This is a genomic window from Vibrio sp. 2096 (assembly GCF_033339595.1).
GTDB lineage: Bacteria > Pseudomonadota > Gammaproteobacteria > Enterobacterales > Vibrionaceae > Vibrio > Vibrio alginolyticus.
This window is the reverse complement of sequence record NZ_JAWOUX010000002.1, coordinates 1-461,373: the sequence shown is the minus strand read 5'-3', so window position 1 is coordinate 461,373 and position 461,373 is coordinate 1. Positions and strand designations below refer to the sequence as shown.

General features: G+C 44.4%; 416 protein-coding genes, 4 tRNA genes, 1 other RNA gene, 1 pseudogene, 2 riboswitches and 1 other annotated feature (1 of these 425 only partly in view). Of the genes and pseudogenes, 181 read left to right on the top strand and 241 right to left on the bottom strand.

All coding sequences use genetic code 11. The annotated features are described in order from the left end of the window. The 14 genes from R7Q41_RS05425 to R7Q41_RS05360 form a co-directional block, all read left to right on the top strand. A protein-coding gene (locus R7Q41_RS05425; RefSeq protein WP_318144402.1) for a glutamine synthetase family protein crosses the window boundary here: on the top strand, window positions 1-1,152 show its 3' portion. It extends 192 nt beyond the left edge of the window; the window shows 1,152 of its 1,344 coding nt (coding positions 193-1,344); the start codon falls outside the window, past its left edge; its stop codon occupies window positions 1,150-1,152. Between the two features lie 18 nt (window positions 1,153-1,170). Then, on the top strand, window positions 1,171-2,646 hold the full coding sequence (locus R7Q41_RS05420) for a Na+/H+ antiporter NhaC family protein (RefSeq protein WP_005377816.1): 1,476 nt from the start codon (window positions 1,171-1,173) through the stop codon (window positions 2,644-2,646). A gap of 249 nt (window positions 2,647-2,895) precedes the next feature. Further along, window positions 2,896-3,579, top strand: coding sequence for a DUF4336 domain-containing protein (locus R7Q41_RS05415; RefSeq protein ID WP_065274432.1), 684 nt, complete (start codon window positions 2,896-2,898; stop codon window positions 3,577-3,579). Window positions 3,580-3,997: 418 nt separating this feature from the next. After that, a complete protein-coding gene (locus tag R7Q41_RS05410) occupies window positions 3,998-4,465 on the top strand; it encodes an Sbal_3080 family lipoprotein (protein WP_005385757.1) in 468 nt (155 codons plus the stop codon). Window positions 4,466-4,529: 64 nt separating this feature from the next. Then, window positions 4,530-4,862, top strand: a complete 333-nt coding sequence (locus R7Q41_RS05405; RefSeq protein WP_005377819.1) for a YnfA family protein — start codon at window positions 4,530-4,532, stop codon at window positions 4,860-4,862. 141 nt (window positions 4,863-5,003) lie between these two features. Further along, a complete protein-coding gene (locus R7Q41_RS05400; protein ID WP_017633973.1) occupies window positions 5,004-5,408 on the top strand; it encodes a DUF1801 domain-containing protein in 405 nt (134 codons plus the stop codon). Between the two features lie 153 nt (window positions 5,409-5,561). Next, a complete protein-coding gene (locus R7Q41_RS05395) occupies window positions 5,562-5,942 on the top strand; it encodes a hypothetical protein (protein WP_138939935.1) in 381 nt (126 codons plus the stop codon). Window positions 5,943-6,092: 150 nt separating this feature from the next. Next, window positions 6,093-6,593: a GNAT family N-acetyltransferase gene (locus R7Q41_RS05390; RefSeq protein ID WP_017633971.1), complete on the top strand. Its 501-nt coding sequence runs from the start codon at window positions 6,093-6,095 to the stop codon at window positions 6,591-6,593. 98 nt (window positions 6,594-6,691) lie between these two features. After that, window positions 6,692-6,943: a TIGR03643 family protein gene (locus R7Q41_RS05385; protein ID WP_005377824.1), complete on the top strand. Its 252-nt coding sequence runs from the start codon at window positions 6,692-6,694 to the stop codon at window positions 6,941-6,943. Window positions 6,944-7,347: 404 nt separating this feature from the next. Further along, window positions 7,348-7,737 (top strand): lysozyme inhibitor LprI family protein, encoded by a 390-nt coding sequence (locus tag R7Q41_RS05380; protein WP_318108112.1) that lies wholly within the window; start codon window positions 7,348-7,350, stop codon window positions 7,735-7,737. Between the two features lie 163 nt (window positions 7,738-7,900). Continuing rightward, window positions 7,901-8,350, top strand: coding sequence for a nuclear transport factor 2 family protein (locus R7Q41_RS05375; protein WP_005377826.1), 450 nt, complete (start codon window positions 7,901-7,903; stop codon window positions 8,348-8,350). An 899-nt stretch (window positions 8,351-9,249) separates the two neighbouring features. Continuing rightward, complete coding sequence (locus R7Q41_RS05370) at window positions 9,250-9,648, top strand: VOC family protein (RefSeq protein WP_005377827.1); 399 nt, start codon at window positions 9,250-9,252, stop codon at window positions 9,646-9,648. Window positions 9,649-9,813: 165 nt separating this feature from the next. After that, the gene (locus R7Q41_RS05365; protein WP_017820908.1) at window positions 9,814-10,452 is read left to right on the top strand and encodes a DJ-1/PfpI family protein; all 639 of its coding nucleotides are present in this window, start codon (window positions 9,814-9,816) and stop codon (window positions 10,450-10,452) included. A gap of 129 nt (window positions 10,453-10,581) precedes the next feature. Then, the gene (locus R7Q41_RS05360) at window positions 10,582-10,812 is read left to right on the top strand and encodes a hypothetical protein (RefSeq protein WP_017820907.1); all 231 of its coding nucleotides are present in this window, start codon (window positions 10,582-10,584) and stop codon (window positions 10,810-10,812) included. Between the two features lie 258 nt (window positions 10,813-11,070). Here the strand turns inward: R7Q41_RS05360 and R7Q41_RS05355 are convergent. From R7Q41_RS05355 to hppD, 8 genes are all read right to left on the bottom strand, one after another. Continuing rightward, window positions 11,071-11,147 (bottom strand) — tRNA-Val (locus R7Q41_RS05355). Window positions 11,148-11,179: 32 nt separating this feature from the next. After that, window positions 11,180-11,256, bottom strand: a tRNA-Val gene (locus tag R7Q41_RS05350). Between the two features lie 179 nt (window positions 11,257-11,435). Beyond that, window positions 11,436-11,774, bottom strand: coding sequence for a hypothetical protein (locus R7Q41_RS05345; protein ID WP_005377830.1), 339 nt, complete (start codon window positions 11,772-11,774; stop codon window positions 11,436-11,438). 119 nt (window positions 11,775-11,893) lie between these two features. Beyond that, window positions 11,894-12,553 (bottom strand): DUF2726 domain-containing protein, encoded by a 660-nt coding sequence (locus R7Q41_RS05340; protein WP_318144401.1) that lies wholly within the window; start codon window positions 12,551-12,553, stop codon window positions 11,894-11,896. Between the two features lie 195 nt (window positions 12,554-12,748). Further along, a complete protein-coding gene (gene maiA / locus R7Q41_RS05335; RefSeq protein WP_318108023.1) occupies window positions 12,749-13,417 on the bottom strand; it encodes a maleylacetoacetate isomerase in 669 nt (222 codons plus the stop codon). 21 nt (window positions 13,418-13,438) lie between these two features. After that, window positions 13,439-14,476 (bottom strand): fumarylacetoacetate hydrolase family protein, encoded by a 1,038-nt coding sequence (locus R7Q41_RS05330; RefSeq protein ID WP_047100685.1) that lies wholly within the window; start codon window positions 14,474-14,476, stop codon window positions 13,439-13,441. A 9-nt stretch (window positions 14,477-14,485) separates the two neighbouring features. Then, the gene (locus tag R7Q41_RS05325) at window positions 14,486-15,616 is read right to left on the bottom strand and encodes a homogentisate 1,2-dioxygenase (RefSeq protein ID WP_054574088.1); all 1,131 of its coding nucleotides are present in this window, start codon (window positions 15,614-15,616) and stop codon (window positions 14,486-14,488) included. Next, complete coding sequence (gene hppD / locus R7Q41_RS05320; RefSeq protein WP_005377835.1) at window positions 15,609-16,682, bottom strand: 4-hydroxyphenylpyruvate dioxygenase; 1,074 nt, start codon at window positions 16,680-16,682, stop codon at window positions 15,609-15,611. Before hppD ends, R7Q41_RS05325 begins: the two co-directional genes overlap by 8 nt. A gap of 538 nt (window positions 16,683-17,220) precedes the next feature. On the opposite strand from hppD, the gene R7Q41_RS05315 reads away from it, so the two are divergent. The 7 genes from R7Q41_RS05315 (at window position 17,221) to R7Q41_RS05285 (ending at window position 26,002) form a co-directional block, all read left to right on the top strand. Next, window positions 17,221-18,327, top strand: coding sequence for a M20/M25/M40 family metallo-hydrolase (locus tag R7Q41_RS05315; protein WP_248487548.1), 1,107 nt, complete (start codon window positions 17,221-17,223; stop codon window positions 18,325-18,327). Window positions 18,328-18,591: 264 nt separating this feature from the next. Beyond that, window positions 18,592-20,202, top strand: coding sequence for a peptide ABC transporter substrate-binding protein (locus tag R7Q41_RS05310; protein WP_213915741.1), 1,611 nt, complete (start codon window positions 18,592-18,594; stop codon window positions 20,200-20,202). 145 nt (window positions 20,203-20,347) lie between these two features. Then, window positions 20,348-21,268: an oligopeptide ABC transporter permease OppB gene (gene oppB, locus R7Q41_RS05305; RefSeq protein WP_262644977.1), complete on the top strand. Its 921-nt coding sequence runs from the start codon at window positions 20,348-20,350 to the stop codon at window positions 21,266-21,268. 9 nt (window positions 21,269-21,277) lie between these two features. Then, a complete protein-coding gene (locus tag R7Q41_RS05300; protein ID WP_005377839.1) occupies window positions 21,278-22,210 on the top strand; it encodes an ABC transporter permease subunit in 933 nt (310 codons plus the stop codon). Window positions 22,211-22,220: 10 nt separating this feature from the next. Continuing rightward, window positions 22,221-23,204, top strand: a complete 984-nt coding sequence (locus R7Q41_RS05295) for an ABC transporter ATP-binding protein (protein WP_017820901.1) — start codon at window positions 22,221-22,223, stop codon at window positions 23,202-23,204. Between the two features lie 9 nt (window positions 23,205-23,213). After that, complete coding sequence (locus R7Q41_RS05290; RefSeq protein ID WP_017633963.1) at window positions 23,214-24,206, top strand: ABC transporter ATP-binding protein; 993 nt, start codon at window positions 23,214-23,216, stop codon at window positions 24,204-24,206. Next, complete coding sequence (locus R7Q41_RS05285; RefSeq protein WP_017633962.1) at window positions 24,206-26,002, top strand: aminopeptidase P family protein; 1,797 nt, start codon at window positions 24,206-24,208, stop codon at window positions 26,000-26,002. The genes R7Q41_RS05290 and R7Q41_RS05285 overlap by 1 nt, the downstream gene beginning before the upstream one ends. Window positions 26,003-26,162: 160 nt before the next feature. Here R7Q41_RS05285 and R7Q41_RS05280 read toward each other — a convergent pair whose 3' ends face one another. Beyond that, a complete protein-coding gene (locus R7Q41_RS05280) occupies window positions 26,163-28,607 on the bottom strand; it encodes a collagenase (protein ID WP_318144400.1) in 2,445 nt (814 codons plus the stop codon). Between the two features lie 302 nt (window positions 28,608-28,909). On the opposite strand from R7Q41_RS05280, the gene R7Q41_RS05275 reads away from it, so the two are divergent. Continuing rightward, window positions 28,910-29,344: a hypothetical protein gene (locus tag R7Q41_RS05275; RefSeq protein WP_318144399.1), complete on the top strand. Its 435-nt coding sequence runs from the start codon at window positions 28,910-28,912 to the stop codon at window positions 29,342-29,344. Between the two features lie 120 nt (window positions 29,345-29,464). On the opposite strand, the gene R7Q41_RS05270 is transcribed toward R7Q41_RS05275, so the two are convergent. The 7 genes from R7Q41_RS05270 to R7Q41_RS05240 form a co-directional block, all read right to left on the bottom strand. Next, window positions 29,465-30,313 carry an ABC transporter permease gene (locus tag R7Q41_RS05270; protein WP_025766753.1) on the bottom strand — a complete coding sequence of 283 codons (849 nt, stop codon included), beginning with the start codon at window positions 30,311-30,313 and terminating at the stop codon, window positions 29,465-29,467. 2 nt (window positions 30,314-30,315) lie between these two features. Further along, the gene (locus R7Q41_RS05265) at window positions 30,316-31,596 is read right to left on the bottom strand and encodes an ABC transporter permease (protein ID WP_053350407.1); all 1,281 of its coding nucleotides are present in this window, start codon (window positions 31,594-31,596) and stop codon (window positions 30,316-30,318) included. After that, window positions 31,593-32,714, bottom strand: a complete 1,122-nt coding sequence (locus R7Q41_RS05260) for an ABC transporter ATP-binding protein (RefSeq protein WP_005377849.1) — start codon at window positions 32,712-32,714, stop codon at window positions 31,593-31,595. The genes R7Q41_RS05265 and R7Q41_RS05260 overlap by 4 nt, the downstream gene beginning before the upstream one ends. Window positions 32,715-32,787: 73 nt before the next feature. Then, window positions 32,788-33,702 carry a dihydrodipicolinate synthase family protein gene (locus R7Q41_RS05255; RefSeq protein WP_005377851.1) on the bottom strand — a complete coding sequence of 305 codons (915 nt, stop codon included), beginning with the start codon at window positions 33,700-33,702 and terminating at the stop codon, window positions 32,788-32,790. 56 nt (window positions 33,703-33,758) lie between these two features. Further along, the gene (locus R7Q41_RS05250; RefSeq protein ID WP_206949132.1) at window positions 33,759-34,733 is read right to left on the bottom strand and encodes an ornithine cyclodeaminase family protein; all 975 of its coding nucleotides are present in this window, start codon (window positions 34,731-34,733) and stop codon (window positions 33,759-33,761) included. A gap of 87 nt (window positions 34,734-34,820) precedes the next feature. After that, on the bottom strand, window positions 34,821-35,894 hold the full coding sequence (locus R7Q41_RS05245; RefSeq protein WP_017633955.1) for a polyamine ABC transporter substrate-binding protein: 1,074 nt from the start codon (window positions 35,892-35,894) through the stop codon (window positions 34,821-34,823). Window positions 35,895-36,018: 124 nt separating this feature from the next. Next, window positions 36,019-37,275 carry an FAD-dependent oxidoreductase gene (locus R7Q41_RS05240; protein WP_318144398.1) on the bottom strand — a complete coding sequence of 419 codons (1,257 nt, stop codon included), beginning with the start codon at window positions 37,273-37,275 and terminating at the stop codon, window positions 36,019-36,021. A gap of 109 nt (window positions 37,276-37,384) precedes the next feature. On the opposite strand from R7Q41_RS05240, the gene R7Q41_RS05235 reads away from it, so the two are divergent. From R7Q41_RS05235 to R7Q41_RS05210, 6 genes are all read left to right on the top strand, one after another. Further along, window positions 37,385-38,386 (top strand): 4-hydroxyproline epimerase, encoded by a 1,002-nt coding sequence (locus tag R7Q41_RS05235; protein WP_318144397.1) that lies wholly within the window; start codon window positions 37,385-37,387, stop codon window positions 38,384-38,386. 21 nt (window positions 38,387-38,407) lie between these two features. Further along, a complete protein-coding gene (locus tag R7Q41_RS05230; RefSeq protein WP_017820890.1) occupies window positions 38,408-39,940 on the top strand; it encodes an aldehyde dehydrogenase (NADP(+)) in 1,533 nt (510 codons plus the stop codon). A gap of 152 nt (window positions 39,941-40,092) precedes the next feature. After that, window positions 40,093-40,767 (top strand): GntR family transcriptional regulator, encoded by a 675-nt coding sequence (locus R7Q41_RS05225; RefSeq protein ID WP_005377862.1) that lies wholly within the window; start codon window positions 40,093-40,095, stop codon window positions 40,765-40,767. Window positions 40,768-40,797: 30 nt separating this feature from the next. Next, window positions 40,798-41,562, top strand: a complete 765-nt coding sequence (locus tag R7Q41_RS05220; RefSeq protein ID WP_005377865.1) for a hypothetical protein — start codon at window positions 40,798-40,800, stop codon at window positions 41,560-41,562. 365 nt (window positions 41,563-41,927) lie between these two features. Then, the gene (locus R7Q41_RS05215) at window positions 41,928-43,523 is read left to right on the top strand and encodes a S41 family peptidase (protein ID WP_042521927.1); all 1,596 of its coding nucleotides are present in this window, start codon (window positions 41,928-41,930) and stop codon (window positions 43,521-43,523) included. A 70-nt stretch (window positions 43,524-43,593) separates the two neighbouring features. Further along, a complete protein-coding gene (locus tag R7Q41_RS05210; protein ID WP_206225514.1) occupies window positions 43,594-43,914 on the top strand; it encodes a hypothetical protein in 321 nt (106 codons plus the stop codon). A gap of 71 nt (window positions 43,915-43,985) precedes the next feature. Here the strand turns inward: R7Q41_RS05210 and rlmF are convergent, their stop codons facing one another. Beyond that, window positions 43,986-45,113: a 23S rRNA (adenine(1618)-N(6))-methyltransferase RlmF gene (gene rlmF / locus R7Q41_RS05205; RefSeq protein ID WP_206225513.1), complete on the bottom strand. Its 1,128-nt coding sequence runs from the start codon at window positions 45,111-45,113 to the stop codon at window positions 43,986-43,988. After that, entirely contained in the window at window positions 45,100-45,615 is a 516-nt protein-coding gene (locus R7Q41_RS05200; protein ID WP_047100699.1) for a M48 family metallopeptidase, read from the bottom strand. The genes rlmF and R7Q41_RS05200 overlap by 14 nt, the downstream gene beginning before the upstream one ends. 138 nt (window positions 45,616-45,753) lie before the next feature. On the opposite strand from R7Q41_RS05200, the gene R7Q41_RS05195 reads away from it, so the two are divergent. Beyond that, the gene (locus R7Q41_RS05195) at window positions 45,754-45,984 is read left to right on the top strand and encodes a glutaredoxin family protein (RefSeq protein ID WP_005377871.1); all 231 of its coding nucleotides are present in this window, start codon (window positions 45,754-45,756) and stop codon (window positions 45,982-45,984) included. Between the two features lie 27 nt (window positions 45,985-46,011). Here the strand turns inward: R7Q41_RS05195 and R7Q41_RS05190 are convergent, their stop codons facing one another. Further along, window positions 46,012-46,881 carry a LysR family transcriptional regulator gene (locus tag R7Q41_RS05190; protein WP_109168432.1) on the bottom strand — a complete coding sequence of 290 codons (870 nt, stop codon included), beginning with the start codon at window positions 46,879-46,881 and terminating at the stop codon, window positions 46,012-46,014. A gap of 106 nt (window positions 46,882-46,987) precedes the next feature. Here R7Q41_RS05190 and R7Q41_RS05185 point away from each other — a divergent pair, with 106 nt between their 5' ends. From R7Q41_RS05185 to R7Q41_RS05175, 3 genes are all read left to right on the top strand, one after another. Then, window positions 46,988-48,211: an MFS transporter gene (locus tag R7Q41_RS05185; RefSeq protein WP_318108019.1), complete on the top strand. Its 1,224-nt coding sequence runs from the start codon at window positions 46,988-46,990 to the stop codon at window positions 48,209-48,211. An 89-nt stretch (window positions 48,212-48,300) separates the two neighbouring features. Further along, complete coding sequence (locus R7Q41_RS05180; protein WP_318108018.1) at window positions 48,301-48,873, top strand: DUF1415 domain-containing protein; 573 nt, start codon at window positions 48,301-48,303, stop codon at window positions 48,871-48,873. Window positions 48,874-48,982: 109 nt separating this feature from the next. Beyond that, window positions 48,983-49,558 carry a nucleoside triphosphate pyrophosphohydrolase family protein gene (locus tag R7Q41_RS05175; protein ID WP_136976271.1) on the top strand — a complete coding sequence of 192 codons (576 nt, stop codon included), beginning with the start codon at window positions 48,983-48,985 and terminating at the stop codon, window positions 49,556-49,558. Between the two features lie 70 nt (window positions 49,559-49,628). On the opposite strand, the gene btuD is transcribed toward R7Q41_RS05175, so the two are convergent. From btuD to cobT, 8 genes are all read right to left on the bottom strand, one after another. Next, complete coding sequence (gene btuD, locus R7Q41_RS05170; RefSeq protein WP_136976272.1) at window positions 49,629-50,396, bottom strand: vitamin B12 ABC transporter ATP-binding protein BtuD; 768 nt, start codon at window positions 50,394-50,396, stop codon at window positions 49,629-49,631. Next, window positions 50,383-51,378, bottom strand: coding sequence for a vitamin B12 ABC transporter permease BtuC (gene btuC, locus R7Q41_RS05165; RefSeq protein WP_042521936.1), 996 nt, complete (start codon window positions 51,376-51,378; stop codon window positions 50,383-50,385). Before btuC ends, btuD begins: the two co-directional genes overlap by 14 nt. Window positions 51,379-51,460: 82 nt before the next feature. Further along, window positions 51,461-52,489, bottom strand: coding sequence for a succinylglutamate desuccinylase (locus tag R7Q41_RS05160; protein WP_005377878.1), 1,029 nt, complete (start codon window positions 52,487-52,489; stop codon window positions 51,461-51,463). Window positions 52,490-52,763: 274 nt separating this feature from the next. Continuing rightward, window positions 52,764-54,560: a M3 family oligoendopeptidase gene (locus R7Q41_RS05155; protein ID WP_318108016.1), complete on the bottom strand. Its 1,797-nt coding sequence runs from the start codon at window positions 54,558-54,560 to the stop codon at window positions 52,764-52,766. A gap of 128 nt (window positions 54,561-54,688) precedes the next feature. Further along, window positions 54,689-55,303, bottom strand: coding sequence for an alpha-ribazole phosphatase (gene cobC / locus R7Q41_RS05150; protein ID WP_318108014.1), 615 nt, complete (start codon window positions 55,301-55,303; stop codon window positions 54,689-54,691). 11 nt (window positions 55,304-55,314) lie between these two features. Beyond that, on the bottom strand, window positions 55,315-55,848 hold the full coding sequence (cobU, locus tag R7Q41_RS05145) for a bifunctional adenosylcobinamide kinase/adenosylcobinamide-phosphate guanylyltransferase (RefSeq protein ID WP_318144396.1): 534 nt from the start codon (window positions 55,846-55,848) through the stop codon (window positions 55,315-55,317). Further along, on the bottom strand, window positions 55,845-56,651 hold the full coding sequence (locus R7Q41_RS05140; RefSeq protein WP_115385892.1) for an adenosylcobinamide-GDP ribazoletransferase: 807 nt from the start codon (window positions 56,649-56,651) through the stop codon (window positions 55,845-55,847). The genes cobU and R7Q41_RS05140 overlap by 4 nt, the downstream gene beginning before the upstream one ends. Next, window positions 56,651-57,694, bottom strand: a complete 1,044-nt coding sequence (gene cobT, locus R7Q41_RS05135) for a nicotinate-nucleotide--dimethylbenzimidazole phosphoribosyltransferase (RefSeq protein ID WP_053306938.1) — start codon at window positions 57,692-57,694, stop codon at window positions 56,651-56,653. The genes R7Q41_RS05140 and cobT overlap by 1 nt, the downstream gene beginning before the upstream one ends. 248 nt (window positions 57,695-57,942) lie before the next feature. Between cobT and R7Q41_RS05130 the strand changes: the two genes are divergently transcribed. The 3 genes from R7Q41_RS05130 (at window position 57,943) to R7Q41_RS05120 (ending at window position 61,422) form a co-directional block, all read left to right on the top strand. After that, entirely contained in the window at window positions 57,943-58,632 is a 690-nt protein-coding gene (locus R7Q41_RS05130) for an NAD(P)H-binding protein (protein ID WP_213969528.1), read from the top strand. A gap of 200 nt (window positions 58,633-58,832) precedes the next feature. Beyond that, window positions 58,833-60,206: an L-cystine transporter gene (locus R7Q41_RS05125; RefSeq protein ID WP_005377885.1), complete on the top strand. Its 1,374-nt coding sequence runs from the start codon at window positions 58,833-58,835 to the stop codon at window positions 60,204-60,206. A gap of 502 nt (window positions 60,207-60,708) precedes the next feature. After that, the gene (locus R7Q41_RS05120; protein WP_025766776.1) at window positions 60,709-61,422 is read left to right on the top strand and encodes a hypothetical protein; all 714 of its coding nucleotides are present in this window, start codon (window positions 60,709-60,711) and stop codon (window positions 61,420-61,422) included. Window positions 61,423-61,447: 25 nt separating this feature from the next. On the opposite strand, the gene R7Q41_RS05115 is transcribed toward R7Q41_RS05120, so the two are convergent. From R7Q41_RS05115 to R7Q41_RS04960, 32 genes are all read right to left on the bottom strand, one after another. After that, entirely contained in the window at window positions 61,448-64,261 is a 2,814-nt protein-coding gene (locus R7Q41_RS05115) for a host specificity factor TipJ family phage tail protein (RefSeq protein ID WP_318144395.1), read from the bottom strand. Next, entirely contained in the window at window positions 64,221-64,646 is a 426-nt protein-coding gene (locus R7Q41_RS05110; protein WP_318144394.1) for a phage tail protein, read from the bottom strand. The genes R7Q41_RS05115 and R7Q41_RS05110 overlap by 41 nt, the downstream gene beginning before the upstream one ends. Further along, window positions 64,646-65,182, bottom strand: coding sequence for a DUF1833 family protein (locus R7Q41_RS05105; RefSeq protein WP_005376972.1), 537 nt, complete (start codon window positions 65,180-65,182; stop codon window positions 64,646-64,648). The genes R7Q41_RS05110 and R7Q41_RS05105 overlap by 1 nt, the downstream gene beginning before the upstream one ends. Beyond that, window positions 65,182-69,297: a hypothetical protein gene (locus R7Q41_RS05100; RefSeq protein ID WP_318144393.1), complete on the bottom strand. Its 4,116-nt coding sequence runs from the start codon at window positions 69,295-69,297 to the stop codon at window positions 65,182-65,184. Before R7Q41_RS05100 ends, R7Q41_RS05105 begins: the two co-directional genes overlap by 1 nt. Continuing rightward, window positions 69,294-69,764, bottom strand: coding sequence for a hypothetical protein (locus R7Q41_RS05095; RefSeq protein WP_318144392.1), 471 nt, complete (start codon window positions 69,762-69,764; stop codon window positions 69,294-69,296). Before R7Q41_RS05095 ends, R7Q41_RS05100 begins: the two co-directional genes overlap by 4 nt. A 6-nt stretch (window positions 69,765-69,770) precedes the next feature. Beyond that, the gene (locus R7Q41_RS05090) at window positions 69,771-72,002 is read right to left on the bottom strand and encodes a hypothetical protein (RefSeq protein WP_318144391.1); all 2,232 of its coding nucleotides are present in this window, start codon (window positions 72,000-72,002) and stop codon (window positions 69,771-69,773) included. Then, window positions 71,983-72,315 (bottom strand): phage tail assembly protein T, encoded by a 333-nt coding sequence (locus tag R7Q41_RS05085; RefSeq protein WP_005376966.1) that lies wholly within the window; start codon window positions 72,313-72,315, stop codon window positions 71,983-71,985. Before R7Q41_RS05085 ends, R7Q41_RS05090 begins: the two co-directional genes overlap by 20 nt. 23 nt (window positions 72,316-72,338) lie before the next feature. Next, window positions 72,339-72,821, bottom strand: coding sequence for a phage minor tail protein G (locus R7Q41_RS05080; RefSeq protein ID WP_193273658.1), 483 nt, complete (start codon window positions 72,819-72,821; stop codon window positions 72,339-72,341). A 2-nt stretch (window positions 72,822-72,823) separates the two neighbouring features. Continuing rightward, the gene (locus tag R7Q41_RS05075) at window positions 72,824-73,318 is read right to left on the bottom strand and encodes a phage tail tube protein (protein ID WP_193273657.1); all 495 of its coding nucleotides are present in this window, start codon (window positions 73,316-73,318) and stop codon (window positions 72,824-72,826) included. 2 nt (window positions 73,319-73,320) lie between these two features. Then, window positions 73,321-73,767 carry a phage tail terminator protein gene (gpU, locus tag R7Q41_RS05070; RefSeq protein WP_318144390.1) on the bottom strand — a complete coding sequence of 149 codons (447 nt, stop codon included), beginning with the start codon at window positions 73,765-73,767 and terminating at the stop codon, window positions 73,321-73,323. Then, on the bottom strand, window positions 73,757-74,389 hold the full coding sequence (locus R7Q41_RS05065; RefSeq protein ID WP_318144389.1) for a phage tail protein: 633 nt from the start codon (window positions 74,387-74,389) through the stop codon (window positions 73,757-73,759). The genes gpU and R7Q41_RS05065 overlap by 11 nt, the downstream gene beginning before the upstream one ends. Further along, entirely contained in the window at window positions 74,386-74,664 is a 279-nt protein-coding gene (locus tag R7Q41_RS05060; protein ID WP_025766788.1) for an ATP-binding sugar transporter from pro-phage family protein, read from the bottom strand. The genes R7Q41_RS05065 and R7Q41_RS05060 overlap by 4 nt, the downstream gene beginning before the upstream one ends. Further along, the gene (locus R7Q41_RS05055; RefSeq protein WP_025632827.1) at window positions 74,657-74,848 is read right to left on the bottom strand and encodes a hypothetical protein; all 192 of its coding nucleotides are present in this window, start codon (window positions 74,846-74,848) and stop codon (window positions 74,657-74,659) included. The genes R7Q41_RS05060 and R7Q41_RS05055 overlap by 8 nt, the downstream gene beginning before the upstream one ends. Window positions 74,849-74,907: 59 nt before the next feature. Further along, the gene (locus tag R7Q41_RS05050; protein ID WP_318144388.1) at window positions 74,908-76,881 is read right to left on the bottom strand and encodes a phage major capsid protein; all 1,974 of its coding nucleotides are present in this window, start codon (window positions 76,879-76,881) and stop codon (window positions 74,908-74,910) included. Then, entirely contained in the window at window positions 76,847-78,406 is a 1,560-nt protein-coding gene (locus R7Q41_RS05045) for a phage portal protein (RefSeq protein WP_318112966.1), read from the bottom strand. Before R7Q41_RS05045 ends, R7Q41_RS05050 begins: the two co-directional genes overlap by 35 nt. After that, window positions 78,406-78,933, bottom strand: a complete 528-nt coding sequence (locus R7Q41_RS05040) for a hypothetical protein (protein ID WP_140350767.1) — start codon at window positions 78,931-78,933, stop codon at window positions 78,406-78,408. Before R7Q41_RS05040 ends, R7Q41_RS05045 begins: the two co-directional genes overlap by 1 nt. After that, complete coding sequence (locus R7Q41_RS05035) at window positions 78,927-81,032, bottom strand: terminase gpA endonuclease subunit (RefSeq protein WP_318144387.1); 2,106 nt, start codon at window positions 81,030-81,032, stop codon at window positions 78,927-78,929. The genes R7Q41_RS05040 and R7Q41_RS05035 overlap by 7 nt, the downstream gene beginning before the upstream one ends. Beyond that, window positions 80,998-81,441 (bottom strand): terminase small subunit, encoded by a 444-nt coding sequence (locus R7Q41_RS05030; RefSeq protein WP_318144386.1) that lies wholly within the window; start codon window positions 81,439-81,441, stop codon window positions 80,998-81,000. Before R7Q41_RS05030 ends, R7Q41_RS05035 begins: the two co-directional genes overlap by 35 nt. 448 nt (window positions 81,442-81,889) lie before the next feature. Beyond that, window positions 81,890-82,846, bottom strand: a complete 957-nt coding sequence (locus tag R7Q41_RS05025) for a tyrosine-type recombinase/integrase (protein ID WP_318144385.1) — start codon at window positions 82,844-82,846, stop codon at window positions 81,890-81,892. 585 nt (window positions 82,847-83,431) lie between these two features. Then, a complete protein-coding gene (locus R7Q41_RS05020; RefSeq protein ID WP_025766795.1) occupies window positions 83,432-83,617 on the bottom strand; it encodes a hypothetical protein in 186 nt (61 codons plus the stop codon). A gap of 41 nt (window positions 83,618-83,658) precedes the next feature. Then, entirely contained in the window at window positions 83,659-84,117 is a 459-nt protein-coding gene (locus R7Q41_RS05015; RefSeq protein ID WP_054729836.1) for a hypothetical protein, read from the bottom strand. Further along, window positions 84,083-84,370, bottom strand: coding sequence for a hypothetical protein (locus R7Q41_RS05010; protein WP_318144384.1), 288 nt, complete (start codon window positions 84,368-84,370; stop codon window positions 84,083-84,085). Before R7Q41_RS05010 ends, R7Q41_RS05015 begins: the two co-directional genes overlap by 35 nt. A 77-nt stretch (window positions 84,371-84,447) precedes the next feature. Next, a complete protein-coding gene (locus tag R7Q41_RS05005) occupies window positions 84,448-84,654 on the bottom strand; it encodes a hypothetical protein (RefSeq protein ID WP_318144383.1) in 207 nt (68 codons plus the stop codon). A gap of 196 nt (window positions 84,655-84,850) precedes the next feature. Continuing rightward, window positions 84,851-86,200, bottom strand: a complete 1,350-nt coding sequence (locus R7Q41_RS05000) for a putative phage abortive infection protein (RefSeq protein WP_308391642.1) — start codon at window positions 86,198-86,200, stop codon at window positions 84,851-84,853. 3 nt (window positions 86,201-86,203) lie between these two features. Then, the gene (locus R7Q41_RS04995) at window positions 86,204-87,526 is read right to left on the bottom strand and encodes a reverse transcriptase domain-containing protein (RefSeq protein ID WP_308391641.1); all 1,323 of its coding nucleotides are present in this window, start codon (window positions 87,524-87,526) and stop codon (window positions 86,204-86,206) included. Continuing rightward, a complete protein-coding gene (locus R7Q41_RS04990; RefSeq protein ID WP_308391640.1) occupies window positions 87,519-88,094 on the bottom strand; it encodes an SLATT domain-containing protein in 576 nt (191 codons plus the stop codon). Before R7Q41_RS04990 ends, R7Q41_RS04995 begins: the two co-directional genes overlap by 8 nt. Window positions 88,095-88,366: 272 nt before the next feature. Further along, window positions 88,367-88,948, bottom strand: coding sequence for a hypothetical protein (locus tag R7Q41_RS04985; protein ID WP_308391639.1), 582 nt, complete (start codon window positions 88,946-88,948; stop codon window positions 88,367-88,369). Next, window positions 88,949-89,680, bottom strand: coding sequence for an ATP-binding protein (locus R7Q41_RS04980; protein ID WP_308391638.1), 732 nt, complete (start codon window positions 89,678-89,680; stop codon window positions 88,949-88,951). It lies immediately after the preceding gene. Next, window positions 89,677-90,462: a hypothetical protein gene (locus R7Q41_RS04975; protein WP_225472808.1), complete on the bottom strand. Its 786-nt coding sequence runs from the start codon at window positions 90,460-90,462 to the stop codon at window positions 89,677-89,679. Before R7Q41_RS04975 ends, R7Q41_RS04980 begins: the two co-directional genes overlap by 4 nt. Then, window positions 90,459-90,590 (bottom strand): hypothetical protein, encoded by a 132-nt coding sequence (locus tag R7Q41_RS04970; RefSeq protein ID WP_255201246.1) that lies wholly within the window; start codon window positions 90,588-90,590, stop codon window positions 90,459-90,461. The genes R7Q41_RS04975 and R7Q41_RS04970 overlap by 4 nt, the downstream gene beginning before the upstream one ends. Window positions 90,591-90,649: 59 nt before the next feature. After that, window positions 90,650-91,198, bottom strand: a complete 549-nt coding sequence (locus R7Q41_RS04965) for a toxin YdaT family protein (protein ID WP_029823470.1) — start codon at window positions 91,196-91,198, stop codon at window positions 90,650-90,652. A gap of 68 nt (window positions 91,199-91,266) precedes the next feature. After that, window positions 91,267-91,461, bottom strand: a complete 195-nt coding sequence (locus R7Q41_RS04960) for a YdaS family helix-turn-helix protein (protein WP_318144382.1) — start codon at window positions 91,459-91,461, stop codon at window positions 91,267-91,269. A 110-nt stretch (window positions 91,462-91,571) separates the two neighbouring features. On the opposite strand from R7Q41_RS04960, the gene R7Q41_RS04955 reads away from it, so the two are divergent. The 6 genes from R7Q41_RS04955 to R7Q41_RS04930 all read left to right on the top strand — a co-directional run bounded on the left by R7Q41_RS04955 (window position 91,572) and on the right by R7Q41_RS04930 (window position 94,070). Beyond that, window positions 91,572-92,273, top strand: a complete 702-nt coding sequence (locus R7Q41_RS04955) for a LexA family protein (RefSeq protein ID WP_029823468.1) — start codon at window positions 91,572-91,574, stop codon at window positions 92,271-92,273. 225 nt (window positions 92,274-92,498) lie between these two features. Continuing rightward, on the top strand, window positions 92,499-92,771 hold the full coding sequence (locus R7Q41_RS04950; protein WP_025766807.1) for a hypothetical protein: 273 nt from the start codon (window positions 92,499-92,501) through the stop codon (window positions 92,769-92,771). A 154-nt stretch (window positions 92,772-92,925) separates the two neighbouring features. Beyond that, window positions 92,926-93,168, top strand: coding sequence for a hypothetical protein (locus R7Q41_RS04945; protein WP_025632642.1), 243 nt, complete (start codon window positions 92,926-92,928; stop codon window positions 93,166-93,168). Next, the gene (locus R7Q41_RS04940) at window positions 93,165-93,566 is read left to right on the top strand and encodes a hypothetical protein (protein ID WP_025632644.1); all 402 of its coding nucleotides are present in this window, start codon (window positions 93,165-93,167) and stop codon (window positions 93,564-93,566) included. The genes R7Q41_RS04945 and R7Q41_RS04940 overlap by 4 nt, the downstream gene beginning before the upstream one ends. After that, complete coding sequence (locus tag R7Q41_RS04935) at window positions 93,541-93,699, top strand: hypothetical protein (RefSeq protein ID WP_020333055.1); 159 nt, start codon at window positions 93,541-93,543, stop codon at window positions 93,697-93,699. The genes R7Q41_RS04940 and R7Q41_RS04935 overlap by 26 nt, the downstream gene beginning before the upstream one ends. 65 nt (window positions 93,700-93,764) lie before the next feature. Then, on the top strand, window positions 93,765-94,070 hold the full coding sequence (locus R7Q41_RS04930) for a helix-turn-helix transcriptional regulator (protein WP_262601712.1): 306 nt from the start codon (window positions 93,765-93,767) through the stop codon (window positions 94,068-94,070). 51 nt (window positions 94,071-94,121) lie between these two features. Here the strand turns inward: R7Q41_RS04930 and R7Q41_RS04925 are convergent, their stop codons facing one another. Together R7Q41_RS04925 and R7Q41_RS04920 are read right to left on the bottom strand one after the other, a co-directional pair. Further along, a complete protein-coding gene (locus tag R7Q41_RS04925) occupies window positions 94,122-95,042 on the bottom strand; it encodes a serine protease (protein WP_318144381.1) in 921 nt (306 codons plus the stop codon). Window positions 95,043-95,101: 59 nt separating this feature from the next. Further along, entirely contained in the window at window positions 95,102-95,344 is a 243-nt protein-coding gene (locus R7Q41_RS04920; RefSeq protein WP_318112977.1) for a hypothetical protein, read from the bottom strand. A gap of 252 nt (window positions 95,345-95,596) precedes the next feature. Between R7Q41_RS04920 and R7Q41_RS04915 the strand changes: the two genes are divergently transcribed. Beyond that, window positions 95,597-96,532 (top strand): hypothetical protein, encoded by a 936-nt coding sequence (locus tag R7Q41_RS04915; RefSeq protein WP_318112978.1) that lies wholly within the window; start codon window positions 95,597-95,599, stop codon window positions 96,530-96,532. Window positions 96,533-96,715: 183 nt separating this feature from the next. Here the strand turns inward: R7Q41_RS04915 and R7Q41_RS04910 are convergent, their stop codons facing one another. The 3 genes from R7Q41_RS04910 to R7Q41_RS04900 all read right to left on the bottom strand — a co-directional run bounded on the left by R7Q41_RS04910 (window position 96,716) and on the right by R7Q41_RS04900 (window position 98,885). Beyond that, window positions 96,716-96,925 carry a hypothetical protein gene (locus R7Q41_RS04910; protein ID WP_334545666.1) on the bottom strand — a complete coding sequence of 70 codons (210 nt, stop codon included), beginning with the start codon at window positions 96,923-96,925 and terminating at the stop codon, window positions 96,716-96,718. Window positions 96,926-96,942: 17 nt separating this feature from the next. After that, entirely contained in the window at window positions 96,943-97,548 is a 606-nt protein-coding gene (locus R7Q41_RS04905) for a hypothetical protein (RefSeq protein WP_318112980.1), read from the bottom strand. A 140-nt stretch (window positions 97,549-97,688) separates the two neighbouring features. Further along, entirely contained in the window at window positions 97,689-98,885 is a 1,197-nt protein-coding gene (locus R7Q41_RS04900) for a site-specific integrase (protein WP_318112981.1), read from the bottom strand. A 180-nt stretch (window positions 98,886-99,065) separates the two neighbouring features. On the opposite strand from R7Q41_RS04900, the gene sbcB reads away from it, so the two are divergent. From sbcB to purT, 5 genes are all read left to right on the top strand, one after another. Then, complete coding sequence (gene sbcB, locus R7Q41_RS04895) at window positions 99,066-100,487, top strand: exodeoxyribonuclease I (protein ID WP_064368108.1); 1,422 nt, start codon at window positions 99,066-99,068, stop codon at window positions 100,485-100,487. Between the two features lie 55 nt (window positions 100,488-100,542). After that, window positions 100,543-100,917, top strand: a complete 375-nt coding sequence (locus R7Q41_RS04890) for a CidA/LrgA family protein (protein ID WP_005377887.1) — start codon at window positions 100,543-100,545, stop codon at window positions 100,915-100,917. Window position 100,918: 1 nt separating this feature from the next. Then, window positions 100,919-101,596 carry an LrgB family protein gene (locus tag R7Q41_RS04885; RefSeq protein WP_005385454.1) on the top strand — a complete coding sequence of 226 codons (678 nt, stop codon included), beginning with the start codon at window positions 100,919-100,921 and terminating at the stop codon, window positions 101,594-101,596. Between the two features lie 430 nt (window positions 101,597-102,026). After that, complete coding sequence (gene cdd, locus R7Q41_RS04880) at window positions 102,027-102,914, top strand: cytidine deaminase (protein WP_206959126.1); 888 nt, start codon at window positions 102,027-102,029, stop codon at window positions 102,912-102,914. A gap of 143 nt (window positions 102,915-103,057) precedes the next feature. Beyond that, window positions 103,058-104,233 (top strand): formate-dependent phosphoribosylglycinamide formyltransferase, encoded by a 1,176-nt coding sequence (gene purT / locus R7Q41_RS04875; RefSeq protein WP_258624891.1) that lies wholly within the window; start codon window positions 103,058-103,060, stop codon window positions 104,231-104,233. Between the two features lie 72 nt (window positions 104,234-104,305). Here purT and R7Q41_RS04870 read toward each other — a convergent pair whose 3' ends face one another. Beyond that, window positions 104,306-104,956 carry a thiopurine S-methyltransferase gene (locus R7Q41_RS04870; RefSeq protein ID WP_154204661.1) on the bottom strand — a complete coding sequence of 217 codons (651 nt, stop codon included), beginning with the start codon at window positions 104,954-104,956 and terminating at the stop codon, window positions 104,306-104,308. Window positions 104,957-105,271: 315 nt separating this feature from the next. Here R7Q41_RS04870 and R7Q41_RS04865 point away from each other — a divergent pair, with 315 nt between their 5' ends. After that, window positions 105,272-106,051: a phosphoribosylglycinamide formyltransferase gene (locus R7Q41_RS04865; protein WP_025766820.1), complete on the top strand. Its 780-nt coding sequence runs from the start codon at window positions 105,272-105,274 to the stop codon at window positions 106,049-106,051. A 121-nt stretch (window positions 106,052-106,172) separates the two neighbouring features. Here R7Q41_RS04865 and ihfA read toward each other — a convergent pair whose 3' ends face one another. Beyond that, window positions 106,173-106,469, bottom strand: a complete 297-nt coding sequence (gene ihfA, locus R7Q41_RS04860) for an integration host factor subunit alpha (protein ID WP_005377899.1) — start codon at window positions 106,467-106,469, stop codon at window positions 106,173-106,175. 534 nt (window positions 106,470-107,003) lie between these two features. On the opposite strand from ihfA, the gene R7Q41_RS04855 reads away from it, so the two are divergent. Beyond that, window positions 107,004-107,885: an AEC family transporter gene (locus R7Q41_RS04855; protein WP_005377901.1), complete on the top strand. Its 882-nt coding sequence runs from the start codon at window positions 107,004-107,006 to the stop codon at window positions 107,883-107,885. A gap of 213 nt (window positions 107,886-108,098) precedes the next feature. On the opposite strand, the gene pheT is transcribed toward R7Q41_RS04855, so the two are convergent. The 6 genes from pheT to R7Q41_RS04825 form a co-directional block, all read right to left on the bottom strand. Continuing rightward, on the bottom strand, window positions 108,099-110,504 hold the full coding sequence (pheT, locus tag R7Q41_RS04850) for a phenylalanine--tRNA ligase subunit beta (protein ID WP_005385469.1): 2,406 nt from the start codon (window positions 110,502-110,504) through the stop codon (window positions 108,099-108,101). Between the two features lie 18 nt (window positions 110,505-110,522). Further along, complete coding sequence (gene pheS, locus R7Q41_RS04845; protein ID WP_065645301.1) at window positions 110,523-111,506, bottom strand: phenylalanine--tRNA ligase subunit alpha; 984 nt, start codon at window positions 111,504-111,506, stop codon at window positions 110,523-110,525. A 190-nt stretch (window positions 111,507-111,696) separates the two neighbouring features. Then, entirely contained in the window at window positions 111,697-112,872 is a 1,176-nt protein-coding gene (locus R7Q41_RS04840; protein ID WP_213889992.1) for a hypothetical protein, read from the bottom strand. A gap of 10 nt (window positions 112,873-112,882) precedes the next feature. Beyond that, complete coding sequence (locus tag R7Q41_RS04835) at window positions 112,883-113,674, bottom strand: outer membrane lipoprotein-sorting protein (RefSeq protein WP_213889993.1); 792 nt, start codon at window positions 113,672-113,674, stop codon at window positions 112,883-112,885. Between the two features lie 18 nt (window positions 113,675-113,692). Continuing rightward, window positions 113,693-116,071 carry an efflux RND transporter permease subunit gene (locus tag R7Q41_RS04830; protein ID WP_318144380.1) on the bottom strand — a complete coding sequence of 793 codons (2,379 nt, stop codon included), beginning with the start codon at window positions 116,069-116,071 and terminating at the stop codon, window positions 113,693-113,695. A 249-nt stretch (window positions 116,072-116,320) separates the two neighbouring features. Further along, window positions 116,321-117,109, bottom strand: a complete 789-nt coding sequence (locus R7Q41_RS04825; RefSeq protein ID WP_213889995.1) for a TetR/AcrR family transcriptional regulator — start codon at window positions 117,107-117,109, stop codon at window positions 116,321-116,323. Between the two features lie 270 nt (window positions 117,110-117,379). Between R7Q41_RS04825 and R7Q41_RS04820 the strand changes: the two genes are divergently transcribed. After that, window positions 117,380-117,565, top strand: a complete 186-nt coding sequence (locus R7Q41_RS04820; protein WP_005377915.1) for a hypothetical protein — start codon at window positions 117,380-117,382, stop codon at window positions 117,563-117,565. Here R7Q41_RS04820 and R7Q41_RS04815 read toward each other — a convergent pair. The 6 genes from R7Q41_RS04815 to thrS form a co-directional block, all read right to left on the bottom strand. Continuing rightward, window positions 117,558-118,367: a helix-turn-helix domain-containing protein gene (locus R7Q41_RS04815; protein WP_005385480.1), complete on the bottom strand. Its 810-nt coding sequence runs from the start codon at window positions 118,365-118,367 to the stop codon at window positions 117,558-117,560. The two genes, R7Q41_RS04820 and R7Q41_RS04815, sit on opposite strands and share 8 nt — an antisense overlap. A 366-nt stretch (window positions 118,368-118,733) precedes the next feature. Beyond that, window positions 118,734-119,051, bottom strand: a complete 318-nt coding sequence (locus R7Q41_RS04810; RefSeq protein WP_130546017.1) for a heavy metal-binding domain-containing protein — start codon at window positions 119,049-119,051, stop codon at window positions 118,734-118,736. A 189-nt stretch (window positions 119,052-119,240) separates the two neighbouring features. After that, a complete protein-coding gene (rplT, locus tag R7Q41_RS04805; RefSeq protein ID WP_004727974.1) occupies window positions 119,241-119,594 on the bottom strand; it encodes a 50S ribosomal protein L20 in 354 nt (117 codons plus the stop codon). Between the two features lie 40 nt (window positions 119,595-119,634). Beyond that, complete coding sequence (rpmI, locus tag R7Q41_RS04800; protein WP_005377932.1) at window positions 119,635-119,829, bottom strand: 50S ribosomal protein L35; 195 nt, start codon at window positions 119,827-119,829, stop codon at window positions 119,635-119,637. Between the two features lie 121 nt (window positions 119,830-119,950). Beyond that, window positions 119,951-120,502 (bottom strand): translation initiation factor IF-3, encoded by a 552-nt coding sequence (gene infC, locus R7Q41_RS04795; protein WP_080276913.1) that lies wholly within the window; start codon window positions 120,500-120,502, stop codon window positions 119,951-119,953. Between the two features lie 3 nt (window positions 120,503-120,505). Then, window positions 120,506-122,434, bottom strand: a complete 1,929-nt coding sequence (thrS, locus tag R7Q41_RS04790) for a threonine--tRNA ligase (protein ID WP_005395892.1) — start codon at window positions 122,432-122,434, stop codon at window positions 120,506-120,508. A gap of 389 nt (window positions 122,435-122,823) precedes the next feature. Between thrS and R7Q41_RS04785 the strand changes: the two genes are divergently transcribed. Next, window positions 122,824-123,801, top strand: coding sequence for a DUF3187 family protein (locus R7Q41_RS04785; RefSeq protein WP_213874418.1), 978 nt, complete (start codon window positions 122,824-122,826; stop codon window positions 123,799-123,801). 6 nt (window positions 123,802-123,807) lie between these two features. Here the strand turns inward: R7Q41_RS04785 and R7Q41_RS04780 are convergent, their stop codons facing one another. Continuing rightward, complete coding sequence (locus tag R7Q41_RS04780; protein ID WP_017821818.1) at window positions 123,808-124,551, bottom strand: sporulation protein; 744 nt, start codon at window positions 124,549-124,551, stop codon at window positions 123,808-123,810. 248 nt (window positions 124,552-124,799) lie between these two features. On the opposite strand from R7Q41_RS04780, the gene hutC reads away from it, so the two are divergent. From hutC to R7Q41_RS04750, 6 genes are all read left to right on the top strand, one after another. Continuing rightward, window positions 124,800-125,507, top strand: coding sequence for a histidine utilization repressor (gene hutC, locus R7Q41_RS04775; RefSeq protein ID WP_005377944.1), 708 nt, complete (start codon window positions 124,800-124,802; stop codon window positions 125,505-125,507). A gap of 129 nt (window positions 125,508-125,636) precedes the next feature. Then, window positions 125,637-126,887, top strand: coding sequence for an imidazolonepropionase (gene hutI, locus R7Q41_RS04770; protein ID WP_176310897.1), 1,251 nt, complete (start codon window positions 125,637-125,639; stop codon window positions 126,885-126,887). A gap of 1 nt (window position 126,888) precedes the next feature. Beyond that, on the top strand, window positions 126,889-127,899 hold the full coding sequence (hutG, locus tag R7Q41_RS04765) for a formimidoylglutamase (RefSeq protein WP_318108000.1): 1,011 nt from the start codon (window positions 126,889-126,891) through the stop codon (window positions 127,897-127,899). Window positions 127,900-127,972: 73 nt separating this feature from the next. Continuing rightward, the gene (gene hutU, locus R7Q41_RS04760; RefSeq protein WP_033905347.1) at window positions 127,973-129,670 is read left to right on the top strand and encodes a urocanate hydratase; all 1,698 of its coding nucleotides are present in this window, start codon (window positions 127,973-127,975) and stop codon (window positions 129,668-129,670) included. Between the two features lie 11 nt (window positions 129,671-129,681). Continuing rightward, the gene (hutH, locus tag R7Q41_RS04755) at window positions 129,682-131,217 is read left to right on the top strand and encodes a histidine ammonia-lyase (protein WP_017634855.1); all 1,536 of its coding nucleotides are present in this window, start codon (window positions 129,682-129,684) and stop codon (window positions 131,215-131,217) included. 335 nt (window positions 131,218-131,552) lie between these two features. Further along, a complete protein-coding gene (locus R7Q41_RS04750; RefSeq protein WP_017821813.1) occupies window positions 131,553-132,278 on the top strand; it encodes a DUF3581 domain-containing protein in 726 nt (241 codons plus the stop codon). Window positions 132,279-132,388: 110 nt separating this feature from the next. Here the strand turns inward: R7Q41_RS04750 and R7Q41_RS04745 are convergent, their stop codons facing one another. Together R7Q41_RS04745 and R7Q41_RS04740 are read right to left on the bottom strand one after the other, a co-directional pair. Further along, complete coding sequence (locus R7Q41_RS04745) at window positions 132,389-132,850, bottom strand: methyltransferase family protein (RefSeq protein ID WP_033905135.1); 462 nt, start codon at window positions 132,848-132,850, stop codon at window positions 132,389-132,391. Between the two features lie 73 nt (window positions 132,851-132,923). Next, window positions 132,924-135,959: an FAD-binding and (Fe-S)-binding domain-containing protein gene (locus R7Q41_RS04740; protein WP_064368092.1), complete on the bottom strand. Its 3,036-nt coding sequence runs from the start codon at window positions 135,957-135,959 to the stop codon at window positions 132,924-132,926. A gap of 260 nt (window positions 135,960-136,219) precedes the next feature. On the opposite strand from R7Q41_RS04740, the gene R7Q41_RS04735 reads away from it, so the two are divergent. From R7Q41_RS04735 to R7Q41_RS04705, 7 genes are all read left to right on the top strand, one after another. Next, entirely contained in the window at window positions 136,220-136,900 is a 681-nt protein-coding gene (locus R7Q41_RS04735; protein WP_005388843.1) for a DUF3334 family protein, read from the top strand. A 208-nt stretch (window positions 136,901-137,108) separates the two neighbouring features. Beyond that, the gene (locus tag R7Q41_RS04730; RefSeq protein WP_005377954.1) at window positions 137,109-137,804 is read left to right on the top strand and encodes a DUF2786 domain-containing protein; all 696 of its coding nucleotides are present in this window, start codon (window positions 137,109-137,111) and stop codon (window positions 137,802-137,804) included. Between the two features lie 217 nt (window positions 137,805-138,021). Next, window positions 138,022-138,681, top strand: a complete 660-nt coding sequence (locus tag R7Q41_RS04725; protein ID WP_318108109.1) for an OmpA family protein — start codon at window positions 138,022-138,024, stop codon at window positions 138,679-138,681. A gap of 76 nt (window positions 138,682-138,757) precedes the next feature. Beyond that, the gene (locus R7Q41_RS04720) at window positions 138,758-139,732 is read left to right on the top strand and encodes a J domain-containing protein (protein WP_318144379.1); all 975 of its coding nucleotides are present in this window, start codon (window positions 138,758-138,760) and stop codon (window positions 139,730-139,732) included. A gap of 177 nt (window positions 139,733-139,909) precedes the next feature. Continuing rightward, on the top strand, window positions 139,910-140,092 hold the full coding sequence (locus R7Q41_RS04715) for a hypothetical protein (protein ID WP_005377960.1): 183 nt from the start codon (window positions 139,910-139,912) through the stop codon (window positions 140,090-140,092). Between the two features lie 412 nt (window positions 140,093-140,504). Then, a complete protein-coding gene (locus R7Q41_RS04710; RefSeq protein ID WP_005377962.1) occupies window positions 140,505-140,897 on the top strand; it encodes a SulA-like leucine-rich domain-containing protein in 393 nt (130 codons plus the stop codon). 203 nt (window positions 140,898-141,100) lie between these two features. Then, a complete protein-coding gene (locus R7Q41_RS04705) occupies window positions 141,101-142,204 on the top strand; it encodes a phosphoribosylaminoimidazolesuccinocarboxamide synthase (RefSeq protein WP_318144378.1) in 1,104 nt (367 codons plus the stop codon). A 78-nt stretch (window positions 142,205-142,282) separates the two neighbouring features. On the opposite strand, the gene R7Q41_RS04700 is transcribed toward R7Q41_RS04705, so the two are convergent. From R7Q41_RS04700 to R7Q41_RS04690, 3 genes are all read right to left on the bottom strand, one after another. Next, window positions 142,283-143,956, bottom strand: coding sequence for an alkaline phosphatase D family protein (locus tag R7Q41_RS04700; protein ID WP_318107997.1), 1,674 nt, complete (start codon window positions 143,954-143,956; stop codon window positions 142,283-142,285). A 329-nt stretch (window positions 143,957-144,285) separates the two neighbouring features. Beyond that, complete coding sequence (locus tag R7Q41_RS04695) at window positions 144,286-144,663, bottom strand: hypothetical protein (RefSeq protein WP_005377965.1); 378 nt, start codon at window positions 144,661-144,663, stop codon at window positions 144,286-144,288. A 288-nt stretch (window positions 144,664-144,951) separates the two neighbouring features. Then, window positions 144,952-147,306, bottom strand: a complete 2,355-nt coding sequence (locus tag R7Q41_RS04690; protein ID WP_318107995.1) for a helicase-related protein — start codon at window positions 147,304-147,306, stop codon at window positions 144,952-144,954. Between the two features lie 213 nt (window positions 147,307-147,519). Here R7Q41_RS04690 and R7Q41_RS04685 point away from each other — a divergent pair, with 213 nt between their 5' ends. From R7Q41_RS04685 to R7Q41_RS04675, 3 genes are all read left to right on the top strand, one after another. After that, entirely contained in the window at window positions 147,520-149,208 is a 1,689-nt protein-coding gene (locus tag R7Q41_RS04685) for an NAD-dependent malic enzyme (protein WP_005377977.1), read from the top strand. Window positions 149,209-149,362: 154 nt separating this feature from the next. Beyond that, window positions 149,363-150,097 carry a vancomycin high temperature exclusion protein gene (locus tag R7Q41_RS04680; protein WP_005388862.1) on the top strand — a complete coding sequence of 245 codons (735 nt, stop codon included), beginning with the start codon at window positions 149,363-149,365 and terminating at the stop codon, window positions 150,095-150,097. A 219-nt stretch (window positions 150,098-150,316) separates the two neighbouring features. Continuing rightward, window positions 150,317-151,687, top strand: coding sequence for a DASS family sodium-coupled anion symporter (locus tag R7Q41_RS04675; protein ID WP_318107993.1), 1,371 nt, complete (start codon window positions 150,317-150,319; stop codon window positions 151,685-151,687). 142 nt (window positions 151,688-151,829) lie between these two features. Here R7Q41_RS04675 and R7Q41_RS04670 read toward each other — a convergent pair. After that, window positions 151,830-153,167, bottom strand: a pseudogene (locus R7Q41_RS04670) (GGDEF domain-containing protein). A gap of 334 nt (window positions 153,168-153,501) precedes the next feature. Here R7Q41_RS04670 and R7Q41_RS04665 point away from each other — a divergent pair. Next, the gene (locus R7Q41_RS04665) at window positions 153,502-154,332 is read left to right on the top strand and encodes a DUF2797 domain-containing protein (protein ID WP_318144377.1); all 831 of its coding nucleotides are present in this window, start codon (window positions 153,502-153,504) and stop codon (window positions 154,330-154,332) included. A 90-nt stretch (window positions 154,333-154,422) separates the two neighbouring features. Here R7Q41_RS04665 and R7Q41_RS04660 read toward each other — a convergent pair whose 3' ends face one another. Together R7Q41_RS04660 and R7Q41_RS04655 are read right to left on the bottom strand one after the other, a co-directional pair. Beyond that, window positions 154,423-155,658 carry a cysteine desulfurase-like protein gene (locus R7Q41_RS04660; RefSeq protein WP_085569570.1) on the bottom strand — a complete coding sequence of 412 codons (1,236 nt, stop codon included), beginning with the start codon at window positions 155,656-155,658 and terminating at the stop codon, window positions 154,423-154,425. Next, window positions 155,642-156,298: a 2OG-Fe dioxygenase family protein gene (locus R7Q41_RS04655; RefSeq protein WP_005377989.1), complete on the bottom strand. Its 657-nt coding sequence runs from the start codon at window positions 156,296-156,298 to the stop codon at window positions 155,642-155,644. Before R7Q41_RS04655 ends, R7Q41_RS04660 begins: the two co-directional genes overlap by 17 nt. A gap of 359 nt (window positions 156,299-156,657) precedes the next feature. Between R7Q41_RS04655 and trxB the strand changes: the two genes are divergently transcribed. The 3 genes from trxB (at window position 156,658) to cydC (ending at window position 161,222) form a co-directional block, all read left to right on the top strand. After that, a complete protein-coding gene (gene trxB / locus R7Q41_RS04650; protein ID WP_213966547.1) occupies window positions 156,658-157,617 on the top strand; it encodes a thioredoxin-disulfide reductase in 960 nt (319 codons plus the stop codon). A 103-nt stretch (window positions 157,618-157,720) separates the two neighbouring features. Then, a complete protein-coding gene (cydD, locus tag R7Q41_RS04645) occupies window positions 157,721-159,508 on the top strand; it encodes a heme ABC transporter permease/ATP-binding protein CydD (protein WP_167415146.1) in 1,788 nt (595 codons plus the stop codon). Further along, the gene (gene cydC / locus R7Q41_RS04640) at window positions 159,501-161,222 is read left to right on the top strand and encodes a heme ABC transporter ATP-binding protein/permease CydC (RefSeq protein ID WP_053303181.1); all 1,722 of its coding nucleotides are present in this window, start codon (window positions 159,501-159,503) and stop codon (window positions 161,220-161,222) included. Before cydD ends, cydC begins: the two co-directional genes overlap by 8 nt. Window positions 161,223-161,319: 97 nt before the next feature. On the opposite strand, the gene R7Q41_RS04635 is transcribed toward cydC, so the two are convergent. The 3 genes from R7Q41_RS04635 to R7Q41_RS04625 form a co-directional block, all read right to left on the bottom strand. Continuing rightward, window positions 161,320-162,651, bottom strand: a complete 1,332-nt coding sequence (locus R7Q41_RS04635; protein WP_182016164.1) for a D-serine ammonia-lyase — start codon at window positions 162,649-162,651, stop codon at window positions 161,320-161,322. A gap of 83 nt (window positions 162,652-162,734) precedes the next feature. Continuing rightward, window positions 162,735-163,829 (bottom strand): 3-phosphoserine/phosphohydroxythreonine transaminase, encoded by a 1,095-nt coding sequence (gene serC / locus R7Q41_RS04630; protein ID WP_064353824.1) that lies wholly within the window; start codon window positions 163,827-163,829, stop codon window positions 162,735-162,737. 137 nt (window positions 163,830-163,966) lie between these two features. Next, window positions 163,967-165,235: a DUF945 family protein gene (locus R7Q41_RS04625; protein WP_158156193.1), complete on the bottom strand. Its 1,269-nt coding sequence runs from the start codon at window positions 165,233-165,235 to the stop codon at window positions 163,967-163,969. 186 nt (window positions 165,236-165,421) lie between these two features. Between R7Q41_RS04625 and R7Q41_RS04620 the strand changes: the two genes are divergently transcribed. The 3 genes from R7Q41_RS04620 to R7Q41_RS04610 all read left to right on the top strand — a co-directional run bounded on the left by R7Q41_RS04620 (window position 165,422) and on the right by R7Q41_RS04610 (window position 168,696). Beyond that, window positions 165,422-167,362 carry an ATP-binding protein gene (locus tag R7Q41_RS04620; RefSeq protein ID WP_318144376.1) on the top strand — a complete coding sequence of 647 codons (1,941 nt, stop codon included), beginning with the start codon at window positions 165,422-165,424 and terminating at the stop codon, window positions 167,360-167,362. Then, complete coding sequence (locus R7Q41_RS04615; RefSeq protein WP_005378005.1) at window positions 167,359-167,856, top strand: response regulator; 498 nt, start codon at window positions 167,359-167,361, stop codon at window positions 167,854-167,856. Before R7Q41_RS04620 ends, R7Q41_RS04615 begins: the two co-directional genes overlap by 4 nt. Window positions 167,857-168,147: 291 nt before the next feature. Then, entirely contained in the window at window positions 168,148-168,696 is a 549-nt protein-coding gene (locus tag R7Q41_RS04610; RefSeq protein ID WP_005378006.1) for a hypothetical protein, read from the top strand. Between the two features lie 193 nt (window positions 168,697-168,889). On the opposite strand, the gene R7Q41_RS04605 is transcribed toward R7Q41_RS04610, so the two are convergent. Further along, complete coding sequence (locus tag R7Q41_RS04605) at window positions 168,890-169,477, bottom strand: TfoX/Sxy family DNA transformation protein (RefSeq protein ID WP_005378007.1); 588 nt, start codon at window positions 169,475-169,477, stop codon at window positions 168,890-168,892. Between the two features lie 369 nt (window positions 169,478-169,846). On the opposite strand from R7Q41_RS04605, the gene R7Q41_RS04600 reads away from it, so the two are divergent. The 5 genes from R7Q41_RS04600 (at window position 169,847) to R7Q41_RS04580 (ending at window position 175,564) form a co-directional block, all read left to right on the top strand. Next, a complete protein-coding gene (locus R7Q41_RS04600) occupies window positions 169,847-170,767 on the top strand; it encodes an HDOD domain-containing protein (RefSeq protein WP_005378009.1) in 921 nt (306 codons plus the stop codon). 146 nt (window positions 170,768-170,913) lie between these two features. Then, window positions 170,914-171,819 carry a lysine exporter LysO family protein gene (locus R7Q41_RS04595; protein ID WP_005378011.1) on the top strand — a complete coding sequence of 302 codons (906 nt, stop codon included), beginning with the start codon at window positions 170,914-170,916 and terminating at the stop codon, window positions 171,817-171,819. A gap of 208 nt (window positions 171,820-172,027) precedes the next feature. Then, on the top strand, window positions 172,028-172,540 hold the full coding sequence (locus R7Q41_RS04590; RefSeq protein ID WP_017634875.1) for a hypothetical protein: 513 nt from the start codon (window positions 172,028-172,030) through the stop codon (window positions 172,538-172,540). A gap of 211 nt (window positions 172,541-172,751) precedes the next feature. Next, window positions 172,752-174,398, top strand: coding sequence for a pyridoxal-dependent aspartate 1-decarboxylase PanP (panP, locus tag R7Q41_RS04585; protein ID WP_005378019.1), 1,647 nt, complete (start codon window positions 172,752-172,754; stop codon window positions 174,396-174,398). A gap of 311 nt (window positions 174,399-174,709) precedes the next feature. Beyond that, on the top strand, window positions 174,710-175,564 hold the full coding sequence (locus R7Q41_RS04580) for a MurR/RpiR family transcriptional regulator (protein ID WP_005378021.1): 855 nt from the start codon (window positions 174,710-174,712) through the stop codon (window positions 175,562-175,564). A 76-nt stretch (window positions 175,565-175,640) separates the two neighbouring features. On the opposite strand, the gene R7Q41_RS04575 is transcribed toward R7Q41_RS04580, so the two are convergent. Beyond that, entirely contained in the window at window positions 175,641-176,885 is a 1,245-nt protein-coding gene (locus tag R7Q41_RS04575; RefSeq protein ID WP_054576427.1) for an iron-containing alcohol dehydrogenase, read from the bottom strand. 377 nt (window positions 176,886-177,262) lie between these two features. On the opposite strand from R7Q41_RS04575, the gene R7Q41_RS04570 reads away from it, so the two are divergent. Then, entirely contained in the window at window positions 177,263-177,529 is a 267-nt protein-coding gene (locus R7Q41_RS04570; RefSeq protein ID WP_005378026.1) for a GrxA family glutaredoxin, read from the top strand. A 175-nt stretch (window positions 177,530-177,704) separates the two neighbouring features. Beyond that, window positions 177,705-179,387, top strand: a complete 1,683-nt coding sequence (locus R7Q41_RS04565; protein ID WP_005378028.1) for an aspartate:alanine antiporter — start codon at window positions 177,705-177,707, stop codon at window positions 179,385-179,387. 78 nt (window positions 179,388-179,465) lie between these two features. Here the strand turns inward: R7Q41_RS04565 and fabV are convergent, their stop codons facing one another. The 8 genes from fabV to R7Q41_RS04525 form a co-directional block, all read right to left on the bottom strand. Next, a complete protein-coding gene (fabV, locus tag R7Q41_RS04560; protein WP_005378029.1) occupies window positions 179,466-180,668 on the bottom strand; it encodes an enoyl-ACP reductase FabV in 1,203 nt (400 codons plus the stop codon). A 174-nt stretch (window positions 180,669-180,842) separates the two neighbouring features. Next, on the bottom strand, window positions 180,843-183,125 hold the full coding sequence (locus tag R7Q41_RS04555; protein WP_065274396.1) for an acyl-CoA dehydrogenase: 2,283 nt from the start codon (window positions 183,123-183,125) through the stop codon (window positions 180,843-180,845). Window positions 183,126-183,196: 71 nt separating this feature from the next. Beyond that, window positions 183,197-183,832 carry a TetR/AcrR family transcriptional regulator gene (locus R7Q41_RS04550; RefSeq protein WP_005378033.1) on the bottom strand — a complete coding sequence of 212 codons (636 nt, stop codon included), beginning with the start codon at window positions 183,830-183,832 and terminating at the stop codon, window positions 183,197-183,199. 717 nt (window positions 183,833-184,549) lie between these two features. Next, the gene (gene nhaA, locus R7Q41_RS04545; protein WP_005378034.1) at window positions 184,550-185,701 is read right to left on the bottom strand and encodes a Na+/H+ antiporter NhaA; all 1,152 of its coding nucleotides are present in this window, start codon (window positions 185,699-185,701) and stop codon (window positions 184,550-184,552) included. 330 nt (window positions 185,702-186,031) lie between these two features. Then, complete coding sequence (locus R7Q41_RS04540; protein WP_042521997.1) at window positions 186,032-187,156, bottom strand: lipocalin-like domain-containing protein; 1,125 nt, start codon at window positions 187,154-187,156, stop codon at window positions 186,032-186,034. Further along, window positions 187,156-189,609 (bottom strand): ABC transporter permease, encoded by a 2,454-nt coding sequence (locus tag R7Q41_RS04535; protein ID WP_005378038.1) that lies wholly within the window; start codon window positions 189,607-189,609, stop codon window positions 187,156-187,158. The genes R7Q41_RS04540 and R7Q41_RS04535 overlap by 1 nt, the downstream gene beginning before the upstream one ends. Further along, window positions 189,590-190,261, bottom strand: coding sequence for an ABC transporter ATP-binding protein (locus R7Q41_RS04530; protein WP_005378040.1), 672 nt, complete (start codon window positions 190,259-190,261; stop codon window positions 189,590-189,592). The genes R7Q41_RS04535 and R7Q41_RS04530 overlap by 20 nt, the downstream gene beginning before the upstream one ends. Window positions 190,262-190,448: 187 nt before the next feature. After that, a complete protein-coding gene (locus R7Q41_RS04525; protein ID WP_318144375.1) occupies window positions 190,449-191,825 on the bottom strand; it encodes an MATE family efflux transporter in 1,377 nt (458 codons plus the stop codon). Between the two features lie 94 nt (window positions 191,826-191,919). On the opposite strand from R7Q41_RS04525, the gene R7Q41_RS04520 reads away from it, so the two are divergent. Further along, window positions 191,920-193,371 (top strand): DUF2867 domain-containing protein, encoded by a 1,452-nt coding sequence (locus R7Q41_RS04520; RefSeq protein ID WP_318144374.1) that lies wholly within the window; start codon window positions 191,920-191,922, stop codon window positions 193,369-193,371. 30 nt (window positions 193,372-193,401) lie between these two features. On the opposite strand, the gene R7Q41_RS04515 is transcribed toward R7Q41_RS04520, so the two are convergent. The 3 genes from R7Q41_RS04515 to rsuA all read right to left on the bottom strand — a co-directional run bounded on the left by R7Q41_RS04515 (window position 193,402) and on the right by rsuA (window position 196,404). Continuing rightward, window positions 193,402-194,064 (bottom strand): DUF2913 family protein, encoded by a 663-nt coding sequence (locus R7Q41_RS04515; RefSeq protein WP_005378053.1) that lies wholly within the window; start codon window positions 194,062-194,064, stop codon window positions 193,402-193,404. After that, window positions 194,064-195,266 carry a Bcr/CflA family multidrug efflux MFS transporter gene (locus tag R7Q41_RS04510; RefSeq protein WP_005378055.1) on the bottom strand — a complete coding sequence of 401 codons (1,203 nt, stop codon included), beginning with the start codon at window positions 195,264-195,266 and terminating at the stop codon, window positions 194,064-194,066. Before R7Q41_RS04510 ends, R7Q41_RS04515 begins: the two co-directional genes overlap by 1 nt. A 436-nt stretch (window positions 195,267-195,702) precedes the next feature. After that, entirely contained in the window at window positions 195,703-196,404 is a 702-nt protein-coding gene (rsuA, locus tag R7Q41_RS04505; RefSeq protein WP_005378059.1) for a 16S rRNA pseudouridine(516) synthase RsuA, read from the bottom strand. A gap of 121 nt (window positions 196,405-196,525) precedes the next feature. Between rsuA and R7Q41_RS04500 the strand changes: the two genes are divergently transcribed. The 5 genes from R7Q41_RS04500 to rplY all read left to right on the top strand — a co-directional run bounded on the left by R7Q41_RS04500 (window position 196,526) and on the right by rplY (window position 201,436). Further along, window positions 196,526-198,277: a DEAD/DEAH box helicase gene (locus tag R7Q41_RS04500; protein WP_064376430.1), complete on the top strand. Its 1,752-nt coding sequence runs from the start codon at window positions 196,526-196,528 to the stop codon at window positions 198,275-198,277. Between the two features lie 155 nt (window positions 198,278-198,432). Then, complete coding sequence (locus tag R7Q41_RS04495) at window positions 198,433-198,798, top strand: PepSY domain-containing protein (RefSeq protein WP_372036143.1); 366 nt, start codon at window positions 198,433-198,435, stop codon at window positions 198,796-198,798. Window positions 198,799-198,874: 76 nt separating this feature from the next. Next, a complete protein-coding gene (locus R7Q41_RS04490) occupies window positions 198,875-199,534 on the top strand; it encodes a response regulator transcription factor (protein WP_005378073.1) in 660 nt (219 codons plus the stop codon). Then, the gene (locus R7Q41_RS04485) at window positions 199,524-200,873 is read left to right on the top strand and encodes an ATP-binding protein (RefSeq protein ID WP_005378071.1); all 1,350 of its coding nucleotides are present in this window, start codon (window positions 199,524-199,526) and stop codon (window positions 200,871-200,873) included. Before R7Q41_RS04490 ends, R7Q41_RS04485 begins: the two co-directional genes overlap by 11 nt. A gap of 284 nt (window positions 200,874-201,157) precedes the next feature. Continuing rightward, complete coding sequence (gene rplY, locus R7Q41_RS04480) at window positions 201,158-201,436, top strand: 50S ribosomal protein L25 (protein WP_005378066.1); 279 nt, start codon at window positions 201,158-201,160, stop codon at window positions 201,434-201,436. A gap of 147 nt (window positions 201,437-201,583) precedes the next feature. On the opposite strand, the gene R7Q41_RS04475 is transcribed toward rplY, so the two are convergent. Then, window positions 201,584-202,099: a GNAT family N-acetyltransferase gene (locus tag R7Q41_RS04475; protein WP_017634886.1), complete on the bottom strand. Its 516-nt coding sequence runs from the start codon at window positions 202,097-202,099 to the stop codon at window positions 201,584-201,586. 751 nt (window positions 202,100-202,850) lie between these two features. Between R7Q41_RS04475 and ushA the strand changes: the two genes are divergently transcribed. Next, window positions 202,851-204,539: a bifunctional UDP-sugar hydrolase/5'-nucleotidase UshA gene (gene ushA / locus R7Q41_RS04470; protein ID WP_104975241.1), complete on the top strand. Its 1,689-nt coding sequence runs from the start codon at window positions 202,851-202,853 to the stop codon at window positions 204,537-204,539. Window positions 204,540-204,954: 415 nt separating this feature from the next. After that, window positions 204,955-205,176, top strand: coding sequence for a hypothetical protein (locus tag R7Q41_RS04465; RefSeq protein WP_005386686.1), 222 nt, complete (start codon window positions 204,955-204,957; stop codon window positions 205,174-205,176). A 129-nt stretch (window positions 205,177-205,305) separates the two neighbouring features. On the opposite strand, the gene R7Q41_RS04460 is transcribed toward R7Q41_RS04465, so the two are convergent. Then, window positions 205,306-205,554, bottom strand: coding sequence for a DUF1289 domain-containing protein (locus R7Q41_RS04460; RefSeq protein ID WP_005378062.1), 249 nt, complete (start codon window positions 205,552-205,554; stop codon window positions 205,306-205,308). 184 nt (window positions 205,555-205,738) lie between these two features. Here R7Q41_RS04460 and R7Q41_RS04455 point away from each other — a divergent pair, with 184 nt between their 5' ends. The 9 genes from R7Q41_RS04455 (at window position 205,739) to R7Q41_RS04415 (ending at window position 216,025) form a co-directional block, all read left to right on the top strand. Beyond that, window positions 205,739-206,185: an META domain-containing protein gene (locus tag R7Q41_RS04455; protein ID WP_065274387.1), complete on the top strand. Its 447-nt coding sequence runs from the start codon at window positions 205,739-205,741 to the stop codon at window positions 206,183-206,185. A 435-nt stretch (window positions 206,186-206,620) separates the two neighbouring features. Next, window positions 206,621-207,781 (top strand): ABC transporter substrate-binding protein, encoded by a 1,161-nt coding sequence (locus R7Q41_RS04450; RefSeq protein ID WP_064353819.1) that lies wholly within the window; start codon window positions 206,621-206,623, stop codon window positions 207,779-207,781. A gap of 9 nt (window positions 207,782-207,790) precedes the next feature. Next, on the top strand, window positions 207,791-209,500 hold the full coding sequence (locus tag R7Q41_RS04445) for a thiamine ABC transporter permease (protein WP_318107984.1): 1,710 nt from the start codon (window positions 207,791-207,793) through the stop codon (window positions 209,498-209,500). Then, on the top strand, window positions 209,466-210,113 hold the full coding sequence (locus R7Q41_RS04440; RefSeq protein WP_065274385.1) for an ATP-binding cassette domain-containing protein: 648 nt from the start codon (window positions 209,466-209,468) through the stop codon (window positions 210,111-210,113). The genes R7Q41_RS04445 and R7Q41_RS04440 overlap by 35 nt, the downstream gene beginning before the upstream one ends. Then, window positions 210,106-210,717: a CDP-alcohol phosphatidyltransferase family protein gene (locus tag R7Q41_RS04435; RefSeq protein WP_042522015.1), complete on the top strand. Its 612-nt coding sequence runs from the start codon at window positions 210,106-210,108 to the stop codon at window positions 210,715-210,717. Before R7Q41_RS04440 ends, R7Q41_RS04435 begins: the two co-directional genes overlap by 8 nt. A 123-nt stretch (window positions 210,718-210,840) precedes the next feature. After that, complete coding sequence (locus tag R7Q41_RS04430; RefSeq protein ID WP_065274384.1) at window positions 210,841-211,320, top strand: glycine zipper 2TM domain-containing protein; 480 nt, start codon at window positions 210,841-210,843, stop codon at window positions 211,318-211,320. Between the two features lie 202 nt (window positions 211,321-211,522). Next, window positions 211,523-213,052 (top strand): nitric oxide reductase transcriptional regulator NorR, encoded by a 1,530-nt coding sequence (gene norR, locus R7Q41_RS04425; protein ID WP_318107982.1) that lies wholly within the window; start codon window positions 211,523-211,525, stop codon window positions 213,050-213,052. A gap of 174 nt (window positions 213,053-213,226) precedes the next feature. After that, window positions 213,227-214,888 (top strand): hydroxylamine reductase, encoded by a 1,662-nt coding sequence (hcp, locus tag R7Q41_RS04420; protein ID WP_170890561.1) that lies wholly within the window; start codon window positions 213,227-213,229, stop codon window positions 214,886-214,888. An 81-nt stretch (window positions 214,889-214,969) separates the two neighbouring features. Continuing rightward, window positions 214,970-216,025, top strand: coding sequence for a hybrid-cluster NAD(P)-dependent oxidoreductase (locus tag R7Q41_RS04415; RefSeq protein ID WP_047100749.1), 1,056 nt, complete (start codon window positions 214,970-214,972; stop codon window positions 216,023-216,025). Window positions 216,026-216,238: 213 nt separating this feature from the next. Here R7Q41_RS04415 and R7Q41_RS04410 read toward each other — a convergent pair whose 3' ends face one another. The 3 genes from R7Q41_RS04410 to R7Q41_RS04400 all read right to left on the bottom strand — a co-directional run bounded on the left by R7Q41_RS04410 (window position 216,239) and on the right by R7Q41_RS04400 (window position 219,357). Then, window positions 216,239-217,180, bottom strand: a complete 942-nt coding sequence (locus tag R7Q41_RS04410) for a class I SAM-dependent methyltransferase (protein ID WP_033905108.1) — start codon at window positions 217,178-217,180, stop codon at window positions 216,239-216,241. A 31-nt stretch (window positions 217,181-217,211) separates the two neighbouring features. After that, window positions 217,212-217,904 (bottom strand): TIGR01621 family pseudouridine synthase, encoded by a 693-nt coding sequence (locus tag R7Q41_RS04405; RefSeq protein ID WP_033905107.1) that lies wholly within the window; start codon window positions 217,902-217,904, stop codon window positions 217,212-217,214. Between the two features lie 82 nt (window positions 217,905-217,986). After that, complete coding sequence (locus R7Q41_RS04400) at window positions 217,987-219,357, bottom strand: sodium-dependent transporter (protein WP_042522154.1); 1,371 nt, start codon at window positions 219,355-219,357, stop codon at window positions 217,987-217,989. Between the two features lie 430 nt (window positions 219,358-219,787). On the opposite strand from R7Q41_RS04400, the gene cls reads away from it, so the two are divergent. From cls to R7Q41_RS04380, 4 genes are all read left to right on the top strand, one after another. Further along, window positions 219,788-221,242, top strand: coding sequence for a cardiolipin synthase (gene cls, locus R7Q41_RS04395; protein ID WP_005378105.1), 1,455 nt, complete (start codon window positions 219,788-219,790; stop codon window positions 221,240-221,242). 211 nt (window positions 221,243-221,453) lie between these two features. Next, window positions 221,454-222,659, top strand: coding sequence for a cystathionine beta-lyase (locus tag R7Q41_RS04390; protein ID WP_017820862.1), 1,206 nt, complete (start codon window positions 221,454-221,456; stop codon window positions 222,657-222,659). A gap of 248 nt (window positions 222,660-222,907) precedes the next feature. Further along, window positions 222,908-223,813, top strand: coding sequence for an esterase/lipase family protein (locus tag R7Q41_RS04385; RefSeq protein WP_017820863.1), 906 nt, complete (start codon window positions 222,908-222,910; stop codon window positions 223,811-223,813). 12 nt (window positions 223,814-223,825) lie between these two features. Then, window positions 223,826-224,686 carry a lipase secretion chaperone gene (locus tag R7Q41_RS04380; RefSeq protein ID WP_222716615.1) on the top strand — a complete coding sequence of 287 codons (861 nt, stop codon included), beginning with the start codon at window positions 223,826-223,828 and terminating at the stop codon, window positions 224,684-224,686. A 24-nt stretch (window positions 224,687-224,710) separates the two neighbouring features. Here the strand turns inward: R7Q41_RS04380 and R7Q41_RS04375 are convergent, their stop codons facing one another. From R7Q41_RS04375 to pspA, 7 genes are all read right to left on the bottom strand, one after another. Beyond that, the gene (locus R7Q41_RS04375; protein WP_005378109.1) at window positions 224,711-225,277 is read right to left on the bottom strand and encodes a DNA-3-methyladenine glycosylase I; all 567 of its coding nucleotides are present in this window, start codon (window positions 225,275-225,277) and stop codon (window positions 224,711-224,713) included. Between the two features lie 72 nt (window positions 225,278-225,349). After that, window positions 225,350-228,460 (bottom strand): efflux RND transporter permease subunit VmeI, encoded by a 3,111-nt coding sequence (gene vmeI / locus R7Q41_RS04370; RefSeq protein ID WP_085569587.1) that lies wholly within the window; start codon window positions 228,458-228,460, stop codon window positions 225,350-225,352. Then, window positions 228,457-229,554 carry an efflux RND transporter periplasmic adaptor subunit gene (locus R7Q41_RS04365; RefSeq protein ID WP_158159619.1) on the bottom strand — a complete coding sequence of 366 codons (1,098 nt, stop codon included), beginning with the start codon at window positions 229,552-229,554 and terminating at the stop codon, window positions 228,457-228,459. Before R7Q41_RS04365 ends, vmeI begins: the two co-directional genes overlap by 4 nt. 1 nt (window position 229,555) lies before the next feature. Further along, the gene (locus tag R7Q41_RS04360; protein ID WP_318144373.1) at window positions 229,556-230,587 is read right to left on the bottom strand and encodes an efflux RND transporter periplasmic adaptor subunit; all 1,032 of its coding nucleotides are present in this window, start codon (window positions 230,585-230,587) and stop codon (window positions 229,556-229,558) included. Between the two features lie 161 nt (window positions 230,588-230,748). Then, window positions 230,749-231,138 carry an envelope stress response membrane protein PspC gene (gene pspC, locus R7Q41_RS04355; protein WP_025766867.1) on the bottom strand — a complete coding sequence of 130 codons (390 nt, stop codon included), beginning with the start codon at window positions 231,136-231,138 and terminating at the stop codon, window positions 230,749-230,751. After that, on the bottom strand, window positions 231,131-231,364 hold the full coding sequence (gene pspB, locus R7Q41_RS04350) for an envelope stress response membrane protein PspB (RefSeq protein WP_005378117.1): 234 nt from the start codon (window positions 231,362-231,364) through the stop codon (window positions 231,131-231,133). Before pspB ends, pspC begins: the two co-directional genes overlap by 8 nt. Window positions 231,365-231,378: 14 nt before the next feature. After that, window positions 231,379-232,050 carry a phage shock protein PspA gene (pspA, locus tag R7Q41_RS04345; protein ID WP_005378119.1) on the bottom strand — a complete coding sequence of 224 codons (672 nt, stop codon included), beginning with the start codon at window positions 232,048-232,050 and terminating at the stop codon, window positions 231,379-231,381. Window positions 232,051-232,282: 232 nt separating this feature from the next. Here pspA and pspF point away from each other — a divergent pair, with 232 nt between their 5' ends. The 6 genes from pspF (at window position 232,283) to R7Q41_RS04315 (ending at window position 238,734) form a co-directional block, all read left to right on the top strand. Beyond that, the gene (pspF, locus tag R7Q41_RS04340; RefSeq protein ID WP_318144372.1) at window positions 232,283-233,290 is read left to right on the top strand and encodes a phage shock protein operon transcriptional activator; all 1,008 of its coding nucleotides are present in this window, start codon (window positions 232,283-232,285) and stop codon (window positions 233,288-233,290) included. Window positions 233,291-233,495: 205 nt separating this feature from the next. Beyond that, window positions 233,496-235,115, top strand: a complete 1,620-nt coding sequence (sapA, locus tag R7Q41_RS04335) for an ABC transporter substrate-binding protein SapA (protein WP_065274377.1) — start codon at window positions 233,496-233,498, stop codon at window positions 235,113-235,115. Beyond that, window positions 235,115-236,077, top strand: a complete 963-nt coding sequence (locus tag R7Q41_RS04330; protein WP_005378122.1) for an ABC transporter permease — start codon at window positions 235,115-235,117, stop codon at window positions 236,075-236,077. Before sapA ends, R7Q41_RS04330 begins: the two co-directional genes overlap by 1 nt. Next, a complete protein-coding gene (locus R7Q41_RS04325; protein ID WP_005378123.1) occupies window positions 236,064-236,951 on the top strand; it encodes an ABC transporter permease subunit in 888 nt (295 codons plus the stop codon). The genes R7Q41_RS04330 and R7Q41_RS04325 overlap by 14 nt, the downstream gene beginning before the upstream one ends. Next, a complete protein-coding gene (locus tag R7Q41_RS04320) occupies window positions 236,951-237,946 on the top strand; it encodes an oligopeptide/dipeptide ABC transporter ATP-binding protein (RefSeq protein WP_005378126.1) in 996 nt (331 codons plus the stop codon). Before R7Q41_RS04325 ends, R7Q41_RS04320 begins: the two co-directional genes overlap by 1 nt. Continuing rightward, window positions 237,943-238,734, top strand: coding sequence for an ATP-binding cassette domain-containing protein (locus tag R7Q41_RS04315; RefSeq protein ID WP_005393308.1), 792 nt, complete (start codon window positions 237,943-237,945; stop codon window positions 238,732-238,734). The genes R7Q41_RS04320 and R7Q41_RS04315 overlap by 4 nt, the downstream gene beginning before the upstream one ends. Before the next feature lie 82 nt (window positions 238,735-238,816). Here the strand turns inward: R7Q41_RS04315 and R7Q41_RS04310 are convergent, their stop codons facing one another. Both R7Q41_RS04310 and R7Q41_RS04305 read right to left on the bottom strand, forming a co-directional pair. Then, window positions 238,817-239,206, bottom strand: coding sequence for a DUF2750 domain-containing protein (locus R7Q41_RS04310; protein ID WP_005378129.1), 390 nt, complete (start codon window positions 239,204-239,206; stop codon window positions 238,817-238,819). Window positions 239,207-239,274: 68 nt separating this feature from the next. Then, complete coding sequence (locus R7Q41_RS04305; protein WP_318107973.1) at window positions 239,275-240,180, bottom strand: manganese-dependent inorganic pyrophosphatase; 906 nt, start codon at window positions 240,178-240,180, stop codon at window positions 239,275-239,277. A 186-nt stretch (window positions 240,181-240,366) separates the two neighbouring features. Here R7Q41_RS04305 and R7Q41_RS04300 point away from each other — a divergent pair, with 186 nt between their 5' ends. Further along, window positions 240,367-241,581 carry a putative manganese transporter gene (locus tag R7Q41_RS04300; RefSeq protein ID WP_062730704.1) on the top strand — a complete coding sequence of 405 codons (1,215 nt, stop codon included), beginning with the start codon at window positions 240,367-240,369 and terminating at the stop codon, window positions 241,579-241,581. Between the two features lie 78 nt (window positions 241,582-241,659). Here R7Q41_RS04300 and R7Q41_RS04295 read toward each other — a convergent pair whose 3' ends face one another. The 4 genes from R7Q41_RS04295 to torE form a co-directional block, all read right to left on the bottom strand. Next, window positions 241,660-243,399, bottom strand: a complete 1,740-nt coding sequence (locus R7Q41_RS04295) for a glycoside hydrolase family 36 protein (protein ID WP_318107972.1) — start codon at window positions 243,397-243,399, stop codon at window positions 241,660-241,662. A gap of 198 nt (window positions 243,400-243,597) precedes the next feature. Beyond that, window positions 243,598-246,060 (bottom strand): trimethylamine-N-oxide reductase TorA, encoded by a 2,463-nt coding sequence (gene torA, locus R7Q41_RS04290; protein ID WP_005378138.1) that lies wholly within the window; start codon window positions 246,058-246,060, stop codon window positions 243,598-243,600. 26 nt (window positions 246,061-246,086) lie between these two features. After that, the gene (gene torC / locus R7Q41_RS04285) at window positions 246,087-247,271 is read right to left on the bottom strand and encodes a pentaheme c-type cytochrome TorC (protein ID WP_005378139.1); all 1,185 of its coding nucleotides are present in this window, start codon (window positions 247,269-247,271) and stop codon (window positions 246,087-246,089) included. A gap of 50 nt (window positions 247,272-247,321) precedes the next feature. After that, on the bottom strand, window positions 247,322-247,501 hold the full coding sequence (gene torE / locus R7Q41_RS04280; protein ID WP_005378141.1) for a trimethylamine N-oxide reductase system protein TorE: 180 nt from the start codon (window positions 247,499-247,501) through the stop codon (window positions 247,322-247,324). A gap of 462 nt (window positions 247,502-247,963) precedes the next feature. On the opposite strand from torE, the gene R7Q41_RS04275 reads away from it, so the two are divergent. Then, window positions 247,964-248,776, top strand: coding sequence for an ABC transporter permease (locus R7Q41_RS04275; RefSeq protein WP_017634681.1), 813 nt, complete (start codon window positions 247,964-247,966; stop codon window positions 248,774-248,776). 354 nt (window positions 248,777-249,130) lie between these two features. Next, window positions 249,131-249,268 (top strand): hypothetical protein, encoded by a 138-nt coding sequence (locus R7Q41_RS04270; protein WP_005378145.1) that lies wholly within the window; start codon window positions 249,131-249,133, stop codon window positions 249,266-249,268. A gap of 85 nt (window positions 249,269-249,353) precedes the next feature. Here the strand turns inward: R7Q41_RS04270 and focA are convergent, their stop codons facing one another. Continuing rightward, window positions 249,354-250,214, bottom strand: a complete 861-nt coding sequence (gene focA, locus R7Q41_RS04265) for a formate transporter FocA (RefSeq protein ID WP_005378146.1) — start codon at window positions 250,212-250,214, stop codon at window positions 249,354-249,356. Between the two features lie 299 nt (window positions 250,215-250,513). On the opposite strand from focA, the gene R7Q41_RS04260 reads away from it, so the two are divergent. Then, the gene (locus R7Q41_RS04260; protein ID WP_005378148.1) at window positions 250,514-250,747 is read left to right on the top strand and encodes a TIGR02647 family protein; all 234 of its coding nucleotides are present in this window, start codon (window positions 250,514-250,516) and stop codon (window positions 250,745-250,747) included. Window positions 250,748-250,790: 43 nt separating this feature from the next. Here R7Q41_RS04260 and R7Q41_RS04255 read toward each other — a convergent pair whose 3' ends face one another. Further along, window positions 250,791-251,237: a PACE efflux transporter gene (locus R7Q41_RS04255; protein ID WP_318107966.1), complete on the bottom strand. Its 447-nt coding sequence runs from the start codon at window positions 251,235-251,237 to the stop codon at window positions 250,791-250,793. Between the two features lie 89 nt (window positions 251,238-251,326). Here R7Q41_RS04255 and R7Q41_RS04250 point away from each other — a divergent pair, with 89 nt between their 5' ends. Genes R7Q41_RS04250 through R7Q41_RS04240 form a run of 3 tightly spaced genes read left to right on the top strand, consistent with a single transcriptional unit; the run spans window position 251,327 to window position 253,686 of the window. After that, window positions 251,327-252,205: a LysR family transcriptional regulator gene (locus R7Q41_RS04250; RefSeq protein WP_025766872.1), complete on the top strand. Its 879-nt coding sequence runs from the start codon at window positions 251,327-251,329 to the stop codon at window positions 252,203-252,205. Between the two features lie 18 nt (window positions 252,206-252,223). Further along, window positions 252,224-253,051: an NAD-dependent epimerase/dehydratase family protein gene (locus R7Q41_RS04245; RefSeq protein ID WP_025766873.1), complete on the top strand. Its 828-nt coding sequence runs from the start codon at window positions 252,224-252,226 to the stop codon at window positions 253,049-253,051. Further along, on the top strand, window positions 253,048-253,686 hold the full coding sequence (locus tag R7Q41_RS04240; protein WP_025766874.1) for a YdcF family protein: 639 nt from the start codon (window positions 253,048-253,050) through the stop codon (window positions 253,684-253,686). The genes R7Q41_RS04245 and R7Q41_RS04240 overlap by 4 nt, the downstream gene beginning before the upstream one ends. A gap of 60 nt (window positions 253,687-253,746) precedes the next feature. On the opposite strand, the gene R7Q41_RS04235 is transcribed toward R7Q41_RS04240, so the two are convergent. Continuing rightward, a complete protein-coding gene (locus R7Q41_RS04235) occupies window positions 253,747-254,325 on the bottom strand; it encodes a thymidine kinase (RefSeq protein ID WP_005378154.1) in 579 nt (192 codons plus the stop codon). A gap of 87 nt (window positions 254,326-254,412) precedes the next feature. After that, window positions 254,413-255,795 (bottom strand): cysteine--tRNA ligase, encoded by a 1,383-nt coding sequence (gene cysS, locus R7Q41_RS04230; protein WP_005378155.1) that lies wholly within the window; start codon window positions 255,793-255,795, stop codon window positions 254,413-254,415. A gap of 202 nt (window positions 255,796-255,997) precedes the next feature. Between cysS and R7Q41_RS04225 the strand changes: the two genes are divergently transcribed. The 4 genes from R7Q41_RS04225 to R7Q41_RS04210 all read left to right on the top strand — a co-directional run bounded on the left by R7Q41_RS04225 (window position 255,998) and on the right by R7Q41_RS04210 (window position 259,199). After that, on the top strand, window positions 255,998-256,492 hold the full coding sequence (locus R7Q41_RS04225) for a peptidylprolyl isomerase (RefSeq protein ID WP_005378156.1): 495 nt from the start codon (window positions 255,998-256,000) through the stop codon (window positions 256,490-256,492). A gap of 60 nt (window positions 256,493-256,552) precedes the next feature. Beyond that, entirely contained in the window at window positions 256,553-257,290 is a 738-nt protein-coding gene (gene lpxH, locus R7Q41_RS04220) for a UDP-2,3-diacylglucosamine diphosphatase (RefSeq protein ID WP_005389817.1), read from the top strand. Window positions 257,291-257,388: 98 nt separating this feature from the next. Next, window positions 257,389-258,603: an EAL and HDOD domain-containing protein gene (locus R7Q41_RS04215; protein ID WP_005378158.1), complete on the top strand. Its 1,215-nt coding sequence runs from the start codon at window positions 257,389-257,391 to the stop codon at window positions 258,601-258,603. Between the two features lie 80 nt (window positions 258,604-258,683). Next, window positions 258,684-259,199: a YchJ family protein gene (locus tag R7Q41_RS04210; RefSeq protein ID WP_318107965.1), complete on the top strand. Its 516-nt coding sequence runs from the start codon at window positions 258,684-258,686 to the stop codon at window positions 259,197-259,199. Window positions 259,200-259,476: 277 nt separating this feature from the next. Here the strand turns inward: R7Q41_RS04210 and hisIE are convergent, their stop codons facing one another. The 9 genes from hisIE to tet(35) form a co-directional block, all read right to left on the bottom strand. Beyond that, a complete protein-coding gene (hisIE, locus tag R7Q41_RS04205; protein WP_005533681.1) occupies window positions 259,477-260,112 on the bottom strand; it encodes a bifunctional phosphoribosyl-AMP cyclohydrolase/phosphoribosyl-ATP diphosphatase HisIE in 636 nt (211 codons plus the stop codon). Continuing rightward, a complete protein-coding gene (gene hisF / locus R7Q41_RS04200) occupies window positions 260,109-260,882 on the bottom strand; it encodes an imidazole glycerol phosphate synthase subunit HisF (RefSeq protein ID WP_318107962.1) in 774 nt (257 codons plus the stop codon). The genes hisIE and hisF overlap by 4 nt, the downstream gene beginning before the upstream one ends. After that, window positions 260,864-261,601: a 1-(5-phosphoribosyl)-5-[(5-phosphoribosylamino)methylideneamino]imidazole-4-carboxamide isomerase gene (gene hisA / locus R7Q41_RS04195; protein ID WP_005390889.1), complete on the bottom strand. Its 738-nt coding sequence runs from the start codon at window positions 261,599-261,601 to the stop codon at window positions 260,864-260,866. The genes hisF and hisA overlap by 19 nt, the downstream gene beginning before the upstream one ends. A 12-nt stretch (window positions 261,602-261,613) precedes the next feature. Further along, on the bottom strand, window positions 261,614-262,228 hold the full coding sequence (gene hisH / locus R7Q41_RS04190) for an imidazole glycerol phosphate synthase subunit HisH (RefSeq protein ID WP_006743042.1): 615 nt from the start codon (window positions 262,226-262,228) through the stop codon (window positions 261,614-261,616). A gap of 26 nt (window positions 262,229-262,254) precedes the next feature. Continuing rightward, window positions 262,255-263,328 carry a bifunctional histidinol-phosphatase/imidazoleglycerol-phosphate dehydratase HisB gene (gene hisB, locus R7Q41_RS04185; protein ID WP_005378173.1) on the bottom strand — a complete coding sequence of 358 codons (1,074 nt, stop codon included), beginning with the start codon at window positions 263,326-263,328 and terminating at the stop codon, window positions 262,255-262,257. A gap of 69 nt (window positions 263,329-263,397) precedes the next feature. Next, entirely contained in the window at window positions 263,398-264,438 is a 1,041-nt protein-coding gene (gene hisC / locus R7Q41_RS04180) for a histidinol-phosphate transaminase (RefSeq protein WP_017634689.1), read from the bottom strand. A 12-nt stretch (window positions 264,439-264,450) separates the two neighbouring features. Beyond that, window positions 264,451-265,749: a histidinol dehydrogenase gene (gene hisD, locus R7Q41_RS04175; RefSeq protein ID WP_025766878.1), complete on the bottom strand. Its 1,299-nt coding sequence runs from the start codon at window positions 265,747-265,749 to the stop codon at window positions 264,451-264,453. 5 nt (window positions 265,750-265,754) lie between these two features. After that, window positions 265,755-266,651: an ATP phosphoribosyltransferase gene (gene hisG / locus R7Q41_RS04170; protein WP_005378180.1), complete on the bottom strand. Its 897-nt coding sequence runs from the start codon at window positions 266,649-266,651 to the stop codon at window positions 265,755-265,757. A 53-nt stretch (window positions 266,652-266,704) separates the two neighbouring features. Then, window positions 266,705-266,842 (bottom strand) — a sequence feature (His leader region). 180 nt (window positions 266,843-267,022) lie between these two features. Continuing rightward, complete coding sequence (tet(35), locus tag R7Q41_RS04165) at window positions 267,023-268,624, bottom strand: tetracycline efflux Na+/H+ antiporter family transporter Tet(35) (protein ID WP_017634691.1); 1,602 nt, start codon at window positions 268,622-268,624, stop codon at window positions 267,023-267,025. A gap of 109 nt (window positions 268,625-268,733) precedes the next feature. Then, a riboswitch (Lysine riboswitch) is annotated at window positions 268,734-268,916 on the bottom strand. A gap of 582 nt (window positions 268,917-269,498) precedes the next feature. Here tet(35) and R7Q41_RS04160 point away from each other — a divergent pair. After that, on the top strand, window positions 269,499-269,906 hold the full coding sequence (locus R7Q41_RS04160; protein WP_005378185.1) for an H-NS family nucleoid-associated regulatory protein: 408 nt from the start codon (window positions 269,499-269,501) through the stop codon (window positions 269,904-269,906). Between the two features lie 127 nt (window positions 269,907-270,033). On the opposite strand, the gene R7Q41_RS04155 is transcribed toward R7Q41_RS04160, so the two are convergent. Further along, the gene (locus tag R7Q41_RS04155) at window positions 270,034-271,338 is read right to left on the bottom strand and encodes an inosine/guanosine kinase (protein WP_025766879.1); all 1,305 of its coding nucleotides are present in this window, start codon (window positions 271,336-271,338) and stop codon (window positions 270,034-270,036) included. Window positions 271,339-271,455: 117 nt separating this feature from the next. Then, window positions 271,456-271,725, bottom strand: a complete 270-nt coding sequence (locus R7Q41_RS04150; protein WP_237305987.1) for a hypothetical protein — start codon at window positions 271,723-271,725, stop codon at window positions 271,456-271,458. 188 nt (window positions 271,726-271,913) lie between these two features. Between R7Q41_RS04150 and mnmA the strand changes: the two genes are divergently transcribed. The 3 genes from mnmA to purB all read left to right on the top strand — a co-directional run bounded on the left by mnmA (window position 271,914) and on the right by purB (window position 275,190). Further along, the gene (gene mnmA / locus R7Q41_RS04145) at window positions 271,914-273,038 is read left to right on the top strand and encodes a tRNA 2-thiouridine(34) synthase MnmA (protein WP_005378192.1); all 1,125 of its coding nucleotides are present in this window, start codon (window positions 271,914-271,916) and stop codon (window positions 273,036-273,038) included. A 10-nt stretch (window positions 273,039-273,048) separates the two neighbouring features. Continuing rightward, window positions 273,049-273,666, top strand: coding sequence for a high frequency lysogenization protein HflD (hflD, locus tag R7Q41_RS04140; RefSeq protein ID WP_005378194.1), 618 nt, complete (start codon window positions 273,049-273,051; stop codon window positions 273,664-273,666). Window positions 273,667-273,819: 153 nt separating this feature from the next. Next, on the top strand, window positions 273,820-275,190 hold the full coding sequence (gene purB / locus R7Q41_RS04135) for an adenylosuccinate lyase (protein ID WP_005378198.1): 1,371 nt from the start codon (window positions 273,820-273,822) through the stop codon (window positions 275,188-275,190). 133 nt (window positions 275,191-275,323) lie between these two features. Here the strand turns inward: purB and R7Q41_RS04130 are convergent, their stop codons facing one another. The 9 genes from R7Q41_RS04130 to htpX all read right to left on the bottom strand — a co-directional run bounded on the left by R7Q41_RS04130 (window position 275,324) and on the right by htpX (window position 282,542). Next, complete coding sequence (locus R7Q41_RS04130) at window positions 275,324-275,857, bottom strand: DUF3833 domain-containing protein (protein ID WP_318107959.1); 534 nt, start codon at window positions 275,855-275,857, stop codon at window positions 275,324-275,326. Continuing rightward, complete coding sequence (locus tag R7Q41_RS04125; RefSeq protein WP_171345317.1) at window positions 275,857-276,450, bottom strand: chalcone isomerase family protein; 594 nt, start codon at window positions 276,448-276,450, stop codon at window positions 275,857-275,859. The genes R7Q41_RS04130 and R7Q41_RS04125 overlap by 1 nt, the downstream gene beginning before the upstream one ends. Further along, the gene (locus R7Q41_RS04120) at window positions 276,410-276,922 is read right to left on the bottom strand and encodes a DUF2878 domain-containing protein (protein WP_171345316.1); all 513 of its coding nucleotides are present in this window, start codon (window positions 276,920-276,922) and stop codon (window positions 276,410-276,412) included. The genes R7Q41_RS04125 and R7Q41_RS04120 overlap by 41 nt, the downstream gene beginning before the upstream one ends. A 6-nt stretch (window positions 276,923-276,928) precedes the next feature. Beyond that, entirely contained in the window at window positions 276,929-278,185 is a 1,257-nt protein-coding gene (locus tag R7Q41_RS04115) for an SAM-dependent methyltransferase (RefSeq protein ID WP_025766883.1), read from the bottom strand. After that, complete coding sequence (locus R7Q41_RS04110) at window positions 278,179-278,997, bottom strand: DUF1365 domain-containing protein (RefSeq protein WP_005378205.1); 819 nt, start codon at window positions 278,995-278,997, stop codon at window positions 278,179-278,181. Before R7Q41_RS04110 ends, R7Q41_RS04115 begins: the two co-directional genes overlap by 7 nt. Before the next feature lies 1 nt (window position 278,998). Beyond that, a complete protein-coding gene (locus R7Q41_RS04105) occupies window positions 278,999-280,309 on the bottom strand; it encodes an NAD(P)/FAD-dependent oxidoreductase (protein WP_318107955.1) in 1,311 nt (436 codons plus the stop codon). 12 nt (window positions 280,310-280,321) lie between these two features. Beyond that, the gene (locus R7Q41_RS04100) at window positions 280,322-281,047 is read right to left on the bottom strand and encodes an SDR family oxidoreductase (RefSeq protein ID WP_186584340.1); all 726 of its coding nucleotides are present in this window, start codon (window positions 281,045-281,047) and stop codon (window positions 280,322-280,324) included. Beyond that, window positions 281,044-281,463 carry a nuclear transport factor 2 family protein gene (locus R7Q41_RS04095; protein WP_005378211.1) on the bottom strand — a complete coding sequence of 140 codons (420 nt, stop codon included), beginning with the start codon at window positions 281,461-281,463 and terminating at the stop codon, window positions 281,044-281,046. Before R7Q41_RS04095 ends, R7Q41_RS04100 begins: the two co-directional genes overlap by 4 nt. 209 nt (window positions 281,464-281,672) lie before the next feature. Beyond that, window positions 281,673-282,542, bottom strand: coding sequence for a protease HtpX (htpX, locus tag R7Q41_RS04090; protein WP_005388085.1), 870 nt, complete (start codon window positions 282,540-282,542; stop codon window positions 281,673-281,675). 509 nt (window positions 282,543-283,051) lie between these two features. Here htpX and R7Q41_RS04085 point away from each other — a divergent pair. Beyond that, on the top strand, window positions 283,052-283,219 hold the full coding sequence (locus R7Q41_RS04085) for a hypothetical protein (protein ID WP_005378215.1): 168 nt from the start codon (window positions 283,052-283,054) through the stop codon (window positions 283,217-283,219). Window positions 283,220-283,301: 82 nt separating this feature from the next. Here R7Q41_RS04085 and bioD read toward each other — a convergent pair whose 3' ends face one another. Genes bioD through bioB form a run of 4 tightly spaced genes read right to left on the bottom strand, consistent with a single transcriptional unit; the run spans window position 283,302 to window position 286,996 of the window. Further along, window positions 283,302-283,988 (bottom strand): dethiobiotin synthase, encoded by a 687-nt coding sequence (gene bioD, locus R7Q41_RS04080; protein ID WP_005388086.1) that lies wholly within the window; start codon window positions 283,986-283,988, stop codon window positions 283,302-283,304. Further along, window positions 283,985-284,806 carry a malonyl-ACP O-methyltransferase BioC gene (gene bioC / locus R7Q41_RS04075; RefSeq protein WP_318144371.1) on the bottom strand — a complete coding sequence of 274 codons (822 nt, stop codon included), beginning with the start codon at window positions 284,804-284,806 and terminating at the stop codon, window positions 283,985-283,987. Before bioC ends, bioD begins: the two co-directional genes overlap by 4 nt. Continuing rightward, window positions 284,806-285,957 (bottom strand): 8-amino-7-oxononanoate synthase, encoded by a 1,152-nt coding sequence (bioF, locus tag R7Q41_RS04070; RefSeq protein WP_262680592.1) that lies wholly within the window; start codon window positions 285,955-285,957, stop codon window positions 284,806-284,808. Before bioF ends, bioC begins: the two co-directional genes overlap by 1 nt. Next, on the bottom strand, window positions 285,944-286,996 hold the full coding sequence (gene bioB, locus R7Q41_RS04065) for a biotin synthase BioB (protein WP_005378222.1): 1,053 nt from the start codon (window positions 286,994-286,996) through the stop codon (window positions 285,944-285,946). The genes bioF and bioB overlap by 14 nt, the downstream gene beginning before the upstream one ends. 130 nt (window positions 286,997-287,126) lie before the next feature. On the opposite strand from bioB, the gene bioA reads away from it, so the two are divergent. Further along, window positions 287,127-288,407, top strand: a complete 1,281-nt coding sequence (gene bioA, locus R7Q41_RS04060) for an adenosylmethionine--8-amino-7-oxononanoate transaminase (protein ID WP_318144370.1) — start codon at window positions 287,127-287,129, stop codon at window positions 288,405-288,407. Window positions 288,408-288,476: 69 nt separating this feature from the next. Here the strand turns inward: bioA and R7Q41_RS04055 are convergent, their stop codons facing one another. From R7Q41_RS04055 to lrp, 8 genes are all read right to left on the bottom strand, one after another. After that, on the bottom strand, window positions 288,477-288,743 hold the full coding sequence (locus R7Q41_RS04055; RefSeq protein ID WP_206969742.1) for a DksA/TraR family C4-type zinc finger protein: 267 nt from the start codon (window positions 288,741-288,743) through the stop codon (window positions 288,477-288,479). 137 nt (window positions 288,744-288,880) lie between these two features. Next, window positions 288,881-289,309, bottom strand: a complete 429-nt coding sequence (locus R7Q41_RS04050) for a hypothetical protein (RefSeq protein WP_054575142.1) — start codon at window positions 289,307-289,309, stop codon at window positions 288,881-288,883. Next, the gene (locus R7Q41_RS04045) at window positions 289,299-290,201 is read right to left on the bottom strand and encodes an N-acetylmuramidase family protein (RefSeq protein WP_318144369.1); all 903 of its coding nucleotides are present in this window, start codon (window positions 290,199-290,201) and stop codon (window positions 289,299-289,301) included. The genes R7Q41_RS04050 and R7Q41_RS04045 overlap by 11 nt, the downstream gene beginning before the upstream one ends. Before the next feature lie 203 nt (window positions 290,202-290,404). Next, entirely contained in the window at window positions 290,405-291,712 is a 1,308-nt protein-coding gene (serS, locus tag R7Q41_RS04040; protein ID WP_005378225.1) for a serine--tRNA ligase, read from the bottom strand. Between the two features lie 91 nt (window positions 291,713-291,803). Then, window positions 291,804-293,159: a replication-associated recombination protein A gene (locus R7Q41_RS04035; RefSeq protein ID WP_242531641.1), complete on the bottom strand. Its 1,356-nt coding sequence runs from the start codon at window positions 293,157-293,159 to the stop codon at window positions 291,804-291,806. Then, entirely contained in the window at window positions 293,160-293,786 is a 627-nt protein-coding gene (lolA, locus tag R7Q41_RS04030; protein WP_005388103.1) for an outer membrane lipoprotein chaperone LolA, read from the bottom strand. Window positions 293,787-293,847: 61 nt separating this feature from the next. Continuing rightward, complete coding sequence (locus R7Q41_RS04025) at window positions 293,848-296,895, bottom strand: DNA translocase FtsK 4TM domain-containing protein (protein ID WP_238765123.1); 3,048 nt, start codon at window positions 296,893-296,895, stop codon at window positions 293,848-293,850. 152 nt (window positions 296,896-297,047) lie between these two features. After that, window positions 297,048-297,542 carry a leucine-responsive transcriptional regulator Lrp gene (gene lrp / locus R7Q41_RS04020; protein WP_005378234.1) on the bottom strand — a complete coding sequence of 165 codons (495 nt, stop codon included), beginning with the start codon at window positions 297,540-297,542 and terminating at the stop codon, window positions 297,048-297,050. A 156-nt stretch (window positions 297,543-297,698) separates the two neighbouring features. Between lrp and ald the strand changes: the two genes are divergently transcribed. Then, window positions 297,699-298,823, top strand: coding sequence for an alanine dehydrogenase (gene ald / locus R7Q41_RS04015; RefSeq protein ID WP_005378241.1), 1,125 nt, complete (start codon window positions 297,699-297,701; stop codon window positions 298,821-298,823). 93 nt (window positions 298,824-298,916) lie between these two features. Here ald and R7Q41_RS04010 read toward each other — a convergent pair whose 3' ends face one another. Together R7Q41_RS04010 and cysB are read right to left on the bottom strand one after the other, a co-directional pair. Then, window positions 298,917-300,113 carry a methyltransferase gene (locus tag R7Q41_RS04010; protein WP_213891606.1) on the bottom strand — a complete coding sequence of 399 codons (1,197 nt, stop codon included), beginning with the start codon at window positions 300,111-300,113 and terminating at the stop codon, window positions 298,917-298,919. A gap of 53 nt (window positions 300,114-300,166) precedes the next feature. After that, window positions 300,167-301,141: an HTH-type transcriptional regulator CysB gene (gene cysB / locus R7Q41_RS04005; protein ID WP_005388967.1), complete on the bottom strand. Its 975-nt coding sequence runs from the start codon at window positions 301,139-301,141 to the stop codon at window positions 300,167-300,169. A 313-nt stretch (window positions 301,142-301,454) separates the two neighbouring features. Here cysB and R7Q41_RS04000 point away from each other — a divergent pair, with 313 nt between their 5' ends. Together R7Q41_RS04000 and miaE are read left to right on the top strand one after the other, a co-directional pair. Continuing rightward, on the top strand, window positions 301,455-302,219 hold the full coding sequence (locus tag R7Q41_RS04000; RefSeq protein ID WP_005378247.1) for a hypothetical protein: 765 nt from the start codon (window positions 301,455-301,457) through the stop codon (window positions 302,217-302,219). Window positions 302,220-302,316: 97 nt separating this feature from the next. Beyond that, window positions 302,317-303,087, top strand: coding sequence for a tRNA isopentenyl-2-thiomethyl-A-37 hydroxylase MiaE (gene miaE / locus R7Q41_RS03995; RefSeq protein WP_047100806.1), 771 nt, complete (start codon window positions 302,317-302,319; stop codon window positions 303,085-303,087). Between the two features lie 125 nt (window positions 303,088-303,212). Here miaE and R7Q41_RS03990 read toward each other — a convergent pair whose 3' ends face one another. After that, window positions 303,213-304,841 (bottom strand): methyl-accepting chemotaxis protein, encoded by a 1,629-nt coding sequence (locus R7Q41_RS03990; protein ID WP_047100808.1) that lies wholly within the window; start codon window positions 304,839-304,841, stop codon window positions 303,213-303,215. A 154-nt stretch (window positions 304,842-304,995) separates the two neighbouring features. Beyond that, window positions 304,996-305,262 (bottom strand): hypothetical protein, encoded by a 267-nt coding sequence (locus R7Q41_RS03985; protein ID WP_025766895.1) that lies wholly within the window; start codon window positions 305,260-305,262, stop codon window positions 304,996-304,998. 291 nt (window positions 305,263-305,553) lie between these two features. Here R7Q41_RS03985 and R7Q41_RS03980 point away from each other — a divergent pair, with 291 nt between their 5' ends. Both R7Q41_RS03980 and R7Q41_RS03975 read left to right on the top strand, forming a co-directional pair. After that, window positions 305,554-306,882 carry a sphingomyelin phosphodiesterase gene (locus R7Q41_RS03980; RefSeq protein ID WP_047100810.1) on the top strand — a complete coding sequence of 443 codons (1,329 nt, stop codon included), beginning with the start codon at window positions 305,554-305,556 and terminating at the stop codon, window positions 306,880-306,882. Beyond that, complete coding sequence (locus tag R7Q41_RS03975; protein ID WP_054575121.1) at window positions 306,879-307,835, top strand: hypothetical protein; 957 nt, start codon at window positions 306,879-306,881, stop codon at window positions 307,833-307,835. Before R7Q41_RS03980 ends, R7Q41_RS03975 begins: the two co-directional genes overlap by 4 nt. Before the next feature lie 84 nt (window positions 307,836-307,919). Here the strand turns inward: R7Q41_RS03975 and trpS are convergent, their stop codons facing one another. Beyond that, window positions 307,920-308,942 (bottom strand): tryptophan--tRNA ligase, encoded by a 1,023-nt coding sequence (trpS, locus tag R7Q41_RS03970; RefSeq protein WP_025766897.1) that lies wholly within the window; start codon window positions 308,940-308,942, stop codon window positions 307,920-307,922. 601 nt (window positions 308,943-309,543) lie between these two features. On the opposite strand from trpS, the gene R7Q41_RS03965 reads away from it, so the two are divergent. Then, complete coding sequence (locus R7Q41_RS03965) at window positions 309,544-310,500, top strand: AEC family transporter (protein WP_025766898.1); 957 nt, start codon at window positions 309,544-309,546, stop codon at window positions 310,498-310,500. Window positions 310,501-310,544: 44 nt separating this feature from the next. On the opposite strand, the gene R7Q41_RS03960 is transcribed toward R7Q41_RS03965, so the two are convergent. From R7Q41_RS03960 to R7Q41_RS03945, 4 genes are all read right to left on the bottom strand, one after another. Continuing rightward, window positions 310,545-311,000, bottom strand: coding sequence for a MarR family winged helix-turn-helix transcriptional regulator (locus R7Q41_RS03960; protein ID WP_017635039.1), 456 nt, complete (start codon window positions 310,998-311,000; stop codon window positions 310,545-310,547). A 187-nt stretch (window positions 311,001-311,187) separates the two neighbouring features. Further along, window positions 311,188-314,349, bottom strand: coding sequence for an efflux RND transporter permease subunit (locus R7Q41_RS03955; protein WP_318144368.1), 3,162 nt, complete (start codon window positions 314,347-314,349; stop codon window positions 311,188-311,190). 2 nt (window positions 314,350-314,351) lie between these two features. Next, on the bottom strand, window positions 314,352-315,491 hold the full coding sequence (locus R7Q41_RS03950; protein WP_017635040.1) for an efflux RND transporter periplasmic adaptor subunit: 1,140 nt from the start codon (window positions 315,489-315,491) through the stop codon (window positions 314,352-314,354). Between the two features lie 465 nt (window positions 315,492-315,956). Further along, a complete protein-coding gene (locus tag R7Q41_RS03945; protein ID WP_005378266.1) occupies window positions 315,957-317,594 on the bottom strand; it encodes a methyl-accepting chemotaxis protein in 1,638 nt (545 codons plus the stop codon). Window positions 317,595-318,368: 774 nt separating this feature from the next. Between R7Q41_RS03945 and R7Q41_RS03940 the strand changes: the two genes are divergently transcribed. Next, complete coding sequence (locus tag R7Q41_RS03940; RefSeq protein WP_017820055.1) at window positions 318,369-319,358, top strand: Solitary outer membrane autotransporter beta-barrel domain; 990 nt, start codon at window positions 318,369-318,371, stop codon at window positions 319,356-319,358. Between the two features lie 5 nt (window positions 319,359-319,363). Here the strand turns inward: R7Q41_RS03940 and R7Q41_RS03935 are convergent, their stop codons facing one another. Beyond that, window positions 319,364-319,612, bottom strand: a complete 249-nt coding sequence (locus R7Q41_RS03935) for a hypothetical protein (protein WP_005378271.1) — start codon at window positions 319,610-319,612, stop codon at window positions 319,364-319,366. A gap of 816 nt (window positions 319,613-320,428) precedes the next feature. Between R7Q41_RS03935 and R7Q41_RS03930 the strand changes: the two genes are divergently transcribed. From R7Q41_RS03930 to R7Q41_RS03920, 3 genes are all read left to right on the top strand, one after another. Further along, a complete protein-coding gene (locus R7Q41_RS03930; protein ID WP_318144367.1) occupies window positions 320,429-321,760 on the top strand; it encodes a cytochrome ubiquinol oxidase subunit I in 1,332 nt (443 codons plus the stop codon). Between the two features lie 2 nt (window positions 321,761-321,762). After that, window positions 321,763-322,755: a cytochrome d ubiquinol oxidase subunit II gene (locus tag R7Q41_RS03925; RefSeq protein WP_017820054.1), complete on the top strand. Its 993-nt coding sequence runs from the start codon at window positions 321,763-321,765 to the stop codon at window positions 322,753-322,755. 349 nt (window positions 322,756-323,104) lie between these two features. Continuing rightward, complete coding sequence (locus R7Q41_RS03920; RefSeq protein ID WP_005378275.1) at window positions 323,105-323,233, top strand: hypothetical protein; 129 nt, start codon at window positions 323,105-323,107, stop codon at window positions 323,231-323,233. Between the two features lie 273 nt (window positions 323,234-323,506). Here the strand turns inward: R7Q41_RS03920 and R7Q41_RS03915 are convergent. The 3 genes from R7Q41_RS03915 to R7Q41_RS03905 form a co-directional block, all read right to left on the bottom strand. Further along, window positions 323,507-323,594 (bottom strand) — tRNA-Ser (locus R7Q41_RS03915). Window positions 323,595-323,738: 144 nt separating this feature from the next. Beyond that, a complete protein-coding gene (locus R7Q41_RS03910; RefSeq protein WP_054575116.1) occupies window positions 323,739-324,188 on the bottom strand; it encodes an L-alanine exporter AlaE in 450 nt (149 codons plus the stop codon). Window positions 324,189-324,690: 502 nt separating this feature from the next. Beyond that, on the bottom strand, window positions 324,691-327,111 hold the full coding sequence (locus R7Q41_RS03905) for an ATP-binding protein (RefSeq protein WP_258479503.1): 2,421 nt from the start codon (window positions 327,109-327,111) through the stop codon (window positions 324,691-324,693). Between the two features lie 51 nt (window positions 327,112-327,162). On the opposite strand from R7Q41_RS03905, the gene R7Q41_RS03900 reads away from it, so the two are divergent. Further along, a complete protein-coding gene (locus tag R7Q41_RS03900) occupies window positions 327,163-327,774 on the top strand; it encodes a YecA family protein (RefSeq protein ID WP_203345782.1) in 612 nt (203 codons plus the stop codon). A 73-nt stretch (window positions 327,775-327,847) separates the two neighbouring features. On the opposite strand, the gene R7Q41_RS03895 is transcribed toward R7Q41_RS03900, so the two are convergent. The 21 genes from R7Q41_RS03895 to aspS form a co-directional block, all read right to left on the bottom strand. Continuing rightward, window positions 327,848-329,014, bottom strand: a complete 1,167-nt coding sequence (locus R7Q41_RS03895) for a glutathionylspermidine synthase family protein (RefSeq protein ID WP_203345781.1) — start codon at window positions 329,012-329,014, stop codon at window positions 327,848-327,850. A gap of 8 nt (window positions 329,015-329,022) precedes the next feature. Next, the gene (locus R7Q41_RS03890; RefSeq protein WP_025766906.1) at window positions 329,023-329,592 is read right to left on the bottom strand and encodes a DUF1190 domain-containing protein; all 570 of its coding nucleotides are present in this window, start codon (window positions 329,590-329,592) and stop codon (window positions 329,023-329,025) included. An 8-nt stretch (window positions 329,593-329,600) separates the two neighbouring features. Further along, complete coding sequence (locus tag R7Q41_RS03885; protein WP_005378281.1) at window positions 329,601-330,017, bottom strand: DUF350 domain-containing protein; 417 nt, start codon at window positions 330,015-330,017, stop codon at window positions 329,601-329,603. After that, a complete protein-coding gene (locus tag R7Q41_RS03880) occupies window positions 330,017-331,060 on the bottom strand; it encodes a potassium channel protein (RefSeq protein WP_158173768.1) in 1,044 nt (347 codons plus the stop codon). Before R7Q41_RS03880 ends, R7Q41_RS03885 begins: the two co-directional genes overlap by 1 nt. 118 nt (window positions 331,061-331,178) lie before the next feature. Beyond that, the gene (gene nadA / locus R7Q41_RS03875; RefSeq protein ID WP_064367997.1) at window positions 331,179-332,240 is read right to left on the bottom strand and encodes a quinolinate synthase NadA; all 1,062 of its coding nucleotides are present in this window, start codon (window positions 332,238-332,240) and stop codon (window positions 331,179-331,181) included. Window positions 332,241-332,487: 247 nt separating this feature from the next. Continuing rightward, the gene (gene ybgF / locus R7Q41_RS03870; RefSeq protein ID WP_005378285.1) at window positions 332,488-333,240 is read right to left on the bottom strand and encodes a tol-pal system protein YbgF; all 753 of its coding nucleotides are present in this window, start codon (window positions 333,238-333,240) and stop codon (window positions 332,488-332,490) included. 15 nt (window positions 333,241-333,255) lie between these two features. Continuing rightward, the gene (gene pal, locus R7Q41_RS03865; protein ID WP_005378293.1) at window positions 333,256-333,780 is read right to left on the bottom strand and encodes a peptidoglycan-associated lipoprotein Pal; all 525 of its coding nucleotides are present in this window, start codon (window positions 333,778-333,780) and stop codon (window positions 333,256-333,258) included. Between the two features lie 30 nt (window positions 333,781-333,810). Then, complete coding sequence (gene tolB / locus R7Q41_RS03860; protein ID WP_005387925.1) at window positions 333,811-335,163, bottom strand: Tol-Pal system beta propeller repeat protein TolB; 1,353 nt, start codon at window positions 335,161-335,163, stop codon at window positions 333,811-333,813. Between the two features lie 12 nt (window positions 335,164-335,175). Then, the gene (tolA, locus tag R7Q41_RS03855) at window positions 335,176-336,243 is read right to left on the bottom strand and encodes a cell envelope integrity protein TolA (RefSeq protein ID WP_017820045.1); all 1,068 of its coding nucleotides are present in this window, start codon (window positions 336,241-336,243) and stop codon (window positions 335,176-335,178) included. Between the two features lie 13 nt (window positions 336,244-336,256). After that, on the bottom strand, window positions 336,257-336,700 hold the full coding sequence (locus tag R7Q41_RS03850; protein WP_005378298.1) for an ExbD/TolR family protein: 444 nt from the start codon (window positions 336,698-336,700) through the stop codon (window positions 336,257-336,259). Window positions 336,701-336,703: 3 nt separating this feature from the next. Further along, the gene (tolQ, locus tag R7Q41_RS03845) at window positions 336,704-337,402 is read right to left on the bottom strand and encodes a protein TolQ (protein ID WP_005378301.1); all 699 of its coding nucleotides are present in this window, start codon (window positions 337,400-337,402) and stop codon (window positions 336,704-336,706) included. After that, window positions 337,392-337,811: a tol-pal system-associated acyl-CoA thioesterase gene (gene ybgC / locus R7Q41_RS03840; protein WP_017820044.1), complete on the bottom strand. Its 420-nt coding sequence runs from the start codon at window positions 337,809-337,811 to the stop codon at window positions 337,392-337,394. The genes tolQ and ybgC overlap by 11 nt, the downstream gene beginning before the upstream one ends. A 172-nt stretch (window positions 337,812-337,983) precedes the next feature. Further along, on the bottom strand, window positions 337,984-338,286 hold the full coding sequence (ybgE, locus tag R7Q41_RS03835; protein WP_033905055.1) for a cyd operon protein YbgE: 303 nt from the start codon (window positions 338,284-338,286) through the stop codon (window positions 337,984-337,986). After that, window positions 338,279-338,386, bottom strand: coding sequence for a cytochrome bd-I oxidase subunit CydX (gene cydX, locus R7Q41_RS03830; RefSeq protein WP_000270284.1), 108 nt, complete (start codon window positions 338,384-338,386; stop codon window positions 338,279-338,281). The genes ybgE and cydX overlap by 8 nt, the downstream gene beginning before the upstream one ends. Before the next feature lie 12 nt (window positions 338,387-338,398). Continuing rightward, window positions 338,399-339,535, bottom strand: coding sequence for a cytochrome d ubiquinol oxidase subunit II (cydB, locus tag R7Q41_RS03825; protein WP_006742909.1), 1,137 nt, complete (start codon window positions 339,533-339,535; stop codon window positions 338,399-338,401). 17 nt (window positions 339,536-339,552) lie between these two features. After that, a complete protein-coding gene (cydA, locus tag R7Q41_RS03820) occupies window positions 339,553-341,139 on the bottom strand; it encodes a cytochrome ubiquinol oxidase subunit I (RefSeq protein WP_005378311.1) in 1,587 nt (528 codons plus the stop codon). 461 nt (window positions 341,140-341,600) lie between these two features. Next, complete coding sequence (gene ruvB, locus R7Q41_RS03815) at window positions 341,601-342,605, bottom strand: Holliday junction branch migration DNA helicase RuvB (protein ID WP_005378312.1); 1,005 nt, start codon at window positions 342,603-342,605, stop codon at window positions 341,601-341,603. A 286-nt stretch (window positions 342,606-342,891) separates the two neighbouring features. After that, window positions 342,892-343,503, bottom strand: a complete 612-nt coding sequence (ruvA, locus tag R7Q41_RS03810) for a Holliday junction branch migration protein RuvA (RefSeq protein WP_017820041.1) — start codon at window positions 343,501-343,503, stop codon at window positions 342,892-342,894. 67 nt (window positions 343,504-343,570) lie between these two features. Beyond that, entirely contained in the window at window positions 343,571-344,092 is a 522-nt protein-coding gene (gene ruvC / locus R7Q41_RS03805) for a crossover junction endodeoxyribonuclease RuvC (RefSeq protein ID WP_005387909.1), read from the bottom strand. A 92-nt stretch (window positions 344,093-344,184) separates the two neighbouring features. Then, window positions 344,185-344,931 carry a YebC/PmpR family DNA-binding transcriptional regulator gene (locus R7Q41_RS03800; protein ID WP_005378402.1) on the bottom strand — a complete coding sequence of 249 codons (747 nt, stop codon included), beginning with the start codon at window positions 344,929-344,931 and terminating at the stop codon, window positions 344,185-344,187. A gap of 142 nt (window positions 344,932-345,073) precedes the next feature. Beyond that, window positions 345,074-346,852, bottom strand: coding sequence for an aspartate--tRNA ligase (gene aspS / locus R7Q41_RS03795; protein WP_005378401.1), 1,779 nt, complete (start codon window positions 346,850-346,852; stop codon window positions 345,074-345,076). Window positions 346,853-347,125: 273 nt separating this feature from the next. Between aspS and R7Q41_RS03790 the strand changes: the two genes are divergently transcribed. The 7 genes from R7Q41_RS03790 to R7Q41_RS03760 all read left to right on the top strand — a co-directional run bounded on the left by R7Q41_RS03790 (window position 347,126) and on the right by R7Q41_RS03760 (window position 353,768). Further along, window positions 347,126-347,992 carry a DUF72 domain-containing protein gene (locus R7Q41_RS03790; RefSeq protein WP_318144366.1) on the top strand — a complete coding sequence of 289 codons (867 nt, stop codon included), beginning with the start codon at window positions 347,126-347,128 and terminating at the stop codon, window positions 347,990-347,992. A gap of 93 nt (window positions 347,993-348,085) precedes the next feature. Continuing rightward, window positions 348,086-348,823, top strand: a complete 738-nt coding sequence (gene cmoA / locus R7Q41_RS03785; RefSeq protein ID WP_017635063.1) for a carboxy-S-adenosyl-L-methionine synthase CmoA — start codon at window positions 348,086-348,088, stop codon at window positions 348,821-348,823. Between the two features lie 81 nt (window positions 348,824-348,904). Next, window positions 348,905-349,876 carry a tRNA 5-methoxyuridine(34)/uridine 5-oxyacetic acid(34) synthase CmoB gene (cmoB, locus tag R7Q41_RS03780; protein ID WP_005387902.1) on the top strand — a complete coding sequence of 324 codons (972 nt, stop codon included), beginning with the start codon at window positions 348,905-348,907 and terminating at the stop codon, window positions 349,874-349,876. A gap of 276 nt (window positions 349,877-350,152) precedes the next feature. Next, window positions 350,153-350,899: an ATP-dependent zinc protease gene (locus R7Q41_RS03775; protein ID WP_158173762.1), complete on the top strand. Its 747-nt coding sequence runs from the start codon at window positions 350,153-350,155 to the stop codon at window positions 350,897-350,899. Window positions 350,900-350,910: 11 nt separating this feature from the next. Continuing rightward, window positions 350,911-352,416: an inactive transglutaminase family protein gene (locus tag R7Q41_RS03770; RefSeq protein WP_005378389.1), complete on the top strand. Its 1,506-nt coding sequence runs from the start codon at window positions 350,911-350,913 to the stop codon at window positions 352,414-352,416. Between the two features lie 3 nt (window positions 352,417-352,419). Next, entirely contained in the window at window positions 352,420-353,388 is a 969-nt protein-coding gene (locus R7Q41_RS03765) for an alpha-L-glutamate ligase-like protein (protein ID WP_005378387.1), read from the top strand. A gap of 227 nt (window positions 353,389-353,615) precedes the next feature. Next, window positions 353,616-353,768, top strand: coding sequence for a hypothetical protein (locus R7Q41_RS03760; RefSeq protein WP_165401733.1), 153 nt, complete (start codon window positions 353,616-353,618; stop codon window positions 353,766-353,768). A gap of 143 nt (window positions 353,769-353,911) precedes the next feature. On the opposite strand, the gene mukB is transcribed toward R7Q41_RS03760, so the two are convergent. From mukB to cmoM, 4 genes are read right to left on the bottom strand one after another with little or no spacing between them, the layout of a single operon-like run. After that, window positions 353,912-358,375, bottom strand: coding sequence for a chromosome partition protein MukB (mukB, locus tag R7Q41_RS03755; RefSeq protein ID WP_318144423.1), 4,464 nt, complete (start codon window positions 358,373-358,375; stop codon window positions 353,912-353,914). A 2-nt stretch (window positions 358,376-358,377) separates the two neighbouring features. Further along, the gene (gene mukE / locus R7Q41_RS03750; protein ID WP_005378379.1) at window positions 358,378-359,103 is read right to left on the bottom strand and encodes a chromosome partition protein MukE; all 726 of its coding nucleotides are present in this window, start codon (window positions 359,101-359,103) and stop codon (window positions 358,378-358,380) included. Beyond that, window positions 359,084-360,421: a chromosome partition protein MukF gene (gene mukF / locus R7Q41_RS03745; protein ID WP_017634722.1), complete on the bottom strand. Its 1,338-nt coding sequence runs from the start codon at window positions 360,419-360,421 to the stop codon at window positions 359,084-359,086. Before mukF ends, mukE begins: the two co-directional genes overlap by 20 nt. 2 nt (window positions 360,422-360,423) lie before the next feature. Beyond that, window positions 360,424-361,215, bottom strand: coding sequence for a tRNA uridine 5-oxyacetic acid(34) methyltransferase CmoM (gene cmoM, locus R7Q41_RS03740; protein ID WP_025998624.1), 792 nt, complete (start codon window positions 361,213-361,215; stop codon window positions 360,424-360,426). Window positions 361,216-361,329: 114 nt separating this feature from the next. Between cmoM and elyC the strand changes: the two genes are divergently transcribed. Further along, window positions 361,330-362,115, top strand: coding sequence for an envelope biogenesis factor ElyC (gene elyC, locus R7Q41_RS03735; RefSeq protein ID WP_005387893.1), 786 nt, complete (start codon window positions 361,330-361,332; stop codon window positions 362,113-362,115). Window positions 362,116-362,186: 71 nt separating this feature from the next. Here the strand turns inward: elyC and torR are convergent, their stop codons facing one another. Beyond that, window positions 362,187-362,897 carry a two-component system response regulator TorR gene (torR, locus tag R7Q41_RS03730; RefSeq protein ID WP_005378370.1) on the bottom strand — a complete coding sequence of 237 codons (711 nt, stop codon included), beginning with the start codon at window positions 362,895-362,897 and terminating at the stop codon, window positions 362,187-362,189. 266 nt (window positions 362,898-363,163) lie between these two features. On the opposite strand from torR, the gene torD reads away from it, so the two are divergent. The 5 genes from torD (at window position 363,164) to R7Q41_RS03705 (ending at window position 367,510) form a co-directional block, all read left to right on the top strand. Continuing rightward, entirely contained in the window at window positions 363,164-363,811 is a 648-nt protein-coding gene (gene torD, locus R7Q41_RS03725; RefSeq protein WP_005378369.1) for a molecular chaperone TorD, read from the top strand. 468 nt (window positions 363,812-364,279) lie between these two features. Continuing rightward, window positions 364,280-365,284, top strand: a complete 1,005-nt coding sequence (gene purR / locus R7Q41_RS03720; protein WP_005378368.1) for an HTH-type transcriptional repressor PurR — start codon at window positions 364,280-364,282, stop codon at window positions 365,282-365,284. Window positions 365,285-365,571: 287 nt separating this feature from the next. After that, window positions 365,572-365,661, top strand: a riboswitch (cyclic di-GMP riboswitch). Between the two features lie 116 nt (window positions 365,662-365,777). Continuing rightward, window positions 365,778-366,368, top strand: coding sequence for a TfoX/Sxy family DNA transformation protein (locus tag R7Q41_RS03715; protein WP_005378367.1), 591 nt, complete (start codon window positions 365,778-365,780; stop codon window positions 366,366-366,368). Between the two features lie 114 nt (window positions 366,369-366,482). Beyond that, on the top strand, window positions 366,483-367,169 hold the full coding sequence (locus tag R7Q41_RS03710) for a TVP38/TMEM64 family protein (RefSeq protein ID WP_005378366.1): 687 nt from the start codon (window positions 366,483-366,485) through the stop codon (window positions 367,167-367,169). 20 nt (window positions 367,170-367,189) lie between these two features. Then, the gene (locus R7Q41_RS03705; protein WP_017820033.1) at window positions 367,190-367,510 is read left to right on the top strand and encodes a DUF2007 domain-containing protein; all 321 of its coding nucleotides are present in this window, start codon (window positions 367,190-367,192) and stop codon (window positions 367,508-367,510) included. Between the two features lie 31 nt (window positions 367,511-367,541). On the opposite strand, the gene R7Q41_RS03700 is transcribed toward R7Q41_RS03705, so the two are convergent. From R7Q41_RS03700 to topA, 4 genes are all read right to left on the bottom strand, one after another. Continuing rightward, window positions 367,542-368,345: an alpha/beta fold hydrolase gene (locus R7Q41_RS03700; protein WP_017820032.1), complete on the bottom strand. Its 804-nt coding sequence runs from the start codon at window positions 368,343-368,345 to the stop codon at window positions 367,542-367,544. 109 nt (window positions 368,346-368,454) lie between these two features. After that, window positions 368,455-369,912, bottom strand: a complete 1,458-nt coding sequence (gene glgA, locus R7Q41_RS03695; RefSeq protein WP_064353745.1) for a glycogen synthase GlgA — start codon at window positions 369,910-369,912, stop codon at window positions 368,455-368,457. Further along, a complete protein-coding gene (glgC, locus tag R7Q41_RS03690) occupies window positions 369,902-371,119 on the bottom strand; it encodes a glucose-1-phosphate adenylyltransferase (RefSeq protein WP_318144365.1) in 1,218 nt (405 codons plus the stop codon). The genes glgA and glgC overlap by 11 nt, the downstream gene beginning before the upstream one ends. 596 nt (window positions 371,120-371,715) lie before the next feature. Continuing rightward, window positions 371,716-374,346, bottom strand: a complete 2,631-nt coding sequence (gene topA / locus R7Q41_RS03685; RefSeq protein WP_005378351.1) for a type I DNA topoisomerase — start codon at window positions 374,344-374,346, stop codon at window positions 371,716-371,718. Window positions 374,347-374,780: 434 nt separating this feature from the next. Between topA and R7Q41_RS03680 the strand changes: the two genes are divergently transcribed. Next, the gene (locus tag R7Q41_RS03680; RefSeq protein ID WP_005387884.1) at window positions 374,781-375,029 is read left to right on the top strand and encodes a YciN family protein; all 249 of its coding nucleotides are present in this window, start codon (window positions 374,781-374,783) and stop codon (window positions 375,027-375,029) included. Window positions 375,030-375,092: 63 nt separating this feature from the next. Here the strand turns inward: R7Q41_RS03680 and aroA are convergent, their stop codons facing one another. Both aroA and R7Q41_RS03670 read right to left on the bottom strand, forming a co-directional pair. After that, window positions 375,093-376,373, bottom strand: a complete 1,281-nt coding sequence (aroA, locus tag R7Q41_RS03675) for a 3-phosphoshikimate 1-carboxyvinyltransferase (RefSeq protein WP_017634728.1) — start codon at window positions 376,371-376,373, stop codon at window positions 375,093-375,095. A gap of 290 nt (window positions 376,374-376,663) precedes the next feature. Further along, window positions 376,664-377,140, bottom strand: coding sequence for a glycine zipper 2TM domain-containing protein (locus R7Q41_RS03670; protein WP_085569613.1), 477 nt, complete (start codon window positions 377,138-377,140; stop codon window positions 376,664-376,666). A gap of 39 nt (window positions 377,141-377,179) precedes the next feature. On the opposite strand from R7Q41_RS03670, the gene aat reads away from it, so the two are divergent. From aat to infA, 3 genes are all read left to right on the top strand, one after another. Continuing rightward, window positions 377,180-377,887 carry a leucyl/phenylalanyl-tRNA--protein transferase gene (aat, locus tag R7Q41_RS03665; RefSeq protein WP_085569614.1) on the top strand — a complete coding sequence of 236 codons (708 nt, stop codon included), beginning with the start codon at window positions 377,180-377,182 and terminating at the stop codon, window positions 377,885-377,887. Then, on the top strand, window positions 377,884-378,585 hold the full coding sequence (locus R7Q41_RS03660; protein WP_318109287.1) for an arginyltransferase: 702 nt from the start codon (window positions 377,884-377,886) through the stop codon (window positions 378,583-378,585). Before aat ends, R7Q41_RS03660 begins: the two co-directional genes overlap by 4 nt. Before the next feature lie 81 nt (window positions 378,586-378,666). Further along, window positions 378,667-378,885: a translation initiation factor IF-1 gene (gene infA / locus R7Q41_RS03655; RefSeq protein ID WP_001040192.1), complete on the top strand. Its 219-nt coding sequence runs from the start codon at window positions 378,667-378,669 to the stop codon at window positions 378,883-378,885. 135 nt (window positions 378,886-379,020) lie between these two features. Here the strand turns inward: infA and clpA are convergent, their stop codons facing one another. Both clpA and clpS read right to left on the bottom strand, forming a co-directional pair. After that, entirely contained in the window at window positions 379,021-381,288 is a 2,268-nt protein-coding gene (clpA, locus tag R7Q41_RS03650; RefSeq protein WP_005387879.1) for an ATP-dependent Clp protease ATP-binding subunit ClpA, read from the bottom strand. A 50-nt stretch (window positions 381,289-381,338) separates the two neighbouring features. Next, the gene (gene clpS / locus R7Q41_RS03645) at window positions 381,339-381,659 is read right to left on the bottom strand and encodes an ATP-dependent Clp protease adapter ClpS (protein ID WP_005378419.1); all 321 of its coding nucleotides are present in this window, start codon (window positions 381,657-381,659) and stop codon (window positions 381,339-381,341) included. A 704-nt stretch (window positions 381,660-382,363) separates the two neighbouring features. Between clpS and cspD the strand changes: the two genes are divergently transcribed. Further along, window positions 382,364-382,582, top strand: coding sequence for a cold shock domain-containing protein CspD (gene cspD, locus R7Q41_RS03640; protein ID WP_005378407.1), 219 nt, complete (start codon window positions 382,364-382,366; stop codon window positions 382,580-382,582). Between the two features lie 183 nt (window positions 382,583-382,765). On the opposite strand, the gene R7Q41_RS03635 is transcribed toward cspD, so the two are convergent. Next, on the bottom strand, window positions 382,766-384,991 hold the full coding sequence (locus R7Q41_RS03635) for an NADP-dependent isocitrate dehydrogenase (protein WP_318109285.1): 2,226 nt from the start codon (window positions 384,989-384,991) through the stop codon (window positions 382,766-382,768). Between the two features lie 311 nt (window positions 384,992-385,302). Between R7Q41_RS03635 and R7Q41_RS03630 the strand changes: the two genes are divergently transcribed. Further along, window positions 385,303-386,004 (top strand): pseudouridine synthase, encoded by a 702-nt coding sequence (locus R7Q41_RS03630; protein WP_017634731.1) that lies wholly within the window; start codon window positions 385,303-385,305, stop codon window positions 386,002-386,004. Window positions 386,005-386,089: 85 nt separating this feature from the next. On the opposite strand, the gene R7Q41_RS03625 is transcribed toward R7Q41_RS03630, so the two are convergent. Both R7Q41_RS03625 and R7Q41_RS03620 read right to left on the bottom strand, forming a co-directional pair. Then, a complete protein-coding gene (locus R7Q41_RS03625; protein ID WP_318109283.1) occupies window positions 386,090-386,767 on the bottom strand; it encodes a DUF2057 family protein in 678 nt (225 codons plus the stop codon). A 76-nt stretch (window positions 386,768-386,843) separates the two neighbouring features. Next, window positions 386,844-387,923 (bottom strand): porin, encoded by a 1,080-nt coding sequence (locus tag R7Q41_RS03620; RefSeq protein ID WP_005378424.1) that lies wholly within the window; start codon window positions 387,921-387,923, stop codon window positions 386,844-386,846. A gap of 514 nt (window positions 387,924-388,437) precedes the next feature. Here R7Q41_RS03620 and dinG point away from each other — a divergent pair. The 5 genes from dinG (at window position 388,438) to xthA (ending at window position 392,919) form a co-directional block, all read left to right on the top strand. Beyond that, window positions 388,438-390,513 carry an ATP-dependent DNA helicase DinG gene (gene dinG / locus R7Q41_RS03615; protein WP_318144364.1) on the top strand — a complete coding sequence of 692 codons (2,076 nt, stop codon included), beginning with the start codon at window positions 388,438-388,440 and terminating at the stop codon, window positions 390,511-390,513. Between the two features lie 14 nt (window positions 390,514-390,527). After that, window positions 390,528-391,313, top strand: a complete 786-nt coding sequence (locus tag R7Q41_RS03610) for a sulfite exporter TauE/SafE family protein (protein ID WP_005387866.1) — start codon at window positions 390,528-390,530, stop codon at window positions 391,311-391,313. Continuing rightward, window positions 391,310-391,855, top strand: a complete 546-nt coding sequence (locus R7Q41_RS03605) for a primosomal replication protein (RefSeq protein WP_033905048.1) — start codon at window positions 391,310-391,312, stop codon at window positions 391,853-391,855. Before R7Q41_RS03610 ends, R7Q41_RS03605 begins: the two co-directional genes overlap by 4 nt. Beyond that, entirely contained in the window at window positions 391,855-392,019 is a 165-nt protein-coding gene (gene rsmS, locus R7Q41_RS03600) for a pleiotropic regulatory protein RsmS (protein ID WP_005378432.1), read from the top strand. Before R7Q41_RS03605 ends, rsmS begins: the two co-directional genes overlap by 1 nt. 93 nt (window positions 392,020-392,112) lie before the next feature. Next, window positions 392,113-392,919, top strand: a complete 807-nt coding sequence (xthA, locus tag R7Q41_RS03595) for an exodeoxyribonuclease III (protein WP_005378433.1) — start codon at window positions 392,113-392,115, stop codon at window positions 392,917-392,919. A gap of 93 nt (window positions 392,920-393,012) precedes the next feature. Here the strand turns inward: xthA and R7Q41_RS03590 are convergent, their stop codons facing one another. The 6 genes from R7Q41_RS03590 to R7Q41_RS03565 form a co-directional block, all read right to left on the bottom strand. Then, on the bottom strand, window positions 393,013-395,736 hold the full coding sequence (locus tag R7Q41_RS03590) for an ImpA family metalloprotease (RefSeq protein ID WP_318144363.1): 2,724 nt from the start codon (window positions 395,734-395,736) through the stop codon (window positions 393,013-393,015). Between the two features lie 154 nt (window positions 395,737-395,890). Then, on the bottom strand, window positions 395,891-396,568 hold the full coding sequence (locus tag R7Q41_RS03585; protein ID WP_053303243.1) for an ABC transporter permease: 678 nt from the start codon (window positions 396,566-396,568) through the stop codon (window positions 395,891-395,893). A gap of 3 nt (window positions 396,569-396,571) precedes the next feature. Then, window positions 396,572-397,312 (bottom strand): ABC transporter permease, encoded by a 741-nt coding sequence (locus R7Q41_RS03580; RefSeq protein ID WP_005378436.1) that lies wholly within the window; start codon window positions 397,310-397,312, stop codon window positions 396,572-396,574. A gap of 81 nt (window positions 397,313-397,393) precedes the next feature. Beyond that, on the bottom strand, window positions 397,394-398,164 hold the full coding sequence (locus R7Q41_RS03575) for an ABC transporter substrate-binding protein (protein ID WP_005378437.1): 771 nt from the start codon (window positions 398,162-398,164) through the stop codon (window positions 397,394-397,396). Between the two features lie 83 nt (window positions 398,165-398,247). Then, entirely contained in the window at window positions 398,248-399,018 is a 771-nt protein-coding gene (locus R7Q41_RS03570; protein ID WP_005378438.1) for an ABC transporter ATP-binding protein, read from the bottom strand. Between the two features lie 264 nt (window positions 399,019-399,282). After that, window positions 399,283-400,758, bottom strand: a complete 1,476-nt coding sequence (locus tag R7Q41_RS03565) for a hypothetical protein (RefSeq protein ID WP_017820023.1) — start codon at window positions 400,756-400,758, stop codon at window positions 399,283-399,285. A 454-nt stretch (window positions 400,759-401,212) separates the two neighbouring features. Between R7Q41_RS03565 and R7Q41_RS03560 the strand changes: the two genes are divergently transcribed. From R7Q41_RS03560 to R7Q41_RS03520, 9 genes are all read left to right on the top strand, one after another. Continuing rightward, entirely contained in the window at window positions 401,213-402,760 is a 1,548-nt protein-coding gene (locus R7Q41_RS03560) for a DUF3360 family protein (RefSeq protein ID WP_005378441.1), read from the top strand. A gap of 303 nt (window positions 402,761-403,063) precedes the next feature. Continuing rightward, entirely contained in the window at window positions 403,064-405,340 is a 2,277-nt protein-coding gene (pflB, locus tag R7Q41_RS03555; RefSeq protein WP_318144362.1) for a formate C-acetyltransferase, read from the top strand. 153 nt (window positions 405,341-405,493) lie between these two features. After that, window positions 405,494-406,471, top strand: coding sequence for a lipid A deacylase LpxR family protein (locus R7Q41_RS03550; RefSeq protein ID WP_053349435.1), 978 nt, complete (start codon window positions 405,494-405,496; stop codon window positions 406,469-406,471). A gap of 211 nt (window positions 406,472-406,682) precedes the next feature. Continuing rightward, window positions 406,683-407,423, top strand: a complete 741-nt coding sequence (gene pflA, locus R7Q41_RS03545) for a pyruvate formate lyase 1-activating protein (RefSeq protein ID WP_005378444.1) — start codon at window positions 406,683-406,685, stop codon at window positions 407,421-407,423. 154 nt (window positions 407,424-407,577) lie between these two features. Further along, complete coding sequence (locus R7Q41_RS03540; protein WP_005378445.1) at window positions 407,578-408,243, top strand: energy-coupling factor ABC transporter permease; 666 nt, start codon at window positions 407,578-407,580, stop codon at window positions 408,241-408,243. Window positions 408,244-408,379: 136 nt separating this feature from the next. Next, entirely contained in the window at window positions 408,380-408,880 is a 501-nt protein-coding gene (locus tag R7Q41_RS03535) for a YfbU family protein (protein WP_005378446.1), read from the top strand. A gap of 493 nt (window positions 408,881-409,373) precedes the next feature. Then, window positions 409,374-411,308 carry a PrkA family serine protein kinase gene (locus tag R7Q41_RS03530; protein WP_005378447.1) on the top strand — a complete coding sequence of 645 codons (1,935 nt, stop codon included), beginning with the start codon at window positions 409,374-409,376 and terminating at the stop codon, window positions 411,306-411,308. Between the two features lie 47 nt (window positions 411,309-411,355). Then, window positions 411,356-412,627, top strand: a complete 1,272-nt coding sequence (locus R7Q41_RS03525; protein ID WP_065274295.1) for a YeaH/YhbH family protein — start codon at window positions 411,356-411,358, stop codon at window positions 412,625-412,627. 11 nt (window positions 412,628-412,638) lie between these two features. Continuing rightward, window positions 412,639-414,198, top strand: a complete 1,560-nt coding sequence (locus tag R7Q41_RS03520; RefSeq protein WP_005378449.1) for a SpoVR family protein — start codon at window positions 412,639-412,641, stop codon at window positions 414,196-414,198. A gap of 79 nt (window positions 414,199-414,277) precedes the next feature. On the opposite strand, the gene kdsB is transcribed toward R7Q41_RS03520, so the two are convergent. The 5 genes from kdsB to R7Q41_RS03495 are packed head-to-tail and all read right to left on the bottom strand — an operon-like array spanning window position 414,278 to window position 420,241. After that, a complete protein-coding gene (gene kdsB, locus R7Q41_RS03515) occupies window positions 414,278-415,033 on the bottom strand; it encodes a 3-deoxy-manno-octulosonate cytidylyltransferase (RefSeq protein ID WP_318144361.1) in 756 nt (251 codons plus the stop codon). Further along, window positions 415,033-415,212 carry a Trm112 family protein gene (locus tag R7Q41_RS03510; protein ID WP_005378451.1) on the bottom strand — a complete coding sequence of 60 codons (180 nt, stop codon included), beginning with the start codon at window positions 415,210-415,212 and terminating at the stop codon, window positions 415,033-415,035. Before R7Q41_RS03510 ends, kdsB begins: the two co-directional genes overlap by 1 nt. Further along, window positions 415,193-416,200, bottom strand: a complete 1,008-nt coding sequence (gene lpxK, locus R7Q41_RS03505) for a tetraacyldisaccharide 4'-kinase (RefSeq protein WP_017634739.1) — start codon at window positions 416,198-416,200, stop codon at window positions 415,193-415,195. Before lpxK ends, R7Q41_RS03510 begins: the two co-directional genes overlap by 20 nt. 5 nt (window positions 416,201-416,205) lie before the next feature. Further along, window positions 416,206-417,954, bottom strand: a complete 1,749-nt coding sequence (gene msbA, locus R7Q41_RS03500; RefSeq protein ID WP_042522131.1) for a lipid A ABC transporter ATP-binding protein/permease MsbA — start codon at window positions 417,952-417,954, stop codon at window positions 416,206-416,208. Between the two features lie 31 nt (window positions 417,955-417,985). Next, window positions 417,986-420,241: a DNA internalization-related competence protein ComEC/Rec2 gene (locus R7Q41_RS03495; protein WP_318144360.1), complete on the bottom strand. Its 2,256-nt coding sequence runs from the start codon at window positions 420,239-420,241 to the stop codon at window positions 417,986-417,988. An 8-nt stretch (window positions 420,242-420,249) separates the two neighbouring features. Here R7Q41_RS03495 and R7Q41_RS03490 point away from each other — a divergent pair, with 8 nt between their 5' ends. Beyond that, a complete protein-coding gene (locus R7Q41_RS03490; protein WP_006742150.1) occupies window positions 420,250-420,759 on the top strand; it encodes a DUF2062 domain-containing protein in 510 nt (169 codons plus the stop codon). A 148-nt stretch (window positions 420,760-420,907) separates the two neighbouring features. Here the strand turns inward: R7Q41_RS03490 and lolE are convergent, their stop codons facing one another. Genes lolE through lolC form a run of 3 tightly spaced genes read right to left on the bottom strand, consistent with a single transcriptional unit; the run spans window position 420,908 to window position 424,063 of the window. Further along, window positions 420,908-422,152 (bottom strand): lipoprotein-releasing ABC transporter permease subunit LolE, encoded by a 1,245-nt coding sequence (gene lolE, locus R7Q41_RS03485; RefSeq protein ID WP_318144359.1) that lies wholly within the window; start codon window positions 422,150-422,152, stop codon window positions 420,908-420,910. 2 nt (window positions 422,153-422,154) lie between these two features. Then, entirely contained in the window at window positions 422,155-422,862 is a 708-nt protein-coding gene (gene lolD, locus R7Q41_RS03480) for a lipoprotein-releasing ABC transporter ATP-binding protein LolD (protein ID WP_005378457.1), read from the bottom strand. Continuing rightward, on the bottom strand, window positions 422,855-424,063 hold the full coding sequence (gene lolC, locus R7Q41_RS03475) for a lipoprotein-releasing ABC transporter permease subunit LolC (protein ID WP_047100867.1): 1,209 nt from the start codon (window positions 424,061-424,063) through the stop codon (window positions 422,855-422,857). Before lolC ends, lolD begins: the two co-directional genes overlap by 8 nt. A 249-nt stretch (window positions 424,064-424,312) precedes the next feature. On the opposite strand from lolC, the gene R7Q41_RS03470 reads away from it, so the two are divergent. From R7Q41_RS03470 to R7Q41_RS03455, 4 genes are all read left to right on the top strand, one after another. Further along, the gene (locus R7Q41_RS03470) at window positions 424,313-424,882 is read left to right on the top strand and encodes a hypothetical protein (RefSeq protein WP_017634743.1); all 570 of its coding nucleotides are present in this window, start codon (window positions 424,313-424,315) and stop codon (window positions 424,880-424,882) included. A gap of 5 nt (window positions 424,883-424,887) precedes the next feature. Beyond that, on the top strand, window positions 424,888-428,349 hold the full coding sequence (mfd, locus tag R7Q41_RS03465; RefSeq protein WP_047100870.1) for a transcription-repair coupling factor: 3,462 nt from the start codon (window positions 424,888-424,890) through the stop codon (window positions 428,347-428,349). A 7-nt stretch (window positions 428,350-428,356) separates the two neighbouring features. Further along, window positions 428,357-429,124: a peptidoglycan binding protein CsiV gene (locus R7Q41_RS03460; protein ID WP_258658694.1), complete on the top strand. Its 768-nt coding sequence runs from the start codon at window positions 428,357-428,359 to the stop codon at window positions 429,122-429,124. Window positions 429,125-429,284: 160 nt separating this feature from the next. Then, window positions 429,285-429,833 (top strand): GNAT family N-acetyltransferase, encoded by a 549-nt coding sequence (locus R7Q41_RS03455; protein ID WP_005387823.1) that lies wholly within the window; start codon window positions 429,285-429,287, stop codon window positions 429,831-429,833. Between the two features lie 76 nt (window positions 429,834-429,909). On the opposite strand, the gene R7Q41_RS03450 is transcribed toward R7Q41_RS03455, so the two are convergent. The 7 genes from R7Q41_RS03450 to hinT all read right to left on the bottom strand — a co-directional run bounded on the left by R7Q41_RS03450 (window position 429,910) and on the right by hinT (window position 436,123). Continuing rightward, complete coding sequence (locus tag R7Q41_RS03450) at window positions 429,910-431,199, bottom strand: NAD(P)/FAD-dependent oxidoreductase (protein ID WP_005378463.1); 1,290 nt, start codon at window positions 431,197-431,199, stop codon at window positions 429,910-429,912. A gap of 533 nt (window positions 431,200-431,732) precedes the next feature. Next, window positions 431,733-432,275 (bottom strand): alpha/beta hydrolase YcfP, encoded by a 543-nt coding sequence (ycfP, locus tag R7Q41_RS03445; protein WP_258658692.1) that lies wholly within the window; start codon window positions 432,273-432,275, stop codon window positions 431,733-431,735. A 75-nt stretch (window positions 432,276-432,350) separates the two neighbouring features. Then, a complete protein-coding gene (gene thiK, locus R7Q41_RS03440) occupies window positions 432,351-433,232 on the bottom strand; it encodes a thiamine kinase (RefSeq protein WP_258658690.1) in 882 nt (293 codons plus the stop codon). 24 nt (window positions 433,233-433,256) lie between these two features. Then, entirely contained in the window at window positions 433,257-433,847 is a 591-nt protein-coding gene (gene lpoB, locus R7Q41_RS03435) for a penicillin-binding protein activator LpoB (protein ID WP_005378467.1), read from the bottom strand. A gap of 66 nt (window positions 433,848-433,913) precedes the next feature. Continuing rightward, window positions 433,914-434,306 carry a YcfL family protein gene (locus tag R7Q41_RS03430; RefSeq protein WP_005378469.1) on the bottom strand — a complete coding sequence of 131 codons (393 nt, stop codon included), beginning with the start codon at window positions 434,304-434,306 and terminating at the stop codon, window positions 433,914-433,916. Then, window positions 434,306-435,703, bottom strand: a complete 1,398-nt coding sequence (locus R7Q41_RS03425; protein WP_318144358.1) for a hypothetical protein — start codon at window positions 435,701-435,703, stop codon at window positions 434,306-434,308. The genes R7Q41_RS03430 and R7Q41_RS03425 overlap by 1 nt, the downstream gene beginning before the upstream one ends. Before the next feature lie 69 nt (window positions 435,704-435,772). Beyond that, window positions 435,773-436,123 (bottom strand): purine nucleoside phosphoramidase, encoded by a 351-nt coding sequence (hinT, locus tag R7Q41_RS03420; protein ID WP_005378473.1) that lies wholly within the window; start codon window positions 436,121-436,123, stop codon window positions 435,773-435,775. Between the two features lie 269 nt (window positions 436,124-436,392). Here hinT and R7Q41_RS03415 point away from each other — a divergent pair, with 269 nt between their 5' ends. Then, window positions 436,393-438,384, top strand: coding sequence for a methyl-accepting chemotaxis protein (locus tag R7Q41_RS03415; RefSeq protein ID WP_171342758.1), 1,992 nt, complete (start codon window positions 436,393-436,395; stop codon window positions 438,382-438,384). A gap of 163 nt (window positions 438,385-438,547) precedes the next feature. Then, complete coding sequence (locus R7Q41_RS03410) at window positions 438,548-439,708, top strand: DUF1887 family protein (RefSeq protein WP_005378476.1); 1,161 nt, start codon at window positions 438,548-438,550, stop codon at window positions 439,706-439,708. A 157-nt stretch (window positions 439,709-439,865) separates the two neighbouring features. Here the strand turns inward: R7Q41_RS03410 and udp are convergent, their stop codons facing one another. The 7 genes from udp to R7Q41_RS03375 form a co-directional block, all read right to left on the bottom strand. Then, the gene (udp, locus tag R7Q41_RS03405; protein WP_005378479.1) at window positions 439,866-440,624 is read right to left on the bottom strand and encodes a uridine phosphorylase; all 759 of its coding nucleotides are present in this window, start codon (window positions 440,622-440,624) and stop codon (window positions 439,866-439,868) included. Window positions 440,625-440,938: 314 nt separating this feature from the next. After that, window positions 440,939-443,245, bottom strand: coding sequence for a zinc/cadmium/mercury/lead-transporting ATPase (locus R7Q41_RS03400; protein ID WP_017634749.1), 2,307 nt, complete (start codon window positions 443,243-443,245; stop codon window positions 440,939-440,941). 172 nt (window positions 443,246-443,417) lie between these two features. Beyond that, the gene (locus R7Q41_RS03395) at window positions 443,418-443,837 is read right to left on the bottom strand and encodes a CBS domain-containing protein (protein WP_005378483.1); all 420 of its coding nucleotides are present in this window, start codon (window positions 443,835-443,837) and stop codon (window positions 443,418-443,420) included. A 247-nt stretch (window positions 443,838-444,084) separates the two neighbouring features. Further along, window positions 444,085-444,819: an RNA methyltransferase gene (locus tag R7Q41_RS03390; RefSeq protein ID WP_064353734.1), complete on the bottom strand. Its 735-nt coding sequence runs from the start codon at window positions 444,817-444,819 to the stop codon at window positions 444,085-444,087. Between the two features lie 212 nt (window positions 444,820-445,031). Beyond that, window positions 445,032-445,128: signal recognition particle sRNA small type (ffs, locus tag R7Q41_RS03385), an RNA gene on the bottom strand. A 137-nt stretch (window positions 445,129-445,265) separates the two neighbouring features. Next, on the bottom strand, window positions 445,266-447,269 hold the full coding sequence (locus R7Q41_RS03380) for a GGDEF domain-containing protein (protein WP_017634751.1): 2,004 nt from the start codon (window positions 447,267-447,269) through the stop codon (window positions 445,266-445,268). Window positions 447,270-447,421: 152 nt separating this feature from the next. Further along, the gene (locus R7Q41_RS03375; protein WP_005389942.1) at window positions 447,422-448,165 is read right to left on the bottom strand and encodes a hypothetical protein; all 744 of its coding nucleotides are present in this window, start codon (window positions 448,163-448,165) and stop codon (window positions 447,422-447,424) included. Between the two features lie 257 nt (window positions 448,166-448,422). Here R7Q41_RS03375 and R7Q41_RS03370 point away from each other — a divergent pair, with 257 nt between their 5' ends. Next, a complete protein-coding gene (locus R7Q41_RS03370; RefSeq protein ID WP_005378570.1) occupies window positions 448,423-448,725 on the top strand; it encodes a DNA base-flipping protein in 303 nt (100 codons plus the stop codon). Window positions 448,726-448,755: 30 nt separating this feature from the next. Here R7Q41_RS03370 and R7Q41_RS03365 read toward each other — a convergent pair whose 3' ends face one another. Next, window positions 448,756-449,190 (bottom strand): YbaY family lipoprotein, encoded by a 435-nt coding sequence (locus tag R7Q41_RS03365; protein ID WP_005378572.1) that lies wholly within the window; start codon window positions 449,188-449,190, stop codon window positions 448,756-448,758. 240 nt (window positions 449,191-449,430) lie between these two features. On the opposite strand from R7Q41_RS03365, the gene tesB reads away from it, so the two are divergent. Further along, window positions 449,431-450,291, top strand: a complete 861-nt coding sequence (gene tesB, locus R7Q41_RS03360) for an acyl-CoA thioesterase II (protein ID WP_005378575.1) — start codon at window positions 449,431-449,433, stop codon at window positions 450,289-450,291. A 68-nt stretch (window positions 450,292-450,359) separates the two neighbouring features. Here tesB and R7Q41_RS03355 read toward each other — a convergent pair whose 3' ends face one another. Together R7Q41_RS03355 and R7Q41_RS03350 are read right to left on the bottom strand one after the other, a co-directional pair. Beyond that, window positions 450,360-453,401: a cadherin repeat domain-containing protein gene (locus R7Q41_RS03355; RefSeq protein WP_318144357.1), complete on the bottom strand. Its 3,042-nt coding sequence runs from the start codon at window positions 453,399-453,401 to the stop codon at window positions 450,360-450,362. A gap of 456 nt (window positions 453,402-453,857) precedes the next feature. After that, window positions 453,858-454,322: an Lrp/AsnC family transcriptional regulator gene (locus R7Q41_RS03350; RefSeq protein WP_025998626.1), complete on the bottom strand. Its 465-nt coding sequence runs from the start codon at window positions 454,320-454,322 to the stop codon at window positions 453,858-453,860. Window positions 454,323-454,462: 140 nt separating this feature from the next. Between R7Q41_RS03350 and R7Q41_RS03345 the strand changes: the two genes are divergently transcribed. Continuing rightward, entirely contained in the window at window positions 454,463-455,557 is a 1,095-nt protein-coding gene (locus R7Q41_RS03345) for a PLP-dependent cysteine synthase family protein (RefSeq protein WP_005389952.1), read from the top strand. A 61-nt stretch (window positions 455,558-455,618) separates the two neighbouring features. Here R7Q41_RS03345 and R7Q41_RS03340 read toward each other — a convergent pair whose 3' ends face one another. Continuing rightward, a complete protein-coding gene (locus tag R7Q41_RS03340; RefSeq protein ID WP_005378586.1) occupies window positions 455,619-455,936 on the bottom strand; it encodes a DUF1244 domain-containing protein in 318 nt (105 codons plus the stop codon). 214 nt (window positions 455,937-456,150) lie between these two features. On the opposite strand from R7Q41_RS03340, the gene R7Q41_RS03335 reads away from it, so the two are divergent. Then, the gene (locus tag R7Q41_RS03335) at window positions 456,151-456,726 is read left to right on the top strand and encodes a porin family protein (RefSeq protein ID WP_085569626.1); all 576 of its coding nucleotides are present in this window, start codon (window positions 456,151-456,153) and stop codon (window positions 456,724-456,726) included. 80 nt (window positions 456,727-456,806) lie between these two features. On the opposite strand, the gene vmeF is transcribed toward R7Q41_RS03335, so the two are convergent. Both vmeF and R7Q41_RS03325 read right to left on the bottom strand, forming a co-directional pair. Continuing rightward, window positions 456,807-459,920: a multidrug efflux RND transporter permease subunit VmeF gene (vmeF, locus tag R7Q41_RS03330; RefSeq protein ID WP_318144356.1), complete on the bottom strand. Its 3,114-nt coding sequence runs from the start codon at window positions 459,918-459,920 to the stop codon at window positions 456,807-456,809. Continuing rightward, complete coding sequence (locus tag R7Q41_RS03325) at window positions 459,920-461,014, bottom strand: efflux RND transporter periplasmic adaptor subunit (RefSeq protein WP_005389959.1); 1,095 nt, start codon at window positions 461,012-461,014, stop codon at window positions 459,920-459,922. The genes vmeF and R7Q41_RS03325 overlap by 1 nt, the downstream gene beginning before the upstream one ends. 292 nt (window positions 461,015-461,306) lie before the next feature. Between R7Q41_RS03325 and R7Q41_RS03320 the strand changes: the two genes are divergently transcribed. Further along, window positions 461,307-461,373: transfer RNA gene (locus R7Q41_RS03320), tRNA-Tyr, on the top strand.

The following is a 461,373-nucleotide window of genomic DNA, read 5'->3' as shown; positions in this document are numbered from 1 at the left end:
GTTGAAACGGCCGGGTTGGGAGAAGATCTCGGAGAGCCAGATAATCTCTGCTATCCAATCAGCGGCACCTTAATGCCGACGGCAAAAGAACAAGTTGGTCAGCTACTGCTTAGTATGATGGATGAAACCGGGCAGCACCCTAACCCACTGTTCATCCGAAACATTCTCGCTTCTATATTGCAAACACTGCATGCTAAAGACCAATATCCTTGTGTCGCGCTCGAGCTGGAGTTCTATTTAATAGACAAAACCCGCGGCGAAAATGGCGAACCATTGACGGCAATTAACCCCACGAAAAAAACTCGAGAAAAAGATACCGAGGTTTACGACCTTGATGGACTAGATGACTACGCTGATTTCTTGGCCGACCTTAATCGAATTGCATTAGAACAAGGTTTAAACACTTCCGGAGCCCTATCTGAATCGGCACCAGGGCAGTTCGAAATCAACTTCAACCATTCTAAAGATGTACTTCGAGCATGTGATGAAATCATCATCGCAAAACGCTTGATTCGCCAAGTCGCTCATCAGCACGGATTTGACGCAACATTTATGGCGAAACCTTTTAGTGAGCAAGCGGGTAATGGCATGCACATTCACCTCAGCTTGGTTGATACAGATGGTAACAACCACTTTAGCCAGCCAGACGGTCAAGCGAGCGCCTTCTTCTATCAAACCATGGCAGCGATGCTGTCACAAACATCCGATTCCATGGCCCTAATCTGTCCTAACGTTAACTCTTACCGTCGCTTTGTTCCTGGCGCTTACGTCCCGACCAAAGCCGATTGGGGAGAAAACCACCGTGGTGTTGCGTTGCGTGTGCCTATCAGCGATAGCAAAAATCGCCGTATAGAGCATCGTATAGCAGGCGCTGACGTTAACCCTTACATTCTCGCTGCAGTAGTACTTTCCGCAGTATTAGCGAGTGAAAGCTACACCAAAGATCAATGTCCACCGACTCTCAGTGATGATGCAATTGAGTTACCTCTGCGTATGTCAGAAGCTCTAGAGCGACTGGAGCACAGTGAGCTGGCTCAATACATCTCAAGAGACTTTATCGATTTGTATCTAGCTTGCAAACAGAGTGAACTCGCAGAATTTGAGCGAGCGATTACTCCATTGGAAATCGACTGGATGTTGCACTCGGCATAAACAAAGGAAATGAACTTTATGACTACGCAGACCAAGGCGCTGGATGCGCCTCTTAAAATCAACTCTCAACACATTATTGTTTCTTTAATCTCGGTTGCGACGTTTGTCTTTTTTACCACAATCGGTTTGAACCATGAGGAAGGCGAAGCCTACGGATGGATGAGTCTTTTACCAACGGCGTTGGTATTGGTCTTTGCGCTGACAACACACCGAACTGTGGAAGCCCTCTTTAGCGGCGCTATTGCCGGTGTTCTTCTGCTTAACCCAACTGAAGCGGTAGAACAGATTGTTGATATTTCCATGAGTGTAATGATGGATGAAACTATTGCTTGGATCATCCTCGTTTGTGGTTTGATGGGCGGCCTAATTGCTATTTTGGAGAAAGGCGGCAGTATCTTGAGCTTCTCCGACATGCTAGTCACGAAAGTAAAAAGCCGTAAGCAATCGATGCTGATGACCTTTGCTTTAGGTATTCTGATCTTTATCGACGATTATTTGAATGCGATTGCAATTTCTTCCTCAATGAAAAAAGTTACGGACGGCTACCAAATCTCGCGTGAAAAACTCTCATATCTTGTGGATTCAACCGCCGCACCTATCTGTATCCTCGTACCAATTTCCACTTGGGCAATTTTCTTCAGTTCTTTGCTAGAAGCAAACGGAGTAGCAGAAGCGGGAGATGGTATCAAAGCATACATTGAAGCTATTCCATACATGGCTTACGGCTGGGTAACGCTGGTGATTGTTTTGCTGGTTGCAATGGAAAAGATCCCAGATCTAGGCGCGATGAAAAAGGCAGAAAAGCGTGCGAAGAATGGTCAAGTTCGTCCAGACGGTGCAACAGATGTCGACTTTGGTCCCGATGTCTCTGCACATACCAACCCAACCATGGGCCTTGTCAACTTCTTGTTACCAATGATCGTACTTGTTGCCGCAAGTTGGTATTTTGGTATCGATCTACTTGCTGGTGTTTTCGTCGCGTTAATCTTTACTATTAGCTTTTACGGCGCACAAAAACTGATCTCGATGAACGACATGTTCGAAGCTGTTTATGATGGCATTAAGGTTATGCTACTGCCGCTTGCGACCGTTATTGGTGGTTTCATGTTGAAATCGGTCAACGACTCATTGGGCGTCACGCAGTATGTCATTGAGACCGTCAGCCCTTACCTGTCAGCGTCTTACTTCCCTGCGATTATCTTTATGATTACGGGCGCGTTGGTATTTGCAACGGCATCGTCTTGGGGAACGTTTGCAGTAGCGATGCCAATTGTTCTACCTTTGGGCGAACAGCTTGGTGTGCCTCTACACTTAACCGTTGCAGCGCTGCTTTCAGCATCAGCGGCAGGGAGCCACTCTTGTTTCTTTAGTGACTCAACCGTGTTATCTGCACAAGGTTCAGGCTGTACAGCAATGCAACACGCAACCACACAGTTTCCTTATGCGTTGATTGGTATTGTTGCAACCGCGATTTTCTTCTTCATCATCGGTTAGCCCCTTTATCTAATTGCAAAGCCCTGCTCAAAAATAGCGGGGTTTTGTTCTATCAAGTCAAATGATCCTCTTAAAACGACTTTACGTCCGTTCAGTATAAAAACACTCAAAGATATACATCTGCACTCAATAATGGTTTGGTAAACCTAATATTTTTGGTTTACGCTTAGCGAAGCGTTTATTGTGCAGCAAGGCAGCTTTTGAGTAACTTAAATGCCGCCTTAATACAGTGTTAACGGTTGGAGAGACATGAAAAAGTTAGCCCAAGAGATATGGATATTTGACGGAGATCCCGTCCAATTCTTAGGACTCCCATACACCACTCGTATGACTATTGTTAGGCTTTCTGATGGTGGCCTTTGGATTCATAGTCCAATTAAGTTATCAAATTCGATTAGAGAGCAAATCAACAATCTAGGCCAAGTGAAATACTTAATCGCTCCTAATCATTTACACCACTTGTTCTTATCTGAATGGGTATTTGCCTATCCTAGCGCAGAAGTTTATGGCACAGATGAAGTCATCAAGAAGTGCCGTGATATACACTTTCACGCTTCACTTAACCAAGGCGGTAATGCTTGGAACTCTGAGGTTGAACAAGAACTATTTTCTGGCTCTCCATTAATGGAAGAGTGTGTGTTTTATCATCGACTTTCAAAGACCTTAATTGTTACTGACCTCGTCGAGAATTTTTCTGGCCAGGACTTTAACTACTGGCAGCGGTTTGTGGCTAAAGGGGCCGGTATTCTTGCTCCGAATGGAAAAATGCCTTTGGATTGGCGCCTAAGTTTTATGTTTAGCAAACAAGAGGCTCGAAAACACTTAAATAAACTGCTGTCTTGGAAACCTAATATATTGGTTATGGCTCACGGTGAAATCGTCCTTGATAATGCAGACAAGTTCTTACAGCGCTCTTTTAAGTGGCTAGTATGAGACAACATTGAAAACTCACACAACAGAATAGACAAGAAGCTATTTTAAAACATTAGGCCCTTTTAGCTTAGTCTTAGGGGGCAATTTACAGAACTACACGTTATGTTTAACGATAAGCTCCCCTGTTCCTCTTAATTGAGCATTATGCAGCAATTTAAAATTCCGTTAGAATTGCACTTCAAAAACTTCAATGCGAAGAATTCTGAACATTGATACGGACATAAGTTCAAGAGTTAACATAACGCTATAGCAATCTCTTACTAATTATTTTGCTTCGAGACATTGGCATACTCCCGAAACAAACCCTTCGACTCTAAAGGTTTTGTTAATAACTGTTGCCATGCTTGTTAGTTATTCTCGTTGAACTCAGTATCTTGAAGTTGTTTGAATATATAAATTTAAAAAAAAGAGACATAAGATGCACAAAAAACTCATCATTCTAAGCTTGCCTATTCTATTAGCTGCATGTGCGGCACCAAAGTATACGGTAGAAACAATCTCGAAAGAAAATCAGAGCAAGGAAATCACCATCGTAAAAGACAACGCCACGCGAGATGTTTTCTTAGATTCGATGCAAGACTGGTGTTTGGATACCGCCCATAAATGCACAGTCGTAAGCGACGGCACGCCTCCTGTTAGCTCTGAGCTAACACTTACTTACGTATCACGCTGGAGCTGGGATTTTAGAACATTTATCGCTGATGCTCAGATCAAAGCCTACAAAAATAACGAAAAAGTAGGACAAGTTGAATTTAAAGCACCAAACAGCGCGAATCCAGATAAATGGGGTAAAGACAACAAACGAATCATTTCGATGATGGATCTGTTATTCGGTAAACAAACCGTGAGTGAGGCTCAATCCAAGATTAAGCTGGGCGAAATGTAATGAGCCGAACAATTGCCCATTTAACAAGCATCATATATTTGTAGAGAAAGATAGGAATGTTTAAGTGACTGAAGTCAAAACCATTGGGCTTTTCTTTATAACCGCCATTGCAGAAATATTAGGCTGCTACTTACCTTATCTCTGGTTAAAGGAAGATAAGTCAGTTTGGCTTTTGGTACCAGCAGCGCTATGCCTTGCTATGTTTGCTTGGCTTCTATCTTTACATCCTACCGCAACTGGCAGAGTTTATGCCGCTTACGGTGGTGTCTATATTTTTGTCGCAATTCTATGGTTGTGGTGTATCGACGGCGTTCGACCAACGCTCTGGGACATAGTGGGGGTTTCTGTCGCTATGCTTGGCATGTCAATCATCATGTTTTCACCCAGAGCATCCTAAACGTAACCGAGGGAAACCCTTACGCTTAGTATTTTGGCTATGTGCTAGATTTATTGATTAATAACATTATGACGTAATTGCTACATAGCCAAAGTACGCTTGGGCTTCACCCCAAAACAGCGCTATTTATAGGAGATACTAATGAACCATGCAGTGAAGGCAAGATTTGATGAGTATCCAAAACATGTGCGTATTCGGATAGAAGAGCTACGAAATATCGTCTTAACTATCGCTTCTGAATTAAAACTGGGGGAAGTTGAAGAATCTCTAAAATGGGGAGAGCCAAGCTACAGTGTGAAAACAGGTAGCCCGGTAAGGATGGATTGGAAACAGAAAACGCCTAGTCGTTATTATCTGTTCTTTAATTGCCAAACTAAGCTCGTCGACACATTCCGCGAACTGTATAGTGACTCACTTGAGTTTCAGGGTAATCGAGCAATAATTCTATCTTTATCAGCACCTTTGCCAGAAGCTTCAATCAAGACCTGTTTAGAATTAGCATTAACCTATCAAAAGCGAAAGAACTTACCTCTTTTAGGTATGTAAGATCGCTTAATAAAACTATTTACGGCCGATTAACCATATTCAACTACTCTACCTTTGTATCCTTTTTAATGCTTCCGCAGTAAAGTTTTAGATTAAGTGGTCACGTTAATAGCGCCGTAACCAAACTAGTAATATCGAAATAAAGAAGAGTTTATGAAATCAAAAATCTTGTTCTTACTTATGCTTGGAGCTCATTTCAATGCTTTTTCAGCGACGAACTATCAAGTCAATGTGGTAGTAACAGAGCCTCAATCAACATTCATTTTTCCGACTTTTGAAATATCCTCTAAAGGAAAAAGCAAAACCAGTTTTGTCGACGGCTGCACGTACTTAGGGACCCTTTCAGAACCGAGCAAAAATAGTATACAGCTTGAAGCTACCATGTCATGCAACCAAGATGGCTCTACGTCAAGGATGGAAATGCCGGTATTTGTGCTCAACTCCGAGGGTCAAAGCGCGAGTTATGATCTTGTAGAAAACGGGATCGTGATGTGGAAATATTCTGTAGAAGTTAAGCCGTCACTTAAAAAGTGATATATCAGAAATACTAAAGTAACAATCAGCACTATTAACCGCCGTTTAAGTGTAATAGGTATATTCTTTACGACTTAATGACGTTACTTGTTGCCGCAAGTCTCCAACTCATGTACAAAGCAGCCCTAATTTTAATAGGAGCTAAGTGGCATGAATTTAATTGTACGTCAGGTAACTTTAGGTGATGCTGAAGGCATTACAAACGTCCTCAATCCCATCATTATTGAAGGTTTATACACTGTATTAGATACGCCTTTCACACCTGAAGAAGAAAAAGAGTTCATTACTCATTTCCCAGAACGGGGCGTGTTTACAGTCGCTTTATCCGAAAATAGCTCACAAGTCATTGGTTTCCAAAATATCGAGCCCTTTGCACAATATACAAAAGCTTTTGACCATGTTGGCATAATTGGTACGTTTGTTAGTGACGGTGCTCGTGGCCAAGGTGTGTCTAAACAGCTTTTCAAATCGACATTCGAAGTAGCCAAACAAAAGGGTTACGAAAAACTATTTGCGTACGTTCGCAGCGATAATGAGCGAGCGTTATCAGCCTATCTCAAACAAGGCTTCGAAATCGTAGGGACCGCGAAGAAGCATGCAAAAGTTCGTGGGAAATACGTAGACGAAGTCCTCATTGAGAAGTTTTTGTAGGTGTTATGTCGCTAAACACTAAGCACGCATATAAGAACATTTGAACCAAGACTCAATTTCCGTCGTAGAAATCTCTTTTCTAAAATAGGTTATTTGAAATGAAACTGACCTCGGAAACTGAGTCAAGAATAATAGAAATGGCATGGGAAGACCGCACCCCATTTGAGGCTATCGAATTTCAATTTGGTTTGAATGAATCCGACGTGATTCAGTTTATGCGTAGCCGGCTCAAATCAAGTAGCTTTAAATTGTGGCGTAAAAGGGTTTCGGGGCGCAATACAAAACACAACAAGCTACGAAACTCAGACATCATTAGAGGTTATTGCCCAACTCAATATAAGCCGCGATAGCGAACTGCACTTGGCATAAATTTTTATTACGAATCGCAACATTTATCGCCCTACCTTTGAACCAACTTCATGATTGGAGGGGAATAGTCACCACTTAATTCAACCTAGGTGTTTCAGGGCGATAATAAATTCAATGGGAGTCATATTAACATCCTCAGACGCCATCAAACTAATGATTCCACAGAAAAGATTGATACAAAACGCCCACTAAGAGTAACTCAGATTAAGGCGTCATTTAACCCGTGTATCAATCTCTTTTACCTTCTATTTAGGCACTAGAATCACTAACCTTCTATTTTATCTTTGAAGGCACAGACAAAAAGCTGCATGATTAAAAAGGAAAAATAGCTGATAACGGTTTAACAAGCACTCGGAGCTTGGAGGCAATTTTGAACAAATTACTTATGATATTTGCGTTGGTTTCTTTACCTTGCTTGGCTTCTGATGATGTTGAAGATCCCTGCAAAGTAAAAGGCGGTGGCGTTATGGCTGGTTATCAGTGTGTAGAAAAGAAGATGGAATCTGCAGATAAAGAGCTTAACGAAAGTTACAAGGAAGCAATCGCTAGAGTAGGTGAGGAAGAAAAAGCACTAAGGGAAACATGGTCTCAGACCGAACTGGTAGAGCCATTTCGAAAGGCCCAAAGAGCTTGGCTAAAATACAGAGACGCCGAATGTGAATTTACGGGCCTGTCTTCCACACCCTCACCCTGGCAAGGTGTCCAGATTGAAGAGTGTAAGTTAAGAATGACGTTAGAACGCGTCGAGTACTTCAATGGAGTATACGTAGGCTAAACGGATTACATCTAACAAAGCACTTCAATAAGATTCGCAACTCTTGGCAATTTCAGTTTAAATGTACTCGGTGTTTAAGATGCAAACGTTCCGGTTGAGTGGTCGCTCCGCTTACTACTTAACCCTGCGTTGTGCGTAAAGCTAATATGGGTGTGAAATAATTATGGAAAAAGACGATTTAGTTGGGCTAGTAGTTAAGTATTTCGAGAAAATAGATGCCGGTGATCCTAGCTATCTGGATCTATTCTCAGAGGATGTTGATTTTTTCTTTCCTAAATTTGGGCAAGCGAAAGGAAAGAGTGCCTTAGTGGAGTTTGGCAATAGGATTGGTAGCTCGTTGATTAGTATCTGGCACGACATAGACGGCTTTCAAATAACGACTGCTGGAAACAAGGTCATTGTTGAAGGACAGGAAGGCGGCGTAATGAGTGATGGTACCTCTTGGCCGGACAACAAAGTTTCCACAGGGCGTTTTTGTAGTGTATTTGAGTTTGAAGGAAAAATGATAAGTCGTATGTTTGTGTACGTAGACCCTGACTTCCCGAGTCGAGATTTTGAGAGAATTTCCGTGCTGTCAGGCGAGAGCAACGTGCGACAAACTGTTCAAGCCTGAATACTACCGCTACCGCATAGCATCTTTGTTATGCGGTAGTATTCGTAGTTAAGGTGTGTTAAGGGCTTTGGCATTGCTTTACTCGCACCTTATCAGTACGTTAGCTATATTCCCTTACTGATAGAAATGCTACTTTCTTCAATCGTCCTGTATTATGATAATGAAAAAGATTGCATTAATTTTAAGATTAAAATGAACCAAAAATTTTTTCTAAAACTACTCCCTGTCCCTTTTCTTCTAACCGCTTGCCAGTCTACGCAAAGCCAGCTACAGCCTATACCTGAAAACGTATTATCAAACCTATCGAGAGGCCATTAACTATTCTTTTTCTACTTGGCTAGTCGATCAGTTCGATATCGATCAGTCTGTAAATGAAGCTCGTGTAGCGTTATCAGAATATCAGTCTCAGAATGATGGTTTAGGAACAACATGTAAGGATTGGCACCTACCCCTAGAATCTGGATTGCGAGAAGTTAACAATCATAAGAATCAAGTGGCGATAGACCAGCAGCGAGCACATGAAATACATAAAGCAAACGCTTCTAAACCTGTAACGTATTCAACACCAGCATCTACTTCGACTAGTAATGTTGTTCACTGTTACAAATTGGAAGACGTTAGCTTGGATAAGAACATTCAAACCTTTAATGGAATGATATGCCCTATAGGCTGGCTTAAATATTATGGCTATTAATGTATTTGATTAATACAGTACTTAAGAATGAACTCTAAGTTTAATTTTTAGTTCAAGATTGGGTTTCTTGTTTACAATGTTATGTTTCCAGTTGGATTACCGTATTCGAATAGATTGACGAAGTTAATCAATATATGTGTATTGATGCTTACTTTTTATCGAGTTATCTTTGTTTGATAGCCATTAAAACGAGTAAGGAAACAAAGTGACTGTGTTAACAAAAGGCATACACCACGTAGGTTTAACCGTATCTAACCTAGAAGCAAGCGCGAAGTTTTTCACTGAACAATTAGGTTGGAGTGAAGTAAAAAGAAATCCAGGCTACCCGGCAATATTTGTGAGTGATGGGCATATCATGCTTACACTATGGGCGGCTAAGGCTGATGCCGCCACTCCATTTGACAGAAAAACGAATATTGGTTTGCATCACTTAGCTTTACTCGTAGAGACTGAGAAGCAACTCTATGAGTTGCGTGATCAATTTATGGCGTCGGGAATCGAAATTGAGTTTGGTCCCGAGCTTGTTAAAACAGGACCCGCAAAACATTTAATGTGTTACGACCCAAGTGGTATTAGGGTTGAGTTTTTCTGGGCGGGCTCATAAAACAAACATAACAAAGTTTTATAATAGGGATTTGGTACACATGGCATTGTTAGTTTGCACCGCCTTTGGTGTTTAAGGTGCTCAGCAGAAGCTTGCGTATTGAATGCCCCTCCCCTCCTACTACACATTTTGCGACTTACGAGTAAGTCCAAAAGGATAAATGTTATGTATAAAATCGGCGTTGTTTTATTTGATGATTTCACGGATGTCGATTTCTTTCTTATGTATGACTTGCTAGGGCGCACAACCGACAGTTGGACAGTAAGTATACTTGGAACTAAATCTGAACATCATTCCCACCTCGGTATGAAAGTTAAAACAGACGGACACCTTTCTGAGGTGACGAATCAAGATGTCGTTCTTATTACAAGCGGCAAACAGGGTATTCCAGCCGCTTTAAAAGATGCTGAATTTATGTCAGCGTTGAATCTTGATCCAAATAGGCAGCTAATAGGTTCGATTTGTGCGGGATCATTCATCCTCCATGAACTCGGTTTACTAAAAGGCAAGCGATTAACAACAAACCCAGATGCAAAGGCTGTTCTACAAAGTATGGGAGGAGATGTTCAGGATCTGCCTCTCGTGATAGACGGTAATGTAGCGACGGCCGGTGGCTGTCTTTCACTGATGTATCTAATTGGTTGGTTAACAGAGCGGCTATTTGACTCAAACAAACGAAAAGCTATACAAAATCAATTGATACCTGCTGGGCAATTAGAGCTGTTTGAAGAACTTATTGCCACAACTATTCAATCAGCAGAGTTAGCAAGCTCGGATAACAAGGCGTTAAATAATCATTCATAACATGTGGTGTTTTACATTACGTTAGTTTTAGTGTTTAGGGTAAGTCACACATCAGTCTTGTGTGATTTACCCTTGAACATAACGCCACTTGGGGAAATTAACTTACAGGGAGTAAATCAATTGGTAAAAATGTACGGTTCTGAAGAGACAAGAGCGTTTTGCTGTAATTGTAAAGAAGTAACGCTACATCGGTACGAAAGCTTCTCTAAAGCGCAGGAAAAGACCGAGAAAAAAGCTAAAGGTTTCTTCTCAGGTCTATTTGCAGCAATAATTAGCTCATTAATGGAAGGCGAAGCGACTGGTGACTACAAATGTACAATATGCGGCACCAATCTTCACACGCCAGATAATTTAGATTAATAGTCAGTGTCTCTAATGCCATGGCTAGTGGCACGCAACATAATTTATAGACGGCTCTAGTGGGTTTGAAGCGTATACACCTTATGCATTGCATTTAGGGTTTTGAGGTTGTGTTGCGGATCAAGTAGTGCGCTTTTATCTCTAACAAGGGGCTAAAGCAGAGCAAAAACAAGGGACAAGAAAAGAAGTAGTTTTACTTGAGTATCAATGAATTACAGACACAAAAAGCCCACCAAAAGGTGGGCTTTTTCTAAAATTTGGTGGGTCCGGGCGAACTCGAATCGCCGACCCCTACCATGTCAAGGTAGTACTCTAACCAACTGAGCTACGGACCCAAATTTTGTGTTCCTAACCATTCAATTCAGAATGGTGCGTCCGAGTGGACTCGAACCACCGACCCCCGCCATGTCAAGGCGATACTCTAACCAGCTGAGCTACGGACGCATTTCTCTGGAACGACGAGGATATTAGCTATAAGCGAACGACGGTGCAAGCACAAATTTACCAACTTTGAACCGTTTGGCGAAAATGTAAACTCAACACGCGTTTTCAGATGATTTTATCGACAAGGACTGAGCCTGCAGGGTTTAAAAGTGTGATCTATATAACTTTTATTATCTCACTTAATTGTCGTAAGGCACTTCACTGAGCATCCAAATCTGTAAGGTTTGCGATACCTTAGGGCAAGTGCCGAACAAAATCTGATATTTAGGTTTAAATGGTTCGCCGATATAGGTTGTACGAATCAACTCTCCTGTTTTGACGTCCACTTGAGTGCTCACCCTGCCTTTGAAGTTTTGAAATATGACAAACTGCTCACTGTGGTAAACCATTTGCTCTCGGTAAAACAAGAAATGATCTTGGGGTGTCTCTGTCAATTCACACTCCAGTGGTTTCAAATTAGGTATCGCACTAACATTAGATGCGATGAACAATGCTGACAAAATCCATCCGTATCGCATATGGCTGCCCTATTCTGCACTCTTTTTCAAAGTATAGGTCTTGCCTTGAGGACAGATACAAAAAAGGCTTTGATCATCTCTAATCAAAGCCCCTTATTTCTGCAGGTTAATTGTCGTGTTTAGTCGTCCGCCTCAAACACAACGTTATAATTTTCGGTGTATGTACAATTCGGCTGACGGCTACAAGTAAAGAAACGTCTCCCTTTGAACTCACCTTGGCTTGCGGTTTTAATGATCATCGGACTGCCGCATTTTTTGCAAAAGCGCACTTCTTTATCGGGCTCAATCAAATCAATGTGTGCCGCAAGCAAACGACGTAATCGCCCAACTTGATAACTGTGCTTTATCGAAGCGCCGATTAAAGGCAGGTTGGCCGTCTTACAAACATGAATCAATAACTTTTGTCTTTCTATCTTACCCTTGTTTAGCTCCTGCCCATTATCCAATTCAACGATAACGCGCGGCTCTAGTGTCCTTGGGTCACAAATAACGTAATCAAAATAGCTTCGAGATATACGATTGTTCGCGACAAAAAACTGCTTCTTATTTTTGATTTCTTTTGGCGTAACCAAACTGGACATGTTTACTTTCGCGAATACTACGGCATGCTCCCCGACCGCCGCTCTTAACGCATTAAAGAACGCACCCTCTTGACCTCTGAGCAGAGGGCCTTTCGAGCGATAAGGATAATCACGCGTGTCATCGTGCTTAATCACGTACTTTTGAATAACAAAGAAGAATAAAACCAGAAGAACAACAATGATAAAAATGTTGGTCATAAATAAAGTGCATCCAAAACAACTCGTTGCTCAAAGCGTAAATGGAAATGTTATGCAGAGCAACAAAACCTCGCAATTTTGAGGCGCCACGACGATAGCGAGAAACAGAAAATTTTGCTCACCAATAAAAACGAGCCAATCACACACTTGGATTGGCTCGTTTAAATTTTGTTAATACATTATGTATGCTAAGAATCAACTATTAGCGTCTGGCTGATTCTCTGGCATCGCATCAATAAAAGCTGGCAGTTGATTGCATGACTGCACAACAGCGTTAATGGTTGGATAAAGAGAGGTATCTACACCAAAGCGTTGTGCGTTATAAAATTGTGGTACCAGACAAATATCGACAATAGATGGCGAGCTTGTCAGGCTAAACTTGCAATCACCATTTAGTTTACGATGCTTCTGAAGTTTCTCTTCTAATGCTGTAAAACCTTTGTGGATCCAGTGATGAATCCAAACGACTTTGCGCTCTGGCTCGCAAGCTAACTCCCCCTCTAAATACTGTAGAACTCTTAAGTTATTCAGGGGATGAATCTCCATTGCAATATCCTGAGCCAAAGCTAGCGCTTGGTATCGAAGCGGCGTTTGCTCGGGGATCACAGTGACATCCGGGTAGTGTTCTTCTAAGTATTGAATGATCGCCAGTGACTGGGTTAACTGAACCTCCCCATCCACCAGCAAAGGAACCAGTTCAGAAGCGTTTAACTCATGGTACTCGTCACTATGTTGTTCGCCACCATTGCGCACCAAGTGTACCGATTTTGAATCATACGATAACTCTTTAAGATTCAAGCAAATACGCACACGATACGCCGCCGATGATCGCCAGTATCCGTATAAAATCATGCTATCGCTCATATCGTCTCCCAACCAGCACTATTAGTGCTTGAGATATTGGCTAACTTGTTGGTCAATCGAACCGAATATGTTGTTGCCATCCGCATCGAACATTTCCAATCTGATTGAATCTCCAAACGACATAAAGTTAGTCGACGGCTTACCATCACGAATGGTTTCAATCATGCGAACTTCCGCGATACATGAATAACCAACACCACCCTCCTCAATCGAAGTGCCATGTTCGGTGCCTTGCTTATTAGATACCGTGCCAGAACCTATAATTGCCCCAGCAGATAGCGGGCGCGTTTTAGTCGCATGAACAATTAAGTCTGCAAAATCAAACGTCATATCGATACCCGCATTTGGGCGACCAAACGGCTTGTGGTTGTAGGTCGAGAGCAATGGTAAATGCACTTTGTTTTCGTACCACGCTTCGCCGAGTTCGTCAGGTGTTACTGCCACAGGAGAAAACGCAGAAGAAGGTTTAGATTGGAAAAAACCAAACCCTTTAGCTAACTCTGCCGGAATTAGGCCACGTAGTGAGACATCATTCACCAGCATGATCAAACGAATCGACTCCTGAGCCTCTGCAACACTCGCGCCCATTGGTACGTCACCAGTTACCACAGCAACTTCACCTTCGAAATCAATACCCCATTCATCACTCGCAAACTCGATGTTGTCACAAGGACCAATAAAGGCATCAGAGCCTCCTTGGTACATCAACGGATCCGTCCAAAAACTCTCTGGCATTTCAGCGCCGCGAGCTTTTCGAACCAACTCAACGTGGTTTACGTAAGCACTGCCATCAGCCCACTGATAAGCGCGAGGAAGCGGCGACTCACAGTAGTGCGCTTCAAACTCTTCATACCCTGCAACCGTGCCATTGTTCAGTGCAACGTATAGCTCTTCAAGTTGTGGTGCTAGCGTATCCCAGTTATCAAGCGCCACCTGCATCGTCGGAGCTAAGTTCATGGGGTGGAAAATTTCTGTCGCAGGTACGCAGCGCGTTAAGTCTTTGCTCACGACCATCAACAAACCGTCACGAGTGCCATTTTTCTTGGTTGCTAATTTCATCCTTGCCTCTTACTTCTCTTGCCAGCTATAGACGTATTCTTTGTTTTCTACTTTTTCCAGCTCATCCGCAAACTGAAGTGCGTGACGCGTATCGATCATGACCGCAACTTCGTCGGTGAAAGTCTTCTTGTGCTCTCGCCCTGCTTTGAATGCTTTCGGGTGAGGGCCATGTGTAAATCCTGCTGGATGGAATGTCACCATACCTGCTTCAATGTTGTCACGGCTGAAGAAATCACCTGCATGGTAGAACAAGACTTCGTCATAATCGTCATTGTTGTGGTAGAACGGTACTTTGAGCGCTCCAGGATCACTTTCAATTGGACGAGGAACGAAGGTACACACCACAAATCCTGCTCCTACAAATGTAGTATGTGCAGAAGGCGGTAAATGGTAACGATGTGACATAAGTGGACGAATATCACGCCAGTTCACTTTTACTACCGCCAAATCACCATGCCAGCCAATCGCATCCAACGGGTTGAATGGGTAAGTGATAACACTGACTTTATCGTGGCGTTTCACCTGAACCTGTGTTTGATTCTCAGAATATTGAGCACGGAACTGATCGTTGATCGACGGCGTTTCTAAAACCGCCGGATCAAACACCGCGTGGTTTCCAACCATGCCTTTTTCGGGCAATGTATAAGCCGCATCGGTGTTTTCAATCATCAGAATGAACATCGGCTCGCTTGGTTCTAAACGCCAGCTCGTTGAGCGCGGGATCATGACATAATCCCCTTCGCTCACTTTCAAATGACCATAATCACAGTAGAGATCTGCCGTACCTTGGTGGATGAATAGCAGTTCGTCGCCATCTGCATTTCTCACCAAGAAGTCCATTTTTTCATCCATACGCCAAACACGAACTTTACAATTCGCGTTGTGTAATAGATGCGGCACTGCCCAAGGGGTAATATGGCTGGCTTTTTCGACTAGATTAAAATCAAACGCTCGTGGACGTAGCTCGCCCTCCCACTCAGACCATCCCGTTGGGGCATGTTGATGATGAAAATGTGTTGCGGGGCCGAAGAAGCCACTTCGACCTGCCTCACGTTCATAAATTGCCTCTTCCGGGAAGTCAGCATGTGCTTGTTTAGAGCACACTCCCTCCCGATGAGGGAATGTGATCCATTTATGCATCGCTCAATACTCCTCGGCGAATTTGGTCTTCTTCTATCGATTCAAACAACGCTTTGAAGTTACCCTCGCCAAAGCCTTCATTGCCTTTACGTTGGATGATTTCGAAGAACACAGGGCCGATAACGGTTTGAGTAAAGATTTGTAGCAAGATGCCATCTTTCGTTGGCGCACCATCAATAAGAATCTGCAAATCACGAAGCTTGCTTACATCTTCACCGTGACCTTCAACACGCTGATCGACTTTCTCGTAATAAGTATCTGGCGTTGGCATAAAGTCCATGCCTCGCTCACGCAAGGTTTTGACCGTTTCGTAGATGTCGTCAGTGGTCAATGCGATGTGTTGAATACCTTCGCCATTGTATTCACGGATAAACTCTTCAATCTGTGATTTATCATCTGACGACTCATTGATAGGAATTCGGATTTTGCCGCAAGGTGCGGTCATCGCACGGCTGACAAGACCAGTCAGCTTACCTTCGATATCGAAATAACGAATTTCGCGGAAGTTACCAATGCGCTCATAGAAACCAGACCAGACATCCATGTTGCCTTGCTTAACGTTGTGCGTTAAGTGGTCGATTTCGTAAAGACCAACATTCGCTTTTGATAAACGCTCATCAGCATCATCATAAAAACGAAAATCGACATCATAAATGCTCTGCTTTCCATAACGATCGACAAAATAAAGCAAGCTTTCACCGATGCCATAAATAGCAGGAATGCTTAGCTCCATCGGCCCAATTTCCGTTTTATATTCTTTACCGCCATTCTCTAACGCATGCGCCAGAGCAACGGTGGCGTCTTTCACACGAAATGCCATGCCACAAACCGACGGACCGTGAACTTTGGCGAATCCCTCAGCTTGGCTATGCGGCTGCGCATTCACAATAAAGCTAATGTCACCTTGTCGATATAACCACGCTTCTTTTGAGCGATGCTTTGCAATCTCCGCAAAACCTAACGATATAAACAGATCTTTAAGCTGTTGAATGCCTTTGTTGTCAGCAGCGGTATATTCAACAAACTCAAATCCGTCTGTTCCTAGTGGGTTATATGCATCAACCATGACTTTCTCCTTGTCTCAGTAGCTTTTGTTTGGACTTATTTTTCTAACTTGGCGCAGGTCTTGAGAAATTGGAATACGTGGGGAGAAATCTTTATCTTGGCGATTTTTACGCATAATTGTAAAATATATGTTACACGCAGAGAGCGCATCGAACCCACTTTCGTAAACATCAAACAAACTGCTTATTTTCAATATATTAGATTGATATTTTCGGCTTTACGCCACCACACAAAATGTAAACAAGTTGTTACTTTGGCATTTTATCTTGGCAACGTAGCTCAAAAAGCAAAAGGGGATGGAAAGTCTATTGCACCCTATCTCTATCCGATTTATTCATTTGATCCTGCAAAACATCAAAAGTAATGTTTCGTGACGCTTCATACAGTTCGAAAGGCTCATCGGTCAGAATCGTGTCATGGATACCCCTTTATTGATTCACCTCAGTTTTATTCAAAAGTAACTGTGCCATAAGTGGTGCTCTGTTCCCTATCGAGCCGAGCCACAAGGCTTCACGCTCGATCAGAAAAAGAGACATCTAATGACACACATCAATCAAGAACGCTTAGTTGAACACTTTTGCCAACTAGTACGTATCGACAGCGAATCAAAAAACGAAAAACAAATTGCAGAAACACTGGCAGAACAGCTAGGCGAGCTAGGCTTTACCGTACGCAAACTTCCAGTACCTGAGCACATTTCTAACGGTTTTAACGTGTACGCCCGTTTAGACGGCAAAAAAGACGGCTCTATTCTAATGAGCTGTCATATGGATACGGTCACTCCAGGTATTGGCATTGAGCCAATCATCGAAGACGGCATTATCCGTTCAAAAGGCAATACGATTCTCGGTGGCGATGATAAATCTGGTATTGCTGCCATCATGGAAGCCGTTCGTTGTATTCAAGCGGAAAACCGTGAGCACAAAACGTTAGAACTTGCTTTCACCGTGTATGAAGAAGGCGGTTTATTCGGTTCACAATACTTCGATATGTCACACGTCACTTCAACGGAAGCAATCGTGTTAGATACGGGTGGCCCTATTGGCACCATTGTGACCGCAGCCCCAGGCCAGCAAAAGATCATGGCAAAAATCAAAGGTCGACCAGCACACGCTGGGCTTGCGCCAGAAGAAGGCATCAGTGCGATCATGGTGGCGGCAGATGCCATCAACCAAATGAAGCTGCTTCGCATCGACGAAGAAACGACAGCCAACATCGGTATGGTTAACGGCGGTCAGGCCACAAACATTGTTATGCCTGAATTAAAAATCGTGGCAGAAGCACGCTCCCTGAATGGCGATAAGCTAGATGCTCAGGTCAATCATATGATCTCAACATTAGAGTCTGTCTGTGAAAAACACGGTGCAGAAGTCGAAATTGAATCTAGCCGAGCCTACGACGCTTTTGTTATTGAAGAAAACCACCCACACGTAAACGCTATAAAAGCAGCGTTTTCAGAGTTGGGAATTGACGCCTTCACAAAAGGCACTGGCGGCGGTAGCGATGCCAACAACTTTAACAAGAAAGGTCTCACAACGGTCAACCTTTCAACTGGCATGGCAAAAGTACACACGACAGAAGAGTTTATCGCGGTAAGTGATATGGTCAAAATCACTGAGTTCGTGAAACATTTCCTAGTCAGTTAACGTCATGCCTTTTGAAGAGCAGACTGACTATCTTCCCCTTCTAGCCGGTGCTTGAAGGGGATTTTAATTTGTATCGAAGCAAAATTACTTCCCGTCATGCCAACTTGATATCAGATCTTCAAAGAAATTCCCCTAGCTCACTTTTTGAGACTAGACAGCTCAACACCTGACACCCTGTTACAGTAATGTTAAAACTCGATTGTGTAGACAATTTATACAATATACATTTTTGACATCTTTCAGGATGAAAAGAGTGAGACAAGGATGAAATTACCTAAGTTGCTTTTATTAGCGTCGATGATGAGTCCAATACTGGCAACATCAAGCTATGCCGCACCGTATCCCGCAGGTGTGACCCTCGATGAGATACAAGAAATTACGCTAAACAATGGAGCTGAAGTTACTTCTATTGACCCAGCCAAGCAAGCCGCAGAGCCCGCTTTTAATCTCGGTCGAGACCTGTTTGAAGGTCTGGTCATTCAAGATAAGCAAGGTAAAACCATTCCTGGTGTTGCTGAGTCTTGGTCAGTCAATGACAACAATACGGTTTATACCTTCCACTTACGTGATGCAAAATGGTCAAATGGCGAAACGGTCACTGCACAAGATTTTGTCTACAGCTGGCAACGCTTACTGAATCCAAGCACTGCTTCACCCTACGCTTGGTTTGCGGCCATTCCAAATATCGAAAACTCGCAAGCGATTATGAAGGGCGACGCCGCACCCGAGTCTTTGGGCGTGAAGGCACTGGATGAAAAAACGTTCCAGGTAACACTAGAAGAGCCTATTCCCTTCTTTACGAAACTATTAAGTCATCCAGTGCTTGCCCCCGTTCATAAAGCGACCATTGAAAAACATGGCAACCGTTGGACCCAGCCAGAACATATAGTTACAAATGGTGCGTTTACTGTCTCTGAATGGAAAGTTAACGAAAAACTGGTGATGGTTAAAAATCCACATTATTGGGACGCAAGCAATGTAGTGCTGGAAAAAGTCACCTGGCTACCAATTGGTGATGCAAACGTAGTGCTAAACCGCTACCTAGCTGGTGAGATAGACCAAGCGGTTTCCATTCCTGCCGCTCAGAAGAAAAAGTTAATTCAACAACGCCCACAAGAAGTGGCAAGCACCAGTGCGTCTCTTGGCTCCACATTCTATTACCTCAACACTCAACAAGGGCCAACAAAAGACGTGCGGGTTCGTAAAGCCCTCTCATATGCCATTGACCGTCAACTGTTAACAAGTGCTATTTTGAGAAACGGTGGGGTTCCAATGTATACCCTTGTGCCACCTCAAACAGATGGTTTTAAATCTCACACTCCTGAGTTCGCAACTTGGAACCGCCATAAACGTATCGAAAAAGCGCAGCAATTACTGTCAGAAGCTGGATACGATAAAAGCAATCCGCTTAAGTTAACGTTTACCGTACCAACTTTCTCGATGGACGTAAAAATGGCAACCACCATGGCAGGCATGTGGAAAAGCCGATTGGGTGCGCAAGTCACGATAAAACAGCTAGAACCGAAAGTGTTCTACGCACTTAAAGAGCCGACCGACATTACTCGCGGCGGCTGGACGGCCGACTACAATGAAGCCTCTACATGGTTGGATATCTTCGTTTCTAGTGGCGAGTACAACGATTCTCGTTATAACAACCCGCAATACGACGAGTTAATGGCTCGCTCAAAGACCATGAGCAACCCATCAGAACTGTATTTACAAGCAGAAAGCATGCTGATTGAAGACATGGCCATTATTCCTATTTATCGTCCGGGTAACGATCAATACCTCATCAAGCCTTATGTGGGCGGCTACGAACTGACAAACCCTGAGTCGTCGTACTACCGCAAGAATGTCTATGTGAAAGCCCACTAAAAGCATGTTTTCGGTCTGAGTCGGCAAGTTCAATGTTTACTTGTCGTTCCTCATATCTCTCGGTGGAGAAGGCAACCTGAGCTCAGGCCATTTTTTTATTCATAACCGTTCGAAGTGATTTCGGACGACCAAAGGATGATGGATCATGATTTGGTACATTGTTAAGCGATTAGCTATCGCTATCCCCACGCTTCTATTCATCGCACTCGTATCATTTTGGCTGATGCACATTGCACCAGGGGGGCCATTTGATATGGAACGGCCTATGCCAGAGGTGGTACGTGCGAATATCGAAGCAAAATTCCATTTGGACCAGCCCTTCCTTACTCAGTTTTGGATTTACATTGGTAATTTCATACAAGGAGATCTAGGTCCGAGCTTCGTTTATCAAGACTTCAGTGTTACACAGCTCGTCGCACAATCATGGCCAGTTTCAGCAGTATTAGGCGTACTCTCCTTTTGTATTTCCGTTCCACTTGGCATGTCGCTTGGCACCATTGCGGCATTGAACCGAAATAGCCGCCTAGATTACGGCCTGATGACACTTTCGATGACTGGAGTTGTAGTTCCGGCTTTCGTGCTTGCTCCAGTTTTAGTCATGATCTTCGCTATTCAGCTCGACTGGTTCCCTGCTGGTGGTTGGGAAGGGGGAAAACTGGCTTTCCTTGTTCTTCCCGTGCTCAGCCTGGCGATTGGCTCCATTGCGAGTATTGCACGCGTCATGCGTGGCGCAATGATTGAAACACTCAACCAACCATACATTCGAACGGCAAAGGCCAAAGGTTTGTCCACAAACTACATTTTATTCCATCACGCTTTGCGACCATCCCTGATTCCCGTCGTTGCGATGCTCGGCCCTGCGTTTGTGTCTGTCGTGACAGGCTCGGTAATTATCGACATTTTCTTTGGTACAGGTGGCATGGGACAACACTTTGTGTCTGGGGCTCTCAACCGCGACTACGGCCTAGTAATGGGCATTACTCTGATTGTCGCTTCACTCACTATCTTCTTTAACTTTGTGGTCGACTTGCTATATACGATTATCGACCCTCGTATACGCGTTTAGGAGTCCGGCATGTTAACGATCAAAAAACTGGATACACAAGCTCTTCAAGATCAAGTCGTCGACAATATTGAAGCCGTCGAAGGTCGCAGTCTTTGGCAGGATGCATGGACTCGATTTCGTAAAAACAGAGCCGCGATGACATCAGTGTATGTTTTGGCGTTCATTACCTTATGCATCACCTTCGGCCCCTCTCTTGCCGCTTTTGGCCATGATGAAATTGACTGGGAAGTGCTCATCGATCCATACGAGCTAGGGAAACCTTCACTGAGCAGTGGCCATTACTTTGGTACCGATGATCTCGGGCAAGATGTCTTCGCTCGCACGATGCAAGGTGGCAGGCTCTCTATTTTGGTAGGTTTTGTTGGCGCCTTAGTCGCCGTTGTTATTGGTACGATTTGGGGAAGTATTTCCGGCTATCTTGGCGGCGTTGTCGATAGCGTAATGATGCGCATTATTGAGGTGCTCGATTCGGTGCCATTTATGTTTATGGTTATCCTGTTTGTTACCCTTTTTGGCAACAACATCTACCTGATTTTTATCGTGATCGGAATGGTATCTTGGCTGGGCATTGCCCGTGTTGTACGTGGTGTCACCTTCGGTCTAAAAAAGCGAGAGTTCATCGAAGCCGCACACTCTATTGGGGTTTCTAAATTGACAATTGTCCGACGCCATGTTCTGCCTAATGTGCTTGGGATCGTGATGGTTTATTCCTCCTTAATGGTACCAGGATTCATTATGTTCGAATCGTTTTTGAGCTTCTTAGGGCTTGGTGTTCAACCACCAGACACGAGCTGGGGAATCCTAATTTCCGAAGGCGCAAAAACGATTGACGTTGCATTGTGGATGCTGCTTTTTCCCTCTCTGTTTTTAGTTGCCACCCTCTTTTGTTTTAACTTCATCGGCGATGGCTTGCGTGATGCTCTTGACCCGAAAGACCGATAAGGACAAACCCATGCTATCTATTGAAAACATGAACGTGCGCTTCGATACGCCAGATGGGCAAGTGCAAGCGGTCAGTAATCTCTCCTACTCGATTAAAGCGGGCGAAACTCTTGGGATTGTTGGGGAATCAGGTTCGGGAAAAAGCCAGTCTGTTTTCGCATTAATGGGGTTAACCGCGGATAACGGCGCCGTGTCTGGAAGCGCAATGTTCCACGGTGATGATTTACTCGCGATGTCTAAAAAGCAGCTCAACCGCATCCGTGCAGAGAAAATCGGAATGATCTTTCAAGATCCGATGACGTCACTCAACCCATTTATGAAAATTGGCAAACAGCTTTGTGAAGTTCTCATGATTCATAAAGGAATGACCCGAAAACAAGCAAAAATTGAATCGATTCACATGTTGGATGCGGTGCGTATTCCCTCTCCCGAAACTAGGATGAATCAATACCCTCACGAATTATCTGGCGGAATGCGTCAGCGAATCATGATAGCGATGGCCTTGTTGTGTAAGCCCGAGTTGTTAATTGCAGACGAACCAACCACCGCGTTAGATGTAACCGTTCAAGCTCAAATTTTGACGCTATTACGAGACTTACAACAAGAGTTCAATACGGCTATTTTACTGATCACTCACGATATGGGCGTCGTCGCCGAGATGTGTGATCGCGTATTGGTCATGTATGGTGGTCAAAAAATGGAGCAATCAGATACCGAGACATTGTTCGCTCAACCTGCGCACCCCTACACTCAAGGCCTGCTAAAGGCGATTCCTTCCATCACTGAAGATATGCCGCGTTTACCAACCATCCCAGGTAACCCACCAAGTGCGTTGATTAACCATCAAGGGTGTCCGTTTAAAGAGCGGTGCGAGCATCGAGAGACGCGTTGCCAATACGAAACCCCACGGTTTTCTCCATTAAACACGAGCCAGTCCATTGCCTGTCACGTTAAAGCACCCAGTGTTATCACTCCCATTCAAATAAAAGCTTAAGGAGGCGTTATGAATAAAAAAGAAGTCCTCATGTCTGCTCGTGATTTAAACGTCCACTTTCCTGTTTCACGTCATCTTATTCCAAGTCGACGTAAAATCGTGAAAGCGGTCAATGGTATCGACTTAGATGTTTACCGAGGTGAGACACTTGGCATTGTGGGGGAATCAGGCTGCGGAAAATCAACACTTGCTCGCGCCTTACTTCGCTTAATTGAACCTACACATGGCGAGTTGACTTGGAAAGGTCAAGACATGCTCGGGTTTAGTAAAAAAGAGCTTTCCTCTCGACGCAGAGAATTTCAGATGGTGTTTCAAGACCCATCCGCTTGTTTGAATCCGAGGTTAACCATCTCAGAATGCATCGCCGAACCACTGCTCACCCACGAGCCAAAGCTTAAACGGGCAGAGGTAGAAAAGCGTGTCATCGCTATGATGGATAAAGTGGGTCTCTTGGCGAGCCAGCGAAACCGCTATCCACATGAATTTTCCGGAGGTCAATGCCAGCGTGTGGGCATTGCCAGAGCATTAATCCTCAATCCAGATTTGGTCGTGTGTGATGAACCCGTTAGTGCACTAGATGTCTCCATACAAGCTCAGGTCATCAATCTTCTAGATGATCTTAAACAAGAAATGGGGTTAACACTGGTGATGATTGCGCATGACTTAAGCGTGGTGCGCCATATCAGCGACCGCGTTATGGTGATGTATCTTGGTAAACCTATGGAAGTAGGACGTTACGATCAAGTATTTGATGATGCTCAACACCCCTACACCAAAGCACTGTTATCTGCTGTCCCGATAGCTAATCCGCAATTAGCACGTGACCGTGAAATACAACTATTGCCCGGCGATCTTCCTTCTCCACTTAACCCACCGAGCGGTTGCGTTTTTCGTACTCGATGCCCAGAAGCAACAGAAGTATGCGGGCAACAGAACCCAATAAAAACAGGCTCGGAGCAGCATCATATCTATTGCTCAAATATGACTTTAGGAACCATTTAATGAACAATACTAACTCAGTAAACCAACGCCTTACGTTATTGCGTGAGGCAATGTCCTTTCACAACGTGTCTGCATATATCGTGACCAACAATGACCCACATAACAGTGAATACTCAGCGGATCATTGGTTAGCGCGAAGCTGGATTTCAGGTTTTACCGGCTCAGCAGGCGATGTCGTCATTACCCAACAAGGTGGTGGCCTGTGGACTGATGGTCGTTACTATATTCAAGCTGAAGAACAGTTACACGGCACAGGACTTGAACTGTTTAAAGCCAAACAACCAGAAACGCCGACAGTTGCCAAATGGCTGGCTACCACGCTACCAGAAAACAGTATTATCGCGGTTGACGGGCGCGCCATCAGTTACGCTTTTTATCAAGGCCTCAAACAAACCTTTGAAGCGAAAAACATTAAGATCATTCTCGACCTGGATTTACTCACACCGATTTGGCTTGAAAGACCACCTCGCCCAAGTGCACCCGTATTCGAGCACCCCACCGCTTTTGCTGGCGTTGACACTGAAAATAAGTTAGCGAGAATCCGTTCTTGGTTAACCGAGAACCAAGTAGATAGCTTATTAGTGTCAACGCTAGATGATGTCATGTGGACAATGAATATTCGAGGTGGTGATACGAATTACTGCCCAGTTTCTGAAGCCTATCTAGTCGTAGAGCAATCACTTGCGACACTGTTTATTGATAAAGCCAAACTGCCTCAAGACGTTGAAAGAGCGCTGACCGATCAGAGTGTACACATTCGCCATTACAACTACGTAAGTCAGTATTTGAATCAGCAATGTGAGGGATTATCGCTCGCTTTTAACCCGACCCACACAGACAGCTTATTGGTGAGTTCGATTGAAGGGAATGTGAATCTAAAGCCAATGGCTTGCCCTGTAACGGCAATGAAGGCCATAAAAAATGCGACCGAGCTAACTAGCCTAGAACAGGCATTAACAGATGATGGTGTGGCAATCGTAAGGTTTATGAACTGGCTCGAAGAGCAAGTTCCAAGCGGACTCGTTACAGAATTGTCTGCTGAGGCACAACTGAATCACTATCGCCGTCAAACCCGACATTATGTGAGTGACAGTTTCCGCACTATCGCAGGCTTCGCAGCTCACGGGGCAAAAATGCATTATGCCGCCGATGAAGAAAGCAATGCGGCAGTCAATGAAAGCAACTTCTTTCTCGTCGATTCTGGTGGCCAATACCTTGGCGGGACAACAGACATCACCCGTACTTTCCACTTCGGGTCACCGACCATTAAGCAGCGCAAAGATTATACCTTGGTGCTCAAAGCGGTCATCCGACTGACTCAGACTCGATTCATGAAAGGCTCTACGGGTGCCAATCTTGATATCATGGCGCGTGGCGTCTTATGGCAACATGGTATTGATTACAAGTGCGGCACTGGACACGGCGTGGGCATTTGCTTGAATGTTCACGAAGGCCCACAAAATTTCTCGCAAAGCCACCACGAGGTTGAACTAAAACCGGGTATGGTCATTACTAATGAGCCAGGCGTTTATCGCGAAGGTGAGTACGGGGTAAGAATAGAGAACATTCTTAAAGTTGTAGAAGTAGAACAAAATGAGTTCGGCACGTTTTACGGTTTTGAGACCATCACTCTTGCTCCAATTGCGACCAACGCCCTTGATTTATCAATGCTAGATCAAGCAGAGCTAGACTGGCTCAATCATTACCATTCACGAGTCTATCAAGCACTTAGCCCTTTTCTTGATACGCAAGATAAAAACTGGCTTCAACGCACAACCCAACTTATTGAGAAATAGGATATCAGCAAGCTTTATAACGTTTTCATTTTCATCTCAAACTCCTTGTTTGCCAGCCTTCGGGCTGGTTTTTTTATAGAGATAACGGCGTGAAAAACAAAAACGCCCCGCAATGTTAGCGAGGCGATCAATTAAATTAAAATGATGCAGTTAAAATGCCCTACTGACGACACTTCTGAGCATCAAAATCAACGACGATGGCGGCATTCTCAAAGTCACCAGAGACTTTAACGTAGCCCCAGTAGTTACTCTGATTTGACAACGTAATACACTCTCCATTACCAATATTATCTGACCACCCGTGAAGATTAGCACCATCCGGCCAACCAGAGTTACTGTATTCAAGCTTTAGGTTGCCCATACCGTTCCCCGTCGTTATCGCCAGATTTGAGCTCTCATTCACCGCTGGCACGCTCAGCCAAATGGTTTGTTGATTTGCCAAGCAAACAGGCTCTCCTGCTGTTAGGCGCCCACCGCTTACTTTACTTTGCACCGCGCAGTCTTGTGGCAATGTGTCATTACCGCCCAACGTTGAGATAACAACACTATGAGTGGCGGTTGCCGTCAAGCCTTCACTGTCTGTCACACTTAGACTGACCGAATACTCCCCTTCACTCCCATATTGGTGCGTCGGCTTGGTTTGTGTACTTGTCGAGCCATCACCGAAGTCCCATAAGACGCTGACGATCTTCCCGTTTGGGTCTGTACTGTTTTCACTGCTAAATGTAATGCTTTCACCGACTTTCCCCTTGTTGTTTGCGGTTATGACTGCATTAGGTGCACCATTTGAGACAAGGGATTGCTGCCACTGCTCAAACTCACTTTGATATAAATTCGCCCATTGGGTGATCGTTGCTTTGTAATTGCTCCAATTCCCTTGGCGTGTTTCCACCAGCATTTGGTTTACGTCATCTTTATGATTTTCAAACATAAAACGTACAGCTAAGTACCCCCAACGATAAATTCGATCGACATCAAACCCATCATAAGTAGTCTCGAAAATCTCACTTAAGGTATATGTCGAGCCGTCTAAAATCGTCTCAAGTGCTGCTTGGTTGTCATTTTCTTGAGCGACATACTCTGCAATGCCTTCACTCCACCACACTATTTTTTCAGTTGGATGACTAAACCCTCCATAGAGATCAAATCGACCATCTAAGTAATGCACGTATTCGTGCTCTAAGTTCCAGACAAAGTGATCCGCGTTCGCATAAGAGGCTTCATAAGCAATAAAGTTGGGAATATTCCCCGGCTGGGAAGGATCGCCTTCCAAGTACATACCGCCATTGTCAGTACTAATATCGAAAATTGGCCCTGCGTACTTACCATAATCGGTGCTTGAATCGAAGATATTGACTTGGAGCTGAGTATTGTGGTCATCTTTTACTGGCTGTTCACCAGTTTCTAATGACTGATGAAAGTAACCCTCTTCGTAACCCATTTTAGAACATGCGGCCGCGTGTTGCTCTTGCGTCATATTCTGGGACAATATTCGAATTGTTGGACTACAAGTATAAGTTTGCGATAGCACTAAGCCTTTTAGCTCAGTTTCGAAATTACAAATTCCGAACTCACTACAATCTGCGTAATATGAGGCAGTGTCCGCCGCCGCAAGCCAAACCGCGTCACCCCGACCATACATTTCATACTGTTCAAAGATTCGACTCAGCTGACTCTTCACAACAGAACTCGCGTTACCCGTATACTTGGTCAAACGCCCGAGCTCTCGCCCCGCATTCGCGGCCATGAACTCATCTTCAGCACCGATTGATGATGCCCTCAGAGCAAAATCGCCTAAAGCTTTGGCAAGGTCCGTTTGGTTGCCAATTATTTGCACAAATTGCTCGTTCCACTGCCCACCAAACAAAATAGTGAAAACACCGTTAACTGCATTGCGCATATACCAGTGCTGGGCGTATTGATCATTCCAACGTGTAAGCCACTGGGTCACTTGCGGTAAGTACGCGTGCTGCAAGCCCGCACTATCCATAGTGATGATGACTTCACTAAGCACTTTGCCGTGACGGTCGCTGTTCTCATAGAAGTTTGCGTTATTAACAAACGCATCCACGGATTCTTTCACCGCTGGGGTAACCCATTCAATAAATGAGATGTTGTCATTGTAAAACTCGGCGTAATAACCCGCGCGCAAGTATAAGAAAAACGTTTCGAGTTCATCGCTCCCGCCACCTGTATACCCCTTCGCCAATGTCGTAGTGCGCTTCGCAATGTTGTACATATGATCGGAGCTAAATACCGACTCCTGAATCCGACTTTCAGCAGAGAATAACTGGTTCACGCACGTCGCGCCCTGACTTAAAATTTCGCTGATCAATTGGTTACTGCTTTCGGTAACCAATGCTTCCAAATCACAAGCAGTGCTCGACTCATCAAGGCTTTCAAGTGACTGTACTCGAGTTGCCTTGGAGGGCTGAATAGGGAGAGTTGCGGTTGGTTGGTATTCAACTCGATTGGATTCAACACCGTGTGTATGAGCCGAATGTGCATGTTGCTCTGTAACTTGAGAAACTGGCTCGCTTAACGCAAATACGCCAGTGCTGGTTAATGTTGTCGCAATCGCGACACTCAAAGTCTTCAGTTCCATCTAATTTCTTCTATATTGAGTTTTCCTTAAATGCATTACGTCTTTTGCATCGCCACTGCCCTTATTACTGCAAGAGCATCTCCATATAATCTACTCGCAAGACAAGATGAAACATTTTGTTAACAACTGAACGTGACGGTGTCAGTTTTTGGTACTCGAGTTGCCGTTGCACGAGCTTGCCAGAAATCGATTTGCTTTAGTAATATTGATCAACTAGTTGTTTATCTTTCCATTCAAATATCTTTTATTGCTCCTCACAAAAGCGATAAAATGGTTTCTTTTCTTTTTGCTAAACAACTCCTATGACCGACGCTGATATTGAGCTACAACATCTTTGGTTAGAAGTCCAAGCCGAACGCTGGCAAAACCTGCCACGCTTTTTATTCAGTTACTACTGCTACAAGCACAACCTTGTCAGTAAAACCAACAAAGTTTGTTGGGAGACGGCACGTGCAAGACTGCCCGCTTCAACATCAATAAAAGAGCGAAAAAAGGCGGTGGTTGAACCGTTAGTCTCTGAGAAAACCGTCGTTGGGTTATTGAAATCCATCAGCAAAGATGGGGAAATGACGTTTAACGTGATGGTAACCACACTTAATGCGTTTTTGCACTATGTTGTGATTAGCAAGGAAGAGAAAGCCCGACTTAAACCAAACATGCCAGCTAGTTGGTATCAGCGATCAAACAAGTCGCCTTTGGCACGTTTCGAGCAGGCTGGCATTAATCTACAGGAGTGACATGTCAGTCATCGCTGATGATAAACACAAAAGACAAGCGCCTACAATGAGGCGCATTTGGTCAAAAATTGAGGAGCACCTAAACAAAAGTGCGTAGCGAGCAACAAAGAAAAAGTTTGGTTATTCTTGAATGCCTCGAATGCGTACATTACGCCTACGTAGAACTTCTAAAGTCACGAGCAAACACACCGACATAAAAATCAGCAACGTAGCGACCGCCAATATAGTCGGACTGATTTGCTCTCGAATTCCTGACCACATCTGCCTAGGAACGGTTTTTTGTTCTGCCCCAGTCAGGAATAACGCCACCACAACCTCGTCGAACGAAGTGCCAAAAGCAAACAAGCCGCCAGAAATCATCCCCGGACGAATCAGAGGAAAGGTAATGTGTCTGAAAGTATAAACAGGGTTTGCTCCTAAGCTAGCCGCCGCTTTTACCAAGCTATGGTCAAAGCCGCTTAACGTCGCAGTAACGGTAATGACGACAAAAGGCGTACCTAACGCAGCGTGTGCCAAAATGACGCCTAAATAAGTTTGTGATAAGCCAAGGCGTGTGTAGAAAAAGTACATCGCAGCAGCAGAGATAATGACTGGTACGATCATGGGCGAGATCAACAGCGCCATAATCGTATTGCGAAAAGGCAAGTTACTACTTGCTAAACCCAACGCCGCCAGAGTTCCCAGCCCTGTTGCAACGAGTGTCGCCATAAAAGCAATGAACGTGCTATTTTTCAGCGCCAACAGCCACTGATCACTAGTAAACATTTCTTGATACCAGCGAGTAGAATACGCTTCCGAATCAAGGTTTAACATCCCCTCGGTAAAAGTAAAGTAAGGCGTTGCATTAAACGATAACGGGATGATGGTCAGAATTGGAGCGATTAAAAAGAACAGCACCAACCCACAAAAAGCTAAGTAACCTGCGTAAGCAACTCGCTCTACTTTTGATGCATAGTTTGGTAATGCCATGGTTATCCTCCTACCTTAAGGTTATTAATACCAACCACACGGTTGAATATATAAAACAGAACCAGTACAACGAACAAAAGCAGTCCACCCAATGCGCCAGCCATCCCCCAGTTCAGTGATGTCTGCATATGATAGGCAATCATATTGGAGATCATCTGTCCGCTTCTTCCACCAACCAAAGCGGGCGTAATGTAGAAGCCAATAGAAAGAATGAAAGTAAGCAAGGCCCCCGCACCTATCCCCGGTAACGTAAGCGGCATATAAACTTTGATGAACGCAATGAAAGGCGTCGCGCCTAGAGAACGAGCGGCACGGAAATAAGTTGGGCTAATTCCTTTCATTACGCTATACAGAGGCAGGATCATAAAAGGCAACAGAATGTGCACCATAGACACCACCGTTCCGAAGGTATTGTGAATCATCTGAATTCGCTCAGAAGTAAAACCCGACCAAATAAGGAGATCATTAATGACCCCTTGGTTTTGCAGCAGAACAATCCAAGACGTGGTTCTGACTAACAATGATGTCCAAAATGGCAGCAGCACAATAATTAAAAGTAAGTTCGCGCGCTTATCAGGTAAATTGGCAAGCAGGTAAGCAACGGGGTACGCCATCACCAAACAAATTAAGGTGATTGAAATAGACATCCAAAAAGTTTTAAAGAAAAGGTCGACGTATATTTGGCGTTTTTCTGGTTGGGGCTCAATGTCTCCAAACTCATTCACTTGCAAGTCTAGCGCTGCAAGATAGTGACTGAATGTTAATGCGCCACTAAGATTCTTAAACGCCGCCCAATATTTAGGATTAGTCCATCGCTTATCCAGCTTAGCCAACTGTGTCACCGAGCTCGGCAGCGACGTCAAACGAGACAACTTTCTGCCGGTTTTCATGAGTAAACTGCGCATACCAGACTCTTCAATATTCATCCGGTTGGCTATTTTCGGCAGCTCTTTGCTTTGATAAAGCGCAAGTACTTCAACAGAGAATGCCTCAATGACTTCTTGATGAGGCTGACCTTGATAATCCCAACTTTCTAAGGCTTGAATAGTTTGTGGTAGTGACAGGGATATTTCTCGGTTATCCACGCTTCGATAAAGCATGTCGAGGATAGGAAAAGCAAACGTAAGCAGAATAAAACACACCAATGGCGTTGTGAGCATAATGGAGCGAAGCTTTTTTCGGCGCTCGGCCTTTTGCAACTGCGCTTTCAAATTGGTTTCTTGCTCATGAACTTGGCGTTCGATTTCCAATACAGAATCTAATGCGGTTAGCTCTCGACTCATGCTGCTACCTCGCTACTTTGAGTTTGTGTCCCATCAAGAGCATGGCAATCGTCACTTTGCCAACCAATACGACAAATTGAGCCAGGCGTTAACTGCAAGTGTTTACGATTATCGTTAGGTACTTTAACGATGAAGTGACCAACGCTCTCTACTTCGACGACCAGACGATAATGATCACCGTGATAAATCAATTCTCGTAGGACGCCCGAGACTTGGTTCTCACAAGACGCTTTCTCTGGTTGAATAACAATCTTTTCTGGTCGAATGGAAAGTGTTGTTCTCTGCCCTTGCTCAGAGACTCTGACAGGTTTCGCAGTAAATAACTCTTTCCCAACGAGCACTTGGCAATACTTTCCGTTCCACTCTTTGACTAAACCTGAGAGTTGGTTGTTTTCTCCGATAAACTGCGCAACAAACGTATTACTCGGAGATTCATAAAGCTCGGTTGGTGTCGCGAGTTGTTGCACTTCGCCGTGATTAAAAACCGCAATACGGTCGGACATAGTGAGAGCTTCGTCTTGATCGTGCGTCACATACAAAATGGTAATGCCAAGCTTTTCATGCAAATGTTTAATTTCCATCTGCATTTGCTCACGCAGCTGCTTATCTAACGCGCCTAGTGGTTCATCCATCAACACGAGTTTAGGCTCAAACACTAATGCTCGCGCTAACGCAACACGCTGTTGTTGACCACCTGATAACTGCTTCGGGTATCGAGTCGCAACATGCTCAAGCTCGACCATTTCTAATACACTCTGAACTTTGCTTTGAATCGTGTCACTGTCGAGTTTTCGCACCTTTAAAGGAAACGCAAGATTCTCAGCAATGGTCATATGTGGAAACAACGCATAGTTTTGAAACACCATACCAATATCGCGCTTGTGCGGCGCGAGATGATTGACAGGAACGCCATCGATATAAATGTCTCCACCGGTCGCAGTTTCAAAGCCTGCTAGCATCATCAAGCAAGTGGTCTTGCCCGATCCTGACGGCCCCAACATAGTAACGAACTCTCCAGGAGTAATATCTAAGTTGAAGTCTTTCACCACCAAATTCGTGCCATCGTAGGTTTTCTTAACGTGTTGAAAGCTGACATAGTCCTTGTTTTCCGTGCTCATGACTTCCCTCTTCTCATTTTTTGAATATTACGAATGAGTAGAGCGTCAGTTAACGCTCTACTAAACAGCACAATTACAGATTGTATTTGGATAGGTCTAAGCGGGTTTCTAACGCATGTTCAACCATTTGAATGACTTGTTGACGCTCTTCACCTTGTAAGAGTTGGCGTGGCGCACGAACTTGTTCAGAGCCACGTCCGCAGACTTGCTCGGCCAATTTTATGCACTGAACCAGCGTAGGAATGGTGTCTAAACGCAGTAGGGGTAAGAACCAACGGTAGATCTCTAACGCTTCAGCATAACGACCTTGGCTTGCCAGTTTATAAATCGCAACGGACTCTTCTGGGAATGCGTTGGTTAAACCAGAAATCCAGCCGGTCGCACCTAGCATCAATGATTCAAGAGCGATGTCATCAACACCACTGAACACGGTAAAGCGGTCATCAAATTTATTGTAAAGCTCGGTGATACGACGAGTATCAGTGGTCGACTCTTTGATAGCTACAATACTTTCAAACTCAGCCAGTTTCGCCATGATATCGAGGTTTACATCGACACCATAAGCAACCGGGTTGTTGTAAATCATGATTGGCATTTCTGGCGTTGCTTCTGCTAGCGTGCGGTAATATTCGAACGTTTCGCTCTCAGACGTGCGGTAAACCATGGCAGGCATCACCATACAACCATCGATACCAATTTTGTACGCATCCTGCATGTAATCAACAGCTGCTGTGGTAATAGACTCTGCTGTACCAGCAATCAAAGGCACACGGCCATTTACGACTTCTTTTGCCGCTTGCAAAACCTGGCGTTTCTCCTCCGGGTACAACGCGCAGTTCTCACCGACAGTACCCAAGCAGATAATGCCATTCACACCATCTTTAATCTGGTTGTCTATAACGGTTTGCGTTGCGTCTAAGTCAATTGACTGATCTTGACGAAATTGCGTACTGACCGCCGGATAAACACCTTTCCAATCAATTTTCATGAACTACTTTCCTTATATGTATATTGTATGCAATTTAAATGAACGAGCGAAAATGCTCAGACATGGCTATCTATGCCATTTTCTAACAACACCGCCTTTACAGCGGCCAAATCAGCCAAAGCACTGCCAACTGATTTGTATAAAGTAATGACCTCATCGTTTTGACGTCCTGAGATTTGTTGGGCGCAAAGCTGCGGTAATTCCCCTTTGATATCGTCTGAAGTGAACACGCCCTCTTGAATTGGAATGAGAAGATCGCCCGCTTCGGCTAATACATTAATACGGCTATCAACATACACCTGTGCTCGTTGCACTGCTTTAGAGTCGCATTCACGCTTGTCCAAATCATGATTACCGACCAAATCAATATGGGTGCCCTGCAGCACGTCTGCGCCATTAAACAAAGGCTCTGCTGATGCGGTAATACAGCTGATGATGTCAACGTGTTTGATAACGTGGTCCACTTTTTCTACGACTGAAACGCGGAACCGACGCTCATCAGGAAGCGACTGATACTCTGAAGATGACACAATGGCATCTACCGTCGCCTCGGCTTTGTCTGAGTTACGCCCCCAAATATAAACCTGCTTAAGTGGGCGAACCGCAGCGTATGCCCACGCAAAATAAGGCGCAAGATTGCCCGTTCCGCAGATCAACAGACGATCAGCATCGGGACGCGCTAAATAGTCCGCTGCCAACGCAGAAGCTGCGGCGGTGCGCCAAAACGTTAAAACTTTACCGTCCACGAGTGCGAGCGGCTCACCATCGTTTCGTCTAAAAACAAGCAGCTTAGATGCAAGCGTATCTTTGCCTTGCTCAGGGTTATGCGGGAAATACGTAAAGGCTTTCACCGCAATCAACTCCTGGTTCCAAGCTGGAAGTAGCGCAAACGCCTCGTATTCTCCCTCTTCTAAGGGCATGACTCGGCGTTGAGGTATTGTTGCTGGCCGCGAGTACATTTCACGCATCGTTTCAATAAGAGACTTCATTGTTAAACATTGCGCGACTTGCTGTGCTTCGATGACTTTCATCATTTCTCCGAAAACATAAATACAGTTGAGGAAAAGTACGGAACCTCGCTTATGGATGAAAACTCGGCCCCATACAAAAATTAATGCCTAGTTAAGCAGCCAGGTATTGAACTCTTCATTGAGTTCATCCGCGTAGTCTGACCACCATTCATCGTTAATCAGGAAGGCGGTTTGGAAGTTTTGAGGTGCGGTAGGAAGGTTCGCTAAAATGTCTGGGTTCACCTCCGCCGAAGACGACTTACGCGTAGGCCCATAGGCAACGTACTTAGCTTGATCAGCTAATGGTTTTGTTCCTGAAGAAAAAGCAATGAAGTCCAATGCAAGCTTTGTGTTCTCACTCCCTTTAGGTATCGCCCATCCATTCATGTAACCCATTTGACGGTCCCATATAATCCGAAATGGTTGACCTTCATCCTTACGGGCATTGTGGATTCGGCCGTTAAACGCCGAGGCGATCACCACTTCTTTGTCTGCAAGCATTTGAGGTGGCTGGGCACCTGTTGTCCACCACAGTACTTCTGATTTGATCGTATCCAACTTAGCAAAAGCACGCTCACGCCCCGCTTCGGTTTCGAGCAGGCTGTAGACCTCTTCTGGCTTTACACCATCAGCCAATAGTGCCCACTCAAGATTGCCCTGAGGTTGTTTTTGCAATGCACGTCGACCTGGAAAAGTTTTTAGGTCAAAAAGATCGGTCAACTTGCTTGGCAAAGCCTTACCTTTAAACGCGTCTTCGTTCACCGCTAATACAGTGGACACAACGATGGTATTGATTGCGCATTCGTGAATCGCACCATCAATAAAATCCTCTTGTGCTGGTGTTCCATCAGCTCCCGGAGGCAAAATACTTGGGCTCACTGGTTCTAATAGCCCTTCTGCACAACCACGAACAATGTCCGGCTTGTCGAGAGAAACCAAATCCCAGCGCACATTGTTCGCTTCCACCTGTGCTTTAATTTCGGCTAATCCGCCGCTGAAATCCTCGGATACGATCTCAACACCTGTTTTTTTAATGAAAGGCTTATGATATGCCTCCACTTGGCTCTTGGTGAATGCACCACCCCAAGATACGACCGTCAATTTGTCTTCAGCATAAGCAGAGGTCCCCAACAGCATTCCTGAGATCAACAGCGCCAATGGTGCTTTGGTCATTCGTGACATGTTTTACTCCTTTTGGTTGTTTTTCTGGAGGCATCCGAGTACGGCTGTTGGATACCAGTTTTTGTTAAAATTAAGTTAACATTAGCATTTAATATATTTTATACAATATTTAATATTAAATTTTTCAGGCAAATCGTTGTAATGAAAAAGGTGAAAGATCAATCGATGTCGGCTTTCCTTCGATAAGCTCTAAAAGGAGATCTGCCGTAATCGCCGCTTGAGTTAATCCAAGGTGTTGGTGGCCAAATGCCAGTAATACATTTCCATCCCAAATGCTATCAATAACCGGTAACGAGTCGACTGTTGAAGGCCGATTACCCATCCACTTTTCTCCTTGCTTGAGTGAATGTAACCCCGATTCAAACATCTCATCACCTAACTGAAAAAGCATTTCTGAACGTTTCATATTGGGTGGTGATTCTACATCGGCATACTCCACAGTGCCTGCCAAGCGTAGCCCACCAGACATCGGAGTCATGATGAATTTTCTATCGGCAGAGCTAATAGGAAATGGCAGTACATCACGCTTGTCATCCACCATTAGGTGATAACCACGCTCGGCTTGAATAGGCACTTTGACTCCGGTTAGTTGCCGTATCAAAGGCTTAGAATGTACACCAGCGGCAACAATGATTCGGTCAAATGAATGTGTTTGAGACTCAACCAGCACATCGCCATTTTTCGCCAACGCAGATACACCTTTTTGTAAAACCTTACCGCCAAGAACTTCAAAAGCTTCACTTAGCTCAGCACAGAGCTGATAAGGGTCTAGCGTATGACCGGTTTCGGGAAAAAAGACTCCGATACGAACCTTATGGCTGAGATCAGGTATTCGCTCTCGAATCGCCTCTTGTGTCCAAACTTGATGCGTCACACCGTTTTTAGCCAGTGAGTTAAGCGTACTTTGATAATTCTGAAACAGTTTCTCGTTTTCAAAAGTGAGCAATGAACCATTCATTTTTATTAGATGCGCTTTTCCGATTGAATCAAGCACGCCACGCCAACTTGCCACTGACCGCTCGTTAAGACTCTTAATCGCGTTTTTTGCCTGCTCCGCGGCTGATGGCTTTGTTTGTAATAGAAAACGAATCATCCACCCGATAGTGCTTGGAATATCTTGCCAACGGATCGAAACCGGACTTTTGGGATCTAGCAGCATTTTAGGTAATTGTGGAAGCAGCGCTGGCGTTGCAAGAGGGAAGATTTGCTCAGTCGCGATATGGCCTGCATTTCCCTTAGAGCATCCATTCCCCACGCCATTGGGATCAAAAATCGTGACTTGATAACCTTGCTGCTGCAACTTCAATCCAATTGATAAGCCGATAATCCCCGCACCTATCACGGCGATCCTTTCCTTTTTGGTTTCATCCTTGACCAACATAAATATGCTCCGAGTCACACTTGAAAACGTAGATTGTATACAATATATTTTACATTACGTTAACATTACCATTGTTTAATTCAACCATTTTTTCAGCAAGGAGCGAAAAATGAGACAAGGAACTTTTTTCTGTATTGATGCCCACACCTGCGGCAACCCAGTTAGGCTGGTCGCAGGCGGTGTGCCTCCACTCGAAGGCAATACCATGAGCGAAAAGCGCCAATACTTTCTTGAGCATTATGATTGGATTCGTCAGGCACTCATGTTTGAGCCTCGCGGACACTCAATGATGTCGGGGTCAGTTGTCTTTCCTCCTTGCAGCGATAACGCAGACGCTTCAATTCTGTTTATTGAAACCAGTGGCTGCTTACCAATGTGTGGCCACGGCACCATTGGAACCGTCACTACCGCTATCGAGAATCGCCTTATCACTCCCAAAAAAGAAGGCCGTTTGATACTTGATGTCCCAGCAGGACAAATCGAAGTGCACTACCAAACAAAAGGTGACAAGGTCACGTCAGTGAGGATATTTAACGTACCAGCTTACCTTGCCCACCAAGACGTAACCGTGGACATAGAGGGCTTAGGTGAGCTCACTGTCGATGTTGCTTATGGCGGAAACTATTACGTAATCGTCGATCCTCAAGAAAACTATGCCGGACTTGAACACTACTCTCCAGATGAAATTTTGATGCTTTCACCAAAAGTTCGCGAAGCGGTATCTCGAGCGGTTGAGTGCGTACATCCAGAAGATCCAACAGTATGCGGTGTTTCTCACGTGCTATGGACCGGAGAGCCCACTCAAGAAAACGCCACCGCTCGAAATGCTGTGTTTTACGGCGACAAAGCGTTGGATCGCTCGCCATGTGGTACGGGTACTAGTGCACGCATGGCGCAATGGCATGCAAGAGGCAAACTCAATCAAGGAGAAGACTTTATTCACGAAAGTATCATCGGCAGCCTATTTCAAGGACGTATAGAAGGCATTACCGAAGTGAATGGCAAAGCCGCTATTTTGCCAAGTATTGAAGGATGGGCACAAGTATACGGTCACAACACAATATGGGTAGACGATGAAGACCCATATGCGTACGGATTTGAAGTGAAGTAATAAGGATAGTAAGGAAGAATGATGAACCCACAAGAACCAACCACTTTTTACGCAGTCAACGCCTTTACTGGTGAGCCTCTACCTATTGCGTTTCCGGTACATGGAGAGCAAGAAGTTAATCAAGCCGCCTCAGCCGCCCAAAACGTTGCGCGTGAGTTTCGCCAACTAAGCAATGCAAAGCGAGCGAGCTTACTTTGCTCTATCGCCTCTGAATTGGAAGTGAAGAGTGAAGAAATCGTTGCTCGTGCTCATTTAGAAACTGCCCTTCCCGAAGCACGTTTAAGCGGTGAAATAGGACGTACAGCGAGCCAATTAAGACTATTTGCCGAGGTTGTGAGCTCGGGTAATCACCATCAAGCAATTTTCGATACGCCAAACCCAGACCGTCAACCACTGCCGAAACCAGATATTCGTCGTCAGCAAATCGCAATTGGCCCTGTCGCCGTGTTTGGTGCGTCTAATTTTCCGCTCGCATTTTCTACGGCAGGTGGTGATACGGCTTCGGCACTGGCAGCTGGCTGTCCTGTGATTGTAAAAGGCCATACCGCCCACCCTGGCACCAGTCAACTTGTTGCAGAGTGTATTGAGGCTGCACTTGAGAAAGAGTGCTTACCGCAAGCCATCTTCACGCTATTGCAAGGCAACAAACGCGCACTTGGCCAAGCACTCGTTACCCATCCAAAAATTAAAGGGGTTGGGTTTACAGGTTCCGTCGGTGGTGGCCGTGCGCTGTTCAATCTAGCTCAGCAAAGACCAGAGCCAATCCCCTTCTATGGTGAACTAGGGGCGATTAATCCAACATTTATTCTCCCTTCAGCCATACGAGCAAACGCCTCATTGGCTGAAGAGTTTGTGGCTTCTATGACTTTGGGCTGTGGACAATTTTGTACAAAACCAGGCGTTGTATTTGTCTTGAATAGCCCAGAAACGCAAGCCTTTATCGAAATCGCTCAAGGGTTAATTCGACAACAATCAACGGCCACTTTGCTAACGCAAGGAATCCGAGAAACGTATGAATCCGAAGTGGATAAGCGAGCTTCCGAAACAGGCATTAACGTAACTCGTTCTGAACAAGCAGAAGTGACCAATGTCGCACCAGCACTGTTCGTGACGGACAGTAAAAACTGGCGTAAAAACCCGCAATGGGAAGAAGAAATATTCGGTCCTCAATCGTTAATCGTAATCTGTGAAGATTTCGATGACATGTTGAAACTGAGTGATTCACTGACTGGCTCGCTCACCGCAACCCTTCACGCTACCGCTGAAGACGAAGAACAAGCCAAGCAACTGCTTCCAAGTTTGGAAGAAATCGCCGGACGCCTTGTATTCAACGGTTGGCCAACTGGCGTCGAGGTTGGTTACGCTATGGTTCATGGTGGACCCTATCCGGCTTCAACCAATTCTGCCTCAACATCTGTCGGGGCAGAGGCTATTCATCGTTGGTTGCGTCCCGTCGCTTATCAAGCTTTACCAGAATCTTTATTGCCGGATTCATTAAAAGCGTCGAACCCACTGGGTATTCAACGCGCCATAGATGGCAGTGTGTCCCAATAAAATCACCAAATGGCTCAAAAAGGCATCAACTGATGCCTTTTATTTCACTCTACTTCTCAAAACCTTCTTTCCTAGTTGGTTTGTGCCAGAAAAACAATAAACTACTAAAGTAAAATGGATTGGATACAATATTAATTTCACGGGAGACTTCAATGTCACAGAAACCTGTTTTTAAAACGCGTACTCAGCTCGTTGAGGAAGCAATTCGAACTCAGATCTTGAAGGGCGAGTTAAAAACTGGTCAACCTTTACGTCAAGATGCGTTAGCAAAAGAGTTTAATGTTAGCCGAATTCCTGTGCGTGAAGCGTTAGTTCAATTGGAAGCACAAGGACTCGTTAGCTTTGAACCTCACAAAGGTGCGACGGTCACTGAGCTATCTCCAGAGAAAATCAATGAGCTATTTGAACTGCGCGCTGTCGTGGAATGCCACATTTTAGAGCGCGCGATTCAAAATATGACAGACGCTGACCTTGAACGCGCGCGCGAAGTTCGCGAACGTTTCGAGTCAGTAGTGAACAGTGGCGACGAAGTAGAAGAATGGAGCAACTACAACTACGAGTTCCACAAAGCCCTATATGCGCCAGCCAACATGCCTGAAACTATGGACGTCATTTACAACCTGAACACAAAGTGTGACCGATACATACGCATGCAGCTATTGTTTACTACAGGCATTAAAAAGGCAGAAGAAGAGCACTTAAGCTTGTTTGAAATGTGCCAAAATCGCGATATCGAAGGCGCCAAGTACCTACTGAAAAAGCACATTCTAGAAGCAGGCACAGCGATTCGAAACCTGCTGCTTGAAAGGCAAAATATCAGCCAGTAAACGGAATAACGAATAAGGTGATATTCAAGGATGAATGTTGGACCAAAGTTTTTACTTGCAGCGCTACGACAAAAGATTAAAGAAGAAGGGCTTTGCTACAATTCCTTGTCAGAGAAAAGTGGCATCCCTTTATCTAGTATTAAACGCCACCTACATAATCCAGCTTTAGGTTTGGATAAAGTACTTATTTATCTGAACTACCTGAATACCGATCTCATCGAACTCGCAACCTTAGCCAACGAGCTTCAGCACCAAAACGAGCAAATGCTAACAGATGAAGAGAGCGCCCTTTTCGTTGAGCATCCTTATTTACTTGATTTTATTTATATGCTGACTTCTCGTGATATTAAACCGCAAGAGATAGCCCAAACTTACGGACTTTCTGATACAAGCTTACGATTCTATTTGCGTATCGCGGAAATTCTAGGATATGTCGAAAACTTCGGAGACGGCTTGTTTTACCGTTCTGGTCGTCGATTTATTATGGAAGAAGGTACGGCATTAGACACCTTATTCAAAGAGCGATTTCAACAAGATTCGCTTTCTCATGATATCAACCCAGGCGTATGTATAGGTCGCATTAGGCTCACCGAAGAGCAGAAAGTGCAAATAGAGGACGAGCTTTGTAATAAATTAGCGAAACTTAACGCAGTTAACACTTCCAACAATGAAGGTGAACTAACAAATATATTAATGCGCTGCACTCCCGGTGCTCAGATATTTTTCGCTGATGATTTACCTAACATTGACGGAAGCTTATTAAAGCACGTCGCTCAACTCACTAAATTAAGTTAAAGCATCAGATAAATAAATCAAACACCCCCGAGATAACATCATATATCCCTACCAAACTATTGATTCAAAGCGTTTCCTGAATCTAATTCTGATTTTTTATTTAGCAAGCGTCGCTTAGTCAACTAAGAACTTGTCTTAATTTCACACTTATTAATTGTCTTGTTAGCTCTTTTGAAATAGACAGAAAACTTAAGTAATGACTAATTTAGCTTAAGTATAAAAGACAACTTTTTTACGTTATTTACCTCACACTATTTAACTATAAATTTGCAGACGAACAAATTAAATTAATACATTCACCTAGCTAATAAAAACAAAAGCAAAACACATAATTATAATTCTATTATTTATAAGGACATAGAAAAGTGAAATTTAAGTATTCTTTAGCAACGGCAGTCACTCTCGCATTATTACAAGGCTGTGGCGGTGGTGGCGGTGATAGCTCATCACCTACTCCGTCCACTAGCAGTGCAAACGGTCCAACGTGGAAAGTTCATGATTTTAGCCAACCGTCGAAAACGTTTATCAACCAATGTGAAACGCCCCGCGTCGGACTGGACCCATATGACAACTATGCCGCCTATCCAGATAAATTGGGCTCTGCATTACACGAAAAACTCTTTTTAAGAGCTTTTACTAACGAAACGTATCTATGGTATGACGAGGTTCCTGATAATAATCCAGCAAACTACAAAACTGTTACTGATTACTTCAATACGCTGGTCACCTCTGCTACTACCGCGACGGGTAAACCAAAAGATCGCTTCCATTTTACCGTCCCTTATGAGGATGATATGAAATCATCGCAATCCGGTTTAGTTGCTGGATTTGGTTTTAACTGGGCATTCCTACGTGGCGTACAACCTCGAGACGTTCGTATTTCCTACACTGAAGAAGCCTCGCCAGCTGATAGAAGCGGCATTGCTCGTGGTGATAAGCTTCTGAAAATCAATAATATTGATGTGGTTAACACCGGTAGTCAGTCCGACATTGATTTTATTAATAAAACGCTCTTTAACCCTGACATCAATCAAGATTACACCTTCACATTTGAGAGTGTTGGCGGTCTAGAGAAAACCGTGACGCTTACCGCCTCTGATGTCATGACCTCTCCAGTTAAAAATGCCAAAGTGATTACACAAAATGGTATGCGGATCGGCTATCTGCAATACAACTCCTTTGAACCAAGCGCTCAAGCCCCGCTTATTGAGGCGTTCAGTACGCTCTCAGCAGAGAATGTTGACGAGATCGTCGTTGATTTACGTTACAACGGCGGTGGCTTAGTCCTTCAGTCCTCGCAAGTAGGCTACATGCTAAGCGGTGCTGGTCAGAACCGAGTCTTCAGTGAGTTGATTCATAATGACAAAGTGATGCGTACCATTAAAGATGGGGATAACATCTATCGCTTTACGAATCTAGCAATAGACTGGGCAGCACAGAAATATTCGGATCAAGTGCTTCCGACACTGAACAAAAAGCGCGTATATGTGCTGACTTCAGGAGGCACGGCTTCCTCAAGTGAACTGCTAATCAACGCTTTGCGCGGCATTGATGTGGAGGTTATCCAAATAGGTTCAACAACCACAGGTAAACCGTACGGGTTCTCACCAGAACAAAACTGCGGCACTATGTACTACACTATTCAGTTCAAGTCGGCGAACGAGAAAAAATTTGGCGACTTCGCTGATGGTTTTATTCCTACTCCAAAGAGCCAAATCAATACCGAGCTAGGCTTAGACAATAGAGTGGAAGGTTGCTGGGTCAATGACGACCTAACAAAACCATTAGGCGATCCATCTGAAGGTATGCTTTCTGCGGCACTAAACTACATGGAAACTGGAACCTGTCCGCCAGTATCCCCTTCAAGTTTCAACGCCATGCCGCGTAACATTTCATCTCCGGAGTTAAGCGATCTTCGCTCTCCGCTACGAACAGAGGCAATTCATGTTGAGATCAACTAACTTTTTACGAATGCTGATTCGGGTTGCGCTTTTCTTAGGCACTTCGATTTCTTTGATAGGATGCCAAGCTATGTCACAAGAACCCGTTGAAGCATTGAGTAAAAAGAACTCTCCGGAAACAGTCATAGAGATTCAAAACGCGATCGCAGAAATCCAAGGGACACCAGCACCTAGAATCGCAAATAACGTATTTGAATCCTCACCGCATTTGTTGATTGAAAAAGGACGAGTAAAAGGGAACAACAATCAACTGTTGGATGGCAGCTATAAGGATCTTCCAGACCAATATACGTTGCAGATAAGAGGTGAAACCTGTGGCTTGTACTATGCCAAAACAGATACTTTTGTCTCTCTCAGTTCACTAGATTGTGAGCCCATCATTAAGTTTTAGATCTCCCAAAATAGAAGCCCGCTGATATCAGCGGGCTTCCTACTTTATTGTTCAGTGTGAAACGGTCAACGTTACTTGAGTTCAATCCATGCTCTGCGCTGTTGCTTATCCATGTATGACCAAGCTACAAAGCGGCTCACTTTCTGCCCTTGACTCATTTCAACCACACGAACGGCTTTCACACCCAATTTTTCAAGCTGCTTACGCATCGGGCGAACGTTGTCTTTTTTGGATATAAGTGTTGTAAACCACAAGACCTGCGCGGCAAAAGCTTGGCTTTCATTCGCCATTTTTCGGATAAACGCCGCTTCTCCGCCTTCACACCACAATTCAGCGTTTTGACCGCCAAAATTCAACGCAGGTTTACTTGTCTTTACTTGTGCGGTTTGAGGTTTTAGCCCTTTCTTGCGCTGGTTTGCTTTTAGATTATCGATTTTACGCCGGCTGCCCATAGCGGCATCTTCCGCCGAACGGTGGAATGGCGGATTACATGTCGTCACATCATAACGATCATTCGGTTGAATGATACCTCGATAAATATTGGCATCATTGTATTGCTGTACCAGTGCAATTTTTCCCGTCAAAACACGATTGTGCTCTACGATCGTTTGAGCCGATTGGATGGATTTTGGATCGACATCGCTGCCCGTATAGTGCCAACCGTATTTTGTTACACCAACAATCGGATAAATACAGTTTGCTCCCACGCCAATGTCCAACGCTTTCACTTTTTGGTGCGCGTACTGACCTTTTACTTCACCATCAAGTAGTTCTGCCACTCGGTGAATGTAATCAGCGCGGCCCGGAATCGGTGGGCAAAGGTAGGTGTCGGGAATGTCCCAGAACTCGATACCATAATACGCAGCAAGCAATGCTTTATTGAGCATTTTAACAGCATTAGGATCAGAGAAGTTTATGGAGTCTTCCCCTTTCGGATTTTTGATAACGAATGGCTTTAACTGTGGTTCACTTTCCACGAGTTTTTTAAAATCGTAACGACCTCGATGAACATTACGCTCATGCAAACCATTCTTCGCTATTTTTATGAACTCGACTTCGCTCTTTCCTGCAGGCTGCGAGGATTTGCGCGCAACTTTGTCTTTAACACGCTTCGGCTTGGCTTTATTCGCGTCTGTATTCTGAGCCGCCTTTGAAGCCTTTGGCTTTGCTTGCTTCGCGTTGTGATTATTGTTCTTCATTCAAATTCGCTTTTAAATCGAGGTAAATCATAAACAAACGAGCATCAAATTCGAGTTGGTGATACTCAGGCTCCATGCAGCAACATAACTGATAGAACGCCTTGTCGTGGTTTTTCTCACGAGTATGTGCCAACTCATGTACCACCAGCATTCTTAATAGTGGCTCGGGCGCATCTTTAAATACATTGGCAATGCGAATCTCGTTTTTCGACTTAAGCTTACCACCATGGTTTCTACTGATTACACTGTGCAAACCAAGCGCATTGTTTACCGCGTGAATTTTCTTATCGTAGACAACTTTACTGATTGGCGCGGCTTTCTTCATGTAGCGATTTTTGATTGCCATGGCGTACTCATAGAGCGCCCTTTCGCTTTTGATTTGGTGCCTATCGGGATAACGCTTTTCGAACCAAGGAACAAACTTGCCACTCGCTATCAATGAGCTCACCTGCTCTACGATGTTTTGTGGGTAGCCTTGAATGTATCGAAGTGACGGATGCATAGAGTTAACGTCTGTTATGACAAAATAAAGGCGCTCAATATACCTGAGATAAAGGACAGTTTCACCTTAGCTTTCGCCTTTCATTTATGGTGAAAGGCCGTTAAACTTCGCCTCCCAATGATAATGGAGAGAAACTCAATGAAACGTGTCGTCCTTTACGTCAAAGACAAATGCCCTCACTGCAAAGATGCTCAACGTTATCTGGATTCGAAAAATATTAACTATCGTTTGTGCAATGCTAAGATGCAACGCGGTCGCAAAGAACTTGATGCGCTTGGTGCTCGTTCAGTGCCAGTTTTAAAAATTGGTGATCGGGTAATGATTGGCTGGAACCCAAAGAACTTCGAGAAGATGTACAAAGGCGACTAGTGCTCGGACGATGAATCTGCGCTGCGTTTAAACGTAGCGCTTGATAAAGTCGATAAACGTTCGATCTGCTATTGATAAATACCCCTGCTTGCGCCAAGCAAGTGCCAGATCCAGCGTAACTGGTGGTTCAAACGGTAAGCCAACAACGCCCGACTCATGTTGAGTCACCAATTCCAGTAACGCGGTAATCGCAAACTCTTGTTTTACAATACTCAAAATCAAAGGCAGTAAGTTGGTCTCGAATGATGACTTCATGGTAAACCCATGCTCCTCACTCACCTGATCCAAAAATTCGCGGTGAAAATAGCCATGCTGAAACATAACCAAATCGTGTTCAAAGAACTCATCAAAAGTAAGAGCGTGTCGCTGGGCTAACTCATGCTCAGGTGAAACAACTGCGACCATTTGGCTAGTAAACAAATGGTCAGTTTCTAGGTCATCAGGCACATTATCACAACTGATCACACCGATATCGAGTTGACCATTAAGCAGCATACGACGAATCGATTGAGTCCCAGCTTCGACCAAGGTCAATTTTAACTCCGGGAACTGGCTTTTAAACGCCATCACAATTCGTGGAAAGAAATAACTGCCCATCATTGATGGCGTCCCGAGCCTTACTTCGCCTTTCGCTAAACCTTTCAACTCATCAATCGCGAGCTGCGCGTCGTGCAACTGTTGAATCACCCGCTTAGCATGTACAAGTAGCGTTTCGCCCTCTTTCGTTAAGCTGATTTTTTTATCATCACGGCGAAATAGGGTAACGCCCAAAGACTGCTCAAACTTTTTGATAGAAATGCTTAATGCGGGCTGGGCAATATGCAGGGCTTTCGCCGCATGGGTAATGTTTCCGTGTTCAGCGACCGCCAGAAAATGTTTAAGTTGTTTCGATTCCATTAGATCAAAAATATATGGTGTCCATATTTTTAATATATTTTTTTAATTTATAACGAACTGATAGATTGATCACAGTCTCTCCATTTGCTCACATTAGGCAGGATTCATGGTCAGTTTTGGCACACCGGAATACAAACGCATTACGCTCTCGCTTGCGCTTGGTTCCTTCTTGGTTTTTTCAAATTTATACCTACTACAGCCAATGCTGCCCACTTTTGCCCAAATTTTCACGATCTCAGAAACGCAAGTTAACTGGCTATTTGCGGCCTCAACACTCGCTCTCTCTTTTAGCCTCGTCCCGATGGCTGTGTTGTCAGAATCAGTGGGACGAAAACCAGTCATGATGGCTGGTCTGTTTTCGATTCCTACCCTTTCCGCTTTGATGCTGTTTGGTGACTCATTTCTGTTTTTGGTGGTATGTCGAGCACTGATCGGTGTCGCGCTCGCAGCTTTTGCTGCGGTCGCCGTGGCTTACATGGCAGAAGAGCTCGACAAGCACGCTTTCTCGATGGCAATTGGAACGTACATTGCGGCTAACTCATTAGGCGGTATTGCAGGGCGTATTAGCGGCGGCTTATTGGCGGACAATTTCAGTGTTGATGTCGCCATTGAGGTTATGATGGTGTTCACTCTTCTTGGTGTCATTGGCGTTCACTATTTATTGCCAACACAGCGCAACTTCACCCCGTCATCAAGCAGCTTGCGCCATCAAAATCGTGCGCTTATTGGTCATTTTAAAAACCAACGCGTGTGGTTCGCGATGCTGATAGGAGGACTCAACTTTGCTTTGTTCGTCAACCTTTACTCCGTAATGGGGTTCCGTCTGGTGAGTGAACCTCACAATGTGCCCGTCGGGTTGGCCTCACTGATCTTTATTTGTTACTTGGGAGGAACTTTCTCCTCTCGTTGCGCAGGCCACTGGAGTAAACGTTATTCCTCAATCCTAGGTATGTTCTTAGGCGCGATAGTAAGCATGACGGGAATGTGGATTGCTGCGGTTGAAAGCCTGACTGCAATGCTAGTTGGGTTGTTGCTGATAAGTTTTGGTGCCTTCTTTACTCATACCCTCGCCTACGGATGGGTCGGTCAGAATGCCACTCGCGCCAAAGCCACCGCAACAGCGCTCTACTTAGTACACTACTACGTAGGCGGTAGCTTGGGAGGATTCTTACTTCTTTATTGTTGGCAGCATGGAGGTTGGTCGAGTGTTCTTATGGGGGGAAGTGCAGTCTACCTAGCGATGTTTGCTGCGATTACGTATTTGAAACACATTGCCGAAAGAAAGCATACTGACCAAACACCTGACGCTGCGAGTTTAAAGAGTAGCTAAGGTACGCTCATTTGCGTAATACCTCTCTGGTTACTTGGATAACCAACTCTGCTATGCTTGGGCTACTTTAATAAAAACCAGAAAGTCGTATGTCAACGCGTTCAACACAAAACACAGATATCGAAGCGATCACTCAACAGGTCGATCAATGGCTCAACGATGTGGTAATCGGACTCAACCTTTGTCCGTTTGCTGCCAAGCCGCAACGTAATAAACAAATCAAAATCTTTGTTAGTGAAGCGACTCAAGAAGAAACGCTTCTTGAAGATATTTTATTGCAACTGATTGAGCTGAGTAACACAGAGCCCGAACAACTTGAGACCACGTTGGTTGTGGCTCCCAACATGCTACAAGATTTCTGGGACTACAATTTTTGTATCGATTGGGTTGAAGGGTTAATTAAGCAGCAGAACTGGGAAGGCATTTTCCAAGTAGCGACTTTCCATCCTGATTACTGTTTTGGCGGCGCTAGGCCTGAAGACGACGAAAACCTGACCAATCGTTCTCCTTACCCGATCTTCCATTTGATTCGCGAAGAGAGTATGGAAAAGGTACTAAAACACTATCCTGATCCTGAATCCATTCCCGATACAAACATCGCTCGTGTTTCCTCCCTTTCAGAGGAAGAACGTAAAAAGCTGTTCCCTTACCTATTTCGTTAAGCACCACCATTCCCAAAGGCAGATTTATCACCAGTTAGATGCAATGCCCTTGGGGTTCAAAGTGCGGTTTGGTATCATTGCCGCTTCAATCGATTCAATGGAAATTAGAATGCAACTGTCAAAGCTAACCCAAGAGATTTTTGATCACTTATACCGTGATATCACCGAGTTCCGTAGTACGTTCGACTTACCAGTCGCAGACGCTGCAAGCCTTGATACGCAAGCAGACACACTACACACCTCTTTGGCGATCGAAGAGCTAACAGAGCTAGCAGAAGCAGATTGTAAAACTGAGCAAGCAGATGCCATCGTAGACAGCGTGTATGTATTAATGGGCCGTCTCGTTCATCTTGGCCACAGCAAAGTAGAAGACAACCCGGCGATCAGCTACTTAATTGATCTTCTATTAAACGTTGCGGTAAACCGTGGTATCGAATTTATTCCTTGCTGGGATGAAGTACATTCAAGCAACATGAGCAAAGTATGCCGTAACGAGCAAGAGTACTCAGAAACAGAAGCATTCTACGCGGAACAAGGCATCAAGTTGATGGCGGTGCAGAAAGGTGAATACATCATCGCGAAATGCGCCGAAGATTTCGTATCGGAAGGTAAAACCATTCGTAAAGGCAAAGTACTCAAATCTGTTTACTACCGCCCTGCAGATCTAAAACCGTTAACTCAATAAGCGTTGAGTTTGGCTATCTCGATTAAAAAAAAACGACCTCAAGTAGGTCGTTTTTTATTGTCCCTAAATATTAATCAAAGATTAAATAAGGTTGCTCATCTACGATGACCTTTTTGACTTGAGTATTGAACACTTCCCCGAGAGCTTCTTCCGTTAGCACAGTATCGGCACTTCCTGATGAGTGCAGCACACCGTTGTCAAGCAGCAATACTTTATCTGCGTGCTTTAATGTGCGATTGAGATCGTGATTAGCAACCAATACTCCAATTCCCTGCGCCGCCATAGCGTTAATCAATTGATAGAGCAGACCCTCTTGCGCAATATCTAACGGTGCTGCTGGCTCATCCAAAATTAAAAACTGCGAAAAAGGATTAATGGTACGCCACACCTGCAAACATACACCTGCTAATCGGACACGCTGCCACTCACCACCGGATAATGTTTGAATACTGCGATGAAGCTTATCTTGCAGTTGTACCAGCTCCACCACCATATTGACGGCATCACGCACTTTGATATCCGCAATCTCAGCACCACTTGGCAGAGATAAAGCGAGATACTGAAACACATCAACATTAAACGCTGGGCGCGATTGCTGACACAAATAACCTCGAACATGAGCTTGCTCTGACAACGGTAAAGTAAGCAAGTTTTTGTTGCCAACGTACACTTCACCACTCATACCCTCTCGGTGACTTAACGTACCAGAAATCGCAGCCAATAAAGTACTCTTACCGGAACCATTAGGCCCAACGACATGTACGATTTCGCCAGCTTTGCACTCAAAAGAAAGAGGCAATAATCGACTACCAACCGACATATGTTTAACGTGCATCATGACTCTTCACCAGCATCCAGATGAAAATAGGTGCGCCAATCGATGTTGTCATGACACCTAAAGGTAACTCTGCGGAGTCCAATAACAGTCTTGCGCCGATGTCAGCAAATACAAGCAACGCAGCACCAGATATTGCAGAAAGTGGCAATAAATAACGGTTTTCCGTACCAAAAGCCAAACGCAACAAGTGCGGCACCACCAAACCAACAAAACTGATGATGCCACCCAAAGCGACTGAACTACCCACCAAAACAGAAATGGCGAGGATCAATTTCCAACGCATTTGATGAACATCGACACCCAATTGGGTCGCATGAATCTCACCCAGCATCAATTTATCAAGCGACTTGCCTTTACAACATAACCAGATAAGCACCGGTAACATCACTAAAGTAACGGTATGTTGATACCAACTTGCACCGCCAATACTGCCCATTAACCAATACATCAGTTGGCGTAAACTGAGATCATCACTAAAGTAAAATGCCCAGGTCACAATCGCGCTCGATAAAATACCCAATGCGACCCCAACCAAAAGCAATCGAGCCGTCGTCAGGTGCATTGCCCTTGCTATCGCCACCAAAACAAACGTGAATACCATCGAGCCTGCAATCGCTGCCAACATAAAAACAATCGGGGTAGGAAGAACAGGTGACGCGAACATGATTAAGACCATTGCTAAGCTTGCGCCACCAGAGATACCAAGCACGCCAGGTTCAGCCAACACGTTCCCAAGCAACACTTGTAACGTCGCGCCAGATACCGCTAACGCAGCACCAATAATTGCCGCAGACACTAACCTCGGTAAACGCAAGTCCACCAATAACTTCTGTTCAAATGCAGATAAGGATTGAAAAGGAGAAAGGAAAATTTCTCCGACCATCAAGTGAATGGCAGAGAGTACAGCGAGCACGATCGACATAACCATCAGGTTACGTTGCCAGCGTCGTTCCTTGTTCAGGATAAGTTGTTGAAAATCCATAGCGGCCGATAAAAACAAACGAGGCTTAACCTTACAGTTAAGCCTCGGTAAATTGCAATTAACTTCTCAAAGCAATGTTGGATTAATCGTAAACCAACTCACCCTCTTCAAAACGGGTTTTCACTTCACAAACCATCAGAGCTGCACGTTGACCTATTGCGACGTGGCGGTTCGGGAAGACAATCGCTTCGTTTTCATTCTTCGCCATTAATGGTTTGTCGCCATCATGACCAAACACTTCGCCGTGAACAAATGAGGTGAAGTTTTCAACATTGTCGTCGAACATAAAGTCAAAGTCTTCGTTCAAACGAACGATTGTGCGACTTACGCGATACTTAATGCATGGTTTTGGTAAGTGTTCTGGCTTCGTTTCCGCAATCAAATTACGTAAAGACAAATCAAACGCGGTCAGTTTATCGAGGTCATTTTCACCGATACGAGCCACACGGCCAAGTTCCATTGTGAGAGCCTGCGCACCAAAATTCTCGGCACTGTACCAGCTAAACGTGCTCGATGGTGAGTTTGACAGGAGCACTGCTTCAATGTGTGCACTGTCCAAGAAATCGATCAATGCTTTGCTGCGCACAGGATGACGAGTCTTAGGACTTACTGCAAACGTATAGTGCTTCGAGCCTCTAATCGCGCAGTGTAAATCAAGGTGCCAGCGTGTTGTCGGGTCGGTATCCTGATAAAAATCTCGAACAAGCAGCTTAAGCGTATCGGCGATAACAAGCTCTTTTGTCTGTTTGTGTTCTTTTTCGTCAAACAAACGGTTGAGGTTTTCTTCAAGGAATCGCGTGTGCGCCAGAGTGGACTCTGGGTGAGCGATAATGAACAGACAACGGGTATCGACCGTCTGGAACCCAGATTCTATGTCTTGAATAATGGAATCCACCAGCTCCATCGGTGCGGTTTCATCTCCGTGAACCCCACAAGAGATGATGATGTTCTTCGTATCCTGAGTATAATTCGCAGGGATTACTTCTAATACACCACGCTGATAGAGTTTAAGTTTTACACCGTTAGAAAGCACCTGCTCCGCTGGTGCAACATCAATATGAACATCTAACGTGTCAGTTAAAAACGATTGGCGAAAGAGAGACTTCGTCATGCGTTACTCCTTAATAGCACGGCGGATATGTTAATAAATTGTACAAAGGATTTTTGTTGCTGCGATCTCACTTATGAGTAGAAATCACTATTTCCCTCGAAAATCCGATGCCTTTTCGCGCCAGGCACTCAAATCAAGCATTGAGGCGTTTAATTTTCAAACAATTACAAAGTGTTAGGGCTGTGAACTTTACCACAGCCCTGATTAAGATCATTATGATTTGATCAAATTTTTGTAGCTATAAAGCAGATTATGCATCAACACTGCGAAAAACTTAGCCGCGCTGTGCGAGCAAACGCTCAAACTCATCGACTTTTTCACGCACTAGCTCAACACTCTGCTGCCAAAACGTTGGCTGGGTTAAATCCATCGACAGGTGCTTTTCGACGACATCTTCCGCCATCATGCAGCCTGTATCGCGCAGCAAATTGATGTAATCGGTGTAAAACGCTTCGCCTTTGTTTTCTCGCTGTGCATAGATACCCTTGCTAAACAAGAAACCAAATAGGTATGGGTAGTTATAAAAGCTCACGCTATCAATAGAAAAGTGCAGCTTGCTTGCCCAGAAGTACGGATCCGGTTCGCTCATTACGTCGCCATACCATTCTTTCCAAGTTTCTGACATCAACTCACAGAATTCATCTGCGGTTAACTCTCCATCCTGGCGGCGTTCATAGAACGATTTTTCAAACTCGTAGCGAACCGGAATGTTGATCATTAAAGCTAGCGCAGATGACAACTCTTCCCACAACATCTCGAGCTTTTCATCAACGCTCTCCGCTTTCGAAATCAAATGATCACGAACGATGTTTTCTGCAAAGATAGAGGCGGTTTCTGCTAACGTCATTGGGTAGTAAGTTTGGCAAAGTGGCAAATCACGAATAACCCAGTTATGGAACGCATGGCCAAGTTCATGTGCCAGAGTCATAAGGTCTGACCGACTGCCACTCCAAGTCATAAACACAAGTGGTGTTCGCGTTGCTGGCAGTTTGGTGCAGTATGCGCCAAGACGCTTGTTAGCATTTGGCGCGGCATCAATCCAACCATTTTGTACCATCAAACGGACAAACTCCGACATCTCAGGGTTTACTGTTTCAAATGCTTCACAAATAACATCAATCGCTTCATCAAAGTCGTAAACCTTCGCTTCACCGCTCAAAGCAGGCATAGCCGCCAGATGATTCCAAGGTTTCATCTCATCCAGACCATGTACTTGCGCCATCAATAAACCCGCTTTCTGACCAATAGCTCGACTGTCTTTGGCTACGGTCATCATCGCATTTAAAGTTTCAGCTTGGATTCGGCTACCATGCAAACTCGGCTCTAGGAAGTGAACTTCACGCTTCGTAGAACGCTTTTTGTTTTCAGTTAAGCGCCATCCTGCTAACGCATTCAAAATCGCAGCGAATGATTCTTGGTGCGTTTGCATTGCATCTTGTACGCCTCGCCACGCGGCTTCTTGACGCTCGAATTCAGAACCATAAAGAATGCTTGCCGCTTGAGAAAACCCAAGCTCTTCACTATTACCATCTGTGTACTCAAGCTTCACTTTCAATGAGCCAGTCAGGTTATCGTATAGGTTACCCCAAGCCGATTTGCCATCCACACTCATCGCAGCCAGTAACTGTTCTTCTGCGTTGCTAAGACGAGTATCCGCCAACTTTCTAGAATTCAAGATAGAAAAAGCTTGCCCACTGATATCAGGATTCTCATGGTCTAACACGCGCAAGATAAACTCTTCGTCGGCATGAGTTAATTTCAAATCAAAGGGACTGAACGCTTGGGAAAGCTCCGAAAAGATGCGGGTCATTTTACCAAGTAACGATTTCGCTTCGGCGTTTGTTGCATCAACAGAAGCATAACAACTCGCAAAATTTGCAACTGTGCCCGCTAAACGACTCGCGGCTTCATTGGTTAAAATCGCATTTTGCATGATCTCTACGTTGCCACAATCTGCTGATTGTTTATTCAAAAGATCAATACATTGTTCCACAAGAGCAATATCGTCTTGAATTCGTGGGTCAGAAAGGTCGTTATAAACGATGGACAAATCCCAACTCGGCGTTGTCATTTCTATATTTCCTTTTTATGTAACTGAGTCAATTTTCGCTTCCTGCACCTAGCAGATGGGCTTCCACTGACATCTTCCGTGACTATGCCCATAAGCAATATCGCTTTAGGCATTTTAATATTTATAAATTAACGAGTTAAAAGAGATACGCCAATCGAACGCACCGAGGCGTAAATTTGCTCATCTATGGTAATTGTTACATGCGTGACAGAAGCGTTTCCTATCGACAACGTCGAATACCACTTTGGGTTACGCCAATCTAACTCCAATACATGAGCAAGAATCATACGAATGACGCCACCATGCGTGACGATAAGTAGATTGTCATTGATATCGTTGATGATTTGAGACCAAACGCGACATATGCGCTCAGAAAATGTGCTTAAGCTCTCAGCATTCGGCAACGTATGTTGTGCTGGCGATTGCCAAAAAGCATCTAGCTTTTTCCACTGCTCAGTGAGCATATCAAAAGGCATACCATCAAAATCACCAAATGCCATCTCTTGTAAAGACTCATCCGTCATTACTGGTAATAATTGCTGTTCAGCAATGATGTTTGCCAGTTCTTGACAACGTGAAAGCGGAGAAGAAATTATTCCACCCACACCTCGTCCACTCTCGGCCCAAGCCCGAGCAATACTCTCTTGATCAGCAGGCGTAACTTTTACATCTGTTTGGCCATGGAGTCCTGGTGGAGCGTCTACTTTTCCATGACGCACAAGATAGATATTGAGTGTTTTCATTTTGTTCCATCCTACTCTTTAAGAACCAACGGCAAACCAGCAGCAACAAAGGTAACGCGATGGCAAACACTGGCTAGTTTTTGATTCATCCGTCCTGCATTATCCACAAAATAACGACTAACTGCCCCCAAAGGTACAATGCCCATTCCAACCTCGTTAGAGACGAATATTAACGTCGCATCTGAGCCACGTACCACCTGTATAAGCTTTTCAATTTCTGCTTCTAGCTTCTCATTGGAACATTCATCACCTAACTCAAATATCCAATTATTGAGCCACAAGGTTAAACAATCGACCAGTACAACATCGGTGTTAGAGAAATTTGTCAGTAACTCAGATAAATGAAGGGGGCATTCATGCTCTTGCCACTCGCCCCCGCGTTGCTTTTGATGATGCGCTATTCGCTCTCGCATTTCTTGGTAAAATGGCAGCGCGGTTGCAACATAGTGTAATGATCGATGAGAAGCGACCGATAATTGCTTAGCTGTTTTTTCTGCCAAATGCGACTTCCCAGAGCGCGCGCCACCGAGTATCAATTGCTTCATGAGGAGTGATACAACCCAATCATAGTGAGATAAATAAGCAGTTCCGACAACTGTTGCGCTGCGCCAAGGCAATCCCCCGTAAAGCCGCCAATTCTCTTGGTTAACCAACGTTTGAACATCAAACGAAATACCACGAGAACAAGCGATATCAAGATCGCATCCGCGAAACCAAGCACAAGCAATGTTACGCCACCAGTAAACAACAAAATGGAGACTTCTAGAGAAGACTGGCGACTTGCTAGCGGTTTACTTTTCGACGTATCACTGTCACTGACATAAGGCATGTCATAAATAAGCGTCGCTGCTAGTGCTCGGCTTGCGGTGTAAGCGACGACAATGACCAACCAAAAGTGCGGCAAGTTAGCCAGTTCACTCCAAAAAACATACTTAGCCAATAACGCCATAATGAGAGTGGCGGCACCATAAGTGCCAATACGACTGTCTTTCATAATAGAGAGGCGTCGCTCTACGGTCATGCCACCGCCAATGCCATCCGCCATATCGGTCAAGCCGTCTTCGTGAAAAGCCCCAGTTAACAATAAGCTAAACACCATCGTTAATACTATGGCAACCGACTCTGGGAAAAAAATTGAGGTGAGCGAGAATACCAAAGCGCAAAGTGCTCCAAGCACGAGACCAACTAACGCAAAGTAACGGCCTGCCTGATTCATGCGTTCTTCACTGTAAGGCAACGCTTGGGGCACGGGTAAGCGGCTAAAAAAACTGGTAGCTAATAGAAATAACTCCCACTGGTATCTTAACGATGACGGCGTGACTTTCTCAGAATTATCAGGGACTGACACTATACTGTAACTCCTGCACTCTCGAAGCTCGCCATTTTGTTGTAAAACTGAGCGGCAGCTTTTAACAAGGGTAAGGCAAGAGCGGCTCCTGTTCCCTCCCCTAGCCGTAAACCAAGGTCGAGCAGAGGTTCTGCTTTAAGATGTTCCAATACAAATTTATGTCCATTTTCTTCAGAGCGATGGGCAAACAACATGTATTCACGCGTTTCTTCATCTAGCAACGTCGCAATATAAGCCGCTACCGATACGATAAACCCATCCACTAAAACTGGAGTTTTAAGCCGCTTGGCTTCTAAAAAAGCGCCCACCATTTGTACGATTTCAAAACCTCCAGCCTGTGCAAGAATCGCTTTAGTATCAAGACCTCGACATCGGTTTACCCCCTGTGCTACCAATTTATATTTGCGGCTCAACTGCTGTTGATTGATTCCAGTGCCAACGCCAACACAATAATCAATATCTAATGAGCTCAGCGCCGATAACAGTGCTGAGGCCGAACTGGTATTACCGATGCCCATCTCACCGAACATCAAGAGGTTTGAACCATGCAAAATGGTTTGCTCAGCAATCTTCGCACCATATTCTAAACCTAGCGCCACTTGTTCTGGGGACATCGCGGATTGTTTAGAAAAATTAGCCGTACCGTTACCCAACCGTTGTTCAACCAAGTTGGGATGGGATTTAAATTCTGGAACAAGCACATCAATAGGAGCCAACATGCCGCAATCTATTACTTTGAGTTGAATGCCATTGATGTCGCAAAAACAGTTGATGGCTGCGCCGCCAGCGAGAAAGTTAGCCACCATTTGCTGAGTGACTTCGCTTGGCGCAATGCTCACACCCTCCTCTGCAACGCCGTGATCTCCAGCAAATACCAGCATGCTTGGTTTGCAGATAGCGATGGAATCAACTGGCTGAGGTTTATTCTGACTTTGAATAAGAGCTAACTGCAGTGCCACCTTTTCCAATAAGCCTAAAGAACCGACGGGTTTGGTTTTGTTATCTATGCGTGCTTGTATCTCCGCAGCAAAAGAGTCATCCATTTTTTACGTTCCTTTGATGTTATCTGGGTGAGAGGTGTTCTGTTGTTCAAGAGGTCTTGTTCAGCGACAGTTTTTGCGCGCCCACTATTGTATACACTTGCATCCAATTGGGGCAGCGCTAATCAAGTTTATCTCAGGATAGTCTGCCGAGTTCGCAGAGCGTCTCACCTTTCTTGCACGAGATTATAAGTAACTCGTTGAAATCCGCTACAATAGCTTAGACTATGTTCCCATATAGGAGAAAAGATATGGATAACAACACCTGCGCAATCATCGCCGGTGCAACTGGCTTAGTAGGCTCAAAAGTCATTGCAAACCTCATAAATCAATCAGGTGTTGGAACATTATATTATCTTTCTCGCCGCCCACTCGATGGCGTCCTAGATGTGGACAACAAGCTTATTCCTCTCATTGATGCAGACCTTTCTATCCACCAATGGGATGAGAACCAACCAACACCAACCATCGGCTTTATCTGTTTAGGCACGACCCTTAAGCAAGCAGGCAGTAAGGATAATTTACGTAGAGTAGATGTTGATCTGGTGTGTAAAGTCGCCCAACAGATGAAAACGATCAGAGTCAAACGCCTTGCGGTTGTTTCTAGCCTTGGTGCAAATAGTAAATCACCATCCCATTACTTAGCCTGTAAAGGACAAATGGAACAAAGAATCGAAGCTATGGGTTTTGAGGAAATCGTGTTTGTTCGCCCAGGCCCGCTTGTTGGTCAACGTCAAAACCCAAGAACGGACGAGAAGTTAGTGCAAACTCTGTTTAAGGTAATTCGCCCACTCATGCTTGGCAAACTGTCCAACTTCTTACCTATTCGAGCGGAAGATGTCGCCAAAGCGATGATTTATCAACTTTTCAGTTATCAAGAAGACTCGGTGGTTTACTTACAAAGGAAAGAAATGCGTGACTTACTGCATCACTACGAATAACCATTTTGTACAATTAACGTGCTAATTCACACTCTCATGCGACTTAGATCTCGTTTTTATATTCATTTTAGATCTAGCTAATACCCGTTTGTCATTTTTAAAGTTATATCACGAGCGTTATCTTACGCTCCATAAATAAATCCGTATAAAACCCCGTATAAAAAACAACCGCCACTTCGGCTGGTTGATAAGGTCAAATTATGAATTTTGCAGTGATAGCCTCTCTAGCCGTCTTTGTTGGCATATTGTTCTTTCTATTTAATCAACAACAAAAGAAACACACTCTTTCACGTCTCGTTTTGATCGGTCTTGTTACCGGTTCTCTTTTTGGTCTTGCTTTGCAACTCATTCACGGTGAAGGCAACAGCGCTATTGCTCAAACACTTGAATGGGTAGGCATTGTAGGCAGTGGCTACGTTGGTCTACTGAAAATGGTCATCATGCCACTAGTATTGGTATCGATGATCTCTGCAGTTGTTAAATTGGAGAAAGGTGGATCATTAGGTAAAATTTCTGGCCTGACCATCTCTGTTCTTCTAGTAACGACTGCAATTGCTGCACTTATCGGTATCTTGGTGACAACGACATTTGGCCTTTCAGCAGAAGGTTTAACTGAAGGCGCGCGTGAAACCGCTCGTATCGCCGTTTTAGAAAGCCGTGCTGGTACAGTAAGTGACCTAACTATTCCTCAAATGCTAGTTAGCTTCATTCCAACCAACCCATTTGCTGATCTAACAGGTGCTCGCTCGACATCAATTATCGCTGTTGTGATTTTCGGCGTGTTAACTGGTATCGCCGCTCGTAAAGTGATGATGGAAAAAGCAGAGTTGGAATCACCTATTCGTACTTTCGTAGAAGCAGCTCAGTCAATCGTTATGCGATTAGTGAAGATGATCATGGCGCTAACGCCATACGGCATCGCAGCACTGATGGCAAAAGTGGTAGCGACATCAAGCGCAGGCGACATCTTAAACCTACTTGGCTTCATTGTGGCGTCTTATGTTGCTATCGCACTGATGTTTGTTGTTCACGGTGTATTAGTCTCTTTTGTCGGCGTTAGCCCTGCGGAATACTTTAAGAAAATCTGGCCTGTACTGACCTTCGCGTTTACATCTCGTAGCTCAGCAGCAACGATCCCACTAAACGTAGAAGCGCAAATCACCAAGCTTAACGTTCCACCAGCGATTGCAAACCTATCAGCATCGTTTGGTGCCACTATCGGCCAAAACGGCTGTGCGGGTATCTATCCTGCAATGCTTGCAGTGATGGTAGCTCCGACAATGGGTATCAACCCTCTGGATCTTCACTTTATCCTGTCATTGATTGCGATTATCACCATCAGCTCATTTGGTATTGCAGGTGTCGGCGGCGGTGCGACGTTTGCAGCCTTGATTGTTCTTCCTGCAATGGGCTTACCTGTGACCATCGCGGCGCTGCTTATCTCTATTGAACCATTGATTGACATGGCACGTACCGCACTAAACGTTTCAGGCTCAATGACTGCGGGTACAATTGCTAGCCGAGTGCTGAAGTCACCAGAAAGTGAAGCAACATTGGAAGAAACACGAGCATAGAACTCAAATTCCTTCCAAAGCGATAAAACATAAAATATCAAGCCGATGGTTCGCCATCGGCTTTTTTCATTTTCACAAATTCAACTTGCATCTTTCGTTGCTAGTCAAGGCGTTGAATGGTCTAATACTGTCATCGGTTTTGTAAACGGTAAGCAGAATGCACCAAGATAATCAGCCCACTTTTTTCTTCTTTGATTATGCTCAGAAAAACATAACCATATAATTAAAAAGAAAATTTAAGAAATAAATTCAAAAACAAGACACAATTAAGACGCAACGTTAAAGGCAAAATTCAAGATATTTTTCCCTGAAAGAAGCAGTTCTAATCACAAAATGCTTTTGCTCTCCTCCCCTTCAACCTTCTTAATATCCACTTAAAACAGTCCACATTCGATAGATTTTTATACGCAATTAGAGTCACAAAATATAGCTCCATATAGTGACAAGATTGATTGAACCTAATAACTTGTAAAATCTGTATAAATCAGGTTGGACTATTAATATGAAACGGCTTTTTGCCCTCACTTTAGCGACCACTGCGTTAGCTGGCTGTACTTCTACGGCAAACTTTACAAAAACGGCTCCATCAAGAATAGAAAGTATAGATTCTCGAAGCTATGAGGTTGGAGTAGAAACAAAAGCATACGTCGGTGAAGAGATTCTTACGCGAAAAGCTTATAAGACATTGGTTGAGCCAAATGCTTACCAAGCTAAGCAAGAATTCGTTCTATCTGGGGGCTTATCAAGTGTAGCAGTTAGGCTTGATGGGAAAAAAGGCGACATCTACGAGATTGTCGGTAGCAATGAAAAAGGAAATGATCTCGTCATGATTCCGGGTAGTCACCTGATGTTTGGGATCGATAATAAAGGACATTGGGACAATACTGTCGTTTCAGGTAGCTATTGGACCTCTCCGGTTGGTAGTGGGTCTCAATATGCAATGGAACCAGCTAACGCGATGTTCGAGAAGCATGATAAACGGACACCATTGGAAGAATATGGTTACGTGAACCATGAGTTGATATTTACAGGCCTCAGCGAAAGCGGAATTAATGTCTTATACCGAGAATATACTTTTAACAACCATGCTAGGTCCGCCTTTACGCAAGAATTGATTTATCCGAAGAGTACAAAAACGATTCGATTCAGAAATTATCAGTTATCAATAGATTCCGTTACGTCAGAGTCTATCGTTTATACAATCACAAATGATTAAAGTAAGCCCCATAATGGGGCTTTAACTAAGCCGCTTTGGGATATCCCTGTTCGTCGGGTTCGTTGTCATCATCCTCATACACACGCACATCATAGTTCACCGCTTTAACGCTGCACTTCTCAGTGCCTTGTGGCGTCACATCATTAATGAGCGCTGGATAACACCACTTATCCGCAGGCCCAAACAGCCACAATGGTGGTTCCATTTCGCCGTCTAGTGAGGGCGTAAAGCCCAAGTTACTGGTGATGATGACTTCGTTAGGATGACTCCCTTTGGTGCAAGCATGCGGCCCTGATGCCCTACCATCGGGTTTTCGGACGGTGATGTGATGCACTCCGCTTTCCCATTCCAGTGGCAAGTCCAGCCATAGGTGCGTCTTGCCGTTCTGAGTGCTAAACCCTTCTAACCTGCCGCTTTGCGCGTAACCTGGCACATCGTCACCCAAAGCAACGTAATCGAGGTAGTTAGAGTTAAAGGCATCCATCTCGGTTTGGAATGAATACTGAAAACGTCGGTAGCGCTTCTTACGTCGCACTCGCATACCAAACTGCCACGCCTTGGTTGGGTCGGTCACACCAAACGCTCTGACTTTCTCAGGCTTGATTCCGAGGTCACCAGGCAGCAAGCACATTATGGTTTCCGGTTTCCATGTAAAAGTGGAGAAGTATTCCACCTCCACACCGTCGGGCTCTTCTTCGCGGATAAAGCTGCCTGAGCGCTCCAAGCCTTTACCGAGCATGTTGTCCGGTTGGTACTGAAAATCAAAAGTGGTTCTTGGCTCATCCCGAACTGGAATGATTTGACCGTATTTGAGCGTTGGCTCGGAATAACCGACGAGCAAGACTTTCTTCAATACCTCGAACAAGGTGCTGCTGTCGGTGAATACTGCGTCGAACGTATCCCCTCTGGCTTTCCAAACCTCATGCAAACGCAGCAACTCATAATGACCGATGTGAACATCACTCAATCCACTATCAAGAATGATGTAGCGGATAGCCGGTGCTATGTCTCGGGTCGGGTAAAGCTCTTGCGTCCAACCTCCTAGCCCATCTGGAATTTGCAGTTTACGGGTTGGCACCACGCCCAGCTTATTCTCCGCGCTACGCGAGAGCGAGTTACTGCCACGGATTTTGAACGCGATGGTGGTGAAGTCGTCATACTTGGTGTTGCTATCAAGTCGCGCTTTCAAGCGGCGGTACTCGATGCGATCCAAATACTTGAGGTCTTTATTGTCGTTGGTGATGCGATACACGCGCACTTCAGGACGAACTTTACGACCTAAGTCTATTTCGACAGTTTCCGCAAGCTGATCGCGAGTGCCGTCTCGGCGCTCGTACTTGACCTGGTTCCACTCGGTTTCTCCCTCTCCGCGCCATTCAATCATGGCCTCGACAGTGAGCGCGTTGGTGTCGCCGTTCTTGTTCACGTATCCAAGGCCGTCAGGGTGTTTGAAGTCGATGTAAATCTTATCGGCCACCTCTGAGGCTGGGCAGGCAAAGTGTGGGCCTGCAGGCTTACCAGGCAGTGCCACTTCGGTTTCAAGCGTCCACCCTTTGTTCTCGCCTTGATGCGTGAAAACATCCCACCACACCTGCGCCTTCGTCCCTTCGGGATACAGCCTATCGACTCGGCCCTTCGGGTTGTTCGCTTCACGGATGATATAGCGGCCATCGTCCGTGCCGTGAAACTTGATGGGATGATGGCGCGTTTCTGACGGTACGGTGTCCACCGTTATCCAGTAGCCCTCACCATTAAGGATTCGCAGCGCATAGAACGTCTCGCCATTGACCTCGAACGTCTGCTTAATGTCCACCATACCCACGGAATATTCCACCACGGGGTCGGCTTCATGTGGGACGTAATAGTTGGTCGGGTATTCAACATAATCACCTTGATTACAATTGTGTAAATCAGGGTCACGCGACCAAAAGTTAAGAATGTCTGCCCCATTTTCGTTTCGCCAGCCACCATCACCACTTGCTTCGGTGATCTCACGAATACCAGGCGAACCGGATATTTTGATGATGTGGCCAGCTTCCCATTCAACAGGCCAGTATTCTGTGGCGAGTCCATCTACATTGCTCACCACACCGAGCGTATCGTCCACCACATTGACTTGGCTCGGAGTGATGGAGTTAATCGGCCCTTCTAGCTCGATCCCTGCCGTGGAAGACGTCGAACCGACCTCGCGTGAGGTGTAAATGTTTTCGTGCGCTGGGTGGCTAGTCACGTCCTCCCCTGGTGCAAACACTTGATAACTGATGTCCCCTGCGTATTTCGACACAGGCGTGTCACTGATGGTGATGTCGTCACCCGTAAGCTCAAACTCGCCATTGCCAATGGCGGTCATCATGAGCAAGTACTCTTCATCTTCTGAGAAATACCAATGCGGCTCACTGATGATGTCAGGGAAGGTTTTGTGGCGTCCAAACAGCTCAGGGATGATCCCCATCAATCGCACTCGGTTGCCTTGTGCGTTGGCTTCATAAATCGGACTGCCTTCTGGCATGGTTTTTTGGAAGTTGTCAGGGATTTGGTTCATGGCGTAGATGGCCGCGCCAGCCGCCACCACCGCGATCACCGCATAAGCGATACTTGCAGGGTCTTTCGGCTCGGCAACCAACTCCACTAAGTCACCGTCTTGCCAAACATAATCAAACCAATCTGAGGAAGTGCGCTGTTTTTTATTCACAAAATAAGAAAACGGCGGCGTTTCTGATACGTAGTAACCTTTGATGTTCGCAGCCATCCAATCATTGAGCGTTTGCCCAGGTTTGATTGGAGTAAACTCGCACTTACTACGATTGAGCTTGTTGGGATAAACAGCTAGTACAGTCATGTTCGATGTAGTACCTCGTAATTAGTGACATACGCTCAAAATCAGACAGGCTACAGAGCCAAGGTCGGCCCATTTTTCGCCCTGTTTGAGCCACTTTCAGCCCGTTTTCATTCACCACGACACCCACGTGCACCAAAGTATCTTCAATCAGGTGGCATGCGATTGCGCCGTCTATCGGGGCGGTTTCAACATACCCACCCACCAATTGGTGATAGGCGTCGGTCATGCCTGCTTTGTCGTCTGGGTCCACGGTCCCAAAACTGTCCAATAGGGGTAAGCCGTGATGATGGTGGCGAACAAAACGAACAAAGCCCCAACAATCCAGACCATGCTCGTCACGACCATGGTCAAGATAAGGCACCGCCATTAACTCATTTAAAGTCATTAGTTCCCCTGGTACTTGAGTCCTTTGGTGATTGTTGGCGTGTAGCGGCGTTTCGGCCATGCTCGGTTCACCAAGTCATGAAACGACGCGACAACGCCAACGGTTTGGATGTTGTCTTTTTCACTGACCGCCGTCAGCGTGAGGGGTGGCTCGGCAGGTGCCGAGACATGGGGATACAAGTAAAAGCGATACGTGATGGTCACTTTGCTGCCATCTTCCATGGCTTTATCAATAAAGCGACGGGCCTCGCCCGTCACGTTATCAATCTGGAATTGCAGGTTCTGTTTCCCTTTGACGCTTTTACCCGGTAATGACACACCGAACGCCGACGCTCGAAAGAAGGTCTCTACCCCTGTTTCTAGCCCAAGATAAATGCCTTCCACACCGTCGACTTCAAGATGATAGAAACCGTCAGCCAGACGAATGACCGATTCCGGCTCGCCTTTCTGATACGCATCTTCATTTTTGATTTCTATGGTGTGGATGGGGATTTTATCAACAGGAGCAGAGGCGTAATAAACCTCTATAGCTTTCATTAAATTACCTTACGTAAATACTCGGTAAACGCTTGACCAAACAACGAATACCCCGTTGCGGAAGGATGGCAATCATCATTAGACCAAGTTTCCGCCGTTTTCTTGACTAGGATTTGGGCACCTGCAGGCGGCACATCCCTGGTAAAAACGACTTTGAATTGGTCATACACCCATGTGTAATTATTCATGGTCAAGTCACTATCAGGGTCACTCCAACCGCGACGTGCGCCACCTATAACATAACAACCGTCAAGATAGCGTTCGATGCCATTTACCACGACTGACCAGCCTCGCATCGTCCAGTAGTTTTTCACCTCTCGACCATCGGAGAAATACAAAGGAAACTCAGATGAGCCATCCCCTGTTTCACCACCATTAGCGGTTATATAAACCTGCTGGTCAGCGGTTGTATTTTCAGACCACTCACGCGTCACCTTGTAGTAGTCAATAAAATCGACCCCAAGGTTTTTAGCCAAGTACTTACCGTAATCGGTATACCCTTCCAAACGACGAGTCCGCATATTCGGAACACCGCACGTACCCAGGCTTAAAAGGGCATTTGGATTTGCATCTCTTAGCATGTTAATGACCGATTCGACATTCGCTCCCCATTGTTTTAATGATCGAACTTGGATTGTTTCAATCTCAGACAATGAGTCCATTTTCCAACCGAAGTCACTCACTCTAAGCTCTGGTCCCCATTCAATGCGACGTGACACCGCATCCCAACTTTTGACCAAACGAACCGCCATCGAACGGTTATCACCTTTCCAGCGACCAAATGTCACAACATCGCCAGGATGAATGTCGCCAATCATCGTGGTGTCATGATTCAAGATTATATGGAACGGCCCAATTTCTTGGTAAGTGATCCGAGAATCAGAAACCAAATAGGTACCATCAGGGTTCTTTTGAATGTCTTGCAGCCAAATCAATGAATCGACGTTAGCAAGCTGTTCCTGCGTCAGAGTTTTATCCATCCAACATAGGTATTCATTCGTCCCCCAGTCATCATTGGTGCATGACTCCATTGATATATGAGTCGGCTTCCATTGACTGACTTTATAGTGACTTTTCAAACTGGCATAAGACGAAATAAAGTTGCTCGCCTTAAAGCCTCCAATACCCGCATTCATGATGTGGTGCATTTTGTTCGTTACAAAATTCAAATAGAGCCGAGAGGATAAAGGATTGCTCACTCGTGGATCTGAGCCAATGATGACCAATTTAACGTTGAGCGTTTGTACCGTTGGGAATTTTGCGCTAACAATTGCGCGATCATCCGTATAACGAAAATCCAGACCTGATGATAGGCTTACTGGATTTGCTGGATCATACGCGACATTTCCATCACCATAGGTTGATTCAATACCGCTGCCTAAGCTCTTGCCAAGATTACCCACGGTCGAGCGCATCGGTTTAATGGTTTCTCCATGATCAAACGTACATTCAATGACCGCGCCTTGGGTTTGATTGGTTTTGAATGTCAACCAATGTGTGACTTCATGCTCATAGCCAGACTCTTTGGTGCGGCGCACAATCATGTATTCCCAACCGTCCGGCCAACTGCCACCATAACCACCGCTGTTAATACCTCCGGTCAACACTTGACCATTGCGCTTAACTTGGTGGTTAAAGGTAAAGGGTACTTCAAGATCCCAAGAGCGCGTCGAGCCATCGGCATTCCACGACTTAGCGACGCCTTCCGAAAAAGGCTCTTCGTTGTAGGTAGAAAAGCGTTCACATAGCTTGTCATTCACCCAAAGCTCAACGATAGCAGCGTGTTCATTCCCTCGCTCTTTACACAAAGCAAGGCTTACTTCATCACCAAAGAGCGTGAATTCAGTAGTACTGTCCTTACCCTCTAAATAGGCGACAGAACCTTTGTATTGCATTGGCTCGGAAAGGCGGACAGCATAACCAAGCTGTTCTCCCAAAATGGTGGTCGAAACATCATTTCGCAGATAGTCTTCAATCGCACCAACATAAGAGCTTTCGCCAACATACCCTGCTCCCCAAGTAATGGAACTCCCCATACATGCCAAACGGATCGCGTTCCTTACTACTAGTGGTTTGGTTTCCACTTCAAGGTTCGGCAGCATATCTGGAATGGCTCGAACCTCAACATAGTCAGGGTTAAGTAGCAATCTAGGATCGTTGGTATTTTCCACCGTGCCATCCAACATGCTGGTCATATCAACCCACAGCTTCCCACTGACTTTACTGCCTACTGGCTTGAGCTCAAACACCGTCTCCCCATTAGCATTTGGCTCACTCACACGCCCAGAAGCAACAATACGGCGCTCATTATTGAAAACATCAATTTTGGTTCCGTAAGAGGTTGAGTTTTTGGTGATAATACCAATCCCATACGTCATGCCTTCTTGGGTTCCTGTTAGATAGAACCCTTTAATATAACTCGACAATAAAGCAGCAGAGGAATCCCAACTTGGATGCTTTGTAGCAGATGTAGCCAACCATTGTGCAACATGGAACTCTTTTTCATGGTCTTTAACTTTTCGCTCCGCCGCTGTTTCACCGACGTTATTGGTGCGTAAATGAATTGGCGCGTCGCTTGGAATGCCATTAATTAAAGTGCCAGTTTGGTTGATAGACGACCAATCAATCAACATACTGATGATCGCGGGACGATCTTTCCAGATGCCTTTAATCGTGACTTCTGTGACACCCGTTTTTTCTGCGACACCACCCCATTTGCCGATGGTTGTTGTCTCATCGGATATCCAAATGCTGTCACCATGCTCTGCTGGCGCTTTAGTGAAAACTTGAACTCTGAGCTTATCGACGGTTAAACCAGGCTCTGCCACATCGATGTTCACCGACAAGATGCTCTTGGCTACTTCCGTATAAGCTGTTTGGTTCAAGTTTGACGTAAACGTATTGACCATTGGAAAGTCATTAGCCAGCCACAGCAAACGGGAAAGCTCGGCAAAGCCTTCGTTAGCAGAGAGATAAAGCCTTGCTTCGTTAGTATTCCATAGAATACTTGGGAGGTTGGTTTCTGCACGAATGGCGTCCGTGTCAACTAACACACGAATAACACCACCAGGACCATGACATTCATACTGATAGTATCGACCGGATAACGAAGGTGAACTCCCTAATGTCGTTTCGTATACCTCATCCAAGTCGTTTTTGATCACCATCCGGTTGCCATACACGTCATCATCGACCGTGAAAATAGACAAGCGGTATCGATGTTTAACGTGCTGAAGTGAGAAAGTGTGACAGATGAAGTGCTTCATCCACTTTCTATCTAGATGCTCTGTTGGTTTATAAATAGAGAGATTTGGTTCCAAACAACCTCGCATCAAATCCAATTTGTGATTGGTACTACGGGTTTCAACACTGTATTGCAACCAAGCATTAGAAAAACCTAAAGCAGCTTCCCCTCCATTCCAAATCAATCCATCCGGTAACTCTCGGTAATCAATCAATACCTCAATGAGTTGGTCATAACTAGTTGACGTATTTAATCGAATCCAAACAGGGCCGCTCTCCCAACCTTGTGGTCGAACTTCCCCTCCGAAGCGATAAATCGTTCCTGACTCATCACGAATGTAGAAACGGTCCTTAAATGCCGCGTCATTACTCGCCATGATCCATAAATAATGCGCTTCGTTCGGATTAACGAGGTTATTAGCTTTAACGTCTTTGATTGCTCTAACAATAGCTTGGCGATTGACATCATACTCGTTGTTTGTTGGACCTAAATCGTGGTACCACATATTAGCTTGGCTATCACGTAAACGGGATACGGTCAGATACAGGTCATAATCAGAACGCTCCCACTCAGTACCATTCCAACCGTAAAGACCGTTATTTTCACCATCTCGCCACACTTCTGCCAGTAATGTGCCTTGTGGGGGTGCGCCTGCCGTAATTAAATCGGCTTTCGTTTGATACGCCAAACGCCCCGTTAATTGAGCGTTAATAGCAGAGAAAGCATCACTGATAGCTTTGGAAATAACAGGTTTAACTTCACCATCAATGATCACCGTTTCGGTGCGACCTCCTTTGAGGATTTTATTAAGTAAATCAATGTTCTTTTTTAATTCAGCGATTAACTGAAAAAAATTATTGCTATCGGTCATTGCTTCCAGCTCTCTGTGTAATAGCGTGCCATATCGGTACCTGATACAAATTCATCCAACGTATGCGGAGTCAGAATTTGGCCAACGGTGATTTCTTCGCTTTGGATTGGGTATTGGCGAATTTCACATTTCACGGTGTAGTAAAACTTGCCACCTTTTTGCTTGGCGTCTTTGAGTGGGTGGTCTTTCATTTTGATTTGCAGGGGAACCACGCCCAGCTCGGTGCGTTGGTTTAAGGTAAACCAACGAATGCCGCCACTGAGTGCATGGTCTACCCAACCAAGAAACGCCGCTGCTTTATCCTTTGGCATCCGAAACACTAAGGTTTGGAATGTCGGCACGATGACATGCCGACGACGGTCCCGAGTACGCCCTGTCGACATTTCCGTGGAAATACGATTGGACATCTGTTCGATTTTGTCGGGAAACTGAGGATGTGGCAGGTAGCTTGGGTACATCATTGTCATGAGTGCTTATACTCCCACTGGCTTGAGGTCAAAGCGCTGCGCGATCCCTTGAGACATTGGTCCGTCAGAATCGAGGTCTTCCAAAAAGACATCGGTGATGTTTTCACCATTGTCACCTTGGCGCTCTCTCACTTTCGCTCCCTCTGGTGCGCCGTAAATGTTCACCACGTTACGACCTCCAACGGCCAACCCTGCCTTGGCTGAATCCAGGCTTAGATCATTCATCGCGAACTTCTGACGCTGCATGGCCATGATGGCGCTATACATTTGGTCGATTCGGTTCGCGGATTCGTTGGTGTAAACGCGCTCACCTGCTTTCAGCGTCCAGTCGGATTCCATTCGGCCACCCAACATCGGCACTTCGGATATCCCGTTGTGCGCCATGTTCGATACTGAATCGACTTTGCTGGCCATGGAAATACCAAAGCCCATAGCCGTGCCTGCCGCTGCCGCAGCAAGACCAGGACCGACATAAGGAATGCCAACTAAAGATTTGTATGCCGCTGACGCTGATTCGTAAGCGTTAAGCATGATTTGGACACGCGCTGCGGTTTTACCAATACGAGCGGCGTTTTTATTTTCACTGCTTTGCAGCTCGGAGATTTGACCGAGGAAGTTGCTCATGCCTCGAACGCGTTCTTGCATCAAGCGCTCTTCACGATACGCCCGTTTTTCAGCTTCGATTTTGGCCTTTTCGGTTTTGGCTTCTTCACTCTTAGCAAAAGACTCGATTGATGCTTCCAAAGCATCATCTTCTAAATCTTTACGCGTCTTTTCTGCATTTAGATAGAACTCTGTCTCACGGTCACGATACTCAGTTTTTAGCGCTTCCAAGGTATCAAATCCACGACGCTTTAACTCTTGCTCGGACACCTGCATTTCTTCGATGTCACGCAAGCGTTGCTCATGCGCTAAGATGAGTTTTTCACGCTCACTCGCGTACTGCATATCAAGCGACGCTAGGCGCGATGCGCCAGAGGCTTGCGCTTTACCAACGCTAGGATCGTCTTTTAAAGTCCGAATGGGCGGTTGTGGCTTGGTGGTGTCATCACCCGTACCATCACGGTTAAAACCAAGCTCTTGGTCTTCATATTGGCGCTGATACTTATCAACGGTATTGATGAGCGCTTCATACTCTGCAGCGAGCTTGGCAACTTTGGACTCTTGAGCGCTAACTCTTTCACTAAAGCGCGAGTTAGCCATACGTGCTTGAACTTCAACATTGCCTTCAGCACTTCTTTCTGTTGCCTGCAAGCCCTCTAAAGCTTTCTGCGCTCTCTCAAGCTCTATCTTGACGGTTCTCGCTTCGTCGCGAGCATCACCAAGTTTCTTCAGTAAGCCATTTTTAGTTTTAGGGCTATCGCTCATGCTGTCGAACAGAGCGCCCCAATAATCAACTGAGACGACGAGCTGATCGGTAAACCAATCTATCTGTTCACTAGCGCCCAATACACCATTAGCAAAAGAACGTTGAAGTTTAAGACCAACATCTGTGAGCTTTTGGTCCATCTCTTTGAATTTCTCAATGTCATATTCCGACATGGAGACGTTCAAGTCGTCGTATTTTTTGGTCAACTCAAAGAGCTTTTGACCTTGATTGTCGAGCAATGGCATCAAGGCCGAAGCATCGTTAGCGATACTCTCCAGATAAAATATCTGGCTTTTCATTGGAACGTTGGCTTGGTCCATCGCCGTTTTGATGGCAATCAACGCATCGGGACCCGACAGCTCTTGCAGCTTCTCAATGGTCAGTCCGACTGTTGGCGCGATGTTCTCCATGAAGTCAGCAAATTCACCACCTTCATTTTCGGTAAAGTCGCCCAGCTTATCGTTCACGTCCTTGAGAATATCAGCCATGTTTTCGCCGCTGATATTGTATTGCTCAGAGGCATACGCCAAGGCTTGTATTTGCTGGACCGATACCTGAGCAACGGTGGCCATCTTTTCGATTTCGCGCGCTTGTTGCGCCTGCTGCGTAATGAGGTAAGCCGTGGCACCTGTGACGGCACCAATGCCTGCCGAGACATAACCTGCAGCATCTAACACGCCGCGACCTGCGTTTTTGGCGCGGTCTGCGGTTTGCTCTAAAGAGCGGCTTAATGATAGGTTTGAGTCGTTCGCCGCTTTGGCTTCTTTGGTGTAGCCGCGCAGCATCTTTTTGGCGTAATCCACATCTTTCTGAAACTTGGCGGTTTCAGTATTGAAGCGGATATTAAAATCAGCTATCTGGGCACTCAAGGCGAACTCCTCCTGCCGACGCGCTCAACGCCATCAGCTCTTCGTCGGTGTATTCTTTGGATTCTTCTTCGGGATGTTCTAGGGTTGGCAGGAAGTCTTGGTAGCTTCTAAGGGCGCTGTCGTCCTTGCAGCCTGCGGCCATGGCCGTGACATTCCAGTTTGAAGAACAGGTCACGGCAAAGCGCAGATTGTCCATCTGGTGCTTAAAGCCGTGTTTTGAAAAGTATTCACGCCACTCCACAACGGCTTCGCCGCTAATGGAAGCCAACAAGGTGCGCCAACAGACTTGCCCGAACTCTCGGGCAAGGTCCATGGCAAACTCAATTTCATCCCGAATTAGACTTTTGGGTCGGTGGGTTCCTGAGTTGTAGTTTCTTCCGTTGTGGTGGTTTCAGTGGTAGTGGTGGAATCCGAGCCATCTGATGGGACCGCTTCTTCTTGCTCAGGCACTGGCAAGCCGGAAAAAGAGGCGATTTCATAGTGAAGCGTTTCAACCTGTTGAGGTGTCATCATCGACATGATCTGCTTATGTCGCTCTTCAATATCGTCCACGCCATCACGGTAGCCATACGCCACCAATCGAGCTTGTACCAGAAAATTGATGCGGAACCATTTTTGAGTGTACTTGTTCAATTCGGCTAGATACTTGTCCTGTTCTACCTCGCTCGCATCAGAACTTGGCTTAAACGGGCGGTCAGGCTCAGGAATATTAGAGCAGAACTCCATGAAGTCTAAACGTTCCAAACCGGATAACTGAGTGATAGTGACACTCAGTTCATCAACGGGAACCGTTTTCGTTTTCAAAAAAACCTGTGTCATGATTATGCTCCAGCATTAGCTTGTTCAGCCAATAGCATTTCAGCTAGTTTAGGCTTGCCAACATTTTTGAACTTGACTGAGCGAGTGATCTTCTCTTTAATCGTCACCGCTTTACCCAATGAGTTGATGTAGCCAGAATACGCATCTACCGTGCCATTCGGGTATTTAGCGCGATACTCGGTCACTAACCCTTTATCTACATCATCAATGAGCTGCTGTTGGCCAGGTTCACCTGGTTTCCAATCTAGTGTTAGGTTGGTTTCACCTGCCGACTTTTGACCCGGTGTGGTTTTTGCCCACTCTGAATCAGGATCGTCTAGGTGGTTATCGTCTTCGTCTTCAACGGTGATTTCGCCTGGTTGAAGCTCTTTAACGCCGCCTAACTTGTCCCATTTGTCGTCATTAAGGTAATCTGCAGGCGTTTGCAGTTCTTGGTTGTCTTTCAATCGCCAGAACGTAGTGCCAGCGCCTTTGATTGCTTGAGTTGGGTCCGACATGATTAAACCTCTTCGGTGTATTCAATAGTAAATGTTAAAACCGAGGAACCCCATGGGGCCCCCTCTTCGCGTACATAAGAAAAACCAGAACGATTACACAGACTGAGCAAACCATTAGCGGTGTAGTGACGGTCAATTACGCCCCGAACTTTCTCACTAAAGGTATCGAGGTCGTCATCCAGTTGATTGGTGGCCAAGTCCATAATCTCTACAGCAAGTATCGAGCTCCATTCCTCTTCATCAAAACCTTGCCCAGTGGATTCACCATCTAGCAAGTAGACCGAAATGGCTGGAACTTCGAGGTATCCTGTCTCACCGTCATCACTGGCTGTAACTGGCTCACCTCGGCCAGAAAAATAAGCAGCGATAAGGGGTTGCCCTTCACTGTCAATGAGTGCTTTTTCCAAGTCAGAAATAACCTGTTTTCGAATTTGTTTGTTAATTTCCACGCCCTACCTCTCTGCGGATTACAAGCCTGATTTGCTGCCCCATGGCATAAGAAAGCTCTTTCGGCATATCTGTCTTCATGAGCTTTTTGCTATTTGTTTCAAAGGCAGTGGTGATTTCGTTTTTGATGGGAATAGCGCACATCTTGATGGGGTAGCGTGCATCACTAGTACGCTGCATGATATGCCACTTTCCATTCTCCAATTTCTGAAGAAAGGCATTGTCAAACTTATGCTTACCCACTTTTATGGACGTAAAGCCGGATACTTCACGCTTGGTATAACGACCATCCCTGCCACGGGTTGCGCTTTGCACCTGGTAGCGCCCTTTTTTGCGGCGGATTTGAGTACGGGCTTCCCCTATGTGAATGGCTGGTATGTCATTGCGCCTGACTCTCACGTAGGCAACAGGCTGCGTTGGAGATGCCTTTTTGGATACTCTGGCATAGCGTCTGATGACTTTTTGCTGAACCTTAACCACCTTAGAGGTTTCTTTCACTGAGTGACTAATAGCCCGACTGGCGATCCGATTAATGGCCATTGAACTGGCACGAGGTACCGCTTTTTCGTCTAAAGCACTGAGGTTCTTTACTGCAGTTGCCAACTGGCGGTCTAGTTCATTCATTTCAGATCAAAACTAATTAAGCCATCATGGTACTCGGGCACATCAGCAACCACATGGCTTCGGCCTTTATAGGTAACTTTGTCACCTTTGCGAACCTTCACACCTGATGAGCCAGAGATAGACAAACGGGTCACATTGGCAGCCATCATCCCAAATTGATCTTGTGATGTATTTGGAACCACTTTTGCAGACTGACCCGCAATGGTGGCTGACTCTCCGAATGCGCTAAATAAAGCAGCATCCATTTCAGCCACAGATTGAGACCAATTACTCATCTTCGTCCTCTTCGACTTCAAGATCGTCTTCTGGTATCCAGACTGCTTTCTTTTGGCCAACCAGAGAACGGGCTTCAGACGGTGTAATGTCGCAGCCTTGCCCCACTTCAAGTGCAGTTTCAGGCTTCAATAATTGACCGCGACAACGAAATGGTTGTGTAACTAAAATTGCTTTGACTGACATTTGTTTCTCCAAATAAAAAGCCACTCGATTGAGTGGCTTAGCTAGTAGTTTTTGGTTGATTAGGCTGCTGGTTTTTTACCTAGGCAGAAAGAAGCAGGATGGCGAACAGTTACATCAGCGTCTTGGAATGCAACAACACGCAAGCGCCCTTTCGCACTATGAGTGTATGGGTCAATAGTCAGGTCTAGGCCTCCCCACAAACCAATCAGCATTTCGGACCAGACGCCAAACCAATAATCACCGTTGTTGATCTGGTTAGAAATGTGCGTGCCGTAGCCGTTTACAGTGTTACCCCCTTCCCAAATAGGTGAGCCGTTGGTATTAGCAAACTTTTGAGTTGTCTTACAGTGACCACGGCCAGTAGCGTTCATCATGTAAAGCATGGAACCAACATCAGCATTGTCAGCCGTTATCTCTGTTTCCATGTTTACAATTTCTTGGAACGTCGGATTAACCGCAGTGAAATCTACACCGTTCACACCCGTGATGTTTGCAAGACCAAGCGGTTGATCACCACCAGTGCCGTACAAGGCAGCTTTATCAATAGTAAGAGCCAGAGCTTTAGCAATATCCGCACGAGCCAACATCTCAACATCTGGTGAAGACTGCATCAGCATCTTACGAGTCATTTCTACTAGCGCAGCACAAGTACGGTTTTGTAGGCCACGCTCACCAAAGGTGATTTCAGATAAGGTTGCATCTACATCTTCACCAAGCCAATAGCCCGTAGCGCCCCCCTCTTGAGTCGGGATAGATAAATCACCGACTAGGCCTGTTAGCGTAGTTGCGTAGTTCATGACTGCTGATTTGTTATAGAGCATATCAATGAAGCTACCCGCCATATGGTCAGTAGCAATCAAGTTGCTACCGGAACCACCAGCACTTACTGGCGCAGCTGCACGAAGAACATCGTTAGGTACAATAATACCTTGTGCTTCACGCTTCATTTTATCGGCTGCGGCTTCAGAGGCTTCAAGCTCAAATGCAGCTGCTCGACGATACTTTTCATTCGTTGGCTGAGACAGGTAACGCAGAACGTTCAGAAATGAATACTGACGAATTTCATTGTCAGACAAGCCAATGTCTGGGCTGTCTGCAACCGTTGGTGTTGCGCTACGTGCTCCCGCTGGTTGACCGCCATTCTCAGACGCTGCATCAAGTAAGGCGCGTTGGTAATCGGCAGCTGTCTTCTTTTTGTCTCGAAGATAAGGGTTAGGATCAACACCACGGCTTCCGTATTGCTCGAACAGGTCTAAAATATCACGCACACGGTTTTGCTCTGCTTCAATACCAGCTTGACGTTCTGTGTTGGACTCCTCAAGAACTTCAATAATCTCAACAATCACATCATTCTCATCAACTTTTGCACGAACTAAGCGGCCACTGGCATCACGCAGGGTTTTAGTCTTCATATTGGATTCACTCCGGTTTTCAATTTCACGTTCATTTTCTGTTGCGCCAGTTGGGATGATGATCCCCATATCACGCAGGTGGTTTTGGTATTTGGTTGTATCTAAGCTGCGCCCAACACCAACGGAAGGGTCAGCGGGAACCGTGACAAAAGACAGCTCGAACGGCTCCCAATCTGTCACACGATAGGTGCGAACATCATCCGTATCACTTTCTAGAACCATCGCATGGACGATGTAACCAATAGAAACGTGCTTACGAATGCCATCTTTAACGTCTTGCCAAATTTCCTCAGCTCTTGGGCTAGTACCGAACCGAACAACCGCTCGGCCCTTATTCTTTTCGATTCGAGCTGATTCAATGACACCAACTAGATCGTCCCAGTCATGATTGACCAAGGCAGAAGCGCCAGCATCAAAACGTGCCATGCGTACTGCACCAGATGAATGGTCGAGGACTTCATAGCCAAACCAACGCTCAACTGGATATTCGCTAGAGAAAGCCAGTTCAACCGTACGGTTTTCTTCATACACTGACTCAACCGTGTAGTTTCGATACACAGGTTGACCTGTGACCTGACGAATCAGATCACTCGTCGTCAGTTTCGTCTTCTTCTTGCTCACTTTGATTTACTCCTGCAGGTTGCCCGTTGGTTTTTATTCCCAAAATCTGGGCTATCATTTCGTCTGGAATCCCTTCCGCTCTCATTGCCTTGATGTCCTCTGCATATCCCTTCCAGACATCTACAGGCTCACGACCAGATTCACGTATTGCTTCACCAGGGGACTTACGACCATTTTCTTGAGCTTCGGTAATGGCTTTCTCTTCTTTAAGAGGGTCAATCCATTCCCAACGGCGAGGTTGCCAATCTGCTTCTAGGAATTTGCCTAAGCGGCTAGCTGGGATAGGATTACCATTTGAGTTAATGACTTTTCCGGCAAGTAATGAATACTGAAGCCAACGTTCATAAACTCGATGGCAAACCGACTCTATGAACCATTCTTGTAACTCTTTCCACCCGTCACGTTCGTCAAGCTTGCCTTGGCGAATTGAACTAAGGTTGACACCTTCTAAGTCATTGGCGTACGTGTTGTAAGCCATACCCTGACCTGTAGCCATTCCTCGCAACATATGCTTTGAGAACGTTGCCGTCTCTGTTGAAGGAAAATCCGGCGAGTAATCAACAGGAGTAAAGCCTGGAGGCAAAGTCACAACCGTATTTGGTTCTAACTCAATCTCTGGCTCTTCAAACTCTTCGGATTCATCCGGTTCATAAACATCAGCGTCTGCTTGAAGTACCAGTGTTTTACTAGCACCCGCTCTGGCGTTTACAACAGAAGCTTCTTCAAACCCAGAAAGGTTACGCATTCGACTTAATGATGTGTGATTCCATGGAATACCACGGAATTGCTCAGGATGCTCTTGGTCATAAACGTGCAGCATGTCTTCAGCAGAAACACGTTCAAACTCTTTACCTCCATGGCGAAATGCTTCAGCCAAAACACCTGCTTTTGTTTCAACTAAGTAAGCAACCAGGCGTCCATAAGGGGTCATTTCGATGCCGTTTCGAATTACGTTTCCGTTTGCTAGTCGGCTTTCGTTGACCTGAATCGGTACTCTTAGAGGGTCTATGAGCTGAATAGCAAATCCCCAGGGACCAGCATGTGGGCCTTCAACGATTCGTATGAACGCTTCACCGCTCCCCACTACCGTATTGAGAATAACGCGCTTGGCTCTGCGCCAATCAAGACGCCCATCAACGGTACAGTTTTCGCGTCGTCCCCACTTTTTAAAAGCTTTCTCAACGGCGGCATTTCCGTTGGTATCCAATGAACCATCAGGTTCTTTGCCCCGAACCTGAAGAACGATACCTTTATGTCCGAGTACATTTTTACGAACTTCTCGGACAAACCCTCGGGCATAGTCATTGTTACTGATCTGTTCGCGTGAGCGAGCGACTAAAACCGCGAGTTTTTGATCAATCACCTTGCCAATGGGCACAGGTGAAGAATCCCAAGTACTATTGTTTCTGTCTGGATCAGCTGCCGAGAATAGGCTTCGAGAAACAGGACTCAATTTGACAAATGGCGTCTTGCGACGTTTCTTTTTGGCCTCTGGCTTAGCGTTGCGATTAAAAGGATTCCACATCAGCGCATCCTCACTTTATGTACTGTCAGAAGGCCTCGGCCAGACTTCTTACGCTTCTCCTGATTCACCCTATTGAGAAATCGCTGCTCTAACTGCAGCAGTTCGCTCAACGGGGTCTTCTCCAGACTACGACCACCAAACGACAGCTTAAGCTGATCAGATGTAGCACGATTGGTTAACGTAGCCTGAATAGCTGCCAATGCTTTCTCTGCTTCGCTGCGAGGGTCATGTACATCCAATGCTGCCAAGTCTGGCAGTACAGTTAATCGGCTGGTAAGAGGCTGATGTACATCGGTGCCATCAGTTACACGCAACACAACGCTGTATTCTTCTGCGGGCCAGTTCGCTGTCTCGGTTGCTGGTACTGAGAATCGGAACGCATCACCCTCCGGTGTGCCGACAATGTCAGCCTTACCGGATGCGGAACGTAGATAGATAGTGGCTACCCAAGAACTAGCGGGGTAATCTGGATAAGAGAGTGTGAAGTTGACCGACAGACCTGAAGTGATCTTTGTCGGTATTACCATGATTTAGCAAAGTTTCCTTTTCGCCGTACTAAGCGGCGCTTGCGTTTTTTCAACTTAACAGGCTTACGCTCTTCTTCGTCTTCCTGCTCTTCTGCCTCATCGGCTACCGATTCAGGTTGAGTTTCTTCCTCATCATCAATCGGTTTTGGTTTCTTTCGGTCAAGTCGTAGCATTCTGGCCACCATATAGTTCATACCTTCACAGTCGAGAAAGTGGTTGTCTTTGCTGACTCGATTCCACTCTCCTTTTTCATCATCAAACTCCTCAGCAACAATCTGCTTACAGTAATCTTCTGAGACATCGGAAGGCAGTAACCAATCACCAACGGTGCCGCGTTTCCAACGGACACGGTTATGTACCCACGCTTTAGCCAAGCTGGCATCAAAGTCCCATCGCTTGTCACCACGCTTTCTAACCTTGCCCTGCTTATCAACTTCAACGCGAGTGACACGAAAAGGTTTGGGGAGCTTCTGCCAACCCATTAACGCTCGTGCACGAGTTTTATGGCGACGAACCCAGGCATAAACCTCATCGGTTCTGTAGCCTGCATCGACACCGCACTGCCTGATTTTTAAGTTTCCCCATTCATGCTCCATCAGGTCATCTAGTTCACTCCATACCTCCGGCTTATCGGTATCCCCCCATAGCTCGCCAAACTCAATCAGGCGTGAGGACATACCATCAACCCAACCGCGTACGATATAAACAAGACGGTTTTTCTGGACATCCACAGTGCAAATTAGTGTGTGTACACCATCAGGAACTTCACCTGATGAGAACGTCGAGCGTAGCTTGTAGACTTCTTCCCATTCAGGAGCATCACCAACAACAGCAAATATTTCTCCAAACCCTGTGTTATAAACAGAGAGTAATTGGTGTGGGTCACCGCTTCTCTGCGCTTGAAGGAGTTTTCTGGCTAGATAGCCATAACTCTTTTTACCGGAGAACGAGCAAAGACCACTCACCCAAATACTGAAGTGGTTGTTGTCTTCCAGTGGATGAAGCATGGAATGAAATGGGACAACGGTTGATTCACCGCCTTGTGTAATTAATACAGAGCTATCGTCGTACTTCTTAGCGTATTGCCCAGGAGCAATAGCAATACCTTGAGCGTTCATTACTTTGCGGTGTTTGTCTTCAATCTGTCCCCCACAATGAGGGCAGACTAAACGGGCTTCACGCGATGCAGCTGCGGGAGAGCTTTCATTCTCTGTGCCTTTGCCTGGCCACCAAAGTAGATCACTTCGTGGTATGAAATACTCACCGCAATCTGGGTCAGGGCATGGGACAGCCCATTCATGTCGAGTTCCTTGTTCCCACTCCAACCAAATCGGGCTCGACACTTTGCCTTTTGGTGCAACTGCCCAATGAGTCATCCCTGTTTCAGGGTGTTCATAGGTACTTGCCTTACCATGCGTTGGCGTACTAGTTAACCCAAGCTTTGAGTCGATATAAGCATCACCACGCGCTTCTGCAATTTCCGCTAATGAGCCCTCACCTGTTGCATTGGTATCAGGACGGTCTAACTCATCAACTAGCGTGATAACCGCAGAATCCGATGCCAATTCAGTTGCCGAACCAGCCCATGCAAAACGCAAAGACACGCCCCCAATACGCTTTTTATGTTTGGGGCTTTTATCATCGTACTTTAACCACAGCGTTGAGCACTCTCGGAACATCTCCATTATTTTGGGCTCAACGACGTTATTAATGTTCGACTCAGTCGGCCCCACATAGATGATCGGTGCAGGTTGGTCATCAAGGCGCCATCCAATCACGTTTTGCATCGTGGCCGACTTTCCCATCTGCGTTCCCATAACAAAGGTGATTTTTGAATAAACAGGGTCGGCAAACGCGACGCAAACAGGAATCATGTATGGCGTTGAAGTCGTATCAAACGGACCAGGTATTGGCGAACCCGGAGGCATAATTCTATTCTCAGTCGCCCACTGCGCAGCATTCCTCAGCGGCTTCGCTCTGATCATCTCTGCTACGTTTTGCAAGATACTCAGCAACGAACGCACTGAGGTGGTCAGCGGTGGCAGTGCGTATACGTCGAGCTTCTCAGTCAATTGTGTTTTTGCATTTGGCGGGTTCATGTTCTGACGCTACCTCTAAAGCTGTTCGAGCCCCTATGCCATCCAGCTCACTACCAAATAAGTTTCCAACCATGTAAAGGAACTGGGCTAACTCTCCCAAATCCATCACTGTTTCTTCGGCCTTTTGAGCTTCAATTTCAGCTTTGCGGCGTTTGGCAGCAGTGAGCAATAAGTCTTCTCCGTCTTTGGTGCCAACTTTTGGGCTACTGTGCTCTTTCTCGTACTGGCCAATTTGCTTTTTTATTTCGCGGTCGATAATCCACTGAATGGCTTTATCTGTTTCAATGATTAGAGGCTTACCTCGTCCACCACCGCCTTGGTGTGGCAAGCCCTCTTTGATTAGGTCGCCCACCCACTTCGGTGAGTAACCCATAATTCGAGCAAATTCATTTCGGTTTACTTCAGCCATAGCGACATTCTTCTAGCGTTACGCGTTATGGTTCACTCCCTTCTCGACCCACCCGATAGAAGGGAGTAAAAACCGGACATTAAAATGAGGCGGAATCGGCGAGTCTCAGCCCCGTGGGTTATTGAACCTCTGGGAAGGACCCGCAATCTTTCGCAGCCCTTGTGGGACAAGGCGTGAGTGGGATTTGACTTGGAATTAATTGAACAGCGTTTTTAAACCTAATTTTTACCGTGATTTTCAACCTCTCAAAAAACGCTGAAATCAGGCGTTTTTGGGGTAAAAACCAGTAAAACTCCCTTCTACTCCTTTCTCGGTTTTTTGGTCATTTAGACGTCTAAACATCCAAATAAACACCTATCACCACAATTAACAGATTTTCTTAAGAGTTAAATCGGTCAGCGATGCTTGAAGCCTTATCGATTCTAAGCTCACACTAGATGATCATGTTTTAGGATCTTCCCGCGATCTTCCCATGGAAAAAAATAAAGCCCTGCAGATCTAACCAATTGTGATAGGTCTGCAATGCCTTGAGTTTTAAGGCTTCTGTCGTCGTGTGTATGTAGGCTTGGTCTAGGTCTGACATCTTGTGATTGAGAATACGTTCACGGACGAACTTATCGACACCAAGGTCAGTCAATCTTGTACCGACTAACTTACGGCAATGGTGACTGGTAAACTCGCCTTCACTCCACTCTGCGTAAGTGGTGTTGGCCGTATCCTTGCAGATAGGCGCATCCCCTTTCGTATTCGGGAATATAAACTTCTGGCCTTCTTTCTGAGTGAGCCGATATTGCTGAAGCAGGTTTCTAATCTGCCAGGTCATCGGTAACATTAAGGCTTCACCGTTCTTGGCATTACAGGCGGGGATTCGCCAGATATTCTCATCCCAATCGATATGGCTCCATCGAGCTAAGCGGGTTTCACGAATACGTGTCCCGTGCGCTAACTGCATCAACACAAACACCTGCTTCTGCACTGAGTGTGTCTTTAACCTATCAAGCAATTGGCTCACATCGTCAGACTGAATTTTCCCCTCATTAGGCGTAATTTTCTTGCTGATGAAGTCCGTAAACACCATCGCAGCCACTGGGTTTGAAGCAATATGCTCTTCTCGATATGCCTGATTAAACGCTGCTTTTAAAATAGCAAAGTAGCCTTTAACCGTTCTAAGTTCATAGCGCTCACGCAGCGGCCAAACCAATAAGTCCTTGATATGGTGCTTACGAATATTAGTAAGAGGCAATTCCCCAAGAGCTGGTAACAAGTGATTAAAGACCACCGATTTAACGGCACTTTTCCTCTCTGAAGAGATATCCTTGTTCGACTCAATATGCTGCACATACCAACGCAAGCAATCACCAAAACAGGTCCAGTCTGTAACCACTTGGTCCGTATCCGTCGCCATCCTAGCAATCTTTTGGGGTAACAACTCAAACAATGCCTTCGCACTTAAACGAGGCCAAAGTCCAAGCCGCTCCCATTTTGGTTTTCCGTGTTTTCCGTTGTTCTTTCGTTTATCAATCAACCACCAAGTAGCACTCTCGCGAGACTTGTGAAAACGAAGCTCTAAAGCATATCTTTCATCCCTAAGCCTCGTGACAGTATCACTTTTCAAATAGCTTTTAATTTTCGTATCAGAGATACGCAACCGTACTGTAGTCATAGAGTTAAACCGCTAAATCTGTCTCTCCAGTGTCACGCCGCTTCTTCGCCTGTGGCTGACGTTTCCAGTAATGAAGGGGAGTTTCGCCCCTCAGCTTGAGCCTTATTGATTTTCTTCGTGCGCTCTCATGTTAAGGATTAAGCAACGGGTCAGGTTACTTCATGGTCATAGCTAACACAGAGAAACAGCGAGGCACCAACGCATGTCCGTGAAGACATTAGGAATAGGGTCACCACCGTAAGCACTGTTACTAAATGGCCGAAGCCTGGCAATGCTCGACGACATTGCAAATCGTTAACGTCTTTGCTCTTGGTGGTGAAAATGGGGTTACTGCTCTTTACCAAGGTGCTTTTTCACAATATCAATCAAGCGATCGTCCGTGTCGGTCTTGGTGTTTTTGGCATGAGCATCAGCAATCGTGATAAGCAGCTCAGTCACCGATTCAGGGCTGAGTAGCTTTGCAGCCCAGTAACCAAGCAAGCTTTTAAAGAAGGTAAACAAGAAAACTTTCATAGTATTAGCTCCAATAAAAAAGCGGCCGTTATAGGCCGCTTCTAATTCAGTATGTCTTTCGGGAATTTATCGATGAAGTCGGAGACCTCTCCTGCTCCTTTATGTGTGTTGTAATACGTCTTCCAATATCGTGCCAAGGCAGGAATGTCACCAGGACTAGGTAAAGACTTAGGAACGCGCAAGTAGTGCACTCGGCACATCGCCACCGCATAAGCTAAGTTCGTGATAAGTTCCTGTGCTGTACCTTCTTTTACGAGCTGGCTTACCTTTTCTTTCAACTCAGCACGATAAGACAAATAGTTTTGCCAAATATCGTCGTGAGTGGCAGGTTCCATCTGAACGATACCCAGAGCCGGACCATTACCAATTTGCTTGAGGTATTTGGCTCTGCTCTCAACAAAGATAGTGCCGACCACCAATTGCTCTGCCGATGCACTATACAAGCCAAGCTGCTTTAAAGTCGGCCTAACGACCAATTCGGTCAGTTGCTTTGCATCCACCTATTTTCTTCCCCTGTTTACGCTTATCGAAATGAACCCAGATATCAAAAATTAGCCTCGCAATTACAACGACAAGACCACCGATAGAAATTAAATTGGCAATGGTGATATCAGGGCTACTGGTAGCCAATTCACTGGATTGTTGGGCCTTAGCCGCCACGGTTTCGCTGAATACGCTGACCCCAGTGCCGCCACAATAAGCGATTAGCCTACCTTTCCATTCATGGAGGTTTTCAAGAAATGTCTTAACCATGTGGAACTCTTAGAAACAAAAAAAGCACCCGAAGGTGCTCTTAAAATTGATAGTTGTTTTTACACGTGCAAAAGTAGCTACTCTCCAGACTGGTTCTTCATCGCTTGCATCAGTTCATCGTGTCTCTGGCGTTCAATAGCTTCTTTTTCACGTTTGCTGATTGACCAAGACAAGAAGATTGACAGTATCAAAGCGATAACGAACCCAGGAGCTCCAAATGAGAATGTACAAATTCCCATGACAACAAGCATAACTATTGCACCAACAATTTTAATAACCGCCATAACTATTCCATATAGATAAAGTAAACACGTTATGAAACCGCATTATTATTACAATCGGCAAATGATGATTGTTGTTTCGTGACATAAAAACAAAAACCCCGCCGAGTTGGCGAGGTTTTGCATGCTGTAAAGAGTGCGCCATTTAGGAGTGAATGTCAACACTCACCCACTATATATTGAAATAATGTCAGGGGACCTAAGGACTCCATAGAGGAGAATCTATTGGTAAATGCTTCTCCATTAGAACATAGTAAACACTCTCAGGCGTACCTAAACCAATAGCTACACATACTTGGTGCTTGTCATTAATCATTGACATTAACCGACTATCTAAGCGTTCAATAGTGTCATTTGAGCCAAAAGCTTCACCCTTATAGCTTTTAAGCACGTTGGACATAGCATTTAGATAAATACTTCTACCGTCATTTAACAACTCTACTTTAGGTTTAAACGTAAGTTCTCCATCAACATTCAAATGTTCAAGGAACGCATACCTATGAATTAAAAGGAAATATTTGTGATAAGCGTGTGTAGGTTCAAAACCAATACATGAGTTCACAGCTAGATAGCCAAGAATATTTTGCGGTAACATAGACCTCACTAGGCTAGCATACCTTTTTTCTTGTTCCAGTGCTGGACAACGCAAATACTCGTTAGAAAAATCTCTTTTGCCATTATCAACGTGGTTAGTAGCAATAAACTTAAGCAATTGATAAAGCATTCGAAAGTACCGACAGAGTTGAACGTTCCTATCTATCTTTGCGGTAACTTGCCTAAAAGACATCTCGAATAGATCCTTGACCTGAATATAAGCATCATCATCCGTACTATCCGTACGATTAACTAACTCACCCAACGCTTTATTATGTTCTGAAAGCAACGCATAAAAACTGGATTCAAATTGCTGTATCTGAGTAGCTAAACGCTGTTCTGTAGCCAAAGTCCTTTGCTCTTCCGCAGCGCTCTTAGCCTCTTTCACTTGTTGGTCTAATGCATTTGCCTGTTTTTCATTCGCTATAGTTGTTTTCGCAAACTCTTTTCGTGTTAACTCCAACTCTTCACGAGTTAAAGATAACTCTTTGAGAGATAATCGATGACTGCGGTTCTGCTGATAAATGGTAAATAGCAGCCCGATAAATGAGAAGAAAGACAAAATTGGAGCAGAAAAGTTGTTAAAAAAAGAGCTTGATTTATCGTACCAGTCAGCCTTTACTTTAACTTCACTAACCACGTTTGGGAGTGGAAACTCGTTTGTATATACCCACCAAAGTAAACTCATAGAAAATATAGCACTGAAGAATAAAACCAAATACGGTAACTTAGGTGATTGACGCTTCCTTAGTGGTTCAGGCTCTACTCCTAACATGGCACATTGCTCATGAAAATAGTCAACTTTATTTTTGAACTGTGCCTCTAGTTCGTTAAAGTCCTTACCAAAATATTTTCTATTTTTTGTTAAACCAATAACCTCTCCTTCGAATTTCCAATCCGAACGCAGAACTACTGTCCCCTCATAAGATTTGTACTTTAAATTTTTATAATTCATAATTTAACTATTATCGCGAATATCTTCTTCAAGGTCTTTAATTAAATGCCTAACTCTTTTAGAAAAAATTGAGTTAACAGTATTATTATCAAGAGCTTTGATTTTTTCTGCATCCATATAATGTGCTAACAGCTCTCTTTTCTGTGAAGTACTGTAACCATCATAGTTGATAATGTACTTGTGGTTTTTTAAGATATCACGTTTGCATTCATAGTATGCTTTAGAAAACTTCTTCGGTTTGATTACATTTTCTAGCTTTGCTTGAGCAAGCATTTTTTTAACTGTTGAATCTAGCTTGTACAGTATTTTTTCATCATCCATTTGAGAGTAATAAAAAATCCAACCTCGTCTCTTACCTTCGTATATACAACCAGTAATCCTGAGGTTTAATTTATATTGTGTAATGTATGATTTTGCTTGCGGTATGTACTTATGAGCATGAATTATTTTGGCTAATGAATGCTCTATTTTCTTTATTGACTCTTTTTTAACCGACAAGGTTCTATTATTAAACCAGTATCCTAAAAAATCGAAAGATTCATGTAGTGCGCCAACTTTTGTTTTTGAACCTAACTCATCATAAGGGTGACAAGTAAGACCAATATCAGCAAAACTTTCTATTATTTCATCTAATAAGGATTTAGCATTCTGGAAAGTACTACCGCAGAATATAAGAACATCGTCTACATATCTACTGTAAGATATATCGTCTCTACTAGAAAACTTATCATCTATAGTTCCAACATAAATTTCCGCTAGTATATTTGATATAGCTAGACCTTGAGGGACGCCCTGCTTTGGGTATAAAGAGCCTGTTGGATTTTTAATTGCTTTTTCTAATAAAAACTTAGCAAATTCTGAGTCTAAGTGCTCTGAAATAACACTTAACAGCTTTTCATGTTGAATACTTGGATAGAACTCTTTGATATCCACTTTGACATAATGACTATATTTATAATTCGCAATGTCATTTTTGACTCTCTCAAGCATCACTTGAGGAATTAGTGTATCTGATCTTTCTGGGAATATTTTCTGTAGATATATATGTAATGCTTTTATGACAATACGGTCTCTAACAGTAGGAATTGATATTACTCGAGGATTTTTCCCCGCACCTTTAGAGATTAACTTTTCTTTATACCTACTAAACTTATATTTACCGCTCTCTACCTTTTTTAATATAAGCTCAATTTCTTTTTCATAGTCATACTTGTCATTAGCAGATGTTCCATCCACTCCAGTTGATGCTGTATAATGGATATAATTCAGATAGATATCAATAAGAGATTCTTTATTAAAGACCTCTTTAAATTTATTATTAGACATAATACATAATAAGCCAAGGTGGTAGTGTATACGCTAGTGTTATAGCCGAAGTTCTAATTACAAGGTAGAGGTATACACTCAACGTATCAAAGAAATCATTTTTCATTGAACAATCTGAAGCTGCATCAAATTGTAAAAAGTATAACAAGTCTAACCGAGTTTGATTTTCTACAGCATTAAGAAGTTCAGAGTACTGCTCTTGTACTTTGATAATATCATCCTTAGTAGCGCAGAAAGCGGACTCAACATAAAGTGAATGTAAAGCTATATAGTTTTTCTTCACATTTTTATAACGTGTTTTAAGCTCTAGCTGGGGCAAGAATAGAGATAGAGAGAATACGGCGCCTGTCGCAATAGTCATGATGACATCTCGATCCTGACCAATAAAGTTAGGCTTTTCGAGGGCATAAATAGAAATAGCAAATGTTAAAAACGAGTACCAAATTAAAATCACATTGGAATGAAACTGGTTAGATAAAAGCCTTTCAGCCGTTCTAATTCGAGTTTTTCGTGTAAACCATATCTGGTTTCTCAAGCTTTTCCGTTGAGATTCTACTAAGTCTTTCACACTCCTCTCCCTCATTAGGTGCTCCCGACGGGTTGAGATAACATTAGATAACATGCCTGCTAACGCAGGTATCTTGGTTTAAACCAAACACGATAAGTGTAGAGATTAGATTTGCCCGCTTAATTTTTTAAGTCGAACCTTGCTTCACATATGAGTGTAAGCAAACTGAGAGATAACTCCCTCAGTCCCGTCAAGAGCTAGGAGATATTAGATCAATCAATAATATAAATCAAATGCATATGCTATTCTCCACACAAGTAAGCGATAACGGTTTAATCCACCCTCTCCTTCTCTATCCTCTCCATTAGCGCCAACATCGCAGCATTGCGCTTAGCAGCTAGCCAATCTGCTAGGCCATCGAGGACGGGATGGTACTGGCGTTTGAATACTGAGAACGTACAAACAAAACTACCAGAACACATTGCGGCGAAGCGGCTTTCTAAGTCCCACGCTACTCGGCCGTCATTGCAATGCATGCACTTTCGGTAGTGGCGGTTTGGGGCTCGGTACTTCCCGCTTCCGCCACAACAAGAACAAATACGGCCTTGCGGTGTGATCGCTTCTTCCACAGCTGCGCGCACAATGGCTGCGAATGCGGCTTCACTCTTTTGACCGCGCCAGTCATCGGTCAGCGTATACAATTCCGCGAGTACCGCCTTTTCCAATGCTCTTCGGGATTGCGCGTTATCCAATAACTCTACAAACAAAACAAGAAAACCGACTGGAGATTCCTTCCAGGTAATCCCCACCATGCCGAGCTGGTCTTCCAAAGAAAATATCCCTTTGCCGCCCTTTTGCTGTTGGTAATTTATGCCTTTTAAATCGAACTTAGCCAATAACGTTTCTGGTCGCATTTATGCTACCTCCTTGCTGTTCCTCACCTGCTTGCGAAAACTCTCCCACGTAAAGCTCACCCACTCACAGCTCTCCAACAAACGCTCCATAACACGAGCGCCAAGAACCTGAGTCAGATCATCAGATTTCAGATTAGTCAGAATGCCGGTTGGCTTCTCGTTGGTGTAGCGTGAGTCGATGATGGTATTAATCATGATCGCCTCGTGGTCATTCATTCGCTGAACCCCAACCTCATCCAACACCAACAAATCGACCTGAGCTAAATACTTCAGAAACTGAGCTTCTGTAACGTTCGATTGTCGGTTGTACTTATCGCGAATTTTCATCATCAACTCAGCGACCGTAATCACCAACACTGTACGATTGCGCGTCATCAACGAGTTCGCCATTGCACAAGCCAAGTGGTTTTTACCCGTTCCTGTCGAGCCAGAAAATACAAAGTTTTTCTCATCACCTTCCAAGAACTCAGAAACCCAACGGCGAGAAACACTAAACGCCTGACGTTGACCTAGGTTCTCCGTCACGTAATTGGCAAATCGACACTTCAAGTGCTTCTTGCCTACTCCACTGCGACCAAGTAAATCCTGAACTTTGCTCTGCTGGTAGTTCTGATACACCGCATGGCTTTGCTTCTCGACTTCCTGCTGAGCAAGTTGAGCCATCTGCTCTGGCGTGTACGGCACAACGTTTTCAGGCATCGCTTGCTGCAGTTTTTGGAAAAAGCTGTTCATTGGTCACCTCCGTTTTGGCGGTCTTTGAACCACTGAGGTGGTCCGTAATCATCAGGGTTGGTTTGGTCTGAAAACTGCTCCACCGGAATTAGCTTCGAGTTTGGCGAGGACGATTTAAGGCTAAACAACCCTTGCCACTCGTTGTCGATGGATTGCTCAATGATTTGGCGCTGCATGCTCACCACGTTCTGGGAGAGCTTGAGCAAGTCGAGCATTTTGGTGCGCTCGCCCCGCTCAGTTTTGAAAGGCTTTTTGATTCGCTTACGGAATGCTAGGTACTCAGCCCAAGCATCGTGATCGAGCATGGCTGGAATTTGTTCCTCAGGAACCAAACTACCCGTGATGGGAGACTTTTTGTTTACTTTTTCTGTAGTAGTCTCTGGTAATCTCTGTGTAGTCTCTGTTTTAGTTTGGCTGATTGGTACAGCACTGCTTGGCGCATTTGTACGTTCTAGTTTGGCGCATTCCGCCAAACCAGTTTGCTCCATTTGTGCAATCAAGTTTGGCTCATTAATGCGGTAGAAAACTCGGCAAGGAACACCTTGCTTTTTCTCTTCCAAAATACCTAACTGACGCAGCTTTTTACGTGCAGTATCAAGCTCTCTTCGAGTCATGCCCGTTTCGTCTTGCCACTCTTCCTGAGTTTTGTAAAACCACCCTGAAGCATTCGTTCTTCGGCTCCAGTAAATGCTCTGGCTAAGCATTAATGCGCCCGTGATACCAATACCCATCTTCACAAACGATCGATGAAAAGCGATGGGTCTATCCAAATACTCAATCACACCGCCGTCCCCGCTTTCATGGATTCAAAGATTTCCATCGCTTTAGTCCGTGATACGACGAAACGACAAACACCGTTATTGGCCACCCATATATAACAGCCGTGATAGTTCTGTAAGCTAAGGCTCATTGCACAAAGTTCTCCTAGTTAGATGCGTGTTATGTGGTGGTCAGCCACTACGCTTTTGATTAGGCAGCTTTCTTCGCCATTAACGATTCAAGGTATTCCAGAAGTGGCGCATGAGATTCTTTAGCTTCTTGAACTTCTCGATACGCATCGCGCAGCTGGTCAATGTTCGCGTTCTCCCCTAAAGAGATCACCGCACGGAATGCTTCAGATGTTTCTTTGTTGTGGTTATGCAAGAGCAAATCTCGGCTTAAGTTTGCATCACTCGCACCAATGCAAGTGACAGAGAACCCAAGCGGGTTAAGAAATTGGTTAAGCATGTCGCTTGCGCGTTTGGCAGGCATCGCCTTAAGCACCGCAGGTAACAAATCCATCATCGTGGCTTTGGCCTCTACGCTGGTGCGCTCGACATAGCGGAAAAAGTTCTGCGCGTTGTTCTTGTCATCCGCACCTGGCACTTTGAGCAGAGCTTTACGCTGAGCATCGACTTCATGTTCAAGATCGAGTTTGTGGTATAAGCTCGCGACACGGTGAGCAATACACTCTTTACTCAGTTCAGTGCGCCAGCTTTCTATCGCGTTACGCATAACGCTTTTAAAACTATTGTTCATGGTTTTTCCTTACTGGTTGTTTGTACAGAATTTCCTAAATCATCTTGCGATGTAAAAGTGCTATAAACTTAAAAATAATCTGGTCTTAAACGGCTCTTGCTCACCTGACCATTAGTTAGTTCATGGATTTCTTTCGCTAGTTTTGCTCCTGCTTTTCGGTAGCCATACAAAACCTGACGCAAGTAGTCTTCATTTGTACCTAGTTGGTTAGCTAGAGTTTCACGTTGATTCGCGTTGAGTTGACGCCAGTAATTTGCGTACATAAAAGTACCTCCCGAGTACATAATACACAATAATTATGAACTCTCAAGGTCATGTACTTATTTCGTACATGTGATAGGTTGTCCAGAAATTGTGGTAATATAGTGACGCTATGAAAACTGCCGAAGAGATCAGAAGAGAAAATGCGCGAGAACTTGCCAGTCAACTGGGAAGCTACGCTGCGTTTGCAGATAAGATAGATCGCTCATCGACACAAGTTAGCCGATTTATGGGAAAAGGCGCGACAACTGAAATTGGTCCGCGAATGGCTCGACACATTGAACAGTGCTTTAATAAGCCTGAGGGCTGGCTAGACGTAGACCATAATCCGAAAAGCGAATCACAATCTCAAAAAGAAGCGACAGAAAACATAGCGAAGCAACTGGGTGATAACTCAGAGTTTATTGACACAAGCAAGTTAAAAGCAGTTCCGATCCTCACTGAAGTACAAGCTGGCGAGTGGGCTCGTATCATTATTGATGCGGATACCGAGTTCGAATGGCAAACAATATCAGTGAATACGTCCGCAGATGCGTTCGCAATGAGGGTTACTGGAAATTCAATGACAAACCCTTATGGATCTCCCAGCATTCCTGATGGTTCCATCGTAATAGTAGAGCCTTGCAATTGTCCCGATAATGGCAAGATAGTCGTTGCAACTTTAAACGATGCGCCGCAAGCCACTATAAAGAAACTTGAAATTGACGGACCTAATAAATTTCTTGTACCTCTAAATCCTAAATACGACCCAATTCCAATCAACGGTAACTGCCGTATCGTTGGATACGTCAAACAAGTAATAATGGATTTATGACAAGCATATAGTCGTCTAAAGAACTTCCCATACAAATAATTCTAATTGAACCGCCTCATAGCAGGCGGTTTTTTTGTACTCAAAAACAAAAATAACTTTACAAGTACATTTTATCCAAATAAAGTAAATGTACTTTCTAAGTACATTTACTTTATTTATGTACTTTAAGTTTACCAGCCGACCTGACCAATCGGTTTCCCGAGAACTTTGTGCAATGAGAGCTTAATGATGAAAACAATGACGTTAGACCAAACCCATCAACTGCTGAACAACCTGCAACTACTCAATGTATGCAGCCATCAGTTTGAAGAAGTGACAGCTGAGCTAAGTAAGGATGATCCGCTCCGTATCGCTGCGACTTCCATCTTTGAAGGAGCCGAAGACTTTAAAGGGCTGGAGATTCACGTAAACGAAGAAGATTTTGAAAAGGCGCAAGAGCTATTCAGCCAGCTGGTTAGCCTGCAAGCCGCAGTAGAAGCGAGAACGCTACCCCACTAGAAAGAGAAAACCCCTATCGGTGACCAAACCAACAGGGGCGTTCTTTGTGCAATGAGACTTACGCCTCGCAATCAGTATATATCCGGCTGACCACCAATATCAAGGATTTAGGCTGATTGCGGGTATTCACCCCACAACCAATAGGACATGTGCAATGAGTATTTTAACTTACCGCAACAGCCAAGAGGCATTTATAGGTAAACACATAACTTCTCTGTTAGAGCAAGACGGCCATGAAGAACTCGACATTAAACGAGCCGTTGAGCGCGGAATCGATCACTATCGTAATACCGCTGGATTTGCCAAAGGTAAAGTGTTCGATGAATGCCTAGCCAGAGCTAAACAGATGCTCTCTCCTAAGAAGCCAAAACGCACTAGAAAAAGCAAAATAAAATGACACCTGAAGAGCGCAAACGTAAACAAAACGCCAAGCGCGCTCAAAAGTATAGAGATAAGCGCAAAGCCAACAATAACCAAGATTTGCGCGTATCTCTGAACCCTCAGGAACAGGCGAAGCTAGAGAAAATCTGTCAGTTCTTCGCCTACCCTGCTGAGCCGTACACCAAGGAAGAAGCGCTTCAGTCACTTATCCATCGTGTTTATAACGAAATTACAGTGATTAAAGCGCAATTGGGGAAATGCACTAAGTGCAGAGAACAGCTGCCCGAAGGGTGCGCAAAGTTAAGCGAAGGCGGTTTATTTAAAGGTGACGCGACTTGCTGGCACACCGCTAATCGAGTTCGTATTTATCAGCCAACGGAGAAATATAATGAAAGCAGACCAAGTGGCAGTTAAGGCCAAGGAAGAATTTGACGACATGGTAGATGAAACCGCGCTGAGTGACTACGCGGTCAACGAAGTCGACCTTGGAGAGATTGAAATCAACGGCAAGAAAATGACTGTCTATTTAGGCATTCGCCAGAACTAAAGCATTAAACCAACACAACCGATTGACCACGGTTTACGATTAACAAGATACAGGAGCTTTGTGCAATGACTTACTCTAACCTGAATACATCACCTATGAGCTTTACCTACTCTGCCCCCGCTTTCATAGTTGAATCTGCGAAAGAAACAGAAAAGCCTGTTTATGACGTAGAGCGTTATCCTGAATCTTCAAACAAGATCATGTGCCATCAAGAGGTGTTAGATTTCTTCAATAAAAAGAGAACCACCATCATCGCCTGGCGCAAGAACCGCAACTTCCCAGAGCCAATTAGCAAATCACCGCTGCGTTGGATTCGCGCAGCGGTAATGGAATGGGTAGAGCATGAAGGTGGTTTTAAGGCTGGGGTTTAGGGGGCATTCAAGCAACACTAATAGACTCGCAGAACTCTCTTAAACGACTTGTTACGAAAGGCGCCCGCAACAATCTTTAAATTTTTTCCCGCTATCGCAAGTACACGGACTATTTCGTGGAACGGATGGTATTTTACCTAGACAGTTTTCAATTACTTTTTCAAAAGCTAGCAGTTCTGACGCGTGAATAACATAACCCAAATTGATCGGTATTTTCCCAATTGAAATTGCCTTAGAGTCCGTCGGCACCTCCACGACGACTACTTCACCAGATGTAGTATGCTGTGGACCACCCCATAATGTACCAAGTAAAGCAACTCTATGACCAGGGACTAACGCACCACTACTATGAACATAACTACCAATGTTAGCTAAGAATACAGGTGACCCTGATGAACCAGGGAAACAAGCTGCATCAATAAGGAACTGTGGCTCTCCATTTAGTGGCAACTTGGGGTGAGTTGCTGTGATTCCACGTCTAATAATTGGCAGATTATGTTTAGCGTCCCAAATACCATTGGGGTAGCCGATCATAACAACCTCTTCCATAGAAGGTAATGAACTCAACAAAGTTTCATCTGCAAGTAATGACTTAGCAAGGGGAACATAGTAGAAGTTTTTTCCATCTTTTTTTGCTTGGTTGAGTATTGGACCAATTGGAATAATAGCCAAATCAATATTCGGGTCTGGATGAGGCCACCAATATTGGGAGCTTTCATCCAATGTAATCAATTCATGACTTCCTAACTTGGGACTTCCATCCTCGTTTTTCAGTGTAAAGTTAAAGCTTCCTTTTCTAGAATCAGAGACAACGTGCTTATTGGTGACTATACAGGGAACGACTTGATTGTCCTTAACATGGAAGTTAAAAATATAGCCACTACCAAAAGAACATTGACCTTTGTCATCCTCACATTGGATACGGACAGTACTATGAATTAATTGCTCAATTGGGTTTATATATTCACTCATTTTTTATCTCTATGACTATAGTTACATTCAACTTTGTAGTTTTTCACTGAGAGGTTATGCTAAAAATCCCCACTTATATTGACCATAGCCATTTTCACAGAACCTTCAGACTTTCCCATTATAAGCGTTGGATTACGGTATGCATCGCGAGTTGGTTCTGCATCAATCACGCTCACGTCTTGTATGTTGAATAACTTGAATATCTCTTGATTTTCAAGAACACCTTCATCTTCTGTAGACAAAATTACCTGTAATTCGGGATCTAATTTAGCCAATATTTCTTGTAGTTCTTTTACTTTCATTGCAACTCCAATATCAATACTTCGAAACAAGTAATGCCTTTTAAAGGGTGAACAACGTAATACCTAAGCCTCTGCAACGACATTAAGCACTCAACTCAACAAAGTAAAAGTACCACACCTAATGGATATTATAAAACAAATTGCTATGTGTGCGGATTGATACAAATCACATCTATTTAGTCTCTAAAACTGCTAAAATATCGCACTTACGTTAACCAAATAAATAGAAAATTTAAGGCGGCTCTATTCATCATGAAAACAAAATTAATTGTGATTGCTTTAACAGCATCTATGACAGGTTGTATGACGACTCAGCAAGCAACCGAATCGACGATGGTACCTACCAAAAGTGTTGACTCACAGCAGGTTAAAAACTGCGTATACGATAGTATGCCCGGATCAGAGTTCTCGTACATAGGTGATCCAAAATACTTTTCTCTTTATTTTGAAGATGATCAAGGGTACTTAGGAAGAAGCAATATTGGTGAAACATTAAAAGGTAAAAAATTTAAGTTTTCCGGGAATCTAAAACCGGGAGCAACAGCAATCAACACTTACCCTAAAGTACTCAACATTCAAGGTAAAGACTATTCCTTTGCTAGTAACGTAGACACTGCAGTAATGTTTGAGGGCTGTAGTACTGCTCTATGGTTTAAAGGTCATGTGAATTACAACGCGTTAATTGAAAAAAGAAGCTTTGAAAAAATTGATAAAACACCCTTTAACGCACAAGACTTAGCATATGCTTACGGTACAAAAAATGTAAAAGAAGCAAGCTACGAACCTATCATCACCACAGACGAATTTGATGATTCATCTACAATAAAAACCGAATATCAAGATAGAATGCTTTTACGAACTTGGTCCAATAGCACTCTTACGAAGAAACCTAAAAGCTTTCAAGTTTATGCTGACCTATTATTCTTGCATAATTGGGGACACATCCGAACTGCCCGTACAAAAGACGGAAAAGTGCATGAGTTAACTAAAATCGATACTGATGTCGATTGCAGTGGTAGTTTTGGTTGTTCATTAACTGAAACTGTTGGAGTTACATTACCAATATCTATGCTACAAAAAAATCCAAATGGTTTTCAGATAAAGTTCTATGGCACTCGAGAACAAGTTATCTCTGTGAGTGGCTATCACGTTAAAACACTTCTCGAAGGGATAAAAAAAATACAGTAACTCTTTACTTTTCACTCTGAGCAGGCTTGCGTTAAGTCTGCTCAGAATAGTTCAAATAGTTCGAGAAAATAACGGCTCAATTAGTCTACATCGCTGTTTTAGAAATTTAAGGCGATAGAATAAACACCTATGAGCAGCCATGTAATAATGCTAAACCGAAACCGCTTTTTCATATTCCAACTCTTATTGTGCCAGCACAAACAACGCTTCCGCGAACTTTTCGTTCGCTTCTTTTTGATCTGATAGCCAGTCATGCTTGTTGTAAATCGCTATTACACCGACCAGCTCATGCCCAAGCATTTTTTCGGTAACGTGCGGCATGGTACTTAATTCTGAACAAGTGGTAGAAATACTGCGTCTAAAGTCGTGGGTTCGCCAGTGAGGTAAGTTCAGGTTATCACGTAACCTTCTTATGTAGCGGTGTGCTTCGGATATTGAGGTGCTTTTATTTCTGACACCGCGACCAGTATTTTATAGTTATCTTTCCACTTTCCTTCAACGCATAAGTCATCGAAAGACAACTGTGTTGAGAATAGTAGATTTTCAAGAAAATATGCAGGTAGCAGACTAGGCCAAGATTTATACACATTTGTTTTTTCATCATTTTCAGTCCAAACATCTGCGAGCACTACCGAATACCGGCGGCGTTGATTTTGATTCGACCTTAGTTCTTTTTCTACAGTTTTGATTGTGTCAGTAGAAAACATTCGTTCTACATCTCGCTCAATACTACCCATTTGTTGCTTTACAGATGTAAGCCTTTTCGCTTCGATTAATATCGTAATGTTTTCATAAAAAACCACAGCATCTATATGCTTTCCGTCTTTAAGACATATGGGAGCCTCAAACCAAGATATGCATGCTTCACCAAAAGCCCGCTCTAAGGCTATTACTAAATTATTTGTTAAATTTCGTTCTGTAAATCCAGTGCTACCGTGAGCTGGGTAATATTGAGACAAAATATTAGCATAACGAGAACCCATAGCTTCACATGCTAATTTGAGCTTTTCAATCATCGAACACCCTCAAAAAATAACGTTTATTAATAGGCATGAAGCCACTTTTATTCCAGTATCATGCCGCGTTCATTTGGTAACATCAAAGCACAATCAATGAGTTAGTGATCTATATGACTAATTACTATGCAAAACACTCACTAGCTCACAGCAACTTTTTCATATTCCAACTCTTTTTGCACTTGCGTAAACAACGCTTCTGCGAACTTCTCGTATGCTTCTTTTTGGTCTGATAGCCAGTCATGCTTGTTGTAAATGGCCATTACGCCAACCAGCTCATGCCCGAGCATTTTTTCGGTTACGTGTGGCATGGTGCCAAGTTCTGAACATGTCGTAGAAATACTGCGTCTAAAATCGTGGGTTCGCCAATGAGGTAGGTTCAGGTTATCGCGTAACCTTCTTATGTAGCGATTTGCTGCGGATATGCAGATGGGCTTATGGAGGGATGCGCCAGGGAAAAGGTATTCATCATAGATGTTCATTAACCTTTCTAGCATCGGCTTGATGTGTTTGGGGATGGGTCTGCGAATGGTGTTACCCATTTTGCTGAGTTCTGGTGGTACCGTCCAAATGTCGTTGACCATATCGAAGTGTTCGCGCTTGGCCAAGCGAAGCTCTGATAGTCGGTTACCCCATAACATTGTTATTAAGTGCAAGTTCTTGGTCGATGTACCTGCTTTGCTACGTTCAATCGCGATCCAAACTTTGGCAAGTTCAGGAAGTGATAGAACTCGCTCACCGGCACTTGGTGACTCACCAACATCTTGCTGTCTGATTTTTTCAAAGTGCGTACCATCAATAAGGAACTTGGATTTACAGAAGTTAAGACAAGCGCGCATTTTAGAGAATGCAGAGTTAGCCGTCTTCGGATTCTTCTTGGCAATGTCATCAAACCAACGCATCCATTCACGCGCGGTGATCTTTTCTACATCGACATCAGGAAAGGCATTGTAAAAGTAGTTATTTGCCACCGAGCGGTAAAGCACCTGCGTCCCCTCTTTCTGAGTCGAGACTTTGTGCTCAAACCAGTAGTCGAGACAGTCCTTCAGGGTAACAAAATCCGTTTCACCAGTAAGGGCTATCTCTGGGTTTCTTCCCTCTTCTTTAAGTTCAAGCATCCTTTTATGGATTTGCCTTGCATTCTTGAGGGTGGTTATCGGATACTTGCCTATACGAATGCGTTTGTTTTTACCATTAAACCTGCAACGGTATTGGAACGTGATGTTTGCTTTGGGTGATATCTTCGCTATTAGTCCTTCGCCGTCATTCAGTTCTGCCGGGCCGCTATATTCGCTTAGTTTTGCAATAGCTTTTAGCTGCTTGTCTGTAATGCTCAAGTTGTCTACCTTAAATTAGGACGCAGCACTTACAAATTTTGGACACATATTTAGACGCAAGTGCAAATGTAAAACGCGTAAAAACAATTAAAACCTAACGAAAAGATAGCACATAGAACACTGCTAATCGACTGATATACAAGGCTAGTTTTGAAGAACAACGAACAGAAAAAGACATCCATGAATAATACCGAACAGCCTACATTCTTCTTCTTTGATTATGAGACATGGGGAACCAACCCCGCGAAAGATCGCCCAAGCCAGTTCGCTGGTGTTCGTACAGATGAAAACTTTAATATCATCGGCGAGCCTTTAGTCATGTACTGCCAGCCACCTGCTGATTATCTTCCGTCTCCTGAAGCTGCACTTATTACTGGTATTACTCCGCAAAAAACGGTTCAAGAAGGCCTTTCTGAGCCAGAGTTTATCGCTAAGATTCACGCTGAACTCGCGAAACCCAATACTACCAGTTTAGGCTACAACAGCATTCGCTTTGATGACGAAGTGACCCGTTATACTTGTTATCGCAACTTTATCGATCCATACGCATGGAGTTGGCAAAACGGTAACTCACGTTGGGATTTACTCGATGTACTACGCGCGTGCCATGCCCTTCGCCCAGAAGGCGTAGAATGGCCAGAAAACGAAGATGGCTTCACTAGCTTTAAATTAGAACACTTGTCTGTGGCTAACGGCATAGAACATAGTAACGCGCACGATGCCATGGCAGATGTGGTTGCGACTATCGAAATGGCAAAGAAAGTAAAAGCAGCGCAACCAAAATTGTTTGATTACTTTTTTTCTATGCGCCAAAAGCGCAAGCTCAATGATTTAGTCGACATCGTCAACATGACACCGTTGATGCACGTTTCAGGCATGCTAGGGCGCGAATGCCAGTACACTAGCTGGATTGTGCCTGTTGCTTGGCATCCAACCAATAATAACGCCGTTATCACCATCGATTTAGCGAAAGACCCTCAACCTATTCTTGAGCTATCCGCAGAAGAGCTGCACGAAAGACTCTACACGAAGCGCGAAGATCTTGGTGAATTGCTACCAGTGCCAGTTAAACTAGTTCATTTGAACAAATGCCCTATTCTCGCCCCTGCAAAAACGTTAACGGCTGAAAATGCAGAGTCTATTGGCATTGATCGCCAACAATGTCTCGCCAATCTCGCTTTGTTGCGCCAACATCCTGAAATTAGAGAAAAGCTGATTAGCCTCTTTTCAGTCGAGCGCAAATTCGATAAAAGTGATGACGTCGATACACAACTTTACGACGGGTTCTTTTCTCCAGCCGATCGCGCAGCTATGGATATCATTCGCGAAACCGATCCGAATAATCTTGCTGCATTAGACATTGAATTTGATGACAAGCGCATTAAACCTCTATTGTTCCGCTATCGTGCGCGTAACTTCCCAGGCACATTAGACGAGCAAGAACAAAGACGCTGGGCACTACACTGTCGAGAAGTGTTTGAAAGCCAAATTGAAGAGTACATGCTGAATTTAGAAAACTTAGTTCACGAACATGAAAGTGACGAAAAGAAGATTGCGATATTAAAATCCGTGTACCGTTATGTAGAGAGCTTAGCTTCCTAACTCCTCCTAATACAAGCGCACCTTATGGTGTGCTTGTTGTTTATATACTGTCAAAATGATTAAAGAACGATTCTTACAACTGATCCAACTGCTCATTTCAATCTTCCTCATCATGGGAGCACTTGGCATCGGAATTACCATTCAAAAGTTCACTGGCGTTTCCGTTCCAGGAAGTGTCATCGGTATGCTCGTACTGTTTTTCTCCATGACTCTTGGGCTTGTAAAAGTCGACTGGGTCAAACCGGGCGCCACGCTATTTATACGCTATATGATCTTATTGTTCGTTCCTATCAGCGTCGGATTAATGCAGCATTTCGATTTACTACTCGCCAATGCGCTCCCTATCATCGCTAGCGCGGTTGGCGGTTCACTCATTGTATTGGTCAGCCTCGCTTGGCTGCTGGATTACTTGCTACAGGAGAAACACTGATATGTGGTTAGTTGTTACCATTGCGGTTTTTCTTATCGCTCGCCAAATCGCAATCAAAGTGAACAATCCTCTAGCAAACCCTTTGCTGATCAGTATCGCAGTGCTCATTCCTTTGCTTACTTACTTAAATGTGCCATTTGAAACGTATTATGCGGATAACGAAGGAATTAGCTTTTTGCTTCAACCTGCTGTAGTTGCTCTGGCTTATCCACTATATGAACAACTACCACAAATTAAAGCAAACTGGCGAATCATCACTTTCGCTTGCACAGTAGGCAGTGTGATGTCGATGATGACAACCACCTTGATCGCAGTCGCTTTCAAAGCGGATATCAGTTTAATCGCGAGTCTAGTGGGTAAATCCGTCACGACACCAATAGCGATGGAAATATCGAGTCACCTCGGTGGTGAAGCCGCCGTTGCAGCGATCTTGGTTCTGATTGTCGGTTTATTGGGCGCAATTTTGGCATACCCAATTTACAATTTGATTGGAATTAAACACCCGATTGCACGTGGTCTGACAATGGGTACAGTCTCTCATGCCTTAGGCACCGCTACTTGTGCAGAGAAACAGCCCATAGATGCCGCGTTCTCATCACTCGCATTGGTTTTATGTGGGATTATAACTTCTATTTTGGCTCCAAGTTTTTTTGCTTTGGCGGTCTGGCTATATCAATAGTTAAGCGCTCTCGGTCTGCCCTCCTTCCGGCAGGCCGTAGCCTTTCCGCTTCTTCCTTACCCCTTTCAAATTCCTATCTTATCTAGCAACCTCACCCCGTAATATCGTGAAGGGACTTGATCGAGATATACATTCATAGCATTAGCATTCTAGCTGCTACCACTCGCTCTAGATTACGTAAGTATAAAGTAGCATAGCGGTAAAAGTCGCGTTGGTAACATACTCCTGCTCCTTGGTCATATGAATATATACTGATATGGTTAATTGTGAGACGGAGATAACGCTTCACACCTGTGCAATCGAATACATGTGTGAGCTCACTCTAATTATGTAACAGAATTATCAATTGCATTATTTATCGTGATCTAACGCACGGAACATTTCTATCTTTCACATAGAATAACTGTCCATGCAATAACAAGGATTCAACATGAAAAGTCGCATTGAACAGGCGCTAGCAGGCGCTCCAGAAGCACTTTCCAAACAACTTGCTCCTATCATCCAAGCTGATGATTTTGATGCTACGCTTTCAGTTCAACAATTTGAGCAGTTGCTTTCAGCTACCGGTCTATCAGACAAAGAGCTTCGTGTTGCGCTACTTCCTTTTGCCGCAGCGTACTCCTATGCTCCCCTTTCTGACTTTTATGTCGGCGCTATCGTTCGTGGCCTTTCAGGTCGCCTTTACTTCGGTGCCAACATGGAATTCTTTGGTGTACAGTTGGGTCAAACGGTTCACGCAGAGCAGTCTGCGATTAGCCATGCTTGGATGAAAGGCGAACGTGGTGTTAAGGATATCACTATCAACTTCAGCCCATGTGGTCACTGCCGCCAGTTCATGAATGAGTTATCTACCGCAAACGAGCTTAAAATCCAGCTCCCAGAACGCGAAGAAAAGTCACTTCATGAATACCTGCCTGAAGCCTTTGGACCAAATGATCTCGGTATCGAGTCCGGCTTAATGGCAGAAGTTAAACACCAATTCTCATGTGATGATGAAGACGCACTCATCCAAACTGCAGTTGAAGCGATGAACATGAGCCACTCTCCATACACCAACAACTTGAGTGGTTTAGCATTAGAGATGACTAGCGGTCGTGTATTCCAAGGCGCTTATGCAGAAAATGCAGCGTTTAATCCTAGCTTGCCACCGCTACAAGTTGCGCTAATCCAAGTTTTACTTGCGGGTGAAACCTTTGACAGCATCAAAGCCGCTGCATTGGTAGAGAACTCAGAAGGTAAGATCAGTCATTTAGCCGATACGCAATCAACGTTGGAAGCGTTGAATCCAGATATTCCGCTTAGTTTTGTCAACGTATAAACGACAAATTCAACAAAAAGCTCTACAACATGTAGAGCTTTTTTATTACCTAAAAACCAAAAGCAAACGTTTGCTTTGTCATAAAACTTCAGTATGATCTCCTGCAATTTCTGTCTCATCACTCTATTTTGTAAGGGAACACTATGTTTGGCACTGCAACTAGCGCAAATGCTACCCGTGTATTACTTTTAGGCTCTGGCGAACTCGGTAAAGAAGTCGCCATTGAATGCCAGAGACTTGGTTTAGAAGTGATTGCTTGTGATCGCTATGCCAATGCTCCAGCGATGCAAGTCGCTCACCGTAGTTATGTTATCGACATGTTAGATGGGAACGCCTTAGAAGAAGTTATTACGAAGGAACAACCTACTTACGTCGTACCAGAAATTGAAGCCATCGCAACCGGCAAACTGGTAGAGCTTGAAGAAAAAGGACTGAATGTTGTTCCAACCGCTAAGGCAACCAGGCTAACAATGAATCGTGAAGGTATCCGACGTTTGGCAGCAGAAGAACTGGAATTGACGACTTCACCTTATCGTTTTGCAGATAACTTTGAAGACTTCAAAGCCGCGGTTGAACATGTGGGTATTCCGTGCGTGGTGAAGCCAGTGATGAGCTCTTCCGGTAAAGGGCAAAGTGTTATCAAGACCGAAGACGACGTTACAAAAGCATGGGATTACGCTCAGGAAGGCGGACGTACGGGTGCAGGTCGCGTTATCGTGGAAGGTTTTATCGACTTCGATTACGAAATCACTTTATTGACCATCAGAGCCGTTGACGGTGTGCATTTCTGTGCTCCAATTGGTCATCGTCAGGAAGATGGCGACTACCGCGAATCATGGCAACCGCAAGCTATGTCAGAAAACGCAGTAAAAGCAGCTGAATACACGGCTGAGAAAGTGGTAAACGCGCTCGGTGGCTACGGCATCTTTGGTGTAGAGCTGTTTGTCAAAGGCGATAAAGTCATTTTCAATGAGGTCTCTCCTCGCCCTCACGATACGGGTATGGTTACAATGATTTCGCAGGAAATGTCTGAGTTTGCTCTCCACGTGCGCGCGTTTACCGGAATGCCAATTAATAATATTGTGCAATATGGCCCATCTGCGTCTGCTGTTATTCTTGGACAAGGAACTTCCACAAACATTCGCTTTGAAAACCTAAGCAAAGCTTTAGCTCAACCTCAAACACAAGTTCGTCTATTCGGTAAGCCAGAAATCGATGGCCGCCGCCGTTTAGGTATTGTCCTTACGCGACGAAAAACCACCGAAGAAGCCGTTCAAGATGCTGTTGAAAGTGCTTCAAAAGTGAATATCATTTATTAAATACGAACCACTCATACAAAAATAGCGCAGCTCAAATTGCTGCGCTATTTCGTGTTCCAAACCGAAGAGAGCCTATTCACTCTCGATTAAGTACACTTCTTCAGAGAAGCGACTTAAGCCTTTTTTCACAATTTTAGGATGATTCTCGTCAGCTTCATCTACGTTCAAACAAGTAACTTTGTAACCTGAAAATAACTGCTCAATCTCTTCGACCGGCACGCTAAATGGAGGCCCCGCCATCTCTTCTTGAGGATAGTTGAGTGTAACAAGCAAAATACGACCGCCTGGGTTCAGCAGTTGCTTGAGACGCTCTACATACTCCTCTCGCATATCTTGCGGTAAAGCAACCAACGCGGCGCGATCATAAATGATATCGGCTTGAGATAGTGGTGCAGTGAAAAAGTCCCCAGTATAAATAGAGAGCTCATCAAATTGATAAAGCTCGTGCTTGCCATTAAGAGGCGTTACCGTTGGCGTGTAAAAATGTTCAGCAAAAAAGGCACGCACAGCAATATGGCTTAGCTCAACACCTTCAACCGAATCATGCTTCATCGCTAGCCAAATCAAGTCTTCTGACTTTCCACATAAAGGAACTAACACTTTATCTTCACGCTTTGGATTAGTGTGTTTCCAATATACTGGTAATAGCGGGTTTACATCTTCCAAGTGAAATCCGATCTGATTGCTGGCCCATTTGTTATGCCAAAATTCTTGGTCTCTCATTTTACTTTCTACTTGTCGGCTGTTTTCATTTTGAGAGGTAAGACTAACGTTTTTTTTCAATTTGTCTATGCCGTTCATCTTTGGTTAATACTGCGGTGATAGGATGTAATCGGTCTCATAGGAGACGCGCCTCTATCTGATAATCAGAATAAAGAAAAGAGAAATGGTGATCTAACGCACGATTCTACTTCAAGATAAAACTGAAACCTTGGAATCTTTCGTAATGGCCCCATTTATAAGTTAGTACCTGATTTGCCGAACTTAGCGACCTTTATGTTCCCTATTTTCTAAGTACAAGCAAGTTAAGGAGAGTGAATGAGCTTATTTCTTCGTACTACAGCATTGATGCTTTTGGTACTTAGCCGTGCACCGGCATTTGCCGCACTTCCAATTACCCCTGCGCCTAGTGGCGAACAAAATCGTTCAACCAGCCAAAACGAAGTTTGTTCGAAACTTTTTAAACACAGCCTTAGCGGTTTATATGGCATTCAGTCAATCGACACCACACCAACTCAGCCATATTCTGACTTCGACATTCTTTACAGCAAAGCTCACCAAGCGCAATTTGAACTTGAAACTATCTGTAAAAGTACCGCACTTCTTAATGACGCTCAGCCATACTTCGCAGGCGTGAAATCCAAACAACGAGCAGAAGAAAAGATAGCTTTAGAGTTAGATGGGAAAGTTGAACGTATTACTGACCTAGCACGTGCAACGATTGTAGCTGAAGACGTCGCGAGTTTAGTCTCCATTTATGAAACGTTAGAGCGTGAAACAACGATTGTGAAAGTAAAAAATCGATTCAAAAAACCTGGCCCTTCAGGATATAGAGACTTGAACTTGCTCGTTCGTTTACCAAAAACAAACCTAGTAGCCGAAGTTCAACTGCACTTGAAAGCAATCGCAGATGTAAAAAGCGGTCCCGAACACGACCTATACGAAAAAATCCAGAAACTAGAACGTCAAGCGATGTTGGAAAAACGTGAGCTAAGCGAAATAGAGCTTGCCTCTATTCGCAACATGCGTACACAGTCTAAGAACTTGTACCAACAAGCATGGCAACCATACTTAACAACGCATCTAGAAGCGGCGTAACCGATATCATTAAGCGTCTCTCATAAACAGAAAAACCACCGCATTGCGGTGGTTTTCATTTGTATGCACACGAATTTTACGCAAAAAAAGACCACGCCTTAGCGTGATCCATTTATTCGGCTTACTGTACTTTCTTCAGGTTTTCTACACGAGCTTTTAACTTCTGACCCGGGCGAAAAGTCACTACACGTCGAGCAGTAATTGGAATATCTTCACCAGTTTTCGGGTTACGACCAGGTCGTTCATTCTTGTCACGAAGATCAAAGTTACCAAAACCTGACAGTTTTACCTGTTCGCCACTTTCCAGTGCCTTACGAATCTCTTCAAAGAACACTTCCACCGTTTCCTTGGCGTCCCGCTTACTAAATCCTAATTTATCAAACAGGTTTTCTGCCAGTTCGGCTTTTGTGAGCGCCATAAAACTTTCCTCAAAGCTATGTTAAACAATGCTACGTTAGTGTAGCGCCAGAGCAGTTTTACCCTACCAATTCAACAACATATCGGGGTTACATCAGGAAGTGTATGACAAGCTTATGATTTTCGCCAACTTTTTTCTTGGCGAACAAAAGGAATAGCACTACGTAAATTATTGTTAAACACCAGAAATTTGATATTTTTGTTTTTGTTTCATCTTTATCAGGAAAAACATCCAGATTATAAAACTAAAAGTAGTTTAAATATCAACATTAAACACTATTTAATAAAAATATCAGATATTGGTTATTTAACAGACACTTGACATAGAACTTGTCGTAAATTCAGTGATTTGTATGTAACTCGATACGTAACAATTAGATTAAAAGGTATGACCACCTGTACTTTGCAACTGTGCTTAGAAAGCTTGATTAAACCCACGCTTCTCGCTGTTCAACGATGACGCCATATATAAAGATTGATAATGTGGAAGTTCGTGTATTTCCTCATTAGCTTCTTACACTGCTTCTAGGCGACCATGATTAATCAAATCATAAATATTCTTTTCCCTGTTTTTGCTCTTGTCGGAGTTGGCTATTTGGTCGGTCGTTACATCAAGCCTGACTTTCGCCCAATAAACCGCATTAATATTGAGGTATTTACGCCAGCACTGGTATTTTCGTCACTCGTTAGCATGCCGCTCGATTCAAATCAGGGGCCGCTTCTTTTGGCGGCAATTGTCGCGGTTTTAATTCCCGCACTACTCATGATCCCGGTATGTCGATGGACGTCACTCTCGTTTAAAACCTGGGCGCCACCACATATGTTTCGCAATAGCGGAAATCTAGCTATTCCTTTGTTTACCTATACGTTTGGAGAAATTGCGCTGTCGTCAGCAGTGCTTTTATTTGTCGTGTCAGCATGCTTGCATATCAGCTTAGGCGTAATGCTGCTTAGTCATGGCAACCCTTTTAAGCAAATAGTCAAGATGCCAATCTTTTTAGCAGCGTCGTTGGCTCTGTTTCTCAACGTGTCAAATGTGGGTGCATGGGCGCCTTTATACGAAGCCACGGCTCTACTTGGGCAAGCGGCCGTACCCGTGATGCTTTTATCTCTGGGGGCACAAATGTGTCATTTAAGGTTGGACGGTTTAAAGATTGGTGTGTTGTGTACCGTGCAGTCACTGGCAACTGGTGCTGTCGCTTTTGCACTTATTTATTGGTTAATTCCCCTTCCAACGATGCAATTGCAAATGATGGTGCTCTTCACAATGCTGCCGCCAGCCGTCATGAATTACCTATTTGCGGAAAGGCTGAATATAGAACCCATGAAAGTGGCGTCAATGGTACTATTTGGCAACTTTTTCAGCATTCTTACGCTACCTCTTCTGCTTAGCTATACCCTCTCACTCGCTGCCTAACCGCCAACAAGCTATCGTTAGCGTGTATTAGCTGAAAAACAATACGTTCCTAATCTCGGGTAAGGGCCATCCCTAGTTTGGTCTAGTATTTTAAAGTAATGAGGGGTGGTGCGAGCAGTAAGGAACTTGAACAACGATAAGGTAATCCTAAAAATAAAAAACCCTGCCGAGCTGGCAGGGTTTTCATTTCTTAAGAAGATGCGTTACGCGAGATTAGTCACGTAGAGACGCACCAAACTTCTCAGAAACGTGAGCAACGATAGCGTCAACCGCACCCGCGATATCTGCATCTTCAAGCGTACGCTCAAGTGACTGTAGAGTCAGAGCGATTGCTAGGCTCTTCTTACCATCTTCAACGCCTTTACCTACGTAAACGTCGAACAGTTTCGCATCTTTAAGGAACTCGCCACCTTGCTCTAGACAAGCGTTAACGATGTCACCAGATGCAACAGCTTCATCCACTACTACCGCGATATCACGACGGTTTGAAGGGAATTTAGAAAGTGCTACCGCTTCTGGGATCACTTTGCTGTTAATTGCAGACCATTCGATTTCGAATACGATAGTACGACCATTTAGACCGAACTTACGCTCAAGCTCAGGGTGAACGGTACCGATCACACCCACTTCTTTGCCATCTACGATAATTGCCGCAGATTGACCTGGGTGAAGTGCTGGGTTAGCTTTTTTGCTTTCAGGTGACAGTGCAGCGAAAGAGTACGCTTTTTCGTTCGCAGATAGCTCTAGAATCGCTTCTAGATCGCCCTTAAGGTCGAAGAAATCAACCGTGTTAGTTTCGATATCCCAATGTTCTTCACCGCGAGTACCAGCAATAACACCTGCAAGCATAGGCTCTTGGCGCATGCCGTTTTCTGCAGTTTCACATGGGATGAAACGTAGGCCGTATTCGAATAGACGAACGCGTGGCTGTTGACGCTTCTGGTTGTGAACAACCGTGTTCAGCAGACCTTGGATAAGACCAAGACGCATTGCTGACATGTCTGCAGAAATTGGGTTTGGAAGCACTAGAGGCTCAACACCAGGTACAACTAGCTTTTGTTGCTCAGGCTCAACGAAGCTGTATGTAATTGCTTCGTGGTAACCACGGTCAACAAGAAGATCACGAACGCGTTTCAGTGGAAGATCCGCTTCAACGTGGTTGTGCATCTTAAGTGCTGCTGCTGGGTGTTGGTTAGGAATGTTGTCATAACCGTAGATACGGCCAACTTCTTCAATTAGGTCTTGCTCGATAGCGATATCGAAACGCCATGTTGGCGCTACTGCCATCCAACCTTCTTCTGAAGCTTCAACAGTCAAACCTAGACGCTCTAGGATTTCTACTACGTCGCTATCTGCAATGTGGTGACCTAGCAGGTTGTCTAGCTTAGTACGACGTAGAGCAACTTTGTTTGGCTTAGGTAGGTCTGCTTCAGACTCTACTGCAACAACAGGTGCTACTTCACCGCCACAGATCTCAACAAGAAGCTGAGTTGCACGCTCCATTGCGCTCACTTGTAGTGCGTAATCCACACCACGCTCGAAACGCATTGAAGAATCAGTGTGAAGACCGTAGCTACGTGCGCGGCCACGGATGTGGTCAGGTGCAAAGAATGCACACTCTAGTAGAACGTCTTTAGTCTCAGTTGTTACACCAGACTCTTCACCACCAAAGATACCTGCGATTGCAAGTGCTTTGTTGTGGTCAGCAACTACTAGTGTATCTGCGTTTAGTTCTGCTTCGTTGCCGTCAAGAAGCGTTAGCTTCTCACCTTGCTCAGCCATACGAACTACGATGCCACCTTCGATCTTCGCTAGATCGAATGCGTGCATTGGTTGGCCTTGCTCTAGAAGAACGTAGTTAGTGATGTCTACTACAGGGTCGATAGAGCGAATACCACAACGACGCAGTTTCTCTTGCATCCATAGTGGCGTTTCAGCTTGAACGTTTACGTTCTTAATAACACGACCTAGGTAACGAGGACACGCAGCTGGCGCTTTCACTTCGATAGACACTTTATCGTCGATTGAAGGGGCAACTGCTTCTACTGATGGCTCAGTCACGTCAGCACGGTTTAGTACGCCAACTTCACGAGCTAGACCACGAATGCTGAAACAGTCAGCGCGGTTTGCTGTTAAGTCTACGTCTACTGTTACGTCGTCTAGACCTAGGAATTCACGGAAATCAGTACCGACTACTGCGTCTTCTGCTAGTTCCATGATACCGTCTGACTCAACGTCGATACCTAGTTCAGTGAATGAACAAAGCATGCCGTGAGATGGCTGGCCACGTAGTTTCGCTTTTTTGATTTTGAAATCACCTGGAAGAACAGCACCAACTGTTGCTACTGCTACTTTCAGACCTTGGCGACAGTTAGGTGCGCCACAAACAATGTCTAGAAGCTCTTCTTCACCCACGTCAACTTTAGTTACGCGCAGTTTGTCTGCATCTGGGTGTTGACCACATTCAACAACGTGACCGACTTTAACGCCAGTAAAAGACCCTGCAACAGGTAGAACGTCGTCTACCTCTAGACCGGCCATTGTAATTTGGTGAGTTAGCTCGTCAGTAGTAACCGCAGGGTTTACCCACTCACGAAGCCATGATTCGCTGAATTTCATGTTGATGAACCCTCTGGATTACTTGAACTGTTTTAGGAAACGAAGATCGTTCTCGAAGAACGCACGTAGGTCGTTCACGCCGTAACGAAGCATTGTTAGACGCTCAACACCCATACCGAATGCGAAACCAGAGTATTTTTCAGGATCGATACCTACGCTACGTAGCACGTTCGGGTGAACCATACCGCAGCCTAGCACTTCTAACCATTTACCGTTTTTGCCTTTCACGTCTACTTCAGCTGAAGGCTCAGTGAATGGGAAGTAAGATGGACGGAAACGTACTTCTACTTCTTCTTCGAAGAAGTTACATAGGAAATCGTGCAGGATGCCTTTCAGCTGAGCAAAGTTTACGTTCTCATCAACCAGCATGCCTTCCACTTGGTGGAACATTGGCGTGTGCGTTTGGTCGTAGTCGTTACGGTATACACGGCCTGGTGCGATGAAACGGAATGGTGGTTTACCATTTTCCATCGTACGGATCTGTACGCCTGACGTGTGAGTACGAAGCATCAAATCTGGGTTGAAGAAGAAAGTATCGTGGTCAGTACGCGCTGGGTGATCAGCTGCGATGTTTAGTGCATCAAAGTTGTGGAATGCATCTTCGATTTCTGGACCAGACTCTGTGTTAAAGCCAAGTTCGCCAAAGAACTTCTCAATACGCTCTACAGTACGAGTAACTGGGTGTAGACCACCGTTCTCGATACGACGACCTGGTAGTGTCACGTCGATCGTTTCTGCTGCTAGCTTCGCTTCTAGCTCTGCACGTTGTAGTGCATCTTTACGAGCTGCGATAGCTTGCTGAACGACGCCTTTCGCTTTGTTGATCTCTTGACCAGCTTCACGGCGTTCTTCTGGTGGTAGTTTGCCTAGGCTTTGAAGTTGAGCAGTTAGCTCACCTTTTTTACCCAGATACTGAACACGCACTTCATCAAGTGCGACTAGCGATTCGGCAGCTTCAATTGCAGTGCTCGCGCTAGCAATGATCTCTTCTAGATGTTGCATCGTTTCCTCATCTACCTGTTGGTAGTGTCCATAAGGGAGTGATTGGTTTTTTGATAGCTGTACATAGTAGCCAAACCGGGCACCAATGCCAAATTGAATTACGAAAAGAAGAGGTTATTGAATAAAAAGAGCACAAAAACGTCAAAAATGTCATCTTTAGTTGATCTGCCGTTTAGTTGTGCCTTTTTTTTTAGAAATAGTATTGAATAGATAGCTCGATAAAATCGTCATCTCTAGCGAAGTAGAGCAAATCATTTGGTGTTTCATTTTTAAACAACCAAGCATCAATTTGCCACTTAACGTGATTCGATATTCGGCTCGATGCTTCTAACTTAGCATTGTAAACATCAGCGTTATCTAAATCCTTCGTAATTCCCGTCAATACTTCCGTTCCGTCCTCATCATTGAGCGCCCAACGAATACCTGCAAACACATCATTTTGACCGATAGTTTGTGCGTTGTTCCCACGACTGTCATAGAGGTACTCACCAATAACTCCCACATCCCAAACCGTGTCAAATGCACCGACGAAGGTATACTCAAAACCCGTCACAAGACCGACATGATTATCAGCGCTATCTCGATAAACACTTTCTAGTTTCCATAACCAATCGCCAACAATTCCTTGCACATCCAGACCGACATGACTCATCAGAGCGTAGTAAGGCTTTAATTCTCCGTACTCTAAACGAAAGTAAGGATCCCGGTTTGTTCCATATAAATAGCTTAGGCCTACGTCCCAATCGCCAAGCATTTTCGAATATCGAAAAGCCACATCTACGTGCTTCTCTTCTGTGCTTGATTCATAGATAGCATCATCAGAGACAACGGGTTCGGTTCGCAAGCGGCCATCTGTACCCGCAAACGTTCGTTCCCTAAAGTAAGGTAACAACATTGCGTGGACGGTGCCCCAGTCTTTGAAAGAGGTAAAATGTAACATCGGCTGACCGAGTTTATCTTCACCATCGACGGCTTCAATGGCATCTGTTTGGTTTACTACATCAACTAAATGGGCTGATTCAGTCACTCCCCAAAAGACCTTACTAATCCCAACTCGAAGCTCATAATCATCCCAATAAGTCAGATAAAGTGCCTCTCGTATGTCGCCATGACTTCGTTCATCGTCTAGACCATCCAGACGATAGAAAGGTGTGAAAGTAAAGTTTGCATCACCATTTTGCATCTCCCAGTAAAATTCTGGCTGCAAAACCAATGACGTTTGCGCTTTGCTCTGACCCTGAGAGCCCGTTTTAAAAAACTGACGATGCTCAATATTGACTTGTCCTGCGAGCTCGACGGCAGTCAGAGGCATCGAGTAAAAAAAGGCTGCTGCACTAAGCAACAACCCAACATTTAATCGCTTCATTTTTCCTCCACTACCTCACTCGCTTCAACACATTCTTATGAAAGTCATTGTCTTGTAATCCAGTGTTAAAACGCATTTCGCTAGTCGTTAGCTCAGTACTTTTTCCTGTTTGATGGTTTGTCATCGCCATAGTGTGCGCTCGCCAATATTGGTTGAGATATTGCTTGTAATCGGAAAAAGAAAGCGTTTTTAACAAAGAGCCTTTGCGGTCGTAAAACTCAACTTTAAGTGGACGATAATGCGCTTTATCTAACCACACCGTTTGCTTGGTATAACCTGAGTTCTTATCGGTCGGAATTTGCTCTACGACGAAAACATCTTGCCCGTTTATGCTGTCATCTTTTAGGTAGTTGAAACGGTATTTTTCAATCTCAAAGGAACTGAGATCCTCATACGCGAATTCACTGCCCATAAAAGGACCTGATTTGTTACGCGAGGAAATACGTTTCACACGTTTCAGTGCAGGAAGGTAAAGCCATTGGTCATCGGCACCCACCGTATGAGAATGGTTGAGAAACGCCGTGCCTTTTACATCTCTCGGTTCATCAAATATCGTGAGCCCTTTGTCACCATCGCCATCAACTTCAAGTGATTGTAAGCGCATTAAACGTGTGCTGCTTTCTCCTTGCGCGTTTCGCAGAATCATTTGCATCGTAGCAACAGAATCCCCCCACCCTTCATCACGGGCTTTGCGCTCTTGAGCAATCTCTAATCCTTTCGCTTGATCCGCTAACACCGCATGACTCATAAAAAGCGAGACAGAAAGTGCAGATACTTTTAAGGCATTTTTTAGTAAATTCATGTTCAATCCTTTGATTCGTTATGACTGAGTAACAGCCGTGGTTTGAGAGTCAGTTGATTTAAGCTTGTTTCGGCGGTCCACCTCGACGTAGACGCCTTTGTCAAACAACATCAGTAGAGTCGGTAGAAAGATGAAATCCACAACAAGGGCAATAAAGATGACAATGGCACTCAACTGTCCCATATCGGCATTTAAACGGAAGCTCGACATCGCCAGAACAGAGAAACCAGCAACAAGCACGACCGTCGTAATCCAGAGAGCGCGCCCCACGGTACGAAAGGCGTAGCGAACCGCTTGCTCCGCACTGTGGCCATCTTTACGAGCGTGTTGATATTTAGAAAGAAAGTGAACGGCGTCATCGACAACAACACCAAGCGTTAATGTCACAACGACAGACAATCCCAAGTTAATCTCGCCAGAAACCAGCGCCCAAATACCAAAACCAATAAGCGCAGGAGCAATATTCGGGACAAGACTAATTAAGCCAAGCTTGAACGAACGCAAGGCAAAGATCAGTAATGCAGAGATTAAGACAAGAGTAATGGGCAAGGTTGACAGCATGCTGGCCATATTCGTTTCACCAATATGCGCAAACATCAATGAAGGACTAGACGCAACAACATCATATTGAGGCGCGTTTTCGTTAAACCATTGGTAAATGCGATTTTCCAAATCAACAAGCTCGACGCTGCCCAAGTTCTCCACGGTGAGAACCATCTTGATCGACGACTTATCTACATTGATTTGGTTGTTCAAATCTAAACCATACGGTAGTGACATTTCATAAAGCAGCAGATATTGAGCCGCTAATTCTCTTTCTTGAGGGAGCGAGTAATAAGCCTGATCATCTCCATGCATGTTCTTGTTTAGGCGCTTATAAATATCGCTCAAGGTCGCAACATGGTCCGTTTCTGGCTGCAACCTTAGCCAGTCAGTAAATTTACCCACGGAATTGAGAAAATTAGGATCGGCAATGCCCTGCGATTCGTTGGTTTTTATCGCGATACTGATGTTCGCCATGCCACTGATTCGCTCTTCCATAAAATCAGCCGCTCGGCGAAATTCATTGCTATGGCCAAAGTACTCGACGGATTCATCATTGACTTTGTTCAGCGGAATCAAGCTCGCACTCGCGACAATAACAAGCACCGACAACGGCAATAACGCATGTCGCTTTGACACCACGAAATCTCCTAAATGATCCATAAAGTGCTTTCTTTCATCAGAAGTATCCGACTTCACCGTAACCGGAAGGATATTAAGCAAGGCGGGAAGTAACGTGATGGAAAGGAAACAAGCAACCATGACGCCAAGGGCTGATAGGTTGCCGAAATCTCTCAGGATTGGAGAATCCGACATATTCATCATTAAAAAGCCGATCGCGGTGGTAATGGAGGTAATCAAGATAGGCATGAAATTGAGCGCAATACTTCGCTCAATAGAGTGGGCTTTACTAAAGCCGTTTTGCATAGACTGACGCATTGTCGCGATGATGTGTACACAGTCTGCGACGGCAAGCGTCATCACCAAGGTAGGCACATTAACGGTCGCCGTGCTTAAGAACATACCAGCCCATCCTGACAAGCCCATTGTAACCATAACCGAGCCGATAATAACGATGAGCGTCGCGATGACGCTAAGCAATGAGCGCAACATGATGGTCAGAAACACCAATATCACTAGTAACATAGTAGGCACTAATGTTGCGCTATCATCTTGGGCTGCGGTCATAAACGCGTAGTTCATTGCAATAATACCAGCCTTGTGGAATTCCGTGTCTGGGTACACTTGCTGATAACGTTCAATCATTCCGTTTATGTAAGCAACCACCTCTTGTACTTCAGCAGTTTTATCTATTTCAGGGAGTTGGACCGTAATGTTTACGACCGTGACATCTCCTTTTTCAGAAATCAGTGAACTTTTCAAAACCGGCTCACTCAACGCAATACTTTTGACTTTCTCTATTCGTTGAGGTGTCAATTCATATTCGCTATACAGTAAGTCTTCGACAAGAAGATCATCTTCAAACGCTTCGGTATGCTGGTAGTTGGCGAGGGAATCAACGCGGGTGGAGTATGGAACTTGCCACGCCTCGTCAGTGATCTGCTGAATAAGAGATAATGTGCTAGGAGTAAAAACAGTGCCGCTCTTTGGCGCTATAACCAAAGCAAGAGTGTCAGATTTTGCAAAGGTGGTTTGAATTTCATCAAACGCAAGTAACTGCTCATTTGTTCCATCAAAGAAGATGTCGTAATCTCCTCTAAAGTAAAGATTTTTTCCTCCAATAGTTGCTATGACAATCAATAAAACGGTAGCAAGCATCACCAATACACTGTAATTCGTTGGTAGCTTACCCCACCCTGAACGGGCGTATTGTTGAACGTTGTGATGTGGCATCACACTCTCCTTTTGTGACGTTTCGTCAAATTTAAAAACTAAAAAAACAGCAAATGCTGTAAATAACCAGACAAACTCGACATGCAAACTTTAGATCGAATGAATTTGGCTACATAAGTCAGTTTTTAGTAACTTCCTATGCTTCTCGTGATCATTGGCTGAACGCCAACCCTCGAGATTTAATGACGATTCGTCACAATAGTGCGATAAAAAAGCCAACCATAACGTCAGATTGGCCTTTCCAGTTTATTAGCGATTCACTGACTCTAAATAAGCAAGCTCTTCACTAAATAACTCCTGCTCCACTCGACGCCAGGTTTTACGGTAGTCCCATTCTGTAGATAAAGGCGACCAACATAAACCATCAAGTAACATATTCGCGTTGTGCAGTACTGAGAATGGGTCCTGAATTCGCTGAATACATCGACTGTTCGATGCATTTTGCGCCAAAGCGTTTGAACCGAATGCAATAGACCAGTTGGCGAATACAATAGCATCAGAACCAATTGCGGGAGAAAACTTAAGATCACCACATTCTACCGCATTGTTCACCAGCGCATCAGCACCATCTATTACTTGTTCTTCCAAGTTATTCAGTTCATTCACACGTTTAGGCGAAGCCTTCTCTAGAACCCAAGGCGTCTTTGCAACAATCGCACAGGTTGATAGTACTGGCTCCATACGAGCGTAAATACGATAACCTACATGCATCGCAATGATTTTTTCTCTGGTATTGCCATTAAATTTGGCGGTACGTTCGAAAAATATTGCTTCGCTTTTCAGCGAATGAATACAAAGCGCAAGAATCACATCTTCTTTGCTGCAAAAATGATTGTAGATCGTCCCTTTAGAATAAGGGCTTGACGCTGTAAGCTTGTCCATCGTTAAGTTGGCAAAGCCTTGCTCTTGAACTAAAGACTTAGCCAATTGAATAAGCTCTATCTCACGATCAGCAATCGCCTGTTGCTTTTTTGTTAGCCCTGAAGACACACGACATCCGTCTTGCTTGCTATATTTTTTACAGCGAAAGTTAAACATAATCCTTTGATCCGTATACCAACACACTCCCAATAATTGTAACACGATTCTTTAATACAGGAACGTAACTAAAGTTGACGAACCGTCACAAATGACACTTCGTCATAATAGATCAAAAAACAAACATTTCAAGTATGAATTTATAATTAGAAGATAAATAGCCACCAATTATGCATACCCAAGTAGCTACAGGATGCTTGGTTCAACGAGAATGGTTTCTTTGTAGAGGAAGCGAGAGAGGCTTTGGGAGGAACAACGAAGGAAATCAGCATGTTAAAAATAACGAAAGTAGATGCTGAACAGGTATTATTCGAAATAAGCCCAAAACACTTTAAGTCTGAATTAAGAGCAAACACCGCTGAATGCCCTACTTACAAAGTATTTGCTGTCTTAGGCTTTTTCTTTTGCAACGCCCTTTCAGAAACTCTCTTCAAAAAAGGCTCAAAATCTATATAGATAGGCTTGGCTTATCACCTGCAGCTGCGATGGCATAACGAATATCATCAATAAATCGCCCCTCTGTCTCAATAATGCCGTCAGAGAATGTGACCGGCTGATGTGGCCCAGCAAGTAGAACAATATTAGTAAAATCAGAGACATTAAAGTTCTCTGCTACAACATTTTTGGAATGAAAATCGATGACGGTCTTTGCGACTTGATCTTCCAGTAACAAAAGCTGTTCTTCGGTAATTTTCATACGCGCCAAAGCAACGCGAACACACTTATCGTGGGTAGTCGTCTGCTCTTTTATGATTTCGGTATATTTGTCGTTGAGCTTGGAGTTCTCTGCATAGCTATAATATAAAGGTCCGTGCAGCGTTATATTTTTATCTTCATCAACGTAAACGAGATCCAACAACTCTAATGCTTTTAAGTAATCGGACATGCTCTGCTCAGACAAGTCATACTTTTTCTTTAAAATAGAATAGCCGTCTTTACCTCGTAACATTCTCAATTCACGATAAAAGTCGTAAAGGTGAGGGAATTGAAAGAATACTTCATCCTGTGTGCGACTAAAGTAATCCTCGTCTTCACCTTGCAATTGATTTGCGAGCTTTTGTAGTTCATCTAACGTGCAATCAACCGCTCTACAATATTCCAGCAACTTATCTAAAGCGAGATTCGTGCTTGTAAGATGTCTCTTAAAGGTAGACAGTGGCATACCCATTTTCTCAGATAGCTCTCGATATGTTAGCCCTTTTGTTTTAATCGCTTGGCGTAATGCGGCTAGCAAGTATTCGGGAGTCAGATCTCTCATCTACAATTCCTTTTGGCAATGTTACAGCTGTATAGTATTTGTAACAATTTAGAACCGCTTGGCAAGGTATAAGTTCATATTTTTATAAGAAAAACATGAATTAATATACTGAAAGGAGAATTCACACAACAAATGAAAAATTCAATATGAATTCAATTTCATTATAGATATAAAATAATATGCAAAATAAAAGTAAAGCAATTACTCTAAATTATCGTGATTAATTTTAATAGTAACGTAAAGTTGAGAATATAAACCTATTCGCTCTACAAAAATCTAGAATAATTAACCTAAAAGGAACAGAACGGTAAATGCATAATAATTCACCGCTCTCTATTGGCATTTTTGCAATGCTATTCAAGTAGACTAGTTCGCTAATTTCACCGCAGTACCAAATGCCAAAATTTCCGAAGAACCATCTACGATTGAGCTTGTGGTAAATCGAATCCCTACAATTGCATCGGCACCTTTAGACTCAGCGTCCGCCACCATGCGTTGTATAGCAATATCACGCGCGTCGGTCATCATTTCCGTGTAACCACGAATTTCGCCGCCAACAATGCTCTTGATACCCGCCATGAGGTCACGGCCAATATGTTTTGATTGAACAACATTACCAGTTACAACCCCTCTGATTTCAGAGATCTGCTTGCCAGGAATGCTTTCGGTCGTTGTGTAGATCATTTTTAATCCCTTATAAACGTAAAAATTTATACCCAAGCTACCTTATAACTAACATAAGATGCTAACCAATAAATTGAGAAGACTGATAAACAATACTCTAAATAACCAAGCTAAAAGTCATTTGGGTATAAATTTTAGCAATAAAAAAGGAGAGCTAATGCTCTCCTTCTCTTAATCCTAAACTGCTAATTAAAGAGCAGCTTTCGCTTTTTCAACTAGAACTGCAAATGCAGCTTTGTCGAATACTGCGATGTCCGCAAGGATCTTACGGTCGATCTCGATAGATGCTTTCTTAAGACCGTTGATGAAACGGCTGTAAGATAGACCATTTTGACGAGATGCCGCATTGATACGTGCAATCCATAGTTGACGGAATTGACGTTTCTTAGCGCGACGGTCACGGTAAGCGTATTGACCAGCTTTAGTAACTGCTTGGAAAGCTACGCGGTAAACACGTGAACGCGCACCGTAGTAACCTTTAGCTTGTTTTAGAACTTTCTTATGACGTGCACGAGCTTGTACACCACGTTTTACGCGAGGCATTATGCTTCTCCTAAACTAAACGATTGATAACTAAAAAGAATTAAGCGTATGGCAACATACGGATTACTGCAGCCACTTCACATTTTGGAAGGATTGCATTCGGACGTAGTTGACGCTTGTTCTTAGTAGTACGCTTAGTCAGGATGTGACGTTTTGTAGCGTGCTTGTACTTAATACCACCAGCAGTTTTCTTAAAACGCTTAGCAGCACCTTTGTTGGTTTTCATCTTAGGCATGATGAATAACTCCGCATTGAGTAGGTTTAATAAACAACGTAATTAGGGCGAACAAAACCCAGCCGTTATGCCTTTATCGAAAGGAAAGCGGCTAGGTTTTAATTACTTGATGAGCCGTTAATTACTTCTTTTTAGGGGCTAGCACCATGATCATCTGGCGACCTTCAATCTTCTTAGGGAAAGATTCAACTACAGCAATTTCTGCAGTATCTTCCTTAAGACGATTTAGAACGTCAACACCGATGTCTTGGTGTGCCATCTCTCGGCCACGGAAGCGAATTGTTACTTTCACTTTGTTGCCTTCTTCAAGGAAACGCGTCAGGTTGCGTAGTTTTACCTGATAGTCTCCAATATCAGTTCCAGGACGGAATTTTACTTCCTTGATCTGGACCTGCTTTTGCTTCTTCTTCTGCTCTTTAGCAGTTTTGCTCTTCTCGAAGAGGAACTTACCATAGTCCATCACACGACAAACAGGTGGCTCGGCGTTAGGACTGATCTCAACGAGATCCATACCAGCTTCTTCAGCAGCTGCAATGGCTTCTTGAATCGATACAACACCAACTGATTCACCGTCAGCGCCTGTTAGTCGAACTTCACGAATACCACGAATTTCACCGTTGATACGGTGCGGGTTTTGTTTTACCGGCTGTTGGCCACGTCTTCCGCCTTTAATAGCTTATTCCTCCAGATTGAGCTTACGGCTAGAGATCTCGTCTTGGATGTATGCAATAAAATCATCCACTTTAAATTTACCAAGATCTTTACCTTTACGAGTACGCACTGCAATTTCGCCAGCTTCCATTTCTTGGTCACCAACAACAAGCATATACGGTACACGCTTCAAAGTATGTTCGCGGATTTTAAAGCCAATCTTCTCATTTCTCAAGTCCGCTTTAGCTCTAATTCCACTTTTTTGTAGTTTTTGTACTATTTCTTGAACATAACCTGACTGTTTATCAGTAATGTTCATAAGAACTGCTTGTTCTGGCGCCAACCAAGTTGGGAAGAAACCAGCATATTCTTCGATAAGGATACCGATGAAGCGCTCTAGTGAACCTAGAATCGCACGGTGAATCATTACCGGTACAAGACGTTCATTGTTTTCACCTACATAAGTAGCGCCTAGGCGACCTGGTAGGTTGAAGTCTAGCTGGACAGTACCACACTGCCACGCACGGTCTAGACAATCGTATAGTGTGAATTCAATCTTAGGGCCGTAGAACGCACCCTCGCCTTCTTGAATTTCGTATGGGATATCCATCGATTCAAGAGACTGCTTCAATGCTTCTTCAGATTGATCCCAGATTTCATCTGAACCTACACGTTTCTCTGGACGAGTAGACAGTTTCACTACGATGTTGTCGAAACCAAATGTTTGGTACGTATCGTACACCATCTTGATACAGTTTGTTACTTCTTCTTGAATTTGGCTCTCAGTACAGAAAATGTGAGCGTCATCCTGAGTAAAGCCACGTACACGCATAATACCGTGTAGTGCACCAGATGGTTCGTTACGGTGACATGAGCCAAACTCAGCCATACGTAGCGGTAGGTCGCGGTACGATTTTAGACCTTGGTTGAAGATCTGTACGTGACCTGGACAGTTCATTGGCTTAATCGCGTATTCACGGTTCTCAGAAGAAGTTGTGAACATTGCATCAGCGTATTTATCCCAGTGACCTGAGCGTTCCCAAAGAACACGGTCCATCATAAGTGGACCTTTCACTTCTTGGTAACCGTACTCATCTAGCTTAGCGCGGATGAATACTTCTAGATCACGGAAGATAGACCAACCATTGTGATGCCAGAACACCATACCCGGTGCTTCTTGCTGCATGTGGAATAGGTCTAGTTGCTTACCAATCTTACGGTGATCACGCTTCGCCGCTTCTTCTAGGCGAGTTAGGTGCGCTTTCAGTGCTTTCTTGTCGTGGAAAGCCGTACCGTAGATACGTTGAAGCATTTTGTTGTCGCTGTTACCACGCCAGTAAGCACCTGCAACATTCAGCAAAGTGAAGTGTTGACAGAAGCTCATATTAGGAACGTGAGGACCACGACACATGTCGATGTATTCTTCATGGTGGTAAAGGCCTGGACGATCATCGCGAGATACGTTTTCGTCTAGGATTTCAACTTTGTATGGTTCGCCACGTGATTCAAACGTATCACGCGCTTCCTGCCAGCTTACTTTTTTCTTAACCACTTCGTACTTGGTTTTCGCTAGCTCTTTCATACGCTTTTCAATCTTTTCAAGATCTTCTTGCGTTAGAGATTCGTCTAGGTCGATATCGTAGTAGAAGCCATTGTCGATGGTTGGACCGATCGCCATTTTAGCTTGAGGGTAAAGCTGCTTAAGAGCGTGACCAAGAAGGTGAGCACAAGAGTGACGAACGATTTCTAGACCGTCTACTTCATCTTTAACTGTGATGATTTCAAGGCTTGCGTCTTCTTCAATTAGATCACACGCATCAACGCGGTTACCGTTTACACGACCAGCGATAGTTGCTTTTGCAAGACCAGGACCGATCGATTGCGCAACTTCCATAGTAGAAACTGGGTTGTCAAATTGACGCTGACTGCCGTCAGGAAGAGTAATAATAGGCATGCTATGTCCTTTACAGTGGTGTTGCACACCAAGCAACACATGTTATTCAAATTAGAAGCTATTTGTTGAAAATAGTTGAGAGTCAATAAAGGCCTCTCGGTAACACGAATACCGGACCGTTATCGAAAATGGGATTGTACCTAGCTCACATTTAGAATGCAAAGCGCGATTTTGTTTTGTCATAAGAACTTAACCGCAGACCCGTCACGACAATCTGATCATGCTTTTAAGGGACCAACGGAATTGCCCCTCAATGAACTTACACAACAAATTACAATATCGCCTATTACGTGTGAACCGATACAAAGCCTAACACGCTGGGCGAGAGCTCAACGTGCGATTTAGGTATATAGTTGTTTTATAGAGTAGTTTGTATGTAGGTATTCATCATGGTCTATTTCAAATCGCGCTTTATGGTGCTTCTAAGCACCTCGATATGTTCTTTACAAGCCTTCGCATCAAATGACTTATATGGCCCGCTGCGTTCTTACGCACAATCCCCAATGCAAGTGGTTAGTCACACTAACATACTGCGCTCAGGACATAGTCTGCCCTCTGGTTTTGTCGAAGCCTATGGTTCAGGAACCGTGGCAAGTGTTTGGGCTCATACTGATGAATACGCACTGGATTATTACCACAATCAAATCGAATTAGGCAACAAATGGCAAGTCAGCGATCGTTGGCAGTGGGAGCTCAACTATCGATGGGTCTTTGCCGCTGACAACCATTTAGATGGACTGACGAAAAGCTTCCATAAACTTTTCGGTATCGGACAAAATGGGCGGGATAAAGTAGACAGAGATCGTTTTTACATTTCAATGCCGCAATATGATGTGCTTGAAGATGATTTCGAAGGACAAACACTGGCCAATAACCTATCTACTTACTTACAGTATCAAGTGTTCCAAAATGAACATCACGGCCTATCGATTGGCGGCAGTTTGTATTTTAACGATGTGGCTCACGGCACTTTTCAAGGTAGCAGTTTCGAGCAAGGCTTCCAATTAAACTACAGCTACTTAAGTGATGCTCATGCATTTTATTCGATGATTGGCATGACTTTTCGATCGGATGACCGTGCCTTGCTCGATCTGCCCTATCGACATAATACGATTGCCATTGCGGGTGGGTACCGTTATGCCTTAGAAGATAACCATCACCTGATGTTGGAATATCATTGGTATCAAGGCTCAACAGAAGGGCCCACAGAGTTTGCTGATGCCTCTAATGAACTGGTGTTAGGCTATCGATATCTAATGGAAAATTCAGCGCTTGAGTTTTTAGCCGTAGAGAACGCAAGAAACATGGATAACAGTACCGATATCGCTTTCACAATAGGATATCGGTACATATTTTCATCAAGTTGATGAGAGCTATAGATTTAGCGTTGGTGCAACTGCGGCAGCGACTTGAGCATCGGTTGCATTGATCGGCAACGTAAACGAGCGATATTGGTCACCAGCCAAGCTGAGCGAACGGTCAATCTCTGCCAAACAATGCATGACCTGCCCTTCCAGAATAAAAGAGAGCTCAATTTCTTTTGATGAGATAAAGCCGCTGTTACGGAACTCTAGCTCTTGATAAATACCAGAGCGAGAGGCAAACGAGCCACCGCGCAAAAAGCCTTTTTCAACATCGGCTTTAACCATAGTGAAGCCAGCTTGCTCGATCGCTTGAATAACCCGAGATGCTACTGGTAGTGGTTTCACTTCAATATAGTCACGGTCACGCGGGTCAATCGCAAAATCAATATCTAACGTCGTCTCGACCCAAACATGACATTGATTCTTAAGTGCGCTAACCGCAGTAATTGGCGTTTCATCATGCAGTTTTAGCTCAAACGGAACCTGCTTTTCTTCATTAGGTTGAATCACAAAAGGGTCAACTGCTTTCAATTGATCAATAGTGAAGGTTTGGTAACTTACGCTATCATCCACTTCGACTTTCATTTCCGTGTTCAATTTAATCGTAATAGCATCAATTTGTTGTTCGACGTCTCCGCCTTTGATATGAACATGCCCTTTCAGCGTCGCTCCTTGAAACACGCTCATTTCGTCCAAAATGGTATCTACTTTTGCAGAGCCGATCCCCAGTGATGCTTTCAATTTTTTAAACATACTTTTCCTTTTTTAGCGACTTTTCTTCTAATAATCGTTTGTTTACACAATTGTTTTCTGCTGTGCAAGCAATAGACCACAAGAAAATGTTTGAATTCAATCATCAATCCAAATAATGCTCAGCAGCAAGAGTCATTCAGCTCTGCAATAGGATTGTTCGGTCACTAAGCGGTACATTCGTCGAGAAATGTTTGCAATTTGTACCTAAATTAAGCAGTATTTGTATAGTCAAATAAAGGGAAATCATTATGTCTGCACCACTCTACATTCAAATTAAACAATTTATCCTGGATAAAATTGATGCTGGAGAGTGGGTAGTTGGTCATCGCATCGCCACCGAGATTGAGCTTACCGAGCAATTTGGTGTCAGTAGAATGACAGTGAACAAAGCAATTCGGGATTTAGTTAATGAGGGCCGATTACAACGTCGCCCACGCTTAGGCACGTTCGTGTGTGATCCTGGTGAAAAGTCAGAATCTCCCCTGCTAGACATTCGAAACATTGCCGAAGAAGTCAGCGATAGAGGGCGAAAGTATGGCAGTAAAGTGCTCAAACAGATTGCCATAAAAGCAGATGACAACATTGCGACAAAACTCGGCGTTATGCTAGGCACGACAGTGTTTTACAGTGAAATTATTCACTATGAAGACCAAACGCCGATTCAATTGGAGCTCCGCTGGGTGAATAGCCAATATGCCCCGAGTTATTTAAATCAAGACTTCACACAAATCACTCCAAATCAATACCTGTCAAATAATTGCCCACTCAGCGCGATAGAACATACTGTAGAGGCAATTGTGCCTGAAAGCCGTATTAAGCAAGACTTAAAAATGCAAGCCAATGAACCTTGCCTTCTCTTGAATCGCAGAACGTGGAGCCAAGATAAGTTAGTCAGTACCGCCCTACTTTATCACCCTGGTAACAAATATAAGCTGAGCTCAAAAGTGCTCATTTAAGGACAAGATTTGTCCTCTAGATCTACGTTTTGATCACATTTTAGCAACATCAATCTTGTCAGTGTTCTTATTTTGCTCTATTTATTTGTATATACATTTAATGATACAAATAAACACAGGGACACAAACATGGATTTGCTGATTGAAAACGCACGTCTAGTTACCATGCAATCGGGAGAATGCGGATACCTTCCAACGCCTCCAGCGCGCATTGGTATTCAATCTGGAAAAATCGTTGCGATCAGTACTTGTGCCATTGGTGAAGACGCACCGCAAACCGAGTCTCTGCTGTCTGCCCAACATTACGCTCAGAGTATCGACCTTCAAGGCAAGTTAGTTCTGCCAGGTTTGATCGACTGCCACACTCATCTTATTTACGCGGGCAATCGTGCCAACGAATTTGAAATGCGCTTAAACGGCGTGCCATATCAAGAAATTTCCAAACAAGGCGGTGGGATACTTTCAACGGTGCATGCGACGCGTTCAGCAACCGAAGCGCAATTAGTTGAGTTAGCGTTGCCACGTTTAGACGGGCTACTCGCGAGCGGCGTCACTTCTGTCGAAGTGAAATCAGGCTACGGATTGACACTGAATGATGAAATAAAAATGCTCCGTGCCGCCAAAATGCTTGAACAAGAGCGCAAAGTTAAAATCACCACTACACTTCTCGCCGCTCACGCCATTCCGCCAGAGTTCCAAGGTCGTGCAGATGATTATATTGAGCACATTTGTCAGGACATAATCCCTGTTGTCGCAAAGGAAGAATTAGCTACGAGTGTCGATGTTTTTTGTGAATCGATTGGCTTCAATCTTGAACAAACAGAAAAAGTGTTTGTAGCTGCAAAACGCCACGGCTTAAAGGTTAAAGGGCATACTGAGCAACTTTCTAATCTCGGTGGTACAGCCCTCACTGCGCAATACAACGGTCTGTCAGCGGATCACATCGAGTTTTTAGATGAGCAAGGTGTTAAAGCACTTGCTCGATCAAACACCGTCGCCACTCTATTGCCTGGCGCTTTTTATTTTCTAAGAGAAACTCAGTTACCACCGATTGAGTTGTTGAGAGAGCATAACGTGCCGATGGCAATTGCTACGGACGTCAACCCAGGTACATCACCATTTTCTGATCTCACACTCATGCTGAATATGGCGTGCACGCTATTTCGCCTTACACCGCAAGAAGCACTGCGTGGTGTAACGCAACATGCAGCCAAAGCTCTGGGTTATCAAAACTCACGTGGCGAAATCAAAGTAGGGTTTGATGCGGACTTCTCTATATGGGATATCGAAAGCCCTGCGGATTTAAGCTATCAAGTCGGAGCAAAACGTCTGGTAGGTCGTATAGTAAATGGTGAATACATTTCACACGGAGGCCAATAATATGTCTCAATTCGACCTACACTCTCCCCTATTTCATTGGCAAGGCCGTCATGATGCCGAGGACGGCAAGCTTGGTCAGCGAATTCATCACGTTGTTCAACGCCAAAAAGCAGATGAGTTGAGTGCCGTTGCGCATGGCGTCTCATTACTCGGTTTTGCTACCGACGCAGGCGTTGCGAGGAACAAAGGACGCATTGGCGCGAAAAAAGCGCCAGACTTAATCCGACGAGCACTCGCTAATTTAGCATGGCACCAAGACGCCCCACTATATGACTTAGGTACTGTGGTGTGTGAAGACGACTTACTGGAAGAGAGCCAAGCTCTATGTGCAGCAACCATTTCAGGCGCACTGCCCCACACGCCAGTCATCGTGCTGGGTGGTGGGCATGAGATTGCGTGGGCCTCCTTTTCCGGCTTAGCGGGGTATTTTAAAGAGCACTATCCAGAGAAGAAACCTAAAATCGGCATTATCAATTTCGATGCGCATTTCGATTTGCGCGCATTTGAGAGTAACCTCGCCGACATAAGACCGAGCTCTGGTACACCCTTCAACCAAATTCATCATTTTTGTCAACGTAACGATTGGGACTTTCATTACGCTTGTATTGGTGTAAGCCGTAGTAGCAACACTAAAGCGCTATTTGAAAAAGCAGATGCGTTAAATGTTTGGTATGTAGAGGACAATCAGCTCTGCTACTTAAACCACAGTTATCACTTAACTCAGCTTCAGCATTTTATTGACGACTGTGACTACCTCTATTTGACCATTGATCTGGATGTATTTCCTGCCGCAACCGCACCTGGAGTCAGCGCACCAGCAGCTCGGGGAGTGAGTTACGACACTATTGCACCCTTTTTAGATCGAATTCTTCATTACAAAAATAAGTTAATGCTGGCTGATATCGCCGAATACAACCCAAATTATGACGTCGATAGTCAAACAGCACGATTAGCTGCCCGTTTGTGTTGGGATATCGCCAACGCGATGGCGGAAAAACAGCACAAACCATAACGCATCCCAGATGCCACTGATTATTACGACCAAGCAAGTACTTGGTCATCACGAGAAACTAAAGGAGTCTGAAATGACACAGCGCCAGGGACAAGATCCACGACTTGATACAAGCAGAACAATTCGTGCACCTCACGGAGATAAACTGCGCGCAAAATCTTGGCTAACCGAAGCCCCTCTTCGTATGCTGATGAACAACCTTGATCCTGATGTTGCAGAACATCCACATTCACTGGTTGTATATGGCGGCATTGGCCGAGCAGCGCGAAACTGGGAATGTTACGACAAGATTGTTGAAGTACTTGAAAGGCTCGAAGATGACCAAACGCTTTTAGTTCAATCAGGCAAGCCTGTTGGTGTTTTCCCTACTCATAAAAATGCCCCACGCGTGCTTATCGCAAACTCAAACCTTGTTCCGCATTGGGCAAACTGGGAACACTTCAACGAGCTAGATAAACAAGGCTTGATGATGTACGGCCAAATGACCGCTGGCAGCTGGATATACATTGGCTCGCAAGGTATCGTACAAGGCACATACGAAACGTTCGTATCTGTTGCAAAAAAACACTTTGACGGTGACGCAAATGGCCGTTGGATTCTAACGGGTGGTCTTGGTGGCATGGGTGGTGCTCAACCTCTCGCTGGTACAATGGCGGGCTTCTCCATGATTGCAGTAGAGTGTGATGAATCACGTATCGATTACCGCCTACGTACAGGCTATGTCGATAAGAAAGCGACTTCTTTAGATGAAGCGCTAGCTATCATTAAAGAGTCAGACACACCAGTATCGGTTGGTCTACTAGGTAATGCAGCAGACGTTTTCTCTGAGCTGGTAGAACGTAATATCACGCCTGATGTCGTAACAGACCAAACGTCTGCACACGACCCGCTCAATGGCTATTTACCACAAGGCTGGAGCATGTCTCACGCAGCAGAAATGCGTTTGCAAGATGAAGCAATGGTCGTAAAAGCAGCGAAAAAATCCATGGCTGTGCAAGTTCAAGCGATGTTAGAGCTGCAAAATCGCGGCGCCGCAACACTCGACTACGGTAACAACATCCGCCAGATGGCCTTGGAAGAAGGCGTAGAAAACGCATTCGATTTTCCTGGCTTCGTTCCAGCCTACATTCGTCCTCTATTCTGTGAAGGTATCGGTCCTTTCCGTTGGGCTGCTCTCTCTGGCGATCCTGAGGACATTTATAAAACCGACCAAAAAGTAAAAGAGCTAATTCCAGATAATCCGCACTTACATAACTGGCTAGATATGGCTCGCGAACGCATCCAGTTCCAAGGTTTACCTGCGCGTATTTGCTGGGTTGGTCTTAAAGATCGTGAGCGTCTTGGTCAAGCATTCAACGAAATGGTGAAAAATGGCGAACTTAAAGCGCCCGTTGTCATTGGTCGAGATCACTTAGATTCTGGCTCTGTAGCAAGCCCGAACCGTGAAACCGAAGGTATGATGGACGGTTCTGACGCCGTATCAGACTGGCCATTATTAAACGCGCTACTCAACACGGCGGGCGGCGCAACTTGGGTTTCACTACACCACGGTGGTGGCGTAGGTATGGGCTTCTCGCAACACTCAGGTATGGTTATCTGCTGTGACGGCAGTGAAGATGCCTCAGAACGTATTGCCCGCGTGCTGCATAACGACCCAGCAACAGGCGTGATGCGTCATGCTGATGCGGGATACGATATCGCTAAACAATGTGCAGCAGAGCAAGGGCTAGATTTGCCAATGCTCAACGAAGAACTGAAGAAGCTCAAGTAAGGATGAAAGAGATGTTAAATTTAACGCTAAAGCCAGGTCATATTAGCTTAAACGAACTACGCCAAGTGAGCCGTTCACCAGTCAACCTTACTTTGGATCCTGAAGCCATTCCGGCCATTGAAGAAAGCACACAGGTCGTAGACCGAGTCATCGCGGAAGATCGAACGGTTTACGGAATTAACACTGGTTTTGGGCTATTGGCTAACACACGAATAGCACCAGAAGATTTAGAAACACTTCAACGCAGTATCGTTCTTTCTCATGCGGCAGGTATCGGTGAGTTTATGTCAGATGAAACGGTTCGTCTGATGATGGTATTAAAAATCAATAGTCTGTCTCGTGGCTTTTCTGGGATTCGCCTAAAAGTCATTAATATGTTGACCGACCTAGTCAACGCACAAGTTTACCCTTGCGTACCTAAAAAGGGCTCTGTTGGCGCATCAGGTGACTTAGCTCCTCTAGCCCATATGAGCACAGTATTACTGGGAGAAGGACAAGCTCGCCACAACGGTAATATCATTTCCGGGCAAGAAGCTTTAAAAATCGCAGGTCTAGAGCCTATCACTCTGGCGCCAAAAGAAGGCTTAGCGCTACTAAATGGGACTCAGGCATCCACAGCGTTCGCATTGGAAGGCCTGTTTATCGCGGAAGACCTTTTCGCGTCAGCAACCGTTTGTGGTGCAATGTCTGTTGAAGCCGCTCTCGGCAGCCGACGTCCATTCGATCCGCGCATTCACCGTGTACGTGGTCATCGCAGCCAAATGGACGCAGCACTCGCATACCGTCATTTGTTAGACACATCGAGTGAAATAGGTGATTCGCACACTAACTGTGAAAAAGTACAAGACCCGTATTCTTTGCGCTGTCAGCCTCAAGTGATGGGTGCGTGTTTACAGCAAATCCGCAATGCGGCGGAAGTACTACAAGTAGAAGCGAACTCCGTATCAGATAATCCGTTGGTGTTTGCTGAAGATGGTGACATCATCTCTGGCGGTAACTTCCACGCGGAGCCTGTTGCAATGGCAGCCGACAACCTAGCACTTGCGATTGCCGAGATCGGCAGCTTGTCTGAACGTCGTATGGCATTACTTATCGATAGCGCGCTATCAAAACTGCCACCGTTCTTAGTCGACAATGGTGGTGTGAACTCTGGTTTCATGATCGCTCAGGTGACCTCTGCTGCGTTAGCAAGTGAAAACAAAACGCTCGCTCACCCAGCGTCAGTAGACAGCTTGCCAACATCTGCAAACCAAGAAGATCACGTGTCAATGGCAACATTCGCGGCTCGCAGATTGAAAGAAATGGGCGAAAACACTCGCGGTATTCTGGCTGTCGAGTACCTCTCAGCAGCACAAGGCCTAGACTTTAGAGCGCCAAACAAGTCCTCTGAGCGTATTGAGATTGCGAAACAAATGTTGCGTGAAAAAGTATCGTTCTACGATAAAGATCGCTACTTTGCTCCAGACATTGAACAGGCAAATACTCTGCTTAAGCTGGCTATTCACAACACGCTCATGCCAGAGAGCTTGTTACCAAGTGTTCAATAACCAAGCATAACTGGCATTTCATCGAATAAACAGATAATGACTTGAAGGCTCTACGTTCAGCGTGGAGCCTTTTTACATACGATTAAACATGTTGATGGCACTATTTATGAACGCCTGTCTACTTTGATGGCTATACTTTAAAAGATAGGCGAGCGAAAAGGTCGTTGTTTATTGTTTTCACAAATAAAAGCGTTGCTAAAGTATGCGTTTTTAACGGTTTCTCCGCCGAAATAGTGTCTTATTGTTAGGATACGGTGAAGTTTTCACTGGATGGACCATTGCTACGCAGATATTCGCATATAATCCCACACAGTTTTGGTTACTACGTAAAAATTATGTTTCTAACACCTTATTTTTCAAACACTAATCACCAGTTTCAGTTCACTCGCGAACAAGCAAGCCACTTTGCAAAACGTGTCGCAGGTGACTACAACCCAATTCATGATGAAGACAACAAACGCTTTTGTGTCCCTGGAGATTTACTTTTCGCTGTGCTTCTTAGTAAAGAAGGCGTTAGCCAAAAGATGCGTTTTAACTTCTCTGGCATGGTAAACGATGGTGTAGCACTTCATATTGAAAATAAGTGTGACAAAGAAAGCGCTGTTGTTGACGAGGCAGGTAAAGAATACTTACACATGTCCCGTGAAGGTGAAACTAACCACGATCCGGCATTTATTGAGCATGTAGTGACAAATTACGTGCAATTTTCTGGTATGAACTTCCCTCACATCATGGTTCCTCTTATGGAAGAGAAGCAAATGATGATTAACTGCCAGCGTCCATTAGTTATTTATGAAAGCATGGAAGTCGAATTTTCACGCTTAGACCTTACGCATCCAGAGGTGGATTTCACTGGCGCAACATTCGACGTAGAAGGAAAACGAGGTGTAGTCACCTTAAACTTTGCGTTTAAAGAAGACGGTGAAGTCGTTGGTAAAGGTATTAAGCGCATGGTTGCAAGTGGCTTGAAGCCATATGACCAAGAAGCGGTTGACGACCTTGTACGCCGCTTTAATGAACGTAAGGATGCATTCCTAGCAAAGTTCGTTAAGGCAGCCTAGTCGACTGCCCTATCAGAAGCGCACAAAAAACGTGTTTACTAAAAGAAAGCCCAACGTCGACCGTTGGGCTTTCTTTTTATGTCTCATCCAAACAAAACTAAACGCAATGCTTAGAGCCAACGACGAACATGGTTTTTATAATCCACATACTCTTCACCAAACAATCGCTCTAAAACGCGTTCCTCAGGCTTGATTTGAAACCGATTCATATAACTGACAAATATCACGCCACAAAGCACCACACTCAAGTGCTGCCACCACAAACCAGTTGCTATGATTAGAAGCAATAATGCCGTGTACATAGGGTTGCGTGAAAAGGCAAACACACCAGTTCTTACAACAGAAGATGCCGCTTCAGGTTTTACTGGGTTCACTGTGGTTTTTACTTTGCGAAATTCATACACGCCAGCAATGCCCATGTAGCCAGACAACAAAGTTAATACACCTACTACAAATTCAACAAAGGGGACTCGAATGTTCATGCTCGGCGTCAAAACTTTAAGTCCGTACATCAAAAGTATGACTAGCAAAAACACCGCAACAGGTGGGACTTTGAGTTCAAGTTTTCTCAAGATTCATATCCTTTGAAAGGGTCTAAGTACGGTTTCTAAAAAGCCCAGTAAAACTGGGCTTGATTTAGTCCGATTACAACAAAGTTAACAATGCCTGAACGGGATGCTTGGGCTTCGTTCCTTCAAAGCGTTTCACTTGGCTGCGGCAAGAATAGCCTGTAATCAAACATCTCTCGCTATCCAACTTATCTAAGCTTGGCTTCCAGCTTAAATTGTAAATGTCTTTCGACATCGACAACTTATCAACCTCATGACCAAACGTACCCGCCATACCACAACAACCAACAGGTACCGTATTCAAAACTGCACCAAAGTGAGCAAAAATAGCGCCCCACTCTTTTTCCGCATTTGGCATTTTGGTTTTTTCAGTACAGTGCGCAAACAGATACCAAGGTTCCTGCGCCTTATGCTCTCCGCTTTCAAACGCTTCTAGTCTTGGGTAAAGCCATTCGTGGGCTGTTAGTACATCGAAATTACCTCGCTTACTGCCAAGCACTTCAGCGTATTCATCTCGATAACACAGCACCAAAGCAGGATCGACGCCAACTAATGGAATATCCAGATCCGCTACCATCGCCAAGAACTTCGCTGTGTCGGCTGCTGTGTCCTTAAACTGACGTAAAAACCCTTTAATGTGTTGTGCTTTACCATTCGGCTTAAACGGCAGAAGCACCGGATTCATACCCAGCTTTTTCAATAACTTAACGAAGTCTTCAACGACATCAGCGTCGTAGTAACTAGTGAATGGGTCTTGAACAATTAAAACATGTTTGCTCTTTTCAGACGAAGACAAACCACTGAGCGCTTGCAGATCATAAGGCGTTGTCAGCGACTCTACTCGTTGTTTCAAGGTGGGTACTGATAACAACGGCGCATCGACATACCCGACCGTAGATGCCGTTAAACTTTTCACCCACGACTGCTTCAAAACACCATTTACGACACCTGGCGCTTTCGCCATCATCGGCAGCATAGTCTCAATGTTCGCAACCAGATAGTCTTTTGCAGGACGTTGGTAACGAGAGTGATAGATGTTTAAAAAGCGCGAGCGAAAGCTCGGAACATCGACTTTAATCGGACACTGACTCGCACACGCTTTACACGCCAAACAACCATTCATCGCTTCATACACTTCGTGAGAGAAGTCATACTCGTGACGACGATTGATAGAATGACGTACGCGGTCAATCATGGTTTTGATTGATGTTTTGTTTTCTAGTGTTTGCTTTTCTAAGTCAAGAATATCAATGCCTTGCTCAGTAAGCTGACGCAACCACTCGCGAACCAAACCCGCACGACCTTTCGGTGAATGACGACGATCGGCTGTTACTTTCATCGATGGACACATTGGCGAGCTGGTATCGTAGTTAAAACACAAACCGTTACCGTTACATTCCATCGCTTGTTTAAAGCTGTCACGTACTTGAACGTCAATCTGACGGTCATAGTAACCACGTTTGGTATCGGTAACTTTGACAAGCTCTGCATCACTATCCAGCGGTGTACAGATTTTGCCCGGGTTCATTTTGTTGTGTGGATCGAATGCCGCTTTCACACGTCTCAGTTCAGTAAACAACTCGTCGCCGAAAAACTCAGGGCCATATTCTGAACGGAAACCTTTGCCGTGTTCACCCCACATCAAACCGCCGTATTTCGCCACCAGCTTGACCACTTCATCAGAAACTTCGTGCATCAATGCTTCTTGGTGCGGGTCACACAAATCCAACGCAGGACGTACGTGAAGCACCCCAGCATCGACGTGACCAAACATGCCGTAATTCAGAGACTTGCTGTCTAACAGTTCTCGAAACTCTACAATGAAGTCCGCCAGGTTTTCTGGTGGCACACAGGTATCTTCAGCGAATGCGACCGGTTTAGCACGACCTTTTGCTGCGCCTAACAAACCCACCGCTTTTTTACGCATGTTGTAAATACGCCCAATGCTCGCTACATCGTTACAAACTTGGTAGCCGATAATGCCCGCTTCTTCTGTTTCCAACATGGTATCGAGCTTGGCGGTCAACGCTGCAACCTGAGCAGCAACTTCCTCTTCGTCCTGACCTGCGTATTCCACCATATTGATGCCAAGCATCTCTTTATTTGGAACATCGGTAAGTAAATCGCTCACGGTGTGCCAAACGATATCTTGCTTCGCGAGATTAAGCACTTTTGAGTCAACGGTTTCTACAGACAGCGCTTTCGCCTCTACCATAAACGGTGCATTACGCAGTGCAGAATCAAAGCTGTTGTATTTAACGTTAACCAACGTACGCGCTTTCGGAATTGGCGTCAGGTTCAGCTTTGCTTCGGTAATAAATGCCAATGAACCTTCCGCGCCGCAAAGTACTCGTGTGATATCGAAACGGTCACCGTCTTCATTCAAGGCATTTTTTAAATCGTAGCCCGTTAAAAATCGGTTAAGAGGAGGAAACTTATCTACGATCTGCTGGCGTTTTTCACGACATACGGATTCCGTTACACGTAGCGCCTTGGCAGCAAACTCGCCTTCTTTTGGGTAACCATGGGACAAGTCCGACTCTAAAATTGAACCATCAGCAAACACCGCTTGTAGCGACAAAACATGATCGGATGTTTTTCCGTATTTCAGAGAACCTTGACCAGAAGCATCGGTGTTGACCATGCCGCCAATCGTTGCACGGTTACTGGTAGATAAGTCTGGAGAGAAGAAGTAGCCATAAGGGCGAACAGCGTCATTTAACTGGTCTTTCACTACACCAGTTTGTACACGAACCCAGCCTTCTTTCTCATTAATCTCAAGCACTTTGTTCATGTGGCGAGACATATCCACCACAATACCTTTGGTTAGCGACTGACCATTGGTCCCTGTGCCGCCACCACGAGGTGAAAAGGTAATTCGTTCGTACTTTTCTTTATTGCTCAGTTTCCCGAGGAGAGAAACATCTTCTGTCGTTTTGGGATGAACGACAGACTGAGGAAGTTGCTGGTAAACACTGTTGTCAGTGGCAACCGCTAGTCGGCTTGAATATTGGCTTTCGATATCACCAGTGAATCCGGCGTGCTCAAGCTCTTTCAGAAAACTAAGAACAAGAGGATCGACATCAGTTTGCGAGTGTAATCTTGGTAACATTTGCTTCCTGCCCCTACGACGCTGATCCGATCAGCTGCGGGTTGTGTAATTATTTGCTCACTTCTCATACAAATTGGCGCTAAGCGAAAAAACACCACAAAAGAGTTAGTGAAGTAATATTCTTTGAATTTCGTCACTTTACAACATTTAAAAAGACGAGCAAATCAGAATCTCGATACAATAATTAAACTTATGCTTTATTTTTTCACGCTTGATGCCTACATTGGGGAACGAATCGCGTTTCTAGATGAGTTTTCAGAATGAAAAAAAATAAAATTGTGACCACTGAAGATATCCTTCTCAAACTTTGCCAGTCTGTTTCTGGCGTACTTACTTCGGCGACATCTTCTCAAGTAAATTATTCAGCAATGGTGCAAAAAATCCACAAGACTAGCCTCAAACCAGATTTTGGCTGTTTTGTTCTGTTTGATGGCGGATTTACCGGGCTAGTTGTGATTAATTTTACGGCAAAAGCCGCACTGGAGATCTACACCAACTACATGCGTAATATGGGCATGCCAGAAGAAGAACTGGCAATATCTCATACTTCTGACGAGGTAGGCGATGTTCTGGGTGAACTCATGAATCAACTGGTCGGAGACTTCACTAATAAAATTCGTAAAGACCTGCAAACGAACATCACACAAAACCAACCAAAAATGCTGGCGCTGAATAAGCAAGTTATCTTACAAGTTGATACCAACCTTGACCGCCCTCAAGCGCGCAGAGTGACGTTCTCCACCGAAAACAACAATATTTTCTATCTCGAACTAGCAATGGATAAAACTGAGTTCATCCAACTGGAAGAGTTTGAAGTTGCTGAAGACGAAAACCCAGACGACATTTTAGAGGCAACACGTAAACAGTTGGCTGAGAAAGAATCTAAATCGTCGGGATCAAACGATGATGCCGATGACTTGCTCAACCAGCTCGGGTTGTAATTCTAACGAATCTTAATGAAGAATGGCTTCTTAGACACAAGTACGACTTCATACTGATTACGACGAACTAAAACGCCAGCCTCGCTTAATGCGAGGCTTCTTTTTATGTGCTGAAATTATCTTCAGTCCCACCTTGTATTTCGTTTTTATGTCAAAAAAGGTAATATGTCTGACTTCATAAATTTTCTGCTTTCGTTACTGGTTGTCGATGGATAAACAAAAAGCTCTGAAAAAAATCGCCAAGTGCTTAGAACTGGGCAATTCCGCTAATGTTAATGAGGCTGCCAATGCTATCAAAATGGCACATCGCCTCATGCTTAAATATGGTCTCGATAAAGACGATATTGAGTTCATCAGAATGGGAAAAACACAATCTTCTCATCTGCTACCAGCGAACATCAGTTCTACCATATTGCGAGTGATTCGCGGCATTAACACAAAATTCGGTGTCGAAGCAGTATTGTTGAATCACAAAGGGCTCAAACGTGTCGAATTTATCGGTGAAGCAGATCGCGCTATTTTTGCTGCATTTGCTTTCGATATTGTTTATCGCGAGATGAACGAAAGTACCGGACAATTCCGAAACAGCTTTGCTGGCACCGGCACCTCTTCTCAGGAAGTGACTCGCCGTGTGAACTCATTTGTATCTGGCTGGGTGGAAGGCGCGATTGAAAAATTGCCAATTATTTCTCCAGATGAAGAGTCGGCCAATAAAATTAATGACTATATTGATAAAGAATTCCAAAACATTGACCGCGAAACGTTCAAGAAGCAATTGAAAGAAGCAATGAAAAACCTAACTGAAGACTACGAAGTGGGCTTAAAGAAAGGTAGAAAGGTTTCAGTTAACCGTGGAGTGGGCGGCGAACAAGCACGCAAAATGTTGGGCGATTCATCGAAATAGCCAGAATAGTAAAGGATTCACATAAGCAGCAATGACTTCGATGTCGATGGGGCTTACTTTGAGAGCTTTGGCAGTATTGGTAGGAATTTTCTTACAGAAACTCTTATCAATCTTACTTTCTCATAACAAATATTAATGCTTGTTTATTCATAATTCGCATCCCATTATGAGGCATGGTTTCGCCTCAGTTTTATACGGAGATTTTCCCTTGAAAAAGATGCCTATTGCACTAGCTCTAGTGCTAGCTCTTACTGGCTGTCAAGCCACTCAACGCCAAAATGCAACAACGGGTGAATACGAAACTAACTCCACCACGCAAGGCGCGCTTATTGGTGCGATCGCTGGCGCAGCAATCGGCCTAGCAACGGGTGATGATGCTAAAGAACGTCGTCAGCATGCACTCATTGGTGCAGCCGCAGGCGGAGCGACTGGCGCTGGCGCTGGTTACTACTTTGACCAACAAGAAGCGGAGTTACGTCGCGCTTTGCTAAACTCTGGCGTACAAGTTCAGCGTGTTGGTGAAAATCAGCTTTTACTGCGTATGGAAAACGGTATCGGCTTCTCTTCAAGCTCTTACCAGCTTGATGCTAGTATCCATAATACTCTACGCGGTGTTGCTCGCATCCTAGTTGAGTACCCAGATACCAGTCTCGTTATTGACGGTTACACGGATAGCACAGGTAGTGAGTCATACAACCAAACGTTGTCAGAGCGCCGTGCAGAGTCCGTACGTCAATTCCTAGTATCTCAAAACGTTGCACCTGGTCGTGCAATTGCACGCGGCTACGGCGAACGTAACCCAATTTGCTCAAACCAAACTTCTGAAGGTCGTGCGTGCAACCGTCGTGTTGAAATCCAGATCTTGCCACTGAAGTAATTTGGTTGCACCATAACGGTAATAATAAAAAATTACCGGAGCAGGCCTAACCATTATCGTTAGGCCTGACATATTAATGTCTGTCAAAACGTCTGCCCTACTCTGCTTATTTAGCCTCAGCTTTTCTGGTTACTCGCTTGCCTCTCAAGCTCCAATTGACCCCATCGAACAATATGAGTATGCACAGCAATTATTGGCATCACACAAAGCTGAAGCCTCACCAGAAACGCGTTACTGGCTAGAGCAATCCGCCAACCAAGGTTACCTCCCTGCGCAAAAACAGCTCGCGAACGACTTTGCTAAAGGGATAAATGGCGAAAAAAATGAAACACAAGCGTTATATTGGCTAACCTCTATCGCACTCAATGACCCAACCGATCGGGGCTTTCTTCTCGCTAACTTTATTCAGCGCAATCAAGATAAGGTCACAGCATCTCAATTGACTGAAGCTTTGTATCAAATGGCTTCTCAGCATAATCCAGCAGCAGAACAGGCTTATAATCAACTGTTAGAGCAGCGCTTCAACCAACTGCGAGCTAAACAAGTCTCGCAAATAAAGTCGCTCGATAAAAAGGCGGAGCAAGCACAGGAAGAGAAAAGCACAGTTGCAAACCCCAAAGTAGAACACTCGCCGTTTCTATGGCTGATTTGGCTAGCGGCGATACTCATCATCAGCAGCTTAAGTTTCCTCGTGATCAAAAATCTCAAGCAGAATAGAAAAGCGCGTGAAGCCAAAGGGGAAAGCCAAAATCAACGAATGGCGGAAAAAATAAAAGAGCTAGAGTTTACGAACAAGCAACTGAAGCGTCAGTTAGAGAAAGTATTCAGAGAATTTAAGAAATCCAAAACTCAGGCAGAAAACCATAAGCTAAGCGTCGCGTGTGCTATGTTTGGCTACACACCACAAACCATCCCTGATTTACAGGCAATCAAGCTACGCTATAGACAGTTATCAAAGCTTTATCATCCTGACACAAGGGGCAGTGAAGAAGAAATGAAGCGACTCAATCATGCCTTTAAGCTCGTCTCACAAAATGTTACAAAACAGTAAAAATAGGTCAGGATACTTTGGCTACCATGCTTTTATTCCCATATAATCAAACACCGCAATCGATCTCCCTCTCAAAGAAATTAACAGACATTTAACTTAAGTCGCGCTTTTATGCCATAATGCCCGGCGCAAAATAACACCTAACGACTCAAATTAATCTAGGTGGGGAGAAAATCAATGTTCACTGAAGAAGGCACCTGTGATTGGTGTAAAAAACCTAGTCTTGTAACTCGTCACGATTATTTAGATGGCAAGCACCACTACTCATGTAAAGCTTGTTACGATATGGCAAAAATCGACGTGCGCCTATTTAACCAAGGCGAATTGCAAATGCGCGAACGTTTGCAACGAGCGAGCTAAGCAAGACGGAATCAATGGAACTGATTTTCAAAAGCGCCTTTTATAAGGCGCTTTTTTGATCTCCCAAGCCTATTTCCAATCTCTATCTCGTATTCCCTCCTATCCTACATAGCATGTCGCATCGGTTATCAGCCCTCTTCCACTGTATACAAACCACTGTCCGTGAAAAACACCTGTATATACAGTAGTAAACCCCTGTATGTCTCTCGTCCAACTTTCTACTCACCTCACATTTTTAAATTGATGTTAGACATATCAGAAATAAAAAATAAACAAATAAATTCAATTACTTAAAGTAAAATTCTTTTATTTCCTTTTCAAAAAACCGCAAATAACTTTTGAGAAACTTGTTGATCAGGTCGCCAAAACAAACTACTGTATATGCATACAGCATGTATAAAGGAACAGTAAGATGCAGTTACAAAGTCAATCTCATACATACTCTCGTTACAACGTATTGGCACAAGCAACTAAGCCCATGGCCGTTTCGGATCAGCTTCTATCTAAGCTGGCTGTTTTATCGCAGCAGAAACAATGGATTTTGTTTACAGCAGACTGCCCTCGTCCAGACTTTGAACAACTCACTGCTTCTAATATTTGCTGTAAAAACGTTATTCAAATGAAGCCCTCTCAACAGCTTTCAGAAGTCGAGATCGTGATAAAAGCCATCCGATCAGGCAATGCCAGTGCTGTTGTCGCATCCAATAAAATTGCACTTATGAATCAATCTATGTTGCGCGACATGGCGCAGCGCTATCAGTGTGAAGTCTTTTTCGTCGAAGGCAGAGTTAATAAGTACCACTAATAAGTTCGACGTTATCCATCCTGCATCTCGCCTCCTTTTTAAGGGGGCTTTTTTTGTATTAAAGAAAATAGGCAAACGTTTGCTTTTTCTCTGGCGAGTTAAAATAGTTCTGGTATGATGCCCACATTCGATTTATTCAGCGCCCACATTTTGCTGAATATCTTCTCTTTCTGACGTTTGATTAAGATGATAGGAATGTCGCAATGAGCCTTGCTAATCAAGTACTTGCCGTCAATGACGACCTGCCAATTCGCACCCATAAACCCGTTCATAGTGGAAAAGTTCGTTCAGTTTACTGGTTAACTGATGAAGACAGCGCCCGACTGATCAAAGAAAAAGGATACAATGTCGCGCCAGATGCGCCTTTGGCTATCATGGTGATTAGCGACCGAATCTCTGCGTTCGATTGTATTTGGCATGCTGAAGGTGGTCTTAATGGTGTCCCGGGTAAAGGGGCTGCGCTTAATGCGATTTCTAATCACTGGTTCAAACTGTTCAAAGAAAATGGCTTAGCAGATAGCCATATTCTAGACATTCCTCACCCTTTTGTTTGGATTGTACAAAAAGCCAAACCGGTAAAAATCGAAGCCATCTGCCGCAAATACATCACGGGTTCGATGTGGCGCGCTTACGCAAATGGCGAGCGCGAGTTTTGTGGAATCCAACTTCCTGAAGGGTTAGAAAAAGACAAAGCACTGCCAGAGTTGCTAATGACCCCATCCACAAAAGGCATTCTAAAAGGCATTCCCGGTGTGCCAGAAGCGGATGACGTTAATATTACTCGTCAAAATATCGTAGACAACTACGAAGCATTTAACTTCTCAAGTGCGGACGATATCGCACTCTACGAAAAACTGCTGAAAGAAGGCTTTAACGTTATCAGCCAAGCATTAGAAGCAATTGACCAAATCTTTGTCGATACCAAATTCGAATTTGGTTATGTTCATGATGCTGCTGGCAATGAAAAGCTGATTTACATGGATGAAGTGGGTACACCAGACTCGTCTCGTATATGGGATGCTAAAGAGTACCAAGCAGGTCACATCGTAGAGAACTCAAAAGAAGTTTTCCGCCAGTTCCTACTTAACCACTTCCCTGACCCAGATATCTTGCTAAATAAAGAACGTATGCCAGAGCGTGAAGCACTCGCTCGTGATAATGCTTTACCCGTCGAATCTTTGATGGCGATTTCGAGCACCTACATTGGTATTGCCGAGAAGATTACAGGCAAGCCGATTCATTTGAGTGAGAATCCGAAAGCGGAAATCATCGAAGTTCTGAGCAAAGAATACGGATTGATTGACTAGCACTGTCGCTAGATTGCTAAATGCTTTCCAATAAAAAGTCCGCACTAGCTTGCGGACTTTTTTCGTATTAGGCTCAGTTTAGCCGATATTTAACGTAGTGCCATCTGTTGTAGAGGCTGACTTGGTCGTCACCTGATATGTTTTGTCTTTAATCGTTGATACGAAATACCAGGTCGCCTCTGCCTTGTCGGGCGTAAAAGTAACGCGCATAAAGCCACGCTGTTTGATGTCTGCCCACTGTAATTCTGACACTAAGTGCGGCAGCGTGTATTCCATTTGAGTGATCGCAACAGGGTCTAACGCGAGGTAGGCTTCTAACCCAGGGGAACTCACAGAGCTAGTCGCAAACTCTACCCCGATAGGATGCTTAGATACGTCTTTAAGCTCACTTGCCCATGCATTGTGCGTATCTCCTGCCAAACAGACAAAGTTACCACTGCTGGCTTTGGCCAGTTGATAAACGTTCTCTCGCTCAACGTAGTAACCATCCCATGCATCTAGGTTATATGGCAAAGCAATGGTATCTAAACTTGGGTCAGAGAGATAACCCGTAATCGCAGAGTTTACCGCTAATAACGCCTCTGTTTTTTGTTCTTCAGTGGCAGTAAACAATTGAAACATCGCGGTCATAACCGAACTTGGCAACTCCATACGAGACATTAACACTTGTTGCCCTAGCACATTCCAAGTTGCGTCGTGCGTACTGAACGCATCCATCAGCCAAGCGAGTTGGTCACCGCCTAACAGCTCTCGGTCTTGACTGCGCGACTGAGCAACTAAACCGCCAATCGCTTCCATCGTTGGTGAGCTGAGCGAGAAATAACCCAACGGTTTATCACGCCCCACAAGTCGCGTGTCGAGCATCATCAAATTGACTAAACTTCCAAACGAAAACTGACGGTAAATCAGCATGTTTGAGAAAGTGTTTTCACGAACGGGCAACCATTCTGTCCACGCGGCAGCCGCAGCTGCACGACGATCATTAAAGCTGCCTTCCTCTTCTTGATGGTTTTCCGCACCATTTTTCCAACTATCATTTGCAAGCTCATGGTCATCCCAGACTGCAATCATTGGTAGGCTCGCATGTAACGCTTGCAGATCAGCATCTTGGCGATATTGCGCATACCGTTTTCGGTAATCATCTAAGGTAATGCATTCAGTGCCTTTGCTTGGCTCTCGCCCTAGTGCCTCAGCATCTTCACTAGCGTAGCCACCAGCCCCATACTCATAAATGTAATCACCGAGATGAAGTACCACATCAAACGGTTCTTGCTCATGTTGATTTAAGATCTCTCGATACACATGGAAATAACCAGCAGGATAGTTTGCACAAGAAACAACGGCCATGGATGCCTTTTCTACACCACCCTCTGGTAATGTTTGAGTTTGCCCGACTTCGCTAGTGACATCTCCAACCATGAATCGATAGTAATAGTGAGAATTTGCGTTGAGGTTTTGAACATCAACTTTTACCGTAAAATCTCGGCTCGTATCTGTAGCGAAAGTGCCACTTTGCACGATATCAGTAAAATTTTCATTAGAAGAAACTTGCCAGCTTACATCTGCGTAGCTTGCTGAGGTCGTAACTCGAGTCCAAATGATTACTTGTGTTTGAGTAGGATCTCCACTCGCCACTCCGTGCTCAAAGGTAACCGCAGCAGATTCACTAGCATCGCTACCACAGCCCACCAGCCCGGTAACAATCGCCGTTGAAGAGGCAGCTTTCATAAAGTCTCGACGAGACAAAGACATATTGACTTCCTTTCTTATTGTGTTTGTTTTTATGCCCAAATGACGTGGTGACTCGATCATCCTTGTATGCCAATAAGGGACGTTAATTCGAACTTACAGTACCAACCACTTAGTCGGTAATTTGTCCTAAAAACACAAAGTTAGAAGCTAGTTATGACAATTGCATTTCCAAACGTTACATTTTTGTTAATTTAAGTGCAAATACTCTATATTCATCACATTTCCTAAGACCTGCGACAAAAACCTCAAAATAAAAAGCGACCTACTTTGAGGTCGCTTTTCATTGCACTATTGTTAAGTGGTACATCGATGAAGTGGAAATGTTCAGCCTAAAACTTGATGTTAAGGACATCTTGTTCTGACGTATCCACCTTCAACTGACTGCGAGATTCTATGTACTCGATTTGCTGAACATCGAGCGAATATGGCATAACGACTCGCAATTCATTGATCCCTTCATGTTTAGCTAGCTGGGTTAAGCGGACCAAATTGGATTCATCACTTTTACGAGAAGACATCGATTTTAATGCGGCATCCCACAACCGATCTTCAGGCTTGCTCAATTCCGCAATGTTCTGTTTCCACATCAAACCGAAAATAGGCGCGATGGTGGCAAATGCCTCTAAAAAGGTCCATTTCTTACTACCTGTCGCTCCTAAAAAGCTAGTGTAGTCGAATTCAATGCACGTCTTTCCTTGTTGATCCATTCTATGCCCCCGACACTCGAAAATGAGATATACCAAATATCGTTCAACTGTTTTGATATAGCAATGGGATATAAAACATTCGTCTTTTATGCCCTAATTTACATACAAAAGGAAATATTAAAACCAGCTTTGTAACAACTGATGTACAGCTTCGCCATATATAAGCATTCAATTGATTAATATTTCAATTAAGAAACTAAAAACAACACACAAGTAACGCTATCAATATGAAATAATTATAGATTCACCAAGAAAATATCAATTCTTGTCACAACGTCATCCGCCGACCTACTTCACATCAATCACTCGACTGGCCTTTTTATACTGTATCTTCCAACCAGCCCAGCGTGGCAGCTCCCAACGCTTCGGGTCTCCCTTACGGTTTCCCTCTCGATAAACGACCTGTACCAGCTTGCGAGACGCGTAATACTCAACATCCAGTTGGAGTTCTGGCAGCGAAAGTTCTAAAGGGTACTGCTCCGTGAAATCGTCGTATTCCCATTCTGGAACACCGTTAAATGTTAAGTCTTCCGGTTCAAATAACGCCATATCATCGACATTTTCAACGCCTAATGTTTCCAACTGATCCTTTAACCAGCTAGAAAATGTCAAGGAGGCCAAGTCGTTAACCTCTTCTCCTTCGACATTAAGGCCCAATGCGTTGTAGAGTTTCCAGTGTTGGATTTGTTGTTTTCTTTGAGAAGCAAAACCTGGTAACAGTGTCTCGTCTTCTATCATTTCGACAATAGACTGAACAGCAACATCACCTTGTAACGCTTGGTGTTCAGAACAGACTGTTCGCCCGGCGTAGACCAAATGCATTGTTGCTCTTGGCGTCTCTTCTTCATAATTCGTCTCACCTTGTCGCCACTCCCCAAATTCAAGTTCGCGTAACAACGTCAGCGGGATAGGCATCATAACCGATGCGAGGTTTAGTGTTTGCTTAACACCTCGTCCTGGCACGCTATGGCTATCTAGCACGATGGCCGCTTCTTCTTTATCAGGAAAGCGGCTGTTACGCCCAACCAGCATCTCGACTACGCCATTTCCTAGAGCATCCCTTCGACGAGCTCGTCGGACAAACACAAGCTCAGGGTGCAATGAGGCGATGGAGAAAAAGAGCGCTTCACGTTTATATCGAGAGGCAACGTCAAGTTCCGGCAATTCAAACACTTCTCGCATTTGTTTCGCTAAACCTAGTGCCTCTTCGAGCGCGCTAGCGTCAATGATAATGCCTGAGAGTTGCTCCCCTCGAACCAAACGGATCAGTAAAGAGGCATCACATCCGTATGGCTCCTCTTGAGATAGAAGCTCAGCAACTTCACCACTTTGTCGCTGATAGAGCTGCGCAGGCACAGATAAGGCGGCAGCCAAATCAATCATTGCTTCCTTCTCTGGCTTCGCTTGAATTCTGGTAACGAGATCGGCAAACAGTGCATCAATGGGTAGTGGATATACTTTTCTCCCGTGCTGCGTGACATTGCCATCCTCATCAATCGCTTCCATGGATAATAACGTCGAATGAGATGCCTCTAGCGACTTTTCTGGAATTGAGTCGAGAAAATCGAGTGTTGAGAGACGGTACCCACAACAAGCCGCTGCCAGCATGGGCTCGACGAGCTCTTCTCTGTGTAATTCTGGAGGCGTCACTAATTCTAAAGGCGCGTGCTCACCATATAGACGAATACAAGCCCCTTCGGTAACGCGACCTGCTCGCCCCATTCGCTGCGCGGCACTGGCCTTAGAAATGTTGGTTAATGTCAGTGCTGTACGTCCATTTCGTTGTACAGTTCTGCGCTCTAAACCACTATCGATTACCACACGGATGTTAGGAATGGTCAGAGAGGTTTCCGCGACGTTGGTTGCCAATACGACTTTCCGTTGCTTTTGTACCGTCAGCGCACGATGTCGTTCTTCATCACTGACCGAGGCATGAAGTTTAACCACCATGACATCACTGCTGCTTTGTAGCATCTGCGCGCATTGGGCGATCTCTTTACGTCCTGGGAGAAAAACAAGAATATCGCCATCTTCATCTTCCAGTGCTTCTTTTACCGCTCCGACAACCTCCTGTTCACATCCCTTTTTGTTCGGTAAATAGCGGCTGTCTGTGGAACGATGTGTCACCGTGACTGGAAAGCAACGTCCCTCCGAACGCAGACGCTTAGCATTCAGGTAACGAGAAAGCTTTTCGCCTTCTAAGGTAGCGGAAGTGACGATCAATCGATGTTGATTTTCTTGCTTCAAAATGGCGATTAATAGATCAATATCCCAGCGTCGCTCGTGAAATTCGTCCACTATCACGACATCAAAGTCTGCTAGCTTGTTTTCCGAAAACCAACGCAGTGCAACCCCCGGAGTCACAAATACAACTTCGGTTTTTTCATCAAAGTAGGCATGAAGCTTGATCGCGTAACCGACTTTGCGACCTATTGGCTCTCCAGATTGCTCCGCAAGAAATTCAGCCAGCGAGGTACAAGCAATTCGACGTGGTTCAATAACCAGAACGCGTCCGTGTTTTGCCGCCCACATGGGCAAGCGGGTAGATTTACCCGACCCAGTTTCGGCTTCCACCACAAGATGGTTAAGGTTTACATGATGGTCAAACTCGGCTTGCAGGCTGTCGATAGGTAGTTGAAACATAGAAATTGGATTTGATTTGATGATGCAAAACATTATACCCAAGTAAAAAAATCCTGCTTTAGGTATCTCTAAACAACCAATATTGCCGATATTTTCGTCGGTATCTGAATTTTTTTGCGACATTACATTGATGTGCATCAACGCATGTTTACAACTAAATAGTGAACCCGTTAAAATTTGGTGCGCATCCTTCAACCCTACATAAGGCACCCAATGAACAACGATAAACGCCCACTATATATTCCATATGCGGGTCCGGCTCTTTTAGCAACCCCTCTTTTGAACAAAGGCAGTGCATTCTCTGCTGAAGAACGTAGTTCATTCAACTTAGAAGGTCTGCTTCCAGAGTCGACCGAAACTATCCAAGAGCAGGTGGAACGTGCCTACCAGCAATACAAAAGTTTCGAAAGCGATATGGATAAGCACATTTATCTGCGTAACATCCAAGACACCAACGAAACATTGTATTACCGCCTAGTGCAAAATCACATTTCTGAGATGATGCCTATCATCTACACGCCGACTGTTGGCGCAGCATGTGAAAACTTCTCTAACATTTACCGTCGTGGTCGCGGTCTGTTCATTTCATACCCGAACCGTGACCGTATTGACGACTTGCTGAACAACGCAGCAAACCACAACGTTAAAGTGATTGTTGTGACAGATGGCGAACGTATCCTTGGCTTGGGTGACCAAGGTATCGGCGGCATGGGTATTCCAATCGGTAAACTGTCACTATATACCGCGTGTGGTGGTATCAGCCCTGCTTACACGCTACCAATCGTTCTTGATGTGGGTACCAATAACCCGCAACGCTTAGCTGATCCGATGTACATGGGTTGGCGTCATCCTCGTATTACGGGTGCAGAATACGATGCATTTGTAGAAGAGTTTATCCAAGCGGTACAGCGCCGTTGGCCTGATGCTTTGATCCAGTTCGAAGACTTTGCTCAGAAAAATGCGATGCCTCTTCTAGAGCGTTACAAAGACCGCGTGTGTTGTTTCAATGATGATATTCAGGGTACTGCTGCTGTTACTGTTGGCTCTCTACTTGCAGCTTGTAAAGCAGCAGGAACTCAGCTTTCTAAACAACGTATTACCTTCCTAGGCGCAGGGTCTGCTGGTTGTGGTATCGCAGAAGCGATCATCGCACAAATGGTATCGGAAGGAATTTCTGACGAGCAAGCTCGCTCACAAGTTTACATGGTTGACCGTTGGGGTCTGTTACAAGAAGGCATGCCTAACCTTCTTGATTTCCAACAACGCTTGGTGCAAAAGCATACCAATACGAAAGAGTGGGAAAATGAAGGAAATGGCTTCTCACTACTCGATGTAATGCGTAACGCGAAGCCAACGGTACTAATTGGTGTTTCTGGTGCTCCTGGCCTATTTAGCCAAGAAGTCATCGAAGAAATGCATAAACACTGTAAGCGTCCGATTGTCTTCCCACTGTCGAACCCAACAAGCCGCGTGGAAGCGACACCGAACGACATCATTCGTTGGACAAATGGTGAAGCACTGGTTGCAACAGGTAGCCCATTTGAGCCAGTGGTTCATGAAGGTCGCACTTACCCTATTGCACAATGTAACAACAGCTACATCTTCCCAGGCATCGGCCTTGGTGTACTTGCTGTCAATGCAAAACGTGTCACTGACGAGATGCTAATGGAATCAAGTCGCGCGCTAGCAACATGTTCTCCTCTAGCAATCAATGGTCGTGGTGCACTACTTCCACCACTGGAAGAGATCCACTTAGTGTCGAAAAAAATCGCATTTGCCGTTGGTAAAAAGGCAATTGAACAAGGTGTCGCATTAGAAATTACTGATGAAGCATTGAACGTGGCAATTGAACAGTCGTTCTGGCAACCTGTTTACCGCCGCTACAAACGCACTGCGTTCTAAGCTTGAGACAATTCGTTTAATAATTAGCCCCTACCATGTAGGGGCTTTTATTTTTTTATCATCCTAACCAGATTTTGGCATAAATGGGCTTCTCTCTTTTTGTTTCTATCAGATATGATGAGAACTACATTTTTAGTTAAGGATATAAAACGTTTTGTTGTTTTCTCGCATAAGATCAAAGTGGAAGCTGAAATTTTCCTGGAAGCGATTTGCTTTGATTTTGTCGATCTCTGCACTTAGTCTGCTTGTTTCTGTTATTGCCATCGACCGATGGGTGGTTTTACAAGCCAAAGAGAGCATTTTCACTGAATACGAGCAAATCCCTCAACATGAGGTTGCCGTAGTTCTTGGTACCAGTAAGTACATCGGAAAGATCCTCAACACTTACTACACTCATCGCATTAATGCGGCGATTGAGCTTTACAACCAAGGCAAAGTAAAACAGTTTTTATTGAGTGGTGATAACGCCCACCGTTCATACAACGAACCGTGGACAATGAAACGCGACTTACTTAAAGCAGGCGTGCCTGAAGAAGTGATTCACCTTGATTATGCTGGCTTTCGTACCTTAGATTCGATTGTACGAGCGAAAAAAATTTTTGCTTCGGAGCGATTTCTGATTGTGACTCAGCGCTTTCACTGTGAACGCGCACTGTTCATCGCTGATGCTTACAGCATTGATGCACAGTGTCTCGCGGTAGCAGGGCCGACGGCCAACAAGCAAAAAACATCGATGCGTGTTCGAGAACTGCTAGCCCGTGTGAAAGCGTTTTTAGACCTGTACATTATCAATACGCAGCCTAAGTTTCTTGGCCCTCAAGAACCTATCGTTGCAGTAAAAGAGCCAAATAAAGCAGCTAACGAGCCTCTTCAAGTCCCCGTCGAATAGAGGAATAACGTGGCTCACAAGCCTAGTAACATTTCTATAAAACAAATGGGTAGTTTTCTACCCATTTCCAATTCTCAACATCACACTTTCTAATTTGCTCTACGATTCAGGCAAAACTCTTTTTCGCATTCAAAGTAACATTTCATCAATAAATAACTACAAGTCAGTTACTTTGCCATAAAAAAACCGACAAAAGGCAATGCAAAAGGAGCACTACCCATGACCGCACTCGCTGTGACATTGAAGAATTGGTTCTTCACTCGCAACAGCATGATTTTGAACGCGAATATCCTATTGTTCATTATCTTGTTTAATACCTTACCCTTTGAACCACAAGTAGTAACCGGCCTGAGCATCTTAGTTTTTGTTGCTATTCTGTGGCTAACCGAAGCGATTCACGTCAGCATTACTGCGCTGCTCATACCACTACTTGCGGTATTTTTGGGTGTGTTCAACACTCAAGCCGCACTGAATAACTTTTCCAACTCCATCATTTTTCTATTTTTGGGTGGTTTTGCACTAGCTGCGGCTCTACATAAACAAAAGTTAGATCAAGCTATTGCAGATAAAGTACTATTGCTGGCAAGAGGAAAAATGTCTGTCGCTGTATTCATGCTATTTGGTGTGAGTGCTGGCCTGTCAATGTGGATTTCAAACACCGCCACCGCCGCGATGATGTTACCGCTTGTGCTGGGTGTGATGACAAAGCTAGACGCCAAGAAAAACCACAACACCTTTTTGTTTGTTCTACTCGGCATCGCTTACAGTGCTTCAATTGGTGGTATTGCAACACTGGTTGGTAGCCCACCAAACGCAATTGCAGCAGCTGAAGTTGGCCTTAGCTTCACTGAATGGATGAAGTTTGGTGTACCTATTTCCCTAGTATTAATGCCACTCGCTATCCTCGTATTGTACACGATGACTAAGCCTGACCTTAGCCACAAGTTTGACCTTGACCATCAACCAGTCGAATGGACAAACGGCAAAATGATTACGTTGGCGATTTTCTTACTGACCGTGACGTTGTGGATATTCAGTAAGCCTATTAACGCTATGCTGGGTGGCTTCGCGAAGTTCGATACTCTTGTAGCTATTGGCGCCATCCTTCTACTTGGTGCTTCTCGCGCCGTCGAGTGGAAAGATATTGAGAAAACAACCGACTGGGGTGTGTTAATCCTATTTGGTGGTGGTATCTGTCTGAGTAACGTCCTAAAAGCAACCGGAACAAGCGTATTTTTGGCTCATAGCTTGTCAGGCTTCCTTGAGCAAGCCGGTATTCTCTTAACGATTCTTGCAGTGGTTGCTTTTGTTGTCTTCTTAACTGAGTTTGCGAGTAACACCGCCAGTGCTGCGCTACTTGTCCCTGTATTTGCGACCATTGCAGAAGCCTTAGGCATGTCTCCGGTTATTCTCTCTGCACTGATTGCCGTCGCTGCATCTTGTGCATTTATGTTACCTGTTGCAACACCTCCAAACGCGATTGTGTTCGGTACGGGTCATATCAAGCAAAAAGAAATGATGCGAATTGGTTTCGTATTAAACATTGCCTGTATTGCTGCACTAACGCTTTTCGCTTGGTTGTTCTGGTAAAAATAGCAAGTTCGATTAGCACTACACTGCTGCTCACGGTAATCGTATCGATAACCCAAACTTCCCCCCTAAGTGGTGTTCAGCAGTTTCCCTCTTGGTGGCCAGTTGGCCACCTTTTTTCTTTCCTTTTAGTGAACGGCTATCAGGCTTGCTTCTTTTCGCAAGCAAGTAAACCATAATGAGCTTCCACTCGGTTGCGACCATTGCGCTTCGCCTGATACAGCACTTCGTCAGCTCTCGCCATGGTTTCTGAGACGCGTTCATTCTGCATTTGGGCAACGCCAATACTGCAAGTTAATGATTCACCGTGCACCCACAAATGATCCTCCACATTTTTGCGAATCATTTCTGCCTTCTCTAACGCTTGTTCAATATTGGTATCAGGGCAAAATACGACAAACTCTTCGCCGCCCCAACGAACGAGTCGATCGTCTGAGTAAATAGAAGTCGCTACCACCATGACAAATTCGCGCAATATGTCATCCCCCATTTGGTGCCCAAATTTGTCGTTCACCTTTTTAAACTTATCCAAGTCCAAATAGAGAATACTGAAGGTGTTATGCCCCCAGCGAACCTGACGAGATTGTTGTTCCAGCCAGTGTTGCACAGCATATCGGTTCATCGCGCCCGTCAAAGCATCTCGATGCGCTAGCTCTGCAAACTCATAGTTTTGAGCTCGCAAAGTATCATTCACCTTTTCCAAATGACGGTGACGCTTTTGCGCTTTTTCATAAGCCACTCTATTTTTTCGTAACTCATGCAGTGAAAAAGCCAGTCCAAGCGCCATCCAAGAGAGTAATAATGCATACAACAATGTTTCTTGCGCAAGGTAAGCGCCTTCAAACTCAATTTTATCAATCACAATTCTATGTTTACCAAGTGCCGCACCAGACCCAGTTGCAATATCAATACGTGTGATGTTTGAAAATTAAGGTGCAGAGTGCTCAATCGCGACTCCGTTATCTGCTAACCACCAGGTCATCACCTGAAGATTTTTAATCGGAATTTCGACAATATCGCTCGAACCCGACGGAGAAAACTGCATGCCATTATATTTAATGGTGTACTCGTCGTCCGGCTTGGAATACTCAGAATTATAATTGCGAAGATACAAACGTAGGTCGTGGCTAGGGTTAGCCCCTATTCCTGCCTCTTCATATCGCACCTTCAATCGAATCGTATGGTAGTTGGAAAGGTCAATACCCTGTGTTGGCGTTGCTGAATCGGTATAAACCGAGATTCCGCAGTAAGGCCAAGCATACGAGCTCTGCTTTAGTTCACAGCTAAGAACTAGGCTTTGCCGATCGTATGTGATATCAGCCTCACTCACACCTCCTTCACTGGCATCTTTAGTTGCATAGATATTGAAATGCTCAGGTGTAATGGTCAGCTTTCGCGTATCGCCAAGCACACTATAAAGGGCAACCAAACTGATAGTGCAAATAGAAAGAGCAAAGATAAAGTTATGGATCCACTTCATGGGCAAGTGACCTGCTGAGATTATACAATACGTGGGGTTCAATAATTTCAAAAAATGAAATCAAGGTGATTTATCAAGAAATAAAATCGCTTTTTCATTCAATTCTTATTTTCGACACATAGTAACGGATTTTGAACCGTTATCACGTTTTAAAATTTCTAAAAAGTGCAGCCCAACTTCTATTTGCGAAGCATTTCACAGCCATAATTTTTAGAAAATAAAACACGATGCATAATAATTTAGTGCAAGACATTTACTTTAAAGCTCCTGTCAACCCTGCATCTCTTCTCCACTTCAGTATATACTGTGCAAAAACACAATAATGAGTAATGTCATGTCATTAATTGCAACTGGCACGCTAAACAAGATGCGTGCTTCTCTGGACGGTGCCGTCAACTACCGTCTTCCTGTCGGTGAGGAAGAGATCGACTTAACTCCGTTTCTGGGTAAAACGCTCACACTGACTCACACTGGCAATATTTTTTGTTGCTCATGTGGAAAGAAAACGAAAAAGAGTTATTCGCAAGGCCACTGTTTTGTATGCATGAAAAAGCTAGCAAGCTGCGACATGTGTATCATGAAGCCAGAGACCTGCCACTACGATCAAGGGACTTGTCGCGAACCACAATGGGGTGAAGAGAATTGCATGGTGGATCACTTTGTCTACCTGTCCAACACATCCAGCTTAAAAGTTGGTATCACTCGTCATACTCAAATCCCGACTCGTTGGATTGACCAAGGCGCGACTCAGGGCTTGCCAATTTTTAAAGTAAAAACTCGCCATATCTCCGGTTTAATTGAAGTTGAACTGGCGAAACATATCGCAGACAAGACCAATTGGCGCACACTGCTTAAAGGTGACGGTGAACCTATGGCATTGCAGGACCGTTTTGCTGAGCTATTGCCTTTAGTCGAAGAGAAAATTGCCGAGATAAAACAGCAATTCGGCGAAGATGCCATTGAAGTATTAAACGAAAGCATTACCGACCTTAGCTACCCGGTACAACAGCACCCAACGAAGATCATTTCGCATAACTTCGATAAAAACCCGGTTGTTACTGGCACTTTGCAAGGCATCAAAGGTCAATACCTCATCTTTGATACTGGCGTTATTAATGTAAGAAAATTCACTTCCTATGAAGTTGAAGTTGAAGTTAGTGAGTAATCGCTTGTAAAACGCGTTGATTCAAATAAAAACGAAAAAAGCTCGAGTTTGACTCGAGCTTTTGTTTTTCTATCAGGAAGAAATCGTTAATTATGCGTCAAGGATGCTTTCTAGCACATCGAATAACATATCGACTTCTTCTATTGTGTTGTAATGCATACAACCAATTCGCACTACACCACCCGATTCTTCTAAACCAAGTTGACGAACTAAGCCCAACGCATAAAAGTGACCATTCCATACACAAATGTTATGTTCACCCAGTGTTTTCGCGATGAACTCTGGAGAATATCGGTCAAACGTTAGCGCAAAAGTTGGCGTGCGGAGTTGGCTATCTTCCTTTGCGATACCGAATAGATTGACACCATCTAATGCATTCAAACGCTGCAAGAAACGCTCACTCAAGCGCTGCTCATGTTGTTCATACAGTTGGTAGCTTTGCTCCAATCGTTGGCGAAGAGGTAAACCGACTTCACCAAATTGAGCCAGATACTCAACCGCAGAAACGACACCAGCAAGACCTTCAAAACTTTGCGTTCCTGTTTCAAATCGACCAGGGCCTATATTAGTGGCAGGCTCGACTTTGTAAGGGCGAATACTGTGGAGCCACTGATCGGCTATGTAAGCAATACCAACGTGCGGTCCGAAAAACTTGTAAGCTGAGCAAGCTAAAAAGTCACAACCTAACGCTTGAACATCAACCAAATGATGAGGCGCATAATGGACGGCATCCACATAAACTTGTGCCCCAACATTGTGCGCCATGCTGACTACTTGCTGTACATCCACAATAGAACCCGTCGTGTTCGATGCATAAGTCACAGCGACAAGGCGCGTTTTATCAGAAAGAAGGCGGCTTAAATGCTCCATATCAAGCGTACAATCTTCTTCGTTGATACGAACTTGATGAACCGTAACGCCTTTATCTTCTGCCGCTTGCTGCCAGCTGGATACATTTGAATAGTGATCCAAAGCGGAGACAATGATCTCATCTCCTGCTTGCCAATCTCGACTAATCGCGCGACTAAGCTGAAAGGTTAGTGAGGTCATATTGGCACCGAAGACAATATTGCCAGATGAAGGGGCATTAAGTAGCGCCTGAGCCGACTCACGCGCATTTTGCATTACGTCAACGGTCACTTGGCTAGAAAAATAATGCCCGCCTAAGTTAGCGTTGAAACGACCTAAATACCCAACCATGCTGTCTAGTACTGATTGAGGCACTTGTGAGCCACCTGGACCATCAAAAAACGTCACGGGCTTGTCGTTGTGGTATTGAGCCAACGCCGGAAATTGCTCTCTGATCTGATTAAGATTGAAGTTCATTACGCTTATCCGTAGCCGTGAGTACAAATACATCCATATGGCCCGCTTCGTCATCAATAACAGAGCGGATTGGGCACGCGTTATGCCACAGCTTGCTATCAGCCAAGATTGCGACCTCTCCGGTTTCTAGCACTTTACGGAAAAATGGGGCTTGGTTATGGCTGCTGTACAGCATGATGTCGCCACCGATGATGTTATGGCGTCCCACACCAACCATTGCAATGTGATCAAAACCGTCTTGGTGCACACCTTCAGGTGCTACTTGGGTTTCTTCTTCCAGTGCCCTGATACGGATTTGGTGAATTTCTATTTCTTGACCGTTTGGCAGATGATTCGCATTGACAAACAATTCACACATTTCTCGAAATCCATCGCTGGTAAGAATATCCTTCTCAATTGGCTCGAATTGTCTTACAACATCACCTTGAAATCGGTTGATATCAGAGGATTGAACAAAGCTATTTTTATTTAAGTCGATGACTTTGCCGTTATCAAAACCAACCACAGAATAACGTCGTAGTCGATACTGACCATCTGCATGTTCGGTACGAGGCAGTTCTTCAAACGATGGGGAAAGCTGCTCAATTGCTGCCATGCTGAGCTGTGTTAAATGTAGAGTATTCTCACGTGAATGTAACATCATTTGCTCCTTTAATGAGGCACATTAATTAACATTTAATTTACACACTAGGTTACGCAAATATTCTGCAATTACCAGCTTTTAACGTTGATAGCTTCAACAAAACGACGAAAACGACATAACAAACCAAATTAAAACACAAAAACAGAGTCATGTTTCAGTTTTACGCTTTGACAATATTTGAAACTAGACTTCTCTACTACGAATAGAATTTTATGCTAGAAGTCAACGTTCTCTATCAATATTTAGTGGGTTCTAATCTATAACCAATTATTCGATCACAATCGTTGTTTATGCTTTTAAAGCACTAAGAATTTCCATACAATCGAGGGAAATGTTACGCCCTTTTTGGAGCCATAATGAGCGACGTAAAACACTGTAAATTATTAATTCTTGGTTCTGGTCCTGCAGGATACACAGCTGCCGTCTACGCAGCGCGTGCAAACTTAAAACCTGTGCTTGTGACGGGAATGCAACAAGGTGGTCAGCTAACCACCACAACTGAAGTTGAAAACTGGCCAGGCGATGCTGAGGGACTGACAGGTCCAGCATTGATGGATCGAATGAAAGAACACGCCGAGCGTTTCGAAACTGAAATCGTATTTGATCACATCAATGAAGTAGAGCTATCACAACGCCCATTTCGTTTAAAAGGCGACTCAGGTGAGTACACTTGTGATGCCTTAATCATATCTACCGGCGCATCAGCAAAATACCTTGGCCTTGAGTCTGAAGAAGCATTTAAAGGTCGCGGCGTTTCTGCTTGTGCAACCTGTGACGGTTTCTTCTACCGTAATCAGAAAGTTGCAGTTGTGGGCGGTGGTAACACGGCTGTTGAAGAAGCGCTATACCTATCTAACATTGCGTCAGAAGTTCACCTGATCCACCGCCGCGATTCATTCCGCGCAGAGAAGATCCTTGTAAAACGTCTGATGGATAAAGTTGAAAGCGGTAATATCGTTCTTCATACCGATCGCACTCTCGATGAAGTACTGGGTGACGATATGGGCGTAACGGGCGTCCGCATTAAAGACGTGAACAGCGGTGCGACAGAAGATATCGACGTAATGGGTGCATTCATCGCAATTGGCCACCAGCCAAACACACAAATCTTTGAAGGCCAAGTAGACATGAAAGATGGCTACATCATCGTTCAATCAGGTCTTGAAGGCAACGCAACACAAACTAGTATCGAAGGTGTATTTGCAGCTGGCGACGTAATGGACCACAACTACCGTCAAGCGATCACCTCTGCAGGTACAGGTTGTATGGCTGCATTAGATGCTGAACGTTTCTTAGACTCACTTGGTGACAAATAACTTTTCACATTTGTGTCATATCCTTAAAGCCCAGCGGTATTCCCGCTGGGTTTTCTTTTGTATACTACCGCCTCATTAAAACAATTATCATTAAGCCTTCACGATGGATAAGAAAAAGCAAAGCAGCTTGAATAAGTGGCTGAAGCAACAAAGTAAGTTAGCCAAGCGCTGGCTTATGATTGCGATAGGCCTAGGCGTACTTTCAAGCGTGTTTTTATTGGCTCAAGCAGCCCTGCTCGCCTCCATTCTGCACCAGTTAATCATTGACCAAGTCGACAAAGCCGACCTCATTTGGCATTTTGTTGGGCTCGGTGGCACGGTTATCGGTCGAGCTGCTTGTACCTGGGGTCGAGAGCTTGCCGGTTACCGTTGCGGGGAGCAAATTCGAGTTTATATTCGCCAACTCATTTTAGATAAAGTTCATAAACTTGGGCCAGCTTACATCAAAGGCAAACCTGCTGGCAGTTGGGCAACGCTCATCTTAGAGCAGGTAGAAGATATGCAAGATTTCTTCTCACGCTACTTGCCTCAAATGTCATTATCGGTACTAGTGCCTTTCATCATTTTGGTTGTCGTATTCCCAGTAAACTGGGCAGCAGGCTTGATCTTCCTGGTCACTGCACCACTAGTGCCTATTTTCATGGCACTGGTTGGGATGAAAGCCGCAGAAGCAAACCGTAAAAACTTTAAAGCAATGCAGCGTTTGTCGGGTCACTTTTATGACCGCTTGCAAGCAATGACGACCATTCGCTTATTCGATAGAACAAAATCTGAAACTGAAACTCTTAAGGGTGCTTCGGAAGTCTTTCGTACTCGTACCATGGACGTTCTGAAAATCGCGTTTCTGTCTTCTGCGGTGTTAGAGTTTTTCACTTCTATTTCTATCGCAATTACCGCTGTCTACTTTGGCTTTAGTTATATCGGGGAGCTCGATTTCGGCTACTACGGCGCAGGTGTTACGCTCTTTGCTGGTTTGTTCATTCTGATTCTTGCTCCAGAGTTTTATCAGCCATTACGTGATTTGGGCACGTTCTATCATGCGAAACAGCAAGCGGTTGGCGCAGCAGAAAGCATTGTCGAGTTTCTGGATTTGGAAGTCGATCAAATCAAAGATGGTACCCAAGCGTTAGATAAAAACAGCCCTATCCATATTGAAGCGGACCAGTTAACCATTTTTAGTCCGGAAGGTAAGCAGCTCGCAGGTCCCCTATCCTTCTCTCTTGAAGCCAACAAAAGTACAGCGTTGGTTGGACCAAGTGGCGCAGGTAAAACAAGTTTGGTAAACACCATCCTCGGTTTCATGCCTTATCAAGGTAGCTTGAAGATTAATGGTTGTGAATTGTCGCAACTGGATCTAGCCACATGGCGAGAGGCAGTAAGCTGGATTGGTCAAAACCCGATGCTATTACACGGTAGCATTCGAGATAACATCACACTAGGTAAGCACAATATTCAGGATGCAGACGTACATTCTGTGTTGAATGACTCTCACGCTGCTGAATTTGTTGAAATGCATGGGTTGGATTATCCGATATCTGATCGTTCTGGTGGTTTATCTGTCGGCCAAGCGCAGCGTTTAGCACTGGCTCGCGCCATGCTACAAAATGGTCGTTTTTGGTTATTAGATGAACCAACCGCAAGCTTAGATGCTCGCAGTGAAAAACTCGTGATGGAAGGCATTAACAAGTATGCGCATGCCACAACGAATTTGATGATTACTCACCAACTTGCGCCTTTACAAAACGTATCGCAAATTCTTGTTATGCAGGACGGCCAGATTGTTCAACGTGGTGATTACGCCACACTGTCGACAGAATATGGCTTATTTAAAGACATGTTGGAAGCGAACCTCGCACAACGTGAAACAGACAAGGGGAACTTAGATGCGTGATTTACTCCCTTATCTAAAACTCTATAAGAAACACTGGTTTGGTCTTTCGCTAGGTATGCTACTGGCATTTCTGACCTTAGCGGCATCTATTGGCTTATTAACGCTATCAGGTTGGTTTATTTCAGCCGCAGCGGTGGCAGGCTTGACGGTTGCTCGTGAGACCTTCAACTACATGTTACCAGGTGCCGGGGTACGCGGCGCTGCAATGGCTCGAACCGCAGGTCGATGGGGAGAACGTGTCGTTAGCCACAATGCAACGTTCAAGCTGCTTACTGATCTACGTATCTTCTTCTTTAAGAAACTTGCACCACTGATTCCGGGTCGTGTTTCTACGATGCGTGATGCCGATCTGCTCAACCGCCTAGTAGCGGACGTAGATGCGATGGATCACGTTTACCTTCGACTTATCAGCCCTGTCGTGATTGGTGTTTTTGGCATATTGAGTTTAACGGCTGTCCTGGCGTTCTTTGATTGGCATCTCGCGCTGCTGCTTGGCTCGATTCTTACCGTCATGTTGTTTGTATGGCCAGTGTTGTTCTATAAACTTGGTAAAAGTAATGGCGAGAATCTCACTCATCATAAAGCGCAATTGCGAGTGGCGACACTGGACTGGCTTCAAGGCTACAGTGAACTGAGTATCTTTGGAGCAGAAGAACGTTATCGTAATCTCATTCTAGAGAAGCAGAAGCAGTTGCTGTCTAACCAATTTGTGAACGCGAATTTAACGGGCATGGCTTCAGGCCTGCTTATGCTGGTGAACGGCCTTACACTGGTTGTGATGCTTTGGTTTGCTGCAGACGGCGTAGGTGGTCGTGCTCCTGATCCTTGGATTGCGCTGTTTGCGTTTGCAACCATGGCGAGCTTTGAGATTCTGATGCCTATCGCGGGCGCATTCCAGTATCTCGGTCAAACGTTGACCTCTGCTCGTCGTTTAAATGAAGTAATTTTGGCTGAACCTGACGTTGTCTTCCCTGAGCAGTCGAAACATAAAGACACAACGTTAGACATTGAATTCGACAACATAGATTTTACTTACCCTGACGGTCAGCAAAAGGTGCTGAAAGACTTGTCACTCTCACTACCGTTGGGCACTAAAACTGCAATTGTAGGTCAAACAGGTTCAGGTAAATCAACACTGATTCAGCTTCTTTGTCGCTACTGGGATGTAAACCAAGGTGAAGTTCGAATCGGTGGTACAAAACTGCAAGATTGGAGCGAGTCGGACCTGCGAGCAGCAATGACAGTGGTCAGTCAACGCGTAGATGTACTAAACGGGACACTACGTGACAACTTACTCATGGCCGCTCCGGACGCAAGTGATGAGCAACTGTCTACTATTTTACAAAAAGTCGAGCTTGGCGGACTTCTTGAAGAGCCGGGTTTAGACGCTTGGTTAGGCGACGGCGGTCGTCAGTTATCTGGTGGTGAGAAACGCCGAATCGGTATTGCTCGAGCATTGCTACGTGATGCCCCAATCCTACTCTTAGATGAGCCGACTGAAGGCCTCGATAAGCGTACGGAACAAAAAGTGATGGCGCTTTTCAATGAACACTTTGCTAATAAGACAGTAGTATTCATTACACACCGACTGATAGAGTTAGAAAGTATGGATAGCATCTGTTTGATGGAACAAGGTGAGATCATCGAACAAGGCGACCATCCAACGCTACTCGCTCAAAAAGGTCGTTACTACCAGCTATTACAATCTCTATAATTCGATTTTCAGTGACGAGAAGGGCTCATCAAACGATGAGCCCTTTTGTTATTCCTGTATTATTAGTTACCTAATTAAGCACGTATACAGTGCTGATTTACCGACCAGATTTTTTGAGATAAGCCGCCATTTCATCTTCCGGAACCATGCCCCCACCTGTTGCCCAAACAAGATGTGTTGCGTTTTTGAGTTTTTCTTCGTCAAATTTCATTCGAGACTGATAAGCATGGTTATTCGAGACGTGCACTGCCCCAATCATACCGGCTAATGCAGAAGGCTCTAGATTAATACCTTCCAGTTCACTTAACTCACCCAAGTGGTGATACATACGAGCGTCATCAATGGTGTAAAAACCATCAAGTAGCCTTTCCATCGCTCTTCCGACAAATCCCGAGGCACGCCCGACTGCCAAACCATCAGCGGCGGTGATGTTATCGATACCCAGATCTTGCACCGAAATATCGTCATGCAAGCCTGTATGTACGCCCAACAGCATGCACGGTGAGTGCGTTGGCTCTGCGAAAATACAGTGGACATGCTCGCCAAATGCTACCTTCAAGCCAAATGCCACGCCACCAGGCCCGCCGCCAACACCACAAGGAAGATAAACAAACAATGGATGATGCTCATCAACCACGATTCCCAAGTCATCAAATTGCTGCTTAAGACGCTCACCCGCAACAGAGTAACCTAGAAACAGCGTCCGTGAGTTTTCATCATCGATAAAGAAACAGTTGGGATCTTTTTCTGCCTCTTTACGACCTTGCTCGACAGCAATACCATAATCTTCTTGGTGCTCTACGACATTAACACCATGCGACCGGAGCTTATTTTTCTTCCATTCCCGCGCATCCGCAGACATGTGGACTGAAACTGAAAAACCCAGCTTCGCACTCATGATGCCGATGGACATACCAAGATTGCCGGTTGAGCCAACCGCAATACTGTACTGCTTAAAAAACTGCCGAAACTCATTGCTGAACAATTTTCTGTAATCATCGTTTTCACAGAGCAAGCCGGCTTCAAACGCCAACTTTTCTGCATGAGTGAGCACTTCATAAATACCACCTCTCGCTTTGATCGAACCAGAAATTGGCAAATGACTGTCTTTTTTGAGCATTAAATGGCCCAATATTGGTGTGTCGTATTGCTGCTCCAAACGCACTTTCATATTGGGAATATCCACCACTGGGGACTCAATAATGCCACGCGACGTTTCCGTTTCGGGAAACGCCTTCATCAAATAAGGCGCAAATCGTGTTAGCCGTTCACTCGCCGCTTGAATATCTTTTTCATCTAACCCGACATGAGGTAAGCCTTCCTCCAAGGAACTGATATGGGGGTTGAACCAACAAACCTCTTCAAGATCAATAAGTGCTGCCAAGAGTGGGAACTGCTTAGTCAGCGCTTCAATATTTGCCTTGGTCATTTTACCTTCCTGGAATGATGTGAGTTGAGATAAACAAAAGCGCCGCAATAGCGACGCTTTGGAGAACAACTATCAGTTTGAGCTTATGCGTAGTTTTTCTCAAACTCTTGCATGAAGTCTACTAACGCTTGAACACCTTCTAGCGGCATTGCGTTATAAATGGATGCTCGCATACCACCAACTGCTCGATGACCTTTTAGCGCTTTCAGCCCTTTAGAGTCTGCTAGCTCAAGGAAGGTTGCATCTAGTTCAGGCTTAGCAAGTTGAAATGGCACGTTCATCAAAGAACGGTTTGCTGAGTGCACGCCATTACGGTAGAAATCAGACTGATCGATGTAATCATACAGTAGCGCGGCTTTAGCGCGGTTCACTTGCTCAATCGCTTTTACTCCACCCTGTGCCTTCAGCCATTTGAAAACAAGACCAGACAGGTACCATGCAAAGGTTGGTGGCGTGTTGAACATTGATTCTTTTTCTGCCAAAACAGTGTAATCCAAGATACTTGGTAGTACCTGCTTCGCCATACCTAATAAATCATCGCGCACGATAGCAATAGCAATGCCGGAAGGACCAATATTTTTCTGAGCGCCCGCGTAAATCACACCGTATTTAGACACATCGATTTCACGAGAAAGAATTGTCGAAGACATGTCAGCAACAATCGGTTTGTCGGTGATAGGAAGATCGTTAATCTCAATACCATCAATGGTCTCATTTGGACAGAAGTGAACGTAAGCCGCTTCTGGAGCAATTTTCCATTCACTTGCAGGTAGAACCGCGACTTTCCCGTTGATTTCTGTTTTTGCATCAAACACGTCTGGTTCGCAGTATTTTTTCGCTTCAGCTACCGCGCTTCCAGCCCAATAACCACCATCGATGTAAGTTGCCGTATCGGCATCACCAAGTAAGTTTAGAGGAACAGCAGCAAACTGAGCACGAGCACCACCTTGGCAGAACAGCACTTTATAGTTGTCCGGAATATTCAGAAGATCACGTAAATCCTGCTCGGCTTCTTCTGCAACTTTGATGAACTCTTTGCTTCGGTGGCTGATTTCCATGACCGAAGTGCCAAGACCTTGCCAATCGATTAGTTCCTTTTGTGCTTGCTGCATAACTGCTTTAGGCAGACCTGCTGGCCCTGCACTGAAGTTAAATACGTTGTCCGTATTTTGTTCCATGATGCTCATTGCTCCTGCTATGTAAATATTAAGAAATTAATATCACGTTTTCGCAGTGATAAAAACAAGAAAAGAGGTCTTACGACCTCTTTTTAAAGACTAAGCGTTGAATTGGAACAAATTCGCAACAACACGAATTACTGTTGTTGCATCAAAGCAGGCATAAGTAGAGCCACCAATGGGAACTCATGCCCATTTTCGAACTTCAATTTGCCTTCACCAATTTCTGCTTTTAATTGATAACCGCCCTCTACTTTTTCGATCAACTCCATAATAAGGAGCTCATCAATCCCTTCTTGAATAAATGGGTAATGCGTTACTAATTCATCAGAGAAGTAAGTGCTAAGTTCACCAGTAGTGGCCGTCACCAACTTCATTGGATCTTGAGTAATATGCTCAGTACCTTCAGGGATGGATAGTTGCCACTCGTTGTGGAACTTGCCGTCACCGAACGCGAGTGAAAGCTCGTTCACGGATAAATCAAAACCTTTGCTAAACAGCGTATCGACATGCGGCAATAAATTCGCAATTTCCTGCTCATCTAGCATAGGAGAGCCTTGATAGATAGACATAATTTGATCAAAAGACTGGCTATCCACATCTGCAATTGAGAAATCCAACTTAAAGTTATCGACATCCGTCCCATCAGTTAAACGTAGTTTCTTAGCATCTAGGTTTAATTGACTGTTCAGCTTATCACCAGACTCACTCATCGTAGTGTTACCACGGTAGCTCGCATTTTCAATCAAAAAGACAGGCGTCAAGTTCGCATCAACCACATCTAGCTTCTCTAGAGAGAAAGATTGCTCGCCTAACCAGTAGCCTTTTGCTTGCTTTCCTTTACCTTGCCCTGTCAATGCATTCAGATGAAGCTCTTCACCGTTTTCAAAATCCACTTGAACAGAAGGAACGGAAACTTGGTAATTGAGATCACCCAATACCGTCACATCACCTGTTACTTTTGCAGGGCTTGTAGAAACAGAAACACCTTGCGCTTCGTTACGATAATGCCAACTGTCTAGGTCGAAGATAAATGCTGTATTGCCATTTAGTTGAGTCTGGCTATGCATCGTGAGAGGCAAAAAGTCATTGTCCACCAATTTTGAATCAGCTGTTAGGCTTGTTAGACCGTGGCTAACATCACTGGTTACGTCAAACGTCGTTGGCATACCATCACGCTCTAGCTGAGTTTTAAGCTCAGGATCAACAACTGAATAACGAGTCAGCACGACTGAAGACAAGTAGCCACGCTGATACTCGACCACTTCACCTTTAATCATTTCATCATTCATATTGGTAATACCATCTTCAATGATGGACTGACCAATTTGTCCGACAGCCAATGGCCAACACAGTGCTAATGAGATAGCACCACCAATGGCGCCGATTTTTTTAAGATTTTGCATAACGTCACTTATTAGATATTTTCGGTCAGTCTACCCCAAACCACCTGCGGAGAAAACATTGAGACAAATCAGACTATTGATGCTTATTCTAGTCCATTAATCAGGAATCATACTTGGCTCCCACTCATCATGTCCTTTTATTGTTAAAGTTTGCGTGGCGAAGTTTTAACCGGAGCTAAAACATCTGTGAATCGTTATGCTGTGTTGTGTCTCGACAACAACCCAATCAGTGCTGAACAGTTTCGATTGGAGCTGTCTGCCTTCTCAAGTAAGTTTGATATATTTTCTGTCGAATCGATAGAAGAGGCTCAAAGCGCTTTAGAGTATCTAGAAGAAAGAGAACAGACTGTTGCTTTAGTTATAGCGAGCCATCACGCTCATTTTAACGGCGTGGATTTTCTTATTGGTTTAGACCGGATGCCACATACCGAGCAAGCAAGAAAAATTCTTATTAGCTGCTCGTCTGATATAGAGGCAATTCTCACTGCCGTTAATGAGGGCAGGCTCGACCACTGCCTCACTAAACCTTTGCCAGATCACGTCTTATTTAACACAGTGCAAAAAGAGCTGACCCAATTTATCTTGCGAAATGGCAAAGAAGACCTGCTAAGTTACAGTCAGATATTGGATCATCACAGCTTGTTGCGAGCGCACATCAATAACCAGATGAGCCATTATCAAGCCGGATTCTTACACGACTACCACTCGATGTCTGATGCCGAGTTAGCCGAGCAAGTGATCTCCGCTCTCCAGCAATTTTTCAAAGATAATGACGAAACAAGAGCGTGCCGTACATACTCACCTGAACATTTGTTAACCGTGGAAGGCGAGCCAAATAGCTTTTTGTGGTTTATCACCGAAGGTGAAGTGGCTCTGTACAAGCGCGATGAGCAAGGCATGCAGCGAGAGGTTGTACGCCATAACAAAGGGAATATTGTCGGAGGCATGTCGTTTGTTACTGGGGAATGTTCTTTCTCGACAGCTCTAACACTAACCAAAACAGAAGTTATCAAACTCAATCGCAACGTATTCAATAAAGTGATGCAAAGCGACTCAAACTTACTGCCTCTTTTTACAAACTTGCTCTTACGCCACTTCAACCGCCGATTGCAAAGAAGCATCAACACCAAACTGCAACTTCAAAAAACGCTCGAATCTTTAGAATCAGCCCACCAGCAGCTCATTGAAAGAGAAAAAATGGCGATGCTTGGTCAATTGGTTGCGGGAGTGGCCCACGAACTAAACAATCCAGTAGCCGCGATATTAAGAGGCGTAGAGAATTTAACGCATACACTAGAACGATTACTTAACGATGCGCCCAGTTCCGATATACAAACCAAAGGCATTGAATTACTGAACAAAGCGCAAACCTCAAAACCCGCTTCAACCGCCGAGCTCAGATCACGCGTAAAAGCGCTTAGCCATACTCTTCCAGACCGAGCGTTGGCAAAGAAAGTGGTGAGCCTTGGTTTAGAATCCGATCACGAGCTACTTACCCAACTAACGAGAAAGCAGCAAGCGTCTTATCATGCTCTCAATACACTAGAGCAATACCACAAAGCAGGTTCTACACTTCGCTCAATTAATGTCTGTGCAGCACGAATTGCTGATATGGTAAAAAGCCTGAAAGGATATGCTCGGTCAGATGATGAGACCCTGCACTATGCCGATATTCATGAGGGCATTGAAGACACCTTGGTGATTTTCGAGAACAAATTAAAAATGCACCAAGTTTCAACCGACTATGCAAACTTGCCTTCCATCCTTTGTCAACCGATCGCACTCCAACAGGTGTGGACGAACTTGGTCTCTAACGCCATTGACGCATTTCCAGAGAAAGGTGTGTTAAACATACAAACACGCCTTGTAGAAAAAGAGCACACACATTATGCCGTTATCTCATTTGAAGATAATGGATGTGGCATTCCTGAATCGCAAAGAGACGCCATTTTCGAGCTGAACTTCACCACAAAAAAAGAAGGTAATTTTGGCTTAGGCATCGGGCTGTCCATCTGCCAGCAAATCGTAACAGCACACAGAGGGTGGATTGACGTCGAATCAGAGATCGGCCAGTTCACACGAATGACCGTCTGGTTACCAGTCATCGAAGAAGGAGATGAAACATGACCAAGTATCTAATTTTATGTGTCGATGACGAACGAGAAGTCTTGGATAGCGTGCTCCAAGATCTTGCTCCCTTCGAGGAGAACTTTGTCGTCGAAGGAGCGGAATCGGTGACTGAAGCTCGGCAAGTGATTGAGGAGATGGCGGAAGAAGAAGTTCAGCTTGCGCTCATTTTATGTGACCACATTATGCCGGAACAAACTGGGATCAGCTTCTTAATCGAACTCAGTCAAAATGGTGACACAAAAGCAGCGCGCAAAGTTTTACTCACAGGACAAGCTGGTTTGGAAGACACCGTAGAAGCCGTAAATAACGCGAGTCTCGATTATTACATTGCCAAACCTTGGAAAGGTGAAGCATTGAGAAAAGCAATCGTGTCTCAGCTTACCGCGTTTGTGATTGAGAATGATGATAACCTGCTATCCTGGACTCAAATCCTTGATTCTGAGGCAATCCTCAACGCCATGGCAGAAAGAAGAGCAAGCTTTGGCGAGTAATAAAGTGTTTGGTTCTAACTTGAACTCAACGATGCTCATTGCACCACCTAACCTCGCATAGTCGAATGAGGTTAGAAAAACATCGTTACTTGTCCGAGTGAAATTCTCGGACACTACGTATATGGCGTAGTTTTTGCTTAAACCAAGGAACTATTAAGTTAATTGACAAAACATCGACACATTTTTGTTGGTCGTGGACCTTCCTTTTTATTATGATGTCGGACAAATCAGATTACGGTTCAAGTGGTTGCTTGAATCCATGGAAATAATGAACAAGGTTTATCGTTAGTTATGCGTAAAACACTATTAGCCGCTGCCTTACTAGTGGCATCAAGCCATGCCCTAGCTGCAAACGATCGCAATGCGCCAGCAACTATGAGCAACTTTAGCTACGACTATTTCGAAGCACGTATTGGCGCAAGTCCTGTGACATTTGGTGCTGGATTCAGCAAATCAATTCACCCGAACGCGCATGTTATTGCTCGTATTGACTCTGAGTTTGAAAGTGATTTTGACTCAGCTGCAGGCTTTGGCTTCCATTCTCCGCTAAACAACTGGGCAGATCTTACTGGTGAAATGCTAATGCGCGTTGTGCAACCTTCGAATGAGAGCAGCACAGATGTTGGTATGGAGCTTAACTTAGGTGTTCGCCAATGGTTGGGCCCTCAATTAGAAGTAGGCGGCAAAGTCGGCTACGTTTCTATCGATAACGATGACGATTGGACTGGCTCTGCCTACGCTCGATTCCACTCAACAGAGCTTTTCTCTTTGGGTGCTGAAGCACGTATCAACGATTTTTACGGTGATCAGGTAATGTTCACTACGCGTTTTAAGTTTTAAGATTTGTGCTATAAGAAAAGAGCAAATTAAAAAAACAAAAACCGAGGTCTCTGCCTCGGTTTTTTTGTCTAATTTAATGACTAACTCAATGAAGTGGTAAAAAACTTCAACGTCCTTTTTCCGCTTTTCACACTTGCCTTTACGACCCGCTAACTCCATCGAAACGAGTCAATCATTGTGCGATCAGCTTCGCTTAGTCACACAGTGCCAATAACTGTTTTTTACGCGGCTCTTGGATCAGTTTCCAATGTACGCCATCAGTTGCACCAGCAAATTTCCACAGTAGCTTTACATCAACATCATTACCGTAAGCCGTTTTAACTTTGTTGAAGACTTTTACAGGTCCAAGTTCTAAAAAGGTTTCTACGTCATCAACACCGGCTTTCTTGACCATACGTTCAAGGGTTAGTTGCATGTTGGGTAAGTCTCTTAAGCGTCTACTGGCAGAGGACTTTTGATATTTCCGTTCCTTAATTGAGTATTCAATTGATTTCTGTACCAGTTCATCAAGCCCTACATATCCGGATTCGAATAAATCGGTTACATCATAATAATTTACGGTTGCCGTCGTCTGTTTTTTGACGTGCTTATACTTCTCACAGCTCAGTTGAGTAAACACTTCATCTAGCCCATTACCACCACGTAAGTAGCAGCAATCATTGCTGACAAGCGCAAACATAGCATCATCGGTGAATAAACCAATACCACCGAACATAGAACGTTTTTGGTACTCACTGAAGGTGCGTACATATTTAAAAAAAGCTTGGTCTGTCATGTCCATTGACCTCTTTAATCTGAATAAATTACCCCGATTAGCGATGTCACCAGATAAACAGCAGCTTATAGCGAATTATAAATGTCGATTTGTTGGCGATATTTTTGTGAGTTGTGCTCACCAACTTGCTTAATCATACTTAACGTTGAAAAATAAGTTAGGACATAGGTCACATATAAAAAAGTATAAATTCTGCATACGTGATTAGTTTCACACTTATTGTTTGTGTGGTGATATTTTTTTGACGCATAGCATGCCTAAAACACGCCATCATTATGATCTCGCTGGCAATTACGGGCACATAATACGCATTTAATTGATAAAGAATACGCTGTAAGGGTACACTGTACGAAAGATCTCAAGTACAGCGTCACAATGGAACATTTATCATTTTTTTGGCTGCCAAATAATAAAGATAAGCTTATAAACGCACTGGAATCCGAGTTTGCTCAGCTGGTAGAACAGTCCATCGCCACGGGTAAGATTTCGTTACCTCCTATTCCTGATGTCGTGCTTAAAATTCAGCAGTTATGTGTCGAAGAACACACCACGATTGCCGATGTTGCTAACTGTTTATTGGAAGATCCCGGATTAGCAGCGGTCGTTTTACGAGTCGCTAACTCTGTGATTTTCAATCGCAGAAATATCACCTGCAACGACTTAACTACAGCGGTATCTCGTCTCGGAATACTTCGTGTACGTGATATTGTTACCGCACAAGCGATCGAGCAACTTAAACACTCAGTTAATCTCACTAAAGAATGCAATGCCATCTTGGTGAAGAGTGCAGCGATATCGCGTGAGCTCGGTGCCGTCATGGTGATGTTGGTTCAATCGTTTCGTAGCCACGAGCCAGGCACTTATGGTCATCTAGAGCAAGAAAAGGCGTTATTGGTCGGTCTATTAGCCGATATTGGGTTATTTTGCCTAATTAATGAGTACCACTTGTACTTAGATAGGGGCAATTACTTAGACCCAGATATTGCATTGCAGATCTTCCAAACACGTTGTTCTGCCACAAGTAAACTGGTACTTGAGCGTTGGGGGTTTGACAACGACTTCAGAGAAGTATCCTCAAACGAAAAATACGAGTTAACGCGACCAGAAGTGAGTTATCTCGACATCGCTAGAATTGCGCATCATTTATTGATGTTCCGCAATCACGATGAACGCATTGACGAACATGAAGTTGAATTCAACTTAACTGGTGCAGAAGTCTTGTATGAACTTAGTAACATGAGTGATACTGACTTCAATGATCAAATCCGTGCTGTACTCAATGCTAGCGGTTTGTAATTTATCGCTTTCTGATAATACCTTATCCGCGATAAAACGATTCGCTCAAGGCTGAGCTGTGTGTGGTGAAATGTCTCTAATTTCAACCGATAGATAATTTGATTTATGCGTGTTGATGTTATCTCAAAAAGGAATCATTGAGCTTTATGTTCTCAGGGATGCTATTTATTTTCGCTCCGCTTGTGGTGGGGTATCTAATTCCTATATCTCGATCTTCGTTATTGGAGAAGATCAATCAGTCAACGTCCTACCTTATTTACGTCATTTTGTCGTTGATGGGTCTTAGTTTGGCGGCGCTCGATAATTTAAGCAGCAACTTACAAAGTATTCTCCTCTATGCGAGTACGTTTTTTTTGTGTCTAAGTGCCTGCAACCTGTTGGCTCTGCCTATTATTGATAAAATTATTCCACTCCAGACCAATCAGAATCAAAAGAAGCTACCGTTATCTTCGATGGCTTTAGAGTCAGTTAAGCTTATCGTGGTCGTTGGCGGAGGGTTAGTGGTTGGCCTGCTGTTACCCATTGATTTGAGTTGGGTAGATACAGCAAGCGAATGGATACTCTTTCTACTTCTATTTTTTATTGGTATTCAGCTGCGCAATAGTGGACTTACTCTGCGTCAAATCCTATTAAATAAACAAGGAATGGCCATTGCGGCTGTTGTCATCGCAACATGTATGCTTGGTGGCGTTCTTGCAGCGGTGCTTTTGGATCTTCCTCTTTATCAAGCACTCGCAATGGCTTCAGGTTTTGGCTGGTATTCACTCGCAGGTATTTTAATGGGTGACGCTTTTGGTCCGGTATTTGGTGGCGCGTCGTTCTTGATTGAATTGATGAGAGAGTTAGTCGCACTGGTTGCCATTCCTCTCTTTATTCGTAGCTATCCGTGCACCGCAATTGGTTATGCCGGTGCAACAGCAATGGACTTCACCCTACCCGTTATTCAAACTACCGGTGGTGTGCGTTGTGTTCCTGTTGCTATCGTTAGCGGCTTTATTTTGAGTTTATTGGTACCAGTTATGATGCTTTTCTTTGTATCACTTGCTAGCTAGATCTCAGGTTTTCGCTTTAACATCCATTACAATACGGCAAAAATTTAAATACCCAGTTAACGTCAAAGTGGTCAATATTTTTTGGCAAGACCCCTCTTTCTTTTCGTCATTCAGCCCAACGATTTGTCACGACCAAATAGAAAGAAGGGAGAAACATCAACTGATGTGCATTGCGTTAATAAAGGGATAACAACCAGAAGGAAGAAGAATGAAACGCTTTGTCGTTGCAGCGCTCCTCGCTACAAGCTCAACTTTTACGCTTGCCGCAGATCAACAATGTCTTGCTAGCAAATACGATGGCTACGTCGATGCCTCACTACAGTGGTATCAAGATCTTGTTGATTTGACGGTTACCCAATATCCAGATCTGAAAGAAGTTAGTCAATGGTTCTTGGATGGACGTAAACATCACTTTGAATTAAACCGCGAAGCGGTTCACTACTTTCTAGAGAACGACCCTAGCCGCGTTGCGACGGAACAGCCAATCGAAGCATGGTTAAAACTAGAGCAACATGACGTTAAGCAGTTAGCGACCCGAAGCGATAAGTTAGGTGAAGTTGCAAAACAGACATTTAGCGACCGTCAATCAACTAACCACCCAAAAAACTACGAGCTTCGTTCAGCATTCGCTGATCTGCTTAGTCATCCCCAACAAATTGATACCGCACTTAATAAGTACAATCAGTCAATAGAAAAGATTGAAAAGCAGAAATGTGACTAAGATTGCTCGCATTAGTCGTTGATTAGCATTCGAAAACACTAGAATGTTTTAACGTACTCAATCTAGAATTTTTTAATGTGAATATCGTAACCTTCACCTAAAATTTTCATTTCTACAACTTGGGTTTCAACAATTAAAACGGGACTTTGCGCCCGTTTTAGTTTAGATTGTGCCGCTCGCATTACCAAAATAACTACAAAGATTCTTTGCTATGGTTAAGGAACAAAAAACCGCTGATGTTAGCTTTGAGAGCTTGCTAAAGATCTTCACTGTCCCAGAAGGTCCGGACTCAACGTTAACTAAAATTGACGAGAGCCTCTCGCGAAATCTAAATCAATTTCTTCGTGAACACATCGTGGCAGAAGAAAAGCCTTTACGCGAAATCGAAAAAGACTTTTCTTCTGCTCAGATTCCTGAGCAGCCAGAGTTCGTGTCAGATCATACAGAGCACTTACTCGACACTTTGGTGTCGCACTCAGTTCACACATCTTCACCAAGCTTCATTGGTCATATGACATCGGCACTGCCTTATTTCTTGATGCCACTGTCAAAGATCATGATCGCCTTAAACCAAAACCTGGTAAAAATAGAGACTTCCAAAGCCTTTACGCCACTTGAGCGTCAAGTTTTGGGTATGCTGCATCGCTTGATATATGGTCAGAATGATACTTTTTACAATCAGTGGATGCACAGTGCAAACCACTCATTAGGCGCATTTTGTTCCGGCGGCACCATTGCCAATATCACTGCGCTTTGGGTAGCACGTAACAAAGCGTTAAGAGCCAATGGCTCATTTAAAGGCGTTGAGAAGGAAGGCCTTTTTAAAGCCATGAAGCACTATGGCTATGATGGCTTAGCGGTGCTAGTGTCTGAGCGTGGTCACTACTCCCTTAAGAAAGCAGCCGATGTATTAGGGCTAGGCCAAGAGGGCTTGGTTGCGGTTAAAACCGATGCCAACAACCGTATTATTGTCAACGACCTGAAAGCGAAAATTGTTGAGCTCGAAAAACAAAATATCAAGCCTATTGCTGTTATTGGTGTGGCAGGCACAACAGAGACAGGTAATGTTGATCCATTGCCTGAAATCGCTGAAGTCTGCCAAGCTCACGGCTGTCACTTCCATGTAGATGCCGCATGGGGTGGCGCAACACTTATGTCTAACCATCACCGTCACCTTCTTAAAGGTGTGGAAATGGCAGACTCAGTAACTATTGATGCGCACAAGCAGCTCTACATCCCGATGGGCGCTGGTATGGTTCTGTTCAAAGACCCTGACGCAATGAAATCCATAGAACATCACGCTCAATATATATTGCGCAAAGGTTCAAAAGACCTAGGCAGCCATACATTAGAAGGTTCACGTTCGGGTATGGCGATGTTGGTCTACGCCGCAATGCACATCATAAGTCGCCCAGGTTATGAGCTTCTTATTGACCAAAGCATTGAAAAAGCTCGCTACTTTGCGGATTTAATCAAACAGCAAGATGATTTCGAATTAGTTTCTGAACCAGAGCTTTGTCTGCTCACATACCGTTATTTGCCGCCATTCATCCGTGAAGCATTAGCACAAGCAGAAGGCTCACAAAAAGAACAACTGAATGAGCTGATCAATGAGTTAACACAGTTTATTCAAAAGCGTCAGCGCGAAACGGGCAAATCGTTCGTTTCACGTACAAGACTGAACCCAGACCAATGGCAACGCATGAATACGATAGTGTTTAGAGTGGTTTTGGCAAATCCACTGACCACAAAAGAAATTTTGAGCTCAGTGCTTGATGAACAACGCGAAATCGCCAAGCAAGCACCAAATTTGATGAAAAGAATTCAGCAGCTGGTTGTTGATATTCAATCGTCTTAACGGCCAGATCAAGTTACATCAATTTGAAATTTTTTTTCGTTTTGATGTAACTCAAACATCATTATCGTGCGACTAGCGCAACAAAACTTCGTTTACACATCCAATTCTGTAGTTTTTACAACATTTTGTTTGAGGCCTGTCAAATTCTCACTAAATAGTACCCGTTATTGGTTTAGACTGATTGAAGATCAGGTTTATACTGATTCTATGGCGCTGGTTGTTTTCGTTAACGCCCCACTCTACTCCGGAATCTTCGTGTTTCCTTTCGTTAGCAGAGCCAGCGAGTTGTTCTCTATACCCTCGTGAACACTATGAATACATTAGAAAAAATTCAAAAAAACCTGGAGAATTTCAGTAAGTCAGAGCGCAAAGTTGCGGAAGTAATTATGGCGTCTCCACAAACTGCAATTCATTCAAGCATTGCAACGCTGGCTAAAATGGCTGACGTTAGTGAGCCCACTGTAAACCGCTTCTGTCGTCGTCTGGACACCAAGGGCTTTCCAGATTTTAAGCTTCACTTGGCACAGAGCCTAGCAAACGGCACCCCTTACGTTAACCGTAATGTGGAAGAAGACGATGGCCCAGACGCGTACACCCATAAGATTTTCGAATCGACGATGGCCTGTTTAGATGTCGCGAAAAATAGCCTAGATCCAATGCAAGTGAACCGTGCGGTCGATTTGCTAACGCAAGCGAAGCGCATTTCATTCTTTGGCCTTGGTGCATCATCTTCTGTTGCCCGAGACGCACAAAACAAGTTTATTCGCTTTAATATTCCAATTACTTGTTTTGAAGATATTGTTATGCAGCGCATGAGTTGTATCAACTGCAGTGATAATGATGTTGTGGTTCTTATTTCTCATACCGGTCGAACAAAGAGTCAGGTAGAAATAGCGAACCTTGCTCGTGAAAATGGCGCAACGGTTATTGCGATTACAGCGAAGGATTCTCCTCTAGAAAAGGCAAGCTCGCTGGCCATCACGCTCGATATTCCAGAAGATACCGACGTTTACATGCCAATGGCAAGCCGGGTTGTACAAATGACAGTGATTGATGTGCTAGCAACTGGCTTCACTCTTCGCCGTGGTACAGGTTTCCGTGAGAACCTAAAACGCGTAAAAGATGCGTTGAAAGACAGTCGCTATGACAAACTAAGCCAGTACTAAGCACTAAAGCTTAGTCAATACTTTATCTAGGGGAGCTCAAGGCTCCCCTTTTGTTTTAATGCTGCTAAGGGAGCAATCACCCTAAGTCGTTGACACTCGATAAGTCCGTTCTTGATTCCAGTACTTCAACAGAACTGACATGTTGTGCACTCTCTGCTACACACTCTCCACTACAATCACAGACTTGCTGCAATATGTGTATCAAACGTTCCTGATTAAGAGGTAAAGGATTCCCTTTGATTGCCATTGATTTAAGCGCATCATTCGCCACTTGCTCAAAAGAGGTTTGGCATACTCCAAATTGAGCCAGTAGCGGTAACGCTAACTTATCTAGCACCATATTTACCCAAAGAATTCCATCGTGTTCGTTAGCATTTACTCGCTCAGTGACTAATTGGGCCAGCTTACGATAACGACTTATCACATCATTCCTACCCGCGAGTTTAGCAGCGTTAATGTTCTCCTGCATCACGTGCGGAGCTAGGCGAGCCGTAATAACGCTATGGGGGGCGTCTAACTTGCCTCCTAACGCCGATGCTAACCCATGAGCAGCACCTAATTTGGCATTAGTAATCGCCATACCACCAAGCAATGCAGCGAACGATAAATCAGAGCGCGCCTTATGATTATCTTGCTTACAAGCGGCAATCACTGAACGGCTTAAACGGCGTAGCCCCTCTTCGCAGACCATATCAGTAAGAGGGTTTGGCTCACCACACACATACGCTTCCATTAAATGAGTGAACGCATCCATTGCGCCACGTCCAGATGTGTATTGGTCGGTCCCGTAAGTAAGTGTCGGGTCTACAATGGCAACGTCTGCGAGCATATCAGGGCTTCGAAGACTCACTTTCACTTTATCTTGTCCAGATTTCAGCACAGCATTTCTGGTCACTTCTGAACCGGTGCTTGCTGTCGTAGGAATTGCAATAAAATGAAGAGGCTTTGCTTTTAAAGGGACGCTTCTTCCTACCACTTCTACGTAATCGTAAACATTGCCTTGATTGGGAATAATGGCAGCTAAGGCTTTGCCCATATCGATGACGCTGCCACCACCTATCGCAACCACCATATCAGGTTGGAATTTTCTACCGAGCACTGCGGTCTCTTCTACCATCGTGATGTATGGTTCACCAACGATAGCTACGTGCTGGTAACGCATATTTTGAGCTTTAAGATATTGGATAATGGGGGCGGCTCGTTGGGTATCCTGCCCAGTAACCAGCAAAACACTGTAGCCAAATTGGTTAATAACGGATAATGAAGATTGAAGTGCACCTTCACCAAATATAATCCTTGTTGCAGTCATAAACTGAAACATACACACCCTCCCAAAAGAATATACCCAAATAACCTCTCGCCCTCTGATTTAACACTTATGTAAGAGTTGAAGTTATTTGCGTATAGCCAAAATAGATTGCTATTTTTTTAAACAAAAAAAATTGACCAATTCCACCTTGCCATCATTAACCCTTTAGAATGTATGTTTTTTATGCGTCACTTCACATACTTCAGAGTCGTAAAATAAGCACGTGCGTTTAGTTTTTATTCGATAGATTTCACCTATAGAACCAAGAGGTAATTGCCGCTTTATTTCCGTATCTGGATCGGGCATAGTTACTCCAACAAAAGAAAGCGCACTCAGCCGCTATGTTTTGTACGCTTTCAAAAAAGAATAGATTTAGGAGAAATAAGATTATGTTCGTTGTTATCTTTGGTCGCCCTGCATGTCCTTTCTGTGTTCGTGCAAAAGAGCACGCAGAAACGCTAAAAGCAAAACGTGATGACTTCAACTACCGTTACGTTGATATTCACGCTGAAGGTATTTCTAAAGCAGATCTTGAGAAAACAGTTGGTAAACCAGTTGAAACCGTTCCTCAGATCTTTATCGACCAAGAGCACATCGGTGGCTGCGACGAGTTCGAAGCATACGCGAAAGAGCACCTAGGTCTATTTGACGAGTAATAAAGACTGTTTTCAAAAAAGCCGCTTCATGCGGCTTTTTTATTATTTTTCAGCTGGTTATTACGTTAAGTCAACTAATGGTAAAACCTAAAAAAATTCACTTATCTTTTTGCTATATTTAGTTACAATTCACAGTTCTTAATCTTTTTTGGCACACACTCTACCGAGCCACACAGTGAACATAGACGTCGTATACCTTCTCGAGCAAAACCCTATCCTTCTAATCTTCGTCGTATTAGCCATTGGCCTTGCCATCGGAAAAATTCGATTTGGCAAATTACAATTAGGCAACTCTATTGGCGTTCTTATTACCTCTTTGGTAATGGGCCACCTTGGTTTCTCATTTAATGCAGAAGCTTTAACCATTGGCTTTATGCTGTTTATCTACTGCGTTGGCATTGAAGCTGGACCAAACTTTTTTGGTATATTCTTCAGAGATGGTAAGCATTATTTTATTTTAAGCATGACTGTTCTCGTGTCTGCGGTCAGCTTAACGTATGGCTTGAGTCACTATTTCGGCCTCGATTTTGGCTTATCCGCCGGTATGATGGCAGGCGCATTGACCGCAACGCCAGTACTGGTTGGTGCACAAGATGCTCTTAACTCTGGCCTTGCGACTATACCGCGGAATATGGAATTTTCTCTGGTATTAGAAAATCTATCCGTAGGCTACGCGATGGCTTATCTGGTCGGCTTAATTAGCATGATCATGTTTGCTAAATTGTTGCCAAAACTGCAAAAACAAAACCTTTCTGATTCCGCGCAGCAAATCGCACAAGAGCGTGGCCTTGGAAATTCAAGCCAGAGAAAAGTGTATTTACCCATTATTCGAGCTTACCGAGTGGGCCCAGAGCTAATTGACTGGACTGATGGTAAAAACTTACGAGAACTGGGTATTTATCGTCAAACTGGCTGTTACATTGAACGAATCCGCCGAAATGGTATTCTCGCCCACCCAGATGGTGATGCTATCTTGCAAGAGGGAGATGAAATTGCACTGGTTGGCTTCCCTGACAGCCATGCTCGCTTAGACCCTAGCTTCCGTAATGGTAAAGAAGTATTCGACCGTAACTTGCTTGATTTACGCATCGTTGAAGAAGAAATCGTCGTAAAAAGTGACGCAATCGCAGGTAAGCGTTTATCGGATTTGAATTTGTCTGAGTTTGGCTGTTTCTTAAACCGCGTAGTTCGCGCTCAGATTGAAATGCCTATGGACTTAGACATTGTGCTCGCTAAAGGGGACGTCCTTCAAGTGAGCGGCGAGAAAAGCCGAGTACATGGACTGGCGGAAAAAATCGGTTTCATCTCGATCCACAGTCAAATGGCCGATTTGCTCGCTTTTTGTAGCTTCTTTATTTTGGGTATTCTGTTTGGCCTCATCACAATGACGTTCGGTCAGGTGTCTTTCAGTTTGGGTAATGCGGTGGGTCTTCTGTTGTCCGGTATTACGCTTGGTTTCTTACGAGCAAATCACCCTACTTTCGGTTATGTCCCACAAGGGGCGCTGAATATGGTCAAAGATCTAGGGTTAATGTTCTTTATGGTCGGAATTGGTCTAAGTGCAGGTGGAAAGATGTTCGAGCACCTAACGCAAGTAGGACCAAAAGTCATTGGTTTGGCATTTATTGTCAGTGTTGTGCCTGTAGTTCTGGCTTACTTAGTTGGCGCACACGTACTCAAGATGAACCGTGCCCTGCTCTTCGGTGCCATTATTGGCGCCCGTACTTGCGCTCCGGCTATGGATGTCGTTAACGACTACGCTAAGTCCACCATCCCAGCCCTTGGTTATGCGGGTACCTATGCGATTGCGAATATTTTAATGACGCTAGCTGGTACGATTCTGATAATACTAAGTTAATACTCACTTTGACTATGAAATACAAAAAGGCGCTCAATGAGCGCCTTTTGTTTATTGGTTATCTAGTCTGTGATTCGATTAGATTTGAATGAAGTCTGCTTCAACTGCTGGATTCACATCCGCTTCGTAATCTACGCCTTCAACGCCGAAACCAAATAGTTTCAAGAACTCTTCTTTGTACTCAACGTAGTCAGTCAGCTCTTTTAGGTTCTCAGTCGTAATTTGAGGCCATAGCTCACGACAGTGCTGCTGAATGTCGTCACGAAGTTCCCAGTCATCCAGACGTAGGCGGTTCATCTCATCAACTTCTGCCGCGCTACCGTCTTCTTTGTATAGACGTTGGCTGAACATACGGTAGATTTGTTCCATACAACCTTCGTGTACACCTTCTTCGCGCATTTTCTTGAATACCATTGCGATGTACAGTGGCATAACAGGAATTGCAGAACTCGCCTGAGTTACAACAGATTTAAGTACCGCAACATTGGCACTACCACCTGTTACTGCTAACTTGTCGTTTAGCGCTTTCGCTGCACGGTCTAGGTCCATTTTTGCTTTACCTAGTGCACCATCCCAATAAATTGGCCAAGTTAGCTCAGTACCAATGTAGCTATACGCGACGGTCTTACAACCTTCAGCAAGAACACCAGCATCAGACAACGCATTGATCCAAAGTTCCCAATCTTCACCGCCCATTACAGTGACAGTGTCTTTGATTTCTTCTTCTGTTGCAGGCTCAACGCTAGCTTCGATGATCACATCTTTGTTGGTATCAACAGCCGTTGATGTGTAAGTTTCACCGATAGGTTTAAGAGATGAACGAACTAATTCACCAGTTTCTGGCATTTTACGTACTGGAGATGCCAGTGAGTAAACCACCATATCGATTTGACCTAAGTCTTCTTTGATGAGCTCGATAGTTTTCTGTTTCGCTTCATTTGAGAAAGCGTCGCCGTTTAAGCTTTTTGCGTACAGACCTTCTTCACGCGCTAGCTTTTCAAAAGCAGCGGCATTGTAAAAACCTGCTGTACCTGGTTTCTTCTCAGTACCTTCTTTTTCGAAGAAAACACCGATAGTTGATGCACCGCCACCAAATGCCGCAGCGATACGAGAAGATAGACCGTAGCCACTTGATGCACCAACAACAAGAACACGCTTAGGTGCGTTTTTGATTGGACCTTGCGCTTTGGTGTACGCAATTTGTTCTTTTACGTTAGCTTCACAACCAACAGGGTGCGTTGTAGTACAGATAAATCCACGAATTCTAGGTTTGATGATCATATTCAACTTCCTTTAAAAAACCTTGTTAGGATAAAAGTTTCGTTGGGATTTCGCATCTAATTTCTGTAAAAATGCTCTTAAAAGGCAAGTGGTTGGAGCACTATCCCACCATCCACTCCCCAAGAATACAAAAAAGCACCTCATTGAGGTGCTTTTCTTAACATTAGTTGTCTATTATGCCGCCGGATTCAACTGCGACTTTTTTGGGCTATGAGTTCGCACTTCAGAAAAGTCATGACTAAAGTGGTCAACTTGAATCGCCTTGTAGCGCAATTTATCTGCAGCCATGATTTGATCAATTTCTTGCTCAGTTAACACGCCTGCTTCAAATGCTTGCTGCAAACGGTCATGCAGCAGACCTTTACGAGCCACTTTACCATCCTTCGCAGCCTTCATAAGTTTACGCTCCAAAGGTTTAATGTCGTACATTGCAAGGAATGCATTCTCCATTAAGCCTACGCTGTCATCCTCTGATTTTCCGATGTAGCACAGATGCGTGAGGCGATCACGTTGCGCGCCTGGTGTCATCATCGCTTCAGCCAAATTCACACACAGCTCATCACTTGGCTTATTGAAATGATTACCAAGCGGGAACAATAGCCCCTTAAGCACACCGCCAACGTATTTCACAGGGAAGTTGGTGTAAGCCTCATTTAATGACTTAGAAGCGTTATACAAACAGTGTTGAACAGCGTAATGAACGAAGTCTAGATCGCCTTGTTGACGGCCTTCATCTTCATACTTTTTCAAGGCAGCAGATGCCATGTATAGATAGCTTAATCCATCACCCAAACGTGCTGAGATCATTTCTTTACGCTTCAAGTCTCCACCTAAGGTTAACATCGCAAAGTCTGCACTTACTGCAAGTGCACGACTGAGACGAGTAATGTCTTTGTAGTATTGCTGCGTTGGGCCACTCATGTGCGCGTTAACAAATCGAGAACCAGTTAGTGCTGCACCAAATGCACCGAATGTATTACCGAGAGCGTGCTTGATGTGTTTAAAGAGTAAGTTGTCAAATTCTTTCGCACCTTGTTCAGAATCTGGATTCGCCGCAGCTTCCATTTCTTTTAGAACATATGGGTGACATCGAGTCGCACCTTGACCAAAAATCATCAGGTTACGAGTCAGAATATTCGCGCCTTCAACAGTGATAGCAACCGGGATACCAAGGTAATGTTTAGCAAGATAGTTCATTGGACCATCTTGAATCGCACGACCCGCATGGATATCAAACGAATCATTTAGAATGGTACGCGCGATTTCCGTCATGTGGTACTTGGCAATCGCGGTTACAATCCCAGGTTTTTCTTTCATATCGAGAGAAGTCGTCGTTAGCGTACGCGTCGCTTCTAGTAGGTAAGTAAGACCACCAATGCGCCCCATTGCTTCTGCAACACCTTCAAATTTACCGATCGACATTCCAAACTGTTTACGCACGTAAGCATAAGCACCTGTTGTACGTGTAGTAAGGTGACCAATCGCTGTGCCAAGCGCTGGGAGAGAGATACCGCGACCAGCAGAAAGACACTCAACCAGCATACGCCAACCTTTACCTGCATAATCAGCGCCACCGATCAACCAGTCCATAGGGATGAAGACATCTTCACCACGAGTAGGACCATTCATAAACGCAGACCCCAGAGGATCATGGCGTTCGCCTATCTCGACACCTTCATGGTCAGCGGGAATCAACGCACATGTAATGCCAACCTCTTTCTTGTCACCAAGTAGCCCTTCAGGATCCTGCAGTTTAAATGCTAACCCGAGCACTGTCGCAACTGGCGCAAGCGTGATGTAGCGTTTATTCCAACTAACTCGCACGCCAAGCACTTCTTTGCCTTCATGGGTGCCGTAACAAACCACGCCTTGATCAGGTATGCCACCCGCATCAGAACCCGCTTCAGGGCCAGTTAGGGCGAAACAAGGGATGTCTGTACCATCAGCTAAACGAGGCAACCAGTAATCTTTTTGCTCTTGCGTACCATAGTGCGATAGCAGCTCACCAGGACCAAGAGAGTTCGGTACCATTACCGATACCGCGGTACTGATACTTCGAGTCGCAATACGAGAAACAATGGTTGAGTTCGCCAAAGCGGAAAATTCACGACCACCATATGCTTTCGAGATGATCAAAGAGAAAAATCGCTCTTTACGTAGGTACTCCCATACTTCAGGCGGTAAATCCCTGTCTTCTTTGACAATCTTCTGGTCATCAAGCATTTTTAGCAGAGTTTCAAGCTCATTATCCATAAATGACTGCTCTTCTGCCGTCAGTGTAGGCGTTGGATAATGATGCAATGTTGTGAAGTTTGGCTTGCCTGAGAATAGTTCGGCATCCCACCATACACTACCCGCTTCCATCGCCTCTTTCTCTGTGCTAGACAGAGGTGGCAATACTTTTTTGAACACTTTAAAAGCCGGGTCACTAATCCATTTTCTTCGTAGAGAGCTCATAGTTCAGATCCTTTTGTTCACGTAACCGCTCGGGGTATAATCTTATTATTGGTTTAACTTTCTTATTTGTCTTATGCCAACTGCTTTGCTGACATTCCTGCTGACAAATATGGAATCAGTAAATCTACGACAGATTTCACATCGACTTCCTTTTCAAACTTACTTTCTGCCAGCTCCGAAAGAGCTTGGCTTGAAGCCATCGTAAATACACAGGTTCCTAACGTGAAGTGCAGTCGCCAAAACAACTGTTCTTCACATAGTTCCGGGTTCGCCTTCATTATCGAGAAAGTGAAAAGGTTCAGTACCTCTTCGTATCTGGTGGTAATGAACCAGCGTAGATGACCTTGAACGTCTGTATAACCGCGGCCAATTAACAACATAAATAGCGCAGTACCATTTGGGCGTACATCATTTAATGTACGTAAAGGTAATCGCAATGACTCAAAGACATCGTCCATGTTGTAGCTATCGCGCGTGTTTAACTCAATTAATGAAGTCTTAATGCTCGGCATCAGTGCTTCTAAATACCTATCTAAAACCGCTCTAACCAGCGTTTTTTTATCGCCAAAGTGATAGTTTACCGATGCTAAGTTAACGTTAGCTTTACCTGTTATCGTTCTTAGCGAAGTATCATTAAAGCCATGTTCAGCAAAGAGTCCTTCTGCGACATCGAGTATTTTTTCTTTTGTTGATGTTCTCGGGGCCATTTTAATCACTCGTATTAAACAACTGTTTGAAAATATACTCCCGAAACTTAAGATTAACAAATGATTAACATCACACTTTAACCAATTGGTCTGACCAGACAGTAAAAGGTGTGATCTAATCTTTTGAAATTCAATCGAATACTCCAGTGAAGCTTGTCAGAAGAAAACGATCAAATTTCTCAGACCATCGCAATTGAAACGCTAACAATAGCCTTGACGGCTCGGAGTAAGCGACGAGAGTATGAAATACATCTTCGGTTCTAGGGGATATAAAATGAGAAACACCGAAGTTAGTCACTTCACCAAGTTGGTAATCCATCTCGATTTTTCTATTACTTTCGGGTGTGTAAGAAGCTAGAAAGCATTAAGTAGAAATTTTTTGAAAAAAAATGGAACTGTTTGGAAAAGGCTCGGTCTGAATATACGTAACAGTTAGGGCATTTGAAGTTTCACTGGCCGTCAAACTTGTTTCCATCTAATTGTTACGTTGCTGCTTTTTTCTTATTAACTCCTATGTTTGTATCCGCCCAGTCAAATTTTCGGCTGGGCTTTTTTTCGCCTATAGATTTGCCAAGCGCCTCTTTCGATGATTTGCCCCAACTCCATAAGCTAGACCTTAGCTGGTCACAAAAGTAACCAGCCTGAAGTGGTTGATGTGCCGATCTGCAGACATAAAAAAGCCTCCCGAATGGGAGGCTTTACTAAACAGTGTGTATCTTACGCTTGCGCTTTCTTAGGCAAAGAAAAGTGCAGTAACGCGTAGCCAAGTAACGCGGCTGTCGTCGAGCCCATTAAGATACCGAGTCGAGCATAGGTATCAAACTCAGGGCTTACATTTCCAAACGCTAAAGAGGAAATGAATATAGACATTGTAAAACCGATACCACACAACACAGATACCGCAAAGATATGCTTGAAGTTAATGCCTTCCGGTAGCTTAGCTACACCCATTTTTACAGCAGCCCAACTAAAGGTGAAGATACCTAGAGGCTTACCAACCAGTAGCCCCAAAGCAATACCTAATGGCAGCATTGAAGTTAGGCCTGACATCGATACGCCTTCTAGCGAAATCCCCGCATTTGCAAATGCGAATAGAGGTAAGATACCAAATGCCACGTATGGATGAAGTGCATGCTCCATGTGCTTAAGTGGGGAATGTTCGCCCTGTTTACCCTTAAGAGGAATAGCAAAGCCGATCACTACGCCTGCAAGTGTTGCGTGAACACCAGATTTAAGTACCGCAAACCATAAGATCGCGCCGACTATCATGTATGGCGTCAGTTTCGTCACTTCCTTCGCATTCAACATGAACAGGACACCAGTCATGATGAAGCCAACAAGCAGCGCCATGCTAGAAAGATCACCTGTGTAAAACAGTGCAATAATAACAACCACGCCTAAATCGTCGATGATAGCGAGAGCTAACAAAAATACTTTAAGGCTTACTGGTACACGCTTACCTAGTAGCGCCATGATACCTAGAGCAAATGCAATATCCGTCGCAGCTGGAATGGCCCAGCCAGAAACCGCCTCTGGGTCGTTAGCATTAAACGCAACGTAAATAAGAGCAGGGGCTAACATACCACCAACCGCTGCAATCGCAGGGAAAATTGCGGTTTCTTTTGATTTTAGCGCTCCTTCAAGTAGCTCTCGCTTCACTTCAAGGCCAATAAGTAAGAAGAAAACAGCCATTAGGCCGTCATTAATCCAGTGAGAAACTGACATACCGAATACATAAGTATGCAGTACAGATTGATAAGTTTCGCCCAGCGGTGAGTTAGCAATGGTCATCGCAATTGCCGCTGCAATTACGAGAAGAATACCACCTGCTGATTCCATTTTGAAAAAGTCACGAATGACATCGTTCATGGTTTCGTCCTTATATTTATTATCTTAATAAACGATTAACAAAGAGTGATAAGAGTGTATAGCTGTCGAAAACTTTAGAATAATCGCTTCTTCAGAGTATAAACTTCGGTTTTTTCGATGTTAAGTTTACTATACATCGTATTTTCCAACATGACACTCAATTTTGATCGGAGATCGTATTTGTACTTGTCGCACCAAATATTTATCAAGATGATGAGAAAATCAGCATAACACGGCTTGTACCATCATGATAACCCCGTACTTTTGAGAAAAAGCTAGGAAGCTTCGCGCACCAAAAAACCACCCGTAGGGGGTGGTTTTCTTCACAACTCAATAGCCTGTCAGCTGCATAAAGCCCCAAGCCTCATTGGAGCCGGAAGCTAAAGTAGGCCCTTCCCAGTAAGGTATTACAAAGGGTAGCCACATATCTGACTTGATAATGCGGGTAGTCAAATTAATTTGATGCTTCGGAATATTGATAATCCACTGCAAAGGTAACCTTCTTCCATTGGATAAACTGGTCACTTGCATTGGTTTAATACTGATATCATCGTCTGAGAGGTTGATGACTTTACCTGAGCGTGTCGACAACGTGCCAAATACGTGCGGTGTTTGCCCATGGTGACGATAACGGCTAACAGTTAATGCTCGACCATCATCTAAATTGAAAACAAACCAATCCCAGCCTTGTTGCCCCTCACCAATTAAGCCGCTGCCCCATTCTTTTTGCGCCCATGCAGAACCCGTCACTGAGAATCGCTTACCATTTAAGCTTAAGCTGCCTTTTACTTTTAAAAATGGAGCACTGAAGCTAAAAGAAGCAACAGATTGCAACGCATGTTTAACTTGGAAGCCTTTGTCTCCATTCACCACAAAGGGGCCGCTTGTCATGGTATTGAGCTCAAGTCCAAACGTATCAGTATTCACATTCAAGTTGCCCGGGAAAGGCGTCGCACCGAGTGATCGCCAAGTCCAATTATCAATCCATAACCTGAAAGGACGATTGATCATACCAGCTTGGCCTATCCCACCTCTAGCTACCCGTTGCTCTTTCCATACATGCGAGCCATGACTGACGACAACATGTGAAATGTACAATTGAGGGTTCTGCCAACCGCTGGTTTCTCGCTCGTCCGTCGCAACCCTGAAATAGCTCCATTGAACATTGTAGATCTTGCCTTGCTCATCTTTTAGCTTCGCAAAGTAGTGCCACCATTCATGCTGATACTCGGGATGAAAGCGAAAGTCTGAGGGTAAAGAGACATGCTCATTAGGTAGTACAGGCTCGAAAATCGTTTGATTTTCACGCGTTAAGATAGAATCAAGTTCGCTTTCTCGTGTTGCTGTCGCCTCTAACCAAAAAGTTGAGTAAAAAGCAGCCCCAGTCAGAAAAGCGAACGTAACAACAATGAGCGTTGAAACCAACAAGCGTTTTTTAGAGCCCATTTTTTTCATTACAACGCGTCCCTTAATGACTTCATCGGTGTACTTTTGATCATTCTAATAACTGGCAATGCGCCAGCAACCATGATGGCAAGCATCGCCCAAGCAATGGTTTGAGCATACTCCCATGGAATCGTTTGAAGCTCTAGAGACCAGCCAAATGATTGCTTAATGATAATATCAACGATCAAATGTGCGAGCGCCAAGCCGAGCGGCACTGCAATAATCGCAGAAATGGCTCCGAAGACGAATAGCTGCAAACCACCTAATACGACAAGTTCTTTTCCGGACACACCCATGCACCTTAATAAGGAAAAATGCCGCTGCCGTGAAAGTTCTCCTGCCAACGTCGCAAAGAATAAACCAAACACTGCAATAATCAGCGTGATATTGCCCAAGGTTCCTGCTATCGCAAAGGTATGATCAAACACTCTCATTGCTTGGCTATAAATATTACCGTTATCAAACACACGATCTTGCGGGAGACGGAATACATTCTCTAAGCGATTTTTCAGCCCTTCTCCATTGACGTTATCTTTTAATACTACGCCAAGACCAACATTACCCGTACCTGCAAATGCATACAGCCAATTCCGGTGCGACATCATCACCTGGTTATATGGGTTTCCATAATCGTAGTAAACGCCTACGACTTGCCAGTCACCACCAAGCGGTTCTTGCAAGTTAATGAAATCGCCAGGGCGGATATCCAGCTTCAAGGCCATCGACTCACTGACCATTAAGCTCTTGGTAGCGTGCAGTTGATACCAGTAATTTGGGACACCTAACTTGACGGTAAGTGAGTCTAACTCACCTTCAGAAGAGCCCGTACTCACAACTTGCAGAGCACCATGCTCGGTCGGCATATCTTTTTCCCAGCGCCACCAAACCGAGTTCACCTCTGGCTGATTCTGGAGCCATGCGCTCATCCTAGCGGCTGAATTGTTGGTCGGATAGATGTACACATCAGCCGCTAATCGCTGATTTAGCCACTTATCGGTTGTATCTCGAAAGCTTCCGACCATCGTTTCTACACCAATGTTTGCCGCCAGCGCTAACATAAACGCCATCGTAGCCACACCGCGATAGCTCATGCTCGCTGCTGCATCAGCAAAAAACCAACGGACACGAACCCATCGCATGGTATAAGAAAAACTTTGGAACATATGCCACATAATAAATGGCATAAACAACGCCACACTAACCAACATCAGCGCAATAATAGCAAAGCCGGTTTCTTGTGTTTTCGGCGCCTGATATACCGCTATTGCAGCGACACAAAACGCACATGCCGCAAGCGCCTGCCAAGAGAACTCTCTTCCAGCAAATCGCATTAGCGACAGTCGAGAAGAAAGGCGGATTGGTTGTGACTTCAACAAACGGATTAATGGCCACAGACACGATATCAACGCACCCATCGCTGCCATGATTAGACTGTATAAGCTAGATTGCCATGACCATCCTATGGTTAAGCCTACGTTGGCATCATACAAATCACTCAGGCTCGAAGACACTGCTGGGATAAGTTCATTTGCTAAGATCAAGCCAAAAAAGTTACCACACGCCCACGCAATAAAGACGAGCAAAGACAACTCTAGCAATAAGGCTTGCGCTAACTGTGTTCCGTTAACACCAGTCTGTCTCAAAATACCTACCAAACGTTGTCGCTGGATGAAAGACAGAGACATCGCTTGATAAAAAATAAACAACCCAACCAAAAACGAGAGCATTCCCATCGCGGTGAGATTCATATGGAATGCGTTAGTTAGCGACTCAAGCTCAGTACGCGTATTCCTAACAAGCGTCATTCCGTTTGGCAACATGTTTTTCAGTGCTATCAGCTTTTCCTCTGGCATTTCGCCACAAGAAATCGCAGACAAACCTGAGCTCCGCTTGAGCATACGCAACAACGATATATCAGTAACCAACCGAGTACCCGAAAGCATCTTGTCCTTATCTACTTGAATAGGCCCAAGACGGCTTCCGTCATTCATCTCAATGAAGTCCCCATCCTGCCAACTCATGTAAGCGGCTAAATCTTGACTAACAAGAATAGGATAAGGAGGCTTCATTAGTGATAAAACAGGCATCTCACCTAGCGATTTTCCTTGTTGTAGTGGGATCATCGCGACAGGATCTATCCCCACCAACATCAGGCTCATATCGGTCTTGGCATCTAGATGAAGCACGTCAAACGGTGCACATTGGTTAAACCCAGCTCGACGTAACTGAATATAGAAACCTTGAGGAATTTTATTGGCAGAGTGCTTCGTTCGGATTCGGTATGGCAAAGGATTAGAGAAAAGCTTTTCCCCAGTGGCATAACTTTGTTTTGCATGCTGGTTGATAGAAGTAACACCAACAAGGAGGGACACGCCTAAAGTTAATCCCAGCCAGACAAGAATAATTTGTAGAGGGTAACGACGGTAATGACCGAGTAGTGCCTTAACTACGGGCCATAACATGTAGCTGCCCTCCTTGAAGTCGAATCTTTCCTTCCATATGGGCGGCCACTTTTTCACTGTGCGTCACTAACAGCAAAGTACACTCCAGTTGGCGAGCGAGACTCGTTAGTAAGCGCATTACTGCTTCTGCGTTTCGCTCGTCTAGGCTACCAGTTGGCTCATCAGCAAGCAGGATTTTTGGCTCCATATAGAGTGCACGAGCAATCGCCGCACGTTGTTGCTGACCACCAGACGCCTCTTCCGGATAACGTCCTAGCAATGGCATTAAGTCCAAAGCAGAAAGAATTTGACGCCACAACTCTTTATCTTCCGGCAGACCTTTTAACTGACGACAAAAACGAATATTGTCGGCAATATTAAGTGTAGGAAGCAGGTTGAATTGTTGGAAGATATTCCCAATATTGTTGCGGCGATAAAGGGTTCTTAAATGCTCCGGTGCTTCATGCATAGCAAAATTTGGAAACTGCACTTCACCAGAGTCAGCAGTATCTAATCCGGCGATTAAATTCAGCAGAGTACTTTTACCCGAACCACTTTCTCCCATCAGAGCAACTTGGTCGCCTTGCTGCAATGTTAATTCTGCCCCTTGTAATACAGGGTGAAACTCTCCCCCGTCTACATAGCCTTTACATAGGTCTGACAGTTTTAACATTGATTATGCCGCTCGGATGGTGTTTAAAAATTGGGATCAGAATCTACACTAAAATCCTGTTAGTAGAAAGTATTTTGAATGCTTGATCACACTATGGAAGTACAAATGCAACTCGATTCACTTTCTGTTGCTAATTTTGTTGACGTTTTGAGCAGATTTTTGCAGCCAAAATAAACTCTGTTCCTCCTTACTGGCCAATCAGGTTTTTCATCCATTTTCGGCTAACCATTCTTGGCAAGCAAATCACCCACTTCACAACTTCTTCTGTCAAAAAGAGTAAGTAAACCCATTGTGGGTCCCAATTGAGATAAATCGCTGCAAATGCTGCGAGTGGAATCCCGATCACCCACTGCGCCAAGATGTCTTGATACAAACAAAACTTAACATCACCGCCCGCACGTAATACACCAACAATAGCCATCATCGGCACCGAGCGTAGCACGACACCCAACGCAAGAATCACCATAAACTGTTCAGCTAGCTCGCGAGTGTCCGTTGTCAGTGCACTAAACGCATTAAGGATCCATTGATTTGACACTATCAACAAGACGGCGACCACAAATGCGATAAGCACATTCAAAATGACCGTAGCCCATGCTTGATAATAAACGGGTTCAAAATTACGAGCGCCGAGCTGGTTCCCTACTAGAACTGCAGCCGCATTAGATAAACCAATCATCATCGCCAATGCGATCGACTCAACAGGTGTCATTACGGAAAGCGCCGCCAAACCTTGCACGCCTGCTTGCCCCATGATGGCGTGATAAGCAAACAACCCACCAGCCCACGCCAAGAAGTTAAGTGTGGTTGGCAAAGAGAGGCTCAAGAAACGCGTAATTTTATCTAAGACCAATCCTGCGCGTATATCATCCCAGCCAAATGCGATTATGTGTTTTTTCAACCATAGATAACCAAACAAGCAACCTACTTCGATCGCGCCACTGATTACCGTTGCGATCGCTGCTCCCGTAATACCCAAAGCAGGAGCGCCTAATTGACCAAAAATTAAAACCCAGTTAAGAAAAACATTAGATAAAATGCCTATACCACTAAAAAAAGTGCTTAAGCCTGGTTGGTGCATCGCCCTTAGGCCCACCGACATACTGGCCACACATGCAACAGCAAACATGCTAACCGACGAAATAATGAGATAGCTTGCCCCTAATTCAATCACTTCTTGTGAATCGGTAGTCAAACTCATGATGGGCTGTGGAAAAACAACAAACAAAGCAACAGCAATCGCAGCAAACATCATTGCGATCATCCATGTTAAAGCGGTACTGCGACGCACCCCAACTTTATCGCCAGCCCCCCAATATTGAGCGGTTAACAACGCACCGCCCGTTGTCACCCCAACTAACATGATGGTGGTGACGAAAGTCGCGCGCGCAGCAACTCCAACAGCGGCAATTTCAGCTTCACCAAGTTGACCAAGCATAAGAACATCGACGAGGCTTCTGCTAGAAAACATCATGCTTTGCAGTGTAATTGGTAACGCGATTGCAAATAAACGACGTAAGAATGCTTTGTCTGCGTGTATTGAGAGTTGAGAAAGAAAAGTCACAAGCGCTCCAACGACAACTTATTGATAGAATGGGGGAAGTGTCTCATGATTATACTCTGTGGTGTTTATTCCACCAAAGATAAAAGGACAGATAATGAAAAAGGTGTTGGTGCTAGGCGCCTCGGGTTACATTGGCTCTCAACTTCTTCCGTTACTTTTAGATAAAGGTTACGCCGTCACAGCAGCGGCGCGACATATTGATTATTTAGAGTCAAGAACTCAGCCTCACCCTAATTTAACGTTAAGGTATCTCGACTTGGCTGACGCTGAGACCACGAAGGCTGTAGTGAACGATTTTGATTTAGTCTTTTTTCTCGTGCACGGGATGGCTCAAGGTGATGACTTTGTTGAGTACGAACTAAACCTTGCTTTGAACTTCAAATATGCGTTGGAACAAAGCTCCGTCGAGCATGTTATCTATTTGAGCGCCATTCAACCTCAAACCGGAAACTCTCGCCATTTAGCCGCTCGTAAAGCCACGGGAAAAATAATTCGACAGTCTGGTATTCCAGTAACTGAATTGCGTGCTGGCGTTATCATCGGCCCCGGCTCTGCCGCTTTCGAAATCATGCGTGACTTTGTCTACAACTTACCTATTTTGATCGCGCCTAAATGGGTCGACTCAAAAGCGAACCCTATTGCCTTGCCCAATCTCAACCACTATTTATTGAAGTTAGCAGAAGCCCCCTCTCCAGAAGAAAGTCACATTTATGAAGTTGGTGGGCCAGATACACTTAGCTACCGCGAACAGTTCAAAGTCATTTGCCGAATCACGAACAAGCCGTATCGGCTGTGGTCGACCCCGCTACTTACTCCGAAAATGGCATCGTACTGGCTAGGTTTAGTTACCTCAGTGCCAACTAGTATCGGTAAAGCATTACTTGCGGGCTTAGAGCACGACTACATTGCAGACTCCAAAGCGATTGAAGAACGATTTCCTCAAACGCTGATCAGCTACGAGCAAGCGGTAACTGATACCATTCAAGATGAAGGCACATTTGTACGCAGTAATGTCTGGGGGTTTGAACCCGCAGCGCTTCGTCGATGGCAACCAGGATATGGCTATTACCCAAAACAAGCTGGAGCGAGCATTAAAACTCATGCCTCCGCTGCGGCATTATGGAAAGTGGCGCAAAAGATCGGGAGTCGCGAAAAAGGCTATTACTTTGCCAACATCTTGTGGCGTACACGTGAATGGCTCGATATCTTTTTTGGTGGCGGAAAACCGATTCGCGTTTCTCCTCCTGGACCAGAGCTTAAAGTCGGTGATTTTATTGACTCTTGGAAAGTGATTCGCTGCGATAATAATCAGTTTCTTTCACTGTTTTTTGGTATGAAAGGCCCAGGCCTTGGGCGTTTAGAAATTACCATCAAAGATCTCGGTGACGAACGAGAGCTGGATATTACCGCCTGGTGGCACCCGCAAGGGTTTCTTGGGCTGCTTTATTGGTTTGCAATGATGCCAGCCCATCTCTTCATATTTAAAGGCATGGTCAAAGCCATCGCGAAAGAAGCAAACCGTTTAGTAAACAAAAAGCCCCAATAACAGGGGCTTCTAAACACTCAAAATGTCACTTTAGTCAGCTTTGAACGAGAGTGGAATTTCGGCTAACTGGTTGCCTTCGTTTGCTGGAAAAATAAGGTACTCGCCATGGTATTTCACCATCGATTTGTAGTCTGTTACCTTATGAACCATAAAGCCCGCTTGCGCTGCTTTCTCAACAAACTCAGCATGATTGCCACGCACAAACCAACTCATTGGCTTTACGAGCAACTCGCCATCAAAACAGCTTTCGCATTGGTCTGCACATAACGCTAAAGAGTTTTGACCTTCAGTGAAGATTTGTACTTTGCCGCACCCAATCAGTTGCTCAGACGTCGAGACTTCCCAGCCTGCTTGCTCCATCAAATCAAGAAAAGACTCAATATCTGAATCTTTGAACACTTTGGAGTCTTCACCTTCAGGGAAGAATTGCGCATAAAAAGCAGAAATACGTTTAAAGATAAACAACAAACCAGCATCGTTCCCCTTTGAGCGACCTGCTTTTTGCCAACGCGTTAAGTCATCGCCTACCGTACGTCCGAAACGTTGTGATTTTAGCGCCTTTGTTACCCAACGCACTAAATAATGGTTATTCGCAACAGGGGCATTGGCTAACTTACCTGAGCGATGCTCTTGATCTAACTCTTCAAGTGCTGAGTTAACCAAGTTTTGAATTTCTTTGGTGTAATTCGACATTACGCCTTTCTTCCTAAAGTCCAATAAAACAGTGCTGAAAGCACAGAACAAGCAAACATCACGATGATCATCGGCCAAGCAACATTCCCGGGCAGTGATGCCACCAGCGCACCAACCAATGAACCGATACCGAATCTTAATGTCCCCGCTAGAGACGACGCCGTACCCGCCATTGATGGGTAACCACTTAAAAGCAGCGCCATCGCGTTACTACCTATCGTCGACAATGTACCGATAAACAGCACAACAAAAGGTACAATGCCCCATAATCCGAAGTCCATTAACCAACTTACGAATAAACCAATCCCCGCCAAAAGTTGCACGAACAACCCAAAACGAAGCATGGCATGGGAACCAACTTTCTTCACCAAGCGACCATTAATACTGGTCATGATGATCATCGCCACAATGTTCAAACCAAATAGGTAACCAAAGTGGTCTGGTCGAACACCATATAAATCAATATAAACAAACGAACCCGCCGTCAAAAATGCAAACATTCCGGAAAATGAAAACGCACCTGAGAGCATCAAACCGATCGCTTCAGGATTGGAGCATAATCTGGCGTAGTTTCTCAGCGTCGTGCGGAAACGAAGAGGCTGACGATTTTCAAGCTGTAACGTTTCAGGGATTTTCCAAAGTACGAGAAAAATCACGACTACAGCGAAAATAGCTAATACCCAAAAAATGGAACGCCAACCAAACCAAATCGCGAGATGGCCACCGATCATCGGTGCCACCAACGGCGCAATAGTAATGACCAGAGTAACGAAGGACATTGCGCGTGCAAAGTCTTCACGGTCAAACATGTCACGCACGACAGCTTGGATAATGACCGCCGCTGCCGCGCCAGCAAAACCTTGTGCCGTACGTACATAGGTCAGCGCATCAATGCCATTTGTTGTCGCACTCACAACAGCAGCCAAGCCGAAGAAAAGTACGCCTAAAATCAACACAGGTCTGCGACCAAAGCTATCGGCAAGCGGCCCGTGAATTAACTGGCCGATCGCAAAACCCGCGGTATAAGCCGTCAACGTAATCTGAACCGCGCCAGGCGCGACCCCCAAATCTTTCGCTATTGTCGGCATCGCAGGCAAATACATATCGATCGCCAAAGGCGTCAAAGCACCAATCGCTCCTAGTACCAGAAACAATAGAAAACTGATTTGGGATTGCGGAGCACTTTGAGCTTTTTCTGTCATTCTTTTACCTCTTGTTGGAGCCCTACCGTCAATACTTGCAGAACAAAGTGAAAATAACGGAAGTTCTCATATCGCTGAATGTAGAAGCCAAAAACCTGTTCTATCCAACGTTCGAGAATCATAAGGGCAAATATGTACCAAGGTGTGACCTTGACGAACTCGACATAGAAAAGCATGTGAAAGCGAAATGTGTTTATGGGAAACAAACACAATGCAGTAAAAATGATGGCGTTGACACCATCATTCCATTCACCGTAGCCGAAGGCTTTGCAATAAGAGTATGCATGCATCAGCTAAATGCAAAGGCATATCACTGAGATGAGTAAGCACACCGGAATTGTCTAGGCACTAATTTTGGTAGGAAAATTTATTTTGAGCCAATTCCTACCAAAAGACTAGTTCCTATTAGGAACTAAAGAATTTCCCATGCCGACAATTAATTCCAAATAGAATCAATTTCTTCTTGCGTGAGGTGGCGATAATCACCTGGTTCTAGTGCCTCATCAAGTTCGATAGAACCAATACGCTCACGATGTAAGTACTCAACTTTATTTCCTAACGCCGCGAACATACGTTTCACTTGGTGATACTTACCTTCCACGATAGTTAACAATACTTCATTCTCAGCCTCGTTCACGATTTCCAAACGAGCAGGCAATGTTGCTTCTGATTCATTGCGCAAAATGATGCCTTGTTCGAGCTTTTCCGCGTAATCTGGCTGAATAGCATCGACGAGCCAAACACGGTACGTTTTCTCACACTTATGCTTAGGTGAGGTAATACGATGAGACCACTTACCATCATCCGTAATCAATACTAAACCAGTTGTGTCGACATCTAATCGGCCCGCAAAGTGAAGGTTTTCAATTTTAGGCTCATCAAGCAATGCGAATGCAGTTTGGTTGTAGCCATCTTCATGTGAACAAACAAAGTCAGCAGGCTTATACAACATAATGTAACGAGGACCAGGAGCACCAATAACACGGTCTTCCCACATCACTTCCGCACCTTTAGGTACTTTAAATGCACCACTTTTTTGAACCTCACCGTCAACGGTGATGTCTCCACTTTTGATGATCTTTGTTGCCTGTTTGCGTGTTGCACCCAGAGCGTCACACAAATATTTATCTAAACGCATGAATACCTCATTGAATTATACCCAAGTGATCTCTAAATCTTGGTTTAAAGGTCACTTGGGTATAAAAGTCAGGTATTATAGCGTTCCTCGTTCGAATAGTTGAGCAATTTCACATATTTTCATGTACACACTTCGTCCTTATCAAGCCGACTCGGTTAAAGCCGTTATTCATTACTTTCGTAAACACTCGACACCAGCAGTGATCGTGCTGCCAACCGGTGCAGGAAAAAGCTTGGTGATCGCAGAACTTGCTCGCCTTGCGAAAGGACGAGTGTTAGTCCTCGCCCACGTAAAAGAACTGGTCGAGCAAAACCACGCAAAGTATGAAGGTTATGGTTTAAAAGGTTCCATCTTCTCAGCAGGATTGGGACGAAAAGAAACTGACCAGCAAGTCGTGTTTGCTTCGGTTCAATCGGTCGTACGTAACTTAGATTCGTTCAAAAACCAGTTTTCTCTGCTCGTTATTGATGAGTGCCATCGTGTGCCAGATGACAAAAACAGCAGCTACCAAAAAGTTATTACTCACTTACGAGAACTGAACCCTGGCATTAAGGTGCTGGGACTAACTGCAACGCCCTATCGTTTAGGAATGGGCTGGATTTATCAGTATCACACCCGAGGTCAAGTGCGAACCGAAGAGCCTCGATTCTTCCGCGATTGTATTTTCGAACTGCCGATCCGTTACTTGCTCGACGAAAACTTCCTCACTCCAGCCCGCATGATGGATGCGCCCGTTTTGTCTTACGACTTCTCTCAGCTGAAGCCCGCTAACACCGGACGCTACAAAGAAGCAGAAATGGACATGGTGATCGATAAAGCCAAACGTGCGACTCCACAAATTGTTGAGCAAATCATGCAATATGCGAAAGAGCGTCAAGGTGTCATGATCTTCGCTGCAACTGTTCGACACGCACAGGAGATACACAGTTTATTGCCAGAAGGCGCAACTGAAATCGTCATTGGTGATACACCTACGCCGGAGCGCGATGCGATCATCCAAGCGTTCAAGAATCGCCAAATAAAATACTTGGTCAATGTTTCGGTACTGACAACCGGTTTTGATGCGCCGCATGTCGATTTAATCGCGATTTTGCGACCAACAGAGTCAGTCAGTCTGTACCAACAGATAGTAGGACGAGGATTACGCTTATCAGACGGAAAATCAGAATGTTTAGTGCTTGATTACGCAGGCAACAGCTACGATTTATACCAACCTGAAGTCGGTGATCCCAAACCAGACTCTGACAGTGAAATTATCACGATTCCTTGCCCGGCTTGCGGATTCAATAACAACTTCTGGGGTAAGTTGGATAGTAACGGTTTCTTGGTTGAACACTTTGGCAGACGTTGCCAAGGTTACTTTGAAGATGAAGACACAGGCGAACGTGAACACTGTGGCTACCGTTTTCGTGCCAAATACTGTGGTGAATGTGGTGCGGACAACGATATTGCTGCACGAATTTGTCATGAGTGTGACGCGACGCTCGTTGACCCAGATAAAAAGCTAAAAGAAGCCCTTAATCTCAAAGATGCATTAATCTTTGAATGCACAGAAATGGACCTATCTGTATTTAAGTCCAGTGATGGTAAATCTCAGCTAAAAGTGACGTATTCTGGTGAACCATACCAAGGCGAAGGCAATGCGTTAGTTCATGAGTTTTGGTCATTGAGTACCAAAAAACAAAAACAAACGTTTAAAGATCAGTTCGTACGCCCCCACTTAGCAGACAAGCATCGCCCTTTTGAAGAGGCTTCACCGACACGCGTTGTAGCTAATCAACATCGTTTCCGTTTGCCTCAGTTTGTTATTGCTAGAAAATCTGGTCGCTTTTGGAAGCTGCGGGATAAGATTTTTGAAGATGAGTTGAAATAACATCGACAACACATGGCAAAACTTAATTAGCTGATTCACTCTCTGTTCATCTATATCCGATATACTGCGGCTAACGCTCCAGAAAAGGTTTGACTATGTATAAAGCAACGACTTCTCTACATTCTGCGTTACTTTTCGGCCTTATTGCGACATTCATGTGTGCACCAAGTTTTGCCAAGCATGACAACGAGTACACATCACAAAATGGCCACGCCATCGTGCAAGATGTCGAAAAGCCAGGAACACGCATCGAATTCGATGAAGATCAAGATGAGGTCTACCGCGCGGTTCAACAAGGATATATACGACCATTTTCGGAACTTTACGCCGCAGTAGAAAACGACTTATACGGCCGCATCATCAAGGTCGAGCTTGAAGAAGATGATGATGCTTGGGTGTATGAATTGAAAATTCTGTACAACAATAGCGTCCTGAAAGTTGAGTACGACGCCGCCACGCTGGAAATGCTTGAGATCAAAGGTCGCAGCTTTAACAAAGCGTTAAAGCCGCAAAACAACTAAACTTGTCTAATGCGTAATCCAGACACGATGCGTAACTTACTTCGATAAAAATCCAAACATAATAAGAATCATCAATATGAAAATACTTGTTGTTGAAGATGATCCTCGTTTAGGCGAGCAAATCATCGAAACATTAGAAAGTACCGGCTGGGTACCAGAATTGTCCCAAGATGGCATAGACGCTCTGTATCGCGCGACTTCGGAAGAATGGGACGCCATTGTTCTCGACCTCGGCTTGCCAAAACTGGATGGTCTTACCGTCCTAAAAGGCATCAGAGATGAAAACATTAATACTCCTGTCGTGATTCTAAGCGCTCGCGACACCCTAACGCAGCGAGTTGAAGGCTTAAACGCAGGTGCAGACGATTACCTAACTAAACCATTTGAAATGGTTGAGCTTATCGCTCGTATTCGTGCACAGCTGCGAAGAGCCTCTGGTAATGCCTCTCCTGTGATGCAAATTGGCGACTTGAGCTTGGATACGCGCACTTCTAAAGTCATGTGGCAAGGGCAAGCGGTAAGCTTGACGGCGCTAGAGTATAAAGTGGTCGCTTACTTTATGCATAACCCGGAAAAAGTGATTTCTCGAACCGAACTCGTCGAGCACATTTACAAACAAGACTTTGATCGTGACTCCAACACAATCGAAGTTTTTATCGGCCGAATTCGCAAAAAAATCGCCCCAAAGATCATCAAAACTGTCCGAGGGTTGGGATACCAATTAAATGCCGAATAGAAACAGGCTACCGTTGAACGCAATAAAACGACTGAGTATCAAAAGTCGCCTCGTTTTAGCGGCGATCGTTTGGTTAACGGCAATGATCCTCGCCGCTGGTGTGACGATACCGACGCAGGTCTACAACTATATGGTTGATGACACTCGCTCACAGCTCAGCATTTTTATGGATGAAGTCGCAGCACAGTTAGAAGTCGATAACACCGGGCATCTTTCACTCGCAGCTCAGCTATCAGACCCTCGATTTAACCGACCTTACAGTGGTTTGTATTGGAGTGCCTCTACAGAGGCAAGCCTCGAACGTTCTCGTTCGTTGTGGGACAAAAAAATCGAATACAAAGGTTTGGATAAAGATGCGTATGGAGCAAGAGGCGAAAAACTAATTACGCTAGAAAAAGCACTGTATCTTCCTGATTACGATGGTCCTATTCACATTATTATTGGTATTGACGAAGAGCCCATTAAAAATACCCTTCAAACGTTAATCGGCCAACTTTGGCTTATTTTGGGTTTATTATTCGCGGGCGTACTTACCGTCATTTTACTGCAAATTGCTTGGTCATTGAGTCCGCTTACAAAGCTACAAAAAGAATTAGCCGAGCTGAAGTCTGGTAATAAAAAGAGTCTAGAAGAAACCTACCCAAAAGAGATTTCTCCTCTAATCTTCGACCTCAACGCTCTGCTGTTCCATTACCAAGAATTACTAGAGAGAGCTCGCAATCATGCAGGTAACCTATCTCATGCACTTAAAACGCCACTTTCTGTTCTAAAAAATGAAGTTCAGACGTTAGAACCTGAGGCACAATCCCGTCTCCGAGCTCCAATCAATCAAATACAAGACCATATCGATTACCATTTGGGTCGTGCCCGTATGGCCGGATCGATGAACATATTATCAGTGAAGTCGAACCCAGCAGATCGTGTGGATGCTATCTCAATGGCGTTTGATAAAGTGTATGCGAGCCGAAGCATTACCTTAATTAATGAACTTGATTCAGAGCTGAATGTAGCAGTAGAGCAGACCGATCTCGATGAAATGCTAGGTAACTTGCTAGAAAATGGCTATAAGTGGGCCAACAGCATGATTCGTGTGCACTCCTCTCAGGATAAGGAAAATATACACATCATTATTGAAGATGATGGGCCAGGCATCCCTAAAGAGAAACTGAGTCAAGTAATCAAGAGAGGAGTTAGATTGGATGAAACAACCCCTGGCTCAGGTCTTGGTCTAAACATAGTCAGTGAAATGGCACACAGTTACCGAGGTCAATTAACATTGGATACAAGCGCTTTAGGTGGATTAAAAGCATCTTTAGTCTTACATCTCAGCCGAACATAAAGCATATAACACATAAACTTTGTTTTTCGGACCATGATCAGTAAACCGATGAAAATGAAGTCGATGTGAACAAAATCCAAGCAAAGCGTTAAAAGGGATAGCCTTCCACCCCGCTAAATCATACCTTTTTGTTGATTTGGATACGATTTGGGTTGCCCATTTATAAGTGGAATGATAGTATCCGCGCTCGCTTGAACAGTTCCTGTTTCAAGCTTTACCACGAACAACAAGGTCGCATTGTTGATTGTGAACATTTGATTTTTACTAATTTGAGAGTAAATACTATGAAATTCGAAGCAGTAGTACGTACTGAACTAGGTAAAGGTGCGAGCCGCCGCCTACGTCACGCTGGCAAATTCCCTGCAGTTGTATACGGCGGTGAAGAAGCAGCAGTAGCTATCGTTCTTAACCACGACGACATCGTAAACCAAATGGACAAGCCTGAATTCTACGAAGGCATCGTTCTAGTTATCGATGGCAAAGAAGTTAAAGTTAAGCCACAAGACGTTCAACGTCACGCGTTCAAGCCAAAAGTTGAACACATGGACTTCATCCGTATCTAATTCCCTACCAAGGAATTAATCGGATTAAATCCAAACCTTTTGCATAAAAGATAATCGGATTTACCAACCGAGACATCTACAAAATTTCAAAACCCCGGAGTCTTACCACCTCCGGGGTTTTACTATGTTTGGCATATAGCATTTGATTTATGAACGGGCAATATACTTCACTAAAGTGAGATCGGTCAGCGTCATACTCTCAATCACTTCCGACTCTTCCTCTCCAGTACGCACAAAACCACACTTCTTGTAAAAGTTAAGCCCCTGTTGATTAGTATCCAGTGCTTTCAAACTGATCTGCATAACTGACGTAGAGAGCAAACGTGTCTCTAACTCATCTAACAGTGCACTTCCTGCTCCTTGCCCATAATGTAGCGGCGTAACGTAGCAACATGTCACTAATGCCGTTTTATCTTCGCTGGTGTGGTTAGGTAACTCGTAACTTAAAAAGCCAACAATTTCTCCTTGCCTCTCAACTACGATCAATTGGGCCAGTTGCTCCGTCATCACTCGTGCCCACATCCTTTCTCGACGCTCAATCGTAAACTGCTCTATGTAGCTCTTTGGCATTAATCCTTTATACGCCACCTGCCAAGAGTCAACGTGTATCTTGGCGATTTGGGCTGCTTCCTTTTTGAGTGCGTCCCTTACTGTGTATCTCATAAGCATCCTTTATTAGCGTTCACCACTTACAAATTCTTTTAACCCTACCCTTTAAACCAAAGCTCAAAGATAACAGCTACAGTCGCAACGCTTTACATTAATCCATTTCATTTTCATTAATTAAATGATAGTTCACATCATAATATTCGAAGAAGAACGATCCATTATTTACTTTTCATTTTGACTCATTAGGTTGAATCTATTTGTTTAAACACTCGAGTGTCAAATGCGGAATAAGCACGATAAGGTATCGGATGAGGATAAATAAACGATGCCTAAAGCATAAGGTTTCTAAACGATCGCAATTATAGTAAAGAGATAAATACAATTTTTGATAGAGTTAGGCAGAATAAAGCCATGATCAAATGAGTTTAAGTTCTGTGCTGTTCATTATGCATACAAACCGAGCCCCTCATCATTAGAGCGAAAATTTATAACGATTTGTGTCATACCTATTAGGGAAAACATAAACTTGGCAAAATTATCACCAAAATCAGCGTAATACTTCGCAAAAATGCGCATTGATTCACACAAACAACACACATTCAATTAACTACCTCACAAAAAATAGAGCTAGCTATATAAAATAAATACTAAATACCAATTCTGTTTATTTATAGACGTAGTTTGCAGGCTTATTAATTCATTTCTCCGATAGAAGTATAAATAAGAGATAGATCACTAAAGTTTCACATTAATTCCGTATATTTCACGCCGTAACAATAACAAAATCACAAAGAAAGGATCCCTTATGAAGTTTTCCAAATCTCTTTTGGTAGTGGCAGTGGGCGCTGCGCTAGCAGGATGCGGCTCAGACAGCGACAATTCTCCAGTAACCTGCGAGACTGCAGATTCTTGTACTAAGTTCACCGTTCTCCACACTAACGATAACCATGGTCGCTTTTGGCATAACAGCGACGGCGAATACGGCATGGCTGCGCGTCACACTTTAATCGAATCTATCCGCGCAGAAGTCGAAGCAAAAGGCGGTGAAACCATTCTGCTATCTGGCGGTGATATTAATACCGGTGTACCAGAATCAGACATGCAAGATGCGGTTCCAGACTTCGTAGGGATGAACCTACTTGGTTACGATGCAATGGCTGTCGGTAACCACGAATTTGATAACTCACTAGATATTCTCGATATGCAAGCCGAGCTAGCTGACTTCCCTATGCTGGCTGCGAATATCTATAAAAAAGATACAAACGAGCGTTACTTCGACCCTTACAAAGTATTTACTATCAACGGCCTTAAGATCGCTGTTATTGGTCTAACAACGCAAGACACTGCGAAGCTAGTCAATCCAGACAACGTATCAAACATCCACTTCGAAGACCCTCAAGTAGAAATCAAAAAGGTACTGAAGGAAATCGAAGAGAACGAAAAGGTAGACCTAGTATTTGCAACAACGCACATGGGTCACTACGAAGATGGCAAAAACGGTAGTGAAGCACCAGGTGACGTTAAACTCGCTCGCTCTCTTGAAGAAGGACAGCTAAACGCTATCATCGGTGGTCACTCACAAAACCCTGTATGTATGGAACCAGGTACCAATGAGTATGCTGATTTCAAACCTGGGGATGATTGTGCCCCAGACCAACAAAAAGGCACTTGGATTATGCAAGCGCATGAGTGGGGTAAATATGTGGGTCGTGCTGACTTCGAATACTACGACGGCAAGCTTCACTTAGCGAACTACGCACTGATTCCTGTAAACCTTCTAGACGAAAACGATGAAGTTATCGGTGAACGAATTCAACAAGATGCAACAGTAAAAGCGTTACTACTGCCATACCAACAACAAGGTCAAGAGTTATTAGATGAGAAGATTTCTAATACGACGGGTAAGTTAGAAGGTGATCGTAACGTAGTTCGCTCTCAACAAACTAACCTAGGTCACCTACTCGGCGAGGCATACCGTACTTACAAAACGGTAAATGCTGACTTTGGTGTGATGAACTCTGGCGGCGTGCGTGATTCAATCCAAGATGGTGATATCACTTACCGTGACGTACTAACGGTTCAGCCATTTGGTAACTTCGTGACTAAAGCAACTATGACAGGTAAAGAAGTTAAAGAATACCTAGACGTGGTTGCGACGAAATCTGCAGGGTCTGGTGCTTACGCTCAACTAGATAACATCACTTTAGATGTAAATTGTGATGCTGGCTCAGTAACCATTACCGATATTAACAATAAAGGCTTCGATCTAAACGAAACGTACACATTCTCTGTAATCAGCTTCAGTGCTGCTGGTGGCGATAACTATCCAATCATCGATGTTCAATCTACACAGCTAACTGATGCATACGTTTTGCGCGAGTTCTTCGTAAACAACCCACAAATCTCTGCGGATAACTACAACAAGAACTTAGAGAACATCAAGTACTTCAGTAATGGCCAACCAGTAAAAGGCTGTCCTGCATCTGGTAGCTAATACTCAACACCTTACCCCTGGCACTAAGAGCTTTTACAAGCAATTTCGTCAGGGCTTTCCTCAAAACCGAAGCTTTGTGCTTCGGTTTTTTATTTTCGATAAATTACTGAAAACTCTCCACCTTCACAATATGTTCAAAAATTGTTCATTTGTGTTATTGACGCCCCTGTGTTGGGCTTCTATGTTTGATAAGGTCTTTTAAATATGCAGGTTCATCGGCTAAATTTCGCGAAACATTTTTAATCGCATAGTCAATGATTCTGAGAAAGATGTGAATGGCGTTACAAACACTGCTCTCAAACAATTTGTCTTTGGACTTCAAACGATGGTGATGTGCCTCCACGCGCACACTAATGAGCAGCGATCTGGACGTCAATGTGTTCAAACTGCTGCCATCGAGTTCTGGAGGTCAAAAATGAAACGAGCCAGCAATAGCTACAGACTCCAAATGATCAAAGAAGTAGTTACCCGTAGAGAGCGTGAAGCTTGTACGGATCCTATGGCGAGATATATTCATCAACTGATGGATGAACGCCCAACAAGTAAATTAGATGTTGAATTCAATCATCGATTTTCAGGAAATCACTTCGACGAACAAGCGGGAGGCTGGGTTAGCGACCGTTGGTCGATGAAATAACGCCAATTACCGCTCTATAGGGAAAATGGATAGGAGATTCCCGGTTCTTAAAGGACACCTTGCCGGACCGGGAATATGTAAAAGCCTAATCAGAACCGAAAGCGTAAACCCATTGATTGAACAAGAGTTCTAGAATAAGTCTTGTTGAGGCGATGACTCATCTTGAAGCTGTTCTGGCTTCGTCTTCCCTGCCAACATCTTTCTTCTGTACCTTTGACGACACAACTTAATAACGTGCAACTGCTGAGCGGGGGTTAAGTTAAGCCAATTAAACCTTTCCTCTCTCTTTCTCATACACCCCTTGCAATACCCTTTTTCATCGGAGGTACATACTCCAACACAAGGGCTTGGGACAGTAAAAAACTCCAGTTGCTCCATACTAAAACCGCTCTTTCCATATTAGGGCGTATTGGCCTAGTTTAAATAATGAGAAGATTAGTCAGCAACAAAACCTGCGATATACTTCGTTATGTCAAAAACATACGAAACCATAACCTTATGCTGACAAAAACAGTGTTTTATTACTTATACTTACCGCGTTTATAAAAACGGAGTCTATAAAATGAAGCTTAGCCTAAAAACGTTAGTTACAGCAATCTCTCTCCCTGTTCTTATGACTGCTTGTGCTAGCAACGGTGATAATGTGAAAGAAATAACGGCTCAAGATTTGCAGCACCACAACTGGGAACTTGTTCAAGTTGATGGCAAAAATATCGTTCTAGACGAACACCAAAAAGCGGCTCGCCTAGAAATTGGTGAAAATCTAACCGCAAACGGCAACGCAGGTTGCAACAACTTCTTCGGTCAAGCCGAGCTGAAAAACAACCAACTACGCATCGAAAAAATGGGCATGACCATGAAGATGTGTATGGAAGATCAAATGAAGATCGAAAACGCAATGACACAAACACTATCTAACTGGAGCGATATCACGCTAACTAAAGATGGTCTTGTTCTGAAAAGTGCCGATCACGAATTGACGTTTACACTACGTGACTGGGTAAACTAATCCCAACTAAGTAAACCAAATAGTATTTTGAAAGCAGCCAGACGGCTGCTTTTTTTATGTCCACGAGTCATTGGTCGTGCATGCCAAAGTCATTTAAGTGACAAACTTTCTTTCTCTTTTGCCCTCAATTCCATGCTTTAAACATCAATTTTGCTCTGTAAAACAACCTATTCATATCTCTGGGGACAATAATTTTCAATTACTTGAAAGAATATCCTCAAACAAACGGTCCGCTCCTAAAATGACACCAAATTTGTCCTTTCTTCGTTTTGCTTCACATTGAGAGTAATTCTTTGAATCAATGAGTGATTCCGTTTGGGATTGGCATTGATAATAGAGAGAGATGAATTACTATCCTTGTAACAGAGCGGAACGACTTGCGAAAACGTCAATAGAAACGAAAGCAAGAACCAAAAGACATAACACGGAATAGATATGAAAAAGCTACTCAGCAGCATTGGCATTTTAGCCACGACTTTTGCGACACCTTCTTTTGCCGATTCATCAGTGAATAGCGAATGGCAAAAAATCGAACATCAAGCCGACGGGCAATCCGTCTACTTTCATGCTTGGGGCGGAAGCCAAGAAATTAATCGCTACATACAGTGGGCGAGTAGAGAGCTAAAATCACGTTATAACGTGACGCTAAACCACGTTAAAGTAACTGATATTTCTGAGACCACTACTCGACTTATCGCAGAAAAAGCGGCAGGCAAAAACAGCGGTGGCAGTGTTGATATGGTTTGGATCAATGGCGAAAACTTCAAATCAATGAAGGATAACCAATTGCTATTTGGTCCTTTTGTCGAAGGTTTGCCAAGCTGGCAATATGTGGATAAATCTCTACCAATTGATGTGGACTTCTCCGAGCCAACAGAAGGTCTAGAAGCACCTTGGGGAGTAGGACAATTAGTGTTTATCCATGACGAGCAAACCCTCCATAACCCTCCAAAATCATTCGCAGAAATGCTGAGCTATGCAAAAGCGTTCCCGAATCGCCTGACTTACCCTCGACCACCAGAGTTTCATGGCACAAGCTTTATCAAAGCATTACTCATTGAACTGTCTAACAACGCCCCTGAGCTGCAACAACCAGTTACCGATAACACGTTTGAGCAAGTCACTCAACCGCTGTGGTCTTATCTAGATGAGTTCCATAAAGTCGCTTGGCGCGGTGGTAAGCAGTTTCCAGGTGGTACAGCAGAAACCCTTCAGCTACTAGATGATGGTCAGACTGACCTGGCGATTACCTTTAACCCGAACGCGGTTTTCTCTGCGCAGTCGAGCGGTAATCTTGCAGAGAGCACCAAAGCGTACGCAATGGACGCAGGAGCACTCTCAAATATCCACTTTTTAGCGATTCCTTGGAACGCAAATGCCAGTGCTGGTGCACAAGTTGCGATAAACTTTTTATTGAGCCCTGAAGCACAGTCTCGCAAAGGTAACCTAAACATCTGGGGCGACCCTTCGGTACTAAGCAACCAATACCTAACTGGTTCGGCCAAAAACACTCAACAATTCAAATCTATCGCTGAGCCGCATCCAAGTTGGCAAGCGGCGTTAGAAAAAGAATGGTTGAAACGCTACGGGAATTAGTAAGAATCCATGTTAAGAGCGCTGTATTTAGTCATTATCGCAGTTTGTATTTTGCCTACCATTCCGGGACTACTTGGAGTGGTGGTCTCTGCGCTCGGTTATGTACCTCCTATCGGTCTACACCACTTTTCTTTAGATGGCTTTAACGCTGTTTTTGATTGGGAGGGTGTTTGGACATCCATCGGGCTTACTTTCTACTCTGCCATTTTCAGTAGCTACTTGGCTTGCTTCATCACGTTTGCCATTCTACAGGCGTCTTGGGGCAGCAAGTTTTGGCGAAAAATTGAAGTAAGCCTCTCGCCACTTCTTGCCATGCCGCACGTCGCGTTTGCGATTGGCTTTGCGTTCTTGTTTGCCCCAACTGGTATGGGCGTTAGGGTTCTCAACCAACTGTTTGGTTACGACCCGAATGCACAAATGGTGAATGACTTAGCATTGCTGATTAAAGATCCGCACGCACTCGGTTTGATCATCATGCTTGCGATTAAAGAAGTGCCGTTTTTATTGTTGATGAGTATTCCAATTCTTCAGCAATTGAAAGTCGATAAGATTGAAAAAGTCAGTCATTCGATGGGCTACAGTTCGGCGCAAGCGTGGTGGAAATGCGTGTTCCCACAGTGGATAGCAAAACTGCGCTTTCCAATGCTGGCGGTATTGGCTTACAGTTTGTCCGTTGTCGATGTCGCCCTGATTATTGGCCCCACCAACCCGCCGACGTTTGCGGTTTTGGTATGGCAATGGTTTAACGATCCAGATTTATCGCTCCTACCAAGAGCGGCCGCTGGCGCAGTAATACTGTTTGCGATCGCAAGCCTTTTGATTGGATTTGCACGCTTAATGGAATGGTGTATTACCAAAGGCTTCAAACGCTGGCAGTACTCTGGTCGAAACGGGTTTCGTTTACCCGGTAAAACCCTATTTTCACTGGTCGCGCTACTTGCACTTCTAATGATTCCACTCATGGTGCTGTGGAGCTTTGCCCAACGTTGGCGCTTTCCAGATTTGCTCCCAAGCCGTTACAGCCTGCGTTTTTGGGAATACGAATGGCACAGTATTCTAGGGACTCTAGAACAAAGTATGTCAATCGCCCTAATCAGCGCGACTGTCGCGCTAGTTCTTGCTTTAATAGCACATGAGTATCGTCTCCGTTATCGCTGGCAGGTGCCCGGTTACATCATCGCCATCCCAATGCTGATTCCTCAGCTATCCGTGCTATTCGGTATGCAAGTAGTGACGCTGTACTTAAACAGTAATGCGTATTTCTTTTGGGTATGTTGGGCGCATATATTCTTTGCGTTCCCATTTATTTACCTCTCGCTAGACGGTCCGTGGCGCAGCTTCGATAACGGCTTAACTCGCGTCGCACTCAGCTTGGGTAAATCACCGATGCAAGCTTGGTTAAAAGTGAAACTGCCAATCCTCCTGCCTGCAATTGCATTCGCGTGGGCTGTCGGTATTAGTGTCAGCCTGGCGCAATACCTACCAACATTGGTGCTAGGGGCTGGGCGCATTAGCACCATCACAACCGAAGCCGTTGCACTATCCAGTGGTTTTGACCGACGTGTCACCGCTATTTACGCCATTTGGCAAGCTCTGCTGCCATTCTTGTTCTTTTCTTTTGCGATACTGCTTAGCCACTTGCACAGGAAGTATCGCCGCTTGTCTATAAAAGGTTTACTACTGAATGAGTCTTTGTCTCGAAAACCTCGCCATCCGTAAAACCAATGGCGACGCGCTTTTTTCAGCGTTCAACATGACCGTAGAAAAAGGTGAAATCGTTACCCTGATGGGGCCTAGCGGTTGTGGTAAATCCACTTTGTTGGATGCCATTGCCGGGCACCTATCCGCCGAGTTCAACTACTCTGGATCCATTACGCTTGATAACGAAAAGTTGGATGCCCTCCCTGCCCATAAGCGTCAGGTCGGTATTCTATTCCAAGAAGATTTGCTCTTCCCTCATTTAACGGTGTGGGAGAACCTTGCCTTCGCGCTACCAAACTCAATCAAAGGTGAAGAGCGTAAAGCTCACGCTATGCAAGCACTGAAGAACATTTCATTGACCAAACTAGCAGAGTCCTTTCCTGACCAAATTTCGGGAGGGCAACGTGCCCGTATCTCATTGACTCGTATGCTGCTAGCAAAGCCAAAAGTTGCGCTACTTGATGAGCCCTATAGCAAGCTGGATAAAGACCTGCGCGTGCAATTTCGCAATTGGGTGGTCGAACAATTGCAGCAAGCGAACATCCCTACTTTGATGGTAACGCACGATGAAGACGATATTCCTGATGGCAGCAGCTGCCTAAACTGGCCGTGGGAGACAAATCATGCTTGATAGCCTGAGTATAAAGCTCATCCGCAAACCGCTGGCACTCAGTGCGAAATATCTCGATAAATGTGGTATCACTGCAAATCAGACGACAGTGTTTGGTTTTGTACTTGGCTGTTTTGCCCTGCCGGCTTTGATCACCGAACAGTACTTGTTGGCGTTGCTGTTTATTTTGCTGAACAGAATCTGTGATGGGTTAGACGGTGCACTGGCGAGGATTCAAGGCATTACCGATGCGGGTGGTTTTCTTGATATCAGCTTAGATTTTTTGTTCTATTCGTTGATTCCTTTTGGCTTTGTGCTTGCCAACCCAGAGCACAATGCCGTTGCAGGCGCATTTTTGATTTTTTCCTTCATCGGCACTGGTAGTAGCTTTTTGGCTTTTGCCATCATGGCAGGAAAACAAGGCATCGATAATCCGGTATATAAAAACAAATCGCTTTACTACATGAGCGGCTTAACCGAAGGTACAGAAACCATTGGCTGCTTGGTTTTATTTTGTTTGCTACCGCAACACTTTGCCGTCATCGCGTATATCTTTGGCGCGGCATGCTGGTTTACTACTTTTACACGTATTTATTCAGGGTTTCATACGCTTAACGATCATTAATACTGCTTAGACAATCGCGTTTCCTTAAGGGACAGGCCGCTAAGCCACTGTTTTATAAAGCACCAAAACGCAGGTTAAATTGGGGTATATACTCTTTGAATGAAGAAACCATTCGGAGGCTATATGAAAAAACAGATCAATTTAGGCATGTTGCTCACCATTACTTGTGCGCTCGTGCTTGGCGGCTGTAGCTCACCTAACCCGTACGGAGATGCATACGGCTCATCCGACACTCGCAAAGTTCAGCAGGTTTACTACGGCACAGTAGAAAAAGTAGAACCCGTAACCATTGATGCCTCTACCCAATCCAATGCCATTGGCACCATCGCTGGTGCTGCCGTGGGCGGGATCTTAGGCTCAAAAGTTGGGGGCGGTTCTGGCTCGGATATCGCTGCCATTGGTGGTGGTCTATTGGGTGGCTATGCAGGCAGCAAAGCGGCTGAAGCAACCGCGAAACGAAATGGCGTGAATCTGACCATTCGTTTAGAGGACGGAAAGATTATCTCTATTGTTCAAGAAGCAAATCCAAACATGATTTTCCAACCAGGCCAAGCGGTCCAAATCAATGTTTCTGGTAATAACGCCAGAGTCGTTCCTCGTTAATTCGGACGAACCAAACCTTTGGCCTGCTTTGATTCAAACACCTAACCCGCGCAAGCTCACATCACTGGCTTGTTAACTTGCGCGTTTCTTTTCGTATCAAACTTGATCGTCGTCAATGGAACATCAATCTCCCACACCTTTCGATGTTCAAATGACATCAAGTTGCTAGCATGAGCCCATTCCAGATAACTTTGGGCTTGTTATGACTCCGACTATTGACCACGTACTCCTTAATATCGCGCTAAACCTCAGCTCAAATCGCTCTCACGAGCAGCAATATCAAAACCTCATTGATGGGGTCGCGCAAGTATTCCCATGTGATGCGAGCTGCCTGTTTATTTTCGATGAGGATGGGTTTCTAACTCCTGTCGCGGTAAAAGGCTTATCCAGCTCAGTCTTAGGTCGTCGCTATTTCCCCAAGGCGCACCCTCGCTTAGATGCCATTATTCATAGCCGTGAACCGGTGCGTTTCGATGCCGATTGTTCACTGCCGGATCCTTTCGACGGCACACTATTAACTGAAGACCAATGCATTGATGTTCACGATTGCATGGGCTTTAGCTTGTATGTCGAAGGCCAACTTGTTGGCGCACTAACGATGGATGCACTAACGGTGGGCGCGTTTGATGACATTGACCCTGTCGCTATCGAAACCTTTGCGGCTTTGACCGCTGCGACATTGCGTAACATTGCTCAGTTAAAAGCGCTCAAAGCGCAAAACCAGAAGCAAAAAAGCGTCACTCAAACCCTTATCCAACAAGCCCGTTCTCAACATGGCGAAATGGTGGGTTTGAGTCCGCAGATCAACCAGTTACGAAACAACATTGCGACTGTTGCTCAATCAGATTACGCGGTACTTATCTTAGGAGAAACCGGAACTGGTAAAGAACTGGTCGCGCACTCGGTACACGCGCAATCTCATCGTAGCGATAAGCCGATGATTTACGTCAACTGTGCGGCCCTGCCTGAAGGTCTGGCTGAGAGTGAACTGTTTGGCCATGTCAAAGGCGCATTTACAGGTGCTAATAGCCACCGTGCCGGTAAGTTTGAACTGGCAGACGGTGGAACGATTTTCCTTGATGAAGTGGGCGAACTGCCTATGATTTTGCAAGCAAAATTGCTGCGCGTAATTCAGCAAGGCGAGCTGCAACGTGTGGGTAGCGATCAGCATTTGATGGTCAATGTGCGCATCATCGCCGCGACCAATCGACAATTAGAAAAAGAGGTCGAAGCTGGCACGTTTCGAGCAGACCTTTTCCACCGTTTAAACGTATTCCCAATCCAAGTTCCCCCACTTCGTGCCCGTGACGGTGATATTCCCGTTTTAGCCGGATATCTGTTAGAAAAGGTACGCCAACAATTTAATGCGCCCAATCTTCACGTTCACCCTAAAGTGTTGACTCAACTGGAGTCTTTACCTTGGTACGGAAACGTACGCGAGCTCGAACACACTTTAACTCGCGCGGCTTTACACGCTATTCAACAAGGTGCAAGCACGATCATGCTTAACCATTTTGACACCTCACTGGCTCTCGATGATGTAAAAAACACATCGCATTATCTGCCTAAAGAAAGCCAACCAATGCGAGAGCTAATAGAAAGCTATCAACGTGATTTAATTGAACATGCTTTGAGCCAAACTGGTGGCGTTTGGGCAAAAGCAGCGGAGTTTTTACAAATGGATCGCGGGAACTTATATCGGATGGGTAAAAAGCTCGGGATCAATAAATAACCGACCACAAGAAGTCGATGTGATTAAGACATCAACCCCGTTGTCTTAATTACATCAACCACTCTCCTAAATCTGATAAAATTCAATATAAATCAACAAGATAATAATTGGCACACATTCTGCTCTCTAGTGGTCAACATCACGACTATTAAAACAATCACTGGAGAACCCAATATGTTCTGTATTCAATGTGAACAGACAATTCAAACCCCTGCTGTTAAAGGTTGTTCTTTTGCACAAGGTATGTGTGGTAAAACTTCTGAAGTATCTGACCTTCAAGACGTGTTGGTTTACACACTGCAAGGGGTTTCTTTTTGGGCATCAAAAGCACTTGAATTCAACATCATTAACGATGAAATCAACCAATGGGCACCAAAGGCATTTTTCTCTACATTGACGAACGTAAACTTTGACCCTGAACGTGTCCTAGAGCTAACTTCTCAAGCGGCAACGTACAAAGCATTGCTAAAAGAGCAAGTAATGTCTGCTGCAACTTTGTCAAACACCAACCTTACTGACATTCCTGCCGTTGCCAACTTCGAGCTACCAAACAGCGCAGAAGCGATCTTAGCTTTTGCTCCTCAAGTCGCGGTTAACCGTGGTAAAGACCAAGTACATGAAGATGTTATTGGCCTACGCCTACTTTGCCTATACGGACTTAAAGGTGCAGCCGCGTACATGGAGCACGCACGTGTTCTTGAGCAAACCAACAACGATATCTATGCCGAATACCATGAAATCATGGCGTGGTTGGGCACAGACCCTGAAGATCTTGGCGAACTACTTGATTGCTCAATGCGCATTGGCCTGATGAACTACAAAGTGATGGAAATGCTCGACCAAGGTGAAACAACGACCTTCGGCCATCCAGAACCAACCACGGTGAACGTCAAGCCAGTAAAAGGTAAATGTATTCTTGTTTCTGGCCATGATTTGCATGACCTAGAAAAAATCCTGCAACAGACCGAAGGCAAAGGCATTAACGTTTACACCAATGGTGAAATGCTGCCTGCACACGGCTACCCTGAGCTGAAGAAATACTCTCATCTTGTCGGTAACTACGGCAGCGCATGGCAAAACCAGCAGAAAGAATTCGCAAACTTCCCTGGCGCAATCGTAATGACGTCAAACTGTTTGTTGAATCCAAATGTGGGTCAATACGCAGACCGTCTATTCACCCGCAGTATTGTTGGCTGGCCTGGAGTGGCTCACATCGAAGGCGATGATTTTAGCCAAGTGATTGAATGTGCTCTAGCGCAAGACGGTTTCCAACACGATGAAATCGAACACCACATCACGGTTGGTTTTGGTCGCAATGCACTGATGAACGCCGCCCCTGCGGTTATCGACCAAGTGAAGCAAGGCAACATCAAACACTTCTTCCTAGTCGGCGGTTGTGATGGTGATAAAGCGGAACGCAGCTACTACACTGATTTTACGGCTGAAGCGCCAGAAGACACACTAATCCTGACGTTGGCGTGTGGTAAGTTCCGCTTCAACAAGAATACGTTCGGCGATATCAACGGCATCCCTCGCCTATTGGATGTGGGCCAATGTAACGATGCTTACTCTGCAATCCAGCTTGCACTTGCACTGGCGAAAGAGTTTGACTGTGACATCAATGAACTGCCACTCACGCTTGTACTTTCTTGGTTCGAGCAAAAAGCGATCGTTATCTTGCTAACGCTATTTGCATTGGGTGTGAAAGGCATTTACACAGGCCCTACTGCACCAGCATTCCTAACGCCAAACCTAATCGCCATCATCCAAGAGAAGTTCGATATGCGCAGTATTGGCAATGTTCAGGATGATCTAAAAGCCATCCTAGCAGCTTAATAAACTTGCTTGTTACGCGCCTCCTTACGCGGAGGCGCTATCTATTTCGAACCAAAAATAGCCACAACCAAAGAGATTGTTATGTTTTTTGAATGGCAAGGTAACCAACCCGTCACACTCCGTTGCATCGACAAATACTTCGAAACACACGACACCGTCAGCATCAAATTGGCCGAACTAACCGAATCACTTCTGTTTCAGTTTAAGCCTGGCCAGTTTATTAACTTGGGCGTCGAAATTGATGGAAAAATGGAGTTTCGTGCCTATTCAATCAGCTCGATCAATGAAGACGATCACCTTCAACTCACAATCAAACGAGTATCTGGCGGTAAAGTATCGAACTACATCGTTGACTCGCTGCTGCTCGGTGATACTGTTCAAGCATTACCACCAGCAGGCGAATTTAACTGCATCGACCATCCACCCGTGTTACGTGATGGCGAAACAAAAGCCTTGCTTATCAGTGCAGGTTGCGGCGTCACGCCCGTATTTTCGATGGCAAAGCACTGGCTGAGTAATCAAGATGAAAACGACAACGATGTGGACATCGCATTTCTTCATATTGCACGCAGCCCAGAAGAGACGATTTACTACGATCAGCTAGAAACGTTAGACGCCGTATATCCCAACTTCAATTTAAAGTTGTTGCTGAAAAACCGCGAAGGAACATCGCATCCACAAGGTCGTTTGAATGCCGACTGGCTTAAAGAGCTTGTTCCTGATTTCAAACAGCGCACCGTTTACCTGTGTGGTCCAAGCCAGTTTATGCAAGATGTTCACGGCTATTTGAATGACCTTGGTTTTGACATGACGAACTTCTACCAAGAGAGTTTTACGCCAGCGACTGGCGCAGAAACATCGGTCTCCGATGAGACGGTTAACGTTTCTGTTCCTGATTTTGCTCAAAGCATCGATGCGCAAAAAGGTCAGGTACTGGCCGATGTGCTCGAAGGCGCAGGTTTACCATTAATCGTCGCTTGTCGAAGCGGGATTTGTGGCTCGTGTAAATGCAAGGTTCGTAAAGGCAACGTCTCTTCCACCAGCCTAGAAACATTGACGCCAGAAGAAATTGAACAAGGCTATGTGCTCGCCTGCTCATCAACCATCGAAGCGGATCTTGAAGTGCAGATCGGTTAATGCTGCTGGTGTCGATCTTTTATTGTTTCCCGTCATTCCGGCGAGCCTAGGCGAGATCAGGAACCTAATATCAGCGTGTTAGGAATAACTCATTCTGATAATAGACTCTGAATCACACTCGCGTCTCGCTATTCAGATTGACGGGGTATCGCGGAAATGCCAGCCGTACTCAAACGGCTGGTATTATAGATAGGTACAACTTTCGTTTCGTCGTCATTGCTTCTCGCTAAACAACAACACTTTCAATGCTGCTTCGCTGTCTACGTCCATAAACTCTGGCGGGTTATCCAGACGCTCACGGAATGTCAACTCTGGCGCCTCTTCTTTCATGCTTTCAATCAAGAAGTCGCTTGTCACAGATGGCGAGTTCACACATGCCATCACTTGACCACCGTCTGCCAACAAATCCGGCAACCGACGTAAAATCTTTTTGTAATCTTTAGTCAGCGCAAAGCTGCCTTTCTGGAATGAAGGCGGATCGATGATAATCAAGTCATACTGACCAGATTTCTTAATCTTACCCCATGATTTAAAGATATCATGCCCCATAAAACTTACCTGGTTGATGTTATGACCATTTAGCTTGTGGTTCTCACGGCCTTTAGACAACGACGCTTTCGCCATGTCGACGTTAATCACTTTATCTGCACCACCCGCAATGGCAGCGACAGAAAAGCCACACGTGTAAGCAAACAAGTTGAGCACGTTTTTATGCTTCGCATTTTCCCGTACCCAATCACGACCGTAGCGCATGTCCAAAAACAGACCGAAGTTTTGGTTGCGGCCAATATCCAATTGGTATTTCAAACCGCTTTCTTCAACGACAGGGCGAGCATCTAATTCACCGACAAGCACTTCTGAAGGCGCACCATCGGCATAACGGTGCTGAATAACCATAGTACGACCTTGCTTGTCTGCCCACAGTGGTGATTGTACCAACGCATTGAGGCCGCTTTTCAGCTCAGCGAGAAACACGTCGTCGACTTCTTTAAACAAGTTGATGATCAACTGACCTTGTAACCAGTCACAGGTGATTTGCTCTAGGCCCTCAAAACGACGACCACGACCATGAAACAGTCGACGAATTTCATTCGGAGCTTGCGCTAGCTCGGTTTCTAGATGCTGAAAAAACAGCGGAAGTTGTGATGCTTGCATCGAGTTCTCTTATTAGTTTTCTTTGTGACGGTTATTTGATCGTAGGCCAGTTCAGTTCCCAGGGGGAAAGCCAAGTATCCAAACCCTGAGAGACGATTTCACTGTGCCATTTGTTACCAAGCACTTTGTATTCTCGTGGATCGCAAACAAAGCGATATTGCTCATCTCGGTATTGGAAGCAAAGTGAAAATGCATGCAGATAACCGCGATCAGCCTCATTGCCTGCATTGTAAATCGGGTCGCCAACAATACCTGAGCCAACCGATTTTAATGCCACGCGGATTTGATGCGTTTTACCAGTGTGCGGCTTACATAAAAATAAACGCTCTCCGGGCTCTGCCGCAAGAGAGAAAAACTGGGTAACGGCTGGGTTATTTTTGCTGTTGACCAGCTTCCATGATGAACGGCGCGAACGCTCCATATCACCAACGACCAAACCTTGTTTCTTTTTCGGCTTTTTAGAGCCAATCGCCAGATAGAACTTTTCCACTTGGCGGTCAGCAAAAGCTTGCGATAACGCACTGCCCGCTTTGGCGTTGCGTCCGAGGAGCAGAATACCCGATGTCATTTTATCCAAGCGATGGATAAGATAGAGATGCTCATCACCACTCTGCTTAGCCACTTCTTGCAGCAGCATTGTGTCGCCATCGTCTTTATGAACAGAGACGTTAGGATGCTTATTGATGATCAGAAAATCGGGATGGGTATGTAGAATATCGAACATAAAAAACTGGCTCCACGTTTGGAGCCAGCAGTATACATAAGTTATCGGACAAAGCTATCGAGGCTTGCCCCCAAGGTATTTGCTAAAGCTTCTTCGAGAAAATGCCAGCAAGACCAATGATTGCGATACCCAGCAGCATGATTTCACCTTTGCCACTATCAAAGCCAGACTTAATCCCCATGAAGGCAACAATAGCAATCGCAACAGGAATCAGGTATTTAACTAGGTTGTACCACAATCCAAATAGCGGGAAGGATACTTCGCCGTCATTAGTGATCTCTTTTTCTAGCTCAGCACGGCTTAGGCGCCATCCTGCAAAGATACAAACCAACATACCACCAACCGCTAAGAAGATTTTGTCCGTTAGCAAGTCGAAAATATCAAAGGCACCGGTACCGAACAGCGTTGGCCCCATTCCACCTAAAGATAGTGACGCAAAAATACATAATGCCGCCATAACTGCACTTGCAGACAGAACAGCGTTAGAGCGCTTCATGCCTTTCTCGTCGATTAGGTAAGACACGACAACTTCCAATAATGATACTGAAGAAGTTAATGCCGCCACCGTCAAACCGATGAAAAATAGCAACGCGAATAGCAACCCAATCACTCCGCCCATTTCAGCAAACAGCTGAGGAACGACAACAAATACAAGACCAGGGCCTGCCGCAGGCTCCATGCCAAAGGCAAACATAGCTGGGAACATAGCAACACCAGCAAGAATCGCGACACCTGTATCCATAGCTGTAACCATACCGGTTGTTTGAACTAGGTTCTCTTTCTTCTTCAGGTAAGAACCGTACGTCATCATACAACCCATACCTAAGCTAAGTGAGAAGAACGCCTGTCCTAGTGCAGCAAGAACCACGTTGCTGTCGACTTTAGAAAAGTCCGGCATGAATAAGAACTCAAGGCCAGCCATTGCACCTGGCAGCATCAAGCCTTTAACAGAAACAACGATTAGGATTAAGAACAGAAGCGGCATCAGAACCTTACCGGCTTTCTCAATACCACCCGAAATCCCTTTCATCACAATCATGACGTTAAGGAACAGGTAAACACCCATCCACATTAAAGGTTGAATCGGATCTGAGATGAAACCGCCAAAACTGTCGCCAATTGCTTCTGGCGCGCTGAGTAGACCACCACCCACTTTAAAGATGTAGGCCAATGCCCAACCACCAACCACAGGGTAGAAGCCCATGATCAAAAGACCACTGAAGACTCCCATAACGCCAGTGAACGTCCAGCGTCGGTCAGTTGTCTTGAATGCACCTACGGCAGAAAGACCTGTCTTACGACCAATAGCGAACTCTGTCAGCATCACGCTAAAGCCGATAAAAATTACAAAGATAAGATAGATAGCAACGAATGCACCGCCGCCACTCTCACCTGCTGTGTAAGGGAATTTCCATATATTGCCTAAACCGACAGCGGAACCCGCTGCTGCCATTACGAAGCCTAGTTTAGACCCCCACGTATCACGTGGTGCTGCTGTATTAGTTGTAGCCACGCTTTTTCTCCAAAATTAGTTTGTTGTGTATGCATAGAGATAGGCGTCTAAAAAGTTTATGTAAAAATTATTGTACACTTATAAAATAAGCGTTCGACGCACTATGTCTAGAAAGTAAAGCAGCTCCCCTTTAAAATTGGAACCCCAAAAAAGTACATTTATCGCACAAGTGTCGAGTTACGCAGGTTAAATGCTGCTTTTTTGTTCAAAAGTTAAAGAATGACCTTATTTTTCACATTAAAATAACAGAATCAGCTGTTATGAAATTCGTTCCTCATATAAGGTCAATCCCATGTCTAAATGGGAAATCTATTCCCCCAACCCACTTTTATGCTTAATATCCTAGAAGGGCATATTACTCTGAGCGTATATGGACAAGTTTTATCACTTTCTGACTTTAGCTGGCATCGGGCTATATTGGTTACTGGTCGCAGGTGTGACCATTCGTGTCGTTTTAAAGCGCCGTGCAGTGAGCGTGTCTTTAGCTTGGCTAATGATCATTTATATCCTTCCCGTTCTGGGTGTCGCATGTTATTTCCTCTTCGGTGAACTGAACTTAGGCAGAAAGCGAGCCGAACGTGCGAAAGAGATGTTTACACCATTCGAGAAGTGGTTCAGTCAGCTTAACGACTGTAACGCGCACAACCCAGAAACGATGGGGAGGCACATCTACCGAATTGATGAACTTTGTAACAACCGCCTTGGTCTTCCCGCATTGAGCGGTAATACATTGTCGCTGCAACAGTCACCTAATGAGATTTTGCATTCCATTATTGAAGACATCGAAAACGCGCAGAGCAGTATTCGAATGGTATTCTACATTTGGCATCCGGGTGGTTTGGCTGATTCTGTCGCTTCTGCGCTTATTCAAGCGGCTAAACGCGGCGTAGATGTCAAACTATTGCTCGATTCAGCAGGTAGCCCGCGTTTTTTCAGAAGTCCTTGGTATCGAATGATGCAGGATGCTGGAATTGAAGTTATTCAAGCGCTAGAAGTGAAGATGTGGCGTATTTTCTTACGTCGTCTTGATCTTCGCCAACATCGCAAGATCATCGTAATTGATGATGAAATTGCTTATACCGGTTCAATGAACCTGGTTGACCCGGCTTACTTCAAGCAAAACAGTGGCGTCGGGCATTGGGTGGACATCATGGTTCGCATTACGGGACCAACGGTAAACGTATTGAGTGCCATCCACTGTTGGGATTGGGAAGTCGAAACTGGCGAACGTCATTTACCAAGACTACCTGAATGCAAGATCGATGAGAGTGAATTCCAACACCCTATTCAGGTTGTGCCTTCTGGCCCAGGTATGCCGGAATATCTGATCTATCAAGTATTAACATTGGCAATAAACCAAGCCAATCGCTCGGTACGAATCACAACACCATATTTCGTGCCCAATGCTGATTTACTCGAAACGTTAAAGATGACAGCACAACGAGGCATTGACGTTGAACTCATTATTCCACATAAAAATGACTCTATGATGGTGCAATGGGCGTCACGCGCTTTTTATAGTGAGCTCTTGAGTGCAGGGGTCAAGATTTATGAGTTTTATGGTGGTTTGCTGCATACAAAATCTGTCGTAATTGACGACCAATTCTGTTTAGTTGGCACCGTAAACATGGATATGCGCAGCTTGTGGCTGAACTTCGAAGTGACCCTCGCCGTTGATGACGAAGAGTTCACCAAGCAAATGTCTTGGTTACAAGATAGCTATATTAAGCAATCTCACACTGTTGTATTGGAAGAATGGGAGAAAAGGAGCCTATTTTCTCGGTTCTTAGAGCGAGTGTTCTATCTCTTCAACCCACTCCTCTAATACCTCAAATACACCGACTAAAAAACCTCCAGCGCTACATGCATCCTGCTGGAGGTTTGTTCTTTTAGCTCCCTATCTACACGATACCTCTCGACATCATTACCTGTTCATCTTGGCTGTTATTGGCTGATAGTTGACTTTTCCCTTGCATAACCTACGTCGTCCATGTTTTAAATATTCAAAACCGCAATATTTAAGACAGGGAACTTTTATGTCAGAGGGAAAAAAAACCAAACTCATTACCGCTGGCCGCGATAAAAAGTGGACAAATGGTGTTGTAAACCCACCCGTTCAACGCGCTTCAACCGTGGTATTCAATACCGTTGCAGAAAAGAACCAAGCCACCATTAATCGTGCAAACAAAACATTGTTTTATGGTCGCCGAGGCACCAACACGCACTTTGCTTTCCAAGACGCAATGGTTGAGATTGAAGGTGGAGCTGGTTGCGCGCTTTACCCTTGTGGAACGGCAGCAATTTCAAATGCCATCCTCTCTTTCGTTGAAACTGGCGATCACATTCTAATGGTGGACACTTGTTACGAACCAACTCGTGACTTTTGTAACACCATCATGAAGAAAATGGGCATCGAAACCACCTATTATGACCCAATGATCGGTGAAGGTATCCGAGACTTGATTCAGCCGAATACCAAAGTCCTTTTCTTGGAGTCTCCTGGTTCAATAACCATGGAAGTCCAAGATGTACCTACATTAGCACGCATTGCCCATGAGCAAGATATCATCGTGATGCTAGACAATACATGGGGAGCTGGCGTGAACTTCTCTCCTTTCGAGCATGGCGTAGACATTTCCATTCAAGCGGCGACTAAGTATATCGTTGGACATTCAGATGTCATGCTAGGTACTGCTGTGGCTTCTGAAAAGTATTGGGATCAGCTTCGTGAACAAAGCTACCTGATGGGTCAGTGCGTTTCTCCTGACGACGCATACCTAGGTCTTCGAGGTATTCGCACGTTGGATGTTCGCCTAAGACAGCACGCAGAAAGCAGTTTAAAAGTCGCTCAGTGGCTCGCTTCTCGCCCAGAAGTTGATCATGTCCGCCATCCAGCTTTAGAAACAAGCCCTGGCCATGAGTTTTTCAAACGAGACTTCACAGGGGGAAACGGCTTGTTTTCATTTGTTCTCAAAACGTCTTATCCAAAAGCGACGACGGCTCTGCTTGATGGCATGAAACACTTCAGTATGGGTTACTCTTGGGGCGGTTATGAAAGCCTCATTCTAGCTAACGAACCTAAGAGCTTTAACAGTCTGAGAACCGTAGCTCACCCACACTTTGAAGGTACTTTGGTTCGTATTCATATTGGCTTAGAAGACGTAAATGACTTGATCGCTGATTTAGAGGCTGGTTTTGCGCGTTATAATGCCTTAATGCTTGAAAAAGAAGTCTCCCTATAACAATGATTGAATCGCCCTGCATTGCGGGGCGTTTTTATAACTCCCTGACTTAATTAGAATTAACTAACATTCACCAGAACTATTAATTAATGTTAATCATTTGTGTTGTTTTTCAATTGAGCAGTCACAGAATGAAATAATGTGCCACAAATAGGCTTTCCAAATTTAGAGTTTCTCTCCTACTTTTTATCATTCATAAGAGGTCATACCACAAGGAGATAGTTTTGAAACTCAAATTTATAGCGCTAATGCTTTTTACCTTAGTTACCGTCCCAATAACCTCCGTATACGCTGCAACAGGTTATACCCAAACCAAGTATCCGATTGTTCTGGTTCACGGTTTGTTTGGTTTTGATACCCTGGCAGGCGTTGATTACTTTTTCGGAATACCACATTCCTTAACAAAAGATGGCGCTACGGTTTATGTTGCACAGGTATCCGCGACCAATAGCAGCGAAGTTCGAGGGGAGCAACTGCTTGCTCAAGTCGAAACCTTACTTGCAGCAACAGGCGCAGAGAAAGTCAATCTCATTGGTCACAGTCATGGTGGCCCAACAACGCGCTATGTTGCCTCTGTCCGTCCTGACCTAGTCGCATCAGTTACGAGTATAGGAGGCGTTAATAAAGGGTCTAAAGTGGCAGATCTAGTTCGTGGCACCGTATCCGAGGGTTCGGGTAGTGAGCAGCTCGCGGTAAAACTGGCGCAAGGCTTAACTACTCTTATTAATCTTCTATCAGGTGGTTCTGATCTCGACCAAGACCCTTTAGCCTCACTAGCAGCATTAACCACGGAAGGATCATTAGCGTTTAACCAACACTACCCGGAAGGAGTCCCTACCAGTGAATGTGGTAATGGTGACTTGCTGGCTTCAAATGGCGTTTATTACTACTCATGGACCGGATCATCCACTTTTACAAACGTTTTCGATCCGACCGACGCTGCCATGATGGTACTTGGCTTAGCCTTTGATGGGCCAAATGATGGCTTAGTTGGTGCGTGCAGCACACATTTGGGCAAAGTCATACGTGATGATTATCAAATGAACCATTTGGATGAAATTAACGGCCTACTCGGTATTCATCATCTTTTTGAAACCGATCCAGTCACGCTTTATCGCCAACATGCAAATCGTCTCAAACTTCAAGGTTTATAAGAGGTCATCACAATGAAGAAAGTCGCTCTCACCACTTTTATCCTGCTCTCGATATTTGGCGTGGGAGCGCTTTCTCTGTTACAAAGCGACAAACAACAAGAGATAACCTCTAACCATTCGCCATCTCAGCAAGATATAGCCGCCGATGTCTCTTCCCCAAAAGACTTCTTCGAATATTCTCTTAGCCGGCTGGGCGAAGAAGATCTCGATACGATCAAAGCGGAAGTCAATGATGACACTTTAGCAAAGCAAACTCTGAATATTGATGCCACACTTTTTCAAGCCTACCTTTCCTACAAGCAAGCACTCACTGCATTAGAGCCTTTTGAGCACAACCACCTAACGCTTGAACAGTTAACCATGCTGAATGAAGCAATACTGAACTTACAGCTTCAATACTTTAACGAGGTGCAGATAACCCAATTGTTTGACGAAGAAAACCGACTTCGCCAACTTGCTTTAGAAAAGCTGACGATTAAAACACAGGCATCGGATATCGAGAGTCAAACACACCTTCTTAATCAAGCGTTATCAGAACAACCGGATTACATACGAGAAAGTGAACGCAATAACGCATTAGCAAAGCAGCTCGAGCAAGCTTCTCAGCTTGATTCACAAGACAAGTACATCGCCCGTGTTGCTCTGGTAGGAGATGCCGGAGCGCAGAGGCTGCAAAAGCTTGATGAGCAAAGAGCATCATTTGAGACTCAACTCGCCACTTACTTAAAACAGCGTCAAAATATTCTGAATAGGGATTTTCTAGGGCAAGACGAAAAACAGGCAGAAATCATTTCTTTAAGAAAACAAAGCTTCGATGCCACTCAATGGCGTCGAATCGAAGCTTTGGAACGTATTCATGATAGCCAGAACTAACAACATTAGCTTAATCGCCAAACGTTACTTATTCTGCTTTTTAGGACATCCCACGATATGGTCATCCACCATGCCGACGGCTTGCATGAAAGCATAACAGATGGTTTCACCGACAAACTTGAAGCCTTTCTTTTTTAGAAATTTACTCATGGCTTTGGATTGCTCTGTCGAAGCTGGTACGTCACTCATATGTTGCCATTGATTGACGATTGGTTCACCGTCCACGAACTGCCACAACGCGTCTGATAAACTCCCGTATTCAGCAATTAACGCTTTGGCCGCTTTGGCATTACTGAATACCGAGTTAATCTTTCCGCGATGTCTCACAACATCGAAGTTTTCCACGATGTATTCAGCGCGTTCTTCATTTCTTTGTTCCAACGCATCTAGATCGTAATTCTCGAACGCTTCTCTGTAACCTTCGCGCTTTTTAAGGATGGTGATCCAACTAAGACCAGCTTGCGCACCTTCCAAAGTAATAAATTCAAACAGGACTTGGTCGTCATATACTGGCACGCCCCATTCGGAATCATGATATTCGCGCTCTAATGGGTGATTCATCGCCCACGCACACGTTTTTTGTTCTGTCATTATTCTTCCTTAAAAAGCGCCTCTAACTGATGAGCTAGAGGCGCAATACTTTTCATCGTTATATCAGTAGCACTAAGCCTGTTTCGGTACTGCCACTTTATGGAACAAACGATACAACACTGGCACGACAATCAGTGTCAGGACTGTCGCAAAACCCAAACCAAACATAATCGTAACCGCCATTGGTTTGAAGAAAATATCTGGCAACAGTGGGATCATACCAAGGATCGTCGTGATAGCTGCCATACAAACGGGACGGACGCGACTCACCGCAGCATCAACGACCGCGTCATAAGCCTCTTTACCGGACTTCATTTCAATTTCAATTTGGTCAAGTAATACGATGCCATTTTTGAGCACCATTCCCGATAAGCTTAAGAAGCCGAGCAATGCCATAAAGCCAAACGGCGTGTTGAGTGCCAACAAACCGGTGGTGACACCAATTAACGCCAGCGGCACGGTAAGCCAAACAATGAGTGGTTCTTTGATAGAGTTAAATAGGAATACAGTGATCAAGAACATGAACAAGTACCCCATTGGCATGGTAGTAAACAGCGACTCTTGAGCATCACCAGAAGATTCGTATTCACCACCCCACTCTAGTGAATAGCCAGGAGGCATTTGAATCGCTTCGATTTGGGGCTGTAAACGTTTTTGCAACGTCGATGCGGTTTCTTCACCTAGAATATCAGGGTCTGCCATCACAGTGAGCATACGCTTACGGTTCTTACGCACAATAATAGGATCCTCCCAACGCATGTCGTAACCCATTGTGACTTGTTGAAGTGGAATAAACTCACTCTGTGCTGGACTCCATATTTTCATGCCTTCGATGTTACGAATATCAATACGTTCATCTTCAGGTAAGCGAGCCACGATAGGCATGAGCGTCGTGCCGTCTCGGTAAAGGCCTATCGTCATTCCAGAAAATGACATGGACAAGAAGTCATCGACATCTGATTTTGTAATGCCATAGCGACGTGCCTGACTTTCGTTAAACTGCGGTTCAAGAACTTGGGTTCGTTCACGCCAATCATGCCTGATATTTGTTGCCTGAGGATCGGCGTACATGATGTCCTTGACCTGAGCGGCTATCGTACGAAGGACGGTTGGATCTGAACCAATAATGCGAGCTTCAATTTTTGCACCACCACCAGGGCCTAACTCAATCTGTTTGAGCTTGTAATTGATTTCTGGGTAGTTGGCTTTTAAATACTCTCGAAACTTCGCCATTAATGGTTTTAACGCTTCGTAATTTTCCATACGAGTGGTTATCTCACCATAAGCCGCATAACTTTTCTCTGGCGCGTACGTTAACATGAAGCGCTGTAAGCCTTTACCCGCGGTCGTCGTGATATGGTCAACATGCTCTTGCTTAGCTAACCAACTTTCTAACTCTTTAAGCGTTGTGTTAGTTGCTCGAATATCAGTTCCTTCTGGCATCCATACATCTAACTGAAAAATCGGCGTTGTCGAAGATGGGAAAAACGCTTGCTTCACAAAGGTGAACCCGTAAACACTTGCCGCTAATCCCGCAATCAGCACTACAACGGTAAACCAAGCACGACGCATACAAAACTGAAGAAACTTTTTATAAATAACGAAAATAACCCCGTTATATGGATCATTTTCTTCCCCTTCACCTTGTTTAATCTTCTGGCCTTTAAAGAAGATGTCAGCAAAGAATGGTGTCAACGAGATAGCGGTAAACCAGCTCAACATTAAAGAGATCAGCAGAACCGTAAACAAAGTGCCACAGTATTCGCCCGTCGAGTCTTCAGACAGTCCAATTGGCGCAAATGCAGTTACCGCAATCACAGTTGCCCCAAGTAATGGCCATTTTGTTTGGGTAACAATGTCGGTCGCTGCTTGGAGTCGAGTTCGCCCTTTTTGAGTACCAATCAAAATCCCCTCAACCACAACGATGGCATTGTCCACCAGCATACCTAACGCGATAACCAAGGCACCTAATGAAATCCGCTGTAAATCTATCGCGAGATACTTCATGAAAATGAACGTACCCAGCACCGTCAGCAGCAAGATTAAACCGATTAGTAGCCCAGAACGTAGCCCCATAAAGAACAGAAGTACGATAATGACGATACCGACAGCTTGAGCCAAGCTCACAACAAAACCGCTAACCGATTTATCCACTTCTTTCGGCTGACTATAGATTTCCGAAATTTCGATACCGACAGGTTGCTGGTACTTTAGCTCGGCAAGGCGATGATCAAATGCTTTTCCGACTTCAACGACGTTGACGCCTTCAGCAAAAGAAACGCCGACGTTTAGTGCAAGACTTCCGTTAAAATTAATAATATTATTCGGGACTTCTACGTAACCACGTTTTATTTCCGCCACATCTTTCAAGAAGATGAGCCCCTGAGCACCCGACTCAGTAATCAACAAATCGCCTAGCTCATCCACACTCTGGAACTCGCCAGTCGGCTGAATTCTGATGTACTCATCACCAATTCTGATCGCTCCTGCGTCAGAAACTACGTTTTGCGTCGAAAGAAGATTAAACACGGTATCCGGAGCAAGACCTATACTGCTCAATTTTTTCATCGATACTTCGATGAACACTTGCTCTTGCTGTTGCCCAGATACCGAAACTTTACTCACGCCATCAACCAGTTCGAGCTCTCGGCGTAAGTAATCGACGTAATCCAGTAGCTCTTTATAGCTATAACCGTCGCCAGTCACCGCTAACAAAATCCCGTAAACATCACCAAAATCATCGATCACTTGAGGTTCATTCACACCTGGAGGCAACGTCCCTTTAAGGTCGTTCACTTTACGGCGTAACTCATCCCAGATTTGTGGCAGATCATCAGGGCCATAATTGTTCTTCATCGTGACCGTGATTTGCGATAATCCTCGGCTAGAAATCGAATTTACTTCATCAACATAAGTAAGCTGCTGAATCGCTTTTTCGATTGGGTACGTCACTTCTTCTTCGACTTGTTGCGGTGTCGCACCAGGGTAAGAGGTCACTACCATCGCATCTTTAATAGTAAAAGCAGGGTCCTCAAGACGCCCTAACCCAAAGAATGCGGCGATACCACCAATCAAAAATATCAGTGCAACCATCCAACTGATGACGCGATTTCGGATGAAGTACGCAGCAATACCGGTCACATCATCATCACTTTGAGGCACTGACTTATTAAGATCGCTCATAGACCGGCCTCCTGCGTAGCCATTTCCTGTATCACTTCCACTTTCATGCCATCCCTTAATCGAGAAACACCGGCAATCACAACTTTGTCTTTGAGCATGAGACCATCAAGGATTTGAATGGACGTTTTAGATGCCTTACCTGCTCGCACCTGTTTGCGCGATACCGTATTGTCGTCATTCAGTACCCAAACAAATTTGTTTTCGCGCCCCAGCTCGTCACCATCCGCATTAAAAATGGCTTCGATAGGGACATTAATTCCTAGGTTGAGATCAAGCCCAACATTCTCGTCTTTAGACGTTACTTCAACAGCCATCCCATCTAGGATGTACTCTTCTTCCGGCATAGGAAGCGACAGTGTGACAGTAAACGTACCTGTTGTTGGATCGGGCTCCGTCGTAAACTCTTTTACCGTCGCGTTGTATTCGTTACCGCTGGGCACGCGCACCAATGCTTTGATCGCGGTGAGCCTCTCTTCCGTTGGCGGTTGGTTCACATAGAGGCGGTCTGGAAGCTGAATCAACACTTCGACTCGCTCCAAGCTGTGAATATTAACGATATGCTGTCCGACTTGAACATTTTCGAATTGGTCGATATTAACTCGCGAAATAATCCCATCCACGGGCGCTTTTAAGGCAGTAAATGATAGACGAAGTTTGGCTAACTGAAGCTCTGCTAAGGCGATTTGTCGTTGTGCTGCAATTTCATCAAACTGAGACTTAGCTAATAGGCCTTTATCAACCAAAGGGCGTGAGCGGCGATACTGACTGTCGACAACAGAAAAACGCGCACTCGCATTATCTACATCCAACTCATAGTCAGTGGGATCTAGCGTTGCAATAACATCACCCTTCGTGACTTTGTCGCCCTCTTTTACCATGATGCGGCTGACTTCTCCTGTCACTCTGAAGCTCAAATGAGAGCGATCCGCTGCATTCGCAACCGCAGGGAAGTACAAGTTGTCATCCACCTTGTTTCCCGCTAATGACGTAACTCTAACTCGTGGCGTTTCGAGCTCTTTTTCTGGCGCCTTATCCCCACAGCCAACGAGAAAAAGCGTTGAAAGTAAAGTCGCTAGAGAGATGATTCCTTTCATATTACAACCCTCTTTCCTTAATCCACGCTCTTACCTTAATTCCGGGTTCAATTACACTGACACCCGAGATAATGATTTGGTCGCCATCGTTAAGCCCAGCTAACACTTGATTTTTGTCATTCATCTCAATTGCGGCTTTAGACACAATGCCTTGCTCATCGACACGCCAAACGTACGTTTTGCCGTTCTCTTCTAGCAACGCGGAGTTAGGAATCTTTGTCGCTCCTGCACTTTTGGACAGGAGGTAAGCATTGCCAGACATTCCCGGCAAAAGGCCTATTTCTGCTGGTCGCTCCATGACCATCGTGACTTTGTAACTGCCCGTTTTAGGATCGGCTTCTGTATCGATTTCCTGAAAGGTTAAGTCAAAGGCTCGCTCGGGGAACGCATCAAATATCATTCTGGCAGAGACATCGCTCCCCTGCGCGTAACGATTTAGAAGATAGTCTGGGATTTGGAATATCACTTTGAGGAGTTGGTTGGACTGAATATTCATCACCCCTTCTTTCGCGGCAACATATTCATGGTTTTCTGCTGGAATGTACGAAATAGTGCCATCATATGGCGCGACAAGTTTGGTATATCTTAAGTTTGCCTTTGCTTGATTCCATTGAGCTTTTGCTGAGTTGTGATTCGCTTTTGCCTCATCAAAATCTTGCTCAGATACTACTTGGTCTTTACGTAGCTTTTGGTATCGCTTGTATTGCACATCTGCGAGCAAAAAATTTGCCCGAGCTTGCTGTTCGAGCAGAGAATATTCATCTGGTTTTAATGACGCCAAAACATCACCTTTACTAACGACTTGACCTTCATTCACTTCTATCGTTTGAAGAAGCCCAGGAACTCGAAATGTCAGTACTGCTCTATCGCCAGCTTCCGTCGTGGCAGGAAAATGTCGCTCAAACTGGGCATTGCCAACAGATACTGTAAATAGCTTCGCAGGGCGCGATTCAGGTTCAGGAACAGGAGGAAGTTCTTTACCGCACCCCGACAAGACAGCCGAGATGGCAATAGGAATGAGCAATTTTCTCATTACATTCATCCATAAAAATTGGGGGATTATTTTTAAAGTAGATGAATTTTGAACGAACTTCCAGAGCAGAAAAGATTAATAGTGCTTTAAAATTAGTAATTTGTGATAAAAAAGCAGGCTTTATGCCTGCTTCAGTTAAATCTTCTTTGGATACAAAATGCCTAAAGCTTACTGAATTCTCTGTTCACCCTATATGTATCAGACGTAACATAAGCTTCCATGTTACGAATTTTGCCATCAAGACGGTCAAAATCCCTTTCCAACACACTGAGCAGTTGATCAGGGCTTTGCCCTTTCTGCCAAGGCTTACTTTTGAGCGTATGCTCTTGCTGCGCTCTGATATTTTCAGAATACGTTACTGGTTGCTTTTCTAACATAAACGCCATCGCGATGTACGCTAACAATACCAAAAACGTACCACCTAACAGCGCTGCAGAAATCACTACAATACGAATCAACCAAACTTCTGCACCAAAGTAGTTGGCAATTCCGGCGCAAACACCGGAGATTTTGCCATTTACTGGATCACGATACAGTTCTCGATTATTCATACTTGCGTCTCCATGTTGGTGACTCAGCATCCAAGATGCGCTCCAATGTATCAACTCGGGACTGCATCGCTTCCGCTTTTTCAGATAGTACCTGAAGGCGCTCTAAATCTTGGCTCGACAGTGCACTATCTGTTTTGCGTTTGCTGCGATAGTGTAAGAAGAGCCATAGTGGAGCGACAAAGATTAAAAAGACAATCACTGGTCCTGCTATAAAAAATGCCGACATAAATGGCTCCTTTCTTATTTATCTTTCGATGACATCTGTTCTTTCAGCTTTGCCAACTCTTTTTCAATTTCGTCTTGTGCCTGCAACTCTGCAAACTCTTGTTCTAGCGATTTAGCATTACCAGTTTGAGCATACAGGTCTGCTTCCGCTTCCATTTCATCCACTTTACGTGAGTACTGCTCAAATTTCGCCATCGCTTCATTAGTACGGCTAGTGTGCAGGTGTTTTTGCACATCACGACGGTTAGATGCAGTTTGGTTACGAATTGCTAGTGCTTGCTGTTTTGCGCGCGTTTCGGCAATTTTGCTTTCCAACTTACCAATCTCGCCAGTAAGCTTATCGATCGTTTCTTCCACTAAGGTTTGCTCAGTGTGGAGGCCTTTAATCACTTGCTCTAGCTTTTGCTTTTCAATTAACGCTGCACGAGCTAGATCTTCACGCTCTTTCACTAATGCTAAGCTCGCTTTTTGGCCCCATTCGCCAATTTGCTCTTCTAACGTTTCAACCTTACGAGCCAACTCTTTCTTGTCTGCAATCGCTTTAGCCGAGTTAGTACGCACTTCAACAAGTGTGTCTTCCATTTCTTGGATGATAAGACGGATCATTTTTTCAGGATCTTCCGCCTTGTCCAGTAATGCACTGATGTTTGAGTTAACGATATCTGCAAATCGAGAAAAAATACCCATAACGGAACTCCTCTTTTTTCCTATTAAAACTCGACAAGGTGGTGATTAACCTTGTGTCTCCCTGAATATATAACAAGTAACGTGCCAACTTATAATTTTCTTTTAAATCAGAGTATTATTCATTTTGTTGTCGTTACACACTATTGTGCTATGATGTTTTTCACCAACTGTTGGTGAAATTTACCAACTCTATCCCTGAATCATGGCTCGGCTGTTAAATAAGAAGGACTTTATGAAGCAAAACCTGATTGGTGAATCACCTGCTTTTCTCGCTGTACTAGATAAAGTATCACAACTTGCACCCATTGAGCGCCCTGTCCTCATCATTGGTGAACGAGGTACGGGTAAAGAACTCATCGCTCAGCGTTTGCATTATTTATCAAGACGTTGGGATAAACCACTACTATCACTCAACTGTGCGACATTAAGCGAAGGGCTAATAGATTCCGAATTGTTTGGACATGAATCCGGCTCCTTCACGGGCTCTAAAGGTAAGCATAAAGGGCGTTTCGAGCGTGCCGAGGGCGGTACTTTGTTTCTTGACGAACTGGCAACCGCACCACTTTGGGTTCAAGAAAAGCTATTACGTGTCATTGAATATGGTGAATATGAGCGAGTTGGCGGTCATACCGCTCTAAATGCGGATGTTCGACTTGTTTGTGCAACCAATGCCGACCTACCAAAATTGGCAGAGCAAGGTGATTTTCGTGCAGATCTGCTCGACAGGCTAGCCTTCGATGTCATTATGTTACCGCCTCTTCGCGAGCGCAAAGAGGACATTCTCTCTTTAGCAGAGCACTACGCGATGAAAATGTGTCGTGAACTGCAACTGGAATACTTTGTCGGTTTTACGCCAAAAGCGCAGCAGTCGCTTATTGAATATGAATGGTCCGGTAACGTCCGCGAACTAAAAAACGTGATTGAACGTGCGATTTACCAACATGGTCTGAATGCTCACCCAATTGATGAACTGGTTTTCAATCCTTTTGAAACGGTTTGGCACAGCGCGCTTGGCCATAGTGCAACACAAGCAGAACAACAAGAAGAGGAAGCATCAAGCAACACCATCCAATTCCCTCTAGACTATAAACAATGGCAAGAGGAACAAGATATCCATTTACTCAATCGTGCGTTGGAAGAAGCCAAGTTTAATCAACGACAAGCAGCCGAGCTACTTGGCTTGAGCTATCACCAATTACGAGGGATGGTTAGAAAATATGGTTTGGTCGGACAAAGCTAACTTGACCGAGAGTACTCAATCAATACACGAGCTCGTGACTGCGCTCTAATTCGCATGCATTTATGGCATAACACCTTACAGTGTATGGATTTTATGTTTGGAGCGAGTTCACAAAGGTGATAAATTAGCGAGATCATTTTCGCTTGTTAGCTTTGAAAGAGTAAGATCAAACGAAACGAGCAAGATCCAATGAACATTTCATATTATGAATGCTTTTATAAGATTATCGCTGAGCCTTATTGGGATTAGCCTACTGACCGCTTGTGGCGATGAAATTGACCACAATGATATTCGCAAAGCTGGCTTTGTGTTTTGCGGACAAGGTAAGCCGACCACGTTTAACCCTCAGCTTATTGATAGCGGTATTACCGCAGAGGCTCTGAGCCCGCAGCTGTACGATACGCTGCTCACGCTCGATCCTAAATCACATCAGCCCGTGGCAAGCATCGCCGAGAGTTGGTCAGTAAATGAATCAGGGACGGAATACACGTTTAAGCTTAAACGTGGTGTTAAATTCCAAACCACACCTTGGTTCACACCCACTCGCCCATTGAATGCAAAAGATGTGGTATTTAGCTTCAAGCGAATCATCGATGTAGACCATCCTTTTCACCAAGTAGGTGGTGGTTTTTATCCATGGTTTGCAGGGTTAGATTTTCAAAACCTACTCCAAGACGTGGTTGCAATAGATGAGCATACGGTAAGGTTTACGTTATCTCAGCCAAACTTTTCTTTCTTGGCCAATATTGCTACCAGCCATGCGGTTATCTTGTCTTCGGAGTATGGACAGCAATTGGCTGCAAAAGATCATAAAGAAGAAATCGACCAACTTCCTATCGGTACCGGCCCTTATCAATTAAAAGAGTACCAAGTGAACGACTTGATTCGATTAGAGCGTCATTCAAATTACTGGAAGTCACCAGCAAAAATGGAACAAGTGGTGTTCGATATCTCTCACAGAGGGACGGGTACATTAGCTAAACTTTTAAGAAACGAGTGTGACGTACTCTCTTCACCTATTTCGAGCCAAATACCTGTCATTCAAGAAAATGACAACCTTGAGCTGACGGCTACACCAGCTAACAACGTTTCCTTTATTGCGATAAACACAGAAACCACCGCGCTGAGTGATGCTCGAGTTCGCCAAGCTCTTAACTTAGCGATCAACCGTCAAAATATTTTAGATTCGGTTTACTACGGAACTGGCTCCCAAGCTTATACCTTGCTACCACCTAATTCATGGGCTTATCAAAAAGACAGCGTAAAAATTCGTTATGACCGGAATTATGCATTGGCACTACTTCGAGATGCAGGCTACGAAGACGGCCTAGAATTGACCATGTGGGTACCACTTGAACCACGTGCTTTTAACCCAAGCCCTCGCAAGACCGCAGAGCTAATCCAAGCGAATTTTGCCGATATTGGGGTTAAATTAACGCTACTTACCGATGATAGGTTTGAACGTGTGGATTTGGAGAACATCAACGATATCGATTTACTTTTAACTGGTTGGATTGGTGATACCGGGGATCCTGACAACTTTTTCCGCCCTTTATTATCTTGCGAGTCTGACCGCGTTGGCCTTAACGTGTCCATGTGGTGTAACGATGACTTCGATTTCTTGCTCGATTTGGCTTTAGAAACTCAAGAACCGCGTTACCGTTTGAACCTATATCGCCAAGCACAGAACATTTTGAATCAAGAGTTCCCGGTTATTCCTCTGGCGCATGGCGTGCAGTTCCGTGTGCACGACAAATCGCTGACAGGCTTCAAATCAAGCCCTTTCAATGCCCAACCGTTTGATAGAGTTGAGAGAATTCACTGATGTTTTGGTATACCGTTCGACGCTTTAACCTATTTATCATCACTTTGATGATCCTTACATTAGTGGGTTTTTCTCTGCTGCGCCTTGACCCTCTCTCGCACTGGGCAAACGTTGATTTTTGGTCTGGCTGGCAAACTTACTTGATCAACCTTTCTCAACTCGATTTTGGCATAAGTAAAAACGGCAATGCGATTTACGACGAGCTCGCCGTTGTATTCCCAGCCACTTTGGAATTGTGTTTCTTTGCCTTTTTGGTGTCCCTTTTGATCGGCATTCCACTTGGAACCGTGGCTGGGATGAAGCAAGGTAAATGGCTCGATACCAGCATTTCATTCATGTCAATGTCTGGTTATTCCGCCCCAATCTTTTGGGTTGCTCTGTTACTTATCATGGTCTTTTCATTGGAATACCAACTCTTTCCCGTTGCGGGACGGTATGATTTACTTTACGAAATTGATCATGTAACCGGGTTTGCCATTATCGACGCATTCATGGCGAAAGGCGAATACCGCGCTCATGCACTGCAAAGCGTTATTGAGCATATGGTGCTGCCATGTTTGGTGCTCGCTTTGGCTCCAACCACCCAGGTTGTCGGACTAATGCGTTCCTCGGTAGCGGAAGTGATGAGCCAAAACTACATCCGTGCAGCGAGAATCAAAGGTCTTTCTAACCGCGAAATCGTAACTCAACATGTATTGCGGAATGCGATACCGCCTATCATTCCCAAAGTTGGTGTTCAACTTTCGAGTATGATTACCTTAGCTATCATCACGGAGTCTATTTTTAACTGGCCAGGTATTGGTCGTTGGCTTTTAGATGCGCTAGCAAGCCAAGACTATGCATCTATCCAAGCTGGCGTGATGGTACTTGCGACTTTGGTTCTTACCGCTAACATACTCTCGGATTTGATTGGCGCGATGATTAACCCTTTAGTTCGAAAGGAATGGTATGCTAACAAATAACGTTTATCAGGAAGAGCGTATTCCAACACAGTTTGAGCGTTTTTGGCGAAGCTACCGCGCCAACGGACTAGCCATGTTTGGCTTGTGGTGCTTGGTGTTTATCGTCCTTATTACCATTTTTGCCCCCCTACTTGCACCATTTGACGCCCAAGCACAGTCAGGTGAGTTGCTTGTGCCGCCATCATGGGCCCCAGCAGGAACGGTTGATTACTTTTTGGGGACCGATGACTTAGGTAGAGATATTCTTTCGCGCCTGATTATGGGCTCTCAGCTGACATTTGGCGCTGCTGTCGCCATCACCGCAATTGCTGCCGTTGTAGGCTGTTTAATTGGCGTATTGGCAGGTATGACGAAAGGCTTACTGTCGAGTACTCTCAACCACTTGCTCGATACCGTCATGTCGATCCCGTCGCTCTTATTAGCAATCATTTTTGTGGCATTTCTAGGCTTTGGTGGGTTCAATATTTTACTCGCAATCTGCTTGGCTTTGATTCCGCGTTTTATTCGCTCCGTTTATATAGCAGTCCACACCGAAGTTGAAAAAGACTACATAATGGCAGCACGCCTTGATGGCGCTAATGATTTCTACTTACTGTGGAGTTCAATTCTTCCTAACATTCTGACGGTCATTGCCGCTGAAATCACACTCGCGCTCTCTGCTGCGATTTTAGATATTACGGCACTGGGTTTTCTTGGCCTAGGCGCACAGGCACCAAGCACCGAGTGGGGAGCAATATTAGGTGACTCTGTCGAGCTTATTTATATTGCACCTTGGACAGTGACCCTACCCGGCCTGACCATCATGTTTACTGTTATTACCCTAAACTTAGTAGGTGAAGGTGTACGTCAAGCGCTTAATGCGGGGATCGAATAATGCCGTTGTTAGATATTCGACATTTGACCATTGAGATCGAAACACCTCAAGGGTTGGTCAAAGCCGTTGACCGAATGAGCCTAACTTTGAACGAAGGCGAAATTCGTGGTCTTGTAGGTGAGTCTGGTTCAGGGAAAAGCTTAGTTGCAAAAGCGATTGTCGGGGTAAGTAAAGATAACTGGCGCATCACCGCAGACCGTATGCGCCTTGGCAATATTGACTTGCTTCAGCTTACACCAAAAGAGCGTCGGCGCGTCATTGCTCGTGATATTGCGATGATTTTCCAAGAGCCTTCAACTTGTCTTGACCCTTCAGAGGAAGTCGGGCGTCAATTGATTGAATCCATTCCATCTCGCGCATTTGAAGGGAAATGGTGGGAGCGATTTAAATGGCGTAAAAAACAGGCCATCGCGCTTTTGCATAAAGTGGGTATTAAAGATCACAAGCGTTTAATGGGTAGCTACCCTTATGAACTGACTGATGGTGAGTGTCAAAAAGTCATGATTGCCATGGCGATAGCGACCAAACCAAAGTTGCTGATCGCAGATGAGCCAACCAACGACTTAGACCCGATTACTCAATCGCAAATTTTGCGTCTGTTGAGCCGCATGAACCAACTTAATAACACAACCATTTTGCTTATCGGCCACGACTTAGCGACCATAACACAGTGGGCAGGACGTATTACGGTAATGTATTGTGGTCAGTCGGTGGAGTCTGCCGATACCAGTAAAATCATTGCGGCACCCAAGCACCCGTACACCGATGCCTTGCTTAAAGCGATGCCTGACTTTAATGATTGGGTACCACACAAGCAAAAACTCCAATCCCTACCGGGCTCGATTCCGCCATTGCAGCATCTACCTATCGGTTGTCGCCTCGGACCACGTTGCCCATATGCGCAGAAACAATGTGTAGAAATTCCACACACCAGACGAATTAAGAATCATAAATTTAACTGCCACTTTCCATTGAACACGGAGAAAAAGTCATGAGTGCGTTACTTGAAGTCGATAATTTATCGAAGCAATTTGTTACGCGCTCCCGTCTGTTCAAACGTCAGGTTAATGAGGCAGTTAAACCGGTAAGCTTTACTTTAGAGCCAGGACAAACTATTGGTTTTATTGGTCAAAACGGGTCAGGAAAATCCACACTAGCTCGTATGCTTGCTGGCGTTGTTGAACCAAGCTCCGGAGAGATCCGTGTGAATGGCGAACGATTGGAGCACAAAGATTACGCGACACGCTGCAAGCTCATCCGCATGATTTTCCAAGATCCAAACACATCGTTAAACCCACGTATCCAGATTGGTCGTATTTTAGAAGGTCCGCTAAAGCGAAATACCAACATGCCGCCAGATGCGCGCATGCAGCGTGTAAAGAACACCTTGCTCCGCGTAGGATTGCTGCCTGAGCACGCCTATTTTTATCCACAAATGCTAGCTGCCGGTCAAAAACAGCGCGTGTGTTTGGCTCGTGCACTTATTCTTCAACCTTCCATCATTGTCGCTGATGAGGCGTTAAACGGTTTGGATATGGCAATGCGCTCACAGATCATTAACTTATTCCTCGAGTTGCAAGAAGAGATGGGATTGTCATTTGTGTACGTGTCTCAGCACATTGGCATTGTTAAGCATATTACTGATAAAGTGATGGTGATGCATGAAGGTGAAGTGGTCGAGTTTGGCGAGACCAACCAAGTACTTACTCATCCCGAGCATCCTATTACTCAACGACTAGTCGAAAGCCACTTTTATAAAGCGCCAAGCCATCAAACAAAATAGCTTATCAAAGATGTGATCGTGCAAATGTAAAGAAGCCTGCTTTAACGCAGGCTTCTTTATTGCATGGGTACTAATCAAAAAACTAACGGCGGCTCGCTTGTTTGCGCAGTTCAAAATCAAACTCGTCAGGAAACAATACGACCCCTTCTTCATTTTGATTTGGGAATACAACAATCGATAGCTCGTCATCCTCTAGACCAGAGGTCCAACGGCTGTGCCACTTGTTTAAAGAGATCGCCTCAGGCTCGCAATCTTCCCAATCACCATTCGCCCATTGCAAAGCAAATTCTTCGTTTGGCCATACTGGTACACAATCATCATCTTCTGTATTTAACATGACACAGCCATGTTCGTCTTTCAGAATCCAAACCTTACGATTCGCCACAATCTCTTTTACGCAGTACTTTAAACGTTGCTCTTCGTTGTAGCGATTAATGGTATCCATCTGCTCTTGGGTCAGCTGCTCAGACATATTCGTCTCCTATTTCCCATAGAAAAATGCCCGCAGCTAAGCGGGCATTTAAAGTATATGCTAGAAAATTAAGCTAGTTCAGTTTGAAGCCAAGGCCAACCTTGCTTCTTACGGCTTAGCGTGTTTTCCATCATTAGCATGCCGTCTTTTTCGTGCTTAACAAGCTTCTCAGCCCACTCACCTTTGTATAGAAGACGAGTTTGAGCAGTCGTGATGTCTGTTAGCATTACAGCAGCGAACGCTAGGTTATCTTTCTCACAACGAGATTCTAGGTCTGCTTCTAGTGCTTCGATCATACCGTCAACTTGCTCAAGAGTTGCAAGTTCAACCTGACCAACCACTACGTCACGACCGTTGAATGGGTAACCTTTAAGGTCTTTCTCAACAAGCTCAGCCGCAGATAGACCTTCGATGTTTGTCTTAGCAATTAGAAGATCTTTAGTGAATGCGTCAACATCTTGTACGTCTGCGATTACCGCTAGCTCAGCAACGGCACCTTTGTCTTTTTGTGTACAAGTTGGAGAAGCGAAGCCTACTGTGTCAGATAGAATTGCTGACATCATTAGCTTAGCGATTTGTGGAGTAATCGCGTGACCTTCAATCTTGAACATGTTGAATAGAACAGTGTTGGTACAACCAACAGGCCAGATCCATGCTTCCATTGGGTTTACTGTCATCACGTCACCTAGGCGGTGGTGGTCAACAATACCCGCAATTTCAGCTTCTGCGATATCGTCTGGTGCTTGTGCTAGATCTGAGTAATCTACTAGCCAAACGGTCTCACCCGCAACTGATGTGCGAAGCTCAGGAACTTCAGCGCCAGCAACTTCTAGGATGTGCTGAGTTTCACGGTTGATTTCGCCTTGGCGAATTGGCATAGCTTCAACGCCACGCGCTTTTAGAAGTTCAGTTGCAACGAGTGCACTACAAATACTGTCACTGTCTGGGTTCTTATGACCTACAACTAGAATCATGTTTCTTCCTATTCAAGTCAATTTTATACGCCGCCTAATACAGTTAATTAGGGCGTGTTTGCTCACAAAGGCCGATACTTTACCTGATTTCAGAGAGTTTGACACGAAGAAAAGTTCACAATGCTATTGCGAATAAATCTCATTTACATATAATGATAATTATTCCTATTTGCATTTGAGTAAACGATGAACGCGACCCAATTTTTACACTCTGCACAACAGTTGTTTCAGCCTACTCAGTTTCGTTTAGCTTATAAGCGATTGCTGATCCCTATCGTCATGCTCATTTTGCTAGGCAATGAAAATACACGTGACGTTGCCGTACAGACGCTATCCGACTCATTCTGGGCAGTGTCATGCTATGTTGCTGCCACATTGGCTATTTATCATTATCTTTCAAACTTTATGTCGAAAACCAATCGAATTACCGAGCTCTACCATCGCTCGCGTAATCATCAGGTTTTCTTTGCTTCTTTGTTGGGTGCTTTGCCTGGCTGTGGTGGCGCTATTGTTGTGACAACGCAATTTATTAGTGGCCGAGTGGGATTTGGTGCGATTGTCGCGGTACTTACTTCAACAATGGGTGACGCTGCCTTTTTACTTCTTGCCGCCAAGCCAAGTGTAGGATTAGGCGTGGTTGGATTAGGCATTATCGTGGGTACTCTTTCAGGGCTGGTCGTTAATGCTTTTCATGCTGATAACTTTCTGCGACCAGAACCAAAAGAAGCACCTCAGACACATGCTTGCTGCCAACACCAGACAGACCGACACACACCCCTTGAACAACGTGCAATCAATCTACAAGGCGCATTTTGGAAATGGCTTATTGTGCCTGCTAGTGTCGTTGCTGTGTTAATGTCTTTCCAAATCGATATTAATCAGCTGTTGTCTTTGCAGGCCAATACCATTGAATGGCTGGGCGCTATCTTCGCGGTGATCACAATGTCGTTGTGGGCTATGACAAAAGAGCTCGGCGATTATCAGTCAACGGTCTCTGAAGATGAAAAAATCGTGGACTCACACCCGATTCAAAAAGCAGCACAAGATACGAATTTCGTCAGTGCTTGGGTGATCGTGGCGTTTCTGGCGTTTGAACTGACGACCTATTTTTCTGGACTCGACCTTGTAGAAACCTTTTCTCATTGGGGAATTTGGATGCCATTAGCTGGCCTAGCCATTGGTATGTTGCCTGGTTGTGGACCGCAAATTTTAGTCACTAGCCTATACATTTCTGGTGCAGCGCCACTTTCTGCGCAACTGGCCAATGCGATTTCTAACGATGGTGACGCCCTATTCCCCGCTATTGCAATGGCACCGAAAGCTGCTTTGGTCGCGACTATTTACTCGTCCATTCCTGCGTTTATTGTTGGATACGGGTATTACTTTTTATTCGAGTTCTAACGCTCAGAGCATCAAACGAGAAAGGAGCCGCAATAGGCTCCTTTCTTGATCTTGGTATTAGGCGATTTACTTCACGTTTTATGCTGTAACGATCGCTTTCGCATTGAGCCCTTTATCCACGCTCACCATTAACAACTGGCAAGGTTCTTGGTTTAGCTTTTCCCCTGTCCAGTAATCATACCAGTCCATCGGTTGATCAGACGTCAGCGTAAATTCCATCGCTCCGTAACTCGCATAATTAAACAAACAATGGAGGTCATTCTTCGTCGTTAGTTTTAAAAACGCGTGATTTAAACTCAAAGCGGTAAACTTTGCAGATTGCTGGTTACGTTGTTGACGTAACATGAGCTTAGACAGTGTCTTCTTAGCAAACGGCGTAATCTCAGGGAGCGGGTCACCAGACAGCAGCAAACCACCACTCGCTAATAACACCGTGCGATGAAATTCATACTCTTCTCTGGATGCAGATTGATTAGCTAATGAAGTGAACGTGGCGCAATCCGGGTCAATTTGCCACAATTTTCGATGCTGCCAACTACGGTAAAAGGTTTCTTTGGCTATCTGTTCGAATCGACGACTATGACGCTCTACATCGTCAGAAACACGCATTGCATCCACAAGCCCCAGAGATGGCCACATTGGCGCGTTGCAACCTAAAAGCCACGCATCACCAGCGCCTTTGGCAATCGCTTCCATTCCTAAGCGATACGCCTCAACGCCTGTAATACCAGATTGTTTACGAACACCTTTTAAGGTGCCCCAATAGTTCGCGTCTAGCTTGAACAACTCAACGCCCCACTCTTGTCTCATGACAGAGACTACATTCGTCAGATGGTCTTGTACTTCTGGGTTTGAGGTATCGAGTATGTACCAAGGCGTGCATCGCCAACCACCGTATGTGACATCTTCTGCTTTAAGTAAGCCACCATCCTTGTGGCGAACAAACCACTCTGGATGCTGTTTGAAGATCTCCGACTCAGGCTGTGCAATGAAAGGCGCCATCCAAATTGCCGGCTTTTTTCCTTTTGCACGGATGTTATGAATGAGCTCTTTTACGCCACCAGAAAACTTATCTGATGGGGTTAACCAATCGCCCATAAAGGCTTGATAGCCATCATCCAGAAGTACCCACTCTAGGTCTTCGAGCTTATCTTGCATACAATCTACGTTCTGCATGATGTTTTGCTCTGTCACGTCTGCGTAGTACGCGTACCACGAACACCAACCAACAGGCGCATCTTGTGTCACACCTTGGCGAACAGGATGATGCTCTGCAATCATCTCGCCATAGGTTTGATAAAGCTCGGACAGTGATTGACCGCAGAGTACCGCCACGGACTCAAGTTGATTACTTTCCCAATCCGCCACTTGAGTCAACTCACCATCAATTGCGGCTGATAAAACCCAATGCCCATCACGCAGCACAACATCAAAATAGCCTGCAAAGCGATGACACGATGTGAAGCCAAATAATGTGTAGCCCGCTGAACCTTCCACCACTAAATAGTTGTAATAACGCTTAGGGGCATCTTTAGGGTAGATTCGATAAGAAGGATTATTGTCTGGGCAGCGACCAATATCAACGGGGTGATTGATCGTTCCCGCCGTTTGCGCCAACATTTGAAAACCATCCCCAATTACGTCGGCCTCGTGCTCGTACAAAAACGGCATTTCGAATAACACTTCACGGTCCGTAAAGGTTTTATTGTGAAGACCAGCAAAAGAAAAATGTAATTGATTACCCTCGACTTCAACTTGGAAGTCATTGTTATTCACAGTGATCTCAGTGTGATTTGCTAATTGAATGCTCTGAGCCATAAAGAGTCTACTCACTTAATTATTATTGTTTAGCTTGGCGCATTATCTCCTGCTTGTCTCACCCAATTCGTTACCATCATCACGAATACCAGTCTCGTTTAACGTTATGAAGTTACTATTGAGACAACGCTCACTGAAATTTTGATAAAAAAATACCAGCCCTGAGGCTGGTATTTGGATTTATGCAAACTGCACTAATTAAGCAACTTCGATCGGACCACCAAATGAAGTGACTGGCGGCACTTTACCTGTGAACTTCTCGAAGTCTACGATACATGTGTTCGCAGAAGTCGCCTGTGCAAGCTCAGAAGAACCGATGTCTTGCGTTAGCGTGTTAGGATCACCGTAGGTACAGATTGCGCCTTCTTTCTCGTTTAGAGGACCGTACCATGCACCTTCTTCGATACGAATAACGCCACGTGGGTAGCTGTCAGTCAAAACAGCACCAGCTAACAGCTGACCACGACCGTTGAATACACGTACCAAATCACCATCTTTGATACCTTTTGCTTTGGCATCTGCTGGGTTGATGTAAACCGGCTCACGACCTTGTACCGCGTAAGTCGCGCGGAACTCTTCAGACTCACACATTTGAGAGTGAAGACGCTTATCAGGGTGGCAAGACTGCAACCAGAATGGGTATTTATCTGAACCAGGACCACCGTGTGAACGCTCTGATTTTTCGAACCACATTGGGTGCTCTTGACAGTGTTCGTAACCGTAACGGCCGATCTTGCGTGATGTAATCTCGATGAAGCCAGACGGTGTACCTAGTGGGTTAAGCTCAGGGTCTTTACGGAAGTCCGCATGACGAACCCAAGGTTTACCTTCACCGAAGTCTAGTACGCTCTTCTCCCAGAACTCGTTGAATTCTGGCATTTCAAACTTACCTTCGTTCGCTTTTTTACAATCGTTGTAAAGGCTTTCGATCCATTCCATCTCGCTCATACCACGAGTGTATTCTTCGCGGCGACCAAAACGCTGAGTGAGTTCACTCATGATTTGGAAGTCAGGCTTAGATTGGAACAATGGATCAACGAGACGATGCATCGCAATCAGACCTTTGTTCGAGTATGAACCGTATACGTCGATGTCGTTACGTTCCCATTGCGTACACGCCGGTAGAACGATATCTGAGAAACGACATGTCGCAGTCCAAGCAAACTCGATCGTTACAACCGTTTGAAGTTTGCGGAACGCTTTCTTCATGCGGTTACGATCTTGATGGTGGTGCCATGGGTTACAACCCGAGATAACCATCATCTTGAAGTCTGGCAGTTTCACTTTACCGCCGTTGTAGTTGATCTCTTTGCCAGGTTCTAGCAGACAGTCGATCCAACGTGCAACTGGGATAGTACGACTGTAACCGTTAAAGTCGTTGTTGTCCCACTTCGGTTTCATACCTTGGTCAAGGTTACGAGGGAAACCACCAGGGCCCGCGAAACCAGTAGAAGGCACACCGATACTTGAGTAGTGGTGACCGTAAGAGATACCACCGCCAGGTAGACCGATTTGACCAACCATTGCAGCAACCACAGCCGCTGCCCAGTATGGCTGCTCACCGTGCTCTTGACGCTGGATACACCAACCCATCAGGATCTGTGTACGACCGCTGACTAGCATGCGTGCGAATTCACGGATCTTGTCCGCTTTCACGCCACAAATCGCTGCTGCCCATTCGGGCGTCTTCTCTACTTTGTCTTTTGTCTTACCTTGAACGTATTGAATGAACTCTTCAAAGCCTAGACAGTAAGTATCAATGAATTTCTTATCGTACAGGTTTTCGTTGTACAACACGTGTGCCACAGCGAGCATGAACGCTACGTCTGTCAGCGGGTTGATGTACAAGTGATCGTTCTCTAAGTAGCGCTGAGTTTTGTTCTTCACTGGGTCTACAGATAGAACGTTGATCTCACCTTTTGCCACTTTTTCTTTTAGTTGTGCAAGGTACTTAAACGACTCATGCGTTTCACAGTTCCAACCTACTTGAAGGTTTTTCACTGGGTCGTTAGCCCAAAGAACGATGTTGTCAGAGTTTTCTAGGATCTCAGACCAAGACGTACCTTGTGCATAAACTTCGGTTGAGCCTAGCACGTACGGCATAATGGTTTGACCTGCACCCGTCGAGTAGTCACCTACTTTAGTGATGAAGTTGCCATGCATACCTACTGCACGTTGCATGTGCGCAGTACAGTTGTTAAATGAACCCGTTTGGTTCCAACCTGTTTGACCTGCATGCAGCGCCCATGGGCCGTAGTCTTTTTGAATACGTTCTAGTTCGCGATAAAACAAATCTAGCGCTTCATCCCAAGTTACTCGGATGAAACGGTTGTTACCGCGAGTATCTGCGCTGTATTTATGTTTCTTCAACCAATCTAGACGAACCATTGGGTAACGAACACGTGAAGGGCTGTAGATAATACCCTTAATGCCGTTCAACATTTCTGTTGGGTTTTTGTCTAGCTCTAGCGGCTTGATCTCTTGAACTTTACCCGCGTAGATGTGGGCGCGGAACGCGCCCCAATGAGAACCGGTTACTTTCCAAGTACCTGTCGTCTCAACGGCATTTGCAGAGGCGGATGCCAATAAGCTAGGACCAATTACTGACGCTGCACTTGTGGTTGCTACACCTTTAAGAAAACTTCTTCGTGTAATAGCCATTTAAAATTACTCCAATCCGACGCTTATTAGTGGTGACCTTCAGCATAATCTGAAGAGTGTTTCTGTAGATACTTCAAGATCAGTGCTTCACTGTCTGTATCTAGGTTAACGAACGCCAACATACCGTCGAACATACCTGGCCAGGTGTTCGCGTCGAAGTGCGCTTCCGCAGGTTGAGTGTGACATACAGAACAATTGGTCTTGTAGGCTTCACGAGATTTTTCCCAAACAGGATTGATGTCGTTCAGCATAGACTCTTTCTTAATCCATACTTTCGCCGCTACTTTTTCCCAAGGAAGGCCTGTTAGCTCATCCACTTTTTTCTCACCAGTCGTCACAATGTTGCTGTCTGTTGCTGCTTCTTTCATCAGAGACGCAGTCGCAATGTTCTTACCGAAGTCTTCTTGAATTACACGACCAAAACCTTTTGCTTTGCGCCAACCGTCAATTTCGATCTCAACAAACTCGCCTTTGTCTTCAAGAACTTTAACGGTCGATGCAGGATTAAGAAGACCAGCTTCTTTACTGCCTTGCGCATCAAAGTAAATTGGTAGGTGACGAACGCTCACGAGTTGCTGACCAACGCCGTAATCCGTGTTAGAAGTCATACCCTCTAGATCACCCACGATACCGCCAATGCTGTCCATGCCTGCTGGTAGGTTGTGCGCAATACCCTTGTGACAGTCAACACAGCTTTGATCTTTCTCAGCGGCTTGCTTCATTTGGATACGAGCCGTAGGAGACATTTGCTCGAAATCCATCGATTCATAGTTGTGACAGTTTTTACACTCCAGAGATTTGTTTGCCGAGAAACGATCCCATTCGTGTTTAGCAAGTTCGATACGACGCTCTTCGAACACACCCGGTTCGTCGTAGTTGCCAAATACTTGTGCAAATACTTCTTTAGAAGCTTGCATCTTACGAGCGATCTTATCTGTCCAGTTATGTGGAACGTGACAATCAGGACAGGTAGCACGAACACCAGAGTGGTTTTTCCAGTGCACCGTTTCTTGCAGCTCAACGTACACGTTGTCACGCATTGTGTGACAGCTAATACAGAATTCTTCTGTGTTGGTTGCTTCTAGAGCGGTGTTAAAGCCACCCCAAAAGATAACACCAGCAATAAAGCCGCCCATAGTCAGCACACCTAGGCTGATATGTACAGCTGGGCGCGTCATGGTACGCCACAGTTTAATGATTAATGATTTCATTATTTGCTCTCTTAAAATCTTTTCAAAAGTGTGGTTATGAGCTCACTGGCTTACATGCCGTGCGCGCCTGGAGGCCCAAAGAAGAAGACTTGCAACATCCAAACGATGAACCCGTAGCCGCCAACAAAGGCCACACTCAGAATTGGGAAGAGAACAACTGCAATGAAGAGGAACGACTTCCACTCCAGGGAGCGTTTTTCACCACTCTCAATTTTATTAACATCACTCATACATTTGCCTATTTTGTATCTAGTGTTATTGAAAAGCCCGCGTAACCAAGCTTAAGTTTTTTACAATCTCTAATGGAAAATGTTAGACCATACTAATAGTAGGGTTCAATCAAATAAGCGACCTCAGACCTTGTAATTCAACACTTTTTTGAGCTCATCCAGAGATATGATGGATTGATGTTATTTATTAAAAAACATGAACAGATGTGACAAAATAAGTCTTTTAAGGAGTTGTTAAATAACCAACATTTAAGAAACATCGATCACATTTAAATCGTAATTACCATGCCATAAATCGACTTAAAAACTCCGGAAAAGATAACCACTTGTAAACAAAATGCTGCGTATTAATGTCTAAAATAGCACTCAAGATTTACTTTAAGAACAGCAAAAAGTGCACGTAGTGGTTCATATAAAGGAGAGGCTTAGATACAATTATTCGCGTATTTTCAAGGAGCGATTATGGATAACGTGGTGGATATAAGCTGGGTCAAACTGGCACTGTTTGGTTTGATTTTATTGGTCCCCTTCTTTATCAATGCCCGCTACAAATTAGGGATAGCAAAAGACACCATAATCAGTGTTATCCGAATGACACTTCAGCTCATATTGATTGGCGTGTATTTAGAATATCTTTTTCAATTAAACAGCTTACTTGTCAATATACTTTGGCTTGCCATCATGCTACTGATTGGTGCCAGCTCAATTGCGGGAAAAGCTCACTTACCTAAAAAGCCACTTATGCTTCCGCTACTAACGGGCCTTACCTGTGGTCTAATACCACTTCTGATAGCAATTACAGCAGGCTTAGTGCAACCATCCCCTATTTACAATGCGCAGTACATGATCCCACTTGCCGGTATGTTATTGGGTAACAGCTTGAGTAGTAATATCATCGCTCTTCAGAATTTGTTTACGGCTTTTGAGCAGAGACAAGCAGAATATGAGGCTGCAATCTCACTTGGAGCATCTCCTCGCTACGCATCCTTCCCCTTCATTCAGGAGGCTCTTAGAAAGTCCCTCGCCCCGACTTTAGCTTCTATGGCCACTACAGGGCTGGTTACCTTACCGGGTATGATGACCGGTCAAATTCTAGGTGGCGCGAGCCCGATGGTTGCGATTAAATACCAGTTAGTAATTATGCTGGCGATTTTCGTTATGTTGAGTGCCTCCGTAACCATAACGTTAGAAATGACATTGCGCTGGGTACAAACCAAAGAAGGCCGAATCAAGATAAAAATCGAGCAACCCGAATCGACCAAAACTCACGGTTAGTTGGCGCTTGTGGGTAAAGCCCGTTAAACAACTTATGTTGCCAAGTCGAACGTACTTATAACTGAATAACTCAACTATTCTTCGAGCACTCATCAAGACGCTTTCAGATGAAAAGTCAGGCAGAATTCTTTTTGATATAAGCCTCTAATTTTATGAAATTTTCTTTGCAAGTTTAGATACGCACGATCTTTGATACAGGTTATCCACAGAAAATGTGGATAAGCCCCCAAACCCCATACGCAACCAGAAACATAGCAACATAAGTGATCAATCGAATCTTCATGCATTGATCACGTGACTGACATGTTCTAATTTTAAAGTAAAGGCAGTGACCACAAACTTGGAGAGACGTACATGGATGTCTTAATGATCAAAGAAAATTACGATGAACTCCTGTCCGATGCACCTCTGGATTGGCTCGTTCAAGAACCAAAGGAAGTAACTTCTCATTGGCTCCCAACCGATTTTGGCATCAACGAAGAGTTGATTTAGCATGACTCGACTTATTTGACATTTGCAGAGACAAATAAAAAGAAAGGCGAACCATCTGGTTCGCCTTTCTTGTGATCTTCTAAACTTATCGCAAATGGTTATCTTCATCGCGTAGATAAATCATCCAATACCACATGCCAACAAATACGCCACCACCAATAATGTTTCCTATCGTAACAGGAATTAGGTTGTTTACGATGAACCCCATCATGTTTAAGTCCGCGTAGTTTGCAATATCTGCCCCTGTCATTTGCCAAAACGCTTCTGGCGCAAAGTACTTAATACCAATCGCCATAGGTACTTGGAACATGTTCGCAATACAGTGCTCAAAACCTGCCGACACGAACATAGCCACAGGCAAAATCATGACCGCTATTTTATCTGTCAATGTTCGCCCACTAAACGTCATCCAAACTGCAATACAAACTAATACGTTACACATAATGCCAAGCGCAACAGCAGCAAAGAAACCATGATGTAATTTGTGTTGGGAGATCGCCATCGCGTTAAGACCAACTTGGCCATGATCAAACATATATTGCTTGGTAACTAGCATACAGGCCACGAGCAAAATGGCCCCAACCATATTGCCAAAGTAAACCACCAACCAGTTTTTGATAAGTGCTTGCCAAGAGATTTTTCCACTCGCACGCGCAACTAGTGTTAGCACAGAGCTAGTGAAAAGCTCTCCGCCAGTAACCACCACCAAAATCAAACCAAGGCTAAATGCCAGACCACCAATGAGTCGTGTAATGCCCCAAGGCAGCTCGCCTGCGCCTGTCGTTACTGTGGTATAGAAGATGAAAGCAATACCAATATGAAGCCCCGCAGAAATGGCGAGCAGAAAAGATTTGATTGGAGCTTTCGTTGCTTTGCCTACCCCCACTTCAGCCGCGCGTTCCGCAGCTTGTGGCGGTAATAGTGAGTCAAACTGATTAAAGTTCATTCTGGTGTAACATTTAGAAACATTTAAAGAGGCGCGGATAATCGCTCTATTTCCCTATTTTTTCAAGTGCTATTTGGCGTGTTTACTAAAATCGTTGTTATTGGGAGATCAAGCAATAAATAGCGCCTATCATTCGCTACCGTAAGTATCATTGATACTTAACAAGTATTCGGCCTTTCGAACAAAGATCCTGCGTTATATCAGCCTGATAGCGCCATACTTAACACTTCTTGTCGTTGAATGTTGCCCAACGCTACTTTTCAGACTAGCTTGGTAAAAAAAGCGCAAAGGAATCATTTATGAAATATTCAGCTGAACATATCGCCGAATTGAATCTACTTCTTCAGTTCGACCTAAGTAGTGCTGCAACTGGTATTAAAGTTCATACAGACGCGTCAGAAGAAATGCAGGCAGCCGTTGCTCGTCTATATGAGAAGCAACTTTGTACACAGCCTGACGGTGGTTATCTAACAGACGAAGGCATTGAAGTTGCAGAACATGCAGATAAGATTTTAAGAGTTTTGTCTGTGTAATTTGAACAAAAAACGCCACCGAACTCGGTGGCGTTTTTTAGTCCTATATTTTTCCTGTCGATGCCTGCGGCAATAATCGCTTTTTCATTTTGCTAAATGGTTGAACCTTGTCATACAACCAGTTAAAACCAGTAGCATAAAATAGGAAGAAAACGAGGAAGCCGGCTTCCAGCATCAGAGCTTGAAGAAGCGTAATTTCTAAGAACCAGGCAATCACAGGTAGAGAGATAAAGATCAATCCTCCCTCGAAACCAACAGTGTGTCCAAGCCGCATCGCTAAACTTCGCTCAGCTCGATTGTCACCAAACCACTTATCAAAGTACAAGTTGTAGATGTAGTTCCATAGCACGGTATACATGCTCAACCCGACCCCAACCAACGCAAGATCACTAGAGCCCTTTCCAGTGATCAATGAAGCCGCTGGTACAATAATCGCGAGTGCGATTAACTCAAAAAGTACTGCATGAAAAATTCGTTCGTTACGAGTCATATTTCTCTATCCAAATAGTTCTACTCAATGCTTAGAATTTTATCTATTATTTAGATAACCAAAAGTTAGATACCATCGGTTTAAGCGATATGTTTACCATCGAACAACTGCAAGCTTTTATTGCTACATCAGAAGCAGGATCATTTTCAGGAGCAGCTAGAAAGCTGGGGCGAGCTCAATCTGTAGTGAGCCAGCACATCATGAATATGGAGATCGACTGTGGCGTTGAGCTTTTTGATCGATCAGGCAGGTACCCTAAATTAACTGAGAATGGCCTCGCTCTCGTACCCTATGCACAAGCAACAATCAGCCAACTCGACCGCCTAAACAATAGGGCATCGCAGCTCTTTTCCACGCCAACGAACAAATTAGCCTTAGCTATTGATGAAGGGATTCCTCTGACTCGCTTGCCGGATGTGCTAAAGAAGTTAGAGCAACGCTTTCCACACTTACAAGTTGAATGCTTAACGGCATCAAGCCCTGATATCATTGAATTGGTTAAGTCGGAACGCGCCACGACTGGGATTATTTTGAGTGATTTACAAATGCCAAGGCACATCGATTTCACCAATCTTGGCAATATTGCATTTGATGTCTATGTCTCTTCAACGCATCCTTTAGCAAAGCAGCAAATCACTCACATTGATCAACTAAAACAACATCGTCAATTGGTCATACGATCCAAAAGTGCAGAGCCATGTGGTCTCAATCAAGCATTTAGCCCAGATATCTGGTACGCTGATAACTACTATATTTTGTTGGAATTGGCGAATAAAGGGTTTGGTTGGTGCTTTCTACCACAGCATTTAGTCGCGTATTCACCTAATACATTAAAAAAAGTTGGGGATGATTTCACAAAACTGGCTTGGCAAGTCAATGTTGACCTTATTCAGCACCAGAAATGGCATTCAGATCCCCTCCATCAACAAGCTAAAGCAGAACTGCTCAACCTATTCGGGCAGACATAAGTAAGTAGGAAGACCCAAATGGCAAATACATTGATCGTAGGTGCAGGCTGGCTCGGAACTCCGCTAGCAGAAACATTGATGAAAGATGGACACTATGTTGTCGTCACTCGTCGTAGCCAAACTCGATTAAAAGAGTTACCCACCTCATTAACTCACTCCGCATTGTTCGATTTCAATCAATTGAACGCCACAGCACGGCTAGATGAGCTGCTCAAACAGCATCAAATTACGCACGTTATCGGTGCTTTTCCTCCAGGATTTCGTAAAGGACGCGGTCAAGAATATGCACAGCAATGGCAAATACTTGCCAACGCAGCTAAGCAAAACAACGTTGAAAAACTTCTCATGATCAGCTCTACCACGGTTTACCCTAACCTTGCTTCCGATATGGAAGAAGCTGACGCGTCACTCTCTTTAGCAGCCGAAAGCCCTTATTTCTCTGACAATGCACGTATTATGCTTCAAGCAGAGCAGCATGTTATCGACTCGAATATTAACTTTGTTATTCTACGTTGTAGCGGATTAATCGGGCCAGATAGACACCCATCTCGCTTTGCAGCAAGGCTTCAACAAGTTAGTCGTAAAGCACCAGCTAATATGCTTCATCAAGATGATGCTGTCTCGGCTGCGAAATTTGCCTTAGGCAATTTAAGCAACCAAGTCATTAACGTTACTACACCTCATACTGTCAGCAAGGCTGAGTTCTACCAAGCTGCCATAAACAAAATCGGAAGTGAGATACCTCTTCCACCCGTCACAGAGCAAGCTGACAAGCGTATTCTTGCTGACAAACTACTCTCACTTGGTTATCGATTTCACTTCAATTCAACTTTGGATGCGCTATGAGACTCTATAGACATATAGAAACGCTTTGGGATTACATGCAACTCAAACATGAACTGAAACCTGCGGACTGTTTGTTTGTGATGTGCAGTAATGATGTGCGTGTAGCGGAGCACGCTGCCAAGCTCTACCACCAAAAGTTGGCACCTTTGATTGTATTTTCAGGGGGTGAAGGTCGCTTCACAGATGGACTGTTTGAAAAAAGCGAAGCAGAAACCTTTGCCGAGATTGCAAAGATGTCGGGCGTTCCAAGTGAAGCAATTTTGCTCGAAACTGAATCCACAAACAGTGGAGAAAATGTTCGCTTTACTGAGCAACGATTAAAAGAGGAAGGAAAACAGTGTTCCTCGTTTATTCTGGTACAAAAACCGTTTATGGAGCGTAGAGCAATCGCGACATTTGAAAAACAGTGGCAGTCACCCTACACTCAGCTCCAAGTAAGCTCTGCGGCTCTTCCATTTTTTGAATACATTAATGAAGACATGCCATTAATGATGGTGCTAGAAGCACTAATGGAAGATTTCTCTCGCGTAAAAAGCTATCCAGAGAAAGGATTTCAAACCGAGCAGAACATCCCTCAGCAAGTCGAATCTTCTTACCAGGTTTTACTCGAGCGGTTTGGTTTTGACTTAGTCTAACTTTTTCTAACCGACAACAAAAAGCCACCAAGTTCGGTGGCTTTTCTGTATCAATACGGCTTATTTACCGAGCGCTTCTTTGTAATGTTGGCGGCATACGGAGACATACTTATCGTTACCGCCGATCGCAACTTGATCGCCTTCTTTAATTGCCACGCCGTGTTCATCGGTACGAATAACCATATTCGCTTTGCGGCCGCAATGGCAGATTGTTTTGAGCTCAACCAGCTTGTCTGCCCAAGATAATAGATACTTACTGCCTTCAAAAAGTTCGCCTAGAAAATCGGTGCGAAGGCCGTAACACAATACTGGAATATGCAACTTATCAACGACTTCAGTAAGTTGATAAACTTGTTCTTTCGACAAGAACTGACACTCATCAACAAGAATACAGTGACGTTTTTCAACCTCATTCAGAGCTGCGATCTCCTGATACAAATTGGTATCCTGACGAAATAAATGTGCGTCAGATTGAAGACCAATACGAGAGCTCACTTTACCGACACCAAAACGATCATCTAGCGCAGCCGTAAAAATAACTGGCGTCATGCCGCGTTCTTGATAGTTGAAAGAGGATTGAAGAAGCGTTGTTGATTTACCCGCATTCATTGCTGAGTAATAGAAATACATCTGAGCCACAGAGCATTACCTAAAGTCAAAGTTTTAATTTATGGAAATGGAAAATAAAAGGGCTGAATTATCAGCCCTTTAAAAATGAAAATTCAATTACTTACGACGCCACGTTGTGCCTTCTGGACCATCTTCCAGAACAATGCCCATTTCGGTCAGCTTGTCACGAGCCATATCTGCATTCGCCCAATCTTTCGCAGCACGAGAGTCGTTACGCAGCTTGATCAGAGCTTCGATTTCAGCCACTTCATCATCGTTACCCGCATCACCTTTTAGGAAGGCTTCAGGATCTTGGTGAAGAATACCGATCACGTCAGCTAGTTCACGCATTAGCGCACCTAGCTCGCTCGCTTTCTCTAGGTTTTCTGTCTTCAGGCGGTTAACTTCGCGCGCCATGTCGAACAGAACTGAGTACGCTTCTGGTGTATTGAAGTCATCGTTCATCGCTGCTGTAAAGCGAGATACGTACTCTTCACCACCAGCAGGAGCAGCATTTAGATCCAAACCACGTAGAGATGTGTACAGGCGCTCAAGCGAAGCACGTGCTTGGTTTAGGTTATCTTCGCTGTAGTTTAACTGGCTACGGTAGTGACCAGACATTAGGAAGTAACGCACTGTTTCAGCATCGTAGTGACCAAGAACGTCACGGATAGTAAAAAAGTTACCTAGAGATTTAGACATCTTCTCACGGTCTACCATTACCATGCCGCTGTGCATCCATGTGTTCACGTATTGTGTATCGTGTGCACAGCATGATTGTGCGATTTCATTTTCATGGTGTGGGAACTGAAGGTCAGAACCACCGCCGTGAATGTCGAAGTGGTTACCTAGGATTGAAGAGTTCATTGCTGAACACTCAATGTGCCAACCTGGACGACCAGGCCCCCATGGTGACTCCCACGTTGGTTCACCCGGCTTAGACATCTTCCAAAGTACAAAGTCTAGAGGGCTGCGTTTTGCTGTTTCGATATCAACGCGCGCGCCAGCTTGAAGCTGATCAAGGTCTTGCTTAGAAAGCTTGCCGTATTCGTTGAACTTACCCACTTCAAACATTACGTCACCGTTATCTGCAACGTATGCAAAACCGCGCTCGATTAGCTTCTCAACCAATTCGATGATTTCAGCAATAAACTGTGTCGCACGAGGTTCAACGTCCGGACGTTTCATGTTCAGCGCATCAAAATCAGCGTGCATTTCACCAATCAAACGCTCAGTCAATGAATCGCAAGACTCACCATTTTCTGCGGCACGTTTGATGATCTTATCGTCGATATCTGTGATGTTACGTACAAACGTCAGATCATAGCCCAAATAGCGAAGGTAACGTGATACAACGTCAAAAGAGACGAAAGTACGACCGTGACCAATGTGACAGAGATCGTAGATGGTAACTCCACAGACATACATACCGACTTTGCCAGCTGTAATTGGTTTGAATTCCTCTTTCTGTCTTGTGAGTGTGTTATATATCTTTAACATGATCTCTATCTATGATTGTGAATGAATAAAAGAAGATGAGTATATCAACTCCAACCTAGTTAGGTAATAGCAATTAACCGATAAAACGATAATCGGCTAAACTTCAAGCACAAAACGAAGAATTTCCTCTTCCTGAGTTTTTAAAGCACTAGAACTTAGGCTAGAATCTCGGGCTCAACACAACACAGTAAAGGAAAGTAGCATGATCACCCTTCACACTAATTTTGGTGACATCAAGATTCAACTAAACGAAGAGAAAGCGCCAGAGACAAGCGCAAACTTCCTTCAGTACTGCCGCGACGGTTTCTACGACAACACGCTTTTCCACCGTGTTATTGACGGCTTCATGATCCAAGGTGGTGGTATGGAGTCTGGTCTACGTGAAAAAGCGACTCGTGCACCTATCAAGAACGAAGCAAACAACGGCCTAAGCAACAAAGTGGGTACACTTGCTATGGCACGTACTATGGAGCCGCATTCAGCAAGCTCTCAGTTCTTCATCAACGTAAACAACAACACATTCCTAGACTTCCGTAGCGAAAGCCTAGATGGTTGGGGTTACTGTGTGTTCGGTGAAGTAATCGAAGGCATGGACATCGTAAATAAGATCAAAGGCGTTAGCACTGGTTCTTACGGCATGCACCAAGACGTACCTCTAGAAGACGTAGTAATCACTGGTACAACAATTGAAGAGTAATTCTTAGGAATTATTTTTAAAAGATAAGTTAATGGGGAGGCGTAGCTTCCCCTTATTTCTATGACGACATTATTTATTTCCGATCTTCACCTTACCCCGTCACGTCCTGATATCACGGAATGTTTTGTGACGTTCATGCGAACAGAAGCAACAAAAGCTGATGCACTTTATGTACTCGGCGATCTGTTTGAATTCTGGATTGGTGACGATGACAACACCCCTTTTGCAGACCAAATCCGTGCAGAATTTAAAGCACTGACGGATGCGGGTGTGCCAACTTTTTTCATCCAAGGCAATCGAGATTTTTTACTCGGCAAACGCTTTTGCAAAGAAACCGGTATGACATTACTCGACGATGTCTGCACGATTGATCTTTATGGTCAAAAAGCCGTGATCCTACATGGCGATACGCTCTGCATTGACGATGTGAAATACCAAGAGTTTAGAAAAACCGTTCACAAGCCATGGCTACAATGGTTGTTTAACCGTATTCCTTGGTTCATTAAGAAGAAAATTGTCTCAAAAGTTCAATCCGATATTCGTGATGATAAAATGAGCAAGTCATTAGATATCATGGACGTCAACCAAAATGAGGTCGAGAAAGTAATGTCTCAGAACTGCGTCAACTTAATGATTCATGGTCACACACATCGCCCGAACACACATTTTTTTGACGTCGATGGCGTTAAAAAGACCCGAATTGTTTTAGGGGATTGGTATACGCAAGGCTCAGTTTTAAAAGTAAATTCTGATAGTTTTGACCTACAAACGAGACCGTTCATACAGAATTTGCGTTAAGCATGTAGAGCGTGTAGAAGATTCACGCTCAAGTCGTAGATATTTTGTAAAAAATCGCTATTATCATAATACTAAGTTAAACAGAACGAAGTACCTAATTGAAGTATTCTTACGTAGCTCGCCAACCGATTCTGGATAGAGAAAAACGAACCATAGGTTACGAACTCCTCTTTCGAGACGGCCCTAAAAATACCTTCCCTGAAGTAGAACCAGAGCTGGCTACTAGTCGACTGCTATCCGATCATTTTTTGTCGACGCATTACAACACATTAGGAAACAAACTTGGCTTTGTTAACTTTCCGCATCAAAGCTTGGTAAACTTGGTCCCAACTTTGTTCCCTAAAGAATCTCTCGTCATTGAAGTCCTTGAAGACTGCGAACCGACAGAAGAACTGTTAGAAGCCATCAAGCACCTTCATGAGTGCGGATACAAAATTGCTCTGGATGATTTTGTTCCGACGAAAGCTTGGAAGCGTTTTCTTCCATACGTTTCCATGATCAAGTTTGATATTAGACTTGTGCCGATCAAGAAAGCTGCCATTTTTATTCAGGCGTTGAGCCCATTTAAAATCGACTTTCTTGCGGAAAAGGTAGAGACCTATGAAGAGTTTGAGCAAGCTCTAGAAGCCGGTTTTAACTATTTTCAAGGGTATTTTTTTAGCAAACCTGAGATGATCCAGAAAAAACGGTTGAACCCCGCGTTTCTTACCGTCATCCAACTTTGTAAAGAGATTGCAGATAAGCCCATCGACTTCAATGAGGTTGAACGTCTGTTTTCGATTGATGTGACGCTGTCATACAAGCTGCTTACTTACGTAAATTCAGGATATACATTAACGACTAAGATCAAATCGTTCAGACAGGCGCTTATTTATCTGGGTGAAGAGCGACTACGACGCTTTATTTCCTTAGTTGCAATTGCGTCCGTTCAAGAAGATAAACCTGACTCTCTTTACTCTTTAGCGATTCAGCGTGCACGAATGTGTGAACTGTTACTTAGTCAAATGAACACTAGGTATGACCCTGGGCAGGCTTTTTTGACAGGCATGTTTTCTTTACTCGGCTCTTTGCTCGATCAACCGCTCTCGGATGTCATTGAAGATATACCCGTTGACGAAGATATAAAACTCGCATTAACCAGTCGAAAAGGCGTACTTGGTCACTTACTTTCGATGACGATCGCCTATGAACAAGCGGACTGGGAGTTAGCCGAGCGATATTGCACCGTTCTTAAATTAACCGAACCTCAATTAGCGGACGCTTTTAATCAATCTACCGAGTGGGCTCAAGAACTGCTGTCTCAAACGCCCTAAATCGCTATAATGCCTCACCTCCAGCCTCGCAATTGTGAGGTTGTTTGTTTTTACCGCTTAATTAATCGAGATTTCATTTTATGGCTTCTTCTTGCCCTTGCGGATCTAACCGCACCTACCAACAGTGTTGTGAAATTGCCCACAATAACCATGCTGACGTCACTACTCCAGAGCAGCTAATGCGCTCTCGTTACAGTGCGCATGTGTTAGGTCTAGTGGACTACGTGGTGAACACATATCACCCAAGCTGTAATGCAGAAGAGCAACGTGAGGGCATTGCCCAATCCATCGACAGCGACTGGTGCAAGCTTGAGGTAATAAAAGCCGAAGCGAGCAGCAACGAGAATGAAGGTTTTGTCGAATTCAACGCTTACTTTGATGAAGACGGCAAACGCTACTGCATGACCGAGCGTTCTCGTTTCGTGAAAGAAGACGGGCTTTGGTACTACATTGACGGCACGTTTCCAGAAGAAGAGCTAGAAGAAGAACCAAAACAAGATCCTCGCCTAAACCAGCCAGTAAGTAGCTTAAAAGTAGGTCGCAACGACCCGTGTATCTGCGGAAGCGGTAAGAAATTTAAGAAGTGTTGTGGGTAAGATCATCCACGCTTAGCTTATTGAGCTCGCTTTAATTAGATTCCTGATCTCGCCTAGGTTCGTCGGAATGACGTGAATATATGTGTCTGTTTGAAGTAAATAACTCTACTGCAGCGCCATTAGAAAATATACCGTCATTCTCAACAACGAAGAACAAGCGTGATTCAGACTCTAATCGCTACTAGCACTGTTGCCGGTTTTTCCCCGAATCAAGAACACTAAAGTAAAAAAGCCCCTAGGCTCGAGAGCATAGGGCTTTCATTTATCTATAGCAGGTTTATTTATGACGCTCTTTCAGTTTATTCACTACGTCATTCATCGATAAGCCTTGGTCTTGAAGCAATACCATTAAGTGATAAATCAAGTCTGCCGATTCACACACTAACTCCGCCTTATCGCCCGACGTCGCCGCAAGCGCGACTTCAACGCCTTCTTCGCCCACTTTTTGCGAAATACGCTTGGTGCCACGGGCATAAAGACTGGCAGTATAAGAGGAATCTGGGTCGGCACTCTTGCGGGCAGCCAATAGCTGCTCAAGTTGATGAAGCCACACCATTTGTGACTCCTCTTGAGGGTCCACATCCCAGCAAGTTGTGTTACCCAAGTGACACGTAGGACCAATGGGATTCACTTTCACCAGTAGCGTATCGTTGTCACAATCTAGCTGCATGTTTACCAATTGCAATACGTTGCCAGAGGTCTCACCTTTCGTCCAAAGACGTTGCTTGGTACGAGAGAAAAACGTCACTTGACCTGTTTCGCCCGTTTTTGCCAACGCATCTTGGTTCATGTAACCCATCATCAGCACTTGGCTTGATTGGAAATCTTGTACGATGGCAGGTACCAGACCATCCACCTTTTCCCAGTTGATTCGCTCAGCTAGCGAACTTACTTCGGCGGCTTTCACACTCATAGTCGTACCTCAATGCCTTGTTGTTTCAAATACTGCTTTAGTTCACCAATATTGATGACTTGCTTGTGGAATACCGATGCGGCAAGCGCGCCATCCACATTTGCTTTTTGGTAGGCTTCTGCGAAGTGCTCCACGGCACCTGCACCACCCGATGCAATCAATGGCACGTTACACACTTCACGCACCATATTAAGTTGTTCAATATCGTAGCCGTTACGCACGCCGTCTTGGTTCATCATGTTCAGAACGATTTCACCAGCGCCGCGTTTTTGTACTTCTTGCACCCAATCACGCGTTTCCCATTGGGTTGCTTTGGTGCGTTCTTCATCACCAGTAAACTGGTAAACCTGATACTTACCTGTCTCTTTGTCGTAGTATGAATCGATACCAACGACGATACATTGCACACCAAACTTATCAGCAAGGTCAGTAATCAATTGCGGGTTCGCCAATGCAGGTGAGTTGATAGACACTTTGTCTGCACCAAACTCAAGAATGCGCGCTGCGTCTTCCGCTGATTTAATACCACCAGCCACACAGAAAGGAATATCAATCACTTCAGCAACGCGAGCGACCCAACTTTTATCGACGACACGACCATCACTTGAAGCAGTAATATCGTAGAACACAAGCTCGTCTGCGCCCTCTTCCGCATAACGCTGCGCCAGAGGAACGATATCGCCAATGATTTCATGGTTACGGAACTGAACGCCCTTTACCACTTGTCCATCACGAACATCAAGACATGGAATTATTCGCTTTGCCAACATGCAAACGCCTCCTCTGCTGTGAACTTACCATCTAACAGTGCACGACCAACAATCACGCCAGCCACACCGCTACCTTTTAGCGCTTCGATATCTGCTAATGAGCCGATACCACCTGAAGATTGGAACTGCACTTGTGGGTACTGTTTGCATAGGTCAACGTAAAGCTCTACGTTTGAGCCTTCTAGCGTACCGTCACGAGAAATGTCCGTACAAAGCACGTGCTGCAAACCTACCGTTAGGTAATCGTTGATCAGAGCTTCGATAGTCACGCCTGAGTCTTCTTGCCAACCAGAGATCGCCACTTTACGCGTGCCGTCTTGATCGATGTTGATGTCTAGCGCGAGAACGATTTTCTCTGCGCCGTATTTTTCCATCCAACCTTTCACAAGCTCTGGCTGTTTTACTGCTGTTGAGCCAACGACAACACGCTGAGCCCCCGCTTCTAGCAGATCAATCACGTCTTGCTCTGTGCGCACTCCGCCACCGATTTGGATGTTCGCTGGCGTGCTTGCTAGTAGCTTTGCAATTAAATCAAGTTGACGTGCTGTCGTGTCTTTCGCGCCAGTTAAATCCACTAAGTGCAGCCAGTTAGCACCCGCTTGGTGGTACAAGTTGAACTGCTCTGCTGGGTCGACTTTGTACTCAGTTACTTGGCCGTAATCACCTTGATAAAGGCGAACCACCTGTCCTTCAATTAAATCAAGAGCTGGAATAATCACACTAAATCCCTTTTATAATTCTAAGAAGTTTTGAATAAGCTTCGCGCCCGCTTTTGAAGAACGCTCAGGGTGGAATTGCACACCATAATAGTTACCGCTTTGAACCGCAGCAGTGAATGGATTTCCGTAATCACATTCGGCAATGGTGTAATCCCCAACAGGCATCGCAAAGCTGTGCACGAAGTAGAAATACTCTCCTTCTTCAATACCTTTGAAAAGTGGATTACCTGCTTTTGCAGAGACTGTGTTCCAACCCATATGCGGCAGCGGCAAATCGCCAGTTTGTAGTAGCTTCACTTCGCCATCACAAAGTCCAAGACACTCAACTAACTCGTCGGCTTTCTGACCTTTCTCTTGAGACACTTTGCCCAACAGTTGCATGCCTAGACAGATACCTAGCAAAGGCTTTTCTACCTGTTTTACCAAGCTGATAAGATCGCGCTCTTCTAGGTTCTTCATCGCTTCGCTGGCAGTGCCCACACCCGGTAGGAATAGCTTATCTGCCGACAATACGACCTGCGGATCTTTTGAAATAGTTACGTCATAGCCTAGGCGTTCAATAGCAAACTTCACCGAAGAGACGTTGGCACAGCCAGTATCGATAATGACAACTTTCTGTTCTGTCACTGTTTTTCTCCTTGCTAAGATTCGCCTTAAAGCACGCCTTTACTACTTGGTAGCTCAGTGCCTTCTACTTTGATTGCTTGGCGTAACGTACGGCCAAACGCTTTAAATAGACTTTCAATGATGTGGTGATCATTGTTGCCCGCAGAAGAAAGGTGCAACGTACATGCTAATGTGTCAGTCAAAGAGCGGAAGAAGTGAACCACCATCTCTGTTGAAAGATCACCCACTTGCTCACGGCTGAATTGAGCGTCGAACTTAAGGTAAGGACGACCTGATAGGTCTAGTGCGCATTGCGCCAAACACTCATCCATTGGCAAGCTAAAGCCAAAGCGACCAATACCACGCTTGTCACTCAGTGCTTCCTTCAACGCTTGACCTAACGCAAGAGCGGTATCTTCCACTGTGTGGTGATCATCAATGTGCAGGTCACCTTCCACTTTGCACACCATTTGGAATCCACCGTGCGTCGCGATTTGATCCAGCATGTGGTCAAAAAAGCCAAGACCTGTAGAAATGTCATTACCGCCTTGCTCGTCAAGATTAACGAATACTTTGATGTCTGTTTCTTTTGTGGTGCGGACCACTTCAGCCACGCGCGCCTTCACTGTGAGATCTTTTAGGATCTGTTTCCAGCCCATGGTTTCTGGGTTGTATTGAATACCACGAATTGCCATGTTTTCTGCAAGTTGAAGATCGGTTTGACGATCGCCAATCACAACAGAGTTTTGGAAATCTACTTTGCCACCTTGAAGATACTCTTTTACCAAGCCTAGTTTAGGCTTACGGCAAGAGCAGTTATCTTCATCAAAGTGAGGACAAATCAGTACGTCATCGAACTTCACACCTTGAGACTCAAAGATCTCCATCATCATGTTGTGCGGTGCATCAAAATCAGCTTGTGGGTAGCTGTCTGTACCCAAACCATCTTGGTTCGTGACCATCACTAGACGATATCCTGCATCCTGCAACGACAGCAGGCTTGGGATAACAAATGGTTCTAGTTTTAGCTTATCTAAACGGTCTACTTGAAAATCAATCGGCGGCTCAACAATTAAGGTGCCATCACGGTCGATAAAAAGGATTTTTTGTTGTTTGCTCACTCGAACTTCCTTATTGCTATTCTTTTGGCGCTCCCGCTATTGAGCGAGAGCGATAAATTCTGTCTCTATCTATGCGTAGTAGTTTCTGATAAATCCAAGCGTTTTTTCGCACTCGTCACGGTTACCCACACTGATACGCACACAGTTTTCAATTGGCGAGTTACGCAAAATAATGCCCGTATCCCAAGCCGCTTTGAAAAGGTCATCGCCATCTGGGAATTTCACCAATAGGTAGTTTCCCCACCCTTCAAACACTTCCAAGCCCGGAATCATTGAAAGGCCAACTTGCAAGTAAGCACGGTTTGCATTCAAATCGAGAACTTGAAACTTCGCTCGCGCTAAACCAGCTTCCGAAAGTGCCTGAGTCGCAATTTCTGCCACTGGAACTGGGACTGGGTAAGGTGCGATAACTTTAAGAAGTACATTAATCAGCTCTTCGTTCGCAAGCGTAAATCCACAACGCAGACCTGCAAGCGCAAAAGCTTTCGACAGAGTACGCAGAATCGCAAGATTCGGGTATTGCGCCAGTAAATCTACCGTTGACGCTTCTGGACAAAAATCGATGTATGCTTCATCCATCACCACGATTGCTCGGTCTTTTGTCATCTCAAGCAGAGACACAATGTCCTCACGCTTAACCAAGTTACCTGTTGGGTTGTTTGGCGAACATACAAAAACCAGTTTCACGTTATCCAGATTAGCTTCGATGCCTGCAAGGTCTAGTTGCCAATCTGACGTTAGCGGCACGGTTTTGCGCTCTACACCGATGGTTTCTGCACTGATGGCGTACATGCCGTAAGTTGGTGGGCAGTAAAGAATCGCATCTTCACCCGGCTCACAGAATGCACGAATTAATAACTCAATACCTTCGTCTGCGCCGCGAGAAGTCAGTGTTTGTTCTGGCTTCACACCCGCATACGCTGCGTAAGCGGAAATCAGTTCTTTCGGTTGGCATTCGCTGTAACGATTAAGACGAGCAAAGTCTGTTTTGTATTCATTGTTAAATGGTGATTCGTTGGCATTTAGCCATACGTCACCCGTACCACCGATTCGGCGAGCCGACATATAAGGGGTAAGCTGTTGGACTTGTTTACGCGCTAGCTTTTCCATCTCATTACTCTCTTATTCTTTCTTACTTGCTAATTTTTCTACGCGGATAGTAACAGCACGTTTGTGAGCGTCCAGACCTTCTGCTTCAGCCATCGTGACTACCGTTGGTGCAAGGTTCTTTAAACCATCAGCAGAAAGCTCCTGAACCGTCATTCGTTTAGAGAAATCCGCCAAACCTAAGCTTGAATAAGTACGTGTGTAACCGTAAGTAGGAAGGACGTGGTTAGTCCCCGATGCGTAATCTCCCGCAGATTCAGGCGACCAATCCCCAAGGAAGATAGAGCCTGCATTATCAAGTAGAGGTAGAAGCTCACGAGGGTTCTTAGTCTGAACAATCAAGTGCTCAGGACCGTAGTAATTGGAAATAGAAACTGACTGCGTCATCGACTCGGAAATAATGATCAAGCTTGATGCCAGAGCCTTTTCTGCGATGTCTTCACGAGATAGCTCCTTAAGCTGACGTTGAACCGCATCCGTCACTTGATCAGCAATCACAGGAGAAGAAGTCACAAGTACCACTTGAGAATCAGGACCGTGTTCCGCTTGGCTCAAAAGATCCGCAGCGATAAAGTCTGCATCTGCGGTTTCATCGGCAATTACAAGAACTTCTGATGGACCTGCTGGCATATCAATCGCAGCACCACGGAAATCATTACTTACCTGACGTTTTGCTTCGGTCACGTAAGCGTTGCCCGGACCAAAGATCTTATCTACTTTCGATACAGTCTCGGTGCCATAAGCCATTGCAGCAACTGCTTGGCCACCACCGACGTTATACACCTCATCAATGCCACACAGTTTCGCGACATAAAGGATCTCATCAGCGATTGGGGGTGGAGAACAAAGAACGACTTTACGACAACCTGCAATTTTTGCAGGAACGCCGAGCATCAAAACAGTCGATGGCAAAGGCGCACTGCCACCAGGAATGTACAAACCCACTTTTTGAATTGGGCGTGTTACTTGTTCACAAAGGACACCTGGCTGGGTTTCCACCTTGATCGGTTGCGGCTTTTGCGCTTTGTGGAACTTAGAAATATTGGCGTAAGCTTGCTCTAGTGCGCTCTTCATTGACTCTGACAAACGCTCTGACGCTGCCTTAATTTCCTGAGAAGAAACACGAATGGATTCAGGCTTAACACGGTCAAACTTTTCTGTCAGCTCAATAAGAGCAGAGTCACCTTCTTCTCGAACTTTAGCAATAACTTCGGCCACAGCAGTGGTGATATTGGCACCTTCTGCAATAGCAGGGCGCTCCAAAATAGAGTCTTGCTGATTCTCACTTAATGATTGCCAAACGACTGTTCTCATGATGCTTACTCCATCATTTTTTCAATTGGTAGAACGAGAATTGAACTTGCGCCCAACTCTTTCAGCTGTTCCATTGTTTCCCAGAATAGGTTTTCAGAACTCACTAAGTGAACAGCCATTTTCTGCTTATCTGCAGAAAGAGGAAGAACAGTTGGGTCTTCAGCACCTGGCAGTAGTGCTTTAATTTGATCTAACTTCTCTGCTGGGGCGTGAAGCATAATGTACTTAGATTCTTTCGCTTGCTGCACGCCTTGCATGCGAGTTAACAGCTTTTCGATTAGCGCCACTTTGTCTGCGTCGAACTCACCTGTGCGTTGAATCAATGTCGCTTTTGATTTGAAGATAATTTCAGCTTCTTTAAGGCCGTTCGCTTCCAGTGTTGCACCTGTAGAAACCAAATCAGCGATAGCATCAGCGAGACCCGCGCGAGGGGCAACTTCTACAGAGCCTGTCAGCATACATGTAGAGAATGGAACGCCGGCTTCATCCATGTACGCTTTTAGAAGTTGAGGATACGTTGTAGCAATACGCTTGCCAGCTAAGTCTTGTGGACCGTTGTACTCTTCGTCCTTGTCGATTGCGATAGATAAACGACAGCCACCAAAATCAAGTCGACGAAGCTGAACAAACTCGCAGGGTTCACCTAATGCTTTGCGGTCAAGGCGAACTTCTTCTAGTTCATTTTCGCCAATAAAGCCAAGGTCAACCACGCCATCCATAATTAAACCTGGGATGTCGTCGTCACGAACCAAGAGTAAATCAATTGGCATATTTTCAGAATGGACAACTAAACGCTCGCCCATTACGTTGAACTTTACGCCGCACTGTTTTAGTAGAGCTTGACTCTCTTTGCTAAGACGACCTTTTTTCTGAATTGCGATTCTTAAACGTTGTGTTTGCATTGCTTTGTCCCTATGCAAGATTTTGATATCTAAGTATTTTTCAAACTAATAAAACTAAAAAACCCTCGGGAGATTGAAGTCTCCCGAGGGTTTAAAATCTGCTTTTACTTTGATTTTACCTCCGGGAGTTTCCTGCCTCCCGGGTATGCGTACATCGCCCGAAAGACTAGATTGGGTGATGATGGTGATGAATGTTCATTACAAAATTACGCATACTTATTTCAAGGCTCTTCTCATTTGCTTTGTTACCAACAACACTAACCAAGCTGATTACTTTTTTCAACCCTTAATTTTAAAAAAATTCGAATTGTATAATACAAATAAAAAAGGAGGCCGAAGCCTCCTATAAATTTACTTTTTAAATCAGTGAATTACGCACTCTGGCAAGACGCTATTTTAGACTTTGAAAGCCATGACAAAATAGCGCAAACGATAATGAATGTTATCGACGCTGCAATGAACGAGAACGCTATTGAAGCAGTCATACCAAGGGCAATAAAGCCGACGCATGAAACAAGCGCGACTGATAATGCATAAGGTAGCTGTGTTGATACGTGATCAATGTGGTTACAACGTGCACCCGTCGATGACAAGATAGTCGTATCTGAGATTGGTGAACAATGGTCACCGAATACCGCACCAGCTAAAACCGCACTCAGCATCGGTAGCATTAGCGCTACGTCTGTTGCGCCAGCCATGTCTCCAGCGATTGGAAGCATGATGCCGAACGTACCCCATGAAGTACCTGTTGAGAACGCCATCAGGCCAGACAACAAGAATAGGATAACTGGGAGCCAATGAGGGTTGATATTGCCCTGCGCCATTGTCGAAAGGTAAGTACCAGTCTTCATATCACCGATAACAGAACCAATGGTCCAGGCAAATACTAAGATTAGAATCGCACCAAACATAGACTTAGCACCAATCCAAAGTGTACGTGCGATCTCAGCCATTGGTAGACCTTGCTTCACAACAGTAAACAGTGCAACTGCTAAGCCAAGCAAGCTACCGTAGATTAGTGATGTACCTACATCTGTATTTTCAAAAGCACCAAGAAGCGCAAACTCCTTACCATCAGCAGCCAATGCTTGGCCACCCGTGTAAAGCATTGAAGCGATAGTCGCGATAATCAGCGTCACGATAGGAAGTATCAAATCTGACACTTTACCCTTTTCACTTTCACGGATATCTAGCTCTTCGTTTAGGTCATGCGCTTCTTGCGAGTCATTTTCTTTGTCTTTATCAAAGCCACGACCTTGCGATGCAGAGATCTCATGCTCACGCATTTTACCAATATCAAGACCAAACCACGCAACAGCGAACACCATTAGCAGCGCAAAAACGGCGTAGAAGTTCATTGGGATAAGACGAACATATGCGCCAAGAGCCGAATACTCTGTGATCCCATGTGAGACTAAGATCCCGCCAATAATAGTAATAATGTAAGCACCCCAGCTAGAAGCAGGCATAATTACACACATTGGAGCAGCGGTTGAGTCTAGAATGTACGCAAGCTTAGCGCGAGACACATAAAAGCGATCGGTTACTGGGCGAGAGATCGCACCAACAGCAAGGCTATTAAAGTAATCATCGACAAAAATGAATACGCCTAAAAAGGCGGCAAGAAGTTTGGAGCCGCGTTTACTCTTCACTCGAGATTGTGCCCATTCAGCAAAAGCACGAGTACCGCCAGATAGCGTTAATAAAGCTGTTGTCATACCTAATAAGATTAGGAAACCAACAATGCTCATGTTCCAAGTGTTAATTCCGCCATCTTCAATAAAGACAGAAGAAACTTGAGAACTGACGTAACCTGCGGTGTCGCTGATAGACCAGCTATTAAGTAGCACCGCACCTAGCACGATACCTACACCCAAGGAAACTAATACACGTCGAGTCAAAATCGCCAAAGTCAAAGCGACAATAGGTGGCAATAATGAAACAGGAGAACTAGAAAAATCTATTAAATTCATGATCTTCAAAAACCAAAGTTTGGCTAGAGATCTACTGCAGACAAGTCACGTAGCATACGATACGTGCTCATGTTGAACTTAGCGACAGGGAAGCGAACACTCCACCCAACCCTACAGTAGCGCTCCATAGTTTAATGTGAATATATACTATGGCAGTGTTGTTCCTTTCAGATACAACCCCAGCAAGTAACTTTGATGAGTTACTTACTTCGGCAATCTTCGCCTTCCACTATTATTCATTGGCATCACCCCAATAATAGCTACTCTTCGAGACCGCGCCTCTACGGCAACAACAAACAATTAACCACTAACTGTACAAATTAACAACAAATTGTCTGCAATATTGCATCAGGTGGCAGCCATTGTACTTATGATGAGAGTCAATGCAACACATCAAACTAAATTAAACAAATAAATAATGACTGAGATAATTTATAAACCTTGCCTACTTCCATAAGTTTTGTGCAACTGAAATCACATCAATCATGTTATTTATGAAACATTATTACTACCTTAGAAATATCATGGTTTATCTTATATCAATAAATTAAGGATATATGACACAGCATTAAAGATGGATGCTTCATATTTTTAAGTAATAACTCAAATTTTTTTATAAAAAACCAAGCTGTCACTCTCTCTATACAATAATGATTGTTGATTTTAGTTCTCATCTAATAATGATTTATTTCGAGTGTAATAATATTAATTGCTTTAAAAAATAGTCAAATTTAAACAAAATCTTGATTTAGCATTTGCACATAAGGAAAAGATAAAGTTAAATATAAGGACTCTTTGTTTATTTATAGATTGGCATTATTTAATCGTAACGATAAAAAGTGCCCAACACATTAACCTTTTAATAGGAATCGTTATGTCAGAGCTGACTAAAACCCTTCTAAATATCCGTAGCCTTCGTGCATTTTCTCGTGAGCTGACTCTAGAACAATTGGAAGAAGCTCTAGATAAACTCACTACTGTCGTAGATGAGCGTCGTGAAGCAGAAGAAGCAGAACGCGCAGCACAAGCAGAGCAAGAAGCTAAGCTTGCAGAGATTGCTGAGAAAATCGCTCAAGACGGTATTGACGTAGAAGCACTTATTACTGCGCTATCTGGCGAAACTAAGACGAAAGGCAAAGCGAAGCGCGCACCTCGCCCTGCTAAATACAAATACACAGATTCAAACGGTAATGAGAAAACTTGGACTGGCCAAGGTCGTACACCTTCGGCGATTCAAGAGCAACTTGATGCAGGTAAATCTCTGGATGAGTTCCTAATCTAGATCCGTGCTATTTTTAAAAGGCTCCCATAGGGAGCCTTTTTTATTTAAACCATTACAAATAAAAAAGGCACGTTTCTTAATGTGCCTTTTACTTTAGTTACAGAATAGTTAATTAAATCGCTTCGTATTAACGTTCCCAGTATGCTTCTTCTAGGCTATCTTCTCGCTCAGGAAGTCCGCGCGACAATCGTGGTGAATGTTGCACGAGAACTTCGTAGCTAGCACGGTTTGCGTATTTGCAGACTTGAGAAAAAGAAGAGTAAGTTAAATACTCGTTACTGTGCTTGCTTGAATTAGGCACATTTTCTTTATGGTATTTATTTGCTGCCATATCATGAAGAACAGCAGATAACGCAGCATCACCTGCGCCATTTGTATTCTTAATTTTTTCTGGGCCACCCATATATGGCGAGATATGCGAGTACACTTTTATTGGCGTCTCGCATGAGTCTTTTTTCGCCGGACGACTGAATTCATAACGATTAAATTCAGCAATTGACCCTGGAAGTAATGGCAAAGAAGTTTCGCGCTTCGCGCTATCTTCCGTATAACCCGCCATAAATAGGCCTACAGGCCCCGCGGTGCACAATACTAGATCTGCCCACTCCAGTGTTTTATCAGATGCAGCAAGTGGGTCTGACTCACCCGTCAGAGCTTCTGCTTCATCTTCATTCATCGCAACGACTGAAACGTTATCTCGAATGAATTCTTGCCAATATTTCGGGTCATCTTGAATAACGAACTTCGTCCCAAGAGTCAGAACAACAGGTACATCATTCTTTTTCGCGTACTCAATCGCTTTCATTGTTGCTTCAGGCATTGGGTCGCCTTCTTTACAACGTACTAAATATGACGTTAGTACAAGCGCCGATGCATTTTTAAAGATTTTTTCTGGAATGCTATCAGGATGCAGTTGGTTCATTTGCCCTTCACTGATCGCAAAAGTACGTTCACCATCTTCTGTAATAAGAGCGAAACAACGACCGATAGCGCCATCAACACCTTGTAGATAGTTCAAGTCCATGCGGCTTGATGTATTACAAAGGTAACGGTAGCCATAGCTGCCAATTTTGATATCCTGGCTCATCACTCCAAGCAGCGTAGAGCGATCATCTGCTAGCACAGAGTAGTTGTGTAGCGTGTTACCAATTGTGCCACCCGCATACTCATTGGTAATTAAGTTCTCTTCTTTAAGTTGCTGGTACAACTCTTCTGCTCTTTCGTCATCAATAACCAAAGAGTGACCTTTACTCAGACCGTACTTTTCAATCACATCCGTTGTAACTTTAGCTTCAATATCAACCAAAGTTTGGTCAATACCAATGATGTGAGTGCGCGTCATCTTCTTGCTTTCTTGTGCTTGGCTCACCAGCGGGTCACGAGCATGAACAGGAAAATAGTGCTTCGATTTGCGTTGTCCAGGAAATTTCATATTGTCAGTCTGAGTAAGGGGATGAAAAGGAGAACGGATTCTATACCGCTAATAATAAAGCGGCAATAAAAGCAATTATAGCAAACGTTTGCTGACAGCTTTTTTCTTTTAGGTGGCTTATTCACCTTCCATAAAGCTGAGATCTGGTAGTTGCTCAAGGTGCTCGCTATAACGCTTTAGGTTGAACTCACCCTCATTCTTCATTACATCAAAAACCTCAATTGACATCGCACATGCCATCATCGCAACCGCATCTTCACGTGGTGTGCCAGTCATCATTAAACGCATAAGGGTTTCTTTTACTTTAAGCGGGTTACCATCTTCGAGCTGATTTTCAACAATTTCAATCAACTCACTTTCTTGCATAAATTGGTTTTCTTCTGTCATTTGATGTTTCCTCTTGGATTTTGGCCAACTATGCCATATATACCTCTTCTATACTTGCGAAATTACTCGTTCGAATCTTTGTTGAAGAAAAATCCAGCGAAACGAATTGTGATTTCGATCTCGGATCTGTCACCGGTCTGTGGATTCTGATAGAATCTGCATCCCGTTTATTTAAGTGGTGTTTAGTAATGTCTGATAACAGCCAAAAGAAAGTCATCGTCGGTATGTCCGGCGGCGTTGATTCATCTGTTTCCGCGTATCTTCTAAAGCAGCAAGGCTACCAAGTAGAAGGCCTTTTCATGAAGAACTGGGAAGAAGATGACAACGAAGAATATTGTACAGCGGCAGAAGATCTTGCTGACGCTCAGGCAGTATGTGACAAGCTAGGCATCCACCTACACACTATCAACTTTGCTGCCGAATACTGGGATAACGTATTTGAGTACTTCCTTGCTGAATACAAAGCGGGCCGTACTCCGAACCCTGACATTCTTTGTAACAAAGAAATCAAGTTCAAAGCATTCCTAGAATTCGCTGATGAAGTACTTGATGCTGATTACATTGCAATGGGCCACTATGTGCGTCGCTCTTTCCCAGAAAACGGTGAAAAACCACAAATGTTACGTGGTCTAGATGGCAACAAAGATCAAAGCTACTTCCTGTACACATTAAGCAACGAGCAAATCGCACGTAGCCTATTCCCTGTTGGTGACCTAGAGAAGCCAGAAGTACGCCGCATCGCGGAAGAGCAAGATCTAATCACGGCGAAGAAGAAAGACTCTACGGGTATTTGTTTCATCGGCGAACGCAAGTTTACTGAATTCCTAGGTCGCTACCTTCCAGCTCAACCAGGCAACATCGAAACACCTGAAGGCGAAGTGATTGGTCAACATCAAGGCCTGATGTACCACACGCTTGGTCAGCGTAAAGGTCTGCACATCGGTGGCCGTAAAGGCGGCGGTGGTAACGAGGACCCATGGTTCGTTGGTGAGAAAGATCTAGAACGTAACGTTTTGATTGCCGTTCAAGGTAAAGACCATCCAATGTTAAAATCAGAAGGTCTACTTGCATCACAACTTCACTGGGTAGATCGTGAGCCAATTCGCGATGTTATGAAGTGCACAGTGAAAACTCGTTACCGTCAGGAAGATATTCCTTGTACAATCATCCCTATCGATGATGAAAACATTAAAGTTATCTTTGACGAGCCACAAATTGCTGTAACTCCAGGTCAATCAGCAGTGTTCTACAAAGGTGACGTGTGCCTAGGTGGCGGCATCATCGAGCAACGCATTAAATATTCTCAAGCTTAGGAGTCGTTACGTGGCGAATACACTTTATGACCGTACTATCGCTTTCGCTGGGATTTGCCAAGCTGTTGCTTTAGTTCAACAGGTAGCGAGAAACGGACATTGTGATCAAGATGCTTTTGAAACATCAATCAACGCTATTTTGAGCACGAACCCTGCTAACACAGTTGGCGTATTCGGTCGCGAAGCCGATCTAAAGCTCGGCCTAGAGTGCTTGGTTAAGGGGATTGATAGCACACCATCAGGCAGTGAAATTACTCGTTACATTATTAGTTTAATGGCGTTAGAGCGTAAGTTAAGCTCTCGTAACGATGCTATGTCTCAGCTTGGTGATCGTATTCAAATGGCCAAGCGTCAGTCAGAGCACTTTGAGCTACTAGACGATCAAATGATCAGCAATTTAGCGAGCATCTATCTGGATGTCGTTAGCCCTATTGGCCCACGCATTCAAGTAACGGGCACGCCATCTGTACTGCAGCAGACGGCAAGCCAACACAAAGTTCGTGCGCTGTTGTTATCTGGCATTCGTAGTGCAGTTCTTTGGCGTCAAGTTGGTGGTAAGCGTCGCCACCTAATCTTCGGGCGCAAGAAGATGGTAGAGCAAGCACAAATCCTTCTTGCTCGTCTGTAGTAAAATATCAAATAAGCAGCTCGCGTTTATCGCGAGCTCATTTTTTTCGACTAAAACAAATCCCGCGCAAACGTTTGCGCAATATTCGTGACAATTGCCACAGTTATTGGTATAAAGCTCACGAAATTTAGAAACCCAATTCAGGAGAACATCATGGAACTGTCAGCATTGACTGCTGTTTCACCAGTAGACGGCCGTTACGGAAGCAAGACAATTGCGTTACGCGAAATTTTCAGTGAATACGGTCTACTAAAATACCGTACTATCGTTGAAATCCGCTGGCTACAAAAGCTTGCTGCTACTGCTGAAATTGCAGAAGTGCCAGCGTTTAGCGCAGAAGCAAACCAATTCCTAGACGACCTTGCTGCAAACTTCTCTGAAGAAGATGCACGCCGTATCAAAGAGATCGAGCGTACAACTAACCACGACGTAAAAGCGGTTGAGTACTTCCTAAAAGAGAAAGTAGCAGACGTTCCTGAACTGCACGCAGTAAACGAGTTCTTCCACTTCGCATGTACTTCTGAAGACATCAACAACACATCACACGCTCTAATGCTTAAAGAAGCGCGTGAGAACGTGATTCTTCCAGAAATCCGTAACCTAATCGACGCTATCAAAGCACTAGCAGTGGAATACCGCGACATTCCTCTTCTATCTCGTACACACGGTCAGCCTGCTTCTCCATCTACTATGGGTAAAGAAATGGCAAACGTGGCGTACCGTATGGAGCGTCAATTCAAGCAAATCGAAAACGTTGAGATCCTAGCGAAAATCAACGGTGCAGTGGGTAACTACAATGCACACCTTTCTGCTTACCCAGAGCTAGATTGGCACAAGTTCTCTGAAGAGTTCATCACAGAGTCTCTAGGCGTAACTTGGAACCCTTACACAACTCAAATCGAACCGCACGATTACATCGCTGAGCTGTTCGACGCTATCGCTCGTTTCAACACTATCCTGATTGACTTCGACCGTGACGTTTGGGGTTACATTGCACTAGGCCACTTCAAGCAAAAAACTATTGCAGGTGAGATCGGTTCTTCAACAATGCCTCACAAAGTTAACCCAATCGACTTTGAAAACTCAGAAGGTAACCTAGGTCTTGCGAACGCTGTATTCGGCCACCTAGCACAGAAACTGCCTATCTCTCGTTGGCAACGTGACCTAACTGACTCAACGGTTCTACGTAACCTTGGTGTTGGTGTTGGCTACGCTATCATCGCTTACACTTCTACGCTTAAAGGCATCAGCAAGCTAGAAGTAAACCGTGAAGCGCTTCTTGCTGAACTAGACAAGAACTGGGAAGTACTAGCTGAGCCAGTACAAACAGTTATGCGTCGTTACGGCATCGAGAAGCCATACGAGAAGCTGAAAGAGCTAACTCGTGGTAAGCGTGTAGACGGCGAAGCAATGCGTAACTTCATCGACGGTCTTGAGCTTCCTGAGCACGAGAAAGCACGTCTGAAAGAGATGACGCCAGCGAACTATATCGGTCAAGCAATCGAGCTGACAGATAAGCTGTAATCCTCGTGTAACGACCAGATACCTAAAAGGTTGACGCGAAAGCGTCAACCTTTTTTAGTTAGGAGAGTTAGGTCGGGAGAAAATAATTTTAGTTATATGGAATGGATTATTAATTGAAGATCAGCCCCATTTGTTATGGCTGCTTTTGGAAGAACAAGGTTATTGTTCCTACTTCCACACCAAACTTTTTTATTTTCGTTAGATTGAAAACGTGTCTGTCATCCTGACGATAAAGCCAATCATCAAAAGCAACCGTCACTGATGAATCCTCCATTTGTAGCTCAAAGTCATATTGCCACTGTAACGCATTGCCCTGCTCTTCCCCTGTTGCTACACCTATAATATCGTCTGCCTTACCTTCATAACGACCGTCTTCTAATCTAGTGATAACCCAAATTCGCTGGTCCACCTCTCCGTCATCAAACACGAAGTCTTCCACCAGCGTCAGCGTATCACCCGCTACAGTACCCACTATATCGGCTTCAAAGCGACGCGTTTGCTGTCCGGTATAATCTTGCACCATCCCCCACGCCTTTATGTCGCCTTCGAAATAACCGAATACGTCAAAAGTCGGTGTAGAAGAGCGGTAATTATCAATGTCTGCGGAACATGCCGAAAGAAAAACAGCTGCCACTAAAGTCGCTGATTTAAAAATTCGTTTAAACACTATCTAACCTGCCCTATCAATTGTTTTCGGAGTTTCGGAAATTCTGTGTTGGGTGATAACCATATAGCCAAAAATGCATCGTTCATTCGTTCGTCTTCAATGATACCAACGTTCTTTACTTGCACGTCCCCAACCTGCTTATAAAAAAGCTGACCAGATTTTCCATCTGTTAGATAAGTAAGCTCGTCACCTTTTTGAATATCAGGAAACATACGATCGAGCTCGCTAATCCAATCTTTTCGATATGAGTCAGTAAAACCCAATTTCGCCCACTGCTCATCCGTCACATCAAGCAGCTGTTGCTTACTGATGTCTCTCTTGTAATTAATTTCCAATGCAAGGGGATGTGGCGATACGTCATCGCTTACGATGAACTTTCCATCAGGCGCTTTTAATCTTGAGTGATAAATATCGAAGATGAACCAAGTAAGTTGGGCTTCTCCAACAGTTTTCCACCCCTTCCAATTCGCAATGTTGCTGGCAGCTTCGCTATTTCCAACAGGTTGAGCTTGCAGAGCAAAAGAGCCAGTTACTATTACCAACGCAAGCAACCTAGTCAGTCTCTGAGTTAAAACTCTCTTCAAGCTTTTCATTTCCGTACACCTTGAGTATCAAGAGCATCATGACGCACCATTCGACAAACAACATTGCCAGTGTAGCGCCAGTGCTAAATCCAAATTCAACGGCTTGGAGCTTATAGCCAGCAAAGTAGCTCACTGTTCCTCCGAGTCCGCCTACTATTGATACGTAGGTTTTTGGGAAACGGTACAAAATTGACTTAAGTTGATAGGCATACCAAGAAAACAAAACCCACAAGCATAATAACCAGACTGGCAGCCATGGGGTTGGAAAGACAAAGACCGAGAGTTGTTGATTGAGCGTATCAAGCACGAGCCCGCTCGTGACGATAACACCAATACTTTTGAGCGAAGATGCATCGCTTTTCAGACAATATAGTAGGGTTGCCAAAGTAAGGAATAACGTGACCCATTGCCATTGATAGGTTCCAAGCACCGCTGCAAACCAGCAGAGTTGGAACCATGTCGAAGCAAGAAATACCTTCATAACGAACTACGGGCGTTGAAACGTCATGTGAACTGCACTGATCGTGCGAGCCAAAAAGCCACCTTCACAGTAGCTCAAATAGTAGCGCCACATACGCACAAAGCGGTCGTCGTAGCCAAACGAGCGCACTTCATTCTCTGCTCGATTAAAACGAAGGTGCCATTCGTTCAGCGTCTTGGCGTAGTCCAAACCAATATCGAACAAGTCTCGCGTCACTAAGTCACTGTACTTTGTTGTTGCTTGGGTTAGTGAGGTTACCGACGGTAAAAAACCACCCGGGAAAATGTACTTTTGGATAAAGTCGACGTTGTTACTGTAGTAATCGTAACGCTGATCGGCAATCGTAATCGCTTGAATCGCCATCAAGCCACCAGACTTCAATAAAGACTCACAGACCTTAATGTACGAAGGCAGGAATTGTTTGCCCACAGCTTCAATCATTTCAATAGAAACGAGCTTGTCATAAGTGCCGGTTAGGTTTCGGTAATCTTCTTTGAGTAGAGTGATTTTGTCTTCTAAGCCACGCTCTTTGATTTTTTGCTCCGCGTACGCGTGTTGCTCTTCAGATATCGTTGTTGTGGTGACCTGACAACCGTATTGTTCAGCCATGTAAATCGCCATAGCGCCCCACCCAGTGCCAATTTCAACAACATGATCGGTAGATTTCAGCTCAAGTTGCTGACATAGACGATCCATTTTGTTGATTTGAGCCTGCTCTAGAGAGTCATCCGCATGATTGTAAAGCGCCGACGAGTACAGCATATTGGTGTCAAGGAACGCTTCGTATAGGTTGTTACCCAAGTCGTAATGCGCATGGATATTTTTACGTGAGTTCTCTTCAGAGTTTCTGTTTGACCAATGGCTGAACTTGTACAGTATTTTAGTCAACCAACTGCCTTGCTCTTCGAGTTTATCTAGAGCACGCATGTTAAGGGCCATCAGTTTCATTAATGAGGTTAAATCGGGGCTATCCCACCACCCATCCATATAAGCCTCACCAGCAGCAATACTGCCGCCCTGCAAGATCCGTGAATAAAAGCCTGGATGTTTTACCTCTATAGTAGCGACAACAGGTTGACCACTGTACTCCCCATTTGGCGCACTAAAACGCTCGCTTCGCTCTGTCGTTTCCGTCTTAAAACTTTCAATAACTGTTAAGCAGCCGATTTCCATTTTTTGCAGACATTGAAAAATAACTCCGCGAGCCGCTTTTTGCGTTGTCGTCAATTTACGCGGCAATGTCATAGAACTAGTATTTAACATGCAGAATTCTCCTTGTGCTTTTTATTTTTTTTGTCTGTTTTTTCAGTATCGGCTTCTATTTCTTCATGCGTTGAATATTTAGGATGAGAATAAAAAGGTGCGCCTTTCACCCAAAGTTTTAATGCGTGCCAATAAATACCAACCATTACTTTTACCGTTTGTATTGGTGTAACGATCAAACACCTCAATAAGGTTTTGCTTGAAAGTGGCTTGGCTTTCATAACCATGGTGGCATCAAAGTGTTTCTCTCCTTTGTGACATTCAAGATGAATGTTCAACTTGTCTGTCAAAGGTTTAATTCTCCAGCGGTAGAGTTGGTCAATCGGGTTGAATGGTGAAACATGGAATGCTTTAACTTGTTCCCAACCAAACTTTTCTTCTTCTTTATCTGCTGACACCACGTAGTAATGTCGTTCATTCCAAGGAGTGTTACTCACCTCTGCGAGGAGATACTTCCATTCTCCTTCCGTGTTATAAACGTAGTAGAAATTAACGGGACTGAAATAAAGTCCTAGATAACGCAAGTGACAGACTGCGATTACCTTGCCGGTACAGCGAACACCTGTCAGTTCTTCAATTTTGCTGTGCACTGCCGACTTGACGCTACCTTCACCAATGTAATCACTGCGCTTGAAGCGAGCCCAATGCCACCAACGCGAACCAAAACCCCATACTTTTTTCTCTAAAGCATCGAGCTCGTCTACATCGATGGCGGGCATAAATAAAGAGTAGTTCAACTCATGATTCACCGGCGTGAATCGACGGTGACGAACGTTGCCTATAAACAATCGGCTGTTCATTTGGCTATCCATATCACGCTGCGCCTTTTTCGAAAGGAACCACATTTTGTTCGCGGTACTTTTCTTCTAGTTCTTTCACAACATCAAGCGCGCTACGCACGCCATCTTCATGAAAACCGTTGTACCAATAAGCGCCGCAGAACCAGGTACTTTGTTTACCCTGTATCTCATTTTTGCGCTGCTGCGCTGCAATAGACTCAGTGGTGAATACTGGATGATGATAAGTGAACGAACGCAAGACTTTATTTGAGTTAATTTGCTCAGTACTATTCAACGTTACACAAAACGTGTGTTCTGATTGAATATGCTGAAGAATGTTCATGTTATAAGTTAGCGAAGGGAGGCGTTGCTGTTCCTCCTCACTGCCTTCCAATAGGTAGTTCCATGATGCCCATGCTGCCTTACGTTTTGGTAGTACGGCAGAGTCGGTATGAAGAACAACTTCATTTGCTTGGTATGTCATATCCCCCAAGATTTCCTGCTCAATTGGGCTGATATCCTCTAGCATTCTCATTGCTTGATCACTGTGACAAGCAAAGATAACGTCATCAAACCAATGCGTTTCTCCGCGAACTTGAACGCCAACCCCTTTTTCGTTGCGAACCACTTTTTTGACAGGACTATTAAGACGAATACTCTCGGCAAAGCCTTTGGTCAATGGTGGAATGTATGAACGTGAACCACCTTTAATCACATACCATTGTGGCCGGTTAGTCACATCTAGCAGACCGTGGTTGAGGAAGAAACGTAAGAAGAACATAAGAGGGAATGCACGCATGTCAGCTAAAGTCGACGACCAAATCGCAGCACCCATCGGTAATATGTAGTTATCGGTAAAGAAAGCACTGAATTTGTGTTCATCAAGGAACTCACCTAACGTCTGAGAGTGCGAGGATTGCTCGCTAGCGAAGCGCTTGGCAAGTTTATTGAAACGAAGTATCTCGAAGATAAATCGATAAAATTTAGGGTTTGCCCAGTTGCGTTTTTGAGCGAACAATGTCGACACTGTGTGGCCGTTGTACTCTAGTCCGTTCCCATCGTTTCTGACACTGAAGCTCATTTGAGTCGGCAGACCTTCAACGCCAATCTCGCTCATCATTTTAATGAAATTAGGGTACGTACGGTCGTTATAGACGATGAACCCAGTGTCTATCGCGTATTCTCTACCATCAAGGCTCACATCAACGGTTGCAGTATGGCCACCGATGTAATCGTTCGCTTCAAAAAGCGTTACATCATGTTCTTTATGCAAGTAATAACCACAAGTAAGGCCAGAGATTCCCGTTCCCACAATCGCTATCTTCTTTCTTCCTGCTGTTTTCATTTTTATTCCTTCTTATGATACGAGTTTAGCAGTTAGGCGAGCTTGCCAACTGTATGGAAGTAACGAGATAAAACGTAAAATACTGGTAAATCTCGCTGGGAAATAGATATAGGTCTTGTTGGCGGCTAACTGCTTCCTGATAGAGTCCGACGCTTGCTGAGTAGAAATGATCATTGGCATTTCGAAGTCGTTTTTGTCAGTCAACGGCGTTTCAACAAAACCAGGAAACACCGTTACCACATTGATCCCTTTCTTTTTCAAGTCGACGGCGAGCGTGCGTGCAAAATAACTGACTGCCGCTTTGGATGCGCCGTAAGCTTCTGCACGAGGCAGTGCCACTTCTGATGCGATAGAGCCAACAATAACAATGCGGTGCCCTCTCTCTAAATGTACTTGGCAGCCTTCAACGCAGTTGGCAACACCGACAACATTTACGTTCATCACACGCGCCATGAGTTTCGCGTCGACCACTCCCTCATCCATGTACTCACAATCGCCTGCGTTAAAAACCCATGTGTTTGGCGTAAAGGGCAAATTAGAGAGCGCCTGCTGAGTTTCCTCATAATTTGTCACATCAAACTGCAATGTATGAATTTTGGAAGAAACTGCCTCCAGTTCTGCAAGAACATCTTGATTCCGACCACAAGCAATCACATTCCATTCTGAGGTCGCGTAATCTAGGGCAAGCTGTCTTCCTATTCCGGAGGTGGCGCCTGTGATTAAAATGGTGTTGTTCATTGTCCTAACCTCTGCTTGATGGTTTTAACGACTGAACCAAGTAATGGTAAATGCTCATAGAGCATCTCTCCGAGATCAAAATAGTCTCGGTGATAAATGACCTGACCTTCGCTAAATTTGAGGTGCGAAACACCATTGACGAGAATAGGCGCACCCTTCTGAAGTTTGGGATGCTGAAGGTCCATTGTCCAAGTTAGGAAGCCTGTATCTCCGACTTGTTGATGCTCATGGATTACAAAATCACAACTGATGACGTTGGCATATAATGAGGTGAAATAATCCGAAAGTGCTGGCCATCCTTCTAAACGATGCGCTGCGTCCTCAAATACTACATCTTGGTGATATATATCCTTAAGCAGATGTAAGTTCGCTTTGTTGAGCTTTTGATAGATATTGCCAACAGACTGTATGTCCATTTTTTACTCCTACACGCCCATTAAGTTGTACAAAATTATTATATGTACAAGATAGTTCATTCCTCCAAAGTTGTACAAAAATAATTTTGTATAACTTTATTTCTGTAAGTAGTACGTGATGAAGTTCGCACGCGATCAATCGGCGAAAAAAAAGGCTTGGTCAAAACCAAGCCTTTTCAGCAGATTAACAATTATTTAAGTAGGAACAATTAGTATTGCTGGCCTCGCAACGCTGCAATACGTTTATCTAGCGGAGGGTGGCTCATTAGTAGCTCAGTCAGCGACTGCTTGCCATTGATACCAAACGCCATCATGGTGCCATCCAGTTGAGATTCATGACTCACCTTCAAACGCTCTAGAGCCGCAATCATTTTTTCTTTGCCAACGAGGCGCGCAGCACCTGCGTCCGCGTGGAATTCGCGATGACGGCTGTACCACATAGTCAAGAAGCTAGCTAGGAAACCAAATACCAGTTCAAGCACCATGGATACGCCAAAGTAAACCATCATATTTGTACCTTGGCCTTCTTCATCATCGTTCGATGCCACGATATTGGCAATAAAGCGTGATAGGAAGATAACAAACGTGTTCACGACACCTTGCATCAACGTCATCGTGACCATATCACCATTTGCAATATGGCTCACTTCGTGTGCAAGTACTGCCTCTGCCTCATCACGAGTCATATTGTGTAAAAGACCAGTAGAAACTGCGACAAGAGAGTCATCTCGTTTTGCACCTGTCGCAAATGCATTGATATCTGGTGAATCATAAATAGCCACCGTTGGCATACCAATACCCACTTGTTGAGCTTGACGACCCACAGTTTCGACTAACCAATGCTCCGTTTCGTTGCGCGGGCTTTCAATGACCATACCACCAACCGAGCGTAGCGCCATACCCTTTGACATCATCAACGAAATAAATGCGCCACCAAAACCAAATACAGCAGCCATTACAAGTAAACCTGACAGACTGCCTGGTTGCATTCCAGTTACAGCGTAAACAATATTCAGAACAACACTAAGCACTAGCACGACAGCTAGGTTAGTTGCTAGGAATAACATAATTCGCTTCATTACTTTTCTCCGAGGAAGCTTATCGTTTTTTTAAAACGGATTGTTATAAGGAACAAATGGTAATCGCTATAAAAGCCAATTCCGTTGATTTTCATGTTCCGTGCGTTATAGATATAGTCTATCCGCGATAAAAACAAGGTTAAGCAATAAATTGCAACATTTGTTTTCGGGACTGAAATATTTGATTCAAGCGATTTCAAAACATGCTTTGGTAGGAGCTGGAACCTCCGTTCATATACATTTATCAAAATGATAAAATAAGCTCTGAGCTACCCATCATCTATTGATAGATGATCTTGGTGTTAAATCTATCACCTCTTAGCAACTTAGCTAGAAATTTTTTAATAGACCAAAAACAGTACGTTAGCTCTGCTATAGACTTTGGTCTTATTGTGCGGCTACATGGACATGCTAAATTCGAATGAGATGAACAAAACAGAGCCACTCTAAGTACATTGCAAAAAGTGCATTGGGTGAGCTCAAAAACTCCATGTATTGAGGGAAAAACCATGGTAGAAACTAACGACTATCAAATGGCTATTGATTTACTACGTTGTCACCTAGGCATCTCAGAGGACGAGGCAAAGCAACAACTTGGTATTTCAACCGATCATCATATGTCTCAGCGTGTTGCAGAAACACAACAAGCATTGATGGGGCTCAGCCAAGATAAGTAATCTGACTTTTTAGGTTACACCAACAAGAAAGGGCTGCATTGCGCAGCCCTTTGGGTTTTTTAGTCTTTTATCCTAAACACCATTAGTCAGTGTTTAGCAACGGCTCTACATTAATGTACTTGCCTAGCTCTTTGCGTTTAGCACTTGGAATATATGGAATTTCCCCAAGCTTAGGTGCATCGATACGTGCTTCTAGCATCTCGATAATGTCAGCGTAGTGCTCTGTGCCTGGGTTGACGCGGTTTGCCACCCAGCCAACAAGATTCAAACCATCCGCTTTAATACTCTCCGCTGTGAGTAAAGCGTGGCTCAAACAGCCTAATTTAATGCCAACCACCAGTACAACAGGTAACTGCTCTTCTTTTACCCATGTAGATAAACAGTCCGTATCGGATACTGGCACACGCCAGCCTCCAGCACCTTCAACGAGAACAACATCGGCTTGCTGCTTATGTTGAGCCAGTTTTTGACTCAGAACATCGTAACTTATTTCGACATGTTCATGCTTCGCTGCAATGTGGGGAGAAGCAGGCAACTCTAAAGCGTATGGGTTCACATCATCATAGGCCACATCGAGTGTTGCGACGTCTTGTAAGTGTAAAGCATCAGAGTTGCGCCATCCCGCTTCAGTCTTGTCACTCCCTGCTGCCACTGGCTTATAACCAATAGTGTTTAGTCCTTTTGCTGCGATCGCTTGCAAAATGGCTTTAGACGCTACCGTCTTTCCAACATCAGTATCCGTACCAGCAATAAAAAAAGCATCAATCATAGATGTATTACTCCAAAACAAACCTGATAACTTGCAGGTAGAAGACCTTGATCGTCTTTAAACGCTTGGTACGCATGCTCAACTTTTAACAAAGTCTCGCGACTAGTTAAACCGTGTGAGCGCCCGCTTACGTGATTTGCACCTATACCTTTGAGGTCACGCATAACTGAAAATGCAGAGTCGTACCAAACTGTGATGGTGGTCAAGTCTAGTTGATGGCTGTCACATCGAGATTGCGCTAACGCAATTTTTACCTGATTGAGCGTTAGAAAGTTATTGACGTGTTGATATGCATCAATTTTTTCCCATGATGCACGCAGCTCATACAGTGATCCATCAACCAGTGTAGAGAACCACGCTTTCCCACCATTTTTTAGCACGCGGCGCACTTCTTTTAGTGGGTAACTTAAATCTGTACACCATTGCAGCGCTAAACTTGAAAACACGTAATCGAAGCTATCATCGTCAAATGGTAAGTTTTCAGCATCAGCAACTTGGTAGTGCATTCGTACTGCACCACAACGCTGCTCTGCTTTATCTAACATGGCTTGAGAGATATCGCCGCAGACTACTTCCGCACCGCGTTGTTGAAGTAGTTGGGAGAAATAACCCGTGCCACAACCTAAATCCAATACACGTTTTCCCGTCAAGTTTTCAGGAAGTTTATCAAGCAGCTGATGCCCGACATCACGTTGAAAAGCCGCATGTTTATCGTATGTTTCTGCTGCTTTACCAAACGAAGAGGCAATCGCGTCTTTATCTTGATGGAAACTCTCTAACGCGAGCGTTTGCGCTAATGCGGTAGTTGCATTATCCATTACAGCGCTCCTAATGCTTGCTTCAATGCCATTGAAAGCGTTTTAACTTGTTCGTTGGTGTGATTGGCAGTGAGTGTGATTCGAAGGCGAGACGTCCCTTTAGGCACCGTCGGTGGTCGAATAGCGGTAACCCAAATGCCGTTTTGGCGACAAGCGCTCGCAACCTGCAAAGCCAGTTCAGATTCACCAATCACAAACGGCTTAATCGAAGTCTGAGTCTCAACAAAGCCCTCCAGATCGCTGAGGCAGTCTCGATACACTTCACTAAGCTCTGAAAGCTTTTCACGTCGCCAAGACTGCTCTTGAACGATAGAAACCGCATGCGTTAGCGCATAGGCTTGTGCCGGAGGCATCGCTGTGGAATACACATGGTGACGAGCAAACTGAGTTAAAAAGTCCCCCGTTGCGTGGTCACATAAAATAGCCGCGCCAGACATACCAAACGCTTTGCCGAAAGTAACGATCAGTATCTCGGGTTTAACCGTTGCCAACTCACAAGAACCACCACCGGATTGACCAAGAACGCCAATACCATGAGCGTCATCGACAGCAAACCAAGCATCATGACTACGAGTGACTTCAGCTATATCGCTAAGCGGCGCACAGTCGCCGTCCATGCTGAATACCCCTTCACTCACAACTAGATGGTTGTCTTCGCTATTAATCAGCGACTTTAGGTGCTCGATGTCATTGTGTTTGAAGCGCTTCATCTTAGCTGGTGACAACGCCCCCGCTTCCATCAGTGAGGCATGGTTCAAACGGTCTTGGATCAATACGTCTGATTTTTCCAACAAGGTGAACAACAAGGCTTGATTAGCACTGAATCCAGAACCAAACAGAATTGCTCTGTCGTAACCCAACCATTCGGTCAGTGCGGCTTCTAAATTGCTGTGCGCGGCACTAAAGCCAGTCACCATCGGTGATGCTCCACTGCCACTACCATATACGCTTAAACCTTGCTGCCAAGCCCGAACAAGCGCTTGGTCATTAGCCAATCCCAAATAATCATTACTTGAGAAATTAATGTAGCGTCTACCTTCGTGTTCCAAAACGGACTGGTTACCGGCAAACACCACATTCATAGAACGATTCAACCCTTGCGTTTTACGCTCAGCAAGGGCGGACTCGATACGAGATTTAAACGCTGGCATCGTAGAAAAGGTCGTCTTTTGTCGGACGGGCAGCAACGCGCTCTACGACGCGATCGAGTAACTCGTTTTCTTCGATTTCATCAGGCTTTTGAGACACCTCTTGGCTGTTAATACCGAGCTTGTTGAACAGCATCATGTCTTTGTCTTCAGAAGGGTTTGGCGTGGTCAGAAGCTTGCAGCCATAGAAAACGGAGTTTGCACCCGCCATAAAACACAGCGCTTGCATTTGTTCGTTCATGTTTTCACGGCCAGCGGATAAACGAACGGCTGATTGAGGCATCATGATTCGTGCAATCGCAATCAGGCGAATGAAATCGAAAGGCTCAACATCATCCACTTCTTCCAGTGGTGTCCCCTTTACCTTCACGAGCATGTTGATTGGAACGCTTTCAGGGTGTACCGGTAAGTTAGCCAATTCAACCAACAAACCAGCTCGGTCGTTAGCACTTTCACCCATGCCGATGATGCCACCGGAACAAATCTTCATGCCAGCATCACGAACGTGAGACAAAGTATCTAAACGGTCTTGGTAAGTACGTGTGGTAATGATGTTGCCGTAAAATTCAGGTGAGGTATCTAGGTTGTGGTTGTAGTAATCCAGACCTGCGGTTGCCAATTGCTTTGCTTGATCTGGCGTCAGCATGCCTAATGTCATACACGTTTCTAAACCCATGCCCTTCACGCCTTTGATCATGTCGGTCAAATGTGGCATGTCACGCTCTTTCGGGTTTTTCCATGCTGCGCCCATACAGAATCGAGTAGAACCAGCATTTTTGGCTTTTTGCGCAGCATCGAGTACGCGTTCTACTTCCATCAGACGCTCTTTTTCGATGTCTGTGGTGTAACGAGCACTCTGAGGACAGTACTTACAATCTTCTGGACAAGCACCTGTCTTAATCGACAGAAGCGTGCTTACTTGAACATGGTTGGTTTGTTGATATTGACGATGTACAAGCTGCGCTTCGAATAGGAGATCCATGAATGGTTTTTCCATGAGATCGCGCACTTCAGCATGCGTCCAGTTATGACGAACTTCCACGTGTATTCCTTTAGTCACTTTTGTTGTTGTGTTGACAGTCTACTGAGTCTCGATAAACTGTCAACACAACGCAAAAGAACAAAGTTTACATCTGTCTGTTTTTTAATCTCAATTATTATTGGAATCGCACATGGATCTCGCCTTCGACCGCCAGCATATCTGGCATCCTTACACTTCTACATTGACACCTCTGACCTGCTACCCAGTGGCATCGGCAAATGGTGTGCACATTAAATTGGAAGATGGTACTGAGCTGGTCGATGGCATGTCTTCTTGGTGGTCGACGATCCACGGCTATAACCATCCGCACTTAAATCAAGCCGCTCACCAGCAAATCGATAAGGTCTCTCACGTGATGTTTGGCGGGATTACCCACCAGCCAGCAATCAGTTTGTGTAAGAAGTTGCTATCCCTAGCACCAAGTAATCTTGAACATTTATTCCTTGCCGATTCAGGCTCTGTTGCCGTAGAAGTCAGCTTAAAAATGGCACTTCAATATTGGCATGCAAAAGGCGAACGCCGACCGAAGTTTCTTACTTTGCGACACGGTTATCACGGCGATACGTTTGCGGCGATGTCGGTCACCGATCCTGACAACTCAATGCACTCTCTCTACAAAGGCTTTTTGCCTGAGCATATCTTTGCGGAGTCACCAACTTGTGGTTATTGGGATGAATGGAAGCCAGAAGACCTTACCGACTTCGAGCACAAGATTGAGACGCACCATCAAGAACTTGCTGCGGTGATCCTTGAGCCTATCGTTCAAGGCGCAGGTGGCATGCGTATCTACCATCCAGAATTTCTCAAAGGCGTGCGTAGACTTTGCGACAAATACGGTCTGTTATTGATTGCAGATGAGATCGCTACCGGTTTTGGACGCACAGGTAAATTGTTTGCCTGCGAACATGCGGATATTCAACCAGACATTCTGTGTGTCGGGAAAGCACTTACTGGCGGCTACATGACCCTCTCTGCGACCCTCGCGAGCAAACACGTAGCAGACACTGTTTGTGGTGGTGATGCTGGTTGTTTTATGCACGGTCCAACCTTTATGGGGAATCCACTCGCTTGTGCCGTAGCTACTGCAAGTTTGGAATTGATCGAGCAAGGTGATTGGAAGCAACAAACCCAACAAATTGAAACGCTGTTTTCTGAGTTACTACCAAAACTTGAAGAATACGACTTGGTGAAAAACACCCGTTGGTTGGGTGCTATTGGCGTAGTGGAGACGCTTCGCCCTGTGAATATGGAAACCATCCAAGCCTTGTTTGTTGAACACGGAGTGTGGATTCGTCCATTTGGCAAACTGATTTATATGATGCCGCCGTTCATCAGCAAGCCAGAAGATATTGAGAAGCTAGTTAACGCGATTGATGCAGCGTTGCAACGTAAAGACTGCTTCGCTTCATAGTTCCATTCAATACGAAAACGGTTTGAGTATGAGACTCAAACCGTCTCGTTATTTATTAGAGCAGTAAAGCTATCGAAGTTGACTGTCTTTACTCGCTCGTCGATTGAACAATGCTTGGCGTTGAGATACCAATTCGATTGTTGACTGACATTCGATACACAAACGAACGCCTTTCATTGCAAGACGACGCGCTTCTGGGATCTCATCACCACAATCATCGCAGTAATGGGTGCTCTCACCCTTTGTGATACTGCCACGAACACGGGAAATCTCGTCGTCTATTGTGTTTTGAATTTGTTGGCTGACGCTATCGTCGTTTGCCCACCCTACGGCCATAAGCCCTCCTCGTTACTTGAATGAGAAAATCTACTTACCGTGGTAAGGTGGATGATTATATCGATTACAAATAACAAGATAATTAAGGTAAATACGAAAACACTATTACGTTTTAGTAATAATTACTCTGTAATCGATTATTCGGCGCTCTCATGGAAAAGCAATGCAAGGTTACTCATACTCCCTTCCTCGCATTCAAAATACTGCGTTTGCTCAGGCTCTCTCAAAGTAACACTGAGTATCTTCTCAACCTCATCAAACTCCTCGCTAAAGTACTCACTAACCAATATGACGCGCTCACCAATACTAAATTCCAGTGACTTCTCATCTACCAACGCTCGATGATACTGGTCTAATTTAAAGTCCTTTATAACTAAAGATCTTTCAATACTGCTCCCCCCTAAGCTAAGCTCCGACAGTAGAACCTGACTGTTTATGTTTTCTATTGATATTTCTAGACGGTTAGGATGTGAAGCATCACACTTAAATAGCGCAGTATTAGTGTGGCTGAAAGCACAAGCAGATGAACTAAAAATAAGTCCAAGCAAAGAAATGTTACGCAGCATTTTTAATCGAAGCATATTTTTTGTAAGCCTTTTCTAATTTGACGTCGTATTGATTTTTCTGATACTCAGAACCATTGTAACCACGAGCAAAGGCAGCCCAATTTTTATCTCTTATATGCTCACCTAAGCCAGACTTTTGGATAAACGTAACAAAAGCCTCAAGTTGTTTCTTCTCCGACTCGAATACAGCTTTAACAAAGGATTCAGCGGTAACATGACCAGCTAACTTGAAATTAAAGCCCATAATTTGGAAACGTCCCCAAGATGCGGAGCGGATTGCTGCATTTGAATTCAGTTCAATCGCTTTATTTAGACGTACGTATTCTGAGATACCACCAACATAAAGACTTCGATTCCAATGCCGACTTGAAATACTTGGATGACTGTTATCGTAGGCTCTTGAAGTGAGTCTCGAAAATATATGAGCCTCAAACAAAATCTTTGGCTTACCATTGCTAAAGTAGGCTTCTCCTCGGCTCTCAACTTCCGCTACAGCTTTAATAGCAGCGACTTCGCATCCAAGAGTTTCAGCTACTTTGCGATAATCCAAGTCCGTCAACGCATCTCTTGAGCCAACCAAAGGTAACGTATATGCCACCGCGGTCTCAGGCGTTCGTTTTAAATACTCATTTAGCTTACGATGGCTTCTTCCATTCACATCTATCCTTCCATCTGGCCGAGCCATCCCAACAAGGTTTTTCTGAAAAGCTTTAATTGCGGCGACAGTCTTGGAGTTTTCCGGTCTAGAGCCTATTTTCCCATCCACTTTAAGCTCCTTTACTCCTTTTAAAGAACCAAGCAATTGGTTAATAGACCTTTGTACCGTACGAATATCAGCATCCACATTTTTACCACCTAAACCAACAGAGCCGCTTATTCTTATTGAAGCCATGAAAGTACCTCCTCTTAATATTTTGGAGGAGCTTGTCATGCTCAATGAAGCTTAGAAAAATATCATTAGGGACTGGTTTTTATAATTTAGGCTAACTATGCAATACCTCATCCTACATTTACATAACAACGTATTTTCACTCGACGCAGATAACAAAAAACCCAGCACTAAGGCTGGGTTTTGGTGTTCTAGTGGTTAATGAATTAACCGATGTGCGTTGCGCCCGCCATGTACTTCTGAAGTACTGTAGGGATTGCAATACGGCCGTCTGCTTCTTGGTTGTTTTCTAGGATAGCAACCATTGTACGACCTACAGCAAGACCAGAACCGTTTAGCGTGTGTACAAGCTCAGGTTTCTTCTCGCCTTTACGACGGAAACGCGCTTGCATACGACGAGCTTGGAAATCCCACATGTTAGAACATGAAGAGATCTCACGGTAAGTTTCTTGAGCAGGAACCCAAACTTCTAGGTCGTAAGTCTTACGAGCGCCAAAGCCCATGTCACCTGTACATAGAACCACTTTACGGTAAGGAAGCTCAAGAAGTTGTAGAACTTTCTCAGCGTGACCTGTTAGCTCTTCTAGTGCGTTCATTGAATCTTCTGGCTTAGTGATTTGTACTAGCTCAACTTTGTCGAACTGGTGCATACGAATCAGACCACGAGTATCACGACCGTAAGAACCTGCTTCTGAGCGGAAACATGGCGTGTGCGCTGTCATCTTAATTGGTAGATCCGCTTCGTCAGAAATCGTGTCACGAACTAGGTTCGTTACAGGTACTTCTGCAGTAGGGATTAGAGACAGTTTACGTGGCTCTTCGTCGTTTACTTTTTCCGCTAGAGGCTCTGTGTGGAAAAGGTCTTTACCGAACTTAGGAAGCTGACCAGTACCGAATAGGCTGTCAGAGTTTACTAGGTAAGGCACGTACATTTCTGTGTAGCCGTGCTCTTCAGTGTGAAGATCTAGCATAAACTGAGCGATTGCACGGTGTAGACGAGCGAATTGGCCTTTCATCACGATGAAACGTGCGCCAGTGATCTTAACTGCACTTGCGAAGTCTAGACCGTCGCCCATTTCGCCTAGGTCAACGTGATCTTTCAGTTCGAAGTCGTAAGACTTTGGCTCACCCCAACGAGAGATTTCAACGTTGTCGTTTTCATCTTTGCCATCTGGCACTTCATCTGCTGGGATGTTTGGTACAGAAAGCGTGAATTCGTCTAGTTGAGCCATTACTTGCTCAAGTTCAACTTTCTTCGCATCAAGATCGCTACCTAGCGTACCGATTTGTTTCTTGATCTCTTCTGCGCCTTCTTTGTCGCCAGCCGCCATTTTTTGGCCGATTTGCTTGGAGATGGAGTTACGCGTGGATTGTAAATTTTCTACTTCTACTTGAATGGACTTACGTTGTTCTTCAAGTTTACGAATAGTATCTACGTCTAGCTTAAAGCCACGACGCGCCAGTTTAGCAGCTGTTTCATCCAGCTCTGTACGAAGTAATTTAGAATCCAGCATTGTTAATCCTATGCTTTTTGTTGTGAAATCACGCGCACTTTCCAAGCGTACGCGTTAAAAAAATTTACTGAACAAATGTATCCAAAAACGCCTACTTTTCATAGCGCTTTTGTGGGCTATTTGCGTCTAAAGTAGCCAAGTAATCTAACTTTTCGCCGATTTTGGTCTCTAGACCACGATTTGTCGGCTGATAGTACCTACGATCTCCCATTTCAGGCGGCAAATATTGCTCACCGGCTGCGTAAGCACCAGGCTCATCGTGAGCATAACGATACTCAGCCCCATAACCCATGTCTTTCATCAAACTGGTTGGCGCATTTCGAAGGTGATGCGGCACTTCATATTCAGGTAAGTTATGAGCGTCCGTTAGCGCTTGTTTCCAAGCAACGTAAACGGCATTACTCTTTGGAGCGCACGCGAGATAAACAATAGCTTGAGCAATCGCACGTTCACCTTCTGCTGGACCAACGCGTGTAAAACAGTCCCACGCGGAGAGTGCCACTTGCATGGCTCTAGGGTCCGCATTGCCGACATCTTCCGATGCTATCGCAAGTAATCGACGGGCAATGTAAAGAGGATCACATCCCGCTGCAATCATACGTGCAGCCCAGTAAAGCGCAGCGTCCGGGTTTGAACCACGAATGGATTTGTGGACCGCAGAGATTAAGTCGTACCAGATATCACCTTTGTTATCGAAGCGAGAGACTTTCTCCCCTGCCACTTCAGCCAGCAACTTAAGCGTGATCTCTTTTTCACCTTGCGCATTGTCTTCTGCCATGTCGTAGAGCAGCTCAAGATAATTGAGAGACATGCGAGCATCACCGTTTACCAGTTCTGCTAGGCGGTCTAATACGTTATCAGCGAAGTGTGCAGGTGTATTGCCCAAGCCACGTTCTTTATCGCTGATCGCTTGGTTCAGCGCCAGTGAGATTTCATCTCTATCAAGAGACGTCAGCTTGTAGACACGTGCACGTGACAGCAATGCGTTGTTTAACTCAAACGATGGGTTTTCTGTCGTCGCACCAATAAAGGTAACCGTGCCATCTTCGATATGCGGTAAAAACGCGTCTTGTTGAGATTTGTTGAAGCGATGCACCTCATCCACAAATAAGATGGTGCGGCGGCCCGCCATTTTGTTCTCACGTGCTTTCTCGATTGCAGCACGGATTTCTTTCACACCAGACGTTACCGCAGACACACGCTCTACTTCAGCATTGGCATAGTTTGCAGCCACTTCCGCTAATGTCGTTTTGCCTGTGCCTGGTGGTCCCCAAAGGATCATCGAGTGAATGTGACCCGCCTCTAGCGCACGGCGCAGTGGCTTACCGGGACCTAAAATGTGCTGCTGTCCGATGTATTGTTCAATCGTTTCCGGTCTCATACGAGCAGCAAGGGGACGAAAATCTTCGTCCCCCGAGAAATCTAATGTGTAATTGCTCACTACCAATTAATTCCTTTGGTCATCCACTTCCACACCTTTTGGAATTGTGAATGTGAATCTGTCTGCTTTTGGTTTACCCAGCTTCACGTTGTTAAAGGTGAACAAACCTTTTTGACCGTCTTGTTCAACCACATTGAAACCTTTCACCACACCTTTAGCATCAATATTAATCTGGAATTGACCTTGTGTGGAGTCTACTGCGGTAGGAATGAGAGTGAACTGGTCACCTTTTTGAGATATTTTGTAGTTATTCCAATCACTTGCTCGGTTACGCGTTAGCAAAACAAATGGCGTTTGCTCTGTTGCTTGCTCTTGCCAGTAGATGCTCACTTGCTCGATGAATGGGCTGTAGTACCACAATGTCTTACCGTCAGAGACCAATAGGTTCTCATCAGGGAATGTTGTACTCCAACGGAACAGGCTTGGGCGGGCAATTTCAACCGTACCTTCTCCTTCCATAACCGTTTCGCCTTCAGGGCTGATAACCTGCTGAGAGAAATCTGCACTAAAGCCATCATTCATAGAAAGACGTTTGTTTAATTCATCTTTAGGAGATGCTGCGTGTGCAGTAGAGAAGAGGGAAAAGCTTAAAACAAGCGCGGAGAAAAGTTTCGCTGAAAATAGTTTTTTCATTCAGATACCTATTATTAGAACCACTCACCTCAGTTGGACTGAGGTGAGTAACACAAGTTCATTAATCTTTTGGTGGCGCAGGTGCCAGTACTTCACGGTTACCGTTATGACCCGGAGCACTTACGATGCCCTGCGCTTCAAGCTGCTCTACAATACGGGCGGCACGGTTGTAACCTATCTTAAATCGGCGCTGAACACCGGAAACCGAACCTCGACGTGATTGAACCACGTGCTCAACAACTTGATCGAAGAGCGGGTCTACATCTTCATCCGCTTCCATTTGCTCACCTGGCAATAGACTTTCTGGAGTTTGATCTCCACTGATGATCTCTTCAATGTAGTTCGGTTTACCACGCGCTTTCCAGTTGTTTACAACAGCATGAACATCATCATCTGATGCAAATGCACCGTGAACACGAGTTGTATGACTTGATCCCGGCGGTAGATACAACATATCACCCATACCAAGTAGTGATTCTGCGCCGCCTTGATCTAAGATTGTACGAGAGTCCGTTTTAGTCGATACCGTAAACGCAACACGAGTTGGGATGTTCGCTTTAATTAGACCGGTAATAACGTCAACCGATGGACGCTGAGTCGCAAGAATTAAGTGAATACCTGCCGCACGCGCTTTTTGCGCCAAGCGAGCAATCAGTTCTTCAACTTTCTTACCTACCACCATCATCAGGTCAGCAAATTCGTCAACAACAACAACGATGTAAGGCAGCTTTTCTAGCAATGGCGGTTCAGTATCCATGCTGTCGCCTTCCTGCCAGAACGGGTCATGGATTGGGTGGCCCGCTTCTGCTGCCATCTTCAATTTTTCGTTGAAGCCCTTCACATTACGTACACCTAATGCCGACATCAATTTGTAACGACGTTCCATCTCGCCCACACACCAACGCAGAGCATTTGATGCGTCTTTCATATCAGTCACAACTTCAGAAAGAAGATGAGGGATACCTTCATAAATAGAAAGCTCTAGCATTTTCGGGTCAATCATGATGAAGCGTACATCTTCTGGACCTGCTTTATACAGCATGCTCAAAATCATCACGTTCACACCCACCGACTTACCAGAACCTGTTGTACCTGCTACTAACACGTGAGGCATCTTCGCAAGATCTGCCACCACAGCTTCGCCCGCAATGTCTTGACCTAGCACAACCGTTGTTGGTGACGTTGCTTGCTCAAACTGAGGGCTACTGATGACATCAGATAAATAGACCGTCTGACGACTCATGTTTGGCAGTTCCAAACCGATGTAAGGCTTGCCAGGAATTACTTCCACAACACGTACCGCCATCGCAGACAATGCACGCGCTAAGTCAGTTGAAAGACCAGAAATACGACTTACTTTCACCCCTGGCGCCAAATCAAGCTCAAAACGAGTGATCACTGGACCAGGATAAATACCAACCACATCGGCTTTGATTTTGTAGTCAGCGAGTTTGCTCTCTACCAATCGAGCGACCTGCTCTAGCGCATCACGGTCGATAAAGTTTTCACGTTTTTCTGGATGATAAAGCAACTCGAGCGTTGGGAGTGGCTCTTCCGGAACTGGCAAGTTTTCTTCTTTCTGTACCAAAAATGGGTTCTGTGTTGCAGCGACTTTGGCTTGCGCATTGGAAACCATATCTTGGAATGCGGTAACATCTTGGTCGTTGTCTTGGACCTCTTCCACCTCCACTTTTTGAGGTGCAGGTTCAAATGTTGTTGAAGGTGTTGCAACTTGCTGATGAGGCGTTGTTGGCTGTGCTTGCTGTGCAGGCTGAGATTCCACTTCGTCTTCATCATCTAACACATCAAAGTCAGAGATCGTAGGCTCAATATGTTGGCTCGATTCTGTTTGCGCCGTGATGCTATCTAATACAGCAGAATCAATTGCAGGCTCTTCATGTACAGGATGCTCAATACTTGGCGGCTGTACTTGCTCTGCTTCAAATTGTTCGTACTCCGCATAATCTGGTTCAACACTGATCGGTTCTTCTGTAGCTGTATGTGACTCTACATAGGAAGAGTAAGTGTCTGCAAATGATGGTGCTGCCTGTTCTTCAGTTCCCCAGTCATCTGCTTGTTGCGCCGCTGCTTCAAGCTCTTCTATCGTAACATTCAGTTGCTTGGTGCGTTCCAAGAGCGGATCAACGTTATCAGTGTTAACCGTATGGATAGGTTGTATTTGAGGCTCAGGTTCAGAATAAACTGGCGCAGCATTAACCGTAGCCTTGCGTTGTGGTGGCGTCGGTTCTACCATCGCCTGTTCCGCAGGCTTATCAGGTTTCGCTTGCGGCATATAAATAGGATACTCATGCGCTGGCGCCGGCTCTTTCGGTTCATCGACATCGTACGCCGTTAAATGAGGAAGCGGCTCATCATCAATTTCATGGTCTACATTGTGTTTAGGTGTAGAGACTTTGTCTTCTACAAACTCATCAAGCTGAGGTTCTAAAACTTCCTGCTCTGAACCTCTTGCCTTATTTGCAAGCGCGGCAATTAATGCTAACGCACGATCACCAAGCCATTCCACGATGTTAAGCCATGAGATGCCAGTGAAGAGCGTAAAGCCCGCTCCCCACAAGAACAGCAATACCAATGTGGTACCGAGTACATTCAATGTAGGTAAAGCGAGACTAGACAACACATCCCCGACCACACCTCCGGATGAAAAATACCAAATGTCATCAAAATTAATATCGGCAAGACCGCAACTGGTCATAATAAGGACGACCAGACCGAGCAGCCTTGTACCCCATAGCATGAAATCAATGGGCTCATCTTCTCCTCGTTTACGGCAAATCACCCATGCAGCCGCCGCTAGCAAGAAAGGGATTGGGTAAGCGAGAGAGCCAAATGTGAAGAATAGAGTATCGGCTAGCCAAGCGCCGAAAAGGCCACCAGCATTATCGATATCCCCTCCCCATGCGGTTTGGGACCAAGAAGGATCGGCCGGACTGAAGGTAAATAGTGCAACCGCAAGCAATACCGAGCTAAGAACGCCAACGATAAAGCAGCACTCTTTTAAGCGTTGGAAGCCATTTAAGCGTGAAGACTGGGGCTCTTCACTGGTTTTGATAATGGTTTCGACTTTCTTTGCGTTCTCTTTGAACATAAATCAACTTGAATATGGAAATGAAATAGGAAATTGCAAAACATTCCGAGCGGCATCAAGCCGCTCGGTAAATTGATTTAACCATATCAAGGAGAAAAACCCAATTACTCTCTGGCGAAAGCGGAAGCATATACCGCTTTCTTTGCAAGAAATTAACGAGTTTTGATCACAAGCTGGTTAGATTGTTTCACTTCTTCCATAACAACGTATGTGCGAGTGTCATTTACGCCAGGTAGACGTAGTAACGTATCGCCCAATAGTCGGCGGTAAGCACCCATATCTGATACACGGGTTTTAAGAAGATAGTCAAAGTCACCTGAAACAAGATGACACTCTTGTATGTCGTCTAGCTTTTGAACAGCTGAGTTAAACTGCTCAAACACATCCGGCGCACCACGGTTTAGCGTAATCTCAACGAATACTAATAGTGATGCATCCAGGAACTGCGGATTCAATAATGCAGTATACCCTGTGATATAACCCTGACGCTCTAAGCGACGCACACGCTCCAAACATGGCGTTGGAGAAAGTCCCACACGTTTTGAAAGCTCAACGTTTGAAATACGACCGTCTTTCTGCAGCTCATTAAGAATGTTGCGGTCGATACGGTCTAGTTCCTTGGACGGCTTTTTATAGTTGTCTGCCATTTTTTATTCCACCTTATTACTTCCTTGCAAAAAAATATACTACAACTTTTTAATATTTGGTGCCAAATTTTACAAATCTATAACTATACTAGTTATTAATTCGACAATAACACCCTACTAACAGTTAATACAACCATTATAGAAAGAGGATACAGGATGATCATTGGCGTACCTAAGGAAATCAAGAATCACGAATATCGTGTTGGTATGATCCCAGCTAGCGTGAGAGAACTCATCTCACATGGTCACCAAGTTTTAGTTGAGACCAATGCAGGTGCCGGCATTGGTTTTTCAGACGATGATTACATCGCTGTCGGCGCATCCATTCTCCCTCATGCTGCTGACGTATTTGCGCAAGCAGACATGATTGTAAAAGTAAAAGAACCCCAAGCAGTAGAGAGAGCAATGCTCCGCGAAGGGCAAATTTTATTTACTTATTTACACCTAGCACCAGATTTTCCACAAACTGATGAGCTAATCAAGAGCAAAGCTGTCTGTATAGCCTATGAGACTGTAACAGATAATATGGGTCGTTTGCCACTGTTAGCACCAATGTCAGAAGTGGCAGGTCGGATGTCTATCCAAGCTGGCGCGCAAACGTTGGAAAAATCGCACGGCGGTCGTGGTCTGCTCCTAGGCGGCGTACCTGGTGTTGAACCTGCAAAAGTCGTTATCGTTGGTGGTGGCGTTGTTGGTGCAAACGCTGCTCGTATGGCGGTTGGCCTTCGCGCTGACGTCACCATTCTAGACCGTAACGTAGACACACTTCGTAAGCTTGACGAAGAATTCCAAGGTCGCGCAAAAGTGGTTTATTCTACTGAAGACGCTATCGAGAAGCATGTTCTAGAAGCGGACCTTGTTATCGGTGCCGTTCTAATTCCTGGCGCAGCAGCACCTAAACTGGTCACTAAAGAGCACATTGCTAAGATGAAGCCTGGTGCAGCAGTGGTTGACGTGGCAATTGACCAAGGCGGTTGTTTCGAAACGTCACACGCGACAACTCACGCAGATCCAACTTACATCGTTGATGAAGTGGTTCACTACTGTGTAGCAAATATGCCTGGCGCAGTTGCTCGCACTTCAACATTTGCACTCAACAACGCTACACTTCCATACATCGTGAAGTTAGCAAATAAAGGCTACCGCGAAGCACTTCTAGAAGACAAAGGCTTCCTTGAAGGTCTAAACGTTATTCACGGAAAAGTAACATGTAAAGAAGTAGCAGAAAGCTTTGACTTGGAATACGTTGAACCAACTCAAGCTATTGCTATGTTCAATTAATGACAAAATAACACATAACTTGTCACGTTTTGTTTACAAAAGCCCACACTGAAGTGGGCTTTTTCATATAGAGCGTTTGGCTATAAAGAATAACTAAATCTTATATGCACAAATTAAAATATTTCTAGGCGTGACCGATTTAGGGCAAAACTCTGACAATCTAACACGGTAACCACGTTCTTCAAGATAAAGCACTTTGTCTAATGCGAGCCAAATCTCCAACGGACGTTGAAAAACAAGTTGCACTAAGCTCATTCTCTCCATTTGCCAGAAGCGTTGTTCGCTTAACTTTTCAAAATGAGAGAAATCGATTTCTTGAGGAAGAACAATGCCTTTTTGCTCCGCTGCCCAGCGACAGAACGATTCAAAACCATCACTTAATTGCGACTTACGGATACTCGGCACAGGCTGATACTCTGCCATTCCCAAAGCTTGTCGCGTGATCAAATCAAACCCAAGACGAAACATCATTTCCTGCTGACGATGACGACGCACGCGCTCTCCTCCCGTCACCGTTTGTTGTAATGGGATACGCAGTTCTTGCTTAGACAATGAGAGAGAAGAAGCCCTGCCCAATTCCGACATCGGCTGGTATTGTTCCGACTGAATCAAGTGGTAACAACAAGGTGATATGGTCATCGCAGCAATCCCATTTTCACTGCCGTACTGCATTAGACGAACGTGAAGGTCACCGCACGCATGCAGTGCTACTGCGTGTTGCGTTGGCTTAAACACGGCTTTCGCTTTGCTATCAAACGCGTCGCCTTGAATAAACGTCATCTTCCAATGATGTTCATTGGCTGCTTGTTGTCCCGAATCGCACAGTGCTTGTTGGTATTCAAAGCTGGTTACAGGCTGATCGGTTTGCGTGGTCAGGATTCGCCCCAAGTAACCTTTACCTGAGCACCATTCTAGCCATTCTTCGCCACAGTGTTGTTGAATTGCAGCTTCACCCATCGAGCTAATTTGCTCCAACTTACGTCCCGGAATACCGTTATCTAAACCACGAGCGAGTTCCAAGCCGTTTAACGACAAAAGCTCTAAATGAGTCAGTTCTGCGAGTTGTTCAAGCTCAGGCAAAAACGGACTAAGTGCTTTTAACGCGAGTTCTGGTGCTGCTTTGTATTCTTCGATTTGAGAGGGAGTAAGAGACGCTAGCCATTGGCACAGTCGAGGATGTTGCTCCTGCCAAGGTAATGATGTGTGAATGCTGCTTTTAAAAGGCTCGAATCGCCACAAAGATTGGTTCTCGATTAAGCAGTCATTAATAAACTGAAATTGCGTTTTCATAGCTCCCCCTACAACGAGCGCATTGTAGAGGGAATCGAAACATCAATGAAGTGTTATCTCACTGGAAGCTCGATGTCTTTAAACATCTCTTCGATTTCTGCATTAGACTTCAACGAAATCGCCTGCTCAACCACTGGACGCGTTAAGTGCGGTGCAAAACGTTCCATAAAATCGAACATGTAAGAGCGTAAGAATGTACCACGGCGGAAGCCGATGCTCGTGGTGCTCGCGCCAAACAAATGGCTCGCATCTATTGCAACCAAGTCACCGTCCTGCTCTTCATCCACAGCCATGCTTGCAATCACACCCACACCAATACCCATACGAACGTAAGTTTTAATGACGTCTGCATCAGTTGCAGTGAACACCACTCGCGGGGTTAAACCTTCGCGGTTGAATGCTGTATCCAGCTCTGAACGGCCAGTAAAACCGAACACGTAAGTGACTAATGGGTAAGCGGCAAGATCACTGATCGTTACTTTGTCTTTCTTCGCTAGTGGGTGGTCTTTAGGCACAACTATTGAACGATTCCAGTGATAACAAGGCAACATGATGGCATCTTGATATAAGTGAAGCGCTTCTGTCGCAATCGCAAAATTCGCTGTGCCTTTAGCTATCGCCTCAGACATTTGTGACGGTGTACCTTGGTGCATGTGTAACGACACTTTTGGATAACGAGAAGTAAAACCTTTGATGACATCTGGCAGTGCATAACGAGCCTGCGTATGTGTCGTAGTGATATTCAGCGTCCCCATTTCTGGATGGGTGTGCTCTCCAGCCACCGCTTTGATACTTTCTACACGAGCGAGAATTTCTTGAGAGATACGTACAATTTCTTCTCCAGCTGGCGTCACTTGCGTTAAGTGCTTACCGCTACGTTCAAAAATCTGAATGCCTAACTCGTCTTCCAGCAACCGAACCTGTTTACTGATACCTGGCTGAGAGGTATATAAGCTTTCCGCCGTTGCAGATACATTCAGATTATGGTTTACAACCTCAACAATATACTTCAGCTGCTGCAGTTTCATCGTAATCCCTTACTTATTCATGAGAGAGTTTATTGGCCACTCAAGCGAGCGATATAATAATTAGTTATAACGCGTTCAAATCGAAATGAACAGCAATTTCTAACTTATACCTCAATCACATACTAATAATCTTCAAGCAAGAAACAATATGCACAAAGTTGAGCCAATAAATGACCGAAGTTCTATGATGTGACTTCTATCAGTAACTAAAACGTGGGAGAGACAAAATAATCAAACAAATAAGGTGCCGAGTAAGATAAGATTCATGTATTCTTTAACGCTAGCCGCAGAAAAGTAAAGCAGACGCAAAGATATGAATATTGGTTTAATAATCGCTTTGGTAGCCATCCTACTGGTGTTAATCCTAGGCTATAACATTATGTTGCAATATAAGGTTAAAGTTGAAACCGCAAAAAGGCAGGAATCAGCACGATATGTAGCCTTGATAGATGGTACTGAAGAGTTGATTGGTCATGCGCACCATATCCCTTTTAGTAAAGAGCTGTTGCTGTGTCTAAACAATCGTATTCTTGACGCGCTAGAGAGCATGCATGAGCTGGATCCGAAGAACAAGCAACTTGCTCAACGTATCGAAAATATGAAGCAGCAGATTACGCAGCTAAAAGAGAATGGTCCTACTGGCGAGAGTACCACTTTCAAGATGCCGAGTAGTGATAAACAAGCTATCGTCATGCTTAAGCTGGTCAAACGACTTCGCGACACTATCCGTAACGAGCACAACAAAGGCCGATTGGATACCCAGACTTACGTCACTGAAAATGCGCGCTTGGAAACGATGCAAATTCGCATCAACATTGAAAATGTCATCAAAAGAGCAAACGACTCTATCGCTCGTGGCCAACCAGGCACCGCGCTTCAACTGCTGCGTAAAGGTATCGATGCTTTGAGCACTAAGAGCGATCCTTATTCTATTCAAGCGAAACAAAAGCTTGAAGAGATGTTGGGTGACTTAGATAAAAAGCGCCAAGATAAAAGCGATGCTGAAATGCAGCAGATTGCTGACAAAGAGCGTGACAATGACATGGAAGCACTCTTCGGCGAGAAGAAAAAGTGGTAACATTCACTTCAGGTCAAGAAAGGCTGCAATTGCAGCCTTTTTTCTATCCGCAAGACAACGGATATGCCCAATAAAAATGTGAAGTACTAAAACTAAAATGATGAATCTAGACGCCTATCAAGATCTTCTTGCTCCCATTAACCAATTTCTGCAATGCAGTACACCTGATGAATGGGTAGAGGAAGCAAAGAAACCAGAGAACCTTCAAACCATTTTGTTAGACCACCTACTGTGCGAACTAAAAGCTGGCCAATCTGCCATGTTTTTAATTCGTAAGTATGCCGTTGATCAATCCAGTTCACATGCTCTACTTGACTGGTTTAAGCCCTACGAAGATTTTGCTTACCGTAACGTAGGCTCATTGGAAACTTTAAAAGGCAAGAGCAATATTTCTAAGGCAATCATGGCTAAGTCCGACTCACCATATAGCCAAGATTTGATCGATAAGATGGTGCTTTTGATAAAAGAGGAGTTACACCACTTTTATCAAGTTTTAGAGATCATGGAAAGTCGTGGAATTGAGTACAAAAATATTCCAGCAAGTCGTTATGCTAAAGGACTGATTTCGCATATGAAGACTCATGAGCCGGAAACGCTGATCGATAAACTCATCATTGGTGCGTACATCGAAGCTCGATCTTGTGAGCGTTTTGCCAAACTAGCACCACATATGGATGACGATATCGCAAAGTTCTACATTTCTTTATTACGTTCAGAAGCACGCCATTACCAGGATTATCTTGTATTAGCGGAGCAAATCGCAGGCAAAGATATCAGCGAGCGCATCGCCTACTTTGGACGTATAGAGGCAGATTTAATTTCTACGCCAGATACAGATTTTAAGTTTCACAGTGGTATCCCAGCCTAGCGAGCATATTCTCCCAAGGTTGAGCATACTCTGAACTTATATAGACAGAGAATAAATAAGCCGGACATTTCGTCCGGCTTATTTATTGTAGCAATGAGGTTAGGAATAAAGCTGAAACACAACAACTAGAGCTGGAATGAACCCATTCGAGTTTTCAAGTTGTGCGCTAGGCTACTAATCTGCTGACAAGCCACAGCCGTTTGTGAAGCTCCCTCAGCCATCTCTGTTGAAGCACTATTAATATGCTCCACACTGCGATTCAGCTCTTCGGATACAGAATTCTGCTCACTGCACGCCGTTGCGATTTGTGTGCTCATTTGCGCTATGTTATCGACAGAATGTTCAATTTCTTTTATCTGGCTATCAGCGTCATTAACTTGCTCAACACACTGAGAAATACCCTCCTGACAATCACGGCTTGAATGCCCTATTTTACTGCTGCTCTCTTGTAGCTGATTAACAATTTCCACAATTTGTGAAGTGGAGTCTTGAGTGCGTTGCGCCAGAGAACGAACCTCATCTGCCACAACAGCAAACCCACGTCCTTGTTCACCAGCCCGAGCGGCTTCAATTGCGGCGTTCAGTGCTAACAAGTTTGTTTGCTCGGCAATCCCGCGGATCACATCGACGACCACATTGATATTGTTTGAGCTCGATTCAAGCTCACGTGCCAGTTCATCTGATTCTTGGATCGTATGTGATACACGCTCAATTACTGCGATAGTTTGTTGTAACGTCGCCGTTCCTTGCTTTGCCACTTCCGCAGCCGAATAAGCAGAGGTTGCGCCAACTTCGGTATTTTGTGCCACTTCACTTACAGCAGCTTGCATCTCTGTCATCGCAGAAGCCACCGAGCTAAGTTCAATTTGTTGATTTTGCATACCAGAGGCGGTCTGAGAAGAAATAGCACTCACTTCCTCTACTGCTGCCGTTAGCTGAATCGTTGAGTCATTAATCTCAGAAACCAGCGAATGTAAGTTTGTTTGCATACCGACAAGCTCTTTAAGCAACGTTCCTAACTCGTCTTTGCTCAATTCACTTTCGTCGATTTGATTATTCAATTGACCCTTGGCGATTTTAGAAGCGAATTCCAATGCTCGATCAACAGGCCCGCAAATGACTCGAGAAAGCAGCATGGCAGACATTACCATGACCAATGCGACGACAAGCGCACCAACAGCAGCGCTGTATTGTGTAAATGCCGCTTCACTTTGTACTTCTTCACCAATCAAATTCACCAACTCATCGTTCAACGCGAGGGTATCATCCAAGCTGCTCAACGCTTTTGAGTAGGTATCGAAACTCGATAAAATCACATCATTTGCACTTTCAGCATCACCTTGGCTTAGCAGTGCGTTGTAAGTCTTCGTTTCTTTGATGTATTGATTCCAAGTTTCTTTAAAAACGCTAAAAGACTGCGTTTCACGCTTATTAAGGTCGAGCTTTTCGTATTCTGCAATACCAGCCTGCACATCAGAACGCCATTGGTCGAGGCCTTTTAACCACTCACCAATTTTGGGGTGATTTGCGTTTGGCAATAAAGAGAACTCATCTTTACGCACTTTAGTAATATCAACTTGGATACCTTTCAAAATCGCAACAGAAGGTAAACTTTTATCTGTTAACACTGAGATGTCTTTATTCAGTGTTAACAAACCTTGCACCAACATTACTGACACTAAACCAAACACGGCAAAAACGGTTAAATAACTAACCGATATTTTCTTTACGACACTTAAGTCTTTAATACGCATGCACTTTCTCCCCGCAGCCTTTCCAAACCTCTCACTTAAGTGAAAGCTTAACCTCTAAAACACACTGTTTTTTCGCTCGATATCATTGAACGCTCTTATATACATCGGCTTGAGAGATCAAATCTTGACCAGTAATTGATAGTTTTATCACATGCTATTTTAGAGATAGGCTCGTATGCTCCTTATTGTGTCTACATCTTTTCATGAGCGCTTCTCGGCGCAGATCCAAGATCTCATCGATGAGCTTTTCTTTCGCGTTTATCCCAAAATGCTGGGCATAATTTTTTACTTTTGCTATCTCATTAGGCTGCAAGCGGTACACCTCTTTCTTTAAACGCGCTTCTGCTTCACTTCTAATCAGACCTTGCTCTTGTAACAATTTAATGATGGTTTCATCGGTTGGATTTACTGCTCTAGCCATGGTGCTCCATCTATCAATTTGAGTTCTAGCCATATGGCTAGATGAATGACGCCGCACAACTTATAGAGCAAAGATGACAGCTTGATTGCAGTGAATGCAATTCGTTGACTGTTGGTATTATTTTCCACCGCTTCAACGGCAACACACTCAATACCTCCACCCTCACCATTGAATAAAGATCACATTCTGATAACAATTTTCAACACTGGCTTAGATGTCATCCATATTTAACGTGCAAGTAACATTTATAAACAAGAATGATTACTCTAGTTCAAATGATGGAAAAATAAGATGAAATTTTCGCAGTGGAGCCTTTTATTAAGTAGCTTGATAGCGTTACCCAGCATTGCAGATACCGACGTTTACCTAACGAATAACTCTGATCAACCGTTAACTATTCAAGTAAAACATGAAGGTAGTGATTTGCTTCAATACGGAGACGAGTGGCAACAACATGTGCAGGTACTTGGTCCGTGGGAAACTAAATCTGTATTAAGCTTCAACCGCTGGGAGGGCGTGAAATCAAATCAAACTTACCGTTTTGAAACGGTGGTTTCTAGCCCCGAAGGTGAAAGCATAACACTCAATCAAATAATGGAAGGCCATTGGTACAATTCGACCATTGAATACGGCTTATCCGCAGCCGATGTCGAGTTATCTCTCAAAGATGATCGTAACATTCATCGTGCCAACACTAACGCTTTTGGTACGAGAGAAACCGAACTGGCATTTAAGTCAGACAGTACCGCTCGATATGATGATCTTTACTACACCATCACGCCAAGCAAGGTAGCGGAGTCTGTCGACAACGAAGAACAAAACCTTAAGTTGATGACTTATAACATCTGGGCGTTGACGGCTATTGCATCGCACATTGGAGATCGTTACGAACTGATTCCTCAACATGTAAAAGGTTACGATGTTTTGGCGCTGCAAGAGGTGTTTGCCAGCGGCCGTGAAGCATTCTTACGTGAGTTAGCCAAGGAATATCCTTACCAAACAAAGATGTTAGATAAAGAAGGCGTTAATATTCATGATGGTGGCGTAATCATAGTTAGTCGCTACCCTATCGTGAATGAAGCGCAATATGTCTTTCCCGATTGCTCTGGTACAGACTGCTTTGCCGATAAAGGCGTAAATTATGCGGAAATAATTAAAGGTGGTCAGGCTTACCATGTGTTTGCTACCCATACCGCATCTTTCGATACAGACACCGCCCGTGAGTATCGTCAGCGCCAGTTCAAACAAATCCGCGCACTCGCCCAATCTCTTGACATTCCTTCGAGCGAAACTGTGGTATACAGCGGCGACTTTAACGTAAACAAAAGAAAGTTCCCTGGTGACTACCAACAAATGATCGCTAACTTAAGTGCCATAGAGCCTCACTACTCTGGTTACACGGAGTCAACCTTTGATCCCCGTATCAATAACTTCGCAGGTGAAGCGTTATCAGGTGGCGAAAACGTGGAATACCTTGACTATGTTATGGTGAGTAGTGAATACGGGGTGAAATCATTCAATGACAACCGTGTAGACGTGCCGCGCACAACCGCAGAGAGTTTATGGAAACACTATAACCTTTCTGACCATTTCCCAGTAAGCGCAACAATCAAGCCATGAAGAAAATCGCTTTGATAATCATGTCCGCCATTATGGCGGGCATGATATTTTTAACTTTCAGTCACGATGTTCAAAAAGAAGAGCTCGCTTCCTCTCCTTCCCCTAAGACAAAAAATCAGAGTGTCTCCAGTACATCACCACAAACAAGCAGCATCGTGCCCGATACAGATACTTCACCACAAACAGCTAAGCTCCCTTCCACAGTTCAAATAACGACTGAGCGATTAACTCAACTCAAAGGCAGGAAACTTGTCGCCCAACTTGAGACGTTTTGGCAAGAGTGTATGTTGAACCGTAGTTGTGAAGAGCAGGTCGCCTTGTTTGAGGCGCATTTATCTTCAGCTCGATTCCAGCTTTTGGCGAACTACCCTCAGCTCAGCAGCCAATGGCAAGAGAGTGTAGGAAATTTGTTATTTGATGAGCAGCAATCACTGGCGTCGCGTATTGCACAGCTGAAGAACGAAGCAAGACGCATCTGGGGAGAATTGGCTGATGTTGTTTTCGCGGATGAGTTCGCGCTGTACGATTTCAACTTAGAAGCCCAAAAGCTGGACACTCAAAGCCCAGATAACTTTTTGCGAGCTTTCGAGCAACTCACCATTGACTGGCAAGAACATGCAGGTGCTATCGGGCTAACAAGCGACCAGGAAAAATATGAGCGTGCGGTCACCCTGATTCCTAATAGTATAAGCCTACCAGATCGCTTGGCGCTCATCGCAGAGCTAGAACGAACTTACTTAACGAAAGAAGAAAGTAAAAACATTCATGCTCGTCAGCAGCAAATTACAGAGCAAAAAAAACGAGTCAAAGATTATCAACAAGCATTACAGCAACTTGAGTCCAAACTAAGAACGCAAAGAGCCTCTAGCCATTCACATTTGTCAGAACCGGAATGGCAAAGCTATTACCAACAAGAAGTCGCGGATTTTCGTCGTGAATTTTTTTCTTCTTAATAATGCGCTTTGACTGACTGGGAACTTAAAAAGGCACGTTGCTAACCAGCCGTCGTGCCTTATGTTCAACTCTCTACTTTTAATTCAGAACAAATTTAAACCAAATACATCTTTCACATCAAATAGCACTTTTTCGGTTTTCTCGCGAGAACGCTCACTACCTTGTTTTAAAATATCAATCAGCTGCGCTTTATCATTCAAATACATAGCGCGCTTTTCTCGAATAGGGCGAAGCATCTCTTGTAAGCATTCTTCTAACACTTTCTTGGTCAAACCATCACCTAATCCACCTCGTCGATAATGGTCTTTTAGCTGTTCGACATAATTTTTATCAGGATGAAAAGCATCGAGGTAGATGAATACAATATTCCCTTCGACTTGGCCAGGGTCCTCAATTTTCAGATGATTGGGATCGGTATACATAGATTTCACTGCCGCGGAAATCTCCTTTTCGGAGGCGCCTAAGTTGATTGCGTTCCCCATGCTTTTAGACATCTTATTTTTACCGTCAGTACTCGGCAAACGAGGTGCATCGCTAAGTAATGGACGGCATTCCCTAAGAACCTCTTTTCCACCCAGGTGGTTTATTTTTCTCACGATTTCATTAGTTTGCTCTAACATCGGCAGCTGGTCATCACCCACTGGTACTAGCGTCGCATGAAACCCCGTAATATCAGCAGCTTGAGAAATTGGATACGTTAAAAAGCCTGCGGGAATAGAGCGTTCAAAGCCTTTACTTTGAATCTCATTTTTAACCGTAGGGTTTCGCTCTAATCGTGCGATAGAAACAAGATTACTGTAATACATTGTCAACTCGGCTAACGCTGGAATTTGAGACTGCAACGTGATCGTCGTTTGAGCGGGGTTGATACCAACAGCCAAATAATCTGCAACGACATTGAGAATATTAGAGGATACCTTTGATGGGTTATGCGCGTTATCCGTCAGCCCTTGCATGTCCGCAACCAAGATCGTTTGCTCGTGCTCCGTTTGCAATTTGACTCGTTGTTGCAATGAACCAATATAGTGCCCGAGGTGTAATGGACCTGTTGCTCGATCTCCGGTAAGTATAATTTCACGCTGAGATGTATTTTTATGGCTATTCATATTTGTCTCCAAGTATTTAATAGATCGCTACTGGAGATAAAAAGATCAAACACTCTTAGCTACCATCCAGCAGCTTAAGAATGTAAGTATTCCGCGCCGCTCTATTTAGAGCGCCACCAAGAGAAGGTTGTTAATGAAGGGCGAACGTGTATTTTCATGTTTTTTAAACTAACAGCACACACCGCAGAACTCAATCTGTTTTGTACTGAATTAGTGTGAGTGTTCCAACAGCCAATTAAGAGGATTACATTGGTAAAGACATCGCAATGACCAAAACCGCACCAAATACCGAACCAGAGACAAACGCACACAGTACAGTTTTGTTGTGTTTCCTTTTCATTGATGAACTCCTATCCATAACTACGATGACCAGCCCTCACATCTAATACGCATGTGGATGCATCACGACAACGAGTTAACCAACATATCGCACGTAGGACCAGTACCGCTTTGTTAAATTGGGACCTCGTCCATAACTTGGAGTGTAAATGACTCCGGAACCTACAACAGAAGAAAATTTCATTACGTTACTGTCCTACCCTCCGGGTTTGTGGCTTAATAGGCAGCAGGAACACTTTTTTCTTTTGCTGCGGATACTTACATGGAAGCTGTTTTACATCAGTTGCAATTCTCTTTGTCGATAACCGGACCTATCTGTTTGATGTTGGTACTTGGCGTTCTTTTTAAGCGCTTTGGTCTAATCAACGATAATTTTATCGAAGTAGGCTCTAAGCTGGTGTTTCAAGTTACCTTGCCTGCGATGTTATTTGTCAGCATTGTGGCTTCAGAACACGACTTTTCCGCGGCAAGTGGATTCGTCAATTTCGGCGTCATCGCTAGTATTTCGTTTTTCATTTTCACCTACCTTTCCGTCAAACTTCTGTTCAAAGCATCGCCTGACCAAGGCGTTCTCATCCAAGGTGGGTTCCGAGCAAATACAGGTATTATTGGTATCGCTTACGTTGCCAATGCGTATGGTTCTCAAGGTGTGGCGCTAGCAGCGCTCTATGTCGCGGTCACCACATTTATTTATAACGTCCAAGCGGTAATTTGCTTATCGCCCAAGGGGGCAACGTCTGCCTCGCAAGCAGCAAAGATGATGGGCCGAACACTGACTAGGAATCCGCTCATAATCTCCATTGTTCTAGGAATGGCTTTTTATTTACTCGCTATTCCAGTACCGAATGTGGTTATTGACGCAGGAGACTACTTGTCCAAAATGACATTGCCTTTGGCGCTGTTGTGTACGGGTGGCTCACTTGACTTTAGCTTGATGAGAAAAGAGAAAGGTCCATCTTGGTTTGCGAGCAGTTACAAGCTCATCGTAGCGCCAGTCATCATCACCATGGGAGCTTACTTAGTAGGGTTTCGAGGAATTGAGCTAGGTATTCTTTTCTTTATGAACGCCTCTCCAGTCGCAGCTGCCAGCTATGTCATGGCGCGTTCCATGGGAGGCAATGCCACGTTAGCTGCAAATATCATCGCACTCACTACGGTGCTTTCTACCGTGACCTGTACGTTGGGCATCCTATTTCTTAAGTTCTACAGCTTAATATAATTGGTCCGCGATAAAATAAAAACGCTAAACGGCATTGATGTCAGTTACTGGTCGTGATTCGCAAAAGTGAGCTTTCTTACCAGACGAAAAAATTCACTCGCTTCAGATTCCGACAAACAAGAAAAAAACTCTTTCTGTAAATTCGTCATGATTTGATGAACTTGCTTTAAAGCATTTGCTCCCTCTTTTGTCATGCTTAGCATTTTAAGGCGCTGATTCGATTTACTTTTAGAAACTTGAACAAACCCTCTCTTTTCCAGATTGTCCACCATCCGCTTTGCTACACTTCGCTCAGTTCGAACCGCATCAGCCAACGCTTGCTGGCTCATAGGTTGAAATTCTTCTAAAGCGGCCAGTGCACTTGCCATTTCTAGTGTCATCAAATTTTGCCGAGACAGCTCGGCTTGGGCACGATTGCGGTACATGCGCTGCATCACACCGCAGACAAACATAGGGCTTTGATCCAAAACGGAAATTGGGGAAATTTTCTGATCTTTCATCGTCGTTTTTCTTCTTTAGGCTTTCATTCGGCCGAAAAGGCTGTGCTGATACTGCACACAACACGCCGTCTTTCAGGCTCGCGTCATAGACGGTAACCACCAAGTGAAAACATAAAATAAAGAGCGCCGAAGCGCCCTTTAATCGTGTTTATTATCACTAGTATAACTCAGTTAAAACAACCAAGTCCTACTCGCTTTGCTGAGTGGGTTTAGTGCTGGTCTCAGACAACTCTGCCTCCGACTCTTTTCTCGCACGTCGATCAAACAATCGCTCAACCACTACAAAGAAGATTGGGACGAAGAATATACCCAATATCGTGGCACTGATCATGCCACCAAGTACGCCGGTACCTACTGCGTTTTGACCTGCCGATCCCACACCTGAACTGATAGCAAGTGGTACCACACCCAAACCAAAAGCAAGCGATGTCATGATAATTGGGCGCAGACGAACGCGAACAGCATGTAAGGTTGCTTCGATAAGCCCAGCGCCTTTCTCATAGTAGTCCTTTGCAAACTCAACAATCAGAATGGCGTTTTTGGTTGCCAAGCCGACCGTAGTTAATAAGCTCACCTGGAAGAACACATCGTTATCCATACTGCGCGTCATTACCGCAAGCACAGCACCAAGCACACCAAGAGGAACAACTAACACCACGGCGAAAGGTACTGACCAACTTTCATACAAAGCGGCAAGAACTAAGAATACGACGAGGATAGATAGCGCATATAGCATCGGCGCTTGGTTTCCGGAAAGGCGCTCTTCATACGAAATACCATTCCAGTTCACCGTGAAACCTTCTGGTAGCTTTTCTACCATTGCTTCAATTTCTTCCATGGCTTCACCAGTACTTACACCAGGAGCTGCACCGCCTTGAATATTCATTGCTGGCAAACCATCAAAGCGCTGCAAAAGAGGAGAACCATATGTCCACTCGCCACTCGCAAAAGCAGAGAAAGGCACCATCTCTCCCTTAGAGTTGCGTACGTACCATGAATCGAAGTCTTTTGGCTGCATGCGGTATTCCGCATCACTTTGCACCATCACTTTCTTCACACGACCGCGGTCAATATAATCGTTAATGTAAGCCCCGCCCCATGCAGCTGACAGGATTTGGTTTACGTCATTGATACTGACATCCAAAGCACGAAGTTTGACGTGGTCAATGTTCACTTTGTACATTGGCGCATCTGCCTGACCGTTTGGACGAACACCGACAAGTTTCGGGTTTTGTGCTGCCATGCCCAGAAGTTGCCCTTGAGCCGCAACTAATGCATCGTGCCCTTTATTCAACGAGTCTTGGAGATAGAAATCGAAACCTGTCGAGTTACCTAGCTCTTGAATCGCTGGAGGGGCGAACGCAAACACCAAAGCTTCTTTAATGGTAGAGAAGTACCCCATCGCTCGGCCCGTAATGGAAGCCGCATCAGCGCCAGGCGCTTCACGCTCAGACCAATCTTTCAGGCCGATAAATGCCATCCCCATGTTTTGGCCTTGACCTGCGAAACTAAAGCCCGCAACAGAGAAGACGGATTTTACATTGTCTTTTTCGTCTACTAGGTAAAAGTCACGCATTTTCTCAAGTGTTTTTTCCGTCTGTTCTTGTGTTGAGTTAGGCGGCAAAATAGCCATTGAGAATACTGTGCCTTGGTCTTCATCTGGCAAAAATGACGTTGGAAGGTTCATAAATAACCAGCCAGCACCTGCACTCATTGCCAAAAATACAACCAACATGCGACCTGTGCGTTTTAGAAGTTTGGCAACGCCGGTTTCATAGCCTGCTGTCATCGCATCAAACTTGCGGTTAAACCAGCCAAAGAAGCCTTTCTTCTCTAGAAGCTCAGCATCGCCTTTTTTCAGCAACGTAGCGCACAATGCCGGAGTCAGAATTATCGCAACCAAAACGGAAAGCGTCATAGCCGCCACAATAGTTATCGAGAACTGACGGTAAATAACCCCGGTAGAACCAGGCATAAACGCCATAGGGACGAATACCGCTGAAAGCGTCAACCCCACACCAATCAGGGCACCAGTGATCTGCCCCATCGATTTTTTGGTCGCTTCTTTGGGCTCTAAACCATCTTCATGCATCACACGCTCGACGTTTTCCACCACAACGATGGCATCATCCACCAGCAAACCGATAGCCAGAACCATCGCGAACATGGTTAACGTGTTTACGCTAAATCCAGTCGCGTACAAAATAGCGAAGGTTCCGAGCAATACGACAGGCACTGCGATCGTTGGAATGATCGTCGCACGGAAGTTCTGCAAGAACAGGTACATGATTAAGAACACAAGAAGAATAGCTTCTAATAGCGTTTTAACCACTTCTTGAATCGAGGCTTTGACGAATGGTGTTGTTTCAAATGGGTAAGCAATCTGCAACCCTTCTGGGAACGTTGCACTCAGTTGTTCTAAGCGCTCTTTTACCGCATTGGCTGTCTCAAGCGCGTTTGCGCCAGTACCTAATGAAATACCTAACCCCGATGCTGGGAAGCCATTATATTGGCCTCGAATATCATAACTTTCTGCACCACGCTCAACGCGAGCTACATCTTTCAAATAAACATTCGAACCACTGGCGTCGGACTTAAGAATGATGTCTTGGAACTCTTCTACACTGGTCAAACGACTTGCAGAAGAAATCGTAGCATTCAACAACTGACCCTCCTGCGCAGGTGCCGCACCAAGTTGACCTGAAGAAACTTGCGCGTTCTGTTCACTGATTGCATTTGCTACGTCGATCGCGGTCAAGTTGAATTGCGTAAGCTTAAATGGATCCAGCCAAACTCGCATCGCATACTGCGCACCAAACGCCTGCACTTGTCCTACGCCAGTTACACGACTTATCGGGTCTTGAATATTCGTTACAACAAAGTCGCCGATATCGTTTTCTGTAAAGTCAGGATCTTCAGAATAAACTGCGACAACCATGAGAAATGCCGTATTGGATTTATTGACGACAATACCTTGGTTTTGTACCTCCATCGGCAATGAAGTCAATGCCAATTGCAGTTTGTTCTGCACCTGTACTTGCGCGATATCAGGATCAGCTTCGCTATCAAACGTCAGGGTAATTGTCGCATTACCAAATGCATCACTGCTCGATGATAGGTAGCGAAGGTAATCTAATCCTGTCATGTTTTGCTCGATAACCTGCGTTACCGAGTCTTCAACGGTTTTTGCTGATGCACCTGGATAGCGAGCACTGATGGTGATCGTCGTCGGTGAAATCGTTGGGTATTGCGAGACGGGTAAATTGAATAATGACATTACCCCCGCCAACATCGTTAGAATCGCGAGAACCCAAGCAAATACCGGACGATCGATAAAAAATCGTGCCATGATTACTCCTGTTCACCGTTTTGGATAGTTACCGAACTGCCTGGCCCTACCTTTTGTAAACCGGCGGTAATGACTTTATCACCCGCGTTCAAACCATCAATAATGCGCCATTGGCTATTGATCGCTTCGGCAGTCTTCACTGGTTTCGCTTCCACTTTGTTCTCGCCATTAACCGTCATCACTGTCGCTTTACCTGTCGCATCACGAGATACCGTATTTTGTGGTATTAGAATCGCATCAGGGTCGACACCAGTAATGACCGTCGCACGAACAAACATTCCAGGTAGCAACAAACCGTCAGGGTTTGGGAATTCGGCACGAAGCGTCACGCTGCCCGTACTTTCGTTCACATTGACCTCAGTAAATTTCATTGTGCCTTTGTGTTCGTAAGTGCTGCCATCTTCAAGCATCAATGTAACTTGCGCAGAGTCATCTTCTTGCATATGGCCTTGGGAGAGTGATGCTTTCAAACGCAGCAGTTGCGCGGATGATTGCACAATATCAACATTGATAGGGTCAAGCTGCTGAATGGTCGCTAATTTGGCAGCTTGGTTAGCCGTAACCAACGCACCCGCTGTCACACTCGATTTACCGATCACCCCGCTAATCGGAGCTTTGACTTGCGTATAATCTAAGTTGATTTTTGCTGTGTTGATCTTGGCTTTTGCGACTAGGACCTGCGCTTTCGCTTCTTTGTATGCCGCTTCTGCTTCATCCAAGTCTTGTTGGCTGATGGATTTTTTGGTGATCAAGGTTCTGTAACGCTTCACCGTGGCATAGGTCGACTCTGCCGCAGCTTGCGCACGGATTAATTCCGCTTCAGCGCTCAGCAAATCCGCCTGAAATGATGAATCATCAATTTGATATAGCGACTGTCCTTGTTCAACAAGGCCACCTTCAACAAAATTTCGCTCCGAAATAATGCCAGTGACTTGCGGACGAACTTCTGCTTCTTTGAATGCTCTGCTACGACCCGGCAACTCTACTGTCAATGCTTGGCGCGTTGGCTGCACTGTTAACACTTCTACTTCGGTTACGGGCGCAGGCCCCCCACCTTGGCTCGATCCTTCTTCGCTAGGTTGACATCCAACCACAAAAAGGCTCGACGCAATCAGCAGAGATAGCGTGGTTTTACGTCTCATGAATTTTTCTCTCTTATCTACCGACAAGCCTTCAAGATTCCTTATTAAAAGCTTCTAGAATGACTTAATAATGACTAATGGATGTATATCCAGAACAAATTAATTAGGATGATAAATACCCAGTGTTGTACATACAACAAAATTTACAGTTCTATACGCTTACGAAAAACGTTTATGGTAAAGGTGTTATGAAGTTCTCAAATTTGAAGATTTTGGGTTGGAAATCACATTTTCCTGTGTGCAATTGCAATGGTTAAAAAGCAGCAAAAGTGATGATAAAAGCATCATCACGCTGTACAGAGTTTGTTACCGCTGTCTAGGGTTATTTGCCCACTCTGGTATACGAACTAAAGTGAGAAAGGAATGTAAATATAGTCGAAATTTCACAAGTCAGGTTCGCCACTTATCTAAAAAATAACCCGCTAAGAAGCGGGTTATTTCGTCAGTGAGATTGCTGTTCTCAGCTTATACTTTGAACTGACTGACCTGATGATCTAAACGTTGAGTTTGCTCTGACAACATGGCTAAAGAAGCTTGCGCTTGGTTTACGATTTCCACAATTGAAGTGCTACTGTCTGCAATGCCTTGTACGTTGCTATTTACTTCGTCACTTACTGTACTTTGCTGGCTCGCAGCCGTTGCAATGTGTGTATTCATCTCGTTCATACGTGAAATCGCGTTCAAGATTTCAGAAAGGGATTCACTCGCTCGGCCAGCGGACTTGATCGTTTCATCACTGCTATTTTGGCTACCGCGCATCACTTCTACAGCTTGTCCTGCACCAGATTGTAGCTTTTCAATCATGGTTTGGATTTCTCCCGTACTCTGTTGCGTACGACTGGCTAAAGAACGAACCTCGTCCGCTACCACAGCAAAGCCTCGCCCTTGCTCTCCAGCGCGAGCCGCTTCAATGGCTGCGTTAAGCGCTAATAAGTTTGTTTGCTCGGCAATACCACGAATTACATCCAGTACGGACGCAATGTTACTCACATCATGATCCAATGTGTTAATGACGTGGCTTGCGCTTTCGATTTCACTTGCGAGGCTGCGAATTGAGCTAACCGTTTGATCCAAAATAACATTGGTATTGGTAAGTTCATCATTCGCTGTTTGGCTCGCAACCGCGGCTTCGTTAGCGCTATCGCTTACATTTCTGCTGGTGACTTGCATTTCGTGCACTGCCGCCGCTACCGCCTCACTATCTTTTTGCTGAGAAACGGTCGAGTTCGCGATGGTCTTGGTCAACGAGCTAAGATTTGCCATTTCGTTACGTAGGGTATTTGAGCTTTCAATTACCTGAGCGACTGTCACTTGAATTTTGGACACAAACTGGTTAAATGCGTCTGCTAAATTGCCAATTTCGTCTTGTGTTTTTACATCGATTCGCTGACTTAGATCACCTTCACCGGACGCAATTTCTGTCATCGCATTTTTAATATCATTGATAGGCTTCACAACCGTTTGCAACAACAAAAACGCCATCGCAATAGCGGCCAGAATAACAATCACAATGCCCGCTTCAAGAATGAGTTCTGCTCTTGTTGCAGCCGCTGATATTTCGTCCTTCAATTGGCTTTGCTTTTCTTCTATTGCATCTTTTACAACGTTAAGCTGCGCTCTAACCTCGATAAATTGGTCTTCAAAGGTATGTTTGTGCTCATTGTAGTAACCACGCCATTGAGATTGAGGTAAACGTAGCATCGCCTCATAACTTGCTAACCATTTTTCACCCAAAGAGACAAGCGTTCGAACTTCATTACCATGTGTAGAAGGCGTCACACCGGCTTGCGATAGCTCAATCATTTGTTCCATACGCGGCAGCGCTTTGTATGCGTTGTCTTTGTATTCACCGATGTGGTGATCAATATCGGTTTGAGTATCAGAAAGAGCAACACCTTGGATTGCAGATGTAGCTTGGTAAAGATCGCGGTAAGCATCCTCAATCGTTAATAAGTTCGGCACGATCTGTTCGTTGAGTGTCTCACTCAATTCAGATTGCTTCCAACTTGTCATAACGTTTAATACAGAGCTCACAATAAACAATCCAATAATCAATGACAGCGGAATCACTATCTTCTGCTTGATCGTTAAGTTCTGGAACATGAATAGACTCTCTTTATTTATGGTATACAAACTGCCGGAAATTATATCAAACAAATAGAGTATACTATTAGGTAAAAGAGGCTATTCAACATGAAATCTAATGACTTTTTGACAAGGGTTCTAATTTCAACAATTAGTTGATTTTATACAAAATTTAACAAAGAGATCTTTTCAAAAGATGCAAATTAAAATGCTCTTTCAAAACGAAAAATATGTAACAGAAAGTGAATTAAAAGGGACCACATTTTGAAGAATAGATCGACTCAATGATTTACTGAGAACACATACAAAACACAGTTCTTGGATTGAGCACCACCGCGGAATATGCAAAGGTCCGAACATTTCTTCTAAAGCTCAAAAAAACCATTGTTTATCTGACGTATTTAAGGGGACTCCTTGATGATGTTAGTCGTGATGTTGGCAGACAGGATGCTTACAAGTTTTCGAAGTTAACCAGTAGCACAGTGAACGATTCAGATTTTCTTGAGCGCCAAGGCAATAAAAAAGTTTGCTATTTTCCTCTCAAGAGACGCATTAAAGAAAATAATGCAACCTAGTCACAAAGTCTTGCTACATCTTCAGAAAAGAATGATGTTGCTAAACAAATCTGGTGCAGCATACACATTGAAGCTAAACTCGTTTAAGGAACTTTTTCATATCAATATGAGAAAACATAGATTTCTCAAAGTTACACCGACCATTCAACGATTAAACTAATGTTAGCGTACCGGTACGTCCAAAAACTCCATGCATGAACCATTTGAAAGAGCCAAAATGTTCCAACCCAACTTCGCCTCAGTGGAGTGGCGAGTCGTTTCGCTCGCTCTCCTACTCTCTCTTCCTAACACAGCTCAAGCGGATCCACTAGATAAGGAAATTAGCAACCTTCTCCAACAACGTTTTTCTATCGCGGTTTTGCTGTCCGACACTGACGCAATTGCGTTTGGTATTGGCGACTTTGATCCGAATGCATTATTTGATACCGCCAACCCAGAGTTCGGGACTGACGAGTCAATCAATGAACGTCGAAGCAAATCCGTATATGTTCTCCCTTACACGACTAACTTTGACATAGAGGGCAGCGAGGACTTACATGAGCTGTCGTTTAAGGCATTTACGATACAAACAGAGAATGATCTCAAACTATTCGGCACAAGTAAGGATCTTCTCAAGGAAAGGACATACGGTGCATCGATTGGTTATGGGTATCTATACAAAGCAAGTGAAAACGTCACCCTTAGCACCAGAACGACGACTCACCTTATGCGTTATAAAAACTCATTCTCTACCGATAATAAACTTTCATCCATCATTGGAAGAATCCTAGACGGCCGTGCCGTTAACGTTTCAGCATGGGCGGCAATAGTTCAACCATCCATTAAAGCCAAATACACGTCTCCCACAATTTGGGGGAAATGGCATGCCAGTTCGACATTGAATTCATTCATTGGGCACAGCTGGGGAAGCGCAAATAACGGCAATATAGGCAACCCTAAAGGTTGGTACCTATCTAATGAAATCACCGGTTACTACAATATTTATCACGGTGAGCAGGCTTTATTTACCGGGATTAAAAGAGTCGACCTTTCGCATGATTTAAGCGATGAACTGGGAAGTCCGCATTACTACGAAGCTTCTATAGGATGGCTATTTTATGCACCAAAGCCCTTTGATTGGTTGGACAATTTCGGCATAGGCGTTAACTTCAACTACGGCTCGACTCTCAGAGGCGGCAGCATTCAGCTTTACTACAACAAACAATAAAGCCGTCAATACAGGAACCAGTTGGTAGCATATATAACAAGAAGAACGAGAAGACACAAAAGGAATGGCAGAGTTAGCGTCTTCGCAAACTTTTTCATGAGACTTGGGTTATCAAACACCACACCTTCCGCTTCTCTTACCCTTCGCTCTTCGTCAAAATGCCATTTAATGGCTAAGTAGGCTCCTATCCCTAATACAATAAGCTTAAAAGCTCCAGCAAAGTAAGGAAAGAAATTAGCCCAACTGTCATTCATTATCCATCTCCATCAAATTCAATATCAGCTTTGCGGTGGCAGAATCCAAAATTCATGTAGAATGCCCCCCTCAAAGTCAGACTCTCTGGCTAGCGCCAGTCTACTGCTCGAGATAGCTGTCCACAACTCTCTTTACCATATCGGCATTTATTAATTATTTAATAAATAACAAGAAAGACACTAGCACACTTGCTGAAAAGTAAGTGTCAGTTTGGATTGAAACTCATCAGGAATCGAAAATGGTCCGCAGTCGACTTGCTGATCTAGTGAAAGCCGAATTACCTAGCTTTAAATCGTTCGCTAGTATAAAAATGTAGCCTATCGCACTTCTGGTCGAGTCCTAACAAACTTATGATGCATATGTCATTAGCGGTGCAATTTTAAGTTTATCAATTAGCTAAAGTTTCCCACCTTAACTGTCAGTAAGCTTGCTGTGTTTGAGATGATCTCGACATGACTAGTGTATAAATAGTATGGAGGTTCAAAGTGAAGGCAAGGCAAATTTCCTTACTAAAAATATTGTTTTTGTAATTTTATTTCAGGATTATCGAAACCATCATAAGGATAATTCGAACTAATCTTAATCCATGCTCCTTCAGTTACATTTGCTTTCTTTTACTCACTTCTCGCGACTATTAGTGGCATTTTGAGACAATTTCCTACACTCCTTTCTTTCCCTTAGTTGATATAAATCATGGTTAGAAGAAAACAGAATCACCTGTATTTCTCGATACATGAATCCAAACTGCCCGACTTTTCGTAACTAAATTACAGATAGACACGATTTTTAGTATGGCACGTTTTTGAGGAACCAAGATGTTAGATACCCTCATGCTGTCGCGGATCCAGTTCGCGGCCAATATCAGCTTTCACATTCTCTCCCCGACCATCACCATCGCGTTGGCATGGATGTTGGTGTTTTTCAAGTGGCGATATAACCGCACCCAAGCCCCCGTATGGCTCGATGTTTATTACTTCTGGGTCAAGATATTCGCTCTTACTTTCGCCTTAGGTGTAGTATCCGGCATTACGATGAGTTTCCAGTTTGGTACCAACTGGCCAGGCTTTATGGAACGAGTCGGTAACGTAGCAGGACCATTGCTCGGATACGAAGTGATGACCGCCTTCTTTATGGAAGCCACCTTCCTTGGCGTGATGCTTTTTGGACGAGGACGAGTGCCGGAATGGGTTCATACTCTCGCCACCGTTCTGGTTGCTGTTGGGACAAGTATGTCCGCGTTTTGGATTCTAGTGCTTAACAGCTGGATGCACACACCAAGTGGCTATGAAGTGATTGACGGAATTGTACATGTAACCAGTTGGAAGGAAGTCATTTTCAATCCTTCTTTACCGTACCGTCTTCTGCACACGCTATTAGCATCGGCGCTGACTGCCAGCTTCTTGATTGCGGGTATCTCAGCTTATCAAATAATGAAAAAGCCAGATCACCGCTCAGCCAAACTTGGCCTAAAAGTCGCGCTGTTCGCGGCGGCTGGATTCATCCCAATTCAAATCTTTGTCGGTGACCTTCACGGGTTAAACACGCTTGAACATCAACCTGCAAAAATCGCAGCGATGGAAGGCGTGTGGGAGACCGAGCAAGGCGCGCCTCTTCTTCTGTTTGCGATGCCAAATGAAGAAACTCGCAGCAATGATTTTGAAGTGGGCATCCCAAAGCTGGCGAGTTTGATTCTTACGCATGACTTAGATGGGGAAATCCAAGGACTTAACGAGTTTGCACCTGACCACCCGCCAGTGAAGCCCTTGTTCTTTGGTTTCCGCGTGATGGTTGGTGTTGGTGTCCTTATGTTGCTTGTTAGCTGGTATGGCGCGGTGAAGCTAGCACGTAAAAAAGCGCTACCTAAACCTTACCTGTACACGGTATTAGCCATGACGTTCTCTGGTTGGATAGCCACACTGGCGGGTTGGTATGTTACTGAGATTGGTCGACAACCTTGGTTGGTCAGCGGTGTATTGCGAACATCCGAAGCCGTCACCACGGTTGCGAGCAGTAGCGTGATGACTTCGCTCATTATGTACTTAGCCATTTATGCTGCATTGCTGGTTGCGTACATCCATACCCTATTCTATTTGGCGCGCAAAGACGTTGCAGCCCATGAAGTCCCACTGACACAACAAGAGGCCTAATCATGCTCGACTATCTACCAGAAATTTATCTTCTGCTGCTTGGCTTCTCGGTCTTTATGTATGCCGTGCTCGACGGCTACGATCTTGGCGTCGGTATCCTTTTACCGAGTGATAATGAAGCGCAACGTGACCGAATGATAGCGTCTATCGGCCCTTTCTGGGATGCGAATGAAACGTGGTTGGTGTTAGCCGTCGGTATTCTGCTGATTGCCTTTCCTACTGCTCATAGCTTGATTTTGACGGAACTTTATATGCCGACCGCGATTATGCTTATCGCACTGATCATGCGTGGCGTGGCGTTCGACTTCCGAGCCAAAGCGAACTCGGATCATAAACCTCACTGGGATTGGTGCTTCAGAATTGGCTCGTTAGTCACCGCGCTAACCCAAGGCTACATGGTGGGTCGTTACATCATGGGATTTGAACAATCAACCGAAGCATTTGGCTTTGCTTGGTTAAGCGCACTTTGTGTAGCGGCGGCGTACGTTTACATCGGTGGCGCATGGTTAGTACTAAAAACGGAAGGTGATTTGCAAATACGCTCGGCCCGTTGGTCTCGCCGTGCTGGTTGGTTAGCAGCCTTAGGAATCTTGGTGGTTAGCGTTGTAAACCCAATTGTAAATCAACAAGTTGCCTTGCGTTGGTTCAGCTTCCCAGAAATCTTGTTGCTTGCCCCAGTTCCGTTAATTGTATTGGCAACCATCTTCCTAGTTGATCGCTATTTGCGTCAGGTTCCAATGGTGAATGATCTGGGTGTGCGCTGGCCTTTCTTTGGTGTCACTGTCATTTTCGCGTTGAGCTTTCTCGGGCTTGCGTATAGCTTCTTCCCAGAAGTTGTGCCGGGATTAATGACCGCACAACAAGCTGCCTCCTCGCCTGCGACGTTAATAATCGTGGGCTACGGTGTGATGATTGTTATGCCGGTGATATTGCTTTACACCTTTGTGGTATACCGGATCTTCAAAGGCAAAGCGACAGAACTTAGCTACAAGTAGGAAAGGGAATTCCTCAACAAAGCGCCGCTGCTCATGCGGCGTTTTTTTGCAGTACTCAACGACTAAAGTATCTACCCAAGGCGACTGAGTGGGAACGCTGAGAGAATGTAGCGGCAGCCAGTAGTTTGTTCCTAACTAGAACGAGATAACCGTTTCTCAACTATAGCGATACAGGCACAAAAACAGAAAGAATATTTGATGTTACAAAAGGTAGACCGCCACTTTAAAACGCTTTGAGTATTTTTTGCGCTCAATGTGGTGCAAGTATACTTATGCTTTTTATGACTTGTGAACACTCAATTGCATGTTATGTTGCTGTTGAAATCGTACATGAAATAAGGACAAGAACATGAAGATAAGATGCAAAACGACGCAAAGCATTGAAAAATTTAACCCTGATGACCTCAATCTAAACACAGATCTCTTTGGTATGATTGCTGTTGTATTCGTGTTCATGGCTGTTTTGCTTAGCATCTAGTAGCACTACGTTCATTCTCGTGGCCGTATTCATACCTCATGTGATATGGGTGCTAAATTCTAGATTAAAGCGGATGTGCTAACCCGCACCAATCAGATTATGGCTGCCTCTGTATAGCATCTTCAATTTTGGCGTTGTATAGAGGTGAGATGTGAATAGTTGGCTTGTAGATAGAATGGCGCTTGCACCTTGAGCACTCTTGTGTACTTTCAATTACGCATTACTTTAGTGTAGATACGAAAAAAGGCCTGACAAATCAGACCTTTTAGAATGTGGCGGTGAGTGAGAGATTCGAACTCTCGATACGTTGCCGTATACACACTTTCCAGGCGTGCTCCTTCAGCCACTCGGACAACTCACCGAATCAAATTTTGGTTAGCATCATTGGCTAACGAGGCGCTAATTTAATGATTATGTGCCTGATGGTCAAGGCTAAACATAAAAAAAAGCGCCCTTTTCGAATCGATTGCTCACTAAGTAACTAAATTGAGCAAAACTGGGGCATTTAGATGCTTTGAGAATAACCGGGAACACGGAACCAACGGCGGCACATGTCCAAGAAGTACCCATACAACACACCCATGCCACAAGAAATAACAGCGTTACTTGCTACTGCGGTCACAATTTGATCTGTAGATGCGCCAACTGCGAATAAGATACCCGCATAAACTGGAGATTGAAATAGTACATAAGCGACCAGATCAGAGATATTCTTCATAAAGGAAGACGGTGACACCTTACTACCTTGATGCAGCACCCAATCACGAAAAACCCCATACGGCCAAGCAATGGCGATATTCACTGGAATCGATAGCGTACGCGATGCTAGAGATTGCTCAAATGTCATCCCTGAAATCAAAATCTCGACAATCATCCCTGTGATAAAGCAAAAAACAACCATAGCAAAGGTATCCGCTGCGGCGTGACGAATACAAAATGGTCCACGAGACTTCATTTACAAAACCCTTAAAATCAAACACTGCAATTAATGAAAATAATAAAACTATTAACCACCAAAAAGACATCAAGCCAGTTAATGATGCAATTAGAACACACAAAAACTAGCTTATGGCTCTGTATTTAAAATTAAGTTGTAAATTTATAACCAACTTTTAAAGTAAAAGTAGTTTTTTTCACCAATGGCGAGTAAAAACGCCTAAAATCACGTAAAAATGGTACAAAAACACGGATTTCACTTACATAAAAAGGGGTTACGATAATTATTTTGACGTAAAGTTAGAACAAAACTCGGACCGAAAACAGTCACTCCTATAGCTTATGCTACCAAGCTGCGAAAATTCAGAGTATTACCGATATAATCACAGTAGAAGGTCTTGCTGTTTTACTCGTAAAAGTAAAACTGCAAGCCTGTTCATTGCGGGTTAGAAGAGTTTGTCACGAAGCTGGATGACGTATGAATAGTAAGAACAATTCACAGTTGCGCCATATTGATTAAATTATGGTGAGGCCAGCAAAATCGTTAATGTATCGATATCATCTTGGTCTGGGGATTGCTGACGCTTTAAGTTACTTCTTATCCGTTCGGCGACTGAAGAAACGTCGCCACTGAGTTCAAGGGGAGCCTCCGCAATGATCGCTGAAATAGCCTCAAGTGCTTCATTAAGATGTCCATTATCTAGAGCGACATAGAAGTTGAGTAACCACTTTTCAGCATTAAAGCTATCTGCTGCATTTCCATCAAAGTCCGATTGGTACTGATATAACTGTGTCGCATGAAGATACAGTGCATCATTTAATTCAGACTCCACTATTGGTTTCGCTATTATGTGATCTGCTCCTACATTAATCATACGCTCTTGTGTTTCTTTGAACACATCCGCTGTACAGCCAAAAATCAGTACCGACTTAGCAGGTGAACTCATTGCTCGAATGGCTGATATGGCCCCAACGCCATCTAGAACAGGCATATGATTATCCATCAGTATCAAATCAAATGGTTTGATCGCAACCTCATCGACTGCAAGCTGACCATTTTCGACACTTGTGCACTCAAAGCCCTTGGCTCGGAGGAAAGTTTCCATAATGATCGCATTTGTTCGGTTGTCTTCAACAATGAGTGCTTTCAACCCTTTACAGTTCAATTTATGTGTATTGATTGACTCTACTTTACCTGGCTTGCAAGGTGTAAGGGCAATTTCGACAGTAAAAGTCGTTCCAGCGTCCTCCTGACTCTCTACAACCACTTGCCCACCCATATGTTCCGCGATTTCTTTGACTATTGCTAAACCAAGCCCTGTTCCACCAAACCGTCTAGTCGTTGATGACTCCGCTTGCTCAAAAGGACGAAAAATGCGTTTTTGTGCCTCTTTTGAAATACCAATTCCTGTATCTTTTACCTTTAGTATCAGCTTGGTGCCTGCCTTACTCGATTTCTCGGCTAGCTCTACCTCTACGATGCCACGATCGGTGAACTTAACAGCGTTATTGAGTAGATTGAACAGTACTTGACGCAAACGGGCTTTGTCATTGTTGTACCAACGACCCGTTGGTAAATGCGAGACTACTCTAAAGCGAAGACCTTTTTCTGCACATAGAGTTTGATAAACACTCTTGATACTGCCGATAATCGACTCAATTGGGAAAGGCTTATTTTCAAACTCAACATGCCCTTGTTCAATTTTTGAGTAATCTAAAATCTCATTGAGTAATGTCATCATGTGATCACCTGAATCATAAAGTGTTCTCAGGTGCTTACGTTGCTCATCGGTAAGTGGTGTTTTTAACAGTATCTGGGCAGTTCCTAGTACACCGTTCATTGGTGTGCGAATCTCGTGGGACAATGTGGCTAAAAATGCCGTTTTAGCGTTTGTCGAAGCCTGAGCTTTTATTCTCTCCTGCTCCAAATAGATCGTCTTTTCATTGAACTTCTCGATAAGCTGTCCGATTTCGTCATCGCTATCGTACTCAATATCTATGATCCCACCTGTTTTAGAGTCGTCAATCTTAGCGGCAATGCGAACAATTGGTTCAACAATATAGCGATTCAGTAAGTAGTAACCGACCAAGACACACAAGAGCAAAAATGGAATGATCCTCCCCTCAACGCTCATCACTTGTTCAAACACTTGATCGGCGACTTTAGCTTTTGCGTTGACAACTTCCATGCGCCAGTCGAACTCTCCGAAATCAAGCTCGCTGACATAAATTTCGTCCGTCAGTAGAAAGTTGTGTTCAATAATCACGTTTGAGTCAGCATCGCGAACCACTACCCCCAAAGAATGCTGGTTCGTGTGCTCTCGAATAAACTGAAAAAGTGCATCAAGTGATAGGTCTACCGTTACAACTCCAGCGAATCGACCGTTTTGGTAGTACGGAGAAGACGCGGTAATCATCTGGACCTGAGTAAAGGTATCGATGTAAACCGTAGACCAACTAACAGAACCTACCGGAGCATCGGCGGCAGCGACATACCAGGGTTCATTATCATAACCGCCAGATTCGGGGTTATTGTAGGAGTGAATTTGGTCAATACCACTATCACTGTTTTTATTGAAGAATAGACTTTTATATCTCCATTGTTCTGCTTTGAGTTCGGGTTTAGGCCATACGCCACCACTAACAAGCATCTTGTCACTCAATTGAAGTATATGTGGAATTATTGTGTTGAGAGATTGAATATTTTCAGTCCCTTGGGCTAGCCCTACTAAGCTGCTCAATACACCTGTAGAACTGAGGAGGGGCTCTTTGATCTCAAGAGCCAGAAGTTGGGTACGTAACTCTAGGTTTTGCTCTAGCTTTTGTCTAACCGGTGGCTCAACAACCAAATAGGCGACAGAACCGATAGTGGCGATAAAGAAGCACAGGTAAAGTGTTAGGGCGAGAATGCTTTTTTTTCTAAGTGATGAGCGAATTTCCATAGATGTGTGAATCATTCCCTAATATCGATTTATCACTAATTGATTGGTAAGATGAGCGCAATCAACCAGCCCATTAACAAATGGTATTCTATTTTGAAACTACAAGACATCCTTTCTCTCCCAGAACTTGACGGTAAACTACTAAACCTAGCAAAAACTCAAGGCTTTGTAACAGCGATGGCTGCAGCGCCAAACGTATTAATGCCTCAAGAGTGGTTGCCATTCTTATGGGGTGGAGAAGAAACAGCGCCATTTACTGACGGTGAACAACTAGAGCAGTACATTGACGAGATTGTACAAATGTGGAACCAAACTCGTCCCGCTCTCCTAGAAGGCACTTGGCAGTGGCCTGCAGGGTGCGCGCTAGATGAGCAAGACATTGTAACAAGTCAGGCTCGCGATTTCTGTGAAGGTGTATTACAAGGCTGGCAACTTGCGCGTGATGACTGGGAAACGTTGATGCCTGAGGATAGCGAAGATAATGCCCTACTCGGTGGTCTTTTACTTTCTCTTACTATGCTTTACGACCCAGAAACAACCATTGAAACATTGGCCGAACAAGGTATGGAAGGCTTAGAGCAGTTTGAGGAAATCTTCAATGCAATGCCAGTGATGTTATGTGGTCTTACCCAGCGCGGTGTTGCATTAGCTGAAGAACAATAGACGCAACGCTGTCGACCATCAAGATTGAACGGCTGAATAGACAAAAAGCTCTCCAAATGGAGAGCTTTTTTGATCATGTTAAAATTACATGTGGAATATACCGCGCCATATCTTGAGTCACTAAGCTACTGTCTTCCCTAATCGAAATACCGGCAGCTCTATCATTGACCAACCAACTGCCAATTAACGTATGGTTTTGCCCAAACTTAGGTAGTGGATGGTATTGCTGGACGATATTAAATTTAGATTCATAAGGCCCTGACGTTTTAACAAAACGTTTTCCATCGATGACGATCTCGATGTTCGCGCCCTCTCGAGAAAATAGTGGCTTGATGACATAATCTCTCATAGTGTTCGCTTTTGAATCGTTAGCAAAATAAGCGGGCAAAAGGTTCGGGTGGTTAGGAAAACGCTCCCACAATAACGGTAAAAGTGCTTTATTGGATAGAATCGACTTCCACATCGGTTCTAACCAGTTTACGTTCGCAGTCGCTAAGTACTTCGCATATTCCTCTTCAAACATAAACTCCCAAGGGTAAAGCTTAAACATCCAACGAATCGCTCTGTCGTCAGCATCCACAAACAGACCATCTTCCGTCACTCCAATATCTTCGACATGCACGAATGCCGTTGCTAACCCTGCCTCTCGCGCGCAATCCTCTAAATACTGGACAGTCCCTTTATCTTCTTCAGTGTACTTGCAGCAGCTAAAGTGAAGTGTTTGTCCTGGTTGGTATTTTGCTATTTCGGCAAAGCGCTCGATCAAAAAGTCTTGAAGAATATTGAATTGATCCGCGCTCTGGTGAACTCGACCTTTATTTACAACATCTTCTAGCCACACCCACTGCCAAAAGCCAGTTTCAAACAAGCTGGTTGGCGTATCCGCATTGTTTTCCAGTAATTTTGCTGACGAGGTCCCGTTGTACGCGAAATCCAGCCGCGAATAAAGCGAAGGTTCGCTTCGTCTCCATGAAGAAGCGACCTGCTCCCACATAGATTCAGGGATCGCACATTGCGTCAGCAACCGCTCACTCCGAACGACTTCATCCACAATAGCCAGGCACATCTGATGCAGCTCTTCAGTGGGCGCTTCTATATCGCGCTCAATTTGCTCCAGCGTGAATTGATAGTAAGCACTCTCATCCCAATACGGTTGGTCATACATGGTATGGAAACCAAAACCAAACTGGCGTGCTAATTCACGCCAGTTTTCGCGCTCTTGTATTTCTCGTCGAAACATAGTTCTTTTTAACCGCCTCGACTGACCGACACCGCTTTACCAAACCCGCCTCGAGACATCGCCCTGCCAATGGTGCCGCCACCACGTTTATTAAGGCTATTCGTCGCAACTTTGGTCGGCTGATTTCGGTAGGAGCCAAAGAATTGTCCTGCTCCATTATAGAATTTGGATTTATAACGGTACATCGGCTCTGAGTAATAGCTCTTGTTATAACCTTTCAACCCGCTTAATGAGCGACTGTAAAAAAAACCGCCAAAGTTAGGTACATAAGCTCGGGAACTGGAACTGTAGTAACAATCATCCTCGTAGAAATCATTCTCGCATTCGAACTCGCTGCGGTAGCGAGGGGCATTTTGTTCGGCACGAGCTAAAGCTTCTTGGTATGCAATGTCACACTGTTCACTAAACTCAGGCGAGTTAGATTTACACTCATCAGCATCAGAAAAAATGTACCCTTCTGTTTTTGACTCGTACGTAGCAAAGAAGAAAATACCACCAAAGGCAGCAAAGGGAAGAATTTTCCCAAGCTTTAAGCTTTTGTCCATGGAAGAACGTTTAACGTTAGAACTCCGCTTCATCGTTCCTCCTAGTAGGTCATGCACGCGGCATTCAATACGCCAACCGAAACAGAAACTGCTGCTAATACGATACCGGCTGGCAGTTCATCTTTTTCGATACGCTCTGCCACTTTCGGAAGTAAAATAAAGCGTACAATTGCAAATGCGATAATTTGAGCAAGCATTGCGACAACGCCCCACACCATAAAATCGACGATATTGACCGAGTTTTTTGCCGCCCCCGAAATCGCGAGACAGTAACCAAGGAAAGCCCCACTTAGCGCAATCGCTGCTGCTGTATTTTGTTTTTCTTTGATCAGATGCCACTCATCGTATGGCGTCAACTTGACGTAGATGAACTTAAACGCCAATACAAAAATAATAGAAACAGAGAAATAGAGTAAAAAGTTTGGGAAGCCTGCTAACAGGCCGGCAATCATGTGCATTATTGTTCCTTGTTCATTTCTTTCCAGGCAAAATCTTCAATACGTTCATCTGCAATGTAAAACAGCTTGGTACTCGCGGGTACTTCAGCATCTAAATCTGGGTTGAGTTGAATACCATCGCCAATATCAAAAGCAATCAGCGTGGCATGATGGCGTCTTTTGAGAAAAACGAAGAGATTCTCAATAGTGGTGGCAGACTGCCCCTCAGGATAAATAACTGAGTATTGCGTCATACCTCGTGTTGAAGCCAAAAGCTCCTGATGAAGCGCACTTGAGCCCGGGTCAACCGCCGCTTTTGCCAACATTTCTGCGCCAACAGCAGGTATGCATTCCGCTTTCGGGCAATGCTGACTTAGAAGTCGGCCTAGCGCTTCATCTTTAAAGTAAGCGACCAAATGAGCGGAAGGGTTTACAGATGCGCAGTATAGAGCGGCTGACAAGGTAATGTCGTCCGAGAGATTATCCACAATAATGCAAGCGGCTTCGGCAATATTGGCGTTTTTCATTTCTTGCGAATCGGTATAACTGGTCACTTTGATAAAACTGATTTCGCCAGGTAACGGGTTCTCTATTTCTGAACGGCTGCATAAAACAATCGGACGCTTTCCCTCTTCTTCATGTTGTAACATGCGAATAAGGTGCATCGTTCTCGATCCATTCCAGCCCAACAATACAATATGGTTTTCCACTCTTACTCTCCGTTTTCCTAAAATACCCGCTCGCCAATAGTCCATCGCTGCTCCAGCGACACGCCCCAATAATGCGGCGAATAAGCTCAAACCGCCGGGGATTACAAATAGTACGACAACCCATTTACCCAAATCTGTTACAGGAGAATGGTCGCCATAACCCACCGTACTCGCCGTAACCATGAGGTAATAGATAAAGTTAGCGAAACTGTCTGTTAATGCGGTTTCACCAGCGAGAACCAGCAGCCACCATGAAAGGCTCACATATAAGCCACTAAAGATGAGAAGGCTTCGGTTGCTCAATTTAAGAAGGTGGGAACTAAGCCACTTTTTAACTACTAACCACACCGCCATAAATTTATGACCTCGATATTCATTGATTGCATCAATAGTAACTCATTGATAGTAAGACACAAAAAAACCAGCCATATTCGGCTGGTTTTTGAGATTTACTTTCAGTTACGCCTACTTTTTAAGCATTACCTTTCACTTGCATATTTAGCTGCTCAGCAAAATCTAGCATGCGGTTCAGTGGGATAAGTGATTTCACACGCAGTTCTTCGTCAACAAAAATCTCGTGCTCTTCACCACCTTCACTAAGCGCTTTCTCAATTGCTTTCAAACCGTTCATTGCCATCCAAGGACAGTGTGCACAGCTGCGACATGTTGCGCCTGCACCTGCGGTTGGCGCTTCGATAAGTTCTTTCTCTGGCACAAGTTGCTGCATTTTAAAGAAAATGCCTTTGTCTGTCGCAACGATCATTTGTTTGTGAGGAAGCTCTTTCGCTGCTTTGATCAGCTGACTCGTTGATCCAACGGCATCGGCAAGTTCTACGACGCTTGCTGGTGACTCAGGGTGAACCAAAATAGCCGCATCTGGATACACGCTCTTCATTTTTCGTAGCGCATCAGCAGAGAACTCATCATGAACCACACACTCACCCTGCCAAAGCAGCATATCTGCGCCAGTTTTGTTAGCGATGTACGATCCTAGGTGACGGTCTGGTCCCCAAATAATTGGCTTATCTTCAGCGTCTAAGTGTTCCACGATTTCAAGCGCAATACTCGATGTAACGACCCAGTCGGCACGGGCTTTAACCGCTGCTGAGGTGTTTGCGTAAACTACAACCGTATGATCAGGGTGAGCATCACAAAACTCGCTGAACTTATCCGCAGGACAGCCAAGGTCGAGCGAACATTCCGCTTCCAACGTTGGCATTAGAATGCGCTTTTCTGGTGTCAGAATTTTGGCCGACTCGCCCATAAAGCGAACACCACCAATAATCAATGTACTTGCAGGGTGACGATTACCAAACTTCGCCATTTCCAACGAGTCACCAACAAACCCGCCAGTGTCTTCAGCTAGGGCTTGAATCTCAGGGTCGGTATAATAGTGTGCGATAAGTACCGCATCTTTTTCTTTGAGTAACTTTTTAATACGCTCAATGTAAGATGCTTTTTCTTCTTCGCTTAATGGAACTGGTTTCGGTGGGAATGGGTAAACAGTGTCGATTTTATCTAATATATGGCTCATTGCTCTTGCTCTACGCAACTTCCTTTAATCCGAGTATTGTAACCTCGTTAATTTTCAAAAACCAACTTGTCGCGGGGATTTCTAGCGGTCTAGCCGTATATCTTTGTTACAGGTAGCATTTCCGAGTAGCGAAATTCGGACACAAGGTCAGAGGCTCTGCATCATTGCTATCGACTTAGCCGTTCTGCACCAACAGAAAATGGAAAAGAAAAAGGAAGCCGAGGCTTCCTTTTCAAAACATAACGTCTTACAGCTTAGAGCTGGCAAGTTTTGCAGATGCACTACCTGGGTATTCATCAACCACTTGTTGGTAGTACTTTTTCGCTTGAGCTGCATTGTTATTACGCTCAGCGATTTCGCCTAACTTAAGCAACGCATCGGCTCGCTTGTTGGAGTCTTTATAAGACACAACAGCGGCAAAACTTTTCACTGCATCCTCATCCTGCTTTTTAGCGAAGTACAACTGACCTAACCAGTAGTGAGAATTCGCTGAATATGTAGAATCAGGATAATCTTTCTGGAACTGCTGGAACGCTGCAATTGCGCCAGTGTAATCACGCTTTTTGAGAATGAGGTCAACTGCATTCTGATATGCCGTTTGCTCATCAACATTTGGAGTGTACTGGCCACCTGTTTTCACAGGTTGTGCTTCTTGTGCAGGTGTGGATTTTATCTCTCCACGAACACGATCCAGCTCGACAAACAACTCACGTTGACGTTGCAACATTTGTTTCATTTCGTAGCTATTTCGCTCTAATTGACCACGCAATTCACTGATCTCTTGTGACATTTGGTCAATTTGCTGTTGCATTTGGAGCTGAACGCGATTGCGATTTTGTAGCAAACGTTCTAGACGCTCTACTTCCGTTTCAGATGAACGGCTCTTAGAGACGGATGATGTGCTGTTGAGATCGGATACTGGAGCTGGTGCAGCGAACGCAAAGTTCGCTGCACTTGCCAGTAACGTAAGCGCAACAGCGCGCTTAGTGTTACTGAACATGAGGATTACCTCGAATTAGTATACTAGAACCGCGCGACGGTTCTTAGCGTAAACTTCATCTGATTGACCTAGAAGAAGTGGCTTCTCTTCACCGTAGCTAACGATTGAGATTTGGTCAGCTTGAACACCTAGTGCTTGTAGGTAGTTCGCTACTGCTTGTGCACGACGCTCACCTAGAGCAATGTTGTACTCAGGTGTACCGCGCTCATCAGCGTGACCTTCGATAGTTACGTTAAGTGCTGGGTTCTTGCTTAGGTAAGAAGCGTGAGCCGCTAGCATCTCTTCGTAATCTGCTGCAATTGTTGAGTTGTCAAAAGCAAAGTAGATTGTTTGAGTTTCACGTAGCGCTTGCTCTTTTAGCTCTTGCTCTGTCAACTGACCGCTTTGATCAATTGGCGTAGCTACTGTTGTTTCAACTGCGCCATTGTTGTTTGTTGCTGCACCAGTGTTAGAAGCAGCGTCGTCGCTTGAACTACACGCTGTAACAGCCATTACAGGAAGCGCGATTAGTAGCCCTTTTAGAACCTTGTTCAGTTGCATCTTATTTTCCTTTATTAATCAAACTTATTACTACAAAAACGGTGACCATGCAGGCGCTCGAACACGCCCATTTGTTGCCGGTAATCTAGCTTTGAATCGACCATCAATTGACACCATCGATAGTACGTTTTTCTTGTTGTAAATCGAGCTATACACAACCATGCCACCGTTTGGGGCAATACTAGGAGACTCATCAAGCAAGGTCTTAGTTAAGACTTGAAGAGCACCAGTTTCCAAATCTTGTTTCGCCAAATTAAATCCTGCGTTGCTGCGGTTCACCATAACTAGGAATCGCCCATCAGGAGTAATCTGACCACCCAAATTTTGGCTGCCTTGCCAAGTCAAACGGTCAATAGAACCGCTGCCCAAATTTACTTGATAAATCTGTGGTTTACCACCCCTATCCGATGTGAAAATCAACGATTTTCCATCCGGATGCCAGAACGGTTCCGTATTATTTGATCTGCCACGCGTAATTTGCGTCAGCTTACGAGTGTTAAGGTCAAACGTATAAACATGAAGCGAGCCTGTTTTAGAAAGAACAATCGCTAACTTATTGCCATCTGGCGAAAATCTTGGCGCACCATTGTGACGTGGGTATGAAGTAATTTTCTCACGTTCACCGGTGTAGATGTTCATGATGAAGATTTCTGCTTGGCCATTTTGGAAGCTAACATACGCAAGCTTTTTACCATCGGGGGACCACGCTGGTGACATTAATGGTTGCTTAGAACGTAAAACCAGACGCTCATTGTAGCCATCGTAATCAGCGACTCGAAGTTGGTAAGGGAAACGGTCTTTATCGTTCACTACCACATATGCGATACGAGTCATGAAAGCGCCACGGTCGCCAGTTAACTGTTCATACACCAAATCAGAGATACGGTGAGCGTACTCACGCATACGAGGCCCTTGAACAGTGGCTACTTTATTGAACAGCACATGATCTTTTGACAGAACCAATTCACCGTCACTACCAAGCGCCTTACTCTTCCCACCTGTTAACTGACCACGCACAATATCAACAAGTTGATAGTTGATAACGTAGTCACCTTGGTCGTTTTGCTTGATTGAACCAGTCAATAGCGCATCCACACCTAAATTGGTCCAAGCATCAAAATTAACTTCTGATTCACTGAACGGTGTTTGTGGCATTTTGCTCGTTGGAACTGGGCTGAATTTACCACTACGTTGTAAATCCGAGGCGATAACAGCAGAAACATCCGTTGGAAGCGCTTGTGTGCCCTCCCACTTAAACGGAACAACAGCAATTGGTCGTGCTGAATCAATACCATCGGTAATGACCAACTCTAATGCGGCATTCGCCACATTTGTCATACTGCTAAACAGTACAAACATTCCTAGTAAAAGGCGTCTAATCACGTCTTATTCCTTTTAGTCCAAAGCAACAGTTATGTTGATGTCTTTTAGTCTTTCATTGACCGCTGATTCTGAAGATTTAGGGAACGTCCCTACCTGAGCTATTGCTCGCTTCGCCGCAGCACATACTCGAGTATCGCCACTCAAAACGGTAACACCAGAGACCATCATATCAGTTCCTGTCGGAATCAATTTGATGTTTACCCTACACTCCTTTCCCAGCAAGTAGTCATCCTTAATCAGCTTTTGCTGAATATTTTGAGTATAGATGGATGACATACGAGAAAGTTCGTCGTCAATAAATTGATTGCGCGCAGCACTGTTTTTACTGACCTCATCCTCAAGACCCGCAAAAATATCATCTAACGCGGCTTCTTGAGCTTTACGCTCACGCTCGGCACGCTCAGCTGCTTCTCTCGCTTTACGCTCTCGCTCCGCTGCCTCTTTTGCCGCTTTCTCTTTTGCAATGCGCTCTTGTTCAGCTTTTTCAGCAGCTTCACGCTCACGACGTGCTTTTTCTTCCGCTTCTTTTGCTGCTTTTTCGCGAGCTAAACGTTCTTGCTCAGCTTTTGCTATAGCCGCTTCTTTTGCTAAACGCTCCTGCTCAGCTTTACGCACGGCTTCTTCTTTTGCCTTGCGCTCTTTTTCTAGCTTAGCAGCTCGCTCTTTTTCTTTGCGAACACGTTCTTCTTCCTGCTTGCGCTCTTGCTCTTTTTTCTTACGTGCAGCTTCTGCTTCTCGCGCCGCTTGAGCATCTTTCGCTTGCTGCTCTTTCAACTTGCGAATTTGCTCTTCTTCAGCTTTGCGGTTTTTTTCTAGCTGCTCTGCTTCGCGTCTCAGTTTATCAAGACGCTCTTGTTCTTTTTTCGCTGCCTTTTCGCGTTGCTGGCGAATTTCTTTCGCTTGTTGCTGCACAAGTTTTGGATCGATGACAACAGCTTGAACCATTTGCCCTGTAGGCTCTGGTTTAGACATGTTGAAGTCCGTCCCCCAAAGCAGGGCTGCAACTAGAATTGCATGCAAACCAACCGATATTGCTATCGGTTTGGCGTATTGGTTGGGTTTCTTCTTGTGATCTTTCATAGATAATTGATGTCTATTCCCTGATATCGGTCATTAGACCTACCTTAGGGATACCAGCTCGACTTAGTTCATCTAGCAATAGAACAACATCGGCATATGGTGTTGCCGCGTCGCCACCTACCGCAACTGGTGAATCCGGCTTAACCTCTCGCTCCGCTTTCACTCGCACAATAACATCTTGCAACGACAAACCTCGCTGAACTTCTTCATCATTTACGCTTAGGCCTAAATTACCCTCGCTATCAATTTCGATGATAATAAAGCTACTGTCAGTCTCGCCAGCAAGGTCTTGCATAGATTCTGCGGTCGATGTTTTCGGAAGATCAACGTCGACGCCTTGAGTCACAAATGGAGCGGTCGCCATAAAAATGATCAACAGTACGAGCATTACGTCGATATACGGAACAACGTTGATCTCCGCTGTCATTTTTCGCTTTTTAGGTTGATAACCCGCCATGCTTTATTCCTTATCCGCGCTGTCTCGGCCAGCCATCGCTTGACGATGAAGGATGCTGTGGAATTCTTCAGAAAATGTTGCGTAAGTGTGCTCTAGTTTACTCACTTTATTGCTTAGACGGTTGTACGCCATTACTGCCGGAATAGCCGCAAATAGCCCCATCGCTGTCGCGATAAGTGCCTCGGCGATACCCGGTGCAACCATAGACAACGTAGCTTGCTTTACTTCACCCAGCGCAATAAAGGCGTGCATGATGCCCCAAACGGTACCAAATAGGCCGATATAAGGGCTTATAGAACCGACTGTTGCCAAAAACGGTAAGCTTGTTTCTAGCTCATCTACTTCACGAGAAACAGCAACGCGCATTGCGCGGCCAGTGCCTTCCATGATGTAAGCTGGTGAATTTGCGTTGCTCTTACGTAGGCGAGCAAACTCTGTAAAACCTGCGTAGAAGATTTCTTCTGTGCCTTCAATTTCGTCTTTACGCGCTTTTACTTTTTGGTAAAGCTGAGAAAGATCAGTACCCGACCAAAATTTGTCTTCAAACTGCTCTGCATTTTTTGATGCTTGAGAAAGCACTTTGCTGCGCTTGATGATCATTGCCCATGACACAATTGACATGCCAAGCAACGTCAGCATCACAAGCTTTACCAACAGACTGGCCTGAAGAAAGAGATCTAAAATGGAAATATCAGCAGTCACTATTTGTTAGCTCCGAATTTATAAAGGTTGGAATAGCTATTGGTTTCATTTTCTTATTATCGATACATGCTACCTTAACCGAGGCCTTGCACAATATCTTGCCTTGATCATTGACCAACTCTTGACAGAATTGCAGAGAAGCACGTTTTATTTCTGACACTCGGGTTACGACTGTCAGATGCTCGTCCAGCCTAGCCCCTTGGTTGAAATCGATATCCATGTGTCGGACAACAAAGCCGATATTTTGTTCCAGTAACACATGTTGAGAAATGCCTTTAGCACGTAACATCTCTGTCCGTGCGCGCTCAAAGAATTTTAGATAATTAGAATGATATACAACACCGCCCGCATCAGTGTCTTCATAGTACACGGTGATCGGCCAGTGAAAGAGATTTGATGTGCCTTGCAAGGGAGTACCAATATATTCAATTCTTTAAAGTAATTACTATAACTGAAGCGACAGCAATTGGTACCGAGCTAAGGAAATATTTTTGAAATTTGTAGAAAAAATAAAAGCTAGGCGAGATACCTAGCTTTTATTCGATGATTTAGTAACCGACTTTATTACAGCATATTTCAGCCTAAATGAAATAAAGTGCCGTTAGATAAATTAAGATAGCTAACGAGAAATAAGGACTAAACAAAACTTGCCAGTACCAGTTTCTTGGCTTGAAGCCCACCCCATACACCATGCTTGAACATACAGACCAAATCAGTGCTGGTGCGATGATTGAGTTAAAACCACCAATTGCTTGATGGTAAGCTTCAGGGTCCCACATCACCAATCCTATGTGCATAAAGCCAAGGATGAGAGATAAGACTCGTAGCAGAGTCTTATCCATTGGTGCGTGAAGTTTCGCTACCTTATCAGCGAGGTTACTCACTGTCTTTATCCATCATTTCTGAGTGCTCTAGCCAAAGAGCGTTGATGATACCGAATGCACAAGCAAGTAGTACACCTAGAATCCATGCGAAATACCACATAGTAAATGCTCCTTAGTAAAGTGAGTTTTTGTTGTCTTCAATGTACTGGTCATCAAGGCGACCAAACATCTTGTAGTAAGTCCAAGATGTGTAACCAAGGATGATTGGCACCATAACAAACGCAACGCCTGTCATTAGGTTCAGAGTCAGCTCAGATGACGTTGCATCCCACATTGTTAAGCTGTGGCTTGGCATTAAGTCTGAAGGCATGATGAATGGGAACATCGCAAAACCTGCAGTAAAGATAACACCAGCAACACCCAAGCTTGAAGTAATGAACGAAATCGCACATTTTTCAAGACGAGATGCCAATACAGCGAGAAGCGGCATTGCAACACCTAATACAGGAGCAGCCCATAGTAGTGGGTAGTTTTCAAAGTTCTTCATCCACGCACCAGCTTCACGGATAACCTCTTTGTTTAGAGGGTTAGAAGCAGCGTTAGTGTCGATACCGCCAACAATGACGTAGCCATCGATATTTTGGATCCAGAAACCAGCCGCTACAAACGCAGCAACCGTCAGTAAACCAGCCAACTGAGCAACGTTGCGCGCACGCACATGCACTTCGCCTGTTGTTTTCATTTGTAGCCAAGTAGAACCTTGCATCAAAATCATGAACAAGCTTACTAGACCACACAACAGTGCAAATGGGTTTAGTAGACCAAAGAATGAGCCATGGTATGTTGGCATCAAGAACTCACTCAATTGGAACGGTACACCTTGTAGAAGGTTACCAAACGCCACACCAAAGATGATTGGCGGAACAAAACCACTGATTGAGATACAGATATCCCAGGTATTGCGCCATTTTGGATCTTCGATTTTAGAGCGGTAGTCTAGGCCCAGAGGACGAAGCCATAGCGCTGCTAGTGTCAAAATCATCGCTAAGTAAAAGCCTGAAAATGACGTTGCGTAAACCAAAGGCCAAGCTGCGAACAGTGCACCACCAGCAGTGATAAGCCAAACTTGGTTACCATCCCAGTGAGGAGCAATTGAGTTAATCATGACACGGCGTTGCGTGTCGTTTTTACCGATAATAGGTACAAGCGCGCCTACACCCATATCGAAGCCGTCTGTTACTGCAAAACCAACTAGTAGAACACCGATTAGTACCCACCAGATGAGTCGCAAGATTTCGTAATCAAACATCTTGTTATCTCCTTACCTTACGCTTCTACTTGGCGACTAACTTTGTCTTCAACAGAGTCAGCATTTTGCTCGAAGTGGTAGCGACCCGTTTTCAGGCTACTTGGGCCTTTACGAGCGAATTTCAACATTAGGTAAACTTCTGCAATCAGGAATACCGTGTATAGCGCCAGAATTGCGAAGAGTGAAGTCCAGATTTCACCTGCAGTTAGCGCAGAAGCTGCAACATGCACTGGTAGAATTTCACCTACAGCCCAAGGCTGACGGCCGTACTCAGCGACGAACCAACCCGCTTCAATTGCAATCCAAGGTAGTGGAATGCTAAATAGTGCAGCTTTTAGAATCCATTGTTTCTGTTCAATCTTCTGACGACACGTTTGGATAAACGCCGCACCAAAGACAAACAACATGATGAAGCCACAAGCAACCATGATACGGAATGACCAGAATAGCGGCCATACTGTTGGGATTGAGTCGTCCGCAGCAGCTTGGATTTGCTCTTCTGTTGCATCAACAACATTGTCTGTGTAGCGCTTTAGAAGTAGACCGTAACCTAGGTCACCTTTCACTTCATCAAACGCAGTCATGTTTTCTTCTGACTTGTCGCCCGCACGAAGCTTCTCTAGAAGTTCATAAGCGTACATGCCGTCACGAATACGATCGACGTGTTCATCACGTAAATCACGAAGACCTGTTACTTGCTCATCAAAAGAGCGTGTCGCGATAATACCCATTACGTAAGGGATCTTAATTGCGTAATCGGTATGCATCGTTTCCTGGTTAGGAACACCAAATAACGTAAATGCGGCAGGTGCAGGTTCAGTGTGCCACTCTGCTTCAATTGCAGCGAGTTTCACTTTTTGAACTTCACCAAGCTCGTAGCCAGATTCGTCACCAAGAACGATGGTAGATAAGATAGCTGCAATACCGAAAGAAGCAGCAATAGCAAACGAACGACGAGCAAACGCAATGTCACGACCTTTTAATAGGTAGTATGAACTGATGCCTAGAATAAACATTGCGCCACAAGTGTAACCAGAAGCAACCGTATGCACGAACTTAACCTGAGCAACTGGGTTTAGTACAACCTCAGAGAAGCTCACCATTTCCATTCGCATGGTTTCGAAGTTGAAATCTGCGCCTACTGGGTTTTGCATCCAGCCGTTTGCGATAAGAATCCAAAGAGCAGAGAAGTTAGAGCCTAGTGCCACAAGCCAGGTAACCGCTAAGTGTTGGCGTTTAGATAGACGATCCCACCCGAAGAAGAATAGACCAACAAAAGTTGACTCCAGGAAGAATGCGACAAGTGCTTCGATCGCTAGCGGTGCACCGAAGATATCACCTACATAGTGGGAGTAGTAAGACCAGTTCGTACCAAACTGGAACTCCATGGTAAGGCCTGTCGCCACACCAAGTGCAAAGTTAATACCGAATAGCTTACCCCAGAACTTGGTCATGTCCTTATAGATTTGCTTGTTCGTCATTACGTACATCGATTCCATAATGGCCAGAAGGAAGGCCATACCAAGGGTCAATGGTACGAATAGGAAGTGATACATCGCTGTCAGTGCAAACTGCAACCGCGATAGATCAACTACGTCAATCATGGTAACTCCTATGTGTCGGCTGAATGACACTCTCTACATATTGCAATCCATATTCAGGTGTTATTTACACTTGAAAAATGTTGAATTATCACAACTCATTGTTGCAAAAATGTGCTTCATTGGTTAGTTAATTGTTAAGCATCAGCTAATATAGCTAGGGCTAATATTACTTGTAAAAACAGATTGTTTCAAAAGGTTTATAGCCGTAACGCGCTTTGATATACATCAATGTTTATGCGCGGAATTTGCACAAAAATCCATCACATTGATCTAGATCAACCAGTATTGGATACGGATGTTAAGAGAGAGTAATCAGGAGAGAAATTAACCAGTTGCAAGCAAACATCGAGTTAACAATCAATGCTTTTTACTTACTAAACCAGTATGAGAAAAAATTCAAAAAATGTGAGTTTGGTCAACTTTAATGAAGCGCTGGGCAACAACGGCCCAGCGAGGGAATCTTATTTTTCAATTCCGAAATGCAAATACGCACGATCTGTCGCGATTCTTCCACGCGGAGTGCGTTGTAAATAACCTTGCTGAATAAGATAAGGTTCAAGAACGTCTTCAATAGTGTCCTTTTCTTCACCTATCGCCGCTGCCATGTTGTCGAGCCCGACCGGACCACCACCAAATTTTTCCATAATCGCGAGTAGTAGCTTACGGTCCATGTAATCGAAGCCTTCGGCGTCCACATCAAGCATATTCAACGCCTTATCGGCAACATCGGCACAAATGTGACCATTGCCTTTTACTTCCGCATAATCACGAACACGACGTAGCAAACGGTTAGCAATACGTGGTGTGCCACGCGCACGTCTTGCCACTTCCAATGCACCTTCAGGTTCCATTGATAAACCTAAACAATCCGCGCTTCGCTGCACGATATCTTGGAGGTCTTTTATCTTATAAAACTCAAGGCGCTGAGTAATACCAAAGCGGTCGCGCAATGGTGACGTTAAAGAGCCCGCTCGGGTCGTCGCACCAATTAACGTAAATGGTGGTAAATCGATCTTAATAGAACGAGCGGCCGGACCTTCACCGATCATAATATCCAGTTGATAATCTTCCATCGCCGGATACAGCACCTCTTCAACCATCGGGCTCAAGCGGTGAATCTCATCGATGAACAACACATCGTTTTCTTCGAGGTTGGTTAACAGCGCGGCCAAATCGCCTGCTTTCTCAAGTACAGGGCCTGAAGTAGTGCGAATGTTCACTTCCATTTCATTGGCAACGATGTTCGCAAGTGTGGTTTTACCCAAACCTGGGGGACCAAAAATCAAAAGGTGATCAAGTGCTTCGCTACGTAACTGAGCAGCTTTAATGAAGATCTCCATTTGGTCACGGACATGGTCCTGACCTTGGTAATCCGCTAATTTTTTTGGCCGAATAGCACGATCAATGACATCTTCATCACGAAAGGCAGGGTTTTCTGGCGCGATTAAACGATCGGCTTCAATCATCTTTTTACCTTGAAAAATGGTTACCTGAGAGAATAATGCCGCTCGTTTAACAGCAAGTGGCATATTTCTATATCTCGTCATCCTGTACAGCGACGAAGGAGCGTGATACAGGATCTTCTATCCGAGCGATTTATGGTCAAATTGTTTCATTAACCGCTCAGCGTGCTGCTATTAGATTCCCAGTCTCGCCAGGCTCGCTGGAATGACACAAAAAACATCGTTAAGCGATTGGCATTAACCTTAGAGAATGAGTTATCTTGAACAAATGTTCACTGTGCAACCAGCGTTACACCATTGATTTTAGAGCTTCACGGATCATTTGCTCACTGCTCATGTCCGGTTTAGCGATCTGAGATACCACTTTCGACGCTTGAGTCGGCTTGTAACCTAGAGCTAGAAGCGCACTGATTGCTTCTTCTTCCGCGTTGTTGGATGTCGCACTAGAATCCGCAGGAGCAGCATCCGTAAATGGTGTAAATAGATCGCCAGCGCCCCACCCTTTCAAGCGGTCTTTCATTTCAACAACCAATCTCTCTGCGGTTTTCTTGCCAACGCCTGGAAGCTTAACCAGCGTAGAAACGTCTTCATGTTCCACACAAGTAACAAATTGCGTTGCTGTCATACCAGAGAGAATACCAAGACCGAGTTTAGGACCAACGCCATTGGCTTTGATCACTTCACGGAAAAGTGCTCGTTCTTTTACCGTGTTGAAACCGTATAGCAATTGCGCATCTTCACGGACAACAAAGTGAGTATAAATAATGGCTTCTTCGCCAACATTTGGCAGTTCGTAAAAACAGCTCATTGGCATCTGGACTTCATAGCCAATGCCATTAACTTCAATTAATACTTCAGGTGGTTGCTTTTCAATCAGTATGCCACGAAGACGTCCAATCACTATAAATACTCTTTGGAAATGAATTTGCGACAGGATAATAAAGAACTGGATAGACATCCAGTTAATTTTAACGGTAGCGCCCTTTTCTGGCACTGGTTGCTTTGCCCGCTAACGCAACGAGAGTCTTGTTAGTATTGGCATGACAAATCGCCACACCTAAAGCATCGGCTGCATCCGCTTGAGGCTTGGCGGGCAATTTAAGCATCTGCTGAACCATATGCTGAACTTGCGCTTTGTCCGCGCCACCAGTGCCGACGACAGCTTGCTTAATAAGACGAGCCGCGTATTCAAATACCGGCAACTCCGCATTCACCGCAGCAACAATTGCACTGCCACGAGCTTGGCCAAGTTTTAGCGCTGAATCCGCGTTTTTGGCCATAAACACTTGCTCGATCGCGAAAACGTCCGGTTGAAACTGGGTAATGATTTCCGTGACGCCTGCATAAATCTGTTTAAGCCGACCCGGAAGTTCTTTTTCTGAAGTACGAATGCAGCCACTACCAAGGTATTGCAAGTGGCGTCCATTTTGACGAATGACCCCATAGCCGGTAATGCGCGAACCTGGGTCAATGCCCAAAATAATTGACATGAATGTTCCTAAAAATGAGGCCTAATTCGGCCTCAGTCTTTTTATTATTACTTGCTAACTTCGGAGCAAATACCGCTCCCGACACCTTGAGTTTAATCTAGCGTAGCAGCAACGTCGTCAGAGATATCACCATTGTGATAAACCTCTTGAACGTCGTCCAGATCTTCCAAAGCGTCAATCAAACGAAGTAGTTTTGGCGCAGTGTCCGCGTCCAAATCTGCTTTCGTAGATGGGATCAGAGACACCTCAGCGTTCTCTGCCTCAAACCCTGCGGCATCAAGAGCATCTTTTACGAGTCCAAAATCGCCTGGGGCCGTGTAGACATCAATCGAGCCATCTTCTGCCGTTTCAATGTCATCAGCACCACTTTCTAATGCTACTTCCATTACCGCATCCTCATCTAAACCTGGGCCATATGAAATCACGCCTTTCTTGTCGAAAAGATAGTTGACGCTACCATCCGTCCCCAGATTACCGCCTGACTTTGAGAATGCATGGCGTACGCCAGATACCGTACGATTTCGGTTATCCGTCATACATTCGACCATGACCGCCGTACCACCTGGACCATAACCTTCATAGATCACGGTTTCCATGTTGTCGTCGCCTTCACCACCAGCACCTCGGCTGACAGCGCGGTTGACAGTGTCACGTGTCATGTTGTTAGACAGTGCTTTATCAATTGCGGCTCGCAAACGTGGGTTATTTTCTGGCTCGCCGCCCCCCTCTTTTGCCGCAACAACGATTTCACGGATTAATTTAGTAAAGATTTTGCCGCGCTTCGCATCTTGCGCTGCTTTACGGTGACGAATATTCGCCCATTTACTATGACCAGCCATAATTCACCTTTTAATGTATTTTGACGCTTAATAACAAAACATGTTCTAAAAGCGTTGCTTGGGAAATTGCTTTGGAAGTTTCTTGGGTTTATTTAAACAAAAACTCCCGCAGTTGCGGGAGTTTTCTTCAAATGTTGTGCGCTTATTCTGCGTCTTTTTCTTTCGCTGCAGTTACTGCGATTGCTAGCTCTTCTAGCGCTGCTGGGTTCGCAATACTTGGTGCGTCTGTTAATAGACACGCAGCTGCTGTTGTTTTAGGGAACGCGATAACATCACGGATGTTCTCTGTACCACATAGCAGCATTACTAGACGGTCTAGACCAAATGCAAGACCAGCATGTGGAGGCGTACCGAATTTCAGCGCATCAAGCAGGAAGCCGAACTTAAGCTGTTGCTCTTCAGGTGTGATACCTAGAATATCAAATACGGCTTCTTGCATATCTGCGTTGTGGATACGAACAGAGCCGCCGCCCACTTCGTAGCCATTTAGAACCATATCGTAAGCGTTAGAATTTGCCGCAGCAGGGTTTGCTTTTAGCTCTTCTGCAGTCACACCTAGAGGCGATGTGAATGGGTGGTGCATCGCGTGTAGGTTGCCTTCGTCATCTTCTTCGAACATTGGGAAGTCAACAACCCATAGTGGAGCCCATGCAGACTCATCCGTTAGCTCTAGGTCTTTACCTAGTTTCAAACGTAGCGCACCCATTGCTTCTGCAACGATGCCCGCTTTATCAGCGCCAAATAGGATAATGTCACCAGATTCCGCTTGAGTACGATCTAGAATGCCGTTGATCACGTCTTCATTTAGGAACTTAGCGACTGGAGATTGGATACCTTCCATGCCCGCTGCACGGTCGTTAACCTTCATCCAAGCTAGACCTTTCGCACCGTAGATGCCAACGAATTCACCGTAGCCATCAATTTGCTTACGAGTCAGAGAAGCACCACCTGGAACGCGAATAACGGCAACGCGGCCTTTTTCGTCGTTTGCTGGACCTGAGAATACTTTGAACTCAACGTCTTTCACTAGGTCAGCAACATCTACTAGTTCCAGTGGGTTACGTAGGTCTGGCTTGTCAGAACCGAAACGACGAATCGCTTCGCTGAACGGCATTACTGGGAATTCACCTAGGTCAACGTTTAGTAGCTCTTGCCACATTTCACGAACCATTTTTTCAGTCGTTGCACGAACTTGGTCAGCCGTCATGAATGACGTTTCGATATCGATCTGAGTGAACTCTGGTTGACGGTCAGCACGCAAGTCTTCATCACGGAAACACTTAACGATTTGGTAGTAACGGTCAAAACCAGACATCATTAGAAGCTGTTTGAATAGCTGTGGAGACTGAGGAAGCGCGTAGAAGCTGCCTTTGTGAACACGGCTAGGTACTAGGTAGTCACGAGCGCCTTCTGGTGTCGCTTTTGTTAGTACTGGCGTTTCGATGTCTAGGAAGCCGTTGTCATCTAGGAAACGACGAACAAAGCTAGACGCTTTAGCACGTAGCTTGATGCGGTCGCTCATTTCAGGACGACGTAGATCTAGGTAACGGTACTTCAGGCGTTGCTCTTCAGAGTTCTTTTGGTTGAAATCTAGAGGCAGAACATCAGAACGGTTGATGATTTCAAGACCTTTCGCAAGGATCTCGACTTCACCTGTTGCCATGTCTTTGTTTGCTTGGCTCTCTGGGCGAACGCGCACTTCACCCGTTAGTTTGATACAGAATTCATTACGAAGTGTGTTCGCCACTTCATACGCATCCGCCATATCTGGATCAACAACTACCTGAACGATACCTTCGCGATCTCGCATATCAATAAAAATAAGACCGCCTAAATCACGACGACGGTTAACCCAGCCGCAAAGTTCTACAGTTTGTCCTGCAAGGGACTTGTTCAGGTGACCACAGTAATGGGTACGCATAATGAAATTCCCAATCTCTCAAATGTTGTTAACTACGCTCTGTCAGCCTCATTGCTAAGCAGAGTAAAGATTCAGTTATACGCTGAATGTCCACGAAAATCGACTACTCAACATACAATTACGTGTGTTTTATCATTCACTGGTGCTTTTTAGTACAACAAATGTTCAAAAGCGCACCAAAGCGAAAAAATTGGGGAGGATTATAGCGTGAAATTACCTATTTCAGCAAAACTCTCGTAAAGTATTCACACGAGTAGCAAGCAGTAAAGAATAATGGATAACTTACCTCTTCGACTTGGATTGACAATGTGGTCACACAACCAATGGCAACAAAGTTTTTACGGCAGCGGGACAAAGCCCGCTGAACGTTTAGAAAGGTATGCGCAAGTGTTTCATACCGTGGAAGGCAACACGACATTTTATGCCACACCGACGCTCAATACAGTGCAAAACTGGAGAGCCGCAACCCACGATGATTTTCGCTTTACTTTCAAACTTCCTAAAGCCATCACTCATGAGCAAATGCTAAGAGGTTGCAGCGAACAACTGAGAGACTTCATGAAAGTCATGGAGCCTTTGCATGACCGTGTGGGCCAATGGACAATTCAATTGCCAGCCGCATTTGGTCCTGAATACCTTGTTCGACTGAAAAAGTTCTGTGCGAGCTTTCCACCTAACTTCCCTCTCGGTGTTGAGGTTCGCCATATGGCATTTTTCTCCAAAGGCGAAGAAGAGCGAGCACTTAACCAATGGTTAGTAGAGAATAATATTGACCGCATTATTATGGATAGCCGCCCAGTCTTTGCCGCTAAGCCCGACAATGAGGCGATTATTGATGCACAAATGAAAAAACCACGAGTCCCTGTTCACGCCATTGCTACCGCTTCACATCCTTTGATTCGCTTTATTGGTCATCCAGAAGAACAGCAAAACTACGAGTTTTTTAAACCATGGCTCAGCAAGTTGCCACAATGGATTGCCGAAGGTAAGCAGCCATATGTCATGATCCATACTGCAGACAATATAATTGCGCCAGAGTTGGCTGCAAACCTATATAAAGACATACAAAAGCGTATCACGCTCCCTGAGTTAGCGCCTTTCCCAGCTGACGATGGTAACTCGCAGTTACAGATGTTCTAACGCAACACATGACAGAGGCGCGAAATTCCCATAAAATACGCGCCTTTTTTGGTGCCTGACATTTTCAGGCGGCTTGTATGCAGAGACTTAGTTATGAACCCTAAGAGCAATCCAGATACTATTTTTTCGGCTCCAATCGATAAAATTGGGGATTTCACGTTCGATGAACGCGTAGCGGAAGTATTTCCTGACATGATTCAACGATCGGTACCGGGTTACAGCAATATCATTTCTGCAATCGGTATGCTGGCAGAGCGTTTTGTAAAACCTCACTCAAACATCTATGACCTTGGCTGTTCTTTGGGTGCTGCAACATTGTCTATGCGTCGCCATATCAAACAAGAAGGTTGCCAAATCATCGCAGTGGACAACTCTCCGGCGATGGTTGAGCGTTGTAAACTTCACGTCAACGCTTACCGCAGTGACACTCCTGTGGATGTAGTAGAAGCAGACATTCGCAATATCGAAATTGAAAACGCGTCAGTGGTGGTGTTGAACTTCACTTTGCAATTCCTCTCTCCAGAAGATCGTTACTCCTTGCTCGAAAAAATTTACGCTGGCCTTCGTCCGGGCGGCATTTTGATTCTATCTGAGAAATTCGTCTTCGAAGATGAAGTGTCGAACGAACTGTTAATTGACCTTCACCACGACTTTAAACGTGCGAATGGTTATAGCGAACTAGAAATCAGCCAAAAGCGCAGCGCGATAGAAAATGTAATGCGCCCAGATTCAAAGAAAGAGCATAAAGAGCGTTTCGCTAAAATTGGCTTTTCTAGCTACGATGTTTGGTTCCAATGCTTTAACTTCGGCTCCATGTTCGCGATTAAATAGACCATGCATACAAAGCCTGAACCATACCGATTTCGGCTTTTGTTAATAATTTATACCCATCAACTCAGCGATTAACTAACTATGTTTAACTTTGCAAATTTCTACCAATTGATTGCCCAAGACACCCGTCTTCAACCTTGGCTTAATGTGCTTCCACAACAGCTAACGGATTGGCAAAATGCAGAGCACGGTGACTTTGGTCGCTGGTTGAAAGCCCTGAACAAAATCCCAGCGGGTAGACCGGACAACATCGACATTGTTGATTCTGTCACGATTTCAAACAATGAGCCCATGCCTCAAGGGGAACTTAAAAAGCTAGAAAGCTTACTTCGTACATTCCATCCTTGGCGCAAAGGCCCATACCACGTACACGGCATCCATATTGATACTGAGTGGCGCAGTGATTGGAAATGGGACCGCGTGCTTCCGCATATTTCACCATTAAAGAATCGAAGCGTACTCGATGTAGGTTGTGGTAACGGCTACCACATGTGGCGCATGCTAGGCGAAGGTGCACGCTTAACTGTCGGTATCGATCCATCTCACCTGTTCCTGATTCAGTTCGAAGCAATTCGTAAACTAATGGGCGATGACCAACGTGCGCACCTATTGCCATTGGGCATTGAACAGCTACCTAAGTTAGAAGCGTTCGATACGGTATTCAGCATGGGCGTGCTTTACCATCGCCGCTCGCCTCTCGATCATTTAGTGCAACTAAAAGATCAATTGGTATCTGGTGGTGAACTCGTATTGGAAACACTCGTTATTGAAGGTGATGAGAATGCAGTACTGGTCCCGACTTCTCGTTACGCGCAAATGCGTAATGTCTATTTCTTCCCTTCAGCAAAAGCCCTAAAAGTGTGGTTAGAATTGGTCGGTTTTGAAGATGTTCGTATCGTTGATGAAAACATCACATCCGTAGATGAACAACGTACCACAGATTGGATGACGCATAACTCTCTACCTGACTACTTAGATCCGAACGACCCAAGCAAGACTGTAGAAGGCTACCCTGCCCCTCGCCGCGCGGTTCTTGTCGCTCGCAAATCATAATTCGCTGAGATTCCTGACATTGTCTTAACTCATTTTACGAGTTAAGACATTACCCTCTTTCCTCGTAATGAGCGAGTTTGTTTTTTGAATACATTTGTCACGTCAAAATATAAGTACGCTCTAAATAAGGATGCGCTTTTATGTCCTTGATTTTTGGCTTTTCATCACTATTCCTCAAACAATAAGTAATAGAGAAACATTCTTACTTGTGAGGCTTTATCGATATAAGCTAAACTCCTAAAAAATAAACAACTTAATCCAATCCCAAGGTTTTCAATGTTATTACGATTGACCCCGATTGTTGCCTTCGCCTTACTATCTGGATGCTCACTAACCAAAGGCGAACAGTACCACCAAGAAACGTTAGCGGCGATTCAAAATTCAGAAGCGAATGTCAATAATCGCATTACCAACCTAGAGCTACAGCTCAGCAACCAATCGGACTATATCGACAGCCTTGAAGAACAAGTCGATAAACTACAGGTTGAACTTCTTACATTTCGCGATGAAGCAATGGCAGAAGTAAAAAAACCGAAAGAGCCGATTATTGTCCAATCTCCCGCTCCTGTGGAACCAACCCCAACTCACGATATTGTCCTTGGCTCTATCGAAAAGGTCACTGTAGAGTCGATTAAGCAAACTTTTGATGCACGTATCGACACTGGTGCCGCGACGTCGTCTTTAAATGCCGTTGATATTGAAGAGTTCGAAAGAAATGGCAAAAAATGGGTCCGATTCCACTTAGCAGACACCAGTAAATCCGAAGAAGAGAAAAGTACTTGGATCGAAGCTCCTGTCATTCGCTACGTCAAAATCCGCCAGGTTACCAGTGAAGAGTTAGAACGCCGCGCTGTGGTAGAACTTTGGGTGCGCGTTGGAAAAATTCATGAAAAAGCGCAATTTACGTTGGCAGATCGCTCACATATGAACCATCCTATTTTACTGGGTAGAGAATTTATGCGCGACATAGCACTTGTCGATGTAAGTCGTACCTATATCCAAACGGACGAAGATAAAAAATAATAAGGTAGATTATGACGTCAAAAATACCGTTTTACCTTTCTATCATCTTATTGGTGATTGCGGGCATTGCTCTGAGTGTTTTCAGGCATGAAAACTACGGCGTGCCTTGGACGCCAGGCGAAACTCGCCAGGTGTGGGATGTAGAAGCTCGTATTGAGTTCAATGCTAACGGCAACGAAGTAAAAGCGTCACTTGCAGCACCTCATACACAAAGTGGTTACACACTTATCGGTGAATCTGCTTCCTCATCAGGTTATGGCGTTTCCTACATCAATGACGATTCAGGCCGTCGTGCAGAATGGTCAATTCGCCAAGCTCAAGGGCCACAAACCATATACTACAAAGCCCAGTTCTTAGTAGACCCTCAGGCTAAAGTCACTCCTTTACCGCCAACGGAAGACATTACGCCACCAACGCTATCAGCACCACAAGCAGCAGCGGCAAATGCCCTTATCGAACGTGCGATGAGTCGCTCAGCCGATAATGTGACGTTTACTCGTGAGCTTATCAAAGCGCTTAATGACCCAGATAGCCAAAACTCGTCGCTACTACTGAACGATTTCAGCCGTACTGATGCACTGCATAATATTTTGCTTACCGCAGGTATACAGAGCAAAACCGTCGGTGTTATCGAACTAGAAGATGGTCGTCGACGCCAAACAATTCAACCAATGGTTCAGGTTTGGTCAGGTAAAGATTGGGTACTGTTTTCGCCAAAATCCGAACAAAAAGCAGTGAAACCCAACTTGTTAGTGTGGGATGAATCAAACGTATCCTTACTTGACCTTGTTGGTGGTAAAAATAGCCAAGTGCATTTCTCGATGATTAAGCAAGAAATGACACCACAACAAGCTACAAACAACAAAATAGAAGCAGATGGATTACTGAATATTTCAATTCATAGCCTACCTTTGGAAGAGCAAGCGATGTTCAAAACCATCATGCTCATCCCTATTGGTGCTCTGATCGTTGTGTTCTTGCGTGTGATTATCGGCCTGAAAACATCCGGTACCTTCATGCCTGTGTTGATTGCCGTTGCTTTTGTTCAAACTCAACTATTAACGGGTATTGTCGGTTTCTTGCTAATTGTAGGTACAGGCCTGATTATTCGAAGCTATTTGTCTAGGTTGAACTTATTGCTGGTAGCAAGGATATCTGCGGTCATTATTACCGTTATTATGATCATCTCGGTGTTCACCGTTGTTGCGTTTAAAATGGGCTTAACAGAAGGCCTAACAATTACCTTCTTCCCTATGATCATCTTGTCTTGGACGATTGAACGTATGTCAATCCTATGGGAAGAAGAAGGTGCGAAGGAAGTTGCTCTGCAAGGTGGTGGTTCATTGCTGACAGCGGTATTAGTTTACCTTGCAATGACGAACTCATACATTCAACACTTAACCTTTAACTTCATTGGTCTACAGTTGATTGTTCTGGCCGGTATTCTATTACTAGGTACTTACACAGGTTACCGCCTCACTGAGCTACGACGCTTCAAACCACTAGCGGAGGACTAAACGATGTTCGAAAGTTTTACTTCGCCGTCTAAGCTTCGCCATAAAGGCATTATGGGGATGAACAAGCGTAACCACAGCTATATTGGCCGTTACAATGATCGTTCTAAATACCCACTTGTCGATGACAAGCTAAAGACCAAAATTATTGCACAGGCAGCAGGAGCAACAGTTCCTGCCCTGATCGGTGTCATTCACAACCAAGCTGAAGTTAAGACTATCCACAAAATGGTTGAGAACTGGCCTGGTTTTGTAATCAAACCTGCACAAGGTAGTGGCGGTAAAGGCATTCTGGTTGTTACGTCTCACAAAAACGGGGTATATACCAAACCCTCCGGCTCTACAATTGGTAGGGATGAGGTCGAGCGTCACATTAGTAATGCGCTTGCTGGCCTTTTCTCTCTTGGTGGTAAAAATGACGTTGCTGTGGTTGAAAACTTAATCAAGTTTGATGACTGTTTTGATGGCTTCAGTTATGAAGGCGTACCAGATGTTCGGATCATCGTATTTAAAGGTTATCCAGTTATGGCGATGATGCGCTGTTCTACAGCGGCTTCCGACGGCAAAGCAAACCTTCACCAAGGTGCCGTAGGAGTAGGCATTGACATCGCGACAGGTAAAGCCGTCAGAGCGGTGCAGTTCGATCATCCAGTTACTCATCACCCTGATACAGGTAAAGACCTTTCGACCCTTCAAGTACCGCATTGGGAGCGCTTGCTGGAGCTTGCGTCAAGTGCCTGGGAAATGACAGGTTTGGGATACATGGGTACGGATATGGTGCTGGATAAAGATGAAGGACCTATGGTTTTAGAGCTTAACGCTCGCCCTGGTCTGGCAATCCAAATCGCTAATGGTGCAGGCTTGCTTCCTCGTTTGAAACACATAGAGAGCCTTGGCACACCTGCTGAGTATCCAAAACCGATTGAACGCGTCGCTTACGCGGCAGAGCAGTTCGGTGTGAAGCCGTTGTTCTAACCCTCCGACATAATGTTCGTTATTACTCGCCAGTAATTGTCATGATTACTGGCGTTTTTGTTCCCGCATCCAAAAACCTTGCAGTTGCTCTCCTTATTAAACACATCCTTCTCATATATAAGTTGAATCAATGATCGAGCTAACAAAATCAACATAGATCGTTTCTTTTCTACTTTGCCTTTTGAGTATGATGAGAGCTCCCCTTACTCAACTTGAGAGGTTGGGAAATGCTAATAAAACAAACAAACAATGATGAACCAGAGCTTGAAGAACAAGAGAGCTTAGACCAACACCTACAACGCTTGTCTGAGCTTTCTGTCCAAGCACTTGAAGAGCTTGCTGAAATGATCGAAGTCAGGGACGATATTCCAGAGGAATAAACGTCGCTTCCTCATTAAGTTCCGCTAATAAGCCGAGACTGCCGTCCTACAGTCTCGGCTTATCTTATGTAGTTCGAAGCCTGCCTCGCAAACAGATACAAAAACGCCCGCGTTCTTTGCGGGCGTTTTATTAGATTCGGAGTTTACGATTCAAACTCTTCAATCATCTCTTGCGCTTCAGTCTTAGGCTTATCCGTTTGACCAAAACCACGCAGACCCACTACGTGTACGTGTTCGTGGTCTTTAAACACCTTACGCACCAGTTTGTAGGTCGTACCTTTCTCTGGGCTGATGTTTTCTGGTGCCGCGATAAGCAGTTGCATATCCAGACGGTCACACAATTCGAACAACGTCGCGATAGACTTAGCATCCAGACGCGCTGCTTCATCCAAGAAGAGCAGACGACAAGGCACAATGTCTTTGCTGCGTAGACGACGAGACTCTTCTTCCCAGCTTTGAACAACCATCAGTAGGATTGACTGACCGGTACCGATCGCTTCACCTGTTGATAGCGCGCCAGACTCAGCCTGTAGCCAACCATCTGTACCACGGTTCACCTCAACACTTAGCTCTAAGTAGTTACGGTAATCCAGTAGCTCTTCACCCAGAACCTGAGGAGAACGTTGACCCATATCGATATGTGGGTTCACACGTTGGAACAGTTTCGCCATTGCTTCAGAGAAGGTAAAGCGAGTCGATTCAAACAGGTCTTTATGCTGCTCTTGCTGTGTCGCTAGGCCGCTCAGTAGCACTTCGTGACTTTCGCGGATCTTCACGTTCAGACGTACGCCCTTCACCTGACCGAACGAAATATTCGACAGGCCTTGGTTCAGCATACGAATACGATTTTGCTCACGCTGAATCGTCTTCTTAATGATGCTCGCTACTGACTCAGAGCTGATCGCTAAGCGGTTTTCACGTTGGGTTAGCTCTTCCGTTAGACGCGCTAGCTCAACTTCCATCTCTTCGATCGCTTCAACTGGATCATCAGTACGGATGATATCCTGACGAATGCGCTCGCGAAGATGTTGGTAAACCGCGATGTAGAACAGAACTTTACGCTCTGGACGTGCATTGTCTTCTGATAGACGCAGCGCATCACGCAGGTCGTCATTGTTCGCAACCGCTAGACGCAGCGCACCCAGTGATTTATCCGACATCGAACGCAGTTCATCCGCTGACATGTAAGCCAGTTCACGCTTGTGTAGACGACGCTCAACATCGTTCTCACGCGCCAAACGAAGTACTGAACACCAGCCGGCTTTCGCTGCAACAACAAAGGTACGCAGCTCAACGTATTCTTTCTGAACTTTCTTCAGACGTTTCGCCAAGCCTTTCATCTCGAGTTCAGTAGAGGTGATCGTGCGCTCGTATTCGCTCTTACGGCTGCGAGACGTGTGTAGACGCTCGTGCAATTCGTCACGACGACGCATTGCGCGCTCTTCTGCACCTTCGTCAGCGTTCACGCCAAACTCTTGAAGCTCTTGTTTGAACTCTTGAACCGTTTCCAGTTTCGCTTGGTGTGAACTCTTCAGAGAAGCCAATACTTGGTTGTATTGGTTCATTTGACCTTGCGATTGCTTCAACTCTTCACGAGAGCGAGTACGCATTTGTTCAGCTTGAACCAGTTTAGCTTTTAGCTGCTCACTCAGTTCGCTACTCTTGTTCAGTAGGTCTACTGAATCTGAGTAAGCGAAGTAGTGACGACGTTCAACGAGATCCGAGAGTGCAAAGATTTGCTTCTTAAGATCTTGTAGCCGCTCGTCTGCCGCTTTGTATTCTGCTTCTAGTGCATCGAATTGCTCTGGGTCAGCATCAAGCGCAGACGCAATATTCTCTAATTGCGTGACGGCTTTTGCATGGTTGTTTAAGAAGTTTTTTGCCTCTGCAAGCTGAGCGATTTTCTCTTCTAGCTCATCAAAACGCGCTTGCAATGACTCATCTTCAACAAGCACCATGTGTGACGCTAGCTTGTCCAGAGAAGACAACGCTTGCTTGCTGGTTTGAAGCTGAGAACGTTGTTGTTGCTCTTTCGCATCCAGATCCGCCAACACGCGAGCAATTTGGTTACGCTTATCACGAATAGTTGCCAGTGCTTGTTCTGGATCGGCGTCAAAAGCAACCTGAATGTGGTTAGACACAAATAGGTTAAACGCTTGGTACAAGCGCTGCATTTTCTGAGAATCAAACGCCGCTTTCGCGTGTTTCTCTACCACTTCTTCTCGTTCGTTACGCAGCAACTCTAGACGCTGCTCACGTGCCGCACGGCCAAACAATGGGATCTCAGGCAAGCGAGAGTAACGCATTTGGCGATCGTTCATACGAACGCAAACCGCGCCCTCTAACTCTTCTGCATCGAACGAGCTGTCATCAAAGGCATCGATGTCACCTTCAATGATGTACAAGTCTTCTGGACAGTCGTCTAGCTCTACCAGTTTTTCTTCGATGCCTGACAAGTCAGAAACAACGATAGCGTGACGAGCCGGACCGTACATCGCACTGAAGTAAGGCGCGTCATCAATCGTGATGTCATCGTAGATCTCAGACAGCAATACACCGCCCAGCGTATCTGCCAAACCTTTCAGGCGAGGGTCATTTGAACCACCAGGAGAAGCAAGACGCTCAATCTCAGCGTCTAGCTGGCTACGGCGCTCAGCAAGCTTATCTTTAGCTAAAGACAGCTCCCTTTCTTGTTCAAGGACAACTTGCATGTGGTTCATTACCGCATGGCGATCCTCAAGCTCTTCACCGCTCTGCTCTCTCAGTTTCTCTAGCGCATCGTTCGCCGCAATCCAAGCTGGTGCTATTGCTTCAAGCTTACTGATTTCTGCCACCGCGTTTTGCTCTAGACGGCGCTGTTCACCACGCTGATCACGAACTTCTTCTTGAGCTATCTCTAGTGATTCGATTTGCGTCGCATGACGTTCACGTTCTTGTTCAAACGTAACCTCATCGGTTAGTTCAACGTGATATTGCTTTTTGTATTCAGCAACCAGTTCACGTGCTTGACGCTGCTGGTTAAGGCTGCGTTCGAGATCACGGTGTTGTGCTCGCCATTGTTGTTCGTTTTGTGCAATTTGTTGTGACTCACGCGCTTTCGCAATTGCGGTTTTCGCATGTTCAGACGCGTCTTTGCGCTCAACTTGACCAACGATGCTTTGTACTAGTTTAAGCGCGGTTTCAAACTGCTCTGCCGCTGCAGAAGACATGTCCAGCTTGTGCTTAACCGATAGCAACGCATTGGTGTTTTCTGATTCTTTGCTCTTAAGCTCAGAGACAAGCGCTTGAGCCGATTCCGCCGTTAGGCTGTCATCGCCAAGTAGCTTCTTCGCTTTCTCCAGCGCTTGAACTGCTTGTTGATATTGAAGGGCGCGAGTTTGCTGAACGTCAAGAGCTTGCTGGTAATCAGCAAGTTGCGTCTTAAGGCTATCCACCTCTTCTTCTGCAACGGTAGCTTGCTCTTCAGCCATCATCACGCGTTCTTGCGCTTCTTCCACTACCATCATTTGTTCTTCAAGACGCTCGCTCAGCTCTTCAAGATCTTCTTGGTAGCGTTCGATCTTCTCTTGCTGACGCAGCGCGTTTTGCACCAGTTGCAAGTGATCAGAAGCCGCTTGGTAGTCTTGCTCTAAAGAAGATTCTGATTCGATCAGCAGTTCCAGCTCTTCTTGAACGCGGTTAAGCAGATTGTTTTGCTCAATCAAGGTCTCGCGAGAACCAAATAACTCTGAACGCAAAGACAATGTCTGTTCTAGTTTTTTACGGCGCTCGTTGGCATGGCGCATATAGTCCGCTGCCACGTAGTTGGTCGACTCTGTAATCAAATGTTTGAACAAGTCACGGTCTGCTTGCGTGGTTTTGATCGCTTCTAGCGTCATGCGGTTTTCACGCAGCGCCGATTCCATATCTTGGAACGCTTTCTTCACGCCGCCGTTTTGTGGCAGAAGGTAGTCACGTAGCGAACGGGTAATCGCACTTGAGATACCACCGTAAAGCGATGCTTCGATCAGGCGGTAGAATTTAGAACGGTCACCAGAGTTACGCAGTTTCTTCGGAATCACACCGAATTCAAACATTTGTGCGTGGTAATCCACGATAGAAGAGAACGCTTTGAACTGAACGCCTTCAAATTCCGCGATCGATTCTTTTACTTCGTTGATTTGACGTACACGAGCTTGAGTCGCAGATACGCTTTCAACCAAGATATCCGTTGGTTTCACATGGCTTGGAAGACCTTGGATCACAAACGGTTTGATGTCTACTTTCTTATCACGACCCGCAACTTGCTGTAGTTTTACTGCAAACAATAGGCGTTGGTTACGTGAGTTCACCACGTCTAGCGCCGCATAACATGCGCCCGGCTGTAGCTTACCGTACAAACCTTTGTCGCGAGACGATTGGCTGCTGCCCGCTTCTGTCGTGTTACGGAAGTGCAGCAGCGTTTGGTCAGGAATCAATGCGGTGATGAACGCCGCCATTGTGGTTGATTTACCTGCACCGTTACCACCTGATAGCGTGGTGACCAGACCATCGATGTCAAACGTACGGGCAAAGAAGCCGTTCCAGTTGACCATGGTCAGCGATTGGTATTTACCGCGTTCAATCATGCTCATGCTTCACCCTCTTCTGTTGTTTCTTCTTGGGCTTGGTCGTCTTGATCTTCTTCAGACAATAAGCTGCCTTGGCTTGGCTCTTTGGTGTGCACTACTGCTTCACCATCACGGATTAGACGCAGCTGCGCTTCACGCATGTCATCGCCAATACGTACATCGGCACCAAAGCGGAATACCGCTTCACTGATGCTGAATTTACCGGTTTCACCGATGTTGATGATCATGCCTAGGCGACGCAAACGACGAAGTGACGTACGTACTTTTTCAAACAGCTTTTCTTTATCAAGGTCAGAACCGGTAGCACGGTTCGTCACTAGCTTCATCAGCTTATTTTCATCTGCTAGAGCAAGCAGTTCGTCGTACAGCTCTTGGTTAGTGAAGATGCCTTCGTGCGCAAGACGCTCTGGGCTTAGGTAAAGGAAACACAGTACCTTACCCACCAGCATATCCAGTTCAGAAAGAACACTACGGCCAATCAGAGATGTTGAACGTGGACGAAGGTAGAAGAAACCTTCTGGCGCTTTCACCAATTCGGTGTTGTAGCGTTGGTAGAAAGAAGAAAGCTCAAGTTCGAAATCCGACAACAACGCGTGGTTGTCTAGATCTTCACTTGAGATATGACGCCCTGCTCGAAGCATGCTGTCTAGCGCTGGGAACAGAGGGTTAGAAATTGCTTTTGCCAGATTTTCTGACATGTATTCATTAGTATCGGTCGATGACATTCGCTTGTACCTTTGCCCCAAATTCGTTGATTGCTTTCCAGTCTGGTTGAATCGCTTGGTAATCCGATTCTGAATACCCTAGACGTACAGCTTGATCGACGATAATGCGAGCTAAATCAAAATGATGAGTGTAAGGGTGCTGTGCAAGGTAATCTCGCAGTACCACACTCAAATCGATTGGTGTGCCTTGATCTTTATGCGCTTTTAGCATGTCACCAATTCGTTCAGACAGCTCATCATTGACTTGTTGAAACTCTTCGTATTCTACTTCCATCGGAACTTGACCCGTGACCTCGTCATCACGCAGTACTAGGGCCTCATCACGAAGGTCAGAAAGCCTCTCCGCATCTGCATAAGTCAGATACCAAGGCGCATCGAAGTAATCTTTGACGGATTGACGCAGACGCGAGCTAAACGCACGGTTCTTATCCATATCGATTGCAGTACGGATAAACTTGTGCACGTGTCGGTCGTAACCAATCCAAAGGTCGATAGCTTGCTGGCCCCAGCTTGTGATTCGGTCCAGCTTCATTTGCAGACCAAACAAGGCTTCTTCGATAAACTCCAGCTCAGGGTCACCGTAAACAATTTCTTGAATATCGAGGATCTGAGTTTGCAGTTCATCACTGGCGGCTTGCAGCGTATCTTGAAGTTCACGCAACGTGCTTGATGTTTCTGACAGAAGTGCTTCACAGTTGTTGATCGCTTCACGCCAGTCTTTGTTAAGCAGGTCAGCAATCTGTTGTTTCACTGACTGTTGCTGCTCATCCATAACACGTTGGTTGAGGTCAATTTGATCGAAAATTTCGCCTACAGAATATTTTAAAACACCGTATACGTTTTTCTTCCAGTGACCCGGTGTGCCACCTTTTTGTGCTGCCTCAATCGCTTTCGCCATTTCATCCGCTACCATGGATAGCTGGATAGATAGACGCAGTTTTGAGAACTCACGATGACGCACGTAGTAGTCGGTTATTCCTATCGCTAATGGCGACAAGCGGTAAATGCTCGCTCCGTCAGTAATCTCACTGACAAAACGGCTCATAAGACGCTGCTTAACCATCTCGTTGATCGCATTGTTCGCACGAAAAGCGGAGGCTTCGCCGGTCTCATCAAATAGTCGAGTGACGATGGCAAATGCATCATGCAGTTCACCTTCACCCAGTTCTTCATCGAACCTTTCATTACTCAGTACGGCAATGGCTATCAAAAATGCCAATCGCTCTGTGGTCAGGTTCAACGAGAAATCGTGCTGCTTAACCCAGCCAACCAGCTCATCGATTGGTTGCTCTGCAGCATTGAGAGTCATCTCACTCATTGTTATTCCTGTTTATCGTTCTTTTTAGCCCACACATGAATGTAGCGGCCTAATGAGAGGTATGGCTCTTGTCGACAAAGTTGTTTTTCTAGCGCCAACACATCTTCAAACTCGTAATCACCCATGTATTCCATATTGCCTATGTAATCACTAAATGAGCGAATACCAGATTTGCCACAAATATTAAAACCTGAATTTTCTATCCACTGGTAGACTTCTTCAGGTTTTAAGCCTTTTTGCGGCTGTAGTTTAAATCTTTTTCGGTGAGGCATGCCGTCTAATATATGAGGAATGTTGCCACAAACCACGTTTTTATAGACTAAACCGTGGTGGTTGTAGAACATGACTGATGCGATGCCTCCCGGTTTTACTTGTTCTAGAACTGTTTCAAGTGCGGCCTTAGGATCAACCAGCCACTCCATCACAGCGTGGAACATAACCAGATCGACCTGTACATCCATATGTTCACCGATGGATTGGACAGGCGAATGAATCAGGCGATACTGCTCAAGCAAACCGTTTTTTTCAATATCCTGCTTAGCCAACTGCAGCATTTCCGAAGATAGATCACATAAAGCGATTCGATGTCCGAGCTTAGCAAGCTTTTGCGACATTTGTGCCAAACCACCACCAGCGTCTAACACTTCTAGGGGTTGCTGGTCAGCATCTAATTCACTTAGAATCTGTAGAAAATCTTCCCACACAATGATTTGGCGGATCTCCCCTTTATCGGAGCCGTAAATATTTTTTGCAAATTTGTGGGCGATATCGTCGAAATTGCGGTCTTCTGTCACTTCTGCTGAGTTATCATAACGGATTGTGCCGCTATTCTGGCACAAGGAAAGCAGGAATAAAGAGGGATACCCTCATTTTTATTATCAATTGATGTTTTTTCGGACTATTTATGTATGTTTGAGCTGAAAAAAGTAGTGTCAGCCATGCTTATGCCCCTTCCGGCATTGCTGCTGATAGGCTTGTTGGGTCTTGCTCTCATTAGTTTTACTACAAAACGTAAAACTGGCTGCTTCGTTGTTCTATTCTCTTTTGTTGGCATTTTTCTTGTTGCCTTCCAACCTGTTTCAACCAAGCTTCTTATGCCGTTAGAGCGAGAGCATAAAGCCTTTTTGCCAGTTTCTGGCACCATCGACTACGTGATGGTTTTAGGGAATGGTCATGTTATCGATGACGAAATTCCACCCACCTCGCAGTTAAGCCGTGCAGCATTAATGCGCTTAACTGAGGGCATTCGTATTTTAAGAATGTATCCAGGCGCGAAATTAATCTTATCCGGCTATGCTGGCGGATCTGAAATTAGCCACGCGCGAATGATGGCGAACGTTGCCCTTGCGTTGGGAGTCGCGAAATCCGATATCATTTTATTAGAAGATGCGAAAGATACGTGGGAAGAGGCGCGTCAAGCGGCTGCATTCGTTCAACAAAAGGAGATTGTGTTAGTCACTTCTGCGAGTCACATGAGCCGTGCATTGTATGAGTTCAACGCAGCAGGCATTAAACCAATCCCAGCCCCGACCAACTTCTTAGCTATTAGCGAAATCAGTCAACCTTGGGATAAATACTCACCTAAAGCGCGTTACTTAGAACAAACAGAGCTTTATTGGCATGAGTACTTGGGCAGTATTTGGCAAAGGTTGCGTGATACTGTCGGCCAAACACCAATGGTTGAAGCAAACTAGTATTATCTTGAAGCCACAAAAAAGGAGAGCCGAAGCTCTCCTTTTCTTTTTACGATTGAGTTATGTTCAAACTAGTCACCAGCAAACATATAGCCTTCGCCGTGCACCGTTACAAAAATCTGTGGGTTCTTAGGATCGAACTCCATTTTTGCGCGCATACGTCGAATAAGAACATCAATGGTGCGGTCATTCGGCGCATCCACTCGATGGCTGATCATGTTCAAAATACGCTCACGACTTAACACCTGGTTAGGGTAAGACGATAATGCCACCAAAAGTTCATACTCTGCTTTAGTTAGTTTTACTGGCTCACCGTTGCGGCTAAGTGCGCGACGTTGAATGTCGAATGTCCACTCCCCAAAGCGCACAATGTGCTCTTCACTGGTTTCATTCGCTTTCGAGCTGCCACTGCGCGCTGCTGAAATACGCCACAGCAAGTTTTTAACGCGAACTAACAGCTCTCTCAGTTCAAAAGGTTTTGTCACATAATCGTCAGCACCCATTTCTAGGCCTACGATTTTATCAATGCTATCCGTGCGTCCTGTTACTAATATGATACCAATATCCGATTGGCTACGTAACTCACGAGTAAGCATCAGGCCGTCTTCACCAGGCAGGTTAATATCCAGCATGATCAGGTCTACATCGCCCGCTTGCAAAACTTCACGCATTTCTGCGCCACTCTCTGCTTCGCTGACTTGGTAGCCCTCATTTTGGAAATATCCCGCAAGCTTACTACGAGTTACAACATCATCTTCTACGACTAATACGTGATAGCTCATTTACACCACTTTTCTGTCTTCTTATTATCCAAGACGTATTCTATTCATAACTAGTAACATTTCTAGTCATAGATACATTAAAACGCAAGATTTAGCGTTTTTATTGATTCAAAACAAGCTTGCCCATTGCTATTAATAAACGGTCATTTTTGACCATAAAACATAACAATTATAGTTACTGCTATTCATTTTAATTGATTACACTTAGGGGATATCCCTAATTGACTTTGTGATGCATGACTTGAAGCATCATTCAGGAGCCCAAAATGCAAGAAGTGAAAGCTTTTAATGAAAAACGCGCTGAAATTTACTGGTGGTTTTCGAGCTTGTTCGCAAAAGAACTAACAGAGAAAGAATTGGAAGCCTATCACAGTGTTGAAATTCGCAGTTTTCTCGCAGGTTTAGGTGAAAATGAGTCGCTAAAACCAGCCGTTGATAGCCTAGTTGATGCATTGAATCGGTTACAAGATCGTGAAGATGCACAACTAGAGCTTGCAGCTGACTTTTGTGAACTGTTTTTGAAGACAGAAAAATACGGCGCTCTTCCTTACGCATCCATGTACATTGGTGAATCAGGTTTACTGAATGACAAGCCAGCTGAGGAAATGGAAAAGTTGATGGCTGAATTTGGCGTTCAAGTAGACGAAAACCTAAAGGAACCTGCGGATCACTTAGCCGTTGAGCTCGACTTTCTCGGGAACATGATTATCCGCTCAAACGAGCTTGAACAAGAAAAACACATGGAAGAAGCCTTCGTTAAACAAAACGACTTTATCCAGCAACAATTGATGTCTTGGTTACCTCAGTTTTCAGACAAATGTAAAAAATTCGATGAATTTGGATTTTACTCAAGTGTCGCGAAACTATTAGTTGCATTTTGTAAACTAGACAGCGCCTACCTTCTTGGTGAATAATTGCCGCCTATTTTTAGGGAGCCTGCCTATCGGGCTTCCTGTATGCCTGAAAGTGACCGATTGTAAGTAACTTGGGTATAATATTCGTTTGCCTTAACTTAGCGCAAAGACGCTTGGTTATTTAGCAGTCAAAATGTGACTTCAAATACACAAATCTCTTGCTGAAAACATTGCTAGTCAGTCCACATAGGGCTAAAATGTGAGCGCAAACGATTAAATATGATTTATATGTAAACCGCTGAAATATAGCGGTTTTTGTGTTTTCTTAACAGGTTGATGGCAATTTCTCATCAGATAGAAAAAAGATAAAATTCATCGACCGATGCTGCTACGTACCCTTTTGTCGCACTTGGATCAACCGCTGCCGAGACACTTAGCGCCAATTTTATATTGCTAGGTGTGAAACCATTAGAGCATCAGGTACATCCAATACGACATATTTCAGTAGCTCGATACAGGACACCATTTATGGCCACGATAAAAGACGTTGCTCGCTTAGCCGGCGTTTCCACTACGACAGTTTCGCACGTTATCAATAAAACGCGTTTCGTTGCAGAAGCAACGCAAGAAAAAGTAATGAAAGCCGTTGACGAGCTGAATTACGCGCCAAGTGCCGTTGCACGCAGCCTAAAATGCAACTCAACTCGTACGATTGGCATGTTAGTAACTCAATCAACTAACCTATTTTTCTCAGAAGTGATTGATGGCGTTGAGAGCTACTGTTACCGCCAAGGCTATACTCTGATTTTATGTAACACAGGCGGGATTTACGAAAAACAACGCGATTACATTCGTATGCTGGCTGAAAAGCGCGTTGATGGCATCCTAGTGATGTGTTCTGACTTAACCGAAGAACTAAAAGAGATGCTTGACCGTCATGCGGACATTCCTAAAGTGGTCATGGATTGGGGCCCAGAGAGCTCACAAGCAGACAAGATCATGGATAACTCAGAAGAAGGTGGCTACATTGCAACCAAACATCTGATTGACAATGGTCATACGGATATCGCTTGTCTAAGCGGTCATTTTGAAAAGCTTGCTTGCCAAGAGCGCATTGCAGGTTTCCGTCGCGCAATGAGCGAAGCGAACCTAGCTGTAAATGAAGACTGGATCCTTGAAGGTAACTTTGAATGTGATACGGCCGTATTAGTTGCAGATAAAATTACCGCAATGGACAAGCGCCCGACGGCGGTATTCTGTTTTAACGACACAATGGCTCTAGGCCTAATGAGCCGCTTGCAACAAAACGGGATCAAAATTCCTGAAGATATTTCAGTGATCGGCTACGACAACATCGAGCTTGCGGAATACTTCTCTCCACCGCTAACGACTATCCACCAACCTAAACGTCGTGTTGGTAAAAATGCATTCGAAATTCTACTTGAGCGTATCAAAGATAAAGAACACGAAAAACGAATTTTCGAAATGCAACCTGAGCTTGTAATTCGAAATACTGTGAAAAAAATGAACTAAATTTCACTGTATTTAACCGTGTTAAATAAGCGCTCTACAGGGGCGCTTATTTTTTTGGAAAAATTAAGCATTCTCTAATACTTCACACCACTCTAATAACAATTGACTAACGTTAACTCCCTGTTTTATATAAATGTAATATATATTAAGAACTCCTTTTCAAAGGCCAATTTGCACCTTTCCATATGCAAAATAGAGCATTCAATCTATCATTTTTATTGAACCGAAATCACACTTTTAACGCTAAACCGTGATGTTAATTCAATATAAGAAGTATGCTCATTGTGTCACGCACAGGGCAAACCATTCGAAAGAGTGGGACGCAAAGCCTCCGGCCTGAACCATATTACGATATGGAAGGTAGCGGGGTTACCGATGGCAAGTGTGTAAGCAATGACTTTACTCTGTAATGACATTGTTTTTACGCATGTTTGCTACTCTCTCGGACCTGACTTTTGGTGGCGTAATATTAATTACACCGAGATAACAAAACATGGATAAACCGATACTCAAAGACTCTATGAAGCTATTTGAGGCACTTGGTAATATCAAGTCGCGCTCAATGTTTGGTGGCTTCGGACTATTCGCTGATGAAACAATGTTTGCACTAGTGGTAAACAATCAGCTTCATATCAGAGCAGACCAAAAAACTTCATCTGACTTCGAGAAACAAGGGCTAAAGCCTTACGTTTATAAAAAACGTGGCTTTCCAGTCGTTACAAAGTACTACGCTATTTCCAGCGATTTATGGGAATCAAGCGAACGCTTAATCGAAGTAGCGAATCAATCATTGAAAAAGGCAAAGCTTGAGAAAGAACAGCAAGCAAGTACAAAGCCTAACCGTTTGAAAGATTTGCCTAACTTACGACTGGCTACCGAGCGCATGCTAAAAAAAGCCGGCATCGAATCCGTAGAGAAGCTTGAAGAGGAAGGTGCGCTTAACGCCTATAAAGCGATAAGAGATACGCACTCTGCAACCGTCAACATTGAGTTGCTATGGGCACTAGAAGGTGCTATCAACGGCACTCATTGGAGTGTGGTACCTCAAGCTCGCCGAGATGAGTTGATGAACGGCCTCCAATAAAAGTCGGCCTAAAAACTATCTTGTAAAACCGCAGTCTAATCTGCGGTTTTTTTGTGAAATTTTTTCGGTTTTCCTACTGTCTTATTACATATATCCCAAATTGGAATCAAAATTATGAATAAGAAACTGATATTAGGTCTCATCCTACTAGCGGCTATCGTCTTTTTAGGTATTAACTTTGGCCAGTATTTAACCTTAGAGAATGCAAAAGCCCAACAAGAAGCACTAACTACATACATCGATCAGAATTTTGTATTCTCGGCTGCGATTTACTTTTTTACCTACATTGCAATTACCGCTTTTTCTATCCCAGGAGCGGCAGTAGTCACCTTACTTGGTGCAGCCTTATTTGGTTTTTGGACAAGCTTGCTACTGGTTTCTTTCGCTAGCACTATGGGGGCAACACTGGCCTTCTTGAGCAGCCGATACTTATTGCGTGACTGGGTACAAAACAAATTCGGAAATAAACTCAACGCAATTAATCAAGGTGTCGAAAAAGACGGAGCTTTTTATCTATTTTCCTTGCGTCTAATCCCTGTATTCCCTTTCTTTCTAATCAACTTACTGATGGGCTTAACACCGATGTCTGTAGGTCGATTTTATCTCACTAGCCAAATAGGTATGCTGCCAGGCACAGCCGTATATCTGAATGCAGGTACTCAATTAGCAACAATTGAAAGCCTATCGGGCATTGTTTCACCCGCAGTATTAGCGTCTTTTGCGCTATTGGGACTATTTCCAATCATCACTAAATGGGTTATGAATAAAGTAAGGCCGACACCAAGTCAGCAAAACTCGTAATTGGTGAAGTGGGTATTTTGATGAAAATATTTATCGCTAAAAACCCAGCAGAAGCACACATTGTATGTGAGCTGCTTAAAGTGGAACAAATTTACTGTGAAGTTCGCGGAGAAGGTATTTTCGGCTTAAAAGGAGAACTGCCGTTTGGTGATGATACCGATCCTTATGTGTGGCTTTTTGACACGGCACAAAAGATGAAAGCTGAAGAAATAGTAAAAGCATATCGAAAACAATCCGATAGGCATGAGTATCAAGATTGGCAATGCCCAAAATGTCATGAAATAAACGAAGGGCAATTTGGTGCATGTTGGCAATGTGGATATCAACTAGGAGAGCTATAGCGGCTCTCCTATTCAGTGGATGCACTCAGTTTTAAGCACATACAGCTTGCTGTTTAATAAACTCGATGGAGTGTTGATTGAAGTCTTCTGGACGCTCTACATTGCATACATGACCACAATTCGGGATTTCTCGTAGAATGCTGAGCTTATGTGCTGCAACCATTTCTTTGACAGGTTTAATAAACATGTAATCCCTGTCGCCCATTAAGTAAAGAGTCGGAATGGGTAACTCTCGATCTTTAAAATATTTCATTAACGGATTTACATCAGCGGCAAGAATAAACCAACGTTTAAATTCTTTTTGGCAAAGCTTCTTGGCTTCGCGAATAAAAAGGTGGCGAGATTCTCGTTGGCTTCTTTGAGGCATAACAATATAAGCGAACAGTTTGTAGAGCCACATGTACGGTAGGATATGCTTACAAAAATTACCTAATTTCACCAATATCTGAGAACGAGTGTTAAGCCTTGTGACAGCACCGCCGAGCACCATCGAACGTACGCGCTCTGATGACAATTCAGCAAGGTTTCGAACAATAATAGTACCAAGCGACATACCGACAAAATGAGCGGATTGGATCTTTAAATGGTCCAATACTTTCAAAATATCTTGGGTAACTTCCGTAAAGGTATAACGGCTAGCAATGAGCTCTTTAAGTAACTGATTTGACTTTCCATGACCTCTTAAATCGATCAGCAATAAGTTAAAGTGTTGCTTGTAAGCTTTAATTTGCTTGAACCAGATAGAAGAGCTACCACCAGCACCGTGCACAAATACAACCCACTCATTACTAGTAGGGTGCAAATAGGTTTTATGAAAAAGTAGCGGCTGGGTCATATTGAGTATCAAAAAGATCGTGCTATTGAGTAAAAAGCCATCCTACCACACTCCCCTTACTCAAGATAATAAAGGCACCTCATTCGGTGCCTTTCGTTACAATTTTAAGTCAAACTAACGCTGAGTGGTAAAGCTGCAAATAAGATTCTGCGGCCTTTTGCCAACAAAAGTCTTGTTGCATCGCGTGCAACTGTACTTTATTCACTTCAGGCTCGTTTTGAGCGTAGAGCAACAGTGCCCTTAGCATCGTTAACAACAATGCCTGCGGTGTCGGTTCGAAAAAAACAAACCCCGTTGCTTCAGATGGGTTTACATCATAATCGCTAACGCTGTCCTTCAAGCCACCAACACCGCGTACTATCGGTAATGTCCCATAAGCCATACTATAGATTTGGTTTAAGCCACATGGTTCAAACTCAGAAGGCATCAAGAAGAAATCAGAACCCGCTTCAACGATATGCGCAAGTTCATTGTCATACGCTTCTACAAAGGCAAATTGGCTAGAAAACTGCGCGGCAACCTCTCGTAACTGAGCGGCAAGAACAGGGTCTCCGGTCCCAACGACAACTAGCTGAACATCGTGCTTCAAAAAATCGGCCAAAGCAGGCAACAAGTAATGAACGCCTTTCTGCTGGGTCAACCGACAAACCATACCGAACATAGCTACATCTTTTTCGGGCAAATTTAGTCTTTGTTGTAATGCTTTTTTACAAGCTTTCTTCCCTTGCGACATACTTTTCTGGTCGGCGCAGTAATTAACCGGCAAGTAGGTATCCGTTTCCGGATTCCAAGCGCTGTAATCACAACCATTCAAGATGCCGACTAAGTCCTGCGCACGTTGCTGAAACTCCCAAGCCATGCCGTGACTGCCAAGCTCTGTTTTTAGTTCCTCTGCGTACGTAGGGCTAACCGCGTTTATCTTATCTGCATTCATTACACCAGCTTTAAGCATCGTAATATGCGTTGCACTCACCGCAGCATCGGGAACGTTTCTACAATGAAACTCTGGCAAACACTGCACGTCTTCATAACTAAATACGCCTTTAAAGACCGCATTGTGAATTGAAATGACGCTTTTAGTATGAGCAAAAAACGGATCATTGCCATACCTGTGCTTGAGCAAAAATGGAACAAGACCTGTGTGCCAATCGTTCGCGTGTATGATATTAGGTTGAAAGGCGAGCTTGGGTAACATATCGAGACATGCTGCACTAAAAAACGCAAAGCGCTCGCCGTTATCAGTATACGCTTGGTTGTTCTCCGCATACATTGATGGTCGATTGAAATACGGCGGACAATCAATCAGGTAAACAGGATTTTGACCTAACATGAGCCGCAAAACTCGATACTCCGTATGCGGCCATGATGTTAATTCTGTTTCTAATACAACTTCTGCGTCTGCGAGTTTATCAATACTGCTGTACGCAGGGATGGTAATTCTTACGTCTTGCTGTAGGTTTTGAAGGGCTTCCGGTAGTGCCTTGGCAACATCTGCCAAGCCACCACTTTTAATGAGGCCTTCAACCTCAGAAGCTACAAACAGAATAGATAAGTTGTTAGTAGCCAACTCGAGCTCCTTTCGGAATAACAACAATGCCCTCCTCAGACACGTGGAAGTGTTTTTTATCTTCTTGAAGATTCACACCAATCTGAGTACCAGGAGCAATATCGGAATCCTTGTCGACAATCACACGACGTAAAACACAGCCTTCGCCAATTTTTACGTCACCAAGAAGTATACATTCGCTGATATCGCAAGCAGAAGCAATATTACTGCGAAAACCAAGCACCGACTTTTCGATTCTTGAGCCTCTAACATAGCTGCCATTACACACTAAACTATCGATTATCTGCACACGACCATTATCAGAGTCGGTAAATGTCGCAGGTGGCAATGGTGGGTAGTAGGTGTGCAATGGCCATTTACGGTTGTACAGCGAAAATGGAGCATCTTTTTCTAGCAGATCCATATGCGCTTGCCAGTACGCATCAATAGTTCCGACATCACGCCAGTACACCTCTTCTTTTTCGCCACTGATTTTGTTGGTACTGAAGTCATACACGAACACATCACCTCTAGGGAACATCTTTGGAATGATGTCCTTTCCAAAATCATGTGATGAAGCTTCATTATCCGCATCTTCGACCAACTCTGAGAACAATACCTGAGCTTCAAAAACATAGTTACCCATTGAAACTAAAGCGTAATCAGGGTCCCCAGGAATCGACTTCGGATTTGCTGGTTTTTCTTCAAAGCCAATCATACGACCTTCACTATCCACTTCGATAACCCCAAATTGCGACGCCTCTTTTAGTGGCATGCGCAATGCAGATACCGTCAGAGAAGCCTTCTTTTCTGAGTGGAAGTTCAGCATTTGTTTGATATCCATCTTATAGATATGGTCAGAGCCAAAAATACAAACTTGCTCTGGTTCCTCTAATTCCATAAAACGCAGGTTTTGATAGATCGCGTCCGCCGTCCCTTCGTACCAACGTTTACCAGTACGCATTTGAGCGGGAATAGGATCGATAAAGCGGTCTGTAATGCCGTTGATGTTCCACCCCTTTTTTAAGTGATGGAATAAAGATTGAGATTTAAATTGGGTTAGGACGTAAATGCGCATCAGATCCGCATTAACAAAATTGTTTAGAGCAAAATCGATCAATCGATAACTACCACCAAACGGTACCGAAGGTTTACTGCGAGATTCCGTTAAAGGTCTCAAACGAGAGCCTTCACCGCCAGCAAGAATCATTCCCAAAACACCAGCCATTTGTTGTTCTCCATATCGTTATAGCTTGGATTTGGTACTCGCTTGAATGAGTCACACTCGGGGAGTCAAGCGAATACATTTAGCAACCGTCTCTGAGTTTCTGTGAACTCTTACAACACGGATAAAAAAGCTACGGCACTTCCAGTATGCAACGTCCACTCTTTCCTTATTTTTTGACGCAAACAATGCACACAGTTGCACTAATTTTTGTAATAAATTATCTAAGCGGGTTCTAAATTACAATTTTTAATACGCCATTCTGTGTACCATACAGCTCTTGCGTACTCAAGACGATATCTAGATCACACATGGAAAAGCAAACGATTACATTGTGAAAACAATTTACGAACGGATTCACTACACCGCCGATTTTTTTAGCTCAATGTATAACAAATATGTGAATGCAAAATGAAAGTTACAACGAATATTTTTTACATAAAAAATACATCAGCGCCTACGAAATATTGATGCTGGGATCTTCTCGCGTCAGCAAAACTCAGTCAAAGCAGCAAAGATCTATACGAACAACACAATGGCCTTTACGCAAAAAAGGCAGCGATATCGCTGCCTTTTTACATCACTTAGATCGTACGTTTTTATGCTTTCGCTTTTTTACGCTTATCAGTGACTTCCCACTTACCGTCAACAAAGAGCGCTGTCCAACCACTTGGCTTACCGTTCTCTTCCGAACGAACGTAGTTCTCTTTTGTTTTGCGACTAAAGCGTACGACTGCAGGACGACCATCAGGATCTTCTTGCGGTGCGGTCGCTAGGTATTTGAACTTCTCAGGTAAACGCTCTTCAAAACGTGCCAGTTCAGCAACCAAAGGAGCACGTGTCTCGCGCGATTTCGGGAAGTTGCTTGCCGCCATAAATAGACCTGAAGCACCATCACGAAGTACGAAATACGCATCTGAGTTTTCACATGGCAACTCGGGGAAATGAACAGGATCTTCTTTCGGTGGCGCGACTTCGCCATTCTTAAGAATCTTACGAGTGTTCTTACACGTTTCGCTCGTACAATCCATGTATTTACCAAAGCGACCGTTCTTAAGCACCATATCAGAGCCACATTTGTCACATTCAACAACTGGACCATCGTAGCCTTTTACTTTGAACTCGCCGTATTCAACAAGGTAGCCTTCACAGTTCGGGTTATTACCACAAACATGCATCTTACGCTTGTCATCAATCAGGTATGCGTCCATCGCTGTTTCACAGATCGGACAACGCTTTTTAGCACGAAGAGCTGCGGTTTCAACGTCTTCTTCTAGAACGTTAATAATACCTTCTTCGTCACCCAAGTTGATGGTTGTCTTACAACGCTCTTTTGGTGGTAACGCGTAACCTGAACAGCCTAAGAACACACCTGTCGAAGCAGTACGGATGCCCATTGGACGGCTACACGTCGGACACTCGATATCCGTCATGACGATGTGGTTTAACTTCATACCGCCTTCTGACTCATCCAGCTCCGCTTTTTCAAGATCGCCAGTAAAATCAGCAAAGAAGTTGTCTAACACAGCTTTCCAGTTCACTTCACCTTCAGCGATTTGGTCCAATTTCTGTTCCATACGCGCAGTAAAGTCGTAGTTCATCAAATCGTTAAAGCTGTCATCAAGGCGGTCAGTAACAATTTCACCCATTTTTTCAGCGTAGAAACGGCGCTGATCAACTTTCACGTAGCCACGATCTTGAATCGTAGAAATGATCGATGCGTAAGTCGACGGACGACCAATACCTCGTTTCTCCAGCTCTTTAACCAGTGCTGCTTCAGTGTAGCGCGCAGGTGGCTTTGTAAAGTGCTGTTTAGGGTCAAGTGACTCTAAGCTTAGCTTATCGCCAAGTTGTACCGCAGGAAGGATTGTATCCTCGTTTTTGCCCATTGGACGCTGTACACGAGTCCAGCCGTCAAATTTAAGGATACGACCTTTCGCTTTAAGCGTGTATTCTGCCGCTTTTACGCTGATGGTTGTTGAATCGTATTCTGCTGGCGTCATTTGACACGCTACAAACTGATTCCAAATCAAAGCATAAAGTTTGTGCGCATCAGCATCGACACCTTGCAGGTCTTCCGCCTTAACACCCACATTTGAAGGACGGATCGCTTCGTGCGCTTCCTGTGCCCCTTCTTTGCTACCGTACGTCAATGGTTTCGCTGGCAGGTACTTATCACCAAACTCAGAACCAATAAAGTCACGTACAGCGTCCACAGCCTCGGCACTTAGGTTAGTCGAGTCAGTACGCATATAAGTGATGTAACCGGCCTCATAGAGGCGCTGAGCTAGCATCATGGTCTTTTTCACGCCGTAGCCCAGGCGTGTACTCGCTGCCTGTTGAAGCGTAGAGGTGATGTAAGGTGCTGAGGGCTTGCTCTTTGTAGGGCGGTCTTCACGCTTACATACTTCGTAACTTGCATTCTCAAGTACAGACATCGCTGCTTTGGTTTCTGCCTCATTAACTGGCTTAAACGCAGAACCGTCTTTCTGAGCAACAAGCAGTTTAAAGTCCGCTTTGTCTTTCGTTTTCGTATTCGCATGAATGTCCCAGAATTCTTCTGGTACAAACGCGTTAATCTCACGCTCACGCTCAACTAACAATTTCACCGCAACAGACTGCACTCGACCAGCAGATAAGCCACGAGCCACTTTTTTCCAAAGTAGAGGTGAAACCATAAAACCAACGACACGGTCCATGAAGCGACGTGCTTGTTGGGCATTTACACCATCCATGTTCAGCTCGCCAGGTGTCTGGAAAGCTTGTTGGATCGCGTTTTTCGTAATTTCGTTAAAAACTACACGTTTGTATCGCTCTTCATCGCCACCGATGATCTCACGAAGGTGCCATGCGATTGCTTCCCCTTCGCGGTCCAAATCGGTTGCGAGATAAACGCAATCTGCGTCTTTGGCGAGTTTTTGTAGTTCGTTGACAACTTTTTCTTTGCCTGGAAGGATTTGGTAATTCGCTTCCCAGTCATGATATGGGTTAATCCCCATCTTTTTGATCAACGCTTTGCGGTCTTTCTCTTTTTTAACGCGCGCTTTCTCTTCCGGACTCATCCCTTTAGTTGAGATGGCTGCGGCTTTTTTCTCACCAGTGCTTTGACCGGCCGTAGGCAGATCACGCACATGACCAACACTAGACTTAACAATAAAGTCTTTACCAAGGTACTTATTTATCGTCTTTGCCTTGGCTGGTGACTCCACTATAACGAGTGATTTACCCATAACTGACTCTAACGTCCTTCATAATAATGCGGGTAGAAACCTTGTTTAAAGGCCACCCGCATAATGTTCTATTTCATTGCTTCTTTTTTTACTATTGTGCGAGATGAAAAGAAGATCAACTGCTTTTTTGAAATTCAGATCCGATTGGTTGACAATTCATCGTCTTTATACTTCAAAGAGACAGGGTTCTGAAAGGTATTGAGCGGCATATCTAAACAGGCAAACTTAGCATCCGCTAATCCAATGCAATAAATTTTGTTACCCATCACAAAATAGTTTGGTTCAATGCTCTGCCATCTTCCTCCGCATCATGCTTATACTCTAAAAATTGATCTGTTTAGTCTTACTGAACGATTGACTGAATTAATCATGCAAACCCATTTTAGTTGTAGGTATACTCAGCGTTCTTAACTGAATAGGATGGTAGAAAGAATATGTCTGATAGAACGTTTATCGAAGAGTTCGACCTTCTTTTGATCGCTAACCAAATCATCCAAGAGCACGATGATTACATCGAGGGAATGCGAGCAACAAGTGTAGAAGAAAAAGAAGGTGTTTTAGTTTTTAAAGGTGAATACTTCCTTGATGACAAAGGTTTACCAACTTCAAATACGACTGCAGTATTCAATATGTTCAAATACTTAGCGCATCACCTTTCTAAGGAATTTACGCTGGTTAAATAGTATTGGGAAACAAAAAAGCCAGAGTGTTATTCACTCTGGCTTTCATGTTTCAGGTCAGAATATTTAGCAGCTTAAAGCCTTAAGTTTGTCGAAGTAGTCAGGGAACGTTTTCGACGTACACTTTGGATCGTTAATCGTCACAGGCGTATCACTAAGTGCCACCAGCGAAAAACACATCGCCATTCGATGATCATCGTAAGTATCAATCGCAGCATGCTTTAACTGAGAGACAGGTTTGACGATGATGTAGTCTTCCCCTTCTTCCACTTCCGCACCAACTTTACGTAACTCAGTCGCCATAGCTGACAAACGGTCTGTTTCTTTTACACGCCAGTTATAAACGTTACGAATAGCGGTAGTGCCTTCGGCAAATAGCGCTGTTGTCGCGATGGTCATTGCAGCATCAGGGATATGGTTGTAATCCATATCAATGCCTTTTAATTGACCAACACGTGAAATTACGTAGTCATCACCCCATTCAATTTCTGCACCCATTTTTTCAAGCGCATCAGCAAATTGAATATCACCTTGAATGCTGTTTTTACCGATACCCGTGACTTTAACTTCTCCACCTTTGATGGCTGCCGCCGCCAAGAAGTAAGAAGCAGAAGACGCGTCACCTTCAACCAAGAAATCACCTGGAGCGATGTATTGCTGACCGGCTGGGATCACAAACTCTTGATAGTCGTTGTTGATCACATCGACTCCAAACTGCTTCATGATATGCAGGGTGATATCGATATAAGGCTTAGAAACCAAATCGCCTTCGATGTTGATGCGAATTTCACCTTCAGCCAATGGCGCAGACATTAAGAAAGCTGTCAAAAACTGACTTGAAATGGACCCATCGATAGAAACTGTACCTGCTTTTAGGCCAGTACCAATTATTTTGAGAGGCGGAAAGTTCTCGTTTTCCATGTACTCAACGTTCGCACCAGCATCTTTCAGTGCCGTGACAAGGTGACCAATTGGACGCTCTTTCATACGAGGTTCGCCCGTCAGTACATACTCCCCTTCTCCAAGACAAAGAGCCGCAGCTAATGGTCGCATCGCAGTGCCAGCATTGCCGAGAAATAACTCTACCGGCTCTGAGACAGAAAACGGACGCCCAAGGCCGTCAACGAGACATTCTGTTTTATCTTCGGAAAGTTGGTATTGAACGCCTAGTTTAGTCAGCGCATTCAGCATATGACGAATATCATCACTGTCGAGGAGATTAGTAAGGCGAGTTCTGCCTTTAGCAAGAGCAGCAAGTAAAAGAGCTCGATTAGAAACGCTTTTAGAGCCAGGAAGGTTCACTTCCCCTTGAATTTTATTGATAGGTTGTAACGTTAGGCTTTCCATTAAAAGTTGATAATCCTTTGTGCCCTCAACATACGATTTTTTATGAGGGCTAAACAATTCTTCGTGAATTCAGACTACCCAAAAAAACACGACAAAACCAGAGTAAATCGGCGCTAATTTATGAATATCCTCAAGCAGCTTAAAGATACAGAATTAAAGGCATTGCCAGCGATGTAAATAAGAGCGAAAGAAGCACGGCGAAACAGCAAACTATTTCGACTTGATTTGACAATAAGCCAGCCCGACTGTACATGCCTGATTAGGCTTCGTTAGGCTAAAACAACCTAGGGTTAATAAGTGATATCAACCCTGACTCCATCATCAAAATATAAAATACGAACTTCATCCCCTCGACTAAATAACATATTTTTATCAACATCTTGGATGACATTAATTAGCTTATCACCCTTCACTTTGATGAGTAGCTCAACTAACTTATATTCAACCGTGTATTGGTAATTACTTTGGTTTTGAGCAACTGCGGCACCTGCAAGCGCACCCACTGCCGTCGCGACTTCTCTTCCCGTACCGCCACCAAATTGATTACCGACTAAACCACCGATAGTGGCACCAAGTAGTGTCTTCCAACCGTTACTTTTCGATTGAACAACCTCTTGTTGAGTAATATAACGGACAGAGTCAATCTTCCCGTAAACTACTTCATTAACTGGCTTGGCAACATTTCTTTCATAGGCTGCGTTGGCGACAAGTGGTAAAAACAGTATGATCCTAAGCCATACTTTTACGATATTTCTTAACCAGGTCATCATAAACTCCTCTGACTCCAATGTTGGTAACGACTTCTTATGGCTATTTATTTAACTGAACTCGATGAAACGTTCAACTTTCCCTCACCCTATAAAGCACTCAGCGACCCCAATGGTTTGCTGGCTTTTGGTGGTGACTTAAACCCCATGAGAATCCTCAATGGTTACTATCAAGGCATTTTCCCTTGGTATGGTCCTGGTGAACCTATTTTATGGTGGAGCCCTTCTCCGCGCGCTGTGTTTGACCCATTGCAGTTTAAGCCATCTAAAAGTCTCAAAAAATTTCAGCGTAAACATAACTATAAAGTAACACTCAATTTCGCGACAGAAGAAGTGATTAGACTATGTTCTTCAACACGCCCTGCAGAGGAAACATGGCTCAACGAGGAAATGCAAACTTCCTACATTGAGTTAGCCAAACTTGGTCACTGTCACTCTGTAGAAGTATGGCATGACAACAACCTGATTGGCGGACTATATGGCATCTGCGTGGGCCAACTTTTTTGCGGGGAGTCGATGTTTAGCCTAAAAGATAACGCATCCAAAATTGCATTGTGGTACTTATGCAACCATTTGGCGTCAAAGCAAGGTCAATTAATCGATTGCCAAGTTATGAATTCTCACTTGGCATCACTTGGCGCATTTGAACTTGAGCGTAACGAATTTATGCAAAAACTACTATCTTTAAGAGAAAAGCAAACACTATTTGATGCCTATCAGCCCCAAGTTTTGCAGGATTCAGTATGAGTACGGATATACAACATATTCGAATAGGGTTGACGAATAATCACCCTTGTAGTTATTTGCCTGAACGGCAAGAGCGGGTTGCGGTGGCGCTTGATGAAAGGCTGCATACTGAAGAAAATTACCAGTTGCTCATGGCTAACGGTTTTCGTCGTAGCGGAGATACCATATATAAACCGCATTGCGAGCATTGCACCGCTTGCCAGCCAATTCGAGTCTCGATTCCAGACGTTAGACTATCAAAAAGTCAGAAGAGGCTGCTTAATAAAGCACAGTCTTTACGCTGGGAAATGAAACCTGAAATGGATGAGGAATGGTTTGAGCTTTACAGTCGGTACATCTGCAAACGGCATAGAAACGGCACTATGTATCCACCAAAGCGTGATGAGTTTGCTCGATTTGCTCAAACCAGCTGGCTGACAACGTCGTTTTTACACATTTACGATGAATCAGATCGATTGCTCGCCATTGCAGTGACAGATTTGATGCCACAATGCTCGAGTGCTTTTTATACTTTCTTTGACCCTGACTACGAGTTATCTCTTGGGACATTAGCGGTGCTTTATCAAATTAAATACTGCCAAGAAAACAAACAACAGTGGCTATATTTGGGATATCAGATTGATGAGTGCCCAGCAATGAGCTACAAAACACGCTTTCAACGCCACCAAAGGCTAGTAAATCAGCGTTGGCGAGGGTAGAATACGCCTCAACTTTACATAATTACTATTTAGCGGCAGAATATAGCCCGCTAATATTGCCTAATTTCTAAAGAGGATTAAATGGCTAAAGAAGACGTAATCGAGATGCAAGGCACTGTCCTTGACACTCTACCAAACACTATGTTCCGTGTTGAACTTGAAAACGGTCACGTTGTGACTGCTCACATCTCTGGCAAGATGCGTAAGAACTACATCCGTATCCTAACGGGTGACAAAGTAACTGTAGAGATGACTCCATACGACCTGTCAAAAGGCCGCATCGTCTTCCGCGCTCGTTAATCTCTGATTTTCGGATGCAATAAAAAACGGAGCAAGCTGCTCCGTTTTTTATTGCACAATTTTTTCCGAGTTAATTCAGATAAAAAAAAGCGTACGATCTTCTCGTACGCTTTTGCGTTTGTTACCGACTAACGATTAATGCATCGCTGTCTCTTTCTCACTTAAGTATTCAAACTCAAGCGTATCGTTGACCAGCGTTACTTTCACTGTACCGCCGTCAACTAAAGATCCAAACAACAGTTCGTTAGCCAAAGGCTTCTTAAGCTGTTCTTGGATAACACGCCCCATTGGGCGAGCCCCCATAGCTTTGTCATAACCTTTATGTGCTAACCAATGGCGAGCGTCTTGCGATACTTCCATTGAAACGCCTCTCGCATCAAGTTGCACTTGCAGTTCGACAATGAACTTATCAACCACTTGATGGATAACGCTTTCATCAAGGCTGTTAAACCAGATGATGTTATCAAGACGGTTACGGAACTCAGGAGTAAACACCTTCTTAATTTCCGCCATTGCATCATGACTGTTGTCTTGTTGAATCAAACCAATTGATTTCTTCTCGGTTTCCGCCACTCCTGCGTTAGTTGTCATAACAAGAATGACATTACGGAAGTCTGCTTTGCGACCATTGTTGTCCGTTAGCGTACCGTTATCCATGACTTGCAACAGCAGGTTAAAGATATCAGGGTGCGCTTTTTCAATCTCATCAAGTAATACGACTGAATGTGGGTGCTTAATAACAGCATCAGTTAGCAAACCACCTTGGTCATAACCGACATAACCAGGAGGCGCACCAATTAAGCGACTTACGGAGTGACGCTCACCATACTCAGACATATCAAAACGAAGTAGCTCGATACCTAGAAGCTTAGATAACTGCACCGTCACCTCTGTTTTACCAACCCCTGTTGGGCCTGCAAACAAGAATGAACCAACAGGTTTGTTGTCTACACCTAAACCTGCACGTGTCAGCTTGATCGCCTCGGATAATGCATCAATCGCATTATCTTGACCGAATACCAACATCTTCATTTTGCTATCTAAGTTTTTCAAAATGTCTTTATCTGAAGAAGAAACCGACTTCTCTGGAATTCGCGCCATTTTGGCAACCATTGATTCGATATCAGCCACTCCGACCGTTTTTTTACGACGGCTTGCAGGAGCAAGACGACTACGAGCACCAGCTTCATCAATGACATCAATGGCCTTATCTGGTAGATGGCGTTCATTAATGTATTTAGCCGACAGTTCTACCGCGGCACGCAGTGCTTTATTGGTATAACGTACTTCATGGTGAGCTTCGTACTTCGGCTTCAAGCCCATCAAGATTTTAGTTGTGTCATCTAATGAAGGTTCTACAACGTCTATCTTTTGGAAACGGCGAGACAACGCACGCTCTTTCTCGAAAATGTTGCTGTATTCTTGGTATGTCGTCGAACCAATACAACGCAACTTACCGCTACTTAAAAGAGGCTTAATAAGATTTGCTGCATCGACTTGACCACCAGATGCCGCGCCTGCACCGATGATGGTATGTATTTCATCGATGAACAAAATGGCATCTTCTTCTTTTTCAAGTTGTTTCAAAATCGCCTTGAAGCGCTTTTCAAAATCACCGCGGTATTTGGTACCAGCGAGCAAAGAGCCAATATCTAGTGAATAAATCACGCTGTTTTGAATAACCTCAGGGACCTGCCCTTCGACAATTCTCCATGCAAGACCTTCCGCTATGGCTGTTTTACCAACCCCTGCCTCACCCACTAGTAGTGGATTATTCTTGCGGCGTCGACAAAGTACCTGAATAGTGCGCTCTAACTCTTTATCACGTCCAATGAGTGGGTCGATGTTTCCATCTTTAGCGACTTGATTAAGATTCGTCGCAAAGCTTTCTAAGCGTTCTTCAGAATTAGGCTCTTCAACACTTTCTGAGCTAAACGAGTCTGATGATGAATCCTCACCTGCACCTGATGCTTTAGTAATACCGTGGGAGATGAAATTAACAATATCTAATCGGGAGATGTCATTTTTCTTCAGTAGGTAAGCGGCATGCGACTCTTGCTCACTGAAGATAGCAACAAGCACGTTGGCGCCTGTTACTTCATTACGACCAGACGACTGTACATGAAAGACGGCGCGTTGTAGTACACGTTGAAAACTCAAAGTCGGCTGCGTTTCACGCGTCTCATCACTATCTGGGATAAGAGGCGTAGTTTGATCGATGAAAATATCGAGTTCGTTGCGTAAAGCGTCAAGATCCGCCTTACAAGCTAGAAGGGCTTCCTTAGCTGCATCATTTTCCAACAATGCAAGTAGGAGGTGTTCGACAGTCATAAACTCGTGGCGTTTGTCGCGCGCCCGAGCAAATGCACCGTTAAGGCTTGACTCTAGTTCTTTATTTAGCATAAGTACCTCCCGAAAAAACAACTGGGGTTGTTCGAGCAAGTCTTCTTTGTTTACGCTTGCTCCATAGTGCAAAGTAGCGGATGTTCATTTTCCCTTGCGTACATCGTAACTTGCGCTACTTTTGTTTCGGCAATTTCTGCGCTGTATGTGCCGCAGATTGCCTTTCCTTCATAGTGGACCTGAAGCATGATTTGAGTTGCTTTATCAATATCATGTGAGAAAAATCGCTCAAGCACCTCTATGACGAAATCCATAGGTGTATAGTCATCATTATTGAGTACGACATTGTACAGCTTAGGTGGCTGGACTTTCGTACTTTCTCGCTCCAGAAGATCAGAGTCCGGAGTGACCCATTCAAAATTTTTACTCATGGCAATCTAAAGATATCGTATCAAAGGGTTGATGTTTTCGACCTATAAAAACAATCTACCACAAGCATGCAGCGCGGTGTAGTGAGTTTTGGCACCGAATTCGATCTTTGATCGATAAAAGTTGCTACCTAATATAGAGACTAATGCACGTCTTGATACGGCGCAAATAAAAGATGCTTGTCGATAAGTTACACATTTTTTCTTATAAAAGAACTTTCTATTTATTGCTCTCGGACTATTGCAAACCACCCCATCATCTTCTATCTGGATCACACTTCCTCATTGAGAATACGGTAATTATCACGAAAACTTCATTTTTTATTCAGTCAGAGGATTCTTCTCCCATAAGCAACACGGACAGTATGGCTTTTTCAGTATGAGCCACTTCATAGGCAAATTGACTAAACTTCTGCGTATATACGAAAAACTGTTTGCAAATTTGTTAATCTCAAAAGTGATTTGTTTTCAATTATGTTTCTGTTTGTTGCTCACTGCTATTGACTGTCGAAATTCATTGACTACAGTGGAAAGTGTCGATGCATAAATCATCATTTTGAAACCTCTCTTCTTTAAGTGGTTTGATGAATGTGACTTATCATTGATTTGACGTTTGTTGGCATTCGCTGACAATGGTAGTACCAAGTTAAAGGTATAACTTGGTTGCAGTAACAACATCAGTAAAAAATGCATGAGGGATGTAAAGCATGGCTACAGGTACAGTAAAGTGGTTTAACAATGCCAAAGGATTTGGGTTTATTTGTTCAGATGAAGAAGAGGGAGATATCTTTGCCCACTACTCAACTATCCAGATGGACGGTTATCGTACACTGAAAGCAGGCCAACAAGTCTCTTACGAGATTGAAAAAGGTCCCAAAGGCTGTCACGCGAGTAGCGTCGTGCCTCTTGAAGGCCAAGCCAAATAATTAGAGCGCTGTCGAAATATAAAAATATTGCTCTCGAAACGCCACGTTGATGTTTTGAAGAGAAAAATAAACCCGCCAAGATAGCGGGTTTCTTACTATTTAGAGCACGTGTTACAAAAGGAACACTTACAACGCACTTACAGGATAGGAAACACGCCGAAAACGACGTGTTTTTACACTAACTTACTTGCTAATGATTGCGTTAAAGGTTTCGCTTGGACGCATCAATTTAGAAACCAATGCATCGTCTAGTAAGTAGTAACCTCCTAGCTCACCTTTCACGCCTTGCGCATTATTTAGCTCAGCAACGATCGTTTCTTCCTGCTCTGACAGCGCTTTTGCAATTGGTGCAAATTCAGCAGCAAGATCCGCATCATCCGTTTGCTCTGAAAGCGCTTTCGCCCAGTAAAGTGCAAGATAGAAGTGGCTTCCACGGTTATCTAGCTCACCCACTTTGCGTGACGGAGATTTGTTGGTGTCTAAAAACTCACCGGTCGCTTTATCTAGTGTATCTGCGAGAACCTGAGCCTTAGGATTGTTTGTCGCTACACTTAAATGCTCTAACGAAGCTGCAAGCGCTAGGAACTCGCCCAAAGAATCCCAACGAAGGTGATTCTCTTTTTCTACTTGTTGAACGTGCTTAGGAGCAGAACCACCAGCGCCTGTTTCAAATAGACCACCACCATTCATCAATGGAACAATAGATAGCATCTTAGCAGACGTACCTAACTCTAGAATTGGGAACAAGTCTGTTAGGTAGTCACGAAGAACATTACCTGTAACAGAGATAGTATCTAGGCCCGCTTTCATACGCTCTAGTGAGTACTTACAAGCTTCAACAGGAGATAGGATCTTAATCTCTAGACCGTCAGTATCGTGATCTGGTAGGTAGGCGTTTACTTTCTTGATGAGCTCAGCATCGTGCGCGCGGTTTTCATCTAGCCAGAATACAGCTGGAACACCTGTTGCACGTGCGCGAGTCACTGCTAGTTTAACCCAATCTTGGATTGGTGCGTCTTTAACCTGACACATACGGAAGATATCGCCTTCTTCAACCGCTTGCTCTAACAGTACGTTACCTGAAGCATCAACAACGCGAACCGTACCCGCGGCGTCTAGAATGAATGTCTTGTCGTGAGAACCATACTCTTCAGCTTTCTGAGCCATTAGACCAACGTTAGGTACGCTACCCATAGTGGTTGGATCAAATGCGCCGTGCTCTTTACAGAAATCAATAACCGCTTGGTAAATACCTGCGTAGCTACGATCTGGAATCATCGCTTTGGTGTCTTTTTGTTTACCATCTGGTCCCCACATTTGACCCGAAGAGCGAAGCATTGCTGGCATAGAAGCATCTACAATAATGTCACTTGGTACATGTAAGTTTGTGATACCACGATCAGAGTCAACCATCGCAAGTTCTGGTTGAGTTTGGTAAACCGCTTGAATGGCCGCTTCAATTTCTGCTTTTTGCGCTTCAGGTAGAGACTCAATTTTTGAGTAAACATCACCGATGCCATTGTTTACATCAACACCTAGCTCTTCAAACAGCTTACCGTACTTATCGAAAACGTCTTTGTAGTAAACTTTTACTGCATGGCCGAAAATGACAGGGTCAGAAACTTTCATCATCGTCGCTTTCATATGAAGAGACAGCAGCACGTCTTGTGCTTTCGCTTCAGCAATCTCTTTCTCGAAAAATTCAACCAACGCCTTCTTCTTCATTACTGAAGTATCAATGACTTCTTTATCTAGTAATGGGAACGCAGACTTAAGCTCTTTAACTGTACCATCATTACCGACAAACTCGACTTTGACCTCTGTTGCGCCAGAGATAGTCGTAGACTTTTCGCTACCAAAGAAGTCATTGTCCGACATGCTCGCAACATGAGACTTAGATTCTGCTGACCATGCACCCATTGAGTGTGGGTTTTTCTTCGCGTAGTTCTTAACCGAAGTCGGAGCACGACGGTCTGAGTTACCTTCACGAAGTACTGGGTTAACCGCACTACCTTTGATTTTGTCGTAAGCCGCTTTAATCGCTTTCTCTTCGTACGTACTCGGCTCTTCTGGGTAGTTTGGTAAATCGTAACCTTTCGCCTGAAGCTCTTTAATCGCCGCTTTAAGCTGAGGAACTGAAGCTGAAATGTTAGGTAGCTTGATGATATTTGCTTCTGGAGTTTGAGCTAGTTCACCAAGCTCAGTCAACGCATCGCCAATGCGCTGTTCTTCTTTTAGATGCTCTGGGAAGTTAGCGATAATTCGACCTGCTAGTGAAATATCACGAGTATCTACATTGATGCCAGACGATGCTGTGAATGATTGAATGATTGGTAGTAATGAATAAGTTGCTAGCGCCGGCGCTTCATCAGTGATGGTGTAGATAATTGTAGGTTTTTCTGTAGGCATGAAATTTCCCTATTTTTTAATCAACTTGTTGGCTGATCAACTCAGCGTCTGAGTTGGTTTAATTGACGCATTGCTGCGCGTTAGCAGTACATGTCTCCTCACTAACGCCACATGCGGTTCGCACTCTTTGTTGTAGTTTGAAGCTCTAAGCTCTGAATCCATGAGTGCACTGATATAATTAAACAAATAACACGAATTAGTCTATCATTCTGTGCGCGTTTGTTAGTTTTAGGCGCGCAAATCATATCCGATCATGAGAAAACTTAAAACTTTCAAACACAGTTCATTTACATTTTTGCAGGGTAGTTAACATGTCATCTCGTACAGGTCAGGAAAAAGGTCGCAGTCGTAACCAGTCTAAAACGGGCCATTTTAAACACTCAGGAGCTCGCAATGGCTCGAAGACTCGTACTCAGCAAGACCGCCGCCCTAATCGCCCAACAAAAAGCCAAAAGCCAAAAGTGGCCCCTAAAGATCGTAAAGTCATTATTTTCAATAAGCCTTACGATACGCTCAGTCAATTTACCGATGGCGATGGTCGCAAAACGTTAGCGGACTATATCCCAATCAAAAATGTCTATGCGGCTGGCCGATTGGACCGAGACAGCGAAGGTTTGATGGTACTCACTAACGATGGCATCTTGCAGGCGAAGCTAACGCAGCCAAAGTCAAAATCGCCGAAGACTTATTGGGTTCAAGTTGATGGCGCTCCTCAGGAGCAAGATCTTGAAAAATTGAGAAAGGGAGTAGAGCTAAAAGATGGTATGACTCTACCAGCCGAAGTTGAAGTTATTCCAAAACCACAAGTCTGGGACAGAACGCCTCCGGTTCGTTTTCGCGCAAATATCCCTACCACTTGGTTAGCCATTACCATTATTGAAGGAAGAAATCGTCAGGTGCGTCGCATGACTGCGCACATTGGCTTCCCTACTTTGCGCCTCATTCGTCATTCGATGGGTGATATCGTCCTTAACGACCTAATGCCTGGTGAATGGAGAGAAATCTCTCTCTAATAAGCAGAAAAGATAAAAGCAGGCTTAAAGCCTGCTTTTTAGATTCGTACTTTTTCAGTTAAGCCCTATCTAATGAACTAAGGGATTACTGCTCAGCAAGCCAGTTTTTAAAGGCCTCTTTTTCCGCCGGAGACGCTTTCTGGTACATCGTCTTTAATACATCAACCATTGGGCTGTCGTTCGATGCGGCTGTTGAACGGGTATCACTAGTCTCAACTCGAGGCTCGATATCACTTACTGATTGTTGATGCTGATTAACAGTTACATAACTAACGGCAACACTCGCGATACCGCCAGCAATATTGTAGTTGCGAGATTCTTGAGGGTAATTACGACCAATTTGAACACCATCTGACTCTAATACATCTTCGACCAAAGCAATAGGTTGGCCTTTGGTATCCAGTAATTGCCAATCTAGAGGCGAGATGTTTTTTTGCGCTTGGCGAAGAGTTTTAAACTCTGGCAGTTCAAACGTTAGCTTTTCGTTTTCAGCATCAAATTTAGCAACGATTACATCACTGTAAACCGTCTTAAGGTTTTCGTTAATTTCGAATGTAGGTTGATATTTGAAGACAATTTGATTCGTTCCGTCAGGTAGTTCGATTGTCTTCTCACTAGAAAAAAGACCACCTTCTAGATCTGGCTTCTCCATGTTGACGGCCAATAACTTCACGTCTTCTGGAACCACTAAAGTCGTTGCAGCGTAGAGGTTTGTACTGGCAAAAATAGACAGTGCCATTGCCACTTTTAATGATAACTGCATAGAATTTTTCATCCTTATCTTCATAGTAAAAGACCCAGCATATAGCTGGGTCTTACAATATCAAACTGGGTATTGATTACCAGTAGAAACGAGCACCAACACCGAAGTTAGTTGCGTCGTCTGTGTCTTTGTTGTCGAAGTCAGTACCTTCGAAAGTGTAACCCGCTTCTGCGAATACACGTGCCCATTTAGAGAACTTGTATTCAACACCAGCGTAGAACCAAGAAGAGTCTGCGTCTACTTTACCTGCTTCGTCAGTAGACTGAGCTAGGTACTCGTAACCAGAGTATAGAGTTGTTTTAGGAGCAACAGCGAACATACCAGCTACAACGATGTAGTGTGAATCAACTGTTGATTTACCTAGCTTATCTTCGTTTTCGTTGTAGTAGTACGTAGCACCTAGAGTGTGCTCGTTTAGTGCGTACTCAGCAGTTACTTCAAAAGATAGGTTTTCGTTATCAGTACGCTCTGTGTGAGAAACTGTTTGCTCTACACCATTAAGAACTAGTTTTTTCTCTTTAGTTACGTTGATGTCGTTGTTCGCAGTAAGTACACCAGCGTGTAGAGATAGGTCGTTGAAAGATTTACCAACGAAGACTTCTAGTACTTCTTCGTTAGAATCTTTTTCGCCTAGCGCGTAACCAGCTTTTAGCCAGAATGCGTCATTTTCGTAAGCGTATTTGATTTGAGAATCGTTGTTCCAAGCGTGACCGTATGCAGTTTCCGCTGCGTTACCACCGAAGAAGTAAGAGTAATCTGCGAAGTATACGTCATCAGCCCAAGTACCTTCTTTACCAAAGCGAAGAGTACCCATATCACCCATATCAAAACCGATGATGTGGCGACGTACGTATACAGAGTCATCTGTACGCTCGCTTGAATCAGCACCTGCGTCGTAGTTGTCACCTAGAGCAACACCGATTTCAACTTCACCCAGAACTTTTAGGCTTTCGTCAACAACGTAAACCGCGTTCACACCAGTACGAGAAGAGCTAGTGTTTAGCTCTGCTGTGTGATCAGTTTTTTCTGTGAATAGAAGAGTTGGACGTAGCTGACCGTAGAAATCTACAGAACCTTCTTCAGATTTGAATACTTCAGCTGCGTTCACTGAAGTTGCAGACGCAACTACAGCTAGTGCTAATAGAGTTTTTTTCATAATTAATCCACTGCCTTTTCTTAGTTCGGGATATCCTTGTCCGGTTCCCTTTTTTATATGTTTGAGGTAGAGCGTTAACAAAACGTTATACAGCACCTCCTCAAAATCTGGAGCTAAGAGTGCAAAAGATTATTCTGACTGTCAAATTTTCTAAATGCCAATGTAAAAAAACAAAAATAATATTAAAAAACAATAACTTGCAATGATTATCTTTATTTACTCGACGAACATCTAATCAATCCTCTTGATTTTTCATAATTTATAAAACCGTTAACAATGAGATTTTAAACCCAAAACAGACTCTGTGAAACACATAAAATGGAATAAAAAACCACAAAAACATCATATCTAGAGTTTTATATTTTTCATATAATGAAATTAATTTCATTAAGATTAGGTTCAATATTTTTTTGTGAAGGAGATCTACATTCCTTATAAAAGCATTCCGTTTTGTGAACTACTGTACAACTAGTGATGTGTGCTACTATTCGCCTCCAACGCATTTGAGGCCCGTATGCTGACCAGTAACATTCAAAAATCGATTCGTAATAGCTATCAAAACCTTCAAGATCAACTTGATAACTTTGTGCCTAGAAGAGCACAAAACTACCTTGTTGCAGAGATTGCAAAAACGCTGTGCGGTCAGTATCACAAATCTAACCGAATACTCGTTGCAGAAGCAGGGACTGGAATTGGTAAATCGCTCTCTTATCTAATGGCGACCATTCCCGTGGCTGTACATAACAATAGGAAAGTGGTTATCTCAACGGCGACCGTCGCTCTGCAAGAGCAGCTCATAAATAAAGACCTCCCTCTTTTTCGTCGGATTACCGACCGAGAGTTTTCTTTTATTTTGGCAAAAGGCCGTCAACGCTATTGTTGTGCAGAAAAGCTCGCCACTGCTAGCGGTGCTGATGGTGGCCAGTTAGCCATGTTTGAAACCAAACCTAAGCAAAAAGATATAGAGCTGTTAGAAACAATGCATCGCTCTCTTGCGCAAGGTAAATGGGACGGTGACCGTGATTCTTGGCCTAAACCCATCGACGATAAGCTTTGGCAACTGATTGTCAGTGATAAACACAGTTGCAATAACAGTTTACCAGGCCACCGCGGCTGCCCATTCCAAAAAGCGCGCTCAGAGTTGGATAAAAACGATGTCATCATTGCTAACCACTCTCTCGTCATGGCAGACGCAGATTTAGGTGGCGGCGTGATTTTACCTGAGCCAGAAAATACAATATACGTCTTCGACGAGGCACATCACTTACCTCACGTCGCTCGTGACCATGCTTCAGCATCTGCGAGTTTAAAAGGCGCGGCAGCATGGCTTGAGAAGTTAAATCAGTCGATTAGTAAGTTTTCATCACTCGCAGACGAGAAACGCGTAGCTCGATTTCGCAACGACCTTCAAGACGCGGTTCAGAACTTGATACCGGCACTGACTCAATTGCCCAAACAGTTCGACCCAGCTCAATTTGAAGAGGGTATCTACCGCTTCGAACACGGTGAACTACCTGAGTGGCTAGAGAACCAATCCAAAGAACTAAAACAGTTCAGTAAAAAAGCAAATCAGAGTGTGGCAAAAATTGCCGACCTTATTGCGGAAAGAGTAAAAGACGGGGAGCTTGCGACAAGGTTGGCTGAACCAGTGCTTGCAGAGCTCGGTTTCTACATTCAAAGGTTAGAAAACCTAGCGCAAGTATGGCATTTAATGGCTGAACCAACTCGTGAAAAAGGTGCGCCTTTAGCTCGCTGGTTAGAAACCCACCCCGATCGCGAGGGTGATTTCATTGTGAGTGTTTCGCCACTTGAAATTGGATGGCAACTCGACCAACAGATTTGGAGCAGATGTATTGGCGCCATTTTGGTTTCCGCAACGATGCGTGCATTAAACTCTTTCCATTACTTTTGCCATCAGGTTGGTATTGATGGAAAACCAGAATCAGGCACTCAGTTTTTAGCGCTTGCGTCACCATTCGATTACCAAAACCAGGCAGAATTACTCATCCCTGCGATGAAATATGAACCACCAGCGCCTCAATTTACTGAATATCTTATTGAGATCTTGCCTAAGTACTTGGAAGACAAGAAAGCCAACTTAGTATTATTCTCATCCTATTGGCAGATGAACCAAGTCGCGAAGGCACTCTCTTCGGAGTTCATAAAAAAAGGCTGGGCGTTGCAAGTTCAAGGTGAAAGCTCACGTCAAGAAATTCTAAAAAAACATAAAAAACTAATAGAATCAAATAAAACCAGCGTCTTATTTGGTACTGGCAGTTTCTCTGAGGGACTAGACTTACCTGGCGAATTACTTGAAAACTTGGTGATTACAAAAATTCCATTTGGCGTTCCAACCTCCCCTGTTGAGCAGGCTCATTCCGAATACATTGAGAAAAAAGGAGGAAACCCGTTTATGCAAATAACTGTACCAGACGCAAGCAAAAAGCTGATCCAGAGCGTAGGTCGCTTACTGCGTAAAGAGAGAGATTCTGGTAGAGTAACGATTCTTGATCGACGCCTAGTCACTAAGCGATACGGACAAGCCTTAATCGACTCACTACCTCCATTTAAACGTAAAATAGAATATTAGAAGAATCACCATTTATGGAAATGATTGAGCCAACCATGCTGTTGGTGTTGGCGCTTGTCGCTTTTGTCGCAGGATTTATTGATGCAGTTGCCGGTGGTGGTGGCATGCTTACCGTACCTGCTCTACTTTCGCTAGGCTTGCCGCCTCATATTGCACTAGGCACCAATAAACTTGCCGCTACCTTTGCTTCTTCTACTGCAGCATTTACGTACTACAAAAAACGTCTATTCAAACCTCAATGCTGGCGGCGTGCATTCGTGGCAACACTCGTCGGAGCGACATTAGGTACGCTATTTGTAGATGCGATTAGTACGGATTGGCTGGAAAAAGGATTGCCGCTTGTTATTTTGGCGGCAGCGTTGTATACCGTTTTTCATAAAACACCCCACTCTGCTCATCAAAGTCCAATACCCGAGCCTTGCCCAAAACTTCATAAAAAACAGTACATGCAAGGCTTATCCATAGGATTCTACGACGGACTCGCAGGGCCTGGAACTGGGGCTTTTTGGACAGTAAGTTCAATGGCCCTGTACCGGCTGAATATCTTGCTCGCCTCTGGCTTAGCAAAAGCAATGAACTTTACCAGTAACTTTACCTCTTTGATCACTTTTGCATTCCTCGGACATATCAACTGGGTGCTAGGCTTAACAATGGGAGTATGTTTAATGGCTGGTGCTTTTGTTGGCGCGCACTCCGCTATTAGATTTGGTTCTAAATTCATTCGTCCTGTATTTGTTACTGTCGTCAGCATACTAGCTATTAAATTGGCTTATGACGCATGGTTTGTAGGTTTGTCATGAACATTTCTCAACTCCAGGAAAATCTAGAACAAATGGCGAAGCAAGCCGCTGTTCTTGACCGTCAAAGAGGCGAACATCATGTTCCGCTTTTTGATGAGCGTTTGTTTGGGTGCCGCTCTCGCTTACTTACTCCTTGCGTAAAAGAAGCAAAAGCCACGCTGGATGCGATTGTGCGTGAGCAAAATGAAGGTAAGCTCACCGCTTTGCGTGCTGAGTACCTCACTGAACGGTTAGTGGCACAAATCGGTGCGATTCAACGCGAGATTTCTACCACTAAAATTCGTAAGAATGAAATCAAACATAGCAGCTATTTCCGCAAGCCTATCAACGTGCTTTATCAGGAACTCGCTCAACACCAAGAGTGGGCAAGACGCTTGCGCGAGATGGTGTTAGAAAAAGAACGTGCTGTCGAAAGCGCTCCGAGTTTTATGCGTGCCGACGCTCAAAAAGTATTACTAGCAACCGAGCAACGTTTAGCGCGTTGTGAAGCAGCACTTCTTAAGCTAGAGAACCAAATTACACATAGGGAAAAACATCAATAATGGCTGACCAACCAACCTCGCCTTTAGATGACGCACCTGAAGAGATCAAACTGGCTGTCGATTTAATCTATTTGCTTGAGAGCAATGAGATAGATCCAGAAGTTGCGCTTAACGCTTTAAAGATCGTGCAAAACGACTTAGAAAACAAATTAAAAGCAAAGTAGCTCAGAGCGTTTCACTCCTTTCACCGAGACTCATTTCCAGTGCTCTTACACAATGATACTATTCATAAAAAGTACGCCCCAAAAGGATAAATAATGAAAGTAATCAGCTTTAACATCAATGGACTACGTGCGCGACTGCACCAGCTCCAAGCGCTAATCGACAAACACCAACCTGATGTGATTGGTCTTCAGGAAATTAAAGTTCACGATGAAGCATTCCCGATTGAAGCTGTCGAAGCCATGGGCTACAAAGTGTATTTTCATGGTCAAAAAGCACATTACGGCGTAGCAATGCTTTGTAAGCAAGAGCCTCTACACGTACAAAAAGGGTTCCCGACGGATAACGAAGAACATCAAAAGCGCATGATCATGGCAACGTTTTTAAATGAAAACGGCGAAAAGGTCACTGTGCTAAACGGCTATTTCCCTCAAGGGGATAACATCAGCCACGAAACCAAATTCCCATACAAGCGCCAATTCTATAAAGATCTGATGACCTACCTAAACGATCATCACAATAACGACGAGCAATTGATTGTTATGGGTGACATCAACATCAGCCCTATTGATGCAGATATCGGTATCGGCGAACCAAACCGTAAACGTTGGCTAAAAACAGGTAAATGTTCATTCCAACCTGAAGAGCGCGAATGGTTGAAAACCTTACTAGACTGGGGCTTTGTGGACACCTTCCGTAAGCTATACCCAGAGGTGAACGATCAATTTTCGTGGTTTGACTACCGTTCTCGCGGTTTTGATGATAACCGTGGCCTACGAATTGATGTCATTTTGGCAACCCCTTCTCTAGCGGAAAAGTGTATTGAATCTGGTATCGACTATGAGCTTCGTGGTATCGAGAAGCCTTCAGATCACGCACCAATCTGGTCAACATTTAAGTAATATATTGCAAAGCTATAAGCGAGACTCAACGCTAAGCTTAGTCCAATAAAAAGGGAGACTCAGTCTCCCTTTTTCATACAAATTACCATTTAATCACTGATTCAGCGGCCAAACCGATTGACCATCAATAGTTATCGGTGTTTGAGCAAATTCGTTCAGACAGTAGCCTGTATTACTACTTGCAAAGTAAGTGAGCGGCATCGGCGGTAGATTCAGCGCCACAACCTGCTGTTTCGCTTTTTCTGTGAACGAGAACCCCCACATATCGAGATAGTTAGTCATATCTCGCTGAGAGATGTAGCTCAGAGCAATAAGCAACCAGTCGTTGTTCGAGATGCTATTTGCTTCTTCCCGAGAGTAGTTGGCGAAACCAATGCTCAATCGTCTCTCATCCCAAAGCGCATCGTCCGATTTTAAGCGGTTAAACTCACGTTCAATCAGGTGCAAGCGCGCCAATAAATGCCAACCATTTTTAAGCACACCTTCATGCTGCGCCGCCATCATCATTTGAATGTAAACACGAGCGCCCCAACTCCAACTGGTTTGATTTTGCGCAGCCATGTATGCGTTTGGATCCGCTTGAGTTCGGCTAGCTTGCAATAATTCAAACTGGCCTTTGAAATCCAAGCTTTGGCAAGTTGAAACTTTTCCCGTATTCTGGAAGAAACGAGACTTACTGTAATACGAGTAGTAATTGGTCGTTGAATGCCCTTCCCAGCCTGAAAATCGGAATCGACCTTTTTCTAAACCATGACCAAGCTCATGTAAATCACCGTGACCGAGTGGGCTGAATGACCAGTAAGCATCGTAAGGGTTACCCGAACAACCATAACCACACGTTGCTTGGTCAGCGTTCATGTGCTTCACTATATCAATATTGGCGATTTCCCAACCTTGGTTTTGGGCGTATTGAATAATTTCAGGCACTTCATCTATGCCCGGCCCTTGGAAACCTGCCAGCACATGCGGGTAGTTGTGAACATATTCTTCTGTTGCAAGCGCCATTTCCGAAGGGGTAGACCACATTTCATCGTTGACCGACTCCAACATTTTGTCGCGCTTTGAGTGTACTTCAAACCCAGGAGTGATCAGCTCAGCCCAATCGAATAAATTGGCTTCTAACTGTTGAATAAAAGCGTCGTTGTCCTTCTCACTTCTCCAAACTGGATGCTGTGCCACATGATTAAATTTCAGTTCAACCGGAACATCATTTTTGTCAAAGTGAACCTGTACTGGACCACCATAAGGAGAAGTCAGCGTGATGGTTTCACCCGGCTTCACTTCATAGCCGAATGAAGTCAGCAGTTTTGGTCGCGTGTATCCATCTTTGCTGAACTCATGAGTTGCACCACTTCTTAAAGTGTTGATGACAATCTTAGTCGCCACATCATTGCTGTCATTACGTTTAACCGTAAAGGTTTCCCCAGGAAGCGCATACACACCAGCCGAACGGAAGTTACGCTTTGATTCCATATTAATCGTTGCACTGATTCTCTTTATGTCAGGGCTAAACTCACTACGGCTGAAGTTCCCCATATTTGGTTGTTTTGGGTTTACGCTTCGGCTGTTGTATTGCACGTAATCGGCAAAGTACGACTTTAGGAATTCGGTCGTTTGGGTTGATTGTTTGTCCATCGGGAAGACAACCGTTTGACGATAATGATCAGCCAGCAATACCATGAGTTTTTCGTATTGGTAGCCGTTTTGATTAAACAAATCTACTTTTTGTTCATCAAGCTTTTGCAACCAATGGCGAATGCTGTTTGCCCCTGCATAAAATTGACTGTCCATATTCGCAGTGTCAGGGCAGGTTTTGTCATCACACTGTGACAAGTCAACGTTGAAATTTTGAGATTCAAAACGAGACAACAGCGCTTGTTGTGTGATGACAGAGTCCGGCACAACGTTCATCAACGATGAAGGTTCCCAGTCGACCAAGCCTAACTTACGCCAATAGTTATCTCCCACATAATCAACATGGAATTTTTCCAAAATGTCTTGGCCAAGATCAGTTAGTCCTCCATCCCAATGCAGGTATAGAACAGGAATTTGGGCTTGCTCAGCGTATTCCAAAGCTTCGAGTACTGGTTTGTTGGTATCTCCAGATTGCAGATGCTGTGACAAGATCAATAAGTTTGGAGTATTGGTTTGCAAGCAGCTAAGTAGCTTCGAACCATCGCATAGGTTGGCCTCGTTAAACGCCAGCTCTTGTGAAACATTGTCTTTCAGCCAATTCCGAGTCGCTTGCTCATCCGGAAAGTAATAAGACTGATCCATTTGCGCGATGACGACGTTTGAAGTAACTCCGCCCGACAACCAAGTGACCAGGTTACTTAACCATTTCGTCATCGCTGCGTTGGAAGAGTCGGGAAAACGTTGTGCCGTTCTAAATGGGTTACTACCTAATAGTGCGTAACGTTGACCATTAGACTTTTCCCCGGCAACGCCAATTGACAGAGCTTGATCTTTGTAACCGCTTGCCATGGCCTTATTGGTCATCAAGATGGTGTCGTTGAAGCCATACTGAGGTGCCAAGATCGCGGCATCATGGGTTGGATCCCAATAAAGACCTGAAAGGCTTTTCGCAATTGCAGATTTGATCGTATTCGACTGCATCTTGTGAGCTTCCACAACCTGATGACTTTTACGAATGAAATCGCTCGGGTCAGAAACGAGCAGTGCATTACCAGTTTCCAGAGCTTGTTGAACTGGAGCTGGCGTTGGTTTTACTTGAGCATTAGGTTGTGATTCTCCCTCTCCCCCACCACATCCTGTGGCTAAGGCGGCAATGCCCAACGATAGAATTGTTTTTTTCATTTTTACTTACTAAACAATGAGTTTACTGAATGTTAATGTAAGTTAATGAATAATAAGAAAGAGTCTTTTATATCGGCTGGAAAAATAGGAATGAAGATAACAAAATTATCAAAAGCAATAGCACCCATTCCGGTGCTATTGCCTCTATTGATAATTAGCTTAAAGGACGTAGATAAGCTAAGAAACGCCTCTCTGCCACTTTGAAACACCACAAAATCATAAACGTCAGTGCCATGTAGAACAGCCCCGCCGTCAGGAAAGACTCAAATGGTGCATAGTAGCGCGAGTTAACTAGACGCGCAGCACCAGTTAAATCCATGATGGTAACGATGCCCGCGACTGCACTTCCGTGCAGCATAAATATGACCTCGTTTGAATAAGCTGGTAATGCTCGACGCAATGCACTCGGCAAGATAATACGTCTGTATGTCATAAACTTACTCATGCCATACGCTTTCGCAGCTTCCACCTCACCTTTCGGCAAACCATTAATCGCACCACGAATAATTTCTGCGGTGTAAGCCGATGTATTAAGAATAAAAGCGACCAAAGCACAGAACCAAGCGTTCTCCCATAAGGTATCTTTCACAGGGAAAAACTGATCCATGCCGTAGTAAATCAAATACAGCTGAACCAATAGCGGCGTTCCACGGAAAAAGTAAATGAATCCCCAAGAAGGTAAGCTTAGAGCGTAATTGGTACTATTGCGTGCCACGGCTAATGGGATAGAGACACACAAGCCAATAACCAACGCTAATCCCACTAACCAAACTGTTGTCCAAAGTCCCTGAAGATAAGTTGGAAAGCTTTCAATAATCAAAGAAAAGTCCATAACTTACCTCGCATGAATACTGAACTTACGCTCAACAAGCTTGAGTAGCCCGGTCGAAACGCTGGTAAAAAATAGAAAGATGAGCGCGACAGCCATGTAAAAGGTGAACGGCATTTTGGTTGTACCTGCTGCCAATGAGCTCATTCTCACCATGTCATCCAGACCAATAATGGAAACTAACGCAGTGGTCTTAAGTAACACTAACCAGTTATTACCAAATCCAGGTAATGCATGACGAATCATCTGAGGCAGTAAGATTCTTCTAAACGATAAAGCAGAACTCATCCCATAAGCTTTCGCCGCTTCTAGCTCACCTTTGTCCACCGCCATGATCGCTCCACGAAAAGTCTCCGCCATGTAGGCGCCAAAGATAAAACCAATCGTGAGTACACCAGCAATAAATGGGCTGACATCAATATAATCAGGTAAGTAAGACGTCCATTCATGGTTTGGATCACTCGAGGCAAACCACTCGTTGAGCGTTTCGTTGATGGAGTAAAGGCTGTTATTTAAAAGTATTTGTCCACCAAAGAAAATTAGCATCATCAGAACCAAATCTGGAATGCCGCGAATGACGGTGGTGTAAAGAGTGGCAATCGCCCTTGCCCATTTGTAAGGCGCTAACTTAGCTAATGCGCCAAGCATGCCTAAGACCATGGCGAGAATGAGTGAAAGCACTGCAACTTCTATTGTTACTAAAGCTCCTTTCAAAATCGAAGCTTCGTATCCTTGTAAATCTAGCATAGGTGAGTTCCTAATCCCTAAACTCAAAAAATCGACCGTTGACTACTTCTAGGAACAAGCCAACGGTCGCTTAATTACGGTTTATTCACCGTACACATCGTAGTTAAAGTATTTACCAGCAATTTCTTGGTAAACACCTTTCTCACGTAGTGAAATAATTGCTGCGTCGAGTTTCTTCGTCAGATCTTTGTCTTGTTTACGAACAGCGATCCCCATACCTTCACCAAACCATTTTGGATCGGTTAACGACGGTCCAACAAACTCATAAGCTTCTCCACCTGCTTTGTTGATCACACCCTCTTCTAGAGCCGACGCATCACCTAAAACGGCAGCAATTCGACCATTTTCTAGATCAAGATACGCTTCATCAAAAGAGCCATAACGCACAATTTCAACATCATCGCCGTAGTTGTCAGTTAAGTACTTGTCATGTGTCGTCGCACGTTGCACGCCAATTTTGACATCTTTAAGATTATCAAAATCTAGACCAGCACCTTTCTTAGCGATAAATTTATTTGGAATTTGTGCGTACTTGCCAGTGAAATCGACTTTTTTCTTGCGCTCTTCAGTGATAGACATTGCTGCGATGATGGCATCGTACTTACGTGCAAGCAGAGAAGGAATAATACCATCCCAATCTTGAGCGACGATTTTGCACTTCACTTGCATCTCTTCACAGAGTGCATTTGCCATGTCTACGTCAAAGCCTTTTATTGAGCCATCAGTTTCTGTCCAGCTAAACGGAGGGTAAGCACCTTCGATACCAAAGCGAACTGTTTTCCATTCTTTCGCTTGAGCAACACCTGATACTGCCGTTGCAGCAATCGTTGCTGCTAATAACCACTTTTTCATTTCCATACTCCTGTGATTGCTATTTTATTTCGTTTTGTTTGTTGTGTTGGCTTAGGAGGCAATAGTCTGCCGCCTAACAAATATTAGTAAATGGATGAGATAAACTGCTGTAATCGTTCTGAATCCGGGTTTGTAAATAGCTTAGCTGGATTTCCCTGTTCTTCCACTAAGCCTTGATGTAAAAACATCACATGGTTTGATACGTCACGTGCAAACGCCATTTCGTGCGTGACCACCAGCATAGTTCGCCCTTCATCTGCCAAATCTCTCATTACCCCCAAAACTTCTCCTACAAGTTCTGGGTCAAGCGCAGAAGTTGGCTCGTCAAACAACATCACCTCTGGGTCAACTGCTAGCGCACGGGCAATAGCTGCACGTTGCTGCTGGCCGCCAGATAAGTGCCCAGGGTAATAATCTTTACGCTCATACAAGCCTACTTTCTTAAGCAAGACTTCTGCATTTTCAATCGCTTGAGCTTTTGGCACGCCTAAGACATGAACAGGCGCCTCAATCACGTTTTCTAGTACGGTTAGGTGAGACCAGAGGTTGAAACCTTGGAAAACCATTGCCAGGCGTGAGCGAATACGTTGGACTTGCTTTTCATTAGCAGGAACAGATTCACCTGCTCTGTTGTTCTTCATTTGGATTAATTCACCATTTACCCAAATTTCGCCCGCGGTAGGCGTTTCTAGCAAGTTGATACATCTGAGAAAGGTACTCTTACCTGAGCCGGAAGAGCCAATGATGGAGATAACATCTCCTTTGTGCGCGGCAAGTGAAATGCCTTTTAAAACTTCATTTTGTCCAAATGTTTTGTGCAGGTCTTTTATATCTAGCGCTGGTACATCATTCATGCGCCCTACTCCCTGTGTTTTTGTCACTGCAATTAAGGGACTCCGCCCTCTCTAATTCGGAACAAATTAGCACCGCCCCTTGAAACTTGCAACAAATTATTAACCTAAATAATTCGAATAGAAAGATACGATAGACAAATTAATATGCAATATATAGCAACATATTCTTCAAAAGTTGAATATTAAATATAAAAAAGCCCCTTTCAAAGGGGCTTAATAAATTTACAAAAGTGTTAATTGAAACCTATTCGAGGTCGCAATGAATTAATTAAAACGACTGACTACCAACGAGTTTGAAGTACGTAATGTCACTTCATTTTCTAAGCCTTCTTTTTCAGAAGTAATGATGCCATCTAGGTCTTCATCTAGTTCAGGCTCTGACGCTTCACCATTGGAAAAGAAGCTCATGAAAACTTTAGAATCAATATTACTATCTTCATTCACTACCAAAGCAGTGCGATTAAAATCGTCCGAAGCTGAAACTTTCAAACCGTTAACGGCCGATGTTGGGAAGTTGTAGTAATGCAATTCTGGAACAACAACAGAATCACTATCACTTGTTGTGAAAATGCGATGTGTGACTCTGTAGTCGCCTGAAGTTGCAAAGTAAGCGACACGAGTAAAGCCTTCAGTAGACGATGTTAAGCCCATGTCCAGATCAATCACGGACTCTGCACTTCCTTGCGTTGATACACTTGGTTTTGTGTTCGGCAGGTTATCAATATTTAAGTAAGCACTCGGATCAACGTCAATATCCCATCCGTCAGAGATCGTTTCGTTAAGTAGAGACTCCCAACCATTAACTTGATTCTCTGAGAACGCCATGTATACCCAAGTTTCTTTATTCGTTGCACTAGGGCGATTATATTCAACGGCCGTTTTATCCAGCTTCAACGCGTCATATGCAAAGCCGTTAGTAACAAAGCCAATGTTGAGCGAGTCGTAAGTATAGTCAGAAGACGAATAAATGTTTGACGTATTATCCGCTCTAACTAAGGCTATCTCACCAGTTCCCCACGAACCAATACCATATTGGTAAAGCGCTTTGTCGCTTGAACCTGATTCATACTGAAACAATGCCGTTGGTTCACCTTTAAGCCCCATCAGTTCATCAGTAGGCAACATATCAGGGTTCGGAGACGTGAAAATATCGGTTTGCGAGACAAAGTTGTAATCTCCGCCACCTGATTCAGCGTTTCGGTAATCTAAGTTAGTAAACTTATTGCTTGCTAAGTTACCGCCAGTAAAGCATTTGTTCAAAGAGTCTCGGTTTAGTGCAAAAGTAGCATTACGTAGTTTCTTATCTTGCAAGAACTCTTTTGAAAACGTGTTTACGCGAGCTTCTTTGCCGTTAAATTCTATTGCTTGAAACGTTACAAAGCCGCCGTCAGGGATATCTTCAAGATAAAACTTAAAGTTATCAGTGGTAGGTTTGATAATGTCTCCGGATCTTTTGCCATCGGCATCAGAGTAGTAACCGATAACATAGTTGGTCACTTGCTCTTTTGACGCTGCACTATAGGTTAAAACCGTTTTATCGCCGTTCAGCTCAGTTTTGTGGTCATATACAGTACAACCTTTCGTAGTTGCTTCACTTTCAGTCATTGTTGCTGGTATAGCAAAATCAAAAGTAAACGCAGTTTTCGGCGCTGCACCACCGCCACCGCCGCCACCGCCGCCGCAACCGACCATTAACCCTGAGATGATTGCCACTAGTGGCAGTACTTTAAGCTGTTTCATGTCTTTTTCCTAAACTGAGCGGCAATGATTAGCCAAAAAATTGTCTTTGCTCTGTCCAAAGCAAGAATAAAGCCAGCTTTATATAATCATCGTGAATATTGACATTTAATCTGCATCTCGTGCAAAAGGACAAAAAGTTCTAATTTTATGCAACTTGTGTAATGAAATTACACAAGATCTCCGCATCTCATTCGCATGCCAGAAACTTTCTGTAGTTTTATTTCACAACCATTCTTAAAGTGATCTAAATCAATCACCCTAAATGGCTATCTTGCTAGACTCCTGCCAAAAGATGAGGCTTTTTTTTGTGCCTCAACACAATAAGTTATTAGCTATGCTTAGGCACAGTGTCGACGTGTAACAAATCTAACAATAGCTAGCATAAGCGTGCCGCAGGATGCGGATTAACACAATTGAATGAAGAATTCATAACTTTTAAATATATGAGGAATCTATGTCAGACGCAGTTAACAAAACGCACTCTGATTCAGATATCGAGACCAAGAGCTACCGTGAGCTTCATCGTCCAGCATCTGAGTTCGCAAGCCGTTCAGACTACCTAGACCACGAACTACAAATTATGAAGCCACGTCGTTTTGGCTTGAACTTGCCAGGTCGTGACTTCCGCTTTGAGCTTGAAGACCTTGTTCCAGCACTTGCTGGTACTATCGGTATTATCGCAATGTACTCTGCGGTAATGATGTCTTGGGCTGAAGGTCTTACTGCAGCATGGGACCACGTAAACTTAGGCAAGGACTTTGCTATCGAAGTTGCGCGTGTAGAAATGCTCATCCCTGCACTTCTTTTCTGTGTACTTGCCTCTGGTTTTATTAACCCTAAAGCCAACCTAGCAGGCAACCACGGCCCAATGATCCCTCTTATTGGTACCATCGCTCTTGCTGGTGCTCACCCTCTTGCATTAGCAATTCTCATTGGTGTGTTTGGTTTGATTTTGAGCCTCTTAAAAGGTGGGTCAAAACTGGTTAACCTCACCTCTGAAGGTACGGCTGGTGGCCTTCTTATTTTCTTAGGTTTAACCGGAACCATGAGCCAAATTAACTCTATTCAAGCTTGGGCTGTTGGTTTGCAATCCGATACGGTTGCCGCTGGTAGCATGGGTTACATCGGTCTAATTGTTCTTGCGGTTACCATTGGCTTATACGCGTTCCTTGCTAAAGTGAACAAACGCTGGCTAGCGATCCCTGTTTGTGCCTTCACTGGGCTTGCAATCGCACTTGCTCTTGGCGCAGGCTTCGATATTAAATTCGTAACCGAGACAGGCCTTCCAAACCTAAATCCAATCTACTGGTGGGGTTCAACAGAAGAAGGTTGGATGCTTGGTCTTCCTAATATGGAACACTTCATCGCTTCTCTACCATTCGCCATTCTTGCGGTAGCAATGTGGTCACCTGACTTCTTGGGTCACCGTATCTTCCAAGAGATGAACTACCCACGTAAGAGTGAGAAAGTGCTGATGGACGTTGATGACACAATGACAATGTGTTCCGTTCGCCAAATGGTCGGTACTGCAGTGGGTGGTGGTAACATCACATCATCTTGGGGGACTTACATGATCCCTGCTGCAATCGCGAAACGCCCTATTCCTGCTGGTGCCATCTTACTAGGCTCTCTATGTATTATTGTTGCAATCCTTGGTTTTCCTATGGACGTTGCAGTATGGCCTCCAGTTATGCGCGTTGCTCTTCTCGTTGGTGTATCTCTACCACTGCTTGAAGCTGGCATGCAGATGGTGAAGGACTCGAAAGACTCACAAGCAGCAGGTATCTGTATCTTTGGTTCTGCCGTTGTTAACCCAGTTCTAGCTTGGGCACTAACTATGCTTTTAGATAACAACGGTTTAATTGGAGATAAAGAGCGCGCGTCTCGCCTATCATTTGTAGACAAGATTGTGATCCCAGTAAGCGTACTCGTTATCTGTTTAGTTGCTATGCTTGCAGTTGGTATGCTTGAAGGCCAGTATGGCATCCAAGCTTGGCTATAAGCTAGCAGTCCAGAAATTTGTGGGTAGCGCTCGTCGCTACCCCATTTTTATCGAGATTTTTGAGGATTTATTGATTTAGTTTAAGGTTTGCAAAAAAATTTTAGTTTAACCTCTAACTGTTGCTTAAAAAGAGAAACGTTAAAACTAGTGACAATATTTATAGTTTTGTAAATCGAATACGTAAATTTAAGACTATAAATATTGTTATTCATAAGAGTGTACTGTTCCCCTCTTTTATCTGGGGATAGCTGGCTCAACGGCGAAGCAGTACGTATTTTTTTCTACTAAAAAGGTAGGTATGTCATGGCAGAGCAATTTGCTAAAGCTTGGGAAGGTTTTGCTGCAGGCGACTGGCAAAACGAAGTAAACGTTCGTGATTTCATTCAGAAGAACTACACTCCGTACGAAGGCGACGAATCTTTCCTAGTTTCTGAAGGTACTGAAGCGACTAACAAGCTTTGGGCTAAGGTAATGGAAGGCATCAAACAAGAGAACGCAACTCACGCTCCTGTTGATTTTGATACTTCAGTTATCTCTACCATCACTGCTCACGATGCAGGCTACATCGAAAAAGACCTAGAAACTATCGTAGGTCTTCAAACTGACGCTCCTCTAAAACGTGCGATCATCCCTAACGGTGGTATCCGCATGGTTGAAGGTTCATGCAAAGCCTACGACCGCGAGCTAGACCCACAAGTTAAAAAAATCTACACAGAATACCGTAAAACTCACAACCAAGGCGTTTTCGATATCTACACTCCTCAAATCATGGCGTGTCGTAAATCTGGCGTACTGACTGGTCTTCCAGATGCATACGGTCGTGGTCGTATCATCGGTGACTACCGTCGTGTTGCTCTATACGGTATTGACTTCCTAATGAAGGATAAATTCGCGCAGTTCTCTTCTCTACAAGAGCGTTTTGAGAACGGCGAAGACCTACAAATGACAATGCAGCTTCGTGAAGAGATCGCAGAGCAACACCGTGCTCTAGGTCAAATCAAAGAAATGGCTGCAAAATACGGTTGTGATATTTCTCGTCCTGCTGAAACTGCGCAAGAAGCTATTCAGTGGACTTACTTCGGTTACCTAGCTGCTGTTAAATCTCAAAACGGTGCGGCTATGTCTCTAGGTCGTACTTCTACATTCCTAGACATCTTCATCGAACGTGATATCGCGGCTGGTAAGCTAACTGAAGAACAAGCTCAGGAAATGATCGACCACTTCGTAATGAAACTACGTATGGTTCGTTTCCTACGTACTCCTGAGTACGATGATCTATTCTCTGGCGACCCTATCTGGGCAACTGAGTCTATGGGTGGTATGGGTCTTGACGGTCGTACGCTAGTTACTCGTACAAACTTCCGTTTCCTAAACTCACTATACACTATGGGTCCTTCTCCAGAGCCAAACATCACTGTTCTTTGGTCTGAGCAACTACCTGAAGGCTTCAAGAAGTTCTGTGCGAAAGTATCTATCGATACTTCTTCTATTCAGTACGAAAATGACGACTTAATGCGTCCAGACATGAACTCCGACGACTACGCGATCGCATGTTGTGTATCTCCAATGGTTGTTGGTAAGCAAATGCAGTTCTTCGGTGCTCGTGCGAACCTTGCGAAAACAATGCTTTACACCATCAACGGTGGTGTGGATGAGAAGCTAAAAATCCAAGTTGGCCCGCATATGCCTAAGATCGAAGGCGATGTTCTTAACTACGATGAACTGTGGGAGAAAATGGACCACTTCATGGATTGGCTAGCGAAACAATATGTGACTGCACTAAACGCTATCCACTTCATGCACGATAAGTACAGCTACGAAGCGGCACTAATGGCTCTACACGACCGTGACGTTAAACGTACTATGGCTTGTGGTATTGCTGGTCTATCTGTTGCAGCTGACTCACTATCTGCAATTAAATACGCAAAAGTTAAGCCAATTCGTGACGAAGACGGTCTAGCAATCGACTTCGAAATCGAAGGCGATTACCCTAAATTCGGTAACAACGATCCACGCGTTGATGATATTGCATGTGAACTTGTTTCTGTATTTATGGGCAAAATCCGTAAGCTTAAGACTTACCGTGATGCAATCCCTACTCAGTCAATTCTTACTATCACTTCAAACGTGGTTTACGGTAAGAAAACTGGTAACACGCCTGACGGTCGTCGTGCTGGTGCTCCATTTGCTCCAGGTGCAAACCCAATGCACGGTCGTGACGAGAAAGGTGCTGTAGCATCACTAACTTCAGTTGCTAAACTGCCGTTTGCTGACGCACAAGATGGTATCTCTTACACATTCTCTATCGTACCTAACGCACTAGGTAAAGATGAGGGTTCACAACGCGCTAACCTTGCTGGCCTTATGGATGGTTACTTCCACCACGAAGCGGGTATCGAAGGTGGTCAACACCTAAACGTGAACGTTCTTAACCGTGAAACTCTAGAAGACGCAGTTAAGCACCCAGAGAAATACCCTCAGCTAACAATCCGTGTATCTGGTTACGCTGTTCGCTTCAACTCTCTAACTGCAGAGCAACAAGCTGACGTAATCGCGCGTACATTCACTGAGTCTCTATAAGACTATAGCGAAATAACGTTCTAGTAATACAACAAAGGCTGATGCTAAGTAGCATCAGCCTTTTTTTATTTCTTGAATGAAAGTTGTGATATCGCGAAAGACTTTTGCCCGCATTCTTACGTATGATGCGAAAAAAGTTAGCAAATAAAGTCTATGAGATTTAGTAAATTAATTATTCTTACCCTTCTTTCTCCAGTTGCAATAGCATCCACTAAGTCTACGGTTTCTTTTACCATCGACAACGATGGTATTTTTGGCGTCGATCAAGACTATACGAATGGTGTTTTCCTTTCTTACGCGACAGACCAACTGACACAAGAAAGCCAATGGAAATGGCTGAGTCTAGCTAACTCAGAGCACGCCAATATCGATAAAATAGAGTTGGTTCTTGGCCACAAGATGTGGACTCCAAGCGACATTGAAGCCGATTATCCACTAATCAATGATCGCCCATATGCCGGTTACCTACACACCGAAATCAACTACCTTTCCCTAACGAGTGACAAAGCTGTACGGTACAATTTCACCATAGGAACTACGGGTGAAAGTTCGCTATCAGAAAAGGCGCAAGAAATCGTTCACGGCATAACAGGATCGACGGACCCTCAAGGTTGGGATTACCAGATTGAAGATAAAGTGGCGTTCAGCCTTGGTTACCGCGTATTTAACAAATTGATGCGCAGCGAAGAACAAAAAACACAATGGGAGATCACCAACATTAACGACATCAATGCGGGTAACTTCCGTAGTGATGTCTCTCAAGGCGTCATGTTTCGTTGGGGTACAAACCTAGCGAATAGCATCGGAGCAGCCAATATCAGTGTCGAAAGCCCTTTCTCAGCAAGTATGATCGCTCAGAACACGTCGAGTTGGTTCTTGTTCACCGGGTTTGAAGGTCGTTACCGCTTTAATGACATGACTATCGAAGGAGATCGTCCTGGCATTCCTGAACCGTCAGCGCCATACGACATCACACTGCAAAATTGGCAAGCAAGTGCCGTCGCGGGAGTATCTTGGTACAACCAAAATTACGGTGCAAGCATCACCTTTACAATTAAAACACCGGATTATGAAGAAGCCCAAACCGATGTTTATGGGACAGGCTCGTTCTCCGTGTTCGCCTTTTTCTAAAAACTGGATTATCCCAGCATCGAAGTCAATCTAGATACACGGCAAGTTCTCGGGGTAGGTATTAACCACCTCGTGTTCAAGCGTTTATGTAGATTGGCTCCATCTATTTTCTTTCTTCAAATAACCTTGCCTTTAGTACCGACAAAGCTGTTTTAACCCTGCTTTTTGTAATAAAATAACAGCTAGAATTTACTAGTAATGAGAGCAAAAGATGTCAACAGCTGGTCGTATTCACTCATTTGAGTCATGTGGTACCGTAGACGGACCTGGTATTCGATTTATCGTCTTCTTGCAAGGTTGTTTAATGCGGTGTAAGTATTGCCATAACCGCGATACTTGGGACACGCATGATGGCAAAGAAGTCACGGTTGAAGAAATCATTTCCGAAGCGAAAAGTTACCGCCACTTCATGAATGCATCAGGTGGTGGCGTTACTTGTTCTGGCGGCGAAGCGATGCTTCAACCGGAATTCGTACGTGATTTTTTCCGCGCTGCTAAAGCCGAAGGCATTCATACATGTCTAGATACTAACGGTTATGTTCGTAAGCACACTGATGTTATCGATGAAGTACTGGATGCAACAGACTTAGTCATGCTTGACATCAAACACATGAAAGACGAAGTGCACCAAGATCTCATCGGTGTATCCAACCGACGCACATTGGACTTTGCTCGTTACTTACAAAAAATCGGAAAGAAAACATGGATTCGCTATGTCGTCGTGCCTGGTTACACAGATGACCCAGAAGCAGCACACATGCTTGGTGAATTTATTAAAGACATGGATAACATCGAAAAGGTCGAGTTACTTCCTTACCACAAATTAGGGGCTCATAAGTGGGAAGCGTTAGGCTTAGAATACCCACTCGAAGGCGTAAACCCGCCACCGAAAGAAACCATGGATGAAATTCAATCCATTCTTGCTCAATACAACGATAACGTAAAATACTAAGTGAACCGCAAGACTAACCTCTTTAAAATACCAGCTTATTGCTGGTATTTTTTTGATTATATCTAAGCCTTATCAGTGAGTTTCTCTGCGGTCATTTAGGTAGAAAAAGAACGATAGAAATGATTGCGTCATGTTCGCATAGGAAGGAAGTAACATGGATTTGTTTAACTTAGGCTCTCTTGTTGTCTCAATTTGGATAGTAGTAGTCTACTGCCTACCAGATTGGAAAAAAGTCGTTTGGCCCAAACTGGAAAAAGAGAAAGGATTTCAGCACCTCGTTTTTGCAACGCTCTTCTTTTTCAGTATTTTATGGACAGCTCAAGCAGGTGTAAAAGAAGGATTACAGATTCATTTTCTTGCACTAACAACGCTGACGATGATGTATGGTTGGCGTATGGCATTTCTACTCAGTATCCCTGCAATGCTGGTCAACCACCTACTACATGATGTGTCCTTGCTACTCTTACCCACGTCGTTAGTTCTATCTGCCCTAATTCCGATTTTCATTAGTTACTTAGTGTTTCTTCTGAGTTACCACTACTTGCCACGAAACATTTTTGTTTTCATCTTCGTTGCTGGATTTTTCAATGGCGCGATAACAGGAAGTCTGCACCTCATCATTAACTCTTTTTATCACCTATCAGTTGGTCACTACGATTGGGAAACCATTCAACATAACTACTTTGTTTTTGTGCCGTTGCTCGCCTTTCCAGAAGGTCTATTAAATGGTATGGCACTGGCGGTTTTAACCGTATTCAAGCCAGAGTGGCTGAGAGTATTTTCAGACCGAGACTACATATACAATCATTACCATAAATAAGTGTTTTCAAACTGGTCAAAAGTGACAGTTCTTGCCATTTTTTAGTATTAAATATGTGTTGAGATCATGTTTCACTCATGTCTTAAGCGTTAACCTAAGCACATTAAAAATGTATTAGATATCTAGTGAGGTCACCATGGAAATGTCAAACGCTCAACGTTTGATTCTATCAAACCAATACAACCTTATGTCTCAACTTGATCCAAGTAATGCGGCCAAATACAAACGCTTACAAACGATCGTTGAACGTGGTTATGAACTACAAATGCGAGAGTTGAACAAAGATTTCGGCTGCCTCTCAGAAGCAGAGTGTCGTGAGATCATCGACGTTATGGAGATGTATCATGCGATGCAAGAGTCTTACAACATGCTAGACGATGAAGATCGCAGCAACGTGGATCAACGTCGCTTGAAGTTCTTGGGATTTGATATCGCTTCAGAAGCGCAACAAGTACATTACGTACGTTTTCTCATCGATTCTGAAGGTTTGTACCCTCAGTTTGACAAGGCAGATCATCACTTTAACAGCCAAATGCCGATGCTAGATAAATACCGCCGTATGCTGCAAACTTGGCGTAACTGCCCTCGTCAGTATCATTTATGTGAAAACGAACTAGCGCAAATCTTCAGCGCATAAAATGGTCATCTAAGAATGAGGAGAGCGCCCGCTCTCCTTGTTATTTACCCTGTCACAAACTTATCTAAGACTTTGCTCTCTTCCTACCTCTTTCACTTACCTTGCTCAATGTAGAACAACGAATCACTGAGACTCTTCTGTCTTTGCCAAATATTTGATTTCTATTGCACCTATTCACGACATAAATTCGTCCTTAATAAAAGAGTGATTCAAATGTCACTTTTACAATAAATTCATAATTGTTAAGCAAAATTGCAAATCCCCGACTAGGCTTAAGTAGAGAAAGGCTGTGATTGAAAAATTCATATCCACCGCTCACCGTTGTAACGAAAAAACCGTCCATAAAGCAAAGTCTTTGGTGTCGCCAATCTTACATTCTGTACGAACCAAATGTGATAACAGGACGTATATTCAAACAACAACGAGCATAACTGTTGGTGGAAAGCCTGAATCAACGTTCGTCGGTAGACTGACTATTAAAGGGGAAAGCGACATGAGTATTTTCGACCACTATCAATCAAGATATGAAGCTGCAAAAGATGAAGAGATGTCGTTACAGGAGTTTTTAGCCCTGTGTAAAGATGACAAAAGCGCTTATGCTAATGCAGCAGAACGCCTACTGATGGCGATTGGTGAACCAGAGATAATCGATACGGCAAAGGATCCGAGACTAAGCCGAATCTTCTCGAATCGTGTTATCTCTCGTTATGAAACCTTTAAAGACTTTTATGGCATGGAAGATGCCATAGAACAAATTGTGTCTTACCTAAAACATGCGGCGCAAGGCCTAGAAGAGCGTAAGCAGATTCTTTACCTACTCGGCCCTGTAGGTGGCGGTAAGTCTTCGCTTGCAGAAAAGCTTAAGGCTCTGATGGAACAGATGCCTATTTATGTTCTTACTGCTAACGGCGAACGCAGCCCAGTGAATGACCATCCATTCTGCCTATTCAAAGCCACAGAAGATGGCGATATTTTGAAAAAAGAATATGGCATTGAGCACCGTTATCTTCGCTCGATCATGTCTCCTTGGGCCGCTAAACGTCTTCACGAGTTTGGTGGTGATATCACCAAATTTAAAGTAGTGAAAGTACGCCCTTCTATCCTTGACCAAATCGGTATTGCCAAAACTGAACCAGGCGATGAAAACAACCAAGATATCTCATCATTGGTTGGTAAAGTCGATATTCGTAAGCTTGAACACTATTCGCAAGACGATCCAGACGCTTACAGCTACTCCGGTGCGCTGTGTAAAGCAAACCAAGGTTTAATGGAATTCGTTGAGATGTTCAAAGCACCAATCAAAGTGCTTCACCCGCTGTTAACAGCAACGCAAGAAGGCAACTTCAACGGTACAGAAGGCCTTTCTGCGATTCCATTCGACGGTATGATTCTGGCTCACTCAAACGAATCTGAGTGGCAGACCTTCCGTAACAACAAGAACAATGAAGCGTTCTTGGACCGTGTTTATATTGTGAAAGTACCTTACTGTCTACGTGTTTCAGAAGAAGTCAAAATCTACCAAAAACTTCTTGAAAACAGTGAGTTGTCTCAAGCCCCTTGTTCACCAAGCACGCTCGAGACTCTGGCACAATTCAGTATTCTTTCTAGACTTAAAGAGCCTGAGAACTCGTCCATCTTCTCTAAGATGCGCGTATACGACGGTGAAACGCTGAAAGATACGGATCCAAAGGCAAAAAGCTATCAAGAGTATCGTGATTATGCTGGTGTCGATGAAGGCATGAACGGTCTTTCAACACGTTTTGCCTTTAAGATTTTGTCACGCGTATTTAACTTCGACCAAACCGAAGTGGCAGCCAACCCTGTACATCTATTCTATGTGATTGAACAACAGGTTGAGCGCGAACAGTTCCCTGCTGAAACAGCAGAGAAATATCTCGAGTTCTTAAAAGGCTACCTAGTACCTCGATACGTTGAATTTATCGGTAAAGAGATTCAGACCGCTTATCTTGAGTCTTACTCTGAGTACGGCCAAAACATCTTCGACCGATATGTCACCTATGCAGACTTCTGGATTCAAGACCAAGAGTACCGAGATCCAGAAACTGGTCAGCTATTTGATCGCTCTTCACTGAATGCTGAGCTAGAAAAGATCGAAAAAACAGCTGGTATTTCTAACCCGAAAGATTTCCGAAACGAAATCGTCAACTTTGTGCTTCGTGCGAAAGCGAATAACAATGGTCAAAACCCGGTTTGGACCAGCTACGAAAAACTGCGCACAGTAATCGAGAAGAAAATGTTCTCCAATACCGAAGAGCTACTTCCGGTTATCTCATTTAATGCGAAAACCTCTTCTGAAGATCAGAAGAAGCACGACGACTTTGTCGCTCGCATGATGGAAAAAGGCTATACCGAGAAACAGGTTCGCCTACTTTCTGAGTGGTACCTACGAGTACGTAAGTCATCCTAACCCAGTATTGAGTTAGGTCGCTTGTGAAACATGAAGAGGGCTATTTCATGGCGCAATTTATAGACCGAAGGCTCAATGGCAAGAACAAGAGCGCTGTTAATCGACAGCGCTTCTTGAAGCGCCACAAAGAGCAAATAAAAGAGTCGGTAGCAGACGCAGTGAATCGACGCTCGATTACGAATACGGAAACGGGCGAAGACGTCTCTATCCCTCACAAAGACATCAATGAGCCTATATTTCATCAAGGCAAAGGTGGTGTTCGCGAACGAGTTCATCCCGGTAACGACCAATTCATTACTGGTGATAAAATTGAGCGTCCCAAAGGTGGCGGTCAGGGTAGCGGCTCTGGAGAAGGGAACGCCAGTCCAGATGGAGAAGGCCAAGACGAATTTGTATTCCAAATATCAAAAGATGAGTACCTCGATATTTTGTTCGAAGATCTCGAGCTGCCTAATCTAGAAAAAAACCAAATTGCCAAAATCACTGAATGGAAAACACACCGTGCAGGCTTTCAAACTGCCGGTATCCCTTCCAATATTGCCGTAGTACGTTCTCTGCAACAATCTCTTGCGCGCCGTACTGCAATGACTGCTGGTAAGAAACGACTTCTTAAAGAGTTAGAAGACGAGCTTGCTCGCATCAAAAATATTGAACCTGCTCAGCAGTTTGAAGAGAACCGCTTGAAGGCTGAAATTGAAGAACTGCGCAAGAAAATCGAAAGCGTGCCGTTCATCGATACCTTCGACTTACGCTTCAAGAACTATGAGAAACGCCCTGTACCATCGAGCCAAGCGGTCATGTTCTGTCTAATGGACGTATCCGGTTCTATGGATCAGGCAACGAAAGACATCGCAAAACGCTTCTATGTTCTTTTGTACTTGTTCTTAACTCGTACCTACGAGAATGTCGAAGTCGTCTTTATCCGCCACCATACCCAAGCGAAGGAAGTGGACGAGCACGAATTTTTCTACTCACAAGAAACCGGGGGTACCATTGTATCTAGCGCGCTCAAGTTAATGGATGAAATAGTAAAAGAGCGATACCCGATTGGTCAGTGGAACATATATGCAGCTCAAGCATCCGACGGTGACAACTGGGCAGATGATTCGCCAAGATGCCGGGATCTGTTAGTGAACAAATTACTTCCAAACTGTCAGTATTACTCTTACATAGAGATCACGCGGCGCTCGCACCAAACTCTATGGCATGAGTACGAAAAACTCACTGGAGAGTTTCCTAATTTCGCAATGAAAAACATTCGCTCTGTGGAGGATATTTTCCCAGTCTTTCGTGAACTATTCCAAAAAGAAACGGCGTAAGGAGGCTAGCGATGAATACCGCAACGAGAAACCTCTCAGGAGAGGCGCCTAAGAAGCGTAACAGTAAAGTGTTGCCAGATGGACCAGATTGGACATTTGAGCTGTTAGAGCGATACCACAAAGAAATTAAGCGTGTCGCGGAGCATTATCGCCTAGACACTTACCCTAACCAAATAGAAGTGATTACTTCAGAACAGATGATGGATGCCTACTCAAGTATCGGCATGCCAATCAATTACAACCACTGGTCATTTGGTAAAAAATTCATTCAAACAGAGCAGAACTATAAACATGGTCAAATGGGGTTAGCCTACGAGATTGTGATTAACTCCGACCCTTGTATTGCTTATTTGATGGAAGAAAATACGGTAACAATGCAAGCACTCGTGATAGCGCACGCGTGTTACGGCCATAACTCTTTTTTCAAAGGTAACTACCTATTCCAAACGTGGACTGACGCCAGTTCTATTATCGACTATCTGCTGTTCGCCAAAAAGTACTTAGCCGAATGTGAAGAACGATATGGCGTAAAAGAAGTGGAAAAGCTGCTCGACTCTTGTCACGCGTTAATGAACTTTGGTGTAGACCGCTACAAGCGTCCAGAGAAAATCTCAATTACAGAGGAAAAAGCAAGACAAGAAGAACGCGAAGCATACCTACAATCTCAAGTTAATGAGCTTTGGCGCACCGTACCGACAGCCAAGACGAAAGAGGAAGACATTAAAGAGCGATTCCCAAGCGAGCCTCAGGAAAACTTGCTCTACTTCTTCGAAAAACATGCGCCGTTGCTAGAGCCGTGGCAGCGTGAAGTTGTTCGGATCGTCCGTAAGATCAGTCAGTATTTTTATCCGCAAAAACAAACGCAAGTCATGAATGAAGGCTGGGCAACGTTCTGGCACTACACCATACTCAACCATCTTTATGATGAGGGCTTGGTGTCTGAAAAGTTCATTCTAGAGTTCTTACATAGCCACACCAGTGTCGTGGCTCAGCCGCCTTATAACAGTCCTTACTTTAATGGCATTAACCCCTACGCGTTAGGCTTTGCCATGTTCCGAGATATTAAGCGTATCTGTGAAGAACCAACTGATGAGGACAAAGAGTGGTTTCCAGACTTGGCAGGAACCGACTGGTTAGATGCAGTGCATTTCGCGATGCATAATTTCAAAGATGAAAGCTTTATTAGCCAATACCTTTCTCCGAAATTAATGCGTGATTTCAAGCTGTTTGCGATAAACGATGATGATCATAAGAACTTTATTGAAGTCGCTGCGATACACGATGAGATGGGTTATAAACGCATTAGAGAAACCTTAGCTGCTCAGTATAACTTATCTAATCTTGAGCCAAACATTCAGGTGTTTAATGTCGATGTCCGTGGTGATCGCTCACTTACGTTGCAGTACGTTCCTCACAACCGCATCCCACTTGATGATAGTTACGAAGAAGTTCTAAAGCACGTGTACCGATTATGGGGCTTTGATGTCATTCTCCAAGAAGTGAAAGACACCGGTCACCGAGAGGTGTTAGCAACCTGCCCTAAACGGAACCAATACGACACTAACATTTAACTAATACCTCGATACAAGTAAAACAAAAAGGCTCCTAATTCAGGAGCCTTGTTTATTCTTAAATCTATATGAGCATTTGTTACGCTTGCTTTGCAACAATCGCGCGCACGGCTTCTAGGTCTTCGGGCGTATCAACCCCTGCCGCTGGTGCTTCTTTCGCTACCGCCACATGAATTTTTTCACCGTACCAAAGCACTCGCAGTTGCTCAAGACACTCAATCTGCTCTAATGCACTTGGTGCCCAGTTGACATACGTATTAATGAAACCAGCTCGATAAGCATAAATACCAATATGACGCATTAATGGGTTGGCAATAGTTTTGTCTTGTTTAGCAAAGTTATCGCGATCCCAAGGGATGGTTGCTCGACTAAAGTACAACGCATAGCCTTGCTCATCTGCGACAACTTTAACAGCGTTCGGGTTGAACACTTCCTCTTCCGAGTCTATTTCTATAGCTAACGTCGCCATCGGGGCTTCACACCCAGATAAGTTATCAGCAACCTGACGAATGATGGACGGCGGAATCAAAGGCTCATCCCCTTGCACATTAACAATAATGTGGTCTGACGGAATAGCCATCTTTTCAACAACTTCGGCAAGACGCTCCGTACCTGATTCGTGGTGGGGAGAGGTCATACAAACTTTACCACCAAATGACGAAACCGCTTTCGCAACACGCTCGTCATCAGTTGCAACGATGACATCTTCCGCACCCGCTTGTAGCGCTTGTTCATAAACCCACTGAACCATAGGCTTACCACCAATATCCGCTAGCGGTTTACCAGGCAAACGGCTCGATGCGTAGCGCGAAGGGATGACAACCGTAAAAGACATTAGCGTCCCTCATCCATGCTCATAGTGCGAGCTTCAGGCTCTAGCAGAACTGGAATACCCTCTTTGATCGGGTAAGCAAGGCGATCCAATTTGCAGATCAACTCTTGATTATCTTTATCGTACGTCAGCTTACCTTTGCAAACAGGGCAAGCTACAATCTCAAGTAGACGGTGATCCATAAGCCGCTTTAACCTCTTTTATTCTATTTAAAATTTGCTCTGCATCGTTTGACTCAAACTGGGCAGATACAGGCAGATACCACCAATTATCTTGCGCATAATGGCTGCACTTGACGGCATCTTTCTCGGTCATAATCACATTGGTCCCTTGTTGAGCCAATGCTTCTAATTCTTGTTGATCAAAGTCTTGATGGTCAGCAAAACCTTTTGTGACTTTAACATTTGCGTTCATCGAGTTTAGTGTATGAAAAAAACGCGGAGGATGCCCAATGCCCGCAAATGCGACGAGATCTTTCAACTCCGAGACATCCACATGTTGCTTAGTCTTAAGATTAATAGCTTTAGAGGGTGCTAAAGCCATTGCGATTTCGCCCGTATGCGCTTGACCGCCATTGGTGATGATAAAGTCGACTTCTTTAAGTCGCTCAATACCTTCACGTAAAGGACCTAATGGAATCAGGCTTTCATTCCCAAACCGGCGATTCCCATCCACAATCACTAACTCAATATCACGGCCTAACGCATAATGTTGTAATCCATCATCCGTAATTATGATATCCACATCCAAATCTAGCAGTGCTTTCACTGCATTTGAACGCACAGGATCTACCGCAACAGGTGCTCCTGTACGGCGATGAATCAACTTAGGTTCATCGCCACAATGCTTCGCTGGCGTATCTTCTTTTAGCACTAACGGATAGGCAGGAGCCTTTGCCCCATAACCACGAGAAACAACCCCCGGCTTAAAGCCCATTTGCTGTAGTTGCTCAACAAGCCACACAACAACTGGTGTTTTACCATTGCCACCAGCAGTGATATTGCCAACCACAACAACAGGTATAGGCGCATTATAAGCTTGCTTGCGGCCAGTTTGGTATTGCTTTCGCTTTGACTTGCTTATCGCTCCAAATAATAAACTCAGTGGCCACAAAAGCGGCCACAAGAGATATTTTATTGGATGGCTTTCAAACCAGATTTTTTCAATCACCGCGCTTATTCACCAAACTGAATACGGTGCAATTGTGCATACGCACCATTTTTCTCAATAAGCTCAGCGTGGTTGCCACGTTCAATGATGGCACCATCATCAACCACAAGAATTTCATCGGCTTTCTCGATTGTGGATAAGCGGTGCGCTATTACAAGTACCGTTTTGTCTTTTTGCAGCTCATCAAGTGCAGCTTGAATAGCTCGCTCGGATTCGGTATCCAAAGCCGAAGTTGCCTCATCAAGAATCAGCACTGGAGCATCACGCAATAGAGCTCGCGCAATCGCAACACGTTGGCGTTGACCACCAGACAAGCTAGCACCATTTTCACCAATCATGGTATCAAGTCCATCATCCATTTTGCCGATGAACTCCATCGCATGCGCGAGTGTTGCCGCTTTCTCGATATCACTGCGCTCGTATTGACCATCCGTTGCGTACGCAATATTGTTTGCTATCGTGTCATTAAACAAATGAACATTTTGCGATACTAGTGCAAATTGCTGACGTAAATTCTTTAGCTCGTAATCACGAATATCATGCCCATCTAATGTGATAGATCCACTGTCAACATCATAGAAGCGGTTGAACAAGTTCGCGATGGTACTTTTACCTGAGCCAGAACGGCCAACTAGCGCCACCGTTTTTCCTCTTGGAATATCGAAGCTGACATTTTCCAATGCTGGTTTTTCTGCACCAGTGTAAGTAAAGCTTACGTTTTTAACTGAAACATCGCCATTTGCGCGTTCAACTGTCAACTTACCTTCGTTTTTCTCAGGCTCGAGGTCAATTAACGCGAAGAGCGTTTGGCTCGCGGCCATACCACGTTGGAACTGAGAAGTAACGTTAGTCAGCGCTTTAAGTGGGCGCATCAGACCAAACATTGCAGAGAACACAACAGTAAATGTACCTGGAGTCAGTTGCTCTTTAATCGAATCAATACTTGCTAAATAAAGAACGGCAACAATTGCAAGTGATGCAATCATTTGGATGATAGGGTTAGCCGCCGCTTGAGCCGTCACCAACTTCATGCTTTGTTGACGCATTTGGTTGCTGACTTTTTCAAATCGTTTACGTTCGATGTCTTGGCCGCCATAGCTCAACACAACTTTATGGCCTTTCAGCATCTGCTCTGCTGATGCAGTTACGTTACCCATCATGGTCTGCATATTTTTGGATATTTTTCTAAAACGTTTAGAAACAACACCAATACCCCATGCTACAACGGGAGCAACAGCAAACAGCACTAGCGACAATTGCCAGCTGTTGTAAAACATCAAAACTAACAGACCAATGATACTTGCACCTTCACGGACAATGCTCACCAACGCTTGGCTAGTTGCCGCTGACACTTGCTCTGAGTCGTAGGTTATACGCGACAATAAATTGCCCGTCTTTTCCTTATCAAAGTAAGACACTGGCATATGCATAAAGTGATTGAACACCATGCGACGGACTTGCATAACTACGTTGCCAGATACCCAGCTCAAACAGTAGGTGGAGACAAATCCACTTATGCCACGGATGAACATCATGGCAAAAATAATCAATGGAAGCGTGCGTAAAAAATCAGATTCAGCGTTCCCAAAACCTTCATCGAGTAGTGGTTTTAGCAGGGAAATCATATAGGTATCTGATATGGCATTAATAACTAATGCAATGACTGCAACGACAAGACCTGACTTATAAAGGCGAATAAATTGCCATAGACGCTTAAACGTCTGCCAAGTCGTTTCATCAGTATTTATCGACATAGAAGTGCTTTATTTTCTTACATTAAGACTCTCATTCTACTCCCTTACGCAGCATCTGCCTATACCAAGGCTCAAATGTATCGCTACGTTTGGTTTCTGAGCGCCAATTATCACGGTGAATAAAGAAGCTTACCTGACCACCCTCACCAGTATCAAGCCAAGTAATGCCAAGCTTTCGGTATGAAGCAACGACATTTTCCGCTGGCATTCCCCATCGATTGTTTTTTGCTAAAGAAGCAACCGCCACACTCGGGCTCACCGCCTCGATAAATCGAGGATTCGATGAACTTTTGCTCCCGTGATGAGGGACTAGCATCACATCGCTTTGTAACTTTCCGGGTTCTCTAAGCAAAATCCACTCGCTAATGGCCTCAATATCACCAGTAAAAAGCATACTAAAGTTAGAAATAGGGTCAGTAAGTCGTAATACACAGGAGTGCGGATTATACGCACGTTGAACAAGTGCAGGAGGCCAGAGCACTTCCATGTTTAATCCTTGCCATTTCCATTGGTCGCCTCTAGTGCAAGGCTCATATTCGATAAAGAATTGACTACTAAGTTTACGCTGTGGAGAAAAGGCATCTTCAATGAAAAAGCGGCCGCCTGCGTGATCATTATCGGAATGGCTTAGAATCAGTGTATCTATGCTTTCATAACCTCGTTGATGCAAAACCGGAGTGACGACCTGCTCTGCGATACTGCCGCTTTGCCATGCTTTACCAGTGTCATACAGCAACACCTTGTCGTCTTTTTCTACAACCACTGCAAGGCCATGACCTACATCTAATACATCGATACGCCAATGCGGTTCATACTCCGCTGCAAACTTGATACTAATAACGATGCCGAGTAACAAATACCACGCGTACTGAGACATGAACCGTTGAAATATTAAGCAAACCACTATCACCATAACCAGCATTGTCATTTCCATGCTAATGGGTTGCCAAGAACCTACTGCGTACTGTATTGACGTGCTCAATGGCTGTAATGACCAGTCCACCAAATGCCACAGAGGCTTCGCTATCATTTCAAGAAACAAAGATGAGAACAGGGCTAGAAACATCAAAGGTACAACGATAAATCCGAACCAAGGAATAAATACCAAGTTGTAGGCTATTGAGGACAAACTAAAACCGGAGAAGAAATGGCCACTAACAGGTACGATTAAAGCGCTCAACATCAATTGAGTAAGCAATAACGCTTTTAATCGCGCTTTCCAACCTCCCCTTTGATGTCGAATCAAATTAATTGCGAACAATACCGCACAAACGGAGAGGTACGATAACCAAAAGCTCATACTGTAGGATGCAAAAGGTTGGACAAGCAGTTGTAGAGATACTGCAAGCAAAAGAACTCGCCAAGAAGTCCAGTGCACCAGAGTATACTTCAGGAGAACGTAAACAACGCATACCGACACTGCTCGCGTAGTAGGCAGAGAGAAATCCGCTAACCAAGCGTAGGCAACAGCGAAGATCAGCCCATATAAGCTAGGTAACAACTGGTATTGGGGTAATAGATAACGAACGGTACCGCCCACGACTAGCCCAAAAGTAAACGCCATACCAATATGTAAACCAGAAATGGAGACCAAATGCAGTAAACCACTGTCCCTGAGCGCTTGCCAATCTTCCTTAGACAACCAAGAACGGTCAGCAAAAACTAACGCACTTATTAACGAGAAATGATGAAGGGAAGACACATCATCAGCGACATCGGCAATAATGGATTGACGCAGAGATACATTAGAACGAACAATCCACTTAGCATCTTTGTTAACAACCGCTCGGGCGATAATATTTTTACCCATCGCGTGCTTTTCAGCATCAAAGCCAGCTTCGTTGCGTAGACCTGTAATCGGCTTTAACGAGATGGATGTCGTAAACTCACTGTTAACATCGAGTGGAAAAGGCGTAATAAGACGGATTTTAGGTTTAAGAAAAGGTAACAGAGTTTGAGAATTTACCGCTTCTATAGCGACAATACCTTCATAACCGTGACTTATTTGCGTAAAAGGGCTGTCAACTTTACCAATTATGGTAATATTCTCCCCTGCTTGAAAAAGGGCTTGTCTCTGAGACTCCAATACATTGCCGTGGACGATGACAACCATAAAGCCCGCAATTGCGCCTATGCTAATTAAGCCACGACGTAATTTGATTATTGAGCCAGTGGTTATTATTCCCAGCAGCAACCAACGCCAATCTGGTATTGTCGGCCACCAAGCTGACGAGATTACGCTCGCTACAAATAACGCCAAGGTCCAACTTTTTTCTGAGAGAGTCATGCTGTCCTATGCCTAGAAAGCTGATAAAACGCTTCATGCCAGATCATGAATTGATCAAACGCCAAAAAGCATTGAAGGTCTTCGGCAATGTGTTGTACAACCCAAACTTGTGGTGCTTAAACCGCCGCTCGGCATCCGGGGCTTTTGCTGTCGGGTTATTTATGGCATTTGTTCCGCTACCAAGCCAAATGATCATGGCTGCAGGTTTGGCAATCATGCTTGGCGTCAATTTACCTCTCTCCGTCGCTTTGGTATGGATAAGCAACCCTATCACCATGCCTGTGTTATTTTATTTTGCGTATAAGCTTGGCGCTTTAGTGATGCATGTTCCTCCGCAACCTTTCCACTTTGAACTTTCGTGGGAATTCATCATGCAACAGATGAGCACTATTGGCCCTCCATTCTTATTAGGCTGTGCTATCTGTGGTGTCATATCCGCGATTATTGGCTACTTCGGCATTAGAGGACTTTGGCGCTACTCAGTGGTTCGGAGCTGGCAAAAACGCAAAATAAGATAAGACGTTACTGCATAAAAATCAGCATTTGCGCTATCAGTTGAGGGGCACCTAACAGTTAGAATGAAACACGATGTCGCTCAAGTTGGATAAATACAAAAAAGGACCGAATTCGGTCCTTTTTGCTTTTCTCGTATTGTAAAACGGTTGGTTATTTAGAACTCAGCACCGCTGCTGGATTTAACTTCGCGGCGCGAGAAGCGGGATACCACGTTGCAAGCAAACTCAAAACGATCGCCGTCACCGACACCAATGCTACGTCTGGCCAGTGTAACTGTGATGGTAAGAAGTCGACGAAGTAAATATCACCCGATAAAAACTGATGACCGATTAAGCTCTCTAACCCTTTAATTAACGGAGTCAGGTTTAACGCCACTAAGACACCAATAACACTGCCGACGAGACTGCCAAATACACCAGAGAACACGCCTTGCCAAGCAAAGATACGTTTGATTAGGCTATCTTTTGCTCCCATTGTTCGCAAAATTGCAATTTCTGCGGCTCGATCTTTCACTGCCATCATCAGCGTAGACACAATGTTAAAACACGCCACACCAATCACCAGTACCATCACCAAGTACATAATGGTGCGTACGAGCTGAATATCGCGATACAAAAAACCAAACTTTTGCTGCCAGCTTTTCAAATACACGTAAACATCCACCATGCTACCTACCTCACGAACAATAGAAGGCGCATTGAGAACATCGTCAGTTTTTAGTGAAATGCCAGTAACCCCTTCCCCTAACCTTGCGTATTGCTGAGCATCCGCTAATGGCACTAACGCTAAAGAATGGTCTATTTGGCCATTCAACGTTAAGAACCCAGACACCTTCACCCGCACACGCTTAGGAGCCTGCACTTTGTTTGCGCCGCCGGTTTGCGGAATCATCAACGTAATGTAATCCCCCACGGCGACATTTAGCTCATTTGCGACACCTCGGCCTAAGATCACTTGCTTCTGACCGGCATAAAAGTTTTGCCAAGCTTCTTGGTCAATAAAATTCGATAAGCTCGACACCGCTTGCTCGAAAGTAGGCTCTACGCCACGAACTTCTATCGCTTTTAGCTTACTGCCTTTTTCTGCTAACCCCGTAAAACGAACGTACGGCGCTGCCGCAACAACATCTTCATGGTTTAGGGCTTGATTCATCGTTTTGGTGTAGTTATGAAGCGGACCATTAACGCCTTCCAACTCACCGTGTGGAATAACTGACAACACACGCGATTGCAGCTCGCGCTCAAAGCCATTCATTGCAGAAAGACCGATAATGATCACGGCTACACCAACCGCAATGCCAATCGTTGAAGAAAGCGAAATGAAAGACACCATCTTGTTGCGCTTTTTCGCTCGACTGAAGCGACCACCAATCATCAATGCTAAAGATGAAAACAAAATTAGCCCTCCGCAGACGCAGTATCAGTCACAAAACGATCTACGAGCAAACCATCTTGCATGTGCATTTGACGATCCATTTTCGCTGCCAGCTCTTTGTCATGCGTGACAACCAAAAATGCAATGTTTGACTCTTTATTGAGCTCGCGCATCAAATCATAGATAGACAGTGCCGTATTGTGATCTAAGTTCCCCGTAGGTTCATCGGCCAAAACCAGATCAGGCTTATTCACCAATGCACGCGCAATCGCAACACGTTGACGCTCACCGCCCGATAACTCAGAAGGCCTGTGTTGCATCCGATGACTCAAACCAACTTTATCTAACAACGCTTTAGCCGCCTGTTTTGCATCCGCTACTTTAGCGCCGCCAATCATCAGTGGCATCGCCACGTTTTCAAGCGCAGTAAAATCAGCTAACAAGTGATGGAACTGGTATACAAAACCAAGGTGCTTGTTGCGTAAAGCCGCCTGTTTATTCGAACTTAAAGCCGATAGGTTTTGCCCTAGAAAATCAACTTCACCATGAGTTGCGTCATCTAACGCCCCTAAAATATGCAATAAGGTACTTTTTCCCGAACCAGAAGAGCCAACAATAGAAACCAACTCCCCTTTATCGATATCGAAACTTACGCCTTTCAACACTTCCGTATCTAACGACCCCTCTCGGTAGACTTTACGAATATCACGACATTCTAATAGCTTATTCATAGCGAAGTGCCTCAGCAGGTTTAACAGAAGATGCTCGATAAGAAGGATAAAGCGTAGCAGCGAGGCTAAGAGCAATCGCCAACACCACCACTAAAAGAATTTGCAGTGAATCAATCAAGATGGGTAGATGACCACCAAAGCTGAATAGCGCCACACCAGCAGATTCAAGAATCGCATTTAGATTAAGTGACAAGATCACGCCCGCAGCGCCACCAACAATCGCGCCAATTACACCACTGCTTGCACCTTGCACCATGAAAATGGTCATCACTTGAGATTGAGTCATGCCTTGAGTTTTCAATATTGCAACTTCTGATTGCTTCTCCATTACCACCATGATTAAAGCGGAGATAATATTGAATGCAGCGACACCCACAATTAGACCTAGCATAAGTCCCATCATGTTCTTTTCCATTTTCACCGCTTGGAAAAGCTCACCACGCTGTTCGCGCCAATCACTCCATTCCCATCCATCAGGCATGGGTTGGTCAGCAAAATCCGTTACCATAAATGGGTCAGAGAAAAAGACACGCCAACCAGAAACCGTGTCTTTAGGGAAACGCATCAGCTTAGATGCATCCGTCATGTTCACAATCATTAATTGACCATCAACGTCCGATCCCGTATTGAAAATGCCTGAGACAGTGAAGTTTCGCTGGCTAGGAATACGACCAAGTGGGGTAAACTGCGTCGCGTTGGTCACCATCAAGCGTACTTTATCCCCGATTGAGACCTTTAGTGAACGTGCCAAACTGTGACCCAAAAATACATTGTAGTCACCTGCTTGAAGTGACGATAATCGTCCGGCAATCAAATGGTTGCTAATCGGATCGCCTTTCTTAGGTTCAATACCGATGAGGTAACCAGCCGTCAGCTGTGCAGAACTCTGAATAACAGCCTCTCCTCTAACGATAGGTTCCGGCTCGGATTCACTCGACATCGCTTGAACAAATGGAGGGGCAGACTCGGTCATAGGCGTTTTTCCATCGTGTTGCGAAACAACCGCATGAGGTAGCACACCTAAAATGCGTTCTTTTAACTGCGATTCAAACCCGTTCATCACAGAAAGAGCCGTCACCAACGCCATTACACCGATCGTAATACCCGCCGTCGACATATAAGAAACAAATCGGCTGAACCTATCTCCAGAGCGTCCCCGAAGATACCTTAAGCCAATAAACAATGAGATAGGATGATACATATAAGACAAACCAACTGGTTGTTTTGATATAAAGCTTTAGCGGATTATCTTACCTTACTCTTCTCATTAAGAAGACAAGAGAATCGCTAAATTTGTCAACGACATGCAATAAGTCTGTATTTAGGGCAAAAAGTTCAAGGACAAATCGGCTAAACTTGATAACTTCATTCAGTTAGCGATAATCAGTGCCCTATTTCTCTTTGTTTGTTGAGTGAGCAAGGAGCGCTCACTGGCAAAAGGATCGACTATATGACAGAGCAAGAATACTTTACCGTCCATCATAACCTCACCATCAACGTCGAAACGTTGAGTGCGGACTTTGCTTTGCCAGATGAAGAAACATTTGCCTCCGAAATTCCAGCACCATTTATTGTCGCCAGTGAATTTAGTCACTTAGATATGTTGGCAGACAACGCGCGTCTAGAGCTGAAAAACAAAGAGTTAAAGCATGTGATCAACTTGCTTGATACGCAAAACGCGAAACTTAACCTCTTGTTGAGCTTTATGCTTTCACAACAAGATGACGCCTCCATTCGCTATCAAACGACGCAGTTTGGTGCTAGTCAACTCAGTTTCCGCTCAGATACAGCGTTAACTACTCAACAACTCGTTCGTGTTAAACTGTTCCTCGATCACCCTGCTGCGGCGATTTACTGTTACGCTCAAGTAGAAGAATGTGATGCTTCAGAGCAAGATTTCATTATCACGCTTAGATACAAGATGCTCCGAGAATCTGATCAAGATTTACTGATAAAGGCGGCACTGTATCAACAACAAAAACTTTTACGTCAGCGCTCGATGGAGCGAGATAAAAAATAATTCCTATGACAAAAGCAACGATTCTTTCCGTCACCAACCCTTCAGAGCGTGGCGACAAAAAACAGCTAGGTAATTTGCCGGGCGCAGCTCTACCTCTAGCCATTGCAGAGCTAGCCAAGCAGCATTCGAGTCACTCGCTACTCGTTGTGCCTGACCCGCAAATCGCTTTAAAGCTTCAGGCAGAGATTGAGCAATTCACCGACCAAACGGTAAGCCTATTCCCCGACTGGGAAACGCTGCCTTACGATAACTTTTCTCCGCATCAAGAAATCATCTCTGAACGTATCGCACGCCTATACCAACTGCCAAGTCAACGTGATGGCATAACCATCGTCCCGGTCAGTACAGTATTGCAACGCCAATCGCCACGTGATTTTTTGTTGCAACACACTTTAATGGTGAAAACTGGTGATCGAATCTCGCTAGAGAAGTTACGTGTACAACTTGAAAATTCAGGCTACCGCCATGTAGATCAAGTATTTGGGCCAGGTGAATATGCAAGTCGTGGGTCTATTCTGGATCTCTTTCCTATGGGCAGCAATGACCCGTACCGCATCGACTTCTTTGATGATGAAATAGATACCATTCGCACGTTTGATCCAGAGAACCAACGCTCTATCGACGATATTCAGCAAATCCAATTGCTGCCTGCACATGAGTTCCCAACCACTAAAGAAGCGATTGAAGATTTCCGTACACGTTGGCGCACCCAGTTCGACGCACGCCGCGAGCCTGAATCAATCTACATGCAAGTGACCAAAGGCACGTGGCCCGCTGGTATTGAGTATTGGCAGCCGCTGTTTTTTGACCATACCGAGACTTTATTTGAATATTTGCCAGAAGACTCTCAAGTCATCACATATGGTGATATCGAATCTGCGGTCGATACTTTCTTAACCGATGTCGAATATCGATACGACCAGAAAAAAGTTGATCCGCTGCGTCCTCTTTTGACTCCTGAACAGCTTTGGTTGAAAAAAGACGAACTTTTCAGTCAACTAAAACAGCTCCCTATCGCTCAATTGAGCCTAGATAAAGTGGTTAAGCGTGCCGGTCGTCAAAACCTACCCGTACAATCGTTAGCCGAGCTTGGCGTTCAGCAACAAAATAAAGAGCCGCTCTCGCGCCTTCGTCAGTTTAGTGAGCAATTCAGCGGAAAAATCGTTTTCTCGGTAGAGTCAGAAGGTCGTCGTGAAGCACTAACGGAGCTGTTGCAAGGCATCAAAGTTCGGCCGGTCGTACATGGCTCACTTTACCAAGCTCTAGACTCGGGTGATCGATTCAGCTTGATCTTAGGCGCAGCAGAGCATGGTTTCATTCACGAAGAGCTGAACTTCGCTCTGATCTGTGAAAGTGATCTACTCGGTGACCGTGTTCTCCAGCGACGCCGCAAAGATAAAAAAGCCGTCAACAGTGACACCGTTATTCGCCATCTTGCGGAACTAAAACCCGGTCAACCTGTGGTTCATATTGATCACGGTATTGGCCGCTACATCGGTTTACAAACACTTGAAGCCGGTGGCATGAAAACGGAATACGTCACCCTTGAGTATCAAAACGATGCCAAGCTCTACGTGCCAGTTTCATCACTGAATCTTATCAGCCGTTATTCTGGCGGCGCTGAAGAGAGTGCGCCACTGCATAAATTAGGTGGTGAAGCGTGGGCAAAAGCACGTCGTAAAGCGGCAGAAAAAGTGCGTGATGTCGCAGCAGAATTGCTGGATGTGTATGCTAAACGAGAATTAAAACCTGGCTTCAAATTTGAGCTAGATCGTGGGCAATACGCAACATTTAAAGCAACATTCCCGTTTGAAGAAACAGATGACCAAGCGATGGCCATCAATGCCGTATTGTCAGACATGTGCCAGGCAAAAGCGATGGATCGCTTAGTGTGTGGTGACGTGGGCTTTGGTAAAACGGAAGTCGCTATGCGCGCAGCATTTGTCGCAACGGATAATAGTAAACAGGTCGCCGTACTCGTACCAACAACCTTGCTTGCTCAGCAGCATTTCGAAAACTTCCGTGACCGTTTTGCCAACTTACCAATCCGAGTTGAAGTACTGTCTCGTTTTAAATCTGCCAAAGAACAAAAAGTCATTTTGCAAGACGTTGCCGATGGTAAAGTCGATATTGTCGTTGGTACGCATAAGCTGCTTTCGAGCGACATTAAATTCAAAGATTTAGGTTTGTTGATCGTTGATGAGGAACACCGCTTTGGGGTTCGTCAAAAAGAAAAGGTCAAAGCAATGCGTGCGGATGTGGACATTCTTACCCTCACCGCAACACCAATTCCACGCACACTGAATATGGCAATGAGTGGCATGCGAGACCTGTCGATCATCGCGACACCTCCTGCACGCCGTTTAGCCATTAAAACCTTTGTTCGACAAAAAGAAGAGCCAGTGGTCCGTGAAGCGGTACTGCGTGAAATTATGCGTGGTGGTCAGGTTTACTTCCTGCACAATCAGGTTGAAACCATTGAAAAAACGGCAGAAGACTTACAGAAACTCATCCCAGAGGCACGTATTACCGTGGCTCATGGTCAAATGCGCGAGCGCGAACTTGAGCGAATCATGAATGACTTCTACCATCAGCGCTTTAATGTGTTGGTGTGTACAACCATCATCGAAACCGGTATCGACGTACCAACGGCGAATACCATAATCATGGATCGTGCGGACAATCTTGGCTTGGCGCAGTTGCATCAATTACGTGGCCGTGTTGGACGTTCGCACCATCAAGCCTATGCTTACTTATTAACGCCACATCCAAAAGCCATGACCAAAGATGCCATCAAGCGTCTTGATGCGATTGCTTCACTGGAAGACTTAGGTGCTGGCTTTACGTTAGCAACCCACGATTTAGAAATCCGTGGTGCTGGTGAGCTGCTTGGTGATGAGCAAAGTGGGCAAATTCAATCCGTTGGTTTTACACTTTATATGGAAATGCTGGAACAAGCAGTGCAAGCATTAAAAGAAGGCAAGGAGCCATCTTTGGATGAGCTGCTTCGTGAGCAAACTGAAGTGGAAATGCGAATCCCAGCGCTCTTACCAGATGATTACATTCCGGATGTAAACACACGACTGTCGATGTACAAACGCATTGCGAGTGTCACAAGCAGTGATGAACTATCAGAGCTAAAAGTGGAACTGATTGATCGCTTTGGTTTGCTTCCAGACGCAACAAAGAACTTACTTGCCGTCTCAGAATTGAAAATTTCGGCTGGTAGTTTAAAAGCGAAAAAGATAGAAGCCCATGATAAAGGGGGATTTATCGAGTTTTACCCTGATGCTGACATAAATCCAGCGTATTTAGTTAAACTGCTGCAATCACAGCCGCAAAAATTTGCAATGGAAGGTCCAACTAAGTTCAAGTTTAGCGTACCATTGGTGGACCGACGTAAACGCATTCAGTTTGTTCAAGACTTACTGAATGATTTTAAACAGAATTTATTACCAACGAGCTAATAGTCGAATGAGAATACTGATCCCGTTATTGCTTCTATGTGTCTCAATGCCCTCTTGGGCACAGCGCCAATTTGATATTGAAGTGATCATTTTCAAGCGAGCAGTCGACGCTGAAAGCACAACAGAATCTTGGCCGAATCAACTGCCAAAAATCGATATGGAAAATGTCGGTAGCCTAGAGAGTGAATCCTACCGCCGCTCTAAAGGCGTGACACTTTTGCCAAGTTCTTCTTTCCGTCTCAACGCGCAAGAAGCGGCACTAAATAATCATGCCGGCTTTAAAGTGCTTAAACACGTAGCCTGGCGTCAAGGTGACCGAGGTAAATCTAGCGCCCCAATTTTCCGCATCGTTGGCGGGCGAGATTTCTCTGATTCTTATCAAGCAGATGGCCGCCCAATCAATGGCAATCAAACATTTTCCAGCGACGGTTACAGTGAAGAGACGGTCAATGGCCCTTTATATGAACTAGATGGTCGATTCCAAATATACGTACAGCATTACCTCTTCGCCGAAACAACACTAGATCTGCGCGAACCAAGTGTTAGAGAGGTGCGTTTTGAACCAACCTCAACAGAGCAATTGGCGGATGACTTAGGTGAAGTAGATGGTAACGTCCAAGTCGGTAACTTGGCAGAAATATCGCCGACAATAACCGAAGAGAAATTCCTGAAGAGTTATCGAATGGATCAAAAACGTCGTATGCGTAGCAGCGAGACTCATTACCTAGATAACCCGTTGATGGGTATGATCATTCAAGTTCGTCGGGTTCGATAAGCACGAGCAGTTCGACAAAGCGCAGCAAAGCTGCGCTTTGTTTTTATCTGCTATACCTCAGTTATTCCTAACCAACGCAGAGCAAGGAAAATAGCTGCGTTCAAGTATAAATAGACAGCTTTCAATTTACTTACACTCAACATGGAAGTCGTATTAGTTCATGAGTCCAGACTTTGAAATCATTGCGCCCCGCTTAGCGCTCAAGCTCATCCCTGCTGAAGAAGCACATTCACTACAACGATTACTTGCAGAATCCCCTTCGCTGCACCAATGGCTTGACTGGTGTGATAAAAACGTCACATTGAAAACCGCGCAGGACTTTCTGTTGGCAACCCGTCTTAACTGGGTCAAAACTGAGGCTTTTGGTTTCGGTATCTATGAGCGGCAAAGTAACACTTTGGTTGGAATGGCAGCGGTTAATGAGTTATATCATACGTTTAATATGGCGAGTATTGGTTACTGGGTTGCCGACCGCTATCAACGGCAAGGCTATGCCCAAGAAGCCGTTAAAGCCTTAGCAGAATTCTGCTTCGCAAAGCTAAGTTTAACTCGACTAGAGATTGTTTGTGACCCCGACAACGAAGCTAGCCAAGCCTTAATTGAGTCCGTCGGTGCACAAAAAGAAGCCATCGCCAGAAACCGGTTTATTTTTCAGGGTAAGCCTAAAGATGGCGTTGTGTTCTCACTTTTACCGACAGATCTAACATAAACAAAAAGCCACCGACTTGCGGTGGCTTCTGCATTTTTTAAGATACAACACATCCACACAGAGTGGATTTAAAACCTTAGTGCAGCTTAAGGTTTGGACGCAGCACGCGATTAATGCGGCCGACGAGCATCATCAGACCGGTTTTGAATACACCGTGCAACGCCATTAGGTGCATGCGATACAACGAGATGTAAACGACACGAGCAATACGGCCTTCTACCATCATCGACCCTTTAGTTAGGTTCCCCATCAGACTACCAACGGTTGAGAAGCGACTTAGAGACACTAATGAACCGTGATCTTTATATACGTAGTCTTTCAACTCGCGCCCGTTGATCTTCGCGACGATGTTACTAAATGCCTGGCTTGCCATTTGGTGTGCAGCTTGAGCGCGTGGCGGCACGAACGAACCGTCAGACTGGGTACATTGTGCTAAGTCACCAATAACAAAGATGTCATCATCTCGTGTTGTCTGTAGTGTGTTTTTCACTACAAGCTGATTGATACGGTTCGTTTCTAAGCCAGCGATATCTTTAATAAAGTCTGGAGCTTTGATACCTGCAGCCCAAACCATGATTTGAGCTGGGATCTTCTCACCATCTTTTGTAGTAAGGCCATCTTTTTCAGCTTTAGTCACCATAGTGGCGGTGCGCACGTTTACGCCCAACTTCACCAACTCTTGATGAGCAGCAGAAGAAATACGTGGAGGTAACGCTGGTAAAATACGCTCACCTGCTTCAATCAGATTGACGTTCAACTTGCTAGAGTCAAGATCACCGAAGCCATAAGTGCGCAGCTCTTTAACAGCATTATGTAACTCCGCTGATAGTTCAACGCCAGTTGCACCAGCACCAACAATCGCAATATCGACCGTACCGTTACCGTTTTTCGCGTGCAGCTTTAGGAACTCGTTGTTCATTTCTGTACGGAAACGGTGTGCTTGCTCAGGGCTGTCTAGGAAAATACAGTTTTCACGAACGCCAGGCGTGTTGAAGTCGTTTGATGTCGAGCCAATCGCCATCACTAGAATGTCGTATTCTAGCTCACGGCTTGGCATAAGAAGTTCACCGTGTTCGTCTTTAAGCTCACTTAAGATGATCACTTTACGTTCACGGTCGATGTCTTGAAGACTACCCATTTGGAAGTCGAAGCTGTGGTTTTTTGCATGAGCTCGATAGCTCAGTGCATCTACTCCTTCGTCCAAAGAACCTGTAGCAACCTCATGCAATAATGGCTTCCACAAGTGGCTCGCTTTTCGATCGACTAGCGTAATTTGCGCACGGTTTTTGCGACCTAGAGTTCGACCAAGCTTAGTTGCCAACTCAAGACCACCTGCACCGCCGCCTACAACGATAATGCGTGTCACAATGATTTTCCTCTACAAAAATGAATATATGGGGTTCAGCTCGATGCATGACTCACAAACATTTGTGGCATCCATCCAACCGATGAATTCTTGGTTCTTAGAGGTGTCTCAATTACTTGGATTAAAAAACTGCCACTCACCTTGAATCTTTATCTATCAATGACTTGTCAGGGTTTGGCATGTTTATCTGGTACGCATACGACGCCAGAATTTTTTGGGCAAGTTTATTACTCGCTCTCAATTTTTTTTGATATTTATCAAATTATTTTAGTCCGGTTCATTATATAGAGACCAACTTTGAAGGCAACCAAAATCCGTGTAACGAGTACGGATTGACTACTTTTCGACTACTCTACAACAAGGTGTTCGTGCTACATAGGAGGGAAGTAAGAAAACGGTAAGGAGAACACAATATTCAAAGCGTTAAACCAAGAAAATGTGCCTTTCAAAGAGACAGTGGCTCGGCATACTCAAGAGAAGGAATCGCAGCAAAGCAGCCGATAAAAACGCCGCTTTACTGTCTACACTCAACATTAATAAGTATTTTTAAATACCTTTATCGCTTGTAAATGATGAGAGATTTTTTTGAACTTATGAGACTGAGTTTCATCCCAAATGATTTGATAGTGTTTTTCTAGCTCAGCTGCCGTTTTCGAATTGTCATGCACTTCATCATCTTTAGAGAGAATCACTAAGCAGTGCGCTTGATTTTTCGCTCGGAACTGATCAACACATTTTGTTGCGATATCTTCGTACTCTTCTGGGCGATCGATTCGACCAGCCATCGTTTTTTCTGGATGCAAGTTCGGGTTGAACATCACTTGCTTGATACCGCATAGAAAACCAATTCGCTCAGACCAGTAACCACCTAAACCAACCCCACAGATTAACGGGTTTGGGTCATCAGATTGATCGATAACTTTAGACACTTCTTTTAACAAGTGTTGCATGTCGTGCTTTGGGTGAAGGGTGCTGTAATTGATAAAACGAACGTCGTCGTCGATAAATTGCAGTTGAAGAACTTTTTCGTGGTTACCCGGGCTTGTACTGTCAAAGCCGTGTAAGTAAATAATCATGTGTACCTCTCCCTGTGTGTATCTGGTACTTTTATTAAAACTACCACTATTTCCTTACTGTTAAAGGGGAAAATATCACGAGTTCTCAAAACAGTGATCTTCCATACACAATGAGCCTTTCAACTCATACGCAATGTTTAAGTATTGTTCATCTCCCCACAATTTATAGGCAAGTAGATACCAGAGCATCGCCATCACCAAGGTTCTTGGTTGCCAAGCGTGTACACCTCTCAGCCAAAGAGACACATCTTCGATACCTCGAATTTGGCAATACTGCTTTACCGCTTCTTCCACAGGCGCATTCGCGACCTGAATAGTTAAGGTCAAATCAAGCCTAGGGTCAGCAATCCCGGCATACTCCCAATCAATGACTTTCACCCCATTCTCTCCTCGCACTAGGTTATAACACCCCAGATCGAAGTGACATAGGGCAAGCGGAACAGGTGCAACGTTCGGTTCCGTGCGCCACTTCATGTACAAAGCCTCAAACTCCGTCCCCACATACTGACCATCAAGCTCAAGCCAATAATGATCGATGCGAGAAATATATGAAAATGGAACCAAAGGAATTGCGCTTATCGGATATTGATGAATCTTCGCCGCAATGGATAATAAATTGCTTAGTGCTAAGCCTGACTCCGTCAGAGCCTCTCCTTCTATCCATTCCACCAGCAACCCTTGCTCATGAATAAAAACTGGCTTGGGGCCAATTTCCAATGAAGAGACTGCATTCAGCACTTGATATTCACTGTGACGAGAAATTGAAAAAGCCTTGCAGACATGACTGGTCGGTCGCCAGATGTATGCAAGGCCTTGAGAAGATTCCAACCGCCAACAACGGTTGGTGAGCCCCCCGGTAACAGTTTGTACTTTTACCGGAGGCTCCGTAAAGAAGCCATCGAGAGCGTTAAGACTCGGATCTAACTGTTTTGCTTGTTGCCAAGAAAACCATGCCATTGATGACTTCTCCACCCTGTTCGATTAAAGACCGAATAGGCTCTTAGATTGCGCTTTACGAATTTCAGTTTCATCCGCCCACTCAATCAAACCTGTTTCTAGGTCCATTAGGCGCATGGTCATCTTGTAGTATACATCTTTATCGCTACCTGCATTTTTCACAATGCTAGATAGGTTGCCGTAAAGCATGTATTGAGCACCAACCATTTTACCAAATTGGATCGCTGTGCTTTGGTTAACAAGCTCATCCGTGTTTTGGAAGTTAAGTTGTTCACGCACAGACTCAACACGATCCATATCAACAAAGCGGAACTTACCTGAGTTCAACATCTTAGTAGAGATCGTGTCGGTAATGGATTCAGTGTCAATATGTTCACTGGTTTTGTTCTTAATTCGCTCAACAAAAACGATAGGACGTTGGTCACGAGTAATTGCTGCTACAGAGCCCGACATCATCATGCTATCCACCATTTCAGCCGCGATTTTTTGTAAATCTGTTGAGCCAAAATCGATAGTCGTGGTTTCTGTTGCTTGCGCATCGCCGTAAGAGACTTTGTTAGAACAGCCACCTAAAATGACGGCAAGACCTAAAAGAGCAATAATACTTTTTTTCATGAGAGTTCCTTAGTTTTTCAATACCAGCGCATCGTTAGCGCGGCAGCTTCGGCAGAGCCGTTAAGATTAATCGTCTTGTGCTTCTCTAATTTGCACACGGAATTTTGTGCCATTTGGATTCACAGTAACTTCAGATAACGTGACTTGCTCAAATCCTCGCACAATCATTTTTCGCCACGGACCAGGTTTGGTATTCACTTCTAAACCATTGTTGTCATACCAATAAAATCGGTAAAGAATGTGCTGATCACCTTTGTAATTGCTACTCAGCTGCACGACTCCTCGTGGGCGATCATCAACGTAAGTGGTGGTGATGTTGTCAACTAATAAGCGACTACCTAAAACGTTATCATTAAAAAATACTTTTTGCGTTTGGCCATCAATTCGAATACCAGCCGTGTTTTCGGCGCATCCAACTAAACCAATAGCCATTGCTAAACAAACAAGCCATGCTTTCATTACAGTCTCCCTAGCTGTTTATGCCACACGGTTGAGTGTGCTCCCTGACGAGATACCCATACCAATGTAGTCTGCTGTGCAGGCACTTCAAACTGATAGGTTTGATCACCCAAGTTTAAACTTTGTGTTCCCGGTTTCACGATTTTTGAAGCCGTTTTCACTTGCGCTGGCAATGTTTGCCAACTTCTTGTATCTGGCTGTTCGGTCAATGTGTTCCATACATTGAAAAGTATGTTTCCCACATCATCGCCCTTTTTCGCCGCCTCTTTTCGGATTCGATCTTTTGCCCAAACACGAAGAGCTTGACGGATCACTATTGTAGTAAGACGTTCATTAAGATCGTTTTGCGCCATCGCATTAACATCAACCAGCGTACTGGAAGATAATACCTGACCATTTAAAACAACATCGCTAAAACGTTGAGCACCTCGGTTCTGATAATAAGGAAGCGCCAACGAATAAATCGCGCCATTATCGCGACTGTCGTAAATTGGTAAATCAATACGCCACCCTTTCATCGCCTCAACAACACCCTGCTCATCGATAACGATGACTCGCCCTTGTGACTGAGTTAATCCAGAAGGTGCTTTACCATACCGCTTCTCTAGCATGCGCAAGTCTTCACGCATGCCCAGCTTCTTAGCAGCGTATAAGGTGCTTTCCACAACTTGCTTGTTGTCTGGCATTACAGCGAGTGCTCGTCGGTAATCAACATAAGCACTGTTTAAGTCTCGCGACGCTTCATATAACAAGCCAGAAAGATAGAACAGATAACCATTTTGTACCGCGCTTAGTTTTTTACCAGCATCAGGGTAGTTCGCTAACACACTGCCTAAATTGGCAGACATGCCTTGCTTGTTAAGGTCTTTCTCTGCTGCTTTTAGCTCTTTTTCACGCGCCTTTCTTGCCGCTTCCTGAACTTGATTAGCTCGACGCACTTCAACTATTGCTCCTTCTAAATCGTTTTTCTGTAAGTAATTTAGCCCTAGATACAGGTGCAAAAAGCCAAGTTCGTAATCGGCGGGATGATAGTCTTGGAGATTGTCGTTCACTGCGAGAGAGCCGACGCTCGTTGCCGTGTCTGACACAGATATCGTCGCACGATCTTGTTGAACACGTACAGCACGATCGCTGCTTTCTAGCGCATTTAAACTTGTTGGGTAATCTTCAGCAAGAAAAGAGATACGACCTTTTTCAAAATTGCCAAGTATCTCGCCACCCACTTCACTTGATTGAAGTTGTTTTGCTTTGGCATATTCCCCTGCAACAACGGCTTGATAAACTTCTTGATTCTGGTTGCTGTAATGGCTAAACAGATTGCCCGCAGATAAATTCGCGCAGCCAGAGGCCATTAAAGCCCAGCTCATCAGCCCTAACAGCTTTACACCTAGTTTCACATTTATCTCCACAAATGTGTCATTCGACAGGAAAAAGAAGTGGGTGAATCGCCACCCACTTTTAAAAGCTTAGCTCAATACCATTGGACCTAGAGGGCGGCCGCCTAGTAGGTGCATGTGAATATGGTAAACCTCTTGGCCACCATGTGGATTACAATTAACGATCAGGCGATAGCCGTCTTCAGCAATACCTTCTTCTTTCGCTAACTTTCTAGCAACAGTGAACAAACGCCCCATCATTGCTTCATCTTCAGCTTCTACATCATTCGTTGTTGGGATCAGTTTATTCGGAATAATGAGAATATGGCTTGGTGTGCGAGGGTTAATGTCGCGAAACGCAGTCACCAAATCATCTTGATAAAGGATATCGGCAGGGATTTCCTTGCGAATAATTTTACTAAAGATCGTTTCTTCCGCCATGAGGACTCCATTTTATAAACGTAATTAGACCCCAATTAGTATGCGCCAACCAAAAGCGGAGCTCAATAAAAACAGTGTTCACTTAACATTATTAATCAAATGCTAATTAACGAAGCTTTTTTTGTCGTGTGCGTCATAAAATGCGCATCACAAACTGAATACAATCCAATGAATTTTGTTACTTTTTTAAGACAATTATTATTTTTATACCCAAGTAAATTCAAAAATACTTGGGTAGCTTGTCTATTTTTGGGAGAGGAAGCTCACTTATGCGAGGTTCAGTTATTAAAAGGATGTATGCCGGCTTTGCACTGATCATCATCCTATTTGCCGTCACAATTGCCATTATGATGGGAGGAATGAGTGATATTCACGGAAAATTTGGCACGGTTTCTAAATCATCCCTACCGTTGGTATCGTTATCTAATCAAACCAGTGTTGAGCTGCTTTCTGCCGACAAATCATTTAAAGACTTCCTGACGACAGAGAATAAACAACGCATGGATGAAATGCGTCAGGAATTTGCTAGATCTCAACAACGCTTCGAATCCACATTGGCTCAACTGAAAACCGCAAGCCAAATCTACCCTTCTCTTGCCGAACCGTTTTCACAGTTAAAAACGTTAGAGCAGAGCTATTTTACAGAAGCTCTAGAGGCCATGGACAACTACGAAGCAATGTTTGCGGCTCAAGAAGAAGTGCAAAAATCCTCACGCCGCTTCCAAAAACTGAATACCGAACTGTCGGTTGGTCTTAAAGAATATGTGGCAGATCAAACCAGCATTTCTGTCAAAGTCATGGCAAAGAGCTACTTTATCAAGTTAAAAGATGCCGAAGTAATTACCTCTGATGCCCTCGCCAGTTCCAACCCTGAGTTTGTTACGCAAGCCGTAGCTAAAAACCGCAAAGCAGTAACGCACTTGAATTACGCATTCCGCGGGTTGGTGACTCAGCTTCCTGAGCTAGAAAAAGCTTTTGGCGAATCTGTAGAGCAATTTACTCGTGACGTTGGTATGCGTGGCGGTGTGCTAGACCAACATAATAATTACCTCAATGCTCGCGCCGCTTTGTATAACAATATCGCCAACCTAGCAAATAAAGTGGATTCAACCATGGCGATTCTTGAGCAATTCACGACAACCGCAACAGATAAGCTCAATGAATCATTGGCAGACGCAGGTGACATATATTCGGCGGGTGTAACGAAAGCCATCATCATTGGCGTTATTGTCGTTTTACTCGCGACAGCGATTGGCTACCACATCGCACAAAGCGTTCGCGAACCGTTGACTCGTATTCTAAAAGTGTTAGAAAGCCTGACTGAAGGTGATATGACACAGCGTATCGATATTCGCTATAACAACGAATTCAGCCGTGTGAGTGGACACATTAACTCACTCGCCGACAACCTTCACGAGATCTTGGTGAAACTCAACGAAGCGTCAGAAAACCTATCGTCAACCGCGACAACCAACGAACGCACCTCTTCGCAAGCACAAATTAAATTGAGCTCTCAACGCGAACAAACAGCAAACGTCGCTACCGCGATGACAGAAATGTCTCATTCAGTGCAGGAAGTCGCGCAAAGTGCGCAAGGCTCGTTAGAAATGGTGCAACGCGTCGAATCTGCCTCTGAAGAAGGTAGAAATGTTATGAGCAGTAATATCTCAACCATTAATCAACTAGAAACACGTTTGAACGAATCGGTCTCCGCAGTTTCTGAGCTACAAAAAATGAGTGGTCAAATTGGGTCTATCCTTGATGTGATCCGCAACATTGCGGAGCAAACCAACCTACTGGCATTGAACGCGGCAATTGAAGCGGCTCGCGCTGGTGAACAAGGTCGCGGCTTCGCGGTAGTGGCAGATGAAGTACGAGTACTCGCATCAAGAACGACTCAATCAACCACTGAAATTGAATCCATGATCAGTAATCTGCAATCTAGCTCGCAATCGGCGAACCAAGTCATACAAAGCTGTATGAGCGATATGGAGATGTCGGTTGAGCAAGCATCAAAAGCGAACAGCTCAATGGAAGAGATCCAGGCGCTAATCATCGAAATCAGCCAAATGAGTACGCACATTTCACAAGCAGCAGCAGAGCAAAGTGAAACATCAACAGACATTGCTCGCAGCATTGAAGATATTAACAACATCGCCGATGAAAGTTTCCAAGCCATGTCGAGTATCGCACAAACCAGTGAATCACTGACCCACTTGGCTCATCAGCAAAATGAATTGGTCCACCGATTTAAGTTATAAATACTTTATAATTAAGAGCATTAATTAGTGCAATCAACTGTATAAGGGCGACTTTTTGTTAAGTCGCCCTTGTTTTTTGTCGGCCATGTCTACATATGATTAATAAGGCCAGCTCATCCCCTTGCACAACTCTTTTCGAGCGGCCTCATAAAAAGGAAAATCTATGGCTGTTCATGTTGGTATTATCGACCAAGACCCAGTGAGATTGGTCACTCCTCTATTAGATAATCGTACGCTAAGCACACATATCGTCTTCATCGGAGACAAGAGCCAGTTAGATATATTTGACCGACTGAGTGCCGTTTTAGATCAACGAGAAATTACTTCTGAATTTTTTGAAATTCCATCCGCTGTTAATACATCTCTGATCAAACAAGCAATTCAAAAACTGGCAAAAGATCTCCATGAACGCGGCGAAGATGTAAAATTGAACGCGAGCTGTGGTCTTCGTCATCGCTTGTTGTCGGTGTACGAAGTTTTCCGTACCTATCGCTGGCCAATTTTTGTGGTTGAGCCTAGTAGCGATAAGCTTTGTTGGTTATACCCTGATGGCAAAGAAGATACCCAAGTCGAAGATCACATTACGATTGCAGATTACCTCACTATCTTTGGTGCACGCGGCGAGTTTCACCACGTTGATTTACCACCTCTTCTTGATAAAAAATTGTATGAACTTGGTGAACGATGGGCCTCAAATGCGCTTGAGCTTGGGCCAGGTCTAGCAACACTTAACTACCTTGCAACCACATGCCGCAAAGAACAAAAGCTTGATGTCGAGCTCTCCGAAAAACAGCAGGGCTACCGTGAGCTCAACATGTTGCTTTCAGATTTAGTAGAAGCAGAAATCGCCACCTATGAGAATGGCGTTTTAACGTTTGCAGATGAAGATGCTCGACGCTTTTCAAACGGTGAGTGGTTAGAAACTTTGGTTCACAGCACCGTGAAGCAAATCCAAGACACCATGCCGACGATCCAAGATCGATCGTTAAATGTTCAGGTTTATCGTAAACTTGGTGAAAGTGAAGTACGCAATGAGTTAGATGTCGCAACAGTTGTAAACAACAAGCTGCACATCATCGAGTGCAAAACCAAAGGCATGAGAGATGACGGCGACGATACTTTATATAAGTTAGAATCGCTTCGCGATCTATTAGGTGGCTTGCAAGCGCGCGCAATGTTGGTGAGCTTCCGTCCTCTTCGTCACAATGACATTACTCGTGCTGAAGACTTAGGGCTAGCCCTGATTGGCCCTGATGAGCTTAAAGATTTAAGAACGCACTTAACGGCTTGGTTTAAAGACGCGGGCGGTTCAGACGAGATATAGTGCCATTAAGAAAAGCTAAAATTCACAACGATAAAAAGCAGCATTAATGCTGCTTTTTTTATACCTAAATTTTAGCTGTACGCATTTCTATAAGTAGAAAAAAACCAGAGGTTAGCCTCTGGTTTTTTCTGTTTGTTTAAATGCCAACTATAGAGGCTTAAAGCATTTTACGCGCTGCTTCTACAACCACTTTAATTGAACGCGCTTCCGTTTCTTTCAGAGTTGAATGATCTGGAATCTCTTTTTGTGTACGGTTGATGATAACACCAGCCACACAACCCGCTTTTAAACCAGAGCTCGCACACATTGTTAGCAGTGTTGCAGACTCCATCTCGAAGTTAAGTACGCCCATGTCTTGCCATTCTTGCATAGAGCCTTGGAAACGCTTAACAACACGACCAGAGAACGTATCGTAACGTTCTTGACCAGGGTAGAACGTGTCGCTTGATGCAGTCACACCCATGTGAACTGTAGCGCCAGACTCTTCTACCGCTGCTTTCATTGCGGTTGCTACTTCAAAGTCAGCAACTGCTGGGAATTCCATAGGAGCAAAGTGTAGGCTCGCACCGTCAAGACGAACTGACCCCGTCGTTACGATCATGTCACCCACGTTTACATGTGGTTGAATTGCACCCGTTGTACCAACACGTAGGAAAGTACGAACACCAAGCTGTGCCAATTCCTCAACTGCGATAGAGGTAGAAGGACCACCAATACCTGTAGAACAAACCACAACAGGTTTACCGTCTAACTCTGCACGGTATAGCGTGTATTCACGATGGCTTGCTAGAAATACTGGATTTTCCATTTGTTCTGCGATTTTTTGAACACGCGCTGGGTCACCAGGAATGATCGCTAGAGTCGCACCATTAAGATCAGCTTCAGTAACACCTAAATGGAATACAGCTTGAGACATAAGTCGCTCCTTATTGTGGCTTATTTTATGAACAATAAGCTCATTAATCAGTTATTGGGTACAGATGCACTGTAGCGAACCTTTCACCAACATAGAGTGATCACAATCACAATGACAAAATGTAATGAAAATGAAATTTCAAACAAAACTGGCATTGATCACACTTTAAGGGGCGTTAGATCATTTTGTTGCATAGCAATGCGTGATTTCAAGGACGAGAAAAACGTCTGATCGCATCAGGTTAATACGGTTAAAAAAAGCCCGATACACGAATGCCTCGGGCTATTAATGAGTGGGATCAATGGTTAGGTCAGTTATTTGATCTGCTTGGACTCAAAACGAAGTAATCTCAACGCATTCAATGTCACCAGTGCTGTTGCACCACTGTCGGCTAATACAGCAACCCACAACCCAGTTACACCAAGTAAACTTGTCACTAAGAATACACCTTTCAAACCTAGCGCTAACGCGACATTCTGACGAATGTTACTTAGCGTCGCACGCGACAGTTCTATCATGGCAGGTAGCTCAATCAAACGGTTGTGTGTTAACGCCGCATCAGCAGTCTCGAGTGCAACATCCGTACCGCCTCCCATCGCAATGCCGATACTCGAAGCTTTCATGGCTGGAGCATCATTGATACCGTCTCCCACCATCGCAACGGTATGTTGTTGTGATAGCTTCTCGACGTAATGCACCTTGTCTGCAGGTAACAAACTCGCTTTATAATCCAAGCCTATTCTATTTGCCATTGCTTCTGCACTTCTCGGGTTGTCACCCGTTAGCATCACCGACGTGACCCCAAGTTCCTTCAACATTGCGATGGCTTGCTGGGCATCTGAGCGCAATGTATCTTGCCATGCGATCACGCCAATGACCTCGTCATCGAAACGCACAATGACAACCGTTTTACCTTGTTGTTCCAACGTAACCACTTGCTCTTTGGCTTGTTGAGAAAGTGGAAAGTCTGCCTTTGAAGGCGTGACCACTTGGACCATTTTTCCATCGACGTAACCTGTGACACCAGAGCCTACTTGCGCGGTTTTATCCAACGCTTCAGGAATAGTAAGCCCCTGCTCTTGCACTTTGGTAACTAAAGAAACCGCTAGAGGATGACTTGAACCAATCTCGATTGACGCAGTTAGGCTAAGTAACTTGTCTTCATCCATATCAAAAGCAAAGACGTCGGTCACTTCTGGTTTACCTTGCGTCAGTGTCCCAGTTTTATCAAATGCGACAGACTCAACCTTGCCAAGCAACTCAAGCGCCGCACCACCTTTGATCAATGCGCCCCGCTTAGCCGCTGCCGCCAAGCCAGAAGTGATCGCCGCAGGCGTTGAAATTACTAATGCACATGGACAAGCAATCAACAGAAGGGCGAGTCCTCGATAGATCCACGTTTCCCACGGTTGGGCAAATAGTAATGGCGGCGTAACGATAACCATCAGAGACACCAGCATCATTAGCGGCGTATACCAACGGCTAAATTTATCAAGAAAGCGTTCTAATGGTGCCTTACGAGATTCGGCTTCTTCAATCAAATGAAGAATTCGGTCTATCGCATTCTCGCCCTGACGGGAAGTCACCTGTAAGCGAACCACTTTATCGACAACCACAGCCCCGGCCATCACTTTGCCACCGGTTTGATGTTCAACGGGAACAGATTCTCCCGTTAACGCACTTTCGTCAAAACTCGCAAGCGCATCTTGCAAAACACCGTCGGCAGGCAAACGACCTCCAGGTGCGACTTCTATGATATCCCCTGGTTTAAGCTGAGCAGCTGGTACTTCTTTACGCTCTCCATCAATAATTAAAATTGAATTTTCTGGGACTAAGTCCATTAACGCCTGGACACCGCTTCGCGCGCGAGATGATGCATATGCTTCTAACTTTTCACCAATAAGGAAAAGCAATAACACCATTGCGGCTTCGGCGGTTTCACCTAAATATAAAGCGCCGAGCGCCGCTACACTCATTAACGTTTCAATCGCAAAAGGCGTACCGCTACGCGCCAACTTAAATGCTTTGAGCGCGATTGGGTATAAACCAAGTAAACACGTCAAAGTGAATAACCAAGCGCTTATTTGAGGGTCGATCTTAGAAATTACTGCCGCAGTAGCCATTGCACCAGCAATCGAGAGAATTTGGATGTTGTCTCTTATGACGCCAAGCCAGCCTTTCTTTGTAGTGCTTGGTTTTGGAGCATCAAGTGAAGAGAGCGGGAAACCCGTTTTTTGGGCTGTCTGCTCTATCGTAGCTATCAGCTCTAGACCATCAAAATCGACGACCAGTTTTTCTGTTGCAAACAAAACCTTGGCTTGGCTGACGCCTTGTAAAGACGTAATGGCTTTCTCAAGCTTTTGCGCACAAGATGGGCAATCCATACCTGACACAAGCCAAGCGTTCCGAACGGAGGAATTACTCTCCCTTGTGGGATCGTCTTCCTCGCCTGTGTCAACGCTGCAGCCTCCTCCACTACAGCAAGAGCTTTCAGAAACATCAACACTGGCCTGAGAGATATTGAGCGAAGATTTTACTGGCGCACAGCATGACTCGCTTGCACCAAGCGGCACCGCAGTTTTGATTTTGCTAGATTGGCAACCTTGATGTTTTGTACACATAATTTTTTCCTTATTGGTATCGGTGATTTACCTATTGCTAAGGATAAACCTTAGAGTAAGCTCCAAGGTCAAGATAAATTTGTACAGTTCGGCGATAGAAAATAAAAAAGACGCCGAAGCGTCTTTCCAAACCAGTTTAAAAGCAATATTCCGTAAAGTTTAAACAGAGAGGTTAAACGGGATGCTTAAAGCACTCATTTAATGTCATTCCTATGGCACGCAGCACGTCTCTTCTTGTGATAACACCAACCAACTTACCTTTGCCATCCACCACTGGATACATTTTCGGCTTTCCAACTTTCATCATGTCAGCCAGTTCAATTACTGACATTTCTGGAGAAACAGATAAGACATCATCATGCATACACTCTTGTACCGTATGTGTATCTTGGCAGTGATAACTTGCTTTCACCAACTTATCTAATAAGTCTTGCTCCGATAAAAACCCAACCACTTTTTCATTTTCATCAATGACAGGGCCACCTAGTGTGACACTTTGCATTACTTTGTTTAAAGCTGCCGAAAGTGACATATCTTTCGTGAAAGTCACCGCTTGCAACGTCATGTAATCTTTTACTTTTAATGAATGCATTCTTATCTCCTTAAGGGCATTTTATTGCGGCCTTTAGATAAGTGTCGCCTAATTTCCTGATTTTACTAAATGGAAAGGAGTAATTTTATTTATAGGCACAGCCTATTGAACTAAAACAAAATTAACTCACCGAACAACATTCACTGTATTTCGTTAAACGCAAGATTCAGCCAGGCTGATTTTTCTAGGCAATAAATACAACAAAGCCAGTCAAATTGACTGGCTTTGTTATTAAGTAATTGTTGCGTTAGCTATGTTGGCGGCGCATGTTGTCTAAAATAATGCCAGTCGCCATCGCGACATTCAGTGATTCGGCACCGCCAAACGCCGGAATCGTGATTTTATCTGTCACGAATTTTGCTGCGGCTTCGCGCACACCATGAGATTCGCTGCCCATCAACAAAATACCTTCAGCAGCGAAATCCGTTTTATGAACGCTCTCTCCTTCCAAAAACGCGCCATATACTGGCAATTTGGCGTGTTCCAAGTAACTTGGCAAATCCACCAAACTCACTTGTACGCGGCCAAAGCTGCCCATGGTCGCACTGATCGTTTTAGGATTATAAGGATCAGCACAATCTGTACTCGCAATAATGTGCTTGATGCCATACCAGTCTGCAACACGAATAATCGTACCTAGATTACCAGGGTCGGATACACCATCTAGCGCAATCATCAAGCCTTTCGCTTGAGGCTCTTTTACACTCGGAATTTCAACCACAGCAATGGCCGCATTATTGCTCACAAGCGTGCTCGCTTTGGTCAATTCATCAAGCGATGCTTCAACACAATCAAAACGATTTAGCGTACTAGCATTTTGTTCGAGAAATGCCGCTGTTGCAAAAACCTGCTTCACCTTCAATGAACTACTTGCTAGCTCTAGTACGTTCTTTTCACCCTGAACTAGGAATAAGCCATGCGCTTTACGCTGTTTCTTTTGACCTAAAGCACGAAGCAGTTTTAATTGGTTTTTTGAAATCATTAAAGTATCCCAGGTGAAAATGGTTATTCGGCGAGCGTACCCTAAACAATCTTCACGACAGTTCGGTATCAAGCGGATGAGATTATAAATTATACCTAAATAACCTCAAGAAGCTTGATCATCAGAAGACGTTGAACACCAAGCGTAGCCAAAATAAAAGAAGGCTCAAAAACGAAAAAAGCCCTGCGATAACGCAGGGCTTTCAAAGGGTGGGACCCCAGCCACATCCCGGCACACAAGTCACACGCTGCGGCTGCTTCCTTCCGGACCTGACCGAGTTCACGAGCTATTGTTGCGAGAGGACCAGAGCCCCATAATTCTTTTCGAGAGGTCTTGCCTCAATCGATGGGGCGATTATTCAGTATCAGCTCTCATAATGCAAGAGCAAAAACCTTGAATTTCATCATTTCATTACCGTTTGAACAAAACTCGATCAATTCATTCCTTTATGATGAAACCGTGCAGTCACGATAAGAGGAGTCGTGCCGTGAGGACTGCTTACTCATGTACATGTCTTCATCAGCCAAATGCATCGCTTGCTCTAAGCTCATGTGCCGTTCCCTTTTTGCAGAGAAACCAATAGAGATACTTATAGACTCCAAATCACTACATAATTTGCCTTTCACATCGATTCTACTGAGCTCTCTCATTGCTCTAGTTAACTCGGCTTGCGTAGGATAACCCAGTAATATGAACTCATCCCCTCCAATTCGATAACATCTTCCCGACCAGACATAATGAATTTTTAGCGCCAGTAGTTGTAAAACTTCGTCCCCAGCGCGATGACCATAAGTGTCATTGATTCGTTTGAAATGATTAATGTCTAAGTAAAGTATGGATAGATCTTTGTTTACTCCTTTTCGATACTTTACTTGCAACGCACGACGATTCCTTAACCCTGTTAAGTTGTCAGTGTTCGATTGACGGTAAAGATAAAGCGAAACACAAATAGCAAACAATAATACAAAGATAAACACAGCTTGTGTTTGCGTCGCTAATCGAATCTCATATTCAAGTGCGGTACGCCAATCTGGGCGTACATCGTACTGAGCAATGATCTTATCAACTTCTAACATCGCTATCGCTCGACTGAAGAAAGGCGCAAGCATGGCTCCTTTTTCATTCGCGACCAATCCAACAGAGAGTTGTGACTCATAAAACTCGCCAATAGCGGTATCCTGCTCTATCGGAACCAATTCACTGAGACGTAAAAAATGATTGAGCATCGCCGTATCCATCGGAATGTAATCGACTTCTTCATTTAGTAGCCCCTGAATGAGCTCTTGTTGGGTACGATAACGTTTGAGTTCTTTTAGCGGTAACAGTTGCGTCATCATTTGATCGAAAAAGTCATCCTTAACTACGCCAATCCGCTCAGATATCAACTGTGAAACATGAGAGTATGTGCTCGGTTTGTAACCTAAACGCTTGACCATCACCGATGCTGGCGCGTAATGGGGCTTTGGAAAGTAGCTAAATGCGCGCCGCTCACGGCTGACCGTTAACGGCGCCAAAATTTCGAAATTACCTTGGATAAACTCATGGTACATAGAACCCCAGCTTTCACCAGGCTCACTAATGATCAAGCAGTTTAAAGCCAAGATCTCACAGCTTCTCAGGACTACATCAGCCGTCATCCCTTCGACACTACCATCTGCGTTGTATACAACATATGGAAAGATAGATTCGAGCTTAATCCGTATTGGTTCATTAAAATCAAGGGGTAATAAACGAATAGAATCACGCAACGCTGCTCGCCTTAATTCAAATTGATACTGGGAAATTTCTTCGCGAAGCTGCTTTTGCACCGCTTCCCCGTGAATAAACGTAGCGAACGTGTCCAACTCTTCAAGATGATGATCTTTTTTACTGATGATGGATACGGGCTTTATCGAAATCTGATCATTGAGCATCTTGGCGTCAAACCCCTCCATCAGCATCGGCTTGAGCTGGTTAATGGCATCGACAACGCCATCCACAGCACCTGAACGTAGCAGTGTTACTGCTTGTTCGTGACCTTGATAAGAGATCTGTTCTAGCTCAGGGTAGTGTTGTTTAAGTAATTGGGCATAAACTGTATCTTTGGGGACGCCAACACGCGAAATGTCACTCAACGTCGAATCTTTTAAACCAAAGAGGTAGGTATATTCGATATTTGTTGGGCGGGAATAACTAAAACGTTGAGCACGTTCTTGTGTGTAAGTGATATTCGCAGCAAAGTCCGCTTCCCCATTCGCTACTGAATTTAGAATGGCATCAAAGCTGGAGTAGTTCACGTATTGAACGGTAAAGCCAAACTCCTTTGAAGCAGCATTGAAAAGAACACGAGTGACGACATCATCCGCTTCAGTCGCGACTTTATAATGAGCAATTAAAGGGGCTTCGGCTTTTACATTCAAACTCAAGAGGCAACATGCAAAAAGCAACAGTGTTCGAGCAAAAGTTGTCATGACAAACTTATCTTAAATCAACCACTTATATTGTGGTTATTATTATTGGAAGTGTAGTAAATATGAAATGAAGAACATATACTAATCTCCATTTTGTTCCACAACCAATTCGATACTCTGCCGCACATGTCACTTTTTACCTGACTAAAAACTCATAATTCAGCCTGTTCATCGCTACTACGTAAAATATAGTCAGTCATCCAAGCCGTCCCTAACAAACAGATCCAAACCACGAAAACAGGGTTTGGCACATCCGTGGTCGGGCTGACGACTAAAGCGGCAAAACCCACAGTCGGCAATGTCCAACATAATAATTTGCTCCAACGAATGGTATGTTGAAGCTTCGCAAGTGCTTCCATTGACGCTAACATTCCCGTCAAACTTAACGCCATAAGAACGGCGTACGGTAGGCCTGCAATCCACAATGGGAGCAACAAAAACAACGGCCACCAGCTGTGTTTATTGGATGGCGTCCAATGCGCAGCCGACCACCACATCGCCATAACCGCAATGGTTTGAACCACTGTAACCCAAGCAGAACCATCCAGCTTACCGCCTTGCTGTGTGACCATAAGACCAACTTGCAGTGTAAGTACAATAAGACCAGCGGTGAGCAACACACCTAAAGAGCTTCTACGAGAAAATACCACCATTAAAAGTGGGAAAAGGATCAAAACACCAACCGACAAAGCAATTGGCTGCATTGAGAGTGTCGCACCAAAAGCCATCATCGCGCCCAGCAATACTAAGCCAGCGAACCCACCTTGTGGCAGAACCCACAGCGCGGGGATCATAAGTGCAAGAACGGGAATGTCACCCTCGCTCAAACTCATCGCCCGAACACAGACAACAGCGAGTAAGGTCGTAACGAAAAATTGAAGTGTCGATAAAATCATAGCGCCTCCTGGCTTCCCCACCTACTTGGTAACTCAACGGCAAAAACTGGGATTGAAAGTCGTTGAGAGGGTCTAGATTCAAGCTTAGCTTGCGTTTGCTTCATGCTGTTTAAGGCTCATCAACCAACGACACTAAAGAACAGAAAATGTAATTCTTCAAAGTGAGTCGCTGGCAACACAAGGGTTAAGAACCGTTAGCAATATACAAGTCCAATGGTTTACCATTCCTTAGTAACCCAAAATAGACACTTTTGAGTATGGACCAATTTTTAGCGCAAATCTTTGCTGTAATTCACCAAATTCCAAAAGGAAAAGTCTCCACCTATGGGGAAATTGCCAAAATGGCCGGTTATCCGGGCTATGCGAGACATGTTGGTAAAGCACTGGGCAACTTACCAGAAGGCAGTAAACTCCCCTGGTTTAGAGTGGTAAATAGCCAAGGAAAAATATCTTTAAAAGGCAGAGACTTAGAGCGACAAAAAAAGAAATTAGAAGCAGAAGGGATTGAAGTATCGGAAGTTGGCAAAACTTCACTTAAAAAATACAAATGGCAGCCTTAAGCTGCCATTTTTTGTTCTCAGTACGTCGTATTAACGTGTTCCAACTAGACGAATATCTAATTGGTGAGTTTGTGCTTCATCTGTAATAACACCGTTATGTGTGTCGCTGATAAAACGCAGCTTTCCATCTACCTCAATGCGAGCACGAACGCTGTAACGATGGTTTGGTTTGATTTCATTGCTGTCGTAACTCAACTCAAAAGAAAGAGGAACTTGCTTACCTTCTGTTTCGAATGTCTGTTTCGCCAACACTTTTGCTGGCGCATCCGCCAAGGACACATCTTCTAACGCAATAGTAACCACTGCGTTTGGTGGCAAGGCAATCCGCTCGCGATAAGCCACTGTACCTGTAATCGTCTTCATTGAAGCCTCTGTAGATTCCATTTCTGTATTTTGAGAAGTTTGGCAACCCACTAACGCAGCCCCAAAGAGTAGAGAAGTAACAAGTAGTAGTGTTTTTTTCATATATTCCTCGAAAAGAGCATTAAACCGAAGCAATTATAGGTGTGGAATATAAAACTGTCTGCTTCCTGTCATTTTATTTGACAATAGTTTGACTGAGTTAGAATTTATCAAACAATTGATTTTGTTTCATAATTGGAACAATACTATTTCTAAGTTACTCAATAGTTCTTAACTATGCCACTTCACAAGAGTGAGGCTGTTGAGGTAACTTGGAATGAAAGACAACGGTGAGGAGACACAATGAGTAAACCACTACGAGAATTGCTCAGCCTACTACAACTCGAAAAATTAGAAGAAGGCTTGTTTCGTGGCCAAAGTGAAAACCTAGGTTTGCCTCAAGTTTATGGCGGTCAAGTAATTGGGCAAGCACTTTCTGCTGCGCGCTACACCGTTGAAGAAACACGCACGGTACACTCCTTCCATAGCTATTTTTTGTACCCTGGCGATCCAGAAAAACCTATTATTTATGACGTAGAAAATCTGAGAGATGGCCGTAGCTTTAGCACTAGACGCGTAAAAGCAATTCAAAATGGACGCCCTATTTTTTACCTAACCGCATCCTACCATGGCGATCAACCTGGGTTTGATCATCAAAAAGAAATGCCAGATATCCCTGGTCCAGAAAACTTTGCCTCAGAGAGTGAGCTCGCAAGCCATATTGCAGAATTTCTACCCAAACGCTTACGCAAAACATTTTGCGGGGAAAAGCCAATCGAAACTCGCCCCGTTACGGTTATCAACCCTTTGAAGCCCAAAAAAGCAGAACCCAAACAGTACCTTTGGATTCGTGCTAATGGTGAAATGCCAGAGAATCAGCTAATTCACCAGTACCTTCTGGCCTACGCATCCGATTGGGGATTCCTTGTGACAGCAATGCATCCACATGAAGTCTCATTAATGACGCCTAACTTTCAAGTGGCCACCATTGACCACTCTATCTGGTTCCATCGTCCGTTTAAGATGGATGAATGGCTTCTATATGCGATAGAGAGCCCAACGGCGAGCAATACTCGTGGGTTGGTCCGAGGCGAAATATACAACCAGCAAGGTCACTTAGTGGCGACCGCCGTGCAAGAAGGGGTGATGCGCTACACGAAATAGCTCGTGTTCGTTACACGAAAAAAGGAGTGCTGTTCCGCACTCCTTTTTTAATGGGTATCAAACGATGATTAATTTGGTTGATACTTCATGTTAACAACCGACCATTCGTAAAGTGATTTCGGGTAACCATATTCGCCTTTCCCGTAAATGACATTTGGGTCGGCATAGAATCCACCTTTATTCGTTGCTAAAAATTCACGAACCCCACGACGGTAAGTAATCACAGGTGCTACTAACTCATACTCTACCTTTTCCATCTTCGAGTCATCAATTACTAAGAACCGAGTCATACGAATCGTGCTGCCGTTGGTGCAGTACCCTGGGTCATCATAGTCAATTGCTTCAAAAGGCTTGAGATCATCTTCGAACAGCTCTGATGTACATCCATCAAATCGAGCTAAGTGTACCCACGCTCCTTTTATTAGAGTTTGGTCATCGTTACCCACCGGCTTGAATGCAAGTAGTGCAATCTTACCTTTGCCGTATAGTTTCAATTCTTCGTCCGTTGGCTCACGCACTGAACGAACGTTCATCAAACCAAACTCACTTTCTTCTAAGTTAGAAAACTCACGTGCATTTAGCGTGCTAAACAATACTGTTTGTTCAGTTTCAAGCAATGTATATTGACCCGCAACACCTTCATCTGCAAAGCTTAGATACAGCTGGACTTTCTTACTTTCCAACGCTTTGTAATCTCGAGATTCTCCTTCAGAAACGTCGAGAGAAATCCAACGTCTTTTTACTGGCGGGAGGTCAAGTAACGTCAGCTCTTCCTTATCAACATCTAATGAAGCGACTCCTTTAATTGTTGAGCTGGATATTTGATAGCTGCGGTTTCCTATTGGTGTACCAAAGTCTAGCTTAACCTTTTTAAATGGTTCAAATTCCACCTTCATTGTAGAAGCACTTAAACCAGGGTGATTCGCTTTGTTAATAGTGCCATTTACGACGATTGTTTTAGCTTTGTAGTTGCGTCCAGTAAGAGTAACCTCTACTTGGTACTCGCCTGCGTGCAAAATCTTCAAACGCCCCGTATCAGGGGAAACTAGCTCGACCACAGGATCTTTTTGGTTAATAAGACGGTAACTTGCCTTCGCAGTCCCACCACTCATCACTGGTGAGATAACACTACCAGCGGAGAATTCTACCGTTGGGTAAGTAACCGATACAGGGTTTGTGCCTTGTTTAATCGTGACCGAGAAGCTACTTTCACCCGGATCCACTTTGTCGTCCCCCGCATCCGAAACAATAATTTTTGTGCTACCCGCGTTAAGAATTTGCATGGCACCCGTTTGGCTGCTTAAGGAAACTACATCTGTTGCTGCGTTGTCTGCAAATCGGTACGTAACTTCCCCAACCGTACCAGAGATTTTCGGCGCAACAAATGTTTGGCCAACCTTCCAAATCTCTTCCACATCGGATTGAACTTCAATTCGGCTCGGCGCACTCAAAATTGTCACGTAGACTTTTTGATCAGGACCAACAGTATAATTCGCGCTCTCTTTTCTGCGCACAGTTAGCGTCGCTTTACCCGCTTTATACACATGGAGACGTCCTTCACTAAAACCACCGACAACATCTGGTGCGGTGTTATCTACAATCTCAATTTGCTCGTCAGCACTCAAACCAAAATCACGATGAAGATCAAAACTGTATTTGTTGCTGTATACAACGTCATAATCGTGCGTTGCCATGGGTTGGCCTTCAGCCTTTGCAACTTTAATGACGACATTAAATTGAATAGGTTGGTAGAACTCCCCACCATCGTCTTCAAACTTAAGGTCGTACTCACCCGCAGTCACTACCTCCAACTTGCCGTCAGTCATTCGTAAGCCATTAGGTAAGCTGCTAACTAGATTTACGTTACCTTTTTGCCCTTTAAACGCCAGAGGGATTGAAAGATTTGGTTGATAGGTAAGCGGCATTTCAATGTCTTTTATAACGGGATGAGGCGCGCGATTAACTTCAAGATCAAAACGAGTTTTGCTTGCAGGATAATTACGCATGTCATGCTCGTAAATTTCCACTTCAGCAGCACCAACACCTTTGATCAGTAATGCTTCACCATTTTCAGTTTTAGCGACAACGTCTTCACCACGAATGATTCTCAGCTCATAGTCACCGTAGGCGTTCGTCACCTTAGGGAAAATTCGTCCACCTTCCTCATAAGTTGTGACAATATCCGCTGCGCTGATTTCTTGACGCTTGCCTTGTTTTATATCCACAAAAAATTGCGCTGTTTGCTGTTTATCTAGAAACGCGTCGCTGTAAGTTGCAGTCGCTTCAACCGTTAATCGCCCAACATTATGAACAAGAAGCAAACCCGTTTCAGGGTCTAGCAACTCGGCCACCTTGCTGTCTGGTACGCTATTTATGATTTTGTAAGAAATACGTTGCGTTTGAGCTTTATCTAAACGCACTGGTTCTAACGTCAACCCTTCTCGATACTCGTCTTCAAGCAAAGCGAACTGTAATTGCCCAGGAGCTACTGCATGCAGTTTAACCGTAGCGCGAACTTGTTTCGGCAAGTAAAAGTCGTTACCTGAATCAGTAATCAGCACCGATGCCTGACCAACTGAACCTAATGAATATACCGAACCGTTCTCATCAACACGAATCAAGTTATGACCACTTTCTACCTCATAACTCAGTTCGCCTTTTTGGCCACGGACGATCAACGCTTTTCCTTCTGACTCAATCGCATTGAAATTCAGATCACTCACTGAAAGTTCAGTATTGATGCCTCGCTCTACAGTGACAGAAAATCTTGCTTCAGAAGATTCATAAGCAGAGCTACTATCTGTAGCAAGAATCGTCGCCGTTCCTGGGCGCAGAATTTGTAGTATTCCTGAGTCATTAATTTTCACGACATTTGGCGGATTAGAGTCAATGACTTGGTAAGATACCGACCCATGTACATTGCTCAGTTTTGCTTCAGTAACCGTTCCCACTCCTTCAAACTTCAACACCGTGTCTTCCACTTTTAATTGCGGACGGTTCTGCTTTGTTACCGTAGTTGGTGTCTTCGTATTGTTCGGCTTAGAGTCTCCCCCACCGCCACAGCCAGCGAGTAAAGCTGCGAGAAAAAGCAAATAGTAATTTCTGTTCATTTTTAGTAATACTTTGTTACATACAAGATGGGGCGATAATAATACGATGTTTTATTAATCACTATCCCCATTTTTGAGTACTTTATTACTTAAGTAATTGCTACTGTATTAACCCTAAAAACAAATACTCAAAAATAGCGACCAAATTACATGAAAACACAAAAAGCAAACGTTTAAATCAAACTCTTCCATTAATTTAGTAAAAATTAATATTCAATAAAATAAAACATGAAAAAGAAAGAGAAAAAATTGCGTTATTTTTTCTTTCATTATGATGTATAGGATTAATGGACTGTAAAAACAAATGGTTAATGAAAAATAGAAGAGAGAATAAATATTGTTTATATTTGTAAAAATCTGGTAGGAAATAGTTTTAAAAGCATAATCAAACTACCTTTTAACATTTAAAATACTAAAAGGTAGAATTAACATTAGATAGAATTCTTATAGGGCGAGTTATTTTAGGATTGGTAACTCTGTTGTGTATTTAATGGACTCCATAGCAAATGTTGAAGTCACATTAGATAGCCCTTTTACACTATTAACTAACCGCTTATAGAATTCGTCAAAACACTTCATATCTTTGACTAGTACTTTCATCATGTAGTCATACTCGCCAGCCATACGATAAAACTCCATTACCTCAGGAAAGTCACTCACAGTTGTAACAAAATGGTGATACCAACCTTCGGAATGATCAATCGTTTTTAACTGAACAAATGCAATGAAAGATAGCTCGAGCTTTTCTGCACTTAACAACGCCACGCGTTTTTCGATGTAGCCCTCTTCTTCCAACCTTTTCAAGCGCTTCCAGCATGGTGTTGTAGTAAGATTGACTCGCTCAGCCACGTCATTTAATGACAAGGTGCTGTCGGTTTGTAGTAAAGCAAGCAGCTGCTTATCTATTCGATCTAAGCTCATTTCTATAAAACCCATAAAATGTAGAAAATTTTTCTACAGGCATCTTTATTAAGAGTAACAATAGCAAAGTTTTTCTCGGAAATCATAGATAAATTATCCCTATCTAATACTTATCTATCGATTTCCCAAGGAGAGACGCCATGTGTACTGACCACAATTGGATCAACAATGCAGTGCGTAAAATTGAAGCAGACTTCCAACGTTCTGCTGATACTCACTTATTTAAACTCGAACTACCTTCTCTTGATGGTATCGATATCTATCTAAAAGATGAGAGTACGCACCCTACAGGCTCTCTTAAGCATCGATTGGCGCGCTCATTGTTTCTTTATGCTATTTGTAATGGATGGATTGGTCCTGAAACCACTGTAATCGAGGCGTCCTCAGGCAGCACTGCCGTTTCGGAAGCGTATTTTGCGCGTTTACTTGGCTTACCGTTCATTGCTGTTATGCCGAAAACCACCGCACGTAAAAAGATTGAACAAATTGAGTTTTACGGTGGTAAAGCGCATCTTGTAGAGCGCTCAGATCAGATTTATGACGAGTCTCGACGCTTGGCTCAAGAGCTAAATGGTCACTACATGGACCAGTTTACTTATGCTGAACGTGCGACTGACTGGCGCGGTAACAACAACATCGCGAACTCTATCTTTAGCCAAATGGAGTTAGAGGATCACCCGATTCCTAGCTGGGTAGTGATGAGTCCTGGAACAGGCGGCACATCAGCAACCATTGGCCGTTTTATTCGTTACCAAAAATACGACACTAAGCTTTGCGTGGTAGACCCTGAAAACTCAGTGTTTTACGACGCTTTCCAGTCAGGAAATCACTCATTGAAAGGCGATACTGGCAGCAAAATTGAAGGTATCGGGCGACCACGTGTCGAACCAAGCTTTATTGCTGGTGTCATTGATGAAATGCGCAAAATTCCAGACGCAGCCAGTGTGGCAACCGCCCATTGGGTATCTCAGCTGATTGGACGTAAAGTCGGCGCATCAACAGGCACCAATCTTTACGGTGTGCTGCAATTGGCTTGTGAGATGAAACAACGCGGTGAGAAGGGTTCTATCGTGACGCTTCTATGTGATTCTGGAGAGCGTTACCTAGATACGTATTATGACTTAACATGGGTAAAAGAGAACATCGGCGATATTCAACCTTACTTAGCTCAACTCGAAGTCATTCAAGCAAAAGGTTGCGTTGAGCCAGCTTGTTGCGGCTCAACTAACGCTTAACGTGCAAACTGGACTTTAAAAAACAGCCCAACTTCATGCGGGCTGTTTTTATCGCTGGGTTTTACTTTTTCTGGCGCGCTTCAAACGCAGCCAATTGTTCTGGCGTTGCCGCTGGTTGATGATTTTGTTTCCACTCATCGTAAGTCATGCCGTAAACACGTTCGCGAGCGTCATCAATATCTAAATCCAAACCGAGATTTTCAGCCTCAGATTTATACCATTTGCTAAAGCAGTTGCGACAGAAGCCCGCAAGGATCATCAGATCGATGTTTTGTACGTCTTTGTTGGCATCTAAATGCGCCAATAAACGGCGAAATGTCGCCGCGTCTAACTTATCTTGTTCTTCTTGAGTCAAGTTTTTATATTTGAATTCAGCCACTTTCCTTTCCTTCTCTCTTATTTGACTAGCTTTCGTCACCATATCTAGTTAGTTGGTAGTCATGAGTAAGAAGTATGCTTTAGCGCAACAATTCCCATTCTAAAATCACTACCTTTGATAAAAGCTGATATGATAATTACCACCCATCCTATTGATTAAATTAACATTTAAACAAATCATTACAACGGTCTTTTACCAAGGTTATCGTCTAGTTATGAAAAACGCCATTCTATTATTGTCTACCTTGACCATTAGCGTGCCAACTTTAGCTGCTCAAGAACAAGCTCATCAATCTTATTTTTATCTAGGTACTGGTAACGTTGGTTTTGATACACCGTACTTCGGCTCGGATAGATACAATGAGTGGTCAACACCACATATCACAGTTGGCTGGGGTTACCATGTAAACCAATACCTCGCGTTTGAAGGGGTTCTGCGCTATTCACAAAATGAACTTAAGAACGATGCTCTAAAAACTGACTTAGATCTTCACTATTACCAAGCAGGTATGTCTGCTGTTGTAACGAGTGATGACTTAGGCGATACGCCACTATCACTATTCGGTCGCGCAACAGCGCTTGGCACTCAAGCCGAAATGTACGTACCAAACGAACAAAAGGTCACAGATGACTCAGGCGCACTATTCAACATCGGTGTTGGCGTCCATTGGGATATGAGTACAGATATCTGGTTACGCGCAGAGTACATTTATAATGTCGCAGATATGGGTTTTGAAGATTTTTACGACAGCTACGAAGGTGTACAAATCAGCCTAGGGAAACGCTTCTAATCGAACGCTTCCGAGCTAACTTTAAACCGATAAAGAGAAGCCGAGGTTATTACCTCGGCTTTTATGTTTTAACGTTTGATTTAAGGGTGCGCTATACGGCCCTTCGTATCATGGCTAATTGCTTTGTTTAACTCTGCTTCTACATGACCTGGTGCTTGTGTTTTCGCCGAAATCAATCGGTACATTGCCGGGATAACAAACAAGGTCACCAATGTCGCAAACCCCATCCCGAAAAAGATTACCGTACCCACGGCAATACGGCTCTCATAACCCGCCCCTGTCGATACGATCAACGGAATTGCGCCAGCAAGTGTGGTAAACGCAGTCATCAAGATTGGACGTAGACGTCGCGCAGCTGCATCAATGATCGCTTTTTCAAACCCAACGCCACGATCACGTAGCTGATTGGCAAATTCTACGATCAAAATACCGTTTTTCGTCACCATACCAATCAACATGATCATGCCGATCTGGCTATAAATGTTCATACCTTGGCCCATAATAACCAAACCAAGGAAGCCACCAAATACACCCATCGGCACCGTAAACATGACCACTAACGGGTTTACGAAGCTTTCAAACTGAGCCGCCAACACGAGATACGCCACTAGTAGTGCCAATGCAAACACAACAGCAACACTCGCTTGGTTCTCTTTAAAGTCTTTCGACTCCCCCGAATAGCTCACCGAAATGTCACCCGGTAAGTTGTCGATGGCTTCCTGGTCTAGGTAATTCAGCGCATCTCCTAATGTATAACCTTCCGACAGGTTGGCAGTAATAGTGATGGACTTCTGTTTGTTGTAGTGAGAAAGACGAATAGAGGCCGCCACTTCTTCAATTTTTGTGACCGCATCTAACGTCACTAGCTGACCGCTATTCGTGCGCAGATAAATCTGACTTAAATCTGCAGCATTATTAAAGCTATTTTCATCACCGCGAAGATACACATCGTACTCTTCGCCACGCTCAATATAAGTCGTTTCGCTTTTACCACCGAGCATGATTTCTAGGGTGTCAGAAATGTCTTTAACACTGACTCCTAGCTCTGCGGCACGCTGTCGGTCAACTGTAACCAATAACTCAGGCGTTTTTTCCGAGTAATCTATCTCTGCTCCTTCCATCATTGGTGATTCTTCTGCTTTGTTCTTTAGCATTTCAGCCCAAACAACGAGCTCACCGTAATCAGAGCCGCCTAATACGAACTGAACTGGCTCACTCGAACCACCTTGGAAACCTGGCATAAATGGGAACACTCGAACATCTGGGATACCCGCCAATTCTTTACGTACTTTGTTAAGGGCTTGCTGAGCCGTGATATCACGTTCGTTCCAATCTTCTAGAATCATGATCACAAAGCCTGTCTGGTCTCCTGCCTGGCCACCAAACGCTGGCGTTTGGATGCTGAATGACTTCAGATAACCTTGCCCTAGTAATGGCATCAATCGGTCTTCGACAATATCCATATTGGCTGACATACGATTGTATGACGTAGCATCTGCACCGCGCACAAACGCGAATATCACACCGCGATCTTCTTGTGGGGTCAGCTGGGCCGGTACCTGATTCATCAAGAAATAGCTACCGCCCAAACAAGCTAGAATCACCAGGGGAGCAGCCCAACGTACTTTTAATGCGCCTTTCAATAATGCGCGATAGCCACTCTCAAGCTTGCTAAACAAGCGATCAACTGCTTCATTGAATCGATTTGGATTTACATTCGCTTTCAAAATCTGACTACCTAATACAGGCGTCAGCGTCAGGGCAATCAAAGAGGAGAATATGACCGACATAGCCAGCAATACAGAAAACTCTGTAAATAGTAGACCTACCATGCCATCCATAAAGGAGATCGGTAAGAACACCATCACCAGCACTAATGTTGTTGCTATAACAGCAAAACCAACCTCTCTTGTACCTTTATATGCGGCGAGTAATGGCGATTCACCGCGTTCAATATGGTGGAAGATATTCTCTACAACCACAATTGCGTCATCCACCACCAAACCAATCGATAATATCAACGCCATCAAGGTGATCAAGTTGATAGAAAACCCAAAGTAGTACGCGGCAATGAACGAAGAAATCAGAGAAACAGGAACCGTAACCGCAGGAATTAAGGTGGCACGAGCTTGGCCGATGAAAATGTACAATACCAAAATCACCAAGCCGCCCGTGATAAATAGCGTGCTGTACACCTCTTCGATTGAACGCTCGATAAACACTGTCGCGTCGTAATCTATCGCAAGACGTGTACCTTCTGGTAAGAACTTCTGGATGTTATCGACTTCAGACCTAACCAGCTTCGCAACCTCTAACGGGTTTGCGTCTGACTGCGGTACCACACCAAGACTGATGTTTACTACACCATCACTTTTGAAGGTTGAGTTTTCGTTTTCTGCACCAATGAAGACATCTGCTACATCTTTTAAATAGATAGGTGTATTGTCGCTTGCGCGTTTAATGACAAGATATTGAAAATCTTCAGGCGTGTTATAAGTACGAGCCGTACGCACGGACATTACTGTTGAGTCGTTGCGAACTTCACCACCTGGGCTTTCTAGGTTCTCACTTCGTAAAGCTGATGTAATGTCCGAAGCTGTAACTGAACGTCCAGCCATTAGTTCTGGCTTAAGCTTCACGTACATGACCTTGTACAAACCACCGGAGAGATCAATGGAGCTAACCCCAGAGATCAGGCTAAAGCGGTCCATCAATACACGTTCGGCATAATCGGTTAATTGAGTACGGTCCATCTCTGCAGAACTGAGATTGATGTAGAGCGACGCCTCTCCCGAGCCATTGTTCTTATAAACAATAGGGTCATCCGCTTCATCAGGTAGCGAGCGCTGAGCACGAGCTACGGCATCACGCACGTCGCTCACACCTGTGTTGAGATCGTAACCTAACTCAAACGTGATCGTGATACGCGACATGCTGTTACGAGTAGTGGAGCTAATTTCATCAACTCCACTGATCCCAGAAAGCTGGTCTTCCAAAACGGAGGTAATTTGGCTTTCAATAATAGTCGCCGATGCACCCTCATAACGCGTACTGATAGAAACGACTGGGCTTTCTATATCAGGCATTTCACGAACGGCTAATTTGGTGAATGACACAAAGCCAAACACACACAACAGCATGCTCAGAACCAACGCCGCGACAGGGCGTTTAACTGAAACGTCGGACAGTAACATTAGTTTTCTTCCTCATCCGATTCACTGTCATTGCGTGTCACATCCGTGGTGTTCGCTTTTAGTGGCGCGACAATTTCTTTCACTTCGACACCATCACGCATGTTAACAATGCCTTGAACCACAATCTTGTCACCAATCTCAACACCAGATTCGATCACCACCTCGTTACCAACACGAGCACCTAGCGACACTTCTTGACGAGTAGCTTTGTTGTTTTCATCAATTACATATACAAAACGTTTAGTTCCGGAGTATTCAAGCGCTTGAACAGGAATGATTGGCGCCTTAATAGCAGGAAATGCTAGTGAAGCGTTCATCAACATGCCCGGCTTCAATTGATTTTCTGGGTTATCAAACTCAATACGCACGCGAAGATTCAGTGTTTCGGCGCTGATACGCGTATCAATACCTGTGACTTGACCAGTAAAGATCTGGCTACCCCATGCACTGGTTTTAGCGATGACTTCCATACCAATAGAAAGCATCGATAAATAGCGCTCCGGTACTTGCAAATCCAGTTCCATGACGGAAAGATCATCCAACGTCAAAAGTTCAGTACCCGCACTGACCATTTTGCCGCGGCTAAAATCGATAAAACCAACAGTGCCAGAAAATGGAGCAGTAATATGGAGATCAGCTAAATTGGCTTGAGCAGCATCTAGCCTCGCTTGTGCTATTTCAACACTGGCTTTTTGTGCATCGATTTCAGTTTGAGTAATCGCATTCCGCTTAACCAAACGTTGGAACTCTTTTAACTTACGCTGTTCATCTTTTAGATACGCCTTTGCCTCAATCAAAGCGGCTTGAGCCTTATCGTCATCTAACTTAATTAATAACTGGTCTTGCTGGACATTTTGATTCGCTTTAACAGCGATTTGATTCACTTTGCCGGCGACTTCCGATGCGACAACCACAGACTCCGCTGCCTTTAATTTGCCGATAAGAGTTAAGGATTGATTGATCTCGTGCGTTTCTACTTGTTCAGTCACAACAGTAACCGCTGAGCCTCCTCGCATCGCAGCGCAAACCGATGGAGAACTCAGTAATATAGAAAGCGTTAAAACAGATAACGATAACGTGGCTTTCATGCTCATGATATTGACTTCTAAACGAATAAACTTATGTCATTAAACTGCTTACAGTTTATCAGTAGATACGGTGTTTAACGTCAAGTAGTGTAAATTCAAGTAAAAAGCGCGCTTCTCTTCTGTTCAAAGGACAAACAAAACGCTGACTTTCTACCATCTTTGCCCAAAAAGACAGCATTCAACGTAAAAACGTAAGAAAAACGCTTTACAGCCTGAGCGAGTTTGCTATGATTCGCTCCGCACTTGGGAGATGAGTTGGGAAAACATCTTACTAAGTATAAAAATCCTCTGGAGGGGTTCCCGAGTGGCCAAAGGGAGCAGACTGTAAATCTGCCGGCACTGCCTTCGATGGTTCGAATCCGTCC

Excerpts from the sequence above, each read along its gene's own strand:
- tesB (WP_005378575.1), top strand. The coding sequence starts at position 449,431 with ATGAGTAAACCACTACGAGAATTGCTCAGCCTACTACAACTCGAAAAA.
- R7Q41_RS04600 (WP_005378009.1), top strand. The coding sequence starts at position 169,847 with ATGGAACATTTATCATTTTTTTGGCTGCCAAATAATAAAGATAAGCTT.
- hisF (WP_318107962.1), bottom strand. The coding sequence starts at position 260,882 with ATGTTGGCAAAGCGAATAATTCCATGTCTTGATGTTCGTGATGGACAA.
- R7Q41_RS03550 (WP_053349435.1), top strand. The coding sequence starts at position 405,494 with ATGAGATTTAGTAAATTAATTATTCTTACCCTTCTTTCTCCAGTTGCA.
- R7Q41_RS03605 (WP_033905048.1), top strand. The coding sequence starts at position 391,310 with ATGAACATTTCTCAACTCCAGGAAAATCTAGAACAAATGGCGAAGCAA.
- serS (WP_005378225.1), bottom strand. The coding sequence starts at position 291,712 with ATGCTGGATTCTAAATTACTTCGTACAGAGCTGGATGAAACAGCTGCT.
- R7Q41_RS04780 (WP_017821818.1), bottom strand. The coding sequence starts at position 124,551 with ATGTTTAAAAAATTGAAAGCATCACTGGGGATCGGCTCTGCAAAAGTA.
- glgC (WP_318144365.1), bottom strand. The coding sequence starts at position 371,119 with ATGGCTGGTGTTTTGGGAATGATTCTTGCTGGCGGTGAAGGCTCTCGT.
- rplT (WP_004727974.1), bottom strand. The coding sequence starts at position 119,594 with ATGCCTCGCGTAAAACGTGGTGTACAAGCTCGTGCACGTCATAAGAAA.
- pal (WP_005378293.1), bottom strand. The coding sequence starts at position 333,780 with ATGCAACTGAACAAGGTTCTAAAAGGGCTACTAATCGCGCTTCCTGTA.
- R7Q41_RS03390 (WP_064353734.1), bottom strand. The coding sequence starts at position 444,819 with ATGATTTCAAAAAACCAATTAAAACTGCTTCGTGCTTTAGGTCAAAAG.
- R7Q41_RS04915 (WP_318112978.1), top strand. The coding sequence starts at position 95,597 with ATGAAAACAAAATTAATTGTGATTGCTTTAACAGCATCTATGACAGGT.
- R7Q41_RS04295 (WP_318107972.1), bottom strand. The coding sequence starts at position 243,399 with ATGGCTCAGAGCATTCAATTAGCAAATCACACTGAGATCACTGTGAAT.
- tolA (WP_017820045.1), bottom strand. The coding sequence starts at position 336,243 with ATGAAAGATCACAAGAAGAAACCCAACCAATACGCCAAACCGATAGCA.
- torD (WP_005378369.1), top strand. The coding sequence starts at position 363,164 with ATGCAAGAAGTGAAAGCTTTTAATGAAAAACGCGCTGAAATTTACTGG.
- R7Q41_RS04300 (WP_062730704.1), top strand. The coding sequence starts at position 240,367 with ATGAACGCGACCCAATTTTTACACTCTGCACAACAGTTGTTTCAGCCT.
- R7Q41_RS04955 (WP_029823468.1), top strand. The coding sequence starts at position 91,572 with ATGAAAACTGCCGAAGAGATCAGAAGAGAAAATGCGCGAGAACTTGCC.
- cobU (WP_318144396.1), bottom strand. The coding sequence starts at position 55,848 with ATGAAGCAATTGATACTCGGTGGCGCGCGCTCTGGGAAGTCGCATTTG.
- lolC (WP_047100867.1), bottom strand. The coding sequence starts at position 424,063 with ATGTATCATCCTATCTCATTGTTTATTGGCTTAAGGTATCTTCGGGGA.
- R7Q41_RS04010 (WP_213891606.1), bottom strand. The coding sequence starts at position 300,113 with ATGAAAACGCAATTTCAGTTTATTAATGACTGCTTAATCGAGAACCAA.
- R7Q41_RS04705 (WP_318144378.1), top strand. The coding sequence starts at position 141,101 with ATGAGCCTTGCTAATCAAGTACTTGCCGTCAATGACGACCTGCCAATT.
- R7Q41_RS05240 (WP_318144398.1), bottom strand. The coding sequence starts at position 37,275 with ATGTTGGTCAAGGATGAAACCAAAAAGGAAAGGATCGCCGTGATAGGT.
- R7Q41_RS05235 (WP_318144397.1), top strand. The coding sequence starts at position 37,385 with ATGAGACAAGGAACTTTTTTCTGTATTGATGCCCACACCTGCGGCAAC.
- R7Q41_RS05220 (WP_005377865.1), top strand. The coding sequence starts at position 40,798 with ATGAATGTTGGACCAAAGTTTTTACTTGCAGCGCTACGACAAAAGATT.
- R7Q41_RS04885 (WP_005385454.1), top strand. The coding sequence starts at position 100,919 with ATGTGGTTAGTTGTTACCATTGCGGTTTTTCTTATCGCTCGCCAAATC.
- R7Q41_RS03965 (WP_025766898.1), top strand. The coding sequence starts at position 309,544 with ATGGAAGCTGTTTTACATCAGTTGCAATTCTCTTTGTCGATAACCGGA.
- cydB (WP_006742909.1), bottom strand. The coding sequence starts at position 339,535 with ATGTTTGATTACGAAATCTTGCGACTCATCTGGTGGGTACTAATCGGT.
- R7Q41_RS03430 (WP_005378469.1), bottom strand. The coding sequence starts at position 434,306 with ATGAAAGCATGGCTTGTTTGTTTAGCAATGGCTATTGGTTTAGTTGGA.
- rplY (WP_005378066.1), top strand. The coding sequence starts at position 201,158 with ATGAAATTCGAAGCAGTAGTACGTACTGAACTAGGTAAAGGTGCGAGC.
- R7Q41_RS03920 (WP_005378275.1), top strand. The coding sequence starts at position 323,105 with ATGAAGATAAGATGCAAAACGACGCAAAGCATTGAAAAATTTAACCCT.
- R7Q41_RS03455 (WP_005387823.1), top strand. The coding sequence starts at position 429,285 with ATGAGTCCAGACTTTGAAATCATTGCGCCCCGCTTAGCGCTCAAGCTC.
- R7Q41_RS04050 (WP_054575142.1), bottom strand. The coding sequence starts at position 289,309 with ATGCTGCGTAACATTTCTTTGCTTGGACTTATTTTTAGTTCATCTGCT.
- sbcB (WP_064368108.1), top strand. The coding sequence starts at position 99,066 with ATGAATAATACCGAACAGCCTACATTCTTCTTCTTTGATTATGAGACA.
- kdsB (WP_318144361.1), bottom strand. The coding sequence starts at position 415,033 with ATGTCTTTTACGGTTGTCATCCCTTCGCGCTACGCATCGAGCCGTTTG.
- pspC (WP_025766867.1), bottom strand. The coding sequence starts at position 231,138 with ATGAATAATCGAGAACTGTATCGTGATCCAGTAAATGGCAAAATCTCC.
- R7Q41_RS04225 (WP_005378156.1), top strand. The coding sequence starts at position 255,998 with ATGATCACCCTTCACACTAATTTTGGTGACATCAAGATTCAACTAAAC.
- pheT (WP_005385469.1), bottom strand. The coding sequence starts at position 110,504 with ATGAAATTCAGCGAATCATGGCTTCGTGAGTGGGTAAACCCTGCGGTT.
- R7Q41_RS04095 (WP_005378211.1), bottom strand. The coding sequence starts at position 281,463 with ATGGACATACAGTCTGTTGGCAATATCTATCAAAAGCTCAACAAAGCG.
- R7Q41_RS04750 (WP_017821813.1), top strand. The coding sequence starts at position 131,553 with ATGTTTCTAACACCTTATTTTTCAAACACTAATCACCAGTTTCAGTTC.
- R7Q41_RS05210 (WP_206225514.1), top strand. The coding sequence starts at position 43,594 with ATGTCACAAGAACCCGTTGAAGCATTGAGTAAAAAGAACTCTCCGGAA.
- R7Q41_RS05115 (WP_318144395.1), bottom strand. The coding sequence starts at position 64,261 with ATGACTGTACTAGCTGTTTATCCCAACAAGCTCAATCGTAGTAAGTGC.
- R7Q41_RS04210 (WP_318107965.1), top strand. The coding sequence starts at position 258,684 with ATGGCTTCTTCTTGCCCTTGCGGATCTAACCGCACCTACCAACAGTGT.
- R7Q41_RS03910 (WP_054575116.1), bottom strand. The coding sequence starts at position 324,188 with ATGAAGTCTCGTGGACCATTTTGTATTCGTCACGCCGCAGCGGATACC.
- torR (WP_005378370.1), bottom strand. The coding sequence starts at position 362,897 with ATGAGCTATCACGTATTAGTCGTAGAAGATGATGTTGTAACTCGTAGT.
- R7Q41_RS03890 (WP_025766906.1), bottom strand. The coding sequence starts at position 329,592 with ATGAAGCGGAGTTCTAACGTTAAACGTTCTTCCATGGACAAAAGCTTA.
- R7Q41_RS05055 (WP_025632827.1), bottom strand. The coding sequence starts at position 74,848 with ATGTCAGTCAAAGCAATTTTAGTTACACAACCATTTCGTTGTCGCGGT.
- clpA (WP_005387879.1), bottom strand. The coding sequence starts at position 381,288 with ATGCTAAATAAAGAACTAGAGTCAAGCCTTAACGGTGCATTTGCTCGG.
- R7Q41_RS05300 (WP_005377839.1), top strand. The coding sequence starts at position 21,278 with ATGTTAACGATCAAAAAACTGGATACACAAGCTCTTCAAGATCAAGTC.
- R7Q41_RS03955 (WP_318144368.1), bottom strand. The coding sequence starts at position 314,349 with ATGGCACGATTTTTTATCGATCGTCCGGTATTTGCTTGGGTTCTCGCG.
- ybgF (WP_005378285.1), bottom strand. The coding sequence starts at position 333,240 with ATGTTCAGTAACACTAAGCGCGCTGTTGCGCTTACGTTACTGGCAAGT.
- aspS (WP_005378401.1), bottom strand. The coding sequence starts at position 346,852 with ATGCGTACCCATTACTGTGGTCACCTGAACAAGTCCCTTGCAGGACAA.
- cobC (WP_318108014.1), bottom strand. The coding sequence starts at position 55,303 with ATGAAAACACTCAATATCTATCTTGTGCGTCATGGAAAAGTAGACGCT.
- R7Q41_RS04735 (WP_005388843.1), top strand. The coding sequence starts at position 136,220 with ATGAAAAAAAATAAAATTGTGACCACTGAAGATATCCTTCTCAAACTT.
- R7Q41_RS03705 (WP_017820033.1), top strand. The coding sequence starts at position 367,190 with ATGAAAATATTTATCGCTAAAAACCCAGCAGAAGCACACATTGTATGT.
- hisG (WP_005378180.1), bottom strand. The coding sequence starts at position 266,651 with ATGCAAACACAACGTTTAAGAATCGCAATTCAGAAAAAAGGTCGTCTT.
- R7Q41_RS04360 (WP_318144373.1), bottom strand. The coding sequence starts at position 230,587 with ATGAGAAAATTGCTCATTCCTATTGCCATCTCGGCTGTCTTGTCGGGG.
- elyC (WP_005387893.1), top strand. The coding sequence starts at position 361,330 with ATGTTTGAGCTGAAAAAAGTAGTGTCAGCCATGCTTATGCCCCTTCCG.
- cydA (WP_005378311.1), bottom strand. The coding sequence starts at position 341,139 with ATGATTGACGTAGTTGATCTATCGCGGTTGCAGTTTGCACTGACAGCG.
- norR (WP_318107982.1), top strand. The coding sequence starts at position 211,523 with ATGACTCCGACTATTGACCACGTACTCCTTAATATCGCGCTAAACCTC.
- R7Q41_RS05190 (WP_109168432.1), bottom strand. The coding sequence starts at position 46,881 with ATGGAATCGAAACAACTTAAACATTTTCTGGCGGTCGCTGAACACGGA.
- R7Q41_RS04045 (WP_318144369.1), bottom strand. The coding sequence starts at position 290,201 with ATGGCTTCAATAAGAATAAGCGGCTCTGTTGGTTTAGGTGGTAAAAAT.
- purR (WP_005378368.1), top strand. The coding sequence starts at position 364,280 with ATGGCCACGATAAAAGACGTTGCTCGCTTAGCCGGCGTTTCCACTACG.
- R7Q41_RS05110 (WP_318144394.1), bottom strand. The coding sequence starts at position 64,646 with ATGACTTTAAATGAGTTAATGGCGGTGCCTTATCTTGACCATGGTCGT.
- R7Q41_RS04685 (WP_005377977.1), top strand. The coding sequence starts at position 147,520 with ATGAACAACGATAAACGCCCACTATATATTCCATATGCGGGTCCGGCT.
- R7Q41_RS05265 (WP_053350407.1), bottom strand. The coding sequence starts at position 31,596 with ATGAGTCGAGAGCTAACCGCATTAGATTCTGTATTGGAAATCGAACGC.
- rlmF (WP_206225513.1), bottom strand. The coding sequence starts at position 45,113 with ATGAAGAACAATAATCACAACGCGAAGCAAGCAAAGCCAAAGGCTTCA.
- R7Q41_RS05175 (WP_136976271.1), top strand. The coding sequence starts at position 48,983 with ATGCAACTGTCAAAGCTAACCCAAGAGATTTTTGATCACTTATACCGT.
- R7Q41_RS04865 (WP_025766820.1), top strand. The coding sequence starts at position 105,272 with ATGAGCTTATTTCTTCGTACTACAGCATTGATGCTTTTGGTACTTAGC.
- R7Q41_RS05185 (WP_318108019.1), top strand. The coding sequence starts at position 46,988 with ATGGTCAGTTTTGGCACACCGGAATACAAACGCATTACGCTCTCGCTT.
- hppD (WP_005377835.1), bottom strand. The coding sequence starts at position 16,682 with ATGGTTGATGCATATAACCCACTAGGAACAGACGGATTTGAGTTTGTT.
- R7Q41_RS03535 (WP_005378446.1), top strand. The coding sequence starts at position 408,380 with ATGGAAATGTCAAACGCTCAACGTTTGATTCTATCAAACCAATACAAC.
- trpS (WP_025766897.1), bottom strand. The coding sequence starts at position 308,942 with ATGAATAGCCATAAAAATACATCTCAGCGTGAAATTATACTTACCGGA.
- R7Q41_RS05325 (WP_054574088.1), bottom strand. The coding sequence starts at position 15,616 with ATGCATAAATGGATCACATTCCCTCATCGGGAGGGAGTGTGCTCTAAA.
- R7Q41_RS03560 (WP_005378441.1), top strand. The coding sequence starts at position 401,213 with ATGTCAGACGCAGTTAACAAAACGCACTCTGATTCAGATATCGAGACC.
- R7Q41_RS04570 (WP_005378026.1), top strand. The coding sequence starts at position 177,263 with ATGTTCGTTGTTATCTTTGGTCGCCCTGCATGTCCTTTCTGTGTTCGT.
- R7Q41_RS03510 (WP_005378451.1), bottom strand. The coding sequence starts at position 415,212 with ATGGATCACCGTCTACTTGAGATTGTAGCTTGCCCTGTTTGCAAAGGT.
- R7Q41_RS04000 (WP_005378247.1), top strand. The coding sequence starts at position 301,455 with ATGAATATTGGTTTAATAATCGCTTTGGTAGCCATCCTACTGGTGTTA.
- R7Q41_RS03335 (WP_085569626.1), top strand. The coding sequence starts at position 456,151 with ATGAAAAACGCCATTCTATTATTGTCTACCTTGACCATTAGCGTGCCA.
- R7Q41_RS03680 (WP_005387884.1), top strand. The coding sequence starts at position 374,781 with ATGTCTGATAGAACGTTTATCGAAGAGTTCGACCTTCTTTTGATCGCT.
- R7Q41_RS04535 (WP_005378038.1), bottom strand. The coding sequence starts at position 189,609 with ATGTTATGGCCCGTAGTTAAGGCACTACTCGGTCATTACCGTCGTTAC.
- rpmI (WP_005377932.1), bottom strand. The coding sequence starts at position 119,829 with ATGCCTAAGATGAAAACCAACAAAGGTGCTGCTAAGCGTTTTAAGAAA.
- R7Q41_RS04155 (WP_025766879.1), bottom strand. The coding sequence starts at position 271,338 with ATGAAATTTCCTGGACAACGCAAATCGAAGCACTATTTTCCTGTTCAT.
- R7Q41_RS03950 (WP_017635040.1), bottom strand. The coding sequence starts at position 315,491 with ATGAGACGTAAAACCACGCTATCTCTGCTGATTGCGTCGAGCCTTTTT.
- hcp (WP_170890561.1), top strand. The coding sequence starts at position 213,227 with ATGTTCTGTATTCAATGTGAACAGACAATTCAAACCCCTGCTGTTAAA.
- R7Q41_RS05380 (WP_318108112.1), top strand. The coding sequence starts at position 7,348 with ATGATATTTGCGTTGGTTTCTTTACCTTGCTTGGCTTCTGATGATGTT.
- R7Q41_RS03495 (WP_318144360.1), bottom strand. The coding sequence starts at position 420,241 with ATGACTCTCTCAGAAAAAAGTTGGACCTTGGCGTTATTTGTAGCGAGC.
- R7Q41_RS05290 (WP_017633963.1), top strand. The coding sequence starts at position 23,214 with ATGAATAAAAAAGAAGTCCTCATGTCTGCTCGTGATTTAAACGTCCAC.
- pflA (WP_005378444.1), top strand. The coding sequence starts at position 406,683 with ATGTCAACAGCTGGTCGTATTCACTCATTTGAGTCATGTGGTACCGTA.
- R7Q41_RS04730 (WP_005377954.1), top strand. The coding sequence starts at position 137,109 with ATGGATAAACAAAAAGCTCTGAAAAAAATCGCCAAGTGCTTAGAACTG.
- R7Q41_RS03470 (WP_017634743.1), top strand. The coding sequence starts at position 424,313 with ATGACAGAGCAAGAATACTTTACCGTCCATCATAACCTCACCATCAAC.
- vmeF (WP_318144356.1), bottom strand. The coding sequence starts at position 459,920 with ATGTTACTGTCCGACGTTTCAGTTAAACGCCCTGTCGCGGCGTTGGTT.
- R7Q41_RS04435 (WP_042522015.1), top strand. The coding sequence starts at position 210,106 with ATGCTTGATAGCCTGAGTATAAAGCTCATCCGCAAACCGCTGGCACTC.
- R7Q41_RS03940 (WP_017820055.1), top strand. The coding sequence starts at position 318,369 with ATGTTCCAACCCAACTTCGCCTCAGTGGAGTGGCGAGTCGTTTCGCTC.
- R7Q41_RS05315 (WP_248487548.1), top strand. The coding sequence starts at position 17,221 with ATGACACACATCAATCAAGAACGCTTAGTTGAACACTTTTGCCAACTA.
- R7Q41_RS03800 (WP_005378402.1), bottom strand. The coding sequence starts at position 344,931 with ATGGCTGGTCATAGTAAATGGGCGAATATTCGTCACCGTAAAGCAGCG.
- R7Q41_RS05225 (WP_005377862.1), top strand. The coding sequence starts at position 40,093 with ATGTCACAGAAACCTGTTTTTAAAACGCGTACTCAGCTCGTTGAGGAA.
- torA (WP_005378138.1), bottom strand. The coding sequence starts at position 246,060 with ATGGCTATTACACGAAGAAGTTTTCTTAAAGGTGTAGCAACCACAAGT.
- R7Q41_RS03905 (WP_258479503.1), bottom strand. The coding sequence starts at position 327,111 with ATGGAAATTCGCTCATCACTTAGAAAAAAAAGCATTCTCGCCCTAACA.
- ihfA (WP_005377899.1), bottom strand. The coding sequence starts at position 106,469 with ATGGCGCTCACAAAAGCCGAACTGGCAGAAAACCTGTTTGATAAATTA.
- R7Q41_RS03490 (WP_006742150.1), top strand. The coding sequence starts at position 420,250 with ATGCCTAGAAAGCTGATAAAACGCTTCATGCCAGATCATGAATTGATC.
- R7Q41_RS03370 (WP_005378570.1), top strand. The coding sequence starts at position 448,423 with ATGGACCAATTTTTAGCGCAAATCTTTGCTGTAATTCACCAAATTCCA.
- R7Q41_RS04310 (WP_005378129.1), bottom strand. The coding sequence starts at position 239,206 with ATGTCTGAGCAGCTGACCCAAGAGCAGATGGATACCATTAATCGCTAC.
- mnmA (WP_005378192.1), top strand. The coding sequence starts at position 271,914 with ATGTCTGATAACAGCCAAAAGAAAGTCATCGTCGGTATGTCCGGCGGC.
- R7Q41_RS04720 (WP_318144379.1), top strand. The coding sequence starts at position 138,758 with ATGTCTGTCAAAACGTCTGCCCTACTCTGCTTATTTAGCCTCAGCTTT.
- infA (WP_001040192.1), top strand. The coding sequence starts at position 378,667 with ATGGCTAAAGAAGACGTAATCGAGATGCAAGGCACTGTCCTTGACACT.
- trxB (WP_213966547.1), top strand. The coding sequence starts at position 156,658 with ATGAGCGACGTAAAACACTGTAAATTATTAATTCTTGGTTCTGGTCCT.
- hinT (WP_005378473.1), bottom strand. The coding sequence starts at position 436,123 with ATGGCGGAAGAAACGATCTTTAGTAAAATTATTCGCAAGGAAATCCCT.
- R7Q41_RS04930 (WP_262601712.1), top strand. The coding sequence starts at position 93,765 with ATGACTTACTCTAACCTGAATACATCACCTATGAGCTTTACCTACTCT.
- R7Q41_RS05245 (WP_017633955.1), bottom strand. The coding sequence starts at position 35,894 with ATGTCACGAATGACCAAAGCACCATTGGCGCTGTTGATCTCAGGAATG.
- torE (WP_005378141.1), bottom strand. The coding sequence starts at position 247,501 with ATGAGTGATGTTAATAAAATTGAGAGTGGTGAAAAACGCTCCCTGGAG.
- R7Q41_RS03975 (WP_054575121.1), top strand. The coding sequence starts at position 306,879 with ATGAAGAAAATCGCTTTGATAATCATGTCCGCCATTATGGCGGGCATG.
- R7Q41_RS04490 (WP_005378073.1), top strand. The coding sequence starts at position 198,875 with ATGAAAATACTTGTTGTTGAAGATGATCCTCGTTTAGGCGAGCAAATC.
- R7Q41_RS04700 (WP_318107997.1), bottom strand. The coding sequence starts at position 143,956 with ATGTCTTTGTCTCGTCGAGACTTTATGAAAGCTGCCTCTTCAACGGCG.
- htpX (WP_005388085.1), bottom strand. The coding sequence starts at position 282,542 with ATGAAGCGAATTATGTTATTCCTAGCAACTAACCTAGCTGTCGTGCTA.
- R7Q41_RS04380 (WP_222716615.1), top strand. The coding sequence starts at position 223,826 with ATGAAGAAAGTCGCTCTCACCACTTTTATCCTGCTCTCGATATTTGGC.
- R7Q41_RS05010 (WP_318144384.1), bottom strand. The coding sequence starts at position 84,370 with ATGGTTAAGACATTTCTTGAAAACCTCCATGAATGGAAAGGTAGGCTA.
- R7Q41_RS04455 (WP_065274387.1), top strand. The coding sequence starts at position 205,739 with ATGAAGCTTAGCCTAAAAACGTTAGTTACAGCAATCTCTCTCCCTGTT.
- R7Q41_RS05100 (WP_318144393.1), bottom strand. The coding sequence starts at position 69,297 with ATGACCGATAGCAATAATTTTTTTCAGTTAATCGCTGAATTAAAAAAG.
- R7Q41_RS05080 (WP_193273658.1), bottom strand. The coding sequence starts at position 72,821 with ATGACACAGGTTTTTTTGAAAACGAAAACGGTTCCCGTTGATGAACTG.
- R7Q41_RS04590 (WP_017634875.1), top strand. The coding sequence starts at position 172,028 with ATGAAACGCTTTGTCGTTGCAGCGCTCCTCGCTACAAGCTCAACTTTT.
- R7Q41_RS03715 (WP_005378367.1), top strand. The coding sequence starts at position 365,778 with ATGGATAAACCGATACTCAAAGACTCTATGAAGCTATTTGAGGCACTT.
- hutI (WP_176310897.1), top strand. The coding sequence starts at position 125,637 with ATGGATTTGCTGATTGAAAACGCACGTCTAGTTACCATGCAATCGGGA.
- rsmS (WP_005378432.1), top strand. The coding sequence starts at position 391,855 with ATGGCTGACCAACCAACCTCGCCTTTAGATGACGCACCTGAAGAGATC.
- cmoB (WP_005387902.1), top strand. The coding sequence starts at position 348,905 with ATGTTTAACTTTGCAAATTTCTACCAATTGATTGCCCAAGACACCCGT.
- R7Q41_RS03460 (WP_258658694.1), top strand. The coding sequence starts at position 428,357 with ATGAGAATACTGATCCCGTTATTGCTTCTATGTGTCTCAATGCCCTCT.
- cysB (WP_005388967.1), bottom strand. The coding sequence starts at position 301,141 with ATGAAACTGCAGCAGCTGAAGTATATTGTTGAGGTTGTAAACCATAAT.
- R7Q41_RS04255 (WP_318107966.1), bottom strand. The coding sequence starts at position 251,237 with ATGACTCGTAACGAACGAATTTTTCATGCAGTACTTTTTGAGTTAATC.
- R7Q41_RS04935 (WP_020333055.1), top strand. The coding sequence starts at position 93,541 with ATGAAAGCAGACCAAGTGGCAGTTAAGGCCAAGGAAGAATTTGACGAC.
- R7Q41_RS04115 (WP_025766883.1), bottom strand. The coding sequence starts at position 278,185 with ATGTTAAATACTAGTTCTATGACATTGCCGCGTAAATTGACGACAACG.
- R7Q41_RS03900 (WP_203345782.1), top strand. The coding sequence starts at position 327,163 with ATGAGCGCAATCAACCAGCCCATTAACAAATGGTATTCTATTTTGAAA.
- R7Q41_RS03980 (WP_047100810.1), top strand. The coding sequence starts at position 305,554 with ATGAAATTTTCGCAGTGGAGCCTTTTATTAAGTAGCTTGATAGCGTTA.
- R7Q41_RS03945 (WP_005378266.1), bottom strand. The coding sequence starts at position 317,594 with ATGTTCCAGAACTTAACGATCAAGCAGAAGATAGTGATTCCGCTGTCA.
- R7Q41_RS04385 (WP_017820863.1), top strand. The coding sequence starts at position 222,908 with ATGCTTTTTACCTTAGTTACCGTCCCAATAACCTCCGTATACGCTGCA.
- R7Q41_RS04485 (WP_005378071.1), top strand. The coding sequence starts at position 199,524 with ATGCCGAATAGAAACAGGCTACCGTTGAACGCAATAAAACGACTGAGT.
- R7Q41_RS03345 (WP_005389952.1), top strand. The coding sequence starts at position 454,463 with ATGTGTACTGACCACAATTGGATCAACAATGCAGTGCGTAAAATTGAA.
- R7Q41_RS04690 (WP_318107995.1), bottom strand. The coding sequence starts at position 147,306 with ATGTTTCAACTACCTATCGACAGCCTGCAAGCCGAGTTTGACCATCAT.
- R7Q41_RS05230 (WP_017820890.1), top strand. The coding sequence starts at position 38,408 with ATGAACCCACAAGAACCAACCACTTTTTACGCAGTCAACGCCTTTACT.
- R7Q41_RS04555 (WP_065274396.1), bottom strand. The coding sequence starts at position 183,125 with ATGAGCTCTCTACGAAGAAAATGGATTAGTGACCCGGCTTTTAAAGTG.
- R7Q41_RS04940 (WP_025632644.1), top strand. The coding sequence starts at position 93,165 with ATGACACCTGAAGAGCGCAAACGTAAACAAAACGCCAAGCGCGCTCAA.
- R7Q41_RS04315 (WP_005393308.1), top strand. The coding sequence starts at position 237,943 with ATGAGTGCGTTACTTGAAGTCGATAATTTATCGAAGCAATTTGTTACG.
- R7Q41_RS05125 (WP_005377885.1), top strand. The coding sequence starts at position 58,833 with ATGAATTTTGCAGTGATAGCCTCTCTAGCCGTCTTTGTTGGCATATTG.
- R7Q41_RS05410 (WP_005385757.1), top strand. The coding sequence starts at position 3,998 with ATGCACAAAAAACTCATCATTCTAAGCTTGCCTATTCTATTAGCTGCA.
- xthA (WP_005378433.1), top strand. The coding sequence starts at position 392,113 with ATGAAAGTAATCAGCTTTAACATCAATGGACTACGTGCGCGACTGCAC.
- purB (WP_005378198.1), top strand. The coding sequence starts at position 273,820 with ATGGAACTGTCAGCATTGACTGCTGTTTCACCAGTAGACGGCCGTTAC.
- aat (WP_085569614.1), top strand. The coding sequence starts at position 377,180 with ATGGCTATTTATTTAACTGAACTCGATGAAACGTTCAACTTTCCCTCA.
- R7Q41_RS05250 (WP_206949132.1), bottom strand. The coding sequence starts at position 34,733 with ATGAAAGTCATCGAAGCACAGCAAGTCGCGCAATGTTTAACAATGAAG.
- R7Q41_RS04415 (WP_047100749.1), top strand. The coding sequence starts at position 214,970 with ATGTTTTTTGAATGGCAAGGTAACCAACCCGTCACACTCCGTTGCATC.
- R7Q41_RS05360 (WP_017820907.1), top strand. The coding sequence starts at position 10,582 with ATGTACGGTTCTGAAGAGACAAGAGCGTTTTGCTGTAATTGTAAAGAA.
- R7Q41_RS03620 (WP_005378424.1), bottom strand. The coding sequence starts at position 387,923 with ATGAAAAAAACTCTATTAGCACTAGCTGTAGTTGCGTCTGCAACTTCA.
- R7Q41_RS03610 (WP_005387866.1), top strand. The coding sequence starts at position 390,528 with ATGGAAATGATTGAGCCAACCATGCTGTTGGTGTTGGCGCTTGTCGCT.
- mukB (WP_318144423.1), bottom strand. The coding sequence starts at position 358,375 with ATGATTGAACGCGGTAAATACCAATCGCTGACCATGGTCAACTGGAAC.
- R7Q41_RS05075 (WP_193273657.1), bottom strand. The coding sequence starts at position 73,318 with ATGTCGGACCCAACTCAAGCAATCAAAGGCGCTGGCACTACGTTCTGG.
- cydC (WP_053303181.1), top strand. The coding sequence starts at position 159,501 with ATGCGTGATTTACTCCCTTATCTAAAACTCTATAAGAAACACTGGTTT.
- R7Q41_RS04890 (WP_005377887.1), top strand. The coding sequence starts at position 100,543 with ATGATTAAAGAACGATTCTTACAACTGATCCAACTGCTCATTTCAATC.
- lpxH (WP_005389817.1), top strand. The coding sequence starts at position 256,553 with ATGACGACATTATTTATTTCCGATCTTCACCTTACCCCGTCACGTCCT.
- rsuA (WP_005378059.1), bottom strand. The coding sequence starts at position 196,404 with ATGCGTTTAGATAAATATTTGTGTGACGCTCTGGGTGCAACACGCAAA.
- R7Q41_RS04715 (WP_005377960.1), top strand. The coding sequence starts at position 139,910 with ATGTTCACTGAAGAAGGCACCTGTGATTGGTGTAAAAAACCTAGTCTT.
- R7Q41_RS04240 (WP_025766874.1), top strand. The coding sequence starts at position 253,048 with ATGAGACTCTATAGACATATAGAAACGCTTTGGGATTACATGCAACTC.
- lrp (WP_005378234.1), bottom strand. The coding sequence starts at position 297,542 with ATGGCAGACAACTATAAAAAGCCGTCCAAGGAACTAGACCGTATCGAC.
- R7Q41_RS04840 (WP_213889992.1), bottom strand. The coding sequence starts at position 112,872 with ATGAAGCGATTAAATGTTGGGTTGTTGCTTAGTGCAGCAGCCTTTTTT.
- R7Q41_RS04150 (WP_237305987.1), bottom strand. The coding sequence starts at position 271,725 with ATGACAGAAGAAAACCAATTTATGCAAGAAAGTGAGTTGATTGAAATT.
- panP (WP_005378019.1), top strand. The coding sequence starts at position 172,752 with ATGGTTAAGGAACAAAAAACCGCTGATGTTAGCTTTGAGAGCTTGCTA.
- R7Q41_RS04945 (WP_025632642.1), top strand. The coding sequence starts at position 92,926 with ATGAGTATTTTAACTTACCGCAACAGCCAAGAGGCATTTATAGGTAAA.
- R7Q41_RS04330 (WP_005378122.1), top strand. The coding sequence starts at position 235,115 with ATGTTTTGGTATACCGTTCGACGCTTTAACCTATTTATCATCACTTTG.
- hutG (WP_318108000.1), top strand. The coding sequence starts at position 126,889 with ATGTCTCAATTCGACCTACACTCTCCCCTATTTCATTGGCAAGGCCGT.
- R7Q41_RS04710 (WP_005377962.1), top strand. The coding sequence starts at position 140,505 with ATGCAGTTACAAAGTCAATCTCATACATACTCTCGTTACAACGTATTG.
- R7Q41_RS04920 (WP_318112977.1), bottom strand. The coding sequence starts at position 95,344 with ATGAAAGTAAAAGAACTACAAGAAATATTGGCTAAATTAGATCCCGAA.
- vmeI (WP_085569587.1), bottom strand. The coding sequence starts at position 228,460 with ATGAGCGATCTTAATAAGTCAGTGCCTCAAAGTGATGATGATGTGACC.
- R7Q41_RS05160 (WP_005377878.1), bottom strand. The coding sequence starts at position 52,489 with ATGACGAAGTCTCTCTTTCGCCAATCGTTTTTAACTGACACGTTAGAT.
- R7Q41_RS03775 (WP_158173762.1), top strand. The coding sequence starts at position 350,153 with ATGTTATTACGATTGACCCCGATTGTTGCCTTCGCCTTACTATCTGGA.
- R7Q41_RS03565 (WP_017820023.1), bottom strand. The coding sequence starts at position 400,758 with ATGAAACAGCTTAAAGTACTGCCACTAGTGGCAATCATCTCAGGGTTA.
- lolD (WP_005378457.1), bottom strand. The coding sequence starts at position 422,862 with ATGAATAAGCTATTAGAATGTCGTGATATTCGTAAAGTCTACCGAGAG.
- R7Q41_RS04125 (WP_171345317.1), bottom strand. The coding sequence starts at position 276,450 with ATGAAAAGCTTGAAGAGAGTTTTAACTCAGAGACTGACTAGGTTGCTT.
- oppB (WP_262644977.1), top strand. The coding sequence starts at position 20,348 with ATGATTTGGTACATTGTTAAGCGATTAGCTATCGCTATCCCCACGCTT.
- R7Q41_RS05045 (WP_318112966.1), bottom strand. The coding sequence starts at position 78,406 with ATGTGGAATCCTTTTAATCGCAACGCTAAGCCAGAGGCCAAAAAGAAA.
- maiA (WP_318108023.1), bottom strand. The coding sequence starts at position 13,417 with ATGAGCGATAGCATGATTTTATACGGATACTGGCGATCATCGGCGGCG.
- R7Q41_RS04440 (WP_065274385.1), top strand. The coding sequence starts at position 209,466 with ATGAGTCTTTGTCTCGAAAACCTCGCCATCCGTAAAACCAATGGCGAC.
- R7Q41_RS04325 (WP_005378123.1), top strand. The coding sequence starts at position 236,064 with ATGCTAACAAATAACGTTTATCAGGAAGAGCGTATTCCAACACAGTTT.
- R7Q41_RS03590 (WP_318144363.1), bottom strand. The coding sequence starts at position 395,736 with ATGAAAAAAACAATTCTATCGTTGGGCATTGCCGCCTTAGCCACAGGA.
- R7Q41_RS04830 (WP_318144380.1), bottom strand. The coding sequence starts at position 116,071 with ATGCCACATCACAACGTTCAACAATACGCCCGTTCAGGGTGGGGTAAG.
- R7Q41_RS03770 (WP_005378389.1), top strand. The coding sequence starts at position 350,911 with ATGACGTCAAAAATACCGTTTTACCTTTCTATCATCTTATTGGTGATT.
- R7Q41_RS03530 (WP_005378447.1), top strand. The coding sequence starts at position 409,374 with ATGAGTATTTTCGACCACTATCAATCAAGATATGAAGCTGCAAAAGAT.
- R7Q41_RS05275 (WP_318144399.1), top strand. The coding sequence starts at position 28,910 with ATGACCGACGCTGATATTGAGCTACAACATCTTTGGTTAGAAGTCCAA.
- R7Q41_RS05180 (WP_318108018.1), top strand. The coding sequence starts at position 48,301 with ATGTCAACGCGTTCAACACAAAACACAGATATCGAAGCGATCACTCAA.
- R7Q41_RS03380 (WP_017634751.1), bottom strand. The coding sequence starts at position 447,269 with ATGACAACTTTTGCTCGAACACTGTTGCTTTTTGCATGTTGCCTCTTG.
- R7Q41_RS05120 (WP_025766776.1), top strand. The coding sequence starts at position 60,709 with ATGAAACGGCTTTTTGCCCTCACTTTAGCGACCACTGCGTTAGCTGGC.
- R7Q41_RS04655 (WP_005377989.1), bottom strand. The coding sequence starts at position 156,298 with ATGTTACATTCACGTGAGAATACTCTACATTTAACACAGCTCAGCATG.
- cdd (WP_206959126.1), top strand. The coding sequence starts at position 102,027 with ATGAAAAGTCGCATTGAACAGGCGCTAGCAGGCGCTCCAGAAGCACTT.
- R7Q41_RS04820 (WP_005377915.1), top strand. The coding sequence starts at position 117,380 with ATGTTAAAAATAACGAAAGTAGATGCTGAACAGGTATTATTCGAAATA.
- focA (WP_005378146.1), bottom strand. The coding sequence starts at position 250,214 with ATGAACTTTAATCAGTTTGACTCACTATTACCGCCACAAGCTGCGGAA.
- R7Q41_RS04250 (WP_025766872.1), top strand. The coding sequence starts at position 251,327 with ATGTTTACCATCGAACAACTGCAAGCTTTTATTGCTACATCAGAAGCA.
- R7Q41_RS03630 (WP_017634731.1), top strand. The coding sequence starts at position 385,303 with ATGTCATCTCGTACAGGTCAGGAAAAAGGTCGCAGTCGTAACCAGTCT.
- R7Q41_RS05345 (WP_005377830.1), bottom strand. The coding sequence starts at position 11,774 with ATGCGATACGGATGGATTTTGTCAGCATTGTTCATCGCATCTAATGTT.
- R7Q41_RS03415 (WP_171342758.1), top strand. The coding sequence starts at position 436,393 with ATGCGAGGTTCAGTTATTAAAAGGATGTATGCCGGCTTTGCACTGATC.
- R7Q41_RS03520 (WP_005378449.1), top strand. The coding sequence starts at position 412,639 with ATGAATACCGCAACGAGAAACCTCTCAGGAGAGGCGCCTAAGAAGCGT.
- thrS (WP_005395892.1), bottom strand. The coding sequence starts at position 122,434 with ATGCCTATTATTACTCTTCCTGACGGCAGTCAGCGTCAATTTGACAAC.
- R7Q41_RS04815 (WP_005385480.1), bottom strand. The coding sequence starts at position 118,367 with ATGAGAGATCTGACTCCCGAATACTTGCTAGCCGCATTACGCCAAGCG.
- R7Q41_RS04270 (WP_005378145.1), top strand. The coding sequence starts at position 249,131 with ATGGATGTCTTAATGATCAAAGAAAATTACGATGAACTCCTGTCCGAT.
- R7Q41_RS04740 (WP_064368092.1), bottom strand. The coding sequence starts at position 135,959 with ATGTTACCAAGATTACACTCGCAAACTGATGTCGATCCTCTTGTTCTT.
- R7Q41_RS05295 (WP_017820901.1), top strand. The coding sequence starts at position 22,221 with ATGCTATCTATTGAAAACATGAACGTGCGCTTCGATACGCCAGATGGG.
- R7Q41_RS03525 (WP_065274295.1), top strand. The coding sequence starts at position 411,356 with ATGGCGCAATTTATAGACCGAAGGCTCAATGGCAAGAACAAGAGCGCT.
- R7Q41_RS05060 (WP_025766788.1), bottom strand. The coding sequence starts at position 74,664 with ATGAGTAATTGGTCTCAATCTGTGGCTGAAATGGATGCTGCTTTATTT.
- pspF (WP_318144372.1), top strand. The coding sequence starts at position 232,283 with ATGAAGCAAAACCTGATTGGTGAATCACCTGCTTTTCTCGCTGTACTA.
- R7Q41_RS04500 (WP_064376430.1), top strand. The coding sequence starts at position 196,526 with ATGTACACACTTCGTCCTTATCAAGCCGACTCGGTTAAAGCCGTTATT.
- R7Q41_RS03670 (WP_085569613.1), bottom strand. The coding sequence starts at position 377,140 with ATGACCTGGTTAAGAAATATCGTAAAAGTATGGCTTAGGATCATACTG.
- R7Q41_RS04665 (WP_318144377.1), top strand. The coding sequence starts at position 153,502 with ATGTCATTAATTGCAACTGGCACGCTAAACAAGATGCGTGCTTCTCTG.
- mukE (WP_005378379.1), bottom strand. The coding sequence starts at position 359,103 with ATGTCATCGACCGATACTAATGAATACATGTCAGAAAATCTGGCAAAA.
- R7Q41_RS05030 (WP_318144386.1), bottom strand. The coding sequence starts at position 81,441 with ATGGCTGAAGTAAACCGAAATGAATTTGCTCGAATTATGGGTTACTCA.
- mukF (WP_017634722.1), bottom strand. The coding sequence starts at position 360,421 with ATGAGTGAGATGACTCTCAATGCTGCAGAGCAACCAATCGATGAGCTG.
- hisIE (WP_005533681.1), bottom strand. The coding sequence starts at position 260,112 with ATGAGTGTGAAAGCCGCCGAAGTAAGTTCGCTAGCTGAGCGAATCAAC.
- R7Q41_RS04305 (WP_318107973.1), bottom strand. The coding sequence starts at position 240,180 with ATGATTCTAGTTGTAGGTCATAAGAACCCAGACAGTGACAGTATTTGT.
- pspB (WP_005378117.1), bottom strand. The coding sequence starts at position 231,364 with ATGTCGGCATTTTTTATAGCAGGACCAGTGATTGTCTTTTTAATCTTT.
- R7Q41_RS05035 (WP_318144387.1), bottom strand. The coding sequence starts at position 81,032 with ATGAACCCGCCAAATGCAAAAACACAATTGACTGAGAAGCTCGACGTA.
- R7Q41_RS03325 (WP_005389959.1), bottom strand. The coding sequence starts at position 461,014 with ATGAGCATGAAAGCCACGTTATCGTTATCTGTTTTAACGCTTTCTATA.
- aroA (WP_017634728.1), bottom strand. The coding sequence starts at position 376,373 with ATGGAAAGCCTAACGTTACAACCTATCAATAAAATTCAAGGGGAAGTG.
- R7Q41_RS04510 (WP_005378055.1), bottom strand. The coding sequence starts at position 195,266 with ATGACAGAAAAAGCTCAAAGTGCTCCGCAATCCCAAATCAGTTTTCTA.
- R7Q41_RS03410 (WP_005378476.1), top strand. The coding sequence starts at position 438,548 with ATGGCTGTTCATGTTGGTATTATCGACCAAGACCCAGTGAGATTGGTC.
- R7Q41_RS04405 (WP_033905107.1), bottom strand. The coding sequence starts at position 217,904 with ATGTTCGATATTCTACATACCCATCCCGATTTTCTGATCATCAATAAG.
- hutC (WP_005377944.1), top strand. The coding sequence starts at position 124,800 with ATGTCTGCACCACTCTACATTCAAATTAAACAATTTATCCTGGATAAA.
- R7Q41_RS04825 (WP_213889995.1), bottom strand. The coding sequence starts at position 117,109 with ATGTTTAACTTTCGCTGTAAAAAATATAGCAAGCAAGACGGATGTCGT.
- R7Q41_RS03355 (WP_318144357.1), bottom strand. The coding sequence starts at position 453,401 with ATGAACAGAAATTACTATTTGCTTTTTCTCGCAGCTTTACTCGCTGGC.
- R7Q41_RS04855 (WP_005377901.1), top strand. The coding sequence starts at position 107,004 with ATGATTAATCAAATCATAAATATTCTTTTCCCTGTTTTTGCTCTTGTC.
- R7Q41_RS04390 (WP_017820862.1), top strand. The coding sequence starts at position 221,454 with ATGTCAGAGGGAAAAAAAACCAAACTCATTACCGCTGGCCGCGATAAA.
- R7Q41_RS03880 (WP_158173768.1), bottom strand. The coding sequence starts at position 331,060 with ATGGCGGTGTGGTTAGTAGTTAAAAAGTGGCTTAGTTCCCACCTTCTT.
- R7Q41_RS04725 (WP_318108109.1), top strand. The coding sequence starts at position 138,022 with ATGCCTATTGCACTAGCTCTAGTGCTAGCTCTTACTGGCTGTCAAGCC.
- topA (WP_005378351.1), bottom strand. The coding sequence starts at position 374,346 with ATGGGTAAATCACTCGTTATAGTGGAGTCACCAGCCAAGGCAAAGACG.
- R7Q41_RS04905 (WP_318112980.1), bottom strand. The coding sequence starts at position 97,548 with ATGATTGAAAAGCTCAAATTAGCATGTGAAGCTATGGGTTCTCGTTAT.
- R7Q41_RS05200 (WP_047100699.1), bottom strand. The coding sequence starts at position 45,615 with ATGCATCCGTCACTTCGATACATTCAAGGCTACCCACAAAACATCGTA.
- R7Q41_RS04610 (WP_005378006.1), top strand. The coding sequence starts at position 168,148 with ATGCGTAAAACACTATTAGCCGCTGCCTTACTAGTGGCATCAAGCCAT.
- torC (WP_005378139.1), bottom strand. The coding sequence starts at position 247,271 with ATGAAATCATTAATCATTAAACTGTGGCGTACCATGACGCGCCCAGCT.
- R7Q41_RS03850 (WP_005378298.1), bottom strand. The coding sequence starts at position 336,700 with ATGGCGGGTTATCAACCTAAAAAGCGAAAAATGACAGCGGAGATCAAC.
- R7Q41_RS05270 (WP_025766753.1), bottom strand. The coding sequence starts at position 30,313 with ATGGCATTACCAAACTATGCATCAAAAGTAGAGCGAGTTGCTTACGCA.
- R7Q41_RS03930 (WP_318144367.1), top strand. The coding sequence starts at position 320,429 with ATGTTAGATACCCTCATGCTGTCGCGGATCCAGTTCGCGGCCAATATC.
- R7Q41_RS03365 (WP_005378572.1), bottom strand. The coding sequence starts at position 449,190 with ATGAAAAAAACACTACTACTTGTTACTTCTCTACTCTTTGGGGCTGCG.
- R7Q41_RS04110 (WP_005378205.1), bottom strand. The coding sequence starts at position 278,997 with ATGGATAGCCAAATGAACAGCCGATTGTTTATAGGCAACGTTCGTCAC.
- R7Q41_RS04055 (WP_206969742.1), bottom strand. The coding sequence starts at position 288,743 with ATGGCCGTAGGGTGGGCAAACGACGATAGCGTCAGCCAACAAATTCAA.
- ruvB (WP_005378312.1), bottom strand. The coding sequence starts at position 342,605 with ATGATTGAAGCCGATCGTTTAATCGCGCCAGAAAACCCTGCCTTTCGT.
- R7Q41_RS05415 (WP_065274432.1), top strand. The coding sequence starts at position 2,896 with ATGAAAAAGTTAGCCCAAGAGATATGGATATTTGACGGAGATCCCGTC.
- R7Q41_RS05420 (WP_005377816.1), top strand. The coding sequence starts at position 1,171 with ATGACTACGCAGACCAAGGCGCTGGATGCGCCTCTTAAAATCAACTCT.
- R7Q41_RS04635 (WP_182016164.1), bottom strand. The coding sequence starts at position 162,651 with ATGACCAAGGCAAATATTGAAGCGCTGACTAAGCAGTTCCCACTCTTG.
- R7Q41_RS04160 (WP_005378185.1), top strand. The coding sequence starts at position 269,499 with ATGTCAGAGCTGACTAAAACCCTTCTAAATATCCGTAGCCTTCGTGCA.
- R7Q41_RS03765 (WP_005378387.1), top strand. The coding sequence starts at position 352,420 with ATGTTCGAAAGTTTTACTTCGCCGTCTAAGCTTCGCCATAAAGGCATT.
- R7Q41_RS04540 (WP_042521997.1), bottom strand. The coding sequence starts at position 187,156 with ATGAAAAAAATGGGCTCTAAAAAACGCTTGTTGGTTTCAACGCTCATT.
- R7Q41_RS04660 (WP_085569570.1), bottom strand. The coding sequence starts at position 155,658 with ATGAACTTCAATCTTAATCAGATCAGAGAGCAATTTCCGGCGTTGGCT.
- R7Q41_RS04580 (WP_005378021.1), top strand. The coding sequence starts at position 174,710 with ATGAATACATTAGAAAAAATTCAAAAAAACCTGGAGAATTTCAGTAAG.
- R7Q41_RS04375 (WP_005378109.1), bottom strand. The coding sequence starts at position 225,277 with ATGACAGAACAAAAAACGTGTGCGTGGGCGATGAATCACCCATTAGAG.
- R7Q41_RS03350 (WP_025998626.1), bottom strand. The coding sequence starts at position 454,322 with ATGAGCTTAGATCGAATAGATAAGCAGCTGCTTGCTTTACTACAAACC.
- R7Q41_RS03635 (WP_318109285.1), bottom strand. The coding sequence starts at position 384,991 with ATGCCTACAGAAAAACCTACAATTATCTACACCATCACTGATGAAGCG.
- R7Q41_RS04410 (WP_033905108.1), bottom strand. The coding sequence starts at position 217,180 with ATGCAAGCATCACAACTTCCGCTGTTTTTTCAGCATCTAGAAACCGAG.
- R7Q41_RS05025 (WP_318144385.1), bottom strand. The coding sequence starts at position 82,846 with ATGGCGACGGATACGGACCAAGTGGTTACAGACTGGACCTGTTTTGGT.
- R7Q41_RS04495 (WP_372036143.1), top strand. The coding sequence starts at position 198,433 with ATGTGTGCACCAAGTTTTGCCAAGCATGACAACGAGTACACATCACAA.
- R7Q41_RS05105 (WP_005376972.1), bottom strand. The coding sequence starts at position 65,182 with ATGAAAGCTATAGAGGTTTATTACGCCTCTGCTCCTGTTGATAAAATC.
- bioD (WP_005388086.1), bottom strand. The coding sequence starts at position 283,988 with ATGATTGATGCTTTTTTTATTGCTGGTACGGATACTGATGTTGGAAAG.
- R7Q41_RS05340 (WP_318144401.1), bottom strand. The coding sequence starts at position 12,553 with ATGACCAACATTTTTATCATTGTTGTTCTTCTGGTTTTATTCTTCTTT.
- R7Q41_RS03935 (WP_005378271.1), bottom strand. The coding sequence starts at position 319,612 with ATGAATGACAGTTGGGCTAATTTCTTTCCTTACTTTGCTGGAGCTTTT.
- R7Q41_RS05280 (WP_318144400.1), bottom strand. The coding sequence starts at position 28,607 with ATGGAACTGAAGACTTTGAGTGTCGCGATTGCGACAACATTAACCAGC.
- R7Q41_RS03540 (WP_005378445.1), top strand. The coding sequence starts at position 407,578 with ATGGATTTGTTTAACTTAGGCTCTCTTGTTGTCTCAATTTGGATAGTA.
- R7Q41_RS05040 (WP_140350767.1), bottom strand. The coding sequence starts at position 78,933 with ATGGTAATACCGACAAAGATCACTTCAGGTCTGTCGGTCAACTTCACA.
- nadA (WP_064367997.1), bottom strand. The coding sequence starts at position 332,240 with ATGAGCCATATATTAGATAAAATCGACACTGTTTACCCATTCCCACCG.
- R7Q41_RS05395 (WP_138939935.1), top strand. The coding sequence starts at position 5,562 with ATGAAATCAAAAATCTTGTTCTTACTTATGCTTGGAGCTCATTTCAAT.
- R7Q41_RS04465 (WP_005386686.1), top strand. The coding sequence starts at position 204,955 with ATGAAACGAGCCAGCAATAGCTACAGACTCCAAATGATCAAAGAAGTA.
- serC (WP_064353824.1), bottom strand. The coding sequence starts at position 163,829 with ATGGAACAAAATACGGACAACGTATTTAACTTCAGTGCAGGGCCAGCA.
- cysS (WP_005378155.1), bottom strand. The coding sequence starts at position 255,795 with ATGTTAAAGATATATAACACACTCACAAGACAGAAAGAGGAATTCAAA.
- R7Q41_RS04450 (WP_064353819.1), top strand. The coding sequence starts at position 206,621 with ATGAAAAAGCTACTCAGCAGCATTGGCATTTTAGCCACGACTTTTGCG.
- ushA (WP_104975241.1), top strand. The coding sequence starts at position 202,851 with ATGAAGTTTTCCAAATCTCTTTTGGTAGTGGCAGTGGGCGCTGCGCTA.
- R7Q41_RS03400 (WP_017634749.1), bottom strand. The coding sequence starts at position 443,245 with ATGTGTACAAAACATCAAGGTTGCCAATCTAGCAAAATCAAAACTGCG.
- R7Q41_RS04260 (WP_005378148.1), top strand. The coding sequence starts at position 250,514 with ATGAAATATTCAGCTGAACATATCGCCGAATTGAATCTACTTCTTCAG.
- cspD (WP_005378407.1), top strand. The coding sequence starts at position 382,364 with ATGGCTACAGGTACAGTAAAGTGGTTTAACAATGCCAAAGGATTTGGG.
- R7Q41_RS04925 (WP_318144381.1), bottom strand. The coding sequence starts at position 95,042 with ATGAGTGAATATATAAACCCAATTGAGCAATTAATTCATAGTACTGTC.
- R7Q41_RS05400 (WP_017633973.1), top strand. The coding sequence starts at position 5,004 with ATGAACCATGCAGTGAAGGCAAGATTTGATGAGTATCCAAAACATGTG.
- pheS (WP_065645301.1), bottom strand. The coding sequence starts at position 111,506 with ATGCAACATCTAGAAGAGATCATTGCTAGCGCGAGCACTGCAATTGAA.
- clpS (WP_005378419.1), bottom strand. The coding sequence starts at position 381,659 with ATGAGTAAAAATTTTGAATGGGTCACTCCGGACTCTGATCTTCTGGAG.
- R7Q41_RS04530 (WP_005378040.1), bottom strand. The coding sequence starts at position 190,261 with ATGTTAAAACTGTCAGACCTATGTAAAGGCTATGTAGACGGGGGAGAG.
- R7Q41_RS04575 (WP_054576427.1), bottom strand. The coding sequence starts at position 176,885 with ATGTTTCAGTTTATGACTGCAACAAGGATTATATTTGGTGAAGGTGCA.
- R7Q41_RS03895 (WP_203345781.1), bottom strand. The coding sequence starts at position 329,014 with ATGTTTCGACGAGAAATACAAGAGCGCGAAAACTGGCGTGAATTAGCA.
- R7Q41_RS03960 (WP_017635039.1), bottom strand. The coding sequence starts at position 311,000 with ATGAAAGATCAGAAAATTTCCCCAATTTCCGTTTTGGATCAAAGCCCT.
- R7Q41_RS05000 (WP_308391642.1), bottom strand. The coding sequence starts at position 86,200 with ATGAATTATAAAAATTTAAAGTACAAATCTTATGAGGGGACAGTAGTT.
- R7Q41_RS04995 (WP_308391641.1), bottom strand. The coding sequence starts at position 87,526 with ATGTCTAATAATAAATTTAAAGAGGTCTTTAATAAAGAATCTCTTATT.
- R7Q41_RS04520 (WP_318144374.1), top strand. The coding sequence starts at position 191,920 with ATGAAAAAGGTGTTGGTGCTAGGCGCCTCGGGTTACATTGGCTCTCAA.
- R7Q41_RS05375 (WP_005377826.1), top strand. The coding sequence starts at position 7,901 with ATGGAAAAAGACGATTTAGTTGGGCTAGTAGTTAAGTATTTCGAGAAA.
- R7Q41_RS05255 (WP_005377851.1), bottom strand. The coding sequence starts at position 33,702 with ATGAAAATTGATTGGAAAGGTGTTTATCCGGCGGTCAGTACGCAATTT.
- hutH (WP_017634855.1), top strand. The coding sequence starts at position 129,682 with ATGTTAAATTTAACGCTAAAGCCAGGTCATATTAGCTTAAACGAACTA.
- R7Q41_RS04625 (WP_158156193.1), bottom strand. The coding sequence starts at position 165,235 with ATGCAAAATCTTAAAAAAATCGGCGCCATTGGTGGTGCTATCTCATTA.
- R7Q41_RS03570 (WP_005378438.1), bottom strand. The coding sequence starts at position 399,018 with ATGAATGATGTACCAGCGCTAGATATAAAAGACCTGCACAAAACATTT.
- R7Q41_RS04615 (WP_005378005.1), top strand. The coding sequence starts at position 167,359 with ATGACCAAGTATCTAATTTTATGTGTCGATGACGAACGAGAAGTCTTG.
- R7Q41_RS05385 (WP_005377824.1), top strand. The coding sequence starts at position 6,692 with ATGAAACTGACCTCGGAAACTGAGTCAAGAATAATAGAAATGGCATGG.
- R7Q41_RS04085 (WP_005378215.1), top strand. The coding sequence starts at position 283,052 with ATGGTAGAAACTAACGACTATCAAATGGCTATTGATTTACTACGTTGT.
- R7Q41_RS05390 (WP_017633971.1), top strand. The coding sequence starts at position 6,093 with ATGAATTTAATTGTACGTCAGGTAACTTTAGGTGATGCTGAAGGCATT.
- R7Q41_RS05065 (WP_318144389.1), bottom strand. The coding sequence starts at position 74,389 with ATGAATGAACTAGACCGCCAGTTGGCAACTGCAGTAAAGAACCTCAGT.
- R7Q41_RS05195 (WP_005377871.1), top strand. The coding sequence starts at position 45,754 with ATGAAACGTGTCGTCCTTTACGTCAAAGACAAATGCCCTCACTGCAAA.
- R7Q41_RS04245 (WP_025766873.1), top strand. The coding sequence starts at position 252,224 with ATGGCAAATACATTGATCGTAGGTGCAGGCTGGCTCGGAACTCCGCTA.
- msbA (WP_042522131.1), bottom strand. The coding sequence starts at position 417,954 with ATGTCGATAAATACTGATGAAACGACTTGGCAGACGTTTAAGCGTCTA.
- R7Q41_RS05365 (WP_017820908.1), top strand. The coding sequence starts at position 9,814 with ATGTATAAAATCGGCGTTGTTTTATTTGATGATTTCACGGATGTCGAT.
- R7Q41_RS03375 (WP_005389942.1), bottom strand. The coding sequence starts at position 448,165 with ATGATTTTATCGACACTTCAATTTTTCGTTACGACCTTACTCGCTGTT.
- R7Q41_RS04870 (WP_154204661.1), bottom strand. The coding sequence starts at position 104,956 with ATGAGAGACCAAGAATTTTGGCATAACAAATGGGCCAGCAATCAGATC.
- R7Q41_RS04460 (WP_005378062.1), bottom strand. The coding sequence starts at position 205,554 with ATGGAGCAACTGGAGTTTTTTACTGTCCCAAGCCCTTGTGTTGGAGTA.
- R7Q41_RS04965 (WP_029823470.1), bottom strand. The coding sequence starts at position 91,198 with ATGAACAATAGTTTTAAAAGCGTTATGCGTAACGCGATAGAAAGCTGG.
- lolA (WP_005388103.1), bottom strand. The coding sequence starts at position 293,786 with ATGAAAAAACTATTTTCAGCGAAACTTTTCTCCGCGCTTGTTTTAAGC.
- pflB (WP_318144362.1), top strand. The coding sequence starts at position 403,064 with ATGGCAGAGCAATTTGCTAAAGCTTGGGAAGGTTTTGCTGCAGGCGAC.
- sapA (WP_065274377.1), top strand. The coding sequence starts at position 233,496 with ATGAATGCTTTTATAAGATTATCGCTGAGCCTTATTGGGATTAGCCTA.
- btuD (WP_136976272.1), bottom strand. The coding sequence starts at position 50,396 with ATGATGCACGTTAAACATATGTCGGTTGGTAGTCGATTATTGCCTCTT.
- R7Q41_RS04275 (WP_017634681.1), top strand. The coding sequence starts at position 247,964 with ATGGATAACGTGGTGGATATAAGCTGGGTCAAACTGGCACTGTTTGGT.
- R7Q41_RS05260 (WP_005377849.1), bottom strand. The coding sequence starts at position 32,714 with ATGAGCACGGAAAACAAGGACTATGTCAGCTTTCAACACGTTAAGAAA.
- R7Q41_RS04835 (WP_213889993.1), bottom strand. The coding sequence starts at position 113,674 with ATGAATTTACTAAAAAATGCCTTAAAAGTATCTGCACTTTCTGTCTCG.
- hisD (WP_025766878.1), bottom strand. The coding sequence starts at position 265,749 with ATGAGAACAGTCGTTTGGCAATCATTAAGTGAGAATCAGCAAGACTCT.
- R7Q41_RS04605 (WP_005378007.1), bottom strand. The coding sequence starts at position 169,477 with ATGGACATGACAGACCAAGCTTTTTTTAAATATGTACGCACCTTCAGT.
- R7Q41_RS03885 (WP_005378281.1), bottom strand. The coding sequence starts at position 330,017 with ATGCACATGATTGCCGGCCTGTTAGCAGGCTTCCCAAACTTTTTACTC.
- R7Q41_RS04695 (WP_005377965.1), bottom strand. The coding sequence starts at position 144,663 with ATGGATCAACAAGGAAAGACGTGCATTGAATTCGACTACACTAGCTTT.
- R7Q41_RS04675 (WP_318107993.1), top strand. The coding sequence starts at position 150,317 with ATGACCGCACTCGCTGTGACATTGAAGAATTGGTTCTTCACTCGCAAC.
- R7Q41_RS05095 (WP_318144392.1), bottom strand. The coding sequence starts at position 69,764 with ATGACAATGATGTACCCAAGCTACCTGCCACATCCTCAGTTTCCCGAC.
- R7Q41_RS03580 (WP_005378436.1), bottom strand. The coding sequence starts at position 397,312 with ATGCTAGATTTACAAGGATACGAAGCTTCGATTTTGAAAGGAGCTTTA.
- udp (WP_005378479.1), bottom strand. The coding sequence starts at position 440,624 with ATGTCTCAAGCTGTATTCCATTTAGGTGTTACTGAAGCTGATCTTAAT.
- mfd (WP_047100870.1), top strand. The coding sequence starts at position 424,888 with ATGACAAAAGCAACGATTCTTTCCGTCACCAACCCTTCAGAGCGTGGC.
- R7Q41_RS04100 (WP_186584340.1), bottom strand. The coding sequence starts at position 281,047 with ATGAACAACACCATTTTAATCACAGGCGCCACCTCCGGAATAGGAAGA.
- R7Q41_RS03585 (WP_053303243.1), bottom strand. The coding sequence starts at position 396,568 with ATGGACTTTTCTTTGATTATTGAAAGCTTTCCAACTTATCTTCAGGGA.
- R7Q41_RS05005 (WP_318144383.1), bottom strand. The coding sequence starts at position 84,654 with ATGGCGGTTATTAAAATTGTTGGTGCAATAGTTATGCTTGTTGTCATG.
- R7Q41_RS03990 (WP_047100808.1), bottom strand. The coding sequence starts at position 304,841 with ATGCGTATTAAAGACTTAAGTGTCGTAAAGAAAATATCGGTTAGTTAT.
- cydD (WP_167415146.1), top strand. The coding sequence starts at position 157,721 with ATGGATAAGAAAAAGCAAAGCAGCTTGAATAAGTGGCTGAAGCAACAA.
- R7Q41_RS03625 (WP_318109283.1), bottom strand. The coding sequence starts at position 386,767 with ATGCAGTTATCATTAAAAGTGGCAATGGCACTGTCTATTTTTGCCAGT.
- R7Q41_RS04550 (WP_005378033.1), bottom strand. The coding sequence starts at position 183,832 with ATGGCCCCGAGAACATCAACAAAAGAAAAAATACTCGATGTCGCAGAA.
- ycfP (WP_258658692.1), bottom strand. The coding sequence starts at position 432,275 with ATGATTATTTACTTACACGGCTTTGACAGTACAAGCCCGGGTAACCAC.
- purT (WP_258624891.1), top strand. The coding sequence starts at position 103,058 with ATGTTTGGCACTGCAACTAGCGCAAATGCTACCCGTGTATTACTTTTA.
- thiK (WP_258658690.1), bottom strand. The coding sequence starts at position 433,232 with ATGGCATGGTTTTCTTGGCAACAAGCAAAACAGTTAGATCCGAGTCTT.
- lpoB (WP_005378467.1), bottom strand. The coding sequence starts at position 433,847 with ATGAAAAAAAGTATTATTGCTCTTTTAGGTCTTGCCGTCATTTTAGGT.
- cydX (WP_000270284.1), bottom strand. The coding sequence starts at position 338,386 with ATGTGGTATTTCGCATGGATTCTAGGTGTACTACTTGCTTGTGCATTC.
- R7Q41_RS04515 (WP_005378053.1), bottom strand. The coding sequence starts at position 194,064 with ATGTCGAATTACACCAAAGAAATTCAAAACTTGGTTAACTCAGCACTT.
- R7Q41_RS05155 (WP_318108016.1), bottom strand. The coding sequence starts at position 54,560 with ATGACAACGCCGAGTTGGGATTTGTCCATCGTTTATAACGACCTTTCT.
- R7Q41_RS04810 (WP_130546017.1), bottom strand. The coding sequence starts at position 119,051 with ATGATCTACACAACGACCGAAAGCATTCCTGGCAAGCAGATCTCTGAA.
- miaE (WP_047100806.1), top strand. The coding sequence starts at position 302,317 with ATGATGAATCTAGACGCCTATCAAGATCTTCTTGCTCCCATTAACCAA.
- R7Q41_RS04960 (WP_318144382.1), bottom strand. The coding sequence starts at position 91,461 with ATGTACGCAAATTACTGGCGTCAACTCAACGCGAATCAACGTGAAACT.
- R7Q41_RS04785 (WP_213874418.1), top strand. The coding sequence starts at position 122,824 with ATGGTCTATTTCAAATCGCGCTTTATGGTGCTTCTAAGCACCTCGATA.
- R7Q41_RS04980 (WP_308391638.1), bottom strand. The coding sequence starts at position 89,680 with ATGAACAGCTTTTTCCAAAAACTGCAGCAAGCGATGCCTGAAAACGTT.
- R7Q41_RS03395 (WP_005378483.1), bottom strand. The coding sequence starts at position 443,837 with ATGCATTCATTAAAAGTAAAAGATTACATGACGTTGCAAGCGGTGACT.
- R7Q41_RS03700 (WP_017820032.1), bottom strand. The coding sequence starts at position 368,345 with ATGACCCAGCCGCTACTTTTTCATAAAACCTATTTGCACCCTACTAGT.
- R7Q41_RS05285 (WP_017633962.1), top strand. The coding sequence starts at position 24,206 with ATGAACAATACTAACTCAGTAAACCAACGCCTTACGTTATTGCGTGAG.
- cmoA (WP_017635063.1), top strand. The coding sequence starts at position 348,086 with ATGAACCCTAAGAGCAATCCAGATACTATTTTTTCGGCTCCAATCGAT.
- R7Q41_RS04320 (WP_005378126.1), top strand. The coding sequence starts at position 236,951 with ATGCCGTTGTTAGATATTCGACATTTGACCATTGAGATCGAAACACCT.
- fabV (WP_005378029.1), bottom strand. The coding sequence starts at position 180,668 with ATGATCATCAAACCTAGAATTCGTGGATTTATCTGTACTACAACGCAC.
- hutU (WP_033905347.1), top strand. The coding sequence starts at position 127,973 with ATGACACAGCGCCAGGGACAAGATCCACGACTTGATACAAGCAGAACA.
- R7Q41_RS03710 (WP_005378366.1), top strand. The coding sequence starts at position 366,483 with ATGAATAAGAAACTGATATTAGGTCTCATCCTACTAGCGGCTATCGTC.
- cls (WP_005378105.1), top strand. The coding sequence starts at position 219,788 with ATGGACAAGTTTTATCACTTTCTGACTTTAGCTGGCATCGGGCTATAT.
- pspA (WP_005378119.1), bottom strand. The coding sequence starts at position 232,050 with ATGGGTATTTTTTCTCGATTTGCAGATATCGTTAACTCAAACATCAGT.
- R7Q41_RS03790 (WP_318144366.1), top strand. The coding sequence starts at position 347,126 with ATGGATAACTTACCTCTTCGACTTGGATTGACAATGTGGTCACACAAC.
- R7Q41_RS05085 (WP_005376966.1), bottom strand. The coding sequence starts at position 72,315 with ATGGACCTTGCCCGAGAGTTCGGGCAAGTCTGTTGGCGCACCTTGTTG.
- hisC (WP_017634689.1), bottom strand. The coding sequence starts at position 264,438 with ATGGAAAAGCTAGCGCGTAAACAAGTCCAACAGCTTACCCCTTATATG.
- R7Q41_RS04430 (WP_065274384.1), top strand. The coding sequence starts at position 210,841 with ATGAAAAAACAGATCAATTTAGGCATGTTGCTCACCATTACTTGTGCG.
- R7Q41_RS04475 (WP_017634886.1), bottom strand. The coding sequence starts at position 202,099 with ATGAGATACACAGTAAGGGACGCACTCAAAAAGGAAGCAGCCCAAATC.
- R7Q41_RS04950 (WP_025766807.1), top strand. The coding sequence starts at position 92,499 with ATGATGAAAACAATGACGTTAGACCAAACCCATCAACTGCTGAACAAC.
- R7Q41_RS04985 (WP_308391639.1), bottom strand. The coding sequence starts at position 88,948 with ATGCGACCAGAAACGTTATTGGCTAAGTTCGATTTAAAAGGCATAAAT.
- R7Q41_RS04025 (WP_238765123.1), bottom strand. The coding sequence starts at position 296,895 with ATGTTCAAAGAGAACGCAAAGAAAGTCGAAACCATTATCAAAACCAGT.
- R7Q41_RS04105 (WP_318107955.1), bottom strand. The coding sequence starts at position 280,309 with ATGAAAACAGCAGGAAGAAAGAAGATAGCGATTGTGGGAACGGGAATC.
- R7Q41_RS04970 (WP_255201246.1), bottom strand. The coding sequence starts at position 90,590 with ATGAGCCTTAGCTTACAGAACTATCACGGCTGTTATATATGGGTGGCC.
- nhaA (WP_005378034.1), bottom strand. The coding sequence starts at position 185,701 with ATGAACGATGTCATTCGTGACTTTTTCAAAATGGAATCAGCAGGTGGT.
- R7Q41_RS04120 (WP_171345316.1), bottom strand. The coding sequence starts at position 276,922 with ATGAAGGTATTTCTTGCTTCGACATGGTTCCAACTCTGCTGGTTTGCA.
- btuC (WP_042521936.1), bottom strand. The coding sequence starts at position 51,378 with ATGGATTTTCAACAACTTATCCTGAACAAGGAACGACGCTGGCAACGT.
- R7Q41_RS04365 (WP_158159619.1), bottom strand. The coding sequence starts at position 229,554 with ATGAAAGGAATCATCTCTCTAGCGACTTTACTTTCAACGCTTTTTCTC.
- R7Q41_RS05310 (WP_213915741.1), top strand. The coding sequence starts at position 18,592 with ATGAAATTACCTAAGTTGCTTTTATTAGCGTCGATGATGAGTCCAATA.
- bioF (WP_262680592.1), bottom strand. The coding sequence starts at position 285,957 with ATGCCAGCGTTTAAATCTCGTATCGAGTCCGCCCTTGCTGAGCGTAAA.
- R7Q41_RS04445 (WP_318107984.1), top strand. The coding sequence starts at position 207,791 with ATGTTAAGAGCGCTGTATTTAGTCATTATCGCAGTTTGTATTTTGCCT.
- dinG (WP_318144364.1), top strand. The coding sequence starts at position 388,438 with ATGCTGACCAGTAACATTCAAAAATCGATTCGTAATAGCTATCAAAAC.
- bioC (WP_318144371.1), bottom strand. The coding sequence starts at position 284,806 with ATGGATAATGCAACTACCGCATTAGCGCAAACGCTCGCGTTAGAGAGT.
- R7Q41_RS03760 (WP_165401733.1), top strand. The coding sequence starts at position 353,616 with ATGCTAATAAAACAAACAAACAATGATGAACCAGAGCTTGAAGAACAA.
- R7Q41_RS05020 (WP_025766795.1), bottom strand. The coding sequence starts at position 83,617 with ATGAAAGTTTTCTTGTTTACCTTCTTTAAAAGCTTGCTTGGTTACTGG.
- R7Q41_RS03575 (WP_005378437.1), bottom strand. The coding sequence starts at position 398,164 with ATGAAAAAGTGGTTATTAGCAGCAACGATTGCTGCAACGGCAGTATCA.
- R7Q41_RS03660 (WP_318109287.1), top strand. The coding sequence starts at position 377,884 with ATGAGTACGGATATACAACATATTCGAATAGGGTTGACGAATAATCAC.
- bioA (WP_318144370.1), top strand. The coding sequence starts at position 287,127 with ATGGATCTCGCCTTCGACCGCCAGCATATCTGGCATCCTTACACTTCT.
- cobT (WP_053306938.1), bottom strand. The coding sequence starts at position 57,694 with ATGGATGACTCTTTTGCTGCGGAGATACAAGCACGCATAGATAACAAA.
- ruvC (WP_005387909.1), bottom strand. The coding sequence starts at position 344,092 with ATGTCAATTATTTTGGGCATTGACCCAGGTTCGCGCATTACCGGCTAT.
- R7Q41_RS04595 (WP_005378011.1), top strand. The coding sequence starts at position 170,914 with ATGTTCTCAGGGATGCTATTTATTTTCGCTCCGCTTGTGGTGGGGTAT.
- R7Q41_RS05130 (WP_213969528.1), top strand. The coding sequence starts at position 57,943 with ATGGATAACAACACCTGCGCAATCATCGCCGGTGCAACTGGCTTAGTA.
- R7Q41_RS04400 (WP_042522154.1), bottom strand. The coding sequence starts at position 219,357 with ATGGCAGCAGCGGGTTCCGCTGTCGGTTTAGGCAATATATGGAAATTC.
- R7Q41_RS05330 (WP_047100685.1), bottom strand. The coding sequence starts at position 14,476 with ATGAAATTAGCAACCAAGAAAAATGGCACTCGTGACGGTTTGTTGATG.
- R7Q41_RS03985 (WP_025766895.1), bottom strand. The coding sequence starts at position 305,262 with ATGGCTAGAGCAGTAAATCCAACCGATGAAACCATCATTAAATTGTTA.
- ald (WP_005378241.1), top strand. The coding sequence starts at position 297,699 with ATGATCATTGGCGTACCTAAGGAAATCAAGAATCACGAATATCGTGTT.
- R7Q41_RS03925 (WP_017820054.1), top strand. The coding sequence starts at position 321,763 with ATGCTCGACTATCTACCAGAAATTTATCTTCTGCTGCTTGGCTTCTCG.